Below are 449,679 nucleotides of genomic sequence, written 5' to 3'. Positions count from 1 at the left end.
GCGGCAGGATGCGGAATCCGGTCCAGTGCGGCGGGCGGGGAACGGCGCCCAGGCCGAACTTGGCGGCGAACTGGGCGACCCGCTTCTCCAACTCGAACCGGCCCTCCAGGGGGCGCGACTGCTGCGACGCCCAGGCGCCGATGCGGCTTTCCCGCGGACGGCTTTCGAAATAGGCGTCGGCTTCCACGTCGGACACCTGTTCCACCGCGCCCTCGACGCGGACTTGCCGCTTCAGAGTCTTCCAATGGAAGCACAGAGCGGCGTTGGCGTTGGCCAGAAGCTGCTCGCCCTTGCGGCTCTCGGTGTTGGTGTAGAAAACGAATCCGCGCGGATCGACGCCCTTCAGGAGCACCATGCGCACCGACGGCGCCCCCTGCGCATCCGCGGTGGCCAGCGCCATGGCGTTGGGATCGTTGATTTCGCTGCGGGTGGCCTCGGCCATCCAGTCCTGGAACAGGGCATACGGGTCCCGGTCGTTGGATTCGCTCATTGTCCCCTCGTCGCGCGGCCGTAGGCCCATGGTTTCAACGTTGGGTTTCGGCGCCGGTCGCGGCGTCTTCCCAGTTCACAAATATGCCCAATTCACAGACAGGACAGCCTCGCATATATGAGTGTCCACCGGTGCGCCAGAAGCAAGGCATGCCGGCTCCCAACCTTTCGAGGCAGCATCGATGTTCGTGAAGAAGCTCGTCCCGGCGGCGATGGCGATCGCCCTGCTTGCGGGTTGCGCCAGCACCTCCAAGGAAGCCACCAAGAACGCGGAGACCGTCGGCGGCCGGATCTCGTCGACCTATGGCAACGCGTCGGGCAAGGTCGCCTCTTCGGGCACCGGCCCGCTGCTCGGCGCCTTCATCGGCGGCGCCGCGATCGAGCCGTCGGACGCGGCCGCGGCCGAGACCGCGGCCAAGCGCGCCTACTCCGCCCCGGTCGGCGACAAGATCGGCTGGACCAACCCGGCGACGGGCCATTACGGCTCGCTGACCACGACGCGTGAGGGCTACAACAACGCCGGTCAGTATTGCCGTGAGTTCCACCAAACGGTAACCACAAAGAGCCAGACCGAATTGGCCTACGGAACCGCTTGCAAACAGGCCGACGGTACGTGGAAGATCGTCGCCAATTCGTAATGCCTTATCCCCGGGCTTCGGGGTGGAATAACTCTGTTCGTGGAAAGCATGCGTGACCCTTATCAAATCCTCGGCCTCCCCCGCTCCGCGAGCGCCGACGACATCAAGAAGGCGTACCGCAAGCTCGCCAAGGAGTTCCATCCCGACCTGAAGCCCGGCAACGCCGCGAACGAGGAGCGCTTCAAGGAAATCTCGGCGGCCTACACGCTGCTGTCCGATTCCGACAAGCGCGCCCGCTTCGACCGCGGCGAGATCGACCCCTCCGGCCAGGAGCGGCATCACGGCTTCGGCGGCCGCTCCCGCGCCAACGCCGGGCGCAGCCGCGCCTACAGCGGGGCCGGTGGTGGCGCCGGCGACGATTCCTTCTTCGGCGGCGAGGACTGGTTCTCCGACCTGTTCGGCGGCGGGCGCAGGCGCGGCGGGCCCGGTGGCGGCGCCGCGGGCGGGGGTGCCGGCGGCGGCTCGCGGTCGCGCGGCAGCGACATCAACTATTCGGTCTCCGTGCCCTTCATCGAAGCGGCGCAGGGCACCAAGCGGCGCATCAGCCTGTCCAACGGCAAGAGCATCGACGTCGCCGTTCCGCCAGGGACGGAGGATCAGGCAAAGCTGCGGCTGAAGGGCCAGGGACTTCCCGGCGCCGGCGGCTTCGGAGCGGGCGACGCCATTGTCGAGGTCCATGTCGAGGCCCACCCCTTCTTCACCCGCCAGGGCTCCGACATCCATGTCGAGGTGCCGATCACCCTGAACGAGGCGGTCCTCGGCGCCACCATCCGCGTGCCCACCGTCAGCGGTCCGGTCGCGCTGAAGATCCCGTCGGGAGCCAACACCGGCTCCACCCTGCGGCTGCGCGGCAAGGGCGTGATGAACCAGGCGACCAAGCAGGCCGGCGACCAGTATGTGAAGCTGAAGGTCGTCCTTCCCGACCCGCCCGACGCGGAACTGGTGAAGTTCATGGAGGAATGGTCGCGGACGCGCAGCTACGACGTGCGCAAGAAAGCCGGCCTGGAGTGACTCCGGGCCGTTAACCCTCTCCTTACTTTTGGGTCAAAGAAAAGTCCTGGACCGAATGCGGTTGATGCGGGGCGGTGGCGCCTTCATCAATGATGGTGATGTGCCGGAAACGGTTTTCACCGCCTTCGTAGGACGCCATGCCGCCGATCCCGAAAAAGTACCTGACCGCCGCCGCCGTTGTTGCTGCGCTTCTGCTTGGCTGGTTCGCCTTCGCGGCCTGGACCGACTACGCGCGTGACGGCGCCGAGGAGGTCGCGACCTACAGCGACTTGGTGGCGGCGGCCGAACGGGGGGACATCGTGTCGGTCACCTTCCGCGGCGACGGGGCGCACGCCGTCACGCCGGACGGCCAGCGGCTGCGCGCCGTCGTTCCGGTCACCGACGACCTGCTGAAGGAGCTGCGCGGGCGGAAGATCGCCATCGCCTTCGAGGCGGAGGCCGGCGGGCTGGTCTCCGGCACCGTTTCCGTTCTGGAGAAACTGGCCCCCTTCCTGGTGATCGGCCTGCTGGTCGGCGCGTTGCTGCTCAGCGGCGGGCAGTTCCTCGGCGGCAGCCGCGCCACCCGCGTCCGCCCGCGCGACACCGGCACCGTCTTCGCCGACGTCGCCGGGGTGGACGAAGCGAAGGATGAGCTTCGCGAGACCGTTGAGTTCCTGCGCGACCCGCACCGCTTCGCCATGGCCGGCGCCCGCGTGCCCAAGGGCATCCTGCTGGTCGGCCCGCCGGGCACCGGCAAGACGATGCTGGCGAAGGCCGCGGCCGGCGAGGCCGGGGTGCCCTTCTTCACCGTCTCCGGTTCCGACTTCGTGGAGATGTTCGTCGGGCTGGGCGCCGCACGGGTGCGCAGCGTCTTCAAGACGGCGCGTGCCGCCGCCCCCTGCCTGTTGTTCATCGACGAGGTCGACGCGCTGGCCGGCAAGCGCGGCGAATCCAACTCCCATTCGGAGCGGGAGCAGACCCTGAACCAGCTCCTGGTCGAGATGGACGGCATTGTCAACAGCGGCGAGGGCGGCGGCGAGGTGGTGGTGATCGCCGCGACCAACCGCGCGGAGATGCTGGACCCCGCCGTGACCCGGCCGGGCCGCTTCGACCGCCACATCCACGTCGCGCTGCCCGACGTGGCCGGGCGCGAGGCCATCCTGGGCGTCCACACCGGCCGGCTGCACCTCGCCCCCGACGTCTGCGTCCGCACGGTGGCGCGGGGCACCCCCGGCTTCTCCGGCGCGGAGCTGGCCAACCTGACCAACGAGGCCGCCCTGTCCGCCGCGCGCAACGGGCGCGTCATCGTCGGCATGGCCGATTTCGAGGCGGCGAAGGACCGCGTCCTGATGGGCAACGAGCGGCGCAGCCTCGCCCTCTCCAGCCACGAGCGGCACCTGACCGCCTATCACGAGGCCGGTCACGCGCTGGTCTCCATCCGCTGCCCGGAGGCCGACCCCATCCACAAGGCCACGATCATCCCGCGCGGCCGCGCCCTGGGCATGGTGGTGCGGTTGCCGGAGGGTGACCGCGTGTCGGTGTCGCGCGCCAAGCTGCAGGCCGACATCGCCGTCGCCATGGCCGGGCGGGCGGCGGAGGATCTGGTCTTCGGCCCGGACGCCGTCACCACCGGGGCGGAAGCCGATTTCCGCGCCGCCACCGACCTCGCCCGCCGCATGGTCACCGCCTGGGGCATGAGCGACGCCATCGGCTATGTCGCCCACGCCGGCAACGACCCCGCCGTCGTGCGCTCGGAACGCACCGCCTGGCGCATCGACGAGGAGGTGCGCCGCATCACCGACGAGGGGATGGAGCGCGCCCGGCGCATCCTGGCCGCCGACCGCGCCGCGCTGGAGCGGATCACCGCCGCCCTGCTGGAGCGCGAAACCCTGAGCGGCGAGGAGATCGGCGGGCTGGCCGAGGCAGAACGGGAAACGGCAGCGGCCTGACGGCGAAATTTCTCGTTCACATTCAACGACAAACATTGCTGCATACGCGCATACATTGGTAAAATGCCGTGGATTCTTCGCACGGCTGTGCGAACAGCATCGGGGCTGAAGATGGCAAAAGCGGTTGCCCGCCGGACGATACTGGCCTTGGCGCTCGCCGGATGGGCGGCGGGCGGCCTTCCGTCGTCCGGCCTTGCCGCGACCGCCGAGTCCGCACCCGCCGAGTCCGCAACCGCTCCGGTGACCGTCAAGGTCGGTGGCTACGAGTTCCCCCCCTACGTCACCGAGTCCGGCGGCGGCGTCACGCAGGCCCTGCTCGACCTGCTGAACGCGGAGCAGAGCGACTTCCGATTCGAATTGGTCCGCACCTCCCCCCAGCGGCGCTACGAGGACATGGAGCGGGGCCGCTTCGACATGATCGCCTTCGAAAGCCTCACCTGGGGCTGGAAGGGGCGCCCCGTGGAGGCCTCGCGGGTGTTCCTGCGCGACGCGGAGGTGTTCGTCGCCAAGGCCGGTCCCGGCATGGACCAGAGCTATTTCGACCGGCTCGACGACAAGACGATCCTCGGGCGGCTCGGCTATCATTACGCCTTCGCCGGCATGACCGCCGACCCGCAGATCCTGGAGAAGCGCTTCAACACCCGCCTGACCGTCACGCACGAAGGCAATGTGCGCAGCGTCGCCGCCGGGCGCGCCGCGCTGGCCATCGTCACCCGCTCCTTCCTGGCGCAATTCCTGAAAGCCAATCCCGACATGGCGCCCCTGCTCCTGGTGTCCGACCGCACCGATCAGATCTACGAGCACACCATCCTGGTCCGGCGCGACGGTCCCATCGGCGCATCCTGGGTCGACGCCACGCTCGACCGGCTGGAGCGCAGCGGCGCGCTTCCGGCGCTGTGGACGCGGCTGGGAATCGCCCCGTGACTGAGCTGCGCTCCCTCGCCGTTGGACGGCGCGACCGTTCGCTGCTGACCCGCATTGGCAGCGTCATCCTGGTCACCGCCGCCGCCGTTGGGATGGTCGCCGTGGCCGTGTCGGCCAACATCGTGGAACACCAGCAGGTCTCGGCTCTGACCAAGCGGGCGCAGCTGGTCGCCGCCATGCAGACCGACGCGCTGGCCAACCCGATCTGGGAGATCGACGACCGCGCCGTCCGCAACATCATCGATTCGCTGCGCGAGCGCGACCCGGCCATCCTCGCCGTCTCCGTCTTCGAGCCAGGGCGCAGCGAGCCGATGGCGGTGTCCGGCGACCCCAGGACCTCCGCCGACTCCACCACCGTCGAGAAGATCATCGATCTGCGAGGACGCGACGGGGTGACCCGGCAGGTGGGAACGCTGCGCCTGCTCTATTCGACGGAGGAGGTCCACCGCAACACACTGGAGGCGCTGCTGCCGGTGGTCGGGCTGCTTTTGCTGTCCCTGGTCACCGCCATCGCCATCATCAGCGTCATGCTGAACCGCGTCGTGCTCCGTCCGCTGCGGCGGCTGACCCAGGCGACCCAGGCGGTTTCCCGCGGCGACTACGGCGCCCGCCTCGCCACCGAGCGGGAGGACGAGATCGGCGTCCTGACCAAGACCTTCAACCGCATGGCCGAGACGGTCCAGGACTACACCCAGACGCTGGAGTTCCGTGTCCAGGAGCGGACGGAGGCGCTGGCCGACATCAACCGCCGCATCATGGACAGCATCAACTACGCCCAGTTGATCCAGTCCTCGATCCTGCCGAAGCCGGAGGTCCTGGAGGGCGGGCTGGCCCAGCATTTCGTCCTGTGGCGTCCACGCGACGTGGTCAGCGGCGATTTCTATTATTACCGCGAGGTCGAGGACGGCTTCCTGATCGGTGTGGCCGACTGCACGGGCCACGGGGTCCCCGGCGCCTTCATGACCATGACGGCCAGCGCCGTGCTGAACAATGTGGTGGACGGCATGGGCGCCGCCGACCCCGCCGCGCTGCTCGCCACGGTGGACGACAAGGTGCGGGCGGCCCTGCACCAGGACGGTGACGCGGCAAGCTGGGAAGGCGGATTCGACAACGGGCTGGATCTGGCGCTGTGCTACGTCCAACCGGCGCAGCGGCGGCTCGTCTATGCCGGCGCCCGCCTGCCCCTGGCCGTCGCCGGCCCGGACGGGTTGACCGAGATCCGCGCCGACCGCCGCAGCCTGGGATACCGCGCGTCCGGCCCCGCCCCGGCCTTCACGAACCACAGCCTGGAGCTGCAGCCGGACCAGACCTTCTACATCTGCACCGACGGGCTGACCGACCAATGCGGCGGAGAGCGGGGGCGGAGCTTCGGCAAGCGCCGCCTGCACGGTGTGGTCGAAGAGTGCAGCGCCCTGCCGCTCGACCGGCAGAAGGAGCGCATCGAAGCCAGCCTGTCCGGCTTCCAGGGCGACCGCCCGCAACGCGACGACATCACCATGATCGGCTTCCGGGTCCGGCTGGCCGGCGATCCCGCGGTCCCGGCGCGGAACACCCTGTGGGAAATCGCGTAACTACCCTTCGAAAGATTGCGTAATAGTGCGGCAGGGGGCCGTCGCGGGCCGAAGTCACTCGACCTACCATTCGACTTCATATAGTTTCCGCGCCGGCCCTATGAACAATAAGCACCGGTAACGGGGGAGCAGAGGGGATGGCGGCCGTTACGATCGTTGTCGTCGAGGACGAGGCGTCTCTGCGACGTGACATGATCGAGTACCTGCGCAGTTGCGGCTTCGACGCGATCGGAGCGAAGAATGGGCGCGAACTGGACGAGCAGATCGCGTCACGCCCGGTATCCTTGGTTGTTCTGGACGTTAACCTTCCGGGTGAGGACGGGTTCAAGATCGCCACACGGCTGCGCGAGAATCCCGCCATCGGAATCATCATGGTGACCGCCCGCGGCTCCACCGTGGACCGGGTGGTCGGGCTGGAATTGGGGGCCGACGCCTATCTTGTGAAGCCCGTCGAGATGCGCGAGTTGGAAGCCCAGGCAAAGGCCCTGCTCCGCCGTCTGGAGACGAGCAACGCCGGCGCCACCCCGCCGGCCTCGCAACCCTCCGGCCAGCCCGCGATGGACGAGGGCAGCTGGATTCTGGACGCCACGGCCTGGGCGCTGACCAGCCCGGCGGGCGTGCGCGTCAGCCTGACCAGCATGGAGATGAAGCTGGTCTCCCTGCTGGCCGGACAGGCCCGTCAGCCGGCGACCCGCGACCAGATCTCCGTCGCGCTCTACAACCGCCGCTGGAACCCTGACGACCGTTCCATCGACACGGTGGTCGGGCGCCTGCGCCACAAGGTGGAGAACGCGATCGGCGAAACCGCTCCGGTCAAGTCGGTCCACGGCGTGGGCTACGTGTTCTCCGCCCCGGTCCGTGTGATCTGAACGGCGGGGATTCCGACGCCGTTCAGGCGGATGCGTCGTCCGCAGGCGTGTCCTTCGGGAAGGTCAGGACGAAGCGTGTTCCCCGCCCCGGCGCGCTGTCCACGGAGATCGTCCCCTTCAGCGCCCCGACCGCCAAGTTGTGTACGATGTGCAGGCCAAGCCCGCTGCCCCCTTCGCCGCGCCGGGTGGTGAAGAACGGATCGAAGATCCGCGGCAGATGGTCCGGCGGAATGCCCCGGCCGTTGTCGGTGTAGACCAGCCGCACGGTGCCGGGCTCCGGCTCGTCCACGGTGATCGACAGGCCTCCGCCCTGCCCGTCCACGCCCTGCGCGTCGACGAAGGCATGGGTGACGGAGTTCATCACGAAATTGGTCAGGATCTGCGACAGGGCGCCCGGATAGGTGTCCACCACCAGCCCGTCGGGGCAGGACACGGCGATGGTGTGCTTGCCTTGACGGAGCTTCGGCTCCAGGCTGACCAGCGTTTCCTGGATGTAGCGGTTGAGATGCACGACGCGCCGTTCGGCGCTGGCACGGTCCACCGCCACCTGCTTGAAGCTGGCGATCAGCTTGGCCGCCCGCTCGCAATTGGTGAGGATCAGCGCCGTCGTGTCCGTGGCGGTGGCGACGTAGCGGGTAAAATCCGCCTTGCTCAGCTCGCCCGTCTGGGCACGCCCGCGCAACCGCGACGTAGCGTCGGACAGATGCGACGCGCAGGACACGGCGATGCCGACCGGTGTGTTGATCTCGTGGGCCACCCCGGCCACCAGGGCGCCAAGGGACGCCAGCTTCTCCGCGCGGACCATCGCCTCCTGCGCCTCGCGCAGGTCGGCCAGAGCGGTTTCCGCCTCCTGCCGGCGGCGCTCCAGCTCCTGGTTGGCGGAGCCGAGCTGCGCCTGCAGCCGGTCGCTGACCCGCACCAGCCGGCGCTGTTCGCGCGTGCTGCGCTGGAACGCCTCCACCAGCGCCTCGAAATCGGCGCGCAGTTCGGGCGCGGCCGCGCCCAGCCTCTCCCCCAGAAGGCGGGCCTGCTCGATGGCCTGCTCCTCGGCGGCGAAGAGGTTGAAGGTCATGACGCTTCGTCTGCGGGAATCTGTTTCAGAGTGAAGGCGACGTGATGCAGATCCTCGGAGAAATCCTCGCCCAACTCCTGCATGGAGTCGTCGTTCTCCTCGTAACACCAAGTGACGGAAATGCTGCGCCCTTCGCTGGCCGCCGTCTCCAGCATCTGAAAGATGTTCATCAGCGCCTTCGCGCTGGAGCTGTTAAAGTACAGCAACTCCATGTCGAACCGGATGGGATGGCCGCCCGCTTCGGCCAGGAAGGCGCGGAGCGCTGCGAAGATCGGCCCGAAGAAGGTCGCCACGTCGTCGGGATAGGACTCGCCGCTGAGGCGGAGCACGCCTTGGGCAAAGTCGAAATCGACCTCGGGCGTCCGGCCCGTCGCGGGTAATTTCAGGGATTCCATGGTCGTCCGGATGTCCACAAGCCGCTTTCAGATCCGAGCCTTGAGGCAGAAGAAGCTCTTGCCCTCGTCCATTTCAAGGAAGTCGTACTCGATGGGTTCGCTGGCGCGGCGCGCGATCTCGATCAGCCCGATGTTGGCGCCCCGCGCGCCCTCTTCCGGGGTTTCGCGCAGCTGCTCCCGGTAATAGGTCTTGATCGCGTCCTTGTCCAAGCCCTTGAGATACTCCAGCCGCTCGCGCAGGCGCGGCACGTCGGCGTTGTACACGGTGTTGCCGCAGACGATGAAGACCTTCCCGCCTTCCATGCCGATGGTGACCATGCCGGCGCTCAGCTCGACCGGCTTCTCGCGCGCGCCGGTCACCTTTTCGGCCGAGTAGCGGATGATGTTCTGCATCTGCTCGACGAAGACGGCGAAGACCCGGCGGACCGTCGGGCCGTCGGTGTCCTCCAACGTCATCTTTTCCCGCAACGCCTCTCCCAGGGAATAGAGTATCCCCTCGGACAGATAGCCACTGAACGAGAAGATGATGCCCTTCTCGTCAAGGTCCCGTTTGATCCCGGCATATTGCTGAGCGAGCATGGTGGAGTCCACGGTTCTTCCGTTGGAGTGCGACGAGGCCGCCTGTTGCGTCTGAACGTCCCGGACCGCATCCGGAGATCGCGTCGGCCTTGTTATGAACACGTTACATTTCCGCCCGCTGCGCTGGAAGGATTATCGCGGCGCGCATCGGCAGCCCGGCGTTGCGGATTCAGCCCTTCACGGGAAGGCGGACGCGGAAGACGCTGCCCTGCCCGACCGTGCTTTCCGCGGTGATCGATCCGCCGTGCAGCAGGATGATCTGCCGCACCGTGTGCAGACCGATTCCCGTTCCCGGCACCCCGGCGGAACCGGCCCCCCGGTAATGCCGCTCGAACAGCAGGGGCAGCTCGTTCTGTGGAATGCCGCGCCCCTGGTCGGCGACCTCCACCACCGCCACGCTTCCCTCGGCCCACCCGCTCGCCGTGACGCGGCAGTCGCCATCCGAATATTTGAAGGCGTTGTTCAGCAGGTTGTTGAAGAGCATTCCCAGCAGATGCCCATCGGCCATCACCATGGGCGGCAGACGGTCGAGATCGAGTCGGAAGTCGCACCCGGGATAGGCGGTGCGGAAGGGTTCGGTCACCGAACGCAGCAGTGCCGGCAGATCGACCTCCGCCCGCTGCACCTTCAGCGTCCCGGCCTGGAGCCGCTCGTCGGTCAGATGCGTGTCGATCAGTCCGGTCAGGCGCTGCACGCTGCTGCGGATGACGCGCAGCCGATCCAACGATTCCGGGGTTTCCCGCTCCGCCCGCAGGGTCAGCATCTGGGCCGCGCTGTCGATGATGGCCAGCGGGGTGCGGAATTCGTGGCTGACCATGGTAACGAACTGGCGCTGCTGCTCGCGGGCGACCAGTTCCGCCTCCAGCGCACGTTCCACCCGCTCCTTGGCGGCGACCAGTGCGGCCTGGTTGGCGGCCAGTTCGGCCGTCCGCTCACTGACGCGCCGCTCCAGCGACTGGTTCAGCGCGACCAGATCCTCATACAGGCACACATTGTCGAAGCCGATGATGACGCGGGCGCAGAACAGCTGCAGCAGCCGGTGGTCGTCCTCGCGATAGGGCTCGCTCCGCTCCAGGGCGAAGACCGTCGTCCCATGCTCCCGCGTGCGGAAGGCCAGGATGCAGCGGGCCGATCCGAAACTGCTCTGCTGCGTCTCGAAGGCGGCGACCACCTGGGCGGTCAGGTCGGGCTCCAGCGCGTCGGAGGCGGGCCGCCCGATAAACCGCGCGAAGCGGCTGGAGCCGGCGATCACGGTGGCCCGCGTCTTGCCGTCGCCGCGATCCACCATGCGGCAGGCCAGAACGGCGCCGCCGCTGTTGTCCACCACCTTGCTGAGCTGGTCCACCAGCTCCTCGACCAGCGTGCGCATGGACCGGGTTTCGAACAGCGGGGCCGAGGCCGCGAGGATGCGCTCCAGACCCTGGCGGTGCCGCTCGATGGTCACGATGTCGCGCCACGCCCGCAGCCCGCTGACCAGCGTGGTGAACAGGCGCTGGGCGGTGAGTTCGCTCTTGGCTTTGTAATCGTTGATGTCGTAGGCGACGACCACGTCCCGCTCCGGCGCCTGCCCCGGCTGGCCGGTGCGCAGGATGATGCGCATGCGGTGGTTGTTGAGATCCTCGCGGATGAAGCGGACTAGACGCAGGCCGGCGTCGTCGGTTTCCATCACCACGTCGAGAAGCGCCACCGGAATGTCCGGGCGCGTCAGAAGCAGCGACCGCGCGGCCGCGGCGGACAGGGCGCTGACCACCTCGAACGGACGGCCTTCGAATTCGAAGTCGCGCAGCAGAACCTCGGTCATGGTGTGGACCTGAGGATCGTCGTCGACCACCAGCACGGGCCAGGGGTCCGCCGGTCGGGCGTTGGCCGCGGAGTCGTCGGCGAACCCGTCGTCGGGGCCGAACAGCGGCTCGTCGTCCAGACCTTCGTCCATATCCTGGCCCATGGCCTCCTCCACGCACGACCTACCCGGATGGTTCCGCATCACCGACCGGAAAGGCACCAAAGCGGTACGAGACCTAAGCCCGCCCGTCCAGAGCCGTATCAAATTGTCACAAAACGTGATGTTTTAGAGCCGTCTAGCGCGAATTGGCGCCGATTCTGCCCTTTGATGAATACCCAAGTATTACCTTTATCTTTTATACTCTCCGAGAACGAGGGAGTTGGCCCACGTATGGACATGGAACTCAACCGCGATCTCAAGGGTGGCGATCTCAAGGGCGCCAGTGTCGAGGGCGACAACCTTGAAGGCGCCAGCCTCAAAGGCGGCGGCCTCGATGCTGGGAGTTTGTACGGCATGGACCTGAACGGTGCGAACCCGGACAGCGCATCCGCCGGCCGGTACGCGGCGTTCCGCCGGTTCCTGTCGCGCTTCGATCACCGAACCGGTTCGTTGCGGGCCGCGGAGCGGCCGGGCAGCCCGCCCATGCGCGCCATGCTGCTCAGCCTGCTGTCCAGCCGCCGCCGCGCCCACACGCGCCGCCTGTGGGCGCGTTGGCTGGAACCGGTGATGCTGCGCGATCCGCTCCTGCTCTGCATTCCGGATCCGTTGCCCGGCTGCATTCGCGTCATCGACACCGCCGGCTGGTGGCCCGCGCTGTCGCGGCGCATGGACGACCTGCCGGTCACCGTGCAGACCCGCCTGGAGAACCGGCTGGCCGATGGCGTCCTGGACCGCGTCCTCGCCTCGCCGGAGATGGTGGACTGGGCCGAAACCTTGCGTGACCGGTCGCTGACCGTCCTGGACGCGATCCGCACCAGCCCCGGGGCTCTCGCCCTGTTTCTGGAAGAGGCCAACACGCATCGCATGCGCGCCGCCAGTACCCTGGCGATTCCCGGTGGAGTCACCGCTCTGCGCCCCTTGGACGGCACGGATGTGGACACGCTGGCCTCCGCGCTGCGCCTGTCCGACGGATGGCGGACGCTGGGCGGGCGGGCACCGGACATGGAGATCGACGAGTTGCTGGCCTGCGTGCGCGGCGCGATGGCCGACGGCAGCGTCCCGCCGGAGGCGATGGCCTTCTTCGCGGTGGCCGGTCTTTACACGCGCCGCGATCCCCTGCTTGGCGCGGCGTTGCGCGCGCTGCTCCCGCTGCCGCTGGTCGATGCCGCCGCCGCCTGGCTGACGGCGCACACGGAGGAAACGGATGGCGGCGTCGCGGAGATGTCCCCGCTCGGCGGCGGTCCAGCGCGGGGGTTCGACCGCGGCTTGCGGGACCTGTTCGAGGCCGCGCGGCGGTCCGGGAATGCCCCGTCCGGGGTGATGGGCGCCGCCGGCGGATTGGGCGGACGCTGATGGTTCGGATGGTGGCGCGATGAACATGGACACCTTCGCCTTCGCCGTGCTGGTCCTGTGCGTCGGCGCCCTCGGCCTTTCCATCGTCTACGAGGCGTCCCGCCTGACCGCCACCAGCAGCCGCAAGGCCTTGACGCGGCGGAAGCTGGATGCTCTGGCCGCCGACCTCGCCACCCTCGGCCAGCAGATTGAGGATGCCCAGGCCGAAGGCGCCGCCCGGCAGGACGCCATCGACCGCCTGACCGCCGAACGCGGTCGCCTGGCCAGCCTGATCGCATCGGTCAAGGCGTCCAAGATCGCCCTGGTGCACGAGATCGGCGACGCGCAGAGCGGCGCCCAGCGCTATGAGAGCGAGTTGCGCACCGTTCCGGATTTCGCCCGCCTCGATCCCCGGCGCATGCTGTTCGCGCGGGTGATCTGGGAGCGCCGGAACATCGCCCGCGTCTGGGCCGACACCCCGGACGCCGCGGCCGCGATGCTTCAGCGCGCCTTCAGCACGCGCAACGGAGTCCTGTCCTCGCGGCCCGAGACGATCCCGTTGCTCCCGGTTGGAAACGGGGCCAACGACGGCACGCGGCCGGTTTCCCCATGACGGCGATCATCCTCTACGCCGCGTTGCTGCTCCTGGCGGCCAGCGTGCTGGTGAACCGGATGGGCGAACGCCGTGTCCGCGCGGCGCGCAGCGAACTCGTCACCGCCGACAAGGACATCCAGACCTTCGAGCAGCGCGTCCAGGAGGCTCGGAAGACGCTGGAAGCGACCCGCGCAAAATTGGGCGGCCTGGAGGAGGCGCTGACCGAGGCGAAGCGGCAGGCCGAACTGCTGGAACGGCAGCTCGACGCGGTGCAGCAGGCGCCGATGGAACTCTTCCACGTCTTCGACCGGCTGGAGGCCCGACCCGGAACCATCTGGGAAGTGGCGGTGCGCCGCGCCCCGGACGCGCTCTACACCAGCGGCGCCATGGCCGCCTCCTGGCGCGACGGACGGGCCTACCTGGTCGTCGCGGCCAACCAGAAGGAGGCGCTGGACCGCGTCTCCCAGCGCTTTCCGCGTGTGAACGGCTACGAGATCGGACCGGTCCTGACCTGCCGCCTGTTCCTGCCCAAGGACGCGACGGAGCGCAAGCGGGCCTGACACGCTCTGTGAGGCGCGCCACAGCGCAGGCGGAACATCACGGCTAGAGTGGAGCCAACACCCCCTCCACCCTGGTGACCGCCATGACCCGCCGCACCGCAACACACGCTCAGCCCCCCTCCCCGCCGCAGCCGGCCAACCGCGAGCGTCCCGCGTCCGGCTTCACGGTCCTGCCTCTCGACGACCGCTGCCCCCGCCGCGAGGTCGCCATGCTGTGCGAGACCGACAGCGGCCACCGCTGGGACGGGGCTTGACCGGGCCACCCGCATCCCTATATCCCGGTCGCCCTCCCGTGAGGACGACCTCACCACGGCACACCCAGTCCGGGCGTGGGGAGTTCGGCGGGGACGACCCTGCCTCCAATCCATCGGAGGTGTTCCATGTCCTGGGTCATCCTGTTCTTCGCCGGCCTCTTCGAAATCGGCTGGGCCGTCGGCCTGAAGCAGACGGAGGGCTTCACCCGCCCCATTCCCACCGCCCTGACCGTCGCCTCGATGGTCATCAGCCTCGCCCTGCTTGGGATGGCGCTGAAGTCGCTGCCGCTCGGCACCGCCTACGCCGTGTGGACCGGCATCGGAACGGTCGGCACCGTCATCCTGGGCATCCTGCTTTACGGGGAATCTGCCGACATCCTGCGGCTCGGCTGCATCGCGCTGATCGTGGCGGGCATCCTCGGGTTGAAGCTGATCACGCCCTGACCCACCGCCGCCATCAGGCGCGTTCCTTCCGCAGGGCCGCGCGCGCGGCGTAGCCGATTCCCCCGACCACCGCGAGGCCGGCGAGGACGGCGAAGCCGCGCGCCGCGGTTCCCGTGGTGCTCAGCGACAGGCGCTCCTCCCGCCCGGTGAAGCGCCCGTGCGTGCGGTGCAGGCCGGACACCGGCTCGAACAGGTTGTCGGGCCGGCCCGGCGCTTCCGTCTCCTCCGTCTCCTGCCCCTCGAAGGCGGTGAAGGCCACCCGGTAGTCGGCGTAGGCGGGCAGCGCCTGCGTCCCGAGGATCGCCTCGGCGGTGGTGAAGCCCAGCCAGTGCTCCCGCTTGGGGTCCGCCGCGGCCCGGACGATGGCGCGGCCGATGTCGTCCGGGTCGAAGATGGCGCCGACCGGCTTCGCCCGGCGCGGCATGTGGCTGCGCGCCCAGTCGAACTGCGGCGTGTTGACGGCGGGCAGATGGACCATGGTCACCCGCAGGCGGCTGCCGTCATGGATCAGTTCCGAACGCAGGCTGTCGATGAAGCCGCGGATGGCGCTCTTGGCCCCGCAATAGGCGGCCTGGAGCGGGATGGAGCGGTAGGCCAGCGCCGACCCGACCTGAAGGATGAGGCCGCGGTCGCGCGGCAGCATGCGGCGCAGCGCCGCCAGCGTGCCGTGGACGGAGCCGAGGTAGGTCACCTCGGTCACCCGCCGGACCTCCTCGGGCGTCAGGTCGCGGATGCGCCCGAACACCGTCACCATGGCGTTGTTGACCCAGACGTCGATGGGACCGAGCGTGCGCTCGGCCTCGTCGGCGGCGGCCTCCACCGCCTCGGCGTCGGCGACGTCGGCGGGCAGCACCAGCGCCGTGCCGCCAATTCGCCCGATCTCCGCCGCCACCTCCTCCAGCGCCTCGCGGGAGCGGGCGATCAGCCCGACCGCCGCACCCCATTCCCGAGCGAAGGCAAGCGCCGTCGCGCGCCCGACGCCGGCGGACGCTCCGGTGACGACAACGACGGGCCGGGTCCGACCGGCAATGGGGCTGGTGGGCATGGCGGCGGGGCTCCATGGGCTGGGACGAGCATCGACGCTGTCCAAACCCGCCTGGAGCCCGCCGGTTCCGCCACCACAGTTCCGCCGCCGTTGCGCTTACGGCGCCTCGACGATCTCGAAATCGTGGGTGATCGCGGCGGTGGCGCCCAGCATGATCGAAGCGGAGCAGTATTTCTCCGCCGACAGGGCGATGGCGCGCTCGACCTTCGCCGGGTCCAGGCCACGCCCGGTGACCACGAAATGGACGTGGATCTTTGTGAAGACCTTGGGGTCGGTCTCGGCGCGCTCAGCCTCGATCTCGGCCACGCAGTCGGTGATGGCTTGGCGGCCCTTCTCCAGGATCATCACCACGTCGAAGCCGGTGCAGCCGCCCATGCCGATCAGCAGCATCTCCATGGGACGGATGCCCAGGTTGCGCCCGCCCGCCTCCGGCGCGCCGTCCATGACCACGGCGTGGCCGCTGCCGGACTCGCCGACGAACATCCGCCCATCAACCCACTTCACCCGCGCCTTCATGGCGGTCTCCCGATTATTGTTCGTCTTCCAATGGATGGCAGGGCTTGCAGCCGGTCGGCCAGGGCTCGCCCAGATCCTCCACGAAGCAGGTCCAGGACGGGCTTTCCAGCCGGATGCAGGCGCCGCCGGCAAAATTCAGGACCAGGGCACCCTCCGCCGCCTCGACGGAGAGCAGTTCCAGGATCTGCGCGCGGTCCTTCACGTCGAGGCCGCGCAGCTTCACGGCCTTCACCCCTTCGATCCGCACGCCGCAATTGACGCGCTCGAAGGGGTTCAGGTGGTCGTCGTCGGCGGTGGGGCCGGGGCGGCGCTTGCCCGCCGTCTCCCACTTGAAGCGGTTGGCCACCAGCACGAAGCGCGCCTCTTCGGGCAGGAAGCACATGTCGCCGATCGGCAGGATGGCGTCCTGCAGACAGGCGGAGACGACTTTCAGATCCTCGGCATCCTGGGCGCGCAGGCGGATCGGCGTGGCGGTCATGAGCTTCCCTTCGCTGTGGACGGCTGAGCGGGCGGAGGACGCCGTCAGTCGTCCTCCGCCCGGATGCGTTCGATGTCCGCGCCGCAGGCCGCCAGCTTGTCCTCCAGCCGCTCGTAGCCGCGGTCGAGGTGATAGACGCGGTTGACCGTCGTCTCCCCTTCCGCCGCAAGACCGGCCAGGACCAGCGACACCGACGCGCGGAGATCCGTCGCCATAACGGGCGCGCCGGTCAAACGCTCCACACCCCGGACGAGGGCGGAGGAACCGTGCACCGTGATGCGGGCTCCCATGCGGGTCAGCTCGGGCGCGTGCATGAACCGATTCTCAAATATGGTCTCGGTGATCATGCCTGCACCCCTGGCCGTGCACATCAGGGCCATCATCTGGGCCTGAAGGTCGGTGGGGAAGCCGGGATAGGGTTCGGTCATCACGTCGACACCGACCAGCTCGCCGTTGGCGCGGGACACACGGATGCCCGTCTGGCCGTTGGTCTCGATCTCGGTGAACTCCACGCCCGCCGGGACCAGGGCGGTCACCGCCGCTTTGATCAGGTCCAGACGGGTGTTCAGGATGTCCAGCGTGCCGCCGGTCATCGCCGCCGCCATGGCGTAGGTGCCGGTTTCGATGCGGTCCGGCACCACCATGTGGCGGGCGCCGTTCAGCCGGTCCACGCCGACGATGGTCAGCCGGTCGGTGCCGATGCCGGTGATCTTGGCGCCCATCTTGACGAGGCAGTCGGCGAGGTCGCTGACCTCCGGCTCGCGGGCGGCGTTGACCAGCACGGTGGTGCCGCGGGCCAGCGTGGCGGCCATCAGCAGGTTCTCGGTGGCGCCCACCGACACCTTTGGGAACACATATTCGGCACCGCGCAGGCCGCCCGGCGGCGCCTTGGCGACGATGTAGCCGCCCTCGATGCGGATGTCCGCCCCCATGGCCTCCAGGCCCTTGATGTGCAGGTCGACCGGGCGCGCGCCGATGGCGCAGCCGCCGGGAAGCGACACCTTGGCCTCGCCGCAGCGGGCGAGCAGCGGGCCGAGCACCAGGACGCTCGCCCGCATCTTGCGGACGAGGTCGTAGGGGGCTGTGGTGTTGGTGATGTCGCGGGCGGTGAACTCCACCACGCGGCCGGCGCAATCCCCGCCCGCCCCGGCCATGTGGATCGCGACGCCGTGCTGGAGCAGCAGGTTGCACAGCGTGTTGATGTCCGCGAGGATCGGCAGGTTGGTGAGCGTCAGCGTCCCGTCGGTGAGGAGCGCCGCGGTCATCAGGGGCAGCGCCGCGTTCTTGGCGCCCCCAACCGTGATCGACCCGTGAAGGGGCTTGCCGCCGCAGATGCGGATCTTGTCCATGAAGCTGTCTTGTCCGGTCAGATGCTGTCGAAAAGGCCGAAGCCCGGCGGATTAGGCCATCTTGCGGGTCCGAGGGTCCACGACACGCCGATCGTCGGCGGACTTCTCGGGTCTTACGGGGATTGAATCTGTCAGGCGTTGTAGCGGAGCATGCGGGCGCGCTCAAGGGAAGGAATTGAGGCTTTTTCTCATGGAAGCCCTTCTCCCGCCGCAATTGAAAGGACGGACCGCGTGACACAGGACAGCGCCCGGGACAACACCCAGGACAGCATGATGGCCGGGCTGACCCTCTCCCTCTCCGGGCGGTTCGACCCGGACGAGGTGAAGCAGATCCACGGCGAACTGCGCGCCTTCAACGAGCGCTTCACCGCCCCCTACGACCTGCGCGAGATCATGATCACCGTCCGCGACGCGGACGGGGCGCTGATGGCCGGGTTGACCGGCTACACGAACTGGGAGTGGCTGTACGTGGACTATCTGTGGGTCCATGAGGGCCGGCGCGGCGGCGGGCTCGGCGCCCGGCTGCTCGCCGCCGCGGAGGCGGAGGCGGTGGAACGCGGCTGCCGCTGGTCGCGCCTCTACACTTACGATTTCCAGGCGCCGGGCTTCTACCGCCAGCAGGGCTACGAGGTCTGGGCGGAGTTGGAGGGCTACCCGCCGGGGCACACGCAGATCTGGCTCAGGAAGGCTCTGCGGCGGGACGGGGAATAGCCTGCACGGCGGATTCGTTGCGCTTCAGGAAGACGATCACCGCACAGACCACGGCCATCCCGGCCAGCTGGGGCGGCTCGAAGCTTTCCCCCAGCAGCAGGAAGGCCGTCACCCCGGCGAAGACGGGATCGAGCATGCCGATCACCGTCGCCGGGAACGGCTCGATGGTCTTCAGCCCTTCCAGGTAGAGCCAGTAGGGCGCCACCGTGCCGAACACGCCGATGAACAGGACGAAGCCCACCGCCTCCCAGGTCACTTCGACCGCCGCGTAATCAATAGCTGGCGTGGCGAGCAGCCAGAACAGCGCCGACAGGAAGAAGGGCCAGAAGGTCATCGACGAGCTGTCCAGCCCCCGCCGGTGGCCGTGGGCGCAGCGAACATTGTAGGCGGCGAAGCACACGGCACAGAGCATGCCGACCGCCGCCCCCAGCGCATTGCCCGACCACAGGGCCGGGTCGTAGGCGCCGACCAGCAGGAAGCAGCCAGCGGTGTTGCCCGCCAGGATCAGCGCCACCGCCCGGTTCATCCGGTGGGTGCCGAGCAGCAGCCCGGCGGCCACGATCAGCATGGGCGCGGTGTATTCCAGCATCAGCGCCAGCGCCACGTTGGTCAGGGCGATGGCGTAGAAGAAGGTCAGGTTGACCAGCGTCAGCCAGACCGCCAGCTCCCCCAGGAACGGCAGGTCCGCCCGCCGCACCCGGATCGGCCGGCCGAGCGCCAGCATGATCAGGACCAGCACGGCGGCGGACACCATGGCGCGCACCGCGATCATCACAAGCGGCGGCATGGAGGCGACGAACATCATCTTCGCCGCCGTCCCGGCCACGCCGAACAGCAGCGCCGAGGCGACGATGCACCCATAGCCCCACAGGCGCGCCCGCGCCGACTCAACCACCATGGCCCTGCCCCGCCCCGCCCCGTTCCGGCTCGGCGGCAACGATACCGTACGAGTGGAACCGGACCGATGCGGCAAATGCGTCATCGGATAATGACAGTCAGCCCGTCGGGCCGTCCTTCTCCCGCCCGCGCGCCTGCTCTTTGCGCTTGCGCAGGTTCTCCCGCAGGCGGGCGGCGAGCCGATCCTGCTTGTCGTCCTTTTTCGGCGGGGCGGCGGGTGTCTTGGTCGTCTCGTCGGTCGTCATGCGGCGCTCGCGGCAAGCGGGGCCGGGGCGGCGGCGCTGCCCCAGCGGCGGTTCCAGTCCTGGAACATCAGCACGTTCCAGAGCCGGTGCTGGTTGTTGCGGGTCCCGGCCAGATGCTCCGCCCAGCAGGCGCGGATCGGCGCGGGGTCGAAGAAGCCTTCCCGGCGCAGCCGCCCCTCGTCCAGCAGATCCTCCGCCCAGTCGCGCAGCGGGCCGCGCAGCCAGCCGTCCAGCGGAATGGCGAAGCCGGCCTTGGGCCGCTCCACAAGCGTCGGCGGGACATGGCGGTAGAGCACCTGGCGCAGCAGCCACTTGCCCTTGCCGTCGCGCAGCTTCTGCGATTGCGGCACGCGCCAGGCGAACTCCACCACCCGATGGTCGAGCAGCGGCACGCGCGCCTCCAGCGACACGCCCATGCTGGCGCGGTCCACCTTCGCCAGGATGTCATCCGGCAGATAGGTGACGCTGTCGAGATGCTGCATCCGCTCGACGAAATCGGGGATGCCCGCCACCAGCCCGTCGTCCCAGGCCGGGCCTTGCGGCTCCCGCCCGCCGCGGACCAACGCGTCGGGGTCCTGCCACTGGCTGATCAAACGGCGGTAGATCGCGTCCGGTCCGGCGACGTCCAGTACGCCGGCCAGCTTGTGCAGCTTGTCGCCGGTCTGGCGCGGGCGCCGCCCCTCGGGGATCAGCCCGGCCAGGGCGTCCCAACCCGCGGGCCGCACGGCGCGGATGAGCCCGGCGGCGCCCCGGCGCAGCCCAGAGGGCAGCGACGCCATGCGCCGCCACAAGGCGGGCGCCGTGAGATAACGATTGTAGCCGGCGAACAGCTCGTCCCCGCCATCGCCGGACAGCGCCACGGTGACGGAACGCCGGGTCATCTCCGACACCAGCAGCGTCGGGATCTGCGAGCTGTCGGCGAAGGGCTCGTCGTACCAGTCGGCCAGCTTGGGGATGACCTCCAGCGCGTGGCTGGCCTCCACCCGAAGCTCGGTGTGCTCGGTGCCGAGATGGGCGGCGACCGCGCGGGCGTGCACCGCCTCGTCGTAGCCGTCCTCGCCGAAACCGATGGTGAATGTGCGCACCGGCCGCGCGCTCTGCGCCTGCATCAGCGCGACGACGGTGGAGCTGTCGATCCCGCCGGACAGGAAGGCGCCCAGCGGCACATCGGCCATCATCTGCCGCCCGACAGCGTCCTTGAGCAGCGATTCCAGCGCGTCCGTCGCGTCATCGTCGGACAGCGACAGCCGGTCGGCGATGCCAGCCCGCGCCGCGTCGCCGGCGTCCCAATAGACGCTGCGCTCGGGTTCGCGCCCTGGACGGACGGTCAGGATGCTGCCCGGTTCCAGCTTGTGGACGCCCCGGTAGATGCTGTGCGGCGCCGGGACGTAACTGAAACGCAGATAGGCGGACAGCGCGTCGCGGTCGATCTCCGCCGCGAAGGCGGGATGGACGCGCAGCGCCTTGGGCTGGGAGCCGAACAGCAGCGCCCCGCCCATCCGCGCCCAATAGAGGGGCTTCACCCCCAGATGGTCGCGCACCAAAAAGAGCGTGCGCTCGCGGCGGTCCCACAGGGCGAAGGTGAAGATGCCGACCAGACGGCGCACAGTGCGCTCGACGCCCCAGGCGGCGCAGCCCTCCAGCAGGACTTCGGTGTCCGAATGGCCGCGGAACCGGTGGCCGGCAGCTTCGAGTTCCGCCCGAAGGTCCTGGAAATTGTAGATCTCGCCGTTGTAGGCGATGACCCAGCGCCCGTCCGCCGATTCCATTGGCTGGCGGCCCAGCGGCGACAGCTCCACGATGGCGAGCCGCCGGTGGCCGAGCGCGATCCCGGCCTCCCCATCGGCCCATACGCCGTCCCCGTCGGGGCCGCGGTGGGCGATGGTGTCGGCCATGCGCCGTGCTGTGGCCTCAAGCCCGGACTCGAGGGCCGGGCCGGCCAGGAAGCCGCAGATGCCGCACACGGCGCGCGCCCTCGCCCTTAGTGGTCGGACCGGTGCAGGATGCTGTCGCGCAGACCCGTCTCGTAGGCCATGCCCTCGGCGGTCACGACACCGTAACCGGGATCGCGGCGCAGCATGCCCTTGCGCTCGAGGATGGTCCAGACGGCCTCGTTGGTCAGGCCGGTGGCGTCGCGGGAGGCGACGACCGCGCTGCCCAGATGGAAGTGGTTGCCATGGGCGTGCGGCAGGTTGGTGACCTGGAAGGCCCCCTCCTCGCCCTCGACCGGCTTCTGCTCCAGACGGGCGAGTTCCTGAAGGAGGGTCAGCGTCTTGAGCTGCAGCGGGTTGAGGTTCGCGGGATTCTTTTTCGGCGGCATGGAGTCCGGCTCGGCAACGTGATTAAGGTTGCGGCAGTAGATCGGGTGCGCCCGGCGGCTGTCAAGCGGCTGAGGATTTTTGCGGACTGGCGTCCGGTCCCCGGGTCGGGCATAAGACGGGCTGTTGACGCGCGTTACCTTTGAGACAAGCGTTTGGCCGGCGCAGGCCCGTCAAGGATGGTGGATATGACGATCGTGGTCACCGGCGCGGCCGGCTTCATCGGCTCGCACGTCGCGGCGGCCCTGCTGGATCGCGGCGAGACGGTGTTGGGGATCGACAACCTCAACGACTACTACTCCGTGGCGCTGAAGGAAGCCAGGCTGGCCCGCCTCGCCGCCCGCCCCGGCTTCCGCTTCGTCAAGGCCGACGTGTCCGACCGCACCGCCATCGAGGCGCTGGACCCCGATTTCGCCGAGGCGACCGGCGTCGTGCATCTGGCCGCCCAGGCCGGCGTGCGCTATTCGCTGGAGAACCCCTACGCCTATGTGGACGCCAACGTCACCGGGCAGGTGGCGATGCTGGAAGCCGCCCGGCGCATGCCGAAGCTGAAGCATTTCGTCTACGCCTCCACCTCCTCCGTCTACGGCGCCAACAAGAAGATGCCTTTCTCGGTGGAGGACCGCGTCGACTCCCCGATGTCCATCTACGCCGCCACCAAGAAGGCGGCGGAGATGATGACCTACGCCTACTGCCACCTCTACAAGTTCCCGGCGACAGGCTTGCGCTTCTTCACCGTCTACGGCCCCTGGGGACGTCCGGACATGGCAGCCTACCTGTTCGCCGACGCGATCATGGCGGGCCGCCCGATCCGCGTCTTCAACGAGGGGCGGATGAAGCGCGACTTCACCTTTGTCGAGGACATCGCGGCCGGTGTCCTGGCTACGCTGGACCGTCCGGCCAAGCCCGACGCCAACGGCGCGCCGCACACCGTCTACAACCTCGGCAACAACCGCACCGAGGACCTGATGCGCTTCATCGGCATCATCGAGGAATCGCTGGGCCGCGAGGCGGTGAAGGTCATGGAGCCGTTGCAGATGGGCGACGTGCCGGAAACCACCGCCGACATCGAGGCGAGCCGCCGCGACCTGGGTTATGAGCCGAAGACGCCGATCGACGTCGGCCTGCCCCGCTTCATCGCTTGGTACAAGGACTATCACGGCATTGCCTGAGGCCCGTCCCGTGAGCACCCGATCCACAAACGCCGGCCGCAAGCTGATCTATCTGGTGACGGAGGACTGGTACTTCTGGTCCCACCGCCTGCCCATGGCCCGCGCCGCCCGCGAGGCCGGGTTCGAAGTCGCCGTCGCCACCCGCGTCGACAAGCACGGCCCCCGCATCGAGGCGGAGGGCTTCCGCGTGCTTCCCCTGTCCTGGCAGCGCCGCAGCATCAACCCGGCGGGCGCCCTGTCCGCTGTGGCGGAGATCGCCGCTCTGTACCGGCGGGAGGCACCGGATCTGGTCCACCACGTCGCCATGAAGCCGGTGCTGCTGGGCGGACTGGCCGCCGGACTGGCCGGGGTGCCGGCGGTGGTGAACGCGCTGACCGGGCTGGGCTCCGCCTTCCTCGGCACCGGCGGGCTGAAGTCCCGCCTCGCCGGGGCCGCTGCCCGCCCGCTGCTGCGCACCGTGCTGAAGCGCCCAAACAGCCTGACCATCCTGCAGAACGAGGACGACCGGCAGACGCTGGTGGCCGCCGGGTTGCTGCCCGACGAGCGCGCCTGGATCATCCGCGGCTCCGGCGTCGACACCGCCCATTATCAGGTGCTTCCCGAGCCGCCGGAGCCGCCGGTGACGGTGGGCTGCGTCGCCCGTCTGCTGGCCGACAAAGGGGTCGGTCCGCTGGTCGAGGCGCAGCAGAGGCTGCGGGCCAAGGGGCTGGACGTCCGGCTGCTGCTGCTGGCCGGCACGCCCGATCCGGAAAACCCGACCTCCGTGACGCAGGCCGAGTTGGACCGCTGGACAGCCCTGCCCGGCGTCGAACTGCCCGGCCACAGCGCCGACGTGCGGCAGGTCTGGGCGCGTTGCCACATCGCCGTGCTGGCCTCCCGCCGCGAGGGGCTGCCGAAGAGCCTGCTGGAGGCCGCAGCCTGCGGGCGGGCCATCGTCGCCACCGACGTGCCGGGCTGCCGCGAGGTGGCACACGCCGGCGAGAACGCCCTGCTCGTCCCACCCGACGACGCCGCGGCCCTGGCCGACGCGCTGGAGGTTCTGGTGCGCGACGCTTCTCTGCGCTGGCGCTTCGGCTCCGCCAGCCGGCGTCTGGTCGAATCCGACATGGCGTCCGACCGGGTGGGCGCGAAGACGGTCGAGCTATACCATCGGCTGCTGGCGTCCAACCAGCCCGGCACGGCCCCGGTCGCGGAGGCATCATGAGCGGCCCCCTGGCCCTATTTCTCGCCCTGGCCGGCAGCTTCGCGCTGTCCTGGCTGTTCACCGGGCGCGTGCTCGCCTACCTGCGGCGCAAGGCAATCCTCGACCACCCGAACGACCGCTCCAGCCATTCCATTCCGACGCCGCGCGGCGGCGGCTGGGGTGTCATGCTGACGCTGCTGCCCGTCTGGACGCTCATCGCGATGACGGCGGACCATCCGCTGCGGGCACTGCCCATCCTCGCCGGAACGGTGGCGCTGATGGCGGTGTCCTGGATGGACGACCGGCGCGGGCTGGGTCCGGCGCCGCGCTTCCTCGCCCAGATCGCCGCGGTGATCGCGGGGCTGACCGCGCTTCCCGGGGGGGCGCTTCCCGGCGGCCCTCTTCCCGGAGACGGGCTGGTTTTCCAAGGACTGCTGCCCTTCTGGGCGGACCGGCTGGTGGCCGCGGTCGGCTGGCTGTGGTTCGTAAACCTGTTCAACTTCATGGACGGCATCGACGGTCTGGCCGGCAGCGAGGCGGCGTCGATCGGCGCGGGGCTGGCGCTGGTCGCGGCGCTCGGCGCGCTCGACCCGGCGCTGGCCCTCTACGGGCTGGCCGCGGCGGGTGCGGCGCTGGGCTTCCTGGCGTGGAACTGGCACCCCGCCAAGCTCTTCATGGGCGATGTCGGCAGCGTGCCGCTGGGCTTCACGCTGGGCTGGCTGCTGCTCGTCCTGGCGGCGTCGGGGCTGTGGGTGGCGGCGCTGCTCATCCCCGCCTATTTCCTGGCCGACGCCACCATCACCCTGCTGCGTCGTCTGGCCGAGGGCAAAAAGGTCTGGCAGGCCCACCGCGAGCATTTCTATCAGAAGGCCACCCAGCGCGGGCGCAACCACGCCCAGGTGGTTCGGCTGGTCCTGGCGCTGAACGCCACGCTGCTTCTGCTGGCTGTGGCGTCGCTGGCGCTCGGCTGGACGGTGTTGCCGGCAGGGGCCGCGGCGGTCGTGCTGCTGCTGGCCCTGCTGGCGCGGCCCGTGCAGGCGGCGGCGTGATGCGCGTCCTGGTCACCGGGGCCACCGGTTTCGTCGCGCGGACGGTCATTCCCCTGCTGGTGGAGCGTGGGCACAGCGTGCGCGCCGTGGTGCGCCGCCCTGACGTCGCGGTTCCACAGGCAGCGGATACCGTCACCATTACCGATATCGGCCCCGCCACCGCCTGGGGCAACGCCCTTCAGGGCATGGACACGGTGGTTCATCTGGCCGCCCGCGTCCACGTCATGCGCGACCGAGAGTCCGATCCGCTGGCCGCCTTCCGCCGCGTCAACACCGCCGGCACCCGCGTGCTGGCCGAGGCCGCCGCCGCCGCAGGCGTCAAGCGGATGGTCTATCTCAGCAGCGTCAAGGCGCTGGCCGACGAGAGCCGCCCCGACGAGCTGAGCGAGGAGACGGAGCCCGATCCCCATTCCCCTTACGGCATCTCCAAGCTGGAGGCTGAACGGGCGCTGGCGGAGATCTCGGCCCGCACCGGGCTGGAGGCCGTGGTGATCCGTCCGCCGCTGGTCTACGGCCCCGGCGTGGGCGGCAACTTCCTGCGGCTGATGCAGGCGGTGGACCGCGGCATCCCCTTGCCACTGGGCGCCCTGGAAAACCGGCGCAGCCTGATCTTCGTGGGCAATCTCGCCGATGCCATCCAGGAGTGCCTGACCCACCCGCAGGCGGCGGGCGGGCGGTTTCTGGTCCATGACGGACGACCGATGTCCACGGCGGAACTGGTGCGAGCCATTGCCGAGGCGTTGGGCAAGCCCGCGCGCCTTCTGCCCGTGCCGCCGTCCCTGTTGGCGCTCGCCGCGCGGCTGGCCCGGCGGGAGGCCATGCTGGACCGCGTTGCCGGCTCGCTGGTGATCGACGACGGGGCCATCCGCCGCGCTCTGAACTGGCGCCCGCCCTGCTACCCCGCGTACGGCTTGCGCCTGACCGCCGAATGGTTCAAAGCTGTGCGCGGCTGAACGGCCAGGATGGGCCAGGGATTTCCCGAAAGGGAATGCCCCGGCGAAGCGATAGTCTAAGGTAAAGCGCATGCGTATCCCGTCTCCGCGGGCGTCCCTCGTCTACCTGCACGATCTGACGATGACGGCCGCCGCCCTGGTCGTGGCTTTGTATCTGCGCGTGGGCGAGCAAGCGTTCCAGGAATACAGTGACCCGCTGCTGACGGGACTGCCCATCCTGGTGCTGATCGCGGCGGTGGTGTTCCGCTTCTCGGGCCTGTACCGCGGCATCTGGCGCTACGCTTCCGTCCCCGATCTGGCGCAGCTCCTGCGTGCGGTCACGATGGTCGTGCTCTGCTTCCTGGCGGTCATGTTCCTGCTGACCCGGTTGGAGGCCCTGCCGCGCTCCCTGCCGGTGATCCTGTGGTTTGTGCAACTCGTCCTGCTGGGCGGGCCGCGCTTCGCCTACCGCCTTTTAAAAGACCGCCGTCTCGGCCTCCACGATCGGGAAGCGGGGGGTGTGCCGCGCATTCCGGTGCTCCTGCTGGGCGTAAGCGACGCGGCGGAACTGTTCATCCGCTCGCTGGATCAGAACGCCGGCGCCGCCTACCGCGTGGTCGGCCTGCTGGACGACAAGAACCGGCGCATCGGCCACGCCATCCGCGGCGTGCCCGTCCTGGGCGGCCCCGACGACCTGCCCCGTGTGGTCGAGGATCTGGCGCAGCGCGGCGACCGCCCACAGCGCCTGATCGTCGCCAAGGGTCAAGCCGACGTGCCCGGCACCGTCCTGCGCGACCTGCTGGAGCAGGCGGAGTCCCTCGGCCTGTCCATGGCCCGGCTGCCCAGCCTGACCGAGTTCAAATCGGCGCTGGGCGAAGGCAAGATCGAGGTGCGCCCGATCGCGCTGGAGGATCTTCTGGGCCGCCCCCAGGCGGTTCTCGACCGCGGCGCCATCGCCAGCCTCGTCACCGGACGGCGCGTCGTCGTCACCGGAGCGGGCGGCACCATCGGCAGCGAACTGGTCCGCCAGATCGCTGCCCTCCAGCCGGAGACGCTGACCCTCGTCGATGCTGGGGAGTTCAACCTCTACAGCATCGAGATGGAGGTACGGGAGCGCTTCCCCGCCTTGGCGCTCCAGGCGGTGATCGCCGACGTGCGCGACCGCGACCGCATTTTCCGCCTGTTCCAGACGCAGCGCCCGCACATGGTCTTCCACGCCGCAGCGCTGAAGCATGTGCCGCTGGTGGAGGCCAACCCGGCGGAAGGTGCCCTGACCAACGTCATCGGCACCCGCAACGTCGCCGATGCGGCGCGGGCGGGCGGCTGCCAGGCAATGGTCCTGGTGTCCACCGACAAGGCGATCCGCCCGACCAGCGTGATGGGCGCCACCAAGCGCTTCGCCGAGTGCTATTGCCAAGCGCTCGACATGCTGCCGCCGCGCGACGGCGGTGAGACGGCGACCCGTTACATGACGGTCCGCTTCGGCAACGTGCTGGGTTCCAGCGGGTCGGTGGTGCCGCTGTTCACCCGCCAGCTCGCCAAGGGCGGCCCTCTGACCGTCACCCACCCCGACATGCGCCGTTACTTCATGACGGTGCGGGAGGCGGTGGAACTGGTGCTCCAGGCCTCGGCCCACGGCGTGGCCCGCCTGGAGGAGCGCGGCAAGGTGCTGGTGCTCGACATGGGCGAACCGGTGAAGATCGTCGACCTCGCCCGGCAGATGATCCGGCTGGCCGGCTACCGGCCCGGCCACGACATCAAGATCGAGTTCACCGGCCTGCGCCCCGGCGAGAAGCTGTTCGAGGAGATCCTGACCTCGACCGAGGCGCCGACGCGCACGGAGGCCGACGGCGTGTTCCTCGCCTCCCCGCGGGTCATCGACTACGCGCTCATCAACCGCGCACTGGGTGAACTGGAAACGGCCGCGCGGGCCGGTGACGCCGCACGGGTGATGACGATCCTGTCGAACATCGTCCCCGACTTCCGCGCCGAGGCGGTCCTGCCGCCGCCCAGCGCCTTCGGCAACCCCGCGGCGGGCGGCGAGGCCGGGGCGCTGAACCAGGGCGGCTCCGACTGATCGACCGGGAAACGGACGTGACCATGGGCGGGGATTTCCCCGCCCATTTTTCTTTTCTGAAAAGGCACTTCATCGCTTGCATCGGCGCAAAGCCTATGGCATAACCCGCGCCACTTCGACGGTTGGCCGCAAGTTCTTCCCGGCCAGCAACACCGTCCCGGCGCTGCCGTAGCTCAGTGGTAGAGCACTCCCTTGGTAAGGGAGAGGTCGAGAGTTCAATCCTCTCTGGCAGCACCATCCTCCCCCTTCGTTGTTTCTTTGAGAATGCTGAAGCGCAGCCGTTGGCCGGCTTGCGTGGCTTTTTGCGTTCTGCGTTCGGGTTTTGCGTTCTGCGTTCGGGTGCGGATCGGGCTTGCCCCCACCCTAACCCTCCCCTACTTCGCAGGGGAGGGAACGGATGCCGCTTCACATAAGGCACCCTCCTCCGCCCAGCGGGGGAGGGCTGGGGTGGGGAAAAGCTCCCCAAAGGAGGCATCCCCTCCCCCACGCCCCAAAAGAAAAACGCCGCCCCGGATTGCTCCGGAGCGGCGTTTCCCTTGGAACCCGGACGGGCGCCGTCGTTAGTCGACGACGGTCACGCCACGGCGGTTCTGCGCCCAGGAGGCCTCGTTCGAGCCGAGGACCGCCGGCTTCTCCTTGCCGTAGGAGATGACCTTGACGCGCGAGGCGTTGATGCCGCCGGCGACGAGGTAGTTCTTCACCGAGTTGGCGCGACGCTCACCCAGGGCGAGGTTGTACTCGCGGGTGCCGCGCTCGTCAGCGTGGCCTTCGACGGTCACGGTGACGTTCGGGTACTGCTTCAGCCAGGAAGCCTGACGGTCCAGGGTGGCGCGAGCCTCCGGAGCCAGGTCGTAGCGGTCGAGACCGAAGAACACGCGGTCGCCGACGTTGACGACCAGGTCTTCCTGCGAGCCCGGGCGGATCTGGCTGGACGTGGCGGCGCCAGTGGCGTTGGCGTTGCCGGCATCCTTCGGAGCGGTTTCGCAAGCGGCAACCAGAGCGACGGCCGCGATCAGGCTCAGATACTTGATACGCATGTTAAATGACCCCCTAAGCGACACGAGATGTTTTGACCGGATTGTGGAGAAAGAACGCCGCCGACTTCCGCCAGACCCCGACGGAAGTACCGACTTCCGGCCTTCGTCTTGAGCGTCGTTCTTGCGCGCGCAAAATAGGGCTACTCCACTAGGGAATCAAGGGCGACCATGCGGGATCGGAGCCGTCGAGCGGAGTGATCACACGGCGTTCGTTTGCGCCCGTCACGTCGATGGTGTAGAGCTTCGCGCTTCGCCCGCGGCCGTCCCCGGCCGGAACGTCGCGGAAGAAGCTCAGCACGCGGCCGTTCGGCGCCCAGGTCGGGCCTTCCACGTGGAACGACTCGGTCAGGATGCGCTCGCCGGTGCCGTCCGGACGGATCACGCCCAGAGCGAAGTTGCTGCCGCGCTGGCGGGTGAAGGCGATCAGGTCGCCGCGCGGCGACCACACCGGCGTGCCGTAGCGGCCCTCGCCGAAGGTCAGGCGCTTCGGCCCAGAACCGTCCGCGTTCATGATGTAGAGCTGCTGGCTGCCGCCGCGGTCCGACTCGAACACGATGCGCTGGCCGTCCGGCGAGTAGCTGGGGCCGGTGTCGATGCCCGGCGAATCGGTGAGCTGGGTCTGGCGGCGGGTGCGCAGGTCCAGGGCGTAGATGTCGGTGTTGCCGTTCTGCGCCATGCTCATGATGACCTTGTTGCCGTCCGGCGAGAAGCGCGGGGCGAAGGTCATGCCGACGAAGTCGCCGAGGACTTCCTGGCGGCCGCTGTCGATGTTGAACAGGTACACGCGCGGCTTCTTGTTGAAGTACGACATGTACGTGATTTCCTGGGTCGCCGGCGAGAAGCGCGGCGTCAGGACGAGGTTCTTGCCGTCGGTCAGGAACTGATGGTTCTCACCGTCCTGGTCCATGATGGCGAGCTGCTTCTTGCGCGCGTTGGCCGGGCCGGATTCGGCCACATAGACGATGCGCGTGTCGAAATAGCCCTCTTCGCCGGTCAGCCGCTTGTAGATGGCGTCGGCGACGATGTGGGCGATGCGGCGCCAGCTATCGGCGGTCGCGGTGTAGCTCAGCCCCTGCATGTACTGGCCGGCGGCGACGTCCCACAGGCGGAAGTCGACCTTCATGCGGCCGTCACCCATGGCGGTGGTGTTGCCGGCGACCAGCGCCTGGGCGCCGACGGCGCGCCAGTCCTGATAGCGCGGCTCGCCGGAGCGGAGCTGGTCGGGGGTCTGCAGGAAGCCCTTGGGGTCGAGCGGACGGAACAGGCCCGACCGCTCCAGATCGGCGGCGACCACCTTGGAGATGTCCGAGCCGACCTGCGCCTCGCGCCCGCCGGCACCGGCGAAGCTGGTGATGGCGATCGGCAGCGGCTCGACCACGCCCTTGGTGATGTCGATTCGCACCTCGGCGCGGGCCGGGGCGGGCGCCGCGACGCCGAGGGCGAGCAGCAGGGCGCCGGCGCAACCGGCGGCCTTCAGCAGGAGCCTCGTCTTCTTCGTCATCGTCAGAACATGTCCCTCGGGTCGAAATTGAACACGAAGTAACGCCACTCTTCATACCGGGCGGGCGTGAAGTCGCCGGAAAACTCGCTGATGGGCAGGGGGCTGGCCCGCTTCACCGCGCGCAGCGCGGCGTCGGCCGATGCCCGGAAGGCCGCGTCCGACATGTAGCGGGAGCGGTACTTCTCATTGATCGTCGCGTTCAGCACCGAACCGTCGCGGCCCAGCTCAACGATGATCTCCACCTGCATGTTCCCGGCGTCCTTGCGGCCCGGGTCGAAGTTCCAGTTCTTGCTCACCGCGCCGCGGATGCCGTCGATGGCGCGCCCGGACGGCTTGAACGGCTTGTCCGGACCGTTCACCGCCTTCGCGGCCCCCGAGGGCGCCTGCGACGCGGCGGCCTGCTGGGTCGGCTTGGAGTCGGCCTTGCTCTCCGACGCCGCCGGCTTGGCCGGGGCGTTCTTCTGAACGTTCTTCAGAAGGTCGGCCAGCGCGTCGGTCTTCTCCGGCGGCTTCTCCGGCTTCTTGGGCTCGGCCTTCGGCGTCTCCGGCTTGGCCGGCTCGGGCTTCTTGGGCTCGGGCTTGGGCGGTTCCGGTTTGGCCGGTTCCGGCTTCGGGGGCTCGGGCTTGGGAGGCTCAGGCTTCGGCGGTTCCGGTTTGGGCGGCTCCGGCTTCGGAGGCTGCGGCTTCGGTTCCGGCTTGGGCTCGGGCGGCTTGACCACCGGCGCCGGCTCCGGATCGGGCGGCGGCGGGGGTGGCGCCGGCTTGGGCGGCGGCGGCGGTTCGCGCGCCGGGGGCGGCGTCACCTGGGCGACCTTGGGCGGCTCCGGAACCTTCGGCTCGGGCCGCGGCGGCGGCGGGGGGGGCGGCTCGCTGGCCGGTTCCGGCGGTGCGGGGGCCGGCGGGCTCGGCTTGGCCTCAGGGACCGGCGGCTTGGGGGCCGACGGCTTGGGCTCGCCCTTGTCGACGCGCGCGGCCTGGGTCACCTCGCCCATGTCCACGATCTCGATCGGGATGGACTCGGGGATGTCCAGCTTGCGATCGCTGGGCGGCATGCCGAGCACGAACAGCGCGACCAGCGCGACGTGCAGCGTTGCCGAGGCGATCAGGGGTTTGCGCATGGGTCAGCCTTCAACTCGCCGTGGCGTCTCAGCGCTGCGCCGAGCCGCCGACGCGCGGCCCGGTGGCACCCGGCCCGCTGGGCATCTCGGCGACCAGCCCGACCTTCTTGAAGCCGGCGGCGCTCATGGTGCCCATCACCTCCAGCATCTTGCCGTAGGCGATCTTCGCGTCGCCGCGCACCAGGATGCGGGCGTCTGGGTTGTTGTTGGTGACGGCGATCAGCAGCGGCACCATGTTGGCCGTCTCCACCGCCGTCTCCTGCACATAGACCCGGCCGTCGGACTGGACGGTCACGAACAGCGGGTCCTTCTGCGCCTCCAGCGGGGCGGCGTTGGTCTTCGGCAGATCCACCGGCACGCCGACGGTGAGCAGCGGTGCCGCGACCATGAAGACGATCAGCAGCACCAGCATGACGTCGATGAAGGGCGTCATGTTGATGTCGGCCATCGCGCGGTATCCGCGGCGGCGGCCCCGACCGTGGCCGCCCTTTCCTGCGAGCTGGGCTCCCATGTCAGGCGGCTCCCCGCTCCTCGAGGTGGCGCGACAGGATCGCCGAGAACTCGCCCGAGAAGGTCTCCAGCCGATCGGCGTAGCGGCCGAGGTCGGTGGTGAACTTGTTGTACGAGATCACGGCGGGAATGGCGGCCACGAGACCCAGCGCCGTGGCGAACAGCGCCTCGGCGATGCCGGGGGCGACGACGGCGAGGCTGGTGTTGCCCGACGCGGCGATGGAGGTGAAGGAGTTCATGATGCCCCACACCGTGCCGAACAGGCCGATGAAGGGCGCCGTCGAACCGACCGACGCCAGGAAGGTCATGTAGCGCTCGGCGCGCAGCATCTCGCGTCCGATGGTCACCGACATGACGCGCTCGACCCGCTGCTGAAGCGAGCCCTTCATGGAGCCGATGCCGCGGTCGGCGGCGTGGCGCCATTCGCGCATGCCGGCGGCGAAGGTCGCCGACATCGGATCGGTCGGGTTCTGGCCGATACGATCGTACAGTGCGTCCAGCGAACCGCCGGACCAGAAGCTTTCCTCGAAGGCGTCCGCCTGCGCGTTCAAGCGGCGGATGCGCATCAGCTTCTCGATGATGATGGCCCAGCACCACACCGAGGCAACCAGCAGCATCAGCATCACGACCTTGACGATCATGTCGGCCTGCCAGAACAGGCCCCACATCGTGATGTCGTGAGCCTTCGCCGCGGCCCCGACCACCTGGGCGGAATTCAGATCCATCGCAGTCAGTCTCGCTTCTGCCTTATGTACAAATCGAAGAGCGCCTCGCGGACCGGCGCCGGAAGGCGCGCGGGACGTCCGGCCCGGTTACCGGTCAAATTGATCATCGCCAGCTGAATCACCGCCCGCGCGAGGTCACGGCCGTCGCGACGGACAAGTTGTGCAACTGCGAAGGAGGCACCGCCGGTATCGGTGATTCGCGTCACCACTTCAAGCGTATCCTCGAGCTTTGCGGGAGCGACAAAATCGATCTCCGCCCGTCGTACCGCAAATGACACACCGTCGCTTTCGGCCAGCCCGGCGTTGGTGAATCCGGTCAGCCGCAGCATCTCGGTGCGCGCCCGCTCGAAGAAGCGCAGGTAGTTGGCGTGATAGACCAGCCCCCCGGCGTCCGTGTCCTCGTAGTAGACCCGCAAGCGCAGCCTGTGCTGCGCGTTCTCGTCAAACCAGCCCGAGAGATTTGGCTGCAGAGCCGGGGGCGTGTCAGGCATCGCCGTCCTCCGGGTCCGGGTTGGCCTCCGACAGCCGGTCCAGCAGGTCGAACTGGCGCGTCGGCGCCGAGGGCGGGTTGAGGCCCAGATAGCGGAAGCCTTGGTCGGTCAGCATGCGCCCGCGCGGGGTGCGCTGCAGGAAGCCCTGCTGGATCAGGTAGGGTTCCACCACCTCCTCCAGCACGTCACGCTGCTCGCCGAGCGCGGCGCCCAGCGTGTCCACGCCCACCGGACCGCCACCGTAATTGTTGGCGATGATGCCCAGGTAGCGGCGGTCCATGCTGTCGAGGCCGAGCCGGTCGACCTCCAGCCGGGTCAGAGCGGCGTCGGCGATGCGGGCGTCCACCTCCGGCACGCCGGCCACCGAGGCGAAGTCGCGCACCCGGCGCAGCAGCCGCCCCGACACGCGCGGCGTCCCGCGCGAGCGGTTGGCGATCTCCCGCGCCCCTTCCGGCGTGATGAGCATGTTGAACACGGCCGCGGCGCGGCGGACGATCAGCTCCAGCTCGTCCGGCTCGTAGAATTGCAGCCGCACGGGAATGCCGAACCGCTCGCGCAAGGGGCGCGTGATCAGGCCGGAACGCGTGGTGGCGCCGACCAGCGTGAAGGGCGGCAGGTCGATCCGGATGGACCGCGCCGACGGGCCTTCGCCGATGATGAGGTCGAGCTGGAAATCCTCCATGGCGGGATAGAGCACCTCTTCCACGGCGGGATTAAGGCGATGAATCTCGTCGATGAAGAGGACGTCGTGCGGCTGCAGGTTGGTCAGAAGCGCGGCGAGATCGCCCGCCCGCGCGATGACCGGGCCGGAGGTCGCGCGGAAGCCCACCCCCAGCTCGCGCGAGACGATCTGGGCAAGCGTCGTCTTGCCCAGGCCCGGCGGGCCGAACAACAGCACATGGTCCAACGCCTCGCCGCGGGAACGGGCGGCCTGGATGAAGATCGACAGGTTCTCGCGCGCCTGCCGCTGGCCGATGAACTCGGCGAGCGAGAGCGGGCGGATCGAGGCTTCGCCGGAGTCGCCGGCGCCCCGCCCCGGCTGCACCAGCCGGTCGGGATCGGAGCCGTTCTGGTCGGCGGTCATTGGCTGAGTTCCTTAAGGCCATGGCGGATCAGCTCCGACACGCCGGCCCCGTCGCCCAGCTTGCGCCCAGCGGCCACGACGGCACCGAACGCTTCCGACCGCCCGTAGCCGAGGTTGACGAGGGCCGAGACGGCGTCCGCCATGACCATGTTGTCGGGGCCGCCCGCCGCCGGCGCCGCCTTGCCGCCCGCCGCCGGAGCGGCGGAGGCCGAGGCGCCGAGGGTGAGGTTGCCCACCTTGTCCTTCAACTCGTTGACGATGCGCGCGGCGACCTTCGGCCCCACGCCGTCGGCGCGGGTGAGCGCCGTCTTGTCCTGCGCGGCGATGGCGCGGGTGAGCTGGTCGGGATCGAGCACGCCGAGGATCGACAGGGCGAGGCGCGAGCCGACGCCCTGGATGGTGGTCAACAGCCGGAACCAATCGCGCTCGCCGGCATCGGCAAAGCCGTAGAGGGTGATCCGGTCGTCGCGGATGAAGGTCTCGACGACCAGCGCCCGCCGCTCCCCCACCGCCATGCGCGACAGCGTGCGGTTGGAGCAGGCGACCTGGTAGCCGACCCCGTTGACGTCCACCACCACCCAGTCGGTCCCGACCGAATCCACGACACCGGTGAGCTTGGCGATCATGGGGAATTCTCCTTGTCCCTCAAACGCTGGAGGGGATCACGGCGCAACACGGTGGTCGCGGAAAGCGCCGTGCGGATTGTTTCGAGAACGCCTTCCAGATTGTCGTTCACGTCGTTGTTCCAGAAGCGCAGCACGCGGAAACCGGCCTGTTCCAGCATGCGCGTCCGGCGCTCGTCATACGGCGCCTGCTCGGCGTGCTGCCCACCATCCAGTTCGATCACCAACCGATGGTCGTGCGCGACGAAATCCACGACGAAGCCGACAATGGATTCCTGCCGTCGGAATTTGGCCCCCATCTGCGCGTTCCGCAAACGTTGCCATACGATCTTTTCCACTTCCGTGGAATCGCGCCGCATCTGAACGGCACGGTTGGTGTGCAAAGGCGCCGGCTTGTCTTTGGCAACCGGCAGCAATACCCCCTCTCCCCTCTGGGGAGAGGGTTGGGGTGAGGGGGTTGCGCGTGTGCCGGACGCACCGCCCCGCGTATCCCCCTCACCCGGCCCTGCGGGCCACCCTCTCCCCAGAGGGGAGAGGGACTGCACATCGCCCCGCCGCCACATCTGCCAGCTTGCGCGATGATGCGCGTGGCAGATCGCCACGGCCAGAGCGTCCGCGGCGTCCGGCGTGGTGATGGCGCAGCCGGGAAGCAGCAGACGCACCATGGCCTGCACCTGCGTCTTGTCGGCCCGGCCCTGCCCCACCACGGCCTTCTTCACCATGTTGTTGGCGTATTCCGCCACCGACAGACCCGCCAGCGCCGGGACCAGAAGGGCCACCGCCCGCGCCTGCCCCAGCTTCAACGTGGAGACCGCGTTGTTGTTGACGAAAGTCTCCTCGACCGCCGCCTCGTCGGGACGGTAGCGCTCCAGCACCCCGGTCAGCGCGTCGTGGATCTGGCACAGCCGTTCGGCCAGCGGACGGCCGTCGTCAGAATGGACGGCGCCGTCCGCCACATGGGTCAGCCGGTTGCCGGACACGTCGATGACACCCCAGCCGGTGTGGCGGAGGCCGGGGTCCAGCCCCAACAGGCGTACGGGCGGCTGTTGCGCCACCCCGCTCCTTCCGGCCTGCCCAAGCACCCCGGTTCCCCTCCGCTCAGCGACCTGAAATCAGGCCGTCAGCTTCTGCATCAGCTCGTCGGAGATGTCGAAGTTGCCTTCGACGGTCTGGACGTCGTCGTTGTCCTCCAGCACGTCCAGCAGCTTCAGCAGGCTGGCGGCGGCGTCCTCGGACGGGGCGACCGTGTTCAGCGGCTTCCAGGTCAGGCGCGCGCTCTCCGCACCGCCGAACTTGGCCTCCAGCGCGTCGCGCACGATCGCGAAATTCTCCACCGTGGTGGTGACTTCGTGACCGTTCTCGTCGGACGCCACGTCCTCGGCGCCAGCTTCCAGGGCCACCTCGAACACGGCGTCCGCGGCCGCGGCGGCGGCCGGGTAGTAGATCGCGCCGACGCGGCTGAACATGAAGCTGACCGAGTTCGTCTCGCCCAGCGAACCGCCGTACTTGGTGAAGGCGGAGCGCACTTCAGACGCGGTCCGGTTGCGGTTGTCGGTCAGCGCCTCGACGATCAGCGCGACGCCGCCGGGGCCGTAGCCCTCGTACCGCACTTCATCGTAGCTCGCGTCGTCGCCACCGCCGGGCGTACCCTGCTTGATCGCGCGGTCGATGCGGTCGCGCGGCATGTTCTGCACGCGGGCCGCGGTGATCGCGGCGCGCAGGCGCGGGTTGGCCGCCGGGTCCGGCAGGCCGCCCTTGGCCGCCACGGTGATCTCGCGGGCGAGCTTGTTGAAGATCTTCGACCGCTTGGCGTCCTGCGCGCCTTTGCGGTGCATGATGTTCTTGAATTGGCTATGACCGGCCATGCGTCGAACGAGCCCCAGATGGATTCAAAGATACAAGGTCTTGTGAAACAGCTTGGTAAGCGGTGGGACACATGTACCAGCCTTTGTGCGCCACCGCACGCCTTCGGCGCCGGAGACGACACCTACCCATATAGAAAGTCAATATGGCAGTATTGGGGCGCCCCTTTTGCGCCCTGCGGGGCCGGGGCCGGCGGCGGCGCTCAGCCCCGCACCGGCACGGACTGGCTCAGCCGGCCGCCTAGCCGCAGCGGCTGGATGCTGGTGGCGAGGCCGGTGCGGTCGTCCGTCTCGACGTAGCAGCCGCAGACGGTGCCCTCGCCTTCCGCCGGGCTCAGCCGCTCGGTGGGCAGCTTGCGGATCAGCTTGGCCATGGCGACCTCCTTCTTCATGCCGATGGCGCTGTCGTAGTCGCCGCACATGCCGGCGTCGGTCAGATAGGCGGTGCCGCCCTTCATCACCACATGGTCAGCGGTCGGGACGTGGCTGTGCGTGCCGACCACCAGCGAGGCGCGGCCGTCGCAGAAATGGCCCATGATCATCTTCTCGCTGGTCGCCTCGCCATGGACGTCGACCACGATGGCGTCGGCGCCGTTGGGGCCCAACCGGTGGGCGCGCAGCACCCGGTCCACCGCGGCGAAGGGATCGTCCATCGGGTCCATGAACAGGCGCAGCATCACGTTCATGACCAGCACCTTGCGCCCGCCCCGCGCCTGCAGCAGCACGAAGCCGCGCCCCGGCGTGCCTTCCGGGTAGTTCAGCGGGCGGATGATGCGCGGCTGCTGGTCGATCGCCGCGACCAGCTCCTTCTGGTCCCAGCTATGGTTGCCCAGCGTCACCACGTCCACACCGGCCGCGAAGAACTCCTCGGCGATCTTGATGGTGATGCCGAAGCCGCCGGCGGCGTTCTCGCCGTTGACCACGGTCAGGTCGGGGTCGAGCCGGTCGCGCAGCATCGGCATGTGCGCGATCACCGCGTCGCGTCCCGACCGCCCCACCACATCACCGAGAAACAAAAGCCGCATCGTCCCCAACCTTCACTGCGTAAAGCGGAGCGTCTCGCGCTCCGTCAGAATCCAATCGAGCCGCTCGTCGTGCGCCCCGCAGGGCACCGCGTCCATCTCTTGCGCGGCGAAGGCCATGCCGACCGCCAGGACGGGACGGATCGCGCGCAGGGCATCCAGCGTCCGGTCGTAGTAGCCGGCGCCGTAGCCCAGCCGGTGCCCGCTGCGGTCGAAGGCCAGCATCGGCACCAGAAGCACCGCCGGAACCACCTCGGGCCGGTCGGTGCCCGGTTCCTGGATGCCGTAGCGGCCGGCGGCCAGCGGCAGCACGGGATCCCAGTCGCGGAAGGTCAGCGCCTGCCCGCGCGGCCCGGACACCGGAAGCGCGATGGAGCGCCTGCCCGTCTTAAGTCCGCCCGTCTTAAGATGGAGCAGCAGAGGCCGCACGTCGAGTTCCGAACCGAGCGGCCAATAGCCGGCGACCGGTCCGTCTGGGATGAATCCCGGTCGCACCAGATCCTCCAGGAAGCGCTCGCGCAGAGCATCCGCGGCAAAAGCGCGCAGCTGGTCGTCGCTGAGGGAGTCGCGCCGGGCGCGGGCCTGGGCTCGGGCGGCGTCCTTGGCCGCGCGCGGGTCGCTCATCGTCGCCTGGAAAGGTCGGGAAAATTCAGGGGAGAGGCGGAAGGTGCCGCCTTGGCCGTTGGCATTGCTTATCCTCCATGACCTGCAGAGCAGGTGGGCGCCGTATAACCGGACCAGGGTCCGGACAGGGACAGCTCCCGAGAGTCTAAGATTATCGGCCCTGGGGATTATTGCGACCTGACGAACCAGGCAGCGACCTTCCGTTCACTAACTTAAGCGCGCTCGAGCCGCGCGGCAACCTCTTCAATGCGCAAAGCGACATTGTCTACGGCGGCGGCCACCTCGGCCTCGTTGACCGTGGACAGCGGGGCAAGGCCGCGACCGGCCATCACGTCCTGCATCTCGTCGGCCATGACGATGGCGGTGAGAACGAGCATCTGTGCCTCCGACCCGGATTTGCCGCCGCCGGTCACCTGCTTCAGCTTGGCGTCGACGAAGCCGGCCAGCTCACGCAGGCGGGCCTCCTGCCCGTCCTGGCAGAAGACGCGGTAGGCGCGTCCGTTCACCTCGAATTCCACCTGGGCCATGGCTCAATTCTCCAGAACCGCTTCGAGACGGCCGATGGCCGCCTCCAGACGCTTCGACACGGTTTCCGCGTTCTCCTGGGCCCGCGCCTGCTCGATGCGGGCCTCGCGCAGGGACTCGCTCAGCTCCTGCTCGCGCTTGGCCACCCGTTCCTCGCGGGCATACGCGGCATGCTCCAGACGATCCACGGCCTTGGAGAGGCGGTCGAGCGCGGCTTTCAGGGAATCCATGGGCGGGGAACCTTGACGGACGGATGGACGGCTGAGGGCTGCAGTTCACACATGCATAAAATGCCGAGCGCTACAGTTGGGCCCGCCACACCGCCCCGTCAACCGGAATTACGCCGCAGTTCACGGTGGAAATGGCGCCGTCACAATGCGCCGGAAGCCGGACCGCCATCCCCATTCCCGTGTTGACCTGCGCACACGGGTTCTGCATGGTGCGCGCGTCCTGCGGGAAGCCTTGTTTCCCGCCCAATCGGTGTTGCCCAATACCATTCGGCCCCACCGTTCGCTGCCCGCCTGCCCACGGGAACTTTCTTCAGGAACCCTGCCCGATGTCCGCTGCTTCCGCCGCCACCCCGCCCGCCCCCATCACCACCATGGCGAACGCCATCCGCGCGCTGTCCATGGACGCGGTGGAGGCCGCGAAGTCCGGCCACCCCGGCATGCCGATGGGCATGGCCGACGTGGCCACGGTGCTGTTCACGCGCTTCCTGAAGTTCAACCCGAAGCAGCCGGCCTGGGCCGACCGCGACCGCTTCATCCTGTCGGCCGGCCACGGCTCGATGCTGATCTACTCGCTGGGCTACCTGACCGGCTATGAGCGGATGACCATCGACGAGCTGAAGCGCTTCCGCCAGCTCGGCAGCCTGACGCCGGGCCATCCGGAGGTCGATCCGTCGCTCGGCATCGAGATGACCACCGGCCCGCTGGGCCAGGGCGTCTCCACCGCCGTCGGCTTCGCCCTGGCGGAGCGCATCACCAACGCCCGCTTCGGCGACGACCTGATCAACCACTACACCTACGTCATCGCCTCGGACGGCGACCTGATGGAGGGCGTCAGCCACGAAGCCTGCTCGCTGGCCGGCCATCTCGGGCTGAACCGCCTGATCGTGCTGTGGGACGACAACCACATCTCCATCGACGGTTCGACCGATCTCAGCTTCACCGACGACACGCCGGCCCGCTTCCGCTCCTACGGCTGGAACACGGCGACCGTCGACGGCCACGATCCGGAAGCCGTCGCCAAGGCCATCGAGGCCGCGCAGGACTCCGACAAGCCGACGCTGATCGCCTGCCGCACCATCATCGGCAAGGGCGCCCCGAACAAGGCCAACACCCACGGCTGCCACGGCTCGCCGCTGGGCGCCGACGAGGTGGCCGCCACCCGTGAGAATCTCGGCTGGCCGCACGAGGCCTTCGTCGTTCCGCAGGACGTGCTGGACGCCTGGCGCGCCGCCGGCACCCGCGCCGACGCCGCCTACGCCGACTGGGCGCAGCGCGTCGCGTCGATGGACCCCTCCGCCCGCAAGGCGTTCGAGGCGGCCATGGACCGCGGCGTTCCCGCCGGCCTGGACGAGCTGATCGCCGCCTTCAAGAAGAAGGTGTCGGAGGACAAGCCGAGCTGGGCGACCCGCGTCGCGTCGGGCAACGTGCTCGACATCCTGGTCCCGGCGGTGCCGGAAATGATCGGCGGCTCCGCCGACCTGACCCCGTCGAACAACACCAAGGCGAAGAACACCGCCGACATGAAGGGCCGCGGTGAATTCAACGGCCGCTACGTCCGCTACGGCGTGCGCGAACACGGCATGGCCACCGTCATGAACGGCATGGCGCTGCACGGCGGCGTCATTCCCTACGGCGGCACCTTCATGCAGTTCGCCGACTACTGCCGCCCGTCGATCCGTCTGGCCGCGCTGATGAAGCAGCGCTCGATCTTCGTGATGACCCACGACTCGATCGGCCTCGGCGAGGACGGCCCGACCCACCAGCCGGTGGAGCATCTGGCCGCTCTGCGCGCCATTCCGAACCTGCTGACCCTGCGCCCGGCCGACGCCGTCGAGACCGCGGAGTGCTGGCAGATCGCGCTGGAGCGGGTCAACGGCCCGTCCGTCCTTGCGCTGACCCGTCAGAACGTGCCGACCCTGCGCACCGAGCACGCGGCGGAGAACCGCTCCGCCCGCGGCGGCTACGTGATCCAGGAGGCCGAGGGCGAGCGCAAGGTGACGCTGCTCGCCACCGGCTCGGAAGTCTCGCTGGCCGCCGAGGCCCGCAAGGCGTTGCAGGCCGAGGGCATCGGCGCCGCCGTGGTGTCGATCCCGAGCTTCGAACTGTTCGAGGCGCAGGACGACGCCTACAAGGCCTCCGTGCTCGGAAGCGGCGTCCGCGTCGCGGTCGAGGCCGCCATCCGTCAGGGCTGGGACCGCTGGCTCGGCTATCCGGGCGCCACGGCCGTCGCCTTCGTCGGCATGAGCGGCTTCGGCGAGTCGGCCCCCTATCAGGAACTCTACAAGCACTTCGGCATCACCGCCGAGGCTGTTGTCGCCGCGGCGAAGGCGCGCTTGTAATCGAATTGCCGCCCCGGACTTCGGTCCGGGGCCGGGAGTGACCGCCCCAAGCCGTTCGGTTCGGGGTCGGGGAATGCCAGACTGGAGGAAAACAATGGCTGTTCGGGTAGCGATCAACGGTTTTGGCCGTATCGGCCGTCTGGTTCTGCGGGCCATCTACGAGAGCGGCCGCAACGACGTGGAGGTCGTGGCGATCAACGACCTGGCCGACCTCAAGGCCAACGCCCACCTGCTGAAGTACGACAGCGTCCACGGCCGTTTCCCCGGCACGATCGAGACCCGCGACGGCGAGCTGATCGTCAACGGCCACTCGATCAAGGTCGTGCAGGAGCGTGACCCGGCCAAGCTGCCGTGGAAGGATCTGGGCATCCAGATCGCCATGGAATGCTCGGGCATCTTCACCAAGCGCGCCGACGCCGCCAAGCATCTGGAAGCGGGTGCGGAGAAGGTGCTGATCTCCGCCCCGGCCACCGACGAGGACATCACGGTGGTCTACGGCGTCAACCACGACCAGCTCAAGGCCGATCACCGCATCGTCTCGAACGCGTCGTGCACGACGAACTGCCTGGCCCCGGTGGCCTTCGTGCTGAACAACCTGATCGGCATCGAGAAGGGCTTCATGACGACGATCCACTCCTACACGGGGGATCAGCGCATCGTCGACACCAACCACAAGGACCTGCACCGCGCCCGCGCCGCGGCGTTGAACATGATCCCGACCTCGACCGGGGCCGCCAAGGCGGTGGGCAAGGTGCTGCCCGAGTTGAAGGGCAAGCTGGACGGCACCGCCATGCGCGTGCCGACGCCCAACGTCTCGGTCGTCGACTTCAAGTTCACCGCCAAGCGCGCCACCTCGGTGGAGGAGATCACCAAGGCGATCGCCGAGGCCGCCAACGGCCCGCTCAAGGGCATCCTGGGCGCCTACACCGAGGATCTGGTCTCCACCGACTTCAACCACGACCCGCACAGCTCGATCTTCGCGCTGAACGAGACCAAGGTCATCGACGGCAACTTCGTCCGCATCATGACCTGGTACGACAACGAGTGGGGCTTCTCCAACCGCATGAGCGACACCGCCGTCGCCATGGCCAACGCCAAGTAAGCCACCCGCGGCTTGCGGCCAAAGAGAAAGGGCGCCCTGAACGGGGCGCCCTTTTTCATGTCCGTCATCCTGTTCGCCGGCGTGTTTCCCGCCGGAATTCGGTCACCCCGCCTTGACGGCATTGATGCCCGTGGCCTGCGCCAGTTGATCGGCGACCCAGGCTGCGACGCTCTTGCCTTCGCGTTCCGCACAGGTGGCGATGGCGCGGTGGAGCATCGGATTGACGCGGATGGCGAGCTTGCCCGAATAGGGCTGCTCGGTGTTGCCCGCCATGTCGCAAGCCATCGCCAGATAATCGTCCACAGCCTCGCGGAAGGCCCTGCGCAGCTCATCGACCGAGCGGCCGGTGAAGGTGATGCCGTCGCGCGTGTTGATGACGGCGCCGACGAAGATGCCGGCATCGTCGTCGAAATCGATCTGGGCCTTGTAGCCCTTATAGTCCATCATCGGCGGCGACCCCAGGGATGCGTGGGGTGGAAGGATAGCCTCGCCTCCGCCCCGGCGGTTTGACCTGCCTCAATTCCCGGCATAGGGATGGGGAAATGCCCACTCGGATTTTCCCGTCATGACCGCCATGCCCGCGCATAACCGCCCCATCCGCATCCACGGCCTGAACGACGCCGACGCCGCCTGCGCCGTTGCGACGGACCTCGGCGTTCCCCTTCTGCTGGTCAGCGCACCCGGTGCGGCGGCCTCCGCCGGGGCCGGCTGGTTTCGCGAGGTTGTCGCCCGCGCCACTGCCCGGCATCCATCGGTTGTGATGACCGCGGTGCTTGACTGCGCCGACCGGCCCGGCGATGCCCTGGGCGCGTTGTCCGCCGGGATCGGTGCGATCCTGTTCACCGGGCGGGTGGACGTCGCGGAGCGGCTGGGCGACATCGCCGCGCAGCGCGGCGCCCGCCTGCTGACGGCGCTTCCCATCGCCCTCGACCTACGCGGTGCCCGCGATCCCTGGCGCGCCTGCCGGAACTGGCTAAGCGGGCAAGACAATGGCCATGTCACGGAATAGTCTCAAGGCGATACCGCTTTTTCCCCAAATCCGCACGATCAAAAGTGGTGTATGGTGATTTCATCATCACGATGCGGTACCACCCCCATGACCACGACCACGCCTTTGCGGCCCCAGGCGGACGCCACACCGCTGAAGGGCGAGGACTCCGCCCCGCTCCATCCGGAGAGGCCGGACGGGCTTCCGCGCGGCGCGCGCTTTCCCGCGCCTCAGGTGGAGAAGATCCGCGGCGCCCGGCTCCTCGTCGTCTGGGCCGGCCTGGCCGCCGGGGCGTGGGCCGTGGCGGTGGGGGCGGGCTACGGCCTCTACATCATCGTCCAATTCGTGCTGTGACAACAAAAGGCTGTTGCGCGACGTTCGCCTCGCCTTTGGGAGAATTCCGGATCCGACCTCTCGGATAGGCCCTTTTGGCGCCGCGGGAGGCCGCGTTACACCCCTGCCGACGTTGCAAAGAGTCCCGCGCTGGGCTATGAGGGCCGCATTTCCGACAGAAACCCCAAGGGGAAGAGCCAGATGAAGCTCACTCGTCGTGTTAAGGAAATTCTTGCGAACTACGAAAGCGACACCCCGGGCGTCAAGGCCAACCTTGCGCGCATTCTTATGGAAGGCAAGTTGGGCGGCACCGGCAAGCTGGTGATCCTCCCCGTCGACCAGGGCTTCGAGCACGGCCCGGCGCGCAGCTTCGCGCCGAACGAGCCGGGCTACGACCCGCACTACCATTACCAGCTCGCCATCGACGCCGGCTGCAACGCCTATGCCGCGCCGCTGGGCTCGCTGGAGGCCGGCGCCTCGACCTTCGCCGGCTCGATCCCGCTGATCCTCAAGATGAACAGCGCCAACAGCCTGTCGCGCCAGAAGGAGGACGCCGATCAGGCGGTGACCGCCTCGGTGCAGGACGCGCTGCGCCTCGGCTGCTCGGCCATCGGCTTCACGATCTACCCCGGCTCGGACGCCATGTACGACCAGTACGAGGAGATCCGCGAGCTGTCGAAGGAGGCCAAGTCGGTCGGCCTGCCCACCGTCCTGTGGTCCTACCCGCGCGGCGGCACGATCTCCAAGGAGGGCGAGCTGGCCATCGACGTGATCGGCTACGCCGCCCACATGGCCGCGCTGCTCGGCGCCCACATCATCAAGGTGAAGCTGCCGTCGGCCCATCTGGAGCAGGCGGAGGCCAAGAAGGTCTACGAGTCCAAGAACATCCCGATCGCCACCCAGGCCGACCGCGTCCGCCACATCATGCAGTGCGCCTTCAACGGCCGCCGCATCGTGGTCTTCTCGGGCGGCGCCACCAAGGGCGAGGACGCGGTGTTCGAGGACGCCCGCGCGATCCGCGACGGCGGCGGCAACGGCTCGATCATCGGCCGCAACGCCTTCCAGCGCCCGCGCGAGGATGCTTTGAAGCTGCTCGACCGGATCATGAAGATCTACCAGGGCAAAGAGTAAGGATCGCCTCGGGTGACCGAAACCGCCTGCCGGCTCTACCTCGTGACGCCGCCGGCCGTGGAGCCGGCGGCGTTCGCGCCGAAACTGACCGAAGCGCTGGACGCGGGCGACGTCGCCTGCGTCCAGTTGCGTTTGAAGGATTGCTCCGATGACGCCGTGCGCCGGGCCTGCGACGCCCTGCGCCCGATCGCCCAGGACCGCGGGGTGGCCTTCATCCTGAACGACCACCCCGAACTGGCCCGCGAGACCGGCTGCGACGGCGTGCATGTCGGGCAGAAGGACACGCCCTACGCCCAGGCGCGGCGGATCGTCGGCAACGACGCCATCGTCGGGGTGACCTGCCACGACAGCCGCCATCTCGCCATGGAAGCGGGCGAGGCCGGGGCCGATTACGTCGCCTTCGGCGCCTTCTTCCCCACCACCACCAAGGACGCCGAATTCAAGGCGGAGCCGGAGCTGCTCCGGTGGTGGTCGGAGCTGATGGAGGTCCCCTGCGTCGCCATCGGCGGCATCACCCAGGAGAATTGCGGGCCGCTGGTGACCGCCGGGGCCGATTTCCTGGCCGTGGTCGGCGCCGTGTGGAACCATCCCGATGGGCCGGGCGCCGCCGTGAAGGCGTTCAACGCCGCCATCGCCGCGGCCGAAGGGTAACGAAGGCCGCCGCCGGATCATGGACCTTCTTTCCATCGAGACGCTGTCCGCGCTGTTCGCGGTCGGCCTTGTCGCGGGCTTCGTCGACGCCATCGCCGGGGGCGGCGGGCTTCTGACCCTCCCCGCCCTGCTCTGGGCCGGCCTGTCGCCCGCGCAGGCGCTGGCGACGAACAAGCTGCAATCCAGCTTCGGCTCGCTCTCCGCCGCGGTGAAGTTCACCTGCGGTGGCGAGGTCAAGCCGCGCGACATGGCGGTGATGATCGCCTGCACCTTCGCCGGCTCCGCGGCGGGCGCCATCATTGTCCAGATGATCGATCCGGGATTCCTGCGCAACGTCATCCCGGTGCTGCTGATCGGCATCGCCATCTGGCTGCTCGTCTCCCCGAAAGCCGGAGAGATCGACGCGCAGCAGCGCATCGGAGAGCGCGGCTTCGCCCTGCTCGCCGGGACGGGGATCGGCTTCTACGACGGCTTCTTCGGGCCGGGCACCGGTACCTTCTTCGCGATCGCCTTCGTCTCGCTGCTCGGCTTCAACCTGCGCAAGGCGACCGCCCATACGAAGGTGCTGAACTTCACCAGCAACATCGCCGCGTTGCTGTTCTTCCTGGCCGGCGGGCAGATCGCCTGGCTGGCCGGGCTGCTGATGGGGGTGGGCCAGATGATCGGCGCGCAGATCGGCGCGCACATGGTCATCCGCAACGGCGCGGCCATCGTGCGGCCCATGCTGGTCGTCGCCTCCATCGCCATCACGGCGAAGCTGATCTGGACGGACGCCCAGAGCGTGATCGGCGCGGGCATGGCCATGGTCGCCGGCTGGCTGGGCTGAGCACCTTCTGATTCCCACATTTCCAGCCCGCGGCGAATCGACCGTGGCGGGCATTTCCCTGTCCAAAGCGTATCTTCGGACGCATGGTTTGTTGGTCCAACATTTTTTCAGCAGGTCCACTTTACGTTAACGTCAATGTGTGTATCATTGCGTCAAATAACGAAATTGGGGAGAAACGCATGTCCAATTGGTCACTGAAGGGGAACCTGCTCGTCGCCGCCGCGGCCGTCGCCATTGCGGCCCCGCTGCCGGCCGGCGCAGCCGGTTATCTGCTGAAGGAACAGAGCGCCTCCGGTCAGGGCACCTCCTTCGCAGGCGCCACCGCCAACGGCATGGGCGACGCCACCGCGCTGTTCTTCAACCCGGCAGCGCTGGGCAGCATCGAGGGGAATCAGGCGGTCGGCGTGCTGAGCGGCGTGTTCCCGACCTCGAAGACCAGCAACGCCCGCGGCACCCGCGCCACGCGGCTGGGCGGCAGCACCATCCTGGGCACCTCCGACCCCGGCGACATCGGCATGGACGCGGTGATTCCGTCGGGCTATCTGGCCTACACGGTGTCGCCGGACGTGAAGCTGGGCCTCGCCATCACCGCGCCCTGGGGCCTGTCCACCGACTATCCGGAAAGCTGGACCGGCCGTTACCACGGCATCCATTCCAGCCTGCTGACGATCAACATCTCCCCGACCGTGTCCTACCGGCTGATGCCGGACCTGACCATCGCTGGCGGCCTGCAGCTCCAATACGCCAAGGCCCGGCTGAGCCAGGCGGTGGATTTCGGCTCCATCCTGGCGGCCACCGGCGTCCCCATCGCGCCCGGCTCGCGCGATGGCGTGGGCGAGGTCAAGGGCGACAGTTGGGGCTTCGGATTCACCGCCGGCATGCTGTACGAGCCGGTCAAGGGCACCCGCTTCGGCGTCTCCTACCGTTCCTCCGTCTTCCACGAACTGGACGGCGATTCGAAGTTCGAAGGCGTTCCCGCCGTCCCGGCGCTGCGCGCCAGCTTCGCCAATTCGCCGGTGCGGGCCAAGGTCGCCACGCCGGACATCATCTCCTTCGGCGCCTATCACGAGCTGACCAGTTCCTTCGCCGTGATGGCCGACGCGCAGTGGACCAACTGGTCGCGCTTCAAGGAGCTGCGCATCCGCTACCGCAACCCGCTGCGCACCGACACGGTGACCGACGAGAACTGGGACGACTCCTGGTTCTTCGCGCTGGGCGCCGCCTACAAGTGGAACGAAAAGCTGACCCTGCGCTTCGGCGTGGCCTATGACCAGACCCCGGTCACCGACCAGTACCGCACGCCGCGCATTCCGGACGAGGACCGTTACTGGGTGTCGATCGGCGCCGGCTACCAAGTCACCGACAACATCCGGACCGACATCGGCTACAGCCACATCTTCGCCAACAAGGCCAAGATCGACCTGCGCGACAACCTGACGGGCAGCGACGCCTTCCGCGGCAACCTGTCCGCCGACTACAAGGCCCATGTGGACGTGATCGCGCTCCAGACCAAGATCACCTTCTGATCCGCACCCCGGTGGAGCGCGCGGGCGCCGCCCGTTCGCTCCACCGTCCCCGCCTCTTGTCCATCGCGGCGTCCGTGCTAGGCTTTTCCCCAATCAAGAACCCGTCCCGGGAGAGGAATCCGCATGGCCGACACCTTCACCGCCTTCGTCATCGAGGACGCCGACGGCAAGCCCAAAGGGGGCTTCAAGCCGCTGAGCCTGACCGACCTGCCCGACCATGACGTGCTGGTCGAGGTCGCCTTCTCCACCCTGAACTACAAGGACGGCCTCGCCGTGTCCGGCAAAGGCCGGATCGCCCGCAAGCTGCCGATGGTCGCCGGCATCGACCTTGCCGGCACGGTCGTGGAATCGCGCTCCGCCGACTGGAAGGCCGGCGACAAGGTGATCGTCAACGGCTGGGGCCTGTCGGAAACCCAGTGGGGCGGCTACAGCCGGTTCCAGCGCGTGAAGCCGGAATGGCTGACCCGCCTGCCCGACGTCTTCTCGCCGGAAGAGGCGATGGGCATCGGCACCGCCGGCTACACCGCGGCGCTCTGCGTCGACGCGCTGGAGGATTGGGGCACGATCCAGCCCGGCGGCAAGGAGGTTCTGGTCACCGGAGCGGCCGGCGGCGTCGGTTCCGTCGCGGTCGCCCTGCTCGCCAAGGCCGGCTATCCGGTCACCGCTTCCACCGGACGGCCCGAAACCCACGAATATCTGTCCGGCCTGGGCGCCACCGGCTTCATCGACCGCGCCGCCCTTCAGGAGAAAGGTCCGCCGCTCCAGAAGGAACGCTGGGCCGGCGGCGTCGATTCGGTGGGCGGCATCACGCTGGTCAACGCCCTGTCGCAGACCGTCTGGGGCGGCGCCATCGCCGCCTGCGGGCTGGCGGGCAGCGCCGACCTGCCCGGAACGGTCCTGCCGCACATCCTGCGCAGCGTCACGCTGATCGGCGTCGATTCGGTCGCCGCCCCGGCGGCGCGGCGCGAACGCGCCTGGGCGCGGCTGGCCCGCGACCTCGACAAGGACCACCTGAAGGCGATGTACACGGTGGAGCCGATGTCGAAGCTGCCGGAACTGGCCGGCCGGATCCTCGCCGGTCAGGTGCGCGGCCGCGTGGTGATCGACGTCACCGCCTGATGACACCGGCGCCGGTGGCGGACGGGGTCAGCCCCCCGCCACCGGCAGCCACAGCACCTCGTCGATGCGCTCCGCCCCGCTGCACAGCATGACCAGCCGGTCGAAGCCCAGCGCGATGCCGCTGCACTCCGGCATGCCGTGCTCCAGCGCGGCGAGGAAATCCTCGTCCACCGGAAAGCGGTCGCCGTAAATCCGCTCCTTCAGGTCCATATCCGCCTCGAAGCGGGCGCGCTGGGCGCGGGCGTCGGTCAGTTCGCCGAAGGCGTTGGCGAGTTCCAGGCCGCAGGCGTACAGCTCGAACCGCTCGGCCAGCCGCGGGTCCTCCGGCTTGGGGCGCGACAGGGCGGCCATGCAGACGGGGTAATCGATCAGCACGCAGGGTACGCCCGCGCCGAGATGCGGCTCGATCCGGTCGAACATGATGCGGAAGACGATGTCCTCCCAGCGGTCGCCGTCGTGCGGATTGATGCCGATGCGCCGCGCCAGGGCGGCCAGCGGGGCCGGGTCGGGGTCGTGGCTGCCGTCGAAGGTCTCCAGCAGGTCGATCCCGGCATACTCCCGGAAGGCGTCCTGCACGGTCAGCACCCGCCACTCCTTGAAGGGATCGCAGGTCATGCCGCGGAAGTCGAATCGCGTCCGCCCGGCGGCGACGGCGGCCTCGCGCACCAGATCCTCGCAGTCGCGGATCAACGTCCGGTAGCCCTCCCCCGCCCGGTACCATTCGAGCATGGAGAATTCCGGCGCGTGGGTGGCTGACCGCTCGCCGTTCCGGAAGACGTGGGCGATCTGGTAGATGCGCGGCAGCCCGGCCACCAGCAGCTTCTTCATGGCGAATTCGGGGCTGGTGTGCAGGTGCAGCCGCAGCCGGTCGTCGGGGTGCGGCCCCACCAGTTCCGTCGCGAAGGCCTGGAGATGCGGCTCCATCCCTGGCGAAACCTGGAGCGCCGGGGTGTCCACCTCCAGGAAGGCGTTCTCCTCGAAGAAGCGGCGGACGGCGCCCAGCACGCGGCCGCGCACGGCCAGATGGGGGCGGCGGCGGGCGAAGCTCTCGGGGGCCCAGGACGGCGTGACGGGGGACATGATGGCCTTCACTGACGGGGTAATGGTGCTGCTTAGCAGAGTGGCAACGGCGGCGAAAACGGACAAAGAAGGCACGGAACGCCGATTGAGCCCCGCCCGGCGTTGCCACCGGCCCGGCAAGCTGCTAGGTTCCGCGCCGCCTGTCTCCTGGAAATCACGAGTATGTCATGAAGGTCAACGCCAACACGATGCGTCCCGGCCATGTGCTGGAGCATAACGGGAAGCTCTGGGTCATCACGAAGACCGCCATCGTCCAGCCCGGCAAGGGCGGCGCCTTCATCCAGCTTGAAATGAAGGATGTGCGCACCGGCAACAAGTCGATCGAGCGCTTCCGCACCCAGGAGACGGTCGAGCGCGCCCGCCTGGACGAGCACGAGATGACCTTCCTGTTCGCCGAAGGCGACAGCTACACCTTCATGGACAAGGAAAGCTACGAGCAGACCGCCATCCCCGGCGAGATCATCGGCGACCAGAAGGTGTTCCTGCAGGACGGCATGGAAGTCACCGTGCAGTCCTTCGAAGGCGCGCCGCTCGGCGTCGAGATCCCCGGCAAGGTCACCCTGCAGATCACCGAGGCCGACCCGGTGGTGAAGGGCCAGACGGCCTCCTCCTCCTACAAGCCGGCGAAGCTGGAGAACGGCGTGTCGATCCTGGTGCCGCCGCACATCGAGTCGGGCACCCGCGTCGTCGTCGACACCCAGACCGGCGAGTATGTCGAGCGCGCCAAGGACTGACCGTCCTGGCTGAATTTTCTGCGCACCGGCTCTCGCTTAAGGCGGGGGCCGGTGTATTCTTTTTCCGGTTCCGCACGAGATAAAGCACGCCCATGGCCACCCGCTCCGCCCTTATCAACGTGATGGTCCGCGCCGCCGAAAAGGCGGCCCGCGGCCTTGTCCGCGACTTCGGCGAGGTCGAGCACCTCCAGGTGTCGCGCAAGGGCCCGGCGGACTTCGTGTCCGCCGCCGACATGAAGGCGGAAAAGCTGCTGCGCGAAGAGCTGCAGAAGGCCCGCCCGGATTTCGGCTTCCTCATGGAGGAGACGGGCGCCAGCAAGGGCAGCGACCCGACCGCCCGCTGGATCGTCGATCCGCTGGACGGCACCACCAACTTCCTGCACGGCATCCCGCACTGGGCGATCTCCATCGCCGCGGAAAAGAACGGCGAGATCGTCGCCGGCGTCGTCTACGAGCCGGTGCACGACCAGATGTTCTGGGCCGAGAAGGGTCAGGGCGCCTTCCTGAACCACCAGCGCCTGCGCGTGTCGGAGCGCCGCAACCTCGCCGACGCGGTGATCGCCACCGGCATCCCCTTCAAGGGCCGCGGCGACCATGCCGGCTTCCTGGTGGAGGCCGAGGCCCTGATGAAGGAAGTGGCGGGTATCCGCCGCTTCGGCGCCGCCTCGCTCGACCTCGCCTACGTCGCGGCGGGCCGCTACGACGGCTACTGGGAGCGCGGTCTCGCCCCCTGGGACGCCGCGGCCGGCCAGCTTCTGGTGACCGAGGCCGGCGGCTTCGTCGGTGAGATCGGCGGCGGGCGCAACCCGGTGTTCGGCGGCACGATCCTGGCGGCCAACGCCCACTTCCACCTGCCGATCGCCAAGATCCTGCGCGGTGCGACGGAACGCAAGGTGCGCTCCGCTCCCGCCGGGGCGGCGGACGCCGGGCAGGGCTGACCTCCGGCCGAGCCATAAGCCCTTCATGACGTTGGGGTAGCAGGGGCCGCGCTTTGGTGGGGAAACACGCCGCGCGGCCCAAAGGGCGTTGTCCCTACGCCGATCGAAGGGCTATGGTACCAACGCTTTTCCGTGTCACTGGGAACAACGCGCTGGTCACCATGAGGATTGTCGGACGCATGAGCCGTTCTCCAAACGCCCCCGTCGGGCAGCGGGCTCCCTTGCGCGTCCTCTCCGCCGCCACGGCCGTGGCTCTGTCCCTGACCGTGACCGCCTGCTCCTCGCCGGGCACCGCGCCGCCCCCAACCAGCGCCGCCGCCCCAGCCCCGGCCAACGCCGCCAATGCAGGTGGCCTGACGCTGGAGAACGCGCAGCCGCTGCCGATCCCGCCGCGGCCCGATATCTTCCCGCCGCCGGCCCCGCCGGCCCCGCCGGTCTTCCGGGCTCCGACCCTGATGACGGCGCCGGATCTGCCGCAGATGTCGGTCGGCCCGACCCCGCCGCCGCCGGCCCTGCCGGAAGGCGCGCCGCCGGTCCCGGCCTCCAACCGGCCGGCGGCACCTCCGCCGCCCGACCGGACGCAGACCGCCGCCCTGCCGCCGCCGACTCCGAAAGCGCCCGCGGCGCCGGCCCTGCCCCGGATGGAGCCGTTGACGGTGCTGTTCGACGGCACCGCCACCGCTTTGCCCGAACCGGCCCAGACGCGTCTGGACACCATTGCGGAGCGCCTGAACGCCAATCCGCAGCTTCGCCTGCAAATCCGCTCCTACGCCAGCGGCACGCCGGAGACGGCGCGCGAGGCGCGGCAGCTGTCGCTGGCCCGCGCGCTGGCCGTGCGCGAACGGCTGGGGACCGCCGGCATCGCCAGCACGCGCGTGGACATCCGCGCGATGGGCATGGAGGCGGCCGGCGGCGCGCCGGACCGGCTGGACGTGGAGTTCCTGAACCAGTGAGCTGCTCTCTGTAACCCGTACAGCCTGCCCCTTCCCCTGGACGAGAGTGCCCATGGCCGCCATCGCCCCGTCGTCCCAGCCTCTTGAGGAGCCTTCCCCGATGACGCGCCCGGAGCGCTTCCTGACACGGATGATCCTCTTCCTGGTGGTCGTGGGAAGCGTGACGGCCTTGCTGTTCCCGGCCCTGCGCGCCGCCTTCATGAACAACCCGGCGCTGAACGGGCTGATCCTCGGCACGCTGCTCGCCGGTATCCTGTTCATCTTCCGCCAGGTGCTGATGCTGCGCCCCGAGGTGGCGTGGCTGGAGCATTTCCAGTCCGGAAACCCGGCCGTCGCCGCGCCGGAACCGGTGCTGCTCGCCCCGATGGCGCGCATGCTGCGGGAACGGCGCGGGCGGCTGACCCTGTCGGCGCTGTCGATGCGCTCGCTGCTCGACGGCATCGCCTCGCGGCTGGACGAGTCGCGGGAGCTGTCGCGCTACCTGATCGGTCTGCTGATCTTCCTCGGCCTGCTCGGCACCTTCTGGGGCCTGCTGCACACCGTGCAGTCGGTCGGCTCGGTCATCGGCGGCCTGTCGGTGCAGGGCGGCGATGTTGGGGCGATGTTCAGCAACCTCCAGCACGGGCTCGAAGCGCCGCTGACCGGCATGGGCACGGCCTTCAGCTCCTCGCTGTTCGGTCTGGCGGGGTCGCTGGTGCTGGGCTTCCTGGAGCTTCAGGCCAGCCAGGCGCACAACCGCTTCTTCCAGGACGTCGAGGACTGGCTTTCCGGCGCCACCCGCCTCTCCAGCGGGGCGGGCGGCAGCCTGGAGACCGGCGACCAGTCGATGCCGGCCTATCTGACGGCGCTTCTGGAGCAGACGGCGGAGAACCTCGATTCGCTCCAGCGCACCGTCGCCACCGCCGAGGAAGGCCGCCGCTCGGCCAACGCCAATCTGATGGCGCTGACCGAACGGCTGAGCACGCTGACCGACCAGATGCGCGCCGAACAGCAGCTTCTCCTGCGGCTGGGCGAGAGCCAGCTGGAGATGAAGGGACTGCTCGACCGGCTGTCCGACGCGGCCATCGGCGGCTTCGACGACGCCTCGCGCCAGCATCTGCGCAACATGGACATCTACCTCGCCCGCATGGTCGAGGAGTCGTCCACCGGCCGGGTCCAGGCGGTGCAGGAGATCCGCAGCGAGATCAAGCTGTTGGCCCGCACCATCGCCGCCCTGGCCGAAGAATCGGAACAGCGCTGATCGGAACAGCGCTGACGCCTACCCCCTGTCCGTCCGGAGGGACACCCCGCCATGCCCAGCATCAGCCGCCGCAACGGCCACCGCGAGGCCAGCGCATGGCCCGGATGGGTGGACGCGCTGTCGTCCCTCGTCATGGTGGTCATCTTCCTGCTGATGATCTTCGTCGTCGCCCAGTTCTACATGGCGACCGCCCTGACCGGGCGTGACGAGCAGCTCGGCAGCCTGAACCGCAAGGTGGCGGAGCTGAACGACCTGCTGGCTCTGGAGCGGGACGCCAACGCCGACCTCCGCATCAACGTCGCCCAGCTCTCGGCGGAGCTTCAAGGCTCCGTGGTGGCGAGGGACACCATGACCGGCCGCATCGCCATGCTCCAGGGCGACCTCGACCACGCCACCCGCGCGGCGGAGGAGTTGCAGCGCACGATCCGCGCCGACAAGGAAACCATCGAGCTGAAGCTGGCCGAAGCCGCCAGCCTCCAGGCCGATCTGAAGGCATTGCGCGAAGCCCGGACCAAGCTGGAGGGCGAGCTGGCCGCCGCCGCCGCGCAGCAACGCCTGTCCGAGGAGCAGCGCCTAGCCCTGCTGGCCGAGCTGGGCGGGGAGCGCGACCGTTCCAAGGCGCTGGAAACACGGCTCGCCAGCGCCGACGAGAAGACGATGCTCGCGCAGAAGGACATCGAGAAGCGCGATATCCGAATCACTGAGTTGATGGCTTCCCTGTCCGCCGAGCAGGGCGCGACTGGCAAGGCGAACGAGCAGGTCGACCTGCTGAACCGGCAGATGGCCGCCTTGCGCGAGCAACTCGCCCGCATCGGCGCCGTTCTGGAAATCTCGGAGAAGAAGGCGGAGGAGCAGCAGGTCCAGATCGCCGAACTCGGCTCGCGGCTGAACCAGGCGCTGGCCGCCAAGGTACAGGACCTCGCCCGCTACCGCTCCGAGTTCTTCGGGCGGGTGCGCGAGGCTCTGGGCAACCGGCAGGACGTTCGCATCGTCGGCGACCGCTTCGTCTTCCAGTCGGAGCTGCTGTTCCCCTCCGGCTCCGCGACTCTGGAGGAAGCCGGCAAGCAGCGGCTGGCGGAACTGGCGCGCACGCTGATCGAGATCGGCCGGACCATCCCACCGGACATCAACTGGGTGCTGCGCGTGGACGGCCACACCGACGCGCGCCCGGTGCGCATCCAGTTCGCCTCGAACTGGGAGCTGTCGGCGGCGCGCGCGATCTCGGTGGTGAAGTATCTGATCGACCAGGGAATTCCGGCGGACCGTCTGGCCGCCGCCGGCTTCGGCGAGTATCAGCCGCTCGACCCCGGCACCAGCGACGAGGCGCTGGCGCGGAATCGGCGGATCGAGGTGAAGCTGGACCAGCGGTGAGGGTCGCGTTGCCCCCACCCTAACCCTCCCCCGCTGCGCAGGGGAGGGAACTCCGCCGCCTCCGCAATCAATCCCTCCCCTGCGCAGCGGGGGAGGGAGGGACCCACGAAATGGGAGGGTGGGGGCAAGTGCGCCCTACTCCGCCGCGACCGTCTCCGGCTCCACCGCCGGGCTCCACCGCAGCACCGGCTTGCGGGCGGCGGCGGTCTCGTCCAGGCGGCGGCGCGGGGTCAGGCGCGGGGCGCCCTGGAAATAGGCCACGTCGCCGGACTTGGCCCGCTCCGCCAGCGCGCGCAGGGCGGTGACGAACTGGTCCAGGCTGGCCTTCGACTCGGTCTCGGTCGGCTCGATCAGCAGGGCGCCGTGCACGACCAGCGGGAAGTACATGGTCATGGGGTGGAAGCCCTCGTCGATCAGCGCCTTGGCGATGTCGAGCGTGGTCACCCCCGTGCCCTTCAGGAAGCGGTCGTCGAACAGGCATTCGTGCATGCACGGCCCGTCGAAGGAGGGCGTCATCACGTCCTGAAGACGGGCCAGCAGGTAGTTCGCGTTCAGCACCGCGTCGTTCGCCACCTGTCGCAGACCGTCGGCGCCGTGGCTCATCATGTAGGCGAGCGCGCGGACGAACATGCCCATCTGGCCGTGGAACGCCTTCATCCGCCCGAAGGCCGGACCGTCGCCGGCCTGCTCAACCAGACGGAAGGCACCGTCCTTGTCCTGCACCACGTAGGGCACCGGGACGAAGGGGGCCAGCGACTCCGCGAAGACCACCGGGCCGGAACCCGGACCGCCGCCGCCGTGCGGCGTGGAGAAGGTCTTGTGCAGGTTGATGTGCATCACGTCGATGCCGAGGTCCGCCGGGCGCACCCGCCCGACGATGGCGTTGAAGTTGGCGCCGTCGCAGTAGAAATAGGCGCCCGCCGCGTGGACCGCTTCGGCGATGGTGATGATGTCGCGCTCGAACAGCCCGCAGGTGTTCGGGTTGGTCAGCATCAGGCCGGCCACGTCGGGGCCGAGCTTGGCCTTCAGCGCCTCCAGATCGACGCGCCCGTCCTCGGTCGCCGGGATCGCCTCGACCGTGTAGCCGCAGGCGGCGGCGGTCGCCGGGTTGGTGCCGTGGGCGCTTTCCGGGACGAGGATCCTGGTGCGGCCCTTATCGCCCTTGGCGTCATGGGCGGAGCGGATCGCCATGATGCCGCACATCTCGCCGTGCGCGCCAGCGGCCGGGGCCAGCGTCACCGCCGCCATTCCGGTCAGCGTGGCGAGCCAGCGGCCCAGCTCCGCCATCAGCTCCAGCGCCCCCTGCACCGTGCTTTCGGGCTGGAGCGGGTGCACGTCGGCGAAGCCCGGCAGCCGAGCCATCTTCTCGTTGAGGCGCGGGTTGTGCTTCATCGTGCAGGAGCCCAGCGGGTACAGGCCGCTGTCGATGGCGTAGTTCTTCTGCGACAGGCGGGTGTAGTGGCGGACCACCTGCGGCTCGGCGAGGCCCGGCAGGCCGATCCGGCCGCGCGGCTTGACGGCACCCAGACGCGAGCCCACCGCCGGGACCTCCGGCAGGTCGACGCCGCAACGCCCGGCGCTGTCCTGTTCGAAGATCAACGGCTCTTCGATCTGGAGACCGCGGTTGCCGGTGACGGTCTGCGGAACGGCGCTGTCCGAATTCTGGATGCCCCCGGAGATATGAGTCGGGCGACCCTGGTTGTTCATGCTCATCACAGAACCTCGGCGAGGGCGGTGGCGAAGGCGTCCATGTCGGACTCGGTGTTGGTCTCGGTGGCGGCCACGATCAGCAGGTCGTCGAGCCCGCCGCCAAACAGGCGGGAGGCCGGAACGCCGCCCAGGATGCCGCGCCGCGCCAGAGCCTCCACAACCTCCGCCGCGGGCTTCGGCAGCTTCACGGTGAATTCGTTGAAGAAGCTGCCGTTGACGATTTCAACGCCCGTCACCGCGGCCAGCTTGTCGGCCAGTTGGACGGCCTTGGCGTGGTTGATCTCGGCGAGCCGGGTGAAGCCTTCCTCCCCCAGCAGGCTGAGGTGGATGGAGAAGGCCAGCGCGCACAGGCCGGAGTTTGTGCAGATGTTCGAGGTCGCCTTCTCACGGCGGATGTGCTGCTCGCGGGTGGAGAGCGTCAGCACGAAGCCGCGCCGCCCGTCGGCGTCCACCGTCTGGCCGCAGAGGCGGCCTGGCATCTGGCGGACCAGCTTCTCCTTCACCGCGAACAGACCGACATAGGGGCCGCCGAAGTTCAGTGCGTTGCCCAGAGACTGGCCTTCGGCCGCCACGATGTCGGCGCCCATCTCACCCGGCGGGGTCAGCAGGCCGAGCGACACGGCCTCCGTCACCACGACGATCAGCAGGGCGCCCTTGGCCTGGCAGGCCTTGCCCAGTTCCGTGTAATCGCGAACATGGCCGAAGACATCGGGGTTCTGCACGACGACGCAGGAGGTGTCGCCGTCGACCTCGGCCAGGAGATCCTCACCGCCGGCCGGGGCCGGCGGCATGACGACCGTCTCGAAGCCGATGAAGCGCGCGTCGGTCGTCGTGGTGTCGCGGTAATGCGGGTGCAGGCCGCCAGACAGCACGGCCTTCTTCCGCCGGGTGACGCGGTTGGCCATCATCACAGCTTCCGCGCAGGCGGTGGCGCCGTCGTACATGGATGCGTTGGCGACGTCCATGCCGGTCAGCAGAGAGACCTGGGTCTGGAACTCGAACAGGACCTGCAGCGTGCCCTGGCTCACCTCCGGCTGGTAAGGGGTGTAGGCGGTCAGGAACTCGCCGCGCTGCACCAGATGGTCCACCGTCGCCGGGATATGGTGGCGGTAGGCGCCGGCGCCGAGGAAGCTCGGCACGCTGCCGGCGGGCAGGTTCTTGCCCGCCATCGCCGACAGGGCGCGATCGACCTCAAGCTCGCCCATATGGTTGGACAGCCCCTTGATCGGGCCGGAGAGGCGGGCCGCCTCGGGCACGTCGCGGAACAGCTCGTCCACCGACGGCACGTCGATGGCCTCCAGCATGGAGCGCCGGTCGGCCTCGGTCAGGGGCAGGTAACGCATCTCAGGCTTGCCCTTCCACGAAGGCCTTGTAGGAGGCTTCGTCCATCAGCCCGTCCAGCTCCGACGGGTTGCTGAGGCGCAGCTTGAAGAACCAGCCGGTGGTCTCGGCCCCGGCGTTGACCAGCGACGGGTCGTTCTCCAGATCGGCGTTGGCTTCGATCACCTCGCCGGAGACCGGGGCGAACACGTCGCTGGCGGCCTTCACCGACTCCACGACGGCGGCTTCCTTGCCCTGGGTGAGCTGGCGGCCGACGTCCGGCAGCTCGACGAACACGACGTCGCCGAGCTGGTGCTGGGCGTGGTCGCTGACGCCGACGGTGCCGACGTCGCCCTCGACGCGGACCCACTCATGGTCCTTGGTGTACTTGATGGTCATGGTTGTCCCCTGTTCGCTCGGTGTTTGTTTGGTCAGCCGCGGTAGTAGCGCTGCGGCACGAAGGGCATGGCAGCGACCTTGGCGGCCAGCGGCTTGCCGCGGACCATGAGCTGGACCGGCGTGCCCACGGCGGCGTGCGCGCAGTCCACATAGCCCATGGCGACCGGGGCGGAGGCGGTGGGGCCGAAGCCGCCGCTGGTCACCTCGCCGATCTTGTGTCCGTCCGCGTCGCAGACGTCGGTGTGCTCGCGGGCCGGCTGGCGGCCTTCCGGCTGGAGGCCGACGCGGCGGCGCGGGGCGCCGTTGGCGAGCTGGTCCTTAATGATGGCGTAGCCGGGGAAGCCGCCCTCCTCCCGGCGGCGCTTGGACAGCGCCCATTCCAGGCCGGCTTCGACCGGAGTCGTCGTCTCGTCGATGTCGTGGCCGTAGAGGCAGAGCCCGGCCTCCAGGCGCAGCGAATCGCGGGCCCCCAGCCCGATGGCCTCGACCTCGTCCTCGGCCAGCAGGGCGCGGGCGATGGTCTCGGCGTCGGACTTGTCGCAGGAGATTTCGTAGCCGTCCTCGCCCGTGTAGCCGGAGCGGGTGATGATCACCGGGATGCCGTTGAAGGTGGCCGGCAGGTAGCTCATGAATTTCATGGTGGCCGCTTCGGGGATGAAGCGCCCGAGCACCGCCGCGGCCTCCGGCCCCTGCAGGGCCATCAAGGCGAGGTCGTCCAGCAGCTCCACCTCGGCCTTGCCCTTCAGACGCTCGCGCATGTGGGCGACGTCGTGGTCCTTGCGGGCGGCGTTGACGACCAGGAACAGGTGGTCGCCGGCGTTGGTGACCATCAGGTCGTCGAGGATGCCGCCCTGCTCGTTCAGGAACAGCGTGTAGCGCATGCGCCCGCGGGCCAGCCCCTTGATGTCGCCGGGAACCAGCGACTCCAGCGCGGCGGCCGGGTCCTCGCCGGTCAGGCGCACCTGCCCCATGTGCGACACGTCGAACAGCCCGGCCTTGGCGCGGGTGTGCTGGTGCTCCTTGAGGATGCCGAGCGGGTACTGCACCGGCATGTCGTAGCCGGCGAAGGGCACCATCTTGCCCTTCAGCTCCAGATGGAGGCTGTGCAGCGGCGTTTTCTTGGGGGACTCAGAAGCCTCGGTCACGCGGGTCCTCCGACATAGGGTCGCACAACCCGCGCCGGGATTGGCGCGAGTCCTGCCCCCTCTGTCCTGGACCTGAGAGATTCACCGGCGGGGTCCAACCCCCAACGACCGGTTTACTCCTTCGGTGAGCCGTCGCCCGCTGTGCGCGGACGGAGCTGCTTTCCAGAGTTGCCTTATCCCCCTTGCGGTCCTTTTGCCTGAGAGTTTCCGGGGCGGTTGCTCCTTCGGCGCCGCAGACCGGCATCCAGTGTCCTGGCCCCCGGCCCGCGATCTCTCCCGCGAGGGATCGTCGGCTTGTGCGATCTAACCTACCGAGACCTTTGGGAATGTCAATCAGCGCATGGATAAGCTTGGCCTCCGGCCTCAGGCTGACGACGGTGAGATGACCCCCATTTTCCGACCCCCCCCATATAGCGGGGATTAGGCGGTAAGGAGGACGCGGCGACGCAGTTTGAGCGTCCATACTGGCGCTTGATGAACTCCAGCTTGTTGATCGGATCTTCCGCCTGCCCACTGCTCCAGGCCATGGTAAGCGGCGTTTTGACTGGCGCGAGTCCTGCCCCACTCCGGTGGCGAAGGCCTTGACAGTTGGGAAGCCGCATCACTGCCCATCGCCGCGCGAAATGGGAGAACCGGGACTGGTCCGAGGCTGGCTTGTGGCGCCAAAGAAACCGGAGTTGCAAGGCCTGCGCGATTCTCGCTTGCGACTGCGGCCTCGCTTGGCTAACAAGCTCGCAATCTGCTATTCAATGGAGACAGTTCTTGGGAGACAGTTCTTGCATTTTTTATGAAAATGGCAGCGTAAACCGGTGCGAATAGCACCATGCAGTCAGTGGAGGATGCAAAGCATGATTCGAAAAATCAAAACAACAGTTAGACTCATTAGAAACTTGCAAAGACTCCCTGATATAGAGAACGATATTCAGAAGCTCAATACTGCCAATGGAGAAATAATAAATATTAATAATACATTATCAGAAAAATTGAGTATTTTAGACAATTCACTGGATCACAGGTTCAGAAAAGAAATTCTTAATGCCATTTCATCAAGACTCGATATAATTGAAAACCTTCAGCTTTCTCTCGCTAGAGATCTGCACGAATATACTCGCCCCTCAAGCATGCACAGAGAGAATATCAGAGCAGACTGGGAGGAATCTCCATACTACGATGATTGGGACAACGAGAAAGGCCTTACAGGATTCTGGGGGGAGGCCACCCCGTTTTTCCGACTATTTTCTGAGCTTGACTGCGACGTGGTCATGGACTTGGCGTGTGGACGCGGTCGTCATTCAGCTCAGATACTCCAATTGAGGTCGCCAACAGCGCTGTACTTAGTGGACATTAACAAAAGCAATATAGCCCATTGCCGCAAGCGCTTTGCTGGCGATGCAAGGGTTCATTGCTTCGTGAACGACGGGTGCAAGCTATCGCACATTGCCGACAATAGCCTGACAGCAATTATTTCGTACGACGCGATGGTCCACTTCGAATACGACGACGTCATTTCCTATATAAAGGAGTTCTCGCGCGTACTTTCCCCAGGAGGAAAAGCCCTCATCCACCACTCCAACAATGACAGGCAGCCTGGCAACACCTACCAAGAGAACCCTCACTGGCGCAACTTCATGTCCGCCCCACTTTTCAAACACGCGGCTATTCGCTCCGGTCTCAATGTAGTGGAGCAGGTTCTAATGGATTGGGGAGACTCTCCGATGGATAAGGATCTGGACTGCTTGTCACTCCTTGAAAAGCCGGCAGCATAACACGCTCTTAAAGTTCCCGGAAACGGCATACCAGCCGCTTCCGGGAATGATGCTTCCATCGACCTTTCTGGCCAGACGGCAGTGGTCCGAGTCGGTATGCCGCGACCGGTTGGGTGGGAACCAGCCCCCCAAGGGCGCCGTGGTCATCGTATCGTCCACCGCCAGCCAACTTCAGTCGATGCCGACCACAGCATCGATACCCCGGCATCAATTCACTCGCGAATACAGCGGAAGGCGAAGGCCTGCCACCGTTTGCCGGCCCGCAGGACTAAGCCCATGGCATCCATGGCCGCCCGTTCGGGAACTCGTGGATTGTGAAAGCCAAACAGGTGCGATGGGCACTTCGGCAGCAATGGCGTCATACGCTCCCAAATTTCGCCCGGCAACCGTCAGCCGCCGTCTGAAACCAATCTGCACATGAGAGCTTCCATACCGCAATGTGCAGAAAATCCAACAGCGCAGATCCAGAACGCTCCCACTGGAACAGGTCCTTTCCATCCACTTACTGCTTCATCTGCGCCCGGTTGAAAGCCAGCTGCTCCGGCGTCAGCTGAAAACCAAGGAAGATCTTCCAATCCTTGCCATTGGCATCCTTGGGGAGCGGAATCTTCGGCGCCAGTTCCTCGCGGCTGCCGGAGCGGAGCTTGCCGGACTCGAAGGTCACTGAGGTGTCAAATTCCGATTTGGTCGTCGGCGTCTCCTCGCCCGGCTTGGCGACGGCGACGAAATAGCGGTAATTCGCCGTGTTGTCCTGCATGGCCGGCCCGCGCTCCGCGATCAGGAAGACGTTCACGTTCACCGTGACGCCGTCGCTGGTGTAATCGCAGTTGCCGGAATAATCGGCCAGCGCTGCGCGGGAGGTCACGTCCGTCAGGTCGCGCCCGCCGCCGTTGCGGAACTGGGTGACCTCCGCCAGATCGCGAACGATGGACACCTTCGGACAGGCCAGGGCCGCGTCCGCCGCCGTGTTCGATCCGCCCCCGAGTCCGGAGCAGCCGGTGAGCGCCAGAAAACCCAGACTCGCGAATGCAAGCGCCCGCGGGCTTTTCCGGGCGGGGGTTCCTATATTACGGTCGCGGCGGCGGTCCATCGGTCTGACCTAACGGTTGGAAGGGTGTGTTCTGCCACGACTTTAGAGAAGCGGTGGGGCCGGCACAAGGCCACGCCGCCGCTGCGACGAACGAACCCTTACACCCCCTTTTTCGAGACACCGGAACGACGCGCATGACCCAGACGCCCCTGACCATCCTGCTCGCGGCCCCCCGTGGCTTCTGCGCCGGCGTGGACCGCGCGATCCAGATCGTGGAGGTGGCGCTGGAGCGGTTCGGCGCCCCCGTTTATGTCCGGCACGAGATCGTCCACAACCGATTCGTGGTGCAGAGCCTGGAGGCCAAGGGCGCCATCTTCGTGGACGAGCTGGATCAGGTGCCCGACGGCGTGCCCGTGGTCTTCTCAGCCCACGGCGTGCCGAAGTCGGTCCCGGCGGCGGCGGAGCAGCGCGGCCTGTTCTACCTCGACGCCACCTGCCCGCTGGTCAGCAAGGTGCACCGCGAGGCCGAGCGCCACTTCAACGAGGGGCGCCAGATCGTGCTGATCGGCCACGCCGGCCATCCGGAGGTGATCGGCACCATGGGCCAGCTGCCCGAAGGCGCCGTGGTGCTGGTGGAGACGGTGGAAGACGTGGCAACGGTCCAGGTGGACGATCCAGAGAACCTCGCCTACGCCACCCAGACCACCCTGTCGGTGGACGAGACGGCGAGCATCGTCGCCGCCCTCCAGGCCCGCTTCCCGTCGATCGGCGGGCCGAAGAAGGAGGACATCTGCTACGCCACCACCAACCGCCAGCAGGCGGTGAAGGCCATCGCGCCGAAGGTGGACGCCCTGCTGGTGCTGGGCGCGCCGAACTCCTCCAACTCCAAGCGGCTGGTCGAGGTGGCGAAGATCCACGGCTGCCAGCGCGCCCAACTCGTCCAACGCGCGGCGGACATCGACTGGTCGGCGCTGGACGGAGTCGCCACGCTGGGCATCACCGCCGGAGCGTCGGCCCCCGAAGTGCTGGTGGAGGAAGTCATGGAGGCCGCCCGCGCCCGCTACGCCGTGACCGTGGAGGAGTTGCGCACCGCCTTCGAGGACATCACCTTTAAGCTGCCGAAGCAGCTGCTGGACGGTGGCGCCCCTTCCCGTCCGGTCCCGGCGGACGCATAATCCGGGGACCGGCCTTCGCGAAGGAGACGTTCATGGGCGCCCCGGCCATCCAGAAGATGGACATCGACGAGTTCCTCGCCTGGGCCGACCGGCAGGAGCCGGACACGCGCTACGAGTTGGTCGGCGGGCAGCCGCGGGCGATGAACGCGTGCTCCCAGGCACACAGCCAGATCGCCGCGAACGTCGTTTACGAGGTTCGGCGGCGGTTGCGCCCGCCCTGCCGCGTTCTGTCGGAAGCCGCCATCGAACGCGAAGACTGCACCGACCGCTTCTATGAGGCCGATGTCGCCGTCACTTGCTCGCCCCACCAGCCCGGCCAGCGTTCGACCCCGAATCCGGTGCTGGTGGTCGAGATCCTGTCGGACAGCACGGCCAGCCACGACCGCGGCACCGAAGTGCCCGACTATATGCAGATCCCCTCGGTGCAGGAGGTGCTTCTGGTGGATAGCCGCGCCGTCCGGGCGCAGCTCTGGCGCCGCGACGGGCGGCGCTGGATCGTCGAGGATTTCACCGACGACGCCACGCTGCCGCTGGCCTCCATCGGGGCGGAGCTTCCGCTGGCGGCGCTTTACGACGGCATCGCCCTGTGAGCGGCCCAGGGGTGAGCGACCGCGGCAGCATTGACCGGCGCCCCGAATCCCGGTAAGGCGCTGGCATGGCCGTATACACCGAAGTCACCGACGACGAGCTCAACGCTTTCATCGCCCAGTACGATCTGGGCGCCGTTCTGTCCTGCAAGGGCATCGCGGAGGGGGTGGAGAATTCCAACTTCCTCCTGGTGACGGAGCGCGGCCCCTACATCCTGACGCTCTACGAGAAGCGCACCCGGCGGGAGGATCTGCCCTTCTTCCTGGGGCTGATGGAGCATCTCGCCGACAAGGGCATCGCCTGCCCGCTGCCGGTCCAGGGGACGGACGGGCAGGCCCTGCGCGAGCTTTCCGGGCGTCCGGCGGTGATCGTCACCTTCCTGGCCGGCATGTGGCCGCGCCGCATCACGCCGCACCACTGCGCGGAGCTGGGGACGGCGCTGGCCCGCCTGCATCTGGCCGTGGCCGACTTCCGGATGGAGCGCCCCAACGCCCTGTCGCTGGACGGCTGGAAGGATCTCGCTGGAAAATGCGCGCCGCGCGCCGACGAGGTGGCCCGCGACCTGCGCACGACGCTGGAGGCGGAGCTTGCGGCGCTGGAGGCCAACTGGCCCGTCGGCCTGCCGTCCGGGGTCATCCACGCCGACCTGTTCCCCGACAACGTGTTCTTCCGCGGCGATGGGCTGTCCGGCCTGATCGACTTCTACTTCGCCTGCAACGACTTCCTGGCCTACGACATCGCGATCTGCATGAACGCCTGGTGCTTCGAGGTTGACGGGTCGTTCAACGCCACCAAGGCGCGGATGCTGCTGACCAGCTATCAGAAGGTCCGCCCTCTGTCGCCGGCGGAGTTGGCCGCCCTGCCCTGGCTGTGCCGCGGCAGCGCCCTGCGCTTCCTGCTGACGCGCCTCTACGACTGGCTGAACCATCCGCCGGGGGCCTTCGTGCGCCCGAAGGACCCGCTGGAATATCTGCGCAAGCTGCGCTTCCACCAGACCGTCCGCGGGCTCGGCGACTACGCGCTCGACGACGGCGGCAGCTATCAGGTCTGATGACATGACGGACGCAGCGAACAACGGCGACGGCGCCCCGAAGATCGTCGACATCTTCACCGACGGTGCGTGCAGCGGCAACCCCGGCCCCGGCGGCTGGGGCGCCATCCTGCGCTACAACGGGGTGGAGAAGGAGCTGTACGGCGGCGAGGCGGCCACCACCAACAACCGCATGGAGCTGATGGCCGCCATCCAGGCGCTGGAAGCCCTGAAGCGGCCCATGGAGGTGCGGCTCTACACCGACAGCGAGTATGTGAAGAACGGCATCACCCAGTGGATTCACGGCTGGAAGGCCCGTGGCTGGAAGACCGCCGACAAGAAGCCGGTGAAGAACGAGGATCTGTGGCGGCGCCTCGACGAGGCGAAGCGGCAGCACCGGATCGAGTTCCACTGGGTCCGCGGCCACGCCGGCCATCCGGAGAACGAGCGGGCCGACGCGTTGGCCCGCCAGGGCGTCGCCGACGTCCGGCAGGCCGCGCGGGGCTGATCCCGCCCGGCGAACGGCGACCATCCTCAAGGGTTTGTGGACGGCGGACCCGCCGTCCCGCTAGGCTCCCTCCGATAACGAACGACAAAAGATCGTTGGGAGGAGACCGAGATGTATCCGCATTTGCGGAACGAAGCCCGCTGGGTGCTGCCCGAGGTGCTGGCCCATCAGGCCGCCGAACGCGGCGGCAAGACCTTCGTCACGATGATCGCCGGCAAAGAGAACAACGGAGACTCCATCACCTACGCCGAGGCGCAGGAGCAAGCGGGCCGTGTGGCCGGCTTCTTCGCCGGGCTCGGCGTGACGCCGGGCGACAAGGTGGCAGTGATGCTGCCGAACGGGCTGGACTTCGTGCGCGTGTGGCTGGGGCTGGGGCGGCTGGGCGCCGTCATGGTCGCGCTGAACACCGAGCTGAAGGGCGGCTTCCTGGAGCACCAGCTTGAGAACGCCGGGGCCGCCCTGGCGGTGGTCGACGCCGCTCTGGCGGACCGCATCACCGACATCGCACCCCGCCTGACCGCCCTGCGCGGGCTCGTGGTGCCCGGCGCCGCCCAAGGATCGCCGCACACCGCGCTGGAGGCCTGGCACGACGCCGCCCCCTACGACGGCCCCCTGCCCCGCGCCGGCGACGACGCCTGCATCATGTACACCTCGGGCACCACCGGCCTGTCGAAGGGCGTGCTGATGCCGCACGGCCATGGCTTCCTGTTCGGACTGGGCTCCATCGACAATTTCGCGCTGACCGACGAGGACTGTTTCTACATCTGCCTGCCGCTGTTCCACGCCAACGGCCTCTACATGCAGCTCTACGCCGCGATGATCTCCGGCGGGTCGGCGGTGCTGCGCGAGCGGTTCAGCGCCTCCTCCTGGCTGGACGACATCCGGCGCCACGGCTGCACGGTGACCAACTCGCTGGGCGCCGTCACCGCCTTCGTGGTGGCCCAGCCGCCGCGCCCCGACGACCGGAACCATCCCCTGCGCCTCGTGGGCGCCGCTCCCAACCCGGCGGACACCGAGCGGGTGCTGCGCGAGCGCTTCGGCGTCCGCGACGTCATCAGCCTCTACGGCATGACCGAGGTGAACATCCCGCTCTACGCCGAGATGGGAAAGCCGCGCCCTGGCACCTGCGGCAAGGTCTACGACCGCTATTTCGAGGTGGAGATCCGCGACCCGCAGACTGACATCCCGGTGCCGCGCGGTCAGGTCGGCGAGGTCATGGTGCGCCCGAAGGCCGCCTTCGGCTTCCTGTCCGGCTACCACCGGATGCCCGACAAGACGGTGGAGGCGTGGCGGAACCTGTGGTTCCACACCGGCGACGCCGCGGTGATGGACGCGGAGGGCTACGTCACCTTCGTGGACCGCATCAAGGACTGCATCCGCCGCCGCGGCGAGAACGTCTCGTCCTACGAGGTGGAGACGGTGCTGTCGCGGCTGGAGGGGGTGGCGGAGGTCGCCGCCTACGCCGTGCCGGCGGGCATTCCGGGGGCGGAGGACGAGATCATGGTCGCCCTGGTCGCCGCACCGGGCGCCGCCCTGACGCCGGAGGCCGTGGCTGCCTTCGCCGAGCGCGAACTGCCACGCTACGCCCAGCCCCGCTACATCGACATCGTGGACGCCTTCCCCAAGACGCCGACCGCCAAGGTGCAGAAGGCCAAGCTGCGCGAGCGCGGCGTGGCCGACACCACCTGGGACCGCACGAAGATGACTTGAACGACACCCTATGCACAATTCCCTCTCCCCTCTGGGGAGAGGGTCAGGGTGAGGGGGTTGCGCATTTGCCGGACGCACCGACACGCACATCCCCCTCACCGGCCCTGCGGGCCACCCTCTCCCCGCTTTCGGCGGACCGAAGGTCCGCCTGTCGCGTCAGCACAAACTTCGTTTGCGCGTGAGCGGAGGGGAGAGGGCTAAACCGCTCTACCTTACAGGGCGCCCAGCACCGCTTCGGCCGAGGACACCTCGAACTGGCCCGGCTTCTCCACGGCAAGGTGGGTGACCTTGCCGTCCTTGGCGACCAGGGCGAAGCGCTGGCCGCGCAGGCCGAGGCCGTAGCCCGTGCCGTCCATCGTCAGACCCAGCGCCTGGGTCAGAGCGGCGTTGCCGTCCGGCAGCATGGTGACCTTACCGCCGACTCCGTTCTTCTCACCCCAGGCGCGCATCACGAAGGGGTCGTTGACGGCCAAGCAGACGATGTCGTCCACGCCCTTGGCCTTCAGGTCATCGGCCTTCTGGACGAAGCCCGGCAGATGCTTGGCGGAGCAGGTCGGGGTGAAGGCGCCCGGCACGGAGAACAGCACCACCGTCTTGCCGTTGAACAGCGCGTCGGTGGTGATGTCCTGCATCCCGTTGTCGGTCAGATGCTTCAGCGTGACGGACGGGATGGCGTCGCCCACTTGAATGGTCATGTCTCCTGAACTCCCAATTTTTTGTGTTTCAGCTTTTGATCTTGCCGGACGCCCGGTCGAGCGCCTCCAGAACGGCGCCCTCGGTCAGCAGTTCCGGGAGCGCGATGCCCTCCGGAGCCCCCGGACCATAGACGATGTTGAAGGGAATACCATAGCGGCCGTGTCGGGCAAGGTAGCGGGCGATGGCCTCGTCCGGCCGGGTCCAGTCGGCGCGCATGGCGGTCAACGCCCCGTCATCCTCCAGCCGCTGCGCGACGGTGCCGCGGTTCAGCACCAGCTTCTTGTTCGCCTGGCAGGTGATGCACCAGTCGGCGGTGACGTCCACGAAGACGGTGCGCCCGGCGGCCACCTGCTCGCGGATCGCCGCCTCGTCGAAGACGGTCCAGCGCGCCGCCGTGCTTTCGGCCACCGGGGCCGCCCCGGCGGAGGGGCCGAAAACGGCGGGAACGGCGAAGGCCACCAAGGCCAGCAGCCCGGCCAGCGCCGCCCCGGCCCAGCGCGCCGTCTCCGCCAGCCGGCGGCCCAGCCACAGCGCGGCGACCAGCCCGCCCATCAGCACGGCGACGGCCAGCGCCGGCACCTCGCCCACCTGGACGACCAGCACCGACAGCAACCACAACGCGGTCAGGGCCAGCGCCCCGCCCAGCACCCGGCGCAGCGCCACCATCCAACGCCCCGGTCGCGGCAGCAGGCGCGCGGCGCGCGGAAAGGCGGCGATCAGCAGATAGGGCAGCGCCAGCCCAACGCCGAGAGCGGCGAAGATGGCGAACACCTCCAGCGCCCCTCGGGCCAGCGCGAAGCCCACCGCCGTCCCCAGGAAGGGCGCGGAGCAGGGCGTGGCGAGCAGCGTGGCGAAGGCGCCCGTGGCGAACTGTCCGCCCAGCCCCTGTCCTTCCGGCCCGCCCAGCCGGTCGGCGACGGCGCGCGGCAGCGGAAGCTCGAACAGGCCCCACAGGTTGGCGGCGAACAGCGTCACCAAAACGACCATGAAGACGAGGAACAGCGGCTGCTGGAACTGGATGCCCCAGCCCACAGCACCGCCCGCCGCCTTCACCGCGACCAGCGCCCCGGCGAGGATCAGGAAGGAGGTCAGGATGCCCGCCGCAGAGGCCAGGAAGCCGGCGCGCACCGCCGCGGGCGCCCGCCCGCCATGTTGGACGATGGACAGCAGTTTCAGCGACAGCACCGGCAGCACGCAGGGCATCAGGTTCAGGATCAACCCGCCCAGCAGGGCGACGCCCAGCATGGCCAGCAGCCCCGCCGGAGCCGCCCCGGCCGCGCCGCCGAGGCCGGAAACGGCGGTCGCCGGAGCCTCCACGGACCGGTTGCCGTCGACCACGGTCAGCGTCATCGCCCGTCCGGCGAGATTCAGGCCGGGCGTCGGGTCGGTCGCGTCCATCCGCAGGATCGCGCGCCGGTCGCCGTCGAGGAATTGGCTCTTGGGGGCGGCGAAGGTCACCGGCGGGTCGGTTTCCACGAACACGTCGGGGGCGACCATCGGCTCGCGGGCGGTGACCTCCACCTCCAGCACGGCGCCCTGGCCGCGCACCGCCGTGACGGTCAGGCCGGACGCCCGCCCGTCGCCGGGCACCAGGGACTGGGCGCGGGCGATGTCGTTGGCCGACGGCCCCGGCGTCGCCGGTCCCTCGGGGATGGATAGGGACAGCGCCACCATCTCCGGCACGCAGATGGTCGAGCAAACCAGCAGCTCCGCCTTCAGCACGAGGTCGAGCGGCTTGCCCGGCTCCGCCGGGGTGGCGGCGATGGGGAACAGCACCTCCGCGTCGTAGCCCGCCGTCTCGAAGCCCAGAACGGTGAAGCGGTGCGGCGCCGGGTAGATCAGCTCCGTCGCCGTAAGGTTCCGCGACTCTGACCAGTCCAGCCGCGGCGCGAAACCGGCGTCGCCGGGGGTGCGCCAATAGGTCTTCCAGCCGGGCTCCAGCCGGACTTCCAGCCCCAAAGGGATTTTGGCGAGGTCGCCCGCCCCCTGAACCGACGCGACGAGCCGGGCCTCCACCGGGCCGGACTTGACCCAGGAGCCGGTCTCCGCCCTCCCCATTCCGGGTGCGGCCAAGGCCAGGACGGCGAGCAGGAACGGAACAAACCTTTTCATCGCACCGACTGTTCTCATATCAAGACGCAGCGGGCCGCCCATCGGCCGCGGCTGTATATGGATGACAAAGCTTGGCCCGTGCTGTCACACTCGGGCGAAGACGGCTTCGGGTGGCCGCCCAGCGGTCCGCCCGTCCCCCGACACAAGGATAGCGCCCATGCCGCACCTGACCAAGTCCTCGGACTATCTGACCGGCCAGTTGCTGATCGCCATGCCGGGCATGACGGACCCGCGTTTTCAGCGGACCGTCATCTACATGTGCGCCCATAACGACGACGGCGCCATGGGCCTCGTCGTCAATCGCCTGTTCGGATCGGTCACCTTCGAGGATTTGCTGGAACAGCTCGAGATCGAAATCCAGGAGCCGATCGCCAACATGCCCGTCCATTATGGCGGCCCTGTGGAATCCGGGCGCGGGTTCGTCCTGCATTCGACCGACTATGTACGGGACGGCACGCTGGTGGTGGACGACGAGGTGGCGCTGACCGCGACCATCGACATCCTGCGTGCGATTTCCGAAGACCGCGGACCGCGCCGCAACCTCCTGCTCCTCGGCTACGCCGGCTGGGGGCCGGGGCAATTGGACGCGGAGATCCAGGCGAACGGCTGGCTGAACGTGCCCTGCGACGAGTCGCTCCTGTTCGATCCCGAACTGGACACCAAGTGGGAACGTTCCATCGCCAAGCTCGGCGTCAGCCTGTCCATGCTGTCGGCGGAGGCCGGGCACGCCTGACGGCGTCCGCTCCCGGTCACGCGCACCACCCGCCGCACCGCAAGCGGCGGGATCTCATGTCAGAACTTGTGATTCACGCACCCTTGCTGGCAATCGCCAGGGCGAGGCCGCGGGCCTGCATCAGCTCGCTGCACCGTTCGACCAGCTCGTCACCGGCGTAGACCGCCCAGCCGCTCTGGAAACCCGACGCCTCATAGCGCAGATCGACGCGGCGTCCGTCCAGTTCGACGGCGTAGGTCAGGGAATCTTCTTTCGTCCAAATGGCGTTCGGATAGGTTGGGTTCGACGACATATCCGCCTCATGCGATGCGAAGGACATGCCGTCAGCCTGCGCCCGCTCCCTTAACCGCGGGTTAAGCCGACCGGGACAAAGCCTTGGGAATTGGGGATGGAGCACCCCAACCGGACGGGCTAGCCCCGCCACTCCTCGCGCAGGATGGCGTAGAGGACATGGTCCCGCCACACCCCGTCGATGCGCAGGTAACCGCGCGCATAGCCTTCGTGGGTGAAGCCGACCTTTTCCAACAGGCCGCGGCTGGGCGCGTTGGTCGGCAGGCAGGCCGCTTCGACCCGGTGCAGCCCCAATTGCCCGAAGGCGAAATCCAGAACCAACCGGGTGGCACCGGACATGTAGCCGTTGCGCGCGTAGGGTTGCCCGACCCAGTAGCCGAGCGTCGCCATCTGGGCCACGCCGCGCCGCAGGTTGGTCAGCCCCAGCCCGCCGACCAGCCGGTCGGTCGCCCGGTCGTAGACGAGGAAGCTGTAGCCCTGGTCGTCGCGCCACTCCTGCGCCTGCCGCCGCAGCCGACGCCCGAAGGCGGCACGGGTCAGGGCGTCCGCCGGCCAGGTCGGCTCCCAGGGGGTCAGGAAGGCGCGGGAGTCCGCCCGCAGGTCGGCCCATTCCCGCCAATCCCGCGGCAGCGGCGGGCGAATGTAGCAGATCGGCCCGTCGAGGCGGACCGCCGGCGGGCTGATGAGTCCACTGCCGAGCAGGCGGATCATGCTGCCCCTCCCACCCTGGCGCGTCCCTTACCGGAACCGCGCGGCGATGCGGTCATACTCCTCCAGCCGTCCGATCGGGCCGAGCGCGGCGACGGTGGGGCGGCTCTCGCGCAGGCGCCGGGCGACGCGGACGATGGACTCGCGGTCGACCGCTCCGATCTTCTCGACGATCTCCTCCACCGGCACCGGACGCCCGTAGACCAGAAGCTGCTGGCCGAGCTGCTCGCAGCGCGACATGGAGCTTTCCAGCGCCATCAGCGTCCCGGCGCGGAGCTGGGCGGCGGCGCGGGCCACCTCCTCCTCGGTCACGTCCTCGGTCACCCGCATCAGCTCGTCGCAGACGACGGGCACCAGCTCCGCCACCTCGTCCTCGCCGGTGCCGGCGTAGACGCCGAACAGCCCGCCGTCGCGGTAGGCGCCGGAGAAGGTGTAGATGGAATAGACCAGCCCGCGCTTCTCCCGCACCTCCTGGAAGAGGCGGGAAGACATGCCGCCACCGAGCAGCGTGGACATCACCGAATGGGCATAATAGTCCGGGTCGTGCACCCCCACCCCGTCGAAGCCGAGGACGAGGTGCATCTGCTCCAGGTCCCGCGCCTCGCGGAAGTCGCCCCCGGCGTAGCGCGCGTCCTCGGACTCCGGCGCCGGGCGGGAGGACAGCCCGTCGAAGGCCGACAGGGCCATGTCGACGAGCCGGTCGTGCTCCAGCCGCCCGGCGGCGGCCAGGACGATGCCCGGCGCGCCGTAATGGCCGTCGATGTAGTCGACCAGCGCCGGCCGCGACAGGGCGCCGACGATCTCGGCCGACCCCAGCACCGGCCGGCCCAGCGCCTGCCCCGGATAGGCGGTGGACTGGAAATGGTCGAAGATGATGTCGTCGGGGGTGTCGACGGACTGGCCGATCTCCTGAAGCACCACCGTGCGCTCCCGCACCAGTTCCTCGCTGTCGAGAACGGAGTTCTGGAGCATGTCGGCGATGAGGTCGAGCGCCAGCGCCGTGTCCTCGTGCAGGACCTTGGCGTAATAGGCCGTCTGCTCGCGCGTCGTGTAGGCGTTGAGCTGGCCGCCGACATTCTCGATCTCCTCGGAGATGCGGAAGGCGGAGCGCCGCGCGGTGCCCTTGAACAGCATGTGCTCGACGAGATGCGCCACGCCGTTGACACCCGCGGACTCGTTGCGCGTGCCGACCCCGACCCAGCAGCCGAGCGAGACCGACTGCACGCCGGGCATCGTGTCGGTGGCGACGCGCAGCCCGTTCGGCAGCGTGGTCACGCGGATGCTCATGCGGCCTCCTTGGCGGCGCGGGCGCGGGCGACGACGAACTCCTGGACCGCCGCCACGTCGTTGGGCAGCTCGGACAGCCGCTCCTCCCGCTCGTAGAGGTCAGCGAGGCGCGGCGGCAGGACCGGGCGCCGGCCCGTCGCCGTCTCCACCGCGTCGGGAAACTTGGCGGGGTGGGCGGTTGCCATCACGACCACCGGCACCGACGGATCGACCGGGGCGGTCGCCGCGGAATGGATGCCGACGGCGGTGTGCGGATCGACCTGATAGCCGCCGGTCTTCTCCCAGACATCCTTGATGACGTCCATGGTCCGGGCATCGTCGGCGCGGCCAGCGGCGAAGATCGCGTGGGCCTCGGCCAACTGCGCGTCGGTGACGGCGAATTTGCCCTCCGCTCGGAAGCCGTCCATGGCGGCCTGCACGGCAGCGCCGTCGCGGCCCAGCAGGTCGAACAGCAGCCGCTCGAAGTTGGAGGAGATCTGGATGTCCATGCTGGGACTCAATGTGGGCACGACCGGAGCCGCCGACATGGTGCCGCTGGCAAAAAAGCGGGCCAGGATGTCGTTGGCGTTGGAACCCACGACCAGCCGCTCCACCGGCAGGCCCATCGCCCGCGCGCCGTAGGCGGCGTAGACGTTGCCGAAATTGCCGGTGGGAACGGTGAAGGCCACTTTGCGGTCAGGCGCGCCCAGCGCCACCGCGGCGGCGAAGTAATAGACGATCTGGGCCATGATGCGCGCCCAGTTGATCGAGTTCACCGCCGACAGGCCCATCTTGTCGCGGAAGGCCATGTCGTTGAACAGCGCCTTCACCAGATCCTGGCAGTCGTCGAAGGTGCCGTGCAGCGCGATGTTGTGCACGTTGTCCGACAGGACGCTGGTCATCTGGCGGCGCTGCACCTCGGACGTGCGGCCCTTCGGGTGCAGGATGAAGATGTCCACGTTCTGGCGGTCGCGGCAGGCCTCGATGGCGGCGGAACCGGTGTCGCCCGAGGTGGCGCCGACGATGGTCACCCGCTCGCCGCGCTTGGCCAGCACATGGTCGAACAGGCGGCCGAGCAGTTGCAGCGCCACGTCCTTGAAGGCCAGCGTCGGGCCGTGGAACAGCTCCATCACCCAGGTGCGCTGGTCGAGCTGCACCAGCGGCACAACCGCGGCGTGATCGAAGCTGGCGTAGGCGTCCTTCACGATGGCGCGGAAGTCGTCCTCGGCGATGGCGCCGCCCAGGAAGGGCAGCATGACGCGCACGGCGATCTCGCTGTAGGGAAGGCCGCGCATCGCGCGGATCTCGTCGGCCGAGAACTGCGGCCAGCTTTCCGGGACATAGAGGCCGCCGTCACGCGCGAGACCGGCCAGAAGGACTTCCTCGAAACCCAGGACTGGGGCCTGGCCCCGCGTGCTGACGTACTTCAACGCACACTCTCCGACGCCTGAAGGTGGCCGACGCTGTGGCGGGCCGGCGACTCTTGTGGAACGGGCATAGTTAGCGCCCTACCACACGCCGTGCAAGCGGCGGGTTCCGGATGCGTTGCAAACAAAACCCCTCTCCCGCGGTGGGAGAGGGGATTGTCAGGCTCCCGATCAGGCGCCGGTGTGGACGTCCAGCGGGTCGTGGTGCAGCGCCGAGGCATCGTGCGCGGCATCGACCGGCGGAAGCTCCACCGTCTGGGCGGCGAGCGCGGCGTCCACCGACGCGGCGGCGCTGTGGTCCGCCACCTGCGGCTGGGTCACCGTGTGGGACAGGACGTTGATGTCGCCCTCACCAAGCGCCTGCGCCTTCGCCGGTGCCCAGGCGGCCTTGGCCGGGCTGCCGCCGCCGTCGAACAGGCCTTCCTTGATGGCGTTGTACTTGGTCTGGTCGACCGTCTGCCAATCGTCCTTCAGGATGCCGCCGGTGTCGCCCGAGTTCGGGTTCCACGACCAGTAGGTCCAGCTCGCCCCTTCCTTGCCGGCGCCCAGGTCGTTGGTGCCGTTGCCGTCCAGGTCGCCGTTCATGTAGTCGATCAGCTTGGCCATGTAGGCCTTGTCCTGGTCGGTCTCCAGCTTGCCGCCGAACTCGCCGACCAGCACGGGCGCCTTGTCCTCCTTCAGCAGCCAGCCCCAGTTGTCGGTGTACTGGCCCGGCAGGTTGTTCGGGTAGTCGCTGGCCTTGAACCACTCCATCTCGTGGATGGAGGGGCCGTAGGAGTGGACCGAGTAGACCAGCTTGCCCGGATTGTCGAATTCGATCGGGCGGTCCTTGGCGCCGCGCAGGTTGCCGCCCCACCACTCCCACTGGTTCTCGTGGATCTCGACGCCCTCGACCAGAAGCAGCCAATCCTTGTTGACAGACTGGATCTCGTTGCCGATGCGCTCCGCGGCCCAGGCCCAGTCGGTGGCCTTGTCGCCGCCACCCCAGGTCGCCTGCCCGTGCGGCTCGTTGTGCAGGTCGGCACCGACCACCGTGTCGTTGCCCTTGTAGCGCTCGGCCAGCATCTTCCAGTTTTCGATCATCTTCGACTCCGGGTACTTGTCGTCGTACCACAGGCCGTTCTCGTTCGCCGACGCACCGTCGCTGGAGCGGTGGTGGTCCAGGATGACCTTCATGCCGATGCGCCCGGCGTAGTCGATCACCTTGTCCATGACCTCGAGCGGAGACTTGTTCGCGAGGTCGGGATTCTTGGAGGTGTCGATGCCCGTCGCCCGGTCGGCGTCCAGAGCCGCGTCGCTCCACGGCAGACGGATGGTGTTGAAGCCCATCTCCTTCATCTGCTCCATCATCCCCCAGTACCCGCGCATGTCCATGCCGTTGGGGTTGAAGACGAAGCCCTCGCCGCCGAACCAGTTAACGCCCGTCAGCTTGACGTTCTGACCCGACGAATCGACGATCTGGTTGCCGTCCGTGTGCAGGAAGCCCTTGGCGATGCCCATTGTTCTCAGCTCTCGTTGCCATTCGCGTTGGGCCGGAGGCTGGCGGTTTATGGTTAACGAAATATTGCCAGGAATGTCGCTTAATTCCGGCAATCCAAGGCATGTGTGACCATGTCCGGAAGAGCGGATTTAGACAACATTTGAGGCAATGAAGACGCGTCGAGTGCTTGCGCTGTCTTTAGGCTGTTTTTCCGATGGATCGCCCAATTGCCCGGAGCAGCGCGCCGGAACGAAGGAGGGTTACGGGCCAGCCTTTTGCGTTCGGTGGATTTTGCGGATTCTTTCGGCGTGGAGGCCACGCATTGGCGATGCTCTTGCCCCCACCCCGGCCCTCCCCCGCTGCGCAGGGGAGGGTTAAGGAGGGGCAAAGGCTCCGCTCAAGCGTCCAGATACCGGCTCTCCAGATGCCGCCGGAACACCGCCGCGTCGAGCGGGTGCCCGGTGGCCGCGGTCAGCAGATCGTCGCCGGACGCGTAGAGACAGCCCTTGCGGTGCACATTCGCTCCCAGCCACGCCACCAGCGGCCCGAGGTCGCCGCGCGCCAGCGCCGGGCGGATGTCCGGATCGGCCTTTGCCGCGGCCTCGAACAGCTGGGCGGCGGTCATAGCGCCCAGCGTGTAGCTGGGGAAGTAACCCCAGGCGCCGGACGGCCAGTGGATGTCCTGAAGGCAGCCCAGCCGATCGTTCGGCGGCGTCACCCCGACCAGTTCCCTCATGCCGTCGTTCCAGGCGCCCGGCAGGTCGGCCAGCGCCAGATCGCCGGCGATCAGCGCCTTCTCCAGCCGGTAGCGCAGGATGATGTGCGCCGGGTAGGTCACCTCGTCGGCGTCCACGCGGATGAAGCCGCGCTCCACCCGGCTGTAAAGGCGGCGCAGGTTGTCCGGCTCCCAGGCCGGGCCGGAGCCGCCGAACGCCTCCCGCGCGACCGGGGCCAGCCAGCACAGGAACTCCGGCGAGCGGCAGGCCTGCATCTCCACGATCAGCGACTGGCTCTCATGCACCGCCATGCCGCGGGCCAGCCCGACCGGCTGACGCAGCCAGTCGCGCGGGCGCCCCTGCTCGTAGAGCGCGTGCCCCGTCTCGTGCATCACTCCCATCAGGGCCTTGGTGAAGTCGTCCTCGTCGTAGCGGGTGGTGATGCGAACGTCGCCGGTGGCGCCGCCGCAGAAGGGGTGCAGCGACACGTCCAACCGACCACGGGTGAAGTCGAACCCGGCTGCCCGCATCAGCCGCTCGCCTAGCGCCTTTTGGTTGGCGACGGCGAACGGCCCCACGGGCCGCAGCGGCGCCGGCTCGGCGGCCTGACGGTCGAGGACGCGCCCGATCAGTTCCGGCAGGAAGCCGACCAAACCGGCGAACAGGGCATCGATCCGCTCCGACCGGGCGCCGGGATCGTGCTCGTCCAGCATGGCGTTGTAGGGCGACAGGCCCATCGCCGCCGCCTTCGCCTCGCCGCACTCCCGGACGCGGCGCAGCACCTCCGACAGGCTGGGCAGCAGCTTGGCGAAGTCGCTCTCCGCCCGCGCGGTGCGCCACGTCATCTCGCAGACCGAGATCGCCTTGCTGGTCGCCTCGATCAGGTCGCCGGGAACGGCCGTGGCGTGGCGGTGGGTGCGCCGCATCTCCCGCAGGTTGGCCGCCTGCCAATCGTCCAGCCTGTCCGTGCCCTCGGCCTCCGCCAGCCAGTCGGCCACGCGGGGGTCGGTTTGCAGCTCGTGGGCCAGCACGGTCAGGGTGGCGGTCTGCTCCGCCCGCCCGTCGCTGGAGCCGTCGGGCATCATCGTCTGGCTGTCCCAGCTCAGGATGCCCAGGGCGTCGCCGATGGCGGCGATGCGGGCGAAACGGCGTTCCAACTCCTGATAGGCGGCTGTCATGGGGCGCGACTCCTAGGATGCCGGAGCGGTCCTCCGGCGTTGGGACAGCACATAGACGACGACCAGCGTCGCGGCGAGGCTATACCAAGTGAACGCGTATTGCCTATGGTTGTTGGGCAGCTCGACCAGTGGCTGAATCCCGTTCAGCGGTGCGTTGCCGCGCGCCGGGTCAGGAGTGGCCTCCACCGCCAGTGGGGCGACGTTCCCCAGCCCGGCGGCGGCTGCCATGCCCGGCGGGTCCAGCCGCATCCAGGATTCCGCCCCCGGCCGGTTGCCCGGCTGGAGCCAGCCGGCGGGCTGCGGCAGGCGGACCAGACCGGTGACGGTCACCGGCCCCTCCACCCGGCTCTCCGGACGGCTGGCGGGGGTGCGCTTGTCCATGGGCAGGAAACCGCGGTTGACCAGCACCACGCCGCCGCCGTCCTCCGCCGGACGCTCCAGCGGGGTCAGCAGTTCGTAGCCAGCCTGCCCCTGCCGAGGCCGGGCGACCAGCAGCAGTTCCTTGTCGTTCAGGAAGCGCCCGGTGACGGTCACCGGGCGGAACTCCAGCGCCTCCGGATCGGCGATGGCGGAGGGCAGCGGGATCGGGGCCGTGTGCAACCGCTGCTCCACCCGGCGGACCAGATCCTCCTTCCATTCCAACCGCTGCATCTGCCACGTGCCCAGCCCCAGCATGACCAGAACGGCGGGCACGGTGATCAGCGTCGCCCACAGCGAGGGGCGGAAGCGGCGGGGTTCGGCGGCGGCGGTCATGGTCACTCGTCCGGGTCCTCCAGCTCGTTGCGGCGGTGGCGGTATTGCAGCGCCACCACATAGGCCTTGGCCGGGCGCAGCATGCCGAGCGCCAGCCCGAGCACGACGATGCTCCAGACGATGGCGTGCAGCCACAGCGGCCAGTCCACCGACATCGACACCCACAGCGCCACCGGCACGACCAGAAAGCCCAGGATGAAGATCAGGAACACCGCCGGCCCGTCGCCGCTGTCCTGCCGGGCGAGGTTCAGATTGCACACCGAACAGCGCTCGTTGACCGTCAGGTAGCCGTCGAACAGCTTGCCCCGTCCGCAGCGCGGGCAGGCACAGCGCAGGCCGGCGGTCAGCGGCGACGGGCTGGAGTAGTACGCACTCAAGTCATTCGCCTCCTTCCAGGAATGGGAAGCCCCTCTCCCCGGTGGAGGAGAAGGGCTTCGGCAAGGCGACAGGGGGGATCGGTCAGTGGCCGCTGGCGGCGCCCAGCGACCCCCACCAGTAGATCGACACGAATAGGAACAGCCAGACCACGTCCACGAAGTGCCAGTACCAGGCCGCCGCCTCGAAGCCGAAATGGCTCTGCGGGGTGAAGTGGCCCTTCATGGTGCGGAACCAGCAGACCGCCAGGAAAATGGTCCCGATGATGACGTGGAAGCCGTGGAAGCCGGTCGCCATGTAGAAGGTCGACGGGTAGATGCCCTGGGTGAAGCCGAAGGCGGCGTGGGCGTATTCCCAGCCCTGGAAGAAGGTGAACATCACCCCCAGCAGGACGGTCAGGCCCAGCGCGCGCGACGCCTCCTTGTTGCGGCCCTCGAGGATGGCGTGGTGCGCCCAGGTGACGGTGACGCCCGACAGCAGCAGGATCAGCGTCATCATCAGCGGCAGGTGGAAGGTCTCCAGCACCGTGATGTTCGGCGGCGGCCAGACGCCGTGCGGGTTCTCGGCGAACACCTTGGGGTAGAGCGCCGCGTCGTAGAAGGCCCAGAAGAAGGCGGCGAAGAACATCACCTCCGAGGCGATGAACAGCGCCATGCCGTAGCGCAGGCCGATCTTCACCACCGGGGTGTGCGCCTTCTCGCGCACCGCCTCCTTGATGACGTCGCGCCACCAGCCGAACATCACGCCCAGGATGGACACGAAGCCGAGGGCTGCCAGCAGCCAGCCGCCGCCGTGCATGTAAATGACCATGCCCGTCGCGAACAGCCCGGCCGCGAAGGCGCCAAGCAGGGGCCAGGGGCTCGGCTTCACCAGATGGTAAGGATGCGGGATGCCGGAGCCCTCGCCCGCGCCGTGCGCGGAGGCTGGGGGATGCGGCATGTGCGCGTGCGTGATGTCGGCCATCGTCTCTTTCCAACCCCGGTTTGTTTCGCCCGATTTCTTCGTTCAGCCCTAATTCTCTGTTCAGACTGTCTCTTTTTAAACTGCGTCCTCAGTTCGCCGCGGTCCCGGTGCCTTTCGCACCCGCGGCCTGCGTCGCGTGCTGCGCCAGCACCTGGGTCTCGTCCTTGGCGCGGAAGAAGGTGTAGGACAGCGTGATGGTGGTCACGTCCTCCATCGCCGGATCGTCGGCCAGCGCCGGATCGACGAAGAAGGCCACCGGCATGTCCACCGACTGACCGGGCTCCAGCACCTGCTCGGTGAAGCAGAAGCACTCGATCTTGTTGAAGTACTTGCCGGCCTTGTCCGGCGTGACGTTGTAGAGCGCGGTGCCCACGGTGGCCCGGTCGGTCCGGTTGGCGGCCTGATAGGCGGCCAACCCCATCTCGCCCAGCTTCACCGCCAGTTCCTTCTGCTCCGGCTTGAAGCGCCAGGGCAGCGACTGGTTCACGTCGGCGTTGAAGCGGACCTTGATGACGCGGTCGACCTGCCGCGCCGGTGCTGCGTCGGCCCGCTGGGTGGTGCCGCCGAAGCCGGTCACCTGACAGAACAGCGCGTAGAGCGGCACCGAGGCGTAGGCCAGCCCGACCATCCCGAAGACGAGGCCGAACAGCCCGGCCATGAACAGGCGGTTCTTCCGCCGGAGCCCCTTGTCGCTTTCAGGCCGGTCGCTCATGGCGCCGCTTCCTCCCTGCCGTTTGTCCGCTTGGCGTTCCGTGGTCAGTGACCGCCCATCCGCACCAGCGTGATGACGTAGAACATCACCACCAGCCCGATCAGCGCGGCCAGAACCGCGTAGTTGCGCCCGCGCAGACGCTTGCGGCGTTCCTCGTGGGATTCATCCATGATCGTCATGCCCCGCCTCCGGTCGTCAGGATTCCGGTCACCAGATGCTCGCCCATCAGCAGGGCGAACAGCAGGAACAGGTAGAGGATCGAGAAGCCGAACATCTGCTTGGCCGGCTTGTCGTCGGTGGCGCGCAGCACGCGGACCGCGCACAGCACGAAGAAGGCGCCCAGCAGGCTCGACCCGATCAGATAGGCAAGACCGCCAATGCCCAGGAAGTACGGCGCCACGGCGACCGGCAGCAGGACCAGCGTGTAGGCCAGCATCTGCCGCTTGGTGGCGTCGGGACCGGCGACCACCGGCATCATCGGCACCCCGGCGCGCGTGTAGTCGCCGTTGCGGAACAGCGCCAGCGCCCAGAAATGCGGCGGCGTCCACAGGAAGATCAGCAGGAACAGCAGGATCGAGGGCAACTCCACCCCGCCCGTCACCGCCGCCCAGCCGATCATCGGCGGAAAGGCGCCGGCCGCTCCGCCGATCACGATGTTCTGCGGAGTCCGCCGCTTCAGCCACATCGTGTAGACGAAGACGTAGAAGCCAATGGTCATCGCCAGCAGCGCCGATGCCGCCCAATTGACCGCCAACCCCATCACCACGACCGACGCCGCGGCCAGGATCACCCCGAAGGCCAGCGCGTTGTCCGGCTCCACCCGACCCGACGGGATCGGGCGGCGGACGGTGCGCGACATAACCGCGTCGATGTCGCGGTCGTACCACATGTTGATGGCGCCCGAGGCCCCGGCTCCGACCGCGATGCACAGCACCGCCACCGCCGCCAGCACGGGATGGATGTGGCCGGGCGCCAGCACGATGCCGGCCAGCCCGGTGAACACCACGAGCGACATCACCCGCGGCTTCAGCAACTCGATGTAGTCACCCGGCGTCGATCCGGAGACCGGACCTGTCGAGACCCGTTCAATGCTCAGGTCCGTCATACTTCACTATCCTCCGGCCGGAGAGAGCTTCCCGGCTCCCCCGGCGTCATGGCCACGACCGATGGGTCACGACCGATGGTCACTTCACCTGCGGCAGCGTTTCGAAGGCGTGGAACGGCGGGGGCGAACTCACGGTCCACTCCAGCGTGCCGGCCTGCGGTCCCCAATAGGCGGCCTCGACCTTTTCGCCGCTGCGCAGGGTCTTGTACGCGATCCACACGAAGAGAAGCGTGGACGCAAAGGAGAGATACGCCCCGAACGAGGAAACCATGTTCCAGCCGGCGTAGGCGTCTGGATAGTCCGGGATGCGGCGCGGCATGCCGGCCAGACCCAGGAAATGCTGCGGGAAGAAGACCAGGTTCACGCCGATGAAGGTCGTCCAGAAGTGAACCTTGCCCCAGAACTCCGGATACTGGCGCCCCGACATCTTGCCGATCCAGTAGTACCAGCCGGCAAAGATCGAGAAGACCGCGCCCAGCGACAGCACGTAGTGGAAGTGCGCGACGACGTAGTAGGTGTCGTGCAGCACGATGTCCATGCCGCCGTTGGCCAGCACCACGCCGGTTACGCCGCCGACGGTGAACAGGAAGATGAAGCCGAGCGCCCACAGCATCGGCACCTTGAACTCGATCGACCCGCCCCACATGGTGGCGATCCAGGAGAAGATCTTCACGCCCGTCGGCACCGCGATGATCATCGTGGCGGCGGTGAAGTAGGCCTTGGTGTCGACGTCCAGCCCCACCGTGTACATGTGGTGCGCCCACACCACGAAGCCGACCACGCCGATGGCGACCATCGCGTAGGCCATGCCCAGGTAGCCGAAGACCGGCTTGTGCGAGAAGGTCGAGACGATGTGGCTGATGATGCCGAAGGCCGGCAGGATCATGATGTAGACTTCGGGGTGGCCGAAGAACCAGAACAGGTGCTGGAACAGGATCGGGTCGCCGCCGCCCTCCGGGTTGAAGAAGCTGGTGCCGAAGTTGCGGTCGGTCAGCAGCATGGTGATGGCGCCGCCCAGCACCGGCACGGCCAGCAGCAGCAGGAAGGCCGTCACCAGCATCGCCCACACGAACAGCGGCATCTTGTGCAGCGTCATGCCCGGCGCGCGCATGTTGAAGATGGTGGTGATGAAGTTCACCGCACCCAGGATCGACGAGGCACCCGCGAGGTGAAGGGCGAAGATCGCCATGTCCACCGACGGCCCGCTGTGGCCCAGCGGCGAGGACAGCGGCGGATAGATCGTCCAGCCGGTGCCTGCACCCTGCCCCACGAAGGCGGAGCCCAGCAGCAGCAGGAAGGCCGGGACGATCAGCCAGAAGCTGATGTTGTTCAGCCGCGGGAAGGCCATGTCTGGCGCACCGATCATCAGCGGCACGAACCAATTTCCGAAGCCGCCGATCAGCGCCGGCATCACCACGAAGAACACCATGATCAGGCCGTGCGCGGTGATCAGCACGTTCCAGACCTGCCCGTCGCTGACGAACTGCAGGCCCGGCGACTGGAGTTCCAGCCGCATGATGACCGAGAACAACCCGCCGATCAGCCCGGCGATCACCGAGAAGATCAGGTAGAGCGTCCCGATGTCCTTGTGGTTCGTGGAGAAGAACCAACGCTCGACGAAGCCCGGCATGTGGTGGTCATGGTCATGCCCGTGGCCGTGTCCCTGCGCTTCCCCCGGATTGGCGTTTGCCATGTCTCTAAACCCTCGCGTCGGCGGAATGATTTTTCTTTGAGGTGCCGCTGCATCCAAAGCATGAGGCTTACTGGACGGCCCCGGCGGACGGTGCCTCGGCAACGTCGCGCTTGGTGTCGGGGGCGCCGTAAGCGGTCTTGGCCTTCTCGACCCACTGGTTGAAGGCCTCCTTCGAGACGGCCTCGACCGCGATCGGCATGAAGGCGTGGTTCACGCCGCAGATCTCGGAACACTGGCCGTAATAGACGCCTTCCTTCTCGATCCGCACCCACGTCTCGTTGGCGCGGCCCGGCACGGCGTCCTTCTTCACGCCGAAGCTCGGCACCGCCCAGGAATGGATGACGTCGCCCGCGGTGACCAGCACGCGCACGGTCGTGCCGACCGGCAGGATCACGCGGTTGTCGACCTCCAGCAGGCGCTTCTGGCCGGGCTTCAACTCCGAATCCTGGACCATGTAGCTGGAGAAGGCGATGTTGCCGTGGTCGGGATACTCATAGTCCCAGAACCACTGCCGTCCCGTGACCTTGATGGTCATCTCCGCCTCCGGCACCCGCTCGGCCTGATAGAGCAGCTTGAAGGACGGCACGGCGATGACGATCAGGATGATGACCGGAATGACCGTCCAAGCGATCTCCAGCACCGTGTGGTGCGAGGTGGTGGACGGCACGGCGTTCTTCTTGGCGTTGAAGCGCAGCGCCACCCAGGCCAGCAGCCCCGCCACGAAAATGACGATGGCGACGATGATCACCGTCAGCAGGTCGTGGAACGAGTCCATGGCGTGCTTGACCGGGGTGGCTGCCTCCTGAAGCCCCAATTGCCAGGGGTGGGGTTCGGCGGCGGAACCGGTCGCGGCAAATCCACACAAAGATGTCAGCGCCGCCAGAACGGCAGCGTTCAGGGTCTGCGTCTTCATCCCCACCCTCTTCGTTGTCCGCCGCCCGCGGTCGCGGACGGCGGTCGTCCCTTCCCGCCGGACCCGCCTTCGCCCCTGTTTCCCTGGTGCGTTCCACCCCTGTCGGGCGGTTGCGCGTCCGGGCGTTGCGACGGTGCCGGTCTATGCAGGGATCGTGCCGTTTGTGGGTGGCACGGTCCCCGCAGCGCGAGCTTAACCCTGCACTGCGCTTGGGTACAAGTCAGGCGTCCCTACACGAAGGACATAGGCGCAATGCCGGTTTCAAGCCCGCATCAGAACAGAAGTTGAGCTTCCGTATCGGCTTCGCACTGCGACAAGCTGTCGCAGTTTGATGGTACAGCGAATTGTCTCGGAAAATCAAGTTTTTAGGCTTGCACGTCCCTTGTGTGGGGCGCAAGCGACCTTGCGCGGACGGCGCCATCCGGTCGCCGTTTGCGCTGCGGTAACCCACCACCGTGTTGGGACGCAAAAGTTCCGCGGCCGTCAGTGCCCGCTGGTGATGACCTTGCGGATTCGGCGCACGCCGGACCAGACGAAGGCGATGACGATGGGAATCATCAGGCCAACGAGCAGGTCGGGATCGACTTTCATCCCGAGTCCCTTCACGCCCTTTGCGGCGTAGCCGACGATGCCGACGAGGTAGTAGCTGATCGCCACCACCGACAGCCCCTCCACCGTCTCCTGCAGGCGGAGCTGCAGCTGCGCCCGCTTGTCCATGGAGAGGAGAAGCTCAGCGTTCTGTCCCTCCACGGCGATCTCCACGCGGGTGCGCAGCAGGTCGCTGGCGCGGGCCACGCGCTGGGACAGCGCCTGCAGCCGCGATTCCACCGCCTCGCAGGTGCGGATCGCCGGGGCGAGGCGGCGGTCCATGAACTCGCCCACCGTGGGCAGCCCCTCGATGCGGATCTCGCGCAACTCGACGATGCGCTTTTCCACGAGGTTGTAGTAAGCCCGCGCCGCGCCGAAGCGGTAGGCGGTCTCCGCCGCGATCTGCTCGGTCTGGGCGGCCAGCAGGGTCAGCCGGTCGAGCAGTTCCCGCTCGTCGTCCAGGCCGCGCAGGGTGGCGATGCGGGTGGTCAGGTCGGCCAGATCGGCCTCGATCGGGCCGATGCGCGGCAGCACGCCGCGCGCCACCGGCAGCGCCAGCAGCGCCATCACCCGGTAGGTCTCGATCTCCAGCAGGCGCTGCACGACGCGGCCCGCCTGGTTGGAGGTCATCGCGTGGTCGGCGATCAGGATGCGCGAGAAGCCGTCGCCATGGATGCGGAAGTCGGTCCAGGCCGTCGCCGCCCGCCCGGAGATGCGCGTGCCGATGTAGCTCGGCGAGCCAAACATCGCCGTCAGCATGTTGGCCGAGGGCTCCGGCGATTCGGCATCGAGGACGGCGACATGGACGCCGACCATCAGCTCGCCCGGCAGCCCGGCCAGCCATTCCTTGGGCACCGCGTTCAGCGCCGGTTCCAGGAAGGGATCGACCAACACGTTCGCCGGGGACACGGCGTTGGGACGGAAGACGGTCCAGGTGGAAAATTCGGTGTGGCGCTCCCACTTCAGGCGGAAGCTGCCGAAGGAGCCGCTGTAATGGGTGGCCCCGGCGGGCGGGCGCGGCACGCCAGCCCAATCGCACAGCTTCTCCAGATGCAGCCGGTCGGCCTCCGACGCGCCCTCCCCCGACAGCATCGCCAGCATGGTGGCGCGGACCGGGGTGGACAGGACCTCCGGCGGGCGGGTGTGCACCTCGTTGGTCAGGGTCACGCGCAGGGCATGGTTCTTCAGGGGGTGGGCCAGGGAGCGCGCGTCTCCGTTGCCGGTGCGGCCCATCGCCAGCGCGTCGTCGGTCATCGCGGCCATTCCCCTTCCAAGCCCCTTCCGCCCATGGACGACGAGCCTTGCCGGATGAGCCGCCCGTCGCCACACTATAAGTCTGATCTTTAGACCACATCGCGCGTGCGGGTGCGAGAGCGCCGGTGCCGCATCGTTGCCCTACGATAGACCGATACCCCGGAGTCCCCATGAGCGCGCTTGCCGTCACCGACGATCTGTTCTTCAACCGCGCCGGCCTGGACCGTTCCCGTGTCGAGGGGGTGGTGGCCGACGCGCTGCGGGGGGCGGACGACGGCGAACTGTATCTGGAATATTCGCAGAGCGAATCGCTGGGTTGGGACGACGGCAAGCTGAAGGCGGCCAGCTTCGACACCACCCAGGGCTTCGGCCTGCGCGCCATCGCCGACGAGGCGACCGGCTTCGCCCACGCCTCCAGCCTGTCCGAGGACGCCATCCGGCGCGCCGCCGCGACGGTGCGCGCCGTCCAGGCCGGGCATGCCGGCACCTTCGCCGAGCCGCCCGCCGGCACCAACCGCGCGCTCTACATCCCGGACAACCCCCTGCCTCTGGTCCCCTTCGAAGCCAAGGTGAAGCTGCTGGCGGAGATCGACGCCTACGCCCGCGCCAAGGACCCGCGGGTGCGGCAGGTCTCGTGCTCGATCAGCGGCGAGTGGCAGGCGGTGCAGATCATCCGCGCCGATGGCGTGCGCGTCGCCGACCTGCGCCCGCTGGTCCGGCTGAACGTCTCCGTCGTGGTGGCCGAGGGCGACCGCATGGAGACGGGCGGCCACGGCGGCGGCGGGCGCGTCACTTACGAACACTACATGCAGCCGGAGACGTGGCGCGCCTTCGTGGACGAGGCGCTGCGCTCCGCGCTTGTCAACCTGTCCTCGGTTCCTGCCCCGGCGGGGGAGATGACCGTCGTTCTCGGCAACGGCTGGCCGGGCATCCTGCTGCACGAGGCCATCGGCCACGGGCTGGAGGGCGACTTCAACCGCAAGAAGACCTCGGCCTTCGCCGGGCTGATGGGCCAGCGCATCGCCGCGCCCGGCGTGACCATCGTGGACGACGGCACCATCGAGAACAGCCGCGGCTCGATCACCGTGGACGACGAGGGCACTCCCGGCCAGTGCACCACGCTGATCGAGGACGGCATCCTGGTCGGCTACATGCAGGACCGCATGAACGCCCGGCTGATGGGCATGCGCCCGACCGGCAACGGGCGGCGCCAGAGCTTCGCCTGCCACCCCATGCCGCGCATGACCAACACCGTGATGCGCCCCGGCGCCTATGAGCCGGAGGAGATCATCAAGTCGGTCAAGAAGGGCCTCTACGCCAAGAACTTCGGCGGCGGGCAGGTGGACATTACCAGCGGCAAGTTCGTCTTCTCCGCCAACGAGGCCTATCTGATCGAGGACGGCAAGCTCGGCCCGGCGGTGAAGGGCGCCACCCTGATCGGCAACGGTCCGGACAGCCTGACCCGCGTGTCGATGATCGGCAACGACACGAAGCTGGACCCCGGCGTCGGCACCTGCGGCAAGGACGGCCAGGGCGTTCCCGTGGGCGTCGGCCAGCCGACCCTGCGCCTGGACGGCCTGACCGTGGGCGGTACGGCGGCCTGATCGCCACCACCGCTTCCCTTTGCTGCATCGGAGGTTCCGCCCGTGTCGTCCCTCGCCCTGGTTTCGACCTTCTGCCCCGACCGTCGGTCTCGTCTCCGCGGTCACCGGCCATCTGTTCGGGCTGGGGGCCAACCTGCGCGACGCGACCTTCGCGGTGATGGGGTCCGGAGCGGAATTCTCGGCGGTCTGCGAATTGCCCGACGGCGTCCCCGTCGGGGAGGTTCAAGAGGGGCTGGCCAGCCTGCCCGAACTGGCCGGCGCGCAGATCAAGGTCACGCCCTTCGACTTCGATCCCAACCCCGGCCCGCTCGCCCGAATCACCCACCGCGTGGAGGTGTCGGGCGGCGACCAGCCCGGCCTGATCGCCCGTCTGTCGGAAATCTTCACGCAATTCGAGGCGAACATCGTCCGTCTGGACGCCCAGACCCTGCCGGAGCGGGAGGGAGGTCATTACACCATCCGCTTCGCCGTTTCGATCCCGCCGGAGCGCGCCGGCACCTGCCTGTCCGCCATTGCCAACACTGCGGAGACGATGGGCCTGACCTGCACTGCCGAACCGCTGTAACACTCCTCGTCCATCACCTCCAATTTTCCCTCTCCCCAAAGGGAAGAGGGATGAAGGTTGCATTCATACGCATGAAAATGCCATGGATCGGGAACTTTCCCCGACCATCTCCACCATGGCGTGAATCGCGTTCTCCTCGTCCTGGCGCTGTCCTTCGCCGCCCTGCCCGCTCGGGCGGAGGGGCTTGAGGCGACCCTGTCCGACTGGGGAGCCGTTGGGCTGCTTCAGACACCGAACGCGCGGGGCATGCCGGACGGCACCGTCACCGCGGGGGTGACCGCTCTCGGTGGCTTGCACCGGCATGTCTTCGCCGGGGCGCAGCTCCTTCCCGGCCTTGAGGTCACCCTCCGCGACAGCACCTACCCGAGCTGGCACGGCCTCAGCGAGCCGGGGGTGGACGCCAAGCTGCGCCTGCTGCGCGAGGGACCGTGGTGGCCGGCGCTGGCGGTCGGCGGGCGGGACGTCACCGGCAGCGGGCTGGACCTGCCCGGCAAGGGCCGCTTCGCGGGAGAGTATCTGGTCGCCTCGCGGCGCTGGTGGAACGTCGATCTCAGCCTGGGCATCGGCTGGGGTGGGCTCGGCGACTATGGGCATGCCCGCAACCCGCTGCGCTTCCTCGGCGGGCGCTTCAAGCGCGACCGCGACCCGGCGAAGGCGTCGTCCCGCGGGCCGGAAGCATGGTTCACCGGGGAACGCGCGGCCCTGTTCGGCGGCGTCGAGTGGCACACACCGTTGGACGGGCTCAGCGTCAAGTTGGAATACAGCGCCGACAGCTTCCGCGCTCAGCAGCAGGACGACCCGACCTTCAGGCCCGGCGTGCCGCTGAACGCCGGTCTTGCCTACCGTCCCTGGAACTGGCTGGAGCTGGGCGCGGGGGTCGAGCAGGGATCGCGCGCCATGCTGCGTCTCGCCGCGCGCTTCGACCCACGCGAGGAAGGAGGAACCACCGCACTCACGCCGCCGCCCGTGGTCGGCGCCCGCCCGGCCGCGCCGGGCGCCGCCCTGGCCGCCCCGGACATCGCTGCCTTGGCCCGGCTGCACCGGTTGCCCGCCCGCGCTGTGCTGATCGACGGCGACCAGGCGGCCCTGTGGCTCGACCCGGCGGGCGCCGGCACCGCTCCGCTGGCGCAGGAGGTGGGTCGCGCCGCCCGCCTACTGGCCGACGGCGCGCCATCGGAGGTCGAATGGCTGACCGTCGTCTCCGGCAACGCCGGGCTGGACGGCACCGCCGTCACCCTGTCTCGCCGCGCCGTGGAACAGGCAGCCAGCCACCGCGGCAGCTCCGAGGAAATCTGGCGGACGGCTCGCGTGGACCGCTCCGCCGGTCCTCCGGGGGACTGGGCGTCACGGTTGACCTTGACCGTCGTTCCGACCGTGGAGGCCAGCCTGTTCGAACAGAGCGCGCCGCTGGTGCAGCGGACCTACGGCGACACCGTGTTGACCGCAGAACCGCTGCGCGGACTGGTTCTCAGCGGCGGGCTGCGGGTGAACGTCAGCCACAACCTCCACCTCCTCGACACCAACGCCATCCCGGCGGCGGATCCGGTGCGCAGCGACCTGCCGCGCTACGCCGACCGCCTCGCCGCGGTCGAGCGGCTGTACGCGGCGTGGCTGGCCGCGCCCTCCGAGAGCTGGAGCACGCGCCTGTCCGTCGGCCATTTCGAGGAGATGTTCGGCGGTGTGGGAGGCGAGGCGCTGTACCGCCCCCTGACCGCGCGCTGGGCGCTCGGGCTCGACCTCAACCGCGTCTGGAAGCGTCCGCCCGACGACGTGCTGCGCCTTGGCCCGGAAAGCGGGCGGAACACCGGCCACGCCAGCCTCTATTGGGAAGCGCCGGGGGCTGCCACCACGGGTGTGCTGCGGCTGGGGCGCTATCTCGGCGGGGATTGGGGCGGCACGCTCGAACTGATGCGCGCCTTCGACGGCGGCATCCGCCTGTCCGCCCAGGTCACCTGGACCGAGGGGCCGGAGGGCGCGCAGAGCCGCTACGGCGGGCGGCTGGAACAGGGAATTGCGCTGACGGTACCTTTCAGCCCCGGCGGCTCCTGGCCGCCGGACGGGCGGCTGGCGACCGCGGTGCGCACCCTCGGACGCGACGCGGGGCAACGGCTGCGCCAGCCATTGCCCCTGTACGACGCGTTGGTCACGGCGGGTTACGGCCGCCTGACCGGATCATGGCCGCGGCTGATGGAGTGAGCCGCTGCGGACCGGGGATCAACGGATTTCGGAGATCGTCCCGGTCTTGGCGTCGAGCAGCACGGTGCTCCAGGTACCGTTGGCCGACTGGGCCTCCGCCACGTAGTTCTCACCCTGCTTGCGGAAGTCGCGGACCGAGGTGAAGCCGGCGGCGCTGAAGTAGTTCAGCAATGAGGTCTGCATCAGCTCCTTGCGGTTCTGGCCGCGCTCGGCGCGCTGGGTGGTGTTGGGATCGACGTTCATGATGACCTGCCGGTTGCCCTGCATGGTGTTGGGCAAGGTGCCGGTGGCCGACCCGGTGGTCCCCATGGCGCCGCTGTTCGGCATGCTGTTGTTCATGTTCCCGGTCGAACCATAGGTGCCGGGCGCCCCATAGGTGCCGGTGCTGCCGTAGGTGCCCGCGGCGCCGGACCCAACGGTGGATTCGGCGGTGCCGCTGGTCACACGGTCGGGCATGCGGCCGTCCGGCATCCGGTTCTGGGTCCGGTCGCTCCAAGGGTCGGCCCGCTCGCCGGGCAGGCTTTCCACCTGCGGGCTGGTGGTCGGCAGGCCCGACGGGCTGGAGCGCTCGTAGGGAACCTGCGGCGCGTTGTTCTGATAGGTCTGGGCCATCGCGGTGGGAGCGGCCGCCAGGGTCGCGGCGAGAACGGCGAGGGACAGTTTGGCGTTCATGGCATCCTCTTCTCTCGATACGGCGTCTCGCACCGCCGCAGCGGCGCTGCGCCTTTTAGCCCGCCCGGCCGGAACCGAGCAGGCTGGCGACCCCGACAACAGCGCTCGTCGGCCGTTGTTGCGGTCAAGCCAGCGTTATCGGGATGCCTCTCCCCCTTATGGGACCGCCCCTACCCAAAAAAAGCTCTTTACTGGAACGGGGTCCGGGAACCTTTCAGAGCGGAGGCGTGTTCTGCACAATACTGACACGCTCTTCACAGAGTAGGACGTTCAACAGACTGCGCGCCGGACGAGCCGTAATGCGCTTCGGACCGAGCGAGGGAGGTTAGGATGCTCTATTGGGCACTTGTTTTCTTCGTGATCGCGCTGATCGCCGGCGCACTCGGTTTCGGCGGAGTTGCGTCAGCCTCTTCAGGCATTGCGCAAATCCTGTTCTTCCTTTTCCTGATCCTGTTCGCGGCGAGTTTGATTCTGGGCCTGGTCAGGCGCCGCTAGACCCAGCACCCGCCCGGAACCGTCCGGGCGGGCGTTTCCCGCAGCGCGCCCGTGTCCGGCCTTTCACGTCTCGAAGGGCCGGGCTCGCGAGTACCCCGAAAGCCTCTCGATGTTAGCCTCGCACCTGACCGGCAACGCCCCACCCGGAGCGTTGCCGGTTTCTCTGTGCGCTCGGCACGAGCGGCTACGGACATGGGCGGCTATGAAATGACGACGAATCAATCGTCGTCGGTCGGGCTATGCCCTTCCATGAGCTGGCGCAGGGCACGACGGCCGCGCGACAGGCGCGACTTCACGGTGCCGATGGAGATACCGAGAATGTCCGCCGCCTCGCCGTAGGAGATGCCCTCCAGCCCGATCAACAGGACCACCTCCCGCTGTTCGGTCGGCAGCAGGCCGAGCGCGCGCTTCAGGTCGCGCAGCTCCAGCCGGACGAACTGACCGCCATGGGCGGCGCCGATCGCCGCCTGCCCTTCCCCGTCGATGTCCACGACCGCCTGCCGGCGACGGATGCCGTTGATGTGCAGGTTGCGCAGAATGGTGAAGAGCCAAGCACGCAGGTTGCTGCCGGGCCGCCAGAGATGCAGGCGCGACAAGGCGCGCTCCAGACATTCCTGCACGAGATCGTCAGCCAGCGTGGCGTCCCGCACCATGGCGCGGGCGAAACGGCGCAAACGCGGAATTTCCGCCTCGATCTGTGCGATGATCGCCGGATCGGGGGGCGCCAGCGGCGCCGAAGACGCTTCCGCCGTGTCTTCGACGGCCGGATCGTCGGCTTCGACGCCATCCTCGGCTTCGACCGCAACGTTCAACTCGTCCTCGTCCGCACGGCGGCTTCCCATCACCGGCTTGAGGGCGACGGGGTCAAGCGGCGCGGGGCTGCTTGCCGGACGGCGCAAGGAACTCGCGACGTGGTTCGCCATCGGTGGAACGCTGCCTCCTTGTGTACCGAAAGATGTCCCGATCATTCCGGGCGCGTCTGGAAACGCCCGAACCATCGCTCCGGCCCCCGCCTTGCGCCGAATGCGCGCGGGGCATAACCGGATTCTCCAACGACAATCGTCGGTCCATCAGTACGTAATGGCGCACCACAGAGGCTGCCAGTTGGGAAAAAGGCTAAGCCCCTTAACAATTTGGCGAGATTACCCCTAAATGCCATGAATCGTCCGATTGCTCCCGTAGCATTCGATCGGGGATGAGGTATCGTCTCCGGACATACGGGAGGCTTCATGACTTTGCTTAAAAGGAAAAGGCCGGCTGGCTTTCACCAACCGACCTCAAATCTCCTTTGCGGGATAGCCATGTCTATGGCCAACGATGAATTCGCTCATTCATCCATCCGCAGGTCCGCTGCCAGCGGTTCTTCTTCTCTGTGTAGGCGGCGTTTCCGTCCCTTAGCGGAAGTCTTATTTCATTGCGGTCCGCTTCCTCTGTTGGCCGGAACCATATCGCATTACGTCTTTCGTGGACAGCCGGACGTTGGCGCTAGCGCGCCGATCTTCCCGCATACGCCGAAAGACCGGCCGACTTCACCAGTCGGCAAAAGCTGCGTCAAGACGGTGAAAAACGCGGTGGCTCTGGCCGCCGGCGGGCTGATCGCGTCCTTCCTGACGGCGTTGCCGGCCACGGCCCAGGACGCATCGGTCCAGACGGCGGCGGCCCCACCTCCCGTCTTCCAGAGCACGGGTGAGCGCACGATCCGCGCGCTGGAGGCGCTCGCCGGCAAGGGCAGCGCCCGCGCCCAGTATGAGCTGGCCATGCGCTACGAGGTCGGCAAAGGCGTGAACCGGGACGAGCGGATGGCCCTCTCCCTCTATTGCCGGGCGGCCCGCCAGGACTACGCCGAAGCGGCCTACCGTGCCGGGCGCATGCACATGGCCGGGCGTGGTGCGGTGTCGAAGGACGAGGAGCTTGGCCGCTCCTGGCTGCGCCGCGCCGCCCAACTGGGCAACGAGGACGCGGCGCAGATGGTCAAGCCGGCCAGCACCTCCAACAGGAGCGCGGCGGGAAAGGCGCCCGACCGCTGCGAACCGCCGAGCGTGCGCTGGGGCGTGATCCGCATGCCGCCCAAGGAAATCCGCGCCATGGTCACCAAGATGGCCCCCAGCTACGGGCTCGACCCCGATCTGGTGCTGGCGGTGATCGCCGTGGAATCCGGCTACCGCGTGGATGTGGTGTCGGAAAAGAACGCCATGGGGCTGATGCAGTTGATCCCCGAGACGGCGGAGCGCTTCGGCGTGACCAAGCCCTTCGACCCCGAGCAGAACCTGCGCGGCGGCATGAAGTATCTGCGCTGGCTGCTGGCCTATTTCGACGGCAACGTGACGCTGGCTCTGGCCGGCTACAACGCGGGCGAAGGAGCGGTGCTCCAATACAAGGGTGTCCCGCCCTACCGCGAGACGCAGGATTATGTGGTCAAGGTCCACAGCGTTTACCCGCGCCGTGTCCATCCCCACGACCCCGGCGTGGTGCGCTCGGCCGGCCTGCCCGCCGCCAAGCAGGAGGAGGTCGCCGAATTGAGCGTCTCCCGTCCGGGCGTTTCCACGAAACGGTGAAGCGCTCCCGCCGGCTTTTCCCGTATCATGCGGAAAAAGCCGGCGATGGGGATTGCGGATGGGCAATGTGGACGGGACGGGTTCCGACAAGCATTACTGGCACCAGTACATCGACACCTACCGTCAGGCCTTCCAGACCCTGGGGCCGGTGCGGATCATCCTGGAATACGGGGTGTTCCGGGGCGATTCGATCCGTTGGCTGCGCTCCCAGTTTCCGGATGCCTTCATCATCGGCGCCGATATCCTGGAGCCGCAGCCGGAATGGCCGCAGGATGACCGCATCCAGTATGTGCGGTTCGACCAGAACGATCCCGAGCACATCGGGCGCAGCCTGCGGGCCAACGGCATCCTCTTCGACCTCATCATCGAGGACGGCAGCCACATCCCCCAGCATCAGGCGTGGTGCCTGACCCAGTCCCTGCCCCACCTGCGCAGCGGCGGCCTGTACATCCTGGAGGATGTCCACACCTCGCACCCGGACCACAGCCTCTACCGGGCCTATTGCGCCGATTACGCCCAGCCCCCGGCCACCAGCCTCCAGGTGCTCCTCGCCCTTCAGCACATCCGGACGACGGGGGTTCCCTTCACCGACACGCTGGCCGCGGGCTTGGCGTCCAAGGACTTCTTCACGGCGGAGGAGGTGAAGTCGCTGCACGCGGACATCGCCGGGATCGAGTTGTACCGACGCACCCGCCTGCCTCTGCACTGCCACAAATGCGGCGGCAATGATTACGACTACGCGGCGATGCGCTGCCGCTGCGGCGTTGCGCTCTACGAGACCGCGGACTCCATGTCCTTCCTGATCCGCAAGAGCTGAGGGGGACACGGCTGGATGGCGCCGGTGCATGGTGCGGAAACGACGACGGCCCGCCGAATGGCGGGCCGTGGATCGTTGATGCCGGAAAGGATGGCGTCCCCTAGGGGATTCGAACCCCTGTTACCGCCGTGAGAGGGCGGTGTCCTAGGCCTCTAGACGAAGGGGACCTTCATCGGGCGATGCTCGGTTGCCAGCCGAACGAAAGTGGCGTCCCCTAGGGGATTCGAACCCCTGTTACCGCCGTGAGAGGGCGGTGTCCTAGGCCTCTAGACGAAGGGGACAGTCTTTCGTCGTCTGACGACGTGGCGTCGTCGGCGTGGCGGGTTTTTAGCGAACCCACCCTGCCCGATCAAGCCTTTTCTGACAGATCTCTGGCGATTTTCAGAAAAGAGTTCACGACGGCCTGCGGCGTGTCGAAGGCGGTGACCAGACGCAGCAGATCACCCTCCCAGCGGTAGAAGCGGTAACCCGCCGCCTCCAGCCCATCGGCCACCGCAGCGGGCAGCCGCAAGAAGACCTCGTTGGCCTCCACCGGATGGGCCAGTTCCGCCCCCGGCAGAGCGGCAAGGCCCTGCGACAGCCGGTCGGCCATGGCGTTGGCGTGGCGGGCCAGCCGCAGCCACAGATCGTCGGCCAGCCAGGCGTCGAGCTGCGCCGACAGGAAGCGGCCCTTGGACACCAGATGCCCGGCCCGCTTGCGCAGGAAGCCGAAATCCTCGGCCAGCGCCGGGTTGAAGAACACCACGGCCTCGGCGGCGAGGCAGCCACCCTTGGTACCGCCCAGCGACAGAACGTCCACCCCGGCCTTCCAGGTCACCTCCGCCGGGGCGCAGCCCAGCCGGGCCACCGCGTTGGCGAAGCGGGCGCCGTCCATGTGCACCGCCATGCCGTGGGCGTGGGCGACGTCGGACAGGGCCGCCACCTCCTGCGGACGGTAGACCGTGCCGGCCTCCGTCGCCTGGGTCAGGCTGAGGGCGGCGGGCTGCACCCGATGCACCACGCCGATGCCTGCCCCGGCCAGCGCCGCGGTCAGGGCGGCAGTGGTCAGCTTCCCGCCCTCCCCGGACAGCGGCACCAGCTTAGCCCCGCCGGTGGCCATTTCCGGCGCGCCGCACTCGTCGACGTGGATGTGGCTTTCCTGGTGGCAGTAGACCGCGCCGTAGGGCGGCACCAGGGCCGACAGGGCCAGCGCGTTGGCCGCCGTCCCGGTGGCGACCGGAAACACCGTCACCTCAGCCTCGAAGAGGGCGCACAGGCGGCGGGTGACGCCGGCGGTCAGCGGATCCTGCCCATAGGGATCGGCGGACCCGACCGCGGCCGCGGCCAGGGCGTTGACCACCTCCGGCGCGGCGCCGGCCACATTGTCGCTGCGGAAGTCGTAGACGAGGGCGTTGGTCATGGCGTAGCGGCTCCGGCGGTGACGGTCACGGCGATGGCGCCGGTGCGCGGGTCCATCACATAGAGGCGGTCCGCGGCGTCCGGTATGGTGACGCGGAAGACGACGCGGTTGCCCACCGCCACCGGGTCGCCCAGGCGCGCGCCCGCCGGCAGGCCCAACGTGACCTCCTCCATCCGGCCCGCGGGGGCGGCGGCCCGCTCGGTGTCGGCGCCGGCCCGGCGCTCCGGATCACTGATGCGCTTGTAGAGTTCGACGCCGAGGAACGCGAAGCCGGCGATGATCATCACGCCCATGATGACGATGAGTGCCTTGAGGAACTGCACGGTTTGGGGTCCACTCTCGCGCGAATGTGAGGAGTTTTGCCGAACGATGCCCGAACGCACCGAAATCGACGACGATGAGGACGAATACACCGGAACGCAGGATGGCGAAACCGGCGAAGGCGCGCGGCAGCACTGGAGCGTTCCGGACGACGCCGGCGGCCAGCGGCTCGACAAGGCCCTGGCGACGGGGCTTCCCGGCCTGTCGCGGTCGCGCGTGCAGGCGTTGCTGGCGCAGGGCTGCGTGCAGGACGGCAATGGGCGGACGGTCACGGACCCTTCCGTGAAGGTGAAGCCCGGACAAACTTTCGACGTTTTCATCCCCGAAGCTGAACCTGCACAGCCCGAGGCCCAGGACATACCCCTGGACGTGGTCTATGAGGATGAGGACGTGTTGGTGATCGACAAGCCCGCCGGCATGGTGGTCCACCCCGCCGCCGGCAATCCGGACGGCACGCTGGTCAACGCCCTGCTCGCCCATTGCGGCGACAGCCTGTCGGGCATCGGCGGCGTGCGGCGTCCGGGGATCGTCCACCGGCTCGACAAGGACACCAGCGGCCTGATGGTCGTCGCCAAGAACGACCGCGCGCACCACGCGCTGACGGAGCAGTTCTCCGGCCGCACGCTCAGCCGCACCTACCAGGCGATCGTCTGGGGCGTCCCTTCCCCCCGCGAGGGGCGGATCGAGGGCAACATCGGGCGCAGCAGCAGCGACCGCAAGAAGATGACCGTGGTCACCGGCGGCGGCAAGCACGCGGCCACCCGCTACCGCGTCGTCCGCTCCTTCGGCACCGCGCTGGCGCTGGTCGAATGCACGCTGGAGACCGGGCGCACCCATCAGATCCGCGTGCACATGGCGCACATCGGCCATCCCATCGTGGGCGACCCGCTCTATGGCAAGGGACGTGCCGGACGCGCCGGCGGCAAGCACGCGTCAGCCCTGCCGGAACCCCATCGCGAGCGGTTTGTTGGCTTTCCACGGCAGGCGTTGCACGCCGTGGGGCTGACCTTCCGACACCCCGCAACGGGTGAGACGGTCCGCTTCCAGGCGCCGCTACCCACGGATATTAAAGATTTGTCAGATTTCTTAGAATCCCTGTAATCCACTATACCCGCGCGCAGAAGTCGGTTATTCTTCGCGTCAACAGCCACCAACGCTCACGCTTGCATCCGGGACCATCCCCGGCGGATCGAACGGGCAAGCGAACGGCGAGGCGGCGCAGAACAGTGAACGGCCGTGTGCCCGTCAGAAGGCACGAAAAACAGCCGTCGGAGAGGGTCCAACATGGCGACGATATCCAGCGTTCCGGTCATCAGTTCCGAAAGCAACCTCTCGCGCTATCTCCAGGAAATCCGCAAGTTCCCCATGCTCGCGGCGGAGGAGGAGTACATGCTGGCCAAGCGCTGGCAGGAGATCGAGGATTCGGACGCCGCGCACAAGCTGGTGACCAGCCATCTGCGGCTCGTGGCGAAGATCGCCATGGGCTACCGCGGCTACGGCCTGCCGCTGTCGGAGCTGATCTCCGAGGGCAATGTGGGCATGATGCAGGCGGTGAAGCGGTTCGACCCCGACCGCGGCTTCCGGCTGGCGACCTACGCCATGTGGTGGATCCGCGCCGCCATCCAGGAATACATCCTGCACAGCTGGTCGCTGGTGAAGATGGGCACCACGGCGGCCCAGAAGAAGCTGTTCTTCAACCTGCGCCGCCTGAAGGGCCAGATGCAGGCCATCGAGGAGGGCGACATGTCGCCCGAGCAGGTGCGCCACGTCGCCACGACCCTCGACGTGCCGGAGCAGGACGTCGTCAACATGAACCGCCGCCTCAGCGCGCCCGACCATTCGCTGAACGCGCCGCTGCGCGCCGACAGCGAGGGCGAGTGGCAGGACTGGCTGGTCGACGAGACGGCGAACCAGGAAATCTCGCTCGCCGAGAACGAGGAGCTGGGCAAGCGGCGCAAGCTGCTGACCGCCGCCATGGAGAACCTGAACGAGCGCGAGCGCGACATCCTGGAGGAGCGCCGCCTGCGCGACAATCCCACCACTCTGGAGGATCTGTCGCAGAAGTACGGCATCAGCCGCGAGCGCGTCCGCCAGATCGAGGTCCGCGCCTTCGAGAAGCTCCAGAAGGCTATCCGCAACGCCGCGGTGGAGCAGAAGCTGGCTGGGTAATCAACCCTCAACCCTCCGCTCACGCGCAAACTTCGTTTGCGTTGACGCGACAGGCGGACCTTTGGTCCGCCGAAAGCGGGGAGAGGCAACCGCTCTCACGCCCCCGCGGGCTCGGCCAGCTGGTCCTGCTCGTCCGGCGACAGGCCGCCGGCCTCGTCGAACAGGTCGCCGGCAACCTCCGGTCCCCATTCCTGGACCAGCCCGACCTTCACGTCCTTCAGCGCGCCGACCCGCTTTTCGGCGCGCATCACCTCGAAATTCGCCACCATCGGCGGAATGCTGAAATAGAGCGCCCAGCCGATCGCCGCCGACCCGTACATGATCAGCCAAGCCAGCGGGTCCATGAAGATCTTGCCGGCGGCGCCGATGGTGTGGTTGTGCTTCCACAGCTCGATGGCGTAGGGCATGCAGCCGCAGAAATTCAGCCCGCCGACGGTGATCGGCGCCGATTTCTCGGGGTCGCGGTCGGTGACGTAGGCGACGATGGTCGGGATCATGCCGATGCCGAACAGGATCGAGGTGGGCAGCACCACCAGACCCGCCGGGATGATCAGCAGGATCAGCGTCAGCATGCTGCCCTTGCGTTTCTTCTTCTTTCCGCCGCTCTTGCCGCCGCGCGCCATGGGTGCCACCCGATCCTTGGTTTGAAGGCCGCCGTCAGAAGGCGAAGAAGAGGATGATGCCGCCGACCAGAAGGGTCGACAGCAGGCTCGACACGATGGCGGCCACCTGCCGCCCGGACGATTCGATGATGCTGTTCCGGTCGCCGATGCTCTGCCGCAGCTTGTTGATCTCGGCGTCGGCCTCGCGGTAGGCGATCTGGGCGGCCTCGAACTCAAGCTTGTCGCGACGCAGCGCCTCCGGATCGTCGACGATCTTCAGCAGATCGCCGAGCCGCCCGTTGTGGGCCGCGGAGTCGGCCAGCTTGCGCACATTGTCCTGGTGCGGCCGGCTGTGGAAGCGGCGGAAGGCCGGGTCGAGCAGGGAAACCACCCAGGCGGCGAGGTGCGACAGACCGTCGGTGCCGGTGCGCGCCTGCACGTCGGCCAGGATGGTCAGCATGGCGATCACCCGGCGCATCGGCTCGATGCTGGAACCGAGCTGGGTGTAGAGCATCTCGTCGGTCCGCCTGTGCCGCACCGCCAGGAAGGCGGCGATGTGGCGGTCGATGGGGTCCTTGTGCCGCTCGCTGCCCGCCCCCGTCCAGTCGAGCGCCCGCAGCAGCTCGGCCGGGTTGGTCGGCATCTGCTTGGCGACCAGCGGGCTTATGCAGGGCATGGTGGGGTTCATCTCGTAGAGCACGCGCTCCACCCCCAGACCGTGGCCCGTGCGGTCCAGCAAACCGCGGACCTGATCGAAGTTCTGCACCATCGGCACGAACTCCGGCTTGAAGTCGCTCTGCACGCTCACCCAGAACATGGGAAGCTGGTTGGCCAGTACCTCGGCCGACGGCTGGGGCGACTCGCCGCGCAGGAAGGCTTCGGCCAGCATGGTGCCGATGCCGTCGGGCATCATCGCCTTGCCGCGGTAGCGGATGGGCGCTCCGGGATCCAGCGCCATGCAGACGCGGGCGACCAGCCGTTCGGCCATGCTGCCGCCCTTGCCGGTGGTCGAGGCGGTCTGCACCGCGTTCGCCACCGCCTCGGCGCGGGCGTCGTCGCCCATGGAGCGGCGCAGCCATTTGTCCAGCTCGCCGCCCTCGATGACCGTGGCGGCGGGCGCCACATGGCGGGCGAAGGCGCGGGCCAGCGTGCGGCAATGCCAGTAGTCCTGCCCCTGGAACTCCAGCGGACGGGCGGCGCGGCGCGGCACCTGCGGCTGCTTCGGGCTGAGGCGGCGCCCGGCGACCCACAGGTCGAGGTCCTGGAGCGTCCAGCGCTGTTTGGGATCGTCGACCAGCAGACCGCGGATCACCTCGCTGATGGCCAGCGGCAGGCGCATCTGGCCGACCAGCGCCGGGTAGGACCCGCGCTCGATCTTGGCCTGAAGAATCGCCTCGTCCTCCGCCGCCCCCACCGGGTTGCGCCCCAGCAGCAGGAGCAGCAGCGTCACGCCCAGCGAATAGAGGTCGTCGGCCATGGTGCCGGTGCCGCGCCCGGCCGGCGAGGCCATGCCGCGCTCCACCGTCTCCAGCAGGACCGTCTGGCCGTAGCCGGGCGGGGTGGACAGGCATTCGCCCAGCATCAGGCTGCTGGAGGCCAGATCGCGGTAATAGAGGTTGGTCGGGCGGATCGCGCCATGGACCACGCCGCGGCTCGACAGCTCCTTCAGCGCCGCGACCAGCGGATGGATGATCTGGCGGGTCAGATGGTCTTCAGGAATCGGGTCCGTGGTCTCGGTCAGGCTGTTCATCAGCCGCTTGCCCGCCGGACGCTCGAAGATCATGCAAAGGCGGCGCCCCTGGCTCGCCGGCCAGTCCACCATGCCCCAGTCGAGCAGGCGCATGTGGGCCTGGTTGTCGAGGCTGGCGACGGTGGCGGCGATGTCGGTGCGCGCCAGCGTGGCGCCGTGGCCGATGATGGCAAAGGCTTCGGAGCGCTTGTCACGCAGCGGCTTTGCCGTGTAGGCGTTGCCGCCGATTGTGTTGAGGGCGGCGAGCGGCGCGCTGGGGTGGATTTCGTACCGCTCGGCCAGCTTGACCGGCTCGGCGTTCGCCATCATCCGATCCGCGGCGGCTGCGGTCATGGCATCGGATGGCATGGCGTTCGAATCCCCGGAGCCTGCGAGCGTGTGCCAGCCTTAGTCGCTCGAAAAGGGCAAACAAATTGTTAACGCGGGGGTAAGTGGTCGCTCCGGCCCCCTCCCGACCTCCCCCCGCTGCGCAGGGGGAGGAGAAAAGCCCTCCCCTGCGAAGCGGGGGAGGGTTGGGTGGGGGCTCACCTCAACCACTCGCCAACCGCGTTTGCGGCTCAATCCTGGAACGGATCGTTCATCAGGATGGTGTCGTCGCGCTCCGGGCTGGTGGACAGCAGGGCCACCGGGGCCTGGATCAGCTCTTCCACATGACGGACGTACTTCACCGCCTGGGCCGGCAGCTCCGCCCAGGAGCGGGCGCCCTGGGTGCTGTCCTTCCAACCCTCGAAGGTCTCGTAGATCGGCTCGACGCGGGCCTGGGCGCCGGCGTTGGCCGGGAAGTAATCCAGCTCCTGCCCGTCCAGACGGTAGCCGACGCACACCTTGATCTCGTCGAAGCCGTCCAGCACGTCCAGCTTGGTCATGGCGATGCCGTCGATGCCGCCGGTCTTCACCGCCTGGCGCACCATCACGGCGTCGAACCAGCCGCAACGGCGCTTGCGGCCCGTCACCACGCCGAACTCCTTGCCGCGCTGGCCGATCAGCTCGCCGACGTCATCGAACAGCTCCGTCGGGAACGGGCCGGAACCGACACGCGTCGTGTAGGCCTTGCAGATGCCCAGCACATAGCCGACGGCGCGCGGGCCCATGCCGCTGCCGGCGGCGGCGTTGCCGGCCACCGTGTTGGAGGAGGTGACGTACGGATAGGTGCCGTGGTCGATGTCGAGCATCTGGCCCTGGGCGCCTTCGAACAGGATGCGCTTGCCGGCGCGGCGCAGCTCGTCCAGCGTCTTCCAGACGACCGAGGCGTAGGGCAGCACCTGCGGGGTGATCTCGCGCAGCGGGTCCAGGATGTCGGCCGGGGTCATCTCCGGCGCGCCCAGGCCGCGGAGCAGCAGGTTGTGGTGGGCCAGCAGGGCGTCCACCTTCTCCTTCAGCACCGCCTCGTCGCCGAGGTCGCACAGGCGGATGGCCCGGCGGGCCACCTTGTCCTCATAGGCCGGGCCGATGCCACGGCCGGTCGTGCCGATCTTGCCGGCGCCGCGAGCCTCCTCGCGCGCCTTGTCGAGCGCGCTGTGGACCGGAAGGATCAGCGGAACGTTCTCGGCGACCTGGAGCGTGGCGGGGGACACGTCCACGCCCTGGCTCTTGATCGCCGTCACTTCGCGGATGAAGGCCCAGGGGTCGAAGACGACGCCGTTGCCGATGATCGACAGCTTGTTGGAGCGAACCACGCCCGAAGGCAGCAGGCTCAGCTTGTACGTCACGCCGTTGATCACCAGCGTGTGGCCGGCGTTGTGACCGCCCTGGAAGCGCACCACCACGTCGGCCCGGCTGGACAGCCAGTCGACGATCTTGCCCTTGCCCTCGTCGCCCCACTGGGCGCCGACCACCGCCACGTTGGCCATGTGTGTCTCCGCAAAAAAAGAAGGCAGAAAGAAAACGTTGCCCATGCAGAGGCGTCCCCCGACCTTGCGGGGGAAACCTCATCTTGAAGTCTCAAGTCAGCGGCGTGACCGTGCCGCCGTCCAGACGGTGACCGCAGTCCAGCCGCCGGGCCTCCGCCGCCGCGTCCGCCACGGGGGCCAGCCCCGCCACGGTGACCCAGCCCTCGGCGCGCAGCTTGCCCGCCACGGCCCAGGAGGTGCCATGCGGCACATAAACGCGCTTGGCCGGCTCCGGCGCCGGAACGGCGCGCAGGAGCGTGTCCATGTAGAGGGTGAAGCCGGTCCCCGGCTCGCCCTCCTCCTCCACGCCCGGACGCACGCCGGCGCGGTAGCGGCCACCCGCCCCCAGCTCGCCGCGCACGTCGCGCGCGAACAGGGTGAAGCTGAGGCCGGTCTGGTATTCGAAACCGCGATGCTCGACCAGATCGACGGTGATCGTCAGATCGGGGCGCGCGGCGCGCAGCAGGCGCAGGGCGTCGGTCAGGCGGCGCCGGTCCTTCTCCGCCGTTTCCGGCAGCGGCAGCGCCGACAGCACCTCCATGGCGCGCTCCGCCGGGCCGGAGGCGGCCATCAGCGCGTGCAGCAGCGAGGCCGCCGGCCCGCCGACCGCGGTCACAGCCGCCGCGTCCTTCTTGTCCAGCGCCTCGCGCAGACGGGCGGTTTCCTCATCGCCGAGCCCCAGGCCACGGCAGACCCGCGCCACCATGGTTGGCACGCAGAGGTCCACCGACAGGTGCTTCACCCCCACCCCTTCCAGGGCGTGGGCGGCCAGCAGGATCACCTCGGCGTCCGCCTCGGCCTCCAGCGGGCCGATCAGCTCGACGCCGACCTGGGTGATCTGCCGCTCGGGACGCAGCTGCGACCCCTTCACGCGCAGCACCGGCCCGGCGTAGCACAGCCGCACCGGGCGGGCGCCGTTCTTCAGGCGGGTGGTGGCGATGCGCACGATCTGCGGGGTGATGTCGGCGCGCACGGCCATCATGCGCTGCGACAGCGGGTCCATCAGCCGGAAGGTCTGCTTCGCCATGGCGGCGCCAGAGCCGGACAGCAGATTGTCCTCGAACTCGACCAGCGGCGGCTCGACACGCTCATAGCCATGGGCCGTGAAGTCCGCCAGCAGGTGCGCCACCGCCACCGCTTCGTGCGCCGCTTCGGGCGGCAGCACGTCGTGGAGGCCGGCGGGCAACAGGGCGGAGCTCAGGGAATCAGCGGGCATGGCCTGCGTCGTCTCGTCGAATGGGTGGCAAACCGTCGGCATGGCGAGAGCCCGCAAGTCCGATGGGCATGCGGTGCTCGGGCATACGGAGCGGGTCAATACCCCACCCCGCCTTCCTCATGCAAACGGAAAAGCCCCGCGGCCCGTGCCCGTCTCCCCTGCGCCGACCACAGGCGCCCGTCTGGAGCAGTTCGAAACATGAATGCATTCCAGCCGAATCTTTATTGAGTTTGATGCGAAATCTCCGGCATCCTGTGTGCGAACCGTGCCAGCAGCAGCGGGGCAATGGCGCCATGGCACGCCCGTCCGCCAGCTACGAAGTCCAGATTTACAAGCAGGACCACTGGGTCCTCGAGGGCCGCTTCGACACCGAGGCGGAGGCGCTGGTCTTCGGTCGCAAGGCGCTGTCCGGCGGCAGGATCGAGGGCATGCGGGTGGTGCGCGACTGGCGGCGCCCGGACGGTCGTCATGTCGAGACGGAAGTCCATGTGGAGTTCCGTCAGGTCTCCCGCACGGTGGCCGCCTCCCCCATCGACGAGGCGCCGGCGCTCTGCCTCACGCTCGACCATTGCTACGGCGTGCAGAGCCGCATGGCGATGAACCGCGTGCTGCGCAATTACGTGGAGCGCGCGGTGGTCACCCCGACCGAGGTGCTGCACAATCACGCGGAGCTGGCCCGGCTTCTCAACACCGACAACCTCGTGCCCACCGCGGTCGGGCGGGTCGCCGCGCTCCAGGCGGAGAAGGCCGGGACGGACGGGCGTGGGCGGCGCGACGCGCTGAACCTGCTGATGCACGAACTGACCGACCGCGCGCGCGTCGCCGCCGCGCGCAAGGACCTGCCGGCCATCGCCGCCACCGGCTTCCGCCCCATGTTCGACCGGCTGGATTCGATCCTGCCGGCGGAGGAGCGCGATTTCCTCGCCCGCGTGGTGCTGTCGCGCGAGCTGGTGCAAATGCGCAATTGGCTGGCCAAGCTGGATTTCCTGGGTGAGCTGGCCCGGGAGGATGGGGCCGCGGCCGACCGGCCGCTGGGGCTGCTCGACGGGGTGATCGCCGACGTTCTGGGCGCCCCCTCCGTCGCGCAGGAACTGCTGGGCGCCCAGGGCAGTTTGGCGGAGGCGCTGTGCAACCTGATCGACCTGTCGCGGGGCCGTCTGTCTCCCGCCAAGCGGGCGGAGGACGATCGTGCCGTCCAGTTGAACGAGCTTCTCGCCTTCCACGACCTGGACCAGACGCGGCTGGTCATCCTGGATCTGGTGCGCCGGCAGTTGAAGGGCACGCAGCCGCTCTACCGCTCCGACCCGTCGCTGGAGATGGATGCCTTCCAGGAGATCCTGAAGCGCACGCTCGGCCCCGACGGACCGGCCGGGGGCGGCCCGATGGCCGAGGCGCTGGTCCTTCGCTACCTGCGCTTCCTGGAGGGCGGCGGGGCGCCGGGCCGCAAGCAGGCCATCACGGAGGTGGCCGGCCGCATTCCCGACGCGCGGGACCGGGTACGCTTCCTGCTGGCGCTGGCCGACTCCGACCTCGGGCATGGGCACGCCGGGGACATCGCCCGGCTGCTGCACGCGCTGACCGGCACCCCGGCGGGCTATGGCCGCTTCATCCACCCCCGCCTGCCGCCGCGCGACAATCTGGAAGCGCTGACCCTGCTCTATTGCCAAGCCGCCGACTCGGCGCTGCCGGAGGAGACGCGAACCCGCCTGACCGGCGACCTCGACGCGCTTCTGGTGGCCTACATCACCGAGGACCGGGTGGTGGAGCGGCTGGACGACCCCGGCGATGCGCTGCGGCTGCGCGCAAATCGTCTGCTGCAGGTCTGCGCGCCGGGCATCCTGCGCAGCCGGCGGGCGCTGGAGATGGTGCGGCGCCGCGTCGTCGAGCATCTCCGCCAGCCGCAGTTCGACCGGAAATACGTGGAGGACCTGCCCGACGCGGCGGCGCAGCAGCGCGCCCTGCGGGAGTTCTACCGCATGTTGGGAGAAGCCGGATTCGTCTGACCCGCGGACGGGACACAACCCGATGCGGATGGACAGCACCGGCCCCTTTGGATAATCAGCGCATCACATCGGGAAAGACGGGGCGCCGCCATCGGCCTCCGCGGCGACGAAGGGCACAGCCTTGGGCAATGGCGTCGGCAATGGAATTGCGCTGGGACCAGTCTTCCACATCATCGGCATTCTTCTGACCATCCTAGGGCTGGGCATGCTGCTGCCGGCGCTGGCCGACGCCGCCGTGGGCAACCGGGACTGGACAGCCTTCGTCGGTTCCAGCGCGGCGACGCTGGCGGTCAGCGGCGGCATGGTGCTGGCGACGTCGAGCAAGGAGCACGCGCGCTTCACCGTGAAGCAGCATTTCCTGCTGACCACGCTGTCCTGGTGCGTCCTGGCGACCTTCGGCGCCCTGCCCTTCATGATCTCCGCGGCGCGCCTGTCCTTCACCGACGCCTATTACGAGGCGATGTCGGGCCTCTCCACCACCGGCGGCACGGTCATCGTCGGGTTGGACGACGCCCCGCCGGGGGTTCTGCTGTGGCGGTCGCTGCTGAACTGGTTCGGCGGGGTCGGCATCATCGTCATGGCGATAGCGGTGCTGCCCATCCTGCGGGTCGGCGGCATGCAGTTGTTCCGCACCGAGTCCTCCGACAAGGGCGACAAGCCCTTCGCCACGGTGCAGGACACCGCGGGCGCCATCGCCATGATCTATCTGGCGCTGACCATCCTGTCGGCGGTGGCCTACCATCTGGCCGGCATGACGTGGTTCGACGCGATCAACCACGCCATGGCCTCCATCGCCACCGGCGGCTTCTCCACGAAGGACGCCTCGCTCGGCTGGTTCGATTCCCATGCGGTGCTGTGGGTGGCGACCTTTTCGATGATCTCCGGGGCCTTGCCCCTGACTTGGTACATCCGCCTGCTGCGCGGCCAGCGCAACGCGCCGGTCTTCGGCGACAGCCAGGTGAACGCGCTGCTGGCGATCCTTCTGGTGGCCGGCGTCGCCATGACCCTGTGGGCCTTCGCCGTGGTCGGCTTGCCCTTCCCGGACGCGCTCAGCCATTCGGCGGTGAACGTCACCTCGATCATCACCGGGACCGGCTTCGTCTCCACCGACTATTCGACCTGGGGCAGCTTCGCCGTAGTCGCCTTCTTCTTCTTCTACTTCATCGGCGGCTGCACCGGATCGACGTCGGGGTCGATCAAGATCTTCCGCTGGCAGGTGCTGGCCCTGTCGATGCTGAACCAGATGCAGCGGATGCTGAAGCCGAACCGCGTGCTCGTCCCGCTCTACCAGGGCAAGGTGCTGGACGAGGATGTCGTCGGCTCTGTCATCAACCTTGCCTTCGCCTTCATGGCGGCCTTCGGCATCCTGTCGCTTCTGGTCGCCGCGATGGGTGTGGACTACCTGAGCGCGGCCAGCGCCGTCGCCTCCGCGCTCGCCAACGCCGGACCGGGGCTGGGGCCGGTGGTCGGCCCGTCGGGCACCATGGCTCCCCTGCCGGACGCCGCGAAATGGGTGCTGAGCTTCGCCATGCTGCTCGGCCGGCTGGAAGTCTTCACGGTGCTGGTGCTGATCCTGCCGAGCTTCTGGCGGGATTGAGCGGGCCATGAAAAAGGCCGCGCCTCCGTGGCGCGGCCTTCCTTTTCGGCCCTGTACGACTCAGCGCCCGAAGGTCTCCGCCTTGACCGTGGCGAAGGCCCAGTCGAGCCAGGGCAGGACCGCCTCCATATCCTCGTTCTCCACCGTGGCGCCGCCCCACAGGCGCAGGCCGGGAGGGGCGTCGCGGTAGGAACCGGCGTCGAAGGCGGCCTCCTCCTTCTCCAGAAGCGCGGCGAGCTTCTTGGCAAACTCCTCCTGGGCCTCCGGCGTCAGGGCGGTCACCTCGGGGTCGGTGAAGCGCAGGCAGATCGACGTGCAGGAGCGCGTCGCCGGATCGTCCCCCAGGAAGCCGGCCCAGGTCGAGGCCGCAACCCACTCCGAGACGATGCGCAGGTTCTGCTCCGACCGGCGGATGAGCTGGGTCAGGCCGCCGACCGACAGCGACCAGCGCAGCCCGTCGATGGCGTCCTCCACGCAGAGCATGGACGGCGTGTTGATGGTGTCGCCGACGAAGATGCCTTCGATCAGCTTCCCGCCACTGGTCAGGCGGAAAATCTTCGGCAGCGGGCGGTCGGGCTGGAAGCTTTCCAGCCGCGCCACGGCGCGCGGGCTGAGCACCAGCATGCCGTGCGCGGCCTCGCCGCCCAGCACCTTCTGCCAGGACCAGGTGGCGACGTCGATCTTGCTCCAGGGAATGTCCATGGCGAAGGCGGCGGAGGTCGCGTCGCAGATCGACAGGCCCTCGCGGTCCGCCGGAATCCAGTCGCCGTCCGGCACCCGCACGCCCGATGTCGTGCCGTTCCAGGTGAACACCACGTCGCGGCTGAAATCGGCCTGCGACAGGTCCGGCAGTTCGCCGTAGGGGGCTTGGATGGTCCGCACGTCGGACAGGCGGAGCTGCTTGGTGACGTCGGTCACCCACTCCTTGCCGAAGCTCTCCCAGGCCATCATGTCGACGCCGCGTTCACCCAGCAGGTTCCACAGCGCCATCTCCACCGCCCCGGTGTCAGAGGCCGGAACGATGCCGATGCGGTAGTCGCCGGGGATCGCCAGGACGGCGCGGGTCAGGTCGATGACCTCCTTCAGCTTCGCCTTGCCCGGCTTCGAGCGATGGGAGCGGCCGAGCAGCGCGCCGTCCAGGGCGTCCAGCGACCAGCCGGGCCGCTTGGCGCAGGGGCCGGAGGAAAACAGCGGGTTCGACGGCCGGCGGGCGGGCTTCATGGACAGTCTACTCCCCAAAACTCGGGATTGCGGTATGGCCGGGGACGATAGGAGGTGCGCGGAGGCCCGTCAATCAGCCGCTCACGCGCAGCAGCGTCGCCTGGATGTGCCGCGTGCCCGCCGCGTCGCAGATGTAGTAGCAGACCGCCACCCGTCCGTCCGCCAGCACGGTCGCCCAGGGATAGCCGACGTCGGGCGACGGCGCGTCGTCGCGGATGACGATCTCCGGTGCGCTCTCCAGCGTCTCCCGCCGGCTGTCCCAGACCCGGGCGCGCACGCCGCAGGGCTGGTGGCGGTAGCCGTAGACGACGAGCAGCCGCCCGTCCGGCAGCGGGCAGGCGTCGTAGGGGTGCCCGATGACCGCGCTCTCGACCCAGGGCGCCCAGCTTTCCCCCAGATCGTGGGAGACCGAGGTAGCGAGGCGGTCGCCCAGCCCGGTGGTGCGGTGGAAGGCGACCAACTGCCCGTCCGCAGTCAGGTGCAGAGCGGTCTCGCAAAAGCCGGCCCGCCCCGCCGGGTCGCGCGCGATGGTGCTGCGCAGAGCCCAGCTTTCCCCGCGGTCACGGGAGGCGAACAGGTAGCTGGTGTAGGGGCCGCCGGTGTAGGTCGCCATCAGCAGCGTGCCGTCCGGCGCCTCCACCGCACGTCCGCGCACGGCACCGCCCAGCATCGGGCGCAGGCCGGGCAGGATCGGCCCCTGGTCCGGCAGTTCCGGCAGGTAGCGGTGGGCCGACCAGTGCCGCCCGCCGTCGTCGCTGACGCGGGTGCTGCCGCCCCAGAACAGGAAGAAGGTGCCCGACGTCCCGGCGTTGCCCAGCAGATGGACACCCTTCTCGCGCAACCGCAGGCCATGGCACGCCGACATCGGGTACCAGCCGAAGCTGCCCATGACGATCCGCCCCGAGCGCAGAACCAACAGGCTGGGGTCCTGGTCGCCCGCCTCCGGGTCGGTGGGCAGCGGCTGCGGCGCACCCTCCGGCTCGAAATCCGGGGTGAAGCGCTGGATCACGAGGTGGGAGCGCGAGTCCACATGATCGACGCTGGTGAAGTCGCCGCCGCCCTCCGCCGCCTCCCCATGAAGCCAGCGGTGATCGCGGGCACGCCGGAAGGCCACCAGCACCCGCCCGTCGGCCAGTGTCGCCGCCGAGGGGAAGGACGCGTAGAAGCGGCGGTCGCTGTAGACGATGCGATGGGAAAGACTGTCGAGCATGCCCCTGAAATCCACGTTGCGCCCGCGGCATTGGGGGCGCCCGGCCAATGTCCGGTTGCTGGAATGAAGGATTCCTTTACGGTGCGCGTGATCCCCTGATAGTCACGCTCCATTCCACGGCCCTTTCCGGCGAAGGTCATGACCGAAGCGACCACCACCGCGAATATCCCCTATGGCCGCCACCGCGACCGCAACGACCTGTCGCAGGTGCTGCCGCTGACCACCCCCTTCTCACTGCTGATCGACCCGTCGAACGGCTGCAATTTTCGCTGCGTCTTCTGCGCCACCGGCAACCCGGAGCTGCTGAAGGAGGTCGGTCGGCCGCGCGGGGCCATGAAGTTCGACCTGTTCCGCAAGATCGCCGACGACATCGCCGAATTCGACGCGCCGATCAAATCCGTCCACCTCTACAAGGACGGCGAGCCGCTGGTGAACACGCGGATCGAACACATGGTGCATCGTCTGAAGTCGCAGGGACTCGCCCGCCATGTCGAGATGACCAGCAATGGCTCCCTGCTGACGCCGGAGAGGGCGGACGCTCTGCTGGCCGCCGGGCTGGACGCCATGCGCGTCTCCGTCTACGGGGCCAGCGACGCCATGTACAAGCGCATCACCCGGCGCTTCGACCGTTTCCAGACCATCGTCGACAACGTGGCCTATCTCTACCGCCGCAAGACCGAGCTGGGCCGCGACTTCCACCTCCACTGCAAGATCATCAACGTGGAGCTGACGGAGGAGGAGCGGCAGAGCTTCATTGACACCTTCACGCCGATCGCCGACAGCCTGTTCGTCCACCCCCTGCACGGCGAGGAACTGGCCGAGGAGAGCGCCTTCGCCGCCGCCCCGGACACCGCCCGCAAGGTCTGCTCCGAGCCCTTCCTGAAGCTGGCCATCAACTTCAACGGCGAGGTGTCGGTCTGCTGCGCCGACTGGCGCATGGGGACCATCGTCGGCAACGTCGCCGAGGAGTCGCTGCGCGACATCTGGAACGGCGAGCGGCTGCGCGATTTCCGGCTGAAGCATCTGGAGGGCCGGCGCGACGAGATCGAGGCCTGCCGCGGCTGCTCCTACGTCCAGACCCTGCCCGCCGACAACAACCTGGACGGCTTCGCGGCGGACCTCATCGCCAAGTACCGGGCCTGAGCGTCCGCACAAGGCCCACCTTCAGGGCCAGCGCTTCGCGCGCAGCGGCACCGCGCCGGAGCCCTCCCCCGCCGCCGTTCCGGACTCCTGCGGGTCCGGCTCCCGCGGCTCCGATTCGAGCGGCTCCACCTCCAGCGGCCGGTCGGACAGCAGGTCCTTGATCGGCACGCCGAGGATCTCCTCCTGGTCCCGTTCCGCCTGCTCCAGCAGATGGGCCGTGCGGTCCTGCCAGGGCAGTTCCAGCCCGCCCAGCCCACGGACGGAGCCGCGCAGGCCAATGCCCAGCGCCTTCATCAGGTCGAACAGCGTGGCCTCGCTGAGGTCGCGGGTGACGACCCAGGCGTTGTGCGTGGTGTGGGCCACCCAGTGGGCATCGCGAAGCTGCTCCAGGATGCCGTCGATCAGCACCGTGCCGACCGGCACGCGCCCGACCAGCGTCCGCCGCCGCAAGCCCACGCCGAGCCGCGTGCCCTCCAGAAGCTCGTGCAGGACGGCCAAGGCCAGCCCCAGCCGCTGGGCCGGCAGCAGCCCCTCCGGCCCGCCGCGGGTAATCTTGCCGGCCCGCCATTCCGGCAGCGAGGCGGTGATGACCGCGCCGAACAGCACAGTCGACCAGGCGATGTACAGCCAGAACAGGAAGATCGGCACGGTCGCCAGCGCGCCGTAGATGGTCTGGTAGGCGGGAAACTCCTTCATGTACATGGCGAAGCCGGCCTTGGACGTCTCCAGCAGCAGCGAGGCCACCGCCCCGCCGCAGGCGGCGTCCATCCAGCCGACGTCCCGGTTCGGGATGATGACGTAGAGCAGCGTGCAGCCGACCAGCTGCAGCATGAAGGGCAGGATCGCCCCGATCCCCACCAGCGGGTCGGCGAAGCCCTCCAGATGGGCGAACTGGAGCACCGCCCACAGGGTGCTGGACAGCGACAGGCTGGCGCCGGCGAACAGCGGGCTCAGCGACACCACCGCCCAGAAGGACAGGATGCGGGTGACGTAGGAGCGCGGCTCGCGCACCCGCCAGACGGTGGCGAAGGAGCCCTCGATGGTCCAGATCAGCAGGACCGCGGACATCGCCAGCCCGACGATGCCGAACACCGGCATCTGCCCGGCGTTGGCCATAAAGGCCGCCAGATATTGCAGGATGGCGTCGCTGTTCTCCGGCACGAGGTTCTTGAACAGCAACGTCTGGATGCGCGATTGCAGCGCGTTGAAGGCTGGAAAAGCCGAAAAGATCGCGAAGCCGATGGTCATCAGCGGCACCAGCGCCAGCAGCGAGGTGTAGGTCAGCGAGGCCGCCGTCTGGAAACAGTTGTCGTTGTAGAAGCGCATGGAGGAATAGGCGATGAAGCCGCCGATCTCCCGAACGCGCACAAAGGGGTTCCACGCCCCTTTCGAAGTGCCTTCGGTTTCAGCCACAGGACGCCTCCCGCCTTGGTTTGACCGGGCCGGTCTTTCGTGTAGGATGCGGCCCACTTTTCAAAGCATACTCTGGATGCACGAGGTACGGATGTCCAACCCGAAGCCGCTCATGGACGGCAAGCGTGGCCTGATCATGGGCGTGGCGAACGATCGTTCGATCGCCTGGGGAATTGCCTCCACGCTGGCGCAGCACGGCGCCGAGCTGGCCTTCACCTACCAGGGCGACGCGCTGCTGAAGCGCGTGAAGCCGCTGGCCGATCAGGTCAAGGCCCCGCTGCTGCTGCCCTGCGACGTCACCGACGAGGCCAGCGTCGACGCGACCTTCGCCGCCATCGAAAAGGAATGGGGCAAGCTGGACTTCCTGGTTCATGCGATCGCTTTTTCCGACAAGAACGAACTCGACGGCCTCTATCTCGACACGACGCGGGCCAACTTCCTGCGCACCATGGACATCTCCTGCTATTCCTTCACCGCGGTGGCGCAGCGCGCCGTTCCGCTGATGAAGGAGGGCGGCAGCCTGCTCACCCTCTCCTACTACGGCGCTGAGCGCGTGATGCCCCATTACAACGTGATGGGCGTCGCCAAGGCCGCGCTGGAGGCCAGCGTGCGTTACCTGGCGGTCGATTTGGGCGGTCGGGACATCCGCGTCAATGCCATCTCCGCCGGCCCGATCAAGACGCTGGCCGCCAGCGGCATCGGCGACTTCCGCTACATTCTGAAGTGGAACGAGCTGAACGCCCCGCTGAAGCGCAACGTCACCATCGGCGAGGTCGGCGGCGCCGGCTTGTTCCTGCTGAGCGACCTCGGCACCGGCGTGACCGGCGAGGTGATGCACGTTGACTCCGGCTACCACACCGTCGGCATGGTCGCGGTGGACGCGGCGGCCGAGGTGTCGCAGCTCCTGGGATCGCTGGGCGGCGCGGCCAAGCCCGCCTGATCCCGAGCCTCTGGCGACGGCGGGCGCGTCCGGTTCGTTCCGGAACGCCCGCCGGAAACGCCCTTACCTGGTTTGAGGTATTTTTTACCGATCGTCGTATTACCTACTTTTGCGCACCGCAGCAGACCGCTATTCTTCACGCTTACGGAAGGTTGCGGAAGGTGACAGTCGGATGCGTGCACGGCGGCAATCGGATTCGGTGTCCCCGATTCTGGAGCAAATTCTCTACGGCGGCTCCAGCGTCTCGATGAACTTGATCACCATCACCCGCGAGATCCCCGAAGAAAACCGCCTGTTCCGTGCCCGTGGGTTGAACAAGGCCATTCTGTTCAAGTATCCGAATTTCGACGAAGACGCCGACGACTACGCCAACCCCATCGCTGACGAGGATGAGGATGGCGACGCCGCTTCGCGGCCGGTCGAGACCGGCATCTACATTCCGCACAGCGTCGAACACACCGAAGCGGGCGGCCTCGCCATCTATCTGCGCGCCCGCAACAGCAACCTCCTGCTGGCGGAACAGTTCGGTATCGGCGAGGCCAACAGCGAGGCCGCGGCCGCGGACCTGCGCACCCTTACCCTGATCGACAGCGTGCCCTCGCTGGACGCCTTCCTGCTGAAGGCGTGCTTCGAAGGCGAGAAGGTCCCGGTGGACAAGCGTCACTGGGCGATCAGCGACGCCGAAGACCAGCAACTCCGCCGCCTGATCCGGGCGCGCATCGAACCCATTGTGCGCAAGGCCATCGACGGCGGCGGCACCGGCGCCCAGAGCATCGAACGCTTCCTGGAGGCGATTTGGAATCCCGAGCTTGAGGAAGCCGGCCTGTTCGTCTCGGCCTTCGGCATCGACCGCAGCGAAGCGGACCAGATCTTCAGCGCCTGGAAGGGCACGACCTTCTACGAGTACCAGCTTCGCCGCATCGCGCCGCGGGCGCGGATCATCCTGAACTGGCTGAAGTCGCGGGAATGCATCCCGGTCGATATCCGCATGCACAAGCCCTATGAAACCCAGCTGCTGATGCACATCGAAAAGGTGGACAAGCTGCTGGAAACCACGCTGATGGACATCCGGCAGATCCTCGCCGACTACGAGGCGAGCTTCTCCGCCTTCATGGCCGGCCAGCCCGAGCCCTTCCGCGACTATCTGCGCAAGATCCGCTCCCATTACTGGCTGCTCGGCTACTGCGTCTCGGCGCTGACCAGCGTCGCCCATCTGGACGCCCGCTGCATGAAGAACAACCCGCAGCGCAAGCTCTACTTCGAAACCACGCACAAGCTGCTGCGCCAGTTCGAGGTCGCGCTCGACCGCCGGCGTGAGCAGAAGGGAGCGTTCTAAGTCCCCTCGCGCTTGACGCGCCGGCCGAAACGCCGCAAGAAACGCGCTCGACCGCAAAACTTGCGGTAACATCGTGTCGCATCGGGAGTCCTCGCCATGGCCGGCAACAGCTTCGGAACGCTTTTCCGCTTCACCACCTGGGGCGAGAGCCATGGGCCGGCGATCGGCGTGGTGGTGGACGGCTGCCCGTCGCTGCTCTCCCTGACGGAGGCGGACATCCAGCCCTGGCTCGACAAGCGCCGCCCCGGCCAGTCGCGCTACACCACTCAGCGCCAGGAGCCGGATCAGGTCAGGATCCTGTCCGGCGTGTTCGAAGGGCAGACCACCGGCACGCCGGTCTCGCTAATGATCGAGAACACCGACCAGCGGTCCAAGGACTACAGCGAGATCGCGTCCAAGTTCCGGCCCGGCCACGCCGACTACACCTACTGGAAGAAGTATGGCATCCGCGATTACCGCGGCGGTGGGCGCTCCTCGGCGCGTGAGACGGCCTGCCGCGTGGCGGCGGGTGCGGTGGCGCGCAAGGTGCTGGGCGACGGCGTGACCGTCCGCGGCGCGCTGGTGCAGATCGGCCCGCACAAGGTGGACCGCAGCCGCTGGAACTGGGCGGAGGTGGACAACAACCCCTTCTTCTGCCCCGACCCGCAGGCTGCCGCCGAATGGGCTGACTATCTCGACGGCATCCGCAAGAGCGGCTCGTCCATCGGCGCGGTGGTGGAGGTCGTGGCCTCCGGCCTGCCCGCCGGGCTCGGCGACCCGCTCTACGACAAGCTGGACGGCGACCTCGCCCGCGCCATGATGACGATCAACGCCGTCAAGGGCGTGGAGATCGGCAACGGCTTCGAGGCCGCCACCCTGACCGGCGAGCAGAACGCCGACGAGATGCGCGCCGGCCCCGACGGCGAGCCGGAGTTCCGGTCCAACCTCGCCGGCGGCATCCTGGGCGGCATTTCGACAGGGCAGGACGTCGTGGTGCGCTTCGCCGTGAAGCCGACCAGCTCCATCCTCACCCCGCGCCAGACGGTCGATCTGCAGGGCAAGGACACCGACATCCTGACCAAGGGCCGCCACGACCCCTGCGTCGGCATCCGCGCCGTCCCGGTCGGCGAGGCGATGATGGCCTGCGTGCTGGCCGACCATCTGCTGCGCCACCGCGCCTACGCGCGGGGCTAAGGCCATGCGGGGACCGGGACGCAGGACGGGTGCGTGGCGTGGTGCCGTGATCGCAGGGCTTCTGCTGGTCGCCGCCCCAACTCAGGCCCAATCCCAGGCCCCGGCCTACCGCGAGCATGCGGAGACCTTCAAGGACTGGCGCCTCTACTGCCAGGTCTGGAGCGAGCCGCGCCGCCTCGAATGCGAACTGCTCTCCCGCCCCGGCAGCGACCGGCGATCGCGCCTCGTCTGGCTGCGCTCCAGCGAGCGCTGGCTGGAAGGGCTGCGCTTCCGGCTGGACGAGCAGACGATGGACCTGTCGAAGATCGTCCGCGTCTGGGTGGACCGGGCGCTGTTCCGTCCCGAATACCCGTGCGAACACTTCGAATGGGAGACCAACACCTGCGCGGTGCTTGATCCGGAGACCAACGCCAAACTGGTGGAACGGCTGACTCCCGGCAAGGAGGTCTCCGCCGTCGGCTCCGCCCCGGCGGGCGGAAAGGCGGAGGTGCGCTTCTCCCTGACCGGCTTCAAGCCGGCGTTGGAGCGCATGGAGGAGATCCGCCGCGAGGCCGGCATCCGCTGGAAATAGCGGCGGCGCTCAGGCCGGGTCGCCCTCGCCGTCCGGCTTGGCGTACTTTTTCTTGGCGCGGTCCAACGAGGCGAGAAGCTGCTGGCCGATGGCCCCACCGTCGCCGCTGATCCGCCCGGCCATCACCGCCTTGATGGCGTCCACATGGGCCTTCAACAGCAGGCGTTCGTTGCCGGTGACGGCGGGAAAGCCGCCCTGCGTCGCCTCGTAGAGCGACTTGGCGATGCGGGTGATCAGCGGATAGCCGAAAATGCCACCCTGCCCGCGCATCTCGTGGGCGGAGCGGTTGATCTGCACCATCAGCGCCGGGACCGCGGCGGCGTCCGCGCCCAGCCGGTCGACACGGCGGGCTAGGTCGTCCACCTCTCCGGCGATCCAGGTGGCGTAATCGCCCGCCCGGTTCTGGATCTCCGCCTCCGCCGCCGCCAGCACCTCCTCGGGAAGCGTCGGCACGGGGTCCTTCGGCGCGATGCCCATCTTGGCGCCCAACCGGTTGGGCAGGTCGAAATGGACGACCGGAAAGCGGTCGATGCCCACCGCCTTGGAGGCGCTGTGCACCACCAGGATTTCCCTGGGGCCGGTCATCCGGCAATCCATCGCCACCGGCCGCTGCGTCCTCCGCCGGTCCGGTCCGAAATAGCCCTTGGCAAGCACGAAGCGCCGCGGCCGGGCGATGGCTGCCAGCAGGCGGCTGGCGATGATGGCCGCCGAAAAGGGTTTGGCGATGAAGTCGGTGGCGCCCAGGTCGCGCGCCTGCTCCACGTAATGGCGGTCGGCGGCGCCGGACAGCATCAGCACGGGCAGGAAGCGGTCCGGCGACTTCGGGCTGCAGCGCAGCCAGCGCAGCAGCATCAGCCCATCCACCTCCGGCATCACCAGATCGGTGATGATCACGTCCACCGGCGCCGTGCCGGGCGGCAGGGCGGCACGGCGCTCCTCCAGGAAGCGGATGGCTTCCGCGCCGCCGGCCTCAGCATGCACCGCGCCGACCCCGATGGTGCGCAGGGTCGCGGTCAGCACGTTGCGGATGAAGGCGCTGTCCTCGACCACCAGAACCGAGAGGAGGCCGAGCTTGGGCGCGCCCTTGCCGCCCGGTTCGTTCATCGGTCGAGCCACTGCGTTGCGACGGAGCGCAGTCTTCGCACGGACGGCGACGGTTTGGCGAGAGACAACGTACGAAAGGCAGGGTTGCAACCCCTGGTGAATGGGCCTGACCGGAGGTGGGGCTTTGCGAAGCGCCGCCGCCCGGCTACCCTGTCGGCCAAAACAGCGTACACCGCAACGAAACGAACACACACCGGAGGAGACCGCCGCGATGCCCCAGCCCGATCACGTCATGGCCCTACCCGTTCCCGAGACGCCCGACCTCGACCCGGACATGGCCGCGCTCTTTGCCAAGTGCGAGGAGAAGCTGGGCTTCGTTCCCAACGTGCTGCGCGCCTACAGCCTGCGCCCGAAGAAGCTGCGCACCTTCGCCCAGCTCTACAACGAGCTGATGGTCGGCGAGAGCGGCCTGTCCAAGCTGGAACGCGAGATGATCGCCGTGGTCGTGTCCTCGGCCAACCATTGCTACTACTGCCTCGTCGCCCATGGGCAGGCGGTGCGCAAACTGTCCGGCGATCCGGAGCTCGGCGAGATGCTCGCCTTCAACTACCGCGCCGCCAAGCTGGAGCCGCGCCAGCGCGCCATGCTCGATTTCGCATGGAAGCTGACCAAGGAGCCCTGGACCATGGGCGAGCCGGACCGGCAGGCGTTGCGCGACGCCGGCTTCGGCGAGGAGGAGATCTTCGACGTCGCCGACACCGCCGCCTTCTACAACATGTCGAACCGCGTCGCCTCGGCGGTGGACATGATGCCGAACCGCGACTACCACAAGCAGGACCGCTAAACGCCCGACCGCCAAACGCTGGGCCGCTGACGCCGCGCAACCACCGGAGCCCCCCGGATGCTGAGGTTCTTTGTCCGCCTGTTCGCCCTCATTGGTTTCCTCGTGGTGGCCGCCGTGGTCACCGGGGTCGTTCTGGCGGTCCGGCATGAGCCCTCCCTGCCCGACACCGTCGTGCTGGAACTGGACCTCCGCGACCCGCTGGCGGAGGGGAGCGTGGACCGGCTGGGCAGCTTCCTCGGCCATGAGACGACCTTCCAGGAGGTGCTCGACGCGCTGGAACGCGGGCGCACCGACCCGCGGGTGAAGGGCGTGCTCGCCCGCTTCGGTGGCGACGGCGCCAGCTTCGCCCAGGTGCAGGAACTGCGGGCGGCGGTGGAGCGGTTCCGCGCGTCGGGCCGCTTCGCCATCGCCTTCGCCGAATCCTACGGCGACACCGGGGCGGGCAACCGCTCCTACCTGCTGGCCAGCGCCTTCGACGAGGTGTGGATGCAACCGCTGGGGCTGCTCGGCCTGACCGGCCTGTCCGCCCAGATCCCCTTCGCCCGCGGCGCTCTGGACAAGCTGGACATCCAGCCGCAGGTGTTCCAGCGGGAGGAGTACAAGAGCCTCGCCGACAGCGTCATGCGGACGGACTTCACGCCCGCCCACCGCGAGATGATGGAGTCGCTGCTCGGCGACCTGACCAACCAGATCGTCGACGGGGTGGCGGTGAGCCGCCGCCTGCCCCCCGCCGCCGTGAAGGCGGCGATGGACCGCGCCCCCCTGATCGACCGTGAGGCGGTGGACGCCAAGCTGGTCGACCGTCTGGGCTACGCCGACGAGGCGCGGGAGGAGGCGTTGCGCCGCGCCGGGGCGGCGCCCGGTGCCGACACCATGGAAGCGGCGGACTATCTGGACATCGCCGGCCCGCCCAATCGCAACGGCCCGACCATCGCGCTGATCCACGCCACCGGCACCATCACCGGCGGCGACAGCGGCAAGCCCGGCCTGGGCGAGGTCACCGCCGGGTCGGAGACGATCGTGTCGGCCATCGAGGACGCGGTGGATGATCCAGACGTCAAGGCCATCCTGTTCCGCATCGACAGCGGCGGCGGCAGCGTGACCGCGTCCGAAACGATCCGCCGCGCGCTGGTCAAGGCCCGCCAGTCGGGCAAGCCGGTGATCGCCAGCATGGGCGGGACGGCGGCGTCCGGCGGATATTGGATCGCGCTGGCCGCCGACCGCATCGTCGCCTCCCCCGCCACCGTGACCGGCTCCATCGGCGTGGTCGCCGGCAAGATGTCGGTCGCCGGCCTGTCGGAACGGCTGGGCGTGCATTGGGGCGTTCTCGACACCGCGCCCAACGCCGGCCTGTGGTCGCCCTTCCGCCCCTTCGGCCCCACCGGGGAGGAGCGGCTGAACGCCATCATCGACAGCAGCTATTCCACCTTCCTGTCCCGCGTCGCGGAGGCCCGGCACCTCACCCCCGAACAGGCGCGGGACGCCGCCAAGGGCCGCGTGTGGACCGGCGCCCAGGCCAAGAACCTCGGGCTGATCGACGAGTTGGGCGGGGTCGCCACCGCGCTGACGCTCGCCAAGCAGGCGGCGAAACTGGCGCCGGACGATCCCGTCACCGTGACCGGCTATCCACGCCCGAAGCCGCTGATCCGGGAGATCCTCGACCTCGCCTCGGGCAAGGGCGATCTGGTGGAAGCCGTGGCGGTGCTGGCCGGATTGCGTCCGGCGCTGGCCGAACTGGCCCCGCTGGTGAACGCGGCGCGCAGCGGCGCAGTGGAGGCTCGCATGCCGCCGCTGGGGCTCGAACAGTAGAACTTTCGGACAAAATTCAGGCCGGCGGGACAACCGCCGGCCTGCAGAAGAGTGGCTGCGTCGCGTTGTGACGGCTGCGCCTCGTCAAAAGTGCGTCATCAATGGCGCGTCGCAAACCCCGCCGAACAGAGCATCATCAGCGAACCGGCGCTGGTTCGGTTCTCACTCTCCAAGTAACTCTGAAATCCTGGCGAGCAGACCAACCGCGCGATTTCGTCTTTGGAAAAGACAGGCAGGAAGGGATTGTTCGACAGCTCCTCGTAAGCAGCCCTGGCCACTACTCTCAGGTTAAGCGGAATCGCCGCGATATATCGGTCGAGAGCACATTCGTCCTCGCGCTCCATCTGGCGCACTCCTTTCCTACGTTTCTCATGATTAGTGGCTACGGATTAAAGATTGCGCAAAGCGCCAATCGCGTAAAGCGACATAAGCGAACGAGGCAACAGATCCTGCACAGTGTTGTGCCCGTATCACATCATACCTTCTGGGTAAGCTGTGCGCTGGTGGCAAATCCCATCGATTTTTATCTTTCAACCCCACCATGAAGCGCGGCGATGGGAAAAAGGAACGAGACGCCAGGACTCAATGAATTCACGCAATCGCTCTCAGGGCATTGAAAGAAAATGAATATGGAAAATCACTACAGATTCGAAAGTCTCGATTCAGCGATCCACCGAAGCTGAAATCGAAGATTATTAAACACATCGCCACAAATCCATTGGTCATATGCGTAACGTCAAGGACAGAACACACCCCGTCCCACGCCTGATCTTTTGAATGCCGGCGCGATGCAGCTCCCCAAGGGACAGATTGTCCGGATTGACTGGCATGGACGCTTCCTATATAGCCGCTGAACCCTTCGCCGTTTCAAAACCGCCGGTGCGCACGGAAAAGGAAAGGCACCGCGCGAGGGAGGGTTTGAATGTCACGGTCAGACGGCAAATAATTCAGTAGGCCGTCCTTTACTCCCGCAGACCCGAAGTGCTCCGTGGAACCAGAAGACAACGATCACACCATCACCGACGCCCCCACGCCATCCGATGAGGGCGAGGACACGGTCTCCGTCTATGGTCCCTACCCGGAAACCCGGGATCGGGTCTGCTGCATCGTCGGCATCGGTGCCTCCGCCGGCGGGTTGGAAGCGCTTCAGCGCTTCTTCGACAATGTGCCGGGGGAAAGCGACCTCGCCTATGTGGTGGTCCAGCATCTCTCGCCGGTCCACAAGAGCCTGATGGTTGATCTGCTGGCCAAGCACACCGCCATGTCGGTTGTGCAGGCCGCGGACGGCATGGCGGTCGAGCGCAACACCGTCTATCTGCTGCCCCCCGCCAAGCATCTGTCGATCGAGGATGGACGGCTGATCCTGACCGCCAAGGACACCACCGTTGGCATGAGCCTGCCCATCGACATCTTCTTCACCGCTCTTGCCAAGGACCAGGGGCCGCGGGCGCTGGGCGTGGTGCTGTCGGGCACCGGATCGGATGGCACGCGCGGCCTGCTGGCGATCAAGTCGGCGGGCGGCTTCGCCGCGGCGCAGGACCCCGGATCGGCCCAGTTCGACGGCATGCCGCGCAGCGCGATCGCAACCGGACAGGTGGATGCCGTGAAGACGGCGGACAAGCTGCCGGCCTGCCTGATCGAGCACGCCGGCCGGGTGCTGTCGCGCAACCTGCCCATCCCGGCCAAGCCGCAGGACCGTGACAACGACCCGTTGGCGCAGATCGTGGCGGCCATCCGCTCGGTCACCGGCGTGGATTTCTCGCACTACAAACTAGCGACCCTGCTGCGTCGGATCGAGCGGCGGATGCACACCGCCGGCCTCGACTCGATGAGCGATTACGCCGCCCTGCTCCGCCGCAACAGCGCCGAAACGGTCAGCCTCTACAAGGAGATGCTGATCGGCGTCACGCGCTTCTTCCGCGACGAGGGGGCCTTCGCCTCCCTGGCCGACAAGGTGATCCCGACCCTGCTGGCCAAGCGCAACCCCACCGACATGGTGCGCGTGTGGGTCTGCGGCTGCGCCACCGGCGAGGAGGCCTACTCCATCGCCATCCTCTTTGCCGAGGCGCAGGAACGGATGGGACGGTCCTTCGACGTCAAGATCTTCGCCACCGACATCGACCAGGACAGCATCGAGATCGCCAGCCTGGGCGAATACCCGCGCTCCATCGCGGAGGACGTGTCGCACGAACGGCTGACCCGCTACTTCATCGCCCGCGGCGACCATTATCTGGTGTCGCGCGACATCCGCCGCATGGTGGTGTTCGCCGCCCACAACATCATGCGCGATCCGCCCTTCACCAAAGTCGATCTGGTGAGCTGCCGGAATCTGCTGATCTACATGGACTCACCGCTTCAGCGGAAGGTGCTCAGCCTGTTCCAGTACGCGCTGCGGCAGAGCGGTTTCCTGTTCCTCGGCACCAGCGAGACGCTGGGCGACCTGTCGGCGGAGTTCCACGTCCTGGACAGCCGCAACAAGCTGTTCCAGAGCCTGCGCACCGGCACCCACCGGCTGTCGCGGCTGCTCGTCCCCACCGTCGCCGCACCGGTGCACCGCCACGGCGACGAGACCATGTCGCAGGCGCAGGAGGAAGGGGCCGCCATCGACGAGGCGATCTCAACCCTGATGCGGGCCTATGTGCCGCCCAGCCTGCTGGTCAACGAGCAGATGAACATCATGCATGTGTTCGGCGAGGCGTCGGCCATCCTGAAGGTGCCGCCGGGCGAAGCCACGCTGAACGCGCTGAAGCTGCTGCCCTCCTCGGTCTCCATGGTGGTGGGAACCGCGCTGACGCGGGCCTTCCGCTCCGGCGAGGAGTTCGCCCTGTCCAACATCCCGGTGAAGGACCGCGAAGGGCTGCCCGCCGTCAGCCTGCGCGTGAAGCCCTTCGTCGCCCGCAAGACCGGTCGGCGCTTCGCGCTGATCGTGCTCGACCCCAGCGCCCCGGCGCTGGCCCTGCCGGACAGCGACTTCGACTTCGACACCGACACCGCGGAGCGCATCCGCGGGCTGGAGCAGGAGCTGGTTTCCCGCGGCGAGAATCTCCAGGCCACCATCGAGGAACTGGAAACCGCCAACGAGGAACTCCAGGCGACCAACGAAGAGCTTCTTGCCTCCAATGAGGAGTTGCAAAGCACCAATGAAGAGCTGCAGTCCGTCAATGAAGAGTTGTACTCCGTCAACGCCGAGTATCAGGCGAAGGTGGAGGAACTGACGGAGGTCACCAACGACCTGGACAACCTGCTGCGCTCGACCGAGATCGGCACGGTCTTCCTGGACAGCGGCATGGTGATCCGGCGCTTCACCCCGGCGGCGGCGCGCTTCATCAACATCATTCCGCGCGACGTTGGGCGATCGATCTCGCACCTGTCCACCAACATCGACTATCCGGATTTCCTGAAGGACATCGAGCGGGTCTTCCACGACCACACGCCGGTGGAACGCCACGTCCCGGTGCGCGGCGACCGCTGGATCCAGACGCGCATCCTTCCCTACCTGACCGAGAAGAACCAGGTCGCCGGGGTGGTCGTCACCTTCGTGGACGTCACCGCCGCCAAGGCCGCGGAGCACCGGCTCCAGACGGTGCTGGACAGCCTGCCCGAGCATGTGGCGGTCATCGATTCCGATGGCGCCATCACCATGGTCAACCACGCCTGGCGCATGTTCGGCGAGAAGAACGGCGCCCCGGCGCTGGACCGTTGCGGGCCGGGAACCAATTATCTTGATGTGTGCAACGCCGGGGAAGGAACCGAAGGCGAAGACATCGCCCGTGCCGTGAACGACGGGCTGCGCCGGATCCTGTCCGGCGACATCGAGCAGTTCACCATCGAATACCCTTGTCATTCCGACAAGGAGGAGCGCTGGTTCATGATGCACGCCTGCCGTCTGGCCGGATTGTCAGGGGGAGCGGTGGTCAGCCACATCGACATCACCAACCGGAAGCGGATGGAACTGCGCGCGAGCGGGCGGCGGAACGGCCAGAAGAACTCCGGGCCATCCATTGCCAAGGACCCGGCGGCTGGGGGCGCGGCGTGAACGGATTCCGCAACGAACGGCTTCGCAAGCGCGCGGAACAGGCTCTCAACTCGGGCGGCTTCGAAGGGGCGGAGGTCTCGGCGACCACGCTCAAGGAAGTCCTGCACGAGCTGTACGTGCATCAGGCCGAGCTGGAGATCCAAAACGAGGAGTTGCGCACCGCCCAGCAGGCGCTGGAAGCCTCGCGCATCCAGTATCTCCAACTCTTCCAGTCGGTGCCGCTGGCCTGCTTCACCGTCAACGCCGCGGGCATCATCTGCGAAGCCAACGTCGCCGCGGAGCGGCAGTTCGGCCTGCCGCTGCGCCGGCTGAAGGGCCGCCCGCTGACGTTGATGGTGGAGTCGCTGGACCATGGGCGCCTGTTCACGGCGCTGGCCCGGCTGCGCGATTCCGGGCAATGGACGCGCCAGGAATACGCCTTCGTCGGCGCCCACAGCGCCATCGACGGGTTGACCGACGCCCGGATCGTCGAGATGGAGGCCGGGCCGGACGGTGTCGACAAGGGCGATGTGCTGCTGACAATCACCGACGTGACGGAGCGCAACGCCTGGGTCGGCGAGCTTCAGAACGCCCGCGACGAGGCGGAGCGCACCCGCGCCGCCTATCACCACATTCTGCAGGCGGTGGCCGACGGCATCTGCGGCCTGGACGCGCGCGGCGCCATCACCTTCGTGAACGCCGCGGCCCAGTCGATGACCGGCTTCGGCTCCAGCGAGCTGGTCGGCCGCTCCTTCACCGCGCTGATCGGCGGCGACGCGGAGGAGGAAAGCCGGCGCGCCCTGACGCTGTCGCTGGCCGACGGGTTGGTCCGGCAGGTGGCCGACGGGCGCCTCCGCCGCCAGGGCGCCGACGATTTCGTGGCGGAGCTGACCGTCTCCCCAATTCTTCAGAACGGGGCGATCACTGGGGCGGTGGTGGCCTTCCGCGACGTGACCGCCCGCCGCGCCGCGGAACAGGCTCTGGCCGAGAGCGAGCGACGTCACCGCACGCTGGTCCAGTCCCTGTCCGAAGGGCTGGTGATGCGCTCGGGCGACGGCACGGTGATGGTCGCCAACGCCATGGCGGAGCGGCTGATGGCCGGCCCAGCGGGCGTGCTGCTCGATCCCCTTGCCCGCCCCTTTGAAAGCCGCAAGCCGGGCGACCGGGCGGGCCGCGTGGCCCGACGGCGCTTCATCGGCGCTGACGGCGCCCGGTTGACCGGACTGCCGCCCGCCGCCAAGGCGGTGGACAGCGGGAAGCCGGTCATTGAACAGATCGTCGGCATCGCCGAGGGCGACGAGGCGGCGGCCCCCACCCGTTGGCTGCGCGTCTCCAGCCACCCCGTGCCGGGCGCGGACGGACAGCCCGAGGCGGTGGTGTCCAGCGTCACCGACATCTCGGCCATCAAGTCGATGGAGCGCGACTTGAACGTGGCGCTGGACGCCAAGGAACGCTTCATGGCCGCGGCCAGCCACGACCTGCGCCAGCCGGCCCAGGCCCTGACCCTGCTGTCCGGGCTTCTGCTGAAGGAGCCGATCCCCGAGGACGCGCGACGCATCGCCACCCAGCTCCGCGACACCGTGGCCTCGCTCGGCGGGCTGCTCGACTGCCTGCTCGACATCTCCAAACTGGAGGCCGGTCTCGTCACCCCCCACTCCGCGCCGGTGGAGGTGGGATCGATCATGGAGCGGCTGCACGGGGAGTTCCGGGCGGTCGCCTCCTCCTCCGGGCTGACGCTGCGCACCGTGCCGGTGCGGCTGAGCGCCTGCACCGACGGCGGCCTGCTGGAGCGCGTGCTGCGCAATCTGCTGACCAACGCCATCCGCTACACGCGGCAGGGCCGGGTGTTGTTCGGGGCGCGGCGGCGCAACGGAGCCCTGCGGTTCGAGGTGTGGGACACCGGCATCGGCATTCCGGAGAACCAGCTCGACCGCATCTTCCAGGACTTCTACCAAATCGGCAACGTCGCCCGCGACCGGCGGGAGGGGCTGGGCATGGGGCTCAGCATTGCGCGGCGCCTCGTCCATATGCTGGGCGGCACCATCGAGGTGACCTCGGCGCCGGGCAAGGGCTCCTGCTTCGCCATCACCCTTCCGTCGGGGGCCATTCTCGATCAGCGGCAGTGCGGCGAATCACCGGACGCCTCCTCCACGGGCAGTGGCGAGGCGGACGGCGACGCCTCCGTCCTGCTGGTCGAGGACGACGCAGTGATCCGCATGGCGCTGGCCCTGATGCTGGACGGCTGGGGCTACCGGGTGACCGAGGCCGGATCGGTGGCGGAAGCGTTGGAATTGGTGGACGGCACGCTGGCGCCCGACCTCGTGCTGACCGATTACCGCCTGCCGGACGGCGACACCGGTCTGATGCTGATGGACACGCTGCGCCGCCGCTTCGGACCCGACCTGCCGGGGGTGCTGCTGACCGGCGACACTTCCTCCGACCGGCTGCGCGAAGCCGCCGGCGCGCAATGCGCCCTGCTGCACAAGCCCATCCAGCCCGACGACCTGCGCCGCACCGTGCGCGCCAGCTTGGAACACCGCGACGTGGAGACGGAGGCGACCTAATAAGGGTAATCGTCTCCGCCTTGCCCCTCCCCGGCCCTCCCCCGCTTCGCAGGGGAGGGTGCCTTATGCGAAGTGGCACTGGTTCCCTCCCCTGCGTCTGCGGGGGAGGATTAGGGAGGGGGCAAGGCCGCTGCCTTTACGGACGCTCCAAATCCGCCTGGGTGGCGCGCTTCAGGTGGTTCAACCGCTCCTCGGCCTCGTTGCGGGCGTAGGGTCCCTCCACATCCATGCCGAAGCTCACATAGAATCCGTCGGCCTGGGCGATGTGGGTTCCGACAGGCAGATATTCGTCGGCGGGCTCGTCGTTGCCGATGATCGCGCCGTTCCGGATTTCCACGATGTGCGCCATGACCCGCTCCCCCACCGTCGTTGGTGAACACCAATCGGTGTTCAACGGCGGCGGTCCCGTCCGGGTTCCTTACGCTTGCTTCCGCCGCACCAGCCGGTCGAGCCGCAGCCGGTGCCGCCGGTCGCTGAGTCGCCGCACCGTCGCCAGCGACGCCGCCAGCACGCCCAGCCCGGTCGCGCCGGAGATCAGGAACATGATGAGAATCTGGTACTTCACCGCCTCCCCCGGGTCGACACCGGAGAGGATCTGGCCGGTCATCATGCCGGGCAGGGCCACCACCCCCATGGCCGCCATGCTGTTGATCGTCGGCATCAGCGCGGTGCGCAGCGCGTGGCGCAGGATGGGCCGCAGCGCCGTCCAGCGGGTATGGCCGAGCGCGAGCTGCGCCTCGATGGCCGACCGCTCCCGCGCCGCCGTCGCGGTCAGGGTGTGGAGGGCCAGCCCCACCCCGCTCATCGCGTTGCCCAGCACCATCCCCAGCATCGGAATGGCGTAGCGCGCGTCCCACCAGGGGTCGGGCCGCACCGCGGTGGACAGGCCGAGCAGCAGGACGATCCCCGCCGCCGTCCCCATCGCCCCGGTGCCGATGCCGTAGGACCACCAGCCGGCCAGCCGCCGCTCCTGCCGGGCCATCGTCTCCTGGCCGGCGAACAGCAGCATGACCAGCGCCGCCCCCAAGGTCAGCCAGGGTGACTCCAGGGCGAACAGCCGGGTCAGCACCAGCCCGACCAGGGACAGCTGGACCACCATCCGCAGCGCCGCCACCAGCAGCGGCCGCGCCAGCCCCAGATCCAGCGCCAAGGACAGGCCGCCGTTGACCAGCAGCAGCAGCGCCGCTGCGGCGAGGTCGGTGTAATGCAGGGTCACCAGCATCGCCCTACCCCTCCGCCACCACGCCGTCCGTGACGTGCAGATGCCGCCGGGCAAGGCGAACGGCCTGCTCCGGCGCATGGGTGACGATCAGCACACTGGCCCCACGAACCAACTCGGCGCGCAGCAAAGCCTCCACCCGCTCCGTCGCCTCGGCGTCCAGCGGGCTGGTCGGCTCGTCGAGCAGAAGCACCTCCGGCCCCTGGACCAGCGCGCGGACCAGCGCCAGCCGTTGCCGCTCCCCCGTGGACAGGCGGGCCACCGGCCAGTCCATCACCTCTCCCGGAAGGCCCAGCGCCCCGGCGAGCGCCGCGGCGCGGTCCGGCTGGGCGAAGTGGTCACCCACCCGATCCTCCCACCAGCCCGACTCGGCGGCGACGTAGGTTACCCGGCGGCGCCAGAGCGGAGCGGGCATGTCCTCCCGAAGATCGCCGTTCAGCCGCACCTCCCCGGTCGACGGGTCGAGATCGGCCAGGGCGCGCAACAGCATGGACTTCCCCGATCCGGATTTCCCCTGAACGGCAACGCACTCGCCGGCCCCCACCTGGAAACTGGCGGGCTTCAGCACGGTCGTGGACAGGTTGCGCACGGTCAGCATGCAGGGGTTACGGCGACTATTCCGGAAGGTGGAAGGGGAGATTAGCAGCCATTCATGGCGGAGTCCTTGCGCGGAACGTCTCGGGGGTTATGGTACGCCCCACCGCTCATTCCGGCCTGAACCGAGACCATGACCGACGCCTCCAACGACCACGCCGTCTTCACCCACCGCGAGATCATGCGGGTGTTCAGCGGGGTGGCGCTCGCCATGCTGATGGCGGCGATGGACCAGACCATCGTCGCGACGGCCCTGCCGACCATGGCCCACGACCTGGGAAGCCTGGAAAACCTCCCCTGGGTGGTCACCGCCTACCTGCTGGCCTCGACCTCGACCACGCCGATCTACGGCAAGCTGAGCGACCTCTACGGGCGCAAGCGGGTGCTCCAGGTGGCGATCTTTCTGTTCCTGATCGGGTCGGTGCTGTGCGCGCTGGCGCAGAGCATGGGGCAGCTCATCCTGTTCCGCGGCATCCAGGGGCTGGGCGGCGGCGGCCTGATGGCGCTGGCCTTCACCATCATCGGCGACGTGGTGGCCCCGCGGGAGCGCGGGCGCTACCAGGGCTACATCGGCGGCATCTTCGCCCTGTCCAGCGTGGCCGGGCCGCTGCTGGGCGGCGTCTTCACGGAACAGTTGAGCTGGCACTGGATCTTCCTCATCAACCTGCCGCTGGGGGCGGCGGCGCTGCTGATGACCAGCCGGGCGCTCGACCGCCTGCCGGCAGGGCGGGCGAAGCCGACCATCGACTATCTCGGGGCGGCGCTGCTGATGGGCACGGTGACCTCGCTGCTGTTCGTGGTGTCGCGCGCCGGGGTCGCCCTGCCCTGGACCTCCCCAACGATCCTCGGCCTGTGCGTCCTGGGCCTCATGATGCTCGGGGTCTTCCTATGGCACGAGCGGCGGGTGGAGGAGCCGATCCTGCCCCTCCACCTGTTCCGCGAGCCGGTGGTGGCCGTCGCCAACCCGGTGGTGGCGGTGTCGGCCATGGTGCTGTTCGCCGGCATCGTCTATCTGCCGCTGCGCTCACAGCTCGTCGCCGGGACCAGCGCCACCACGTCGGGCTTCCTGCTGCTGCCGATGGTGCTGGGCATGGTGCTGGGCGCCGGGGGCGGGGGGCGGCTGATCTCCAAGTCGGGTCGCTACAAGGTATTCCCGTTGGCCGGGCTGGCGCTGGCGGCGGTGATGTATCTGGCGCTCGGCCTGTCGCCGACCGTGTCGGAAAGCGGGCTGTGGTCCACGCTGATCCTGGTGCCGCTGGGCATCGGGCTGGGGCTGGTCATGCCGGTGATGACGGTCGCCGTGCAGAACGCGGTCGACCGGCGCGACCTGGGCGCGGCCACGGCCTCGGTCGGCTTCTTCCGCTCGCTCGGCGGGTCGGTCGGGGTGGCGGTGTTCGGCGCAGTCTTCGCCGCCGACGTCGAGGCCCGGCTGAACGCCGCCGGCCTGCCCGGCATCAGCGGGCGCGAGGTGATGGAGCGCGGCCCGTCCGCCCTGTCCAGCCTGCCCCCCGCCGCCCGCGACGCCGCCCAGTCGGTGTTCGAGCACGGCTTCTCGACGCTGTTCCTGCTGGCCGCCGGGCTGGCCGTGGTGTCCTTCGTGCTGACCCTGTTCCTGAAGGAGCTTCCCCTGCGCTCCGCCGCCGACGCCACCAAGGCCGGGGCGGAGGTTGCCTGAGGGCTGGGGTCAGGCGCCGCCCTACGCCTTGTCCTCGCTGGGAAAGTGCCGCCCCTCGCCCAGCTTGTCCTCGATGTAGAGCATGTTGACCAGCACCAGCATCACCACCGCGAAGGGCGTCGCCAGGAACATGCCCATCAGCCCGAACAGCACGCCCCCCGCCGCGATGGCCGCGATGGTGATGACGGGGGGCAGGTCCACCACCTTCTTCTGCATCAGCGGCATGACGACATTGCCCTCGACCTGTTGGATCGCCAGATAGAGCAGCGCCACCCACAGCGCCTCCTGGGGCGATTGGGCGAAGGCGATGAGGATCGCCGGGACCGCCGCCAGGAAGGGGCCGATCAGCGGAACGAATTCCAGGAGCGCCGCCAGCAGACCCAGCGCCGGAGCGCTCGGGATGCCCAGCAGAAGCAGGCCCGCGGTGGTTAGAACGCCGACGATGGCCATGGCCGAAAGCTGCCCGATCAGCCACTTCCACAGCGAGTCCCCCATCACGTCCATCACCTCCCGCGCCCGCTTGTGGCCGCGCGGCGGCACCAGCAGGATGACGCCGCGCCGGTAGACGCCGGGCGAGGCCGCGAGGTAGATGGCCGTGAACATCACCACCACCAGATCGCCCAGGAAGAACATCACGCTGGAGGCGACCGTCTGCAGCCGGTTCAGCCAGGAGGAGGCGTCCCGCCCCTGTTCCATGATCTGATCGCGCAGCGAACCGGGAAGCTGCTGCACGGCTCCGCTGATCTGCTGGGAGAACTGGTCGAACTGGCTCACCACCGACTGGCCCATCAGGACGCCGCCGCCGATCAGCACCACCGCCAGAAGCAGCAGAACGACACCAAGCGACCAGCCCTGCGGCAACCCGGTGTAGCGCCGCACCAACCCGGCAATGCGCTGGAACAGGATCGCCAGAAGCACGCCGGCGAAGACCAGCAGCAGCGCATCCGCCACCTGCCAAGCCAGGAACAGCGTCCCCACCACGCCGGCGGCGATCAGCATCTTCCAGGTGAAAAGCTTCAGCTCGGTCGCGGTGTTCCGCCCGGCGGTCGCCGGCTGCCCGGCCTGAAGAGGAACCTGTCTGGTCGCGTCCATCGTTTCTTCCCGCCGTGTTGCCACCGGCATGCCGGTCCGATGGACAAACGCCGCCCGCAGGAAACTGTTGCACCGCCAGCCCTCTAGCACCTTCGTGCTAATACGCTTATCCGAATGCGCGCGGACGGTTGGCGCCCCATATCATGTCTGACGCCAAGGAGTCATTCTCGCTGATGTCACCTCAAAAGCCCGCCGGAAACGGCGGGCTCTTTTCTTGTGGAGATTCTCAACCGGCGTCCGGCGGGAAGACGATGCCGACCTTCAGGCCCGGTTCGTTGTCCTCCAACCGCAGCGCCGCGTCGTGCAGCCGCGCCACCGCCTCCACGAGGCTGAGCCCCAGCCCGTTCCCCGGCGAGGCCCGCGCGGTATCGAGCCGGACGAAGCGCTCCAGCACCTTCTCCCGCATCTCCGGCGGAATGCCGGAGCCGTTGTCCGCCACGGTGATACGAGCGGCCTGCCCCGGCCCGGCGCCCTCCAGCAGCAGAGTGATGCGCCCGCCTTCCGGCGTGTATTTGATGGCGTTGTCCAGCAGGTTCGACACCGCCTGGGCCAACAGTTGCTCGTTCCCGCGCACGGTCGGCTCCGCCCGGATGTCGGTGACCAGGGTCAGGCCCTTCTCTTCCGCCACCGGCTCGTAGAGGTCTGCGGCCAGCCGGACCACGTCGGCCAGACGCACCGGTTCCAGCGCCTTGCGGTTGGCACCGGATTCGGCCTCGGCGATGGACAGCAGCGCGGTGAAGGTGGCGAGCAGCCGGTCGGCCTCCAGGATGGTGTCCTGCAGCACGCCGCGGTAGACCTCCGGGTCGTCGGTCTCGCGGATCAAGGCCAGCTCGACGCGGGAGCGCAGGCGCGACAGCGGCGTGCGCAGGTCGTGCGCCACGCTTTCGGTCACCTGCCGCATGCCGGTCATCAGCCGCTCGATCTGGTCCAGCATGGCGTTCAGGTTGCCGGCCAGCCGGTCGATCTCGTCGCCACCGCCGCCGCGCGGCACCCGGCCCGACAGGTCGCCGGCCATGATGCGGTGGGTGGTGCGGTTGATCGCCTCGATCCGGTGCATGGCGCCGCGCGCCAGCAGCAGGCCACCGCCGAGCCCCAGCACCACCGTCACCTAGAAAGACCCAGCGCAGCGACACGACCATACGCCCGCGGAGCTGGTCCAGCTCGCTCATGTCGCGGCCCACCAGCAGGCGGAACTGGCCGGGCAGGACAAAGCTGACCGCCATCGCGGTGGAGGGCCGGTTGTTCACCCCGCCATAGTCGGAAATCTTGAAATGGGTCCAGCCGCCCGGCTCCGGCGTCGCGTCGGGCCAGCCCGACAGGTTGCCGGCCAGGATGACGCCGCCCGGCGTGGTCAGCAGATAGATGGAATTGGTGTGCGAATAACCGCTGCGCTCGCGCACGGAGTCGACCAGCCCGCGCAGGCCGGCGCTGCGGTACTGGTCCTGAAGCCCGGCAACCTCCAGCGCGATGGTGGCGCCGATCTCCTCCTCCAGGAAGCCCGCGGTGGAGCGGTAGACGACGGCCAGGATCACCCCGACCGAAATGATGAACAGGCCCAGATACAGCAGGGCCAGCCGGAACGGCGTGGTGCGCAGAAGCCGCAGGGTGGGAATCGCCGCCTTCACGCTCCCCGGCCCGCCACCATCATTGCGGCGCTCGCAGGCTGTAGCCGGCGCCGCGCACCGTGTGGATCAGCGGCGTCGGGAAATCCTTGTCGATCTTCTGGCGCAGGCGGGCGATGTGCACGTCGATGACGTTGGTCTGCGGGTCGAAGTGATAGTCCCACACATTCTCCAGCATCATGGTGCGGGTCACCACGCTGCCGGCGTTGCGCATCAGATACTCCAGCAGAGCGAATTCCCGCGGCAGCAGGTCGATGGACTTGCCGGCCCGCCGGACGGTGCGCGACAGCAGGTCCAGTTCCAGATCGGCGACCGCCAGACGGGTCTGTGGCTGGGCGGCGCTGCGGCGGCGCACCAGCACCTCGATCCGGGCGAGCAACTCGGAGAAGGCGAAGGGCTTGGTCAGGTAATCGTCGCCGCCGGCCTTCAGCCCCTTCACCCGGTCATCGACACTGCCAAGCGCGGAGAGGAACAGCACTGGCGTGTCGTTGCCGGTGGCGCGCAGGATCTCGACCAGCGACAGCCCGTCGCGGCCCGGCAGCATGCGGTCCACGATCATGACGTCGTAATGCTCGGAGCCGGCCAGGAACAGCCCCTCCTTGCCGTTGTTGGCGGCGTCCACGACATGCCCGGCCTCTTTCAGCCCCTTGGCCAGGTAGGAGGCGGCTTGCTGGTCGTCTTCGATGACGAGGACTTTCATGAGCATGAGTCTACCGCATCCTTCCGCGAGTCCAAAGGTGAATGCCCTCGCCCCTCCGGGGAGGGGAAAGGGCCAAACGACACGAAGGGGGAGGATGTCCGCGCGGCGGGGGTTCGCACTGCGGACATCCTCCACCCCATCACACCGGCCCCCCATCGTTGGAGGGGATGAGGATCGCCGGTGTTTTCCGGCGTCACGCCTTGCCGAGCTTCAGCGGGACGAAACTCTCGTTGCCGCCGCGGTTGACCAGCAGCAGGACCGCCTTGCGGCCATCCTTCTCGGCCTCGTGCAGGCTCTTGGTCACCTCCGCGGGGGAGGTCACGCTGTGGTCGCCGACCTTGACGATCACGTCGCCCGGACGGACGGGCAGATCACCAGCCTGCGGCGACACCGAGGTGACGACCACACCCTTGACGCCCTCGCCCAAGCCGAGGCGGCTGCGTGCGGCGCCATCGAGCGGGGCCAGCTTCAGCCCCTTGACGGTTTCCACCGCGCTCTCGGCGGCGGGACCGGTCCCCTCGGCGGCGGCCATACGCTGTTCGGCGGGCAGCGGCGCGATGTGGGCGGTCAGGGTCGTTTCCTTGCCCTTGCGGACCACGGTCATGTCCACCGTGTCGCCGGCCTTGGTGTCGGCCACCCGGCGGGTCAGGTCGCGCAGCGTGTTCACCGGCTTGCCGCCATAGGCCAGGATCACGTCGCCCTGGCGCACGCCGGCCTTGGCGGCGGGGCTGTCCGGGGTCACCTCGGCGACCAGGGCGCCCTTGGACTGCGACAGGCCGACCGACTCGGCGATCTCCGGCGAGATCTCCTGGATCTTCACGCCCAGCCAGCCGCGCTCGACATGGCCGTTCTCCTTGAGCTGGGCGACGACCTGCTTTGCGATGTTGGACGGGATGGCGAAGCCGATGCCGACCGAGCCGCCGTTGGGCGAATAGATGGCGGTGTTGATGCCGATCACCCGCCCGTCCAGGGTGAAAGTCGGGCCCCCTGAGTTGCCGCGGTTGATGGCGGCGTCAAGCTGCAGATAGTCGTCGTAGGGGCCGCTGTGGATGTCGCGCCCGCGGGCCGAGATGATGCCCTTGGTGACCGTGCCGCCCAGCCCGAAGGGGTTGCCGACGGCCATCACCCAGTCGCCGACGCGGGCGGCGTCGCTGTCGCCCCAGTCCAGCGCGGGCAGCGCCTTGTCGGACTTCACCTTCAGCAGGGCGATGTCGGTCTTGGCGTCGCGCCCGACCAGAGTGGCGGGCAGCTCCGTCCCGTCCTGGAGCGTGACCTTGATCTCGTCGGCGCCGTCGATGACGTGGTTGTTGGTCACCACATAGCCGGCCGCGTCGATGATGAAGCCGGAGCCGAGCGAGCCGACCTTGCCGCGCGGCTGGCCCTCGGAAGGACCCTCGGACTGGTCGTCGCCGCCCGGACCGCCATTCTGGCCGAACTGGTCCTGGAACTGGCGGAAGAATTCCTCGAAGGGCGACCCCGGCGGGAAGCCGGGCATGCGCGGGGTGCCGCGCTCGGCCTTGGCCTGTTGGGTGGTGGAGACGTTCACCACGGCAGGCGACACCTTGGCCGCCAGATCGGCGAAGCTGCCCGGTGCGTTTTGGGACAGCATGTTCTGCGTTAGGGCGCTTTCGGCGGCCGCGGCGGTGGACTGGTTGGCGATCAGGAACGGACCGGTCAGCACCGTGGTGCCGAGGAGGACGGCGGCGATGGTACGCCGCACCCGGCTCGACCGCGGGGCGCGTCCGGCGTTGGCGGGGGTGGACATCGGTTGCTCTCCGTGACTGGCATGCGTTGTTCGTTGCCCTCAAAGTAGCGGGCGCCGAGTCACGGGGGGCTTGCAGGCGGATTAAAAGTTTTTCAGGGAGGGAATATTAAGTCACGTCACGATTACAGCGCCGATCTGGCGATGCGCAGGCGGATGTTGGCGGCCTGCTGGCGGACGCGGTCGAGGTGCGGATTGATGGCCAGCGCCGCGTCGAAGGCGCGCAACGCCCCCGCCGGCTGGTCAATGGCGAGGTAGACGAGGCCCAGCCCGGCCAGCGCCCCGAAGTGCCGCGGCTCCAGCGCCAGCACCCGGCGGATGTCGCGCACCGCGGCATCGTAATCGCCCAGCATGTATTCGGCGTTGGCCCGCTTGTTCCAACCCTCGGCGTAGGTCGGGTCGGCGGCGACCACCTGATCGAAGGCGGCCAGAGCGTCGCCGTAGCGGTCGGCGTTCAGGCTCTGCACGCCGTGGTGCATCAGCACGATGAGGTCATCGCTCGGATGCTCCAGCCAGACGTCCCAGATGCGGTCCTCGACCGCCTCCGCTGCGACCGCATCGCCAGCGGTCTGCAGATCCTGGAACAAGCCACCGAGTCGCGCATCCTCCTGCCCTGCCCAGGCCCGAGAACCGGGGCCGGTAGCGCCGAGAATCAGGAGGGCCAGGAAGGCCACGGGCAAGAAGATTCGCTGGGTCATTCCCAAAAACTGGGATGCGTCACTTACCAGCAACACTGATCTGAAAGTGGTATCGCCGCAAGAAGAATCCCTCATCCCGCCGGGGTGGTCCCGGCAAAGTTCCCGCCGGACAAAGAAAAAGGGCCGGCGAATCGCTTCGCCGGCCCCTTCTCCTGAAAGCAGCAGCCCGTTATCAGGCGGCCTTGTTGCTGCGGCCCGCCACGATCTCGTCAGTGACGTTGCGCGGCACCGGCTCGTAGTGGCTGAACTCCATCGAGTAGGACGCGCGGCCCGAGGTCATGCCGCGGAGCTGGCCGATGTAGCCGAACATCTCGTTCAGCGGCACGTGGGCCTCCACGGCGATGTTGGTGCCACGCTCGAGCTGGCCCAGCACCGTGCCACGGCGGCGGTTCACGTCGCCGATGACGTCGCCCAGGTAATCATCCGGGGTGACGACCTCGACCTTCATGACCGGCTCGAGCAGGATCGGGCCGGCCTGCTTGAGGGCTTCACGGAAGCAGGCCTTGGCGGCGATTTCGAACGTCAGGGCGTTCGAGTCGACGTCGTGGTACTTGCCGTCCACCAGGCGGGCGCGGAAGTCCACAGTCGGATAGGAGGCGAGCACGCCCTCTTCCTTCTGCATTTCCAGGCCCTTCGCGACCGACGGGACGTATTCGCGCGGCACCGTGCCACCGACCGTCTCGTCCTTGAACACGAAGCCCTCGCCACGCTCCAGCGGCTCGAAGACGATCTTGACTTCGGCGAACTGGCCCGAACCACCGGTCTGCTTCTTGTGGGTGTAGGTGTACTCGACCGGCTTGGTGATCGTCTCGCGGTAGGCGACCTGGGGCTTGCCCATGTTGCCTTCCACGCCGAACTCCGTGCGCAGACGGTCCAGCGTCACTTCCAGGTGCAGCTCGCCCATGCCGCGCAGGATGGTCTGGCCGGTTTCACGGTCGGTCTCCAGACGCAGCGACGGGTCCGCGCGGACCATCTTGCCGAGCGCGATGGAGAACTTCTCCTGCTCGCCCTTGGTCTTCGGCTCGACCGAGACGCTGATGACGGGGTCGGGGAAGCGCATGCGCTCCAGGATCACCGGGTGGGCGGCGTCGCAGAGCGTGTCACCGGTGTCCGTCTCCTGCAGGGAGACGAGCGCGATGATGTCGCCGGCGCGGGCTTCCTCGATCGGGTTGGCCTGAGCGGCGAACATCTCGACCATGCGGCCGATCTTCTCGCGCTTGCCGCGGGTGGTGTTCAGGACCGACATGCCCTTGGTCAGCACGCCCGAATAGACGCGCACGAAGGTCAGCGAGCCGTAGGTGTCGTTCAGCACCTTGAAGGCCAGCGCCGCGAAGGGCGCGTCGTCGGAGCTGAGACGCTCGCCGTTCGGGTTGCCGTCCTCGTCCACCGTCTTGATGGCCTCGACGTCGGTCGGGGCCGGCAGCAGGTCGACGACCGCGTCCAGAACCTGGCAGACGCCCTTGTTCTTGTAGGACGAGCCGCAGAGGACCGGGGTGAAGGTGCTGGTGATCGTACCCTTGCGCAGGCAGGCGCGCAGCACCTCGGCCGACGGCTCCTCACCCGACTCCAGGTAGGCTTCCATCGCCGCGTCGTCCATCTCGAGCGCGGTGTCGACCAGCTCGGCGCGCAGGGACGGGATGCTGGCGATGTTGTCCAGGTCTTCCTTGACGGTCAGGTTGAGCTTGCTGGCCAGATCGTCGGTGATCTCCCAGATTTCCCACTTGGCGTCCTTGTCGTCCGAGAACCAGACGTACGCCTTCATCTCGATCAGGTCGACCATGCCGCGGAAGTTGTCTTCCGAACCCAGCGGAACCTGGATGCAGACCGGGCGGGCGTTCAGGCGGCTCTTGATCATGCCGACGCAACGCTGGAAGTTCGCACCCGAACGATCCATCTTGTTGACGTAGCAGATGCGCGGAACGTTGTAGTTGTCCGCGAGGCGCCAGTTGGTCTCGGACTGCGGCTCAACGCCGGCCACGCCGTCGAACACGACGACCGCGCCGTCGAGCACGCGGAGCGAGCGGTTCACCTCGATGGTGAAGTCCACGTGGCCCGGGGTGTCGATGACGTTGATCTTCTTGTTGCGCCAGAAGGCCGAGACGGCAGCCGACTGAATCGTGATGCCGCGCTTCTGCTCCTGCTCCATGTAGTCGGTCGTCGTCGAGGACTTCAGGTCCTTCGTCTCGTGCACGTCGATGATCGTGTGCTTACGACCGGTGTAGTACAGGATGCGCTCGGTGGTCGTCGTCTTGCCGGCATCGACGTGGGCGATGATGCCGATGTTCCGGATGTCAGAAAGAGGCGTTTGGCGCGGCATGTTGCGAATCCATTACTGTAACGCAGCTATCGAAGCGCAACGACGGTCGTCCGCTCCGGCGGCAGAGGTTGGTCGGGGTTTTACGGATGATCTGTTAAGGCGTGATTAACGTTCTGTAAATCCGGAAGGTCAAGCCTTCCGGATTTTTTCGAAGCACGCGGCCCTCACAGTCTGGTGGGCCACGCCGGCAAACCCCAACCGAGGGAGCCGGGTCGCCCCGTCACGCAGCTTATTTGGCCGCCGTCACCTGAATTTCAACGAGATACTCCGGCGCGGCGAGCTTCGCTTCCACGGTGGCGCGGGCGGGCGGGTTGGCCGTATCGACCCAGGCTTCCCACGCCTTGTTCATCGCGCCGAAGGTGGACATGTCCGTCAGATAGATGGTGGCGGACAGCAGCTTGCTCTTGTCGGAGCCGCCCTCGGCCAGCAGGGCGTCGATCTGGCCCAGGATCTGGCGGGTCTGCGTCTCCACGTCCGGAGTCGGATCGTTGGCCACCTGGCCGGCCAGATAGACCGTGTCCTTGTGGATGACCATCTGGCTCATGCGCGGTCCGGAATGGAAGCGCTGGATCGACATCGGTACGGCTCCGGTTACGGGGTCTTGAACGCGCGTACGTCTATGCGATTCACGTCCAAGGGCCTAGCAAAAAATGAGGCGCCACCGCTCAAAGCTGCCCCGCGCCCGTGCATCACCGCAAAGAAGGCGTATTTCCCTCCACCGCGGCCACGAAAGCGGCGCTCGGCACGGCGATGTTGCGGGGATTGGGGCCGCTGACCGCGGCCACCGCGATGCCGGCGACCGCCCAGCCCTCCCCCGCCCCGTCCGCGCCGGGCGTGCGCACCAGCAGCGCCGCCCCGCTCACCCCGCGCGTCCCGTCGCAGTCGTGGACGAGCAGCGGCCCGCGGTCGGTGTCGTTGATGCCGCGCGCCGCGCAGCCGGTGTCGGCGGTGACGAGGTGCGCCCGGTCCTGGCTGTAGCCGCCCAGCATCAGCGGCGTGCCGGCGTCCGGCGGGACCCGGGCGAGCGGCAGCGGCGGCATCCCCTCCGGCGCGTCGCCGTCCAGCGTCAGCACCGCCCAGTCGCCGACCAGCCCGTCGAGCCGCCGCTCCTTGTCGTAGGGGCCGCCGGTTTCCAGCGCGGCGACGGCGCGGTGCTGCCGGTACTCCCCGCGCTCGTAGCCGAACAGGACGTGCAGGGAGGAAGCCGGGAGGAAGCGTTGCGCCCGGTTCAGCAGGCAATGGGCGGCGGTGACCACCCGGCGCGGTGCCACCAGCACACCGGTGCAGCGGGCGCCGAGATTGCTCTGCACCTTGACGAGGCTGTTCCACGGCGCGTGCGTGGCGTCCACCACCACCCGCCGGTCCTTCGCCCCAATCCCCGGCAGCAGAGGGTTCTGCGCCGTGGCAGGGAGTGCGGCTGCGAGGAGCGGCACCGCGACCAGGAAACCGCTCAGAATGGCTATCAAGTGTTCTTGATACGTTTTCATGTTCGTCTTACCATGGCGGCCATGGCCACGCTCATCATCACGGAAAAGTCCAGTCAGGCAAAGGACCTGCGCGCCGCGCTGGGGGATCGCTACGGGCGCATCCTGCCGGCCGAGGGGCATCTGCTGCGGCTGGCCGAGCCGGACGAGGTCAACCCCGACTGGAAGCGCTGGTCGCCCACCCTGCTGAAGCCGGACGGACTCTACCCGACGCGGCCCGACGGCGGCGGTAACAAAACGGCGAAGCTCGCGGCCATCAAGGCGGCGCTGAAGGGCTGCGACCAGGTCATCCTCGCCACCGACTGCGACCGCGAGGGGCAGTTGATCGGGCAGGAAATCCTGGAGCATCTGGGCTTCCGCGGGCGGGTGCAGCGCGCCCTGTTCACCGCCCAGGACCCCAAGACGATCCGCGACGCCTTCGCCAAGCTGAAGCCGAACAACGAGCTTCGCCCGCTCTACGAGGCGGCGGTGGCGCGCCAGCAGGCCGACCAGATCTTCAACCTGTCCCTGACCCGCACGGCGACCAAGACGCTGCTGGCGCCGGGGACGCGCGGGGTGATCGGCATCGGGCGGGTGAAGACGCCGACCCTGTCCATCGTCTGCCTGCGCGAGCTGGAGATCCGCAACTTCAAGCCCGAGGATTATTTCGAGGTCGTGGCAACGGCCACCGCCGCGGGCGGCTCCTTCCTGATGCGCCACGCTCCGCCGCCGAAGGACCGCATCAAGGACCGTGCCCGCGCCGAGGCCATCGCCCGCGCCGCGGACGGCCATGGCGGCCCCCTGTCGGTGACGGTGGAGGACCGGCGGCAGGCTCCGCCGAAGCTCTACGACCTGCCCGCACTGCAGAAGACCTGCGGCCAGCGCTGGGGCTGGACCGCCGATCGCACGCTGGAGGTCGCGCAGGAGCTTTACGACGGCGAGGGCAAGAAGCTCATCACCTACCCGCGCGCCGAGGCGCGCTACCTGTCGGAGAACCAGATCGCCGACGTCCCGGCGATCACCGGGGCGCTGACCCGGCTGCGCGGCTTCGCCCATCTCGACCTGTCCCGCCCGGTGATCCGCCGCGGCAAGTCCGGCCATTTCTGCGACAAGGCTCTGGAGGGCGTGTCGCACCACGCCATCGTGCCCAACGTCAACGTGCTGGACGATCTGGAAAGCCGGCTGAACCGCCTGACCGATGACGAGAAACGGCTCTACGCGCTGATCTGCCGCTCCTACCTCGCCGCCGTCATGCCCGACTACGAGTACCGGCAGACCACGGTCCTGATGAACGTGCCCGTCGACGGCAAGCCGGTGGTTTTCCGGGCGGTCGGGCGCATCCCCCTGAAGCTCGGCTGGAAGGCGGCTTTCGGCTCCGCCGAGACGGACGGCAAGCCCGACGAGAAGGAGGAGGAGCAGACCCTTCCCCCGCTGACCGACGGGGAGCCGGCCCGCCTGTCCGAGCCCAGGGTGGAGGCCAAGCGGACCCAGGCGCCGCCGCGCTACAACGAAGGCACGCTGGTCGACGCCATGCAGAACGCCTGGCGCTTCGTCGAGGATCCGGCGCTGCGCGACCGGCTGAAGGAAGCCAAGGGCATCGGCACCCCGGCCACCCGCGCCGAGATCATCAAGGGCCTGCGACGGCAGAACCTGCTGGGCGCCGACGGCAAGTGGCTGGTCCCCACCCCCGCCGGGTTGCAGCTGTTCGAGACCCTGCGCGGCGCCGCCCCCACCCTGGTCGATCCCGGCACCACCGCCCTGTGGGAAATGCGGCTGGACGAGGTGGTGGTCGGACGCGCTGATTTCCGCAGCGTCATCGACGGCATCGCCGACGAAGCCGGGCGGCTGATCGGCGTGCTGGTCGGCAACCATGGCCCCGCGGTGGATCTCGGCGTCCGTGGCGGCCCGATCCGTGCCGGACGGGGAGTCGGACGCCGTCGCTCCACGAGCCCGCGCCCCGCCGGTGCCACACCGCGCACGCGCAGCCGCAAGACGGCCGTCGCCGCGGCCGATATGGACGGCGAAGCGCCGAAGACGCCCCGGCGCAGCCGCAAGGCGAAGGCCGCGCCGGAGGTCCCCGACTCGATCGCTCCGGTCGCCGACGCCGCCCGGCCGCCGCCCGCCGCACCGTCGAGCGGCGCGCGGCGCAAGGCCCCGACCGACAAGATGGTCGCCTTCGCCCGCAGCCTCGCCGACCGCAAGGGCGTTGAGCTGTCGGACACAGTGCTCCAAGACTTCGATTCCTGCCGCCAGTTCTTGGACCAGCACGCGCGCTGAGCGTCGGCTTGCCCCCCGCCCCTCCCCCGCTATCGCAGGGGAGGGAGGGAGAACGGTCCCCTCCCCTGCGAAGCTCTCGCGCAAACCATAGGTTTGCGCTGACGCGGCAGGCGGACCTTCGGTCCGCCGAGAGTGGGGGAGGGTTAGGGAGGGGGCAATACTTCCCAAGCGTCTCCGAATCACCCTCCGACTGTGGCCCAGGCCACAGCGGCGGGGGCGGCATCCGCCTACCCTCTCCTCCACGGACATCGAGCCACACACGGCCCCACACCCCGGAGGAGACCCAGCCCATGCGCCGCCTGACCCTGATCGCCGCCGCTGCCGCCACGCTGCTCGCCGCCCCCCACGCCTTCGCCAACGACCTCAAGACCGGCGGCATGCCGGTCAACCCGATGATGATGCAGCCGGGCTTCGGCAGCCCCTTCGCCGCGGCGCCCTCCCTCTCCAGCACCAACGTCGGCGTCGCGACGAACCTCGCGGCGGGGATCGGCAACAAGGCCAAGCAGAACGTCTTCACCATGCAGCAGGGCACCGGCGGGTCGCTGGTGAACACCAACGTCGGCGTCGCCACCAACGTCGCCGCCGGCATCGGCAACAAGGCCAAGCAGAACGTCACCGGCGTCACCTTCGGCTTCGGCAAGGGCGGCCTGCTCGACACCAACGTCGGTGTGACGACCAACGTCGCCGCCGGCATCGGCAACGCCGCCGGGCAGAATCTGTTTGGTCTCAAGGCCCAGTGATCCACCCCATCCGGCGCCGCCGATCCGCAAGGCGGCGCCCCTTTCCGGATTCCTCACTGGAGGACTGCCGTCATGCTCCGCTTCGCCCTGCCGGTCTTCGGTGCGCTCGCCGCCATCCTGGCCCTGGCCGGAACCCCGCAGACCGCCGCCGCCGAAAACCTCGCCTGCCAGACGGTCAACGGGAAGACGGTGTGCAGCCGCGGCTCGGGCTCGCTGTCGTGCCAGACGGTCAACGACCGGACGACCTGCGTGACCGGGCCGGGCGCGCTGACCTGCGAAACCATCAATGGCCACACCGCCTGCCGGCGCGGCCCGTCGCAGCCCGACCTGAAGCCGATGCCCATGCCGCCGATGCCCCCGCAGGCCGCACCGATGCCGGACCATCCCTTCGGCAAAAACTTCCCTTTTGAGGAAGAGGCGTAAAGCCAAGCGGCATAAAACACGGCACCTGTGGCCCGCCTCACAGCGGCTCCCCGGTCGGCCGCCTTAGGATCAGCGCACACCGCCGAACAGAGGAGCCCCGCCATGATCCGCATCCGCCGCTTCGCGCCGCTGCTGTCCGGCATCGCCGCCCTGGCGCTGCTGGGCGGAACTGCTGCCGCCCAGGACGCCGGCGGCTTCTCCGTCAACCCGCAGCTGGGCGCGGCGGTCGGCATGTCGATGGGGATGGGCATGGGGATGCCGCCGCTGCTGCCGCGCCAGCCCGTCTTCGTCAACGCCACCCGGCGCGGCGCCCCTCCGGGGGCGACGGTGACCAACCCCAACGTCAGCCGTCAGGCCTCGCACCAGCAGGCCATCGCCAAGATCCGCGGCGACGCCGGCTTCCTGGGCGGCTTCAACAAGGGCCAAGCGCTGGCCGCCAGCCGCCAGCCGCCGCCGGAACCCATCGTGCCGAACTTCACCTTCATCGACGCGCCCTTCATCGTGAACAACTTCGACAGCTCGCTGGCCCTGTCCTTCGGCGACAGCAACGTGACGGAGCAGTTCATCATCCAGGGTGCGGACGGGTCCGCCGGCGGTGGCGGCGTCGCTGGTGGTGGTGTCGCGGAGCAAGCGGCCGCGCCGGCCCCCGTCGGTCAGGCGCCCGCACCGGCGCAGGCACCGCCCCCGGTGCAGGCGAAGGCTCCGACTCCGAAGCCCCAGCCGGGCGTGACCACGGGCAACGGCAATCCGCCGCCCGACGGCTTCTTCGATCCGGTGATGAGCAACTTCGGTCCGCTGCCGCATCTGCCCACGGCGCTGGCCAGCGGCGGCATCCAGTTCAACAACGTCGGCAGCGCCTTCAACGCCGCCATGGGCCAAGGCAACGTTGCCTCCCAGCAGATCACCAGCATCCAGGGCAAGAAAGGCAAGCGCTGACCCGTCCACAAAGAAAAGCCCCCTTGCCGGCGGCAAGGGGGCTTTCTCCGTTCAGGGCTGCAAGGTTACGCGGCGACCGGCTCGTTGGCGGCCTTGGCCGGAGCGGCGGTGGGCTGGACCACGCCCTGCGGGGCGGGCAGCGGCGCCGGGCGCGGGGTGCCGGCAGGCAGCATGTCGCCGATCGCGAGACCCACGGCCATCAGGTTGGGCACAGCCATCGCAGTCAGCAGGATCGCCCACAACTCCAGCGACAGGGTGCCCAGCGGGTTGGCGAACCAAGCGGTCACCGCGGAGACCAGCAGGGCACCCGACAGCCAGGCTTCCGGCTTGGCGCAGAAGGCCCCCTGGGTCCGCTTGCCGCCCTTGGCGGTGACGCGGAAGGCGTCGCGCTTGCGGACCACGCCGCGGAGCGCGGCCAGCGCCACCGTGGTGGACAGCGCCATGCCCACGGCGCAGGCCCCGAAGCTCTCCTTCCACGAGTTGCCGGAGGCGTAGCGCGAGGCCAGCAGGCTCGACCCGGCGCGCAGGACCAGGGCGCCCAGCACCGCGGCGGTGGCCTGGACCGGCGGCAGGTGCAGCGGCAGAACCAGCGAGGCGAAGGTCCAGGTGACCGCCGCACCGGCGGCGAGCACGCCCACCGCGTCCGACCACCAGCGCGCCCAGTTGGTCAGGTAGCCGATCTTCTGGCCGACCGTCAGCTCCGTGGCGCCGGGCAGGAACTTCCGCCAGTGGGCGCGCAGGATCTGGGTGGAGCCGAAGACCCAGCGGTCGCGCTGCTTGCGGAACTGCATGAAGTTGTCGGGGGCGAGGCCCTGACCCAGACGCTCGTCCGTGTAGGCGGCGCGGTAGCCGGCCGACAGGATGCGGATGCCCAGCTCGGTGTCCTCGCAGATGCCCTCTTCCGACCAGCCGCCGACCTGTTCCATGGCGGAGCGGCGCAGCATGATCATCGTGCCGTGGCAGACGAAGGCCTGGGAGGTCAGACCCTCCTGCATGCCGACGTCGAAGAAGGGGCGGTACTCGGCGGTCATGGCGGCCTTCAGCGGCGTCTCATGACCGTCGCGGTGCTCCTGCGGCGCCTGGACGATGCCGACGCGCGGGTCGGCGAAGGTCGGGGCCAGCTTGTTCAGCCAGTCCGGCTCCACCGTGTAGTCGGCGTCGAGCACGGCGACGATCTCGGCGCGCGGGTCGGTGTGGCGCAGCGCGGCGTTCAGGGCGCCGGCCTTGAAGCCGCTGATCGTCTTGTACCAGTGGAACTTGAACTTCGGACCCAGCTCGGCGCACAGCTCCTCGACCGGGCGGACCAGCGCCTCGTCCTCGGTGTTGTTGATGAGGACGACGACCTCATAGTCCGGGTAGTCGACGCGGGCCAGCGAGGTCAGCGTGGCGGCCAGCACGTCGGGCTGCTCGCGGCAGGCGGCGATGTGCACCGACACCATCGGCTTGTGCTCCGGTACCGCGGGAACCCGCGGCAGCAGCGCCGGGGCGCGGCCAGTGAACAGGCGACGGACCACCTCGGTCAGGTCGGCGAAGGCCACCGACATCATCAGCGCGCCCAGCAGGAAGGCGGAGCCCCAGGTGGTTGCAGCACCAAAGGTGAAATATTCGGCGTAGGCGCCGGCGACGGCCGAGCCGACGCCGAAGCCGACGATGTTGGCGCCCACCGACGCGGCCAGCGCGTAGGTCATGTTGGTGCGGCGGCGGAAGGCGGCGAAGGCCGACAGTGCGAGGCCGAGGGCCAGCGCCACGGCGGCACCCGCACGGTCGCCCCAGGGGGCCGGGACGTCGCCGGCCAGCGGCCATTTCGGCGCGCGGTCGGCGTCGAGCACGCCCCAGGTCGGGCCGGGCGAGCCTTCGATGCTGGACTTCCACACGCCGTCGAACGCCTCGACCACGTTGTAGTCGATGCCCAGCATCCCCGCCTCGGCGGCGAAGTTGCGGACGACGAAGGCCTGGGCCTGCGGCGTCGGGTAGGCGTCGTGGAAGTTCTCGCCGCCCGACGGCCAGCCCACCTCGCCCACGAACAGCGGCTTGCCCGGATGCGCCTTGCGCACGGTGTCCAGCCGGTCACGAATCCAGGTCAGCGCGTTCTCCACGGGTACGCCTTCCCAGTAGGGCAGGACGTGGACGCCCATGTAGTCGGACGCCGCGATGGTCTCCTTGGCCTTGACGATCTCCGACCACACGTCGGCGGTGCCGACCTTGATGTGCTTCGGCACGCCGGCGCGGACGCGGCGGATGTAGGAGGCCAGCTCCGTGTCGGTCAGCTCGGCGCGCAGCAGCGTCTCGTTGCCGACCACGACGCGCTCGATGCCGCGCACGGTGCGGGACAGCACGATGGCGCGGGCGACCTCGCGCTCGTTGCGGGCCTTGTCGTCGCTCAGCCAGACGCCCAGCGTAACGTCCAGGCCATGCTTGGCGGCGATGGCCGGTACGTCGCCCTGGGAGCCGAGCGTGGAATAGGTGCGCACACCGTCGGCGAAGCCGGCGATGGCGGTCATGTCCCGGTCCAGTTCCACCGCATCGACCACCGGCTGGTGGTTGGGGTCGTAGCTGCGGCCCGAGGGGGAGTAGGAGACGGATTCGATGCGACCCGGCACGGCGTCCACAGGAGTGGGCGCGTTGCGCCAGGACCAGAAGGACGCGTGGCCGGCAGTCACGGCGAGCATCGCCGCGGCCAAGGCCGCAGACCGGATCGAACGCTTCGGGTTGCTCATGTGGGGATTTCGCAAGCCTGGGTGAGATGGGTGGCGGGCGCCACCGGACACACTGACGAACGTGCGCTGCAAAAAACTATTCCCGCGCCCACGTCGAATTTTTTACGGGTGGCTGCCCGGATTACCAAATTGGGAACGGCCACCGTCCCGCTCCTGTTGGCATCACCAACCGCAACGACGGGAGACGACGAAATGACCGGCAAAAAGGTCGATGTGACCGCGCTGGAGGAAACTATGGACGAGGTGGTCGAAACCCTCGACCTCGCCGAGCAGGCCGCCGGCTATGTCCGGAAGGAGAGCAGCGACCCCATGGACCAAGCCCGCGCCGCCGCCGTGCAGAAGCAGGCCGAAGCCATGCTCGACGCCGCAGAGCAGGCCGCCTCCGGTGGCGAACGGCCACAGCGCAGCAACCCCTCCCCCCTGCCGGGCATGCGCCGCCCGCCGCTGGTGAATTGAACGTACTGGAAACTTTGCCCCCACCCTAACCCTCCCCCGCTGTCGCAGGGGAGGGAACTGACGCTGATTCGCAGAAGGCACCCTCCCCTGCGTGAGCGGGGGAGGGCCGGGGGTGGGGGCAAAAAGCGACTAAGCGCCCTCCGCCGACGCCCCGCCCACCATTCGCTTCTGACCCTCCGGACACAGCTCCAGGAGAACGCAGCGCTCGCAGGCCGGGTTGCGGTAGAAGCAGACCCGCTGCCCGTGCAGCATCATCACCTCGTGATGGTCGTAGATCTGCTGGGCCGTCCACTCCGGGGGAAGCCGCGCCTCCAGAATGGTGTGCGACGGGCCGACCGCCACGCTGGACGGGATCAGCCCGGTGCGCACGGCGACGCGGTGATGGTGGCTGTCCACCGGCAAGGCGGGGCGGCGCAGGCTGCTGAAGCTCATCACCGCGGCGCTGGTCTTCGGGCCGACGCCGGGAAGCGCCTGCAGCCATGCCCGCGCCTCCGGCACCGTCATCCCCGCCAGGAAATCCAGGGAAAGCTCGCCGCGCAGCTCGGTGATCCGTCGCAGGATCGCCTGAATGCGCGGCGCCTTCTGCTCCGGCCACGTCACCCCGGTGATGACCGTCTCGACCTCCGCCGGGTCGGCGTCGCGGACGGCCGCCCAATCCTCCCCCCAGCGCGCCCGCAAGGCACGGAAGGCGGCACCGGACGCCGCGTTGCGCGTGCGGTGCGACAGCAACGAGGACACCAGTTCGCTGAGCGGGTCGAGCGCACGGAAATAGGCGATCGGGCAGCCGAAGATCAGGCAGAGCCGGCGGTGGATCTCCAACAGCTTCTCATCCGGCAAAACCGAAGCCGGCAAAACCGAAGCCGGCAAAACCGAGGCCGGCAATGCCGTGGGCGACAGCGCGAAGGACGCTTGGTCGTCGTTGGCCTTGAGACGGCGCTTCACGGGGCCGTCACACCGCCGGACCGATCACCGTCCGGCAGCATCAGCCCCTCGTCCGCTGCCATGGCGCGGGCGCGCGAATCAGCCTGCACGGCGCGGGCGGTGCTGCGGGCACGGTCCTGGACCCGCCGGAAGGCCCGGATCAGGGCCTGAGCCTCCGCCCGCTCCTGCTCGTCGCGCCGCGATTCCGCGGCTTCCGACGCGGCGATCTTGCCGGCGGTGGACCGCTGCGTCTCGCTGTAGCCGAAGAGACCGGGCTCCCAGCGTTTCAGGTTGGCATAGGCCAGGGCACGAGCGGCGCCATCCAGCCCCTGCCCCTCCTCCCAGGCGGCGCGGGCGGCGTGCAGCTCGTCGGCCAGCACCCGCTGGGGCGGGCGCGGCGGCGGCGGCGGCGGTTGGTGCAGCCGGGTGCGCGCCGCCTTCAGGGCGGCCACGCGGTCCGGATCGTCACGCCAACGGCGGGCGTCCGCGGCGGCATCGCGCCACGCGCCGATGAGCCGTTCCGGATCGGGTGCGGTGTCCCGCTTCGTCGATGCCATGGCCCTCCCCGTTGCAAGGGAAACGAACGCAATGCTTTCGTCGTCAAGCATCTATGCCATGGTGCCGCAAAGGCCAGACCCGGAAGGGCGGTAATCCCGAGGGTGCGGTCAGTCCGTCGCCCTACCCAGCAGATAGTCGATGTCCCCGCCTTCAAGTGCACTGATGAGACCGGTGCCCTCGATGGTTGCGTCGGACAGGTTGCCTTTGCGCCGTTGCAAGTCGAGGATGCGCTCCTCCACCGTGTCGGCGGCGATCAGCTTGTAGACGAAGACCGGCTTGTCCTGCCCGATTCGGTAGGCGCGGTCGGTCGCCTGATCCTCCGCCGCCGGGTTCCACCAGGGATCGTAGTGGATCACCGTGTCCGCCGCCGTCAGGTTCAAGCCGCGCCCGCCCGCCTTCAGGCTGATGAGGAAGACCGGCACCTCGCGGTTCTGGAAGCGGTTGACCGGCTCCGCGCGGTCCAGCGTGCGCCCAGTCAGCTCGACATAGCCGATCTTCGCCTCCTCCAACCGCAGCTTGATAAGGTCGAGCATGGAGGTGAACTGCGAGAAGATCAGAATACGCCGGCCTTCCGGCACCATCTCCAGCACCATGTCGGTCAGGGCGTCGAGCTTCGCGGTCTCCTTCACCTTGCCGGCGGCGGGGATCTTGACCAGACGCGGGTCGCAGCAGACCTGCCGCAGCTTCAGGAGCGCGTCGATGATGGTGATGGCGTTGCGCGACACTCCGCTGACCGCCAGCGCCGCCCGCACCGTCTCGTTCACCGATAGGCGGATGGTCTCGTAGAGGTCGCGCTGCGCCGGCTCCAGGTCGATGCGCACCACCACCTCGGTCTTCGGCGGCAGCTCCTTGGCCACGGCCTCCTTGGTGCGGCGCAGCAGGAAGGGGCGGATGCGGCGCATCAGCTGTTTGGCGCGGGTGCCGTCGGCGCGCTTCTCGATAGGCGTGCGGTAGCGGCGCCCGAACTCCTTGCGGTCGCCGAGCAGGCCGGGCATCAGGAAGGCGAACTGGCTCCACAACTCGCCGAGATTGTTCTCCACCGGCGTGCCGGACAGGCAGAGTCGATTGCGGGCGTTCAGCGCGCAGACGGCACGGGTCGCCTTGCTGTCCGGGTTCTTGATGGCCTGCGCCTCGTCGAGGATCAGCAGATGCCAGTCCCGGCGCTTCAGCACCTCGACGTCGCGGCCGACCACGCCGTAAGTGGTCACCACGATGTGGGCGCGGTCGAGGTCGCCCAGCTTCTCGTGCCGGTCCAGACCGTGCAGCACGACCACCCGCAGGTGCGGCGTGAAGCGCTGCGCCTCGGCCACCCAGTTGGGGACGAGGCTGGTCGGAACGACGACGAGGCAGGGGTCGGTCAGCCGGCCCTCCTTCTCCTCCATGGCAATGTGGGCCAGCGTCTGGGCCGTCTTGCCCAGGCCCATGTCGTCGGCCAGGATGCCGGCCACCCGGTTGGCCCGCAACCCCTGCATCCAGGCGAGGCCGACGCGCTGGTAGTCGCGCAGCGTGCCCTGGAAGCCCGGCGGCGGGTCCATTTCCGCCGGCATCTCCTGCTCCTGGATGGTGCGCAGGTAGCGGTCGATCTGGCCGGTGTCCTCGGTGCGCCGGGCGATCAGGTCGTCGATGTCCAGAAGGCCGTCGGCCTCGGTCAGCGGCACCTTCAGCGTGTCGTCGAGCCGCCGCCCGCTGTCGAGCATCGATTCCAGGACGCTCATCAACCGCTCGACCCGCTCCGCCGGCAGGGCCAGAACGTTGCCGTCGTCCAGCACCAGATGGGCGCGCCCGTCGATGACGCGGGTCGCCTCCATGCCGCCGCGCTCGATCAGCGTCGCCAGGATGGGCAGCAGGGCGCGGCGCTCCCCGTCGATCTCCACGCCGACGTCAAGGTCGAACCAGCCGTCGCCGGAATCGCGCACGGCGACCGCGACATCCTCGTTCGCCTCGACGACGCGGGTGCCGAAGTCGGCGCCGATCTTGACGGTCCAGCCGTCCTTGCGCAGGGCCGGCACCTCAGTGGTGAGGAAGGCCGACCAGCGCTCATCGGCGTCCTTGCCGGTCAGCCAGTGCACGCGGGTGCCGCGGGCGTTCAATTGGCCCTTGGGCGGCTCGATGCGCGCCTGGGCGAAGCCGAAGGCGGCCAACCTTTCCAGCGCCCCCTGCTCCAACGCCTTGTCGCGGCGGACGAAGACCGCCCCGGCGGGCTCCTCGACGCGGGCGAACTGGCGTTGGTCGTCGGGCTCGATCTCCGACGGCGAATCATCCTCGCCATAGTCGAAGGCCAGCCGCAGCACGTCCACCAGACCGCCGTCCGGGGACACCACCCGGCCCAGCCGGGCGACGACGCGCGGATCGCGCTCGACGATGGTGGCGGCGGGGTCGGAGCCCATGCGCACGCCGCCGGGCATGCCCGCGGCGAAGGCGGAGGCCGCCGGGAAGTCCGGGCGCTCGGGCGCCGATCGCACCGGCGCGGGCCGAGCGGAGGCTTTTAGGGGCGCCGCCTTAAGGGGTGTTGCCTTCGAAGGAATCGTCTTCGCAGCGGGCGGAGGGACCGCAGTCTTGGGCTTCGGCACCTCGACGACCTGCAACTCGACGGGGCAGACGGTGCCGGCCTTCGGATCGACGCACCAGTAGCCCAGACCCTTGATCAACGCGGCGCCGGGCGGCAGGCCGGTGGGGCGCAGCTTGCGCGTCGCCGGATCGCGGAAGGCGCGGATGGTCATCCCCGCCCCCTCCGCCAGCACCGTGCCGCCGCGCCAGCGCAGCCGCCCGCAGCCGAGCAGGCGGCGCAGGATGCGGTCCACCACGTCGCCGCGGCTCTTGGCGACCGGCGTGCGCACCACCCCGCCTCCGCCGAGCATCCGGGCGATGGCACGGTCCACGTCGCCGTCCAGGCTGCGCGGCGCGCGGGCCAGAACGTCGCGCGGGCTGGCCGGTGTGGACACGTCGTCGCCCTCCCCCGCCCCCTCCACCGCAATGACGGCGGAGACGAACATGGCCGCGTCATCCTTGCCCGGCTCCAGAGTCCAGCGGACGCTGAGCACCGGATCGGGCGGCGGCGGCGGCGGCACCGGTTCCGGAAGCGGCGCCGGTGCAGGGGCCTGATCGGGAACCGCCTGGAGCGCCGGGGGCTCCGCCGCCGGGGGGGCGTCGAACAGGGACATCTGCCGCCCTTCCGGGCGGGCGTCCAGCGTCATCAGCGCCGCCGCGGCCATATGGGCGCAGGCGTTGCGCCCGCAGGTGCAGCTCTTGTCGAAGACCACCCGGCTGCGCCCGCGCACCGGAACGACGGTCACCGACAGCGTCCGGCCGAGGTCGGTGACCGTGGCGGCGATCCGCGCTTCCGCCTCCAGGAGCGTCACCGCCCCGGTCAGGATGAGCGTGCGCCCGCGCTGCAGCGTCTTCGCATCGAAGACGCGCGCCAGATCCTCCTGCGAAAAGGAGACCGTCGCGCTGGCGGTGACGGCGGCGCGAGGAAGGGAACCGAACAGCGACATGGGCCGGAAGGGATACCGAAAAGGCAGAACGGGTCAGGAACGGGGGCGTCGGTATAAGCCCACACCATGCCCCGTCGCAAGCCCGCTCTCAACCCTCAACCGATGCCGCAAGGCAAACATTCCGGTTGCCAAGTCCAGGGAAGACCAACCCTGGACGGTCGCTGTATCCGGCAAGGAAAACAGCCGCTACAGGCGTTCCAGGAAACTGTTCAGCGGCGGCATCGGGCCGCAAACCGGAGATTCCTCACGGAGCAGATAGGCGAAATGCTTCAGCATCGGCTCCGCGTTGGTGCGGTCGCCGAGCGCGTAGGTGGCGACGCCGAACAGAACGACCAGGGCGAGGACCAGCGGGCTGAGGTTCAGCCGCGACGGGGTCATCCGGTTGAAGCTCTGCGCGAAGGCCGCCACAGCCAGCCCGCCGAGGACGAGCCCGACCACCACCTCCGTCACCGAATGGTAGCGCAGCAGGATTCGCGACGCCGCGACGCCCCCCACCAGCCCGAGGGCGCCGAGGACCACCACGCCACGCCGCCAGCCGTCCAGCGAACGCGCCGCCATCACCCCGACCGCCCCATAGACGGCGGCGGCGAGGGCGGCGTGGCCGCTGGGGCTGGTCAGCCGGTCGTCGAACAGGCGGATGCCGCAGGCGTGCCCCAGGATCTTCAGAAGCGCCACCGAGCCCATCAGCATGGCCAGCACGGCCAGCCAGCGCGCCGCCGAGACCGCCGAATGGCGGCGCCACAGCATCACGATCAGGATGCCTGCCACCGGCAGCACGAAGGATGTGCTGCCGAGAAGCGAGATCGCCTTGTTGACGTGCCAGAGGTTCAGATGTCCCACGGTCCTCGCCGCTCCCTTTCCATTCAGCGCATGCGAACGAGCATCCCGTCCCGGTAGTTCCAGGCCGCCGTGCTCTTTCCGTCCGAAGCCGGCAGCGAAACGGTCAGCGTCCGATCCGCCTGCTCCACCTTCGGCGCGTCGCTGCAGGTCCCGAACGGCAGCGAGACGGAGGCCTTGGTCCCGCCGAGGTCGAGCACGCGGAAGCGCGCGGCGCATTTGCCGTCCACGCTTTCCTGAAGCAGCACCAGCCAGCGCCCTTCCATGTTGTAGGCGTTCACGAAGGACAGGGTGCGCCCCTCACGGTCCTCGTAGACGACGCGGTCGTTGACGGTCACCTGGATGACCTTCGGACCGAGTTCGACCATCTGGACGACCTCGTTGCCGATGGCCGCGGACACCAGCACCGCGGCGCCGGACCGGTCGTCCGCCGCCTGTGCCGTCGCGATTGCCGCCGCCCCGATCGTTGCCGTCACGGAAAGCGCCGTCAGCAACCCCACCGGCCCCATAACGGCGCGGCTCAGAAACGTCATGCCCATAGCTGTTCTCAAATGCCCTTCTGGCTGGTCGCTCTCCACGCCAAGGTAAGCCCAACCGCCGCCATTCTGTAGTCCGTCAAAGGGCTGACATCCGCTTGCCGGAAAAATTTCACGAGCCGGACGATTTTGGTTGCCTTCCGGTCACGGCCCGATTAAAAACCGCGCCACCGCAGACGACGGCCTCGCCGACGCCGCGGCAGAGAGAAGCGCCCGTAGCTCAGCTGGATAGAGCACCAGACTACGAATCTGGGGGTCAGGAGTTCGAATCTCTTCGGGCGCGCCACTCTCCTCTTCCCTTAATAACCTCAACGACACTTCGCTGAACGCGGTTGGATCAGGTGATTCGACGGCGTTATTGTCGTTTTTGGCAAGTGGCGCTGGGACAATGGTGACGCGATCTTGTACTGCCTGCAGCAGAAAGCGGCATCCTACCAACCAACGACGATGCTGCGGCGGGCGATAGGGAAATGAGCGGCCGATCGGCTGCTTTCCCATCAACGTGCTTTTCCCCTTACAGGGACAGCCAACCCCTTGAAAGATTGGTGGGCCCGGCCGGATTCGAACCGACGACAACACCGTTATGAGCGGCGCGTTCTAACCGCTGAACTACAGGCCCCCACCGAGGGATGCCGAATGTGCCCAGAACCGGGAGCTTATGCAACCCCGTTCGACAGAGGCCGCCACCAAAATGAAGACACCAAAAACGAAAACAGGGGACCCGAAGATCCCCCGCTTTCCATACGACCGCTATCCGTGCGGAGCTTGCGCTCCCGGAAACCTCAGGTGTCCAGGAAGCTGCGCAGCTTGCGCGACCGCGACGGGTGCTTCAGCTTGCGCAGGGCCTTCGCCTCGATCTGGCGAATGCGCTCGCGCGTCACGTTGAACTGCTGGCCGACCTCTTCCAGCGTGTGATCGGTGTTCATGCCGATGCCGAAGCGCATGCGCAGCACACGCTCCTCGCGCGGGGTCAGCGAGGCCAGGACGCGGGTCGTCGTCTCGCGCAGGTTCGCCTGGATGGCGGCGTCGAGCGGCAGGACCGCGTTCTTGTCCTCGATGAAGTCGCCGAGATGCGAATCCTCCTCGTCGCCGATCGGCGTTTCGAGGGAGATCGGCTCCTTGGCGATCTTCAGGACCTTGCGGACCTTCTCCAGCGGCATCATCAGACGCTCCGCCAGCTCCTCCGGGGTCGGCTCGCGGCCGATCTCGTGCAGCATCTGGCGGCTGGTGCGGACCAGCTTGTTGATCGTCTCGATCATATGGACCGGGATGCGGATAGTCCGCGCCTGGTCGGCGATCGAGCGGGTGATCGCCTGACGGATCCACCACGTCGCGTAGGTCGAGAACTTGTAGCCGCGCCGGTACTCGAACTTGTCCACCGCCTTCATCAGGCCGATGTTGCCCTCCTGGATCAGGTCCAGGAACTGCAGGCCGCGGTTCGTGTACTTCTTCGCGATGGAGATCACGAGGCGCAGGTTGGCCTCGACCATCTCCTTCTTCGCGCGGCTCGCTTCCTTCTCGCCCTTCTGGACGGTGGAAACGATGCGCCGGAACTCGCTGATCGGCAGCTTGGCCTCATCCGAGATGCTCGACACGCCGTCGCGCGTCTTGCGGATGTCGGCCTCGTACTTGTCGTAAAACTTGCCCCAGGTCTTGGGGTTCAGACCACGGATGCGCTCCAGCCAGTTCGGGTCGAGTTCGTGCCCGAAATAGTGGTTGAGGAAGTCCTCGCGCTTCACGCGGCAGTCGGTCGCCATGCGCAGCAGCTTGCCTTCGAAACCGGTCAGCTTACGGTTCAGGGCGTAGAGCTGCTCGACAAGCTGCTCGATGCGCTGGTTGTTCAGGCGCACCGTGTTCATCAGCTCGACCATCTCGGTCTTGAGCTTGTCGTACTTCTTGTCCGACTGCTTGGCCACGTCCTCGCCGCGCTGGATGGCCGCGATGCGGCCCTCGTGCAGCTTGTGCAGCTTGTCGTAGGTGGTCTTGATCTTCTCGAAGGTCTCGATGACCTGCGGCTTCAGCGCGGCTTCCATGGCCGACAGGGACAGGCTGTTGTCGCCGTCCTCGTCGCCTTCCTCCTCGCTTTCGCCCTCGGGGCGCGGCGGACGCTCCTCCTCGGTCTCCTGCGGGGCGGCTTCCACCGGCTCGGCCAGACCTTCGGGAATTTCCTCACCGTCCGGACCGCCGCCATAGGTGGCGTCCAGGTCGATGATGTCGCGCAGCAGCATCTTCCCTTCCATGAGGGCATCGTGCCACTCGAGGATGGCGCGGATGGTCAGCGGCGATTCGCAAATCGCCCCGATCATCATTTCGCGCCCGGCCTCGATGCGCTTGGCGATGGCGATTTCGCCCTCGCGGGACAGCAGTTCGACCGATCCCATCTCGCGCAGATACATGCGCACGGGGTCGTCGGTGCGGCCGATGTCGTCGTCGTCCAGATTGCCGGCGGACCGGCCTTCGCCCTCGCCGTCGGCGTTGGCGTTGCCTTCCGCGTCCTGCTCTTCCGATTCGACGATGTTGATGCCCATCTCGGAGAGCATGGCCATCGTGTCTTCGATCTGTTCGGAAGACGACGTATCCTGCGGCAGGGCAGCGTTCAGCTCGTCATAGGTGACGTAGCCACGCTCCTTGCCGCGGGCGATCATCTTCTTGACGGCAAGACCCATGCCGTCCATGAGCGGGCCGTCGCCGGCCTCGTCCCGGGCTTCGGAAACTTCAACGCTGTTCGCAGCTTTCGTGGCCATGCGATCGATGCCCCCGCATTACCCCATTATAAAAACCCATAGCACGCATCGCAGCGGCCCCCCGCTGTCGATCCGCACCTGCTTAAACCGGTTGTGAACCGTTCCGGACCTTGTCCGAACAGACCCCTCCGGGTCTCATTCCCTCCGGCCCTTCCCTTCCGCACCACGCCCGGCGGCGCCGGCCGCTAGGCATCGTCGAGATCCTCGTCATCCGTCATACCCATTCCGGACCTGATGACCTCCTGTTGAAGGGCCACGACCCGCGCGAAGTTCGCCTCGCTGTTGTCACGGGCCAAAGCCGCCTCCGCTTCTCTCAAATCGGCCATCACCTGCCTGTGATGCAGGTGATGCCATGTCGGCCACCACCCCCGTTTCGCGTCCAGGGAGGACGCGTCCGGGCGTGCAAAGCCGGCATGGACATAGGTCGACTCGCTGAGCAGAGAGCGGACAATGGTATCATAGCCGGCGGAAGACAAGTGGCGACAAAGCGATGCTGCGTCAAGTCCCGAGTCGTTTTCCCGCCGTTCGGCAAGCAATCCGATGACCGCTTGGCGCAATTCCTCCAGTTCCCGGTCGGGAAACGGCAGCATGCCCAGCGATTCGCCCAACTCATCAAACAACTCGGGATGATTGATGATCACGGCGAGCAGAACGCGCTCCCGCGCGGCGGCCAGATTGCCGGGGTTGCGACGGCGGTGGCCGGGCGGCGGTGCGGTGCGCAGACCCGGCAGGCCCGGCGTGTGCCGGCGCGTCTGCTGGCCGAAGCGTCCGCCCCCCTGCCCCCCGCCTTGCCAGGAGCCCCCCGGAACCCAGGGGCCGCGGTCGTTGCGCTGGCGCGGCGGCGGGGCGAAGGCTTCGTCGACGCGGCGGCGCATCTCCGTGCGGTAGAAGGACTGCACGTCGCGGTCGGCGATCTGCCCAACCCGCGAGTCCAGCGCCGCCTTCACAGCCGCCTTGGATTCCGGGGTGCCGGTGGGCTTGCCCTCGGTCTCCATGCGCCAGACGGCCTCGGACAGCGGGATGGCCTCGGCCAGCACCTCCTGCATGGCGCGGGGACCGTGCAGGCGGATCAGGCTGTCGGGGTCCTCCCCCTCCGGCAGGAAAGCGACGCGGGCGGAATGACCGGGGGCGAGGTGCGGCAGGATGCGTTCCACCGCCCGCCACGCCGCCCGGCGCCCGGCGTTGTCGCCGTCGAAGCAGAGGAAGGGGACCTTCTCCGCGTCGGGAATCAGCTTCCACAGCTCCTGGATCTGCGTCTCGGTCAGGGCGGTGCCGAGCGGCGCCACGGCGCCCTCGAAGCCGGCGCGGACCAGCGCGATGACGTCCATGTAGCCTTCGGCGACGATCACCGGCTTGCCGTCCGCCGCCGCCTGCCGCGCCCGCGACAGGCCGTACAACAGCGTACCCTTGTGGAACAGCGGCGTGTCGGCGGTGTTGACGTATTTCGGGCCGTCGCCCTCCAGGATGCGCCCGCCGAAGGCGACCACCCGGCTGCGCCGGTCGGTCACCGGGAAGATCACCCGGTTGCGGAAGAAGCTGTAGGGCGTGCGCCCGTCGTCCGGCCGCTTCAGCAGGCCGGCGGTCACCATGTCCTCTTCCGAGAAGCCCTGCTTCAGAAGCTGGCCGCGCAGCGCACCGGAATCGGCGGGGGCGAAGCCCAGGCGGAAACGCGCCATGCCGTCGGTGTCCAGCCCGCGGCGCTGGAAATACTCCAACCCGGCGCGGCCCGCGGGGGCGTAGAGCTGCTGCTCGAACCAGCGGGCGGCCTGCTCCACCAGATCGTGCAGCGTCTTGCGCCGCTCGTAGCGCTGCTTGTCCTCTTCCGTGGCGCGGGGAACCGGCATCCCCGCCTCGCCGGCCAGCGCCTCCACCGCCTCCGGAAAGGCGAGGTTGTCGTGGCGCATGACGAAGCCGATGATGTCACCGTGCGCCCCGCAGCCGAAGCAGTGGAAGAAGCCCTTCTGGTCGTTGACGTAGAAGGAGGGCGACTTCTCATTGTGGAAGGGGCACGGCGCCTTGTACTCGCGGCCGGCGCGGATCAGGCGCAGGCGCTTGCCCACCACGTCCGACAGGGCGAGACGGGTGCGAAGCTCTTCCAGGAATTGGGGCGGGAAGGCCATGGTCGGGCGGCACCCGTGCTAGATCGGCGACCGCACCGTCAGCAGGCCGAGAGCTGCTGCTTCACGGTGCCGCTGACCTTGGCGAAGTCCATCTGGCCGGCGTAGCGCGCCTTCAGCTCCGCCATCACCTTGCCCATGTCCTTAATGCAGGTGGCGCCGATCTCGTCCACCACCGTCTTCACGGCGACGGCCACCTCCTCCTCCGACATCTGCTTGGGCAGGAAGCCCTCGATGATGGTGATCTCCTCGCGCTCCTGCTCGGCCAACTCCAGGCGGCCACCCTGCTCGTACAGCTTGATCGACTCGCCGCGCTGCTTGATCATCGTCTGCAGCATGGAGAGGATCTCAGCCTCGTCGATGCCGTCGGTGACGCCGCGCGAACGCGCCGCGATGTCACGGTCCTTCAGCGCGGCCAGGATCAGGCGCACGGTCGAGACGGCGCGCTGGTTCTTGGCGAGCATCGCCTGCTTCAAAGCCTCGTTCAGGCGCGTGCGCAGCATTGCGTGTGTCCTTCGTGTTCGTCAGGTGTGTTCATCAGGTCGAAACGATAACGGCCGCTCGGCAGCATCCGCACCGTCCCCATCCGTGGGGTGGTGCGGGAGACGCGGCGCGAACCGGCAATATTCCTAAATTTGCGCCGGATTGCCACGTCAATTCCGAAGAACCGCTTCACGCCCCCAACCGCCCTTCCAACAGCCAAGCCCCACCGGTGAAGCACGGCGATTATGCAAACGCGCCGCTGGAAATCGGGGTACCAATCGTCATATACGGTTGACCGGCTCACCCGTCCCGACTAATCGATCCAGGCTCAGACACCCGACCGCAAGGAAACGGGATGGAGGGGCACGGACCGACGACGACGCGTGCGCCCAGCGGGGCGGGACGCGGCGCCGACGTTCCGCGAAGCAGGAATATGTGGCCCGCGGCGGCTCTTGATAAGGTCTGAAGGATGGCTCAATCGACTCTCCCGGCGGGCGATGCCGGCGCTTACACCGGTGTCCTGGTTCTGGCCGACGGCACCGTCTTCAAGGGCCGAGGCATCGGTGCGGTGGGGGATTCGGTGGGCGAGGTGTGCTTCAACACCTCGATGACCGGTTATCAGGAAATCCTGACCGACCCCAGCTACGCCGGGCAGATCATCACCTTCACCTTCCCCCACATCGGCAACACCGGCGCCAACCCGGAAGACATCGAGACGGTGACCCCCGCCGCGCGCGGCCTGATCCTGCGCGCCGACGTCACCGACCCTTCGAACTGGCGCGCCACGCGCCATCTCGACGACTGGCTGAAGAGCTACGGGCTGGTCGGTCTGGCCGGGGTGGACACCCGCCGCCTGACCCGCCGCATCCGTGACCTCGGCGCGCCGAACGGCGTCGTCGCCCACGCGCCGGACGGCAAATTCGACCTCGACGCTCTGGTCGCCAAGGCCAAGGGCTGGCCGGGGCTGGAGGGCATGGACCTCGCCAAGGACGTCTCGTGCCGCCAGACTTACGGCTGGGATGAGGGCGCCTGGACGCTCGGCGCCGGCTACGCCACGCAGGAGAGCCCGCGCTTCCACGTCGTGGCGATCGATTTCGGCGCCAAGCGCAACATCCTGCGCTGCCTCGCGGCTGCCGGCTGCAAGGTGACCGTGGTCCCGGGCACCGCCACCGTCGAGGATGTGATGCGCCACAAGCCGGACGGCGTCTTCCTGTCGAACGGCCCCGGCGACCCCGCGGCCACCGGCGAATACGCCGTGCCGACGATCAAGGGCCTGCTGGACACCGGCCTGCCGATGTTCGGCATCTGCCTGGGCCACCAGATGCTCTCGCTGGCGCTGGGCGCCAAGACGAAGAAGATGCCGCTGGGCCACCGCGGCGCCAACCATCCGGTGAAGGATCTGGCTTCCGGCCGAGTGGAGATCACCAGCCAGAACCACGGTTTCGTGGTGATGGAGGAGACCCTGCCCGCCGATGCCGAGGTGACCCACGTCAGCCTGTTCGACGGCACCAACGAGGGCATCCGGTTGAAGAACAAGCCGGTCTTCTCGGTGCAGTACCACCCGGAGGCCTCGCCCGGCCCGCAGGACAGCCACTATCTGTTCGACCGCTTCGTGGCGTTGATGGACGGCAAGCAGACGGTCTGACGCCCGGCGGACGCACCGGCCGATGATGGGAGAGGAGCCGCTTGCGGCTCCTTTTTCTTGTTCAGCCGTCCGGTCACGCGGAGCCGCCGCCCGTCTCCTTTTTTGCCCAACCGACACCCCCCTATCGGGCGGGTTGGCTGATTTTTCCACCCCCTTCGATAAAAACCCTGCTCCGTCAAAGGTGTGTCCTTTGCTGCCGGACTCTGCGATGGTTACGGGCGCGCCCCTCGCCTTGCATACCGGAGCATGACATTCCTTGCCTGTGCACGCTCAGGATGACAACGCACCCGCCATGAACGACGGCGGCCTGGGCGACGACCAGCCCCGGGCCGGCGGCCTGTCGCTCCGCACCGGGCTGGTGCTGCTGGTCATGGCGGCGCTGCTGCCGATGCTGGGATTCGCCGGCTGGACGGTCTTCCGCATGGCCGAGACGCAGAGCGCCGCAATCGAGCGATCCGGCCAGGATCTGGCCCGGACGCTGGCCGTCGCCATCGACCGCGAACTCATGGCGATGGAGACGGCGCTCCAGGTGCTCACCACCTCTCCCCACTTGGTGAAGGGCGATCTCGCGGCTTTCCACAGGCAGGCGACCGAGGTGCTTCAGCACAAGGGCTCCCGGCGCGAGGGCGTCCATATCGTGCTAAGCAACGCCCAAGGCCAGCAGCTGATCAACACGCGCCGCCCGTTCGGGGAGCCGCTTCCCCGCACCGCGGTTACGGGCCTCGTCCGGCGGACGGCGGACAGCGGTCAGACCCAGATTTCCGAGATCTTCACGGGCGTCGTCGCCCAACGCCCCCTGGTCGCCGTCGCGTTGCCGATCACGCGGAATGGACCCTCGGAGCATGTGCTGGCCATGAGCATCCCAACCGAGATGTTCATCGAGGTGCTGCGCCAGCAAAGCCTTCCGGAGGGATGGATCGCCGCCCTGTGGGACCGGCAAGGCGTCGTCATCACCCGGACCGCGGCCTCCGACACCTTCACCGGCACGCCGATTTCAGCGGAGGTGTTCCGCCGGACCGCCTCGGCGAGTTCCGGGACCTTCACCGCCGTGGCGCGGGACGGCACGCCGCTGTTCAACGCCTTCGCCCGGTCGGAGCTGTCGGGCTGGACCGTCGCCGTCGGCGTGCCGCAGAGGCTGATCGCCGAACCCATGCGCCGCTCGGTCACGCTGGTGTTGTGCGGCGGCGGAATCCTGCTGCTGGTCAGCTTGGCGATGGCTCTGGCGGTCGGGCGGCGCATCGCCGATCCGGTCGCGGCGTTGGCCGGTTCCGCCCTGGCGCTGGGGCGCGACGGCCCGCACGCATCGCCGGTGATGACCGCCCCCGCGCCGATCCGCGAGGTCAACGCGGTGGCCGGCGCGCTGAACCGGGCGGCCCGCCGCCTGCGCGACAGCGAGGCGCAGCAGCGGCTGGTCATGGAGGTCGTCGGGCTGGGCGTCTGGCGCTTCGACATGCGCAGCCGCCGCTTCCACGGCTCGGACCACACCGCCGCCCTCCTGGGCGTCCCGGTGCTCGACGGCGCCTCGGTCGAATCCTGGATTCGCAACGTCGCGGCGGACCACCGCAATGCCATCCGCGCCGCCCTTTTCCGCGACGCCCCGTCGAAGGGCGAGCTGGAAGCGGAATTCCCCGTCGGCTCGCCCGACGGGCAGGTGCGCTGGCTGGCCATGCGCGGGTCCTGCCTGACCGACCCGGACGGCACCACCCGCGCCGTCGGCATCCTGGAGGACGTGACGGAGCGGCGGCGCGCCCACGAGATGCAGTTGGGCGAACTGGTGGACCGCCACGCCTCCGACCGCCGCCTGTTCGCCGCGATCATCGAAAGCTCCACCGACCTGATCGTCGCGGTGGACCAGGAGCTTCGTTACATCCTGTTCAACGGCGCCTACCAACGGGAGGTCGAGGCGCTGTACGGCCACCGCCCGGCCATCGGTCAGCGCCTGCTGGAGATGATGGAGCATCTGCCCACCGCGCAGGTCACCACGGAATCCCTGTGGAGCCGCGCGCTGGGCGGAGAGCGCTTCACCATCGTGGAGGAGTTGGGCGACCCCACCCTGCAGCGCAAGCGCTACGAGCTGGCCTTCGGCACGATCCTGGACTCCAGCGGGCGGCGCATCGGCGCCTATCACGTCGCCCGCGACGTCGAGGAACGGGAGCGCACCGGCCAGGCCCTGCGCGAGATCGAGGAGACGCTGCACCAGGCCCGCAAGATGGAGGCCATCGGCCAGCTCACCGGCGGCATCGCCCACGACTTCAACAACCTGCTCCAGGCCATCGGCACCTCGCTCTACCTGCTGCGCGCCGCGGGGGAAAACGGTGGAGCCAGCCATCCCCAAGCCCTCGACATGGCGGAGAAGGCGGTGGAGCGCGGCGCCACCCTGACCCAGCATCTGCTGGCCTTCTCCCGCCGGCAGCGGCTGGAACCGAAGACGGTCGACGTCGGCGCCCTGGTCACCGGCATGGGCGGGCTGCTGGAGCGCACACTGGGCGGCACCACCCGCATCGTGACGGAGACCGAGCCCAGCCTGTGGCCGGCGCGGGTCGACCCGAACCAGCTCGAAATGGCCATCCTCAACCTCGCAATCAACGCGCGGGACGCTATGGCGGCGGGCGGCACCCTGACCATCCGCACCGGCAATTGCCCGGACGACATGGAGGGACGGCCGCTCGACCTCGCCGCCGGGGACTGCGTGTCCATCGCCGTCGCCGACACCGGCAGCGGGATGAGCGAGGAGACGGCGGCGCGCGCCTTCGAACCCTTCTTCACGACGAAGGGCGTCGGGCACGGCACCGGCCTGGGCCTGTCGATGGTGCACGGGCTGGCCGCGCAATCCGGCGGAACGGTGGTCCTGACGACCCGGCTGGGCGCCGGCACAACGGTGACGCTGTATCTGCCGCGGGCCGACGCCGAGGAGGATGCCACCCCGGACGCCGAGCTTCCCGCCGCCGTCCAATCCCCGCCCCGCCCCGCCACCATCCTGCTGGTGGAGGACGAGGCGCTGGTCCGCATGGCGACCGCGACGGTTCTGGAGCACGCCGGTTTCCGCATCATGGAGGCGTCGAGCGGCCCCGACGCGCTGGACGCCTTCGCCCGCGACCCGGAGGTGGACCTCGTGCTGACCGATTACGCGATGCCCGGCATGACGGGGTTGGAACTGGTGCGGGAGTTGCGCGCCCGGCGCCCCGGCCTGCCGGTCCTTATGGTCACCGGCTATGCGGAGATCCAGCGGGCTTCGGCGCTGGACGGGTTGCCCATCCTGCAGAAACCCTATCAGGCCGACGAGCTGGTCACACGCATCCGCGCCGCCCTGCCCGTGGCGCCATCAGCCTGACGGCCGCCGCCCGAACGGACGCCATGCCGCCGCCTGCCCCTTCGCATCCGCCCTCGTCCCAACCGCCTTGCCCACTCTGCGGCCGCCCGATGGTGCCCGGCCCCAGCCTGAACGAGCACCACCTGATCCCGCGCACCTACGGCGGGCGGGACACAGTGACCATGCACCGCATCTGCCACGCCAAGATCCACGCGGTGCTGAGCGAGGCGGAGCTGCGCGACCATTACAACACCATCGCCAGCCTGCGCGCCCACCCGGACATTGCCGCCTTCCTGCGCTGGGTGTCCCGCAAGCCGCCGGAATTTATCGACCGTCACGCCTCCGGGCGCGGGCGCCGTCGGTGACGCACCGCTCGATAGGTCACACGCGCCCGAGGTAACGGTTGATCTCGCCGTTGCAGGATTGGCTGATCCGCTCGTATTCGGCGGGGGTGTCGATGCGGGCCTGACGCGCGTTCCGCTCGCGCCCGAACTCCTCCATCAGCTGGCGCATCGCCGCCTTGATCGGCTGCTCGATCGCCGCCATGACCTGCCGCTCGGAGCGGCCCTGGGCCGGTCGGGCACGGCCGACCACATCCTCCAGCCGACGCTTCAGGACCGGCACATACTCGCGCAGAAGCTGCTCGTCCACCGTGACGTGGCGCATCTCGTGGGCCAGGACCTCGCCGTGGATGCAACTGCCCTGCGGCAGCTCGCGGGCGACATAGACGGTCCGCTCATCGTAGCCGAAGGTGACGGTCAAGGTCTGGGCCGCGCCGCAGTAGCGGCCCTGCCCCAGCGACGCCGTCATGACGCCGGCCTGCCATTGCTGATTGTACTGAATGGCCGCCAGCCCCAGCGTATGGGAATTGGCGGTCCGCCCCGCGACGGGCCGCCGCCCCGGCTTCTGGGCCAGCTGGCGGATCGACTGGCTGTAATCGGTGCGCAGCGGGGCGATCTGCAGATCAAGGACCACGCGGGCCGGCGCGAAGTCCGGACAGGCAGCGACCCCGCCCTGGGCAATCATGGTTTGGGCCGTCGCGGTTTGCGCGGCCGCGGGCTCGGAAAAGCCGAACCCTCCCCCACCCAGGCACAGGAGCGTCAGAAGGCCGGCGCGCAGACGCGGTCGAAACGGGCGGAGGTTCATTCCGCCTATGTCGGTGCGGCCCCCGCCGACGGCAAGGGCCGCGACGCCGGACCTCAGCGCTTGCCCGGGTAGAGGAAGCGGGCCTTCAGCGTGCCTTCGATGGCGCGCAGGTCGCTCGCCACCTCGTTCTCGTCCACGTCGCCGTCGACATCCACCACGACGTAGCCCAGCTCCGGGTCGGTCTGGAGATACTGCGCGGCGATGTTCAGGTTGCGGCCCGAGAAGACCTCGTTGATCTTGCGCAGCACGCCCGGACGGTTCTCGTGGACGTGCAGGAAGCGGGTGCAGCCGGCATGGACGACCGGCAGGCCGACCTGCGGGAAATTCACCGCCCCCATGGTCGAGCCGTTGTCCGAATACTCGATCAGCTTCTGCGACACCTCGGTGCCGATGTTGGCCTGCGCCTCCATCGTCGAGCCGCCGATGTGCGGGGTCAGGATGACGTTGTCGAGCCCGCGCAGCGCGCTCTCGAACACCTCCTTGTCGCCGCCCGGCTCCTTGGGGAAGACGTCGATGGCGGCGCCCAGCAGATGCTTGTCCTTCAGGGCGGCGGCCAGCGCCTCGATCACCACGACCTTGCCGCGGGCGGCGTTGATCAGGTGGGCGCCCTTCTTCATGGCGCGGATCTGCGCCTCGCCGATCATGTCGCGGGTCTGCGGCGTGTCGGGAACGTGCAGCGTCACCACGTCGGACACCGCCAGCAGTTCCTCCAGCGAGTGGCAGGGCTGCGCGTTGCCAAGGGCCAGCTTGTTCACGACGTCGTAGTAGCGGACCTTCATGCCCATCGACTCGGCCATGATCGACACCTGGGTGCCGATGTGGCCGTAGCCGACGATGCCCAGCGTCTTGCCGCGGATCTCGTAGCTGTCCTTGGCCGACTTCATCCAGCCGCCGCCATGCACGAGGTTCGACTTCGAGAAGATGCCGCGCATCAGCATGATGATCTCGCCGATCACCAGCTCCGCCACCGACCGGGTGTTCGAATAAGGCGCGTTGAAGACCGGGATGCCGAGTCGTCGCGCAGCCTTCAGATCGACCTGATTCGTGCCGATGCAGAAGCAGCCGACGCTGAACAGGCGGCTCGCGGCCTCCAGCACCTTGGCAGTCAGATGGGTGCGCGAGCGGATGCCCAGCATGTGGACGGACCCGATGCGCTCCAGCAGCTCCGATTCGTCCAGCGCATGCGGCAGACGCTCCACGGTGGCGTAGCCGCCATGCGCCAACTCGTTGATGGCGTTGTCGTGAACGCCTTCGAGCAGCAGGATGTTGATCTTGTCCTTGGAGAGCGAGAGCTTCGTCACGGCCGGAATCCGTCGAAATGAATGGCCCCGCACGCGGCGGGCCGCCAATAATGCGAGCGCGCAAGGTAATGCCAAGCGCCGGCCTTGTCACGCGAGGGATGTTGCGCTGCCGCCGCCATTCCGCATGGCGGGTTGGCGCCGCACGCGGAGCGGGTGTATTCGTGCCACCGACAAGGTCATGGCTGGGAAGAGCGAGGGAAACACCGGTATGAGCGACGTCACCATCTACCACAACCCGCGCTGCACCAAGTCGCGCCAGACGCTGGAGCTTCTGAGGTCCAGGGGCGTCGAGCCCACCGTCGTGGAGTATCTGAAGACCCCGCCCGGCCCGGCCGAGCTGAAGGCCATCTTGGCCAAGCTGGGCAAGGGTCCGCGCGACATCCTGCGCGCCAAAGAGGCGGCGGAGGCCGGGATCGCCAAGGATCTCGACGGCGACGCCCTGATCGCCGCATTGTCCGCCAACCCCGCCGCCATCGAGCGGCCCATCGTCGTCACGGGCGACAAGGCCCGCGTGGGCCGTCCGCCGGAAAGCGTTCTGGAGATCCTGTAAGTGACCAATCCCTCCCTGGACCTCACCCCCGCCGACGCGGCGACCGAGCTGCGCACCATCCGCGACCTGATCCGCTACGGCGTCAGCCGCTTCACCGAGGCCGATCTGGATTACGGCCACGGCACCACCAACGCCCATGACGAGGCGGTGTTCATGGTGCTGGAAGGGCTGAGCCTGCCCATCGACCAGCTCGACCCCTATGTGGACGCCCGGCTGACCCTGGCGGAGCGCCGCAAGGTGGCCGACCTGCTGCACGCCCGCGTGGAGACGCGCAAGCCGGCCTCCTACCTGCTGAACAAGGCCTACATCCAGGGCATCCCCTTCTATGTGGACGAGCGGGTGATCGTCCCGCGCTCCTACATCGGGGAGATCCTGTTCTCCGACCTGATCGGCGGCGACGACTTCACGCTGGTGGAGGACCCGACGGAGGTCGAGCGGGTGCTCGACCTCTGCACCGGCTCCGGCTGCCTCGCCATCCTGGCCGCGCAGATCTTCCCGGAGGCCCAGGTGGACGCGGTGGACCTGTCCGCCGACGCGCTGGAGGTGGCCAAGCGCAACGTCGCCGACAGCGGGTTCGAGGACCGCATCGCCCTGCACCACGGCGACCTGTTCGCACCGCTGAAGAACCGCAAGTACGACGTCATCATCACCAACCCGCCCTATGTGGACGCCGAGGCGATGGCCGCCCTGCCGCCGGAGTTCCGCCACGAGCCGGAAATGGCCCTGGCGTCGGGCGAGGACGGGCTGGACATCGTGCGCCGCATCCTGAAGGAGGCGCCCAAGCACCTGACGCCGGAAGGCGGCCTGCTCTGCGAGTTCGGCACGGGCCGCGAGATCCTGGAGGCCGAGTATCCGGACCTCGACTTCTTCTGGGTCGAGACCGCCAACAGCTTCGGCGAGGTCTTCTGGCTGACCCGCGACCAGCTGAAGGCGGGCAAGTAACTGGACCGCTGATCAGACCGTGCGCCGGAGCAGCACGCTTCCCCCCTGGTGCGGCAGCCGCTCGTGCCAGGGGATGTCGGCGCGGCCGATCTCGGCGAAGCCTTCCTTGGCATAGAGTTGGCGGGCGTCGGCGTTGTCGGCCCAGACATGCAGCGTCACCCGGTCGAACCGGCCGCGGCGCGCCCGCTCATAGACCCAGGCGAGAAGCTGGGAGGCGATGCCGCGGCGGCGCCACGCCGGATCGACAGCCAGCGCCGACAGGAAGTAGCTGCCCCAGTCGTGCACCCGGCTGAAATCCTCCATATGAGCCAGCCGGTCGACGGGCAGTCCGGTGTAGTCCTGGGTTTTGATCCAATCCACGGGATAGGCATGGGCGACCCCGACGATCCGCCCTGCCGCCTCCGCCACGCCCGAATGGCGGTGGGAGAAGGACCCCGACGTGCCCGCCAGCCCCGGCACCAGCATCTCCGCCGCCGTCTGGCCGGGCACCAGCCCGTCGAGCAGGAACTCGTAGATGCCGCCGCCGGCCATGTCGATGAGCCGCGCCAGCTCCGGCGCGTCGTCCGGTTCGGCCGGGCGGATGTGGATGCCGTTGTCGTTCATGGCTTCGCGTGTCCTGTCGGATAGAATTTATTGGTTGCCGCCGCCCACATCCCCTCTCCCCTCTGGGGAGAGGGCTAGGGTGAGGGGGTTGCGCGTGTCGTTACGTTCGGCACAAGCACATCCCCCTCACCGGCCCTGCGGGCCACCCTCTCCCCAGAGGGGAGAGGGTTAATGAGCTTCACTCCCCGACTCCATTGACCATGGCCGCCCGTCGCCCTATCCTGACGCCCATGATGGACCGTCACCTTACCCTGGGTCTGCGAATTAGCAGCCCGGTTCTCGTCTGAGAGCCGGGATCTTCGCACGTCTGCAGGTCTGACCCTGCACTCATCGACTCACGATCAGGTAAGAGCGACCCATGTCCACCGTCACGTTGTCCACCGTCACGCTGGCGGCGCCCGCCGCCGAATCCCGTCCGACCGATCCGAACCGCCTCGTCCGCTTCGCCGTGCAGGCCGATGCCGATCCCGGCACCCTGCCACGCGTGCTGGAGCTGTTCGCCAAGCGCGGCCTCGTCCCGCTGTCGCTGAACAGCCGCCTGCTGGGCGAGACGTTGACCGTGGAGGTCGAAATGACCGGCATGGTCGCCGCGGAGTCGAACCACGTCGGCAATTGCCTGCGCCAGATCCCGATGGTCCTGACGGTCGCCGTGACCGAACGGACCCTGCCGCTGGACCTGCCCGCCGCCGCCGAGTGACGGCGACGGCGGGCGTCCGGCGTCAGTCGGACGACGGCGTCCTGGTCTTTTCAGACAACATTTCAGGCGACGGGGGCGGGGCGTCCGAAGCGGGGACGACAGTCTCCTCCGTCGACGTCTCCTCTGTCTCCTTCATCAGCTGGGCGGCCTGCTGCAGCTTACGGAACTGCGCCACCGAGAAGGGCAGGCTCGCCAGATAGGCCAGCCCGAGGAACGCCAGCGTCCACCAGGGCTGGCTGACCAGCGAGGCGGCGAGCAGGCCGACACCGACCAGACCCGGCACCACATACTGGGTCGGCACCCGCATGCCCTTGAAGGAGAAGGTCGGCAGCGTGCTGACCATCAGCCCGCCCATCGCCAGCGTCCAGGGCACCACGACGGCCGGGTGGCCGGCGATGTCCGGCCCGGCCTCGAAGCCGATGACCATGGGAAGAACAGCCAGACCGGCGCCGGCCGGGGCGGGAACCCCGGTGAAGTAATTGAAGGCCCAGGGCGGCAGGTCGACGTCCAGGCGGGAGTTGAAGCGGGCCAGCCGCAGCGCCGCACAGACCGCGTAGGCCATGGCGGCGATCCAGCCCAGGCTGCCGGCGCCGTTCAGCGCCCACAGATACATCAGGAATGCGGGGGCCACGCCGAAGCTGATGACGTCGGACAGGCTGTCCAGTTCCGCGCCGAACTTGCTCTGCCCGTTCAGCAGGCGGGCGATCCGCCCGTCCAACGCGTCGAGGATCGCCGCGATGACGATGCAGACGACCGCCTGCTCCCACCGCTCGTGCATGGCGAAGCGGATGGCCGTCAGGCCGGAGCACAGCGCCAGCACCGTCAGCACGTTGGGCAGAAGATGGTTGATCGACAACCCCTTCAGCCGCGGATGCGGACGGCGCGCACGGCGCTTGCGGAACACTGCCGGCTTGAAGACCGGACGCTTCATCGGCGGACATCCCCCTGCCGTTGCGGTTCGGTGGCGGTCAGGTCGGCCAGCACAGTCTCGCCGCCGATCGCCGTCTGCCCGACGCAGACCAGCGGAACCACGCCGTCCGGCAGATAGACGTCGGTGCGGCTGCCGAATCGGATCAGGCCGAACCGCTCGCCCGCCTTGACCTCCTGGCCGGCCTTCACCCAGTAGAGGATGCGGCGGGCGACGAGGCCGGCGATCTGCACATAGGCAATCTCGCGCCCGTCGGGAAGACGGTGGCGGAAGGCGGCGCGCTCGTTCTCCTCGCTGGCCTTGTCCAGCGCGGCGTTCACGAAGGTGCCCTTGTGATACTCCGCCGCCACCACCGTGCCGTCCGCCGGCACGCGGTTGACGTGCACGTTGAAGACGTTGAGGAAGATGCTGACGCGGGTCAGCGGCTTGTCGCCCATGCCCAGCTCCGGCGGCGGAACCGCGGGAACGATCATGGTCACCCGCCCGTCGGCGGGGCTGACCAGCAGGCCGGGGCGCGTCGGCGTCACGCGATCGGGATCGCGGAAGAAATACACGCACCACAGGGTGAGCACGAGACCCAGCCAGCCCAGCGGCTTCGCCACGGCAAGCCCGAGAATCAGGGAGACCACGGCGAAGGCGGCAATGAAGGGCCAGCCGGCGCGGTGGATCGGAACGACTACGGTATTGAGGGCGGACATCGCCGGTTACTTCAGCCTCGGATCGTTGGAGCGGCGCATTCTAGACAGCATCCCCCGCCCTTTACAGAATTTTAGCAGGGAAGGTGGAGAGTGACGCCACCGACACCACAGGAATGAGCGAGCCCCCGTGTCCGTTCCCGCCGCCCGCCTTCAGGCCATGCCGTCGCTCGCGCAGGTCTCGCAGACCGCCCTGCCCTTCAGCCCCGACACCTTCGTGATGACTCCCGAAGGCGTGCTGGGCATCGCCCAGCCGCCGCGCCCGGCGCGGCTGCACTTCATGGCCGACGGGCTGCCCTTCAGCATCGCCGTCGGCTTCGACGGGGAAAAGTCGCGCTCGCAGGTGTGGGCGGAGATCGGCCACATCCCCTACACCGCCCAGTCGCCGGAGCGGCGGCGCCAGCTCCTGGCGATCCTGCGCGGCATCCAGGATCGGCGGGGAACGCGCTTCCTCGTCCAGGAAGGCCAGAAGATCCTGCTCTTCTCCGAAGCGGAATATGAGGGCCAGGCGACCCCGGAGGATCTGATCCACCAGACGGTGGTCGCGCTCCAGCAGGCGCGCCCCTTCCTGCGCCTGCTCGCCCCCTATCTGTAAGGCCCGGTTCGAAAAAGCTCAGTTCGAGACCGGCAGCGCAAAGATCTGGCCGGGATAGATCAGGTCCGGATCGCGGATCTGGCCGCGGTTGGCCTCGTAGATCAGCGTGTACTGCACGCCGTGCCCGTAGGTGGAGCGGGCGATCCGCCACAGGCTGTTGCCGGGCTGGACGACCATCGATCGGCCGTCCGGCAGGTTGGCCGGAACCTCCGACACCTGAACCGGCAGCTCGACGCGAGCGGTGACCTTGCCCGAGTCGGTGACCTGATCGGCGCGCAACGTGTAGACGCCCGGCGCCACGGCGCGCTCCGGGCGTAGCCGCCATTGACCGTTCGGGTCGGTGTGGGCGCTGCCGACCAGAAGATTGTCGAGATAGAGCTGCACGGCGCTTCCCGGCTGCGCCCGGCCGCCCATGGCGACCCGACCCGAGGCGTCGTAATCCATGCTTTCCAGCGACACTCCCCCCGGCGGCGGCGGGGCCGCCACGCCGCGGGTCGCCGGGGCGGCCGGCCCCTTCGGAGCCTGCAGAATCGTGCTGCCGCCCCGCCCGTCACCCAGCCCATCGCGCGGCATGGCGACGGCCAGCGGACCTGTCGGCGCTTCCGAAGACGCCCCACCAGTGGCGGGCGGCGGGTCGGGCACCACGACCACCACGACGCGCTCCGACGGGGTCGGCTCGGCGGCGGGAGTAGCCTTTTCCGACAGGCTCAGTTCGCGGGCGCCGGGGGCCAGGGGCTGATCGGGAAGAAGGACCCACTCACCGCGCGCGTCGGCGTTGACGGAACCGAGCGCGCGCTCCCCGTCATGGACGGTCACCGACGAGCCCGGCGTGGCGCGCCCGGCCATCACGGTGGCGCCGTCCGGGGCGACGCGCACGATGTCAAAGCGCGGACCGGCGGGCTCCTCCGCGGCCTTCGCCGGGGCGGGCGTGTTGGCCGGAGGCTTGGCCGGGGACACGCTGCCCAGCGCGACGGTTGTTCCGGAACCGGCCGTTCCGGCGCGGGAGACCGGCGCGGGCGCGGGATCGAAGGCCAGATACGCGACAACGGCGGCCGCGGCGACCGTCGCCGCACCGCCGAACAGGAGAGCTTGCTTCACCGGAGCACCGCCGCATCATTGCCGGCAGACACGCCGGCTTGCGGCAGGATAGCAGATTGCGGCGGTGGAACTGAACACCGCCGATGGAGCAGACGCATAGCCGCATCGGAACCCGCGCACCGCCTTCGCGCCGCCGGGTGGTGCTGCCCCATGCTCACGCCTCCCGGCTCACTTCTCCAGCTTGGCGACCGTCTCGGAATGGCGGCTGGAGGACAGGTCCGCTGAGGAAACGCTGGTTTCCGTGGCCTGAACCGTCGTGGCGCCGCCTGCATTCGCCTTGCCCCCGCCGGTCAGAAAGCCGATCCCGCCGCCGAAGCCGAGGAACAGGAACGTGGCCACCGAGATGGCGGCCAGGGCGTTGACGACGCGCGAATCCATAATGATTCCTCCCGATGGGCTGAAGTCCGATGTCCGGGTAGACGCCGCCCCGGCTTTGCTATTCCCTTGCTTTAGGTGACCCCGCCGGGCGCACCGGAACAGTCACCGGAACGTGTACCCAACCGGCGAGAAAGGGTGAGCGATGAGAGCCCCGAATTCCGTCTGCGTCTATTGCGGCTCATCCAGCCGCGTCGCCGCTGTCCACAAAGAGGCCGCCCATATGTTGGGCGACGGGCTCGCCCGGCGGGGCATCCAGCTCGTCTACGGCGGCGGGCGCGTCGGGCTGATGGGCATCGCCGCCGACGCCGCGCTCGCCGCCGGGGGGCAGGTCGTCGGCATCATCCCGGAACACATCCAGGCCGCCGAGATCGAGCACACCGGCCTGACCGAACTGCACGTCGTCGACAGCATGCACACCCGCAAACGCATGATGGTGGACCGGGCCGACGCCTTCGTGGTGCTGCCGGGCGGCCTCGGCACGCTGGACGAGGCGTTCGAGATCCTGACCTGGAAGCAGTTGGGCCTGCACGACAAGCCGGTGGTGATCGTGGATGTGGACGGCTATTGGCGCCCGCTGCTCGGCCTGATCGACCATACGGTGGCGCAGGGTTTCACCCAGCCGGCGCACCGCGCGCTGTACACCGTCGTCGATGACGTGGACGACGTGTTTGCCGCGCTGGCCTATGAACCGGAGCCCACGTTGAAGATTCCCACACAAAAGCTCTGAAAAGACCAAGTGGTAGGACCAGATTGCGCAAATCGCGCCGTTTTCAGCGCGATATCGTCTGTTTTGATGCCCCGCGGTCCTTTCTTTCGGCGGTGCCCCGGTGCTATATAACCGCCATCCGTTTCCGTCCGGGGAACCGGGGCCCGTCTTCGGATGGACGCCCCGGCCCGTGCCCTCGCACAGCGCGCCCGGCGTCCAAGCATAAGACAACCCCTACCCGTTCGGGGAGAACTCGCACCCATGACGAAGATCAAGGTAGCCAATCCGGTCGTCGAACTCGACGGCGACGAGATGACGCGCATCATCTGGCAGTTCATCAAGGACAAGCTGATCCTGCCGTATCTCGACATCGACCTGAAATACTACGATCTCAGCGTCGAGAACCGCGACAAGACGGATGACCGGGTGACGGTCGAGTCCGCCAACGCGATCAAGCAGTACGGCGTCGGCGTCAAGTGCGCGACCATCACCCCGGACGAGGCGCGGGTGACGGAGTTCAATCTCAAGAAGATGTGGAAGTCGCCGAACGGCACGATCCGCAACATCCTGGGCGGCACCGTTTTCCGCGAGCCGATCGTCTGCTCCAACGTTCCGCGCTACGTTCCGGGCTGGACCAAGCCGATCATCATTGGCCGCCATGCCTTCGGCGACCAGTACAAGGCCACCGACTTTGTCGTTCCAGGCAAGGGCAAGCTGACGATCAAGTGGGTGCCGGAAGGCGGCGGCGAGCCGATCGAGCACGAGGTGTACGACTTCCCCGCCTCCGGCGTCGCCATGGGCATGTACAACCTGGACGAGTCGATCGAGGGCTTCGCCCACTCCAGCTTCATGTACGGTCTGGAGCGCGGCTACCCGGTCTATCTGTCCACCAAGAACACGATCCTCAAGGCCTATGACGGGCGCTTCAAGGACATCTTCCAGAAGGTGTTCGACGAGCATTACGCCGCCCAGTTCAAGGCCAAGGGCCTCGTCTACGAGCACCGCCTGATCGACGACATGGTCGCCTCGGCCCTGAAGTGGGAAGGCGGCTTCGTGTGGGCCTGCAAGAACTACGACGGCGACGTGCAGTCGGACATCGTGGCGCAGGGCTTCGGCTCGCTGGGCCTGATGACCTCGGTGCTGATCACGCCGGACGGCAAGACCGTCGAGGCGGAGGCCGCCCACGGCACGGTGACCCGCCACTACCGCGAGCACCAGAAGGGCAAGGAGACCTCCACCAACCCGATCGCCTCGATCTACGCCTGGACGCAGGGCCTGGCCTACCGCGGCAAGTTCGACAACACGCCGGACGTCGTGAAGTTCGCCGAGACGCTGGAGCGCGTCTGCGTCGAGACCGTCGAGTCGGGCTTCATGACCAAGGATCTCGCGATCCTCATCGGTCCGGAGCAGCCCTGGCTGACCACCAAGCAGTTCCTCGACAAGCTGGACGAGAACCTGCAGAAGAAGATGGCCGCCTGGGCGTAACGCGCGTTCCGCGTCAGGTGCGACGACGCGTCCCGGTCAAACGGGACGCCCGGTCGATGTAAGGTTGCGGCGGGGAGTTTCGGCTCCCCGCTTTTTTCTTGCCCGCGCGGTGTGATGCCGGCGCGGACCTGACGAACCGGAATTCGAGACTTTTCCCATGGCCAAGGACATCTTCCGCATCGCCGTGATCGGCGCCGGCGAAACCGGAACGCCCCTGCTGACGCAGCTTCTGGACGCTCCCTTCGTCGAGATTCTCGGCGTCGCCGACCTGGACACCGAGGCGCCCGGCATGCGGCTCGCCCGCGAGCGCGGCGTCGTCACCACGACCGATTTCATGGACCTCGCACGGCTCGGCGAGGCGGTGGACGTGCTGATCGACGTGACCGGCGTGCCGAAGGTGCGCGAGGCGCTGCGCCAGCAGATGCAGGACAGCGGAAACCACCACACGCTGATCGTTCACGAGATGCTGGTGCAGCTCATGCTGTCGCTGCTGAGCGGCCGTCTGGTGCAGTTGAAGCACGAGGTCGAGGAGTACTGACCCCCGCCTTTGTCCAGCTCCCCCTTTCCTGCGAGCCGCCGCGCCACCACATCCACGCGGCGACGATGAAAGAGGGAGTTGGGACAGGTCATGGACACGAAGGACCCGGCACGGGCGTCCGCGCTGCTCAAAAAGCTGCACGGACGCATGACCGGCGACAAGCCGACGCTGGGGGAGGTCCTGGGCCATCTCGGCGACCGGGCGCCGGGTTTTCTGCTGCTGGCGCTGGCGATCCCGGCCGTGGTGCCGACGCCGGGGCTGCCGGCGGGCCTGATCTTCGGCACGGTGCTGGCGCTGGTGGCCATCCAGATGATCGTCGGCCGCGACCGGCTGGAGGTGCCGGGCTGGATCGGGCGCCGCCGTGTGGCGCGTACCACGCTTGAAAAGATCGTGGAGAAGGGAACACCGCTGGTCGAGCGGCTGGAGGCCCGGCTGCGCACGCGCTGGCCGTCGCTGACTCACCGGGGGGTGCTGCGGCCGCTGGGCCTCTTCGTGCTGGTGATGGGCGTTCTGATCGCCCTGCCCATCCCGTTCGGCAACACCCTGCCCGGTCTGGCGGTGCTGGTAATCGCGCTGGGGCTGATCGTGAAGGACGGTCTGGCGGTCGCCGCCGGTCTGGGTCTGGGCGTGGCGGCGGCGGGTGTCTCGGCGATGCTGATCGCCGGAAGCTGGTGGGCGATCACCGCGGCGCCCATCTGACCGGCGCTCCTCTTACGGCCGCCGATCCGGTCGCCGTGTCGGGCGGGCGCCCGCATGAAGAGCGCCCGAAATCCGGAAATCCAGCGGAGAAATCCGGCGGAGTCTAGGCGGCGCCGACGTTGCGCTCACCGGTGTTGCGGTCTTCGTCGCGCTTCTTGCCGGAGGACGCCGGCTGGTAAGCCACCGCCGCGTGCTCGGCGCAGTAAGGCAGACCGGGCAGCGAGGGCTTGCCGCAGAAATGGAAGTCCTGGTGCTTCGGATCGCCGACCGGCCATTTGCACATGCGCTCGGTCAAGGCGAGGATCGTCGCGCCGCGGGTCGGCTTCTTCTTGATCGGCGACGGGCGTCCCGACAAGCCGAGTCGGTGCGCCTTTCCGATCACCGCGTTGCGGGTGATGTCGCCCAGGATGTCCGCGATTTCACTCGCGCTCAGCCCCTGGGCCCAGAGGTCCTTAAGCTGCTGAACCCGTTCGTCCGTCCAACTCATCCCCTGTCTCCCGTGGTCCGGTAACCGGTGACTTGGTTAACCAATATACCTTCCGACCAGACGGCCGTTTTCCATAAGGCGCAATATTTTGTGCCCAACGACGGCCAACCTACCAGATGGCCGGATAGAGGGATAGGGGGCTTGCGCAACATTCCTGTGCATAAGTCTGTGGGTGTTATGAGTTCAACGCGCCGTACACCTCCTCGGCTATGGCCGAAAGGGTTACTCGATCGAGGTCACCCGTTACCGCCCACGCCAAACCGTTGTCCCGCCAGTAGAAAGCCTGAACGTTGCCGTCTTGGGCAAACCGGAAGGAGGTGTCGGGCGCATCCGAGGCCGGCCGGATGTAGAGGGTGATGCGGCGACCGGCCGCATCCTGGTACATGAGCTGGGCCGCCGGCCCCCGCGCGTCGGACAGCAGCCGACCACCCACCAGATCGTAACCCTTGTCGGCAAGCCGCGGCGCTTGCAGGGGCTTGCCCAGGCGCTTGGACAGCCAGCCCACCAGATGCGCCTCCTGGTCGGCCCCGACCTCCACGGGATGGCGGACCTCCACCGCGAAGACCCGGTGCGCCGCCACCGCGTCGGCGACGAAGGCCGCCCCGCCGCCGCCCGCCCCGCCCGACCAGCCGCGCAGCCACCAGCCCCCCGCCCCGCCGGCGACGAACACCAGCAGGACCGCCGCGGCGGCCAGCGCCGGAAGCCAGCGCCGCGGGCGCACCGCCGGCCGGCCGGCGCGGCCGTAGGGCGGCACCAGGGCCGCCGGCAACGGCCGGTCGATCAACGGGCCGAAGGTTCCCTGGAGCATCGCCCGCTGGGCGCGGTAGCGCTCAAAGCGGCGGGCCAGATCGGGGTTGCCCGCCAGATGGCGCTCGACCTCGCCGCGCCGCTCCTCCGGCAATTCGCCGTCCAGCCAAGCGTGCAGCTCGGCCTCGGTCACCGGGACGTCCGGTTCGGTGTCCATCACTTGATCCTCCTCACCGCCTGCTCCATCCCGCCGTCCAGCAGGACGCGCAGCCGTTCCCGGGCGCGGGCCAGCCGCGACATGACGGTTCCCACCGGAACCCCCAGCACCTCGGCCGCCTCGCGGTAGGACAGCCCTTCCAGCCCGGTCAGCAGCAGCACGGCCCGATGCTCCTCCGACAGCTGGTTGAAGGCGCGCACGAAATCCCGCACCTCCGCCCGGTCGGCGGGTGCGGCGCTGAGCGCCAGATCGTTGGCGAGATCCTCCACCGGCACCTCCGGCCCGCGGCGGCGGCGCCAGCGCAGACCGGAGACGTGCAGGTTGTGCAGGATCGACAGCAGCCAGCCGCCGAGCCGGGTGACGTCCCGCAGCGTGTGCCGGTTGGCCAGCGCCTTCTCGATGCAGTCCTGCACGAGGTCGTCGGCATCGGACAGGTTGCCGGCCAGAGCGGCGGCGTAGCGGCGCAGCCGCGGCACCTGCGCGGCAATGGCCCGCTCGTCCACTGCGCCGCTGGTTGGGGCGCCATTGGCTGGGGGGCCGTTCCCTGAAGGAAGGTCGGGGGGCGGCTTTGGCAGAGGCATGCGGCGGCGCTCCCCTTGGAAGGATGTCCTGCCCGTCTGGACGCCCGGCCGGGGACGATTATTCCCCCGCTTCGCGGCTTACGTTGCCGAGAAGCCGGACTTGCCGTCGAAGTTGCACAGGTTCTCGGTCTGGGTGAAATCCAGACCGGCGCGGGCAAGACCCGACAGAAGCTCGACGATGTCGGGGTGGCCGACCGCCACGCCCTCCGGCGCCAGGAAGCGGCAGCGCCAGTGGTCGGTGCAGAAGACGCCGATGTTGCTCTCCGGCCAGACCTTCTGCGAGCGGTTGGAGATGCTGGACAGCCGCAGCGCCGGTGTGCCCACCGGCAGCACCAGCCCGGCCAGCTCGTCCGGGTTGCCACCCGGCCAGTGCAGGAACACGTCCACCCCCACCAGCTCCTTCACCGCCTTGCGGCGGGGAGACAGGCGCACCCCGGACTCATAGGCGGGCCGCGCGGTGACGGCGTAGCCGACGGTGGGCAGAGTCACCGGCATCTGGCCCAGCCGCTCCACCACCGCGTCGGCGAAGGCGTGGGTGCCGACGCGCTGGCGGCTGACCCCGCGGTTGAAGATGTCCACGGTGTGGACGCCGTCCTCGATGGTCTTGAGCCAGGCGTTGTGGATCCGCGCCGCCACGTCGCCCTGCCCGATGTGGACCAGCATCATCACCGCGGCCATCAGCAGCCCCGACGGGTTGGCGATCCCCTGACCCGCGATCATCGGAGCCGAGCCGTGGATCGCCTCGAACATGGCGCAGGCGTCGCCGATGTTGGCGGAGCCGGCCAGCCCAACCGAGCCGGTGATCTGGGCGGCGATGTCGGACACGATGTCGCCGTACAGGTTCAGCGTCACGATTACGTCGAAGCGCTCCGGCTGGTCGGCCAGACGGGCAGCGCCGATGTCGACGATCAGGTGGTCGGCCTTGATCTCCGGAAATTCGGCGGCGATCTCGTTGAATATCTTCAGGAACAGGCCATCCGTCATTTTCATGACGTTGTCCTTGACGAAGGCCGTCACCTTGCGCCGTTGGTTGGCGCGGGCGTAGTCGAAGGCGTAGCGCACGATGCGCTCCGACCCCGGCCGGGAGATCAGCTTGACCGATTGGATCACCTCGTCGGTCTGGCGATGCTCGATCCCGGCGTAGAGGTCCTCCTCGTTCTCGCGGATGATGACCACGTCCATGCGCGGGTGCCGCGTGCGGACATAGGGATGGTGCGACACGCAGGGCCGCACGTTGGCGAACAGCCCCAGCGTGGTGCGCGCGGTGACGTTCAGCGACTTGTTGCCATAGCCCTGGGGCGTGGTGATCGGCCCCTTCAGGAAGACGCGGGTGCGGCGGATCGACCCCCAGCCGGCGGCGTCCAGCCCACCCAGATGGCCGCGGCGGTAGACCTGCTCGCCCGCCGGCACCTCCTCCACCTTCAGGCGGGCGCCGGCAGCCTCCATCACGTGAAGCACCGCGTCGGTGATCTCCGGACCGATGCCGTCGCCGCGGGCGACCGTGATGGGGGTGGTTTCGCGCATCCATTCACTCCTGGGGGAACCCTCGAAGGAACGAAGCCGGAGGGACCGCGGCGACCCTAGACGAAATCAGGCCCGGAGTTCAATGGCCGGTGCTTTTTTCCACCTGCAAAGCCGGGACCATTGATGCGGCGACTTGACGCTGATCTGCAATGCTTGCGTTTTCCCCATGGCGGCAATGGCAAAACGGTGGGGGCATCCGCCGGGTTGGGCTTCTATCTTCCCGCACCCTTCGACCTTGCGACAAGCCACGATGCTGCAATCGCTCCCCCGCACCTCCCCCAACTCGCTTCTCGAACAGGGCCTGATCCGCGCCCTGAAGTCCTTCAACGGGCTGCTGCACGTCGTCCTGGCGATCGCCCTGGTCGCGGCGAGCGCCATGGTGGTCTGGGAATTCTTCGTGGAGGCCTGGGCGGCCTTTCAGAAGGACCAGCTGGCGCTCGGCTTCCTGCACGCGCTCGGCGTGCTGTTCATCGTCTGGACGCTGTCCGCGCTGATCTCCGCGGAGGTTGACTATGTGCGTACCAACCGCTTCCACCTGCGGGTCTTCCTGGAGGTCGCGATGATCACGCTGCTGCGTCAACTGATCGTGCGCCCGGTTCAGGCGGTGGCGGGCGACGTGCAGACCGGCGACTGGTCCAGCCTGTGGCAGTACGGCCTTCTGCTCGCCGGCCTCATTACAGTCGCCATCGCCCACCGCCTGATCGGCGACGAGGACGCTTTGAAAGGCTGAGCGCATCCGGCGGCTCAGCCCTCGCGCCCCACGGTCTGGATAACCTCGAAGCCCTCGAACTGCGGCGGGCCGAGATACAGCGGCTTGCGGTCGCCCGCCCCGCGATGGGCGGCGCGGAACTCCTCCGAGCGGGTCCAGGCCTGGAAATGCGCCTCCGACTCCCAGACGGTGTGGGAGGAGTAGAGGCGGTGGTCCTCGTAGCGCGGGCCGCGCAGCATGTGGAACTCCACGAAGCCCGGGACCGTGTTCAGATGGACCTCGCGGTTCAGCCAGACCTCCTCGAAGTCCTGCTCCGAGTCCGGGCGCACGCGGAAACGGTTCATGGCGATGTACATGGCGGAGCCTCCCGATGCCGTCCCTAGAAAGCCGAGTCTTCACGCTGGACCTTCAAAGTGACGGCGGAGGCCCGCCCCGTCAACCGCTCCCGGCCGTCAGATCTCGCCCTTGGCCAGCGCGCTGTGCAGGCGTCCGATGGTGTCGGCCAGGTTGGCGCCCAGATCCTTTGCCACCTTGTCCCAAGGCATGGCAGTCCAAGCGCCCTGATCCGCGCACTTCTTGCAGGCGCTCCGGGTTCCCGACCCGATGTTCACTTCCTTGGGTGAGCGGACGGCCACGTATTCCTTGTATGCCTCTTCCGCAGGCTCCGCCTTCGACAGCTTGCCTTTCAGGATCTTGTCGTACAGCTCGACATTTTCGAGCGACATTTCCTGCTTGGCGATCTTGTTCAGAAGCTTGAACCAGTATGGTGACTTGAAGTAGCCGTCGATGGTCTTCGGCAGGCCGTCGAACCGCTCCAGATCCGTCACGACGCTGCCGGCGATCTTATTCAACGACGCCACCATGTCGGCGCAGGCCTCGGCGTAAACCGCGTCGCCGTCCTGCTTGGCCGCCTTGCCCGCCGCGTCGAGCGTGGGGATGTAGCTGCTTGCCGCGGATTGGAAGGCACGGGCGTGCTTTTGCGCATCCTGCACGGTCGTGGCGGCATCGTAGCTCTTCAGCGCACCTTCCAGGCCGGTCGAGCTGATCTTGCTGAACAGCTTGCCGAAACGGCTCTTGGGATCGGGCTTCTTCTTGCCCGTCGTCTTCTCGAAGCGGTCCTTCGCCTTCTTCCAGGACGCCAGATAGGATTTCGCCACGGTCAACCCTCCATTCGAACACGAATTGACTGTGACGATAAAAACGGGATTTCGGTCCGGCAAACGCCGTTCGGTCCGTTCAGGAGGTAATGGATTGGGGGCGTGCGCCATCGCACGCCCCTGCCCCGCCCCCTTACGCGGCGCGGATGCCGGCCAGGAAGCGCTCCACCTCCGTGCGTAGGCTCTCCGACTGGCGGGACAGCTCCCCGGCGGCGCCCAGAACCTGGGTGGCGGCGGAGCCGGTCTGGGTGGCGCCGTCGCTGACCTCGGTGATGTTGGTCGTCACCAGATGGGTGCCTTGCGCGGCCTGCTGCACGTTGCGGGCGATCTCGCCGGTCGCCGACCCCTGCTCCTCGACCGCCGAGGCGATGATCGTGGCGATCTCGCTGATGGTGCCGATGGTGTCGCCGATCCCGTTGATGGCCGCCGCCGCCCCGCCGGTGGCCTCCTGCATGGAGGCGATCTGGGAGGCGATCTCGTCGGTCGCCTTGGCGGTCTGGTTGGCGAGGTTCTTCACCTCCGACGCCACGACGGCGAAGCCCTTGCCGGCCTCGCCGGCCCGCGCCGCCTCGATCGTCGCGTTGAGGGCCAGCAAGTTGGTCTGGCTGGCGATGTCGGTGATCAGCTTCACCACGTCGCCGATCCGCTGCGCCTGCGCGACGAGGCCTTGGACGCGCTCGTTGGTCTGCTGCGCCTCGCCCACCGCGTGGCCGGCGATGCTGGTGGAGCGCGTCACCTGACCGCTGATCTCGTTGATCGACGCGCTCAGTTCGTTGGTCGCCGCGGCGACGGTCTGCACATTGACCGACGCCTGTTCGGCCGCCGCCGCCGTGCTGGCCGCCTGCCTCTTGGTCTGGTCAGCGGTCGTCAGCATGCTCTGCGCCGTGGCCTCCAGTTCGGTGGCGGCGGAGGCGACGGTGCGCAGGATGCCGGAGACGTTCCGGTCGAAGGACTGGACCAGCTCCTCGACGGCCTGGGTGCGCCGCTCCTTGGCCCGACGCTCCGCCTCCTCGGCGACCCGCATGCGCTCGCGGTCCACGGCGTTGTCCTTGAAGACCGCCACGGCCTTGGCCATGCCGCCGATCTCGTCGCCACGGCCGAGGCCCGGCACCGTCACCGACGTGTCGCCGGTCGCCAGACGGGCCATCACGTCGGTGATCCCGGCGATCGGGCGGGAGATGCCGACGCGCGCGACCAGGACGCTCAACGCCAGCGCGCCGACGCCGCCGCCGATGCCGACGACCAGCATCAGCGTCGTCATCAGGCTGTTCAGAGCGCTCAACTCTTCATTGGCTTTGTCAATGCCCTGCATGTTGCGTTCGGAGGCCTTCTCCATGAACTGGCCCAGCTTGCTGCGGATCGCGCGACCCTCGGTGGTATCGCCGTGTTCGCGCGCCTTATCCGGACTGGCCTCCATCCCAAGGCGGGCAACCTCGTTGCGGTGCAGGACGAACGCACGCGCCATCTGCTGGGCCTCACCGAACGCAGCCTTGCTTTGCTGCGGCAGCAGAGCCTCCAGCTTTCCCATGAGCTTTTCCAGCTCGCCGGTGGCGCCGATGATGTTCTTGGCGTAGGGCGTGGCGTCGGCCGTTCCATCCGCGGCGTAGATGCCGCGGCTGTCCATGACGACCTTGTAAATCAGGCTGTTGATCTGCTCGTTGATCAGCGCCCGCCGGGACCAGTTCTGAATCTGGTCGAACTTGTCGTCGTAGGTCTGCATTCCAATGGAGCCAACGCCACCGATGATTGCGGCAACAACTCCCAGAGTCGCGACAACACTGTAGATTTTGCCGCTGATGCTGATGCGCGCAAGAACCCCCTCCATTTCCCCTCACCCTCATCGACTGCATGCTGTGAACAAGAGCCCGCATGCTCCGTAATGCACTCGTATGCGTTCAAGGAAGAACGATTCTCAATAAATGTTTGACGATCAATGTTGCAGAGAAGCCGCAAAAATGACGATCAATGTTTAAAACAAACGAAAACCTGGCCAGAGTTTCATCGTATAGAGATACAGAGGCGAGGATTGTTCAGATGCTTAACTTTGCGACTCGCGCATTTTCCCTTTGAGAATGCTCAGAAATTCGATCAATTACTGAGACATCGCGACATGAATACGCGCATTGCGGAGTATTTTCTCAGCCACAGATTGAGATTCAGCCACGGACGGTCCGCTGCCACGCCTTTCGGCGTTCTACTCGACGCGGCCATCATAGGCGTGCCCCATCGCGCCAACTGACGCCACACCGCGCCATCCGTTTCCGTACGAACCAATCGACCGTCGAAGGCGGCAGCCGGACAGCGTCGTTACCGCACCAGTTCCCGCATCGCGGCGTCCAGTCCCTGCAAGGTCAGCGGGTACATGCGCCCGTTCAGCAGCCGCTGCAGCATGCGGGTGCTTTCCGTGTAGCCCCAGCGCGATTCCGGCGTGGGGTTGAGCCAGACGGCGCGGCTGTAGACCGACAGCATCCGTTGCAGCCAGACCTGCCCCGGCTCCTCGTTCCAATGCTCGACGCTGCCGCCGGCATAGGCGATCTCATAGGGGCTCATCGCCGCGTCGCCGACGAAGACCAGCTTGTAGTCGGCGGGATAGGTGTGCAGCACGTCCCAGGTCGGGGTGCGCTCGTCGTGGCGGCGCTTGTTGTCGCGCCACACGCTCTCATAGACGCAGTTGTGGAAGTAGAAGTGCTCCAGATGCTTGAACTCGCCCCGCGCAGCGGAGAACAGCTCCTCGACCAGCCGGATGTGGTCGTCCATCGAGCCGCCGATGTCGAGGAACAGCAGCACCTTCACCGTGTTGTGGCGCTCCGGCACCATCTTCAGGTCCAGCCAGCCGGCGTTGCTGGCGGTGGCGCGGATGGTGCCGGGCAGGTCGAGTTCGCTGGCCGCCCCGGTGCGGGCGAACTTGCGCAGGCGGCGCAACGCCACCTTGATGTTGCGGGTGCCGATCTCGACCTGATCGTCCAGATTCCGGAACTCCCGCTTGTCCCACACCTTCACGGCGCGGCGGTGGCGGGATTCGTGCTGGCCGATGCGCACGCCCTCCGGGTTGTAGCCGTAGGCGCCGAAGGGCGAGGTTCCGGCGGTTCCGATCCATTTGGAGCCACCCTGGTGCCGCCCCTTCTGTTCGGCCAGCCGCTCCGCCAGCGTCTCCATGAGTTTCTGCCAGCCGCCCAGCGCCTGGATCTGCGCCTTCTCCTCCTCGGTCAGGAAGCGTTCGGCCAGCTTGCGCAGCCATTCCTCCGGCAGGTCGACCACGGGGATCTCGTCGCCCTCGACGCCCTCCCTCCCCTCCAGCCCCTTGAAGACCTGTCCGAACACGCGGTCGAAGCGGTCGAGATTGCGCTCGTCCTTCACCAGACAGGCCCGGCTGAGGTAATAGAAGTCTTCGACGCGGAAGTCGGCGACGCCGCGCTTCATGGCCTCCATGAGCGTCAGGTACTCGTTCAGCGAGACCGGCACGCCCGCCTTGCGCAGTTCGAAGAAGAAACCCGTGAACATGCCGCCTCCCCCCGTGGGGTTTCGTCCCCATCCGCCCTCATCGTAGCGCCGACCCGCCAGGAACGCCATGACAGCCCTTCTCGACTTCGCCCGCGCGCTGGAGTTCGCCGCGCACAAGCACATCGACCAGCGCCGCAAGGGCGTGCGCGCCGAGCCCTACCTCAACCACCTGTCGGAGGTGGCGTTCCTCTGCGCCGAGGCGACGGCGGGCAACGACCCGGTGGTGATCATCGCCGCGCTGCTCCACGACACGCTGGAGGACACCGACGCCTCCTATGAGGAAATCGAGCAGCATTTCGGGGCGGAGGTCGCCGGGGTCGTCGCCGAGACCACCGACGACAAGCGGCTGCGCAAGGCGGAGCGCAAGCAGCGGCAGATCGACGCCGCCCCCACCGCCTCCTCCCGCGCCAAGCTGGTGAAGCTGGCCGACAAGGTGTCCAACCTGCGCTCGATGGCGCACAGCCCGCCCGCCGACTGGCCGCTGGAACGGAAGATCGAGTATTTCGAATGGGCGCACGCGGTCGTCGCCGGCCTGCGCGGCACCGACGCCCGGCTGGAATCCCTGTTCGACCGCGCCTATGAGGACGGGCTTGCCGAACTGCGCGGCGACACCGTCTGAGCCTTATCCGCCCGGTTGGTTGATCTGCCGCAGTGTGACTACATCACGGAAGCCTTATAAAAGAGGGACTAGGTTGACCGCCGCGTCAAAGCAAGGTCGCACACCATGTCCCTCCACTCTCATGCTCCCACCGCCCACGACGCCGACCAGCCGCGCGAGCGCTGGTTCGTGCATCGCCCCAAGGTCTACGCCGCCGATGTCCATGGCCGCTTCCGCCGCCTGAAATGGCTGGCGCTGGCGATGCTGCTCGGCGTCTATTACGTCACGCCCTGGCTGCGCTGGGAGCGCGGGCCGGGCATTCCCGATCAGGCGGTGCTGGTCGACATGGTGGGCCGGCGCGCCTACTTCTTCTGGATCGAGATCTGGCCGCAGGAGGTCTATTACCTGACCGGCCTTCTCATCATCGGCGCCTTCGGCATCTTCTTCGCCACCACCCTGCTCGGCCGCATCTGGTGCGGCTACGCCTGTCCGCAGACGGTCTGGACCGACCTGTTCATGTGGGTGGAGCGCAAGATGGAAGGGCCGCGCACCGAGCGCATCCGGCTGGACAAGGCGCCGCTGTCGGCGCGCAAGCTGGGGCTGAAGGCGTCGAAGCACGCCATCTGGCTGGCGATCTCCCTGGTCACCGGCGGCGCCTGGATCTTCTACTTCAACGACGCCCCGACCCTGCTGCGCGAGATCGTGACCGGCGAGGTGTCGTGGAAGGTCCTGGCCTTCGCCGGGCTGTTCGCCGGCACCACCTATTTCTTTGCCGGCTGGGCGCGCGAGCAGATCTGCATCTACGTCTGCCCGTGGCGCAGCTTCCAGGCGGCGATGGTGGACGAGGACACTTACGTCGTCACTTACCAGGACTGGCGCGGCGAAGGGCGCGCGCCGCTGCGCAAGTCGCAGAGCTGGGAGGAGCGGACGGCGGAGGGGCTGGGCGACTGCATCGATTGCAAGCTGTGCGTCCATGTCTGCCCGACCGGCACCGACATCCGCAAGGGCCAGCAGATCTCCTGCATCGGCTGCGGCCTGTGCGTGGACGCCTGCAACGACGTGATGGCCCAGGTCGGGCGCCCCCGCGACCTGATCCTGTTCGACACCCGCTCAAACCAGGTCGCCAAGGCCGACGGTCAGGCCGCCCCGGTGCGGCTGCTGCGCCCGCGCACGGTGATCTACGCCCTCATCATCCTGGTGGTGGCCGGCGCCATGGCGCTCTCCCTGGCAATGCGCCCGACGCTGGACGTCAGCGTGCTGCGCGACCGCGCTCCGCTCTACGTGCAGCAGTCAAACGGCGACGTGCAGAACGCCTACACCATCAAGATCCTGAACAAGACCCACGAGGCGCGGACCTACCGCCTGTCGGTGGAGGGTTTGGCGAACGCCGACCTGTCGGTCGCCAGCGTGGACGCCCAGTCGGGAAGTTCTCTGACCCTGACCGCGGAGGCGGATTCGGTGGCGACCTACCGCATCTTTGTCCGCGTGCCACGGGGCGCCGCAACGCCGGGGTCCACCGACGTGACGGTGGTGGCCCGCGACCTGACGAGCGGCGAGTTCGGCCGACACCGCAGCGTGTTCATGGCCCCGTAGACCGCCGAGCCTTCAGGCAGCCAGCGTCTGGACCCCGAGCGTTCGCATCAGCGTGCCGGGGTCCACGTTGCGACCGGACAGCACGGCGACGGTCCGCCCCTCCGCCGGCACCTTCCCGGCCAGCAGGGCCGCCACCGCGGCGGCACCGGCGCCTTCCGCCACCATGCCGAAGGAGCCATGCAGGGTTCGCATCGCCGCCGCGACCTCCACCTCCTCCACCTCGACCAGGGCGTCCACGAAGCCGGCCAGCAGCGCCTGCGGCAGCTTGCCCAGCGCGTCCACCGCGATCCCATCGGCCAAGGTCGGCCCCCGCCGCCGCGCCAGCCGCACCCCGACCACGGTGACCGACGGCTTGCGCGCCTTCACCCCCGCCGCCATTCCGGCCAGCAAACCGCCGCCGCCCACCGGCACCACCAGCCTGTCAAGGTCCGGGCGGTCAGCCAGCACCTCCAGCCCCACCGTGCCCTGCCCGGCGATCACGTCCGGGTCGTCGTAGGGATGCACGAAGGTCAGCCGCCGCTCCGCCGCCAGTTGCAGCGCGCGGGACTTCGCCTCCCCCACGGTGGACCCGGACAGCACGACCTCGGCGCCCAGCGCCTCCGTCCGTTCGACCTTGCAGCGCGGCGCGGTGACCGGCATGACGATGGTCGCCGCCACCCCGAGCCGCTGGGCGTGCAGCGCCAGACCGGCGGCGTGGTTGCCCGCCGACATGGCGACGACACCCGCCGCGCGCTCCAGCGCCGTCAGGCGCAGCAGGCGGTTCAGAGCGCCGCGCTCCTTGAAGGCGCCGGTCGCCTGGAAGGTCTCCGCCTTCAGCCAGACGTCACGCCCCAGCGTCGGAGCGTGCAGCAGCGGCGTGCGGACGATCCGCCCGCTCAAACGCTCGGCGGCGTCCTCGATGGCGGAGAGGGGGAGCCAGGACGGCAGACGGTCTTCGGTGTCGCGGCGAAAGGAAACGGAAGGCAGACGGGTGGCGTGCGCGGACGGCATCGCGGAAGTCCTCGGGCGGAGGGAACGAACGGGGGGCGGAAAAGGAAGGCGCGAAACCCGGCCCGCGTCAGCGGACCGGGACGATAATTCGCGCAGAGCCCCGCATTCGCTCCGCCAGAGGGCGCAACGCACGCGTGAAGCAACGGGTCAGGGGATCGTGATGAACCGGATTGCGGGTTCCGGAAGACCCAGGGCGCACGGACACGCCTCACTCCACACCAGATTGCGAAAACGAACGCTCGCGGTCCGGCGCCCTCTGTCAGAGCGCCGGGGCGGTAATTCGCATTCGGTTCAGGTGCGGGGTCGATTGCATGGGTCCAGGCTGCCCCAGAAGGACGGCCGCGGTCAAGCGCTTCCTAGCGCGCCTCCCGCTTGGCGAGAAAAGCCAGCCGTTCCAGCAGATGCACGTCCTGCTCGTTCTTCAAAAGCGCGCCGCACAGCGGTGGGATCAGGCTGCGGGCATCCTTGGCGCGCAGGGTCTCAGGGTCCACGTCCTCGACCATCAGCAGCTTGATCCAGTCGAGAAGCTCCGAGGTGGAGGGCTTCTTCTTCAGGCCCGGCACCTCGCGCAGGCTGTAGAACAGCGACATCGCCTCGCGCAGCAGGTCCTGCTTCAGACCGGGATAATGGACGTCCACGATCCGCTCCATGGTGTCGCGGTCGGGGAAGCGGATGTAGTGGAAGAAGCAGCGGCGCAGGAAGGCGTCCGGCAGTTCCTTCTCGTTGTTGGAGGTGATGATGACCAGGGGGCGCCGGGCCGCCTTGACGGTCTGCCGCGTCTCGTAGACGTGGAACTCCATGCGGTCGAGTTCGAGCAGCAGGTCGTTGGGAAACTCGATGTCAGCCTTGTCGATCTCGTCGATCAGCAGCACAGGGGGTTCCGGCGCCTCGAACGCCTCCCACAACTTGCCGCGCACGATGTAATTGCCGATGTCGTGCACCCGCTCCTCGCCGAGCTGGCTGTCGCGCAGGCGGCTGACCGCGTCGTACTCGTAAAGGCCCTGCTGCGCCTTGGTGGTGGACTTGATGTGCCAGGCGAGCAGCGGCTTGTTCAGGGCGCGGGCGACCTCCTGGGCCAGCACGGTCTTGCCGGTGCCGGGCTCCCCCTTCACCAGCAGCGGGCGCTCAAGCGTGATGGCCGCGTTGACGGCCACCATCAGGTCGTCGGTGGCGACGTAGGAGTCGGTGCCGGTAAAGCGCATGCCAGTCGGTTCCGCGGTATTGTTCGTTGACCCGCGCATCCTTCCAGCACGGCGGGCGTCATGCAAGACGGAACCGCCACGGGCCGCCCGGCGTTCCCCCGCGGAAGGAGTCCGTCATGGCGACCGATCCCAATTTCTGGCCCGATTATCTGGAACAGCACCGCGACCCGACGAACCGGGCGTTGCATGTCGCCGGCACACTGTCGGCGGCGGCCTTGCTGACGGTGGGACTGGCCCGCCGCGACTGGCGGGCGCTCGTGGCGGCACCGCTGGTCGGCTACGGCGCGGCGTGGCTGGGCCATTTCCTGGTGGAGCGCAACCGGCCCAGGACGCTGGACGCGCCGCTGGCCTCGCTGGCCGCGGACGTCCGCATGGCCGGGCTCGCCCTCACCGGCCAGTTGGCGCGGGAATACCGGCGCTACGGCATTCCCGACCGCCCTGGCCTCGTGATCCGCCAGCACCCGCCGAGCGCACCCGCTCCGGCTTTGGAGAGGGTAGCGCCGGACGGGACGCGCGGTAGTTAGGAGGCGGCCTTCGCCGCCACCGCCTTCTCGATGGCCTCGACGGCGGCGGGCGCCAGCGCGGCGTCCGGGCCGCCGGCCTGGGCCATGTCCGGACGGCCGCCGCCGCCCTTCCCGCCCAAAGCCTCCGCCCCGACGCGCACCAGATCGACGGCGCTGATCTTGGCCGTCAGGTCGTCGGTGACGCCGACGACGATGGACGCCTTGCCCTCGTTCGAGGCGATCAGAACGACGACGCCGGAACCGACCTGCTTCTTCAGCTCGTCGGCCATCGGCTTCAGGTCCTTGGCCGGCAGGCCCTCGACCACGCGGGCGGCGAACTTGACGCCCGCGATGTCCTTGGCCTCGTTGCCACCCTCGGCCTTGGCGCCACCGCCCATAGCGACCTGACGGCGGAGTTCGGCCAGCTCGCGCTCCATCTTCTTGCGCTCGTCGACCAGCGCGGCGAGGCGCGTCGGGACATCCTCCGGACGGACCTTCAGGACGGACGCCGCCTCGGTCAGCAGATGGTCGCGTTCCGACAGCCATGCCTTGGCGCCGGTGCCGGTCAGCGCCTCGATGCGGCGCACACCCGCGGCGACGGCGCCCTCGGCGACGATCGTGAACAGGCCGATGTCGCCGGTGCGGCGGACGTGCGTGCCGCCGCACAGCTCGATCGAGTAGTCGCGGTCCAGCTCGCCGTGCGGGCCGCCCATGGAGACGACGCGCACCTCGTCGCCGTACTTTTCGCCGAACAGGGCCATTGCGCCGGAAGCGCGGGCCTCGTCCGGGGACATCAGCCGGGTGACGACCTCGCTGTTGCCGAGGATGCGGCGGTTCACCTCATCCTCGACCGCGGCGATGTCCGCCGGGGTCAGGCCGGTCGGCTGGCTGATGTCGAAGCGCAGGCGCTCCTGGGCGACCAGCGAGCCCTTCTGGGTGACATGCTCGCCCAGGCGGCGGCGCAGCGCCTCATGCAGCAGGTGGGTGGCCGAGTGGTTGGCGCGGATGGCCGAGCGGCGTTCCGTGTCGACGCGCAGTTCCACCACGTCGCCGACCTTCAGCGTGCCCTTGGTGACCGTACCGACATGGGCCCAGACGGCGCCCAGCTTCTTCTGGGTGTCGGAGACGGCGACCTCGGTGCCCTCGGCGGAGAAGATCACGCCGGCATCGCCGACCTGACCGCCCGATTCACCGTAGAAGGGCGTCTGGTTCACGATAACCAGCACCTCGTCCCCGACGGCGGCCTGCTCGACGCGGGCGTCGCCCTTGACGATGGCGGTCACCTTGCCCTCGGCGACCTCGGTGTCGTAGCCGAAGAACTCCGTGGCGCCCAGTTCGTCCTTCAACTCGTACCACAGCTTCTCGGTCGTCGCCTCGCCCGAGCCGGCCCAGGACTCGCGGGCCTTGCGGCGCTGCTCGTCCATGGCGGCCTTGAAGCCGCTCTCGTCCACCGGGCGGCCCTGGGTGCGCAGCACGTCCTGGGTCAGGTCCAGCGGGAAGCCGTAGGTGTCGTACAGTTTGAAGGCGACGTCGCCGGGAAGCGGCTGGCCCTCGCCCAGACGACCGACCTCGTCCTCCAGCAGGCGCAGGCCGCGCTCCAGCGTCTGCTTGAAGCGGGTTTCCTCCAGCTTCAGCGTCTCGACGATCAGGGCGCGGGCGCGGTTCAGCTCCGGATAGGCGTCGCCCATCTGCTGGATCAGCGCCGGGACGAGACGGTGCATCAGCGGCTCACGCGCGCCGATCATGTGGGCGTGGCGCATGGCGCGGCGCATGATGCGGCGCAGCACATAGCCGCGCCCCTCGTTCGACGGCAGCACGCCGTCGGCGATCAGGAAGCAGCAGGAGCGCAGATGGTCGGCGATGACGCGGTGCGAGACGGCGTGCGCGCCGTCCGGCGCGGTCTTCGTCGCCTCGGCGGAGGCCACGATCAACGCCCGCATCAGGTCGATGTCGTAGTTGTCGTGCTTGCCCTGGAGCACGGCGGCCAGACGCTCCAGCCCCATGCCGGTGTCAATCGACGGCTTCGGCAGGGCGATCAGGTCGTCGGGACCGCGCTGCTCATACTGCATGAACACGAGGTTCCAGATCTCGATGAAGCGGTCGCCGTCCTGGTCGGGCGAGCCCGGAGGACCGCCGGCGATGTGCGGGCCGTGGTCGAAGAAGATCTCCGAGCAGGGGCCGCAGGGACCGGTGTCGCCCATGCGCCAGAAATTGTCGTCGGTCGGGATGCGGATGATGCGGTCGTCCGACAGGCCGGCGACCTTGCGCCAGATGCCCGCCGCGTCCTCGTCGGAGCTGTGGACGGTGACCAGCAGCTTGTCCGCCGGCAGCCCGAACTCCTTCGTCACGAGGTTCCAGGCGAAGGCGATCGCGTCGTCCTTGAAGTAGTCGCCGAACGAGAAGTTGCCCAGCATCTCGAAGAAGGTGTGGTGCCGCGCCGTGTAGCCGACATTGTCCAGGTCGTTGTGCTTGCCGCCCGCGCGCACGCATTTCTGCGAGGTGGTGGCGCGCGAATAGGGCCGCTGCTCCGCCCCAGTGAAGACGTTCTTGAACTGCACCATGCCGGCGTTCGTGAACATCAGCGTCGGGTCGTTGCGCGGAACCAGCGGCGACGACTCCACGATCTGGTGGCCGTTCTTCGCGAAAAAGTCCAGGAACGTGCGGCGGATGTCGTTGGCGGTCTTCATAAGCTGTCCAGGCTCCGGCTACGGTCGGCTACAGTCGGCGGCGCGGCCTTGTCGCGGCCGAACCGTGCTTTTAACGTGAGTTGGTGTGGCTGTCCACAGAGTGCCCGCCACTCCCCTGCGCGGCGACAGGCCGCGTGGACGGAGCGCCACACATTTGCATGATCGTCGGCGCGGACGGGCGGTGGAATCGGCCACGGCCCGTCCGCCAATAAGGAGGCTCGACGGATGAGAAAGATCCTCGAACTCCTGATCCTGCTGTTGCGGGCGCTCAAGCTGCTGCTTGAGATCCTGAACCGCTAGGACCGGGCCGGCGGACGGGTGCGGCAACACCCGTCCGCCCAGCCTGAATGTAAGGTCTTTCCAGCCGTCCGGCAAGACGGCGAAAGCCCCTCCCCGGCGGACCGGAGAGGGGCTTTCACACACGAAACCGGCTTGCCGCCCGGGATCACTCCGGCGTGGCGGCCTCGCCGTCGGCCTCCGGGGTACCCATCATGGCGTCGGCGACAAGGCCGGCGTTGCCGCGGATCTTCGCCTCGATGGCGTCGGCCGTGGCCGGGTTGTTGCGCAGGTAGTTCTTGGCGTTCTCGCGGCCCTGGCCGATCCGGGTGCCGTCGTAGCTGAACCACGCGCCCGACTTCTCCACCACGCCGGCCTGGATTCCGAGGTCGAGAAGCTCGCCGACCTTCGACACGCCCTCGCCGTACATGATGTCGAACTCGACCACTCGGAACGGCGGGGCCATCTTGTTCTTCACCACCTTCACGCGCGTCTGGTTGCCCACCACCGTCTCGCGGTCCTTGATCGCGCCGATGCGGCGGATGTCCAGACGGACGGAGGCGTAGAACTTCAGCGCGTTGCCGCCGGTCGTCGTCTCCGGGTTGCCGAACATCACGCCGATCTTCAGGCGGATCTGGTTGATGAAGATCACCAGGCAGTTCGACTTGGCGATGGAGCCGGTCAGCTTGCGCAGCGCCTGACTCATCAGGCGGGCGTGCAGGCCGACGTGGCTGTCGCCCATCTCACCTTCCAACTCGGCGCGCGGCACCAATGCTGCCACCGAGTCGACCACCAGCACGTCGACGGCGCCGGAGCGCACCAACGTGTCGGCGATCTCCAGAGCCTGCTCACCGGCGTCGGGCTGGGAGATCAGCAACTCGTCCACGTTCACGCCCAGCTTGCGGGCATAGGACGGGTCCAGGGCGTGCTCCGCGTCCACGAAGGCGCAGGTGCCGCCGCCCTTCTGGGCCTGGGCGATGGCGTGCAGCGCCAGCGTCGTCTTGCCCGAGCTTTCCGGCCCGTAAATCTCGATGATGCGGCCGCGCGGCAGGCCGCCGATGCCCAGCGCGATGTCGAGGCCGAGAGAGCCGGTGGAAACGACCTCCGTCTCGACCGTGTTCTCGCGGGCGCCGAGCTTCATGATCGAGCCCTTGCCAAAGGCGCGCTCGATCTGCGCCAGAGCGGCATCCAGGGCCTTCTGCTTATCCATGGAATCCTTCTCGACCAAACGAAGCTGTGCGGACGACATGCCCGTCTCCCCTTGTTAGATCACATCCGCGGCCCCAGGGCCAACGATCTCACCAACGGTCATTCGGTGAGAGGAAATGTACCAGCTTTGTTCCTCTGCGCAAAGCCCTAAGTTCCGCGAATGTTCTCATCGTAAGTTAGGAACGATTCGGCGCCGTGCAACGGAATTCCAACTGCGGCGTTCAAGAGGAGATGCTCCGCCAACGCCTCCCGAAGAGCTACGCATGACGACCGTCCACTCCACACTCGACCGCATGATCGACCGCCTCACCACCCAGCGCGTCGCCCTCGGCTGGGCCGCCGGCTGCGTTGCGGGAACCCCTGGTCTGGTGATGGAGATCGGCCTGGGCAAGGGCCGCACCTACGACCATCTGCGCAGCCTGTTCCCACCACGCGACATCCTGGTCTTCGACATGTGGGCGCGCGTTCCCGCCGCCCTGCGGCCGGACGAGGACCGGCTTTTCCTCGGCGATTTCCGGGACACGCTGCCCGCCGCGGCGGAGCGCTTCCGCGGTGCGGTTCGGCTGGCCCACGCCGACATCGGCAGCGCGCAGGAAGACGACGAGGACGGCATCCGCCAGTGGATCGGCAGGCTGGTCGAACCCTTCCTGGCGCCGGGCGCGCTCGTCCTGTCGGACCGCCCTATCGGCACCGGCCGTCACGGGTGGGAGGCTCTCGACGTTCCGGGAACGGAACGCTGGGCCTATCACGGCTGGCGCGTCGGATAGACGGCGCCGCGGCCTCCCAGGCCACCGCTATTTGCCGTCCCGGATGACCTCCTTCACCTTGGATGCCAACTGCTTCAGGGAGAAGGGCTTGGGCAGGAAGTGGGCGACCTCGACCCCGTCGATCTCGCCCAGCCGGTCCTCGGCGTAGCCGGAGATGAAGATCACCCGCATGTCGGGCCGCACCTGCCGGACATGGCGAGCCAGGGTCGGTCCGTCCATCTGCGGCATCACCACGTCGGTGATCAGCAGGTCGATGCGGTTGCCGTCCGTGCCGATCTGCTGCAGCGCGGCCTCGCCGTTCTTGGCCTCCAGGACCTGATAACCCTTGTTGCGCAACGCGCGGGCGGAGAAGACGCGCACGGCGTCCTCGTCCTCCACCAGCATGATCGTGCCGGAGCCGGTCAGGTCGCTGCCGCGCCGCTCGCGCGGCTCGCCCTGGTCGGGACGGGCCTCGCCCTTGTGGCGGGGCAGCAGGATGCTGAAGGTCGTCCCCTCCCCCTTCTCCGACTCGACCAGCACGAAGCCGCCGGTCTGGCGGACAATGCCGTAGACGGTGGACAGCCCCAGGCCGGTGCCGGACCCCACGCCCTTGGTGGTGAAGAAGGGCTCGAAGATGCGCTGGAGATTCTCCTTCGGGATGCCGCAGCCGGTGTCGATCACCTCGATGGACACGTAGTCGCCGGCCGGAATGGTCTCGTGCTCGCGGCGCTGCGCCTGTTCCACCACATGGTTGGAGGTGACGATGGTCAGCCGCCCGCCACCAGCCATGGCGTCGCGCGCGTTGACCACAAGGTTGATGATGACCTGCTCGAGCTGGTTCTGGTCCACCTTGACGTAGCCGATGTCGCGGCCGTGGAGCATCTTCAGCTCGATGTTCTCACCGATCAGCCGGCGCATCAGGTTGCCAAGCTCGGCCAGCACATCGGTCACGCTGAGGATGCGCGGCTGCAGCGTCTGCTGGCGCGAGAAGGCCAGGAGCTGCCGCACGAGGTTGGCCGCGCGGTTGGCGTTCTGCTTGATCTGCATGATGTCGCTGAAGGACTGGTCGCCCGGCTTGTGGCGCAGCAGCAGCAGATCGCAGAAGCCGATCATCGCGGTCAGCAGGTTGTTGAAGTCGTGGGCGACGCCGCCGGCCAGCTGGCCGACCGCCTGCATCTTCTGCGACTGGGCGAACTGGGCCTCCAGCCCCTTGCGCTCGGTCATGTCGATGAAATGCAGGATCAGCCCCGCCGCCCCTTCCGGCCCCACCCCTCCGAGCCGCCGCGCGTAGAGCTGGGCCACCAGCTCGCGCCCGCCGGTCAGCCTGACCTCCAGCGGGGCGGCGGGGTCGGAGCCGCCCTGCACGGCGGTCAGCCGCTCGGACACCATGGCGCGCTCCGCCGGGACGATCAGGTCGGCCATTGTCCGCCCGAGGACATTGCCGGCCTCGCTGCCGATCAGCGCCAGGAAGGCCTGGTTGCACTCGGCCAGCCGCCCGCCCTCGTCCACCAGGGCGATGCCGATCGGCGCGTCCTCGAAGAAGCGCTGGAAGCGCTGCTCGGACAGGCGCAGGGCCTCCTGCCACTCGCGTTCCGGCGTCAGGTCGCGCACGACGGAGCGGGTGTGCGAAATCCGCCCGTCCTCGCCCCTCACCACGCTCTGCGCGACATAGGCCTGGAAGCGGCGGCCCTGGAGCCCGTCCATGGCGATCTCGCCGCGCTGCTCCAGCCCGCCGCCCTCCAGGAAGTCGTAGGGAGCGGAAACGGCGGGCGGATGGGCCAGAACGTCGTGAAGGCGGCGCCCGCCCTCGACCAGATCCTCCGGCGCGCAGCCCAGCCACTTCGCCAGGGTCGCGTTGACGAACTGGAAGTGCCCGTCCTGGTCCACCGAGAAGAAGCCGATCGGCGCGTGGTCCATGAAATCGACGAGCTGGGTCTGCTCGCGCCGCGTCACCTGCTCCAGCTCCCGCCGCGCGGTGATGTCCTCGACGCGCCACATCACCGCCCCGGCGTGTCCATCGATGGGCTGCCCCTGGATGCGGCGCCACTCGGCAGCGCGCCCCTGCTGGCGGACCACCAGCTCAATGGAGCCGGAATAGCCGCCCTTCACCCGCTCGCAAAGGCGGCGGAAGGCGTCGGCGCTGTCCGCATCGTCGGCGAACTGGCGTTCGAGCGCACGCAGCGGCGGCTCGCCCTCGCTCCAGCCGGTCAGCGAGCGGAAGGTGCTGTTGACGAAGACCACATGCCCTGCGCCGTCGCAGACAAGCTGGCCGGAGGGAAGCCCCTCCAGCGCGCTGCCCAGCAGGGAACCGACGCGGGCCACCCGCCGCCGCGCGCGGACCATGCGGATCGCCAAAGCCAAGGCTCCCGCTCCCGCGGTGGTCAGGCCGGCCCAGGCCAGCGGGTCGCGGTCCAGAACCACCCCAGTCCCCGCGGCGACCAGCCCGGCCAGAAGAAGGACCGCCAGAACCGCGGTGGCGAAGCCGCCGCCGGGCCGTTCCCCCACCCCCGCGGCACCATCGGGGCGGTGGCCGGCGGGAGCGCTGTCGGCAAAGGAAGAGGTCGTGTCGTCCACCGGAACTCCAGGTCAGCCGTTCGCTGCAAGGAAAGGTCCGGGAACGGTCCTCAGTTCCGCACCGCGCGTCCTTTCAGCTTGAAGACATAGGTAATGACTTCCGCCACCGCGCGATAGTGCTCGGACGGAACCTCCTCGTCGATATCGCATGCGGCATAGAGCGCTCGGGCGAGGGGCGGATTCTCCATCACCGGCACGCCGTTCTCCTCGGCGATCTCGCGGATCTTGAAGGCGACGGCGTCGGCGCCCTTCGCCACCACCATCGGGGCACCCATGGTGGTGGAGTCGTATTTCAGCGCGACGGCGAAGTGGGTCGGGTTGGTCACCACCACGTCGGCACTGGGCACCGCCGCCATCATGCGCTTGCGCGCCCGCTCGAACCGCAACTGGCGGATGCGTCCCTTCACATGCGGGTCGCCTTCGGCCTGCTTGTGCTCGTCCTTCACCTCCTGCTTGGTCATGCGCATCTTCTTGTCGAAGCTGTGGCGCTGCCAGAACAGGTCTGCCCCGGCGATCAGGGTCAGGATGGCCAGCACGCCGGCCAGCAGTCGGAAGGTCAGTCCGTCCATCTCGCGGAGCAGCAGCAGCATGTCGATGCCGATGAAATGCTCGATGGTCAGCATCATCGGCTGAAGCGCGATGTAGGCGACGACGCCGACCACCGCGACCTTGGCCAAGCTCTTCAGCAGATCGACCCCTTTCTGGGCGCTGAACAGGTTGGCGATGCCGGAGATCGGATTCAGCTTGCTGAATTTCGGCGTGATCAGTTCCCAGGAAACGTTGAAGCCTTTCTGCCCGATGGTGCCGATCACCCCGGCGAACAGCAGGAACAGGATCGGCAGCCACAGCGCCCATAGGATGTCCTTCATCACCCGCATCAGCACCGCGCCGACTCCGCCCTGGTCCATGGGGATCTGGTCCAGGTTCTCGAAAAAGAAGTTCAGGCGGGGCACCATGCCCTTCAGCGTTCCAGGCAGAATCGTGATCAGGATCACCAGCGCAGCGGCAATCATCAGCCAATTGCCGATTTCCTGCGTCATCGCATACTGACCCTGCTTATGGGCCTCATCGAGCTTCTTTTGCGTAGGGTCTTCTGTTTTGGATGATTCATCCGCGTCTTCGGACACCGGATCTCTCCCCGCTCAGCCCGGTCTCAGGAAATCGACGAAGGCGGCCTCGAAATGGGTCAGCCAGAACATCATCATCGCGGCCAGCGTCAGGGCGAACATGAACAGCCCCAGCGCGACCTGCAGCGAGGTGAACAGGAAGAACACCTGAATCTGCGGCGCCAGCTTGTTCAGCAGACCCAGCGCCAGCGCGAACAGCATGCCCGAGATCAGGAACGGCGCCGACATCTGCACGCCGAGCACGAATGACTTGCCGACCAGTTGCCCGACCACGTTCGCCATGTCGTCGATGGGGATCGGAGCCCCCGGAGCGAAAGTGGAATAGCTGTCCACCACCGCCATAATGAGCAGATGATGAAGGTTGGTGATGAAGATCAGCAGCAGCCCGAGCCACCCCATCAGGGCGCCGGGCAGCGATCCCTGAGACGCCATGGCCGGGTTGAACATCTGGGCGTTCGACAGGCCGGACTGAAGCGCGATGATCGTCCCGGCCACCTCCAGCGCGCCCATCAGCAGGCGGGCGACGGTGCCCATGAAGATGCCGACGGTCACCTCCCCGGCGATCAGCACGAACAGGCGGAAGATGTTGTCGGGCATCGGCGGCATGCGGTCGCCCAGCACCGGCGCCACCAGAACGCTGACCGCGACGGAAAAGAGAAGGCGCGTGCGGGTGGAGACGAAGGCGTCGCCGATGGTCGGCATGATGCTGAAGGCCGTCCCGACGCGCGCGAAGACCAGCAAACAGAGGAAGATCTGATCGCCCAGAAACTGCTGAAGCAGGTTCATCCGCCGCCGCCGGGCAGATTTCCGGCGTTGGGGACGCTGTTGGCGCCGGTGCCGATGGCGACGATGCGGTCGGCGACCTCATGCTCGAAAAAGGACCGCAACTCGCCCAGCATGAAGGGCATCAGCAGGATCGACAGGCCGAAGACCAGAAGGACCTTCGGCACCATGGCCAGCGTCTGCTCGCTGATCTGGGTGACCGCCTGGAACACTGAAATCACCGTGCCGACCACCATCATGGCGACCAGCACCGGCGCCACCACGAACACCAGCGTGACGATGGAGGTGCGGCAGATCTCGATGACGTCGGTTTCGCTCATGATGCTTGGCTCGGGGCGCTTCTGCTCAGGGTCGGCAAGCCGCCGTCAGATCGGCATGCGCAGGATTTCCTGATAGGCCGACAGCACCTTGTCGCGCACGGCGGTGACGGTCTGCAGCGTCACCTCGGCGTTGGTGACGGCCTGGACGACGTCGGTCAGGTCGGCCTGCCCGACGGCGGCCCGGGCGGTCATCGTCTCGCCCTGCTTCAGGTCGCCGATGACCTCCTTGGCGGTCTGCTCCAGAACGTCGCCGAAGCTGACGCCGTTGCGCGGGGCCATGCCCGGCCCGGTCGTGGAGGCGGCCGTGTTCGCGTAGGCCGCGGCGGCGTTGATCGGGTTGACCATGGGACGTGCGTCCTTCCTTCAGAAAAAGCGTCGCGGCGTCAGGCGCGGAGAATGTCGATGGTGCGCGTCAGCATTTGGCGGGCGCTGTCCACCGCCGACAGGTTGGCCTCGTAGGAGCGCTGCGCCTCGCGCATGTCCATCGCCTCGACCACCGAATTGACGTTGGGCAGCAGCACGTAGCCGTCGGCATCCGCAGAGGGGTGCGAGGGGTCGTAGCGCCGCTCGAAGTCCTTCTTGTCGACGTCGATCTTGGCGACGCGGACCAGATCGACTCCCATCTGGCGGTCCAGGGCGTTCTGGAACATCACGACCTTGCGCCGGTAGGGCAGATCGCCCGGCGTTTCCGCCGTGGTGTTGGCGTTGGCCAGATTTTCCGCGATGGTCTTCAGGCGCGTGCCCTGCGCCTTCATGCCGGACGCGGACACCGCCATCGACGTGTAGAGATCCATGTTCCGCCTCCTTCTCCCTGAACCCCGCCGCTCCTTAACCGCCGCTGCGGATGGAGGACCGGATCAGGTTGACCTGCTTCTTGTAGAGGTTCGTGATCGTCTGAAAGTCCATGCCGGTCTGGCCCTGCTTCAGCATCTGCTCTTCCAGGACCACGTTGTTGCCGTCCGGCGCCGTCTCGTAGGGATTGCGCTGGCGCTGCTCCTGGTTCAGCCCGCCCGTGCCACGCGTCCCCTGGAGGTGCGAGGCGTTGGTCGCGTTGGGCTGGAGGCGGCGGCTGTCGGACAAGGCGTCGCGGAAGGTGAAGGGCTTCAGGTCGCGGCCCTTGTAATCCGGCGTGTCGGCGTTCGCAATGTTCTGCGCGATCACGTTCTGGCGTTCGGTCAGCCAGCCCATCTTGCGCGACATCAGCTTGAAGAGGCCGAGGTTTTCGAGATTCATCGCCGGGTTCCGGTCTGAGGGCCTGCCGCCCGGACGCGCGAAGGCGCGCACCAAGGCGGGCGGGATGCATCACAGCATTCCGATCTTCCGCCGTTTCAGTTAATCAAAGATGAATCCAGCCCACGGCATCGCTCCGTTCTTAACCCGTCGCGCTTGAGCTTCATGCTTCGTTAAGCATGTTCCGCCAGGATGCGCCCATCGACACAGGCCATCCGGCAGGAGCCCCTTGTCCGAGCCGACTCCCAACCACCGCCCCCTTCCCAACCGGCCCGTCGCGGTCGCGCTGAAGTATGAGCTGGGCGACCAGTCCCTGCCCCGCGTGGTCGCCACCGGCAAGGGCCATGTGGCCGAACAGATCCTGGAACTGGCCTTCGCCAACGGCGTGAAGGTGCGCGAGGACGCCGACCTCGTGCAGATCCTGTCGGCGGTGGACATCGACTCGGAAATCCCCATCGAGGCCATCGCCGCCGTGGCCGAGATCCTCGCCTACGTCTACCGCGCCAACGGCACGCTGCCGCCTCCTGCGGAACCGGCCACCGGAGAGGCTCCGTGACAGACACAGCGACACTCCGCCGGGACATCCAGGCTTTGGCCGCGGCGCTGGAGGAGACCCGCGACCAGATGGAGGCCGGACTGACGGCGGACCTCACCGGGCTCGACACCCGTGTCGCCACCCTGTGCGCCGAGGCGCGGTCCGCCGGCGGCGACACCGAGCTGGCCGCCGCCCTGGAAGGCCTTCTCCCGGCGCTCGACGCCGTCGCGGCGGCGCTGACCCGCCAAAGGGAAACGCTGGCCGCCGCCGCCGAAGGGCGTCACGATCCCCACTCGGCGCGCCAGCGTGCCAGCGCCGCCTATGGCCGCGGCACCTCCGCCGCGCCCGCCGACCTCCCGTCCGACCCGCCGGCCACGCCGTCCTGACAGAGCTGACCTGATCCATGGGCCTCGACCAGTACATCCAATTCGTTCTCGCCCTCGCCTTCGTCATCGCGCTGATCGTGCTGGTGGCCTGGGTGATGCGCCGCATCGGTTTCGGCGGCATGACCGCCACGTCGGGGCGCCAGCGTCGGCTGGGCGTCGTCGAGGTGCTGCCGCTCGACGGCAAGCGCCGTCTGGTGCTGGTCCGCCGCGACGACCGCGAGCATCTGCTGCTGCTGAGCGCCTTCGGCGACCAGGTGGTCGACCAGACGCCGCGCGGCGGTTTCCCGGGTGCGTTGGCCGAAGCCTCAGCTCCGACGTCCGCTGCTCCGCCGTCCACCGCTCCGTTGTCCACCGCCCTGCCGCGCGCCGGGGACCGGTCGTGAGGTCCGGCACGGGCATGGCGGGACGGCTGGTGTTCGCCGGCCTGCTGGCGCTGGCGCTCGGGGTGGCCGGGGCGCTGGCCGCCGGGCCGGCATTGGCGCAGAGCATGACCTTCGACCTGGGCGACGCCGGGGGATCGACCACCGGGCGCATCGTCCAGATGGTCGCGCTGATCACCGTGCTGTCGCTGGCGCCGTCGATCCTGATCATGATGACGGCCTTCACCCGCATCGTCATCGTCCTGTCCTTCCTGCGCTCGGCGCTGGGCATCCAGCAGGTGCCGCCGAACACGGTGCTGATGTCGCTGGCGGTCTTCCTGACCTTCTTCGTCATGGCCCCGGTGTTCGAGCGTTCCTACAACCAGGGCATCCAGCCCCTGATCAACCAGGACATCGACGAGACGGAGGCGTTCCGCCGCACGGTCGCCCCGTTGCGCGAGTTCATGCTGAAACACACCAGCGAGAAGGACCTGCGCCTGTTCATGGACATGGCGCGCATCGAGAACGTGGCGGACGCTGAGCAGACCCCGCTGCACGTGCTGGTTCCCGCCTTCATGATCTCGGAGATCAAGCGGGCCTTCGAGATCGGCTTCCTGCTGTTCCTGCCCTTCCTGATCATCGACATGGTGGTGTCGTCGATCCTGATGTCGATGGGCATGATGATGCTGCCGCCGACCATGGTGGCGATTCCGTTCAAGATCATCTTCTTCGTGCTGGTGGACGGCTGGTACCTGATCGCCGGATCGCTGGCGCGCAGCTTCGGCACGCTCTGAACAGGGTGGCCACGGCCTCCGGCACAGATCGTCGCAGGTGAAACCGCCTGCGGACGGGCGCATCGGCTTGCGCTAGTATTGGATCCGGGAAGAGCGTAAGAGGATCGGCCCGCGCGAGCGCACCGACCGCCGCCGTACCCGCAGCTTGTGGCTTCTTCGTCCCCCGCTCGGACTCCCAACGGACCCCCTCCACGTCCCACATGTCAGACACGACCCTGAAAGCCGCGGCACCCGACAAGGGCAGGCTGGCCGCGCTCACCCTCGGTGCGCTTGGCGTCGTTTACGGCGACATCGGCACCAGCCCGCTCTACACGCTGCGCGAATGCTTCTCGCCGGAGCATGGGCTCGCCCTGACGCCGCAGAACATCCTGGGCATCATGTCCATGGTCTTCTGGGCGCTGGTGCTCGTGGTCACGGTGAAATACGTGCTGTTCGTCATGCGCGCCGACAACAAGGGCGAGGGCGGCATCCTGGCCCTGCTGGCGCTGGCGACCAACAGCCGGCCGGATTCCACCGGGCGGCTGTCCGGCCTGATGGCGATGGGCCTGTTCGGCGCCGCCCTGTTCTACGGCGACGGCATGATCACCCCGGCCATCTCCGTCCTCTCCGCGGTGGAGGGGCTGGAGGTGGCGCAGCCGGCGCTGGAGCGGGTCGTGGTGCCGGTGACCGTGGGCATCCTGATCGCCCTGTTTGGAATCCAGAGCCGCGGCACCGAGAAGGTCGGCCGGCTGTTCGGCCCGATCATGGTCGCGTGGTTCGCCACGCTAGGCCTGCTCGGCCTGATCGAGCTGGTCAAGGAACCGCAGGTCCTGGCCGCGCTCGACCCGCGCCACGCCGTTCATTTCTTCGCCTCGAACGGCTGGATCGGCTTCCTGGTGCTGGGCGCCGTCGTTCTGGCCGTCACCGGGGGCGAGGCACTCTACGCCGACATGGGCCATTTCGGCCGCCGCCCCATCAAGGTGGCTTGGCTGGCCGTGGTGCTGCCCGCGCTGCTGCTGAACTATTTCGGCCAGTGCGCCCTGCTGCTGAGCGATCCCACGGCGGTGCGCAGCCCCTTCTACCTGCTGGTGCCGGAGTGGGGCCTCTATCCGATGATCCTGCTGTCGACCTGCGCGGCGGTGATCGCCAGCCAAGCGGTGATCTCCGGCGTCTTTTCACTGACCCGGCAGGCGGTGCAGCTCGGCCTGTGCCCACGGCTGGACATCCGCCATACCTCGCAGGAAGAAGGCGGACAGATCTACATCCCGCGGGCCAACTGGGGCCTGCTGTTCGCCGTCATCGGTCTGGTCGTCTGGTTCGAATCCTCCAGTCGGCTGGCGACCGCCTACGGCATCGCGGTGACCGGCGACATGGTCATCACCACCATCCTGGCGCTGGTCGTGGCGCATCGCCGCTGGAACTGGAGCCTGCCCGTCTGTCTGGCGCTGGGCGCGCTGTTCCTCAGCGTCGACTTGGCGCTGTTCCTCGCCAACGCCGTGAAGATCCCGCACGGCGGCTGGGTGCCGCTGGTCATCGCCGCGGTAACGCTGGGGCTGATGTCGACGTGGCGCCGCGGCCGCGCCGTCCTGAACCGCCGGCTGGCCGAGGATTCCCTGCCGCTGGATGGCTTCATCAAACGGCACGCCAAGTCCTCCGACATCCAGCGGGTGAAGGGCACGGCGATCTTCCTGACCTCCAGCGCCGACACGGTGCCCATCGCCCTGCTGCACAACCTGAAGCACAATCAGGTGATGCACGAGCGCATTGTCTTCCTGACCGTGATGGTCGAGGACGTGCCCCGCGTTCCCGCCAAGGAGCGCGTCGTGCTGGAGGGGCTCGCCGACGGCTTCTACCGCCTGACGGTGCGCTACGGTTTCTCGCAGGAGCCGAACATCCCCAAGGCGCTGCGGCTGTGCAAGGCGTTCGGGCTGGAGTTCGACGTGATGACGACCTCCTTCTTCCTCGGCCGCGAGACGCTGATCCCCCGCATCAACCCGCAGATGGCCCAGTGGCGGGAGAAGCTGTTCGTCGTGATGTCGCGCACCGCGGTCAGCGCCACCGACTTCTTCAAGATCCCGCCGAACCGCGTGGTCGAGCTGGGCACCCAGGTACAGCTCTGAGGGTTTGCCGCCGCGCCAATGAAAAAGCCCCTTTCCGATGGAAAGGGGCTTTTTCGTGGAAGAGCGGGGTCAGGCTGCAGGCTTGTGTGGTGGATTGACCGGTGCCATCAGCGCCGAAAAACGCTGATCCATGGATGGCAGCCACGTCAGCATGATGGACATCTGCCCCTTCAACTCGCGGAGGTCGCCCTCCATAGCGCGCTCACGCTCCCCGTCGATCCGTTGAGTAGCGATGATCTGGTCCAGCTTCGACAGGATTTCCGATTCGCGGTCCATCACCGAATCCCCTGGGACGCATGCATTCCGATGCAAAACCCTAACATGACTTCCCGTCCCGGTCGAATCGGGAGAAGGACCTAGTTGATCGCCGCGCTCTGCTTGCCGCGGTAGTTCTTCAGGAACTTCTGGAACACGTCCACCTCGGCGACGCGGGAACGCACGGTGTTGACGTCGATCAGGCCCAGCGCCTGCTCCGGCCGGGTCAGCACGCGGAAGGCGTCGACGTCGGGACCGTTGGTCATCGCCGAGCCGAACTCCTTGCGCAGCAGGTTCAGGTTCGTACCGTCCCCGGCCAAGGCCAGGGCCACCGCGCGGTTCAGGACGAGTTGCGAGGTCGCCGGGTTGATCGGCTGGGTCGGCGGCGGCGGCGGGCCGATCAGCTTGTTCAGGGCAAAGGCCGCGGCCTCCCACTTCTGGGCGCGCCACGCGATGTCCACCCGCAGCGAGTTGGCCGGCTTGCTGTCGTCCTCGGAGAGCAGCAGCAGCGCCTCGTCGCCGCGGCCCAGCTCGGCCAGCGCCTTGGCCTGCATCAGGCGGCGCTCGCCCACCAGATCCGTCGGCAGGTTCGGCACGTTGGACAGCTCCAGCGCGCGCAGGGCGTCCTCCGGCTTGTTGTCGAGCAGCCGGACGGAGGCGAGCCGGGTGCCGACGCGCGCCTTGTCCTCGCCGGACAGGCGGTATTCCACCTGATGCTGCAGCAGGTCGGCGGCGCGGTTCAGCAGGTCCACCGAGATCAGCCGCTCGGCGAGCTGCCGGATCACCTCGTCTCCCGCCTCGCCCACCGGGGTCAGCTCGCGGAACTGGTCGTAGAGCTGGAGCGCCTCGATGGTCGGCAGCTTCTGCGCCCCGTCCTTGTAGAGGTCGGCGAAGATGCGCGACATCTCGCGGGTGATCTCCTCCGCCCGCGGCGTGTCGGCGACCAGCGCGGCGGTCTCCTTCATGGCGTTGAAGCCATCGGCGTACTGGCCGGCAGCGATCAGCACCTCGCCCATGCGCTGGCGGATCTGCATCTCCAGCTCGTCGCCGCGCCATGTGAAGGTCAGTCCGGCCAGCCGCTCCGCCGCGGCGGGCGGCGACATGCGGCCTTCCGCCAGTTGCAGGTTCACCAGCGCCAGCCCGGCCTTGGCCCGGTAATAGCGGTCGAGGCTGTTGTAGGAGGCGGTCAGCTGCTCCAGCGCCCGCTCCGGCTCGTTGGTCTGGGCGTAGTAGAGGCCGCGGAGGTACTGGACATCGGGCCGCTCCTCGGCGTCCGTGCCCCCACGCTCGACGATGCGGTCGAGCAGCCGCTTGGCAAAGGGCGCGTCGCCGGTCTTCAGCGCGGCCTCGGCGGCGCGGGTCGCCAGCTTGGTCAGGATCGGGTCGGGGTAGGAATTCAGGATCGGCGCCGCCGCCTTGAAACCGGCCTGGGCCGCCGGCCAGTCGTTGCGGTCCGCCGCGATGGCGGCGCGCCACAGCGCGGCCTCGCCGTTGTTGGCGAGGTTCGGATGGGCGAAATCCTCCGCCGCGGCATCGGTGTTTCCCGCCAGGAAGCGCGCCGCCCCGCGCAGGGCGCGGAACTCCGGCCAGCCTTCCAGGTCGGGCTGGGCCTCCTGCAACACGTCCATCATGCCGATGGCCTCCTGCCCGAAGCCGTTCGCCAGATAGAAGCGGGCGAGGTCGAGCTGGGCGCGGGGCCGTTCGGAATCCGGCGCGTTGACGATGTTGAGCTGAAGGTTCTGCCGCGCCTCGGTGTAATGGTCGAGGTCGCCCTTCTTCCAGGCCGGCAGGTCGAACAGGCGGCGCCCGGAGGGCACCGGCTTCGGGTCTGTGGGCGGAGTCAGCGTGTTGGACGCGCCGCCGGGGGACGGCTTCGGCGGCAGCGAGGCCGTCTGCGCCGATGCCACCGGGCGGTTTCCGGCGTCGGCCATGGGCGACAGGTGAAGGCCCCCCGCCGCGGTCACCTCCACCCCTTCCTTCACCGGGCGCACGGTGATGGCGTCCGCGATGGGCCGGACGACGACGCCCTGGTAGCTGGGCAGCAGTTCCAGGTCGGCGTAGCGGTGCGATTCGGGGATGGCGTTGCCGGGAGCCGGCAGCGGAACGACCTGGAGGCGGTCGCCGACGTCGGGGTCGGACAGCGTCACCACGGTCGCCGCGTCCGCGGCGCGCACCAGCAGACGGGCGCCCAGCAGGAAATCCGGCTCCGGATCGATCTTCAGCTCGAAGGGCGGCGTGCCGGTCAGGCGGCTGGTCGGCGTGATCTTCCAGCTCGTCCCCTGCCGTTCGATCTTCGGCCAGACCAGCGCGCCGATCCTGGTGCGGAAGGCACTGCCGCCGGTGGCCGGCACCGGCTCGATCGCGCCGACCGTCCCGGCCCCGCCGATGGCCTTTCCGGCGCCGATGGGCAGGGGCTTGTCGAACACGATGTAAAGATGGCCGGCGCGCGGGTAGACGGCGATGGAGGCTGGGCCACCCGCGTCAAAGACCAGCGTCGGCCCCTGCGGCTCGGCTTTCGCCGGATCGGGTTTGGCCCCTTCGGGTTTGGTGGGCGCAGGAGCCGCCGCGACCTCCTTCGCCGGGGGAGGCGCCGCAGCCGGCCGTGCGGCGGCCGGGGGTGTCGCGGGTTGCGGGGCTGCGGCTGCGGCCGAGGGTGGACGCACCGTGGTCGTGGTGGCGCCGGGCGGCGGCGCACTCGCCGCGTCGCCCGTCGGCAGACCGGCGCGCGTGCCCGGATTCTGCACGTCGATCACCACGGACCGGCCGGACTTGCTGTCCTTGATCTCGGCGTCCTGCGGCACGGCGAAGGTCACCGCCAGCGCGCCGTTGGCCTGCAGGAACTGCTCCACGTTCTGGATGTTGCGCAGCGCCGTCCTCGCCACCGGCGCCAGATCGGCATTGCCGTTGCGATCGAACAGCAGCGTGGCCGATGCGCCGTCGCGACGCAGCGTGTAGTTGGCGCCCTCCGGCCAAGTGAAGGACAGGCGGCTCTGCTCCGGCGTGTCGGCCGCGCTGACCGTCACCCGCCCTGCGGAGCGCGCCGGAGCGGGTGCGGCCGGTGTCTCGGCCTTGGCCGCTGGAGCGGGGGGTTGGGCCGGCGTCTGGCTCTGGGCCGGCGCTTCCGCGGCGGGGGTCAGGTCGAGCGCCACGGCGTTGCCGTTGCGGAAGCTCTTCAGCGTCACCGGCCGCTTCAGGTCGAAGGTCACCGTCTTTCCGTCGCCGCCGATCCTCACACCGGACAGATAGCCGGGCAAGGCCGCAACGGTGCGGTCCAGCGCGGCGTTGATCGGCTCGTCGAAGCGGACGACCAGCGTGTTGCCCTCCACCGACGCGCTGTAGCCCGTCTGGCGCGGCCAGTCAAAGACCATGCGCCCGAAGGTCTTGTGGGTGGCGGCGCGCACCGGAACGTCAACGGCCCAGGCAGCCGGGGTGACGGCAATCTGGGCGGCAAGCAGGGCCGTGGCGGCCACGAAGCCGCTCAGCCAGCGCCGGTATGCCCTGCCCCGCCCCATCCGTTTCACTCCTCCGGCTCCGCATCGGTGGCCGCCCCGGACACGGGCGGGCCTGCCGTCTCCTCACGCACCACAACATCGACCCGCGCCCCGCCGGGCACCGGATCGATGCCGGGCGTTTCGCTCATCAGGCTGCGCGCCACGAGGTCGCGCTTGTAGCCCGTTTCGCGCAGCAGCGCCGCAACGGCAACCGCGCGCGTCAGGGCGCGTTCCCAGGCCAGCCCCGCGGACTGGTCCTCCCGCTCGGCGTGCCCGACCACCTCGATCCGGTTGCCGATCCGGCCCACCGCCGCACCCAGCAGATACAGCACGCGCCGCCCCTGGTCGGTGAAGCTGCCGCCGGTCGGGTCGAACATCACATGGGCCGGCAGGCCGATCACCACGCGGTCGTCCTCCCGCCGCACCTCCACCGCCGCCAGATCTTCGTTGGCCGCGGTCTGGGTACGAAGCAGGGCGCTGAGATAATCCAGATTGATCGCCGAATATGACTCCACCGTGGCGGCGTTGAAGGCGGCCTTCGGCTCGGGCGGCGTCGCCGAGGGCGTGACCGCGGTGGAGCGGGCCGACGATAGCGACTTGACCAGCCCGGTCCAGCGCTGGGCTTCCGGCTCGCTCATCGAATACATCAGCACGAAGAAGGCGAGCAGCAGCGACATCAGGTCGGTGAAGCTGATCAGCCAGATCGTCCGGTTGTGGCCGCCGCTCTTGTCCTCGGCCTTGGGCAGCTTGGGGAGGCGGATCATCGGCGCCCTCCCCCCGGCGCATCGTCCATGGCGCGCAGGCTGAACAGCAGGCGGACGGCGCCCGGCGCGCCGCGCTCGATGCCCACCGTCACCGCGTCCGCCGGCGCCCCGTCGGCGATCAGCAGCCGGGCCAGCGCGCCGGCCCGCACCACCGGGCCGGGCGGCTGGCTGGGGCCGCCCGCCGGGCCGATGGACAGCAGCGCGTCCAGCTCGATCCGCTCGCCGGGACGGTTCTGCAGCAGCGCGTCGGCCACCCGGTCGATCAGGCCGATGCGGTCCGGGCGCAGGTCGGCCGTGCCGGGAAGGAACAGCTCGTCGGCGGGCAGGCGCACCTCCAACAGGCGACCCGGCGTGACGCTGTCCACCTTCGCCACGGCGATGGCGGTGGCGAACAGATTGCCCAGACCGTCCAGCCGCTGCACGGCGAAGACGGTGCCGGCGCGCGAGGCCAACGGGTCCGCCGGTTCGCGCAGGCGGGGGTCGATGTAGAAGGCGGGGAAGCTGCGCTCCAGCGACACCAGCACCGTGCGCACCCGCTGGGCGGTCTGCACGGACTGGGCGTTCAGAACGATGAAGAAGACGAGCAGCAGCAGGAACAGCGACAGCAGAAGCACGATGCTTCCGTTGTTCGGGTTCGGCCGGCTGCCCGACAGGTCCGGCTTCTTGTGGCCGGGCGCAGCCATGGGATTAATCGAAGCTCGCCAGCAGGCGGTCGATCTCGTCCTGATCCATGGCGGCGCTGGTCATCTGCGGCCCGTGCAGCAGCCCGGCCTCCGGGTCGTCCGCCGGGCGGTCGGTGGCGAAGTTCGGGGCCGGGTCGGCGTGGGCCTCAGCCACGGCAACCGCGGCGGCGGGGCGGGTGTGGTTCTGCCGCACCTCGTCGCCAAAGGCCGCGACGATCATGTCCACCTTCGATTCGATGTGCTTGAGAGTGCGCACGACCTTGGAGATGCGCTGGCCAGTAATGTCCTGGAAGTTGCAGGCCTCGAAGATCTTGGTCACCTGCTCGGTCAGCTTCGCGGAATTCTCCGGGTCGATCTGGCCGGAGATGCCGGTGATGACGTCGCAGGCGTCGAAGATGGCGAAGGTGGCCTGTTCCGTGGCGCCGACGACGGCGTCCAGCTCATCGGTGGCGTTCGGGATGTGCTGGTCACGGATTTCGGCGGGTTGGAGCGCCGCCAGTTCCTGCTTGGCGCTCTCGATGAAGCGGGCGAGGTCGACCACCTCCTTGTAGAGGCGCAGGTCGGTGGCGGAGATGTCGCCGTCCATGCTGCCGAGGATGGAGCGGACGATGTCCGTCACCTCCTCGCGGCTCAGCGGCTGGGCCGCTTCGGCATGGGCGGCATCGAGCTGCTGGCGCAGGAGCTTCTGGTCGGCGAGCGAGGAGGAAACGGGCGGGGCCATGTGCGTTCCGATGTGAGCGTTCCGTGGTCTTGTCCGGCCTGCGTGCGATCGGGTGCGTCGGCCGGCCCGGACGCAGACGCCGGAAGCGGGTTCGACCCAACCTCGCGTCCTCGCACGGCCGCCGCCGACTCGGAGCCTCGTCAGCCTTTCCAACCCTAATTTCGCTCGGTTAACACGCCGTTAAGCGCCTGAAACGTCGCAACGCAAAGACGGCGTGGAATCGCCCTGCCGGAAAGAAAGCGGAAGCGTTGTTCTGCGCCCGCGCGCCTTCAACCAACGCTCGCCATTGTCGAACTTTAAAGAAAGCTGCGGCAATTTGTTTCAAGCGGAGTCCGCAAACGGACAAAGGGCCGCCTCGAGGGCGGCCCTTCTTCACCGTTGCACCGTGCGACTGTTCCGTCAGGCTGGTACGCCAATGAAACAGTCAGGGGTGAAATGTTCCGGTAAAACAGTACCAGCAGTCAGCTGCCGCTGCTCCGCCCGCCACCATGGCTGTGTTCGCCGCCCTTGCGGCCCGCTTCCGATGCGCGTTCCGGATCGTTCTTGAAGTTGCCGCCGGACGCCTGCCCACCCTTGTGGCCGGCTTCGGACGCACGTTCCGGGTCGTTCTTGAAGTTGCCGCCGGACGCCTGTCCACCCTTGTGGCCGGCTTCGGAGGCACGCTCCGGGTCGTTCTTGAAGTTGCCGCCGGAAACCTGACCGCCCTTGTGGCCGGCTTCCGCCGCGCGCTCCGGATCGTTCTTGAAGTTGCCGCCGGAGTGCTGACCGCCCGAGCTACGGCCCTGGTTCTGGTCGTTCATCTTGTCTCCTTCCTTCTTGTTGTTGGGCAAACTTGCGTTGCCCGAACACGCCGGAGCCAACATGAAACGAAGCCGACCGTTGCAGGCCCTCTACCATCCTGACAGTACGTGTACGTATATTCAGTAGATGCGTAGCGGGCGGTGGGTATGACCAACCGCACGGTCATACCCACCTTCCCGTCATCGCAATCAAAGGACGTATTCAGTTTTTCGGTGCCGTGGGCAGACCACGCCGTTCGATGAGGGCGGAGGTGAGTTCCTTGGCCTTCAGCGGGTCCATCGCGGCCAGGATCGGCGCCGTCTTGGTTTCCTTCATCTTCTCCACCACCCCCAGCAGGACGGGCATGTCCAGCTCCTCGAAGATGCGGGCGGCTTCCTTGGGCTTCATCGTCTCGTAGATCTTCACGAGGCTTTCGAGTTGCGCGGCCTGCTTCTCATCGCCCTGGCGCATCAGCTTCTGGATGTCGGAGCGGACCTTATCCATCTCCTGCACCTTCTGATCGATGCGCTTCTCGGCGGCGGTCAGCAGGGCTTCGCGCTGCTCCAGCTCCCTGGTGCGGCGCTCGATCTCGGCGCGGCGCTCGGCGAAATGCTGGAGAAGCTCCTCGTTCTTCACCGGGCCGAGGGCGGCGTTGTCCGGCGGCGTCGGGTTGGGCGGCGCGCCGTTGCTCGACCCACCCTGGGCCGGGGCCGGGGCCGGTTCGGGCGAGGGCTTGGCACCGTTGGCGGCGAGCTGCATCGGCGGCGCCGGAACGGCGCTCTGACCTTGGGCCAGGGTCGCCGGGAATTCGGGCAGGCGGGCGTCGCGCGTGGTGATCCGCCACAGATCGCCGACGCGCACCCCCAGCATCAGGACGGCGACGAAGATGGTCAGCGGCAGGATGCGGAACCGCCACGCCTTCATCTTCTCGCGCAACCGCTCCGATAGCGGGCGTCGCGGAACGGCGGGCTTGCGCTTCGCCTTGGCTTTCACCTTGGCCTTCTTCGCTTTGGCGGCTTGGGCCGCGGCCTGCGCGGTACCCTGGGCCGGCGGTTGGCCGGCAACGCTCGGGCTGGTGCGGACGCCGGTCGGGGTGGCCCCGGCCGGGCGGATCACAACCTTGGGCTCCTCGCCGCCGACGGCAGCGGACGCGCCTTTCGTGGTGGTGGCGTCGCTCATCCGACCCCCTTGCCGGCGTTCTCGATGGCTTGCAGAAGTTCACGTTCGGCGCGGGACAGGCTTTCGCCCTCACGCACGATGGGATCAGACGACGGCGCCGGGCGGCGCGACAATGGATCGGTCCGCAACGGATCGGCCCTCAGCGGATCAGCGCGCAGCGGTTCGTTCCGGAACGCAGCGGAACGCAGCGGCGGCAGATCGTCGTGATCGATGTGACCGTCGTCGTGGAGATCGTGGCCGTGGAGATCATGATCGTCGTGATCGTGATCGTCGTGACCGAGATCGTCCTCGACAATCGGGCGCGGGGCGACGGCCGGGCGCGACGCGACGGGCGGACGGGCGGACAGGCCGGGGCGCACCGCCGGACGCGCCGCGGGGCCCGGCTTCGGACGCTCACCGCCGACGTTGCCCAGCCGGTTCGCCATGGCGTCGGCGGCCTCGATCATGAATTCCAGCTCGTCGCGCAGGGTCTGCGCCTTGGCGACCGTGCGCTGCAAATCGTCGCCGGTCTCGTGGGCCGTCTTCTTCAGACCGCGCACGCCGGTTTCGGCGCGCGACATGGCCTCGTTCAGGCCGCGCACCAGCTCGGCCATCTCGCCGCGGCTCTCGCGCAGCTTGATGATCTGCCGGTTGAGGATGATCGCGTAGGCGATGGTCGCGGCGAGCAGCCCCACCATCACCAGATCGAGGACGAGCGTGAGGGTCGGGCTCATAGCCGCATGACCTCCTGCTTGGGCAGCTCCCGCTCGATCCGCACGGCGATGTGCCCGCCCTTCCGGCCCATGCGGCCTTGGAACATGGAAACGTCGCCGCAGCGCAGCTCGATGGTGCCGTCCGGCGTGGCGTTCAGAAGGATTCGCGTGCCGACGCGCCAGTTCAGCACGTCGTGGAGGGTCATCGTCACCTCGTCCAGCACCGCGGAGATGTCCACGTCGGTGACCAGCAGTTCCGAGGCGAGGTGGGTTTCCCAGATCGAGTCGCGGCCGAACTTCTCACCCATGAACATCTGGAGCAGAAGTTCGCGCACCGGCTCCAGCGTCGCATAGGGGATCATCAGCTCCAAGCGGCCGCCGCGATCCTCCATGTCGATGCGCAGCTTGACCAGCACCGCCGCGTTGGCCGGGCGCGCGATGGTCGCGAAGCGCGGGTTGGTCTCCAACCGGTCGAAGCGGAAGGTGACGGGCGACAGCGGGTCGAAGGCGGCGGACAGGTCGGACAGCACCACATGGACCATGCGCTCCACGAGGTTGCGCTCGATAGTCGTGTAGGGGCGTCCTTCGATGCGCATCGCCGCGGTGCCGCGCCGCCCGCCCAGCAGCACGTCCACGATGGAGTAGATCAACGCCGAGTCCACGACCATCAGGCCGTAGTTGTCCCACTCCTCCGCCTTGAAGACGGACAGCATCGCCGGCAGCGGGATGGAGTTGAGATAGTCGCCGAAGCGCACCGAGGAGATCTGGTCGAGGCTGACCTCGACGTTGTCGGAGGTGAAGTTGCGCAAGGACGTGGACATCATGCGGACGAGGCGGTCGAAGACCACCTCCAGCATGGGCAGGCGTTCGTAGTTGACCAGCGCCGAATTGACCAGCGCCATGATGCCGGAGTTGTCGCCGTCCCCGGCCCCGCCCTGGTCGAAGCCGAGCAGGCTGTCGATCTCGTCCTGGTTCAGGACGCGGGTCGAACCGCCGCCGCCCATGTCCGCCATGTCGCCCATATCGCCACCGTCTTCGGCGAGGGCGGCCCATTCGGCGGCAAGGCGTTCTTCTTCGCTCAGTTCCTCGGTGTTGCTCATGGCCCGTTTCCGCCGTCCCTACTGGACCAGCATTTCCTTGAACAGCACGTCCTTGACCTTCACCGGATGGGCGGACGCGGTGATCCGCATCAGCAGCTCCTGGCGAAGGCGGTACATGCCCGCCGACCCCTTCAGATCCTCCAGCCGCAATTCGCGCAGATAGACCTGGAAATTGTCGATGATGCGCGGCAGCACATGCTCGATCGCCGGTATGTCCTCGCCCTTGGCAAGCTGGATCGAGATCTTGATCTTCAGGAAGGCCGGACGCTTGCCGCTGCTGTTCAGGTTCACCAGCATGTCCGGCAGGTCGTAGAAGACCGGTGCCGCGTGGGGATCGGGCTGCGCCGGCTCCGCCGGCACCTCCGCGTGCTCCTCCTTCTTGCCGAGCAGCGAATCGAGCAGGCCGCTGAAGTAGACGCCCGCCCCGGCGCCGATCAGCAGCACCAGCGGCAGGATGACGAACAGGACCAGCTTCTTGCCGCTGAATTTCTTGCGCGGCAGGCCATCGGTCGGAACGTCGTCTTCAGCGTGCGCGGTCATGGAATCCTAAGCGCGAGCGGTGGCGGAGCGTGGCCTTACCAGCGCAGCAACCCTATCTTTCGGATAGTTAACAAAGCCTTTCGGGCACGGTCCGGGGCTGTGACAGAAGCGCAACCACAGACAGCGGCACGGTTCTTGATTGGGGCATCGCCGGAGATCCCTGTCAACCGAGGAGCGAACGCCCGAACCACGCCCGCAATCCCCGTCCGCCCCCCGCCCCGCCTGCCGCTGCCGATCCGACCGCTTCCGGCGGACGAGGCCTCCGTGAACCCGCGCGCCGTCCGCGCCGCGGCAACGGGACGCTTTTGCCCGGCGTCGAGCGGCAGCCCTTGCCATCCCACCGGCAGTTCTTGCCCGGCAGGCGCTTCCCAAACGGCGGAAACGCCGGTCATCGCCGTCTTTCCGGCTCTCTCCGGCGCTGGCACGCGCCGTGCATTGCCATTTGCGCCGGTCGGGACGATCCCCCGGCCCGAATGGAAAGAGGTCGCCGATGGAAAACCCGATCTACGTATCCCTGTCGCGCCAGATGACCCTGCGCCGCCAGTTGGACGTGATCTCGAACAACATCGCGAACATGAACACCACGGGCTTCAAGCAGCAGCGCATGCTGTTCACGGAGTTCCTGGAGCGTCCGGGCATGCACGAGCAGATCAGCTTCGTGCAGGACCGCGCCGTGGTGCGCGACCTCTCGGCCGGCGGGATGATGCAGACCGGCAATCCGCTGGATCTGGCGCTGACCGGCCACGGCTACTTCACGGTCGATACGGCGAGCGGCCCCCGCTACACCCGCGCCGGCAACTTCCGCCTGAACGACCAGCGCCAGATCGTCGACGGCGGCGGCCTGCCGGTCCTGGGCGACAACGGCCAGCCCCTGGCCATCCCGAACGGCACCAAGGACATCATGGTTTCCGGCGACGGCACCGTTGCCACCGAGCTGGGTCCAGTCGGCCGGCTGAACATCGTCACCTTCCGCAACGAGCAGCTGATGACCGAGGTCGGCGCCGGCCTGTACGTCAGCGACGAGGAGCCTCAGGCGGCCCCCGCCGACACGAAGGTGGCACAGGGAATGCTAGAGAATTCGAACGTGAAGCCGGTGGTCGAGATGACGGCGCTGATCGAGATCCAGCGCCAGTACCAGTCGAACCAGAAGCTGATCGAGAACGAGCACGAGCGCATCCGCAGCGCCATCCAGAAGCTGGGCCGCACGGCCTGATCGACCGCGTAAAGGAGCAAGAACCATGCGCAGCCTCGCCATCGGCGCCACCGGCATGATCGCCCAGCAGCTGAACGTCGAAACCATCTCGAACAACATCGCCAACGCGACGACGACCGGCTTCAAGAAGCAGCGGGCCGAGTTCCAGGACCTGCTGTACCAGAACTTCCGCCGCATCGGCTCCACCTCGTCGGACGCCGGCACCATCGTGCCGACCGGTGTGCAGGTGGGCGCCGGCGTGCGCGTCGCCGCGGTGGCCCGCGTGCTGGAGCAGGGCAACCTGACCGTCACCGACAACAAGCTGGACGTCGCCATCAACGGCTCCGGCTATTTCCAGGTGCAGCTCCCCAGCGGCGACACGGCCTACACCCGCGCCGGCAATTTCAAGCTGTCGCCGGAGGGCATCATCGTCACCGCCGACGGCTATCCGGTGCAGCCGGCCATCACCATCCCGGCGGAAGCGGTGGACGTCGCCATCAACGCCTCGGGCGAGGTGATGGTGAAGCTGGACGGCCAAGTCGCCCAGCAGAATGTCGGGCAGATCCAGCTCGCCACCTTCGCCAACGCGGCGGGTCTGGAAGCGGTCGGCGACAATCTGTTCCTGCAGACCGGCGCGTCGGGCGAGGCGGTCGGCGGCAACCCCGGCGCTCCCGGATTCGGCCGCGTGGTGCAGGGCGCCCTGGAGACCTCCAACGTCAACATCGTGCAGGAGATCACCACCCTGATCTCCGCCCAGCGCGCCTATGAGATGAACTCCAAGGTCATCAAGACCACCGACGAGATGATGCAGCAGGCTTCGCAGCTCCGCTGATCCCGGCACCGCCGTAAGGCTCGTCTTTGCAAGGAATCCCCGCCATGCCCCGCCCCGCTCTGCGCATCCTCGGCTCCGCCCTTCTCGCCGCCGCCCTCGCCGGCGGCCCGACGGTCTTTGCCCAGACGGCCCTCGCCCAGACGGCCCTCGCCCAGACGATGGACGGCGGCGCCTCGGCGGCAGCGGCGGCACAGGCGGTGGTCTACAGCCCGGCCCATGTCGAGGCGGTGCTGTCCGACGCACTGTCCCGCCAGATCACCACGGGTCGCCTGCAGATGGAGCTGGACAACCGGGTGGTCGAGCTGCGCGCCCCGGCGGGCGCCGGCAGCCTGACGGTGGAGAACCTCTACTACAACCCGGTGCAGGGCCGCTTCGCCGCGGAGATGATCGTGGCCGACACCCGCCCGGTCGTGCGCCTTCCGGTGTCGGGCCGCGCCTATGGCGTGGTCCAGGTGCCGGTGCTGTCGCGGCGCATCGCGCCCGGCGACGTGATCGGCCCCGGCGACGTGGATTGGCAGGATGTGCGCGTCGACCTCGCCGGCAGCGACATCGCCGCCACCGACGCCCAGCTCATCGGCCTGACGCCGCGCCGCGGCGTTCCCGTGAACCAGCCCGTGCGTCTGCGCGACCTGCAGTCGCCGCGGGTCGTGGACAAGGGCGCGCTGGTCACCATCACGCTGGCCACCGAGAACCTGACCCTGTCGGTCCAGGGCAAGGCCCTGCAGGACGGCGGCCGGGGCGACGTGATCCGCGTCGTCAACACCCAATCGAACCGCATCCTCGAAGCGACGGTCGCGGGCCCCAACATCGTCGCCGTGGCAAAGCCCGGCGTCATCGCGAAGTAAGGAGAAAGCTCCCATGCCCGCCCTCAAGACGACCGCTCCCAGGCACACGGTCCGCATGGCGTTCCGCTTCGCGCTGCTCGCCGCCGTCGCCGCCGGCCTGCCCGCCTGCAACGCCATGTCGCGCGTGGCGGACATCGGCTCCGCTCCGGAACTCACCAAGATCAAGGACCCGCAGGCCCAGCCCGGCTACCAGCCGGTCAGCCTGCCGATGCCCACCCCCCTGCCGACGGAGCGCAACCCGAACTCGCTGTGGCGGACCGGCGCCAAGGCCTTCTTCAAGGATCAGCGCGCCGCCAAGGTCGGCGACCTGCTGACCGTCGACATCCAGATCAACGACCAGGCCCAGCTCAACAACCAGACCACCCGCACCCGCGGCAACTCCGAGAAGGCCGGTATGCCGAGCTTCCTCGGCTTCGAGGGCAAGGCCCTGCAACGCGCGCTGCCCGACGGGGTGAGCGCCGACAGCTTGCTGGACCTTTCAAGCTCGACCTCCAACGACGGCAAGGGCGCCATCAACCGCAAGGAGCAGATCACCCTGAAGGTGGCCGCCCTGGTCACCCAGTCCCTGCCCAACGGCAACATGGTCATCCAGGGCCGGCAGGAGGTCCGGGTGAACTACGAAGTGCGCGACCTGATCATCACCGGCGTGATCCGGCCGGAGGACATCACCGCGCAGAACACCATCAGCTACGAGAAGGTCGCCGAGGCCCGCATCTCCTACGGTGGACGCGGACAGATCACCGATGTGCAGCAGCCGCGTTACGGCCAACAGCTCTTCGACATCATCATGCCCTTCTAAGGACGTTCCGGGGACCAAGACCGCAACGCGCCAGCGACCAGCACGGAAGGGGGGCAGCGCCCCTTCTGGCCGGCTGCGGGGAACCGCAGCCGGCTCGCACGCGCTTGGCCGGGAAGTTTCTGCCGCCCGGCTGGATCTGCCGCTCCCTTCTTGCCCCCGTTGGCGCCCCGTCACCCGTTCCGAGCCAGAAGAGCCTCGTAACGCCGGACGGTGTCCCGCATCTCCTCCAGGATTTGGCGCTGCTCCTCGTTCACCGCCCGTGTGCGCTCTGCGTCGGCACGCGCTTGCTCGGCATGAAGCCGGGCTTCCTCGGCGTAACGCCGGGTGGCCTCATGGAGCAGCCGCGTCTCTTCCCCGACACGCCGCGCGTCCTCCGCCGCAAGCCTGGCCATCTCGGCGGATCGGCGCGCTTCCTCATTCAGCGCTCGCGTTTCCTCGGCTTCCTGCCGCTGCGCCTCGCCGGTGATCCGACCCTCTTCCGCAATGAGTCGCGCACCCTCTGCCTCGACTTGACGCTGGAAGCTCGCGGCCCGTTCCTCTTCGGCCGCCTCGCGCGTGCGTTCCGCCCCGGCGCGGGCCTCTTCGGCCCTGCTGCGCCGAGCCTCGCTGCGGCAACGCCAATCCTCCGCATCAGCATTCTGCGCCTCAACGCGGTTCGCCTGATGGTGCGTCTGGGTCATGGGGCTTCCCTTTCAGCAGGCGGTGAGACCCTTCCAACGCCTTTCCGGCGGAGCGCAGGCGCTCATCGGATCGGTCCAGCAGACGCTTCCTTCGTGTCTGCGTCTCACGGACCAGGGCCTGCAATGTCTCGATCCGCTTCAGGATGTCCATTTCACCGTCAACAGGCCGCTCTGACAACCTGCACCATCGGGTTGTGGACGGTCGAACCGGGTTTGCGGCGAGACGTGCGGAAGCGCCACGCCGAAGGGCGAGTCGGCCACCGGACGACGTCCTTCGTTCGATAGGGGGAGCGACAGGGAGTGGCAGCCCGTTTCCCCGGCTGGCCGGAACCGGCCGGGGCCGGTAGGTTGACGGCTCCTTGCAGCGGGCTCGCGGCCGGCCCGAGCGAACCAAGCTCCGACAGAGGGGCAGGCCGCCCATTTCTCATTCCATGGCCGGAACGCGCCGACTCCGGGCTCCCCTCCGTCCCCGGCACTCTCCTGTTGACAAGGCCATGCGGTTGAAGACCACTGGCGTCATGGCAACCATTCAAGAAGCGCTGACCATCGCGCTCGACCACCATCAGGCTGGACGCCCGGCGGAGGCGGAGATTCTGTGCCGGCGCATCCTCGATGCCGACCCGGATCAGGCCACCGCCTGGCATCTGCTGGGCATCATTCACGCGCAGGCCGGGCTCTTCGCCGAAGCCGCAGCCCTGCTCGGCGAGGCGCTGGCCCGCGCGCCGGGAGCCGACCTGCTCCGGCACCGCGCCATGGCCCGTCAGGAAGCCGGCGACCTGGAGGGCGCGGTCGCCGACTACCGCGAGGCCGCGCGGCTGGCCCCCGCGCTGACCGACGCCGCGCTCAACGCCGGAATCCTGCTGGAACGGCTTGGACGCCACGCGGAGGCGCGGGAGGCCTACCGGACGGCCCTGATGTGGGACGGCACTTCCGACGGCGGCAACGCCCGCGCCGCCACCCATCTCGGCCGGTTGTTGCTGGCCGGCGGCGACGCGGCGGAAGCGGCGATCGTCCTGGAAGGCGCGGTCCGGGCCGACTCCACCGCACTGGAATCCTGGTACCATCTGGCCGATGCCCGTGCACGGTCGGGAGACGTCCGCGGGGCCGAAGCTGCGCGACGCCGCGCCCTGGCGCTGTCCCCAGCCTTCTTCGGAATCCTGGCCCGCGCGCCGGACAGCGGGGATGATCCGGACGAAGCCGCCCGGCGGCTGGGCTGGGCGCGGGCGCTCGAACCGCAGCGGCCCGAGCCGCTGTGCAATCTCGCCGCCACCCGCCTGCGCCAAGGGCGCCTTGCGGAAGCCGACGCGCTCTACACCGCCCATCTGGAGCGCGCTCCTGCCGATTCCGCGGGCTGGAGCGCGCGGGCGGTCTGCCGGATGGACGCCGGTGGCACGGAGTCGGCCGAAGCCGACGGCCGGCGTGCCCTCGCGCTCGACCCGGCGGCGGAGGGCGCCCTGGCCACCCTGTCGGTCCTGCGGAGCCGGCGGGGCGACCCGTTCGCCGCCGGCCTTCTGCACCGCCGGATGCGCCGCTTGGCGAACGGCTCCGCGCCGGCCGGCGACGACGATCTGGACGCGCTGATCCGGGCGACCGCCGCGGCCATGCCCTTCCTGGCCGAAGCCTCCCATCCCGAGCGCCGGAACGCCGCGGCACGGAGTTTCAATCCGCATCTGCGCATCCGCCACCACGACACCGAGACCCGTGACCGCATCACCACCTTCTGGTCGGGCGCGCCCCTGAACGCCGGGGCACGGCTGGCGCTGCGCTCCATGGTGGCGCAGGGGCATCCGGTGCATCTGTACAGCTATGGCGACCCCGCCCTGCTCGGCCGGGTGCCGGATGGCGTGCGGGTGGAGGACGCCGGAACGGTGGTGCCGCACCATGTCTACGACCTGTGCGTCCGCAGCGCCGAGATCCGCTATTTCAGCGACATCTTCCGCTACGCCGCCCTGCACGCCTTCGGCGGCTGGTGGCTGGACACCGACGTCGTCCTGCTGAAGCCGCTGAGCTTCGGCACCGGCCACCTGTTCTGCTCGCAATGGCACGGCCTGGACGCCGGCCACGCCCTGGTCGGCGACGCCATCCGCGCGCCGCGGGGCTCGGTCCACATGCGCCGGCTGTTCGAGGAGTCGATGCGCATCCTGATGAGCGGCAGCGACCGCCGCTTCGGCGCGGTCGGCCCGCTGCTGCTCAGCCGCTACGTGCTGACCGGGCCGGGCCGGGACCTGCTGGACCGCGTGCTGCCCCCGACAGTCTTCAACGCCGTCGACTGGACGGAGCATTCCTGGCTGGCCGAACCCGGCGGACGGGCGTTGGCCCTGCTGTCGGACGAGCGGGTTGCCGGCGTGCATTTGTGGAACGGCATGTGGGGTCCCGGCGGACCGCCGGCGGAGGACGCCGACGCGGAGTCTGTGCTGGGCCGACTGACCGCCCTGCACGACGCGGACGCCTCCCTGTCGGCCCTCGCCATGCGCTTTCATTCCGACAAGGGTCCCCGCCTGGGCAGCGAGCGGCTGGGGCATCACTACACACGGGTCTATGACGCGCTGTTCTCACCGCGGCGGTTCGAGGCTCTGCGCGTCCTGGAGATCGGCCTGTGCCGCGGCCGGGTCGAGGGCTGGAAGCAGGACGACGTGCCGAGCCTGCGCATGTGGGAGCGCTATTTCCCGAACGCCGTCCTCGTCGGCGCGGACATCGAAGACTTTTCGGCTTTCGACCGCGGGCGGGTGACGACCCGGCGCGTCGACCAGGGCGACGCCGCGGGCCTGCGGCGCTTGGCTGAGGAGGACGGTCCATTCGACATCGTCATCGATGACGGCTCGCACGCCTCGCGCCATCAGCAGATGACGCTGGCCGCCCTGTTCGGACGGCTGCGCCCCGGCGGGGTTTACGTCATCGAGGATCTGAACTGGCAGCCCCCCGACGTCGAGCGCCCCGAGGACCGTCTCACGCTCGATGTCCTGCGCGGATTCATGGAAAACGGCCGGATCGACAGCCCGCACATCGCGGCGGCGGAGTGCCGCGCCCTCGAATCGGCGATGGGCCGCGTGGAGCTGTACGACAGCCTCAGCGAACTGGTCGGGGCGGAGCGCATGGCCGGTCTGGCGGTGATCCACCGCCGCGACGGCAACTCCTGACGGACGAGAGCCCCCGCCGGGATCGGTGGGGGCTTGTCCGAGACAGCGAGGCACGAGACAGCGAGGATAGCCGCCGCGTCAGTCATCGCGCTGGGTGCGCTCCATGCGCTCGTGCCGCTCCTGGGCTTCCAGGCTCAGCGTTGCGATGGGGCGGGCGTCGAGGCGGCGGACGGAGATGGGCTCCCCCGTTTCCTCGCAGTAGCCGTAGGACCCATCCTGCAACCGCTCCAGCGCCGCGTCGATCTTGGAGATCAGCTTGCGCTCGCGGTCGCGGGTGCGAAGTTCCAGCGCCCGGTCGGTCTCGGCCGACGCGCGGTCGGCGATGTCCGGTTCCTGGATGCCGCCTTCCTGAAGGCTGCTCAGGGTCTCGCTGGATTCTGCCAGCAGCTCCGCGCGCCAGCGCAGCAGCTTCTGGCGGAAATATTCCCGCATCACGGGATTCATGAACTCCTCGTCTTCCGACGGGGTGTAGTTCTTAGGCAGAAGCGGAGACGACATCCGAGAGCATCCAACGCAAAAGGGTGATCCGGGCGGCGCGGAGTATAGGTAGGCGCATCGGCAACCGCAACCCTGCGCTTCGCCTATCGAAGCGCGAACAAGCCCTTGGAGAAGCAAAGTTTTGTGAAAGGTTCGGCGATGGCCGTACGGCCGATGCCGAAAAGCCGGTCCTATGGCCGGAAACCGCGCTCAGGGGGTGAGCTTCGCAAGCTCGACCTGGGCGCGCAGGTCGATCTGGTCAAGAATGTCGGCCAGCCGCGGATCGTCCACATGGACGCGGCGCGACTGCACCACCTTCACGAGGTCCATCAGCTTCTGCGCCGGAAGCGTGCCGGCCAGAAGCCCGTGCTGGATCTCCTCCAGCTTGTCGAGCATCTCCTCGGCGCGCATCTTGCCGCGCGACGCGCGGGCCGTGGCGTCGTCCACCTCCTGCAACGCCAGCACGCTGGCGATGCCGGCCAGCGGCGCCGCGGCGTGGACGCCCTGCGCGGTGTTGGTCTCGCCGACGAGCTGCTTGGAAAAGGACGCACCGGACGAGCCTTCGGCTTTCCCCGTGCGCCGGACCGAGCTGCTGCCGCGAAGTTTTCCGGGGCCTTCGACTTTCATGTTCCGTGCAACCGGTTTCGGAAAAGCGCGACACTCTAGATGGAAGCACCTTAACATCCGGTCAAGGTTTGCCGCAATCGGGCAAAAATTGCCCCGCTTCCGTGACATAAAGCGGTCGGACGCGGTGCCAATTTCCGGCCTTTTCATCCGGCGCCGCCGCTTCCCCTTGCCGATCCTGCGCTTTGCCTGCCATCCGCGGCTCTGGCACGCCGTTTGTATAGGAAGGGACAGCCGTTGAGGAGTGTCCCCGCCATGACCGCCACCGCCCTGCCCCGTGCCGCCCTGCGCCATGCGCCCCGCGCCGCCGTCCTGCTGCGCGCGGTCGCGATGCTGGCCGCGCTGGCCGCGGCGCTGCTCGCGCTGTCGGCGCCGGCCTCGGCCTCGTCGGCGCGGATCAAGGACGTGGTGGACGTCGAGGGCGTGCGCGACAACATGCTGATCGGCTACGGCCTGGTGGTCGGCCTGAACGGCACGGGCGACAGCCTCAACAACTCGCCCTTCACCGAGCAGAGCCTGGTCGGCATGCTGGAACGGATGGGCGTCAACACCCGCGGCACCAACCTGCGCACCAAGAACGTGGCGGCGGTGATGGTGACGGCGACCCTGCCGCCCTACTCAGCCCAGGGCACGCGCATCGACGCCACCGTGTCGGCGATGGGCGATTCGAAGAGCCTGCTCGGCGGCACTCTGCTGGTCACCCCGCTGCTGGGCGCCGACGGCGAGGTCTACGCGGTGGCCCAGGGGCCGATCGCGGTGTCGGGCTTCTCCGCCCAGGGCCAGGGGGCCAGCGTGACCCGCGGGGTCCCCACCTCCGGGCGCATCTCCTCGGGCGCCATCGTCGAGCGCGAAATCCAGTTCTCGCTGGCCGAGTTGCCGGTGCTGCGCCTGTCGCTGCGCAACCCGGACTTCACGACGGCCCAGCGCGTGGCCACCGCCATCAACATCCAGCTCCGCGGCAACCGCGCGCAGGCCACCGACCCCTCCTCGGTCCTGCTGAGCGTGCCCGAGGCCCGGCGCGGCGACATCGTCGGCCTGATCACCGAGATCGAGCAGCTCCGCGTCACCCCCGATCAGGTCGCCCGCGTGGTGGTGGACGAAAAGTCCGGCGTGATCGTGATGGGCGAGAACGTCCGCATCTCCACCGTCGCCATCGCCCAGGGCAACCTGACGATCCGTGTCACCGAGACGCCGCAGGTCAGCCAGCCCGGCCCCTTCAGCCAGGGCGAGACCGCCGTGGTGCCGCGCACCGACATCCAGGTGGACGACCAGTCCAACAACCGCCTCGCGGTGATGAATTCCGGGGTGACGCTCCAGGAGTTGGTACAATCCTTGAATGCGCTTGGCGTGGGCCCCCGGGACATGATCGCCATCCTTCAGTCGATCAAGGCCGCCGGAGCCCTGCAGGCGGAGATCGAGGTGATCTGATGGATACGACGCTTTCCCTTCCCGGCCTTCCGCCTCCGCGCCTGCCCGCGGCCGCCGAGCGCACCCAGAGCAACGCCCAGCCCGGTGCGCAGGCGAGCTTCCGGACGGCGGCGCGCACCGATCTGGTCGATCCCAAAAGCGCGGAAAGCAGGGTGGACCCGGCGACCCGCGCCAAGATCCGCCAGTCCGCCAACGAATTCGAGAGCGTCTTCGTCTCCCAGATGCTGGGCCACATGTTCGACGGGATCGAAGTGGACCAAAACTTCGGCGGCGGCCATGCCGAGGAGATGTTCCGCTCCATGCTGACCAACGAATACGGCAAGCAGGTGTCCCGCAGCGGCGGGTTCGGCATCGCCGATCAGGTTTACCGCGAGCTTCTGCGCGCACAGGAGGGCAACCATGGATAAGGTCGACGTCCGTTTCCCGCAGCCGTCCAAGGCTCCCGCCGCCAATCTGCCCAAGAACGCGGAGGAGCGCGCCGCCGCTCTGGTCGAGCTGATGAACCGGCTGAGCGTCCATCTGGCGCGCGAGACCGAAGCCGTGATGCGGCACTGCACCAGCGCCGAGCTGGCCCGGCTGGGACGCGAGAAGCAGCCGATGATGCTGGTCTATGAAGAGGTGTCGCGCCTGCTGCGCGTGGACCGCGAGGGCATGGCCGCCCTGCCCGACGAGGCCAAGGCCCAGCTGCGCGAGGCCACGCGCGGCCTGTACGAGGCGTCCGCCGCCAACGCCGACGCGCTTCGGCGGAACAGCGCGGCGCAGAAGATCCTCGTGGACACCGTGGTCGGCGCCATCAACCGCGCCCGGCAGACCACCACCCCCGCCTACGGCACCGCCCCGGTTCCGCCCCGCGCGACCTACGTCACGCCGAGTCACGGCCCGTCCACTTCCGCCACCCTCAACACCCGTCTCTGAGGCCTCCCCCGGCATCATCGCAACCCGCAGCAAGGGCCGTCCGACCGGGCGGCCCTTCGGCTTTTGCGGGTCCGGCAAGAAGCGCCGGCCACCCGGCGGAATTTGCCGCCCGGCGGACGGAACTGCCGGGCATGGAATGGCAATTGGACGCGCCGGCGCCGGCCTGAAACTGGCCCGTTAGTTGCTTCTGGATGGGGTGCACCTGTCCGCTTCGGGGAACCCGTTCCATGGCCATCCAAACGAACACCGCGCCCTCCGCGTTCGAAAGCTTGGTCAGGGGCCAGACCTCCTCCAGCCAGAACACGGCTCCGCGAAGCGACAAGTTCGCCTCGATGATGGACCGGCTGATCAGCGAGGCCGCCACCCGCAAGCGCGATCAGGTCCAGGCGGAGAGTGCGGCCCAGGATCGGCGCAACGCCGCGGCGAGTGCCGCCGATCAGGCCGCCGCCAACCGGGACGCGGAGCGCAAGGCCGCGGAGCGCAGCCCGCCGCCCCGCCCCGAACCCATCCGCGCGGAGCCGGCCAAGCCGCGCCAGTCCCCCGACGCCACCACCCAGGCCACAGCACAGCGCGCCGCCGAACGCGCCGCCGAACGCAAGGACGCCCGCGCGTCCGACGCGGCCAAGGCCGGCGATGACGCACACGCGGCGCGCACCGAACGGCGCGAGACCGCCGCCGCGAACCACGCCGCGGCGAAGGAGGCGACAAAGGATGCGAAGGCTGCCGGCGCCAAGACGGCGCGGGACGATACCGCCGCACAGCCGGCGCTCGCCGATGCCACCGTCCGGACCGACACGGCGGAGGAGGTTCCGCCGGACCAGACCGACGGCGCGATGAATGACGGCGCCACACAGGATGGTGCCGGCAACCAACCCGCGGAGGACGGGAACGGCGAGGCTGTGATCCTCGATCTGACCGTCACTGTGACCGAGACCACCGTGGAGCTGGTGACCGCCGACCAGTCCACCACCCTGACCGACATCGATGCCGCCCTGTCGCTGGCCGTCGCCCCGCTTGCCATCGGCACGCCGGATGACGAAGCGGCGAACACGACGACGGAAGACGGTGCGGTGGAGGCTACATCACCCGGCGCTCCGACTCCTGACGACGCGGATGCTCCTTCCGCCGCTCCGACCGCCGAGACCGCTGCCGATGCAGCCTTGGCCGCCGCCCTGGCAACCGCCGCCGCTCCTCATCAGGATGGCAAGGTCAAGGTCACCTCCGACGAATCCGTGAAGGCCGCCGCGGCGGCGAAGCCGGTCGCGGAAGCGCCCCTGACGATGGCGGACGCCGTGCCGGCGCCGGTCGTCCCGCATGGCGGTCCGCAGGACGACATTCCCGCACCCCACGCCGAGGCCAAGGACGCCGCCGCCAGGGACAAGCCGGCGGTGACCACCGACGCGCTGTCCACCGGCGCCCTCCCCGTTGCCGACTTGCCGAACGACGACAGCGCGCCGCTGCCGCAATCGCTGACCGAACTCGCCGCGGCCAAGGCAAAGAGCGCCACCCGGACCGGAGCGGACGGCGAGGCCGGGGCCAACGCCGGCAACCGCGGCAACCAGGACCCGAGCGGCAACGCCGCCCTGACGCAGCCGCCGGCGCCCCAGGCACCGGTTGCCGACCCGGCAAAGTCTGCCGGGCAAAGCGCGTTCCTGGCCGCCGCAGCGGCGGCCACGGACACCGCCCCGCCGGCCGACGGCGCGCCTCACCCCACCACCCCCACGCATCCGGTCTTCGCCGGGATCGAGGGCGTGCACACGGCGGGCGGCGTGGAGGCGGGGCTGACCACCGCCCAGCTTCGCCCGTCCCGCGGCTCCGCCGGCCTGCCGATGGGCGTGCAGGATCAGGTGGCGGTCCACATCAGCAAGAACGTGTCGGACGGCAACGAACAATTCACCATCAATCTGCGCCCCGCCGAGCTGGGCCGCATCGACATCAAGTTGGAAATCGGCCAGGACGGGCGGGTCACCGCGTCGGTCGCCGTGGAAAAGGCGCAGACCCTCGAACTGCTCCAGCGGGACAGCCGCAATCTGGAACGCGCCTTGCAAGACGCTGGACTGAAGGCGGACAGCAACAGCCTCAACTTCAGCCTGCGTGGCGAAGGCGGCCAATCGTTCCAGGACTCGGGACGGCAAGGCGGCTCGGGCCGGCGGGGCCGCGGCTTCGGCGGCGGCACGGGCGAGGTGGAAGATGCGCAGGCCGCCTACACCCTGACGCTGGCCCCGGGCCGCGTCGACATCCAAGCCTGATTCAGACCAGCTGCAGCCATTCCAGCGAAGGACGACGACCATGGCCACCACCAACACCGACTACGGCAGCAGCTGGAACACGAACCAGACCAAGACGAAGACCGACACCTCCACCAAGACCACCAAGACCGCCGACGAGCAGAAGCTCGACACCGCGGTGAAGGGGCTGGGCGACAATTTCGAGCATTTCCTGAAGCTGCTGACCACGCAGATGCAGAACCAGGACCCGCTGAAACCCATGGACACGAACGACATGACCAAGCAGCTGGTCGATTTCGCGAACGTGGAGCAGAACATCGGGACCAACAGCCGCCTGGACAAGCTGCTGAAGCTGCAGAACGCCTCGACCAACTCGACCAACCTCGCCTATCTGGGCCGCACCGTCACCTTCGAGGGCGACAGCTTCGACTACACCCAGGGCATGACGGCGGCCCCGCTGGCCTACGAGCTGGAGAAGTCCGCCAAATCGGTGCGCGTCGACATTCTGGACAGCAAGAACCGCATCGTCCGGTCGATGACCGGCGAGACTGCCGCCGGCACCAAGCATGTCGTGAACTGGGACTTCAAGGACGACGGCGGCAACGCCGTCCAGCCGGGCCAATACCGCCTGAACATCGCCCCGGTGTCCGAGAAGAAGGACGACATCATCAAGGCGACTCCCTTCACCTTCGGCACGGTCAGTGGCATCGGATCCAACAAGGACGGCGAAACGGTGATGTCCGTAGGCAGCATCGAGGTTCCGCTGTCCAAGCTTTCCAAGGTGTACTGAGGGTTTCGCCCTCACCCCCATAGGCGTCGTCCAAACGCATGGAAAAAGGCATGGGCATGGGTCCGGATGGGCCTATGCGCCATGCCTTTTATGCTTAAAACATTAACCCTATCGTTTAGGCTTTTGTTAAGCGGAGAAGGGGTAGGTTACCACCAAATCGTGGAATACACTGCTGATGGTGGAGCGTCCGCGCATGTCATCTCGCGAGCTTGAAATGAGCGACGATGGCTCCAGTGGAGCGTCGGTCATCGGTCCAGCAGGACGGCCGATGACAGAAAATGATCTTCCCCCTCCGGACACCAAGCGCTGGGTGATGCGGCGCAAGGCGGAGGTCGTAGCCGGCGTGCGTTCGGGGCTGATCAGCCTCGAGGAGGCGTGCCGCCGCTACACCCTGTCCGTGGAGGAATTCCTGTCCTGGCAACGGCTGATCGACAGCCACGGCATGCGGGGCCTGCGCGCCACGCGGCTGCAGGACTATCGTGGGAACCAGCCGCCGCCATCCGTGCGCAGCCGGATGGCCAGCACCGCCGCCGAATAAGCGCCCTCGCTCGCCGTCCGACCGGACCAGACCGCCGCAGGCCCGCCCTGCGGCGTCGTTGTTTTGTGTCCCGGCGCTTTCCCGGCAGGCATTTTCCAGATAGGCCTTTTCGGCCCTGACACTTTGCGTCCCGGCTGCTTTGCAATTTTTACGTGGCAGGTATCGCTTTCGTTCCCGCCCAGCAAAGATTAACGCAAAGCGGCGAGACAACCGGCCACGGGAGTTCACCGACCGATGCGCTATCTTGACGACCTGAACACCGGCGACCATTTCACCGGCGGCCCGGTGACCGTGACGGAGGAAGACATCGTCGCCTTCGCACGACAGTTCGACCCGCAGCCCTTCCACCTCGACCCCGATGCGGCGCGGGACAGCGTCTTCGGCGGGCTGGCGGCCAGCGGCTGGCACACCGCCGGGCTGACCATGCGGATGATCGTCACGGGAAACGGCGCGCTCGCCGGCGGCTTCGTCGGGATGGGAGTGGAGGACGTCCGCTGGCCCAAGCCCACCCGCCCCGGTGACGTGCTGCGCATCGAGAGCGAGATTCTGGAGGTCCGCGTGTCGGCCAAGCGCCCCGACCGCGGCATCGCCCGCGTGCGCACCACCACCCTCAACCAGGACGGCGAGATAGTTCAGCAGATGACCGCGAATCTGCTCGTCCCCCGCCGCCCCGGCACCGCTCCGGAGTGACGGCGCAAGCGGAGCCGCAAACGCACAAAAGGCCACCCGAGGGCAGCCGTTTTATGTGTGCGTCGCTGTCGTGCCGTTGTCTTGGGAATGGTGGGCGCACAAGGACTCGAACCTTGGACCCGCTGATTAAGAGTCAGCTGCTCTACCAACTGAGCTATGCGCCCATCACTTCTCGTTCACACCGGCACCGGAGCCTTTGTCTCTGCGTCAGGGGATGCCTGACCGTATCGACTAGGGTTCCTGTCCGGCCAAGCCGTCGTCCCGGCCGGTGTGGCGCGGTTTATAACGAAGGGTCTTGGGCTTGTCGATATCAAAATGGATAGGATCGCATTTTTTTGACAAGGCTCGTTCCGGCTCCGCACACACCCTTCCCGGCCGCCTTTTTGGCCGCCTTCTTTGACAGCCGGCCAAGCCCGGCGCTATCACCCTTCCCCAGCGGACGGAAGGAGTGGAGACGATGCAGGGCTGGACCGAGGGCTATGTGGGCGGGATCGGCTACATCCACGCCTTCTATCGGGAACTGTCGCCGGCGCTGCTGTCCTTCGCGCTGACCCTACGCGGCTGGCGACCCACGATGGACCTCGCGGGGTCCTTCGCCTGCGCGGAGATCGGCTGCGGCCACGGGGTGAGCAGCGCCGTTCTGGCGGGCTGCCATCCGGACGCCCGGTTCGAGGCGGTGGACTTCAACCCCGGCCACATCGCCGGCGCCCAGCGCCTCGCCGCCGAGGCCGGGCTGGGCAACGCCGCCTTCCGGGAGGAGAGCTTCGCCGAGTACGCCCAGGATGGGGTCAAGGACCTGGACATCGTGACGCTGCACGGCGTCTGGTCCTGGGTCAGCGCGGAGAACCGGGCGATCCTGGTGGAGTTGCTGAAGCGGCGGCTGAAGCCCGGCGGGCTGGTCTTCGTCAGCTACAACGCCCTGCCCGGCACGCTCGCCTACATGCCGCTGCGCCGCGTCCTGGTCGAGCATTGCGCCGACCGCACCGGCCCGCTGCCGGAGCGGATCGAGGAGGCCGTGGCTTTCGCCAGCCGCCTCACCGCCCTCAACGCCGGATGGTTCGCCCAGGCCGACGCGCTGCCGGCGCGGCTGGATTCGCTGAAGCGCAAGTCGCCCAACTACATCGCCCATGAATATCTGAACCGCGACTGGACGGCCTTCTACCACGCCGACGTGGCGCGGGAACTGGCTGCGGCCAAGCTGGACTTCGCCGGCCCCGCCGTCCCGATGGAGCAGATGGACGAGCTGTCCCTGCCGCCGGACGCCCTGTCTCTGCTGGCCGAGGCGCGCGACCCGGCCTACCGCGAGACCTTGCGCGACCTGCTGACCAACCGTGCTTTCCGCCGCGACCTGTTCGTGAAGGGTGCGGAGCGGCTCACCGTGGCGGAACGGCGGGACCGGCTGCGCGCGACCCGCTTCTCCCTTCTGGTGCCTGCCGACGATCTGCCGGAGGTGGTTCTGGCTCCGGTCGGGCGCGTGCCCCTGCCGCAGGACCTGCACGGTCCGCTGGCCGAGGCGCTGGCCGCCGGCACGCCCACGCTGGCGGAGTTGGCCGCCCTCCCCACCCTCGCCCGCCACGGCGAGGAGGCCGTGCTGCGCGCCCTGATGATCCTGACCAGCCTGGCGCTGGTGGCGCCCGCCCTGCCCGAGGCCGGTCAGGCGGCGCGCGCACTCCAGGCCGACCGCTTCAACGCCACCATACTGGAGCGCAGCCGCCGCGACGACACGCTGGGCACGCTGGCGTCCCCCGTTCTCGGCTCCGGGGTCGCGGTGTCGCGGCTGGAGGCGCTGTTCCTGCTGGCCCGGCGCAACAGCACCGACCCCGCGGCGACCGCTTGGGAAGCGCTGTCGGCGGATGGGCTCGCCCTGTCACGCGACGGCACCCGGCTCGACGGGGAGGAGGCGAATATGGGGGAACTGCGCGTCCGGTTCGACCGTTTCACCCGCCTGCGGCTGCCGACGCTGCGCCGCCTCAGCGTGGCGTGACGGACGAGCAGAACGTCAGGTCCGGAACCAGTCGAGGCAGCCGGTCGGCAGCAGCGTGTTGCTGACCAGCAGGGCGCCGTGCCGGTACAGCGCGGTCGGATTGCCCTCCTCACCCAGGTCAATGGCCCAGAGCTGGCCGGAAGGGTCCTGCCAGACCGGCCGCCCGTCCACCGCCGCCACGGCGGCGAACACGTCCGGCGCCGTCGTGCCGGGTTGGAACAGCACCATGACCGTCGTCACGCCCGGCGGCGGCAGGGCGGCGACCGGCCCGGCGATCAGAACCGCCAGCGTCAGGGCGACCGGTGCGGTGCGGCCACCGCTGCCTCCTCCCCCGTTGCGCCGCAATCGCCAGCCCGCCGCGGCGACGGCGACGCCGAAGACGACGAACCACAGCAGGTCCCAGAGAAGGGGATTCGCCGAGTCCATGCGGATGCGGTGGATGCCGAGGAGCCAATGGGAGAGAACACCGTCGAGGATGTGCCAGACGCCGAACCCGATCAGCGCGTTGGCGAACAGCAGGCGGTCCTCCCCCGGCTCGGCGAAGCGGCGCCGGCTCCGCCACAGCAGCCACAGGCCGCCCGCCGCGACGACGTACATCGCCGCGTGGAACAGACCGTCCGCCAGAATCTGCACGCGGATGTCCTGCACGGCGGAGGACTCGACCGCCGACAGCAGGTGATGCCATTGCAGCACCTGATGCAGCAGGATTCCGTCGAAGAAGCCGCCCAGCGCGAAACCCAGCAGATACCCCGCCCAGGGGAACCCCGCTGCCGCCCGTGCCGGTGAAGGAAGAGGAGTCGTGTCGGTGGACATGGCCCGACAACCGCCGCAAGCGCGTACGGGTTCCGCACCCGGCGCCCGAACGGCGGCGGGCTTCTCAGCTCCCGACCAGCCCGGCCTCGTCCGCCGCACGGTCGAACTGGAGCGCCGCGAGGCGGGCGTAGAGGCCACCCTCGCGGACCAGATCGGCATGGCGCCCGGTGGCGACGACGCGCCCCTGCTCCATCACCACGATCCGGTCGGCGTTCAGGACGGTCGCCAGCCGGTGAGCGATGATGATCGTTGTGCGCCGGGTCATCAGCTTGTCCAGCGCGTCCTGGACCATGCGCTCGCTCTCCGCGTCGAGCGCGCTGGTCGCCTCGTCGAGCAACAGCACCGGCGGGTCGCGCAGGATGGCCCGCGCGATGGACAGGCGCTGGCGCTGGCCGCCCGACAACCGCACGCCCTTCTCGCCCAGGAAAGTGTCCAGCCCCTCCGGCAACGCCTGCAGGAACTCCAGCGCGTGGGCCGCCTCGGCGGCAGCGAGCACCTCGGCGTCGCTGGCGTCCGGACGCCCGTAGCGGATGTTCTCCCAGGCGTTGGCGGAGAAGACCACCGGGTCCTGCGCCACGAGGCCGAGCCGCCGCCGCACCTCCACCGGGTCGGCATCGCGGACGTCCACCCCGTCCAGGGTGACCGCTCCGGCCTGCGGATCGTAGAAGCGCAGCAGAAGCTGGAACACCGTGGATTTGCCGGAGCCCGACGGGCCGACCAGGGCCACCGTCTCGCCCGGCTCGATCTCCAGGGAGAATTCCTTCAGCGCCGCCCAGTCCGGGCGCGACGGGTAATGGAAACGCACGTCGCGGAACGACAGCGCACCCTGCGTCGGTTCCGGCAGCGCGCGCGGGTTGACCGGAGCGCGGATCTCCGGCTCGGTGTCGAGCAGGTCGAACAGCCGCTCCGTGGCGCCGGCGGCGCGCTGAAGGTCGCCGGCCACCTCGCTGATCGCCCCCACCGAACCGGCGACGACCACAGAATAGATGACGAAGGCCGAAAGCTGCCCCACCGACAGCCGGCCGGCCAGCACGTCGTGCCCGCCGATCCACAGGATGAGGCCGACGGAGCCGAACACCAGCACGATGACGATCATCGTCATGATGGCCCGCACCGTCACCCGCCGCCGGGCGGTGGTGAAGGCGTCCTCCACCCGCGCCCCGAACAGGCTGCGGTCGATGGTCTCGTGCGTGTAGGCCTGCATCGTGCGGATGGCGCCCAGCGTCTCCTCGACGAAGGAGCCGAGGTCGGCGATCTTGTCCTGGCTGGCCCGCGACAGGGCGCGCACCCGCCGCCCCAAAATGATGATCGGCAGAATGACCACCGGCACGCCCAGGAACACCAGCCCGGCCAGCTTCGGCGAGGTCACCAGCAGCATCGCCGTGCCGCCCACGAACATCAGCGTGTTGCGCAGCGCAATCGAGACGGAGGAGCCGACCACGGTCTGAAGCACCTCGGTGTCGGTGGTCAGGCGCGTCAGGATCTCGCCGGTCTTGGTGGTCTCGAAGAAGCCGGGGGAGAGCTTCACCACATGGCTGTAGACGGCGCGGCGGATGTCGGCCACCACCCGCTCGCCGATCCAGCTCACCAGATAGAAGCGGCCGAAGGTCGAGGCGGCCATCAGCACAATGACCACCAGCAGAACCAGGAGCGCCCGGTCGAGCAGCGCCGAATCGCCCGCGACGAAGCCCTGGTCCACCAGGACGCGCATCCCCTGCCCCAGCCCCAGGACGGTCCCGGCGGCCACGGTCAGGGCCAGCATGGCACCCAGGATTTGCAGCCGGTATGGCCACAGGAAGGGAAACAGCCGGCGCAGCGGCGACAGGTTGCGGCGGCGCGCCGCGGAGGAAGGCGCCCCTTCGGACACCGGATCGGACTTCGAGGAATGACGGGACACCGGGGCTCCCCAGCGGCAGGACGGGCGCGGCAGGACGATGTGCAGGCGGTGCACGGGGGGCAAACCCGGCATATAGCAAGGGGTGGGCCTATGAACAAGGTATGGTGTGGCCACACGTTTGAACCATACAGTCACGAAGACGCGGAGATCCCGCCGCGGCCGACGCCTTCCGAAAGCGCTCGAATCCTCTGTGCCCCGGTGTCTCCACGGTGAAGGATGGGGGTTGCACAGCGAAGCGGCGGTGGTTCAGAACCACCCGCCTTTCCGGCGCAGGAACGCGGTTGCATCATGCCGCATGCTTTGCTATAGACCGCGCTCGCTTTGCAGGAACCCCGGCCATGAAGACTGATATCCATCCCGACTACCACGAGATCAACGTGGTGATGACCGACGGCAGCACGTTCAAGACCCGCTCCACGATGGGCAAGCCGGGCGATACGCTGCGCCTCGACATCGACCCGAAGTCGCACCCGGCTTGGACCGGCGTGCAGAAGCTGCTGGACACGGGCGGCCAGATCGCCAAGTTCAACAAGCGCTTCGCGAGCTTCGGCCTGAAGAAGTAATCTTCTTCGTCCGCAAAACGAAAAGGGGCGTCCGGTTCGCCGGGCGCCCTTTTCGCGTTTGCCGCTTTTGAGAAAGCTGGCCGTCAGCCGGCCAGAGCCACCGCGTCGCGGGCGCGTTCGTCCAGCCGGGCGACGCGCATGTAGAGCTGGTGGCTGCGCTCCAGAAGGCTGCGCAGGCCTTCCGGAAGCTGCTCGTTGTCGGGGCCGGAGGGATCGGTGCAGATGTCCCCTCCCGACAGAGCGAAATCGTCGCTCGCCGCCTGCTCGCGGGTCATTTCCCCGGCATGCACGGCCTTCTGCGCCAGCAGCCAAGCCATGACCTGGGTCAGACGGCTGGTCACCCGCATCGATTCGTACGAGATCTGAAGCCGGACATGGGGCGGCAGCGCCCGATGGCTGGCGGCATCATGATAGGCGATGTAATTGCGCGCCTCGATCAACAGCGCCATCGTCTCATCATAAGTTCCGTTGAAGAAGGTCGGTGTTTCCATCACGGCCGTACCCCTCCCGCGGCCGGATGGCCCGATTCCGAGCCTCGCCGCAACTGATTAACAATCGGTTTGTGGATGTGGACCCCCGCCTTCCGCCTTGTGGCCGGAGACGGCGCGGTCCGGTGATTTTCGAAAAGCGTCCTCTTGAACGGGCAAGTCGCTCGCTTATCTGTCGCGGTATCGGTGGACGCCCAGCTGGGGTTCGCCGGATCCGCAAGCCGAGGGACCGACGATGATCGTGGTCCCCGATCGCTGTATCGCTCTTTTGGAGGATATGTCATGCGCTCCTACGACCTTTCGCCCCTGTTCCGTTCGACCGTCGGGTTCGACCGCCTCTCGCGTCTCTTGGAGAACGCGATGACCGGCGACGAGGCCGCCGCGTCCTACCCGCCCTACAACATCGAGAAGACGGGCGACGATGCTTACCGGATCACCATGGCCGTCGCCGGCTTTGGCCCGGAGGATCTGGAGATCACCGCTCAGCAGAACTCTCTGGTGGTCACAGGGAAAGCTAAGAAGGAACAGGAGACCGGCCAATTCCTCTACCGGGGTATTGCCGGCCGCGCTTTCGAGCGCCGCTTTCAGCTTGCCGACTTCATCAAGGTGGGCAACGCCAATCTGCTGAACGGGCTGCTCCATATCGATCTGGTGCGCGAGGTGCCGGAAACGATGAAGCCACGGACCATCCAGATCGGCACCACCGGCACGGCGAAGCCCGCGCTGACCCAGCAGGCTGCGTAACCGCAAGGCATCACGCAGCAGCGCATCACGCGTCGACAAGGCGCCCCGGACCACCGGGGCGCCGTTTTTGCGTTAGCAGCGAACCGTCGCTGCTCCCGTCATGCGTCGGCCATTTTCCGGCTCGGCGGCAAGGCCACGGTCACCGTGGTCCCCTGCCCCGGCGCGCTGTCGATGCGCAGCGTGCCGCCATGCGCCTCGACCAGCCGTTTCGAGATGGACAGGCCAAGGCCCATTCCCTCGTAGCGCCGCGCCATCGACTGGTCGACCTGGGCGAAGGGAGTCATCGCCGTCGGCAGATCCTCCGCCGCGATGCCGATGCCGGTGTCCGTCACCGACAGCTCGACCCCGCCGTCGCCCCCGCGGCGCGCGCGGACGACGGCGGTTTCACCGGGATTGGAGAATTTCACGGCGTTCGACAGCAGGTTCACCAGCACCTGCCGCAGGCGAAGCGCGTCGCCGAACAGCATCGGCAGGCCATCCTCCAGGTCGATGCGGATCGGCACGCCCCGCTTGCCCGACTGGATGGCGACGAGGTTCAGCGCCTCCCCCACCAGGGCGGACGGTTCGACGGGAGTTTCGTTCAGCCGCAGCCCGCCGGCCTCGATGGTCGTGATGTCCAGGATGTCGTCGATGATCGCCAGCAGATGCTCGCCGGACTGGCGGATCGACCCGGCATAGTCGATGTAACGGTCGACCTCCCCCGTCCCGAGCAGCCGCATCTCGATCACCTGGGCGAAGCCGATGACCGCGTTCAGCGGGGTCCGCAGTTCGTGGCTCATAACCTGGAGGAAGGTCGATTTGGCGCGGTCCGCCGACTCGGCGGCTTCCTTTGCCGCGATCAGGTCGCTTTCGCTCCGCTTGCGCGCGGTGATGTCGCGGATGATGCCGGTGAAGACGCGGCGCCCGCCCGTCTCGACCGCGCTCACCGACACTTCGATGGGGAAGCGATCGCCGTCACCGCCCCGCACCGCCACGGCCTCCCGTACGGCTCCGGCGCCATGAGCTTCGCCGCCGGGCTGATAGACGGCCAGCCCGCCATCCTGAAGCAGACCAACCATGTCCGGGATCAGCCGGTCGATCCGGCTCCACAGCATGTCCGCCGCCGGGATGCCGAACATCGCCTCCGCCGCCGGGTTGAAGCTGTGGACGATGCCCTCCCCGTCCATGGTGACGATGGCATCGGCGGCGGCGTCCACGATGGCGTTGGTCCGGGCCTCCGCCATCAGCAGGGCATCGGCGGTCCGCACATATTCGGTCATGTCGGTCAGCGTGCCGACGCAGCCCTGCACCTGCCCGTCCGCATCGGTCAGCGGCGAGCCCTGACACAGGGCGAAGGTAACCGTGCCGTCGGTCGCGCAGAACCGCAGATTCAGCAAAACCGGCAGCCCCGCTGCCACGGCCTGGGCCCAATCCGCCTCCAACCGCTTGCGGTCGTCCGGATGCAGCGACGCACGCCAGGCATGGCCGGACAGGGCATCGGAAGACAACCCGGCAATGGCTGCAAAGCGCGGGTTGGCGAAGACAATGCCGCCGTCCCGATCCGTCTGGAAAATGCCGACCGGGGCGGAGCGGGCCAGCGTCTGGTAGAGCGCTTCGCTCGCCCGCAGCCGCTGTTCGGTCTCCACCCGGTCGGTCACGTCACGGGCGTGGATGACGATTTCCCGGACTTTGGGATCGTCCGGCCGGTTGAACGCCGTCGTCTCCATATGGCGCCACCCGCCCGCCGCGTGGCGCACCCGGCAGAGGAACGGACCGCCGTCCTCGACGGATGCCCCATGGCCGCAGCGGGCGAGACGCCGGACAGCCTCCTCCCGGTCGTCCGGATGCACGCGTTCCAGCACGGGTGTCCCCAGCAGCGCCTCCGGAGGGGTGCCAAGCACGCGAAGGCATGCGCCTCCCACATCGATGAACCGACCGTCCGACGACAGCACGGCGACGATGTCGCCGGCGTTGGCCATCAGGGCATGAACATACCGCTCAAGACTCCGCACAGAACACCATTCCGCATCGCCGCTCCAACGCAGAACAGTAAGACGACAATCCGTTAACGATTCATGACGTCCTTGTAATCAACGAAGAAACAACAGGCTTAGCGCGCGGAGAACTGCGCCGAAAAGGCATCTGTGGTTGCGTCCGGTGCTTCCGTCATAACCATATGGCCTATGCCGGACAGCTGAATGACTTCGGAATGCCTAACCTTAGCGGCGAGAGCCTTGCCGGATTTCGCCGGGGTCATACGGTCGACTCCACCCAGCAGGAACAGCGCCGGGCAGGACACCGCCGCCGCCGCGGCGCCGCCGCGGACATAGGCATTGCAGGCTCCCAGATCGACGCCCAGCACGCCGGGTCGCGCCCGCTGCATCAATCGCCGCCCACCGGGCACCAGCGACAGGCCCGGAGCCGCCGCGCCGCCAACATGCCCGCGCGGCCCATGCCCCCAGCCGATGACCAGCTCGATGGCGGACGGGTCGTTCAGCGCCGCGGCGGCCAGCAGGTCGGGATGGACCGGCATCGTCTCCGCCACGCCCAGCAGGGCCAGCGATTCGATGCGGTCGCCATGCCGCGCCGCGGTTTCCAGGGCCACCAGGGCACCCATGGAATGGCCGGCGAGCGCCGCCTTCGCCACGCCCGCCGCGTCCAGCAGAGCGGCGACCCAGTCCGCCAACTCCTCGATGGACGGCAGCGGCGCCCCGCCGGAGCGGCCGTGGCCCGGCAGGTCCACCGCCAGGACCGACCGCCCGTGATGGGCGAGGTAGCGGCTTTGCAGGCTCCACACCGTGTGGTCCATGCCGGCGCCGTGGATCAGCACCAGCGCCGGCCGGGCCGGGTCGAAAGGCCGCCCGCCGGTGTGGGCGTAGACGGTCTGGCCGTTGACGGTCAGTTCCATGGCAGCCTCCTCACGCCTTCGTCGCGGCGCGCAGCGCTTGGCGCAGATCGTCGATCAGGTCGTCGCAGTCCTCCAGCCCGATGGACAGTCGGATCATGTCCTCCCCCACCCCGGCGGCGGCGAGCGCTTCGGCGTCGAGCTGGGCGTGGGTGGTGCTGGCAGGATGGATAACCAGCGATTTGGCGTCGCCGACGTTGGCGAGGTGGGAGAACAGCGCCAGCTTCTCGATGAAGCGCCGCCCGGCCTCCCGCCCGCCCTTGATGCCGAAGGAGATGATGGAGCCGGCGCCGTGCGGCAGAAGCTGGGCGCGCAGCCGGTGGTCGGGATGATCGGGCAGTTCGGGATGGGTGACCCAGGCGACGCTGCCGTTCTCCGCGTAGGCCTCCGATTCGAGGAAGCCCAGCACCTTGCGGGTGTTGTGGATGTGGCCCTTCATGCGCAGCGGCAGGGTTTCCACGCCCTGGAGGATCTGGAAGGCGTTCATCGGGCTCATGCAGGCGCCGAAGTCGCGCAGCCCCTCGGCGCGGGCGCGCATGATGAAGGCCGCCGGCCCATACTCCTCCACGAAGTCGATGCCGTGATAGCCGGCGTAGGGCTCGGTCAGGGTCGGGAACTTGCCGGACGCCTCCCAGTCGAAGGCGCCACCGTCGATCACCACGCCGCCGATGGCGACACCGTGCCCGGCCAGCCACTTGGTGCAGGAATGCATGACCAGATCGGCGCCGACGCTCAGCGGCTTGCACAGATAGGGCGTGACGAAGGTCGCATCGACCATCAGCGGCAGACCGGCGTCATGGGCGATGGCCGACAGGCGGGGGATGTCGAGCACCTCCAGCCCCGGATTGCCCAGAACCTCGCCGAACAGCAGCCGCGTCTCCGGCCGGATGGCTGCACGGAAGCCGTCGAGGTCGCGCGGATTCACGAAGGTCGTGGTGATGCCGAATCGCGGCAACGTGTAGGCCAGCAGGTTGCGGCTGCCGCCGTAGATCGAGGAGGAGGCGACGATGTGCCCGCCGGCATCCATCAGCGTCATGATGGCGAGCGTCAGGGCCGCCTGGCCGCTGGCCGTGCAGACCGCGCCGACACCGCCGTCCAGAGCCGCCAGCCGCTCCTCCAGCACCGCCACCGTGGGGTTGGAGATGCGGGAATAGATGTGCCCCGGCCGTTCCAGGTTGAACAGCGAGGCCGCGTGGTCGGTGTCGTCGAAGACGTAGGACGTGGACTGATAGATCGGCACCGCCCGCGCCCCGGTGGCCGGGTCGGGCCGCTGGCCGGCGTGCAGGCTCAGCGTGTCGAACTTGAGGAACTTGGCGTCGGCCATTCCCTTCCCCCTGAAAAGGTAAGGGCCGCCCGTGATGCGAGCGGCCCTCTGCTGCTTCGTTATTTTTTGCCTGCCCTGCTCAACTCGGTGAGCTGATTTGCCGGGAGGGTATGGCTGGATGACGCAAAGGTCAAGTAGTGGCTTTCCGAAAGTTGCCACGGATTTCGAAGCAACTCTTCGGTGCAAATCACTCCACCCCGACCATGGTCTCCTCGGCCAGCCAATCGACCACTTGGGCCAGGGCCTCCCAGCCGGTGGCGCCCTGCTCCAGCGCCTCGCGGTAGATGGCCACCTGCCGGTGGGCGCTGGTGCCGCGGCGGATGATGTCGCGGGCGTTGGCAACCTCCGCCACGCAATCGAATCGCTCCGCGTCCTCGCGCGTCAGCTCGATCAGCTCCTCCATCAGGTCGGCGTAGGGAACGATGGTGCCGCGCCCGAAATCGACCAGCCCCTCGTCGAGGCCGTAGCGCTGGGCGCGCCAGCGGTTCTCGCCGATCAGCAGGTTCTTGTAGGGCCGCCACGTCACGTTCTTCAGCCGCAGCCGCCACAGCATGCGCAGGAGGCAGCGGAACAGAGCCGCCACCGTCACCGCGTCGTCCAGACGGGTGCAGACGTCGGTGATCCGCATCTCCAGCGTCGGGAAGCGCTGGGACGGGCGGATGTCCCACCACAGCTTGCTCGCGTCCTCGATGATGCCGGCGTTGACCAGGACGTTCACCTGCTGCTGATACTCGCCAAAGCTCTGGAAGCTGTCAGGCATGCCGGTGCGCGGCAGTTCGTTCCACACCGCCAGCCGGTAGGATTTCCGCTGCATGTCCTGCCCCCGCCAGAAGGGTGATGAGGTGGACAGCGCCAGCAGATGCGGCAGGAAATAGCGGACCTGATTCATCAGGTCGATGCGCAGGTCGTCGTCCTCGATCCCGACATGGACGTGCATGCCGCAGATCATCAGTCGCCGCGCCGGCGCGCCCAGGTCGCGGGCCAGCATGTTGTAGCGGTCGCGGTTGGTGTGCTTCTGCGGCTCCCACGCAGCGAAGGGATGGGTGGAAGCGGCGATGGGCGCCAGATTGTGGGCGCGCGCTACCCCGGACACTGTCGCGCGCAGCCGCGCCAGCTCCGCCCGCGCCTCCTTCAGGCTGGCGCAGACCGGCGTACCGACCTCGATCTGGCAGCGCAGGAATTCCGGATGGATCTGGCCCGGCGCCTGCTCCTGGCAGGCCTCCAGCATCTCGTCCGGCGGGTTGCGCGCGATGTCCCGCGAGCTGCGGTCCACCAGCAGATACTCTTCCTCAAGCCCCAGCGTGAAGGCCGGTTCCATGAACGCTCACTCCCGCGGGAACAGTTTGATTTGGTAGAGGCCGGGGTCGGCCAGGATCGGCTCCAGCGCGTCGCCCAGCACCGTTGCCCACAGCGCCGCCCCTTCCGGCGTGGCGATCAGGTCCTGGCGCACCTCGACCAGGACGTTGGGCAGCCCGGCGGGGGTCGCGTGGCTTTCCACCGTGCCGCCCAGGGTGGTCCGGCCCGAGTAGGGCTCGTTGTCGCCGACGCACCAGCGCCCGTCGGCGCGCAGCCGCGCGATCATTGGAATCGGAATGCGCGGGTCGTGGTCCCATAGGATGCCGACGTGCCAGGGCCGGGCGACGCCCCGCATGGCGGGTGTGAAGCTGTGGATGGATAGCAGCACCGGCACCTGCCCGCGCTCGCGCCGCCGGGCGACTTCGGCAGCCACGGCCTCGTGGTAGGGCCGGAAGATGGCGTCGATCCGGCGCTCTTCCTCGGCCCGGTCCAGAGCGCGGTTGCCGGGAATAACCACGTCGTCGCTGACCACCGGGATTGCCGTCGGATCATCCAGCGCACGGTTCGGGTCGATCACCAGCCGGGAATAGCCGGACAGCACCGCCGCCGCGCCGAACCGCTCCGACAGCCGCCGCGTCAGCTCCGCCGCGCCGATGTCGTAGGCGATGTGCCGGCACAGATTCGCCTCGTCCAGCCCCAGCGTCCCCAGTGCCTTCGGGATGGCGCGCGAAGCGTGGTCGCACAGCAGAAGGACCGGGCTGTCCGACTCCGGACGCAGCACGGTGACCGGCGGCGGGTCGTCGGGACCCAGCAACGGTGGGGCCGGCGCGGCGCGGGGCGGCGAGGGCAGGGTCACCGGTCGGGGGTGTTCGGCGGGCTTGCAGGGTGATCGCTGCGTCATGATGGCACAGTATTGCAGGGTCTCGGTCGCAGCGGAAGTTCCCGCCGGCTGGTCCCCAAGGCAACGGTCCGGCGGCGCGGATGATCCCGACGGAGCGGCAATGTCCCACAATCCGGGGCTTCCGCAGATGAGCCATGCGGCGGGCGCCCGTGGCGCCTAGGAGGTGCGTCCGTTATAACGGACGCCATGCCGGACGCCAGCACCCTCGCCCCCACCGCGCACGCCGACTCGGCGCAGCGGATCGCGCTGATCGCCCTTCTGACCGGGGCGCTGGGAATCGCCTTCGCCCCGATCTTCGTGCGCCTGTCCGAACTGGGGCCGAGCGCCACCGCCTTCTGGCGGCTCGCCTTCGCCATCCCGGCCCTGTGGGTCTGGATGGCGGTGGAACCGAAGGGAGGCGCGCGGTCGCGCAAGCCTTCGTCGCTGTCCGACCACGCCCGGCTGACCGCGGCGGGCCTGTTCTTCGCCGGGGATCTCGCCATCTGGCACTGGTCGATCCGCTACACCTCCGTCGCCAACTCCACGCTGCTCGCGAACTTCGCGCCGATCTTCGTGACGCTGGTGTCCTGGCTGGTGTTCAAGGAGCGGTTCAGCCGGACCTTTCTGATGGGGCTCGGTCTGGCGCTGTGCGGGGCCGTCGTTCTGATGGGACAGAGCCTGAAGCTGAGCCCGGACCATCTGTTCGGCGACGCCCTCGGGCTGCTGACCGCGGTTTTCTACGGCGGCTACATCCTGGCGGTGGGTCGGCTGCGGGCGGAGTTCTCCACGGCCACCATCATGACCTGGAGCGGAGTCGTCACCGGCCTCGCCCTGCTGCCCATCGCCCTGCTGTCTGGCGAGAGCCTGATCGCCGGATCGCTTGAGGGCTGGGCGGTGCTGCTGGGGCTCGCCCTGGTCAGCCATGCCGGCGGCCAGAGCCTGATCGCCTACGCGCTGGCCCATCTGCCCGCCGCCTTCTCCTCCGTCAGCCTGCTGCTCCAACCGGCGGCGGCGGCGGTGCTGGCTTGGGCGCTGCTCGCCGAGCCGCTTGGCGCTCTCCAGGCGGTGGGCGGTGCCGTGGTGTTGGCCGGCATCCTGATGGCCCGCCGCGGGAGCCGATGAAACGCCGCCGATGACGCGGACCATACGCCGCCGTCCGGATGCGAGTTGACGTGATTTGCCCGACTCGGGTACGACCTATGACCGATTGCTGATGAAAGGGCATGACACCGTGTCCGACACCGAAGAACCCCACCACGTACCGGCCTCCTCCCAGCGCATTTCCGAATGGGTGGCGGAGCGGATTCTCGAACGGATCGCCCGTGGCGAACTCGTTCCGGGAGAGCGCCTTCCCGGCGAGCGCCAGCTTGCGGAGCAGCTCCACGTCAGCCGGGTGTCGGTGCGCGCGGCCCTGCAGAAGCTGAAGACCCAGGGCTTCCTGACCGCGGTGCAGGGCGGCGGCACGCGCGTGGTGTCATCCGTGGGCGCCATGGACGGCGCACTGACCGAGATGGTCCGCGTGAAGCACGCCAACCTCTGCGACCTCGTGGAGATCCGGCAGGCCCTGGAAAGCTGGGCGGCCCGGCGCGCCACCGAACGCGCGACCCAGGAACAGATCGACCACATCGGACGAGTCCTCGCCGCGATGGGCGAGACGGGCCGCGACGGCAAGCAGGCCGCCGACGACATGGACTTCCACCTCGCCGTCGCCCAGGCGGCCGGGAGCCCGGTCTATCTGCATCTGCTGGCGACCATCCGCGACATCCTTGGCCAGATGATGGAGTACCATCACACCGAGCCCTTCGCACTGGGCCGAGAGGCGCTGATGATCGACCATCACCGCGCCATCTACGACGCCATCCGGCGCCGTGATGCCGATGCCGCCGCCGTTGCGGCCACCGACCACCTCGGCTGGGTGCTCGACCGCTACAACGATCTGAGCCGGAAGGCGGAAGATCTGTCCCGCCCCGACACCGACGCCGCTCCGTAAAGAGCGGCGGCACCTCCGGGGAGGACCGCCCTCCCCGCCTCATCGTCACGGCATAGAAAAAGCCGCGAGGGTCCGAAGATCCTCGCGGCTTTTTCTACGCAGTCGATCAGGACAATCCCGGTCAGGCGGCCAGGATGCCCTCGATCTGTTTCGTCACGTCGTCGATCTCGGCCATGCCGTCCACCGTCTTCAGAACGCCACGGCTCTGATAATACGGCAGGATCGGCGCGGTCTGCTCGTGATACTGGGCGAGGCGGGTCTTCACCGTGTCGGCGTTGTCGTCGGCCCGGCGCTTGAACTCCGTGCTGCCGCAGACATCGCAGACGCCCTCGATCTTCGGCTTCTCGAAGACGTCGTGATAGCCCTTGCCGCACTTGGCGCAGGTGTAACGACCGGTGATGCGCTCCACCAGGATGTCGTCCACGACCTTCATCTCGATCACATGATCGAGCTTCAGGCCCTTGTCCGACAGCATGGTGTCCAGCGCCTCGGCCTGAGCGACCGTGCGCGGGAAACCATCGAGGATGAAGCCGTTGGCCACATCCGGCTTGGAAATGCGCTCAGCGATGATTTTGACCATCAGCTCGTCCGGCATCAATTTGCCGGCGGACATGATGTCCTTCGCCTGCTGCCCAAGCGGACCACCCTCGGCGACCATCGCGCGGAGCATATCGCCCGTGGAAAGCTGGACGAGCCCGCGCGTGTCTTCGAGACGCCGCGCCTGGGTCCCCTTCCCGGCGCCCGGCGGTCCGAGCAGAATGAGATTCATTACTTTCTCCCCCGAAGCTTCGCTTTTTTAATCAGCCCCTCATACTGGTGGGCCAGCAGATGGGAATGAATCTGCGCAACCGTGTCCATCGTCACCGTGACCACGATCAGCAGGCTGGTGCCGCCAAAATAGAACGGAACCGAATGCTGGGAAATCAGGATTTCGGGGAGGAGACAAACCGCCACAAGGTAGGCCGAACCGATCACCGTCAACCGGGTCAGCACGTAGTCGATGTAGTCCGCGGTGTTCTTGCCCGGACGGATGCCGGGAATGAAGCCGCCATACTTACGCAGGTTCTCGGCCGTGTCCGCGGGGTTGAAGACGATGGCCGTATAGAAGAAGCAGAAGAAGATGATCAGCGCCGAATACAGGATCATGTAAAGCGGCGTGCCATGCGCCAGATAGCGCGTGACCGTCTGCAGCCACTCCGGACCCTCGCCGCCGGCGAAGCCGACCGCGGTCAGCGGCAGCAGCAGCAGCGAAGACGCGAAGATCGGCGGAATGACGCCCGAGGTGTTCAGCTTCAGCGGCAGGTGCGACGCTTCGCCGCCGAACACGCGGTTGCCCATCTGACGCTTCGGATACTGGATCAGCAGCCGGCGCTGCGCGCGCTCCATGAACACGATGAAGAACACGACGCCCACCGCCATCAGCAGCAGGAAGACGATGAACAGCGTGGACAGCGCGCCGGTGCGGCCTAGCTCCAGCGTGCTGACGAGAGCGCGCGGCAGCTCGGCGACGATGCCGGCGAAGATGATGAGGGAAATCCCGTTGCCGATGCCGCGGGCGGTGATCTGCTCGCCCAGCCACATCAGGAACATCGTGCCGCCGACCAGCGTGATGACCGTGGCGATCTTGAAGAACAGCCCCGGTTCCGGAACCGCGGCGCCGGATGCGCCGGTCATCGCCTCGAGCCCCACCGCCAAGCCCCAGGCCTGCACGGTCGCCAGAAGGACGGTGCCGTAGCGGGTGTACTGGTTCAGCTTCTTGCGGCCCGACTCGCCTTCCTTCTTCAGCGCTTCCATCTGCGGCGATACCGCGGTCAGAAGCTGCACGATGATGGAAGCCGAAATGTACGGCATGATGTTGAGCGCGAAGATCGTCATGCGGTGCAGCGCGCCGCCGGCCAGCATGTCGAACATGCCCAGGATGCCCCCGCCCTGCTGCCGGAAAATATCGGCGAGGATCTGCGGGTTGACGCCCGGAATCGGGATGTAGGTGCCCAGGCGGTAGATGATCAAGGCACCAAGGGTGAACCAGATCCGCTTCTTCAGCTCGGTCGCCTTGGAGAAGGCCCCGAAATTAATGTTCGCGGCAAGCTGCTCGGCCGCTGATGCCATGGGTCGTATCCCTGTCCCTAATGCACGAACGGGGCGGTCCTGCAGGATGCAGGCCGCCCCTCGCAACTTCGCTTCATTTAGTGCCGGAAGAGGCCCGCGCGCAAGCGCGGGCTTCCGATCACTCGGCGGCTTCGGCGGCGGACGCGGTCAGCGTGACGCTGCCACCCGCCTTCTCGACCGCTTCCACAGCCGACTTGGAGGCGCCGGCCACGGTGAAGCTGGCTTTCGTCGTCAGGGCGCCCTTGCCCAGAAGACGGACGCCGTCCTTCTTCACCTTGCCGGTGACCCCCGCCGCTTCCAGGGCCACCGCGTCGATGGTCTGGCTGGCGTCGAGCTTGCCGGCGTCGATGAACTTCTGGACCAGGCCCAGGTTCACGACCGAGTATTCCTTCGCGAAGATGTTGCGGAAACCGCGCTTCGGAAGGCGGCGGTGAAGGGGCATCTGGCCGCCTTCAAAGCCGTTGATGGCCACGCCGGTGCGCGAGGTCTGACCCTTGACGCCACGGCCGCCGGTCTTGCCCTTGCCCGAACCGATACCGCGGCCGACGCGCATGCGCTCCTTACGGGCACCGGGGTTGTCCCGGAGATCGTTCAGCTTCGTCATGGGTTCAGCCCTCGTTCTCGACGCGGACCAGGTGCGCGACCTTGGCGATCATGCCCCGCACGGCCGGAGTGTCCTCCAGTTCGCGGGTCCGGTGCAGCTTGTTGAGACCCAGACCGACCAGCGTTTCACGCTGGTCGTGCTTGCGGCCGATCGGGCTGCCGGTCTGGGTGACGATGACGGTCTTCTTCTCGGCCATGATCAAGCCTCCTGCGCACCGGCAGCGCCGGTTTCACGCTTGCCGAGGATGTCGCTCACGCGACGGCCGCGACGGGCGGCGACGCTGCGCGGGCTGGAAACCTGCGACAGGGCGTCGAAGGTCGCCTTGATCATGTTGTGCGGGTTCGAGGTGCCGATGGACTTCGTCACCACGTCCTGCACACCCAGCGCCTCGAAGATCGCGCGCATCGGACCGCCGGCGATGATGCCGGTACCGGCCGGGGCGGTGCGCAGCACGACCTTGCCGGCACCGAAGTGACCGTTGGAGTCATGGTGCAGCGTGCGGCCTTCGCGCAGCGGAACGCGGATCATACCGCGCTTCGCCTGGTCGGTGGCCTTGCGGATCGCCTCCGGCACCTCACGGGCCTTGCCCGATCCGACGCCGACGCGGCCCTTGCCGTCACCGACCACCACCAGGGCGGCGAAGCCGAAGCGACGGCCACCCTTCACAACCTTGGCGACGCGGTTGATCCCAACGAGCTTTTCGATCAGCTCGCTCTCTTCCCGGTCGCGATCGCGCGGCTGCCGATCACGGTCGCTCCGCTCGCCTCTTTCACGTGCCATTTCGGAGCCTCCTTAGAACGACAGCCCGCCCTCGCGGGCGGCGTCAGCCAGGGCCTTGACCCGGCCGTGGTAAATGTAGCCACCACGGTCGAACACGACCTCGGTGACGCCCGCCGCCTTGGCGCGCTCGGCGATGAGCGCACCGATCTTCTGGGCGGCTTCGACGTTCCCACCGTGCTTGAGCTGCTCGCGCAGCTCCTTTTCCACGGACGAGGCCGAGGCGACCGTGCGGCCGTTCTCGTCGTCGATGATCTGGGCGTAGATGTGCAGATTGGACCGGAAAACCGAGAGGCGAGCCCGCCCGCCGGCCTTCTTGGCAATCTGCGCGCGCACGCGCTGCTTGCGGCGCTCGTGGAGTTGCTTTGGCTTGAGCATGGCGGACCTTACTTCTTCTTGCCTTCCTTGCGGATCAGCGTCTCGGTCTCGTACTTGATGCCCTTGCCCTTATAGGGCTCCGGCTTCTTCCAACCGCGGATCTCCGCGGCGACTTGACCGACCTTCTGCTTGTCGAAGCCCGACACCGAGATCGCGGTGGGCTTGTCACACTTGATGGTGATGCCCTCCGGGATCGGGTACTTGACGTCGTGCGAGTAGCCGAGCTGCATGACCAGCTCCTTGCCCTGCACGGCGGCACGGTAACCGACACCGTTGATCTCGAGGTTGATGGTGAAGCCCTGGTTGACGCCCGTGACCATGTTGTTGATCAGGGTGCGCGAGGTTGCCCACATGACGCGGGCGCGCTTGCTGTCGTTCGCCGGGGCCACCACGACCTTGCCGTCTTCCAGCTTGGCCGTGATGTCGTCGATGAGGGTCAGGCTGAGCGAACCCAGCTTGCCCTTGGCCGACACCTGCTGGCCGTTGACGGAGACGTCAACACCAGCCGGAACCGGCACGGGATGCTTTCCAATGCGCGACATCGAAGGGTCCCCCTTAGAACACGCGGCAGAGGACTTCACCGCCGACGTTGGCGGCGCGGGCCTCATTGTCCGACATCACGCCGCGCGGCGTGGAGAGGATCGCGATGCCGAGGCCGTTGAAGACGCGGGGCAGATCGGTGATCTTCGAATAAACGCGGCGGCCGGGCTTCGACACGCGGGCGATCTGCTTAATCACAGGCTCGCCTTCGTGATACTTCAGCTCGATCTTCAGGTTCTTGATGCCGGGGCGCAGCTCCTCCTCGGAGTAGCCGCGGATGTAACCCTCGCGCTTGAGAACCTCAAGCACGTTGCTGCGCAGCTTCGACGCCGGGCTCTGCACAACAGACATACGGGCGTGCTGACCGTTGCGAATGCGGGTCAGCATATCGCCGAGCGGATCGCTCAAAGACATTCTCCGACCCTCCTTACCAGCTCGACTTCACCATCCCCGGGATCTGGCCAGTCGAGGCCAGTTCACGGAGGGTGACGCGGGACAGCTTAAACTTGCGATAGAACGCCCGCGGACGGCCGGTCATTTCGCAGCGGTTGCGGATGCGCACCTTCGACGAGTTGCGCGGCATTTCGGCCAGCTTGAGGCGGGCGGCGAACTGCTCTTCCGGCGGGAGGGAGCGATCGGAGGCGATGGCCTTCAGGCGGGCACGCTTGTTGGCGAACTGCTTCACCAGCTTGGTGCGACGCTTGTTCTTCTCGATGGCACTGGTCTTAGCCATGGGGTCGTGCTCCAGCCAATCAGGCCACAAACGGCATGTCGAAGGCCTTCAGGAGAGCCTTGGCTTCCTTGTCGGTCTTCGCCGAGGTGACGAAAATGATGTCCATGCCGCGGATCTGATCGATCTTGTCGTAGTCGATCTCCGGGAAAATGATCTGCTCCTTCACGCCCATGGCATAGTTGCCACGGCCGTCGAAGCTGTTGCCGGGGATGCCGCGGAAGTCGCGGACACGCGGCAACGCGATCGTGACCAGGCGATCCAGGAACTCGTACATCCGCTCACGACGGAGCGTGACCTTGCACCCGATCGCCATGCCCTCACGCAGCTTGAACTGCGCGATCGACTTGCGGGACTTCGTGACGATCGGCTTCTGGCCGCTGATCGCCGTCAGTTCGCTCACCGCATTCTGGATCTTCTTGGAGTCGCCGACAGCTTCGCCGACACCCATGTTGATGACGATCTTCTCGATCCGCGGAACTTCCATGTCGTTCGCGTAGCCGAACTCAGCCTTGAGCGCAGCGCGGATCTTGGAGTCGTACACTTCCTTCAAACGTGCAGCCATTGGTCCGGTCCTCACACGTCGATGACTTCGCCGGACCGCTTGGCGACACGCACCTTGCGGCCATCCTCAAGGACCTTGAAACCGACGCGGGTCGGCTTGCCGTCCTTGGGGTCGACATGAGCAACGTTCGAGACGTTGATGGGCGCCTCGAACTCAACGATGCCGCCCTGCGAGGTGGCGCTCGGACGCTGGTGCTTCTTCACCACGTTCACGCCCTGCACGACGACACGGTTTTCCGCCGGGATGACCTTGAGGACCTCACCGGTCTTCCCCTTGTCCTTACCGGCAAGGATGACGACCTTGTCCTTGGTCTTGATCTTCGCGGCCATCACAGCACCTCCGGCGCCAGCGAGATGATCTTCATGAACTTCTTGCCGCGAAGCTCACGAGTGACCGGCCCGAAGATACGCGTGCCGATCGGCTCGCCCTGCTTGTTGATCAGCACGGCGGCATTGCGGTCGAAACGGATCGCGGACCCGTCCTCCCGGCGCAGTTCCTTCGCGGTGCGGACGATGACGGCGCGATGCACGTCGCCCTTCTTGACGCGACCCTTCGGAATGGCTTCCTTGACCGAGACGACGATCACGTCGCCGACGGTGGCCACCTTCCGCTTGGACCCGCCAAGCACCTTGATGCACTGCACCCGGCGCGCCCCGCTATTGTCGGCGACTTCCAGGTTGGTTTGCATCTGGATCATGGTTTGTACCCTTCCGTTTACGCGGCGCCGCTAACGGCGGCGGACTCAAGCACGACCGTCCAGCGCTTGCGCTTGGAGATCGGGCGGCATTCGATGATCGAAACGGTATCGCCGACCTTGAACTGGTTGCCCTCGTCATGGGCGGCGTACTTCTTCGACTGACGAATGAACTTCTTGTACACGGGGTGCATGACGCGGCGCTCGACCAGGACGATAACCGTCTTGTCGCCCTTGTCGCTGACCACCGTGCCCTGCAGAACGCGGCGAGGCATAGGTAGCCCTCCTTACTTGCCGGCTTCGGCCGAGCGCGAACGCTCGCCGAGGATCGTCTTGATGCGCGCGATGTCGCGACGCACCACTCGCACCCGCGCGGTGTTCTCCAGCTGGCCGGAGGCCCGCTGGAAACGCAGGTTGAACTGTTCCTTTTTGAGCTGGAGGAGCTGATCGTTCAGCTCCTCGGTGCTCTTCGCACGCACGTCGACGGACTTCATGCCGCCACCTCCTCACCGCCGCCGAGGCGGGTCACCAGCTTGGTCTTGATCGGCAGCTTGGCGGCCGCCAGGGCGAACGCCTGCTTTGCCACATCCGCGGGCACGCCGTCCAGCTCAAACAGGATGCGGCCGGGATGAACGCGGGCCGCCCAGTATTCGGGCGTGCCCTTACCGGAACCCATGCGGACTTCGGCGGGCTTGGTGGAGACCGGCAGGTCCGGGAACACGCGGATCCACACGCGGCCCTGACGCTTCATGGCGCGGGTGATCGCGCGGCGGGCCGCCTCGATCTGGCGGGCCGTGATGCGCTCCGGCTCCAGGGCCTTGAGGCCGAAGGAGCCGAAGTTCAGCTGGGTGCCGCCCTTCGCGTTGCCGTGGATGCGGCCCTTGTGGGCCTTGCGGTACTTGGTACGCTTCGGAGAAAGCATCGCTCGTGCCCCTTACTAGCGGTCAGCCCGCTCGGAGCGGTCACGGTCGCCGCGACCACGGCCCCCACGCTCCTCACGGTCACCACGCTCGCGACGCTCGCGCCGCGGCTCGCCATCGGTCGACACCGGCTCGGTGCCCATGCGCTTGTCCTGCGCCATCGGGTCGTGCGCCATGATCTCGCCCTTGAAGACCCACACCTTGACACCGCAGGTGCCGTAGGTGGTCTTCGCGGTCGCGGTGCCGTAGTCGATGTCCGCACGCAGGGTGTGCAGCGGAACGCGGCCCTCGCGGTACCACTCCAGGCGGGCGATCTCGGCGCCGCCGAGACGGCCGGAGCAGTTGATCCGGATGCCCTGGGCGCCCAGACGCATGGCCGACTGGACCGCGCGCTTCATGGCGCGGCGGAAGGCGACACGGCGCTCGAGCTGGTTGGAGATGTTCTCGGCGATGAGCTTGGCATCGATCTCCGGCTTGCGGATCTCGATGATGTTCAGGCTCACCTCGCCGCCGGCCATCTTCGACAGCTCGGTGCGCAGCTTCTCGATGTCCGCGCCCTTCTTGCCGATCACCACGCCCGGACGGGCGGAGTGGATGGTGACGCGGGCCTTCTTGGCCGGACGCTCGATGATGACGCGCGAGCAGCCGGCCTGCTGCAGGCGACCCTGCAGATAGCCGCGCAGCTTCAGGTCCTGGTGCAGCAGGTTGGCGTAGTCGCGCTTGGCGAACCAACGGCTGTCCCAGGTCCGGTTGATGCCGAGGCGCAGCCCGATCGGATTGACTTTCTGACCCATCTTACTCGGCCCCTTCGGCAGCGGCGGCTTCGCGCTCACGCACGATGATCGTCAGGTTGGAGAACAGCTTCTCGACCCGCGCGCCGCGCCCACGGGCACGGGCGTGGAAGCGCTTCATCACCAGGGCGCGGCCGACCGTCGCCGAGGAGACGTACAGGCGGTCCACATCGAGCTGATGGTTGTTCTCGGCGTTGGCGATCGCGGCCTGGAGGACCTTCTTCACCTCGCCGGCGATGCGGCGCTTGGAGAAGGTCAGCTCGGCCACGGCGCTGCTGGCATCCTTGTTCCGGATGAGCTGGGCGACGAGGTTCAGCTTGCGCGGGCTGGTGCGGATCATCGGATTGGAGGCGATGGCCTCGTTCTCCGCGATACGGCTGGGGTTGGAGGGCTTGCCCATGGCTTACTTCCTCTTCGCCTTCTTGTCCGCCGCGTGCCCGTAGAAGGTGCGCGTCGGAGCGAACTCACCGAACTTGTGGCCGATCATGTTCTCGGTCACCAGAACCGGCAGGAACTTGTGGCCATTGTACACGCCGAACGTGAGACCCACGAACTGCGGCAGGATCGTCGAGCGACGCGACCAGATCTTGATGATCTCGTTGCGGCCCGAAGCCCGCGACTTGTCCGCCTTCTTGAGCAGGTAGCCGTCGACGAACGGGCCCTTCCAAACGGAGCGTGCCATCGTCCGCCCTCCTTACTTCGAATGACGGCGGCGCAGGATCAGGCCATCCGTCTTCTTGTTGTGACGAGTCTTCTTGCCCTTGGTCGGCTTGCCCCACGGCGTGACCGGATGACGGCCACCCGAGGTGCGGCCTTCACCACCACCGTGCGGGTGGTCGATCGGGTTCATGGCGACACCACGGACGGACGGACGGATGCCCAGCCAACGGCTGCGACCGGCCTTGCCCTTGTTGGTGTTCATGTTGTCCGGGTTCGACACGGCACCCAGGGTGGCCATGCAGTCGCCGCGGACCACGCGAAGCTCGCCCGAGGGCAGCTTCAGCTGGGCGTACCCGCCGTCGCGGCCGACCAGCTGCAGGTAGGTGCCGGCCGAACGGGCCAGCTGACCACCCTTGCCGGGCTTCAGCTCGACGTTGTGCAGCACCGAACCGACCGGGATGTTCTTCAGCGGCATGGCGTTGCCGGGCTTCACATCCACCTTCTCGCCGGCGATCACCGTGTCGCCCACCTTCAGGCGCTGCGGCGCCAGAATGTAGGACATGGTGCCGTCCTCATACTTGATGAGGGCGATGAAGGCCGTGCGGTTCGGATCGTACTCCAGGCGCTCGACGACCGCCGGGACGTTGAACTTGCGGCGCTTGAAGTCCACCAGACGGTAGACGCGCTTGTGACCGCCACCCATCCGGCGCGCGGTGATGCGGCCGGTGTTGTTGCGGCCGCCGGACTTGGTCAGGCCCTCGGTGAGGGTCTTGACCGGCTTGCCCTTCCACAGCTCCGAGCGGTCGACGATGACCAGCTGGCGGAGCGACGGCGTAATTGGGCGATATTGCTTCAGAGCCATCGGATCACACTCCCGCTCAGATGCCCGTGGTCACGTCGATCTTGTTCCCCTCGGCGAGGGTCACGACGGCCTTCTTGAAGTCCGAGCGACGGCCGATGGTCCCGCGGAAGCGCTTGGTCTTGCCCTTGGTAACCAGGGTGTTGACCGCCGTCACCTTCACGTTGAACAGCCCCTCGACAGCCGACTTGATCTCCGGCTTGGTCGCCGACAGCGGCACGCGGAACGTCACCTGATTGTGCTCCGACGCCATCGTCGACTTCTCGGTGATCACCGGAGCCAGGATGAGGTCGTACATCCGCTCCTGGCTCACCGCAGGTTTCGACTGCTTGCTCATTTCAGGCGAGCCTCCAGCTGCTCGACCGCGTTGCGGGTCAGGACCAGCGTATCGCGGCGAAGAATGTCGTAGACGTTGGCGCCCTGCTCCGGCAGCACGTCGATCAGCGGGATGTTGCGCGAGGCCCGAGCGAAGTTCTCGTTCAGGTTGGCGCCATCGATGATCAGGGCCGAGGTCAGGCCGAGCGAAGCGAGACGGACAGCCAGCTCCTTGGTCTTGTGGCTCTCGGCCGAAGCGGCGTCGAGGACCAGGAGCTTGCCTTCCGCGGCCTTGGTGGACAGCGCGGTCTTCAGGGCCAGCTTGCGGACCTTCTTGGTCAGGTCGTGCTCGTGCGAGCGGACGACCGGGCCGAAGATGGTCGCGCCGCCACGGAACTGGGCGGAGCGCATGGAGCCCTGACGGGCGCGGCCGGTGCCCTTCTGGCGGTACGGCTTCTTGCCGGTGCCGGAGATCTCGCTGACCGTCTTGGTCTTGTGCGTACCGGCGCGGCGCTTGGCCAGCTGCCAGTTGACCATACGGGCCAGGATGTCCGTGCGGGACGGAAGGCCGAAGATCTCGTCAGCCAGCTCGATCTCGCCGACGGTCTCGTTGTTCAGGTTCTTAATGGTCGCCTTCATGGCCATCACTCCTGCGGCTCGGCGGCGGCTTCAGCGGCCGGCGCAGCCTTGATCCCGGCGGGGAACGGCAGACCTTCCGGAGCCTTCTTCTTCACCGCGTCGCGGATGCGGAGCCAAGCCCCCTCGGCGCCGGGAACGGCACCCTTGAGGAAGATCAGACCGCGGTCCTCATCGACCGACACGACCTTCAGGTTCAGAACCGTGACCTTCTCGTCGCCGAGATGACCGGCCATCTTCTTGTTCTTGAAGACCTTGCCGGGGTCCTGGCGGTTACCCGTCGAACCGTGCGAGCGGTGCGACACCGACACGCCGTGCGTCGCGCGCAGACCACCGAAGTTCCAGCGCTTCATCGCACCGGCAAAGCCCTTGCCGATGGAAGTGCCGGTGACGTCGACGAACTGGCCCGGGAGGAAATGCGCAGCCGAGAGCTCGGCGCCGACCTCGATCAGCGCGTCGGCATCGACGCGGAACTCGACCAGCTTGCGCTTGGGCTCGACGCGCGCCTTGGCGAAATGCCCGCGCTGCGGCTTCGTGACGTTCTTCACCTTGATGGCGCCTGCGCCGAGCTGGACGGCGGTGTAGCCATCCTTGTCCTCGGTGCGGACGGCGACGACCTGGCAGCTGTCGACTTTCAGCACAGTCACCGGCACGTGCTGCCCGTCGTCCGTGAAGACGCGGGTCATGCCGACTTTCTGCGCGATCAAACCGGATCGCATTGTTCTTTATCTCCTGACCAGGGACATCCTCAGAGGGAGAGGTCCCTCAACAGCAACGAATTAGAGCTTGATCTCGACGTCCACACCGGCAGCGAGGTCGAGCTTCATCAGCGCGTCCACCGTCTGCGGCGTCGGATCGACGATGTCGAGCAGACGCTTGTGGGTGCGGATTTCGAACTGCTCGCGCGACTTCTTGTCGACGTGCGGCGAGCGGTTCACCGTAAACTTCTCGATCTGCGTCGGCAGCGGGATCGGGCCCCGCACCCGAGCACCGGTCCGCTTGGCGGTGTTGACGATCTCGCTGGTCGACTGGTCGAGCACGCGATGATCGAACGCCTTCAAGCGGATGCGGATGTTCTGGCTGTCCATGTCCAAACGTCCCTTGCACCTCGTTTCGATGACGCGACTGCGCCACCGGCACCCCAAAATCTGTCCCCCGGGGACCCGCGGCGGCAGGCGAACCTGCGCCGGCTCACCGAAGCGGTGGGCGGCGGTTCGTCTGTCCGATCTGACGGCCGATACGAAAAAGAACATCCCCCGCATCGCAATGCGGATGGATGTTCCTGGCAGCAACCGGTGCAAGTGGAGCTTGCGGTGCCGTTCGTGATCGGGCTGCGTCTAGGCCGGACGTGCCTACTACCAACCCAAATTCCAGAGGGCGTAACGTGTATGCCCTAGGGGCCTCGGTGTCAACCCACATTTTCCCTCTTGTGACAGGAGGGTGACGGGATCGGCCCGGTTCGGCGCGTCACGCCGCATTTTCGCGGATCGGCCATGCAAAAGGGGGCCGACCCGCAGGCCGGCCCCCCTTCACAAAACGCGATCTTACTTGATGATCGAGGCGACGACGCCGGCGCCGACCGTACGACCACCCTCGCGGATGGCGAAGCGCAAGCCCTCGTCCATGGCAATCGGAGCGATCAGCTCGACTTCCATGGAGATGTTGTCGCCCGGCATCACCATCTCGGTGCCTTCCGGCAGCTTCACCATGCCCGTCACGTCGGTCGTGCGGAAGTAGAACTGCGGACGGTAGTTGGTGAAGAACGGCGTGTGACGGCCACCCTCTTCCTTCGTCAGGATGTAGGCCTCGGCCTTGAAGGTGGTGTGCGGCGTGATGCTGCCCGGCTTGGCTAGAACCTGGCCGCGCTCGACGTCCTCACGCTTCGTGCCGCGCAGCAGCGCGCCGATGTTGTCGCCAGCCTCACCCGAGTCGAGCAGCTTGCGGAACATCTCCACGCCGGTCACCGTCGTCTTGACCGTGGTCTTCAGACCGACGATCTCGACTTCCTCGCCGACCTTGACGATGCCGCGCTCGACGCGGCCGGTCACCACCGTGCCGCGGCCCGAGATCGAGAACACGTCCTCGATCGGCATCAGGAACGGACGGTCCTTCGGACGCTCCGGCTGCGGGATGTACTGGTCGACCTCGGCCATCAGCTTGAGGATCGCGTCACGGCCGATCTCCGGCGAACGGTCCTCCAGCGCGCACAGCGCCGAGCCCTTGACGATCGGAATGTCGTCGCCCGGGAACTGGTAGGAGGACAGCAGCTCGCGCACCTCCATCTCGACCAGCTCGAGCAGCTCCGGATCGTCGACCATGTCGACCTTGTTCATGAACACCACCAGCGCCGGCACGCCGACCTGGCGCGCCAGCAGGATGTGCTCGCGGGTCTGCGGCATCGGGCCGTCGGCGGCCGACACGACCAGGATCGCGCCGTCCATCTGCGCGGCGCCCGTGATCATGTTCTTCACGTAGTCGGCGTGGCCCGGGCAATCGACGTGGGCGTAGTGGCGGTTGGTCGTCTCGTACTCGACGTGGGCGGTCGAGATCGTGATGCCACGGGCCTTCTCTTCCGGCGCCTTGTCGATCTGGTCGTAGGCGGTGAAGGTCGCGCCGCCGCTCTCGGCCAGCACCTTCGTGATCGCCGCCGTCAGCGACGTCTTGCCGTGGTCGACGTGGCCGATCGTGCCGATGTTGCAGTGCGGCTTGTTCCGCTCGAACTTTGCCTTCGCCATGGTGTGTGCTCTCCGTCTCTTTGTCGTTCCAGCGGTTTCAGGCCATCCTGGCGCGGATGGTCTCCGCAATGGTCTGCGGCACCGGCTCGTGGTGGTCGAACTGCATCGTGTACTGCGCGCGCCCCTGGCTCATCGAGCGCAGGGTGTTCACATAACCGAACATCGACGCCAGCGGAACCATCGCCAGGATCGAGCGGGCGTTGCCCCGCTGGTCCATGGCGGTGATCTGTCCACGGCGGCTGTTCAGGTCCCCGATGATGTCGCCCATGTAGTCTTCGGGCGTCACCACCTCAACTCTCATGATCGGCTCCAGAAGCATCGGGCCGGCCTTCTGCATGCCCTCGCGGAAGGCCGCGCGGGTCGCGATCTCGAAGGCGAGCACCGAGGAGTCGACATCGTGGAAGGCGCCGTCGACCAGCGCGACCTTGAGGTCTATCACCGGGAAGCCGGCCACCACCCCGGCATGCAGCGAGGCGTCCAGCCCCTTCTGCACGCCCGGAATGAACTCCTTGGGCACGGCGCCGCCGACGACCTTGTTCTGGAAGACGAAGCCGCTGCCGGCGGGCTGCGGCTCGAAGACCAGCTTGACGCGGGCGAACTGGCCGGTGCCCCCGGTCTGCTTCTTGTGGGTGTAATCGATCTCGGCGGTCTTGGTGATGGTCTCGCGGTACGCCACCTGCGGCGCGCCGACGTTCGCGTCCACCTTGAACTCGCGCTTCATGCGGTCGACGATGATTTCCAGATGCAGTTCGCCCATGCCCTTGATGATCGTCTGACCGCTCTCATGGTCGACGGCCACGCGGAAGGACGGATCCTCCTGGGCGAGGCGGGACAGCGCCATGCTCATCTTTTCCTGGTCGGCCTTGGACTTCGGCTCGACGGCCACCTCGATGACCGGTTCCGGAAACTCCATCCGTTCCAGGACGATGGGCTTGGCGGGATCGCACAGCGTGTCGCCGGTCGTCGTGCTCTTCAGCGCGGTGAAGGCGACGATGTCGCCGGCGTAGGCCTCGTCGATCTCCTCCCGGCTGTTGGCGTGCATCAGCAGCATGCGGCCGATGCGCTCCTTCTCGTCCTTGCCGGGGTTCAGCACGGCGGTGCCGGAGGCGACGGTGCCGGAATAGACGCGCACGAAGGTCAGTGATCCGACGAAGGGATCGTTCATGATCTTGAAGGCGAGCGCGGAGAAGGGAGCGGTGTCGTCCGGTGCGCGCTCGTCCGTCTCGGGGCTGCCGACACGGTGCCCTTTGACCGCCCCGACGTCCACGGGGGCCGGCAGATAGTCCACCACGGCGTCCAGCATCGGCTGGATGCCCTTGTTCTTGAAGGCCGAGCCGCAGAGGACCGGCACGAAGCGCAGGCCGATGGTGCCCTTGCGGATGCAGGCCTTGAGCGTGTCCGCGGAGGGTTCCTGCCCGGACTCGAGATAGGCCTCCATGGCCGCGTCGTCGAGTTCCAGGACGGCGTCGAGCAGCGCCTGGCGGTGGCGCGCTGCTTCGTCCCTCAGGGCGTCCGGAATGTCGGTGTAATAGAATTCGGCGCCCAGCGTCTCTTCTTTCCAGACGATGGCGCGCATGGCGACCAGATCGGCGACGCCGACAAAGCTGGCCTCGGACCCGATCGGAAGCTGGAGAACGAGCGGGAAAGCGCCCAGCCGTTCCTTCATCATGGCGACGCAGCGGAAGAAGTCCGCGCCGGTGCGATCCAGCTTGTTGACGAAACACATGCGGGGCACGCCGTACTTGTCGGCCTGCCGCCACACGGTCTCAGACTGAGGCTCCACCCCCGCAACGGAGTCGAACACCGCAACCGCACCGTCGAGCACGCGCAGGCTGCGTTCGACTTCAATGGTGAAGTCGACGTGCCCCGGCGTGTCGATGATGTTGATGCGGTGATCGCGCCAGAAGCAGGTCGTGGCCGCGGAGGTGATGGTGATGCCCCGTTCCTGTTCCTGCTCCATCCAATCCATCACCGCGGTGCCCTCGTGCACCTCACCGATTTTGTACGACTTTCCAGTGTAGTACAAAATGCGTTCGGTGGTCGTGGTCTTACCGGCATCGATGTGAGCCATGATGCCGATGTTGCGGTAACGGTTCAGGGGATGGGAACGGGGCATGACAAGCACCTGGGCCGGTGGGTGCCTTACCAGCGGTAGTGCGAGAAGGCCTTGTTGGCTTCCGCCATACGATGGGTGTCTTCGCGCTTCTTCACGGCAGTGCCACGCTGGTTGGCGGCATCCAGCAGCTCACCCGACAGACGCTCGGTCATGGTGTTTTCCGAGCGGGCGCGGGCGGCGCCGATGAGCCAGCGGATGGCCAGGGCCTGGGCGCGGTCCGTGCGGACCTCGACCGGAACCTGATAGGTGGCGCCACCGACGCGACGCGAGCGCACTTCGAGGTGCGGCTTCACGTTCAGCAGGGCGTCGTGGAAGACCTGAACCGGCTCGTTCTTGGTCTTGGCCTCGATGCGGCTGAGCGCGCCGTAGACGATGCGCTCGGCAGCGGACTTCTTGCCGTCCAGCATCAGGCAGTTCATGAACTTGGTCAGGACGCGGTCGCCATACTTGGCGTCCGGCAGGACCTCACGCTTCTCGGCGCGACGACGACGGGACATCGTGAATACTCCTTACTTCGGACGCTTCGCGCCGTACTTCGAACGACGCTGCTTACGGTCCTTCACGCCCTGGGTATCGAGCGTGCCGCGGATGATGTGGTAGCGAACGCCGGGAAGATCCTTCACACGGCCGCCGCGGATCATAACCACCGAGTGTTCCTGGAGGTTATGGCCTTCACCGGGGATGTAGGAGGTCACTTCGAAGCCGTTCGTCAGGCGAACGCGGGCGACCTTACGCAGAGCCGAGTTCGGCTTCTTCGGCGTGGTCGTGTAGACGCGGGTGCAGACGCCACGCTTCTGCGGGCACGCCTCCATCGCGGGAACCTTATTGCGCGCGGCCAAGGGCTCGCGCGGCTTACGGATCAACTGGTTGATCGTCGGCATATCTGCCCTTCATCCCTTCAGGTCGATCGGCCGGCGGAGCCGGACCGATTGGAAAAACGCCCAGCGTTAACCGGACGATACAAAAGCCCGCCTGCGAAGCCTGAGGGGCTTCGAGCGGGCCCAATGGTCGAACGCCGTCGGATCGGTCCGCAAGGACCCTGTCGTTCAGCTATGTCGCTTGGGTTCAGCCGGATGCCGGACGGAATGGACGAAAGACCTTCCCGAGGCTCCTTTTGAAGTTCGCGGACTATATGGGTCTGCCGGGAACCCGTCAAGCGCGCAGATGACCGTTCTTCGTGCGCTTCGACGACGTTTTTGCGTCAGCTGGCGCGAGCGGACCGGCGGCGTCGCAACGCGTCGGCACCTGCCGCCACCGCGGCGGCCCGCGCCTCAAGCATCGGGCGCATCCGCGTGAGGAGATCGGCCGTCACCACCTCCCCCGCCCCGTCCGGCACACCGGCGTTGAAGGGCGGCTGGGGGTCGTATTCGATGGAGAGCTGGACGAGTTTCGCGGCCTGCTCGCCGAACAGGTCGGCAACGATCCGCAGCGCCACGTCTATTCCAGCGGTCACGCCGCCGCCGGTGTATAGGGTGCCGTCCGCCACCACGCGCTCAGCGACCGGCGTGGCGCCGAAGGCAGCGAGGAAGTCACGGGAGGCCCAATGCGTGCCGGCCCGCTTCCCCTCCAGCAACCCGGCGGCGCCGAGAACCAGGGAGCCGGTGCAGATCCCGGAGATATACCGAGTGCTGGACCCCCGCTCCTCCAGGAAGCTCAAAACCTCCTCGTCGGTCAGCAGCGCGTTGATTCCGCTGCCGCCGGGCACGAGGAGGAGGTCGAGCGGCGGTGCCTCGGCGAGGGTGGTGGTGGGAAGGATTGTCAGGCCGGTGTCCGAGCGCACCGGATCGAGCGTCTTCCACAGCAGATGGACCTCGGCACTAGGCACACGGGCCAGCACCTCGTAGGGGCCGGTGAGATCGAGCTGCGTGACGTCGGGAAACAGCATGAGGCCGAAGCTGGGCGCTTTGTCGGTCATCACAGACGCTCCGATGCGTGAAGTGGACGATCCTAATCTCACCTGGACAAACGAGAAAGGGGCGCGTCCCCTGCGGAACGCGCCCCCTGCCCTACCCTATGCGCCGAAGCGTCAGGCCGCGGTGCTCTCGCCCGGATGCGGCAGGGCCGGAGCCTCGCCTTCGCCATCCTCGCCCAGCGCCAAGGCGCGATCCCGCTCGGCGGCGATCTGCTTCAGACGGTTGACGACGGAGCCCGTACCCGCCGGGATCAGGCGGCCGACGATGACGTTCTCCTTCAGGCCTTCCAGGTTGTCGGTCTTGCCCGACACCGCCGCCTCGGTGAGGACGCGGGTGGTTTCCTGGAACGACGCGGCGGAGATGAAGGACCGGGTCTGCAGCGACGCCTTGGTGATGCCCTGCAGAACCGGGTGGCCGGCGGCCGGCTTCAGCCCCTCGGCGACGGTCTTCTCGTTTTCCTCGTCGAACTCCTGACGGTCGACCTGCTCGCCCACCAGGAAGGTGGTCTCGCCGGCGTCGGTGATCTCGACCTTCTGCAGCATCTGGCGGACGATCACCTCGATGTGCTTGTCGTTGATCTTCACGCCCTGCAGTCGATAGACGTCCTGGATCTCGTTGATGAGGTAGTTGGCCAAAGCCTCCACGCCCATCACCGACAGGATGTCGTGCGGCACCGGGTTGCCGTCCATCAGCAGGTCGCCGCGCTGGACATAGTCACCCTCCTGCACGGAGATGTGCTTGCCCTTCGGGATCAGATATTCGCGCTCGTCCCCCGTCTCGTCGTTGCGGACGACGATGCGGCGCTTGGTCTTGTAGTCCTTGCCGAACTCCACGCGGCCGTCGAGGTCCGAGATGATCGCGAAGTCCTTCGGACGGCGCGCCTCGAACAGCTCGGCCACGCGCGGCAGACCGCCCGTGATGTCGCGGGTCTTGGACGACTCGCGCGGGATACGCGCCAGTACGTCGCCGGCCCGGACGTGGGCGCCGTTCTCGACCGAGAGGATGGCGTCCACCGACATGAAGTAGCGAGCCTCCAGACCGTTGGCGAGCGTGATGATCTCGCCCCGCTCGTCGCGCAACGTGATGCGCGGCTTCAGATCCGCACCGCGCGGCTGCTGACGCCAGTCCACCACGACCTTCGACGAGATGCCGGTCGCCTCGTCCATCACCTCGCGCATGGAGATGCCTTCCACGAGGTCGACGTAGTGGGCGGTACCCTCGCGCTCGGTGATGATCGGCAGGGTGTAGGGGTCCCACTCGGCCAGCTTCTGGCCGCGCTCGACCTTCACGCCCTCGTCGGCGAGCAGCTTCGCTCCGTACGGAACGCGGTGACGCGCCCGCTCGCGGCCCTGCTCGTCAAGCAGGATCACCTCGGTGCTGCGGCCCATGACCACCGGGATGTTGGAGGAGTTGATGACGACGTTGCGGTTGTGGATCCGCACCGTGGCATCGAACGCCGCCTCCACCTGGCTCTGCTCCGCGCCGCGCTGAGCCGCGCCACCGATGTGGAACGTGCGCATGGTGAGCTGCGTGCCCGGCTCGCCGATCGACTGGGCGGCGATGACGCCGACGGCCTCGCCGACGTTGACCAGCGTGCCGCGGGCCAGATCACGGCCGTAGCACTTGGCGCAGACGCCGTCCTTGGTCTCGCAGGTCAGGACCGAACGGATCATGACGCTGTCGATGCCCGAGCGCTCGATGCGGTCCACCGTGGGCTCGTCGATCAGGCCGGCGTTCGGCACGATCAGCTCGCCGTTCAGCGGGTCGATCAGGTCGCCCACCACCGTGCGGCCGAGGATGCGGTCGCCCAGCGGGGAGATGACCTCGCCGCCATCGATCACCGCCTTGACGGTGATGCCCTTGTCGGTGCCGCAATCCGTCTCGACGATGATGGCGTCCTGGGCCACATCGACGAGACGACGGGTCAGGTAACCGGAGTTCGCCGTCTTCAAGGCGGTGTCGGCCAGACCCTTGCGGGCGCCGTGGGTGGAGTTGAAGTACTCCAGCACGGTCAGGCCTTCCTTGAAGTTCGAGATGATCGGCGTCTCGATGATCTCGCCCGACGGCTTGGCCATCAGGCCGCGCATGCCCGCCAGCTGGCGGATCTGGGCGGCGGAGCCACGCGCACCGGAATGGGCCATCATGTAGACCGAGTTCACCGGCTTGCCCGGGGCGGTGTCGGAGATGACCTTCATCATCTCCGTCGCCACCTTCTCGGTGCACTCCGACCAGACGTCGACAACCTTGTTGTACTTCTCGCCCTGGGTGATCAGACCGTCGAGATACTGCTGCTCGAACTCCTTCACCCGCTCCTTGCTGTCGTTGACGAGCTTCTTCTTCGCCTCGGGGATGACCATGTCATCCTTGCCGAAGGAGATGCCGGCGCGGCAGGCGTGGCCGAAGCCGAGCTTCATCAGGCGGTCGGCGAAGATCACCGTCTCCTTCTGACCGCAATGGCGGTAGACGGCGTCGATGACGTTGCCGACGTCCTTCTTGGTCAGCAGGCGGTTGATCAGCGAGAAGGGCACCGCCGGGTTGCGCGGCAGGATCTCGGACAGCAGCATGCGGCCCGGAGTCGTCTCCACGATGGAGATCTTCTCGTCGCCGTTCTCGTCCACGCCCTTGTAGCGCGCCTTCACCTTGGCGTGCAGCGTCACGACCTTGGCGTCCAGCGCCTGCTCGATCTCGCCGACGTTGGCGAAGGTCATGCCCTCGCCCTTCTCGCCCGGCCGGTCCATCGTGATGTAGTAGAGACCCAGCACGATGTCCTGCGACGGCACGATGATCGGCTTGCCGTTCGCGGGCGACAGGATGTTGTTGGTCGACATCATCAGGACGCGCGCTTCCAGCTGGGCCTCGAGGCTCAGTGGAACGTGCACGGCCATCTGGTCGCCGTCGAAGTCGGCGTTGAAGGCGGTGCAGACCAGCGGGTGAAGCTGGATCGCCTTGCCTTCGATCAACGTCGGCTCGAAGGCCTGGATGCCCAGGCGGTGCAGCGTCGGGGCGCGGTTCAGCATCACCGGATGCTCGCGGATGACCTCCTCGAGGATGTCCCACACCTCGGGACGCTCCTTCTCCACCATCCGCTTGGCGGCCTTGATGGTCGAGGCGAGGCCGTACAGCTCAAGCTTCGCGTAGATGAAGGGCTTGAACAGCTCCAGCGCCATCTTCTTCGGCAGGCCGCACTGGTGCAGCTTCAGCTCCGGACCGACCACGATGACCGAACGGCCCGAGTAGTCGACGCGCTTGCCGAGGAGGTTCTGACGGAAGCGGCCCTGCTTGCCCTTCAGCATGTCGGACAGCGACTTCAGCGGACGCTTGTTGGCGCCGGTGATGACGCGCCCGCGGCGGCCGTTGTCGAACAGCGCGTCGACGGCCTCCTGCAGCATGCGCTTCTCGTTGCGGACGATGATGTCCGGCGCCTTCAGCTCGATCAGCCGCTTCAGGCGGTTGTTGCGGTTGATGACGCGGCGGTACAGGTCGTTCAGGTCGGACGTCGCGAAGCGGCCGCCGTCCAGCGGGACGAGCGGGCGCAGCTCCGGCGGGATCACCGGAATGACTTCCAGGATCATCCATTCCGGACGCGACTGCGACGACAGGAAAGCGTCGATCAGCTTCAGGCGCTTCACGAGCTTCTTGCGCTTGGCCTCGGACGAGGTGTCCCGCAGCTCCTCGCGGCAGGTCTTCTTCTCCTCCTCCATGTCGAGCGCCGACAGCATGATGCGCAGCGCTTCGGCACCGATGGAGGCGGTGAAGGCGTCCTCGCCGTACTCGTCCTGGGCGGAGACGAACTCCTCCTCGCTGAGAAGCTGGTGGAGCTTCAGCGGGGTCAGCCCCGGCTCGATGACGACGTAGTTCTCGAAGTAGAGGATGCGCTCCAGATCCTTCAGCGTCATGTCGAGCAGCAGACCGATGCGGCTCGGCAGGGACTTCAGGAACCAGATGTGGGCGACCGGAGAGGCCAGTTCGATGTGGCCCATGCGTTCGCGCCGGACCTTCGACAGCGTCACCTCGACGCCGCACTTCTCGCAGATGATGCCGCGGTACTTCATGCGCTTGTACTTGCCGCACAAGCACTCGTAGTCCTTGATCGGGCCGAAGATGCGGGCGCAGAACAGGCCGTCGCGCTCAGGCTTGAAAGTGCGATAGTTGATGGTTTCCGGCTTCTTGATCTCGCCGAACGACCAGGACCGGATGCGCTCGGGGCTCGCGATCTGAATGCGGATCTGATCGAAGCTCTGGGGACCCTGGACCTGGCCGAAAATGTTCATCAACTCGTTCATGACCGTCTCCCGCTGGCAGCGCCGCGTTGTCGGTTAAGGGCAGTTCCCGCCGGAAGGGGCCAACATGGCCCCTCCTCCGGCAGGTTCAAGTCTCTTGGGCTCAGTACGACCGCTGGTTCAGCTCGACGTTCAGGCCCAGGGAGCGCAGCTCCTTGACCAGAACGTTGAAGGACTCAGGGATGCCCGCCTCGAAGTTGTCGTCGCCGCGGACGATCGCCTCGTAGACCTTGGTACGGCCGGACACGTCGTCCGACTTGACCGTGAGCATTTCCTGCAGCGTGTAGGCGGCGCCGTAAGCTTCGAGCGCCCACACTTCCATTTCACCGAACCGCTGTCCGCCGAACTGGGCCTTACCGCCGAGCGGCTGCTGGGTGACCAGCGAGTAGGGACCGATCGAGCGCGCGTGGATCTTGTCGTCCACGAGGTGGTGCAGCTTCAGCATGTAGATGTAGCCGACGGTCACCTTGCGGTCGAAGGCCTCGCCGGTGCGCCCGTCGATCAGGGTGACCTGACCGGAGCGGTCCAGACCCGCCTTTTCCAGCTGCTGGCAGATGTCCTCCTCGCGCGCGCCGTCGAAGACCGGCGTGGCGAAGGGGACGCCCTTGCGCAGGTTGCCGCCCAGTTCCAGCAGCTCGCCTTCGGTCATGTCGGCGATCTGGTCGTCGTAGACCTTCTGGCCGTAGGCTTCCTTCAGCGTGATGCGCAGGCCGTCCATGGTCTGGGCGGCGTCGCCGCGGCCCTTCATGGCGAGGCGGTACTGGTCGATGGCGCGGCCGATCTGCTTGCCGAGGCCGGCCGACGCCCAGCCGAGGTGGGTCTCCAGGATCTGACCGATGTTCATGCGCGACGGCACGCCCAGCGGGTTCAGAACCAGATCGACCGGCTGGCCGTCTTCCAGATACGGCATGTCCTCCTGCGGCAGGATGCGGGAGACCACACCCTTGTTGCCGTGGCGGCCGGCCATCTTGTCGCCCGGCTGCAGCTTACGCTTCACCGCGACGAAGACCTTGACCATCTTCATCACGCCCGGCGGCAGCTCGTCGCCGCGCTGCAGCTTCTCGACCTTGTTCTCGAAGCGGTTCTGCAGCGCCTGGATCGAGTCGTCGAAGACCTTGCCCAGGCTCTCCACCGTCTCCATCACCTGCTCGTCGGCGATGGAGATCTGGCGCCACTGGCCCTTGGTCAGGTTCGCCAGCTCGGCGTCGGTCAGGACCGTGCCGGCGCGCATGCCCTTCGGACCGGACTGCGCGGTCTGGCCGAGGATGACCTCCTTCAGGCGGGTGTAGAAGCTGCGCTCCAGGATCGCGCGCTCGTCGTCGCGGTCCTTGGCCAGCTTCTCGATCTCGGCCCGCTCGATGGCCAGGGCGCGCTCGTCCTTGTCGACGCCGCGGCGGCTGAACACGCGGACCTCGACGATCGTTCCGGCCACGCCCGGCGGCAGGCGCAGCGAGGTGTCGCGGACGTCGGACGCCTTCTCGCCGAAGATGGCGCGCAGAAGCTTCTCTTCCGGGGTCATCGGGCTTTCGCCCTTCGGCGTCACCTTGCCGACCAGGATGTCGCCCGGACGAACCTCGGCGCCGATGTAGACGATGCCGGCCTCGTCGAGGTTCTTGAGGGCTTCCTCACCGACGTTCGGAATGTCGCGGGTGATTTCCTCCTGGCCCAGCTTGGTGTCGCGGGCCATGACCTCGAACTCCTCGATGTGGATCGAGGTGAAGACGTCGTCCTTGACGATGCGCTCGTTGATGAGGATCGAGTCCTCGAAGTTGTAGCCGTTCCACGGCATGAAGGCGACGAGCACGTTGCGGCCCAGCGCCAGCTCGCCCAGCTCCGTCGAGGGGCCGTCGGCGATGATGTCGCCGGCCGCCACGCGGTCGCCCACCTTCACCAGCGGACGCTGGGTGATGCAGGTGTTCTGGTTGGAACGCTGGAACTTCAGCAGGTTGTAGATGTCCACGCCCGGCGCCGTGGCGTCGGACGAGTCGGTCGCCCGGACCACGATGCGGGTCGCGTCGATCTGGTCGACGATGCCCTTGCGCTTGGCGACGATGGTCACGCCGCTGTCGCGGGCGACCGTGGCCTCCATGCCGGTGCCGACCAGCGGCGCGTCGGCCTTGACCAGCGGCACCGCCTGGCGCTGCATGTTCGAGCCCATCAGCGCGCGGTTCGCGTCGTCGTTCTCAAGGAACGGGATCAGCGCCGCGGCGACGGAGACGAGCTGCTTCGGCGACACGTCGATCAGGTCGATGGCCTCCGGGCGGAACATCAGGTACTCGCCGCCCTGCCGGCACGACACGAGGTCGGCGGCGAAGCGGTTGTCCGCATCGAGTTCGGCGTTCGCCTGGGCGACGACGTAGCGGCCCTCTTCCATGGCGGAGAGGTAGACCACCTCGTCGGTGACGATGCTGTCGCGCACCTTGCGGTACGGGCTTTCGATGAAGCCGTACTGGTTCACGCGGGCGTAGGTCGCCAGCGAGTTGATCAGACCGATGTTCGGGCCTTCGGGCGTCTCAATCGGGCAGATGCGGCCGTAATGCGTCGGGTGCACGTCGCGCACCTCGAAGCCGGCGCGCTCGCGGGTCAGACCGCCCGGGCCGAGGGCCGAAAGACGACGCTTGTGCGTGATCTCGGACAGCGGATTGGTCTGGTCCATGAACTGCGAGAGCTGCGACGAGCCGAAGAACTCGCGCACCGCCGCCGCCGCCGGCTTGGCGTTGATCAGGTCGTGCGGCATGACCGTGTCGATCTCGACCGAGCTCATGCGCTCGCGGATCGCGCGCTCCATGCGCAGCAGGCCGACGCGGTACTGGTTCTCCATCAGCTCGCCGACCGAGCGGACGCGGCGGTTGCCGAGATGGTCGATGTCGTCAATCTCGCCGCGGCCGTCCTTCAGGTTCACCAGGACCTTGAGGATCGACATGATGTCCTGCTTGCGCAGGACGCGGACGCTGTCCTCGGTCTGGAAGTTCAGGCGCGCGTTCATCTTGACGCGGCCCACCGCCGACAGGTCGTAGCGCTCGCTGTCGAAGAACAGGCCGGCGAACAGCGCCTCGGCCGACTCCAGGGTCGGCGGCTCGCCCGGACGCATGACGCGGTAGATGTCGATCAGCGCGTCCTCGCGGGACGCGTTGCGGTCGGCCGCCATCGTGTTGCGGATGTAGGCGCCGACGTTCAGGTGGTCGATCGCCAGCACCGGCAGCTCGTCGACGCCGGCCTTCTCCAGCTTGTCGAGGTCGCTCGCCGACAATTCGTCACCGGCTTCGAACAGGACTTCGCCGGTCCGCTCGTTGATGATGTCGACGGCGAGATAGCGGCCGGTCAGCTCCTCGGTGGAGACGAGCTGCTCGGCGAGGCCCCCCTCGACCAGCTTCTTGATCAGACGCGGCGTCATCTTGGTGCCGGCCTCGGCGACGACCTGGCCGGAGGCGGCGTCGACGAGGTCGGAAGCGACCTTCACGCCCTTCATGCGGTCGGCGTTGAAGGGGGTCTTCCAGCCGCCCGACGCGCGGGTGTAGGTGATGGTGTCGTAGAAGAAATTGAGGATTTCTTCCTTCGCCATGCCCTGCGCCTCGTAGGGCAGCAGGTCCTTCTTCTGAGCCTTCCGCTCGGCGCGCAGCGCCTCGGTCTCCGCGCCGTCCAGGGCGAACAGCAGCGTGGTGGCCGGCAGCTTGCGGCGGCGGTCGATGCGCACGTACACCAGATCCTTGGCGTCGAATTCGAAGTCCAGCCAGGAGCCACGGTACGGGATCACGCGGGCGGCGAAGAGATACTTGCCCGACGAGTGGGTCTTGCCCTTGTCATGGTCGAAGAAGACGCCCGGGCTGCGGTGCATCTGCGAGACGATGACGCGCTCGGTGCCGTTGATGATGAAGGTGCCGTTGGCCGTCATCAGGGGCATGTCGCCCATGTAGACGTCCTGCTCCTTGATGTCGCGGATCGAGCGCAGGCCCGTGTCCTCTTCCACGTCGAAGACGGAGAGGCGCAGGGTCACCTTCAGCGGGGCGGCGAAGGTCATGCCGCGCTGCTGGCACTCCTCGACGTCATACTTCGGCTGCTCAAGCTCGTACTTCACGAAGTCGAGGACGGCGCGGTCGGAGAAGTCCTTGATCGGGAACACCGACCGGAACACCTCCTGCAGACCCAGGTTGGCCCGCTTCTCCGGCGGGACGTCCATTTGCAGGAAGTGATCGTAGGAGCTGCGCTGCACCTCGATGAGGTTGGGCATCTGGGTGACTTCCGGGATGCGCCCGAAGCTCTTCCGAACACGCTTTCGACCCGTAAAGGATTTGGCCATGGATGTCCCCAAACGTCAGAATCGTGAGTACGCTCGACCAGAAGCACGCGAACCAGGGTGCTCGCCGCGACGCGGCGATGATCGCGCGGCCCGCCCCTTATGCAGGGACGGAAAGAGCCGGACCGAGAAACCCGGTCCGGTGGAAGGCAGAAAACGCCGTGCGGCGGCAGGCCCCCTCGGGGACCAGCCGCCGTCCGGCGTGGATATGTCTTATCCGTCGCAGCAAGACGGTCTTACTTAATATCGACCTTGGCGCCGGCCTCTTCAAGCTGCTTCTTGATCTTGGCGGCCTCGTCCTTCGACACGGCCTCCTTGACCGGCTTCGGGGCGCCTTCGACCAGGTCCTTGGCTTCCTTCAGGCCCAGGCCGGTGATGGCGCGGACTTCCTTGATCACGTTGATCTTCTTGTCGCCGGCGTCGGCGAGGATCACGTTGAACTCGGTCTGCTCTTCGACCGGGGCGGCGGCGGCGGCCGGACCGGCGGCGGCAACGGCCACCGGAGCGGCGGCGGAGACGCCCCACTTCTCTTCCAGCAGCTTCGACAGCTCGGCGGCCTCGATGACGGTCAGGGCCGAGAGATCGTCGACCAGCTTCTGCAGATCAGCCATTTTAATGCTCCAACAACTCGATGTTCTGGGATGGGTAGACAGCTAGACGGATGCGGCTCAGGCCGCCTCGTCCTTCTTCGCGTAGGCCGCCAGCACACGGGCGACCTGGCCGCCCGGAGCCTGGAGAACGCCGGCGATGCGAGTCGCCGGGGTCTGGATCATGCCCACGAGCTTGGCGCGCAGTTCGTCCAGCGACGGGAGCGTGGCGAGAGCCTTCACTCCCTCCGCGTCGAGGATCTGGTCGCCAAGAGCGGCACCGACGATCTTCAGCTTCTCGTTGGTCTTCGCGTAGTCGGCCACCACCTTGGCGGCCGCGACGGGATCCTTCGAGTAAGCGATCGCGGTCGGCCCTTTGAAGAGACCGTCCAGACCTTCGAACTGCGTGCCCTGAAGGGCGCGGCGGGCGAGCCGGTTCTTCGTCACCTTGAAGCTCGCGCCCGCGGCCCGAATCTTGCCACGCAGGTCGGTGACTTCCGCCACCGTCAGGCCCAGATGGTGGGTGACCACCACCAGGCCCGTGTCCTGGAGCTTCGACTGCAGGTCCGCGATCGCCGCTTCTTTTTGTGTACGATCCACGGATCGCCTCCTTGCACAGAGGTTTACGTGGGGCCCCTTCCCTTTCGGTGGGGAGCCCCGGCGAACCTGTCCCAGAAGTTCGAGCCGTTCCTGAACCGCGGGCAAGCCCGCGTGGTTAACGGTTCAACTCCTGTCTGCTCTGGCGGGTTTAAGCCCTTGCCTCCGGGGAGGCACAAGCACCAGCGGTCTTGGACAGGGTGGGCATCCCCGCAGGGACACCCGATCGCCGCCGGTTCCGGAAGGAGCCGGCGGCGAAACTCAGATCACTCAGGCCGTGGCGGCCAGAGTGGACAGATCGAGCTTGAGGCCCGGGCCCATCGTCGAGGACAGCGAGACCTTCAGCAGGTACTGGCCCTTGGCACCGGTCGGCTTGGCGCGGGTGATGGCATCCACGAAGGCGCGGATGTTCTGCACCAGAGCCTCTTCCGAGAAGCTGGCCTTGCCGACACCGGCGTGCACGATGCCGGTCTTCTCGGCACGGAACTCCACGGCGCCGGCCTTGGCGGCCTTGACGGCGCCGGCCACGTCGGGGGTCACGGTGCCCAGCTTCGGGTTCGGCATCAGGCCGCGCGGGCCGAGGACCTTACCGAGCTTGCCGACAACGCCCATCATGTCCGGGGACGCGATGCAGCGGTCGAAGTCGATGTTGCCGGCCAGGATCTTCTCGGCCAGATCGTCGGCACCGACGATGTCCGCGCCGGCGGCCAGGGCGTCGTCCGCCTTGGTGCCCTTGGCGAACACCGCGACGCGGACGGTCTTGCCGGTGCCGTTCGGCAGGTTCACCACGCCGCGGACCATCTGGTCGGCGTGACGCGGGTCGATGCCCAGGTTCATGGCGATTTCGATGGTCTCATCGAACTTCGCCTTGGGCAGGCCCTTGATCAGGGAGACGGCGCCTTCCAGCGAGTAGAGCGCCTCGCGGTCGACCTTCTTGTAGGAATCGGTCAGTCGCTTGCCGAGCTTCGCCATGGGATCAGCCCTCCACCACTTCGAGGCCCATCGAGCGGGCGGAACCAGCGATCATGCTCGCGGCCGCCTCGACGTCGTGGGCGTTCAGGTCCTTCATCTTCTTCTCGGCGATGTCACGAATCTGGGTCTTCGTGATCTTGCCGGCGAAAGCGCCCTTGCCGGTGGTCTGCGAGCCCTTGTCGATGCCAGCGGCCTTCTTGAGGAAGTAGCTGACCGGCGGGGTCTTCGTGACGAAGGTGAAGGTACGGTCGCCGTAGGCGGTGATGACCACCGGGATCGGCATACCGACTTCCAGGTCCTGCGTCTTGGCGTTGAACGCCTTGCAGAACTCCATGATGTTCAGGCCGCGCTGACCGAGCGCCGGGCCGATGGGCGGCGACGGATTCGCCTTGCCGGCCGGAACCTGCAGCTTGATGAAGCCGACGATTTTCTTTGCCATGTCACAACCTCCAGATACGACGCCTCGATACGCTGACGGGCGTCGCGGGGCTTTGCGGTGCGGCTATGGCGGGCCTTCCGCAGCAGAAAGGAGCACGTGACTTTTAATCACGCGCCCCGGGAAAACTGTTGGCCTCAGACCTTCTCGACCTGGGTGTATTCCAGCTCGACCGGCGTGGAGCGGCCGAAGATCGACACCGCCACCTTGAGGCGGGCCTTCTCCTCGTCGACTTCCTCGACGGTGCCGTTGAAGGAGGTGAAGGGGCCGTCGCTCACGCGAACCTGCTCGCCCACCTCGAAGGTGATCGAGGGCTTGGGGCGCTCAAAGCCTTCCTGCACCTGATGGATGATCCGCTCGGCTTCACGCTGGCTGATCGGCTGCGGCTTGCCGCCGCCGCCCAAAAAGCCGGTGACCTTCGGCGTGTTCTTCACGAGATGCCAGGACTCGTCCGTCAAATCCATCTTGATGAGGACGTAGCCAGGGAAGAACTTCCGCTCGGTGTTGATTTTGGAACCCCGGCGCACCTCGACCACTTCCTCGGTCGGCACCAGGATTTCTTCGAACTTGTCTTCCAGGCCCTTCTGAGCCGCCTTCTCGCGGATGGCCTGGGAAACCTTCTTCTCGAAGCCCGAATAGACGTGAACGACGTACCAGCGCGCGGCCATGGCGATCAGGCTCCCAGCCCAAGGATCATACGGACGGCGAAGGCCAGCACCTGATCCACGACGAGGAAGAACAGCGAAGCCAGCACCACCATGACGAACACCATGGCGGTCGTCACGCCGGTTTCCTTGCGGGTCGGCCAGGTGACCTTGGCCACCTCGCGGCGGACGTCGCGCGCGAATTCTGCGGGGTTCACTTTAGCCATCGTAGACCGTGCGGGCTCCGGTGCGACGTGTAGGGCGCGGTCAGCGACCCGTTCTTGTTCGGTACGGCGTGGCAGGAGTGGAGGGGCTCGAACCCCCAGCCCCCGGTTTTGGAGACCGGTGCTCTACCAATTGAGCTACACTCCTATCGCCGCAGGCTCTACCCCCGGCGGGGAGCGGAGCTTATAGCGCATAGCCGCGTGGCTTGCTAGCCTTTTTATCGGCTGGCACGCCGAAATCGACAGGGATCAATCCCGCCGCCGAGCCAAGGAGGAACGGCGGCGGGATCGACTCCTTCACCTTACTTGATGATCGAGGCGACGACGCCGGCGCCGACCGTACGACCACCCTCGCGGATGGCGAAGCGCAGGCCCTCGTCCATGGCGATCGGAGCGATCAGCTCGACTTCCATGGAGATGTTGTCGCCCGGCATCACCATCTCGGTGCCTTCCGGCAGCTTCACCATGCCCGTCACGTCGGTCGTGCGGAAGTAGAACTGCGGACGGTAGTTGGTGAAGAACGGCGTGTGACGGCCACCCTCTTCCTTCGTCAGGATGTAGGCCTCAGCCTTGAAGGTGGTGTGCGGCGTGATGCTGCCCGGCTTGGCCAGAACCTGGCCGCGCTCGACGTCCTCACGCTTCGTGCCGCGCAGCAGCGCGCCGATGTTGTCGCCAGCCTCACCCGAGTCGAGCAGCTTGCGGAACATCTCCACGCCGGTCACCGTCGTCTTGACCGTGGTCTTCAGACCGACGATCTCGACTTCCTCGCCGACCTTGACGATGCCGCGCTCGACGCGGCCGGTCACCACCGTGCCGCGGCCCGAGATCGAGAACACGTCCTCGATCGGCATCAGGAACGGACGGTCCTTCGGACGCTCCGGCTGCGGGATGTACTGGTCGACCTCGGCCATCAGCTTGAGGATCGCGTCACGGCCGATCTCCGGCGAACGGTCCTCCAGCGCGCACAGCGCCGAGCCCTTGACGATCGGAATGTCGTCGCCCGGGAACTGGTAGGAGGACAGCAGCTCGCGCACCTCCATCTCGACCAGCTCGAGCAGCTCCGGATCGTCGACCATGTCGACCTTGTTCATGAACACCACCAGCGCCGGCACGCCGACCTGGCGCGCCAGCAGGATGTGCTCGCGGGTCTGCGGCATCGGGCCGTCGGCGGCCGACACGACCAGGATCGCGCCGTCCATCTGCGCGGCGCCCGTGATCATGTTCTTCACGTAGTCGGCGTGGCCCGGGCAATCGACGTGGGCGTAGTGGCGGTTGGTCGTCTCGTACTCGACGTGGGCGGTCGAGATCGTGATGCCACGGGCCTTCTCTTCCGGCGCCTTGTCGATCTGGTCGTAGGCGGTGAAGGTCGCGCCGCCGCTCTCGGCCAGCACCTTCGTGATCGCCGCCGTCAGCGACGTCTTGCCGTGGTCGACGTGGCCGATCGTGCCAATGTTGCAGTGCGGCTTGTTCCGCTCAAACTTTGCCTTCGCCATCGCTTTGGTCTTTCGTTCCCGACGTTCCGGACGCACACAATGGCCCGGCCGAGACCGACATTTCCCTTAGCGCGGGGGGATTGGAGCGGGTGAGGGGAATCGAACCCCCGTCGTAAGCTTGGAAGGCTTCTGCTCTACCATTGAGCTACACCCGCCTGCCACGCCCCGCCCGGCGCTATCGACCGGGAACTGCGATCACGGACAAGCCGTGGAATGTAGTGGTGGAAGGGGCTGGATTCGAACCAGCGTACGCGTACGCGGGCAGATTTACAGTCTGCTGCCTTTAACCACTCGGCCACCCTTCCTCAGGCCCGCTGCGGGACATGCCCGCCGCGGAGTTCGGCACTATGAGAATTTTTCAGGCCTTGTCAACACGTCTGAAGCAGTCCAAACCAGAAAACTGTGAATAACCGCGGCGGGCTTAGCCCTGCCCCCTCCAGCCGGACACCATGACCCGTTCGAAGAAGCCATCCGCTCCCCACGGCCAGCCCCCTGCCCCGGCCAAGAACCACTCCCCATCCCACCGCGAGTCGCGCGGCGACCGCCCCTCTCCCGGGCGCGGCGCGCAGGGCGTCCTGCTCTACGGTCTGCATCCGGTGTCGGCGGCGTGGCTGAACCCGGAGCGGCGCATCCACCGCCTGATCGCGACGGAGGCGGGCCGCGCCGCGCTGGAGCCTGTGCTGGCCCAGGCCAAGGCCCGCGGGCTCCAGCGCCCCAGCCTGATGCCGGCCGACCGCAACGACCTGGACCGCATGCTGCCGCCGGGCGCCGTGCACCAGGGCGTGGCGGTGGACGTCGCCCCCCTGGACGAGATCGGAATCGAGGACCTCTGCGCGGAGGCCGATTCGGACCCGTCGGCGCTTGTCGTCGTCCTCGACCAAGTGACCGACCCGCACAATGTCGGCGCGATCCTGCGCTCCGCCTCGGCCTTTGGGGCCAAAGCGGTGGTGGTGACGGAGCGCAACGCGCCGGAGACCACCGGCGTGCTCGCCAAGAGCGCCTCGGGAGCGCTGGAGTCGGTGCCGCTGGTGCGCGTGACCAACCTCGCCCGCGCGCTCGCCGATCTCCAGCAGGCCGGCTTCTGGACCGTCGGCCTTGCCGAGTCGGGGAAGAGCACGCTCGCCCAGTGCAATCTGACGGGCCGCACCGCGCTGGTGCTGGGGGCAGAGGGCGCCGGACTGCGCCGCCTGACCATGGAGCGCTGCGACATCGTCGCCCGCCTGCCGACCCAGGGCCCCGTGGGCAGCCTGAACGTCTCCAACGCCGCCGCCGTCGCCCTCTACGAGGTCGCCCGGCTGCGCTGACGCGCCGCCGAACGCGCCGCACAGGTGAGGCTTGCTGCGGACCGCGGAGGACGCTAGTGTAAGCGCCCGCCGCGGTCTGGCCGGGCGGCACGCCGGTTTAGCTCAGTTGGTAGAGCAGCGGTTTTGTAAACCGAAGGTCGCGGGTTCGAGCCCTGCAACCGGCACCACCTTTTCCTCTCGCCAGACCGACGCCCGGCTCCGCCCCATGACGCCCGCCCCCGATGGCCGCTCCCTGATCCCGACCGGTTCCGGCGTCATCGACGCGGAGCACGGCGCCATTCTCGACCTCTTGTCGGTGATGACCGCGGGCGGTCCGGTCGGGCTGGCGGAGTTGACCGCGCTCCGGCACGAGGTGGCCGAACATTTCGCCACCGAAACGGCGGAGATGGCCGTCCTGACCGCGGACCGGCGGGAGCGGCACGAGCATGCCCACCGCAGCTACCTCGCCGGCATCGACGCTCTGCTGGACACCGCGGGGCGTGGCGATCCGGTGACCGTCGACGATGCGAATCGGCTGATGCTGTGGTTCATCGTCCATTCCAACACCGCCGACACGGAGTTGGTGGAGGCCGCCCGGCGGGCCGGCGACGAGCCGCCGATGATCTCCATGGACGACTGGCTCGACGGTCTGGACGAGGCCGACCGGGACGCCCTGCGCTCCTGAGACGGCCCTGCCGCCCCTGCGGGGGAACCGCGTCTCCGGGCTCCGGTTGGAGGAGGGACGATCCCTTCCCGCAACCGACCCAGGTTCCTTCATGGAAAAATCCGACACCCCCAACGCCGGGGCGCAGCGCCTGCGCGATGCCATCGACAAGGGCTTGACCGGCGACAAGATCCCCGCCGCTGACCCCGCAGCGGCCCCGCTGGGCACCGACGACGAGGCCGCGGGCACCCGTCCGCCTCCCGCCGCCAGCGATCACGATCCCGCCGCTCCCGAGGCCCGCGCGCCCTCAGGCCACTCCAAGGGCGCCGACGCCTTCCGCAAGGGCGATCTCCCCTTCGCTAAAGGCACCCGCGACGACGGGTGACGGCCCCGGTAAGAAAAGACTGCCGCGCAAAAAATGTCCCTCTTCCCGGCGGGAAGAGGGACATCGTCATGGCGTCGAATGGTGACGGGGCGCATACCCCAGTTTTCCGAAACAAATGGGCCGTCTGATGGACCGTCTGGCGGGTTTTCGGAACCGGTCGCCGATCAGAAGTAGCGCTCCGGCACGCGCAGCACGTCGTCGGGCATCACCGGCGTGGTGATCGGAGCCCGGCGCAGCTCCTTCTTGGGATCGGCCCCGCGGGTGATCAGGACATAGTCCTCCTTGGCGCGGTAGGTGTAGCCGCCGGCCATCGCCACCGCGGACAGGGCGGTCATGCCGTTGACATACTGGTACTGACCGGGGTTGCGAACCTCGCCCAGAATGAAGAAGGGCCGGTGGTTCAGCACCTCGACGCTGACCTTGGCGTCGCGGACGTAGCCCTGCGACAGGCGCTTGGAAATGTCCGACTCCAGCTCGCGCGGGGTGTGGCCGCGGGCTGTCACCTCGCCGATCAGCGGCATGGCGACCTTGCCCGAACCGTCGACGCGGAACTCGCCGGACAGCTGCTCCTCGCCAAAGACGATGACGCGAAGCGCGTCGCCGGCCCCCAGGCGGTAATCCGTCATCTGGGCGACGCCCGGCGGTTCGAGAGGGGCGTCCTGGCCACCGGCGCAGCCGACCATCGCGGCGGCGACCACGGTCATTCCGAGCGCGCGGAACACGTTACGTCGATTCATCCCATACCCTTCCATGGCTCGTGAGGACATCGGGCCCAGCCATCCGCGGTCGGAGCGGCCGAACCCTGAGCGGTCACGGAGGGAGACTAGCAACTCGCACGCGCTTGGGAAAAAGTGGAGAGGAAGTAACGCCAACGGAGGAAAAGGATTCGCGTCACCGTATAGGCGGAAATGCAAAAGGGGCGCCCATCGGCAGATGGACGCCCCTTCCGTATCCCTCGATACAATCTGATTACATCTGAGCGCCGACGCGCAGATAGACCAGATTGTCGGAGTAATCGAAGCCACTGAGGTTCGAGTTACGCTTTTCGTAAGTATAACCACCATTCACGAAGATATAGCGGCTGAGCTGATAGCTGGCGCCGGCCCCCAGCGTGTAGACGTCGTCGGTGCGGTCCACGCCGTTGAAGTCGTCCTGGCGCCACTGGACGCGGGCGTTCAGCAGCAGGGTGCGCAGAAGCTCGTGATCCACGCCGACAGCGGCGACGGTGCGGTTGTAGCTCGACGCGATCTGGCTGCCGCGGGCGTAGGTCGATTCGCGGACCTGACGGCTGAGCGAACCGGTGACCGAGGTGAGCTGGGTCACCGACCAGTTCAGGCGGCCGCCCACGGCCAGACCACCGAAATCCTTCAGCGTCGGATCGTCGTAGGTCCGGCTCAGATAGCCGGCATAGATCTCGCCGTTGATCAGGCCGGTCAGGTCGGTGGACAGGCCGCCGACAACCTCGTAGCCCTCCGAGTCGCGGTTGACGCCGCCGAAGTCCTGGCTCAGCCGGTAATTGGTCCAGTTGTAGGAGCCCTGGACGAAGGCCTCGTAGCCCTGGATGAACTCGTAGCCGACGCGGGCGGTGCCGGTGTAGCTCCAGCGGTCGCGGTCCTCCTGCGACTCCGTCTGCCCGTTGCTCAGCTCGGCGTCCTGGTAGGAGGTGTACTGGGCGCCGCCGGTCAGGCGGACGCGGACGCGGTTGAAGCGCTGGTTGAACGACGCCTCGCCGCCGTGGGTGAAGTAGTTCACCGGCTCCGCGAAGCGCGGCACCACGGTGCCGGTGGCCAGCGACACGTCGAAGTTCGGGTCGGACCGCCCCTCATGGTCGCGGCGGCTGAACAGCAGGCCGCTGACCGACGAGTCGCGGGTGATGTCGTAGCGGCCGTCCACCTGCGCCCGGTAATCGGCGTAGTTCTCCGACGAATAGTCGAAGAAGCGCCCGATGTTGCCGGAGGCCGAGAAGTTCAGGGCGTGGTTGTTGAAATCCGAACGCACGTCGACGCGCGGCTGGGTGACCCAGATGAAGTCGTCGCGGGTGTCGTTCTCGGTCGCGAAGACGTTGCTTTCATAGGTCAGGCCGGTCTCGATGCGCGGCAGGATAAGGAACGATCCGGCGCGGATGCCGAGCTGTTCGACCTCCGGACGGCGGCGCTCCAGCACGGATTCACCGGGCTGCAGTTCCTGGGCGCTCACCGGCGTGGCCGCGGGCAGCGCCGTCAGCACGGTGGACGCGAGCGCGAGGGCGAGGAAGGACAGGGAGCTGGGCTTCATGGGTCACCGCGCAAGGCTGAAATCAGTGGCTCGTATCGGGCGGCCGAATGGCCTCGGAATGTGCAATCGCCGCTCCGGCAGAAGCGGACAGTCGCTGCAAAGACAACTCATGGCGTGATGTCCGTGCAACAGTGAAGCCATTCAGGCGTGGTTTTTGCCCGCGCCTGTGTTGTTGGCGCAACAAGACTTGCGTCAGACGGGCGCACTATTGCCATACGCCCGCGCCATTAGAGCTAAGGTCATAGGACCAAGAGACCTCACAGACTGGCGTCCTTGGGAACCAGCGTCGGCGGCATCCGTTCACCCAAGGCGGACCAGAGCCTCCAACCGGAACCATGAGGAAACACCAAGCATGACCAGACCGCTGACCACTCCCCCGCCGCCCAAGTCGCCCCGCCACCCTGGCGACGATGTCGTAATGCCGCCCTACACACCCGGGAGTGTCCCGCCGCCGGACGGCGACCTTCCGAAGTCCGACCGCGAAAGGACTCCGCCGCCGAACACCTATCCACCGAAACAAAACCCATAATCGAAATATGGGCTGCCGTCTGGTATGACCAAAACACACCCGCATATGCAGATTGCATCCCAGTCCCCCAGGAAAGATTCTTGAAAGGTCCGGCTCATCTTCGTTCGCGAGTGCTTTGCATTGTAAATAGTAAGCGGTCTTAGACTGTGGCCCTATGCCGCAGCAGCGAGCGTTGCCTATCGCGACTTCCATCCCTAGGCTTCAATGCGAAGCCTGCTGCATTTGGCGCACGCCCTGGAGCATTCCCCGGGACCGGCGCCGAACCTGTCGCACGGTGTTTCGCCGACACCCGCCGCAACCGGAAACGGTCCGGCTCCGCAACGCTCGTGTGCGCCCATGGATCACATCGCCCATCCTCCGACCGACGATTACCTGTTGACCGGGCAGGTGCACTATCGCCTTCGCCGGGCTCATCAGCGCGCGTCCTCCATCTTCATGGACATGATCGGCGACTCCCAGCTCACCCCCACCCAATGGGGCGCCCTGGTCACCCTGCGGACCGAGGGGTCGCTGTCGCAGAACCAACTCGGCCGGCTGACCTTCATGGACCCGGCGACCACCCAGGGCGTGATTCTGCGCCTCGTGGAGCGCAAGCTGGTGGAACGCCAGCCGGACCCGCAGGACCGGCGGCGCACCAGCGTCAGCCTGACCCGAACCGGCCAATCGCTGGTCAACGCCCTGCTTGGAAACGCCACCCAGGCGCATCACCGCACGCTGGACCCGCTGACCCCGGAGGAGCAGGCGACTTTCCTCATGCTCCTCTCCCGCCTGATGTGAGCCCGGCGGTTCCGGCACCGGCCCGCGGAAAACAGGCTTGGTGCGGCGCAACGGAACGGTGACTTTTGCCGTGGGTTTGCTATGAACGCAGACATTGCGTTCAGGCTGCCGCTCCATGCGTTCACGCAGCCGTCCACCGCGCCGGGATACCGCCGACCATGAACCGCCGCCATCTCCTGCTTGCGCCGGGCGCTGCCGCCCTCGCCGCCGCCTTCTGGATCGCCGCGCCGATGCCCGCCGCCCAGGCGCAATCCGCCCCGGCCCAATCAGGCGGCCAGCCGATTCGCGTCGGCGAGATCAACAGCTACACTGGCCTTCCGGCCTTCACGATCCCCTACCGCCAGGGCTGGCAGCTCGCGGTGGAGGAGGTGAACGCGGCGGGCGGCCTGCTCGGCGGGCGCAAGCTGGAGGTCGTCTCCCGCGACGACGCCGGCAAGCCGGACGACGCCGTGCGCGTCGCGCAGGAACTGCTGTCGAACGAGAAGGTCGAACTGCTGGCCGGCACCTACTTCTCCCACGTCGGGCTGGCCGTGGCGGACTTCGCCGCGCGCAACAAGATGCCCTTCGTCGCGGCGGAGCCGCTGACCGACGCCATCACCTGGACCAAGGGCAACCGCTACACCTTCCGCCTGCGTCCCAGCACCTACATGCAGGCGGCCATGCTGGTGGAGGAGGCGGCGAAGCTGCCGGCCAAGCGCTGGGCCACCGTCGCCCCCAACTACGAGTACGGCCAGTCGGCGGTGCAGTGGTTCCGCCAGCTCCTGTCGGAGAAGCGGCCGGACGTCGAGTTCGTCGCCGAGCAGTGGCCGGCCCAGGGCAAGCTGGAAGCCGGACCGACCGTGCAGGCGCTGGCCGCGGCGAAGCCCGACGCCATCTTCAACGTCACCTTCGGCGCCGATCTCGCCAAGTTCGTGCGCGAGGGCGAGGGTCGCGGCCTGTTCCGCAACCGCACCGTCGTCAGCCTGCTGACCGGCGAGCCGGAATATCTCGACCCGATGAAGGACGAGGCGCCGGAGGGCTGGATCGTCACCGGCTATCCGCAGGAACAGATCGACACGCCCGGGCACAAGGCCTTCCGCGAGGCCTATGTGAAGCGCTTCAACGAGCCGCCGCGCCAGGGCTCGGTTGTCGGCTACGCCACCTTCAAGGCCATCGCCGCCGCCGTGGAGAAGGCCGGCTCCACCGATCCGGAGAAGCTCGTGGACGCGCTGTCCGGCCTGGCCCTGTCCAGCCCCTTCGGCCCGATCACCTTCCGCGCGCTCGACCATCAGGCGACGATGGGCGCCTATGTCGGCAAGACCACGGTGAAGGGCGGCCAGGGCGTGATGACCGGCTGGCGCTACGCCGACGGCGCGGACTATCTGCCGTCCGACGAGGCCGTCCGCAAGATGCGTCCGGAGTAAGGGGCGGAGGGGCCGCGCTTGCCCCCACCCTTCCCACGGCTGCGCCGCGGGCCCCTTTCCCTCCCCCGCTCCGCAGGAGAGGGAAATTTAGTCCCCTCCCCTGCGAAGCTCTCGCGCAAACAAAGTTTGCGCTGACGCGACAGGCGGACCTTTGGTCCGCCAAGAGCGAGTGAGGGCTAGGGAGGGGGCAAGCCCTTGCTCCCGCCGAACCTGCCGAAAGAGCCGATGTCCTTCTACCTCGTGCAATTCCTCAGCGGCCTCGCCACGGCAGCGACGCTGTTCCTGGTGTCGTCCGGGCTGACCATCGTGTTCGGCGTGACGCGGATCGTGAATTTCGCGCACGGCTCCTTCTACATGCTGGGCGCCTATCTCGGCTGGACGCTGGTGGAGCGTTGGGGGACCACGCCGCTGGGCTTCTGGGGCGCCGTGGCTGCGGCCTCGCTGGCGGTCGGCTTGCTCGGCGCGCTGATGGAGGTCGGGCTGCTGCGCCGCCTCTACCGCTCGCCGGAGCTGTTCCAGCTTCTCGCCACCTTCGGCGTGGTGCTGGTGGTGCAGGACGCCGCCTCCTGGATCTGGGGGTCGGAGGATCTGCTCGGCCGGCGGGCGCCGGGGCTGCGGGGCTCCGTGGACATCCTGGACCAGCCCTTCCCGCTCTACGACCTCGTGCTGATCGGGCTGGGGCCGCTGGTGCTGGGTCTGCTCTGGCTGCTGTTCAACCGCACGCGCTGGGGCACGCTGGTTCGCGCGGCGACTCAGGACCGCGACATGGCCTCGGCGCTCGGCGTCGATCCGGCGCGGCTGTTCACCGGGGTGCTGTTCCTGGGGTCGGCGCTGGCCGGGCTCGGCGGCGCCCTTCAGGTCCCGCGCGAGGCGGTGAACCTGCACATGGACATGGCCATCGTGGTCGAGGCCTTCGTCGTCGTCGTGGTCGGCGGCATGGGCAGCCTGCCTGGGGCCTTCGTCGCCTCGCTGCTGATCGGGCAGTTGCAGGCCTTCGGCATCCTGGTCTTTCCGCAGATCACGCTGGTCCTGGTCTTCCTGTTCATGGCGGTGGTGCTGGTCATCCGCCCCTATGGCCTGCTCGGCCGGGCGGAGGACGCGCCGCCGACCGCCGCCAGCCCCGGCCCGCCGCTGATCGCCGCGGCCGACGCGGCGCGCTGGGCGCCCGCCCTGCTGCTCGCCCTGCTGGCCGCGGTGCCGCTGGTCGCCGGCGACTACGCGCTGATCGTGCTGACCGAGGTGGTGATCCTGGCGCTGCTGGCGGCCAGCCTGCATCTGCTGATCGGGCTGGGCGGCCTCGTCTCCTTCGGGCACGCCGCCTATTTCGGGCTTGGAGCGTACGGCGCTGCCCTGCTGGTCAAGCATCTGGCCGCCCCCATGCCGCTGGCGCTGGCCGCCGCTCCTCTGGTCGCCGGGCTGGGAGCGCTGGCCGCGGGATGGTTCTGCGTGCGGCGGTCGGGCCTCTACTTCGCCATGCTCACGCTGGCCTTCGCCCAGATCGTCTGGTCGGTGACCTTCCAGTGGTACGGCGTCACCGGGGGCGACAACGGCATCCTCGGCGTCTGGCCGCCGGACTGGGCGGCTAGCAAGGCGGCCTATTACTGGCTGACGCTGGCACTGGCCGGCGGCGCGCTGCTGCTGCTGCGCCGCGCCGCTTTCGCGCCCTTCGGCTACACGCTGCGCGCCGGGCGCGACTCCGCGCTGCGCGCCGAATCGGTGGGAATCGACGTTCGGCGGCACCAGTGGCTGAGCTTCGCCCTGGCCGGCTCCGCCGCCGGGCTGGCCGGCGGGCTCTACGCCTTCGCCAAGGGCAGCGTCTTTCCCACCCTGATGGCCGTTCCGGTGTCTGTGGACGCGCTGGTCATGGTGCTGATGGGCGGCATTCAGACGCTGAGCGGCCCGGTGGTGGGCGCCGCCCTGTTCCACCTGCTGGAGACCGAGGCGATGAGCCGGACCGACTGGTGGCGGCTGGTCCTGGGCGCCGTCATCCTGGTGCTGGTGCTCGCCTTCCCCAAGGGCGTCGCCGGCTTCGTCCGCGACCTGTGGATCCGCGGGAGGGACTCATGAGCCGCCGCCTCTCTGTAGAAAATCTCCAACGGGCCTTCGGCGGCGTGCAGGCCGTGCGCGGCGTGTCCTTCGCGCTGGACGCCGGGGAGGTTCTGGCGCTGATCGGGCCGAACGGCGCCGGCAAGACGACCTGCTTCAACCTGCTGAACGGCCAGCTGCGGCCCGACGCGGGCACGGTGCGGCTGGACGGGGTGGACATCGTCGGTCTGCCGCCGCGCCGCATCTGGCGGATGGGCGTCGGCCGCACCTTCCAGATCACCGCCACCTTCGCCTCGATGACGGTGCGCGAGAACGTGCAGATGGTCCTCCTCTCCGTCCACAGGCGCCTGTTCGGGCTGTGGGTCCCAGCGGCCTCCGGGTTCCGCGACGAGGCGATGGCCCTGCTGGAGCGCGTCGGCATGGGCGCCCAGGCGGAGCGGCCCTGCGGCGTGCTGGCCTATGGCGACCTGAAGCGCGTCGAACTCGCCATGGCGCTGGCCGGCGCCCCGAAGGTCCTGCTGATGGACGAACCCACCGCCGGCATGGCCCCCGGCGAGCGGCAGGAGCTGATGGCGCTGACCTCCTCCCTCGTCCGCGAGCGCGGGCTCGCCGTTCTGTTCACGGAGCATGACATGGACGTCGTGTTCGGCCACGCCACCCGCATCATCGTGCTCGACCGCGGCCAGCTGATCGCCGAGGGCACGCCCGACGCCGTGCGCGCCGACCCGCGGGTGCAGGCCGTCTATCTGGGAGGTGCGGCATGACCGGCCAGCCCCTTCTGAGCGTTCGTGGGCTCCAGGCCTGGTACGGGCGCGCCCACATCCTGACCGGAGTCGATCTGGCGGTGGGCCGGGGCGAGGTGGTCGCCCTGATGGGCCGCAACGGCGCAGGCAAGACCACGACCATGAAGGCGATCATGGGCCTGCTCGACCGGCGTTCCGGCACGGTGGCCTTCGATGGACGCGACGTCTCCGTCCTGCCGCCGCACCGCATCGCGCGGCTCGGCCTCGGCTACGTGCCGGAGGACCGCCGCGTCTTCACCGACCTGACGGTGGAGGAGAACCTGGAGGTCGGCCGCCAGCCGCCCCGCGACGGAGCGCCCCACTGGACGCCGGAGCGGCTCTACGCCCTCTTCCCCAACCTTGCCGAGATGCGGGGCCGCCGCGGCGGGCGGATGAGCGGCGGCGAGCAGCAGATGCTGACGCTCGCCCGCACCCTGATGGGCAACCCGTCGCTCCTGCTGCTCGACGAACCGTCGGAGGGGCTGGCCCCGCGCATCGTGCAGCAGATGGCCCACGCCCTGCGCGCCCTGAAGGCCGAGGGGCTGTCGATTCTGGTGTCGGAGCAGAATCTCGCTTTTGCCGCCGCGGTCGCCGACCGGGCGAGCGTCATCGAGAAGGGGCAGATCCGTTTCGAAGGCCCGATGCGAACGCTGCTGGAGGATGAAACGGTGCGCCGGGCCTATCTGGCGGTCTGAAGACTCACACCAGCATGTCGAGGACGCGCTTGGTGTTCTCCTGCGCGGCCTGCATGACTTTGACGTTGGCGGCGAAGTCGGTCTGGGCCGAGGAGAGGCTGACCACCACCGCCGGGTCGAGGTTGCCGGCGGCGAGCTGCGCGCCCGCCTCGTCGGCGCGGGACTGGGCGCCCTGAAGCCCCGCCAGGGCCGAGGCCTGGGCGTCTTGCAGGGACGGCATCCGCGGTGCGCCGAGCGCGCCGATGTCCATGGTGGAACCCCTCGATTGATCGGCGACCATCCTACCCCTTTTTCGGCGGAAAAGCGATGGGGACCCGACTGTGGGGACCGGCGGGCTGGTTCAGCCCTCCGCCAGCCAGACGGCCAGACGGTCGAGAAAGGCGCCGGCTTCCGCGGGGTCCTTCAGGCTCCATCCGGCGGCGCTGGGGGCTGGCGGGTCCATGACGCGAATGCCGACGCCCCGTCCTTCTCCACGGGCCGCCAGGGCGCGGAAGGCGTCCTCGTCCGTCTCGTCGTCGCCGAGGTAGAGCGGCAGCGTCTCCGGTCCCGCCAGACCCAGGGTGTCGAGCAGCGACAGGACCGCCTTGCCCTTGTCCCAGGGGACGTTGGGCCGCAACTCGTGGATCTCCTTGCCGCCGGTGACGCGCAGGTCCGTAAAGGCGGCAGCAACGTCCCGCACCGCGTCGCCGACCGACGCCTTGCGGTCCGGGACCACCCGCCGGGTGTGGATGGCAATGGCGAAGCGCTTGCGCTCGACCAGCGCGCCCTCGACGCCGTGCAGGCGCCGCAGCAGGTCTGCTTCGGCCACGTCGAGGTCGCCCAGATACTCCTCGCCGATCTGGGTGCGCAGGCCGGGGCCGCGGATGTCGAAGCCGTGGCTGCCGGCGTAGATCAGATCGTCGATCCCGACATGGCGGGCCACATCCTCCAGATCACGCCCGCTGACCACCGCCACCGGGCACAGCCCGGCCAGCCGCCGGATCACCGCGCGCACGGACTCGTCGAGGATCGCCAGTTCGGGCCGCTCCACGATGGGCGTCAGGGTGCCGTCATAGTCGAGGAAGACGGCGGGCCGCCGGTCGCCCAGCATCGCCGCGAAGGCGTCGAACCGGACGAGCGCCGACGGCTTGCCTTCGGTGGAAGCAGGGGGGTGCTGGTCGGTCACGGGCGGCTCTCCTTCGTGTCCGGGGCATCGTCGGTGGGCGCTGTCGCGCCGGCGCATGATCGGAACAACGGGCAAGCGCGCCATCAGGTCCGGATGCGTTAACCAACGACGTTATCGCACCCGATACGATTGTGACTCTTCGGTCACAGCGACCCCGGAAAAAGCAACGGCCCCGCAAGGGGCCATTGCTTCGGGGTTTTCACCCGCCTGAGATCTTTGTTAATTTTGCAGCGCAGCAAGAGATTGCTGCTTCGCCCTTCTTGGGCGTTTCCTCCCTAAACTCAGGCCGCTGTTCGTCAGCGGCCTTTTTTCTGCCAGAAACCTGTCCCTTCTGGCAATCCCTAACAAACACCATACCCCAACAAATCCAGCGGCATAATCCGCACAGATGAAAGGGTTTTGCTCCCACGACGCGCTCTTGCACCGTCGGCCCCGCCGGGTTTTCCTGTCGGCCCACCGCCGATCCCCGCCGCAACCACCGGGTGCCGACTTGAATCACGCACACAGCCCCGCCGACGACCGGCCGTTCAAGGCGCTGGTCAACGCCACGCTCCATACCGGCGACTCGGTGCTGGCGGGCGCCGCCCTGCTGATTGACGGCCCGGCCATCGCCGCCATCGTCGCGCCCGAGGCGATTCCGCCGGAGGCCGAGGTGATCGATCTGGGCGGCGGCATCCTCGCCCCCGGATTCATCGACCTCCAGGTGAACGGCGGTGGCGGCGCGCTGTTCAACGACACGCCCGACCTGCCGACGCTGCGCCGCATCGCCAAGGCGCACCGCCGGTTCGGCACCACCGGCCTGCTGCCCACCCTCATCACCGACTCGACCGAGACGCGCGCCGCCGCGGTGGCCGCGGTGCGCGCCGCTCTGGCGGAGGGGATGCCCGGCGTGCTCGGCATCCATCTGGAAGGCCCGCACATCGCGCCGGAACGCCGCGGCGTCCACGACGCGCGCTTCATCGCGCCCCCCGACGCGGACGACCTCGCCCTGCTCGGCGGCCTCTCCGGCCTGCCAGCCCTGGTCACGCTGGCGCCGGAGGCGGTTCCGCCAGAGCCGATCCGCCGGCTCGCCGCCGCCGGCCTGCGCATCGCCGCCGGCCACAGCACCGCCACCTGGGCTCAGGCCAAGGCCGGCTTCGCCGCGGGCATCACCGGGGTGACCCACCTGTTCAACGCCATGAGCCCGCTCGGCTCCCGCGAGCCCGGCATGGTCGGGGCCGCGCTGGAGGACGATGCGGTCTGGTGCGGGATCATCGTCGATGGACACCATGTCCATGACGCCTCCGTCCGTCTGGCCTGGAAGGCGAAGGCCCCCGGCCGGCTGTTCCTGGTAACCGACGCGATGCCACCGGTCGGCGCTCCCGAAGATCAACCGGCCGGCAATTTCCAGCTCTACGGCGAGGACATCCGGGTGGAGGACGGGCGTTGCGTCACCGCCGACGGCACGCTGGCCGGTTCCGCCCTGGACATGGCGACGGCGGTGCGCAACGCCGTGGAACGAATCGGCATCCCGCTGGACGAGGCGCTGCGCATGGCCTCCGCCTACCCGGCCGATTTCATGGGGATGGCGGGACGGCGCGGCCGCATCCGGCCCGGCTTGGTCGCCGACCTCGTGCATCTCGACGAGCGGCTGCGGGTGCGGGCGACCTGGATCAGCGGCAAAATGGCCGTTCCGTGAAACACCCCCTGCACGCACGCGCAAATCTGTCGTATAGAGGCCGCAGAATTTTGACCCTCATACGCAGCATCGAGGAGATTTACCCATGGACATCGCCCTGATGGTTCTGGCCGTCGTGTTCTTCTTCTGGCAGACCGTTTCCGAGTGATCGGGGTCCGGGCATCCGGACAAGCGAAAGGGCGGCTCCCCGGTGGAGCCGCCCTTTCGCGTTTCCGACCCATCAATTCGGCCACAGAACGGAGCCGTCAGTCGGCCAGCGCGCCGCCTTGGATCTGCGGGTGTTCCAGCCGCGCATGGGCGGAGGCGACCAGCCTCAACGTCTCCATGATCGTTCCGATCGCCTCGTTCAGGTCGGCCCGGCCGGCGGGCATCGGCATTCCCGACAGGACCGACTCCAGGTCGTCAGCGGCGTCCTGAAGAAGGACGCAGGCCTCCTCCAACTGACGTTTGGCCATTACGCCGTTTGCAGGATGCGACGGCGCCGCCTTCTGCATATTGCGATAGGCATTTTGATTTGCAGTTTGCAGCGAAGACCCGCGCCGCCCCTTCTGAAATCCCGTGATGAAGCCGAACATGGGCCCTCTCCCTTCCGTGTCGGAGGGTATAGAGCAAAAGCCGCGCCAATTTCGAAACATCGGCCGAAGGGATCACTCCTTGGGCCAAAGCCACGCCGCGCCGCGCATACCGCTTTCGGCGCCATGGCGCGCCCGGAGGAAGCGGGTGCGGGGGGCCGGGCTCAGCGCCCAGCGTCCCCACCGGGCCGGCACGGCCTCGAACAGCCCCGGCAGCTCCGACAGGCCGCCGCCGACCGTCACCACGTCGGGGTCCAGCAGATTGATGACGGCGGCCAGCGCGCGGGCCAGCGCGTCGGCATGGCGGTCCAGCGTCGCCCGCGCCGGCGCGTCGCCGGCCGCGGCGCGGGCGGCGACCTCCGGCGGAGTCAGCGTCTCCCCAGTCCGCCAGAGATGCAGGCGCGCCAGACCGGCGCCGCACAGCAGCGTCTCGATGCAGCCCTCCCGCCCGCAGCCACAGGGCACGGGCGGACCGTCCTCCGCCACCCGCCAGGGCAGCGGGTTGTGCCCCCACTCACCGGCGAGCGCGTTGGCACCGGGCAGGATGCGCCGGTCCGCAACGATCCCGCCGCCGACCCCGGTGCCCAGGATGATCCCGAAGACCAGCGGCGCCCCGGCGGCGGCCCCATCCACCGCCTCCGACAGGACGAAGGCGTTGGCGTCGTTGGCGATCCGCACCGGACGGCCCAGCGTTCGCGACAGGTCCGCGGCGAAGGGCCGCCCGTCCAGCCAGGGCAGGTTGACCGCGTGAACGGTGCCCGCGGCGGCGTCGACGATGCCGGGCAGGCACAGGCCGACCGTGGCGTCCCGGCAGCCCGCCCGCTCCTCCAGCGCCACCACGGTGCCGGCCAGCGCCTGCAGCGTCTCCGCATAGCCGCGCGGCGTGTCGGCGCGGTGCCGCGCCCGCTCCGTCCCGTCGGGTGCCAGGAGGGTGGCGGCGATCTTAGTGCCGCCCAGATCGACGCCGATTCGCATCGGACCCATGCCCATGACGGACTCCCAGCGCGGGTGGACAGTGAAGGGGGTGGAAAAGCAGCCCTCCCTATAGCGCAGCCCTCCGCCCGAATCAGCCATCCCAACGCGCGCCTCCTCCATAAGAGGTGGCGGTCCCGTCCCTTTGCACCGTCGCAGGACGACGGCGGACCACTAGAGTCAGGAGTGTCACGTCCCATCAATTGGATTGCGCGCGCCCCCATGGACCGTTCCGCTCCGAAAGCCACGCCATCCTCGAATCGCTCTGCGGCGAAGGCGAAGCCCCAACCCCAGGCCGCCGGCCTGCGCCCCGACCAGACGGAGGTCTTTGACGGCCTTCTCCTGGCCCTGCTGGCGCGCAAGCGGCTGTTGGTGCTGGTCGGCGAGGCCGGGTCCGGACGGGCCGCGGTCTTCCACCAACTCGTCGAGCAGGTCGGCTCCGACGGGGCGCTGGTTCTTCCGGTCGCCGCCAGCGCCGGGGCGCAGGTGGAGGATCTGGTGTCCGCCGCCGGCGACGCCGCCTTGCCCTCCGACAGCGACGACCGCGATTTCGACACGCTGATCGAGGAACTGGAGGAGCGGCTCGACCTCGCCGGCACCGGCCTGCTGGCGGTGGAGAACGCGGGCGTCCTGGCCGCCCCGACGCTGGCCGACCTGATCGACCTCACCCGCTCCGAGACGCCGAGCGGGCGTTTCCTCCAGGTTCTTCTCTGCGGCACGCCGGAGATGGAACGGACCCTGGCCCGCCCCGGACTGGCCGAGGCGGTGCGCGAACTCGGCGTGATCTACCGCATGACGCCCGGCGCCGGCCCGTCCGTCGCCCCCACCGCCGCCATCCCCTCCGCCGACCCTTCCGTCGCCCCTGCCTCCAGGCCGGTGGCTGCGCCGCCGCGCGCCGCTCCGCCGCCGCCCCGCCGCGCCGCGGAGCGCGACGCCAACGACTGGCCGGCCAACGATTGGGACGCGCCGGACGGCTGGACGATCCCGGAAACCGGTGCCCCGGTCGCCGATCTGCCCGCCAAGCGCCCGCGCCGCCGTGCCGCGCTGGCCGGAGCAGCGATCACCACGCTGATCCTGCTGGGTGCCGCTGGAGCCGGCGTCGCCCTGACCTTTCCCGGGGCGACGCCCGAACGGGCGCTCGATTACGCCCGGCAGGGCTGGCAGGACCTCCGCGGCTTCGTGACGGAGCGGGTGCACAACCCGTTCGCCGACGAGCCCAGCCTGGGCAGCCGCGGCCCCGACACGCTGGCGATTGCCCGGCCGCAAAACCCCTACCTCGCCTCCCTCCCTGCCGAGGCGGGTGTGCCGGTAGCAGGTCCGGCGCCGACCAGGGCCGACGCTCCGCCGCCCGCCGCGCGCACCATGAACGCCACGCCGGCCCCGAACGCCACGCCGGCCCCGAACCCGACGCCGACCCAAGCGCTGACCCCGGCCCAGGCCCCGACCCCGACCATCGCGGCGAAGCCGGAGCAGCCGGCCGTCGCACCGGCGGCCCAGGCGCCGAAGCCGCCGGTGCCGGTGGCCGATCCACTGGCCGCGGAGCACGCCCAACCGCCCAAGCCGCGGGCGACGGAATACCGCACGGAGCAGAGCGAAGGCCCGACCGGTTCCGCCACCCTGCCGCCGCTGGTCGATGAGCCGGCGCCCCAGATGGCCGCCCCGGCGATGCCCCAGCCCGCGCCCCCCACGGCGTCCACGCCCTTCTCGGCCAGCGACAATGGCCTGAACCCACGCGTCCGCACCCTGGTCGATCAGGCCCGCCGGCAGATCGCCGCCAAGCTCCTGACCACCCCGCCGAACAACAACGCCTACGAGACGGTGTCGCGCCTGCGTGAGATCGCTCCGGCGACGCCGGAGATCCAGGAGCTTCTGACGACCATGGAGGAGACCTACCGCCGCTGGGCCTCGCTGGCGGAGCGCGACGGCAATTGGGACGAGGCGCGGCGCTTCTACGAGCGCGCCCTGATCGTCGCCCCAAACACCGGCGACCTGCGCGACCGCATCAAGGCGGCCGGTGAAGGGCGCGTGCTTCCCGCCACCACCGCCTCCGTAGGAGCCGCCGCCGCGTCCGGCACCCCGTCGGCGCCCCCGGCCAACGCGGAGGTCCGGCCCGGACTGGACAGCCGTGACGGCGCCATCGCCCTGATGCACCGCACCGACGAGCTGAAACGCGCGCTGGACGGCGGCGCCGATCCGAACAAGCGGGTGGACAACGGCAAGACCTTGCTGATGCTGGCCTCCGAGCAGGGGCTGACCGACGCGGTGCGGCTGCTGATCGACCGCCGGGCCAAGACGGAGCTGCGCACCGCCGACGGCGCCACCGCGGTGATGTACGCCGCCTGGGGCGGGCACGAGGCGGTGATCCACGCGCTGGCCGCCGCCGGCGCCGAACTCGACGCCACCAACGATGACGGCAAGACCGCCCTGATGGCCGCCGCGGCCCGCGGCCATGACGGAGTCGTAAAGATCCTGGTCGACCGCGGCGTGTCGGTGGACCGGGTGGCCAGCCACGGCTGGTCGGCCCTGATGTACGCCGCCAACAACGGCCACGACCGGGTGGCCCGGATGCTGGTGGAGCATGGCGCCAACCCGTTCCGCATGGACACCGCCGGCAACTCCGCCCTCACCCTCGGCGCGCTGCAGGGCCACATGCAGGTGGTCGAGGCGCTGAAGCCGCACTGACCGGTAAGCCAAGCACGAAAACGGCGGGCGCCCCTGGGGTCGCCCGCCGTTTTCGCATGTCGATCCTGCCGAACCGCCAACCCGAGCCGCGGCCGCTCAGGCGGCCTTGATCTCCGCCAGGAAGCTCTCGATCTCCTTGCGCAGCGTTTCCGACTGGCGGGCCAGTTCGCCCGACGCGCTCATCACCTGACCGGCGGCGGCACCGGTCTCGCCCGCGGCCATCGTGACCTCTGTGATGCTGCCGGAAACCTGATGGGTGCCCGCTGCGGCCTCCTGGACGTTGCGGGAGATCTCGTTGGTCGCGGCGCCCTGCTCCTCGATGGCCGCGGCGATGGCCGTGGAGATCTCGTTGATCTGGCCGATGATGCCGCCGATGGCCGAGATGTCGCGCACCGCCCCGTCGGTCGCGCCCTGGATGGCAGCGATCTGGGCGGCGATCTCGTCGGTCGCCTTGGCGGTCTGGGAGGCGAGATGCTTCACCTCGCCGGCGACGACGGCGAAGCCCTTGCCGGCCTCGCCCGCGCGGGCCGCCTCGATGGTGGCGTTGAGCGCCAGCAGGTTGGTCTGGCTGGCGATGTTGGTGATGAGACTGACCACCTCGCCGATCTTCTGCGCGGCCTCGACCAGACCGCGCACCGTCTCGTTGGTGCGGGTCGCCTGCTCCACCGCCTGTCCGGCGATCTGCGAGGAGCGCGACACCTGCGTCGCGATCTCGCGGATGGAGCTGGCCATCTCCTCGGTGGCCGAGGCGACGGTCTGGACGTTGGCGCTGGTCTGCTCCGCCGCCGCCTGGACGGTGGTCGCCTGGATGTTTGTCCGCTCGGCCATGGAGGTCATGCTGTGGGCGGTGGCGTCCAGCTCCGAGGCTGCGGCGGCCACCGTGCGCAGGGAGGCCGCGGAGGAGTCCCCGAAGCGGTTCACCAGCCGCTCCACGGCTTCCGACCGGCGCTGCTTGGTCGCCTGTTCCGCCGCCTGGGCGGCGGCCAGCCGGTCCGCCTCGATCAGCCCGTCCTTGAAGACCTGGACGGCGCGGGCCATGGCACCCAACTCGTCCTTGCGCTGCGCACCGTCCACGGCGACCGTCAGCTCGCGCCCCGCCAAGCGGTTCATCACCCCGGTGAGCTGTTGGATCGGCTTTGAGACGCCGGCGATGATCAGCAGCCCCATCACGGCGCCGAGGAGTGTCACGACGGAGATCGCGGCGATGAGCAGGGTCTTGCTCGACCCGTAGGTCGCCTCGCCCTGATCGGCGGCGATGCGGCCGTTGCGGATGTTGAATTGGATGAGGTCGCGCATGACCCCCTGGGCCTTGCGGAACTCGACGCGCGATTCGCCTTTGTAGAGTGCGGCCGCCTCGTCGTTGCGATCGTCCCGGGACAACGGAAGCAATTTTCGCTGGCTCAGTTCCTGGTAACGCTCCCAATGGTCCATGAGCTTCTGGAACGTTTCGGTCTCGTAGCCGGGGGTCAGCATGGATTCATATTTGCGAACCGCGTCCTGGAAGTTCTCCAGGGTCGCCGCCATGGTTTTCTCCTCCTCGGCCTGCTGGGCAGGCTCGGTGGATAGAATGTGCGCGGACTCCAGAATCCGGTAGAACTCGAAATAATCGGTCATCCGGGCAATCTCGCCGACGCTCGGCAGCCAGTTGTCGCGGATGTCCTTCCCCGCGTCATTCACCGTCGAAATGCGGTCTATGCTGAAAAGACCCAATGCGATGATGAACATGACGAGTATGGAAAACGAAGACACGATCTTCGCTTTTATCGTGATGTTCGATAGAACGGACATGCGACATTCCCTCCAAGAATTCCCGAGCAAAGCAGCGCGCCACCTTGTGCATAACTTAGTTTTTTATTGTCTGCAACGCGTTTTTTAAGGGAGTTTCCGACCACGACACGCGCGATACCGACAGGGCTGCAGATTACGCAAGAGCTTCCCCAAAGCAGGAGCGCAAATCTCACACGCTTTACGTCGACAGCGGGCTCATGATTCCTTTTAATCTAGGCCATAAGGCTTTTTGACACTCTTCTCCGCGCGCCGATACCAACCGGTACTGCACTCGCCTCACTGTTTATCTCACATCATAAGTAAACTAACTATTAAAGTATTATAAAAGCTTAAAACTTTTTTTTCTTCATTTATTACATTGGTGGTTTTGTAAAGTTTCTCACTTGAGAAACGTTTGTTTCGCCGGAGGCATCACGGATCGCCAGTGGATGCCAAAGGCGCAAAAAAGCCCGCGGGCGCGTGATGCGCAGCCGCGGGCTGAACCACAAATAATTGCGGACCGGGACGGATCAGAGAGCGGCGAAGCGCGCCAGCATGGCCGCGTGCGAGCGGATGCCATTGTGCAGGCACTTCACCTCGAACTTCTCGTTGGGCGAATGGATGCGGTCATCCTCAAGCCCGAAGCCGACGAAGATCGAATCGAAGCCCAGCGCCTGCCGGATGTAGCCGCCGACCGGGATCGAGCCGCCGCTGCCGACCAGTGCCGGCTTGTTGGCGAAGACGTCGCCCAGCCCCGCCATGGCGGCGCGCAGATAGGGGCTGTCGGTCGGTACCTGGACACCCGGCGAGCGACCGAACACCTTGATCTCCCACCGCCCGTTGGCTGGTGTGCGCTCCTCCAGGAAGCTGCGGATGCCGGCCAGGATCTTCTCCGGGTCCTGGGCCGGCACGAGGCGGCAGGACAGCTTGGCCGACGCCTTGGACGCGATGACCGTCTTGGAGCCTTCGCCCGTGTAGCCGCCCCAGATGCCGTTGATGTCGCAGGTCGGGCGCGACCACAGCCGCTCCAGCGCGCTGCGCCCGGCCTCCCCCGCCGGGGTCTTCAGCCCGACGCCGGCCAGGAAGGCGCTCTCGTCGAAGCCGAGGCCGCGCCACATCGCCTTTTCCTCGTCCGTGGGCTCGGCCACGTCGTCGTAGAAGCCGGGGAAGCGGACGCGGCCGTCCTCGTCGTGGATCTGGCCGAGGATGCGGGTCAGCGCGTTGATCGGGTTCAGCACCGCGCCGCCGAACATGCCGGAATGCAGGTCGTGGCTCGGCCCATGCAGCGTCGCCTCGACGTAGAGCAGGCCGCGCAGCCGCGTGGTGATCGCCGGCGTATCGATGTTCCAGGCGTTGGTGTCGGTGATGACGCAGACGTCGGCCTTCAGCTCCTCCGCATTGGCCTTCAGGAAGGGGAGCAAGTTCGGGCTGCCGGTCTCCTCCTCGCCCTCCAGCAGGACGGTCACGCGGATCGGCAGGGTGCCGTGCACGGCGTGCCAGGCGCGAAACGCCTCGATGAAGGTCATCACCTGACCCTTGTCGTCCACGGCGCCGCGGGCGACGATGCGGCGGCCATGCTCGGCCTCGACGATGGCCGGCTCGAAAGGCGGGCTGTTCCACAGCTCCAGCGGCTCCGCCGGCTGCACGTCGTAATGGCCGTAATAGAGGATGTGCGGCACATCGGAGCCGCCCGGCCCCGGATGGTGGGCGACGACCGCGGGATGGCCGGCCGTCTCGCGCACGGAGCCGTCGAAGCCCAGCCCGCTCAGTTCGCGCACCAGCCAGTCCGCGGCGCGGCGCACGTCGCCCTTGTAGGCCGGATCGGTGCTGACGCTGGGGATGCGCAGCAGGTCGCAGAGGCGGCCCAGGGAGTCTTCGAAACCGCGGTCAACCTGCTGGAGAACGGGGTCGGCTGACAGGACGCTCGACATTCGGAACTGCCTTCGGTGTGAATGACTGGCACCGATGGTAGCGCATCGCGGTTCCGCGCCAAGCTCCACAAAGCGCAGGGGTGCCATCCTCGCGAAGGCGGCGTTCCCGGTTCCCGCCACGGGAAGCACAGGATGGCGAAACCGCGGCTCCGCCTTCGCGAGGATCCCTCCGGACGGCGGCGCGTCAGACGGTGAGATACCGCCGGACCTCGCTCTCCTCCAGCCCGTCGCGGCTGCCCGCCAGCATGACCTCGCCGCGTTCCATCACCGCCCAGTCGTCGGCCAGATCGCGGGCGAACTCGAAATACTGCTCGACCAGCAGGATCGCCATGGTGCCCTTGTCGCGCAGGTAGGAGATGGCCCGCCCGATGTCCTTAATGATGCTGGGCTGGATGCCCTCGGTCGGCTCGTCCAGCACCAGAAGCCGGGGCCGCGTCACCAACGCCCGCCCGATGGCGAGCTGCTGCTGCTGCCCGCCCGACAGGTCGCCGCCGCGGCGGTCCAGCATGGACTTCAGCACCGGAAACAGCTCGAACACCTCGTCAGGGATCGAGCGGTCGGCGCGCTTCAGCGGCGCGTAGCCGGTCAGCAGGTTCTCCCGCACCGTCAGCAACGGGAAGATCTCGCGCCCCTGCGGCACATAGGCGATGCCGCGCCGCGCCCGTTCCGACGGGGCGAGCCTGGTGATGTCGCCGCCGTCCCAGGCGATGGTGCCGCCGGTTACCGGCTTCAGCCCGACGATGGCGCGCAGCAGCGAGGACTTGCCGACGCCGTTGCGCCCCAGCAGGCAGGTGACCTTTCCCACCTCCGCCGTCAGCGACACGCCGCGCAGCGCCTGCGCCGCGCCGTAATGGAGATCGACAGACCGTACGTCGAGCATGCTTTTTTTTCTCCTGAATCCCTTCTCCCCTCCGGGGAGAAGGTTAGGATGAGGGGGCGGCCGCAGGCCGGAAAGGCTCTGCAATGAGGCTGCGTTTCCGCCCTTCGGGCGCCCCCTCACCCCGACCCTCTCCCCAGAGGGGAGAGGGGAATGTGGTTCGGTCACCGACCCAGATAGACGTCGATGACCTGCTTGTTGGCGCTCACCGTGTCGAGCGAGCCTTCGGCCAGCACCGAGCCCTCGTGCAGCACCGTGACCTTCACACCCAGTTCGCGGACGAAGACCATGTCGTGCTCCACGACGATCACCGAATGCTTGCCGGCGATGTCCTTCAGCAGATGGGCGGTCTGTTCCGTCTCCGCGTCGGTCATGCCGGCCACCGGCTCGTCGACCAGCAGCAGTTTCGGGTCCTGGGCCAGCAGCATGCCGATCTCCAGCCACTGCTTCTCGCCGTGCGACAGGCTGCCCGCCGGGCGGTTGCGCCGCGGCGACAGGCGGGTGATGTCGAGGATCTCCTCGATCCGCGCCCGGTCCTCCTTCGTGGCCGAGTAGGTCAGCGTCTTCAGCGGACGGCGCGGCGCCTTCAGCGACAGTTCCAGATTGTCCCAGACCGTGTGCATCTCGAACACGGTGGGGCGCTGGAACTTGCGGCCGATCCCCAGGTTGGCGATGGCCGGCTCGCGCAGGCTGGTCAGGTCGGTGCGGCCCTCGAACAGGATGGTGCCGGTATCGGGCCGGGTCTTGCCGGTGATGACGTCCATCATGGTCGTCTTGCCGGCGCCGTTCGGCCCGATGATCGCCCGCATCTCGCCCGGCTCGATGACCAGCGACAGGCTGTTCAGCGCGCGGAACCCGTCGAAGCTGACCGACACGCCGTCCAGATACAGCAGGGTGTCTTCGGTGCTCATGTCTCTCAGACCCCCTTCTGGTCCGCCGGCTTGGCGGTGACCGTGGCGCGCCCCGGCAGCCGGTCGCGGAGCTGCGCCGCCAGACCCAGAATGCCCTTGGGCAGGAACAGCGTGACCAGGACGAACAGGCCGCCCAGCGCGAACAGCCACAGCTCCGGCAGCGCCGCCGTGAAGTAGCTCTTGCCGAAATTCACCAGCACCGCGCCCAGCACCGGCCCGGCCAGCGTGCCGCGCCCGCCGACGGCGACCCAGATCACCGCCTCGATGCTGCTGGCGGGGGAGAATTCCGACGGGTTGATGATGCCGACCTGCGGCACGTAGAGCGCCCCCGCCACGCCGGCCATGCAGGCCGACAGCGTCCAGGCGAACAGCTTGTAGCGGTCGGTCTCGTAGCCCAGGAAGCGCACCCGGCTCTCCGCGTCGCGCACGGCGATCAGCACCTTGCCCAGCTTGGACGCCACCACGGCCGACGCCAGGATGTAGCCGGCCGCCAGCGCCACCACCGTCGCCACGAACAGCCCGACGCGGGTCGAGGCGGCCTGGATGTCGAAACCCAGGATCTCCTTGAAGTCGGTCAGGCCGTTGTTGCCGCCGAGCCCCATGTCGTTGCGGAAGAAGGCCAGCATCAGCGCGAAGGTCATCGCCTGCGTGATGATCGACAGATAGACGCCGGTTACGCGCGAGCGGAAGGCGAACCAGCCGAAGGCGAAGGCCAGCAGGCCCGGCACCAGCATCACCATGATCGCGGCGAACCAGAACTGGTCGAAGCCGTGCCAGTACCAGGGCAGCTCCGTCCAGTTCAGGAAGACCATGAAGTCCGGCAGGTCGGCGTTGCCGTAGACGCCGCGCGAGCCGATCTGCCGCATCAGATACATGCCCATGGCGTAGCCGCCGAGCGTGAAGAAGGCGGCGTGGCCCAGCGACAGGATGCCGACGAAGCCCCAGACGAGATCGAGCGACAGCGCCAGCAGGGCGAAGCACAGGTATTTGCCGAGCAGCGCCACCGTGTGGGTGGACAGGTGCCAGGGCGAATCCGGGGCGGTGCCCAGCGCCATGAACGGCACCGCCACGGCCAGCACCGCCAGGACGGTCAGCAGCACGCCGGCCTTCTTGTCGAGGCCCATCAGGAAGAAACGGGTCAGCATCGGATCAGGCCTCCACCGCCCGGCCCTTCAGCGCGAACAGGCCGCGCGGACGCCGTTGGATGAACAGGATGATGAAGATCAGCACCAGGATCTTGCCCAGCACCGCGCCCGCGTAGGGCTCCAGGAACTTGTTGACGCCGCCGAGCGCCAGCGCGCCGACCAGCGTGCCCCACAGGTTGCCCACCCCGCCGAACACCACGACCATGAAGCTGTCAATGATGTAGCCCTGGCCCAGGTTGGGGCTGACGTTGTCGATCTGGCTCAGCGCCACGCCGGCCAGCCCGGCGATGCCGGAGCCGAGCCCGAAGGTCAGCGCGTCCACCCGCGCGGTGCGGATACCCATGGCGTTGGCCATGCTGCGGTTCTGGGTGACGGCGCGGATGCTCAGCCCGAACCACGTCTTGCGCAGCGCCACCAGCAGCGCGCCGAAGACGAGGAAGGCGAAGACGACGATCCACAGCCGCCCGTAGGTGATGGTCAACCCGCCCAGCTCGAAGGCGCCGGACATCCAGGAGGGGGCGCCGACCTCGCGGTTCGTCGGCCCGAAGATGGAGCGCACCGCCTGCTGGAGCGCCAGCGACAGGCCCCAGGTCGCCAGCAGCGTCTCCAGCGGACGCCCGTAGAGCCAGCGGATCACGCTGCGCTCGATGGCGACGCCGACCGCGCCGGAAACCAGGAAGGCGACGGGCAGAGCCACCAGGATGGAGAAATCGAACAGGCCCGGCGCCCACTGGCGGAAGGCCTCCTGCACCAGGAAGGTGGCGTAGGCGCCGATCATCACCATCTCGCCATGCGCCATGTTGATGACGCCCATGACGCCGAAGGTGACGGCCAGCCCGATCGCCGCCAGCAGCAGCACCGAGCCGAGCGACAGGCCGTACCACAGGTTCTGCGCGGCACCCCACAGGGCGAGCCGCTGCTCGACGGACGCGATGGCCTTCGTCGCCGCGTCCTTCACCGCGTCGCTTCCAGTGTTGGCAGCGCCGTTCAGCAGGGCCCGCGCGTCCTGGTCGCCGCGCTCCTGAAGCACCGCGATGGCGGCGATCTTGTCGGCGTCGGGCGCGTCCCCGGCCAGCAGGACGGAGGCCCGCGCCTGGGTCATCGCGCGACGGACACGCTCGTCGGTTTCCTTGGCCAGAGCCGTGTTCAGCGCGTCCAGCGCGTTGGCGTCGCGGCTCTTGAACACCGCCTCGGCGGCCTGCCGGCGCGTGTTGGCGTCGGGGCTCATCAAGGTGAGCGCGCCGAGCGTCGCGCTGATCGTGCGGCGCAGAGCGTTGTTGATGCGGATCTTCTCGACCGCGTTGCGGTCCGCCTCGCCCAGCGCGGCGCCGGTCAGCGGGTCGGTCAGGGCGTAGCCGCTGCCGGCGCGCTTGGCGACGACCACGGCGCCGTCCGCCTTGCGGACGTGCAGGTCGCCGGCCTGTAGGGCCTCGATCACCGGCACGACGGCGGGATCGCCGGTTTCGGCCAGCCCGGCGAGGGCCTTTTCGGTCTCGGCGTAGTTGCCGGCGCCCAGGCCACGGACCAGCGGGGCCAGATCGGCGGCAAAAGCGGCGGGTGCGGCCAGCGCCAGAAACGCGGCCAGCAGCCAGCAGAATGCGCGGTGCATCGCGGTTCCTGTGATGTGTCGGAAGTCGTTGGGGGCGTTTTGAGTGGGAAGGGGTTGCCCCCACCCTTCCCGCTTCGCGGGCCCCTTCCCTCCCCCGCTTCGCAGGAGAGGGAACCATAGTCCCCTCCCCCGCCCAGCGGGGGAGGGTTAGGGTGGGGGCATCACGCAGACAGTTACCGAAAGGCGTTCAGGCAGTCCTCACGACCCCTTGCCGCCGCACTTGCCGGTCTTCACGTTGAAGTTGCCGCAGGACATCGGGGCGCGCCAATCGGAGATCAGGTCCTTGCTGTCCGGCAGGAAGTCCGACCACTCGTCGCCAACCACAAGGCCCGGCGTCTTGGAGACGGTCTCGAACTGGCCGTTCTCCTGCACCTCGCCGATCAGCACCGGCTTGGTGATGTGGTGGTTCGGCAGCATGGCCGAGTAGCCGCCAGTCAGGTTCGGGACGGACACGCCGACGAGGCTGTCGATCACCGCGTTGCTGTCGGTGGTGCCGGCCTTCTCGACCGCCTTCACCCACATGTTAAAGCCGATGTAGTGGGCTTCCATCGGGTCGTTGGTGACGCGCTTGTCGTTCTTGGTGAAGGCCTGCCACTTCTTGATGAAGTCGCTGTTCTCCGGCGTGTCCACCGACATGAAGTAGTTCCAGGCGGCGAGATGGCCGACCAGCGGCTTCGTGTCGATGCCGGCCAGTTCCTCTTCACCCACGGAGAAGGCGACGACTGGAATGTCCTGCGCCTTGACGCCCTGGTTGCCCAGCTCCTTGTAGAAGGGGACGTTGGCGTCGCCATTGATGGTCGAGACAACCGCGGTCTTCTTGCCGGCGGAGCCGAACTTCTTGATGTCGGCGACGATGTTCTGCCAGTCGGAATGGCCGAATGGGGTGTAGTTGATCATGATGTCCTCGGACTTCACGCCCTTGGACTTCAGGTAGGTTTCCAGGATCTTGTTGGTCGTGCGCGGGTAGACGTAGTCGGTGCCGGCCAGCACCCAGCGCTGCACGCCTTCGGTCGCCGCCAGATAGTCGACGGCGGGGATCGCCTGCTGGTTCGGGGCGGCGCCGGTGTAGAAGACGTTGCGCGAGGACTCCTCGCCTTCATACTGCACCGGGTAGAACAGGATGCTGTTCAGCTCCTCGAACACCGGCAGGACGGACTTGCGGCTGACCGAGGTCCAGCAGCCGAACACCGCGGCCACCTTGTCCTTGCTGACCAGCTCGCGGGCCTTTTCGGCGAACAGGGGCCAGTTGGAGGCGGGATCGACGACGACCGGCTCCAGCTTCTTGCCGAGAACGCCGCCCTTCTTGTTCTGCTCTTCGATGAGCATCAGCATGACGTCCTTCAGCGTGGTCTCGCTGATCGCCATGGTGCCCGACAGGGAATGGAGGATGCCGACCTTGATGGTGTCCTGGGCCGACGCCGGGGCGGCGAAGCCCGCGGCGAACGTGACGGCAAGACCGGCGGCCGCCGCAAGGGTGCGACCGGTCTTGAAGCCCGACTGGAACCCCGTCTTGAACATTGTGAATACCCCCCGTTCTTTGGTCTGGCGCCCGCCTCAGGCGCCCCGGGGTGTCCTTCGCAAATGTGATGCCACAACGGGTTTTCAGGAAGACGGGTCAGGGAATCCGCAGCGATTTACAGCCCAGCATTCGCTTACGAATTATGCATGTCACTCTTTTATGATTAAATTTTACTCATTTCTGCCAGAATGACTGCTTTTTAGGCGCCGCTTCACACCGAAGACCGATGCCGTTCGACACAGACCGACAGCACCTCATCCAAAGGTCGTGCCCACCACCGGCGCGAGAATATTTCGACCTCGGAATAGCCTTGGAATCCAACGGCTTCCACCCAGCCACGGATCATTGGGATGTCGATCATTCCATCGCCCATCATGCCGCGATCCTCCAGCAGGTCGGCGGTCGGCACCAGCCAATCGCACACATGGAAGGCACACAGGCGATCCCGGCCCGCCCGGCGGATCTGCGCCTCCAGCTCCGGGTCCCACCAGACGTGGTAGACGTCCAACGCCACTCCCAGCGCTCCGGTTCCCTGTGGGTCCAGCCGGTCGCAGAGGTCGAGCGCGTGGCGCATCGTGTTCACGCAGGCGCGGTCGGCGGCGTACATCGGATGCAGCGGCTCGATGGCGAGCGGCATCCCGGCGCCGCGGGCGTGCTCCAGCAACTCGGCGATGCCGTCCTCCACCTGGGCGCGGGCCAGCGCGATGTCCTTGGACGGCGGGGAGCCGGGGCGGGAGAATTGCGGCAGCCCGCCGACCACCAGCACAAGGCAGGGGGCGCCCAGCGCCACCGCCTCGTCCACCGCGCGGCGGTTGTCGTCGCGCACCTCGGCCCGGCGGTCGGGGTCGGCGGGGAACATGCCGCCGCGGCAATAGCCGGATAGTTCCAGCCCCAGCTCCTTCACGGCCCGGACAGCGCGGTCCGGCCCCACCGCGGCCACCTGATCCCGCCAGGGGGAGACGGCGCGGATGCCCTGGCGGGCGCAGGCGTCGAAGATCTGCAGCAGGTCGCCCTGCTTGCGCACCGTGGCCGTGTTGATGGACAGCCAGCGATGATCGCCGGAGAAGTCGCGCATGATTTGGAGTCCCTTATCAATCTCATCCCTCTCCCCTCTGGGGAGAGGGTCAGGGTGAGGGGGGTGCGCTTGTGCCGAACCTGCCGCCACGCGCATCCCCCTCACCCGGCGCCTTTGGCGCCACCCTCTCCCCAGAGGGGAGAAGGGCTTATCCCCTCACACCGCCTCGATGCCGCGGACGGCCAGGACGTCGGCCATGCGCCACACCGCTTCCTCCGGGTCGCGCAGCAGCCCGGCCTTGTCGGCCAGCCGGAAAATCTCGGCCAGATGCAAGGTGGAGCGCGTGCCCTCCTGCCCGCCGATCATCGTGAAATGGTCCTGGTGGCCGTTCAGGTAGGCCATGAAGACCACCCCGGTCTTGTAGAAGCGGGTCGGCGCCTTGAAGATGTGGCGGGACAGCGGGACGGTCGGCTCCAGAATCTCGTGGAAGCGCCCCTCCTCGCCCGCCGCCAGTTCGGCGAGCGCCGCCGCCGCCGCCGGGGCGATGGCGTCGAAGATGCCCAGCAGCGCGTCGGAATGGCCCTCCGCGTCGCCGGCGATCAGCTCCGCGTAGTTGAAGTCGTCGCCGGTGTACATGCGCACGCCGGGGGCCAGACGGCGGCGCATGACGATCTCCTTATCCTTGTCGAGCAGGGAGACCTTCACCCCGTCGACCTTGGCCGCGAAGTCGTTGATGATGCCGACCGCCGTGTCGAGCGCCACCGGGAAATCGTCCGTCCCCCAATAGCCGGCCAGCGCCGGGTCGAACATGTCGCCCAGCCAGTGAAGGATCACCGGGCTGCGCACCTGGGAGAGGATGCGGCTGTAGACGCGGACGTAATCCTCCGGCCCCTTGGCCACGCGGGCGAGCGCCCGCGACGCCATCAGGATCACCCGCCCGCCGAGATCCTCGACCGCGGCGACCTGAGTCTCATAGGCGCGGATCACGTCGTCGAGCGAGCGGGCGTCCTCCGGCGCCAGATGGTCGGTGCCGGCCCCGCAGGCGATCAGCGCGTTGCCGCGCGTCTTCGCCGCGGTCAGGGAGCGCCGGATCAGCTCCAGCGAGGCGTTCCAGTCCAGCCCCATGCCGCGCTGCGCGGTGTCCATCGCCTCGGCGACGCCGAAGCCCAGGTCCCACAAATGCTCGCGGAAGGCGATGGTCCGGTCCCAGTCGATGGCCGGGGTCAGCCAGGGATCGTTGTCGGCCAGCGGGTCGGCCACCATGTGCGCGGCGGCATAGGCCACGCGGTTCAAGGGCCGGTCGGTGCGGGCGGGGAAGCCCCGCGCCGGGGCGACCTCGTAGCTTTCCAGCGAGCGGTCGGCGCGCGGCAGCTTTATGGTCAGTGCCATGGACGGAGTCTCCGGTCAGGCGGTCAGCGAGGGAACGTCGACCCAGCGGCGCTCCTTCCAGCTCTTCAGCGCGGCCTCGACGAGTTGCACGCCCTTGGCGCCCTCGATCAGGCCGTGGTCGAAGGGGGCGTCCTCGACGACGTGGCGGATGAAGGATTCCCACTGCGTCTTGAAGCCGTTGTCGGTCGGCTGGTTGTCGGGCACCGGCTGCCACGTCGCGTAGAAGTCCATGGTCTGCTTCTGGTCCGGGTTCCACACCGGGCGCGGCGTGCCCTGGCGCGGCTGGATCACGCAGTCGCTCAGGCCCGCGACGGCCGAGCCATGGGTGCCGTCCACCTGGAAGGTCACCAGATCGTCGCGGTACACCCGCGTCGCCCAGGAGGAGTTGATGTGGGCGATGACGCCGCCCTCCAGCTCGAAGGTGGCGTAGGCCGCGTCGTCGGCGGTGGCCTGATAGCGCTTGCCCTGCTCGTCCCAGCGTTCCGGGATGTGGATGGCGCCCAGGCAGGACACGCTCTTGACCTGCCCGAACAGGTTGTCGAGCACGTAGCGCCAGTGGCAGACCATGTCGAGGATGATGCCGCCGCCGTCCTCCTCCCGGTAGTTCCAGGAGGGGCGCTGCGCCGGCTGCCAGTCGCCCTCGAACACCCAATAACCGAACTCGCCGCGCACCGAGAGGATCTTTCCGAAGAAGCCGCTGTCGCGCAGCATCTTCAGCTTCTGCAGGCCGGGCAGGAACAGCTTGTCCTGCACGGTGCCGTTCTTCACCCCGGCCTCCTCGGCCAGCCGGACGACGCGTAGCGCCTCCTCCAGGTTGGTGGCGATGGGCTTCTCGCAATAGACGTGCTTGCCGGCGCGGATCGCCGCCTCCAGCAGCGTCGGGCGCATCTGGGTGGTGCCGGCGTCGAAGAAGATCGTGTCGTCGGGGTTGGCCAGGGCCGCGTCCAGATTGTCGGTCCAGCGTTCCACACCATGGCGCTGGGCCAGCTCGCGGATCTTCTCGGCGTTGCGCCCGACCAGGATGGGGTCCGGCATGACGCGGGACCCGTCGGACAGCGTGACGCCGCCTTGCGCCCGGATGGCGAGGATCGACCGGATCAGGTGCTGGTTCATGCCCATGCGGCCGGTCACGCCATGCATGATGATCCCAAGGCGCTTCGTGCTCATGTCAGGGGACTCCCTAGGGGATTATTCGTTCTGCAGAGGGGACAGGCGGTCCCACCGGGGCTGCGCCGCACTGGCGAAGCCGGGGACGGCCAGGGTTTCGGTCGGCAGGCTGCCGCCCGCCGTGGCGAGGCGGACGATGCCGTCCCGCCGGGTGTAGAAGCCGGGATGCGCGTCGAGGAAGGCGTCGGCCTCCGGCGCTCCGTCGAAGCCGTTTCCGTACTGGTGCCCGTTGCGCTCCGCGTCGGCGATGCCGAGCAGCGCGACCAGCGCCGTGTCCTGCTGCACCGCCAGTCCGGCCTGACAGGTCAGGTCCTCCGCGGCGACGAAGTGCGGCGCGCCCCAGGCCTCGCAGCGCGCCCGGTTCAGGACGGCCTTGTAGAGGCCCTTGCAGGACTTGGACGACACACCGCGGTAGCCGGCGGCGCGGGCACGCGGGAAGGCGTTGTAGCCGTCGTCGGACTCGTCGATGATGAAGGGGATGCGCCCGGCCACCGCGCCCAACGGCGCCTCCAGCGCACGCTCCCGCGCCACCGGCTGCTCGATGTAGAGCAGGCGCCCGCGGAAGCCCGTCAGCGCCGGATCGCGTTCCAGCCCGTCCACGAAGGCGGCGAGGGCCGCAGCGTCCGCATATTGTTCGTTGCCGTCCAGCGTGGCGCGGTAGTCGCCCGCCGCCGCGTCCAGCACGCCGGCGATCGCCGCCAAGCGCGTGAGGTCGGCGGACGGATCGCCGCCCAGCTTGATCTTGAAGCGGCCCAGCCGCTCCCGCGCCAGCAGGTCGCGCAGGGCCTCCGGCTCGTCGAGCAGCCCGACCGTGTGGCGGAGCGCCACGGGGGACCGTGGCTCCAGCCCGGCGAGGAAACCGTCCAGGTCGAACCCCGCCAGATCGGGCGTCAGCCGCGCGTCGATCCCGGCGCGGTTGTCCCGCATGCCGGAGAAGAAATCGGTATCCAGAACCCGCAGCAGCCCGTCCAGCACCGCCTTGTCGATCAGCGCCGGCCCGTAGGCGGCGGTCAGGTCGGGCAGCCCGGCGGCGCGGCAGGCCGCCCGCTGGCTCTCATAAGCCGCCGCGTGATGGCCGAAGGCGGTGTCCGCCCGGTCCGTCGCGTAGGCGTCACGGGCCAAGCGCAGGGAGCGGCGAAGGCCGTCCACCGTCTCGTCCGGGCTGCGGTCCGGGCGTTTGTCGAACCACTTCGGCATCATCATCTCGGCGGTGCTGCCCCACGCCTCGCCGACGCCGTCCACATGGACCAGGGCGCGGACGAAGGCCTGCGGTGCCGCCTCCACCGTCACGCTGCCGAAGCGGAAGGGCTTCACGAAGCGGACGGGGCGTTCATAAAGCTCGATGGCGCGGATGGTGAGGAGGGGGGCGGGGGCGGTGCCCCCACCCTTCCCGCTTCGCGGGTCCCTTCCCTCCCCCGCTGGGCGGGAGAGGGACAATTCCCCTCCCCTGCGTAGCGGGGGAGGGTCAGGGAGGGGGCAATCCTTCGCCATCACCGCCCCCTCAGTCCAGATGCCCTTGGGCGTTGAAATGCGCCCGGATGCGCTGGGTCAACTCGATGAAGACCGGGTGCCCCATGACATCCAGCGAGCGCGGGCGGGGCAGCGGCACCTCATAGGTCGCGGCGATGGCGCCGGGACGCTCCGACATCACCATCACCCGGTCGGCCAGGAACACCGCCTCGGGGATCGAGTGGGTGATCAGCAGCACCGTCTTGCCCGTCTCGTGCTGGATGCGCTGCAGCTCGACGTTCATCTTCTCCCGCGTCATGGCGTCGAGCGCGCCGAACGGCTCGTCCATCAGCAGGATCTTCGGGTCGTGGACCAGCGCCCGGCACAGCGAGGCGCGCTGCTGCATGCCGCCGGAGAGCTGCCAGGGGTACTTGTTCTCGAAGCCCTCCAGCCCGGTCATGCGGATCAGCGCGCGGGCACGCTCCAGGTACTTGTCGCGCGGCAGGCCGCGGACCTCCACCGGCATCATGATGTTGCGCAGCACCGTCCGCCAGGCGAGCAGCACCGGGCTCTGGAACACGATGCCCACGTCGTCGTGCGGCTCGGTCACCGTGGTGCCTTCGATGGTGATGGCGCCCTCGCTGACCGGCAGCAGGCCGGCGACCAGCTTCAGCAGCGTGGACTTGCCGCAGCCGGACGGGCCGACCACCACCAGGAACTCGCCGTCCCGCACGTCGAAGGTGATCGGGCGCAGGGACGGCACCTCCCCGTCGCGGGTGCGGTAGGTCTTGGTCACGCCGTCGATCTGGATCAGGGTCTTTTGCGACAGGCGGGCCGTTTCGGCCGATCCGACGACTTTCAACTGGGGCTGAGCCATGTCCCTGCTCTCCTGTCCGTCCGGCCTCACTGGCCCGCCGCGGCGGGATCGGGGAGGAAGTCGCGGGTGTAGAAGGCCTTCGGGTTCTTCTTCGCCGCGGCATCCAGACCGCCGTACTCGACCAGCAGGTCCACGGTCTCGGCCATGTTGGCATCGGTGACGCGGAAGGGCCGCTGCCCCTTGGTCTCCGCCGTGCGGTAGAGCGGCGTGGTCAGCTCGAAGCCCTCCAGCAGGGTGGCTTCCTGGCCGCCCTTGGGGTTGGCCTTGAGGATGGCGGCCACGGCCTCCTTGGGGTTCTTCTCCGCCCCTTCGACCGCCTTGGTCGTCGCGGCCATGAAGCGCTTCACGAGGTCGGGCTTGTCCTTCAGCGTCTCGGTGTGGGCGATGATGCCGGAGGAGACCATGTTGACGCCGTAGTCGGCGAAGCGGATCGGCGTCACCGACTTGCCGGTGGCGTCCTTGATCTTCATGCTCTGGTCCATGACGTAGCCCAGCAGCAGGTCCGCCTGCCCGTTGATGACGGCGTTCAGCTTGGTCTGGGCGTCGCCGGACACGACGCGGAAGTCGCCGTCCTTCAGGCCGGTCTTCTTCAGGAACAGCGGCCAGATCTGGGACATGCTGTCGCCCGGCGTCATGGCGACGGTCTTGCCCTTGATGTCCTCGGGCTTGCGGATGTTCTTGTCGGTGAAGCCCATGGCCGACATCGGGCTGGTCTGCAGCAGCACGCCCGGCGAGGTGACCGGGGCGCCTTTCACCGCCGCCTTCATCATGGTCGGCACATCGACGTAGCCGAAATCGACGGTCTTCGCGGCCACTGCCTGGGTCGTCACCGCCGACCCGCGGCCCTCCTGGATCTCCAGGTCGATGCCCTCGGCCTCGTACAGGCCCTTGTCCTTGCCGTAGTAGAAGGGCGCGTGCTCGCCATACACGTACCAGTTCAGCATCAGCACGACCTTGTCCGCGGCCTGGGCCGGAAGCGTCGTGGCGGTGAGGGCGCAGAGCGCCGCGAAGAGCGTCCGTTTCATCTCGTCTCCTCCCGAAAGGTGTCCGGCGTCGCTGTTGGTTTTGTTGTCGGCGTTACGACGTCGGGATGTAGTTGTGGCGTTGGCTCGCGTGCCAGGGGATGGCGAGCCGCTCGATCACGTCGATCACCCAGAAAAGCACCACCCCGATCAGCGCCAGCACCACCAGGGCCGCGAACATCAGGGGAAGTTCGAAATTGCCGATGGACCGTTGCAGGACGAAGCCGATGCCGGAATTCGCCCCGACGAACTCGCCCACCACGGCGCCCACCACGGCCAGCGTGATCGACACCTTCAGGCCGGCGAAGATGGCCGGCATGGCGTGCGGCAGGCTGACCATGCGGAAGGTCTGAAGGCGCGTGGCCTTCATGGACTTGGCGAGGTCCATCATGTCGCCGTCCACCGACTTGAAGCCCTGCACCGCCGACACGACGATGGGGAAGAAAGCCAGCAGGAAGGCGGAGATCACCTTGGGCAGGAGCCCGAAGCCGAACCACACCACGAACAGCGGCGCGATGGCGACCTTCGGGATCGACTGCGAGAAGACCAGCAGCGGGTAGACGTAGGATTCCACCGTCTTCGACCCGGCGATCAGCATGGCGATGGGAATGCCGAACAGCACCGACAGGGCGAAGCCGCCCAAGGTCGCCAGCGTGGTCGGCACCGACGCCGCCAGGAGCTGGTCCCAGTCCGCGGCGAGGGCCAAGGCCACGTCGCCGGGTTTCGGTATCAGATAGGGCGGGATCGCGAAGATCCGCACCGACAGGTCCCACAGGACGGTCAGGACCACCAGGAACAGCACCGGCCGGAACCAGCCGGAATTGAGCAAACGCAGCAGCGTGGCACCCGCCCCGCCCCGTCGCGCCGCCGTTCCCGAAGCGGGACCGCCACGGGACGCAGTCCCGTGAGCCGCCGCATCGACAGCCATCGCTCCTCCTCCCCGGTCGTTGCGGCGCCGACGTGAGGCGCTCTTTTAACCGGCTGGTTAAAAGTAAGCCCGGCGCGGCAAAGCGGTCAACCCTGCCAAAGAGGTAGGACAGATGGTCAGGTATGCGGATTATTCATGATGAAACCACCGGCATGAAACCACCGGCGGCTCAGGCCCGCAACGACGACAGGATCAGCTCCACCATATGGTCCAGCCGCTCCGCCTTGGCCTCCTCGGCGAGCAGGTCGCGGCCGAAGATGACCGACAGGGTGTGGACGTTGGACAGGTAGAAGTAGGACTGTCCGGCGATGGAGATGTAGAGCTGCACCGGGTCCACCCCAGCCCGGAAGATCCCGGTGGCGACGCCCCGTTCCAGAACGTCAGCGATCATCTGCACGAAGGGCGAATGCATGGCGTGCACCTTGTCGGAGGTCTTCAGCAGCTCCGCCCGGTGCAGGTTCTCGATGTTCAGCAGCGCCATGAACTCGGGATGGTCGAGGAAATACTGCCAGGTGAAGTGGATCAGCCGGGCGATGGCGGCGGGCGGGTCCAGCGTCTCCAGGCTCAGCGTGCGTTCGGTGGCGCGGATGTGCTCGTAAGCGCCCTCCAGCACGGTCAGGTACAGGCTCTCCTTGTTGCCGACATGGTAGTAGAGCATGCGCTTGTTGGTGCCGGCGACCTCGGCGATCCGCTCCACGCGGGCGCCGCCCAGCCCATAGCGTGCGAACTCCTCCGTCGCGGCGGCGAGGATGCGCGCGCGGGTGCCCTCCGGGTCGCGGGTGACCTTCGCGGGTTTGGCCGGCTTGGCTGCGGAAAGGCTCTTCTTCGGGTCTGTCAGCGTGTCCATCCAGGCCGGTCCTCGCATGGCGCGGCCGGAGGGCGAGCCGCAATGCGTTCCAATGTGGGGCATATCAGCCGAAACGGAAAGACGAAGCGGCGTTACCGGCTCAACAGCGTCGCGCCGCGCCAGATGCCGGGCTGCATCGCGCCGGCGGAGTCGATGGCCGCGCCCGGACCGTCCTGGATGCCGCCGCGGAACTGACCGACATGACGGGTGCCGCCACGCATCGACAGTTCGCCCGGCCCCGCCGGAAGCCGGTCCACCACCACGCCGTTGAACCGCTCTCCGTTGGTGAAGGCCAACTCGCCGTGACCGTCGACGCGGCCCTGGCGCACCTCGCCCGCGTAGGAATCGCCGTTGGCGAAGCGGTAGACGCCCGGCCCGTTCGGCACGGCGTTCACGAAAGTCCCCTCGAAGCGGTCGCCGGATGGGAAGCCCAGGACGCCGTAGCCGGACATCTGGTCGTTCTTCCACTCCCCCTCATAGACCTGACCGTTGGCGAAGCGGTAGACGCCGACGCCGTTCCGGCTGATCGTCCCCTGGAGGGAGAAGTTGCCCAGCCCGCGGTTCCACGCCCCTTCGTAGACATCGCCGTTGGGGAAGCGGTGCACCCCGAAGCCCGACTCCCCGCCGCGGGCCTGACCGGCGGCGCGGCGGGCGGCGGCCTGGGCCTCGCGCGCCTTCGCCTCCGCCCCGCGCCCGGCGGTGGCCGAACGGGCGGCACGGGCGGCAGCGTTGCGGCCCGCCTGCACGGCGTCACGGTAGGGTTCGGCCAGCCCGGCTAGGACCGGGTCCGTGCCGGTGGCGGTGCGCCCCGCGGCGCTCTCCCCACCTCCCTCGGGAAGGGCCGCCAGCCTTGTCGGACCGGTCGTGCCGGACAGCGCGCCGGCCACCGGATCGACGTCGTTGCGGACCACCGTGGGCGGCGGGTAGGCGCTGGGCGCCGCACCGCCCGCCGCACCGCCCATGGACACCGCCTCACCCGGCCGGCCCGCCAGAGTCCCGGTGGTGACATAGCCCTCCTGCCCAGACGAATCGCGTACCAGCACCCAGCCGGAGTCGGGGGCGGCCTGGAGCAGCGTCACCCGCTGCCCCTGCTCCAGATCGCGCAGGCTGCGCGCGCCGAGCACCGGGCGGGCGAACAGGTTGGCGTCGCGCGCCACCGTATAGACGCCGGGCGTCAGCGCAGACGACTGGGACTGCTGCGGGGGCTGCGTCGGCGGCTGGGCGGAGGCCACCGGCACCTCCTCCGGCTTGGCGAGGTTGCTGGCGAAGGCGAAGCCGGTCTTCCCGTCCTGCTCGACGCGCAGCCAGCCGCCGTTGCGGCGGGTCCGCCCGGTGACCGTGACCTCGCTGTCGTGACGCAGCGTGCCGACGACCGCCGCCTTGGTGTCGGGACCGGCGCGCAGGTTGGTGTCGCGCGTCACCACCCGCTTCTCGTTCAGCGGGTCCACCTCCACCTCCGCGACCGCCGGGGCGGCGGGCTTTTCCTCCGCCTTCTGTGGCAGCGGCTTGGGTTCGATTGGCTTGGGTTCGATTGGCTTGGGTTCGATTGGCTTGGATTCGGCCGGCTTCGCTTCGGGAGCCGTCGCCACCACGGCGGGCGGCGCCTCCTCCGTTCGGGCGACGACGGGGGCGGACGGCGCGCGTGGGCCGGGCACCAGCACGAGATCCGTGCCCAGCCGGTCCTGCAGCCAGGGGTGCTGCGTTCCGCGGGTGCGTCCGACGACGGTGCGGGCGACTTCTGCCAGCGCGTCGCGCAGCGGCACGCCCGGCTTGACCATCTCCTGCGCCAGGGCGGTCGAGAAGGCGTCGGCCCCCTTGCCGGACGGCGTGGCGGGCGGCGTGCCGGGCCGGTGCGAATAGACGACGAACAGGTTGTCGAGCGCCGCCGGGGCTGCCAGCGCCGGTTTCACGGAGCGCCCCTCCTCGCCCATCGCCGACGCCAGCTTGTCGGCCAGCGGGTGGGCGGGCACCGGGTCGAACACGGCGACGGCCTTGCGCCCGCTGCGCTGGATCTCCTTCAGCGCATAGTCCAACTCGATGGTGTCGAAGATCACGTCGTATTCCGAACCGGGCTTGGCGTCCACCGGCACCAGGAAGCCCTTGGCCGACAGGCTCAGCGCCACGCCGGAGTAATAGAGGAAGCCGAGGTCGGCCTGCCCCAGCGCGTCCTGGAACCGGCTCAGCGCCGCGACCATGCCGCGATGGTCGAGGTTCTCGGCGGCGGTGACGGTGAAGCCGGCGCGGCGCAACGCGTCGGCGACGACCGCTGTGTTGGCGCCCACCCCGGCGGCCGGGCCGCCCTCCTGGTACTGCGCGTTGCCGATCACCAGCGCGACGCGCTTGTCGTCGGCGAACGCCAGGGGGGCAAAGGCAACGTTCGCCGTCACCAGAACCAGCGCAACAGTCCAAACGGCGCTCCGGGGCCAGCGCAACACGTCGATACCCTCCACCTGATTATCTCTTTGACCACCCCTTTAGGGAGTCTTAGGCAGCGGCGGCTGTAATGATTTTGGTCGAAGCCGCCGCCAGCCTCTCGTTATCGGGCCGTCTGGATCACGGATCGCCAAGCCTTGAACAGCCAAGTCTAGCGCATTGGCCCAACACCAATTTCTGCAATTTCGGGGGCGCCGCGGTCCCTTCCGCAGACGGTGCGTCCCACCAACGAACGCGGGCGGAGTCAGTTCAGATCGCGGGCGACCCGCAGCCCGTCGGCGAAATAGCGCACGTCGGCGTCATAGCCGATGCGGGCGGTGACGGCGATGGCGTCCTGCCCGTCCCGCCAGGAACCGCCGCGCAGCACCCGCTTGCGGCAATCGCCCTCCGTCCAGGCGCTGCCGTCCGTCGGGGCGCCCTTGTAGCCGGGGTTCCAGCAGTCGGCGACCCACTCCGCCACGCCGCCGCTGGTGTCGTAGAGGCCGAAGGCGTTGGGCTGGAAGCTGCCGACCGGCGCCGGCAGGGAGCGGTCGGCACCTCCGCCGCAGTCGCGGCAGTTGGCCAGCCGCGCCCCCGGCGTCAGACTATCGCCCCAGGCGAAGCGCGCCGCACTGCCGCCGCGCGCCGCGTATTCCCATTCGGCCTCGCTCGGCAGGCGGTAGCGCTGTCCGGTCTTACGGCTGAGCCACTCGGTGTAGGCCAGCGCGTCCTCCACATGGATGTTGTGGACCGGCGTGTCGTCGGAGGGGTTGCGCATCCGCGGCATGGCGGCGCAACCGCCGCCCTCCACGCAGGCCCGCCAGTTGGCGACCGTGACTTCGTAGACCCCGATGGCGAAGGGCCGGGCGAAGGTGACGCGGCGGGGCGGGCGCTGGCTGGCGTCGCCGCGCTCGCTGCCCATGACGAAGCTGCCGACGGGAATGCGCATCATCGGCGGGCAGGCCGGGCAATCCTGGAAGCTGCTGCCGTTGCCCTGCGCCCGCCCCTGCGAGCCCCCTGGCTGGACCGGTGCGGCAAGCGCCAGCCGCTGGCGGTCCTCCGGCCCGGCGGGCCGCAGCGCGGGGCCGCGGACGAAGCCCTGCACGCCGCCCTGGGTGCCGTCATCCAGGGCGACCCGGTACCAGTCGGCGTCGGCCACCCGGCCCAGCACCCGAACCGCACCCTCCTTGGCGAGGGTGCCGACCCGCTCCGACCGCGCGTCCGGCCCGGCGCGCAACTCCGCGTCGGCGACGGCCACGTACATCCCCTCCCCGGCGGTGTCGAGCTGAAGCTCCGGCGGCGGAGACGCCTTGCCGCTGGATGCTCCATTGCCCGAACCATTGCCAGACGGCCCGCTGCTCCCCGCCCCACCCGCCGAGGAGAGCGCCGCGACCTTGGCCGATTCGGCGCGCAACCGGTTCAGCCGGTCCCGCGCCGGGGCGGCGAAGGGGCCGGTGCCGAACAGCCGCAGGAAGGCGTCCAGCGCATCGGCGTCGCGGCTGTCGCGCACGCGGCGCCACAGCGACTCCTCCAGATCGGCCTGAGGCGGCGCGGCACCGGCCTCCTCGACCTCCAGCAGCGCGCTCATCGTCGTGCGACCGCCGCGCCCGTCCTCGACCAGCACGCTGAACACCCCAGCGCGTCCCGCGGTGGCGCGTTCCGGGTCGAAGGTCAGCGCGGTCAGCCGCTCCGGCGCCAGCTTGTCGCCGGGCTTCAGCGGGGTGGTGCCGTCGCGGACCTTGCCACGCTCCGGCACGGCGCTGACGGTGAAGGTCAGCGGGTCGCCGTCGGGGTCGGTTGGCACCTCCAGCCGCAGGCTGTTGACCACGGCGCGCACGCTGCGCTCGGCGACGGCGACCGGCGGGCGGTTGCTCGGCTTGATGAGGATCGGCACGCCGCCCCGCGCCACCCCGCCGCGCCCGTCCATCACCGCGAACTCGAAGCTGCCGGCGTCGCCCAGATGGGTGGCGTCGGCCCGGAAGGTCGCGGCGGTGAGCTGGTCGAGCGTCAGATAGTCGCCGATCAGCACCACCCGGTCGCCGATGCGCACCCCGCCGCCGCGCGGCAGGCCGGTCACCTGGGCGAAGAGCTGGTCGTTGTCGGGATCGCTGGGCCGCGCGATGCCCAGCCCTTCCGTTCCGCCGCGGTCGAACACCTCCAGCGTCTTGAAGGCGGCGAGCTGCGGCGGCCGGTTCTCCGGCAACGGGTTGAAGTAGAAGGGGGCGGCCCCCAGCGAACCGTAGAGGAAGGGTTCCTGCCGCCCCTGGGTGACCTGCATGACGTCGTCGCGCACGCGGCGGAAGAACAGGCTCAGCTCCAGCCCCGGCACGTCGAAGTTCTTCAGGAGCGACGCGGTGTAGGGGCTGTGGTCGCCCTGCCCGTCCTCGGCCACCGCGTCGGCGCGGGTGGCCATGGCGACCAGCGTGTCGGTCGGCGTGTCGTCGACGCGGGCGAAGCCGGAATGAACCTCCGTCCGCTTGGTGCCGGACCGCACCAGCCGGTCGGCGAAGGGGTTGTTGCGGCAGGCGTCCAGGATCAGGATGCCCAGCTTGCGCGCCTGGGCCAGCTCGCCCATTGGCAGGTTCAGCGGCAGCGCCTCGTAGACCAGATCGCGCTCGCGCTCCAGCCGGGCGTCGGCGGGGATCAGGAAGTTGGTGCCGCCGACCTGCATGCCGTGCCCGGCGAAGTAGAGCAGCGCCACGTCGGCCTGCGCCGCCTGGATGCCGAAGCCGCGCAACGCCTCGGCCATGCCGCGGTTGTCGAGGTCGTAGCGCTCCTCCACCGCAAAGCCAAGCTTGCGCAGGGCCGCCGACATGGCGCGGGCGTCGTTGCGCGGGTTGGGCAGTTCGGTGGCGTGACGGTAGGCGCCGACGCCGATGACCAGGGCGATGCGCTGCTCTGGCACGGTGGCCGCCAGACCGGGCGCCACCCATGCCGCCACGGCCAGCAGAAGGCCGGCGGTCAGCGCCAGGAGAATGCGGCACGAGACGAAACGGCGAAGGCGTGCAGCCATGGTCACCCCATGCCATGGTCATCGGACGGCGGGGCGCGGACGCCCCCACATTCCAATCCGTCCAGTATTTGGCCGCGCAACCCGGAACAAGAGGACAAATCCGGCTAAGGGCTTCCCACAGGCGGGGGCATGGTCCCCCGCAAGAAAGACGGGCCCTGCGGCGGGCGGCGCGGCGAATGCGCGATCCAGGGCGATCCAGGGCGATGTTGTGCTTTCCCTTTGCCCGAAAGGTTTCTATATGACCCCTTCGACAACACAGGGATCATGCCATGCCGCCCGCCAAGCCGACGGTCGCCAAGATGACCGAAACCGAAATCGCCCGTGTGCAGAGCTATCTGCGCAAGACGCTCGGCAACGACAAGATCATCATCCAGCCGCCCGAGAAGGCCGGCCAGTCCGCAGAAGTCATGCTGGGCGACGAATTCGTCGGCACCCTGCACCGCGACGTGGACGAGGGTGAGGTCTCCTACGCCCTGCACGTCGTCATCCTGGAAGAAGACCTGCCGGCAGCCCCGACGGCCCGTCGCTGAGTCACGCCTTTCCAGCGCGGTCCTCTCCCGCCCCCGCGGCGGGAGGGGCGCTTGCCCGCGCACCACTGCGCGCCGAATAAAAAGCCGGATGAGTGTCAGCCCGGCCGGCTGTGGCGGCGCAGTTCCGCGGCCAGCCCGGCCATCAGCGTCTCGCCGCCCGACAGGGTGAGGCCGCGCACCAGGACCAGCGCCGGCAGATGGTTCCGGCGCAGCAGAAGCAGCCGGTAGCCGGCGCGCCGCCGACGCCCCTTCCCCGGTTTCCCGTCCTCCTCCGCATCCACGTCCCCGCCGGCCAGCGCCAGTTCCTTTTGGTGCTGCTGCAAGGTCATCGTCTGGATGCGCGCCACGAACAGCGGGCGTTTGCCCTGCGGCGGGTAGAGCGCCACCCCGCGGATCGTATCGTGGGGGACAAGTTGTCCGTGGGCGGTCAACCCTTCCGGCGCCACGACCAGCCGCACGGCGCTGCGCCGGGCCGCCCGCAGCAGCGTGATCATCCACATCAGCAGAAGCGGCACCGCGCACAGGACACCCAGCCAGCGCAGCATCGAGGCCGTCGGCTCCAGCGTCAGTTCGGCCACGACGACGAAACCGGCCAGCAGCAGGGCGGCGTAGAGCAGGTGGGCGTAACGCTGGGGCGGCACACTGGACGGCGACGCCTCGAACACCGTCGCCTGCCCCTTGTCCTCGCGGGAGATCTCGACCTCGGGCATCCCGTCCGCATCCTCATCACGCCGCCACACACCGCCCTAATACCCTCGACGCGCCCAACATGCCAGAACAGCGGCGCCCACCCGCCTGTCCAGCGATCCGGTCACCTGTCCACTCTTCCAGACAGGTTCGCTCCGGAGGCCCTTCCCGAAAGCACGGGAAACCGGCTCCGGGAGCCCGCTCAAGCGCTGGCATGGGCATTGCTTTCCTTTGCAACGAAGCGTCCCGTGGCCGCGTCGTTCCCTGTGGCCATGGCGGCGATTCCTCCAAAGCATCTGGCCGGCCGCACCGTCGTTTCCACGACGGATGCGACCGGCACTTTTTTTGGCCGGCACTTTTTTTGGCGGGTGCGGCATCAGTTCCCGGTGGGCGGCTCGGCCCCTTCGGTCGGGAAGTCGGCGGGAAGCGTGATCTCCAGCATCTCCAGATCGTCGGAGTGCGCGATCTCGACATGGCGGATGCCCGGTGGCTGGTGCACGCAGGAGCCGGCCTGCAACAGCACCTCCCCCACGCCTTCATAGGCGAATTTCACCCAGCCCTTCAGCACGTAGACCATCTGGAAATCCAGCGCGTGCCGGTGCCAGCCGCCGTGCGACGGCTCGCCGGGGCGGGCGCGGATGACGTGGGCGTTCGCCTTGCCCGCCGTGGCGGCACGGATGCCCAGGTCGCGGTATTCGAAGAAGGGTCGCAGCCCGTCGCGCTTGAAGTCCGCCGGATCGGGGTGGCTGACCGCGAAGGTCACCGAATCATTCGCAGGCGCGCCGTTGTCGGACATGCCGTTTCCTCCCATTGCTATTGATTGCACCAAGTATGACCGAAAGCCGCGTATACGGCATACCCCCGCCGCGCACGGCGCCATTGCAGCCCATGCAGGGCGCCGCGCTATAGTGATGCCCGCCGCGCAAAAGACGTGGCCGCCAAAGAAGAAATGCCCGATCGGGAGGAAAGCATGGACCACGCCGTCGCGGAGTCCACCGGACAGCCGCCGCTGCCGCAGGACGTCGCCGTCAACCCCATCCGCTCCGCCGCGGACTGGCAGAGCCAGCGCGCCGCCTGCGAGGGTGACCCCGGCGCCTTCCACGGCGCCATCGCCGCGGAGACGATCCACTGGTTCGACGGCGCGCACTGGCTGATGCGCGATGCCGACGGCGTCTGGCGAGGCTGGAACGCCACGACGGGCGAGGCAGCGGAGCGGGCAGACTGGACGCCCTGGACCCAGGCGTTCGACGGGTCCGAAGCGCCCTTCTACCGCTGGTTCGCGGGCGGGCTGACCAACGCCGCCTTCAACGAGGTGGACCGCCACGTCCTGTCCGGCCATGGGGCGGAGACCGCCTACTGGTACGAGGGCGATCGTTGGGACGCCGCCGCCAACGGCGGGCGCGGCGGCCCGGTCCATCACGTCACGCTGACCCGGCGCGAGCTGCTGATCCGCTCCGCGCTTGCCGCCTTGGCTCTGCAAGGGCTCGGCCTCCGCCAGGGCGACCGGATCGCGCTGAACATGCCCAACATCCTCGACCAGATCGTCTGGACCGAGGGGGCGAAGCGCCTCGGCGTCATCTACACCGCCGTCTTCGGCGGCTTCTCCGACAAGACGCTGTCCGACCGCATCGAGAACGCCGGCGCCCGCGTCGTCATCACCGCCGACGGCGCCAGCCGCAACGCCGAGATGGCCCCCTTCAAGGAAGCCTACAGCGACCCGGCGCTCGACCGCTTCGTCGCCCTGCCCGTAGCACTCAGAATCACCGAGGAGGTCCTGCGCGCCAAGCTGGGCGACACGGCCCTGATGGAACCGGTGCGCCGCGGGCTGGAGGGCGAGATCACCGTTGCCCCCGCCGACGTGATGCGCGAGCTGGGCCGGGCACTGGACCGCGCCGGGACACTCGACGCCGCCACCGTGGCTGACCTGCGCGCCAGCGTCGCCGAGGCGCTGACCGCCGCCCCGCCGCGGGTCGAGGCGGTGATCGTCGTCCGCCATGCCGGCCTGCCCGACATCCCCTGGACCGAAGGACGCGACGTCTGGGCGCACGACCTGCTGGCGAAGGCCGAGGCGGAGCTGTGCGCCGCCGCCGGCCTGCCCGGCATGGAGGCGCTGCGCGCGCTGGACGACCGGGCGCTCTACGCCGCCGTGGCGAAGGCCGTGCCCTGCCTGCCGGTGGACGCCGAGTATCCGCTGTTCATCATCTACACCTCCGGCTCCACCGGAAAGCCGAAGGGCGTGGTGCATGTCCATGGCGGCTACGTCGCCGGCCTCGCCCACACCATGAAGGTCAGCTTCGACGCCCTGCCGGGCCGCGATGCGATCTACGTCATCGCCGATCCGGGCTGGATCACCGGCCAGAGCTACCTGATCACCGCCAGCCTCGCCGCCCGCATCCCCGGCATCGTGACGGAGGGGGCGCCGGTCTTCCCCAACGCCGGGCGCTTCGCCTCGATCATCGAGCGGCACAAGGTCACCATCTTCAAGGCGGGCGTGACCTTCCTGAAGACGGTCATGACCCACCCGGAGAACCGCGCCGACGTCGAGCGCTACGACCGCTCCAGCTTGCGGGTCGCCACCTTCTGCGCGGAGCCGACCAGCCCCGCCGTCCAGGCCTTCGGCATGGCGGTGATGACGCCGCAATACATCAACAGCTATTGGGCGACGGAGCATGGCGGCATCGTCTGGACCCACCCCTACGGCAACCCCGACCAGCCGTTGCGCGCCGACGCCCACACCTACCCGCTGCCCTGGGTGCTGGGCGACGTCTGGGTGACCGAGAGCGAGCCGGACGCCGCCGGACGCGTCGCCTTCCGCCCCGCCGAGGTGGAGGAGAAGGGCGAGATCGTCGTCACCGCCCCTTACCCCTACCTGACCCGGACCATCTGGGGCGACGCGGAGAACGTCGGCAAGCCGGGCTGGAAGGGTGACTTCGACCGTTTCGTGACGACCTATTTCGGGCGCTTCCGCGATGCGGACGGCAAGCCGGTCTGGGCCTACCTGCAAGGCGACTTCGCGCGCAAGTACGAGGACGGCAGCTTCAGCCTGCACGGGCGGTCCGACGACGTGATCAACGTGTCCGGCCACCGCATGGGGACGGAGGAAATCGAGGGCGCGATCCTGCGCGACAAGCAGATCAACCCCGACAGCCCGGTCGGCAACGTCATCGTGGTCGGCGCCCCCCACCGCGAGAAGGGCCTGACCCCCGTCGCCTTCGTCCTGCCCGCCAAGGGCCGCGACATCACCGCCGACGACGAGCGCCGGCTGAAGGATCTGGTGCGGCAGGAGAAGGGCGCCGTCGCCGTCCCCTCCGACATCCTGGCCGTCCCGGCCTTTCCCGAGACGCGCTCCGGCAAATACATGCGCCGCTTCCTGACGGCGATGATGAACGGGGAGCCGCTGGGCGACACCTCCACCCTGCGCAACCCGGAATGCCTGACCGACCTGGAAGCGCGCATCGCCGCCTGGACGCGTGGCCAACAGCGGGCGGAGGAACAGACCCTCATCGAGCGGCAGCGCTTCCTGTCCATCCAGTACGACCGGCTGGCCGACGACGTGCGGATGGCGACGGTGACCATCGACAACCCGCCGGTCAACGCGCTCTCCGACCGGCTGCTGGACGAGTTGGACACGCTGGTTTCCCATCTCGCCCGGCGGGCGGACGTGCGCGCCGTGGTGATCACCGGCACGGGCCGCAACTTCGTGGCCGGCGCCGATATCCGCCAGCTCCTCGACGAGGTGCGGGACGAGAGCGAGGCCCGCGCTCTGCCCGCCAAGGCCCACGCCGTCTTCCGCGCCATCGCGGCGCTGGACAAGCCGGTGTTCGCGGCGATCCGCGGCGTGGCGCTCGGCGGCGGCTGCGAGCTGGCGATGGCCTGCCATGTCCGGGTGGCCGACCCGCGCGCCCGGCTGGGCCAGCCGGAGATCAACCTGTTCCTGCCGCCGGGCTATGGCGGCACGCAGCGCTTGCCGCGCCTGCTCCTGCGCAAGGACCCGGAGCGGGGGTATGAACGCGCGCTGGAGGTCCTGCTGTCCGGGCGCCAGATCGACGCCGGGACAGCGCTGGGGTATGGGCTGGTCGATGTGGTGGCGCGCGGGGCGGACGACGCGCTGACGCTGGCGAAGGCGATGGCAAGGGAAGCGGCGCTGCGCTCCAATACCCTCTCCCCCCTGGGGAGAGGGGAGGGTGAGGGGGTTGCGCATGTGCCGAACGTGCCGCCAAGCGCAACCCCCTCACCCCAGCCCTCTCCCCAGGGGGGAGAGGGGGTAAAGCGCCTCCTCCGCCAAGCCCACGGCGTCGGCCGCGGCCCGGTCGCCGACACCATCGTCCAGCTCGTCGACACCGGCCTGCGCGACGGCTTCGACGTCGGCACCGAGGCCGAGATCAACGCCTTCGCCCGCTTCCTCCTCGACCCGGCCAACGGCGCCAAAAAGGGCATCGCCCTGTTCCTGGAGAAGAAGTCTCCGCCCCTCCCCGCCCGCCCGCAGCGCGACAGCCGCGACGGCGTGCTGCCCATCGGCAGCCCCTTCGTCCCCGGCGCCACACCGCTGCCCCGCTGGCAGCTCGCCCAGGCCGTCGTCCGCGATTTGGAGACGGGAGCCGCCGCCCATGGCGACCCGGCACAGGCCGAAACCGAGGTGGTCATCCCCGTCCCCGAGCCCGGTCCCAACCAGGCGCTCGTCTACGTCCTCGCCTCCGAGGTCAACTACAACGACGTCTGGGCGCTGACCGGCATCCCCATCTCGCTGTTCGACGAGCATGACGAGGACGTGCACGTCACCGGTTCCGGCGGCGTCGGCATGGTCGTGCGCATGGGAGAGGCGTTGCAGGCCCAGGGGCGGCTGGCGGTCGGCGATCTGGTCGCCGTCTATTCCGGCGTCTCGGACCTGCTGGACCCGGAGGCCGGGGCCGACCCCATGTTCACCGACTTCCACATCCAGGGCTACCAGTCGCCGGACGGCAGCCACCAGCAGTTCATGCTGGCCGACGGGCCTCAACTCTTCCCCCTGCCGCCCGGCCTCGCGCTGGAGGAGGCGGGAAGCTACATGCTCGCCGCCGGCACCGGCTACCGCGCGCTGTTCACCGCCCTCGACGTGCAGCCCGGCAAGCGCCTGCTGGTCGAGGGGGCGGCGGGCGGCACCGGCGCCTGGACGGTGGAACTGGCGCTGGCCCGGCGCATGAAGGTAACCGGCATGGTGTCGTCGGAACGCCGGGCGGCCGCGATCCGCGCCCGCGGGGCCGAGGCAGTGGACCGTTCCGTCGCCGAGGCCGCCTTCACCCGCATCCCCGCCGACCCGGCGCACTGGGCGGCGTGGGAGGAAGCCGGGTGCCCCTACATCGACGCGCTGCGCGCCGCCAACGGCGGCCACCTCGTCGACTACGCGGTCAGCCACGCCGGCGAGACGACCTTCCCGCGCACCTTCCAGTCGTTGGCGGACGGCGGCGCGCTGACCTTCTTCGGCGCCTCCAGCGGCTACCACATGACCTTCCTCGGCAAGCCCGGTTCCGCCGAGCCCGCGGAGATGCTGCGCCGCGCCCGCCTGCGCCCCGGCGAGGCCGTGCTGGTCTTCTACGGCGCCGGGGCGGTGGGCCTGCGCGACGACATGGCGCTCTCGGCCATCGAGGCGGCCCGCGAGTCCGGCGCCCGCGTCTGCGTCGTCACCGACCGGGATTCCGAACGCGACTTCGTGCTGTCGCTGGGCTACGGCGAGGCGCTGGCCGGCGCCGTGTCGCTGGCCGAGATCACGCGCCGCGTCCCGCATTTCGACTGGCCCGACACCATGCCGGACCTGCCCGACCCGCAGCGCGAGACCGCCGCCTTCAAGGAGGCCGTGCGGCTGTTCACCGAAGACACCTTCAAGCCGCTGGGCCAGGCGGTGGGCCGCATCCTGCGCGCCGCCGACAACCCGCGCGGCATGCCCGACGTGGTGGTGGAGCGGGCACGGCGCGACACGCTGGCCGTCTCGACCATGCTCGTAAAGCCGCACACGGGCCGCGTCGTCTATTGCGGCGATATGAGTGGTCGTCGCTACAGCTTCTACGCGCCTCAGGTGTGGATGCGCCAGCGCCGCATCCTGATGCCATCCGCGTCCATTGTCGGCACGCATCTTTCGAACGCTGCGGAAATCGCAGGGCTGAACCGCGTCATTGCGTCGGGGGCGGTCCGTGTGCCAACGACATACCTCGGGAACTGGGACGAGTTGCCCACGCTCCATCAGGCCATGTGGGAGAACCGCCTGCCGGAAGCGACCGGCGGCGCCGCCAAGGCCGTCGTGAACCACGCGCTGCCGGAAGCGGGCCTGACCTCGCGGGACGAACTGCTGATCTCCTGGGCGGGGTCGGCAACAGGAAAGGGACAATGAGGCTTATCATCAAGGACCTGTGCCACCGCTACGACGACCTCGTCGTGCTGGACGGCATCGACCTGACGGTGCAGGAGGGGGAGGTTCTGGCCGTCATCGGCCCGTCGGGCTGCGGCAAGTCCACCCTGCTCGGCATCGCCGGCGGCATCGTGGCACCCACCTCCGGCACCATCGCGGTGGCGGGCGAGGTGCCGGACGGCTGCCTGAACCCGATCACCTTCATCTTCCAAGACTTCGCCCTGCTGCCCTGGCGCAGCGTCGAGGACAACCTGTCGCTCGTCCTCGAACACCACCCGCTGTCGGCGGCGGAGCGGGCGGAGCGCATTGAATCCGGCCTGCGCCGCATGGGGCTGTGGGACTTCCGCAAGGCGCTGCCAAAGCAGTTGTCGGGCGGCATGCGCCAGCGCGTCGGCATCGCCCGCGCGCTGGCCGTGCGCCCGGCCATGCTGCTGCTGGACGAGCCGCTGTCGGCGCTCGACGCCCAGACGCGCGAGCTGCTGATGGAGGATTTCCTGTCGCTCTGGCAGCGCGAGCGGACGACCGCCCTCTACGTCACCCACAATCTGGACGAGGCGCTGCGGCTGGCCGACCGGGTCGTCGTGCTCAGCCGCCGTCCCGGCCGCCTGCGCGAGATCGTGACCATCGAGGAGCCGCGCGACCAGCGGCTGGAGCCCTCCGCCCAGGCCCATCTGGCGGAGGTGCGCGACCGGCTGTGGCACCTGATCCGGGCCGAGGCCCAACTGGCCGACCGGGAGATCGCCGATGCCTGATACCCCTTTGACCAGCACCACTCTTCCGCTTCAGGACCGCTCCCCCTCCCAGCCCGTCCGCTTCCGCGGCGGCGGCTTCACGGTCAAGGGGCACCGCTGGGCGGCCCTGCTCGCCTTCGTGGTCCTGATCGCGGTGTGGGAGTCCACCAACCGCTTCGGCCTCGTCAGCGAACTGTTCCTGCCGCCGCCGAGCGCGGTCGCCTCGGCGCTCGCCGCCATGGCGCAGGACGGGTCGCTGTGGCAGCACCTGAAGGCGTCGCTGATGCGAATCGGCGTCGGCTGGGTCATGGGCACGGTGGCCGGAATGGCCGTGGGCTTCGCCATGGGCATCGGGTCAGTGGCGCGGGCGGTCGGTGTGCCCCTCGTCTCGGCCTTCTTCCCGATCCCCAAGATCGCGCTGCTGCCGCTGTTCATCCTGTGGTTCGGCATCGGCGAGCCGTCGAAGTTCGCCACCATCGGCTTCGGCGTCTTCTTCCCGACCGTAATCGCGACCTACAGCGCCATCGATTCGGTGCCGCGCAACCTGATCCGCATGGCGCAAAGCTTCGGCCTGCCCTGGGCGTCGATCCTGCGCAAGATCGTGCTTCCCGGCGCCCTGCCCGGCATCCTCGCCGGCTTCCGCATCACCGCCTCCATCGCGCTGATCCTGGTGGTCGCGGCGGAGATGATCGGCGCGGAATACGGCATCGGCGCCTTCGTCCTGACCGCCGGCAACCTGATGCTGACCGACCAGCTCCTGGCCGGCGTGCTGGTTCTCTCGCTGCTCGGTCTGAGCATCGGGACCGTGCTATCCATCCTGGAACGCCGCCTGCTGAAATGGCGGTGAGAAAAATGATGATTGAGAATGGGAGATTGAGAATGACCGTCGTGCGTTGGAGCCGCCGTTTGGTTCTGGGTGCAATGGGTGCCGCGGCCCTGGCGCTGGCCGGGACGCCCGCCGCCGAGGCGCAGGGGCTGGAGAAGACCTCCATCGGCGTGCTGGCGCTGGCCTCCTCCGGCCCGATCTTCATCGCCAAGTCCAAGGGCTATTTCGAGAAGGAAGGTCTGGACGTCGATCTGAAGATGTTCACCTCGGCCCAGCAGGTGCCGGTGGCGGTGGCCTCGGGCGACGTCGATTTCGGCGTCACCGGCCTGACGGCGGGCTTCTACAACCTCGCTGCCAAGGGTGCGGTCACCATGATCGCGGCGCAGAGCCGCGACGAGCCGGGCTTCCAGCTCAGCGCCTATGTGGCGACCAAGGCGGCGCACGACGCCGGGCTGACCAAGCCGGCCGACCTCAAGGGCAAGCGCATCGCCATCACCACGGTGGGCTCGACCTTCCATTACATGGTCGGCCTGCTCGGCCAGAAGCACGGCTTCACGGTCAAGGACGTGACCATGGTGGCGATGCAGGACGTGCCGAAGATGGTCGCTGCCTTCAAGGGCGGTCAAGTGGACGCGGTGATCGCCCCGGTGACTGTGGCCCGCCAGCTCGCCGCCGAAGGCTCCGGCACCATCCTGGGCTGGGTCGGCGACGAGACGCCGTGGCAGCTCGGCGCCCTCTTCACCAGCCCGAAGACCGTCGCCCAGCGCCGCCCGCTGGCCGAGAAGTTCGTCGGCGCCTATCTGACCGCGCTGGCCGAGTATCATGCCGCCTTCAACGCCAAGGACGCTTCGGGCGCCGTGGTGAAGGGACCCGGCTATGACGAGCTGCTGGCGATCATCGCGGAGGCGACCAAGCAGAAGCCCGAGGTCGTCGCCGCCGGCCTGCCCTATGTCGAGCCGAAGGGCAAGCTGCTGGTCGACGACATCGTCAATCAGGTGAAGTTCTGGCAGTCCGAAGGCCAGGTGGACAAGGCGCTGGACGCCAAGTCCGTGATGGACCTGACCTTCGTGAAGTGAGTTTGGCGTGAAGTGAGCTTAGGTTTTACCGCTTGCCCGGCCCGTAGACCTTCGGCTGGGAGAAGTTGATGTGGTCGAGAAGCTCCTGCGTCGGACAGCCGTCCACCGGGAGCTTCGCGGCCTTCTGGTAGGCGCGGATGGCGGAGCGGGTGTTGGGACCGATCTTCCCGTCGATCACGCCGGGACGGAAGCCCTGCTCGGTCAGGGTCTTCTGGATGCCCTCGACATAGGCGAAATACATGTCCGGCGTCATGCTGTCGGTCGGACAGGCGGCGTAAGCCGGGGTTGCGAAGGCCGTGGCGGCCAGGAAAGCGGCGAACAGGCTGCGGTTCATGGTCTCTCTCCGTTTCTTGTTGCGGAGATCAACAACGCAGAGGCCGCGTTTCTTCCCAAGGGATAAAAATAGGAGGGTGGTTTGCCCCCACCCTAACCCTCCCCCGCTATCGCAGGGGAGGGGATTTAACTCCCTCCCCCGCCCAGCGGGGGAGGGCCGGGGTGGGGGCAAGGACTCAGCCCCCACCCGCACTTACGCAGCCGCGTCGTCGCTCTGCCCCTTCAGGCGCGCGGCCAGCGCGGCTTCCAGGAACATGTCCAGGTCGCCGTCCAGCACCGCCTGGCTCTGCGAGGTCTCCACCTCGGTCCGCAGATCCTTCACCATCTGATAGGGGTGCAGGACGTAGGAGCGGATCTGGTGCCCCCAGCCGATGTCGCTCTTGGTCGCCTCGAGCGCGGCGGCGGCGTCCTCGCGGATCTTCAGCTCCCGCTCGTACATGCGGGCACGCAGCATGTCCCACGCCTTGGCGCGGTTCTTGTGCTGCGAGCGCTCCTGCTGGCAGGCCACCACGATGCCGGTTGGCAGGTGGGTGATGCGGATCGCCGAGTCCGTCTTGTTGACGTGCTGGCCACCGGCGCCCGACGCCCGGAAGGTGTCGATGCGGCAGTCCTTCTCGTTGATCTCGATGTTGATCTTGTCGTCGATCACCGGAGACACCGAGACGGCGGCGAAGCTGGTCTGGCGGCGGGCCTGGCTGTCGAACGGGCTGATGCGCACCAGACGGTGCACACCGGCCTCGGTCTTCAGCCAGCCATAGGCGTTGTGGCCGCTGATCTGCGCGGTGGCGGACTTGATGCCGGCCTCTTCGCCGGGGCTTTCCTCCAGCCACTGCGTCTTGTAGCCGTGCTGTTCCGCCCAGCGGAGATACATGCGCATCAGCATCAGCGCCCAATCCTGGGCCTCCGTGCCGCCGGCGCCGGCGTTCACCTCGATGAAGCAGTCGTTGGCGTCCGCCTCGCCCGAGAGCAGGCTCTCGATCTGGAGCTTCGCGGCGCGGTCGCGCAGCGCGTAGAGCTGGGCCTCGGCATCGGCGACCACGGTCGCGTCCCCCTCGGCCTCGCCCATCTCGATCAACTCCAGGCTGTCCGACAGGTCGCGCTCAAGCGCGCGGTAGCCGTTCACCGAGGTTTCGAGTTGGGTGCGCTCGCGCATGATGGTCTGCGCGCGGGACGGGTCGTCCCACAGCTTGGGGTCTTCGGCGTGGGCGTTCAGTTCGTCGAGACGACGCAGCGCGTTATCCCAGTCAAAGATGCCTCCTCAGCAGCGCCAGCGATTCTCTAATCTCGCCGGCGGCCGCTTCGATCTCGGCCCGCATCGCAGTGCCTCCTCGTCAGCCAGAGTTGAACCAGTGTCTTGGCCCTTATGTAGCGGGTTGGGAGCGACGTTGCACCCTCTTATTCCACAGCCTCCCCGGCTTCCGCGACGCTGGACCAGACCGGAACGGTAACCCGCCGGAGCGCCGCCCCGTCCCTGGGGCATCCCACCAACCCACTCGGATGAAACCGTTTTTGCGCCGCAAAACCACTTTCGCGGCGCGAATAAGTGGCAGCCCCCCGTGATAGCGTCACCAACGTTCGTGCCCGTCATTCGATGGGCGCGGGCTGTCGGCGCCCCCGTTTCCCCAACAACAAGAGCGTGGCCCCCCGATGAACTTCACCAGCCTGGGGTTCCTGCTGTTCATCACGGCCTTCACGGCGGGCTTCATGATGCTCGCCAGGACGCGGCTGTTCACGCCGCTGCTGCTGGTGTCCAGCTACATCTTCTACGGCTTCTGGGATTACCGCTTCTGCCTGCTGCTCGCCGGCACGACGCTGCTCGACTTCTATTGCGGCCTGCGCATCGCCGACGCGCCGAACCGGGCCACCGCGCGCATCTTCATGCAGATCAGCGTGGCGACCAATCTGGCGATCCTGTTCTTTTTCAAATACTTCAACTTCTTCATCGACAGCGCGCAGGTGGCGCTGGCCTCGCTCGGCCTCGACGTCGGGCACCGCACGCTGTCCATCATCCTGCCCGTCGGCATTTCCTTCTACACCTTCCAGAATCTCAGCTACACGCTGGACCTCTATCTCGGCCATCTGGAGAAGCCGGAGCGGTCGCTGCTGCGCTACGCGACCTTCGTCGCCTTCTTCCCGCAGCTCGTCGCCGGGCCGATCGTCCGGGCGCGCGACCTGCTGCCCCAGATCCAGAACGGCCCCCGCCACGACGTCAGCTTCGCCTTCCGCTTCGCCGGGCTTGAGAAGATCATCTGGGGCTATTTCCTCAAGCTGGGGCTGGCCGACAACGCCGCCGCCGTGGTCGACGCGCGCTTCGCCCAGCCGGAATTCTTCAACGCGCTGAACCACGTCATCGGGCTGATCTGCTTCTCGCTCCAGATCTACGGCGACTTCGCCGGCTACTCGCTGATCGCCATCGGTCTGGCGCAGATCTTCGGCTACACGCTCTGCCAGAACTTCGCCCGCCCCTACTTCGCCATGGGCATGAAGGACTTCTGGCGGCGCTGGCACATCTCGCTGTCCACATGGTTCCGCGACTACGTCTACATCCCGATGGGCGGCGGGCGCACCCACTGGCTGCGCATCCGCAACCTGACCATTGTGATGCTGGTGTCCGGCCTGTGGCACGGCGCCGCCTGGACCTTCGTCCTGTGGGGCGCCATGCACGCCACCCTGATGGCGGCGGAGGACGGCGTGCGCTGGCTGGCCAAGCGCAGCCCGCTGCGGCTGAGCGGCGCGCCGCTGATGGCGGGCAAGCTGCTGACGGTCGGGCTGGTCTTCCTTCTCATCACGCTGACCTGGCTGCCCTTCCGCGCCGACGACATGCACACCGTGCGGACCATCCTGGGCATCATCGCCGAAGGCGATTTCAGCCTGCCGCGCGGCATGCAGCAGATGAGCTATCTGGTCCGCGTCGCCCTGTTCGGCCTCGTCGTGCTGATGATCGACGCGATGATCGAGTTCGGGGCCGGGCGCCGCTACGCCGGGGTGAACGTCGTGGTCCGCTCCGCCGGCTGCGCCACGCTGATCCTGATGCTCCTGCTCTTCGGCAATTTCGCCAACCGATCCTTCATCTATTTCCAGTTCTGAGGGAGCCCGAACCATGATCCGCCTTTTGGCCGTTGTCGGACTGATCCTGGGCATGGTGGTCGCCATGGACCGCGCGGTGGCGTCCTGGATGGGCGACACGCTCCTCCAATCGTCGGACCGCTTCATGACCGTCTACCGCAACGGGCCGCCCGCCGACGTGGTGATCCTGGGCAACTCCCGCGCCGACAACCACTTCCCGGTGGAGGAGGTGCAGGCGCTGACCTGCGGCCGGGTGCTGAATCTGGGCATGGGCGGCGCCCCCACCACGGTCGGCGACCTGCTGTGGGAGGATTACCTGGACCGGCACGGCGCCCCCCGCCTGCTGCTGGTCGAGCCGACGAGCGTTGTCGACGATCCCAAGGCGCTCGCCGACCTGCCGCTGCTGGCCTACTACTCGGAGCGGGTGGACGGCTTCATCCGGCAGGTCGACGCCACCATGTGGGCCTCCAACAAGCTGTTCAACACGCTGATCTTCAACAACAACCAGACGATCCGGCTGGCCTTCGACGGGCTGCACCCGACCGGCGACCGGACGCTAAGCGGCACCATGTCGCCCTTCCTCAAGGCCCAGCTCGCAAAGGCGCCGACGGAGCGGATGGAGGGCTTCCAGCCGAACTGGGACGCGCTGGACCGCATCATCGGCACAGCGCGGGAGAAGGGCACGCGGGTCGCCGTGGTCATCACGCCCTTCTTTCCCGGCTACATCGAGAAGGTGACCAACTTCGACGCCTTCTTCGAGGATCTGAAAACCCGCCTGCCGCCCGACGTGCCGGTCATCGACACCCGCCGCGAGGTCGAGGACGAGGCCCATTTCGTGGATGCCCTGCACATCAACCAGGAGGGGGTCCGCGTGATGCTGGCGCGGATGGAGGACCGGTTGCGCCCGCTGGCCGACTGCCCTACCGACACGGCCCCGGCCGACGCCATCGCCCAGCTCCGCCCGGACACCCACACCGCCGCGAGGCCTTGAATCTCCGCACAAAAGAAAAGCCCCGCCTCCCGAACCGGGAAGCGGGGCTTTTTTCTTGTCGAACCCGTCCGGTCGAACCGGTCCGGTCAGTAGAGACCGCCAGTCCCCACCGTCGCCGCCGATGGCGGAGCCGCCGGAGCGCCCCAGCCACCCGGCTGCTGGGCCGCCGGATCGCCGCCAGGCACCCCGCCGGTCCAGCCGCCGTCCGCGGCGTGGGCCGAGCCGTCCAGCACCATCTGCGGCTGGTCGGGGTTCGGCTCGGTGCCGGGGATGAAGGCTTCCCAGATCGCCTTGCGCTCGCCGGGCTGGGCAAGGCGCCCGTTCTCCGGGTTGACGCGGACGAGGCGCAGGCCGCGCGGCACGCGGAACGGCGTAGCCGGCTGGTCCTTCAGCGCCACCTCCATCACGTCCTTGAACACCGGAACCGCCGCCGAGCCGCCGGTTTCGCGGGCGCCCAGCGAGCGCGGCTGGTCGAAGCCGATGTAGGTGCCGACGACGAGGTCGGGCGAGAAGCCCATGAACCACGCGTCATGGCTGTCGTTGGTCGTGCCGGTCTTGCCGGCCAACGGCTTGCCCAGCGACAGCAGCTTCGTCGCCGTGCCACGCTGGACGACGCCCTCCAGCATGGAGACCATCTGGTAGACGGTGCGCGGGTCGTTCACCTGCTCCCGCGTGTCGGCGACGGCGGGAACGGTCAGCCCATCGCTCCAGGCCACCTGATTGCAGGAGGCGCAGGGGCGCGTGTCGTGGCGGAAGACGGTCTTGCCGTTGCGGTCCTGCACCCGGTCGATGAAGGTCGGGCTGACCCGCTTGCCGCCGTTGGCCAGCATGGCGTAGGCGGTGGCAAGGCGCAGCACCGTCGTCTCGCCCGCGCCGAGCGACATCGGCAGGTAGGGCTGGAGGTTGTCGGTGATGCCGAAATTCTCAGCCAGCGCCTTCACCTTGTCCATGCCGACGGCCTGGGCCAGACGGACGGTCATGACGTTCCGCGACTTCTCGATGCCGGCGCGCAGCGGCGTCGGGCCGTAGAACTCGTGGCTGTAGTTCTCCGGCCGCCAGATCGGCTGGCCATGACCCGGGTCGTATTCGAACGGGGCGTCCATCACCAGCGAGGACGGGGTGAAGCCCTGGTTCAGCGCCGTCAGATAGACGAAGGGCTTGAAGGAGGAGCCCGGCTGGCGCATCGCCTGGGTGGCGCGGTTGAAGGAACTCATGTGCGGGGAGAAGCCGCCGACCATGGCGAGCACGCGGCCGGTGTGCGGGTCGAGCGCGACCAGACCGCCCTGCACCGCCGGGACCTGCCGCAGCGCGTAGGTGCCCGCCGGCGGCTCCTTGCCCTTCTCGTCCTTGCCGGCGGCCTCGACCAGGATCAGGTCGCCCAGCTTGGCGACGTCGGAGGGGCGGCGGATCTCCGGGCCGAGCCGGTTGTCGTCGCGTTGCGCCCGCGCCCAGCGCAGCTCGGCCAGCGGCACCCGGCCACGCGAGCCGTCCGGCAGACCGATGTCGAGCGCCGCCGCCTCGTCGTCCTTCAGCACCACCGCCAGATGCCAGCCCTCGGAGCCGGCGGGCGGCGCCATGGAGGCGAGCTTCTTCGCCCAGTTGTCGAAATTCTCCATCTTGCCGACCGGCCCGCGGTAGCCGTGGCGGCGGTCGTACTGCACCAGCCCGGTGCGTAGCGCCTTGGTCGCCGCCTGCTGGAGCACCGGGTCCATGGAGGCGCGGACCGACAGGCCGCCCTCGTAGAGCGCCTGCTCGCCATAGAGCTTCACCAGCTCGCGCCGGACCTCCTCGGCGAAATACTCCGACGTCACATACTCCTGCTCGTCGCGCTTACGCACGACCAAGGGCTTGGACTGGGCGATCCTGGCCTCTTCCGGGGTGATGTGCCCGTCCTCGGCCATGCGCCCGATCACCCAGTTGCGCCGCGCGATGGCGGCGTCGCGCTGGCGTTCCGGGTGGTAGTTGCTGGGCGCCTTGGGCAGGGCCGCCAGATAGGCCGCCTCCTCGATGTCCAGCTCGTCCAGCGCCTTGTTGAAGTAGTTCAGCGCCGCCGCCGCCACGCCGTAGGAGCGGTATCCCAGGAATATCTCGTTCAGGTACAGCTCGAGGATGCGGTCCTTGCTGAAGGCCCGCTCGATGCGGACCGCCAGGATCGCCTCCTTGATCTTGCGCGAGAAGGACACCTCGTTGGTCAGCAGCATGTTCTTGGCGACCTGCTGCGTGATCGTCGAGGCGCCCATCGGCCGGCGGTCGCGGCCGAGATTCTCCACGTTGGTCAGGATGGCGCGGGCAATGCCGACGGGGTCGATGCCCTTGTGGTCGTAGAAGTTCTTGTCCTCGGCGGACAGGAAGGCGTTGGTCACGCGCTTCGGCATGGCGTCGATGGGGACGAACACGCGCTTTTCCGACGCGAACTCCGCCAGCAGGCGTCCGTCGCCCGCATGGACGCGGGTGGTCACCGGCGGTTCGTAGTTGGCGAGCTTGGTGTAGTCCGGCAGTTCGTGATCGTAATGGTCCAGCATGTAGACCAGCCCCCCCGCCCCGGCCAGGGCGAGGATCACGACGGCCATCAGGGCGGACAGAATAAAGCGCATGACGGTTCCCAGACAGGCATGGCGGCGGCCCCGCCGCCTTCGTCCGGGACAGAGACCGGGAAGACGCGGAACCGTCCGATGGGCGGCATCCTACACCGCGAGGGGCGGCAGTCCGACTCCCTCGCAGCCATGTCAGGAAAATGTGACGGCCACAAGGCGCATGCAAGAAAGTGGTGACCGGAGAGAGCGTATGTCCGACCGCCTTTGCCCGCATGGCTGTGGCCGGGCAGCGGTGCCCGGCGGAGCGGTTCTCAGCTCTTCTGCGCCCCGGTCAGCCACTTGAAATAGGCGTCGATGGTGCGGACCATGCCGCGGCCCAGCTTCTCGCGGTGGGCCGACTTGCTCAGCAGGCTCACGTCCTGGGGGCTCGACAGATAACCCATCTCGACCAGGGCGGACGGCATGTCCGGCGCGGTCAGCACGGCGAAGCCGGCCTGACGGTGCGGCTTGCTGGGGATCAGCTTGACCTCGCGGCCGAGATGCTCCAGCGCCATGTTGGCAAAGCGCTTGGAGTGGTTCATCGTGTCGCGCTGGGCGAGGTCGATGAGGATCGAGGCCACAAGATCGTTCTCGGAGGACAGGTCCATGCCGGCCAGCGCGTCGGCCCGGTTCTCCTTGGCGGCCAGCATCTCCGCCTCGCGGTCGGACGCCCGGTCGGACAGGGTGTAGATGGACAGGCCGCGCATGTTGGCGGAGCCGATGCTGTCGGCGTGCAGCGACAGGAACAGGTCGGCGTTGGCCTCCCGCGCGATGGCGACGCGGTCGCGCAGGCGGATGAACACGTCCTTGTCGCGGGTCAGCCGCACCCGGTAGCGGCCCGAACCTTCCAACTGGCGCTTCAACTCCCGCGCCATCGCCAGCGTGATGTCCTTCTCATAGACCCCGCCGACGCCGACCGCGCCGGGATCGACGCCGCCATGGCCGGGATCGACCACGACCATCGGCTTTTCCGGGACCGGCGCCGCCCGCGGCGGGACCGGCGGCGGCAGGGCCGCGGCGACCGGCACGATGGGGTCCTTGCGCGCCGGCGGGCGGGCCGCCTCGCGGCTCACCGACGCCGTGGCCGTGGTGGCTGCGACCGGGGCGGAGGCGGCGAACTGCGCCGGGGTGGTGCGGGCGATGTCGAGGACGAAGCGCGGCTTGAAGCCGTCGCGCGGCGGGATGAGGTAGGACTCGACCACCCGTGCCGGGCCATCGGTTTCCACCACGAGGCGGGAAGCGCCGCCGTCGCGCCCTTCGAAGCGGTAGCGGGCGACCACGCCCTTGCCCGCCATCACCGTGTTGCCGCCCGGCCAGCTTACGTCCGGCAAATCGACCACGACGCGGTAGGGGGAGCCGTGCACCGACACGGTGAAGGGAACCGAGTCGGTGAGTTCCAGAACCAGCCGCGTCTTGTCGGGATGCAGACCGAGACGCGCGTTCAGGACGGACACCCGCTCCTGGACCGGCGGCGGAAAGGGCAGGGCCGCGGTGGTCTGGGCCTGCGCCGGGGCGCACGGCAAGGCGACCGCCCCCAGAAGGGCGCCCAGCGCAGCGACAATCGCGAGCAATCGGGGCATCCGTTCCACCAGAAACCGCAAACCGGCAAAGCCAGCGGTCAGCTATAGCGCAGCGAAATCAAGGCGCTCAACGGTGGCGTCCGGAGGCGTGGCGGAATTGTCGGCGAGGGTGCCGTTCGTGCAACAGTGCCCTGCTTCGCCCTCATCCCGGTGGAATGCCGCCGAACCGGATGCGGCGGACCGCAACTTTCGCCGAATTCCACGTTGTGCATGGTTTCGTGCTTGTCTATGGTAGCTCTGCGACATACCGCGACCCACCAGCCCACTCTTCCGAGAGGTTTCTCTCCGGGGTGACTGTGGGCGTCGCCCGCGGACCCCCACGGCCGAAATTTACATCATCGGGCGCGGTCCGGGGCGTGACGCTTCTGGGTTGCCGGTGGATTGGGACGAAACCTCGAAGCTGGTGCCGGCCGCAAGGCCGTAACCCGGAGGCCGAAGCCCGACCCGTCCTGGCTGCTTCGTCAGCGCCGTTCGACGGGTTAGGGGCCGGTTCCGCAGGCTTCGCTCACAACGATGACGCGCCCCGGCGGCTTGACCGTCGCGCGGGCGGCCTGGGGCGTCATGGGGATCTTGTATGGCCAAGCGCATGCTGGTGGACGCCACGCACCCGGAGGAAACCCGGGTTGCCGTGGTCAATGGGAACAGACTCGAAGATCTCGACTTCGAAATCGCCACCCGGAAGCAACTCAAGGGCAACATCTATCTTGCCAAGGTGACCCGGGTCGAGCCGTCGCTCCAGGCAGCCTTCGTGGAATATGGCGGGAACCGGCACGGCTTCCTGGCCTTCTCGGAAATCCATCCCGACTACTACCGCATCCCGATCGCCGACCGTGAGGCCCTGCTGGCCGAAGAGCGCCGGCTGGAGGAGCAGGCCGAGGCCCGCGCCGAGGCCGCCGCCGACGGCGCCGTGATGGCCGAGCCGATCCGTCCGGAGCAGGTGGAGGAGGAAGTCTCCCCGATGCCGGGCTCCTACGCGGAGGCCGAGGGCGACGGTTTCGAGGGCGACGTCCCGGCCTTCGCCACGGATGGCGGCTCGGATGAGGCCGCTGAGTCGGACGAGGCTCCGGAAGGCGCCGCTCCGGCCGAAAGCCCGGACGTCATCGGCGGGGACGAGGTCGAGGAGGCCCACCGCCGCCGCGCCCGACCGCTGCGCAGCTACAAGATCCAGGAAGTCATCAAGCGCCGGCAGGTCATGCTGGTCCAGGTGACCAAGGAGGAGCGCGGCAACAAGGGCGCGGCGCTGACCACCTACTTGTCGCTGCCGGGCCGCTACTGCGTGCTGATGCCCAACACGGGCCGCGGCGGCGGGATCTCCCGCAAGATCACCAACCCCGCCGACCGCAAGCGCCTGAAGGATATCCTGTCCGACCTGGACGTTCCGGAGGGCATGGCGGTCATCCTGCGCACCGCCGGTCTGGAGCGCTCCAAGCCGGAGATCAAGCGCGATCTCGAATATCTGCTGCGCCTGTGGGACGACATCCGCGTCCAGACGCTGAAGTCCTCCGCGCCCTGCCTCATCTATGAGGAGGCGAACCTCATCAAGCGCTCGATCCGCGATCTCTACACCGACGACATCGACGAGATCTGGGTTGAGGGCAGCGCCGGTTTCAATACCGCGCGCGACTTCATGCGCATGATGATGCCGAGCCACACCAAGCGCGTCATGCAGTACCAGGACGACACGATCCCGCTGTTCCACCGCTATCAGGTGGAAACGCAGATCGACGCGATCCACAGCCCGGTGGTGCAGCTCCGCTCCGGCGGCTACATCGTCATCAACCCGACGGAAGCGCTGGTTTCCATCGACGTCAACTCGGGCCGGTCCACGCGCGAGCGCAACATCGAGGAGACGGCCTACAAGACCAACCTCGAAGCCGCCGACGAGGTGGCGCGCCAGCTTCGCCTGCGCGACCTCGCGGGCCTCATCGTGATCGATTTCATCGACATGGAGGAGCCCCGCAACAACGCCGCGGTGGAGCGCCGCCTGAAGGAGGCGATGAAGAACGACCGGGCGCGCATCCAGCTCGGCCGCATCTCCGCCTTCGGCCTGCTGGAACTGTCGCGCCAGCGCCTGCGCCCGTCGCTGCTGGAAACCAACTTCGAGCGCTGCCCGCACTGCTCCGGCACCGGCGTCATCCGCTCGGTGGAGTCCGCCTCTCTGCACGTGCTGCGCGCCATCGAGGAGGAGGGCATCCGCAAGCGGTCGTCGGAGATCACCGTCTTCGTGCCGTCCCGCATCGCGCTCTACATCCTCAACCAGAAGCGCGGCGAGCTGACCAAGATCGAGGACCGCTACCGGTTCCGCGTCATGGTCCAGGCCGACGACACGCTGATCGCGCCGGACCTGCGGCTTGAGCGCGTGAAGGCCCGCACGCCGGAGGACGACGTGCCGCTGGTCAGCGCTGAGCGCGTGCTGGCCGAGACCGACCGCATCCTGGCCGCCGAGGCCGAGGAGGCCGAGGAAGAGGCGCCCGTCGTCGAGGCCGTCGAGGCCGAGGTCACCGAACGCGCCGACGCCGTCGGGGAGAGCGAGGGCGACCGCCGCCGCCGCCGCCGCCGCCGCCGTGGCCGCGGGCGTGACCGCGAGGATGGCCGCGCGCCGTTCGGCGAGTCCGCCGAAGCGTCCGACGAGGCGACCGAGGGCGACGAGATCGAAGCGGAGACCGCCGACGCCGACGAGACGGCGGTCGACGAGGAAGCGATCGAGCGCGCCCAGATCGAGGCTCCGGAGTTCGTCATCAACGATGTCGATGTCGGCCCTGCCCACATCGAGGACGACGAGGACGAGGAGGCCGACCTGGCCGCGTCCGACGCGGACGACGGCGCCGACGCGTTCGAGCCGAACGGCGATGGCGAGGGCAACGGAGAGCGCAAGAAGCGCCGCCGCGGCAAGCGCGGTGGCCGCCGGCGGTCCCGCCAGCGCGAGGGCCTGGAGGCCGGCGAGGGCATGCCCTCCGACGGCACCGAGGGCGAGGCGGAAGCCGAGTCCTTCCCGACCGCTGTCGAGGCCGGCCGCGCCGTCAACCCGCCGGAACTGCCGGCGGACATGGAGCCGGTCGAGTTCGACTGGGTCCTGACCAGTGCGGTGGCCGCCGAGGCTGCTCCGGAAACTGCGGCGGACACCGCTGCGGAGGGTCCGGCCGCCGAGGAGGCCGCCCCGGTGGCCGAGGAAGCTCCGGCCCGCAAGCCGCGCCGTGGCCGTGCCAAGGCGACCGCCGCCGAGGCCGCCGAAGCGGTGACGGCGGAGCCGGAAGCCGCCCCAGCCAAGCCGAAGCGCGCCGCGAAGGGCGCCGCCAAGGGTGGCAAGGCCGCCGCGAAGGCCGCCGCTCCGGAGGAAACCGCTCCGCCGCCGGCCAAGCCGTCGCGCAGCCGCAAGGCGAAGACCGTGGCCGCCGAGGCCGCGCCTGCCCCGGCGCCGATTGCGGCCCCGGTCGCCGAGGAGCCGAAGAAGCGCCCGGCGCGCAAGCGCAAGACCGCGGCGGACGCTCCCGCCGAGGCGGCGCCCGCTCCGGCCCCGGTTGCGGCTCCGGTCGCCGAGGAGCCGAAGAAGCGCCCGGCGCGCAAGCGCAAGACCGCGGCGGACGCTCCCGTCGAGGCGGCGCCCGCTCCGGCGGTCAGCGAGGCGCCGGCGGCCCCGGCCCCGACCCCGGCTAATGAGCCGGCCAGCGCAAACCCCGCTCCGGAGGCCAAGCCGCGCCGGGGCTGGTGGAACCGCTAAGCGCGTTTCATCGCCGTAAAGACTGGAAAAGGCGCCTCGCGGCGCCTTTTCCTTTTCCAGAAACCGCGAAGGGTCCCGACCATGAGCAAGGCCTTCACCCGGGAGAACGACTCCGCCGGCGACGACGACGAGGCCGACGATCCCAAACCCTTGCCCAAGGGCGTGAAAAACTACATGACGCCCGAAGGCTTCCAGCGCATGCAGGAGGAGTTGCGCTCGCTGCTGCGCGTCGAACGTCCGAAGGTGGTCGAGGTGGTCTCCTGGGCCGCCGGCAACGGTGACCGCTCGGAGAACGGCGACTACATCTACGGCAAGAAGCGCCTGCGTGAGATCGACCGGCGCATCCGCTTCCTGACCAAGCGGCTGGAATCGGCGGAGGTGGTCGATCCCACCCTCCAGAAGAACCGTGACCGCGTGTTCTTCGGCGCCACCGTCACCTACGCGCGGGAGGACGGGACGGAGAACACCATCACCATCGTCGGCGCCGACGAGGTGGACATGGACCGCGCCCATGTGAGCTGGATATCGCCCATCGCCCGTGCCCTGCTGAAGGCGCAGGAGGGCGACGTGGTGGACCTGCGCACCCCCGCCGGGCTGGAGCAGATCGAGGTCGTCGCCATCCGCTATCCGGGCGACGCGGCGTAAGAAGGCTGGGGCTACAGAAGCCCCAGTTCCTCCAGTTCGGCGCGCAGGCTGGCGGCCCCGGAGAAACGATGCGCCGTCATGCCGAGGACGCGGGCGGCCTCGACGTTGGCCGGGCTGTCGTCGATAAAGTAGCAGTCCGCCGCCTGCAGGCCATAACGGTCCAGCAGAAGCTGGAAGATTGCCGGGTCCGGCTTCACCAACCTCTCGTCACCCGACACGATGATCCCGTCGAAGACGTTCAGGAAATCGAAGCGCCTGCGGGTCAGCGCCAGCTTCTCCGACGAGAAGTTGGTGATGGAGTAAAGCGGCGTTCCGCGCTGCCTCAACTCCATCAGGATCTCCGGGGTCCCGGCCATGGGGCCGGGCACCATCTCCTCCCACCGCTCGTGATAGGCGCGGATCAACTCGCGGCAGTCGGGAAACTCGGCGGTCAGTACGGCGACCGCCTCGTACCACGGGCGACCGCGGTCCTGCTCCAGGTTCCAGGCGGGGGTGCAGACGTTGTCGAGGAAGTCCTCCATCAGGTCCTCGTACCCGTCGAACAGTTCGCGGTAGAGATGCCGCGGGTCCCATTCGATGAGCACTTGGCCGATGTCGAAGACGACGGTGGTCGGCTTGGTCATCGTCAATTCCCGCCCCGGCCTCAACCCTTGCGGGCCGCGGCGACGAGGTCCTTCATCTGGTCCAGCTTGATGGCGCCGGGGACCAGCTCGTCGCCGATGACGAAGGCCGGGGTGCCGCGGATGCCCAGCTCCTCGGCCAGCGCCTGATTGGCGGCGATGACCTTCAACACCTCGGGGCTGTTCATGTCCTTCTTCAGCTTGTCGGTGTCCAACCCGACCGACTTGGCCAGCCGCTGGATCACGTCGTCGTCGAGCTGGCCGCGGTGGGCCATCAGGGCGTTGTGGAATTCCAGATACTTGCCCTGGCTGCGCGACGCCAGCGCCGCCTTGGCCGCGGTCATCGAGGCCGGGCTGAGGATCGGGAACTCCTTGAAGACGAAGCGCAGCTTGCCGTCGTCCTTGATCAGGCGCTCGGTGTCGGCTTGCACGGCCTTGCAGTAACCGCACTGGTAGTCGAAGAACTCGACCACCGTCACGTCGCCCTTGGGGTTGCCGGCCACCGGATCGGCGGGGTTCTGGAACAGCGCGGCCTTATTGTCGGCCAGCGCCGCCTTGGCCTTCTGCTCCTCGGCCATCTTCTGGCGCTTCTGGAGCGAGTCCACGGCCTCCAGGATGATCTCGGGGTTCTTCAGGATGTAGTCGCGCACGACCTCTTCGACGGCCTTGCGCTGCGCGTCGTCCATCGGGCTCTGCGCCTGGAGGGCGGGGGCCAGCAGCCCCGTCGGAAGGGCCAGCGCGGCGGCGAGCGCCAAGGCGGCGGGGCGGAAGCGGGTCATGGCGAACTCTCTCGTGTGGAGCCTGGAGGGCGCGATTCGGGGCGATACTGTGGACTGGGACGGCAGGGTCAGGCAAGACGGCTGTGCGCCGCGCGAACGGGGGAGACTCACTTGCCGCCCGCCTGCCCGCGGATGTCCTGGGCGCGCAGCCAGCCGGGGGAGCCGGCGGGCAGCAGCTTCTCTGCCCGTTCCGCCTGGAAGCGGGCCATCGGCTTGTCGCCGCGGGCGAAAGCCTCCTCCGCGGTGGCGTAGGCGACCATGCCGGCGTTGCCCTTCATGCTCCAGGCCTGGGCCATCAGCCGCCACAGGAAGGCCGACTGCGCCTGCGTCTTGGACGCCACCTGAAGGTTGCGCAGCGCCTCGTCGGCCAGCCGGCCGTCGTTCTGCTCCATCAGCGAATGGGCCAGCGAGACGCGGATGCTCCCGGCGTCCGGCTCCAGCTCGATCGCCTTGCGGTAGGGCGCGGCGGCGTCCACCGCCCGCCCGTTCTGCAGCATCAGGTCGCCCTTCATCTCATAGAGGAAGGCGTTCTTCGGCTCCTGGGCGATCAGCCCGTCGACCAGCGGCAGGGCCTGCCGGACCTCGCCGCGGCGGAAATAGGCGTAGGCCCGGCCGTAGCGCGCCACGAAGGACGGGTCGTCCGCCTTGTAGCGGCGCAGCGCCCCATTGGGGTCGAGATAGGCGTAGAGCTTGGCCTGGATGCGGCGGAACTCCTCGTTCCACTGGGCGGGAACCGGCTTCCTGCCGGCGCGCGACCGCTCCACGAAGTTGCGCACCGTCTCGATGCGCTCGCGGGTCAGCGGGTGGGTGCGGCGGTAGCCGGCGTCGCGGTCCACCAGCAGCGGGTCGTCGGCGGCACCCAGCTTCTCCAGGAAGGCGACCAGCCCCTCCGCCGAGATGCCGGACTGCTCCATGTAGGACAGGCCCGCTTGGTCGGCCGAGGATTCCTGGCTGCGCGAGAAGGACAGAAAGTTGCGCTCCGCCAGATGCTGGCCCAGCATGACGCCCGCCGCGCCGGCCCCGGCGTTGCCCGCGGCGATGCCACCGACGATGCCGATGCCCATGCCGATCAGCGAGGACAGGAAGGCGTTCTCCATCGCCTCCGACCCGCGGACCAGATGGCCGCCGGCGATGTGGCCGGTTTCGTGGGCGATCACGCCGATGAGCTGCCCGGCGTCCTCCAGCCCCAGCAGCAGGCCGGTGTGCAGGAAGATGTTCTGCCCGCCAGCGACGAAGGCGTTCATCGTGTTGTCGTTGACCAGCACGATGTTCACCGCGTCCGGATCGATGCCGGCGGCCTGGAAGATTGGCCGCGCCATGTCGCGGATGATATGTTCCGTCTCGGCGTCGCTCAGGAACTGCATTTCCTGGCGCCGCTGCGCGCCCGCGGGCGGCGACCACGACAGAACCATCACGGCAACCATGGCGATGACCGAAACCAGCCTGCTGGGCTTGCGCACCGTTACTTCCTCCGCACACCGGGGCACCGGGCAGCCGGTCAAGATGCCGGTCCGGGCGCCCCATTCCACCCGCCGAATCTGGCAAGGGTTGGGCGCGATTGCCATAGCCGCATCACTGGTCGGCGGATGCGTCAACACGAAATACCGCACGGGCGCCCCGGCCCAGAGCTTCGTCGCGGCCGACGAGCCGCGCGCGGCGGAGATCGGGCGCGACGTCATCGCCCAGGGCGGCAAGGCCGGCGACGCCGCCACCGCGATGGCGATGGCGATGGCCGTCACCTTGCCGTCGCGCGTCGGGATGACCGGCGGCGGCGTCTGCGTGGTGTTTGACGCCGCCAAGAAGGAAACCCGCACGCTCGACTTCCTGCCCCGTCCCACCGGTACCGGTGGCGCCCCCCTGCCCGGCTTCCTGCGCGGCGTCTACGCGCTCCAGGCCTCCACCGGGGCGATGCGCTGGGAGCAGACGGTGGTCCCGGCCGAGCAGCTCGCCCGCTCCACCCCGGTCAGCCGGGCGCTGGCCCGCGACCTCGCCGACTCCGCCACCCGCCTGTCCGCCGACCCGGAGGCCCGCCGCGTCTTCCTGCCGGCCGGTGCGCCGCTGGCCGAAGGCGCGCCGCTGAGCCAGCCGGAGCTGGCCGCCAGCCTGTCGCAGGTGCGGCGCAGCGGCATCGCCGCCATGTACGGCGGGCCGCTGGGTGGTGCCGTGGCGCAGGCCGCCACCATCGATCCCGCGGCGGTCCGCGGCTTCCAGCCGCGCTGGACCGGCACAGCGGCGATCCCGCTGGGCATCGTCTCGATGCATTTCGCCCAGCTTCCCGAGACCAACAACGGCGCCGCCCTGGCCGCCGCCTGGAACGCCGCTGCCGACCTGCCGCCCGACCAGCGCGCCGCCCGCGTGGCCCAGACGCTGGGCGCCACCGGCAACGGCGCGTCCGCGCCCGGCGCCGGCCTCGTCGTGATCGACCATGAGGAGAACGGGGTCGCCTGCTCCTTCACCATGGGGGCGCCCTTCGGCAGCGGCCGCATGGTGCCGGGCACCGGCCTGCTGGCCGCCCGCGGGGTGGATGGCGCCGGTTTCGGGGCACCCGCCCTGCTGACCAACGCCATCGTCGGTCGCACCCAGTTCGCCGGGGCGGCCAGCGCCGCCGGCAACGACGGCCCCGCCGCCGCTCCCGCCGCCCTGCTGACCGCCGCCCTGCCCGCCGCGCTGGACAAGGAGCCGGGCGCCGCCATTCGGGTCAGCCGCGCCGCGAACGGGCCGGGACGGGCCACCTTCGTCACCTGCCAGACCTCGATGGAGAGCGGCTGGAAGGAATGCCAGGTCGCCGCCGACCCGCGCGCCCACGCCCTGGGCATACTGGTCGAAACCGAGCGTTGATGTTCAGAAGTCTGGAATCATGAGCAAAGCACCCAAAGTCTCCAAACGGGGCGCCATCCCGCCCTTCTTCGTCATGGAAGTGATGCGCGCCGCCGCCGAGCGCGAAGCCGCCGGCCTGGAGGTCCTGCACATGGAGGTTGGGCAGCCCTCGACCGGCGCGCCGAAGGGCGTGCTGGAGGCCGCCCACCGCATGCTCGACGCCGACGTGCTGGGCTACACCGGGGCGCTGGGTATCCCGGCGCTGCGGGCGGCCATCGCCGGCTGGTACCGCGACCGTTACGGGATCGACGTGCCGGAGCGGCGCGTGGTGGTCACCACCGGCTCGTCCGGGGCCTTCCAGCTCGGTTTCCTGGCGGCCTTCGATCCGGGTGACCGGGTGGCCATGGCCTCGCCCAGCTACCCGGCCTACCGCCACACGCTGACCGCCATCGGGGTCGAGCCGGTGGAACTGCCGACCGGTCCGGAGCACCGCTTCCAGCCGACCATCGAACTGCTGGAGCGGCTCGATCCGCCCATCCAGGGCCTGATCGTCGCCAGCCCGGCCAACCCGACCGGCACGATGCTGAGCCGGGATGAGCTGACCGCGCTCGCGAACTGGTGCGACGCCAAGGGCGTGCGCCTCGTCTCCGACGAGATCTACCACGGCCTGACCTATGGACCGGAGGCCGTGACCGCCGCCGAGGTCAGCGAAAGCGCGCTGGTGGTGAACAGCTTCTCCAAATACTTCTCGATGACCGGCTGGCGGCTTGGCTGGATGATCGTTCCGGACGACCTGATCCGCTCGGTCGAATGCCTCGCCCAGAACCTGTTCATCTCCGCCCCCAGCCTGTCGCAGGCCGCTGCGGTCGCCGCCTTCGCCTGCACCGAGGAGCTGGATGGCCACGTCGCCCGCTACGCCCGCAACCGCGAGCTTCTGCTGAGGGAACTGCCGAAGGCCGGCTTCGACAAGCTGGCTCCGGCCGACGGCGCCTTCTACATCTACGCCGACGTGACGGAGATGACCGACGACAGCGAGGCCTTCTGCAAGCGCATCCTGGCGGAGACGGGCATCGCCTGCACCCCCGGCGTCGACTTCGACCCGGCCCGCGGCCTCCGCTTCGTGCGCTTCAGCTTCGCCGGCTCGGAGGAGACCATCGCCGAGGCGGCCCGGCGGCTGATCGCCTGGAAGAGGTAGGATAGCCCTTCGGTCCTCTCGCACTGAGCCCCCACCCTAACCCTCCCCCGCTATCGCAGGGGAGGGGACGGACGCCACTTCGCAGAAGACACCCTCCCCTGCGCAGCGGGGGAGGGCCGGGGTGGGGGCCCAACGCGACCACTTTGCCAAGCAGCCGCCAGGGCGGAACTCAGTACGCGTATTCCTTGAACACCGGATCGACGCTGCCGCCCCAGGGGCCGTTGAACTTCTCCAGAAGCTCGTCGGCGGGGGTCTGGCCAGACTCGGCGATGTCGAGCAGCGTGTTCAGGAAATGCGCTTCGTCGTCGCCCCAGTTGTCGTTGCGGGCGCGGCGGGCCAGACCGCCGCGGGCGATCTCCAGCACCTCAAGCGCGACCTCCCGCACCGTACGGCCGCGGAAGGGGGTGCGCAACGCGTGGCGCGGCACCTCGGCGCGCAGGTGGGCGCGCTCCTCCGTCGTCCAGCCCTTCACGAGGTCCCAGGCGGCGTCGAGCGCCTGGCTGTCGTAGAGCAGCCCGACCCACAGGGCCGGCAGGGCGCACAGGCGGCGCCAGGGGCCGCCGTCGGCGCCACGCATCTCCAGATACTTCTTCAGACGCACCTCGGGGAAGGAGGTGGTCATGTGGTCGGCCCAGTCTGTGATCAGCGGGATCTCGCCCGGCAACGCCGGCAGGCGGCCCTGCATGAAGTCGCGGAAGGACTGGCCGGAGGCGTCGATGTACGTGCCGTCGCGGTAGACGAAGTACATCGGCACGTCGAGCAGGTAGTCCACGTACCGTTCGAACCCGAAGCCGTCCTCGAACACGAAGGGCAGGTCGCCGGTGCGGTCGGGGTCGGTGTCCGTCCAGATGTGGCTGCGGAAGCTCTGGAAGCCGTTCGGCTTGCCCTCGGTGAAGGGCGAGTTGGCGAACAGCGCCGTGGCGATGGGCTGAAGCGCCAAGCTGACCCGGAACTTCTTCACCATGTCGGCTTCCGACGCGAAGTCCAGGTTCACCTGCACGGTGCAGGTGCGCATCATCATGTCCAGGCCGAGATTGCCGCGCTTGGGCATGTAGTCGCCCATGATCTTGTAGCGGCCCTTGGGCATCCAGGGGATCTCGTCGCGCCGCCATTTCGGCTGGAAGCCGAGGCCCATCATGGCGATGCCCAGCTCGCCCCCGATCTCCTTCACCTGATCGAGGTGGCGGTGCACCTCGGCGCAGGTCTGGTGCAGGGTCTCCAGCGGGGCGCCGGACAGTTCCACCTGCCCGCCCGGCTCCAGCGTGATGTTCGCCATGCCCTGGGTCAGGGCGATGAGGTTGCCCTTCTCCTCCACCGGCTCCCAGCCAAAGCGCTGCAGGCGGGTCAGCAGTTCGCCGATCCCGTCCGGCCCCTCGTAGGGCAGCGGCCGGTGGTCGGAGACGCGGTAGGCGAATTTCTCGTGTTCAGTCCCGATGCGCCACTGGTCGGCCGGCTTGTTGCCGGATTCCAGATAGGCCGCCAGTTGGCGGCGGTCGGTGATCGGTTCACCACGCGTCTGCGGAGGTGCGGACATGGAAGCTCCCGCTTTCAAAAAGTCTAAACTGGCCAACGAGTCAAACGGCCCGCCTCGAAACAGCGGCGCGTCGAGCGGCCCTTACTCCCCGACGGTGGGGTCAGCCGGCGCGCGGAAGGGCGGTCGGGTATCGCCCCCGTCCGCCGTCCAGTCCCCCGCAAGGGCCTGCCAGCAGGCGAGCGCCGCGACCACCGCTGTGTCGGCCCGAAGAATGCGGGGCCCCAGACCGACGGGAACAACAAAGGGTAGTTTGCAAATTTCGTCAAGTTCGGTCTGCGCAAAGCCGCCCTCCGGCCCGATCAGGAAGGCGGCGGGGCCGTGCGGACGGCCGCGGACGGCCTCTGCAATGGGGCGTACGTTCCCGGCCTCGGCGCACAGGTACAGCGTACGTTCGGCCGGCCAACCGGCCAGCGCCTTGTCCAGCGGCAGCGGGTCGGCTATCTCCGGCACGGTCAGCCGCTCCGACTGCTCGGCGGCCTCGATGGCGTTGGCACGCAGGCGGTCGGTGTTGACGCGGTTGGGGTCGGTGCGGCGGGTGAAGACCGGCCACAGCCGCGACACGCCCAGCTCGCTGGCCTTCTCCGCGACGAAATCGATGCGCCCGCGCTTGATCGGGGCGAACAGCAGCCAAAGGTCGGGCCCGGCCGCCTGAGGACGCCGCTGCACCGTCACGGTGAGCGAGCACCAGCCCTTGCCGAAGCCGTCGATGGCGGCCAGCCATTCGCCGTCCTGCCCGTTGAAGACGGCCACGACATCGCCCTTGTCGAGCCGCAGGACGTGGCGCAGGAAATGCGCCCGCTCGTGGTCGAGCCCCACCGCCTGCCCCTCGCCGAGGGGGCTGTCCACATAGAGGCGGGTCTTCGGTTGGTCTGACATGGCGCAAAGGTCTCCGGTGTGCGGCGCCGACTATAGCGATAACGCTTCGGGGCGGAAACGGCCCAGCCTTGCGGGGACCCACCCCCGCCGCTACCTTGCCCCCGGCTTCCTCCACTTCCTTCCCGAGTCCGCCATGACCAGCCCCGCCTCCCCCGCTCCCGGCGAATTCACCGACATCCGGCGCGGCGACTGGATCGACCGCTTCGCCCCGGCGGCGGTCCGTCCCTATCTGCGGCTGGCGCGGCTGGACCGGCCCATCGGCACGTGGCTGCTGCTGTTTCCCGGCTGGTGGAGCATCGCGCTGGCCGGCGCCGGACCGCTGCCCGACCTCTGGCTGATGGCTCTGTTCGCGGTCGGCGCCGTGGTGATGCGCGGGGCCGGATGCACGGTGAACGACATTCTCGACCGCGACTTCGACGCCATGGTGGAGCGCACGCGCACACGGCCGATACCCTCCGGGCAGGTGTCGGTGAAACAGGCGCTGGCCTTCCTCGCCGTCCAACTCCTGATCGGGCTGGCGGTGCTGGTGCAGTTCAATCTGCTCACCATCGGGCTGGGCGTGCTGTCGCTGGTGCTGGTCTTCACCTACCCGCTGATGAAGCGCATCACCTGGTGGCCGCAGGCCTTCCTGGGGCTGACCTTCAACTGGGGCGCCCTGATGGGCTGGACCGCGGTTCGCGGCGAGTTGGAATGGCCGGCGCTGACGCTGTACGCCGCGGGGATCGTCTGGACGCTGGGCTACGACACCATCTACGCCCACCAGGACAAGGAGGACGACGCACGAATCGGCGTGAAGTCCACCGCCCTGCGGCTGGGCGACCAGAGCAAGATCTGGATCTACGGCTTCTACACGCTGACTTTCGTCGGGATCGGCATCGCCGGGCGTCTGGCCGGGCTGGGCGGGCTGTTCCTGCCGCTGCTCTCGCTGGCCGCGCTGCAGCTGTCCTGGCAGGTGGCGACCTGGAACCCCGACGATCAGACGGATTGCCTGAAGAAGTTCAAGTCGAACCGCTGGTTCGGATGGCTGGTGCTGGTGGCCTTCCTGGCCGGAAAGGTCTGAAGCGGCCGGGGACTTGGAGGGAAGGATTTGGAGAGGGGTTAGCGCGTCAGCTCCGCGACGGTGCTGTCGCCGGAGCCCGGCTTGCGCGGCGGCAGGACCGCGCGGATGCCCTCGGTGGAGGCCACCATCTCGACGCCCTTCTGCGCGGCCGGCTGGGTCGGCTTGCGGGCCGGCAACACGGCAGTCACCACAGCGGCGGTCTGAAGCGGCGGCACCATCTTCACGGCGGTGCCCTTGCCGGAGAGGGTGAGGGATGCGGTCAGCACCTGCGGCTTGCGGCCCGGAACGGCGACGGCGTGGCCCTTCAGGGAGGCTTCCATCAGGCGCGGTCCGGCGGCGGGCTTGGGCGTGGAGCGGCCCTGCGGAGCCACGGCGAAGGTGCTGCCGATGCCGGCACCCCGGGAATCGGCCTGGCGGATATTCGCCTCCTCGCCCTCCGGCAGGATGAAGCCGTAGGTGGTGTAGACGCGCAGGCCGAGCTGGTCCGACGGCTCATGCCAGACGCGGACGGCCGACCAGTCGTTGCGCGGCGACACGTCGACCACGCGCATGTTGCGGCGCAGACCGCGGCCATCGAGCCAGGAGTGATCGACCTCGATGGTGCGGCGGTCGACGATGTGGCTGACCAGGGAAACGTGGCCGCGGCCCAGCCGCTGCGACCGCTTGAAGACGAGGACGGAGCCCAGGGTCGGACGCTGGTCGCGCTCATATTGTTGATTGGCGGCGGTGTTCCACCACGTCCAGGCATCGCCCCGGATGTCGAAATCCGATATGGAGCGCACCGTGCGGACGCAATCCCCGTCCTGGGCCTGGGCTTGGGATATGGTGAACGGGCTGAGAGCGATGAACGCCGCGAACGATGCGCAGAGTGCAATCCCTTTCGACCGCATATCGACCCCATGACCTTTGTTTTTCTCCTTTCGAACGGGTAACACGGGACAGCAGGTGTGTCTACTCCGTTTGAATTATGTAACCAAAACCGGTTGTGGATAGATCATCCATCCCCGCGCAGCTCCGGTGAGAGTCCAGTTATGAACAACTTTTCTCAAATCGACTTCATCCGCTCCAACACGGTCGTAACGCGGACTCCTTTGCTGCCCGAAATCGCGCTGCATCTGGCGACGGAAATCACGCCGTTGTGGGAAGCTACGGAGGATTCTTTGAAAGAGTCCAATGTACCGCCGCCCTATTGGGCCTTTGCTTGGCCGGGCGGCCAGGCGGTGGCGCGGCTCGTGCTCGACCGGCCAGAGCTGGTGGCGGGCAAGTCGGTGCTGGATTTCGCCGCCGGCACCGGGCTGGTCGGCATCGCCGCGATGATGGCCGGCGCGGCGCGCGTGCAGTCCTGCGACATCGACCGCTTCGCCCTGGCCGCCATCGCCCTGAACGCCGAATCCAACGGAGTCGATGTGAAGGCGGTCAGCGCCGATCTGGTGGACCGCCCCCTGCCCGGCATCGACGTCGTTCTGGCGGGCGACGTCTGCTACGAGAAGCCGATGGCCGACCGGGTGACCGCCTGGCTGCGCGCAATCGCCGCAACCGGCACGCTGGTCCTGCTGGGCGATCCGGGCCGCGCCTATGTCCCAACCAGCGGGATCGAGCGGGTCGGTCAATACAGCGTCCCGACCTCCCTGGAATTGGAAGACCGCGAGATGCGCGAAACGGTGATCTGGCGCCTGCTGCCGGAGGCCTAAGACATGACGATGACGACCAGCGCGCCGCGCAAGGGCGCCACCCGGATGGCCGACATCCCGCCGGAGGTGCTCGCCGACCTGAACGCGGGCCGGCGCGAGACCGCCACGCTGGCCGAATCGCTCGCCATCGATTTCACCGCCCTGCTCGCCGCCGCCGTTCCGGAAGCCGCGGGTGCTGTTTCCTTCGACCCGAAGGAGGGCGTGACCCGGCGCATGGCCGTGGCGGGAAGCGCGGCCGTCGAGCACCTGGACCTGGGAGGCGTGGAGCGGCTGGCTGCCCACCCATCCGACACGGTGCGCGGCTGGGCCTGCTACGCGCTGGCCGCTGCCCCCGGCCTGACTCTGGCGGAGCGGCTGGATCGCGTCCGCCCGCTCGCCGACGACCCGCATTTCGGCGTGCGCGAATGGGCGTGGCTGGCGCTGCGCCCGCACATCGCCGCCGCCATCGACGAGGCGCTGGCCCTCCTCACGCAGTGGACCGCCGAGCCGTCGGAGCGGCTGCGCCGCTTCGCCAGCGAGGCCACCCGGCCCCGCGGCGTCTGGTGCGGCCACATCGGCGCGCTGAAGACCGACCCGGCGCGCGGCTTGCCGGTGCTCGACCCGCTGCGGGCGGACGGCGCGCGCTACGTCCAGGATTCGGTCGCCAACTGGCTGAACGACGCGGCGAAGAGCCAGCCCGGCTGGGTGCAGGCCCTCTGCGCCCGCTGGGAAACGGACAGTCCCGCCCCGGACGCCACCCGCCGCATCGTCCGCCGCGCCTTGCGCAGCGTGAAGGAACCCGCGTGAGGCGGCACCTCACCCCTTGACGCGGCGCCCTCCAGGCCGATGCTAAGCGCCCCTACCCCTTGATCCGCCCCCATCGCATCCGAACGGACCCTCGACCATGCCCTACACCTCGTTGCGCGACTTCATCGACCGGCTGGAGAAGGCCGGGCGGCTGGTGGTGGTCCGGGAGCCGGTGTCCACGGCGCTGGAGATGACCGAGATCCAGACCCGCCTGCTCGCCGAAGGCGGCCCGGCGGTGCTGTTCGAGAACGTCATCAAGGCCGACGGCACCCGCTCGGAGATGCCGGTGCTGGTCAACCTGTTCGGCACGGTGGAGCGCGTCGCCTGGGGCATGGACCGCGAGCCGCACGAGCTGCGCGGCGTCGGCGAGACGCTGGCCTTCCTCAAGCAGCCGGAGCCGCCGGGCGGCTTCCGCGAGGCGATGGAGCTGATCCCGCTCGCCAAGACCGTGCTGTCGATGAAGCCGAAGACCGTCGGCTCCGCCCCCTGCCAGGAGGTGGTGCTGACCGGCGACCAGATCGATCTCGGTCGCCTGCCGGTGCAGAGCTGCTGGCCGGGCGAGCCGGCGCCGCTGATCACCTGGCCTCTGGTCGTCACCAAGGGGCCCACGGCCAAGCGCGAGGACGACTTCAACCTCGGCATCTACCGGATGCAGGTGCTGGGGAAGAACAAGACGATCATGCGCTGGCTGAAGCACCGCGGCGGCGCGCAGCACCATCACCGCTGGGCCGCCAGCGGCAAGCGCGAGCCGCTGCCCTGCGCGGTGGTCCTCGGCGCCGATCCCGGCACCATCCTGGCCGCGGTCACGCCGGTGCCGGACACGCTGTCGGAATACCAGTTCGCCGGCCTGCTGCGCGGCAAGAAGGTCGAGCTGGTGGATTGCAAGACCGTGCCGTTGAAGGTGCCCGCCCAGGCCGAGATCATCCTGGAAGGCCATGTCAGCCTGGACGAATACGCCGACGAGGGGCCCTACGGCGACCACACCGGCTATTACAACTCGGTCGAGCCCTTCCCGGTCTTCACCGTCACGGCGATGACCATGCGGCGCAACCCGATCTACCTGTCCACCTTCACCGGCCGCCCACCCGACGAGCCGTCGGTGCTGGGGGAGGCGCTGAACGAGGTCTTCATCCCCCTGCTGACCCAGCAATTCCCGGAGATCGTGGATTTTTGGCTGCCGCCGGAGGGCTGCTCCTACCGGATCGCCGTGGTCAGCATGAAGAAGGCCTATCCCGGCCACGCCAAGCGGGTGATGATGGGCGTCTGGTCCTTCCTGCGCCAGTTCATGTACACGAAATGGGTGATCGTCGTGGACGACGACATCGACGCGCGGAACTGGAAGGACGTGATGTGGGCCATGAGCACCCGCATGGACCCGGCCCGCGACATCACCGTGATCGAGGGCACCCCCATCGACTATCTGGACTTCGCCAGCCCCGAGTCGGGCCTGGGCGGCAAGGTCGGGCTGGACGCCACCAACAAGTGGCCGCCGGAGACCAAGCGCGAGTGGGGCCAGAAGATCCGCATGGACCAGGGCGTGGTCGAAGAGGTGTCGCGCAAATGGGCGTCCTACGGTCTTCCGGGCAGCGGGACCCCGATCTGGAAGTGAGGCGTTAAGGGAGGTCCCGCCTTTTCCAAGGAGTCCCGCCATGCCCAGCGACGCCGCCCATCCCATCGCCAGTCCCATCGCCACCATCCGTTTGGTCTTCCGCGACGGTGGCGAGACCGCCGGGGACCTGTCGGTGGCCGAGCGGGCGGGAAGCAACCTGTTCGTGGCGTCGGACGAGGGCGCTCAGGTCGTCCATTTGGCGGCCGAGGAAGGCGGCACCGTCTACCGACAGGACGCCGTCTTTTTCTTGGCGGACTTCCTTGCCCTGCCGGAGACCGAACCGGGCAAGGACGAGGCGGACATCGAGGGCATGGCCATCGCCGACGGCTGGCTGTGGGTCACCGGCTCCCACGCGCTGGCCCGCAAGAAGCCGGAGCGCGAGGAGAACAGCGCCGAGACGGCGCTGGAGCGGCTGACCGAGGTGCGTTGCGACCCCAACCGCTTCCTGCTCGGCCGCATCCCGCTGGTCACCGAGGCGGACGGGCGCCTCACCCCGGTCCGCCGCGACGGGAAGCGGACGGCCGGTTGCCTGAAGTTCCGCAAGGGCGGCAACGCGCTGACGAAGGCGCTGGCGGAGGACGAGCATCTGGCCCGCTTCGTCGCCGTGCCCGCCAAGGAGAACGGCTTCGACGTGGAGGGGCTGGCCGCCCATGGCGACCGGGTCTGGCTGGGGCTGCGCGGTCCGGTGCTGCGCGGCTGGGCCTGCATCCTGGAACTGGCGGTGGAGGACCATCCGGACGTCGAGGAACGCCTGCGGCTGCGCCCACTCGGGCCGAACGGCGAGAAGTACCGCAAGCATTTCGTCGATCTGGACGGGCTGGGCATCCGCGAACTGACCTTCGACGGTGAGGATCTGGTGATCCTGGCCGGGCCGACCATGGACCTCGACGGTCCCGTCGCCGTCTGGCGCTGGACCGACGCCCTGTCGGTCACCCACGAGACCGTCATCCCGCGCGACCGGCTGGTTCCTCTGCTGAACCTGCCCTACGGCAAAGGCGACGACCACGCGGAGGGCATCGCCTGCGTCCGCCGCGACGGCGCCCCGCCCGCCCTTCTGGTGGTCTATGACAGCCCGTCCAAGGCCCGCCTTCACGACGCCGGGACCACCGCCGACCTGTTCGCCCTGCCTTCCCGCTACGATCCGGCCAACGCCTTCCGGGCGTGAGGGTTTGTTCTTAAAAAAGCAACAATCATTGCATGATTATGCGGATTATCCCAATCGCAGACATCGCTATTCTTGGCCTCAGACGACAACGGCCCCGGCGCGGGGCACCACGCTGAGACAAGGAAACCAAGCCATGAACGCCGCCATCGACAACCGCACCGCCCCCTACGCCGCCTTCCTGCTGCGCGTCAGCCTGGGCCTTCTGTTCATCGCCCATGGCCTGATCCTGAAGGTCTTCACCTTCGGCATCGCCGGCACGGTCGGTTACTTCGAGAGCCTCGGCTATCCCGGCCTCTTCGCCTATCTGGTGATCCTCGGCGAGATCGGCGGCGGCCTGCTGCTGGTGGCCGGTGTCTTCACCCGCTGGATTTCGCTGGCCCTGCTGCCGATCATGATCGGCGCGACGCTCCAGCACACCGGCAACGGCTGGGTCTTCTCGGCCCAGGGCGGCGGCTGGGAGTTCCCGGTGTTCTGGACGGTGCTGCTCGGCGTGCAGGCCCTGCTGGGCGACGGCGCCTTCGCCCTGAAGCTGCCGACTGCCGGCCGCAGCGCCCTTGAGAGCCGGCTGGCCTGACCCTGAAGCGAGCATGACGAGCGGCGCGCGGGCGGGCACCAGCCCCCCGCGCGCCGCCGCATTTGTGCGGCGGGCGTACCGGACCTGAGGCGATATGCCCCTTCCTCTTCTTCTCCGGGCTCCCATTTGCTAGACAAGCCGGAGACCTAGCGGAGACCGTAATGCCCGTTTCGACCACCTCGCAACCTGACGTGCTGACCCTGCTGGACGATCTGATCCGCAAGGCGAAGGGCGCCGGGGCCGACTCCGCCGACGCCGTGCTGTTTGACAGCGCCTCCTTGTCGCTGAGCCAGCGTTTCGGCAAGACGGAGAAGCTGGAGCGGTCCGAGTCGGGCGATCTGGGACTGCGCGTCTTCATCGGCAAGCGGCAGGCCATCGTCTCCTCCAGCGACCGCAGCGCCAAGGCGCTGGACGAGCTGGTGGAACGCGCCGTCGCCATGGCCCGCGTGGTGCCGGAGGACCCCTTCTGCGGCCTCGCCGACCCGGAGCAGATCTACACCACCCTCCCCGACCTCGACGTGTGCGACCCGTCGGAGCCCTCGGCGGAGCTTCTGATCGAACGCGCCCGCATCGCCGAGGAGGCCGCGCTGGCGATCGAGGGCGTCACCAACTCCGAAGGCGCCGATGCGGGGTGGAGCCGCTCCACCATCGCCATCGCCGCGTCCAACGGCTTCACCGGCAGTTACGGGGTGTCGCGGCAGTCGCTCTCCGCCTCGGTGCTCGCCGGGACGGGCACGGGGATGGAGCGCGACTACGATTATGACAGCAAGGTCTACGGTTCCGACCTGCGCGACCCGGCGTCGATCGGGCGCGAGGCCGGCGAACGCGCCATCCGCCGGCTGAACCCGCGCCGGGTCAAGAGCTGCAAGGTGCCGGTGGTGTTCGACCCGCGCGTTTCCCGCGGACTGCTTGGCCACCTGACCGGCTCGATCAGCGGGCCGAGCATCGCGCGGGGCACCAGCTTCCTCAAGGACAAGATGGGACAGCGGATCTTCGCCGCCGGCATCACCATCGTCGACGACCCGCATGTGAAGCGCGGCCTGCGCTCCCGCCCCTTCGACGCGGAGGGCATCGCCACCACCCGCCGCAACCTGATCGAGGACGGACACCTGACCACGTGGCTGCTCGACCTGCGCTCGGCCCGCCAGCTCGGCCTATCGACCACCGGCCACGCGGCGCGCGGCACCTCCGGCCCGCCGGGTCCGGCCCCGGCCAACGTCTACATGGCCCCTGGAACCAAGAGCCGCGACGAACTGCTGGCCGAGATCCCCAACGGCTTCTACGTAACGGAGCTGATGGGCACCGGCGTCAACGGGGTGACCGGCGACTACAGCCGGGGTGCGGCCGGCTATTGGATCGAGAACGGCCAGATCGCCTATCCGGTCACCGAACTGACCATCGCCGGCAATCTGAAGGAGATGTTCCTGAACCTGGAGCCCGCCAGCGACCTGGAACTGCGCTTCGGCATGGACGCCCCGACCATCCGCATCGACGGGCTGACCATCGCCGGCCTGTGATCGTAACGGGAGGCGCCGCAAGGCGCCTCCTCTTCGTGTCAGCGGACCACGCCGCGGACGATGTCGGCGATGGTGCCGTGGACCGCATCCAGGATCAGCATGTCCGCGCCGGCCAGGATGCACTCCCAGCCGTTCATGCACACCGGCACCCGCTGGCGCAGCTCGACGGGCGCCACTTTTTTGGCGATGCCCGGCGGCAGCGGCTGGCCGCGCGCCAGCTTCTTCGCGATCCCCGGCGGCAGGGCCGTCACCCCGACCGGATGGGCGACGAAATAGTCCCGGATGATCGTCACCTCGCCGCGGGACACCGACCCTCCTGAGGCGCGCCCTTTGGAGTCGTGCCCCCGGGTTTCGTAAGACGGCCCACCCTGGGGCTTGCCATGCCCTCCGCCGGGACCACCGGCCCAGTCGGGCTTGTCCGCCAGCGCCGGGCCGGTGGCCGGACTGGTCATGGACAGCACCGCCAGAAGCGCCAGCGCGGCACGCCCACTCCGGCGCCGCATCCGATCCTTACTCATGATCCGCATTCCCCTGCCTGCCGAAGGTAAGCCGCCAGCGCACCTCGCGGCCCTACCCCCATCGGATTAGCCTCAAGCTCCGCCGCTGGCCTGTGGCAAGGGCAGGATATCAGACCGTCACGCTCATCGGTCCGCCGGCGCCGCGAACCGACAGGTTGGGCAGGAAATCCCGGAACAGCGACAGGCTCTTCAGGTCGGACACGTATCCCGTGCCCTCCCCTCCCATCATCTTTCCACCGATGCTCTTCATCACGTCGGCGGTCTGCGCGTCCTGGGCCTCCAGCGCGTCCTTCAGCACCGAGGCGAGCGCACTGCCGTTGCCCAGCCGCTCCATCGGCGCACCGGTTTCCTTCGTCGTTTTCTCGTAGCTGTACTGGAGTGCCGCCCGCTGCACCGACCAGTTGACCGACTCCTTTTCCTCCTGACTGGCCTCGTCAAGGAACTTCACCCCGGCGCGGTAGGCGGCGGCCTTGTCGGTGCCGAGGGGGTCGGCGGCGTCCATCGCCTGCTTCTGCTGGCGGGCCATGACGGATTGTGCCGCCTGCTGCTCGTTCGTGGAGAAGGTTCCGTCCTTGTTGCTGGCAATGGCGTGGAGGCTGCGCCGGTCGAAGCCGCCGAACAGCCGCTCCACGTCCTTTCCGGTCGGGTCGGAGTAGTTCACCCCCTTGCCTTCCTTCGCCATGACCGTGTAGGTGGCGTCCAGCGAGTCACCGGCGTCCTGCACGACCTTCGCAAAGCCCTGGAGCCCCGGGGTCTGGTTGGTGGTCAGCACCGTGGGCGGCGGCGGCGGCAGCCCGGCGGCCTCGGCCTCCTCCTTGGCGGAGGGCTCGAAGCCTTTGCCCCCTGGGAAGCTCTTGTCGACCTCACCACGCCCGATGCCGGGAATGTTCACGTCCGCGGCGTACTGCGCGAGACCATTCGCCCAGAGCTTCCCCTCGAATCCCAGGTCATACATAAGCTTGGCGGCGGCCTTTCCCTTCTCATTGTCCGGCGATAGCAGCCCACCCTCGCCGCCCTCCGCTTCCGCACCGAAATCCAATTTTTCGAACGCCTCCTCTCCCTTCTGCAGGGAATACGCGAAGGCCTTTCCCTTGATCTTGTTCGGGTCGCCGCCGACGGTCTCCATCATCTCGCGGTCGATGTCCGCCGACTCCGCGCGGAAGAGGGCATTGGCCGGAGCCATCGCCGCTTGGAACGCCTCGGTGTCCTCGTCCTTCCCGAAGGCGTCGTAAGCGGCGGTCCGCGCCTCGTTCAGGGCCGACATGGCCTTGCCCATGCGTTCCGTCTTGGTCTTGAAGGCCTTTTCAGCCGCCCCGAGCTTCTCCGCCCATTCCTTGTCCTCCTCATCCTCGGGCCGCTCCTTGATGAAGCGGTCCTTCACGGCGTTGGTCGCCATTTGGCGCAGTCCCAACGCCACGTCCTTCTCGGTCATCTTGCCGGACTTGACGAAGTCTTCCAGCATCGCGCGGCCCTTGGAGCCGATGGAGGCGAAGACCTTCCCCGCCACGCCGGTCAGCGACTTGGCCAAGCCGCTGAGTTCCACGCTGTCCTCGCCTTTCAAGGCGGCCAGGGCCGAGGCGCCCGCGGAGGACGCGGCGTCGGAGGCCGCCTTCCAGGTCCCCTCCGCCTCGGCGGCACCCCCGGCGGGCTTCCATTTGGTGGCGGTCGCGGTGGTGCTGGCCGTGGTGGCCGAAAACAGGGCGTTGATCGACGTGGACATGGCTTCCCCCTTGCGGTCCCGCCTGGGCCGCGGGGCCTGAATCCTTAGAGACCAAAGTAATTATCGAATGTCCCCAAGTAATTTTCCCAAGAGATCCCTTAACGGACTCTTAAAAAGCTGTTCAGCGCGCCAGCACCGGCAGGACCCACGGGGCCAGCGCGATCTCCACCGGTAGACGGGCGATCACGTCGCCGTCGCCCTGCACGGGCTCCCCCGCCGGCCCGTCGATGACCACCCGGCGGGCGGGCAGGATGCGGTAGTCGGGGAAGCGCGGCAGACGACCGGCGGTGACGCCCCACAGGTAGCGCAGGGCGTTCCCCCGCCCCGCCCGCGGGAACAGGCAGACGTGCAGCCGCGGGTCGGTCAGCCGGGCGTCGGGCGCACAAACGAAGCGCCCTCCGTAGAAATGCCCCTTGGCGACGATGACGGAGGCGACCTCCACCGGCTCCGCATCGTCCACCGCCACGCGGTAGGGGCCGCCGCCGCCCGCGGCGATCCGGGCCAGCGTTTCCACCGCGTAGGCACCCTTGCCGATCAGCCGCTTCAGCCGCATGTCCACCCGCTCGACCACGTGGGCATCCAGGCCGGCGCCGGCCATCATGGCGAAGGCGCGTCCATTCGCCACACCCAGATGCACGGGCAGCGTGCGCCCTTCCGCCAGCACCCGCGCCACGCCCTCCGCATCCAGGGGCTGGTCCAGTTCATGGGCAAGCACGTTGGCGGTGCCCAGCGGCACGATGCCCAAGGGTATTGTCGTTTCCCCGCGTCCGCGCGCGCCCAGCCCGTTGACCACCTCGTTGATGGTGCCGTCGCCACCCGCGGCGACCACCGCGTCGAAGGCGCCGGGGGCTACCGCGCGGGCCATCGCCTCCGCGTCGCCGCGCCCGCCGGTGGCCCGAAGCGTCACCGGGGCCCCGTAGCGCTGCTCCAGCAGTTCCAGTACCGCACCCAGACGGCGCGCCCGGCGGGCGCCGGCCACCGGGTTGTGGATGACCAGAAGACGACGCCGGGTCGCCGCGGCCAGCCCGGATGCCTCAGGCACCGATTCGCCCCCGTCAGCCACAGCAGCCCCCAATATGACCATCCCGTTTCAGTTTTGATAAAGTCATTTGTCGCCTTTGTTGCACTGAAAAGAAGTCTTCTCGAAATCGTTGGCTCCAACAAATGCGAACGCTTGAAAACATTGTCAAGATAATGACTCGCGGATATAGGGAAAGCGTTTCAACGAATCCTTGCCGGAACGGCGATGGAGCGGGGCATGAGCGCATCACGCGACGTCAAGCGATACCGCAGCATCTGGATCTCCGACGTCCATCTGGGCACGCGGGGATGCAAGGCGGAGTATCTTCTCGATTTCCTGAAGCACAACGAGTCCGACCACCTCTATCTCGTCGGCGACATCGTGGACGGCTGGCGGCTGCGCAAGACATGGTACTGGCCGCAGGCGCACAACGACGTGGTGCAGAAGATCCTGCGCCGGGCGCGCAAGGGCGTGCAGGTCTACTACATTCCCGGCAACCACGACGAGGCCGCCCGCGATTATGTCGGCCTGCAGTTCGGCGGCGTCCAGGTGGTCGAGGAGATGATCCACGTCACCGCCGACGGGAGGCAGCTTCTGGTCACCCATGGCGACCGCTTCGACGTGGTGGTGAAGTACGCCCGCTGGCTGGCCTTCATCGGCGACAACGCCTACGTGGTGCTGCTCCAGGTCAACACGCTGTTCAACTGGGTCCGCCGCAAGCTGGGCTTCCCCTACTGGTCCCTGTCGGCCTTCCTGAAGCACAAGACGAAGACGGCGGTCGAGTTCATCGGCAACTACGAGACCGCCCTCGGCGACGAGGCCCGGCGCCGCAAGGTGGACGGGGTCGTCTGCGGCCACATCCACACCGCGGAAATCCGCGACATGGAAGGAATCCTCTATTGCAACGACGGCGACTGGGTCGAGTCCTGCACCGCCTTGGTCGAGCATCCCTGCGGCCGGCTGGAGATCATCGATTGGGCGGCGGACATCCGCCGGCGCGCCGCAACGACGCTGCCCGCCCGCATCCCGGCCAAGGAGAAGCCGGAGAATGTGAAGGAGAAGGCGGCCAAGGAGTCGGTTGCGGCGTGAACATCCTGATCGTCTCCGACGCCTGGCTCCCCCAGGTCAACGGCGTGGTGCGCACCATCGGCACCGTCCGCTCGGAGTTGGAGGCCATGGGCCACCGGGTCGAGGTGATCGGACCCGACCGCTTCCCCACCGTGCCCATGCCCACCTACCCGGAAATCCGGCTGGCGCTGGGCGCGGGGCGGCGGCTGAACGCAATGATCGAAGCGTTGCGCCCCGACTGCATCCACATCGCCACCGAAGGGCCGCTGGGCTTCGCCGCCCGGCGCTACTGCCTGCACCGCGGCCGGCCCTTCACCACCGCCTACCACACCCGCTTTCCCGAGTATGTGCGCGACCGGGCGCCGGTGCCGCTGGCGCTCAGCTACGCGGTGGTGCGCCGCTTCCACAGGCCATCCTCGGCGGTGATGGTGGCGACGCCATCCATCGAGAGCGACCTCGCCGCCCGCGGCTTCACCAACATCCGGCGCTGGACGCGCGGCGTGGACACCGACCTGTTCCGCCCCCGCGCCAAGGAGTTCCTGGCGCTGCCCCGTCCTATCGCCCTCTATGTCGGGCGCGTGGCGGTGGAGAAGAACCTGGAGGAGTTCCTGAAGCTCGACCTGCCGGGCAGCAAGCTGGTGGTCGGCGACGGCCCGGCCCGCGCGGAGCTTCAGCAGAAATACCCGGACGTCCATTGGGCCGGCGCCCGCCATGGCGAGGAATTGGCCCAGCATTACGCCGCGGCGGACGTCTTCGTCTTCCCGTCGCGCACCGACACCTTCGGTCTGGTGCTGCTGGAGGCGCTGGCCTCGGGCGTGCCGGTGGCCGCCTACCCGGTGCCCGGCCCGCTGGACGTGGTTGACGGTTCCGCTGTCGGCTGCCTAGACGAGGATCTCAAGGGGGCGATCGAGCGCGCCCTGACCATCCAGCCGGAAGTGTGCCGGAACTATGCCCTGAACTTCTCCTGGCGCCGCTCCGCCGAACAGTTCCTGGCGAACCTGCGCCCATTCACCTGAGGACGACATGGGGCGGGGCCGGCACGCGGCCGGTCCCCGCCCGTTCCGATCACGCGGCGCGGATGCGCTGCATGAACAGGTCCACGCTCTCGCGCAGGCGGTCGGATTCGCGGTGCAGGTTGCCGGCGGACCCCAGCACCTCCTCGGCCAGGCTGCCGGTCTCCGACGCGCCGCTGGTCACCGCCCCGATGGTGTCGGTCACGCTGCGGGTTCCGCGTGCGGCCTCCTGCACGTTGCGGACGATCTCCTGGGTGGCGGCGGTCTGCTGCTCCACCGCGGCGGAGACGGTGATGACGATGTCGTTGATGCTGCCGATGGTGGCGCCGATCCCGCTCAGCGCCTCGGCGGAGCCGCGCGCGACCTCCTGGATGCTGGCGATCTGGATGGAGATGTCCTCGGTCGCCTTGGCCGTCTGGTTGGCGAGGTTCTTGACCTCCTGCGCGACCACCGCGAAGCCTTTGCCGGCCTCCCCGGCGCGGGCGGCCTCGATGGTCGCGTTCAGCGCCAGCAGATTGGTCTGCCCGGCGATGCTGTTGATGAGCTGAAGCACCGCGCCGATCCTCTGCGCGGCGTCGACCAGCCCGTTCACCGTGGCGTTGGTCCGCTCCGCCTCGGCCACCGCGCCGCGGGCAACCTGCGACGACTGGGCGACCTGCCGGCTGATCTCGGCGATGGAGCTGGTGAGCTGTTCGGACGCGGCGGCGACCGTCTGCACGTTGGCCGACGCCTGCTCGGCGGCGGCGGCGACAGCGAGCGACTGGCGGTTGGTGGCGGCGGCGATCTGCGCCATGCGCTGGGCATTGCCCTTCATCTCGTCCGACGCGGCCACCGTGTTGTCGGCGATGCCGCGGACGCTGCCTTCCATGCTGTCGGCGAGCTGGTTCAGGATGGCGCGCTTGCTCTCCTGCTCGGCCGCCGCGTAGGTCTCCAGAAGCACCTCGAGGTCGAGCCAGGCGACGCGGCCCAGCGTGTCGCGCAGGGCTGCCCGCTCCGCCGCCTTTCTCGATCCGAACAGCAATCCGCGCCCTTCCGCCGCGTCGAGACCCAGGTCGCGGATGATGCCGCTGGACACGGTGTGATGGCAGATGGCGACCGCATAGCCCGGCACGCCGTGGTCGTAGAAGGCCTTGGCCAGACGATGGGCGGATTCCAGGAAGCCCGGCCCGAGATCGCCCGAGACCACGCGGCTCCAATGGGCGACACGCGCGGCGTGGACGTCGGGCAGGGTCAGGGCGTCGCGGATTTCCGGCCAAGCCGCGAAGGCGCTGTGCCACTGCTCCAGCAGCGCAGGCAGACGGTGCTGCGCGAAATCCCGGTTGGCGCGCAGACGCGCAATGTCCGCTTCGGTGATGCTGAAGGCCCGGAGCCGGTTTTCCTGGCCGTCACGTTCCTGTACGCCCGCCATGATATTATCATCCCGAAATGTTGGAGGCTGGCGCATTGCCCGCCTTCCTTGAAGTTGCCAACGTTTCTACGCCGTCAGGATAGCATCGGATTGCTTCAAAATTATCATAATGGGTCGCAAAATCGTCATACCCTGGTATGCAGACAACCCCCATCCGGCCATCGGCCTTCCGGTGGGCGCCAGCGCAAAGCCTTACCTCTGCCACAGCCCCCCGTGCTAAAGTGGTGGGGACCGTGGCCGGGAAATCTGGCCGCGCTGGTTTTGTCGGATGGCGTTTCGACCCGCATGCTTCAGTCACTCTACCGCGGCCTGACGACCCTCGCCGGGCCGGCGGTTCGTCTGTATCTCGACCGACGTCTGGCCGCCGGCAAGGAGGACTCCGCCCGCCGGGGGGAGCGGTTCGGCACGGCCGCGCGTCCACGCCCTCCTGGGCGGCTCGCCTGGATTCACGCGGCCAGCGTGGGCGAAGCCAACTCGGTCCTTGTCCTCATCGACCGCCTGCTCGACGAAACGCCGGACCTGACGGTCCTGATGACCACCGGCACGGTCACCTCGGCGGAGCTGATGGCCCGCCGCCTGCCGGAGCGCGCCTTTCACCAGTATGTGCCGGTGGACCTGCCGACGGCGGTGGACCGCTTCCTCGACCATTGGCGCCCCGATCTGGTGCTGTGGACGGAATCGGAAATCTGGCCCAACCTGCTCGGCGCCGTTCGGGCGCGCGGCATTCCGGCGGCGCTGGTCAACGCGCGCATGTCGGAGCGCTCCTTCAACCGCTGGCGCTGCGCGTCGGGCCTGATCACGCCGTTGCTTTCGACCTTCCAGATCACGCTGGCCCAGTCGGAGGGGGACGCCGACCGCCTGCGCCGGCTGGGCGCGCGGGGCGTCGTCAGCGTCGGCAACCTGAAATTCTCCGCCGAGCCGCCCCCCGCCGATCCCGCGGCTCTGGCGGCGTTGCGCGCGGCCTGCGCCGGGCGCCCCGTCTGGCTGCTCGCCAGCACCCACCCCGGCGAGGACGAGTTGGCCGCCGCGGTGCATGAGGCGCTGGCCCCGCGCCTGCCCGGCCTGCTGACCCTTGTGATTCCGCGCCACGCCCACCGCGGCGCCGACATCGCGGCTCTGCTGCGCGGGCGCGGCCTGACCGTCTCGCGCCGCGGCGAAGGCGCCCTGCCCGCCGCCGCGGACGCCGTGCACATCGCCGACACGATGGGGGAGATGGGGCTGTTCTACCGGCTGGCCCCGGTGGTCTGCATGGGCGGTTCCTTCGTGCCCCACGGCGGCCAGAACCCGGTGGAACCCGCCCTGCTCGGCAGCGCCGTCCTCTACGGCCCGCACATGTGGAACTTCACGGAGATCACCCGCCAGCTCGAAGCCGCCGGCGGCGCCCTGCCGGTGCCGGGGACGGAGGCGCTGCCCGACGCGGTCGGGCGCCTGCTGAGCGACGAGGCCGCCCGCGACCGCGTCGTCGCCGGCGCGACCGCGGTGACCGAGGGCAACCGGCGGATCGTCGACCGCGCGCTCGCGGCGCTCGCTCCCGTCCTCGGCGCCGGACGCGTCCGGCCCGCGGCATGAGGACTCCCGGCTTCTGGTACGGGTCCGGCGGAGCCGCCGGGGCGGCTCTCGGCTGGGCGCTCGCCCCGCTGGGCGCGCTCTACGGGCTGGCCGGACGGCTGCGCATGGCGGCGGGTCAGCCGGAGCGGGCCGCAGCCCCGGTCCTCTGCGTCGGCAATCTGGTGGCGGGCGGCGCCGGCAAGACGCCGGCCTGCATCGCCGTGGCCGAGGCCCTGCGCGCCCGCGGCATCGCCCCTGTCTTCCTCACCCGCGGTCATGGCGGGCGCGAGCGTGGCCCGCTGGCCGTCGATCTCGGCATCCACGATTCGGCCGCGGTGGGCGACGAGGCGCTGCTGCTGGCCGCCCATGGCCCCTGCTGGGTGGCGCGGGACCGCGCCGCCGGGGCACGGGCGGCCATCGCCGCGGGCGCCTCCGTCCTGGTGATGGACGACGGTTTCCAGAATCCCGGCCTCGCCAAGGATTTGTCGCTGATCGTGGTGGACGGGGCGGTGGGTTTCGGCAACGGGCATCTCATCCCCGCCGGCCCCCTGCGCGAGCCGGTGGCCCGCGGGCTGGCCCGCGCCGGGGCCGTCGTGGTGCTGGGCGACGACCGCGCCGGGGTGGAGCGCCGGGTGGCCGGCGCCCTGCCGGTCCTGCACGCCCGGCTGGAGCCGGTCGAGGAGGCCCGTGCCCTGGCCGGACGGACGGTCCTGGCCTTCGCCGGCATCGGGCGTCCGGCAAAGTTCTTCGCGACGCTGGAAGCTCTGGGCGCCCACGTGGTGGAGCGCGTCGCCTTCGCCGACCACCATCCCTACCGCCCCGAGGAGGTGATGGCCCTGATCGACCGCGCCAACGCGCTGGGTGCCCTGCCGGTCACCACCGTGAAGGACGCCGTCCGCCTGCCGGAGTCCCTGCGCGCCCTGGTCCGGGCGGTGCCGGTGCGCGCCGTCTGGCAGGACCCCACCGCCCTCGACCGCTTGCTCGCCCCTCTTCTGACCGGGCTTCCGACTGGAGTTCCCAATGGCTAAGCCGCGCGGCCCCCTGGTGTCCTGGCTGACCCGCCGTGTCGGCTACCCGCTGGAGGCCGTTCTCGTCCATGGCTTCTGCGGCCTGTTCCGCGCCCTTCCGCTCGACCGCGCCTCGGCGCTCGGCGGCTGGATCGGACGGACCGTCGGCCCGCGCCTTCGCGGCACCCGCACCGCCCGCCGCAACCTGGAGCGCGCCTTCCCCGAGAAATCCCCCGCGGAGATCGACACGATCATCCTCGGCATGTGGGACAATCTGGGCCGCGTCATCGCAGAGTACCCGCATCTGGACGCCATCGGCGCCTATGGCCCCAGCGGCCGGACCGAGGTGATCGGGGCCGAACACATCGACGCCCTGCGCGAGGACGGCAGGGCCGGCATCCTCGTCTCGGGCCATTTCGCCAACTGGGAGGTGAAGCCCGTCTGCTCCCGCAAGATGGGATTGGAACTGGCCGTGGTCTACCGCGCGCCCAACAACCCCTATGTCGACCGGCTGCTGACCGAACTGCGGGGTGCCGCCGGCGGCACGCACATTCCCAAGGGGCCTGAGGGCGCGCGCGCGCTGATCCGGGTCCTGACCAAGGGCGGGCATGTCGGCATGTTGATCGACCAGAAGATGAACGACGGCATGCCCGTCCCCTTCTTCGGGCGCGACGCCATGACCGCCCCGGCAGCAGCACAGCTCGCCCTGCGGCTTGGCATCCCGCTGGTCCCGGCGCGCACTGAGCGTCTGGAAGGCGCGCGCTTCCGCATCACCGTCCTGCCGCCGGTGGAGCCGCCGAACAGCGGCGACCGCAACGCTGATGTGCGGATTTTGATGGAGCGCCTGAACGCCCTGTTGGAGCAATGGATTCGCGAGCGCCCCGCCGAATGGCTCTGGCTGCACCGGCGCTGGCCCGACTGACGGAGACTTCCATGGCCCTGCCGCTCGACCCGCATCTGCTTCAACTCTACCTCGTCGCGGCACTGGTCCTGACGCTGGCGCCGGGACCGGACTCCCTGCTCGTCCTGTCGCGCAGCGTGATGGAAGGGCGCAACGCCGGTGTGGTCGCCACCGCCGGCATTACGCTGGGCAACCTGATCCACGCGCTGCTCGCCGCCGCCGGCATCTCGGCGCTGGTCGCCGCCTCGCCAGCCCTGTTCGACGTGCTGCGCTACGCCGGCGGTGCCTATCTGGGCTGGATCGGCGGGCGGGCGCTGTGGAGCGCCCTGCGGACCGGCTTCGGCCGCCGCGGCGGCGAAGAGGCGATCACCGCCAAGCCCGAGTCGGCCCCGGCGCACCGCGTCTTCCTCCAGGCGCTGCTGACCAACCTGCTGAATCCGAAGGTCATCCTGTTCTATCTCGCCTTCGTGCCGCAATTCGTCGCACCGGCGCTCGGCCACGTCGCGCTGCAGATCTTCCTGCTCGGCGCGATCCTCGGCGTCATCGGCGGCCTCTACCTGCTGGGGGTCGCGGCGCTCAGTGCCGGTGCCGCGCGCCGCGCACTGTCGAGCGCGCGGGTGCGGGCGGTTCTGGACGGCGTCGCGGGGGTGCTGTTCCTGGGTTTCGCGCTGCGCCTGCTGCTGACCGACCGGCGCATTGCCTGACGGCAAATCCGTCAGGTGGGAAAAGACGTTGCAGAGTCTGTGGACGAGCGTGGCCGGGGGTGTCATAGTGCCGCCCGCGTTTAACCGGCCAGCCCGTCCGGCCGAATGGCTTACCGACCGCGAGCGACGATGAGCGAGAAGATCTCCCTGATCACCTGGATGGCGAACATCCACATCCGGTTTGTCACCTGGCGCCGGGGCAACAAGGTCGGCACCGACCGCTTCGGCAACACCTATTACCGTTGCCCCAGCGCCATCGCCGGCGTGAAGGAACGCCGCTGGGTGATCTATGCCGGCGAGCCGGATGCCTCCAAGGTGCCGCCGGAATGGCATTCCTGGCTGCACCACACCACCAAGGAGCCACTGCCGGAAGGCAACAGCGCCTTCCACAAGCCGTGGCAGAAGGAACATCTCCCGAACCTGTCCGGCTCGCTCCAGGCCTACCGGCCGCCCGGGCACCAGTATGCGGGCGGGCAGCGCGTGCGCGCCACCGGCGATTACGAACCCTGGACTCCGGGCTGAGACGCCCGCGCGGTCCCTTAGGAATCCCTCATGCGCCGCAATGTGATTGAAACCGTGCTCGGCGGGGTCGTCCTCGCCGTGGCCGGCTTTTTTCTGGCTTTCGCCTACACCAGCGCCGATTTGCGCAAGGTGAACGGCTATGCCCTCACCGCCAATTTCACCAGCATCTCCGGCCTGCAGAGCGGTGCGGACGTGCGGATCAGCGGCGTGAAGGTTGGGTCGGTCACCGAACTGACGCTCGACCCGAAGAGCTATCAGGCGGTCGTGCACATGTCGATCCACCCGGACATCAAGCTGCCCAAGGACACCGCGGCGGTCATCGCCTCGGAGAGCCTGCTGGGCGGCAAGTTCCTGTCGCTGGAGCCGGGTGGCGAAGAGGACATGCTCAAGCCGGAGGGCCGCGTCGAGTACACGCAGAGCACCCCCGGCATCGAGCAGCTCCTGGGCCAGGTCATCTTCTCGCTGCAGAACATGAGCAAGCCCGGCCAGGAGGGCGGCGAGCCGCCCAAGCTGTAAACGCCGCGCAATGACACGACGAACGAAGGGGCCTCGCGGCCCCTTTTTTCGTTTGGCGCATCCACTTTTTCCCAACCCCTTCGGAACAGCCGCGGCCACGCTGCCGTTTCCTTGCCCAGACCCAACACGGCACACTCATCAAAGGAGATCAGCGATGAAAGCCCGTTTTCTGGTTCTCGGCCTCGCCCTGCTCGCCGCCGCCTGCGGCGTGAACACCGAGGAGAAGGCCGCCAGCGGCGCTCTGGGCGGGGCTGCGGCGGGTGCCGTGATCGGCGGGCCGGTCGGCGCGGTGGTCGGTGGCGCCGCGGGCGCCGCGGGCGGCACCGCCACCCAGAAGGTCGAGGAAAAGGAGGGCACCGCCGGTCCGTCCACCACCAACGCCCCCTATGGCGGCACCCGTCCCAGCGGCAGCATCACCCAGTAAAGCTGGCCCAACAAAGCTGGCACGGAGTAGACGGGGAGACGCTTCCGGGCTAGAAGGCTGTCGGGTTTCGGCCCACGCCGTTCGACATCACGGAAGCGATCCCCAGTGACGACGATCCCAGTGACGACGACTCCGAGAAGCCTCACCGGCCCGATCGGTGGCAAACGCGTTCGCGGCGCGGCCCTGGCGGCCGCGCTGCTCTGCCTTCCGGTCCTGGGCCTGACCGGCCCGGCCAGCGCCGCTCCGGTGCCGGAAGAGATGGTCAGCCGCCCCGCCGCCAAGCTGCAGGGGCTCGACAAGATCACCGCCCGCACCTCCACCTTCACCATCTCGGTCGGCGAGACCAAGGCGCTCGGCAGCCTGCGCATCACCCTGCGCGCGTGCAAGGAGAACCCGCCGATCGAGCCGCCGGAGACTGCGGCCTTCCTCGAAGTGATCGAAAACAAGCCCGGCGAGCAGGCGGAGCCGGTGTTCAGCGGCTGGATGTTCGCCTCCAGCCCCGCCCTGTCGGCGATGGAGCACCCGATCTACGACGTCTGGGTCCTGTCCTGCGAGGGCGACTGAGTCCGGCCCAGCGCCCCGCCCTCAGCCCTCCGGGCCGAACAACGCCGTAATGGCCGCCTCCTGGTCGACGCCACCGAAGTCCGTCGGCACCGCCAGGGCGGCCGCCAGCCGGCGGCGGTACTCGGCGCGCGGGATCTCCATGGCGCCGAACTGGCTCAGATGCTCGGTCACGAATTGCGCGTCCAGCAGCGTGTAACCCGCCGCCCGCAGCCGGGCGACCAGATGCACCAACGCCACCTTGCTGGCGTCGGTGACGCGGCTGAACATGCTTTCTCCGAAGAAGGCGCCGCCCAAAGCGACGCCGTAGAGACCGCCGACGAGTTGGCCGCCGCTCCAGCATTCCACGCTGTGGGCGCAGCCGCGCTCGTGCAGTTCGGTGTAGAGCCGCAGGATGTCGCCGTTGATCCAGGTCTTCGGACGGTCCGGCGTCGGCTCCGCGCAGGCTTCGATCACCGCGCGGAAGGCCGTGTCGAAGCGCAGCACGAACGGGCCGCGCCGCACGGTCTTGCGCAGCTTGCGCGGGACGTGGAAGCCCTCCAGCGGCAGGACGCCCCGCCGCTCCGGATCGAACCAGTACAGCTCCTCGGAGTCGGCGTTCTCCGCCATCGGGAAAATGCCGGCGGCGTAGGCGCGCAGAAGCAGCGATGCGGACAGTTCGATCATCGCGGACACTATAGCCGTTTGCCCCCTCGCCCCCGCAACGTTATCTCAGCGCACCACTTCCGCGCGACAGGTGGCTCCCACCATGGTATGCAACGGAAAGAGGTGTTCATCGCAGGAGTTCCAACATGAAGACGGTTTTGTCAGCCATCACCGTATCGATGGTTGCGTTTCTCTCGATGACCGGCGCGTCATGGGCGCAGCGCAAGGCGGAGCCCGGCACCTTCGATTACTATGTGCTCAGCCTGTCCTGGTCGCCCACCCACTGCGCCAAGAATCAGGGTGACGCCGATCCCGACCAGTGCGGGGTGGAGCGCAAATTCGGCTTCATCGTCCACGGCCTGTGGCCGCAATACAGCAACGGCGGCTACCCGGCCACCTGCACCCGCGATCGCACGGTTCCCCGCACCGTGGTTGACGCCACCATGCCGGTGATGCCCAGCGTCGGGCTGATCGTGCACCAATGGACGAAGCACGGCACCTGCAGCGGCCTGCCCGTCACCGACTATTTCGCGCAGGTCCGCAAGGCCTTCGCCAAGGTGAAGATCCCCGAGGCGCTTCAGGCCCCGAAGTTCGACCTGTCGATCCCGGCGACCCAGGTGGAGCGCCTGTTCGTTCAGGCCAACCCGGGGCTGGAGCCGGAGTCGGTGGCGCTGATCTGCTCCAAGCGCGATGTGGCCGAGGTGCGGCTGTGCCTGAACAAGGACCTGTCCTTCATGCCCTGCAGCGCCAAGGTGGTTGACCGCTGCCGCCGCGACGCCCTGCTGACCGCGACGCCGTGACGGCGTGTCGGATTCTCGCGGGCAACAGGGTCTTCACGGATTGCGCGGATTTAGGCACGGATTCCACGGATTTCTTTGGGCTTGCTCAGCGCACGCTGATCGAACAGGCCCGCACGGGGCACGAATATAAAAATCTGTGAAATCCGTGCCAACGTCCGTGAAATTCGTGAAGACCCTGTTGTCATCCGAGAACCCCGCACCCGCAAGAATGAAAAGAGCCCTTCCTCCCCATCGGGAAGAAGGGCTCTTTTCATTGAACCGTTTGGCGAACCGCCCGGCGAACCTTACTTCTTCATGCCCATCAGCTGTTCGAGCCAGTGGATGTCGTAGTTGCCGTCGATGAAGGCCTGCTGCGCGATGATGCGCTGGTGCAGGGGCAGCGTGGTGTCGACACCGCCGATCACATACTCCTCGATCGTCCGGCGCAGCCGCATCAGGCACTCGTTGCGGGTGGTGCCGTGGACGACCAGCTTGGCGATCAGGCTGTCGTAGTGCGGCGGGATGCGGTAGCCGTCGTAGAGCGCCGAGTCGACGCGCACGCCCAGGCCGCCCGGCGCGTGGTAGCCGTCGATCTTCCCCGGCGACGGGATGAAGGTCTCCGGATGCTCCGCGTTCACGCGGCACTCGATCGAATGGCCCTGGAACCGGATGTCCGCCTGGCCGTAGCCGAGCGGGGCGCCGGTCGCCACGCGGATCTGCTCGCGCACCAGATCGATGCCGGTGATCATCTCGGTGATCGTGTGCTCGACCTGCAGGCGGGTGTTCATCTCGATGAAGTAGAACTGCCCGTCCTCGAACAGGAACTCCATCGTGCCGACGCCGCGGTAGCCGATGGCCGCCGCCGTCCTGGCCGCCAGATCGCCGATGAAGGCGCGCTGCTCGGCGTTCAGGGCCGGCGACGGGGCCTCCTCGATGACCTTCTGGTGGCGGCGCTGCACGGAGCAGTCGCGCTCGCCGAAATGCACGCAGTTGCCGTGCTCGTCGCCGAGAAGCTGGATCTCGATGTGCCGGGGCCGGCCGAGATACTTCTCGATGTAGACTTCGTCGTTGCCGAAGGCGGCGCGCGCCTCGCCACGGGCGAGCTGGTAGGCTTCCTTGAGCTGGTCGGGGTTGCGGGCGACCTTCATGCCCTTGCCGCCGCCGCCCGCCGCCGCTTTGATGAGGATCGGATAGCCGGTCTCGCGGCCGATCTTCTCCGCCTCCTCCAGCGTCGGCACCGGGCCGTCGGAGCCGGGGACCACGGGCAGCCCCTGCTCCATGACCGTCTTCTTCGCGGTGACCTTGTCGCCCATGATGCGGATGTGCTCCGCGGTCGGGCCGATGAAGGTGAAGCCGTGCTCCTCCACCATCTCCGCGAACTGGGCGTTCTCCGACAGGAAGCCGATGCCGGGATGGATCGCGTCCGCCCCGGTGATCGACGCCGCCGACAGGATCGCCGGAATGTTCAGGTAGCTTTCACGGGCCGACGCGGGGCCGATGCACACGCTCTCGTCCGCGAGGCGGACGTGCATGGCGTCGGCGTCGGCGGTGGAATGCACCGCCACGGTCTGGATTCCCATCTCACGGCAGGCGCGGTGGATGCGCAGAGCAATCTCACCGCGGTTCGCGATCAGGACCTTCTCGAACATCGCCAAGGGATGATCCCCGCTCACTCGATGATCATAAGGACTTCGCCGAACTCCACCGGCTGGCTGTCGGAGACCAGGACCTCGACAACCGTGCCGCCCCGCGGGGCCTTGATGGGGTTCATGACCTTCATCGCCTCGATGATGAGGACGGTCTGGCCGGCCTTCACCGTGTCGCCGACGCGAACGAAGGGCGTGCCGCCCGGCTCGGCCGCGGCGTAGGCCGTGCCGACCATCGGCGAGGTGACGGCGCCGGGATGGCTGGCGGGCTTGCCCGCCGGGGCGGCGGCCGCAGCCGCAACGGGGGTAGGAGCGGCGACCGGAGCGTGCACGGCCACCGCATGGGCGGCCGTCGGGCGGGTGACGCGGATCCGCTTCTCGCCCTCGGCAAACTCGATCTCGCTCAAGCCCGTCTCACGCAGGAGATCCGCGAGCTTGCGGACCAGATCGCCGTCGATGTCGAAGCTTGCCATGGTGTTCGTTTTTCCCGTGTTCCTTAGTCGCGCTCGAGGATATTCGCCATGGCGTCCAGCGCCAGCAGATACCCGTGAGGGCCGAAGCCGCAGATCATCCCCTTGGCCACCGCGGAAATGTGCGAGTGGTGGCGGATGGCCTCACGCTTGTAGATGTTGGAGAGATGCACCTCGACGATCGGCAGCTCGGACAGGATCAGCGCGTCCATGATGGCGACGGAGGTGTGGCTGTAGGCGCCGGCGTTGATGACGATGCCGTCATGCTCCGTCCGCGCCTGCTGAATCCAGGAAACGAGTTCGCCCTCGTGGTTCGACTGCCGGAAGTCGATGGCCAGCCCGAGCTGTTCGGCGCGTTCCTGGCACGCGCCTTCCAGATCGTCGAGCGTCATGGAGCCATAAATGTGCGGTTCGCGCACGCCCAGCATATTCAGGTTCGGTCCGTTCAGGACCAGAACGGAAGCGTCGATGGCCACGGGCCACGCCCCTTTTCCAAGATCGAGTCCGCGCGTTTATAGCACTTTGCGTCGCGCTGGCAATGCCGCATGGCGCAATCGTTACGCCCATTCGGCGTGTTCTGCCCCCTTCGGCGCCAAACGCCTCACGGCGCGGCGGACAGATGGCGGCGCAACATCTCCTCGAAGGCTCCACCGTCCTTCAGTTTCTTCAATCCGGCGTTGAAGGCGGCCAGGATCGCCGCCGCCTCCGGCAGCGAGCGGGAGAGAAACAGGTGCTGCCCGGCACGGGCGTAGGGCAAGGGGGCGACGCGGATCTCGTCCCCCGCCATCGCCTTCGCCACCGCGCTCCGCCCCTGTGAACTCGTCGACGACGAAGGCGTCCACCCGGCCCGAGGCGACCATCCGCACGCAGGTCGGCAGATCCGCCGGGCCCTCCCGCGTGAGCGCGCCCGCCGCGGCCAGCTCCGCCAGTTCCGCCGGCAAGGCATAGCCGACCGGAGCGCAGACCGCCCGTCCCCGGAAATCCTCCGGCGTCCGGAACTCCATGCCGCTGGGGCGGACAGGTAGACGAGTTGCTGCACCTCCAGAAGCGGGTCGGAGAACAGCATCTCCATCTCCCGGTCCGGCGTGCGGACGTAGGGAAAGGTGCCCAGGAACTTGCCCGCCAGCACGCCGTCGTAGCCGCGGCGCCAGGGCATGAAGCGCACGCCATAACGCAACCCGACCTCGTCGAAGGCGCGGCGCACGATGTCGGTCAGCAGGCCGCCCTCCGGAAGATCTTCTCCGGTGAAGGGGGCGAAGTCGTTGCCGGTGACCAGGTCCAGGGCCGAGTCGAGCGGGGCCGCCCGGACGGGACCGATGGCCGCCAGCAGCAGGAGCATGGCCAGAAGACACCGCCGCCCCGCCATCGCCTATCCTCTACCCCCTCTCCTACAGACGTCCGCTCATTCCGCCGGGGCGCGGTTGCGCCGCCCGGCGGGGTCGGTGAACAGGTCGTTGATGCGCTGGACATGCTCCGCCACCGCCTCGCGGATGGAGAAGATGCGCTTCTCGGCGCCGCCGCTCCAGCCCACCGGCTTCTTGCGGAAGATCGAGCGGAAGAAGCGGGTGTTGCGCAGGAAGCCCTGCTGCAGGTTGAGGTCCACGTCGCCGTAGCGCTCCGGCAGGCTGCGGGCGACCCGGCGGCCCATGAAGGAGCGCAGCCAGAAATGGCCGGCGCCGAACAGACCGGCCAGGACCACCAGCGCCACCAGCACCCCGATCGGCAGGCCGCCGGTCCAGGCCGGCTGCGACTGGGTCAGCCAAGTGAGGAAGGCCGACACCGTGTCGCCGCCGGCGAGGCTGGCGATCCCGCCGAACAGCAGGGCGAGCAGGGCCAGCCACACCGCGTCGCCGATCAGCACCAGCTTGCGCCAGCGCTTCATCGCCGCGGTGAGCTGCGGGACGATCTCGCCCTTCAGCTCCTTCACGAGGCTGTCGATCATACCGACGATGCGGTAGGCGCGGGCGACTTCCACCTCGTTGATGCGCACCTGGAGTTCGGCGAGGTCGGAGTCGCGCCGCGCCTCGTAGCGGGCGCGCACCGCGTCGTCGGCGATGGCGACCGCCGACTTGCTGTCGTAGAGCGCGTAGAAGCGGCCCGAGACCAGACCGGCCTGGGCGATGGCGCGCTGCCACGCGCCGAACACCGCCTCCAGATTGTCTTCCTTCGCCGTGGTGTCGATCTGGTTCAGGATGTAGCAGACCTTGCGCGCGTCGGCGCGGTCCACCGTCTTCGCCACCAGATGCTTCAGCGTGTCCTGCATCGCCCCCGGCTCCGGGTGGCGCCCGTCGAAGAAGACCAGCACGAGGTCGGACAGCTCGACGATGTGGTCGACCAGCCGCAGGACCGAGCGGCGCTGGTCGTCGGCGTCGAAGCCCGGCGAGTCGATGAAGATCTTGCCGCGCGCCCGATCGCCGGACAGCGTCTTGAGCTGCAGGTAGTTGTCGATGCGCTTGCCCTCGCCCGCCGCGACCTTCTCGATCTCGTCGGCGATCCGGTAGAAGGGGAAGCGCGGGTCGGCGTTCAGCGCGGTGCCCGGCAGGGCCTCCCGCCGGGTTTCCGGCCCGTGGCAGATCACCGTGAACTTGTCGTCCACCGCCTGGTTGCCGGTGTTCTGCAGCGGCGCGCCGAGATAGCCATTGAGGAAGGTGGACTTGCCCGCCGAGAAGGTGCCCAGCACCGCGATCATCGGCCACCAGGGAATGCGCGTGGTCAGCGACTCGTGCGGCCCCAGCAGGCCCAGCCGGACCAGGACCCGGTCGAAATTGCGGAAGGTCGGGATGACCGGGAGGAGGTTCGGGTTTTCCGCGCGGAGATGCGCGTCCAGGGCGGCGAGGCGCTGCTGGAGGGCTTGCCTGGGGGTCATGGCCGGCCGGGTCCCGTCTGCTGTGAAATGGGTGACGTGTCGTGTCGGGGGCATTCTCTAGCACGAGGCGCCGTTGCGATGGACAGCGAAATCGCCGTGACCGGACACGCCGTGACGGCGCCGGCGCCTGTGACCTTCTTTGGTTGCATGGATCGGAAAGGGGGCCTGGAACGTTGCTTTCGGCATGACTGCCGAAAACGACCCCAGCACCGATTCCCTGCGCCTGACCGCGGAGGAACTCGCCTTCCTTCTCAGCGATCCGCAGAGCCGCGCGGACCGGGAGGAACGCAACGCCCGCGCCAACCGGAACCGCACCGAACGGCGGCGCAGCGATCCCGCCTATGCGGAGCGGCTGCGCAACGAGGACCGCTTGCGCCAGCGGCGGCACCGCGCCAAGGCGGCCATCGGCCGGCCCGAGCGTGAAGCGGAGCCGCCCGTCGCCCTGCCCGCCCTGTCGGCGACGGACGCCCTGCGCCGCCTGGAAGCCCATCTGGAGGAGGCCGCCACTGCGCAGGCGGCCCAGCTGCGCCGCCGTCCGGAAGCCTTGCGGCGCTATGCCGCGGCGTTCGAACTGTACCGCGCCCTGTCGGACCGCGGGGAGCGCCCGACGCGCGGCGCTCTCGCCGCCGCCTTCGCCACGAGGCTTGGCCTCACCCTCACCCCATCGCAGATCCAGAAGCTGCGCGATCAGGTGGAAGGGTTTGCCCGTCCGGGCGGCCCCTGGCACGCCGGCTGACCAGCGGGGCGGAAAGGCCGATACAGCGCGTCACGCAGACGGGTCGATGCGGCCTCTGTTCGGCTCGCAAACGGTCGTTAACTCGTTATTAACTATGAATTAAGGGGCCGTTAAGCCTTTCCGAGGGCTCCGCCGGGCATCGGAAACCACATCGCCGCGCTGCGTGACAGACTGTATCGGGCTTTGCCGCCGCCCTACAGGTCGGTCGGCGCGTTCGGCACCGGGGGTTCGGGCTTCGGCGGCGCTGGCTCGCCCGGTGCCGGATTGAGTGGTGACGGACGGGAGCGGTCGAGCCGTCGGATGACGATGTCGCCTTCCGGCGTGACTTCGGGGGGAGCGAACATCGGCACCTGCCGCACCCACCCCTCCAGCGCCTTCATCAGCAGTTCCACCCCTTGGCGGGCCTGTTCGCCCGGCGTGGAGGGCGCGCCGGGTGGGGGCGGCGTGTCGGCGGCCCCCACCGGCCCCGCCCACAGGGCGCCGGCAAGGACCAGGGGCACCATGATTTTCACGGAGTTGAGGCGGCGCGCGGTCATGGGTTCGTCACTCCCGGTTGGTGTGATGGCCTTCCCTGACAAACGTCCGCGCCGCCTTTTCCATCGCACGCTTTTTTCAGCGCGACCTGGTCAGAACTCCTTCCAATCGTCCTCGTCGGCGGAGGCGCGCTGCAGGGTCGCCGCGGCCGCCTTGCCCGCCGTCGCCGAACGGGCCGTAGCCGCCGCCTTGCGAGCCACCGGCTTGGCGGGGGCCGGCTTGGTCGGGGCGATGCTGCGCCGCAGAGCCGGAGCCCCGCCGCCTTGATGACCGGCGGGAGCCGCCATGAAGGCCGCGGCGTCCAGCTTGAAGAAGCTGACCAGCGACCGCAGGTCCGTTGCCTGGTTGGCGAGCGACTGTGCGGCGGCAGTGGTTTCCTCGACGAGGGCTGCGTTCTTCTGGGTCATCTCGTCCATCTGCGAGACGGTGGCGTTGATCTCGTCGAGCGCCGCCGCCTGTTCCGAAGACGCCGAGGCCATCTCGGCGATCAGCCCGGCGACCTGCTGGACGCCCGACACGATGCCCTCCAGCGCGTCACCGGCCTTCTTGACCAGCTCCACCCCGTCCTTCACCTGGCTGTCGCTGTCGAGGATCAGCCCCTTGATCTCCTTGGACGCCTGGGCGGAGCGCTGGGCGAGGTTGCGCACCTCCTGGGCCACCACGGCGAAGCCACGGCCCGCGTCGCCGGCCCGCGCCGCCTCCACCGCCGCGTTCAGCGCCAGCAGGTTGGTCTGGAAGGCGATCTCGTCGATCACCCCGATGATGTCGGTGATCTTGCGGCTCGACGCCTCGATGCGCTTCATCGCGTCGATGGCCGAGTCCGCCACCGTGCCACCCGACTCCGCGGCGGTGCGGGCGTCGGCGGCCATGCCGTTGGCGCGCTGGGCGTTGTCGGCGTTGGAGCGCACTGTGGCGCCCAGCTCCTCCATGCTCGCCGCCGTCTCCTCCAGCGAGGAGGCCTGCTGCTCCGTCCGCTCCGCGAGGTCGCTCGACCCCAGCGAGACCTCGGACGCGGCGCCGGAGATCGCGTCGGTGGCGCGCAGGATCTGGCCGACGATCTCCGACAGCTTGGCGGAGGTGGTGTTGACGTCGGTCTTCAGCGTCTGGAAGGCGCCCTGGTAATCGCGCTCCACCCGCTTGTTGAGGTCGCCCTGGGCAAGCGCGCTGAGCACCGCGCCGAGGTCGGCGATGACCGCCTCCACCGTGTCGGTCAGGCGGTTGATGCCCTCCGACATCGTCCGATAGAAGCCGTCCTTGCCGGTCAGATCGAGTCGGCGCGACAGGTCGCCCTTCGACACGCCGTCGATCAGCGCGGCGATCTCCTCGCCGATCGCCGTCTCGCGGGCGCGCTGCGCCTCGTCGGCGCGGCGCTCGGCCTCCAGACGCTCGCGCTCGGCCTCGTCCATCGCCTTCTTCTGGATGGCGTTGTCCTTGAACACCTGCACCGCCTGGGCCATCCGCCCGATCTCGTCGCGGTTGGCCAGCGCCGGGATGGTCACCGTCAGGTCGCCGTCGGCGAGGTTGGTCATCGTCTCGGTCATCGACACGACCGGCTTCACGATGGACCGCGCCACCGCCCAGGCCAGCAGCAGGCCGAACAGGAAGGCGCCGGCCGCGATCGTCATGTTGGCCGACAGGGTGCGGTCCATGCTGCCGGTGGTTTCGGCCAGCACAGCGTCGCGGTCCTTGCCTTCGATCGCGACGGTGCGGTCGGACAGTTCGGCGAACTCGACGCCGCGCGCGCCCATCACGTCGACCAGCCGGGTGTTTTCCAGCATGACGGCGGCGGTTTCGCGGAACAGCGAGACATAGCGGTCGGCCAGCTGGTCGGCGGCCAGCGCCGCGGCCCGGCGCGCCGGGTTGTTCAGCCGCTCCGTCGCCCGGCGGATGGCCTCGCCGAAGGCGTCGTCGCGGGCCGACACCTCGGTGATGATCGACTCGTTCGGGCTGGTGAAGAAGCGCGACGCGGCCAGCCGCGCCATCAGCAGCTGCTCCTGCGCGAGGGCGGCGTTGGCCGCCGCCTCGTGCTCGCCGTCGGCGATCAGGGTGGAGACGAGCTGCGACACGGTCTCGCGCGCCTTCTCCCCCGCCGGGACGAGCTGCTCGGCGTAAAGGCGGTCGCGGCGCAGGCGAAGCTCCGCCAGCGTGTTGAAGTCGGTCACGTAGTTGGCGAAGACCTGGTTCATCCGCTCCAGCAGGGCGCGGCGCTCACCGGTCGTTCCATCCAGTGCACCCCGCAGGTCCTTCACGAGGGTCGCCTGGACGGCACGCACCTGGTCCGCCACCTTCGGGTCGCCGAACGTGTTGAAGGTCAAGGCGAGGCGGCGCATCTGGGCGACCTGCGCGTCGATGGAGCTGACCTGGATCGAGTGGTTGCTCACCGCCGCATAGGACTCGAAGCCGTCCCGCGCCACCCCGAGGCCTCTCACGCCGATCGCGACGACCACCGCCAGCAGCAGCAGAACCACGAGGAAACCGAAGTAAATGCGGGTTCCAACCTTGAAGCGCCCCGCCAGACTGCTTGTCTGCATCGACCTGATCCTTTGATTGCGATCCGGCGGCGCAGGGGAGCGTCGCCGCCAACCATCGCCGCCCACCGGCACCCCCGCCCCGATGCTGCCGGACCGGCGCTGCCTGTGGCGCGAACTCTATCCCATGCGACCTATCCGAATTTGATTATCAAAGTGTTTCCACACCAAGCCGCGGGCTCAGAATCACCACAATTCGACATGTTCAGCACGCACACCGCGCCGTTTCTCTTCGTTTGTTTCCCAATCCTCACGCCGGACCGGCACCGCAACCGGCACGCGCGATGCTGGCATACCCCCGCAATCAGTGTTTTCAGCATCCCGCCGCAACAAGGGCTCCAGAGAGTCCATATGCCATAATGCCTGTCCAAGTCATGGCATCGGCGCAGTAATCTCGGAGATTCCGCTTGCCTGCTGGAAAGTTCTGTGCAAACAATCCAAGCGACATTCTCAAATCCTACATATTTATTCGCAAGCATTGGAGTTCCGGGTCCATGAGCGAACTTGCGGCACGCAAAAGAGGGCGACGCGGGTCGCCCGAATCCTGGTCGGTCGACGCTCATGTCGGGCAGCGCGTGCGCATGCGCCGCACCTTGCTGGGTATGAGTCAGGAGAAGCTGGGCGAAGCCATCGGCCTGACGTTTCAGCAGGTCCAGAAATATGAGCGGGGCTCCAACCGCATTTCCGCCGGAACGCTTTATCGCCTGGGACAGGTACTCGACGTTCCCGTCAGTTTTTTCTTCGATTGTTACGACGACCCGCAGGTCCCGGTCGGAAAAACGCCCGCAGCGGACAACGCCCGGATCAGCGACAGTTCGATCAGTCGCCGCGAGGCGCGCATGCTTCGCTTGTGGCGGGCGGCACCGGAGGGCGTGGGCGACGAGCTTCTCTCGCTGCTAAGTTCCCTGTCCCCCCATCTGCATGACGCACGCGAGGACGAGCATGACGGGCCACCCGAAGCCGCGTCCTCGGCCGCCATACCGGCAAAGGCTTTCCCGCGCGAGGCGATCATGCTGACGGCTCCGGCGGCGGCGAAGGCGGTGCCGGCGGTGCCGGCGGTGCCGGCGGTGCCGGCGGTGCCAGCCGGCAAGATGGTCCTGAAGGCCACCGTCAAGCCCCGCGCCAAGGCCGAGACGACGACCGGTGGCAAGCGGCGCCGTCACGGCGCCGTCTGGGACCCGGCGGACATCTACCGCGCTGGAAAGGCGCCCACCGGCAAACCCAGCAAGGCGTCCACCTGACGGCGGAACGACAACGGGGCGGCGCCATCGGACACCACCCCGCTGCCGGAAAACTCCAGGACGTCAGAATCAGAAACGCAGGATCGCCGCGGTCGAGGCACCGGACGGCAGTTCCGCCTTGGTCACCACATGCACCTCTCCGCCGCGCAGCAGCGTTTCCGTGGCGGCCTCCTCGACGAGGTCGATAGCGCCATCCGTCTCGTGATGCAACGGGAAGGCCCGGTGATAGTCCTCCCGGAAATGGCCCCAGACCTTGTCGTTCTCAGCCACCAGAAGGACCCCGACCCGCCCTTCGCGCGCCGCCACCATCACGTCCTCGGCCCGCGTCGTCGTACGCTCCGCCGTGTTGCGGTCGCCGTAGAGGGCGTTGAACCGTTCCACCGCCGTCCGCCGCGTCGATTCGAACATTGGCCGGACCACCGCATAGGCGCGTCGATGCAGGTCGTCGATCTCCAGGGCATCGGGGTTCGTCACGACCCCCTCTTCCAGCATCCCCTGAAGATGCGCATCCCTGCGCAGATGCCCCTGGATTTCCTCGTCGGCCACCAGCACCAGCGGACCACGGAACGGTTTCAGGTGATCGCGCGCGCGGCCGGCCACCCGCCCGAGATACTCGATGAGATGGGCCTTGCGCAGTTCCTCGGGGTCTTCGCCGAAGTTGTGCGTCTTGACCATCGACACGCCGCCGCGGTCCGTGCGGTCGGCATGGCGGGCCGGCGGGGCCGAATGCAGGTTGTTCTCGTAATTGGTTTCGGCATGGATTTCCGCGACGCCCTGCGGCAGATCGGCATCCTCCTCCGCGATGCCGTGGCGCGTGGCGCAGAACAGGCGGGCCCGCCCAGCGGTGACGGCCAGGATCATGAAGGCCCCGTCGTCCGCCAGCAGCGGCAGCAGGGGCCGCAGCGTGAAGCGGGAGTTGACGACCACCTCCTCCGGCAGTTCAACGGGCACGCGGTGGATGGCCGACACGCCCTTGGCCAGGAAGATGGCCAGGCCACGGTCCATGTGGCGCCAGAACTCGTTCTGCTCCAGCAGGTCGGACGCCGGTTTCAGGAAGGCTTCGGCGTCGGGCCGGCGCAGGCCGTGCTTTTCGCACAGCTGGTCCTGGGCCTTGGCAAGCAGGTTGCGCAGCCGGATCACGTCTTGGCGGATGTCGCGCCCGGCGATGTGGGTGGGCAGGAAGATGGACACCGCCGGGGCGGCATCGACGGTCAGGAGTCGTTCCAGGTCGTGTTTGCAGAACATCGCCTTCGTCGCCCTCCGTGTTGCTCGTTCGGGGAATTCCGATTGGAGCAACCGGCGCGTCGGGCCATGGTTCCGGGGTGCCTACCGACTGGGCAGGCGCCCGGAACAGGGCGTACGGCAACTCAGCCTATGACGCCCGCGGCGATGCGTCATCCACATGGGCCTGCAGGTCACCAGGTGCGGACCGGCCCGGTGTCGATGTGCACGAAGCCGTTGCGCGGGTAGTAGCCGACGCCGCCGGCCTCCATGCCGCGGGCCGCGGTGGCGATGGCCTTCAACTCGACATCCGGCAGCATCACGTCGATGGCCATGCCGCGGGTGTGGTAGCTTTCCTTCGCCACCCCGCGCGAGCGGCGGCGGGCCATGGCGTTGGTGCGGCGCGACCGGTAGCCGCAGATGACCCGGAAGGGCTCGTCGCTGTCCAGCGTGTGGTGCAGGCGGGCCAGGACGTCGAACAGGCGCGGATCGTATCGACCGACCTGCTTGGCCCGATGATCGCGCAGCAACACGTCCAGCTTCTTCAGCGCGTCCGGTCGATAGGCGCCGTCGGCCCAATAGACTCCGCTGAACTGCTCGTTGGTGTTGATGTTGTGCAGGGCCAGTCGGCGGACGCCGCCGGCCAGGGGTGCCGCAAGGGCCGGCCCGGCGGGCACCAGGACCGGAACGGCCAAGGCGGTCAGGGTCGCGGCGGCGAAGGTCAGAAACCCACGGCGGCCAGTCTCGCGCCCATTCATCGGCGCGGCACGGTCGTCACTCCCCAAAAGCATCACTCCCTATGCATTTTGGTGATCGGGCCGCACCGTTCCAGCGCCGGACGGCCCCCTAGGGATTGTTCGAATAGGACCAAAATATTGTGGTCATAGCGAACGACTATTCCCTATAGGCTAGGGCTTGACCGGGATCAACCCGAAAATGGCCCGAATCGGTCACAAATCGGCCTCCGGCGCCCCCACGCGCAATGGTTGCCCCCTGGCCGGAGGCCGTACGCCGATTTCCCGACCCCTGGAACGCGCGTCCCCGCCTCGCCGGACGGGGCTTCACGTACTACATTCGATAGAAAGGACGGGGGATCGGACCACCTGTCAGCCGAGGACGGATCATGCACACATCCCAGACGCCTACCGACCAACGACGCCGCCCGGCGCCGGTCCTGGCCGCGCTGACGCTGGCGCTGTCCGTGATCGCTGGCACGGCCGCCACGCCGACCACCGCCGAGGCGGCCCCCTACCGCGACACGCTGACCGGCTGGGCCGACCGGCTGGACGCCGCCGCCATGGTGCTGGAGGCGGAGCCGGAGCGTCCCATCACCCGAATCGGGTCCGGACCGCTTCTCAAGAGGGGCAGCAGCGGCGAGCGCGTGGAGCGGCTGACGCAGCGTTTGGCCGAACTGGGTTTCCTCGACCGGCTGCGCCAGGGCGATCTGTACGACGAGGATGTGGACACCGCGGTGCGCGCCTTCCAGTTCAGCCAGCGCATGAAGGTCGACGGGCTGGTCGGCGGCGGCACGCGGGTGGCGCTGGATCGCAGCCCGCAGGAGGCCGCCGCCCAGATGCGGCGCAGCGCCCTGTCCATGCGCGCCTTCCGCGACACCGCGCCGGAGACCGTGATCCTGGTGAACCTGCCCAGCCAGACCACCACGCTGGTCCGTGACGGGGAGGAGGCGCTGACCATGCGCTCGATCGTCGGACGCCCGTCGCGCGAGACGCCGCTGCTCCAGGACCAGATCACCCACGTCATCGTCAACCCGACCTGGACCGTGCCGCCGACCGTCCTGAAGGAGGACAAGCTGCCCCTGCTGCGGGCCAAGGGCACGCCGGGCATCGCCAACGCGGTGGTCTATCTGGACGGCGCCCCGGTCGAGCCGGGCGTCGTGGACTGGCGCAACGTCTCGCCGCGCCGCGTGCGGATCGTCCAGCAGCCGGGCGATCACAACGCGCTGGGCCGGTACCGGTTCAACATGACCAATCCCTACAACATCTATCTGCACGGCACCAACGAGCCGCGGCTGTTCGACCGCGAGATCCGCACCGTCAGCTCCGGTTGCGTCCGCCTGGAGGACGCGCGCGGCATGGCCGAGGCGCTTCTGGCGACCGAGCATGTCTCGACCGCGCGGCTCGACCGCATGCTGGACCGGCAGGAGCCGCAGTGGATCAAGCTTACCCAGCCGGTGCCGGTGCGCTTCGTCTACTGGACCGCGACGGTGGACGACCGCGATGCCGTCCGCCTGCACCCGGACATCTACGACCTGAACGAGGATCCCGTCCCTACGGCCGCGCCGGACCCGACCGGTCCGACCTCGGCCGATCCGATGCCCCCGGCCCAGAGAGCCTGAATTCAAGGAAGTCCGTTCCAAGAGTTCCAAGAAAAACCATTCCAAGAAAAAAACCCCCGCCGATTGGCGGGGGCTTTCTCGTCAGGTGGCCCGCAATTCGGTGTCGGACCCGGACGCCCGCCAGACCTTGGAGGCGGTCGGGCCGGTGTCGCCCGCGGTTTCCACATACTTCACCGGGTCGCCGGTCTTGAGCTGGTCCATGTCGACGTTCAGGCAGCTGTTCCGGTGGAAATAGAGCTGCGTCCCGGTGTTGGTCGTGATGAAGCCGTGATCCTCGGTCGGGTTGAGCTGCGAGACCCGGCCCGGCTGTTCCGGATCATGGACCTTCACGTCGCGGCGCATCTTGTCCTTGTATTCCTTCAACTGCCGCTCCGCGGCTTCGAAGGCGTCGCGGATCGAGGTGCGGGCGTCGGGGTTGGCGTAGCGCTCCTTCGCCTTGTTCGGCTTGCGGCTGACCACGATGTCCTGGCCCGGCACCATCAGCTCGATGTGGACGTCGAAGACGTTGCCGGTCTTGTGCTGGCGATGCTGGGCTTCCACGGCGACCCGCATGCCGACCAGCCGGTCGAACAGCTTTTCCGTCTTCTCCGCCCGTTCGCGGATGTAGGCCTCCAACTCCGGCTGGGAGTCCATATTGTGGAAGGCGATTTCCAGGTTCGTGTCCATGGGGGTCCTCTCTAAGCACGACGTGAGGAAAGCGGTGGGAGCCGCCGTCAGGAGTCGCGGGCCTGGCCGGGAATGCGGAATTCCTCGCCCTGGTCGGCGATGCCGGGCATCTCACCCTGGCTTTCCATGCTCAGCACGGGTTCGACCGGCTCGATCCGCTCCGCGGTGTCGTCGGGACCGCGCGCCGGATTCGGGCGCAGGGTGTCCCGGTAATTGTCCTCGATGGCGATTTCCTCGCTCGCCAGTTTCCAATGGTCTTCGGCGCGATCCTCCGGACGGCCTTCACGCTCCCAGATCTGGTGAGCGCGCGCTCTGATCCGGCTTTCCAAATCATCCGCCATCCGGGCTGCCTCCTTTCCGTTCTTGTTCCGCGCCGCCCGCACCCTGCTGCGGGATAGGGCTTTGGGCCGGGCGCGCTCCCCGTCAACCGCGCCGGAACACCGAAGGTTCCTCCCGAAGGGATGATCGGAGCGGGCGAACCAATGGAGGCCGCGCCGTTTGAATTAATCCCGAAGGGGTGGTATTCGACGACGGCGATGATCCGGAGGAGAAACGTGTGAATCGGCCTGAACACGGACGCTCCCTCACGTCCTCCCTCCTCACGGGCATGCGCCGTTTCCGCTCCTCCCTGTTCGCGTTGCCGCTGGCCGCGGGAGTGCTGATGGCGCTCCCGGCTGGCGCCGCCCGCGCCGCCGATGGACCATCGCTGCTGCAACTCGGTCTCTTCCAAAGGGAAGGGGATGCTTGGTGGGCGTGGGACAGCCTGCGCCGCCGCTCGCCCGATCTGGCGGACGGCCTCAGCCCGGCGGTCGTTTCGCTCGACGCGCGGCGCCAGGGCGAGGGCGTCGCCCTGCGGGCCACCGCCCCGGTGGGGCTGGACGTGACGGCGCTGTGCCGCCGCATGCTCGGCGCCGGGTTCGGCTGCCTCGTCCTTGACGCACCCCCGTCCGCGCCTCCCCCCGCGCCTCCCCTGCCCGCGCCGCCTCAGGCATCGCCCCAAGCACCGGAGACCAGACCGCCCACCGACAGCGCGCAACTCCCCCCGCCCCGCCCCGGCGGGGACGGCAAGGCCGACGGCGCGATCACCTACCCCCCGGAAGCCGCCCGGACCATGGCCGCCATCGAGAAGTCGGTGCGCCGCAAGGGCCGGCTGGGCGCGGTGATTCCCGACACGGCGCTCGACGTCATGCCGGCGACGCTGAAGGAGGAGGGCTGGAACCTGTGCGCCCTCACCTTCGACGACGGGCCGCACCGGGTGGTCACCCGCCAGATCCTGGACGTGCTGAACCGCGAAAAGATCCCCGCGACCTATTTTCCGGTCGCCAGCGTCGCCGAGAACCAGGGCGAGGTGATCCGCGACTTCATCGCCGCCGGGCACGAGATCGGCAACCACAGCCTGACGCACGCCGACCTGCGCGCCATGGACCCCGAGGCGCAGCGCCACGAGATCGCCGAGGCCAACCGCATCCTGCGCGGATTCGGCGCCAACCCGGTGCTGTTCCGGCCGCCCTATGGGCGCTACACGCCGGACCTTCTGGCCATCGCCCGCGAGGAAAGCATGAGCCCGGTCCTGTGGACGGTGGACACCCGTGACTGGCAGGTCCGCGACCCCGATCGCATCGTGCAGCATGTGAAGACCGAGGCGGGAACCGGCAGCGTGCTGCTGCTGCACTCCACCTACCCGTCCACCCTCAACGCCCTGCCCCGCGTGATCGCCGCGATGCGCGCGAAGGGCTGCGAGTTCGTCACCCTGTCGGAATGGATCGAGCGGATGCACCAGATCGCCACGCCGGCCACGGCCATGGCCCCGACCCTGGTGAACGGCGGGGCGAACACCGCTGTCAAGGCCGTAGGGAAAGCCGGCGACGCGACGCTCCGCACCGCCAACTGAACGGCGGTCGCCCGGTCGAGACCGTGCCCCTTACTTTCCGGTCTTCTGCTTGCGGATCTGCAGGTACTTGCGGATGGTCGCCTCAACCTCCGGCGGCAGCATGTTCCAGGCACCGGACACCGATCCGCCCTTGACCTCCTCGATGGTCACGGTGGCGGCGAAGCTGAATTTGCCATAGGTGTCGTCGACCCGCAGCGTGATGCGCGCGGTCTGGCTGGGGATCAGGGACCCGTCGAAGCCGGTCGCCACGAAGCCTTTGTGGCTGACCCCGGCCAAGGGAAAGCTCTTGCCGTCGAACTCGATCACGTTCGACGGGCTCGCGGACGCGTTGGGGCGGCGCGGCGCCGCCTTCTTCTCGTCCTTGACGGTCACCTTCAGAAAATCGAACAACCCCATGCACAGGCCCCCGCCGAACAGCGCCGTTCATCGCCACGGCGTCATCACTTTATGCGCGGACTTACAAAAGGGGGCAACCGTGATTTCCCCGACTAATGGCGTTTCAACCTTGCGGCGAAGCCGTCCTCCCACGGCGATCCGATCCGGCCGCCAGCGCTTCCTGAGCCCGCCGGACACACAGCAGGGCAAAGGGAAGCAAGACCACCAGCACCGCCGCCATGCCCACCGCCACCGCCAGCACCCCGGCCATGTCGGCCCCGCCCAAATGAGCGGCAAGCGTCAGCAGGAGATGGAGGATCAACGCGGACAGCATCACCGCCGTCAAGGCCGGACCGGCAAATCCTTGCACGCGTCGGCACCGTGGCTCACCGGTCGCCGCGCGCCACGACCATCGCGGACGCGCCGCCGGGCAAGACGTCCCATAGACATCCAGCATGGGCACCCCTCCCGTCATCACTCATCCATAGCCGGTTGATTTGGAGCAATACGGCAGGATGAGGCGCGACCACTATAGCGGCAAAAACGCGCGAAGCCTAAAATCTGAAGTACTTATTCTGATTGGACGGGCCTCACGCCAAAGGTTATGGGCCGGGGGCTGGCGTCCTCACCTCCCGCTTAGGCTCTCCACAGAGTCTGTGGATAACTGTGTTGACAAGGGCCGGCTTTTCCCGATTCGAGTCAAGCGCGACAAGGCCATAGCGCGAATTGCCCAAATTTTGGGCATGTCACACAAACCATTGAAATGCATTGCCTTTCCAGAATTGAGGGGGTGTTGCAGCGCTCACGCCTGTCAATCGGATTCTGATGCCGGACTCCCGGCGCGGCGATTTCGCGCGGGTCTGTGCCCTGTTGACAACTGAATGTCCGAATCCCCCGCATGGGGCACCCCGATCCCACCACCCCTCCTCCGGCCGATGGCGTTGGTTTGCCCAGCCATCCGTTCGCTGGTGTTACAATCCGGCGTTTCCTCCCGGAGTCAGGGTCACCGTGACCGCGGTTCCGCCGCCCGGCTTGCTGAAAACACGGATGCCGCCGCCCATGCGCTCGATCAGAGCCTTGCAGATCAGCAGGCCGAGGCCGCTCCCCACCTCCCCGTCGGCACCGGGCGCGGTGTGGTGCGGATCGATGCGGAACAGATGGGGCTGAAGTTCCTCCGGAATGCCCAGCCCGTTGTCCTGGACCCGCACGGTCACCCGTCCGTCCGCCAGGGTGGACGACAGCATGACCATGCTTCCCGAGGGCGAGAAGCGCACCGCGTTCTCGATCAGATGCTTCAGCACCGTGTTCAGCGCGGACAGGTCGCCCAGCACCGGGGTGGCGACGATGCGGTTGACGATCAGGATGTCGCGCGCGCGCGCGCGCGGCTCCAGATCCTCCAGCACGTCCTGGAGCAGGCCGCCCAGCTCATAGACGCGCAGTTCGAGCGGCACCTGATTCAGCTGCAGGCGGGACCACAGCGACAGGTTCTCGATGGTCCGCATCATCTGCCGCCCGGCGTCGCTGCACAGCGCCGCGTAAGCCCCCAGATGCGCGGTCCCCGGGGTGGGGCTGCCGCCCGCCGGATCGGGCAACGCCACGTCGGAGGAGATCATCTGGGTGGCGCCGAGGATGGCGCTCAGCGGGTCCTTCAGCTCCTGGCAGATCTGCCCCAGAAAGCGGTTCATGCGCGCGACCGCGTCCGCCAATTGATCCACCCGCAGGGCGCGCTGCGCCTCCTCTTCGAAACGGCGGGTGATGTCGGTCACGAAGATGCAGAAGCCCGGCGCCGTCCCACCATCTTCGCCGTCCAGCCGCGAGTCGTTGAAGATCACGCGGAGCGGCGTCCCATCGGAGCGTGTCAGGGTGACGTCGTAGCTGCGGTGCGGGGTCAGGTCACGGATGGCCGCCTGCCGCTCCAGAACGCCTCGGCTTTCCTCGGCCACATAGGCCAGCAGGTGGGTCCCGACCAGTTCCCCGGCCCGATAGCCAAGCAACGCACACAGCGCCGGGTTGACTGCGACAGTGATCAACTCGCCATCCAACACCCAGCAGCCCTGCGCGCTCTGATCCAGAATTCGCCGGCTCAAGGCGTCCCAATCGACCACCGGGTGCTTTGCCTTCGACAGCAGTGCCAGCATGCCCCCTCCCGTCATCATCCTACGCGGGTGGTCACACGGCTGTGTGGGTTCGTGAATTTTCTTTCCATCCCGCCACGAATGATAAGCACGGGCGGCAGAAACCTTCAACAGAATGTGGGTTTCACCGATGTTATGGCGCCGTCATCGATTCACAATTTTCCGGAGTTGCAGTTTTCTTTTCAGTAACCGGGCAGGTTTTCAAACATCTCGCCTCAATTTCTTATGACGCTTTTCATAGGCGGTATGACGATCGCATCAGGATCATCGATCTTCCGCCGTTGCCGCCCAGCAGCGTAGAACCTCCGCCACGCTCCAGGCCTGCGAGATGCAGCCGCGCGGGCTGAAGGGCGGCTCGGCGTCGAAGATCTCCGAGATGGTGCCGATCCCCGCCTGATCGAGATGTGGCAGGAAGCCCTGGAGCAGCTCCCGCGCTCCCGCCTTGTCCTCCGGATGCAGCTTCAGCCACGCATCGACATAGGGACCGATCAGCCATCCCCAGACCGTGCCCTGGTGATAGGCGGCGTCGCGGGCGCGCAGATCGCCGAAGTATTTCGGCTTGTAGTCGCGCTGCCCCGGCGCCAGCGAGCGCAGCCCGACCGGGGTCAGCAGCCGCTGCCGCACCGTCTCCACCACAGGCTCCCAGCGGGCGCGGTCGAGCACCGGGTTGTCGAGCGAGACGGCGAAGATCTGGTTGGGCCGGCAGGCGTCGTCGTCCCCCCGCTCCCCGTCCACCACGTCGTAGAGGTGCCCGGCGTGGGCGCACCAGAAGCGCGTGTTGAAGGAAACGCGGGCCTGCTCCGCCAGCGCCTCCAGCGGGCGGGCGGCCTGGGCGTCCCCTTCCTCGGTCAGCCAGCCGGCGGTCAGGCACAGCGCGTTGTACCAGAGCGCGTTGATCTCCACCGCCTTGCCCCGGCGCGGCGTGACCACCCAGTCCTCGACCTTCGCGTCCATCCAGGTGAGCTGGTAGCCCTCCCGCCCCTGGCGCAGCAGCCCGTCGCCGGGGTCCACGGCGATGCCGAAGCGGGTGCCGCGCCGATGATGGTCGATCACCTCGACGAGCCGGGGCAGCAGCAATTGCAGCGTGTGCCGGTCCCCGGTCGCCTGGACGTAGCGGTTCAGCGCGTGGAAGAACCACAGGGTGGCGTCGGCGGTGTGGTACAGCCCCTCGTCCTTGCCGTCGGGGAACATGTTGGGAATCAGCCCGTCGCGGATGTAGTGCGCGAAGGTGCGCAGGATCCAGCCGGCCTCCATGTGGCGCCCGGTGGTCAGGGTCAGCCCCTCCAGGCTGATCATGGTGTCGCGGCCCCAGTCGGTGAACCAGTGGTAGCCGGCGATCACGGTGCGCACCTCGTCGCCCTCGGCGCGGGCGCGCATCTGGTCGGCGACGCGGCCCGCCGGCACGAACAGGAAGCTGTCCGCCGACAGCACAAGCTCCGCCATCGATCCTTCGCGCAGCGACGGATGGCCCGTCCCGACGATGCGCCGCCGCCGCTCCTTCTCGAAGCGCAGGACGTCGGCGGGCGGCAACGCCCACAGCCGCTGCCACGGCTCGGTCGCCGCGACGAAGCTCAGCGTCTGGCCCTGGCTGAGGGGACCGCTGAAATAGCCCGGCGTCCACAGCGAGCCGCGCGATTCATAGCCGCGCTCCGCCTCCACCGGATAGACAATGTCGCGCCGCGCCCCGCCGTCCAGGGTCAGGGGAAGCTCCGCCCCCTCGATGGTCATGCGCAGCACCGGCAGTTCCGGCCCGGCCCATATCTCGTACTCGTGGCCGCGGGCGGTGACGCGGTAGTCGCGGGCCAACGGCTCGTCCACCGCGGATTCCAGTTTGCGGAAGGCCATCACCGGGCGAAGCCGCAGGAAGATCGGCTGCGGCGCCTTGACCACCCGGTAGGTGACGTGGACGATGTTCTGCAGGTGCGGCAGCACGATCTGCTTCTCGATCACCACATCGCCGAATTCGTAGCGCCAGACCGGCAGCCCGGATTCCATGCGGAACTCGGCGAGGCCGGAGGGCGCGGCATCGGACGGATAGTTCGGATCGGGCCACTGGTCCGCCTGCGGGTTGTGGCCGGTCAGCCGCCGCTCGGTCCCGTCGCGCTCGATCAGCACGTCGTTGAGCTGGCTCAGCATCACCACCCGGCCCAGCGGCGCCGGCAAGGCCGCCACCAGCAGCCCGTGATAGCGCCGCGTCACCGCCCCCGACAGGGAGGAGGAGGCGTAGCCGCCCAGCCCGTTGGCGACCAGCCATTCGCGGGACAGCGCGGCGTCCGGCGTGGATCGCAGGGCGTCGCGGGTGATCTTGCGGATGAAATCAGCCATGGGTCTCCTGAGCGCTCGTGCCGTTGCCTTCGCCCCGTTCCTCGTCCGGAACAACGTCCGTGGCGGCTAGGACGACCGCCGCGTGGCCGGGAAGCCGCCAGCCACCGCCCGAGGCTTCCAGCGGGGCGATGCCGCAGCCGCCGTAGCGGGGGTCCTCGCTGGACCACAGGGGCGTCCAGTCCCTGCCAACCGGCGGCGCCAGCAGCGGTTCCGGCAGGATGTCCAGCCGCAGGTCGCGGCCCAGATTGACCAGCAGCAGCCGGTCGTCCCCCGCCCCGCCCTTCTTCGCGCCGAAGAAGCGCAGGACGAACGCCTCCTCCCCCAGCACGGCACCGTCCAGCCCGCCGTCGCCCTGGGCGCGGAACACCGGGTCCTCGCGGCGCAGACGCAGAAGGTCGCGGTGCAGCGCCCAGACCTCGGCGTGGGCCTCCCGTTCCGCGTGGTCGAGCTTGCAGCGCCGGAAGGTCTCCTCGTCCTGTGGGCGCGTCAGATGGGCGCGCATGGCGGGGGTGGCGAGGCTGGGAAACTGGGACAGGAACTCCGCCCGTCCCGTCTCCACCTTGGCGGCCAGATCGGGCTCGTGGTCGGCGAAGTAGTAGAAGGGGGCGCTGGCCGCGAACTCCTGCCCCTGGAACAGCATCGGCGTGCCGGGACCCAGCAGCGTCAGCGCGGTCAGCGCCCGGAAGCGCCCCGGCGTGGTCAGGGCGTGGATCCGCTGGCCGCGGCCCGAATTGGCGATCTGGTCGTGGTTCTGCAGGAAGGTGACGAAGGCCGGGCGCGGCAGCCCATGGGTGGGCGTCCCCCGCCGCTTGCCCTGCCAGCGGTACCATTGCCCCTGGTAGAGGAAGCCGTGCTTGACGGCCGACAGCAGTTCCTGCGGCGTGCCGCGGTAGTCGGTGTAGTAGGCCTCGTTCCTCCCGATCAGCGCGACCCGGGCCGTATGGTGGAAATCGTCGTTCCACAGGGCGTCCAGCCCGCAGCCGCCCCGCTCCACCGGTGTGGCCATGGCGGCCTGCTGGGATTCGTTCTCCCCGATCAGCAGAGTGCCGCGCCCGCGCGCCGCTTGGCGGACGGCCTGCCCGATCTCCTGGATGATGTGTGGGGTGGAGCGGTCGAAGATTTGCTGGGTGGCGTCCAGCCGCAGCCCGTCCAGATGATACTCGTCGATCCAGAAGGCGGCGTTCGCCCGGAAGAACTCCCGCACCGGGCCGCAGTTCGGGCCGTCGAAGTTGAGCGCGTCCCCCCACTCGTTCTTGTAGCGGGTGGTGAAGTAGTCCGGGGCGAAGCTGGACAGGAAATTCCCGCTGGGGCCGAGGTGGTTGTAGACCACGTCGAGGATCACAGCGAGGCCCAGCGCGTGGGCGCGGTCCACGAAGCGCCGCATGTCGTCCGGCCCGCCGTAGAGCCGGGTCGGGGCGAACAGGTCCACCCCGTCGTAGCCCCAGCCGAAGCGCCCCGGAAACTCGGCCACCGGCATCAGTTCGAGGACGGTCACCCCCAGTTCCGCCAGACTTGGCAGTTCGCGCGCCGCCGCCGCCCAGGTTCCCTCCGGCGTGAAGGTGCCGATGTGCATCTCATAAACCACCTGCCCGCGCAGGCCGCATCCCGCCCAGCCGGCGTCGGTCCAGGAGAAGGCGGAGGGGTCCACCACCTGCGAAGGCCCCTCCGGTCCGTCGGGCTGGAAGCGGGACGCCGGGTCGGGGAAGGCCGGGCCGTCGTCGAGCTGGAACCGGTAGAGGCTGCCCACCGGCACCTCTTCGACCATCGCGGAGAAATAGCCATCGCCCTCCGCGTCCAGCGCCACCGCGCGCTCCTCCGGCCCGACCAGCAGCCGGACGTTGCGGCAGGCGGGTGCCCAGACCCGCGCCAGCGCGCGATCGCCGGGCGCGGGTTCGACGCCTATGGGACACCGGCGGACGGCGAAGGCCGAACCGCCGGCGTGCGCTGCATCGGGAGGACTCGACACGGGACGTTCCACCGCACTGTTTCGACCACCGCCCCCAACAGGCGCCGACCGGCTTCGTCCCATGGGTGACGGGGTTGATGACGAACATCTGCGGTATCATCGAAGGGAGCGCCACGAGATGTTGTGCGCGTTCTTCGTCACCCGCCCGTTGGGCGACTCCGCGGGAGCCGAGCCCGCTGTCGTTGCATGAGTCCTACACCCGCTCCCCGAAACTCTCCGCCGCGGCGTCGATCACCGCGGGGTGGGCACGCAGCCGGTTGAGAGCGGTGTCCCGCTGAGCATCGTCCAGTTCCAGCGTGACGATGACATCGACGGCGCCGCCGCGCTCCGCGTCGCGCTCCTCGCGTCCGGTCTGGACGACGTGGCCGCAGCGGTCGCGCAAGTCCCCGACGATCTCGGCCTCGACGCCGCGCCCCTTCTCCGCCGGATAGGCATAGACGATCTTCATGGCCTTCCACCCTTCATTCCGGCCCGCCGTCACGGCGCGAAGACGACCCGCATGCAGTCGTCGGCCTTCTCCTTGAACATGCGGTAGCCCTGGGGGGCGTCGTCCAACGCCCATTTGTGGGTCAACAGGTAGGATGGGTCGAGGTCGTCCTTCTCGATGTGCTCGAACAGGCGTTTGACGTAGCGCTGGCCGTGCTGCTGTCCCATGCGGAAGGTCAGCGCCTTGTTCATCGCCGCCCCCATGGGGAACTTGTCAATGAGGCCGCCGTAGACCCCAACGATGGACAGGGTGCCGCCCTTGCGGCAGCACTGGATCATCTGGCGCAGGACGGCGGGCCGGTCGTTCTCCAGCCGCAAGGCCTGCTTGCCGCGATCATAAAGGTCTTCGATGGCCGAGGCGCCGCTGTCCGCTTCCATGCCCACCGCGTCGATGCAAACGTCCGGGCCACGCCCCCCAGTCATCGCCAGCAAGGCGTCGTAGATATCGACGCGGCTGTAATCCAGCGTCTCCGCCCCCGCCTTCATCTGGGCGGCGCGCAACCGGTCGGGGAAACGGTCAATGCCGATCACCCGCTCCGCCCCCATCAGGAAGGCGCTCTTCATCGCCATCTGGCCGACGCCGCCGCAGCCCCAGACGGCCACCACGTCGCCCGGCTTGATGTTGCCCATGTCGGCGGCCATGTAGCCGGTCGGCACGGCGTCGGAGACGAAGACCGCCTGCTCGTCCGTCACCCCCTCCGGCACGCGGAAGCAATTGGTGTCGGCGAAGGGGACGCGGATGTATTCGGCGTGGCTGCCGGCGTAGCCGCCGAAGGCGTGGCTGTAGCCGAAGATGCCGGCGGTGCAGTGCCCGTAGGCCGCCTCCTCGAAGGCCGGTTGCGGGTTGGAGTTGTCGCAGAGCGAGAACTCCTCGTGCTGGCAGTGCCAGCATTTGCCGCAGCCGATGATCGACACGGTGATCACCCGGTCGCCGCGGTTCAGCCGCGTCACCTCCGGCCCCTTCTCGACCACCTCGCCCAGGAATTCATGGCCGATGATGTCGCCGGCCCGCATGGTGGGGACGTAGCCGCCGATCAGATGCAGGTCCGACCCGCAGACCGAGGACAGGCTGACCTTGATGATCGCGTCCTGCGGGCCGAGGATCGTGGGGTCCGGCACCCGCTCCACCCGCAGGTCGTTCACGCCGTTCCAGCAGAGCGCCCTCATCCCGTCACCTCCTGCATTCGCGACCGCGACCCGCCCCGCTCGGCCCGCCCGCTCGGCTGGCCGTCGATGGTGGGAAGCTCGCCGACCTCCATGATCCGCTTCAGGCGGCGCAGCGCCTCGCGCGCCTGCTGCTCCGGCGCGGTGCCGAACAGGCGGGACACCGCGTTGCCGCCGACACCGCCCGGCGGGTGGTAGGCCAGCGTCAGGCTCACCTCCGTCCCGCGCCCGCCCGGCGCCGGACGGAACAGGACGGTGCCGCGATGCGGCAGGTCGGCCCCCTCCAGCGTGTGCCAAGTGATGAGTTCGTTCTCCCGGACCTTGTCGAGCCGGCTGTTCCAGACCACCGGAACGCCGCCGGGGCCATGGGCCTTCCAGCGGCTTTCCGTGTCGGACAGGATCTCCACGGCGTCGAGGTGGGGGAACAGCGCCGCCAGATGGCGGACGTTGCGCCAGTGGCGGAACAGCTTCTCGGCCGGGACCGCGATGGTGACGTTCGCCTGGGTGGTCGTCGGCTCCCGGCGCATCGCCGGCAGCGCGGCCTGCCGCAGCGGACTGGACAGCGGAACCCCCGCCGCCCCGGCGAGGAACAGCCCGCCACCGAGCGCGGCCAGCGCCCAGCTTCCCCGCCGCGCCCCGGCGAAACCCAGCGCCGTGCCGCCGAGGATGGCGGCCCAACGTTCGAGCGTCCCGGCGGAGCCCTCCAGGCGCCGCCCGCCGTCCCGGCCCCTGGTCATTGCCCGTCCTTCTTCTTCAGCAGGTCCAGCTCGTACAGCCCCTTCATCAGGTCGCGGTGCAGGTCGATGCGCTCCGCGATGTCGGTGTAGTGGGTGGCGTCCGGGGCCCGCCCGGCCTCGTCCAGCGCGCGGTCCCACTGGTTTCCGGCGAAATCGCCGCGCCCGACGAACATGACGGCGCGCAGTTCCATCCGCTGTTCGGGGGTCAGGTCCTCCAGCATCCGGTTCAACTGGCTCAACGCTCCGCTGGCGTCGGAAGACAGGATGCTGAGGGCGTCGAGATCGGTCGGGTTCCGCGAACCGCGTTCGCTGGTCTGCTCCCCGAGGTCGATGTTGCGCATTCCCGCAAGGAAACGCTGGCGGTCGGCCACGGCTTCGTACGCGAGGTCGGCGGCCTGCTTCACGGTATCGACCGAAATCTGTTTGAGCATGTGTCGCACTTCTTTTCAGTTGCACGGCTTTGCCCGACGCCAACAGCCGGGCCGGGGGTTCGTCGCGGAAGCGGTGGCGGTCAGCCGTCCCGCTTGCGCTGATCGTCGGAAGCGCCGCGGGACCCGCCGGAGCCCGAGCCGCGCTCGCGCCCCTGCCCGCTGGACTGGTTCTGGCCGGGCTTGTTGCCGGCGGCCTTGTCCGGGTCCTCATGGCCGGACTTGGCGGCCTTTCCGGCGCCGCCGGACTGGTGCTTTTCCTGCTCGGTGTCGCGGTTGCTGCGGGACATGGGGTTTCTCCCGGTTTGGTTTGTCGGATTGGCGGCGCCCGGCGCTGCAGGGCGTTGCGCGTGGCCCTGATCGCGGGGTCCGTGTCGCGGACCGCCTCCCGGCACAACCGGAGACGGTGCGGCGAGGTTCCGAAGCAACACGCCGGAGCAACAGAGATGCCCCGTGGCTTGTTAACCCCCGCAAGACCTTGGCAAGCCGGAGAACACCCATGCCGCTCCTGTCGGCGCAGATCGGCGAAACCGTGGATGAGGCGTTCGCCCCCGTGCGCCTGGACACCGACCGCGGTGCCGTGGACGCCCGCCTCTACGCCGCCCCCGATGGGCATAAGGCGGCGGGAACGCTGGGCGTCATCTGGCTGGGCGGCGTCGGCGGCGGCTTCGACTCGCCGGCCCACGGGCTTTATCCGCGGCTGGCGGAGGATCTCACGCCGGACGGCATCGCCTCGCTGCGCGTCCGCTACCGCAATCCGCGCGCGCTGAACGAGGCGGTCTACGACGCGCTGTGCGGACTGACCTTCCTCGGCCGGATGGGCATCCACCATGTCGCCCTGGTCGGCCATTCCTTCGGCGGGGCGGTGGCGATCCAGGCCGCGGCGTCCAACCGCGGCGCGGTCTGCACGGTGGTGACGCTGGCAACCCAGGGGCTGGGCACCGACGCGGTGGCGGACCTCAGCTGCCCGGTGCTGCTGGTCCATGGCGAGGCCGACGAGGTGCTGACGCCGATGTGCTCCATCCATGTCCACCGCATGGCGCGCGAGCCGAAGAAGCTGGTCCTGATGCCCGGCGCCGGCCATTGCCTGGACGAGACCGCCGAGGCCGTCTGCCGCGAGGTGCGCGACTGGCTCAAGGCTCAACTGCTGGCGCGGTAGGGCATATCCTCTCCCCCCACGGCAGGCTCCGGGATTAGGCTGCGGCCACCTCCCCGAAAAGCCCGGAGCCTGCCGATGCTCGGCACCCTGACCCTTCTTCTCTCCTGCCAGCTGGCGGGGGAACTGACCGCCCGCCTGCTGCATCTGCCCGTGCCAGGGCCGGTGCTCGGCATGGTCCTGCTGTTCGCCGGCCTGCTGGTCCGCGGCGGCGTGCCGGAGCCGCTGCAGGAGACGGCGGGCGGCATCCTGCGCCACCTGTCGCTTCTCTTCGTTCCGGCGGGCGTCGGGGTGATGGCGCACCTGAACCGGCTGGAGGCGGAGGCCCTGCCCATCGCCGCCGCCCTGCTGGGCAGCACGCTGATCGGCGTCGCGCTGACCGCCTGGGTGATGAGCGTGCTGAGCCGCCGCGGCCCCGACGCCGAGACCGAAGCCGAAGGCGCGGAGGACGCGCCATGAGCCCCGATTTCCACGAGATCTGGGTCTATCTGTCGGCCAGCCCGCTCGCCGGCCTGACCTTGACGCTGGCCGCCTATCAGGCGGGAATGTGGGTGTTCGAGCGGTTCGGGCGGCGGCCCGCCCTGAACCCGGTGATGATCGCAGTGCTGCTGATCGCCGCGACGCTGATGGTGGCGGGGATCGACTACCGCACCTATTTCGACGGCGCCCAGTTCGTGCATTTCCTGCTCGGCCCCGCCACGGTGGCTCTGGCGGTCCCGCTCTACCGCCAGTTCCAGCAGGTCCGCCGCTCCGCCCTGGCTCTGCTGGTCGCCCTGCTGACCGGGTCCGCCGCGTCGGCGCTGAGCGCCGTCGCCATCGCCTGGGCGCTGGGCGCGTCGGAGCGCACCATGCTGTCGCTGGCGCCGAAGTCGGTGACCTCCCCCATCGCCATGGGCGTGTCGGAGCAGATCGGCGGCCTGCCCTCCCTCACCGCGGTCTTCGTGATCCTGACCGGGATCATCGCCGCGTCCTTCGGCACCTGGGTGCTGAACCTCGTCCGGGTGAAGGACTGGCGGGCGCGCGGCTTCGGCCTGGGGGTGGCCGCCCACGGCATCGGCACCGCCCGCGCGCTCCAGGTCAACGAGGTGGCTGGGGCCTTCGCCGGGTTGGGAATGGGGCTGAACGGGCTGGTGACGGCGATCCTTCTGCCGGTCCTCTACCGCCTGTTCTTCATGTGAAGCCCCGTTCCGCGACGGAAGATTTCATGGAATCGTGGCTTGACAGAGCAAGCCTGCCTGCGCAGAGTGTGCCCCATGACCCGCATCGACCACACGAACGCCCTTCTGCGACTTATCACCCCGGCGCTTTGAGCGTCCGGGTCGTCTGCGTTCGTCTACCCTGTTCCCTGGTCGAAGTGTCTGTTTTCCCATGAGCACCTATTGCACGCGTCCTTTCGGCACGCGCCCTTGCGGGGTGAAGCGTGTCTCCCGGCTGGGGCCGGGGCTGCGACTTAGGAACGGTCGCTGAGCCGCCCGGCAGCTCGGCGACCGTAGTCCCGCCGGTCCCCACACCACACGAGACAATGCCCCGCAGCAATAAAACCGGGGCTCCCAAGGGATCACGAAGCGTCATGAACCACATCGCTACCCCCGCCGCCACTTCTGCCGCCAAGCACGAGAAGTACGTCCCCTTCGCCCCGGTGAAGCTGACCGACCGCCAGTGGCCGAACCGGACCATCGAGAAGGCGCCGGTCTGGTGCTCGGTGGACCTGCGCGACGGCAACCAGGCGCTGATCGAGCCGATGGGTCCGGACCGCAAGCGCGCGATGTTCGACGCGCTGCTGAAGATGGGCTTCAAGGAGATCGAGATCGGCTTCCCCGCCGCCTCGCAGACCGATTTCGACTTCTGCCGCGAGATCATCGAGGGCGGCAAGATCCCCGACGGCGTGACCATCCAGGTCCTGACCCAGGCCCGTGAGGAACTGATCCGCCGCACCTTCGAGGGCATCAAGGGCGCCAAGCGCGCCATCGTCCACCTGTACAACTCGACCTCGGAGTTGCAGCGCCGCGTCGTCTTCGGGCTGGACCGCCAGGGCATCGTCGACATCGCCGTCGCCGGCACCAAGCTGATCAAGCAGCTGGCCGCCGAGCATCCGGAGACCGAGATCGTCCTGCAATATTCGCCGGAGAGCTTCACCGGGACCGAGCTGGAGTTCGCCCTGGAGATCTGCGAGGCGGTGATGGAGACCTGGGGCGCCGACGCCGCCAACAAGGTCATCCTGAACCTGCCGGCGACGGTGGAGATGTCCACCCCGAACATCCACGCCGACCAGATCGAGTGGTTCTGCCGTAACATGAAGAACCGCGACGCGGCGATCATCTCCCTGCACCCGCACAACGACCGCGGCACCGGTGTCGCGGCGGCGGAGCTGGGCATGCTGGCCGGCGCCGACCGGGTGGAAGGCACCCTGTTCGGCAACGGCGAGCGCACCGGCAACGTGGACGTCATCACGCTGGCGCTGAACCTGCTGACCCAGGGCGTCGATCCGGAGCTGCGCATCGACGACATCAACGAGATCGTCCGCGTCGCCGAATACTGCACGCAGTTGCCCGTCCATCCGCGCCACCCCTACGCCGGCGAGCTGGTCTTCACGGCATTCTCCGGCTCGCACCAGGACGCCATCAACAAGGGCCTGAAGGCGCTGGCCAAGTCCAATCACGGCACCTGGGAGGTTCCGTACCTGCCCATCGACCCGCAGGATCTGGGCCGCAGCTACGAGGCGGTGATCCGCATCAACAGCCAGTCGGGTAAGGGCGGCATCGCCTATGTGCTGGAGAAGGATTACGGCATCCAGATCCCGCGCCGCCTGCAGATCGAGTTCTCCAAGACGGTGCAGCGCATCGCCGACGAGACCGGCAAGGAGCTGGCCCCCACCGACATCCACAACGCCTTCAAGGCGGAGTATCTGGACATCGACGCCCCGCTGGCCCTGATCGAGCATTCGACCGAGCCGCGCGGCCCGAACTCCGGCGCCCGCGTGCTGAACGTGGTGGTGTCGCGCGACGGCGTGGTCAGCACGCTGAAGGGCTCGGGCAAGGGTCCGATCGACGCCTTCCTGGACGCGCTGCGCCAGGGGGCCGGCATCGACCTGCATGTGGTGGACTACCGCGAGCACGCCGTCGGCGAGGGCGAGGACGCCCAGGCCTGCGCCTATGTCGAGGTGAAGACCAACGACGAGCGCACGCTGTTCGGCGTCGGCATGGACGCGGACATCGTGACCGCCTCGCTGCGCGCCTTGGTCAGCGCCGCGAACCGCGCCGCGCGGTAAGGGGAGCTTGGGAAATGAGAAGGGGCGCCCGGCTGGGGCGCCCCTTTTTTGTTGGGATGGTGGAGAGTGGCCGAGACGGGCCCCCACCCTGACCCTCCCCCGCTGCGCAGGGGAGGGAAACTTGGCCCTCTCCCGCCCAGCGGGGGAGGGAGGGACCCACGCGCAAGCGTGGGAGGGTGGGGGCACCGCAACGGCACCCCCTCCCCATCACCCCTCGATGCGCGAGAAGTCCGCGACCGCGTTCAGCGTCGCCCGAATCTGGCTGAGCAGCCGCAGGCGGTTGGCGCGCAGGTCGGCCTGCTCGGCGTTCACCGTCACCTTGTCGAAGAAGGCGTCCACCGGGCCGCGCAGGCGGGCCAGCGCCGCCATGGTGCCGGTGAAGTCCTCCTTCGCCAGCAGCGGCCGGGCCGTCTCGCCGGCAGCGGACAGGGCGCCGTAGAGGTCCTTTTCCTCGGCGAGCGTCAGCAGGGCCGGATCGACCGGCTGGTCGTAGGCCTTGCCGTCCTTCTTCTCCTCGATGCGGACGATGTTGCTGGCGCGCTTGTAGGCGGCGAGCAGGTTCGCCCCCTCTTCCGACCCGACGAAGGTCTGGAGCGCCTTCACGCGGGCTAGCAGACGGACAAGGTCGTCCTCGCCGCCGAGCGCGAACACCGCGTCCACCAGATCGTGCCGCACGCCCTGGTCGCGCAGCGTGACCTTCAGGCGGTCGGCGAAGAAGGCCATCAAGTCGGTGGCGACGCCGTCGGCAGCGGCGAAACCGCCGACCGTGTAAGCGCTGTGCGCGGCCTTGAACAGCTGCGTCAGGTTCAGCCGCAGCCCGTTCTCCAGGATCAGCCGGATGATGCCCAGCGCCGCGCGGCGCAGCGCGTAGGGGTCCTTCGAGCCCGTGGGCTTCTCGTCGATGGCGAAGAAGCCGACCAGCGTGTCCAGCTTGTCGGCCAGCGCCACGGCGACCGACACCGGCGCCGTCGGGCAGGAATCCGACGGCCCAAGCGGCTTGTAATGCTCAGCGATGGCCTCGGCGACCGCCGGGTTCTCGCCCTCGCCCAGCGCGTAGTAACGGCCCATGATGCCCTGGACCTCGGGGAACTCGCCGACCACCTCGGTCACGAGGTCCGCCTTGGACAGCAGAGCGGCGCGGGTCGCGGCGTCAACGTCCGCGCCGATGGCGCGGGCGATCTCGGCGGCCAGGACCTGGACGCGCGTGACCTTCTCCGCCACCGTGCCGAGCTTGGCGTGGAAGGTGATGGCGCCCAGCTTGGACACGCGGTCTTCCAGCTTCGTCTTGCGGTCCTGGTCCCAGAAGAACTTGGCGTCGGACAGGCGGGCGCGCAGCACGCGCTCGTTGCCGGCGACGATGGCCTTGCCGCCGTCCGCCGTCACCGTGTTGGCGACCACGACGAAGCGCGGCGCCATCTTGCCGGCCTTGTCGAGCAGGGCGAAATACTTCTGGTGCGTGCGCATGGAGGTGATGAGGACCTCCGACGGCACGTCCATGAACTTTTCATCGATGGTGCCGACCAGCGCGACCGGCCATTCGACGAGGCCGGCGACCTCCTCCAGCAGCCCGTCGTCGGGGGAGAGGGTCAGCCCCTCCGTCGCAGCCAGCGCCTCGGCGTCGGCCTTGATCTTGGCCTTGCGCTCGGCGCGGTCGAGCACGACGTGGGCATCGCGCAGCTTGGCCTTGTAGTCGGCGAAGTCGGTGACCGTGAAGGCGTCCGGCGACAGGAAGCGGTGGCCGCGGGTGCTGTTGCCGAACACCAGCTTGCCCTGCGCGCCGCCCAGGTCGAACGAGCCCTCCAGCACCGCGCCGCCGAACAGCGCGATGATCGAGTGCAGCGGGCGCACCCAGCGCACCGTGCCGGTCCCCCAGCGCATCGACTTCGGCCAGGGGAAATCGCCCATGACCGCCGGGATGATCTCGGCCAGCACCTCCGCGGTGGCGCGCCCCTTCTTCTCCGCCACGGCGAAGTAGAAGACGCCCTTGCCGGTGTCGCGCTGCTCGCACTGGTCCAGGCTGGTCAGGCCGGCGGACTTCAGGAAGCCGGCGACCGCCTGCTCGGGCGAGCCGACGCGCGGCCCCTTCTTCTCCTCGCGGATGTCGGCGGTGCGCTCGGGCAGGCCGTCGATCACCAGCGCGAGGCGGCGGGGGGTGGAATGGGCCTCGGCCGACGCGAAGGACAGGCCGTTGGCTGCCAGCTTCTCGGTGACGAGGCGCTTGAGGTCGTCCGCCGCGCGCGCCTGCATGCGGGCCGGAATTTCCTCGGAGAAGAACTCGATCAGAAGTTCGGGCATGTTGACCGACATGTTACTTGGCCCCCCCGGCGGTCCACGCCTCGCAGCAGGCTTTCGCCAGCGCGCGCACGCGGCCGATGTAGGCGGCGCGCTCCACGACGCTGATGACGCCGCGCGCGTCCAGCAGGTTGAAGAGGTGCGACGCCTTGATGCACTGGTCGTAGGCCGGCAGCGCGACGCCCTTGGCAATCAGCGACTGGCACTCCGCCTCGGCGTCCTTGAAATGCTGGAGCAGCATGTCGGTGTTGGCGTGCTCGAAGTTGTGGGCCGAATATTCGACCTCGGCGCGCTTGAACACGTCGCCGTACTTCACGCCCTGCCCGTTGAAGTCCAGGTCGTAGACGTTCTCCACGCCCTGCACATACATGGCCAGACGCTCCAGCCCGTAGGTCAGCTCGACTGCGACCGGGTCGCACTCGATGCCGCCGACCTGCTGGAAGTAGGTGTACTGGGTGACCTCCATGCCGTCGCACCAGACCTCCCAGCCGAGGCCCCAGGCGCCCAGCGTCGGGCTTTCCCAGTCGTCCTCGACGAATCGGATGTCGTGCAGCGACGGATCGATGCCCAGCACCTTCAGGCTTTCCAGATACAGCTCCTGCGGGTTGGCCGGCGAGGGCTTCAGGATCACCTGATACTGGTAATAGTGCTGGAGCCGGTTCGGGTTCTCGCCATAGCGGCCATCCTTCGGGCGGCGCGAGGGCTGCACATAGGCCGCCTTCCACGGCTGCGGGCCAAGCGCGCGCAGCGTCGTCGCCGGGTGGAAGGTGCCCGCACCCACCTCCATGTCGTAGGGCTGGAGGATCACGCAGCCCTGCTCCGACCAGAACTGGTGGAGCTTGAGGATCAGGGCCTGAAAGGACAGGCCGCGGCTGTCTTGGGAAGACCCGCTCGGGGAGGCCATCGGCGGTCACTTATGATTGGTGTGGAAAAACGCGCCGCACGATACGCGGCGGAATCCCCGGAATCAAGCGCCCGCCTGGGTTTAAGGTTCAACGACCGTAGGGACAGACCGGCCGGCCGCAGGCCACGGCGGAGCGCGGGGCGACGTAGGCGCCGCATTCCGGGCATTTCTCCATGTCCTCCGCGGCCACTTGGGGCGAGCCGCCGCTGCTGGTGGAGGTGGGCTTTCCGGAGCCGCGACGCTCCCGCTCGCGCAGGCGGTCCCGACCGACCGCGCCGACGCGGTTGTACCAGCGCCAGCCGAACCACACGGCGCCGATCACCAGGATCAGGAACAGGATCTTGGACAGACTGAACATGGGAGGAGGATTAGGGGGTGCGGGGCCGCCCGGTCAAGAGCGGCCTTCACCCCAAACGCACCTCGAACGGCTGGCCCACCGAAAATGGATCGAACTTCGAAAGAAGCGCCCGTCCAGCGCAAAGAGTCCTTGTCGTCCGCAGCGGAAGCGGCACCTAATGGGTGAAAACCGCGCGCAGAGGAGACGCAACGTCATGAACGCCAGCGCCTATCCGGTCATCGTCCGCCCCCTGCCCCCGGAACAGGGTGTCGGCTATGTGGCCGAGGTGCCCGACCTGCCGGGCTGCACCGCGGGCGGCGCCACCCCCGCCGACGCCAGCACGGCGGCGCTCGACGCCATCGCCGCCTGGATCGAGAACGCCCGCCGCACCGGCGAACCGGTCCCGCCGCCGTCCGAACGCCTGCGCGAAGTCACCCAGTGAGAGTCCGGGATATTTTCAACGGGGCATAAGCCCTCGCATTTGGCCCCCACCCTAGCCCTCCCCCGCTATCGCAGGGGAGGGAACTCCGCCGCACGACCCTCAATCCCCTCCCCTGCGCAGCTCTCGCGCAAACCAAAGGTTTGCGCTGACGCGGCAGGCGGACCCTTGGTCCGCCGAGAGCGGGGGAGGGCCAGGGTGGGGGCTCATGGCGACCACAAGCGGAAAAATCAGAGGCCGTAGCGCGACCAGAGCGCGCGTTCCTCGACAGCGGACAGAGCCGCCGCCGGAAGGTCGGCCGCGAGACGGTCCAGCGAAGCCATGCCCACCGGCGCATCCACGCGGAAACCCATGCGGCGGAACCAGCGCCGGTCCTCCTGCACCACGCGCAGCCGGACCTTCTCGCCGAAGCGGCCGCGCAGCACGTTGCGCAGGTCGCCGATGCCGTCGATCAGCCCCAGCTCCAGCGCGCGCCGACCCGCCCAGAAGGCGCCGGAGAACAGCTCCTCCTCCGGCCCGGACAGGCGGGCGCCGCGGCGGTCGCGCACCATCGCCTTGAAGGCGTCGTGGATCTCCGCCTGGATCGCCTTCAGATGGGCCACCCCGTCCTCCCGCTCCGGCGAGAAGGGGTCGAGAATCACCTTCTTGTCGCCCGCGGTGTAGAGCCGCCGCTCGATGCCGTAACGCTCGATGAAGTCGTGCGCGCCGAAGCCGGCGGAGACCACACCGATGGAGCCCAGGATGCTGCTCTCGTCCGCCCAGATCTCGTCCGCCGCGCAGGCCAGCCAGTAGCCGCCGGAGGCCGCCGCGTCCTCGCAGAAGGCGAAGACCGGCACCTTCTTCTCGGTGGCGAGGTCGCGGATGCGCTTGGCGATCAGCGCCGACTGCACCGGCGACCCGCCCGGCGAGTTGACGACCAGCGCCACCGCCGCCTGACCCTTCGGCGCGAAGGCGCGTTCGATCAGCCCGGCCATGTTGGCCATGGTGAGACCCTGGCGGAAGGCTCCGGCCTGACCGATGACACCGGACAGACGGAGGACGGACACGATCGGCCCGGCGTCGCGCCAGGGGCCGAACGGGAGTTTGGCGAGCAGCTTCGTCATGTTCATCGCCGGTTGAAATGGTGGCGCTGACGCCGGATTGAAAGCGTTGGCTTAAGCGATCAACGGTTCCATGTCGCGCAGAATCCGCTGCGCCTGCCCGCCATAGGCGCCATCGGAGCCGTGCAGCACCAGTCCGGCGGTGAATCGCGCGGGCGAGCGCCCCCCCTTCTGCGCCGCCAGCAGGATGCGCCGCGCCTCCTCCCCCGCCTTCGGCCAGAGCGGGACGAGCGTCAGGGAGCCGAATCGGGCGCCGTGCAGGGCGGCCAGGATCTCGTCCACCCGGTCGGCGCGGTGGATCATGGTCAGCGTGCCGCGCGGCTTCAGCATGGCGGCGGCGAAGCGCACCCAGTCGGCCAAGCCCGCCTCTCCCTCCACGTTGGCGGCGGCCTTCCAGGGGTCGGGCGGCACGCTGGCCGCCCCGGCGCGCAGATAGGGCGGATTCATCATCACCCGGTCGATGGTTCCGGGAACCAGCTCCGGCGGCGGGGCCAGCAGGTCGCCCTCAAGGACGCCCACTCGGCTTTCCAGCCCGTTGAGGGCGGCGTTGCGCCGGGCGAAGTCCGCCGCCTCCGCCCGCTTCTCCAGCCCGACGACCACGACACCCGGCACACGGGCGGCGAGGCACAGCGCCGCCGCCCCGGTGCCGGTGCCGACGTCCAACACCCGCTCCCCCGCCCCGGCGGCGGTGAAGGCGGCGAGCAGAACGGGGTCGATGGCGGCGCGGTAGCCGGCCTGCGGCTGGTGCAGGCGGACGCGCCCGTCGAGAAGCGTGTCGAACGCTGCGTCGCTTTCCATCGTCACGCCCCCAGCTCCTCCCCGGCGTCGCGCAGCAGGCGACATGCGGCCGCATGATCCTCCTCGGCCACCATCAGGCGGCGGGGGATGGCGCCGATGGAGCCCTCCAGGATGCTGGTGTGGGTGTCCAGCACGATCCCCTCGATTCCCGCGTCGGCCAGCAGGGCGAGAAGCCAGCTCAGACGGACCGGATCGGTGGTGCGCAGAAGTTCCTTCATGAAATCCCGGCTGTTCTGTGCCCTTATTCGCCTTGCGGACTTGACCGAAGAGGCTATGCCGTTATGCTCCCTGCCGGAATTCGTCACGTCAATCATCATTGGAGTCGACCTTGGCGGTCGTGACCAACCTCGAGCCGAAACGGCGGAAGTCCACCCCGCTCGACGATCTGACCGCCCTGGTGGCCGATGACCTGAGCGCGGTGAACGAGATCATCGTCCAGCGGATGCATTCGTCCGTCGATATGATCCCGCAGCTTGCCGGCTATCTCATCGCCGCCGGCGGCAAGCGCCTGCGCCCCGTCCTCACCCTCGCCGCCGCCGAGCTGTGCGGCTACAAGGGCGAGGATCATAAGATGCTGGCCGCGGTGGTGGAGTTCATCCACACCGCCACCCTGCTGCACGACGACGTCGTGGACGAGAGCGACCTGCGCCGCGGGCTCGCCTCGGCCAACGCGGTGTTCGGCAACAAGGCCAGCGTGCTGGTCGGCGACTTCCTGTTCTCCCGCAGCTTCGAGCTGATGGTGGAGGTTGGGTCGCTCGACGTGCTGCGCATCCTGTCCAAGGCGTCCGCGGTGATCGCCGAGGGCGAGGTGCTGCAGCTGCGCACCACCAACGACACCGAGACCAGCGAGCAGGCCTATCTGGAGGTCATCAAGGCCAAGACGGCGGAGCTGTTCGCCGCCGCCTGCCGCGTCGGCGCCGTGGTGGCCGCCCGCCCGCAGGCGGAGGAGCTGGCGCTCTACGATTACGGTATGAACCTGGGCATCGCCTTCCAGCTCGTCGACGACGTGCTGGACTATTCGGCCTTCCAGGCGAAGCTGGGCAAGACGGTCGGCGACGACTTCCGCGAGGGCAAGATCACCCTGCCGGTCGTGCTGGCCTTCCGCCGCGGCAACGACGAGGAGCGGGCCTTCTGGCGCCGCACCATGGAGGAGCTGGACCAGCAGGAGGGCGACCTGGAACGCGCCCAGGAGCTGATGGCCAAGCACAACGCGCTGAAGGACACCGTGGAGCGCGCGCGCCACTACGGCTCCATCGCGCGCGACGCGCTGGGCCTGTTCCCGGACACGCCGGTGAAGGCCGCCCTGCTGGAGGTGCTGGACTTCGTGATCGAGCGCGATTTCTAAGCTCTGGGAACTTTTTCGCCGCCGGGGGTGATTTTCACGTTGCAGCCCCCGGATCGAGCGGCTATATACGCGGCCCACGGTGACGCCGGCCACGGCGCTACCGACGGACCGGAGAGTAGCTCAGCCTGGTAGAGCACTGCTTTCGGGAGGCAGGGGCCGGAGGTTCGAATCCTCTCTCTCCGACCAGCACGAAAAGGGCCGATGCGGCAACGCATCGGCCCTTTCGCTTTTTGCCCTTTCGCTTTTCCGGCCCGGCCAACCAGCCGTTGCGGCGGCCTCCGCACCGGCTTTCGCGACCCGGCAAAAAAACATTCCGCAAATGCCGCTTATTCCCATTGCAGCCCGCGGGCAATGGGTCTATACACCCGCTCCACGGCGACGCTGGCAACGGCGGCACCGACTGGACCGGAGAGTAGCTCAGCCTGGTAGAGCACTGCTTTCGGGAGGCAGGGGCCGGAGGTTCGAATCCTCTCTCTCCGACCAACACGAAAAGGGCCGATGCGGCAACGCATCGGCCCTTTCGCGTTTCCGCTCCGCCGCCGCGGCACAGGCCGCGCTCCCGCCTGTTGTCCCTGGTAAGCGACACAAGACGGGGAGCGGACCCATGGAACAGGCGATCGGACAGGAACCTCAGGCGGCGGGCGGCCCGGTGGGGACGGAGATCGACCCCAAGGCCGTGGTGGTGTCCCGCGCGGTGCGCGACCTGCTCCAGCCCCACGGCTTCCGTCCCCGCGACATCGGCAGCGGCGTGGGCGGCGGCATGGCCTGGAACCGGCGCGGCGGCGATGACACCCACGAGATGATCACCTGCAACGGGCGGTTGTCCGGCGACCCCGACCGGGCGGAATGGACCGCCGGGCGCTACGGCAACCGCGGCGGCTTCGTGGAGGTCACCGGCCTGACGCTGCGCGGCGCGCTGGACGCCGTGGCGGTCCTGCCCCGGCCGGTGCGGGTGGACGGCTCGCTGGCCGAGGGCATCTACCCGTCGCTGGAGGACGCCCTCGACGACATCGCGTGACGGGCTACTTCAGCGCCTCGTCGATCTCCACCTGATAGCCCTTGGCGAGGCGGTTGGTCTCGTTGGCCATGCCGACGACGGCCATCAGCTCGCCGAACTGGGCGTCGGTCATGCCGGCGCGGCGCGCCGCCGCCTCGTGCGAGCGAATGCAATAGTCGCAGCCGTTGGTCACGCTGACCGCGACGAAGATCATCTCCTTGACCAGCGGGTCCAGCGCGCCGGGGGCCATCACCTCCCTCAGGCTCTCCCAGGTGCGCTTCAACGTGGGCGGGTGATGGGCGGCCATCTTCCAGAAATTGTTGACGTCCGGCACGTTGCGGGCCGCCTTGATGTCGTCGTAGACGGCGCGCACCTCGGGTGCGGCGTCGGCGTGCTCGATGGGCTTCAGGGGCATGATGGTGCTCTCCGCGGCAAGTTGAACGGTCATGAGGACGTCCGGTGCTGCGGCATTGTCTCCGGTTCCGCCCTGCGGAGCCATGGGGAGGGCCATATCCCCATGGCGTCCTCCGCTGAAAGTCATAGGGCCGCCGGAAAGTTCAGGTTGCCCCGGCTGGCACGGACCGGCATAGCTTCTGGGCCACGGTGGCCCTCGCATGGCACCCCGCACCATCGCCACCCGTGATCGCGTTCCCCGCCTCCAACACCGCAGCCCATGCCTCTTCGTTACCTCTCCGCCCTGGCGACCGAATCAGCGAGAATGGTGCGCCTTCTGCGCATCCTGTTGGTGGCCTCCGTCCTGGTCCCCGCCCTGCTGTTCACCGCCATCGCCTGGCGCGACTTTCAAGAGGAGGAAGCGCAGGCGGAGCGCAACATCCGCAAGACCGTGCTGATTCTGCACGAGCACATGCAGAAGGTCTTCGATACGGTCGAGCAGGTCCTGGACCGGCTGGACGAGCGGACCACCGGCATGAGTTGGGACGAAATCGGCCGGTCCGACGACCTGCACGGCTATCTGAGGACGCTGGTCGAGGAACTTCCACAGATCGGCGTCGTCGGGCTGGTCGATCCCAACGGCACGCTGCGCAACGACAACCGCCTGTTCCCCGCCCCGTTGATCAACGTCGGCGACCGGGAGTATTTCCGCACCCAGGCGGCCGGCGACGCCGGCATCCTCGTCAGCGAGGCGATCACCGGGCGCGGGTCGGGCAAGCGGCAGTTCAACGTCACGCGCCGCCGCGCCGCCGCGGGCGGCCCGGAAGGGCCGTTCAACGGCGTGCTGCTGACCGCGGTGCTGACCGATTATCTGGCCGATTTCTATCAACTCGTCGTCGCCGGTCCGAAGGAGTCGATTTCCCTCGTCCGCGGCGACGGCTCGGTTCTGGTCCGCTTCCCCTCGATGGGCGACCGGCAGGCCCGTCATGCCTCGGACAGCTTCCTGCTCGGCGCCATGGCGGCCGGGAAGACCGAAGGCGTGTTCCGCACGCGGGGCCGCATGGACGGCATGCCGAGGCTCAACGGCTTCATGCAGGTCGCGCCCTACCCGATCTACGTGACCTATGGCATCCCGATCGCCGATATCCGGGCCGGATGGGCGCACAACGTCCTGACATACGCCGCCTTCACCGTGCCGGCGATGCTGGCTCTGGTCGGCATCACCCTGTTGGCGCTGCGCCGCGCGCGGAGCGAGATGCGGGCCGTCCGCCGCTGGACCGATGAGGCCCGCGCCCGCGAGTCCCTGGAGAACGCGCTGCGCCAGTCGCAGAAGCTGGAGGCGTTGGGCCAGTTGACCGGGGGTGTTGCCCACGACTTCAACAACCTGCTGACCGCCGCCCTGGCCAATCTGCATCTGATGGAACGGCATCTGCCGGCGGAGGGGGCGCGCTATCTGGACGGCACCCGCACCGCGCTGGAGCGCGCCCGGACGCTGACCGGGCAGTTGCTGGCCTTCTCGCGCCAGGAGGCGGTGGACCCCAAGGTGGTCGATCTGGGGGATGCCCTCCGCGCCATGGCCGATCTTCTGGAACGCTCCATCCGCGCCGACATCGCGCTGGACTGGGCGCTTCCCAGCGCCTCGCTGCGGGTGGAGGTGGACCCGGTCCAACTGGAGCTGGCGGTGCTGAACCTCGTGGTGAACGCCCGCGACGCGATGCCGGAGGGCGGGCGCATCCGCATCGCCGTCCGGCAGGAGGAAACGCCCGACGGCCCGCTGGCCGTTCTGGAGATCACCGACACCGGCGGCGGCATGCCCCCGGAGGTCGCCGCCCGCGCCTTCGAGCCCTTCTTCACCACCAAGCCGCACGGCAAGGGGACGGGTCTGGGCCTGTCGATGGTCTACGGCTTCGCCCGCCAGTCGGGCGGCAACGCGACCATTTCCAGCGCGCCGCGCCGCGGCACGGTCGTCCGCGTGACCCTGCCGGTGTCCGGCGGGGCGCCGGAGCCGGAAGCGGTGCCGGACGCGGCGGAGGCGGCGCCAAACGGCCCGGTCCGCCTGCTGGTGGTCGAGGACAACGCGCTGGTCCTGATGGCCACCGTGGAGGGGTTGACCCGGGAGGGCTTCGAGGTGGAGACCGCCGACCACGGCGCCGCCGCGCTGGAGATCCTGGAGCGGGACACGGCCTTCGACGTGATCGTGACCGACGTGGTGATGCCCTACGGCGTGTCGGGAATCGATCTGGCGCGGCGGGTCCAGGAGCGCTGGCCCGGCATCCGGGTCCTGCTGATTTCCGGCTACAGCCCGGAATCGCTGACCGGCCTGAAGGCCGACGCCTCCGTCCTGCCCAAGCCCTTCACCCCGGACCAGCTCGCCGCCCGTGTCCGCGCCCTTCTGCGCACCGCGAAGACCGCCTGACCGGGGCCGTGCGACCGGAAGGACGGGTCAGAGCAGGACGCTGATGAACATCGGCGCCCACAGCACCGCCGACCAGATCAGCCCCAGGAAGATGCCGTGGGTGAGGTCGGTGAAGGTCGGTTCCGACAGGCAGTGCATGCGCCAGAACGCTTCGCGGTCGTTCATGCCCTGACGCTGCCCCTGACGCTGCGGGGTGTGGTTCTGAGCGTCCTTCATGACCGTTTCCTTGCTGGGGCCAAATGGAAGGAACCAGCGAAGGGCGCCGCGGTTCCGCACCGCGACGGGAACAATGGTGGGACAGGATGGGGCATGCCGAAAAGGGAAAGGCCTCCCTGTCCTTTCGGACGGGAGGCCTTCCGGTCGGATGGGATGAGCCGCTTACTTGGTGCGGATCATCGGGGTGAGCTGGTCGCCCCAGTTGCCCGTCGCGTTGTGATAGCGGGCCGTGCGCATCAGCTCGACCGTCACGCCGGCTTCCACGGCCTTGACGACGGCGTCGTTCAGGCGGTGCAGGCTGTTGGCGAGGACGCGGATGGCGCTTTCCTGCTCGTCCGTGAGGTTCGAACGCTCGTCCGGCGGCGCATCCTGGAAACCCGACTGATTCGTCATGCGGCTATCCTTCCCTTGTTCTCCGGCCCGGGTCTTGCGGCCCCGGCTCTGCCCTGGTTCACCGGCGCCGTTGCGCCGGCATGGCCGGGTGCTGCGCTGCAAACCCGGCATTTACGTCTTAACACATCACGCGCCGGTAGCAAGGGCGCGGCAAGACAACCTCGTTCGAAAGAGTCATGCCTCCCGCGGCAGAGTGCCGCTGCCCAGGGATGCCGGACGGGGGAACGACCCCGCGGCACTGCAATCGCGCTGCGTTCGACGGACGGCATTTGATCGGGGCGCGCTCCCGGCCTAGCTTTGCCGTCCAAGGGCAGACGCCGACAAAAACGATCCGCAGCCGATACAACGAAGAAAGACAGGACCATGGCCGACACCGCGACCGATTCCCGCTCCGTCGCCTTTCTGGGGCTTGGCACGATGGGCTTTCCCATGGCCGGCCATCTGGCCGTCCGGGGCGGCCACCGGGTGACCGTCTTCAACCGCACCGCCGCCAAGGCCGACGCCTGGACCGCCCGCTTCGGCGGCGCTAGCACCGCCACCCCGGCCGAGGCCGCCCGCGACGCCGAGGTGGTCTTCCTCTGCGTCGGCGGTGACGACGACGTGCGGGCGGTGGCCGGCGAGGCGATGGGCGCCATGAAGCCCGGCACCATCGTCGCCGACCATTCCACCGTCTCCGCCACCGTCGCGCGCGAGATGGCCGAACTGGCCCGCGCGCGCGGCCTGTTCTTCCTCGACGCGCCGGTGTCCGGCGGGCAGGCCGGAGCGGAGAACGGGGTGCTGACGGTGATGGTGGGCGGCGACGGCGACGCTTTCACCCGTGCCCAGCCGCTGATGGCCTGCTACGGCCGCTCCGTCACCCACATGGGGCCGGCGGGCGCCGGTCAGCTGACCAAGATGGTCAACCAGATCTGCATCGCCGGCCTGCTCCAGGGGCTGGCCGAGGGCATGGCCTTCGCGCAGAAGGCCGGGCTGGACGGCCACAAGGTCGTGGACGTGATCGGAAAGGGGGCGGCCCAGTCCTGGCAGATGGACAACCGCGCCAAGACGATGCTGGACGGCAAATTCGACTTCGGTTTCGCCGTGGACTGGATGCGCAAGGATCTGGGCATCGTGCTGGGCGAGGCCCGCAACAACGGCGCCAGCCTGCCCGTCACCGCCCTGGTCGACCAGTTCTACGCCGAGGTTCAGGCGATGGGCGGCAACCGGCTGGACACCTCCAGCCTGATGACGCGCATGACGCGCTGACCGGAGAGGGGATGGGGAGCGCCGCGGCGCTCCCCTTTTGCCTCAGATGCGGACGACCTTGCCGGGGTTCATCCGGTTCTCCGGATCGAAGGCACGCTTCAGCTCGCCCATCACGGCAAAGGCGTCGCCGGCCTCCTTCTCCAGGAACTCCATCTTGCCGTAGCCGATGCCGTGCTCGCCCGTGCAGGTGCCGCCCATGGCCAGCGCCCGGTCCACCATCCGGTCGTTCAGGCGCTTGGCCTCGGCCAGTTCCTCCGGCTTGTCGGGGTCGATGACGTAGACGAGGTGGAAGTTGCCGTCGCCGACATGGCCGACCAGCGGGGCCAGCATCGAGGATTCGGCGATGTCCTTCTTCGTCTCCAGGATGCAGTCGGCCAGCCGCGAGATCGGCACGCAGACGTCGGTCGGCCAGCCCTTGGAGCCGGGGCGCAGCGCCAGCGCCGCATAATAGCCGTCGTGGCGGGCCTGCCAGAGCTTGGAGCGGTCCTCCGGACGGGTCGCCCAGGTGAATTCGCTGCCGCCATACTCCGCGGCGATGGCCGAGACCATCTCCGCCTGCTCCTTCACCCCGGCGGCGGTGCCGTGGAACTCGAAGAACAGGGTCGGTGCGACCTTGTAGTCCAGCTTGGAATACTTGTTCACCGCGTCCATCTGGACCTCGTCCAACAGCTCGATGCGGGCGACGGGGATGCCGGACTGGATGGTCTGGATCACCGTGTCCACGGCGCCGCGGATGTCGTTGAACGGGCACACCGCCGACGAGATCGCCTCCGGGATGCCGTAGAGGCGCAGCGTCACCTCGGTGATGATGCCGAGCGTGCCTTCCGCCCCGACGAACAGGCGGGTCAGGTCATAGCCGGCGGCTGACTTGCGGGCCCGCCCGCCGGTCTTGATGATCCGGCCGTCGGCCAGCACCACGGTCAGCCCCAGCACATTCTCGCGCATGGTGCCGTAGCGCACGGCGTTGGTGCCGCTGGCGCGGGTGGAGGCCATGCCGCCCAGCGAGGCGTCGGCGCCGGGGTCGATGGGGAAGAACAGGCCGGTGTCGCGCAGATGCTCGTTGAGCTGCTTGCGGGTCACGCCGGCCTGGACGGTGACGTCGAGGTCCTCCGGGCTGACGCGCAGGACCTCCTTCATGTTCGACACGTCGATGCAGATGCCGCCGGCCAGCGCGGCAACGCCGCCCTCCAGCGAGGTGCCGGTGCCGAAGGGAATGATCGGGAGATCATGCTTCGCGCAGAGTTTGACGATGGCGCTGACCTCCTCGGTGGAGGTGGCGAAGGCGACGCCGTCGGGCGGGAAGTTGGGGTGGTAGGACTCGTCCTTGCCGTGATGCTCGCGCACCGCCGCGGCGGTGGTGAAGCGGTCCCCAAGCAGGGCCTTGAACTCGGCCTTCATCTCGTCGGTGAAGGCGACGCGAGGCTGGGCGGCAGGTACGGCGGTCATGGACGAATCTCCCCGGGGGTCCTTTTGGCACGAAGCCGTGCGGTGGTAGGACCGGAGAAGCTAAGCCCCGCCGCCCGCGCAGACAAGCGACTCGCGCGCATGGGTGGGGGGCTTGCCTTGTATCGCCCTCGCCCCTCTGGGGAGAGGGAGGGGACCCGCGCCGCAGGCGTGGGGGAGGATGAGGGGGTTGAGCTTTTGCCGGATGTCCGACACGCGCACCCCCCTCACCCTAACCCTCTCCCCGGAGGGGAGAGGGGAGAGGGGATTGCTCCTCACGCCTCCTCGTAGCCGCCACCGCCCGGGGTCTCGACGACCAGCACGTCGCCCTCCCCCATGGCGGTCTTGTCCTGGGGGCCAAGTTCCTCCACCGAGCCGTCGGTGCGCTGGACCCAGGTGCGCCCGATCTGGCCGGGGGCGCCGCCCTTCAGGCCGAAGGGCGGAACCCGGCGGTGGTTGGACAGGATGGCGGCGGTCATCGGCTCCAGGAACTTCAGGCGCCGCACCACCCCGTCGCCGCCGCGCCAGCGCCCCGCCCCGCCCGATTCGCGGCGGATGCGGAAGCTGTCCAGCAGCACGGGGAAGCGCCACTCCAGCACCTCCGGGTCGGTCAGGCGCGAGTTGGTCATGTGGGTGTGCACCGCGTCCGTCCCGTCGAATCCGGGGCCGGCGCCGGAGCCGCCGCAGACCGTCTCGTAATACTGGTAGCGCTCGTTGCCGAAGGTCGTGTTGTTCATCGTCCCCTGGGCCGACGCCATCACGCCGAGCGCGCCATACAGCGCGTCGGTGACGCACTGGCTGGTCTCCACATTGCCGGCCACCACCGCGGCGGGGTAGCTGGGGGACAGCATGGTGCCCGGCGGGATGACGATCTCGATCGGCTTCAGGCAGCCCTCGTTCATCGGGATCTCGTCGTCCACCAGCGTGCGGAAGACGTAGAGCACCGCCGCCCGGCACACCGCCGTCGGGGCGTTGAAGTTGCTGGTGAGCTGCGGGCTGGTGCCGGTGAAGTCCACCCGCGCCGACCGCTCGTCCTTGTCGATGGTGATGCGGACTTTGATGACCGCGCCGTTGTCCAGCTCCTGCACAAACTCGCCGTCGGTCAGGACGTCGATGACGCGGCGGACCTGCTCCTCGGCGTTGTCCTGGACCAGCTTCATGTAGGCGTTGACCGTCTCCAGCCCGAACTGGGCGACGATGCGGCGCAGCTCCCGCGCGCCCTGCTCGTTGGCGGCGATCTGGGCCTTCAGGTCGCCCAGGTTCTGCGCCACGTTGCGCGCCGGCTGCGGTCCGGCGGTGAAGAGGGCGACGACCTCCTCCTCCATGAAACGGCCGCGCTCGACCAGTTGGATGTTGTCGAGAAGGACGCCCTCCTGGTCGATGGTCGTGCTGTCCGGCGGCATCGAGCCGGGGGTGATCCCGCCGACATCGGCGTGGTGCCCGCGCGAGGCGACGTAGAACAGAACGCGCTCGCCAGCCTCGTCGAAGACCGGGGTGATGACGGTGATGTCGGGCAGATGCGTGCCCCCGTGATAGGGGTCGTTCAGCATGTAGACGTCGCCGGGATTCATCGCCCCGTGGCGCCGCTCGACGATGGCGCGCACGCTCTCGCCCATCGAGCCGAGATGCACCGGCATGTGCGGGGCGTTGGCGATCAGGCCGCCGTCCGCATCGAACAGGGCGCAGGAGAAGTCCAGACGCTCCTTGATGTTCACGGAATAGGCGGTCTTCTCCAGCGTGAAGCCCATCTGCTCGGCGATGGACATGAACAGGTTGTTGAAGACCTCCAGCATCACCGGGTCGGCCTTGGTGCCGATGGCGAGGCGCTGCGGCAACTCCTCGAAGCGGGTCAGCACGAGGTGGTTCTTGCGCGTCACCTCGGCGATCCAGCCGGGCTCGACCACCGTGGTGGCGATCTTCTCCTTGATGACGGCCGGACCGGTCACACGGTTGCCGGGCTGGAGCTGGTCGCGGTCGTAGACCGGCGCCTCGCGGTCGGCGCCGCCGGTGTGCAGGGTGACGGTGGCGAGGCGGCGCGGCAGGGCGCCGGTGACGCTCGGCAGATCCTCGTCGTCGGCGCTCTCGGTGCGGCCCACCGCCTCCACCGACACGGCCTCGACCACCAGGGCCTTGCCCTCCATCATGAAGCCATAGCGCTGGCGGTGCGCCGCCTCGAAGGCAGCGGCCATGGCGTCGAGCGGCCCGAAATCGACGACCAGCGGGCTGTCGGAGCCCTCCACCTTGATGTGCGCCTTGCGCAGGACGGCCAGCCGGTCCTCCGGCACGCCCTGGCGGGCCAGCTCCATCCGCCCCTCAGCCTCCAGCGCGGCGAGCGTGGCGGTCAGCTCGTCCACCAGGGCATCGTCGAGGCGGGCCTCCACCGCGCGCTCGCGGATCGCCACCGTGTCGGCGAGGCCGATGCCGTAGGCGGACAACACGCCGGCGTGCGGGTGCAGGAAGACCTTGCGCATGCCCAGCGCGTCGGCGACCAGACAGACATGCTGCCCCGCCGCCCCGCCGAAGCCGTTCAGCGTGTATTGGGTGACGTCGTAGCCGCGCTGGACCGAGATCTTCTTGATGGCGTTCGCCATGTTGTCCACGGCGATCTTCAGGAAGCCCTCGGCCACCTGATGCGGGGTCATCTCGGTGCCCAGCGCCTCATTCACCTCCTCGGCCAGATCGGCGAACTTCTCGCGCACGATGGCGGCGTCGAGCGGCTGATCGGCGTCCGGCCCGAAGACGTGGGGGAAGAAGTCGGGATGCAGCTTGCCGACCATCACGTTGCAGTCGGTCACGGTCAGCGGCCCGCCGCGGCGGTAGCAGGCCGGGCCGGGGTTGGCCCCGGCGCTCTCCGGCCCGACGCGGAAGCGCGCCCCGTCGAAGAAGCAGACCGAGCCGCCGCCCGCCGCCACGGTGTGGATGTGCATCATCGGGGCGCGCATCCGCACCCCGGCCACCACCGTGTCGAAGGCGCGCTCATACTCCCCGGCGTAGTGCGACACGTCGGTGGAGGTGCCGCCCATGTCGAAGCCGATGACCCGGTCGAAGCCGGCCATGCGCGCGGTGCGCACCGCCCCGACGATGCCGCCCGCCGGGCCGGAGAGGATGGCGTCCTTGCCCTGGAACCAGCGCGCGTCGGTGAGCCCGCCGTTCGACTGCATGAACATCAGCCGCACGCCGGAGAGGTCCCCGGCCACCTGCTCGACATAGCGGCGCAGGATCGGCGACAGATAGGCGTCGACCACCGTGGTGTCGCCGCGCCCGACGATTTTCATCAACGGGCTGACCTGATGGCTGACCGACACCTGGGTGAAGCCGATGGAGCGGGCCAGCGCCGCCACCTGCTTCTCATGGTCAGGGAAGCGGTAACCGTGCATCAGCACCACCGCGGCGGCGCGGAAGCCGTCCTGGTAGGCCTGCTCCAGCTGGACCCGCACGGCACGCAGGTCCACGGCCTTCAGCACCGTGCCGTCGGCCTTGATCCGCTCCGGCACCTCGGCCACCCGCTCGTAGAGCAGTTCGGGCAGGACGATGTGGCGGGCGAAGATCTTCGGGCGGGCCTGATAGCCGATGCGGAGCTGGTCGCCCAGCCCCTCGGTGATGAGCAGCAGCGTACGCTCGCCTTTGCGCTCCAGAAGCGCGTTGGTGGCGACGGTGGTGCCCATCTTCACCGCCTCGACCGCCTCCGCCGGGATCGGCTGGCCGGAGGCGAGGCCCAGCAGGTCGCGGATGCCCTGGATGGCGGCGTCGCGGTAGCGTTCCGGATTCTCCGACAGCAGCTTGTGCGTGACCACCGACCCGTCCGGGCGTTTGGCCACGATGTCGGTGAAGGTGCCGCCGCGGTCGATCCAGAACTGCCACCGGCCCTGCGCTTGGGACGCCATACCCAACTCCCTGATGTCTTGTCTCGACGCCTGATGTCTCGACGGGGGAGTGTGACGATACGCCGCCGCGGGTCAAGACGGGGTGCACGAAAGGGTGGGATGCGCGCCTCTTCCCCGCCCGTCCGGTCAGGCCGCCTTGAGCAACGCGGGCAACCCGTCCAGCACGGCGTTCACGGCCCCCGCCCCGTCCTCGAACGCCTCCAGCACCAGCGAGACCTGGGAGGGCCGCGGCAGGTCGAAGGTGATGGCGAACTCCCCGCCGTCGCGCTCCATCGTTCCGCCGAAGCGGCGCGACAGGGCGCGCATGCGGGTGTTGTCGGACAGGCACATCAGGTGGACCTGCCTGATGCCCCGGTTGGCGGCGATGGACAGCGAGCGGCGAACCAGGGTGGAGCCGGCACCCCGCCCCTGGAACCCCTTCTCGACGCTGATCGCCAGCTCCGCAGCACCCGGCCACAACAGCCGGTCGAAGCACAGCTCCACCGCGCCGCGCAGCTCGCCGCGGTCGAACAGGCCGAGCAGCGTGGTCCGCGTCCAGTCGAGCGACTCGCAATGTTTGACGATGACCTCGTCGGAAACGGTGCCGGTGAAGCGGGCGTAGCGGTCCGCCTTGTCCAGCCGCAGCAGATGCGCGCGGTACTTACCGCGCTCGGTGGGGAGAAGCTTGCGGATGGCGGACATGGGAGGGCTCGTGGCGCTGGTGATTTGGGACATCGCACCGCTTCGCGTCGTCCGCTTCCCCATCGGCGGCCTGGACCGGCCGCCCTCCTTTGTTGCGGCGCAACATGGAGAAGACGGGAACCAAGGGCAAGGCCCCTGGCGACGACGGCACGACTCTGTTGCAGTGCAGCAACACCCCGCCTCGCCGGAAAATCCCATACCTCCAACGGATGAAAAGGGCGCGGCGCACGAAGATTTTGGGAAACAACGAAAAAGTATGGGCCGGTTGGCGCGGTGCCGGACTGCCGGTATGCTGCTCCAGCGGTCGAAAGGCGGATAAAAATGAGCATCTGGGGCAGCGTCCTGGGCGGGGCGGCCGGTTTCACCATCGGCGGGCCGATCGGGGGCCTGATCGGTCTGGCCGCCGGCTACGCGGTGGGGCGCGGCATCCGCGGCCTGTGCGGCCCGGCGGATGGGACCAAGTCCATCGCCTTCACCATCGGTGTGATCGCCCTGTCGGCGAAGATGGCCCGCGCCGACGGCGTGGTGAAGCGGGTTGAGGTGGATACCTTCAAGCGCCTGTTCCGCGTCCCGCCGGAGGAGCTGGACACGGTGGGCCACGTCTTCGACCTGGCCCGCAAGGACACCCACGGCTTCGAGGAATACGCCCAGCAGATCGCCGGCCTGTTCGAGGACCGCCGCGCCGTGCTGGAGGAGCTGCTCGACAGCCTGCTGGCCATCGCCGAGGCCGACGATGAACTGCACGAGACGGAAGTCGAGTATCTGCGCACCGTCGCCCACATCTTCGGCTTCACCGACGAGGAATTCGAGCGCATCGTCGCCGGCCACCACATCGCCGGCACGCCGAACGAGACCGACCCCTACGGCGTGCTCGGCGTCTCCCGCCGGGCCAGCGACGAGGCGATCAAGGCCGCCCACCGGCGCCTGGTGCGCGAGCATCACCCGGACGTGCTGATCGCCCAGGGCATGCCGCAGGAGTTCGTGGATCTGGCGACGCAGAAGGTCGCCGCCATCAACGCCGCCTTCGACCGGATCGAGAAGGAGCGCGCGCGCGGCTAGAGCCAGGCGTCGCGCCTTCCTTCCCGGCCGACGCATCCCCGCCCCGGCGCAATCGGGTGTCGCGAGCCTGCGGACCGCACGCTATATAAGCACACCTCCGCACACCGTATCGTTGGGTCATGGCTCCTCCCGCTCCGATCACCGCGCTCCAGGGCGTGTCCGTCACCTTTGGTGGCCGTCCGCTGTTCGAAACCATCGACCTGTCCATCGGGCGGGGCGACAAGGCCTGTCTGGTCGGGCGGAACGGGTCCGGCAAATCGACGCTGATGAAGGTGCTGGCCGGCATGATCCAGCCGGACGGCGGCACCGTCTTCACCCAGCCCGGCGCCCGCATCGCCTATCTGCCGCAGGAGCCCGACTTCACCGGCTGCGCCACCGTCCACGACTACGTCGCCGCCGGCCTGCCCGCCGACGAGCGGGACGAGGCGCACCGGGTGGACGCCGTGCTGGACCGGCTCCAGGTGCCCGGCCATCTCGACCCCAACACGCTGTCGGGCGGCGAGGCGCGGCGCACGGCGCTGGCCCGCACGCTGGTCGGCGCCCCCGACGTGATGCTGCTCGACGAACCGACCAACCACCTCGACCTCCCCACGATCGAGTGGCTGGAGGAGGAGCTGCTGGCCTACCGCGGCGGGCTGCTGCTGATCTCGCACGACCGCAGCTTCCTGAACCGGCTGGCCAAGCGCACGCTGTGGCTGGACCGCGGCACGGTGCGCGCCACCGACCGCGGCTTCGCCGAGTTCGAGACCTGGCAGGCCGAGGTCTTCGAATCGGAGGAGATCGCCGCCCAGAAGCTCGACCGCAAGATCGAAGGCGAGATGAAGTGGCTGCGCGAGGGCATCTCGGCCCGGCGCACCCGCAACATGGGCCGCGTGCGCGCCCTGCTCCAGCTCCGCACCGACCGCGCCGAGCGCATCAAGGGCGGCCAGCAGGCCAAGCTCGCCGTCGCCGAGGCCGATCGCGGCGGCCGGCTGGTCATCGAGGCCGAGCACATCTCGAAGGGCTTCGACACGGCGGACGGCCGCAAGACCATCGTCAACGATTTCTCCACCCGCATCCTGCGGGGCGACCGGGTGGGGCTGATCGGACCGAACGGTGCCGGCAAGACCACGCTGCTGAAGATGCTGACCGGCCAGATGGAGCCCGACAGCGGGACAATCCGGCTGGGCACAAACATGGAAACCGCCTATTTCGACCAGCGGCGCGACGGGCTGGACCCCGAGGACACCATCCGCAAGGTGCTGTGCCCCTTCGGCGGCGACAGCGTGATGGTCAACGGCCAGCCGCGCCACGTCGCCGGCTACATGCGCGACTTCCTGTTCGACACGCGCCAGCTCGACAGCCCGGTCAAGGCGCTGTCCGGCGGCGAGCGCAACCGGCTGCTGCTCGCCCGCCTGTTCGCGCGGCCCAGCAACATGATGATCCTCGACGAGCCGACCAACGACCTCGACATGGACACGCTGGACCTGCTGGAGGACGTGCTCGGCGACTATCAGGGCACGCTGCTGCTGGTCAGCCACGACCGCGACTTCCTCGACCGGCTGGTCACCAGCACCATCGCGGTGGAGGGGGACGGCGTGATCGCCGAATATCCCGGCGGCTACTCCGACTATCTGGTGCAGCGCCCGCCGCCCAAGGAGAAGGCCGCCGCCCCGACCAAGGCGAAGCCCGCCGCCGCCCCGGCGGCGGCCAAGCCGAAGGGCAAGCTCAGCTACAAGGACCAGCGGGAGCTGGACGACCTGCCCGCCCGCATGGACAAGCTGACCGCCGAGGTGGCGAAGCTCGAATCGGCGCTGGCCGACCCCGACCTGTTCGCCCGCGACGCCGCCAAGTTCCAGAAGACGTCCGATCAGTTGCAGGCGAAACAAAACGAGCTGGCCGCCGCCGAGGAGCGCTGGCTGGAGCTGGAGGCCCTGCGCGAGGAGCTGGAAGGCGGCCGCGGATGAGTCTGCGCGACTCGCTGCTGGCGCTCCTGGTCATGGCGACCTGGGGCCTGAACTTCGTCGTCGCCAAATGGGGTCTGGCAGAATTCCCGCCGCTGTTCATCATGGCGCTGCGCTTCATCGCGGTGGCGGCGCTGATCCTGCCCTTCAAGCGGATTCCCTGGAGCGCGATGCGGCCCATCGCGATCCTGTCGGTGACGCTGGGGACCGTGCATTTCCCGCTGATGTTCACCGGGCTGAACGGCATCGATGCGGCCACCGCCTCGCTGGCCGCGCAGGCGCAGGTGCCCTTCTCCTCCCTGCTGGCCGCGCTGGTCTTCAAGGACAAGCTGGGCTGGCGCCGCGCCGCCGGGATGGCCGCCGCCTTCGCCGGCGTCATGGTCATCGCGGGCGAGCCGCGACTGTCCGGATCGTTGCTGTCGCTGTTCATGATCCTCGGCGCCAGCTTCGCCTTCGCCGTCGCAAGCATCCAGATGAAGCTGATCGTCGGGGTGGACGGCTTCGCGCTGAACGGCTGGATGGCGCTGTTCGCGGCCCCGCAGTTGCTTTTGCTCTCCCTCCTGTTCGAGGAAGGACAGATGGCCGCGCTCACCGACGCCACCCTGTGGGGCTGGGGCGCCATCGCCTACATGGCGGTGGGCGTGACCATCGGGGCCTATGGGATGTGGTACCCGCTGCTGCGCAAATACTCGGTCAACCAGACCATGCCCTTCCTGCTGACCGTGCCGGTCTTCGGCGTTCTGGCGGGCGTTCTGCTGATGGACGATCCCTTCACGCTCCGTCTGGTCCTGGGCGGGCTGTTGACCGTGGGCGGCATGGCCGTCATCGTGAAGCGGCGCCCCACGGCGCTGGCGGAGAAGGTGACGAATCCGACCTGAGGACACCATGACGCTTACGGGCCTCGGATGCATCGACCGCCCCTCCCCCAACCACGGGCCGCGGCCCGAGGGGGTGGGGGTGGAGTTGCTGATTCTCCATTACACGGGGATGCCCACCGCCGAGTCGGCGCTGAGCCGGCTGTGCGATCCCGCCGCCCAGGTCAGCGCCCACTACACGGTGGAAGAGGACGGCACCGTTTACGCCCATGTGCCGGAGGACCGGCGCGCCTGGCACGCCGGCCTGTCCTCCTGGCGGGGGCGGGCCGACGTCAACAGCCGATCCATCGGAATCGAGATCGTCAATCCGGGGCACGAGTTCGGCTACCGCCCCTTCCCCGCCGTCCAGATGGCCGCGGTGGCCGATCTCTGCCTGGACATCATGGGCCGTCATGGAATCGCGCCCGCCGATGTGCTCGGCCACAGCGACATCGCCCCGGCCCGCAAGGAGGACCCCGGCGAGTTGTTCGACTGGCCGGGGCTGGCGGCGCGCGGAATCGGGCTGTGGCCCCAGCCCACCGCGGCGGACGACTCGCCGATCAACTTGGCGGATTCCGCGGAGGATGTGGCGGCGCTTCTGGGACGCTATGGGTACGACACCGCCGAATCGCGGGTCCTGATGTCCTTCCAGCGCCATTTCCACCCCGAACGCCTGACCGGGGAGCCCGACCCGGAGACGCTGCGCCGCCTGCGCGCGCTGCTGCGGATGACCGGGCGCTGAGAATCCGAATCGCCCCCGAACACCGTTGCGAATCGAAGTTGCGAATCGAACGCCGACCCTATACACAGTGCCGCGCCAGATGGCCGGATGGCCGCCTTCGACCTTTTGGATCGGGGGAGGAAAGTCCGGGCTCCACGGAAACACGGTGCCGGCTAACGGCCGGCGGGGGCGACCCTAGGGAAAGTGCCACAGAGAGCAAACCGCCACCGGCCTCGTGCCGGCGGTAAGGGTGAAAGGGTGCGGTAAGAGCGCACCGCGCGCCTGGCAACAGGGGCGGCACGGTAAACCCCACCGGGAGCAAGACCGAATAGGGGCGGCACGGCCCGCCATCTCCCCTGATCCTTGATCGGTTGGGATGGTCTGGGGCCAAGCGCGTTTCCGCGCCGCCGCCCGGGTTGGTTGCGTGAGGCGCCGGGCAACCGGCGTCCCAGATGAATGGCCATCCATCAGGGTAACCTGAGGACAAAACCCGGCTTACAGGCCATCTGGCGTTTATCCCCACCACCTCCGGAACACCGGACCACCCCTTTTCCGCAGCGCGGGACTGGGATGGCGCCCCCTTGTCCACAGATGTCCCCAGCTTCATCCACAGGCGGTGGATAACTGTGGGGCAAATTCCCATGCCGTCCCATGCCACGCCTCGGTAGGTTACCCCAGCAGGCTATACCATTCGTAGGGTGCGATTCGCCTTTATGGAAAGCCACATGATGGGAACCATTCGCGGGACTCACGGAACATCCTGCGAACTCTGTGAGGCAATGCCGCGTAATCGCTCATTAGCGCGCTGATACGTTGCCGATTCTCGCCGATTCGGCTCACCTATTTGCACGCTGGCAACACATCGGCCCAAAAGTCTTGACAGCACCATATGAATACTGGAGGGGGCGTTGACGCCCAAACTGTCCCATGCTATCCCATGAAAGCCCAGTTCGGAGGGGGAACTACCCAACCAAGGTAGCCAAACCGGGCGCGTTCAGCGGCAAGAGCGGATAGGGCTTCGCGGCGGCGAGGACCGGCAACGGGATAAGGGGGGCGTTCGTCAGGCCGATGGCCATTTTCCTGTCCACATACGTCAACAAAGTTGACAGGAAAGGCCGCTGCTCCATCCCGGCGCAGTTCCGGCAGTCGCTTGCCAAGACGTCGGCTCCCGGCACTGTCTATCTCTGGCCTTCGCTGAATCATCAGGCGCTGGAAGGCGCCGATCAGGATTATCTCGACGTGCTCTCCGAAAGCCTGGAATCCCCCGATCTGGATTCGGACGAGCGCGACATGATCGAGACCTTCATCTTCGGCAAGCTGATCCCCGTCTCGCTGGACACCGAAGGCCGAATCGTCCTGCCCAAGGAACTCGCCGAATTCGCTGGAATCGACGAGGAAGCCGCCTTCATCGGCCGCCGCAAGACCTTCCAGATCTGGGAGCCCGGCGCCCTGAAGGCCCATGAACAGACGCTGCGCGACCAGGTCGTGCGCAAGGACATTTCGCTGAGCCAGATCGTCGCCAAGGCGTCCCGCGCCGCCGCCGGCCGGGGAGGGGAGGGCGCATGATCGTGAAGCCCCCCGGCCCCGCTCCCACCTCCGCCGCCGTCCCGGCCTCTCCCCACATCTCCGTCCTGCTGAACGAGGTCGTGGACGCGCTCTCCCCGCGCGACGGCGGCGTCTATGTGGACGGCACCTTCGGCGCTGGCGGCTATGCCCGCGCGATTCTCGACCGCGCCGACTGCCGCGTCTGGGGAATCGACCGCGATCCCGAAGCCATCGAACGCGGCCGTAAGCTCGCCCTCGCCTATCCGGGCCGGCTGGCGATCGTCGAAGGCCGATTCGGCGACATGGACCGGCTGCTCGCCGAGCACGGCGTCGAAGCGGTGGACGGCGTGGCGCTGGACATCGGCGTCTCCTCGCCGCAGATCGACGAGCCGGAGCGCGGCTTCTCCTTCCGATTCGACGGCCCGCTCGACATGCGGATGGGACGCGATGGGCCGACCGCCGCCGATGTGGTGAATACCGCCACCGAAGCCGAGCTGGCCGACATCGTCTTCCATTACGGCGAGGAGCGCATGGCCCGCCGCGTGGCCCGCGCCATCGTCGCCGCGCGTCTGGACACCCCGTTCGCGCGCACCAAGCAGCTGGCCGACGTGGTACGGTCGGTGGTGCCGAAGGGGAAGGGCGACGCCATCGATCCGGCGACCCGCACCTTCCAGGCGCTGCGCATCCATGTGAACGACGAGTTGGGCGAGCTGCGCCGCGGCCTCGCCGCAGCCGAATCGCTGCTGAAGCCCGGCGGCCGTCTCGCTGTCGTCTCCTTCCATTCGCTGGAGGACCGGGAAGTGAAGACGTTCCTGAAGGAACGCTCCTCGCCCCCGCCCTCCCCCTCCCGACACGCGCCGAGCCTTGCGGCGGACGCGCGTTCCCCATCCTTCCGGCTCCTGTCGCGCAAGCCCATCGTGCCGACGGACCAGGAAGCCCACAGCAACCCACGCGCGCGCTCTGCCCGGCTGCGCGCGGCTGAACGCACGGCGGCGCCGGCCTATCCGGCGCCCGGCAAGGAGGCGGCATGAAATACAAATCCGCACTTTTCTGGGGTGGCCTGATCGCCGCCGCCGGCTTCGTCCTGTTCGAGACCAGCTACGAGGTTCAGGAGCTGGAGGAAAAGCTGGGCTCGCTCAACCGCAAGATCATGGTGGAGCAGGAGGCCATTCAGGTCCTGAAGGCCGAATGGAGTTTCCTCAACGACCCGACCCGTCTCGAGACCCTGTCGCGCGAGCATCTGGCGCTGCAGCCGACCGAGGCGCGCCAGTTCGTGGCGATGAACATCGTCCCGATGCGCCCCTCCCCCACCGTCGCGCCGGAAGAGGCTCCGCTGCCGCCGATGGTCCGCAACCAGACGCCGGGCAAGGCGCCGAACGTGGCAACGGCCTCCACCGGGGACAGCGTCGTGGGCGGCGGCGCCATCGTTCAGGGCGGCATTCAGGGCGGCGTGATCATTCCGGCCTCGGCCTCGCCGATCAAGCCGGCCCCGATCAAGCCCTCGGCCATCGTGCCCGCCTCGGCCAAAGTGCCGCCCCTGCCCTCCGCCGCCAAATCGGCCCCGGCGCCCGTGGTGACGACCAAGCCGACGGAGGTCGCCACCAAGCCGCCGGTCACCTCCCGGACGCTGGCGCCGCCGCCCGTGGCCCGTCCGCAGCCGCAGCAGGCCGGCTTCCAGGCCGCCCCGCCGCCGGCCGCGCCGGCCCAGCATGACAGCATCGGTCTTCTCGTCGCCCGTCTCGGAGCCAACCGATGAACGTTCCGCCGCCCGGCGTCGATCCCGCGCACGGCGCCTACAGCGTTCCGCCCCCGGCCTCCAAGCCGCGGACGTCGCTGTCGGTCGCGCTGGAGCAGAGCCGGAACCGGTTGATGGTGACCGCGGCCATGGTCGCCGTGGTCTTCTCCGCCATCGGCGTGAAGCTGGTGGACGCGACCCTGTTCAACCACGCGGCGGAACCGCGCCCGCGCATGGCCGCGGAGGTCGACGCCCCGCCGGTCAACCGCGCCGACATCGTGGACCGCAACGGCAACCTGCTGGCGACTTCGCTCGCCACGCAGTCGCTCTACGCCGACCCGAAGCTGGTGAGCCGCCCGGACGAAGTGGCGCGCAAGTTGACCACCGCCCTGCCGGAGCTGGACTACAAGGATCTGCTGACCAAGCTCAGCGGCGACAAGCGGTTCGTCTGGATCAAGCGCAACCTGACGCCCAAGCAGCAGGCGGCGGTGTTCCGGCTCGGCCTGCCCGGCGTCTATTTCGAACGGGAGGAGCGCCGCTTCTACCCGGCCTCCAACCTGACCTCGCATCTGGTCGGCTTCACCGGCGTGGACAACAACGGCCTCGCCGGGCTGGAGCAGCAGTTCAACAAGCGGCTGACCACCGACCCGAAGCCGCTGCAACTATCGATCGATCTGCGCCTTCAGCACATTATGAAGAAGGAATTGCAGACAACGATTGAAGAATTCAGCGCCATCGGCGCCGCCGGCATTATTTACGATGTCCGCAACGGCGAAGTCATGTCGATGGTTTCGCTACCCGACTTCGACCCGCACAACCCGACGGGACTTGACCCGGACACGCTGTTCAACCGCGCGACGCTCGGCGTGTACGAAATGGGCTCCACCTTCAAGATCTTCAACACGGCGATGTCTCTGGATTCGGGCAAGATCCGCGTGTCCGACACCTTCGACACCATCAACAACATCAAGGTCGGCCGCTTCACGATCCGCGAATTCCACGCGTTCAAACACAACCTGACCGTGGCGGAGGTATTCCAGGAATCGTCGAACCTCGGATCGGTGCGCATGGCGCTGACGCTCGGCGTGCAACACCAGAAGTCCTTCATGACCAAGCTGGGCATGACCCGCCCGACCTCGTTGGAACTGCCGGAGAACGGCTGGCCGCTGGTGCCGAATCCCTGGCGGGAGGTCAACACCATGACCATCTCCTTCGGCCACGGCATGTCGGTCAGCCCGATGCACACGGTCAACGCCGCGGCCTCGATCATCAACGGCGGCGTGCTGCACCCGCCGACCCTGCTGAAGCGCGACCCTGAGGTCGAGGTGCCGGGCGAGCAGGTCATCAGCCCGAAGACCTCGGCGATGATGCGTCGCCTCTTCCGCTTCGTGGTCACCGACGGCACGGCGAAGTCGGCCAACGCCAAGGGTTACGTCGTTGGCGGCAAGACCGGCACGGCGGACAAGCAGAAGGGCCGGAGCTATGCCCGGAACTCCCGCATGTCGTCGTTCCTCGGCGCCTTCCCGATGCACGACCCCCGCTACATCGTCTATGTCCTGATCGACGAGCCAAAGGGCACCAAGAAGACCTACGGCTTCGCCACCGGCGGCTGGGTCGCCGCTCCCGCGGTCGGCCGGATCGTGAAGCAGATCGGCCCGCTGCTGGGCGTCCAGCCGGTGGACGAGGCTTCCCCAGAGGTCATCAACGCCACCTACATCAACACCGCCGGTCAGACGACCCCTCCCGCACCGCCGCCTCCGCCCGCGCAACCGAAAGGCAGCACCGTTGCTTCTGTCCCACCTGCTGGCAACAAGCCGCGCTGACGCGACGTCCTCCTCCGTCGAGGGGTCCGCCGTCGAAGTGCCAGCCGTCGATGTGACCGGGTTGACCGCGGACAGCCGCGCGGTCAGGCCCGGTTTCGTCTTTGCGGCCCTGCCGGGCGCGAAGGCGGACGGGCGCGCCTTCATCGCCGATGCGCTCGCCAAGGGCGCCGTCGCGGTGGTGGCGCCCATCGGGACCGCCCTGCCCGCCGGCAGCACCGTGACGCTGGTCGCGGACGAGCAGCCGCGCCGCCTCTTCGCGCGCCTCGCCGCCGCCTTCCACGGGCGCCAGCCGGACACCGTGGTCGCCGTGACGGGGACCAACGGCAAGACCTCCACCGTCCAGTTCGCCCGCCAGATGTGGGACCTGATGGGCCTGAAGGCGGCCAGCCTGGGCACGCTGGGGCTGATCGGGCCGGGGCTGGACGATTACGGCGGGATGACCACGCCGGACCCGGTGTCGCTCCACCGCGACCTCGCCGCCGTCAAGGACAAGGGGATCGAACATCTGGCGATGGAGGCGTCCAGCCACGGGCTGGAGCAGTTCCGTCTCGACGGTGTGATCCTCAAGGCCGCGGGCTTCACCAACCTGACCCGCGACCATCTGGACTACCACGGCACAATGGAGGCCTACCTCCAGGCCAAGGCAATGCTGTTCGGACGGGTGTTGCCCGATGGGGGAACCGCCGTCCTGAACGCCGACAGCGGCACCTTCGCCGAACTTGCCGGGATTTGTTCACAGCGCGGTCACCGCGTCTTCGGATACGGTCTGGCCGGTCGCGAGATCCGGGTGAACGGGGTCGAGCCGCTGGCCCACGGCCAGCGCCTGGACCTGACGGTCCTGGGCCGCGACATCACCGTGGACCTGCCGCTGGCGGGCCGCTTCCAGGCGTGGAACGTGCTGTGCGCGCTCGGCCTAGTGATCGGCTCCGGCGCGGACCGTGACGAGGCTATGGCCACCCTGCCCCGCCTGGAAGGCGTGCCGGGGCGTCTGCAGCACGTCGCCACCCACCCCTGCGGGGCGGCGGTCTATGTCGATTTCGCCCACACGCCCGACGCGCTGGAAACGGTGCTGCTGGCGCTGAAGCAGCACGCCCGGAACCGCCTGATCGCGGTGTTCGGGTGCGGCGGCGACCGCGACCGCGGGAAGCGGCCGGTGATGGGGGAGCTGGCCGGCCGTCTGGCCGACCGCGCCATCGTCACCGACGACAACCCGCGCACCGAGGTGCCGGCGGCCATCCGCAAGGAGGTCCTGGCGGGCCACCCGGCCCTGGAGGAGATCGGCGACCGGCGCGAGGCCATCCGCGCCGCCGTCCGCAGCCTTCGGCCCGGTGACGTCCTGGTCATCGCCGGCAAGGGACATGAGCATGGTCAGATCGTCGGGACGGAGCTCCTTCCTTTCGACGACGCGACCGAGGCACGAGCCGCCGTGGCGGAGGTTGGAGCAGCATGAGCGAGGCCAAGACCGTCCTGTGGACCGCCGAGGACGCCGCCGCCGCCACCAGCGGTCAGGCGACGCGCTCCTGGGCGGCGACCGGGGTGAGCATCGACAGCCGCAAGGTGGCGCCGGGCGACCTGTTCGTCGCCATCAAGGGGCCGAACTTCGACGGGCACGACTTCGTGGCGAAGGCGCTGGAGGCCGGCGCCGCCGCGGCGCTGGTCAGCACCGTGCCACCCGGCGTGCCCGGCGACGCCTCCCTTCTGGCGGTGGAGCAGGACACGCTGGCGGCGCTGGGCGATCTCGGCCACGTCGCGCGGCTGCGCACCCAGGCCAAGGTGGTGGGCGTCACCGGCTCGGTCGGCAAGACCAGCACCAAGGAGGCGTTGCGCCATGTCCTGTCGGCGCAGGGCCGCACCTTCGCCACCGAAGGCAGTCTGAACAACCATTGGGGCGTGCCCCTGTCGCTGGCCCGCATGCCGGAGGACAGCGAGTTCGGTGTGTTCGAGCTGGGCATGAACCACGCCGGGGAGCTTGGCCCCCTGTCGCGGCAGGTGATGCCCGACGTCGCGGTCATCACCACGGTCGAGGCCGCGCATCTGGAGTTCTTCGACTCCGTCGAGGCGATCGCCGACGCCAAAGCCGAGATCTTCGAGGGCATGAACCCCAACGGGGTCGCCGTCCTCAACCGCGACAACCCGCATTTCGCGCGGCTGCTCGCCGCCGCGCGCACCCAGGGGCTGAGCCGCATCTGGAGCTTCGGCTCCCACGCCGACGCCGACGCGCGTCTGGTGGAGTGCTCGCTGCACGCCACCTGCAGCGCCGTGACCGCGGTCGTCCGGGGCGAGCGCATCCAGTACAGCCTGGCGCTGCCCGGCCGGCATTGGGTGATGAACAGCCTCGCCGTGCTGCTGGCGGTGAAGGCGCTGGGCGCCGACGTCGCCGCCGCGGGGCGCGCGCTGTCCACCATCGCGCCGGTGAAGGGCCGCGGCACGCGCAAGCGCGTCCAGGCCGCCCGGGGCGCCTTCACCCTGATCGACGAAAGCTACAACGCCAGCCCCGCCGCCATGGCCGCGACCTTCGCGGTGCTCGGCAAGACCGACCCCGGGGCCGGCGGCCGGCGCCTCGCCGTGCTGGGCGACATGCGTGAACTGGGCGACCGCGCCGACGCCCTGCACGCCGCGCTGGCCGAACCGCTGCGCACCGCGCATGTGGACGCGGTCTACGCCTGCGGCCCGCACATGCGCGCCCTGTTCGACCGCCTGCCCGCCGCCATGCGCGGCGCCTGGACGGAGTCCAGCGCCGAGCTGGCCCCCATCCTGGCCGGTGCGGTGCGCGGCGGCGATGTGGTGCTGATCAAGGGTTCGCTGGGCAGCCGCATGGCGACGGTGGTGGACGCCCTGTCCGCCCTGGACACCAAAGACAGCAAACAAACCGAAAAGAACAACAACGGCTCCTTGCCCGCGGCTGACACGGATCAGACCGCGGCGCACGGGCACAAAGGCTGACCGCTTCACGATGCTCTACAACCTGCTCTTTCCCCTGGCGGACGTCTTCACGCCGTTCAACCTGTTCCGGTATCTGACCTTCCGGACGGGAGGCGCGGTGCTGACGGCGCTCGTCATCAGCTTCGTGTTCTTTCCGCGCCTGATCGCGTGGCTGAAACGCAAGCAGGGCGAGGGCCAGCCGATCCGCTCCGACGGGCCGGAAAGCCATATGAAGAAGAAGGGCACGCCCACCATGGGCGGCCTGATGATCCTGATCGCCGTGTCGATCAGCACGCTGCTGTGGGTCGATCTGACCAACGCCTACACCTGGATCGTGCTGCTGGTGACGATCGGCTACGGGCTGATCGGCTTCGGCGACGACTATCTGAAGCTGACCAAGCGCAACACCAAGGGCCTGTCGGGCCGCTTCCGCCTGACCTGGGAGATCATCATCGGTGTCTCCGCCGCCGCCGCCATCATGTATGTGTCGGCGCCGCCCCTGTCCGGTGGTCTGGCCGTGCCCTTCGTCAAGGATTTCCTGATCCAGCTCTCCTGGTTCTTCATCCCCGTCGGCGCCTTCGTCATGGTCGGCGCGTCGAACGCGGTGAACCTGACCGACGGGCTGGACGGGCTGGCCATCGTGCCGACGATGATCGCGGCGGGCTGCTTCGGCCTGATCGCCTACCTGACCGGCAACGCGATCTTCGCCAACTACCTTCAGATCCACCATGTGCCCGGTGCTGGTGAGCTTGCCGTTTTCTGCGGGGCTCTGGTCGGTGCGGGGATCGGTTTCCTCTGGTACAACGCGCCCCCCGCCATGGTCTTCATGGGCGACACCGGCTCGCTGGCCCTCGGCGGCGCGCTGGGAGCCGTCAGCGTGGTCACCAAGCACGAGATCGTGCTGGCGATCATCGGCGGCCTGTTCGTGCTGGAGACCGTATCGGTGATCGTCCAGGTCGCCTCGTTCAAGCTGACCGGAAAGCGCGTGTTCCGCATGGCGCCCCTGCACCATCACTTCGAGAAGAAGGGATGGGCGGAGTCCACCGTGGTCATCCGCTTCTGGATCATCGCCTCCATCCTGGCCCTCGTCGGCCTGTCCACGCTGAAGCTCCGCTGAGGGTCGCCGCCCGATGATCAACCTGTTCTACATGGAAGGACTGCCGGTGGCGGTCATGGGGCTGGGCAAGTCGGGCCTCGCCACGGCGGAGGCGCTGACCCAAAGCGGCGCCGACGTGTGGGTGTGGGACGACAACGAGTCCAGCCGCGCCGCCGCGCTGAGCAAGGGCTACAAGGTCGTCGACCTGACCACGGCGGACCTGACCGAGCTGACCACCATCGTCTGGTCGCCGGGCATCCCGCACACCCACCCGAAGCCCCATCCAGTGGCCCTGCGCGCCCGCGCCGCGAACATCGAGCTGGTCTGCGACATCGAGCTGCTGGCCCGGTCGGAGCGTGATTCGGCCTACATCGGCATCACCGGCACCAACGGCAAGTCCACCACCACCACCCTGATCGGCCATGTGATGGAAGCCGCCGGGCGGCGCATCGCGGTCGGCGGCAACCTGGGCACCCCGGCGCTGACCTTCCCCTCCGTGGGGGCCGGCGGCAGCTACGTGCTGGAGATGTCGAGCTACCAGCTTGAGCTGACCTACTCGATCACCTTCGACGTGGCGGTGCTGCTCAACATCACCCCGGACCATCTGGCCCGCCATGGCGGCATGGACGGCTACGTCGCCGCCAAGAAACTGATCTTCCACCGCCAGACCAAGCCGCGCACCGCGGTGATCGGCGTGGACGACCCGACCTGTCGGGCGATCTGGGAGGAGCTGAAGGCCAAGGGCGACCAGGTGATCTGGCCGGTCTCCGCCCTGGGTCCGGTGCCCGGCGGCGTCTACGCCGAGAACGGCTGGCTGGTCGACGACACCTTCGGCACCGCGGAGCGCGTGGCCGAGTTGGCCGCCTTCCCGGCGCTGCTCGGAACGCACAACTGGCAGAACGCCGCCGCGGCCTATGCCGCCTGCAAAGCGGCGGGCGTGCCGACCCCGGCCATTGTCGCCGCCATGACCACCTTCCCCGGCCTCGCCCACCGCCAGCAGCTGGTGCGGACCATCGACGGCGTGCGCTTCGTCAACGACAGCAAGGCGACCAACGCCGACGCGACGGAGAAGGCGCTGGCGACCTTCGACCCGATCTACTGGATTCTCGGCGGACAGGCGAAGGAGACCGGGCTGGACGGGCTGGAGGCCTACGCGCCGCGCGTCCGCCACGCCTTCCTGATCGGCGAGGCGTCGGACCGCTTCGCGGTGTGGCTGGAGGCCAACAAGGTTCCGCACACCCGCTGCGGCACGCTGGACGTGGCGGTCAACGCCGCGGCAGAGCTGGCGCTGGCCGAGGCGCTGCCCGGCGCCTGCGTGCTGCTGTCGCCGGCCTGCGCCTCCTGGGACCAGTTCGCGAATTTCGAGAAACGCGGCGAGGCCTTCGCCGAAGCCGTGAATCGTCTCGAAGGCAACGCCGTTCCGGGGGACCGCGCCTGATGATGACCTTCGACCGCACCGACCAATCCATCTTCGGCCGCTGGTGGTGGACGGTGGACCGCTGGCAGCTCGCCGCACTGGCAGTGCTGATGGCGCTCGGCACGGTCCTGATCACCGCGGCCAGCCCGCCGGTGGCGGAGCGCATCGGCATCCAGGACACCTTCTACTTCGTCGAACGCCACCTGATGATGCTGATCCCCAGCGTCGCCATCATGTGCGGCGTCTCGCTGCTCAGCCCGCGCGGCGTACGGCGGGCGGCGCTGGTGGTCTTCCTGATCGCGGTGGCGATGGTCTACGCGACGCTGGTCGTCGGCGTGGAGATCAAGGGCGCGCGGCGCTGGATCCATATCCCCGGCCTGTCGATCCAGCCATCGGAGTTCGTGAAGCCGGCCTTCGCGGTGGTCGGGGCGTGGCTGTTCTCGCTGTCGCGCACCAACCCCGGCTTCCCCGGCACGATCCTGTCGATCCTGCTCTACGGCCTGACCGTCGGCGGCCTGCTGCTCCAGCCCGACCTGGGCATGACGGTGGTGGTGTCGGCGGTGTGGTTCTCGCAGTTCTTCCTGGCAGGTCTGAACATCATGCTGGTCGGCGGGCTCGGCGTGCTGGGCGTCGCCGGCCTCGTCGGCGCCTACTTCACGCTGCCGCACGTCCACAGCCGCATCAACCGCTTCCTCGACCCGTCGAGCGGCGACACCTATCAGGTCAGCCGCTCGCTGGAGGCCTTCGCCAACGGCGGGCTGATGGGCACCGGCCCCGGCCAGGGAACGGTGAAATACTCGCTGCCGGACAGCCACGCCGACTTCATCTTCGCCGTCGCCGGCGAGGAGATGGGGCTGATCTTCTGCCTGATCATCATCATCCTGTTCGCCTTCATCGTGCTGCGCGGCTTCGCGCGGGTGTTCAACGACACCAACTACTTCGTGCTGCTGGCGGCGAGCGGCCTGCTGATCCAGTTCGGCCTGCAGGCGGCGATCAACATGGGCTCCGCCCTGCATCTGATGCCGACCAAGGGCATGACGCTGCCCTTCATCTCCTACGGCGGCTCCTCGCTGCTGGCGCTGGGCTTCGGCATGGGGATGGTGCTGGCGCTGACCCGCAAGCGCTTCGGCCCGGCGGAGTGACGACGATGGCCGACACCACGCAACGTCCCATCATCCTCGCCGCCGGCGGCACCGGCGGACACTTCTTCCCGGCGGAGGCGCTGGCGCGCGAGCTGCTGGCCCGCGGCGAGGCGGTGGCGCTGGTCACCGACAAGCGCGGCCAGGCCTTCGGCGACAGCCTGCCGGAGGTGACGGTCCACCGCATCCGCTCCGCCGCCCCCGGCGGCAACCTGCTGGCCAAGATGAACGCGGCGTGGCAGATGGGCCTCGGCCTGCTCGGCGCCAACGCGCTGATGCGCCACCTGAAGCCGGCGGCCGTCGTCGGCTTCGGCGGCTACCCCTCCGTTCCCACGGTCTACGCTGCCGCGCAGGGCCGCGTGCCGGTGATGCTGCACGAGCAGAACGCCGTGCTCGGCCGTGCCAACCGGATGCTCGCCGCCGCGGCGCGGCGCATCGCCGTCGCCTTCCCCGAGGTCACCTCGGTGAAGGAGGAGCACCGTCCGCGCCTCGTCTGCACCGGCAACCCGGTCCGCCCCGCCATCGCCGCCCAGCGCGACGCCGCCTACGCCGTTCCCGCCCCCGGCGGCCTCGTCCGCATCCTGGTGATGGGTGGCAGCCAGGGCGCCCGCGTCTTCTCCGAAGTCATCCCCGAGGCGCTGGGCCGGTTGCCCACCGACCTGCGCGCCCGCATCCATCTGGCGCAGCAGTGCCGGCCCGAGGATCTGGAGGCCGCGCGCGCCGCCTACTCCAACATGGGCCTCGGCGGGCTGGAGCTGGAGAGCTTCTTCCGCGACGTGCCGGACCGGCTGGCCGCCTGCCACCTCGCCATCACGCGGGCCGGCGCCTCGACCATCGCCGAACTGACCTGCATCGGGCGCCCGGCCATTCTTGTGCCATATCCCCATGCCATGGACGACCACCAGACGGCCAACGCGCGGCAGCTCGCCGCCGCCGGGGCCGCCTGGTTGATGGCGCAGCCGGACTTCACCGCCGACACGCTCGCCGCCCGCCTGACGGCGCTGCTGGAGTCGCCCGACGCGCTGACCACCGCGGCGCAGGCCGCCCACGGCTGGGGCATGGCCGACGCCGCGCGCCGGCTGGCCGACGCCGTGCTCGACATGATCGCCAACCCGAACCACGCCCGAACCAAGGAAGCCGCGGAATGAACAAGGCAACGCGCAGCACCATCGCACGCCCCCGCTCCTGCCGGCCCCTGGGCGATTGGCCGGCGGACATGACGCGGACCGAAGGTGCCTGGAGCAACCGGCCCGAATGCCCGCTGCTGCCGCGCGCCGGCGCCGGCTTCCTGCGCGACCGGCTGCACGTCACGATCGGTTCCCAGCCCCTTCCCTACGGCCTGTCCGACATGGCCGTGGACGCCACCCTCAGCCTGATGCTCCGCCGCGGAAAGTAATCCAGACATGCGCGCCCTCCCCCTCTCGATCGGCACCATCCATTTCGTCGGCATCGGCGGCATCGGCATGAGCGGCATCGCCGAAGTGCTGCGCAACCTCGGCTACACCGTCCAGGGCTCCGACTTGGCGGAGAGCGCCAACGTCAAGCGCCTGCGCGGACTGGGCATCCAGATCAGCATCGGCCACCGCGCGGAGAACATCGCCGGGGCCGCGGTCGTCGTCGTCTCCTCCGCCGTCAAGCGCGACAACCCGGAGGTCGTCGCCGCCCGCGCCGCCCTGGTCCCGGTCGTCCGCCGCGCCGAGATGCTGGGCGAGCTGATGCGCCTCAAATGGGCCATCGCCATCGGCGGCACCCACGGCAAGACCACGACCACCTCGATGGTCGGCAACATGCTGGAACACGCCAACCTCGACCCCACGGTGATCAACGGCGGCATCATCAACGCCTACGGCACCAACACGCGGCTCGGCTCCGGCGACTGGATGGTCGTCGAGGCGGACGAGAGCGACGGCACCTTCATCAAGCTGCCGGCCTGCATCGCCGTGGTCACCAACATGGACCCGGAGCATCTGGACTATTACGGCACCTTCGACAACATGCGGGCCGCCTTCGACAGCTTCGTCCAGAACATCCCCTTCTACGGCTTCGCCGCGCTCTGCATCGACCATCCGGAGGTGCAGGCGATGATCCCGCGCGTGTCGGACCGCCGCATCATCACCTACGGCTTCAGCCCGCAGGCCGACGTGCGCGCTGTGAACATGCGGCTGGGCACCGAGGGCGCCGAGTACGACGTGGTGATCGACGACCGCCACACCGGGGAGAGCCGGACCATCATCGGCGTGCGCCTGCCGATGTACGGGCCGCACAACGTCCAGAACTCGCTGGCCTGCTTCGCCGTGGGCAACGAGATGGGCCTGCCCGACGTGGTGATGCGCGACAGCATGGCGAAGTTCCAGGGCGTCAAGCGCCGCTTCACCAAGACCGGCGAGTCGAACGGCATCACCGTCATCGACGATTACGGCCACCACCCGGTGGAGATCGCCGCCGTCCTGAAGGCCGCGCGCACCGCCGGCACCGGCCGCACCATTGCCGTCGTCCAGCCGCACCGCTATTCGCGCCTCGCCAACCTGTTCGAGGAGTTCTGCACCTGCTTCAACGACGCCGACGCGGTGATCGTGGCCGACGTCTACGCCGCCGGGGAGCAGCCGATCGAGAACGTCAACCGCGACAGCCTCGTCGAGGGCCTGCGCATGCACGGCCACCGTCAGGTGCTCGCCCTGCACGGCCCGGACGAGCTGCCGCAGCTGGTCCGCGAGATCGCGCGGTCCGGCGACCTCGTGGTCTGCCTGGGCGCCGGCAACATCACCCAGTGGGCCAACGCCCTGCCGGGCGAGCTGGACAAGCTGTCGGGCAAGGCGTGACGGGTTTTCTCCGATGACAGCCACAACCGCCTCCCTCATCGACCGGATGCCCGCCTGCCGCGGACGGCTGACCGCCGCGGCACCGCTGGCCAACGTGACGTGGTTCCGCGTCGGCGGTCCGGCGGAGGTCATGTTCCGGCCGGAGGACGCCGACGATCTGGCGGGCTTCCTGGCCGGACTACCGGACGACGTGCCGGTGACGGTGCTGGGTGTCGCCTCCAACCTGCTGATCCGCGACGGCGGCATCCCCGGCGTGGTGATCCGGCTGGGCCGCGGCTTCGCCGGTATCGCGGCGGACGGGCTGACTCTGGAGGCCGGGGCCGCGGCGCTCGACCTGAACGTCGCCGCGGTGGCGCGCGACACCGGCGTCGCCGGGCTGGAGTTCCTGTCCGGCATTCCCGGCACCATCGGCGGCGCGCTGCGCATGAACGGCGGCGCCTACGGCCACGAGATCAAGGACGTGCTGGTCTCCGCCCAGGGCGTGACCCGCCGGGGCGAGCGCGTGTCCTACGACAACGCCGGCATGGGCTTCACCTACCGCCACGCCGGGGTGCCGGAGGACGTCATCTTCACCGGCGCCACCCTGCGCGGCACGGTCGGCGACCCGGCGGAGATCACGCGGCGCATGGCGGAGATTTCCGGCAAGCGCGCCGACACCCAGCCGGTCCGCTCGCGCACCGGCGGCTCGACCTTCAAGAACCCGCCCGGCCACAAGGCGTGGGAGTTGATCGACAAGGCCGGCTGCCGCGGGCTGACCATCGGCGGCGCGCAGGTGTCGGAGAAGCACTGCAACTTCCTCATCAACCAGGGCACCGCCACCGCGGCGGAGCTGGAGGCGCTGGGCGAAGAGGTCCGGCGCCGCGTGTTCGAGACCTCCGGCGTCACGCTGGAGTGGGAAATCAAGCGGGTCGGCGTGGCCCGCGAAGGAGCGTCCGCATGACCACCCCCCACAAGAAGCATGTCGCCGTCCTGATGGGCGGCTGGTCGGCGGAGCGCGAGGTGTCGCTGGTCAGCGGCGCCGGCGTCGCCAAGGCGCTGGAGGAGGAAGGCTACCGCGTCACCGCGGTGGACGTGCAGCGCGACCTGGAGGGGCTGCTGCGCGCGCTGACCGACCCGCGCCCCGACGCGGTCTTCAACGCCCTGCACGGGCGCGGTGGCGAGGACGGGACGATCCAGGGCGTCCTGGAATTCCTCGGCATCCCCTACACCCATTCCGGCGTGCGCGCCGCCGCGGTCGCCATGGACAAGGCGATGACCAAGGCGCTGCTCGCCCCGGTCGGCGTGCGCTCGCCCAAGGGCCTCGTCCTCACCAAGGGCGAGCTGACCGGCGGCGCCCACCCGATGCCCGCCCCCTACATCGTCAAGCCGGTGGACGAAGGCTCGACCGTCGGGGTCACGCTGGTGCGCGAGGGGCAGAACAGCCCGGTCGGCGACGCCTGGACCTTCGGCGAGCGCGCCCTGGTCGAGGAGTTCATCCCGGGCCGCGAGCTGACCGTGGGCGTCATGGGCGGGCTGGACGGCGAGTGCCGCCCCCTGACCGTGACGGAGATCCGCTTCGAAGCACAGGTGTATGACTACACGGCTAAATACAGCGCCGGTCATGCCGTTCATACTGTGCCCGCGCAGATTCCCGAGCACGTCGCGGAAGAAGCCAAGAGGTTGGCGGTCCTGGCCCACCGAACCCTGGGGTGCCGCGGCGTTTCGCGCAGCGACTTCCGCTGGGACGATCGTAAAAGTGGAACCGACGGACTCTTTTTCCTGGAAATCAACAACCAGCCGGGCATGACGCCGCTGTCGCTGGTTCCCGAACAGGCCGCTGCCGTGGGGCTCACCTACGGGGCTCTCGTCGCTTGGATGGTGGAGAACGCCGCATGTCAACTCGACTGAGCATCGATCCGCAGTTCCGCGCCGGTTTCGGGGGTTCTGCGAACCGGGCCCGCGACGACAGGCCCGTGCCGCCGCGCGCCATGGCGAAGTCGGCCCAGAAAGGCAACCGCCGCCGCGCCTGGCCGCGCTGGACCCGTCCCGCGGTCAAGGCGGCTATCCTGCTGACGCCGGTCCTGATCGTCGCCGGCATGGCCGTGTCGGCGTGGCAGCGCGGCACCTTCGCCGAGACCACCGCGGCGTTGCAGGAAAGCCTGATCCAGACCAGCGCGTCCGCCGGCTTCGCCATCGCCGACGTTCTGGTCGAGGGCCGGACCGAGACCGACCCGGCGTCCATCCTGCGCGTGCTGGGCGTGCAGCGCGGCGACCCGATCCTCGCCGTCACGCTGTCCGACGCCAAGGAGAAGCTGGAAAGCCTGCCCTGGGTCGCCTCGGCCTCCATCGAGCGCCACCTGCCCGGCATCCTGTTCGTCCGCCTGACGGAACGGGAGCCGATGGCGATCTGGCAGCACGACCGCAAGTTCACCGTCATCGACCGCGAAGGCCGCCCGCTGGCCGACGCGACCGAGCTGGCGCGGCGCGGCAACCGCCGGATCGAGACGCTGCCGCAGGTCGTCGGCGCCAACGCGCCGATGCAGGTGCCGAAGCTGCTCGCGGCCCTCGACAACGTGCCGGCTCTGCGCGACAAGGTGAGCGCCGCCTCCTGGGTCGGCGACCGCCGCTGGGACCTCAAGCTGAAGAACGGTGTCGTGGTGAAACTGCCGGAAGCCCGCATGCCGTCCGCGCTGCGCCAGTTGGCGGAGATGGACGCGACGGGTCAGGTCCTGGACCGCGACATCGTGGCCATCGACCTGCGCCAGAACGACCGCGCCGTGCTGCAGACCTCCGCCACCGCCGTCCTGCCCTGGACGGAGGAGGAGAACAAGAAGAAGCCGGGCAAGAAGACGTGATCCTCCGCCACTTCTCTTTTTGAACCCCTCTTTCTGAAACGCGAACGACCGGACGCATCGAGGCCATAGGGTTGTGCTGAACATGGGCTTCAACGGGGCGAAAAAGCCAAAACGAGCCACCCGCGGCGGGATCATCGCCGCGCTGGACGTCGGCTCGACCAAGGTGTGCTGCCTCATCGCCCGCGTCGAGGATGCGGGGGCCGTGCGCATCGTCGGCATCGGCCACCAGATCGCCACGGGCGTGCGAGCCGGCGCGATCATCGACATGGAGGCGGCGGAGACCTCCATCGGCGCCGCCGTCCACGCGGCCGAGCAGATGGCCAACGAGACGATCCGCGACGTGATCGTCAACGTGTCCTCCCCGATCTCCCACGGCTTCAACGCCGAGGTCCCCGTTTCCGGCCAGGAGGTGACGGAGAGCGACGTCCGCCGCGCGCTGGCCCACGCCCGCAGCCTGCAGGTCGGCCCGGACCAGGCGCTGGTCCACGCGATCCCCGTGGGCTTCGCGCTCGACGGCAGCCGCGGCATCCGCGACCCCAAGGGCATGTACGGCGAGCGGCTGGGCGTCCAGGCCCACGTCATCACCTCGCCCGCCGGGGCGGTGCGCAACCTGCAGACCTGCGTGGCCCGCTGCCATCTCGACATCGAGGGTCTGGTCGCCAGCCCCTACGCGTCCGGCCTCGCCTGTCTGGTCGACGACGAGATGGAGATGGGCTCCGCCTGCATCGACATGGGCGGCGGCACCACGACGATCTCCGTCTTCTCCGAAGGCACGCTGGTCTGGTCGGACTGCATCCGGCTGGGCGGCAACCACGTCACCAACGACATCGCGCGCGGGCTGACCACGCCGGTCGTCCATGCGGAGCGCATGAAGACGCTGCACGGCAGCGCCATCACCAGCCCCGCCGACGAGCGCGAGATGATCGACGTCCCCCAGGTCGGCGAGGAGGAGCGCCTCGGCGCCAACAACCTGCCGAAATCCTATCTGGTGCGCATCATCCAGCCGCGGCTGGAGGAAATCTTCGAGCATGTCCGCTCGCGGCTGGAGCATTCCGGCTACGCGAAGCTGGTCGGCCGGCGCGTCGTCCTGACGGGCGGCGCCAGCCAACTTCCGGGTATGCGCGAGCTGGCGCAGCTGATCCTGGACAAACAGGTCCGCATCGGGCGACCGACGCGGATCACCGGTCTGAACGAGGCGCAAGGCGGTCCGTCCTATTCGACCGCCGCGGGCCTCCTTCTCCACGCCGTGCGCAATCCGACGGAGCTTCCCGTGGCGGGCCATGAGGCTGGCGCCGGCACGGGATTCTTCGGGCGCGTCGGCCTGTGGCTGCGGGAGAACCTATGATCCTACCGACATTGGTTTTCGGCCCAAAAAGGCTCCCGCCGCACCACGGCATTCCTGCCTAAAAACACCACCCGGACCCAACCGGGCAAAGACCCGCGACGCAAAGCATCGAACCAATCAAAAGGTTGTGGAGGCCATAACATGATCAACGTGACCATCCCCAGCATCGAACCCGAGCTGAAGCCCCGGATCACCGTCTTCGGTGTCGGCGGCGCCGGCGGCAACGCCGTGAACAACATGATCAAGTCCAACCTGGAAGGTGTGGACTTCGTCGTGGGCAACACCGACGCGCAGGCCCTGAAGGGCTCGCTCTGCGAGAAGCGCGTCCAGCTCGGCACCACCATGACCCGCGGCCTGGGCGCCGGCTCCAAGCCGGATGTCGGCCGCGCCTCCGCCGAGGAGCAGCTCGAGGAGATCATCGGTCACCTCGAAGGCGCCAACATGGTGTTCATCACCGCCGGCATGGGCGGCGGCACCGGCACGGGCGCTGCCCCGGTCATCGCCCGCGCGGCCCGCGAGCGCGGCCTGCTGACCGTCGGCGTGGTGACCAAGCCCTTCCATTTCGAGGGCGCGCACCGCATGCGGCTGGCCGAATCGGGCATCGCCGAGCTGCAGCAGTATGTCGACACGCTGATCATCATCCCGAACCAGAACCTGTTCCGCATCGCCAACGAGAAGACGACCTTCGCGGACGCCTTCAAGATGGCCGACGACGTTCTGCATTCCGGCGTGCGCGGCGTGACCGACCTGATGGTGATGCCCGGCCTCATCAACCTGGACTTCGCCGACATCCGCTCGGTCATGACCGAGATGGGCAAGGCGATGATGGGCACCGGCGAGGCCGGCGGCGAGCGCCGCGCCATCGAGGCCGCCGAGGCAGCCATCTCCAACCCGCTGCTCGACGACGTGTCGATGAAGGGTGCCCGCGGCGTCCTCATCAACATCACCGGCGGCTACGACATGACCCTGTTCGAGGTCGACGAGGCGGCGAACCGCGTCCGCGACGAGGTCGATCCGGACGCCAACATCATCTTCGGCTCGACCTTCGACAGCTCGCTGGACGGCGTGATGCGCGTGTCGGTGGTCGCCACCGGCATCGACGCCGCGGCCATGTCCAACCCGCGCACCCTGCACCCGGTCAACCTGTCGCTGGTCTCCGACCGCAACGGCGGCAATGGCGGCGCCAAGAAGCCCGCCGGCGCGGCCGGCCTGACCCAGGCCGCCCCGGCGCCGCTCGCCTCCCCCGGTCAGGTCGCCCCGGCGATCCCCGGCGCCGGTCTGGCCCCGCGCCCGATGGGCGGGGTCGCGCAGCCCCAGGTCCAGCAGCCGCACCCGTCGGAGTTCCAGCAGCACGTTCCGGCCCAGCAGCCGGCGCCGCAGCCGGTCCAGCAGCCCATGGACCCGATGGTTCAGCACGCCCCGCAGCATGCGCCCCACCCGCACATGCCGATGGGCCATGACGGCATGCAGCCGGTGGAAACCGCCCCGGCCCGCAACGTCGCCACCGGTCCGCTGCACAGCGAGCGCCGCGACGGCCACTTCATCGCCCCGAAGGCCGCCGATCCCGGCCCGCGCCAGTCCTCGGTCCCGATGTCGAGCCAGCTTGCCGCCGCCGCCCACGCGGAGCCGCCGGCCCGCAAGCCGAACTTCCTGTTCGGTCTGGTCACCGGTCTGGCCGGCCGCAAGGCCGAACCGGCTCCCCAGCCGGCCCCGCAGCATCAGCCGCAGCAGCACCATCAGCCCCAGCATCACCAGCCGCAACACCAGCAGCCGATGATGCCGCAGCCGCCGATGGCCGCCCCGCAGCAGCCGATGGCCCAGCCCCCGCGCCCGCAGGCGATGGGCGACGGCACCACCCAGAAGATCGACGAGGAAGCGCTGGACATCCCCGCCTTCCTGCGCCGTCAGGCCAACTGACGCGTCACCGAGGCTGGCCCAATTGATCTGAGGGCAACAGCAACCCGCCGGTCGCCGCCGCCTCTTTCGAAGCGGCATCGGCGGGCATCCACAACCTGTTTGACTTCAACCGCCTCCAGAGCTTCGCAAGAGCGCTCCGGGGGCGGTCTTTTCGTGTCCGGGGAACGCCCGTTTCGCGTCCGACGACGGTGCTCTACCGCCCTGCAACAAACGGTAACAAAGAGTGATTTGTCCTCCATAGGGGCCAATGATACCTAGCATATGCGGTCATAAGCGCTGACCCGCCCCGCCCTCGGCGGAGACCGGCGGCAAATCGCAGACCGACCGCACAAGACCAAGATTGAAACGGGACAGACACCGTGGCTCAGAATCGCATCAAGACCGAAGGCATGCTGCAGCGTACCCTGGCGAAGCCGGTGCGTTGCTCGGGCGTCGGGCTGCATACGGGCGCGACGGTCACCCTGACGATTTCCCCGGCCGAGCCGAACAGCGGCATCGTCTTCCGGCGCACCGATCTCAGCGGCCCCGCCGCGGTGATCCCGGCGCGCTGGGACCATGTGGTCGACACCAAGCTGTGCACGGTCATCGGCAACGCCCACGGCACCACCATCGGCACCATTGAGCACCTGATGTCGGCGCTGGCTGGCTGTGGCGTGGACAACGCCGTGGTCGCGCTGGACAACATCGAGGTGCCAATCATGGACGGCAGCGCCGCCCCCTTCGTGGAGGCCATCGAGCGCGTCGGCACCGTGTCGCAGAACGCGCCCCGCCGGGCCATCCGCATCCTGAAGCCGGTCACCGTGACCGAGGGCAACAAGAGCGCCACCTTCACGCCGGACCACACGACGGGCTTCAGCTTCGAGATCGACTTCGCCAGCAAGGCGATCGCCCAGCAGAGCCACGAGATGGAGCTGGACGCCGAGACCTTCCGTGACGAGATCAGCGCTGCCCGCACCTTCGGCTTCCTGCACGAGGTCGAGGGGCTGCGCAAGATGGGCCTCGCCCGCGGCGGTTCGCTGGACAACGCGGTGGTCATCTCCGGTGACGAGGTGATGAACGAGGGCGGCCTGCGCTTCGACGACGAGTTCGTGCGCCACAAGATCCTGGACGCGGTCGGCGACCTCTATCTGGCCGGCGCGATGTTCGTCGGTCATTTCCATGGTGTCCGGTCCGGCCACGCCCTGAACAACCAGCTGCTGCGCGCTCTGTTCGCCGACGCCAGCGCCTGGTGCTACGAGACCCCGCCGAGCACGGCTCTGCCGGGCGCCGTCTGGCACGCGACCGAGCGGCTGGCCGTCGCCTAAGACGCACCTCACAGCATCGCGTTGCCCCTGCCCTCCCCTTCCGGGGAGGGCATTTTCGTTTTGCGCCCCCCTCCCCTCTCGGATTCGCGCGAGGCGAGGCGCACGCACACTCCCCTCCCCTTCCGGGAGTGGAAGGATATGATTTCTGCGCC

At 68.4% G+C, this 449,679-nt stretch carries 416 protein-coding genes, 12 tRNA genes, 2 other RNA genes, 3 pseudogenes and 1 riboswitch (1 of these 434 only partly in view); of the genes and pseudogenes, 181 read left to right on the top strand and 252 right to left on the bottom strand.

Translation table 11 applies throughout. The features are described 5' to 3' along the window. On the bottom strand, positions 1-490 hold the 5' portion of the coding sequence (gene pdxH / locus H1Q64_RS09880; protein ID WP_237903348.1) for a pyridoxamine 5'-phosphate oxidase. 122 nt of this gene lie to the left of the window's left edge; the window shows 490 of its 612 coding nt (coding positions 1-490); it begins with the start codon at positions 488-490; the stop codon falls past the left edge of the window. A gap of 181 nt (positions 491-671) precedes the next feature. On the opposite strand from pdxH, the gene H1Q64_RS09875 reads away from it, so the two are divergent. The 6 genes from H1Q64_RS09875 to H1Q64_RS09850 all read left to right on the top strand — a co-directional run bounded on the left by H1Q64_RS09875 (position 672) and on the right by H1Q64_RS09850 (position 7,430). Next, entirely contained in the window at positions 672-1,127 is a 456-nt protein-coding gene (locus tag H1Q64_RS09875; protein ID WP_237903347.1) for an RT0821/Lpp0805 family surface protein, read from the top strand. Positions 1,128-1,175: 48 nt separating this feature from the next. Then, complete coding sequence (locus tag H1Q64_RS09870) at positions 1,176-2,138, top strand: DnaJ C-terminal domain-containing protein (RefSeq protein ID WP_237903346.1); 963 nt, start codon at positions 1,176-1,178, stop codon at positions 2,136-2,138. A 137-nt stretch (positions 2,139-2,275) separates the two neighbouring features. Continuing rightward, positions 2,276-4,066 (top strand): ATP-dependent zinc metalloprotease FtsH, encoded by a 1,791-nt coding sequence (gene ftsH, locus H1Q64_RS09865; protein ID WP_237903345.1) that lies wholly within the window; start codon positions 2,276-2,278, stop codon positions 4,064-4,066. Positions 4,067-4,177: 111 nt separating this feature from the next. Continuing rightward, entirely contained in the window at positions 4,178-4,990 is an 813-nt protein-coding gene (locus H1Q64_RS09860; RefSeq protein ID WP_237903344.1) for a substrate-binding periplasmic protein, read from the top strand. Beyond that, positions 4,987-6,561, top strand: coding sequence for a SpoIIE family protein phosphatase (locus H1Q64_RS09855; RefSeq protein WP_237903343.1), 1,575 nt, complete (start codon positions 4,987-4,989; stop codon positions 6,559-6,561). The genes H1Q64_RS09860 and H1Q64_RS09855 overlap by 4 nt, the downstream gene beginning before the upstream one ends. Positions 6,562-6,698: 137 nt before the next feature. Continuing rightward, the gene (locus tag H1Q64_RS09850; protein ID WP_237903342.1) at positions 6,699-7,430 is read left to right on the top strand and encodes a response regulator transcription factor; all 732 of its coding nucleotides are present in this window, start codon (positions 6,699-6,701) and stop codon (positions 7,428-7,430) included. Between the two features lie 22 nt (positions 7,431-7,452). Here H1Q64_RS09850 and H1Q64_RS09845 read toward each other — a convergent pair whose 3' ends face one another. From H1Q64_RS09845 to H1Q64_RS09830, 4 genes are all read right to left on the bottom strand, one after another. Continuing rightward, positions 7,453-8,502, bottom strand: a complete 1,050-nt coding sequence (locus H1Q64_RS09845; protein ID WP_237903341.1) for a sensor histidine kinase — start codon at positions 8,500-8,502, stop codon at positions 7,453-7,455. Then, the gene (locus H1Q64_RS09840; RefSeq protein WP_237903340.1) at positions 8,499-8,897 is read right to left on the bottom strand and encodes a DUF1987 domain-containing protein; all 399 of its coding nucleotides are present in this window, start codon (positions 8,895-8,897) and stop codon (positions 8,499-8,501) included. The genes H1Q64_RS09845 and H1Q64_RS09840 overlap by 4 nt, the downstream gene beginning before the upstream one ends. 27 nt (positions 8,898-8,924) lie before the next feature. Then, positions 8,925-9,476, bottom strand: a complete 552-nt coding sequence (locus H1Q64_RS09835) for a SiaB family protein kinase (protein WP_014240539.1) — start codon at positions 9,474-9,476, stop codon at positions 8,925-8,927. A gap of 169 nt (positions 9,477-9,645) precedes the next feature. Continuing rightward, entirely contained in the window at positions 9,646-11,421 is a 1,776-nt protein-coding gene (locus H1Q64_RS09830; RefSeq protein ID WP_237903339.1) for a DUF3369 domain-containing protein, read from the bottom strand. 228 nt (positions 11,422-11,649) lie between these two features. Between H1Q64_RS09830 and H1Q64_RS09825 the strand changes: the two genes are divergently transcribed. From H1Q64_RS09825 to sugE, 5 genes are all read left to right on the top strand, one after another. Next, positions 11,650-12,771 carry a hypothetical protein gene (locus H1Q64_RS09825; protein WP_237903338.1) on the top strand — a complete coding sequence of 374 codons (1,122 nt, stop codon included), beginning with the start codon at positions 11,650-11,652 and terminating at the stop codon, positions 12,769-12,771. Between the two features lie 19 nt (positions 12,772-12,790). Continuing rightward, positions 12,791-13,363, top strand: coding sequence for a hypothetical protein (locus H1Q64_RS09820; RefSeq protein WP_237903337.1), 573 nt, complete (start codon positions 12,791-12,793; stop codon positions 13,361-13,363). Next, positions 13,360-13,905 carry a hypothetical protein gene (locus H1Q64_RS09815; RefSeq protein WP_237903336.1) on the top strand — a complete coding sequence of 182 codons (546 nt, stop codon included), beginning with the start codon at positions 13,360-13,362 and terminating at the stop codon, positions 13,903-13,905. The genes H1Q64_RS09820 and H1Q64_RS09815 overlap by 4 nt, the downstream gene beginning before the upstream one ends. 83 nt (positions 13,906-13,988) lie before the next feature. Further along, positions 13,989-14,159, top strand: a complete 171-nt coding sequence (locus tag H1Q64_RS09810; protein ID WP_237903335.1) for a hypothetical protein — start codon at positions 13,989-13,991, stop codon at positions 14,157-14,159. 126 nt (positions 14,160-14,285) lie between these two features. Further along, positions 14,286-14,603, top strand: coding sequence for a quaternary ammonium compound efflux SMR transporter SugE (sugE, locus tag H1Q64_RS09805; protein ID WP_014240532.1), 318 nt, complete (start codon positions 14,286-14,288; stop codon positions 14,601-14,603). Between the two features lie 13 nt (positions 14,604-14,616). On the opposite strand, the gene H1Q64_RS09800 is transcribed toward sugE, so the two are convergent. The 4 genes from H1Q64_RS09800 to murA all read right to left on the bottom strand — a co-directional run bounded on the left by H1Q64_RS09800 (position 14,617) and on the right by murA (position 17,991). Continuing rightward, positions 14,617-15,648 carry an SDR family oxidoreductase gene (locus tag H1Q64_RS09800; RefSeq protein ID WP_237903334.1) on the bottom strand — a complete coding sequence of 344 codons (1,032 nt, stop codon included), beginning with the start codon at positions 15,646-15,648 and terminating at the stop codon, positions 14,617-14,619. 96 nt (positions 15,649-15,744) lie between these two features. Next, the gene (locus H1Q64_RS09795; protein ID WP_035674032.1) at positions 15,745-16,164 is read right to left on the bottom strand and encodes an OsmC family protein; all 420 of its coding nucleotides are present in this window, start codon (positions 16,162-16,164) and stop codon (positions 15,745-15,747) included. Between the two features lie 13 nt (positions 16,165-16,177). Next, positions 16,178-16,642: a DUF2948 family protein gene (locus H1Q64_RS09790; RefSeq protein WP_237903333.1), complete on the bottom strand. Its 465-nt coding sequence runs from the start codon at positions 16,640-16,642 to the stop codon at positions 16,178-16,180. A gap of 44 nt (positions 16,643-16,686) precedes the next feature. Next, complete coding sequence (gene murA, locus H1Q64_RS09785; RefSeq protein ID WP_237903332.1) at positions 16,687-17,991, bottom strand: UDP-N-acetylglucosamine 1-carboxyvinyltransferase; 1,305 nt, start codon at positions 17,989-17,991, stop codon at positions 16,687-16,689. A 231-nt stretch (positions 17,992-18,222) separates the two neighbouring features. On the opposite strand from murA, the gene H1Q64_RS09780 reads away from it, so the two are divergent. Beyond that, entirely contained in the window at positions 18,223-18,702 is a 480-nt protein-coding gene (locus tag H1Q64_RS09780; protein WP_237903331.1) for a GNAT family N-acetyltransferase, read from the top strand. Here the strand turns inward: H1Q64_RS09780 and H1Q64_RS09775 are convergent. The 4 genes from H1Q64_RS09775 to H1Q64_RS09760 all read right to left on the bottom strand — a co-directional run bounded on the left by H1Q64_RS09775 (position 18,671) and on the right by H1Q64_RS09760 (position 22,164). Beyond that, the gene (locus H1Q64_RS09775; RefSeq protein WP_237903330.1) at positions 18,671-19,600 is read right to left on the bottom strand and encodes an EamA family transporter; all 930 of its coding nucleotides are present in this window, start codon (positions 19,598-19,600) and stop codon (positions 18,671-18,673) included. The two genes, H1Q64_RS09780 and H1Q64_RS09775, sit on opposite strands and share 32 nt — an antisense overlap. 97 nt (positions 19,601-19,697) lie before the next feature. Beyond that, the gene (locus H1Q64_RS09770) at positions 19,698-19,844 is read right to left on the bottom strand and encodes a hypothetical protein (RefSeq protein ID WP_237903329.1); all 147 of its coding nucleotides are present in this window, start codon (positions 19,842-19,844) and stop codon (positions 19,698-19,700) included. Next, entirely contained in the window at positions 19,841-21,808 is a 1,968-nt protein-coding gene (asnB, locus tag H1Q64_RS09765; RefSeq protein ID WP_237903328.1) for an asparagine synthase (glutamine-hydrolyzing), read from the bottom strand. Before asnB ends, H1Q64_RS09770 begins: the two co-directional genes overlap by 4 nt. Positions 21,809-21,825: 17 nt before the next feature. Next, positions 21,826-22,164 (bottom strand): hypothetical protein, encoded by a 339-nt coding sequence (locus H1Q64_RS09760; RefSeq protein ID WP_149163371.1) that lies wholly within the window; start codon positions 22,162-22,164, stop codon positions 21,826-21,828. A 186-nt stretch (positions 22,165-22,350) separates the two neighbouring features. Here H1Q64_RS09760 and H1Q64_RS09755 point away from each other — a divergent pair, with 186 nt between their 5' ends. From H1Q64_RS09755 to H1Q64_RS09730, 6 genes are all read left to right on the top strand, one after another. Then, a complete protein-coding gene (locus tag H1Q64_RS09755) occupies positions 22,351-23,334 on the top strand; it encodes an SDR family NAD(P)-dependent oxidoreductase (RefSeq protein ID WP_237903327.1) in 984 nt (327 codons plus the stop codon). A 10-nt stretch (positions 23,335-23,344) separates the two neighbouring features. Next, the gene (locus H1Q64_RS09750; protein WP_237903326.1) at positions 23,345-24,538 is read left to right on the top strand and encodes a glycosyltransferase family 4 protein; all 1,194 of its coding nucleotides are present in this window, start codon (positions 23,345-23,347) and stop codon (positions 24,536-24,538) included. Further along, positions 24,535-25,566 carry an MraY family glycosyltransferase gene (locus H1Q64_RS09745; protein WP_237903325.1) on the top strand — a complete coding sequence of 344 codons (1,032 nt, stop codon included), beginning with the start codon at positions 24,535-24,537 and terminating at the stop codon, positions 25,564-25,566. Before H1Q64_RS09750 ends, H1Q64_RS09745 begins: the two co-directional genes overlap by 4 nt. Next, positions 25,566-26,519 (top strand): NAD-dependent epimerase/dehydratase family protein, encoded by a 954-nt coding sequence (locus H1Q64_RS09740; protein ID WP_237903324.1) that lies wholly within the window; start codon positions 25,566-25,568, stop codon positions 26,517-26,519. Before H1Q64_RS09745 ends, H1Q64_RS09740 begins: the two co-directional genes overlap by 1 nt. A gap of 70 nt (positions 26,520-26,589) precedes the next feature. Continuing rightward, positions 26,590-28,575 (top strand): polysaccharide biosynthesis protein, encoded by a 1,986-nt coding sequence (locus H1Q64_RS09735; protein ID WP_237903323.1) that lies wholly within the window; start codon positions 26,590-26,592, stop codon positions 28,573-28,575. 162 nt (positions 28,576-28,737) lie between these two features. Then, positions 28,738-28,812: transfer RNA gene (locus H1Q64_RS09730), tRNA-Thr, on the top strand. A gap of 323 nt (positions 28,813-29,135) precedes the next feature. Here H1Q64_RS09730 and pal read toward each other — a convergent pair. From pal to H1Q64_RS09650, 16 genes and pseudogenes are all read right to left on the bottom strand, one after another. Continuing rightward, on the bottom strand, positions 29,136-29,612 hold the full coding sequence (gene pal, locus H1Q64_RS09725; protein WP_149163366.1) for a peptidoglycan-associated lipoprotein Pal: 477 nt from the start codon (positions 29,610-29,612) through the stop codon (positions 29,136-29,138). 148 nt (positions 29,613-29,760) lie between these two features. After that, positions 29,761-31,113 carry a Tol-Pal system beta propeller repeat protein TolB gene (tolB, locus tag H1Q64_RS09720; protein ID WP_094307343.1) on the bottom strand — a complete coding sequence of 451 codons (1,353 nt, stop codon included), beginning with the start codon at positions 31,111-31,113 and terminating at the stop codon, positions 29,761-29,763. A 2-nt stretch (positions 31,114-31,115) separates the two neighbouring features. Next, positions 31,116-32,231, bottom strand: a complete 1,116-nt coding sequence (locus tag H1Q64_RS09715) for a TonB C-terminal domain-containing protein (RefSeq protein WP_237903322.1) — start codon at positions 32,229-32,231, stop codon at positions 31,116-31,118. 28 nt (positions 32,232-32,259) lie between these two features. Further along, entirely contained in the window at positions 32,260-32,742 is a 483-nt protein-coding gene (gene tolR / locus H1Q64_RS09710; RefSeq protein ID WP_014240514.1) for a protein TolR, read from the bottom strand. Between the two features lies 1 nt (position 32,743). After that, the gene (gene tolQ, locus H1Q64_RS09705; RefSeq protein WP_094307519.1) at positions 32,744-33,466 is read right to left on the bottom strand and encodes a protein TolQ; all 723 of its coding nucleotides are present in this window, start codon (positions 33,464-33,466) and stop codon (positions 32,744-32,746) included. A 5-nt stretch (positions 33,467-33,471) separates the two neighbouring features. Then, positions 33,472-33,957, bottom strand: a complete 486-nt coding sequence (ybgC, locus tag H1Q64_RS09700) for a tol-pal system-associated acyl-CoA thioesterase (RefSeq protein WP_237903321.1) — start codon at positions 33,955-33,957, stop codon at positions 33,472-33,474. Further along, the gene (ruvB, locus tag H1Q64_RS09695) at positions 33,950-35,041 is read right to left on the bottom strand and encodes a Holliday junction branch migration DNA helicase RuvB (protein WP_237903320.1); all 1,092 of its coding nucleotides are present in this window, start codon (positions 35,039-35,041) and stop codon (positions 33,950-33,952) included. Before ruvB ends, ybgC begins: the two co-directional genes overlap by 8 nt. After that, complete coding sequence (gene ruvA, locus H1Q64_RS09690; RefSeq protein ID WP_137138859.1) at positions 35,038-35,667, bottom strand: Holliday junction branch migration protein RuvA; 630 nt, start codon at positions 35,665-35,667, stop codon at positions 35,038-35,040. Before ruvA ends, ruvB begins: the two co-directional genes overlap by 4 nt. After that, on the bottom strand, positions 35,664-36,227 hold the full coding sequence (locus H1Q64_RS33815) for an endonuclease domain-containing protein (protein WP_269145368.1): 564 nt from the start codon (positions 36,225-36,227) through the stop codon (positions 35,664-35,666). The genes ruvA and H1Q64_RS33815 overlap by 4 nt, the downstream gene beginning before the upstream one ends. 9 nt (positions 36,228-36,236) lie before the next feature. Further along, positions 36,237-36,719, bottom strand: a pseudogene (gene ruvC / locus H1Q64_RS09680) (crossover junction endodeoxyribonuclease RuvC); the annotation flags it as partial. Positions 36,720-36,776: 57 nt separating this feature from the next. After that, complete coding sequence (locus H1Q64_RS09675) at positions 36,777-37,529, bottom strand: YebC/PmpR family DNA-binding transcriptional regulator (protein ID WP_237903319.1); 753 nt, start codon at positions 37,527-37,529, stop codon at positions 36,777-36,779. A gap of 200 nt (positions 37,530-37,729) precedes the next feature. Then, positions 37,730-38,551 carry a TIGR00282 family metallophosphoesterase gene (locus tag H1Q64_RS09670; RefSeq protein ID WP_237903318.1) on the bottom strand — a complete coding sequence of 274 codons (822 nt, stop codon included), beginning with the start codon at positions 38,549-38,551 and terminating at the stop codon, positions 37,730-37,732. Between the two features lie 12 nt (positions 38,552-38,563). Further along, positions 38,564-39,172 carry a 5-formyltetrahydrofolate cyclo-ligase gene (locus tag H1Q64_RS09665; RefSeq protein WP_237903317.1) on the bottom strand — a complete coding sequence of 203 codons (609 nt, stop codon included), beginning with the start codon at positions 39,170-39,172 and terminating at the stop codon, positions 38,564-38,566. Between the two features lie 39 nt (positions 39,173-39,211). Further along, positions 39,212-39,371, bottom strand: a non-coding RNA gene (ssrS, locus tag H1Q64_RS09660) — 6S RNA. 13 nt (positions 39,372-39,384) lie between these two features. After that, positions 39,385-39,699, bottom strand: coding sequence for a cell division protein ZapA (locus H1Q64_RS09655; protein ID WP_237903316.1), 315 nt, complete (start codon positions 39,697-39,699; stop codon positions 39,385-39,387). Positions 39,700-39,702: 3 nt separating this feature from the next. After that, complete coding sequence (locus H1Q64_RS09650; protein ID WP_237903315.1) at positions 39,703-39,927, bottom strand: hypothetical protein; 225 nt, start codon at positions 39,925-39,927, stop codon at positions 39,703-39,705. 326 nt (positions 39,928-40,253) lie between these two features. On the opposite strand from H1Q64_RS09650, the gene tkt reads away from it, so the two are divergent. Both tkt and gap read left to right on the top strand, forming a co-directional pair. After that, positions 40,254-42,266, top strand: coding sequence for a transketolase (gene tkt / locus H1Q64_RS09645; protein WP_237903314.1), 2,013 nt, complete (start codon positions 40,254-40,256; stop codon positions 42,264-42,266). A gap of 94 nt (positions 42,267-42,360) precedes the next feature. Continuing rightward, positions 42,361-43,368, top strand: a complete 1,008-nt coding sequence (gap, locus tag H1Q64_RS09640) for a type I glyceraldehyde-3-phosphate dehydrogenase (protein ID WP_109469277.1) — start codon at positions 42,361-42,363, stop codon at positions 43,366-43,368. 102 nt (positions 43,369-43,470) lie between these two features. Here the strand turns inward: gap and H1Q64_RS09635 are convergent, their stop codons facing one another. Beyond that, positions 43,471-43,815 carry a type II toxin-antitoxin system HicB family antitoxin gene (locus H1Q64_RS09635; protein WP_149163355.1) on the bottom strand — a complete coding sequence of 115 codons (345 nt, stop codon included), beginning with the start codon at positions 43,813-43,815 and terminating at the stop codon, positions 43,471-43,473. A 118-nt stretch (positions 43,816-43,933) separates the two neighbouring features. Between H1Q64_RS09635 and H1Q64_RS09630 the strand changes: the two genes are divergently transcribed. The 7 genes from H1Q64_RS09630 to H1Q64_RS09600 all read left to right on the top strand — a co-directional run bounded on the left by H1Q64_RS09630 (position 43,934) and on the right by H1Q64_RS09600 (position 49,942). Further along, positions 43,934-44,377 (top strand): hypothetical protein, encoded by a 444-nt coding sequence (locus H1Q64_RS09630; protein ID WP_237903313.1) that lies wholly within the window; start codon positions 43,934-43,936, stop codon positions 44,375-44,377. Between the two features lie 87 nt (positions 44,378-44,464). Next, entirely contained in the window at positions 44,465-44,710 is a 246-nt protein-coding gene (locus tag H1Q64_RS09625; RefSeq protein WP_237903312.1) for a hypothetical protein, read from the top strand. Between the two features lie 180 nt (positions 44,711-44,890). Further along, positions 44,891-45,820 carry a class I fructose-bisphosphate aldolase gene (locus tag H1Q64_RS09620; protein WP_014240815.1) on the top strand — a complete coding sequence of 310 codons (930 nt, stop codon included), beginning with the start codon at positions 44,891-44,893 and terminating at the stop codon, positions 45,818-45,820. Between the two features lie 12 nt (positions 45,821-45,832). Further along, the gene (gene thiE, locus H1Q64_RS09615; RefSeq protein ID WP_237903311.1) at positions 45,833-46,471 is read left to right on the top strand and encodes a thiamine phosphate synthase; all 639 of its coding nucleotides are present in this window, start codon (positions 45,833-45,835) and stop codon (positions 46,469-46,471) included. Positions 46,472-46,490: 19 nt separating this feature from the next. Continuing rightward, positions 46,491-47,297 carry a TSUP family transporter gene (locus H1Q64_RS09610; protein WP_237903310.1) on the top strand — a complete coding sequence of 269 codons (807 nt, stop codon included), beginning with the start codon at positions 46,491-46,493 and terminating at the stop codon, positions 47,295-47,297. A gap of 179 nt (positions 47,298-47,476) precedes the next feature. After that, positions 47,477-48,823, top strand: coding sequence for an OmpP1/FadL family transporter (locus H1Q64_RS09605; RefSeq protein ID WP_237903309.1), 1,347 nt, complete (start codon positions 47,477-47,479; stop codon positions 48,821-48,823). A 123-nt stretch (positions 48,824-48,946) separates the two neighbouring features. Beyond that, a complete protein-coding gene (locus H1Q64_RS09600; protein WP_237903308.1) occupies positions 48,947-49,942 on the top strand; it encodes an MDR family oxidoreductase in 996 nt (331 codons plus the stop codon). 27 nt (positions 49,943-49,969) lie between these two features. On the opposite strand, the gene epmA is transcribed toward H1Q64_RS09600, so the two are convergent. Then, positions 49,970-51,022, bottom strand: a complete 1,053-nt coding sequence (epmA, locus tag H1Q64_RS09595; protein ID WP_237903307.1) for an EF-P lysine aminoacylase EpmA — start codon at positions 51,020-51,022, stop codon at positions 49,970-49,972. A gap of 167 nt (positions 51,023-51,189) precedes the next feature. On the opposite strand from epmA, the gene efp reads away from it, so the two are divergent. The 5 genes from efp to H1Q64_RS09570 all read left to right on the top strand — a co-directional run bounded on the left by efp (position 51,190) and on the right by H1Q64_RS09570 (position 56,258). Continuing rightward, a complete protein-coding gene (gene efp, locus H1Q64_RS09590) occupies positions 51,190-51,756 on the top strand; it encodes an elongation factor P (RefSeq protein WP_014240821.1) in 567 nt (188 codons plus the stop codon). A gap of 92 nt (positions 51,757-51,848) precedes the next feature. Then, positions 51,849-52,694 carry an inositol monophosphatase family protein gene (locus tag H1Q64_RS09585; protein WP_109071271.1) on the top strand — a complete coding sequence of 282 codons (846 nt, stop codon included), beginning with the start codon at positions 51,849-51,851 and terminating at the stop codon, positions 52,692-52,694. Between the two features lie 179 nt (positions 52,695-52,873). After that, a complete protein-coding gene (locus H1Q64_RS09580; RefSeq protein ID WP_237903306.1) occupies positions 52,874-53,647 on the top strand; it encodes an OmpA family protein in 774 nt (257 codons plus the stop codon). Positions 53,648-53,699: 52 nt separating this feature from the next. Then, positions 53,700-54,887, top strand: coding sequence for a flagellar motor protein MotA (locus H1Q64_RS09575; RefSeq protein WP_119510309.1), 1,188 nt, complete (start codon positions 53,700-53,702; stop codon positions 54,885-54,887). 51 nt (positions 54,888-54,938) lie between these two features. After that, entirely contained in the window at positions 54,939-56,258 is a 1,320-nt protein-coding gene (locus H1Q64_RS09570; protein WP_237903305.1) for a peptidoglycan -binding protein, read from the top strand. A gap of 135 nt (positions 56,259-56,393) precedes the next feature. Here H1Q64_RS09570 and gcvPB read toward each other — a convergent pair whose 3' ends face one another. Genes gcvPB through gcvT form a run of 4 tightly spaced genes read right to left on the bottom strand, consistent with a single transcriptional unit; the run spans position 56,394 to position 60,832 of the window. Next, on the bottom strand, positions 56,394-57,971 hold the full coding sequence (gcvPB, locus tag H1Q64_RS09565; RefSeq protein ID WP_237903304.1) for an aminomethyl-transferring glycine dehydrogenase subunit GcvPB: 1,578 nt from the start codon (positions 57,969-57,971) through the stop codon (positions 56,394-56,396). After that, on the bottom strand, positions 57,971-59,311 hold the full coding sequence (gene gcvPA, locus H1Q64_RS09560; RefSeq protein ID WP_237903303.1) for an aminomethyl-transferring glycine dehydrogenase subunit GcvPA: 1,341 nt from the start codon (positions 59,309-59,311) through the stop codon (positions 57,971-57,973). Before gcvPA ends, gcvPB begins: the two co-directional genes overlap by 1 nt. 1 nt (position 59,312) lies before the next feature. Next, complete coding sequence (gcvH, locus tag H1Q64_RS09555; protein ID WP_237903302.1) at positions 59,313-59,687, bottom strand: glycine cleavage system protein GcvH; 375 nt, start codon at positions 59,685-59,687, stop codon at positions 59,313-59,315. A gap of 32 nt (positions 59,688-59,719) precedes the next feature. Further along, positions 59,720-60,832 carry a glycine cleavage system aminomethyltransferase GcvT gene (gene gcvT, locus H1Q64_RS09550; RefSeq protein ID WP_237903301.1) on the bottom strand — a complete coding sequence of 371 codons (1,113 nt, stop codon included), beginning with the start codon at positions 60,830-60,832 and terminating at the stop codon, positions 59,720-59,722. A gap of 175 nt (positions 60,833-61,007) precedes the next feature. After that, positions 61,008-61,121: riboswitch (glycine riboswitch) on the bottom strand. Positions 61,122-61,680: 559 nt separating this feature from the next. On the opposite strand from gcvT, the gene H1Q64_RS09545 reads away from it, so the two are divergent. Beyond that, on the top strand, positions 61,681-62,598 hold the full coding sequence (locus H1Q64_RS09545) for a class I SAM-dependent methyltransferase (RefSeq protein WP_237903300.1): 918 nt from the start codon (positions 61,681-61,683) through the stop codon (positions 62,596-62,598). Positions 62,599-63,100: 502 nt separating this feature from the next. Here H1Q64_RS09545 and H1Q64_RS09540 read toward each other — a convergent pair. Then, positions 63,101-63,688 (bottom strand): hypothetical protein, encoded by a 588-nt coding sequence (locus H1Q64_RS09540; RefSeq protein WP_237903299.1) that lies wholly within the window; start codon positions 63,686-63,688, stop codon positions 63,101-63,103. A gap of 134 nt (positions 63,689-63,822) precedes the next feature. Here H1Q64_RS09540 and ispH point away from each other — a divergent pair, with 134 nt between their 5' ends. The 5 genes from ispH (at position 63,823) to H1Q64_RS09515 (ending at position 68,639) form a co-directional block, all read left to right on the top strand. Next, complete coding sequence (gene ispH / locus H1Q64_RS09535) at positions 63,823-64,803, top strand: 4-hydroxy-3-methylbut-2-enyl diphosphate reductase (protein WP_237903298.1); 981 nt, start codon at positions 63,823-63,825, stop codon at positions 64,801-64,803. Positions 64,804-64,835: 32 nt separating this feature from the next. Continuing rightward, positions 64,836-65,393 carry a Uma2 family endonuclease gene (locus H1Q64_RS09530; protein ID WP_237903297.1) on the top strand — a complete coding sequence of 186 codons (558 nt, stop codon included), beginning with the start codon at positions 64,836-64,838 and terminating at the stop codon, positions 65,391-65,393. A 65-nt stretch (positions 65,394-65,458) separates the two neighbouring features. After that, positions 65,459-66,442 (top strand): homoserine kinase, encoded by a 984-nt coding sequence (locus H1Q64_RS09525; RefSeq protein WP_237903296.1) that lies wholly within the window; start codon positions 65,459-65,461, stop codon positions 66,440-66,442. Positions 66,443-66,446: 4 nt separating this feature from the next. Continuing rightward, complete coding sequence (rnhA, locus tag H1Q64_RS09520; RefSeq protein ID WP_237903295.1) at positions 66,447-66,929, top strand: ribonuclease HI; 483 nt, start codon at positions 66,447-66,449, stop codon at positions 66,927-66,929. 111 nt (positions 66,930-67,040) lie between these two features. Beyond that, the gene (locus H1Q64_RS09515) at positions 67,041-68,639 is read left to right on the top strand and encodes an AMP-binding protein (RefSeq protein ID WP_237903294.1); all 1,599 of its coding nucleotides are present in this window, start codon (positions 67,041-67,043) and stop codon (positions 68,637-68,639) included. Between the two features lie 212 nt (positions 68,640-68,851). Here H1Q64_RS09515 and H1Q64_RS09510 read toward each other — a convergent pair whose 3' ends face one another. Together H1Q64_RS09510 and H1Q64_RS09505 are read right to left on the bottom strand one after the other, a co-directional pair. Further along, entirely contained in the window at positions 68,852-69,334 is a 483-nt protein-coding gene (locus tag H1Q64_RS09510) for a peroxiredoxin (RefSeq protein ID WP_237903293.1), read from the bottom strand. A 28-nt stretch (positions 69,335-69,362) separates the two neighbouring features. After that, on the bottom strand, positions 69,363-71,447 hold the full coding sequence (locus H1Q64_RS09505) for a protein-disulfide reductase DsbD family protein (RefSeq protein WP_237903292.1): 2,085 nt from the start codon (positions 71,445-71,447) through the stop codon (positions 69,363-69,365). Between the two features lie 157 nt (positions 71,448-71,604). On the opposite strand from H1Q64_RS09505, the gene H1Q64_RS09500 reads away from it, so the two are divergent. After that, on the top strand, positions 71,605-72,180 hold the full coding sequence (locus tag H1Q64_RS09500) for a YqgE/AlgH family protein (protein ID WP_237903291.1): 576 nt from the start codon (positions 71,605-71,607) through the stop codon (positions 72,178-72,180). A gap of 73 nt (positions 72,181-72,253) precedes the next feature. Here H1Q64_RS09500 and H1Q64_RS09495 read toward each other — a convergent pair whose 3' ends face one another. From H1Q64_RS09495 to H1Q64_RS09430, 15 genes are all read right to left on the bottom strand, one after another. Continuing rightward, a complete protein-coding gene (locus H1Q64_RS09495) occupies positions 72,254-72,472 on the bottom strand; it encodes a hypothetical protein (protein WP_237903290.1) in 219 nt (72 codons plus the stop codon). A gap of 119 nt (positions 72,473-72,591) precedes the next feature. Next, positions 72,592-73,182 carry a GNAT family N-acetyltransferase gene (locus H1Q64_RS09490; protein WP_014240843.1) on the bottom strand — a complete coding sequence of 197 codons (591 nt, stop codon included), beginning with the start codon at positions 73,180-73,182 and terminating at the stop codon, positions 72,592-72,594. A 27-nt stretch (positions 73,183-73,209) separates the two neighbouring features. Continuing rightward, positions 73,210-74,466, bottom strand: coding sequence for a M16 family metallopeptidase (locus H1Q64_RS09485; protein WP_237903289.1), 1,257 nt, complete (start codon positions 74,464-74,466; stop codon positions 73,210-73,212). Continuing rightward, complete coding sequence (gene thrC, locus H1Q64_RS09480; protein ID WP_237903288.1) at positions 74,463-75,875, bottom strand: threonine synthase; 1,413 nt, start codon at positions 75,873-75,875, stop codon at positions 74,463-74,465. The genes H1Q64_RS09485 and thrC overlap by 4 nt, the downstream gene beginning before the upstream one ends. A gap of 168 nt (positions 75,876-76,043) precedes the next feature. Beyond that, the gene (locus tag H1Q64_RS09475) at positions 76,044-77,372 is read right to left on the bottom strand and encodes a glycoside hydrolase family 5 protein (RefSeq protein WP_174438487.1); all 1,329 of its coding nucleotides are present in this window, start codon (positions 77,370-77,372) and stop codon (positions 76,044-76,046) included. A 377-nt stretch (positions 77,373-77,749) separates the two neighbouring features. Further along, positions 77,750-79,246 (bottom strand): carboxypeptidase M32, encoded by a 1,497-nt coding sequence (locus H1Q64_RS09470; protein ID WP_237903287.1) that lies wholly within the window; start codon positions 79,244-79,246, stop codon positions 77,750-77,752. Between the two features lie 12 nt (positions 79,247-79,258). Continuing rightward, positions 79,259-79,999, bottom strand: coding sequence for an SURF1 family protein (locus tag H1Q64_RS09465; RefSeq protein ID WP_237904931.1), 741 nt, complete (start codon positions 79,997-79,999; stop codon positions 79,259-79,261). A gap of 2 nt (positions 80,000-80,001) precedes the next feature. Beyond that, entirely contained in the window at positions 80,002-80,376 is a 375-nt protein-coding gene (locus H1Q64_RS09460; protein ID WP_237903286.1) for a DUF983 domain-containing protein, read from the bottom strand. An 82-nt stretch (positions 80,377-80,458) separates the two neighbouring features. Beyond that, positions 80,459-81,337 (bottom strand): cytochrome c oxidase subunit 3, encoded by an 879-nt coding sequence (locus tag H1Q64_RS09455; protein WP_237903285.1) that lies wholly within the window; start codon positions 81,335-81,337, stop codon positions 80,459-80,461. Between the two features lie 88 nt (positions 81,338-81,425). Beyond that, entirely contained in the window at positions 81,426-82,049 is a 624-nt protein-coding gene (locus H1Q64_RS09450; RefSeq protein WP_237903284.1) for a cytochrome c oxidase assembly protein, read from the bottom strand. 44 nt (positions 82,050-82,093) lie between these two features. Next, complete coding sequence (locus H1Q64_RS33810) at positions 82,094-82,228, bottom strand: hypothetical protein (RefSeq protein ID WP_256380051.1); 135 nt, start codon at positions 82,226-82,228, stop codon at positions 82,094-82,096. Next, the gene (gene cyoE / locus H1Q64_RS09445) at positions 82,225-83,154 is read right to left on the bottom strand and encodes a heme o synthase (RefSeq protein ID WP_237903283.1); all 930 of its coding nucleotides are present in this window, start codon (positions 83,152-83,154) and stop codon (positions 82,225-82,227) included. The genes H1Q64_RS33810 and cyoE overlap by 4 nt, the downstream gene beginning before the upstream one ends. Positions 83,155-83,233: 79 nt before the next feature. Further along, positions 83,234-84,847: a cytochrome c oxidase subunit I gene (ctaD, locus tag H1Q64_RS09440; RefSeq protein WP_035674796.1), complete on the bottom strand. Its 1,614-nt coding sequence runs from the start codon at positions 84,845-84,847 to the stop codon at positions 83,234-83,236. Between the two features lie 67 nt (positions 84,848-84,914). Then, the gene (gene coxB, locus H1Q64_RS09435; protein ID WP_237903282.1) at positions 84,915-85,760 is read right to left on the bottom strand and encodes a cytochrome c oxidase subunit II; all 846 of its coding nucleotides are present in this window, start codon (positions 85,758-85,760) and stop codon (positions 84,915-84,917) included. Positions 85,761-86,243: 483 nt separating this feature from the next. Beyond that, positions 86,244-87,602 (bottom strand): DUF3422 family protein, encoded by a 1,359-nt coding sequence (locus H1Q64_RS09430; RefSeq protein ID WP_237903281.1) that lies wholly within the window; start codon positions 87,600-87,602, stop codon positions 86,244-86,246. A gap of 170 nt (positions 87,603-87,772) precedes the next feature. Here H1Q64_RS09430 and tldD point away from each other — a divergent pair, with 170 nt between their 5' ends. The 3 genes from tldD to H1Q64_RS09415 all read left to right on the top strand — a co-directional run bounded on the left by tldD (position 87,773) and on the right by H1Q64_RS09415 (position 91,967). After that, positions 87,773-89,206 carry a metalloprotease TldD gene (gene tldD / locus H1Q64_RS09425; RefSeq protein WP_014240857.1) on the top strand — a complete coding sequence of 478 codons (1,434 nt, stop codon included), beginning with the start codon at positions 87,773-87,775 and terminating at the stop codon, positions 89,204-89,206. Between the two features lie 19 nt (positions 89,207-89,225). Then, on the top strand, positions 89,226-89,771 hold the full coding sequence (locus H1Q64_RS09420) for a glycine cleavage system protein R (protein ID WP_237903280.1): 546 nt from the start codon (positions 89,226-89,228) through the stop codon (positions 89,769-89,771). Between the two features lie 120 nt (positions 89,772-89,891). Then, entirely contained in the window at positions 89,892-91,967 is a 2,076-nt protein-coding gene (locus H1Q64_RS09415; RefSeq protein ID WP_237903279.1) for a YjbH domain-containing protein, read from the top strand. Between the two features lie 18 nt (positions 91,968-91,985). On the opposite strand, the gene H1Q64_RS09410 is transcribed toward H1Q64_RS09415, so the two are convergent. Next, positions 91,986-92,639: a hypothetical protein gene (locus H1Q64_RS09410; protein ID WP_237903278.1), complete on the bottom strand. Its 654-nt coding sequence runs from the start codon at positions 92,637-92,639 to the stop codon at positions 91,986-91,988. 330 nt (positions 92,640-92,969) lie between these two features. Here H1Q64_RS09410 and H1Q64_RS09405 point away from each other — a divergent pair, with 330 nt between their 5' ends. Further along, entirely contained in the window at positions 92,970-93,134 is a 165-nt protein-coding gene (locus H1Q64_RS09405; RefSeq protein ID WP_188260038.1) for a DUF1328 domain-containing protein, read from the top strand. Between the two features lie 218 nt (positions 93,135-93,352). Here the strand turns inward: H1Q64_RS09405 and H1Q64_RS09400 are convergent, their stop codons facing one another. Then, the gene (locus H1Q64_RS09400) at positions 93,353-94,057 is read right to left on the bottom strand and encodes a sigma-70 family RNA polymerase sigma factor (RefSeq protein ID WP_237903277.1); all 705 of its coding nucleotides are present in this window, start codon (positions 94,055-94,057) and stop codon (positions 93,353-93,355) included. Positions 94,058-94,705: 648 nt separating this feature from the next. On the opposite strand from H1Q64_RS09400, the gene H1Q64_RS09395 reads away from it, so the two are divergent. Beyond that, the gene (locus H1Q64_RS09395) at positions 94,706-95,689 is read left to right on the top strand and encodes a transglycosylase SLT domain-containing protein (RefSeq protein WP_237903276.1); all 984 of its coding nucleotides are present in this window, start codon (positions 94,706-94,708) and stop codon (positions 95,687-95,689) included. Positions 95,690-95,747: 58 nt separating this feature from the next. Then, complete coding sequence (locus H1Q64_RS09390; RefSeq protein WP_237903275.1) at positions 95,748-96,506, top strand: class I SAM-dependent methyltransferase; 759 nt, start codon at positions 95,748-95,750, stop codon at positions 96,504-96,506. Between the two features lie 91 nt (positions 96,507-96,597). On the opposite strand, the gene H1Q64_RS09385 is transcribed toward H1Q64_RS09390, so the two are convergent. The 4 genes from H1Q64_RS09385 to H1Q64_RS09370 form a co-directional block, all read right to left on the bottom strand. Then, positions 96,598-96,673, bottom strand: a tRNA-Glu gene (locus H1Q64_RS09385). A gap of 38 nt (positions 96,674-96,711) precedes the next feature. Then, positions 96,712-96,787, bottom strand: a tRNA-Glu gene (locus tag H1Q64_RS09380). A 68-nt stretch (positions 96,788-96,855) separates the two neighbouring features. Next, the gene (locus H1Q64_RS09375) at positions 96,856-97,905 is read right to left on the bottom strand and encodes a threonine aldolase family protein (RefSeq protein WP_237903274.1); all 1,050 of its coding nucleotides are present in this window, start codon (positions 97,903-97,905) and stop codon (positions 96,856-96,858) included. Continuing rightward, positions 97,902-98,228 carry a hypothetical protein gene (locus H1Q64_RS09370; RefSeq protein ID WP_237903273.1) on the bottom strand — a complete coding sequence of 109 codons (327 nt, stop codon included), beginning with the start codon at positions 98,226-98,228 and terminating at the stop codon, positions 97,902-97,904. The genes H1Q64_RS09375 and H1Q64_RS09370 overlap by 4 nt, the downstream gene beginning before the upstream one ends. 46 nt (positions 98,229-98,274) lie before the next feature. On the opposite strand from H1Q64_RS09370, the gene H1Q64_RS09365 reads away from it, so the two are divergent. Beyond that, positions 98,275-99,327, top strand: coding sequence for an RluA family pseudouridine synthase (locus H1Q64_RS09365; RefSeq protein WP_237903272.1), 1,053 nt, complete (start codon positions 98,275-98,277; stop codon positions 99,325-99,327). 183 nt (positions 99,328-99,510) lie between these two features. Continuing rightward, complete coding sequence (gene rpoH, locus H1Q64_RS09360) at positions 99,511-100,395, top strand: RNA polymerase sigma factor RpoH (RefSeq protein WP_237903271.1); 885 nt, start codon at positions 99,511-99,513, stop codon at positions 100,393-100,395. A gap of 95 nt (positions 100,396-100,490) precedes the next feature. Here rpoH and H1Q64_RS09355 read toward each other — a convergent pair whose 3' ends face one another. The 4 genes from H1Q64_RS09355 to H1Q64_RS09340 form a co-directional block, all read right to left on the bottom strand. After that, positions 100,491-101,018, bottom strand: coding sequence for a hypothetical protein (locus H1Q64_RS09355; protein WP_237903270.1), 528 nt, complete (start codon positions 101,016-101,018; stop codon positions 100,491-100,493). A gap of 34 nt (positions 101,019-101,052) precedes the next feature. Beyond that, positions 101,053-103,095, bottom strand: a complete 2,043-nt coding sequence (locus H1Q64_RS09350; RefSeq protein ID WP_237903269.1) for a serine/threonine protein kinase — start codon at positions 103,093-103,095, stop codon at positions 101,053-101,055. Between the two features lie 209 nt (positions 103,096-103,304). Next, the gene (locus tag H1Q64_RS09345; RefSeq protein WP_014240872.1) at positions 103,305-104,597 is read right to left on the bottom strand and encodes an adenylosuccinate synthase; all 1,293 of its coding nucleotides are present in this window, start codon (positions 104,595-104,597) and stop codon (positions 103,305-103,307) included. Positions 104,598-104,688: 91 nt separating this feature from the next. Next, positions 104,689-105,852: an ATP phosphoribosyltransferase regulatory subunit gene (locus H1Q64_RS09340; protein ID WP_237903268.1), complete on the bottom strand. Its 1,164-nt coding sequence runs from the start codon at positions 105,850-105,852 to the stop codon at positions 104,689-104,691. 293 nt (positions 105,853-106,145) lie between these two features. Between H1Q64_RS09340 and H1Q64_RS09335 the strand changes: the two genes are divergently transcribed. After that, on the top strand, positions 106,146-107,855 hold the full coding sequence (locus tag H1Q64_RS09335; protein ID WP_237903267.1) for a hypothetical protein: 1,710 nt from the start codon (positions 106,146-106,148) through the stop codon (positions 107,853-107,855). Between the two features lie 121 nt (positions 107,856-107,976). Further along, on the top strand, positions 107,977-109,452 hold the full coding sequence (locus H1Q64_RS09330) for a TrkH family potassium uptake protein (RefSeq protein ID WP_237903266.1): 1,476 nt from the start codon (positions 107,977-107,979) through the stop codon (positions 109,450-109,452). A 60-nt stretch (positions 109,453-109,512) separates the two neighbouring features. On the opposite strand, the gene H1Q64_RS09325 is transcribed toward H1Q64_RS09330, so the two are convergent. Both H1Q64_RS09325 and H1Q64_RS09320 read right to left on the bottom strand, forming a co-directional pair. Beyond that, positions 109,513-110,673: a phosphoserine transaminase gene (locus H1Q64_RS09325; RefSeq protein WP_237903265.1), complete on the bottom strand. Its 1,161-nt coding sequence runs from the start codon at positions 110,671-110,673 to the stop codon at positions 109,513-109,515. A gap of 73 nt (positions 110,674-110,746) precedes the next feature. Then, positions 110,747-111,883 carry a sialidase family protein gene (locus H1Q64_RS09320; RefSeq protein WP_237903264.1) on the bottom strand — a complete coding sequence of 379 codons (1,137 nt, stop codon included), beginning with the start codon at positions 111,881-111,883 and terminating at the stop codon, positions 110,747-110,749. Between the two features lie 138 nt (positions 111,884-112,021). Between H1Q64_RS09320 and H1Q64_RS09315 the strand changes: the two genes are divergently transcribed. Beyond that, positions 112,022-113,026, top strand: coding sequence for a radical SAM/SPASM domain-containing protein (locus H1Q64_RS09315; protein WP_237903263.1), 1,005 nt, complete (start codon positions 112,022-112,024; stop codon positions 113,024-113,026). A gap of 21 nt (positions 113,027-113,047) precedes the next feature. On the opposite strand, the gene H1Q64_RS09310 is transcribed toward H1Q64_RS09315, so the two are convergent. Beyond that, positions 113,048-114,439 carry a YihY family inner membrane protein gene (locus H1Q64_RS09310; protein ID WP_237903262.1) on the bottom strand — a complete coding sequence of 464 codons (1,392 nt, stop codon included), beginning with the start codon at positions 114,437-114,439 and terminating at the stop codon, positions 113,048-113,050. A gap of 91 nt (positions 114,440-114,530) precedes the next feature. On the opposite strand from H1Q64_RS09310, the gene fabI reads away from it, so the two are divergent. From fabI to H1Q64_RS09290, 4 genes are all read left to right on the top strand, one after another. After that, entirely contained in the window at positions 114,531-115,379 is an 849-nt protein-coding gene (gene fabI, locus H1Q64_RS09305; RefSeq protein WP_237903261.1) for an enoyl-ACP reductase FabI, read from the top strand. A 199-nt stretch (positions 115,380-115,578) separates the two neighbouring features. After that, positions 115,579-116,715, top strand: coding sequence for a hypothetical protein (locus H1Q64_RS09300; protein WP_237903260.1), 1,137 nt, complete (start codon positions 115,579-115,581; stop codon positions 116,713-116,715). Between the two features lie 96 nt (positions 116,716-116,811). Further along, positions 116,812-117,888 (top strand): chorismate synthase, encoded by a 1,077-nt coding sequence (gene aroC, locus H1Q64_RS09295; RefSeq protein ID WP_237903259.1) that lies wholly within the window; start codon positions 116,812-116,814, stop codon positions 117,886-117,888. Between the two features lie 46 nt (positions 117,889-117,934). Continuing rightward, positions 117,935-118,459: a hypothetical protein gene (locus tag H1Q64_RS09290; protein WP_237903258.1), complete on the top strand. Its 525-nt coding sequence runs from the start codon at positions 117,935-117,937 to the stop codon at positions 118,457-118,459. 9 nt (positions 118,460-118,468) lie between these two features. Here H1Q64_RS09290 and H1Q64_RS09285 read toward each other — a convergent pair whose 3' ends face one another. Further along, positions 118,469-119,563 carry a response regulator gene (locus H1Q64_RS09285; RefSeq protein WP_237903257.1) on the bottom strand — a complete coding sequence of 365 codons (1,095 nt, stop codon included), beginning with the start codon at positions 119,561-119,563 and terminating at the stop codon, positions 118,469-118,471. 211 nt (positions 119,564-119,774) lie between these two features. Between H1Q64_RS09285 and H1Q64_RS09280 the strand changes: the two genes are divergently transcribed. Together H1Q64_RS09280 and sppA are read left to right on the top strand one after the other, a co-directional pair. Continuing rightward, on the top strand, positions 119,775-120,347 hold the full coding sequence (locus H1Q64_RS09280; protein ID WP_174451472.1) for a peroxidase-related enzyme: 573 nt from the start codon (positions 119,775-119,777) through the stop codon (positions 120,345-120,347). 57 nt (positions 120,348-120,404) lie between these two features. Continuing rightward, a complete protein-coding gene (gene sppA / locus H1Q64_RS09275) occupies positions 120,405-122,156 on the top strand; it encodes a signal peptide peptidase SppA (RefSeq protein WP_237903256.1) in 1,752 nt (583 codons plus the stop codon). Positions 122,157-122,254: 98 nt separating this feature from the next. Here sppA and H1Q64_RS09270 read toward each other — a convergent pair whose 3' ends face one another. Next, the gene (locus tag H1Q64_RS09270) at positions 122,255-122,500 is read right to left on the bottom strand and encodes a hypothetical protein (protein ID WP_041811141.1); all 246 of its coding nucleotides are present in this window, start codon (positions 122,498-122,500) and stop codon (positions 122,255-122,257) included. A gap of 644 nt (positions 122,501-123,144) precedes the next feature. Between H1Q64_RS09270 and H1Q64_RS09265 the strand changes: the two genes are divergently transcribed. Together H1Q64_RS09265 and H1Q64_RS09260 are read left to right on the top strand one after the other, a co-directional pair. Continuing rightward, complete coding sequence (locus tag H1Q64_RS09265; RefSeq protein ID WP_237903255.1) at positions 123,145-126,192, top strand: chemotaxis protein CheB; 3,048 nt, start codon at positions 123,145-123,147, stop codon at positions 126,190-126,192. After that, complete coding sequence (locus tag H1Q64_RS09260; protein WP_237903254.1) at positions 126,189-128,735, top strand: PAS domain S-box protein; 2,547 nt, start codon at positions 126,189-126,191, stop codon at positions 128,733-128,735. Before H1Q64_RS09265 ends, H1Q64_RS09260 begins: the two co-directional genes overlap by 4 nt. 136 nt (positions 128,736-128,871) lie before the next feature. Here H1Q64_RS09260 and H1Q64_RS09255 read toward each other — a convergent pair whose 3' ends face one another. From H1Q64_RS09255 to H1Q64_RS09245, 3 genes are all read right to left on the bottom strand, one after another. Then, positions 128,872-129,084, bottom strand: a complete 213-nt coding sequence (locus tag H1Q64_RS09255) for a hypothetical protein (protein ID WP_103039994.1) — start codon at positions 129,082-129,084, stop codon at positions 128,872-128,874. A 69-nt stretch (positions 129,085-129,153) separates the two neighbouring features. Continuing rightward, on the bottom strand, positions 129,154-129,957 hold the full coding sequence (locus tag H1Q64_RS09250) for an ABC transporter permease (RefSeq protein ID WP_237903253.1): 804 nt from the start codon (positions 129,955-129,957) through the stop codon (positions 129,154-129,156). Positions 129,958-129,961: 4 nt separating this feature from the next. Beyond that, on the bottom strand, positions 129,962-130,552 hold the full coding sequence (locus tag H1Q64_RS09245; protein WP_237903252.1) for an ABC transporter ATP-binding protein: 591 nt from the start codon (positions 130,550-130,552) through the stop codon (positions 129,962-129,964). A 129-nt stretch (positions 130,553-130,681) separates the two neighbouring features. Between H1Q64_RS09245 and H1Q64_RS09240 the strand changes: the two genes are divergently transcribed. Continuing rightward, positions 130,682-132,223: an MDR family MFS transporter gene (locus tag H1Q64_RS09240; protein ID WP_237903251.1), complete on the top strand. Its 1,542-nt coding sequence runs from the start codon at positions 130,682-130,684 to the stop codon at positions 132,221-132,223. Positions 132,224-132,244: 21 nt separating this feature from the next. On the opposite strand, the gene H1Q64_RS09235 is transcribed toward H1Q64_RS09240, so the two are convergent. The 8 genes from H1Q64_RS09235 to H1Q64_RS09200 all read right to left on the bottom strand — a co-directional run bounded on the left by H1Q64_RS09235 (position 132,245) and on the right by H1Q64_RS09200 (position 141,880). Then, entirely contained in the window at positions 132,245-133,315 is a 1,071-nt protein-coding gene (locus H1Q64_RS09235; RefSeq protein ID WP_237903250.1) for an AI-2E family transporter, read from the bottom strand. 226 nt (positions 133,316-133,541) lie between these two features. After that, positions 133,542-134,423, bottom strand: a complete 882-nt coding sequence (locus H1Q64_RS09230) for a HAMP domain-containing sensor histidine kinase (RefSeq protein ID WP_237903249.1) — start codon at positions 134,421-134,423, stop codon at positions 133,542-133,544. A gap of 536 nt (positions 134,424-134,959) precedes the next feature. Further along, positions 134,960-135,637 carry a winged helix-turn-helix domain-containing protein gene (locus tag H1Q64_RS09225; protein ID WP_237904930.1) on the bottom strand — a complete coding sequence of 226 codons (678 nt, stop codon included), beginning with the start codon at positions 135,635-135,637 and terminating at the stop codon, positions 134,960-134,962. A gap of 193 nt (positions 135,638-135,830) precedes the next feature. Next, on the bottom strand, positions 135,831-137,402 hold the full coding sequence (locus H1Q64_RS09220; protein ID WP_237903248.1) for a DegQ family serine endoprotease: 1,572 nt from the start codon (positions 137,400-137,402) through the stop codon (positions 135,831-135,833). A gap of 122 nt (positions 137,403-137,524) precedes the next feature. Next, positions 137,525-137,986, bottom strand: a complete 462-nt coding sequence (locus H1Q64_RS09215) for a tetratricopeptide repeat protein (RefSeq protein ID WP_237903247.1) — start codon at positions 137,984-137,986, stop codon at positions 137,525-137,527. A 283-nt stretch (positions 137,987-138,269) separates the two neighbouring features. After that, positions 138,270-140,414 (bottom strand): elongation factor G, encoded by a 2,145-nt coding sequence (gene fusA / locus H1Q64_RS09210; RefSeq protein WP_237903246.1) that lies wholly within the window; start codon positions 140,412-140,414, stop codon positions 138,270-138,272. 229 nt (positions 140,415-140,643) lie between these two features. Beyond that, positions 140,644-140,991 carry a RidA family protein gene (locus tag H1Q64_RS09205; protein WP_014240903.1) on the bottom strand — a complete coding sequence of 116 codons (348 nt, stop codon included), beginning with the start codon at positions 140,989-140,991 and terminating at the stop codon, positions 140,644-140,646. A gap of 112 nt (positions 140,992-141,103) precedes the next feature. Next, positions 141,104-141,880, bottom strand: coding sequence for a trypsin-like serine peptidase (locus H1Q64_RS09200; RefSeq protein ID WP_237903245.1), 777 nt, complete (start codon positions 141,878-141,880; stop codon positions 141,104-141,106). A gap of 42 nt (positions 141,881-141,922) precedes the next feature. Between H1Q64_RS09200 and H1Q64_RS09195 the strand changes: the two genes are divergently transcribed. From H1Q64_RS09195 to H1Q64_RS09180, 4 genes are all read left to right on the top strand, one after another. Then, positions 141,923-144,154: a DNA topoisomerase gene (locus H1Q64_RS09195; protein WP_237903244.1), complete on the top strand. Its 2,232-nt coding sequence runs from the start codon at positions 141,923-141,925 to the stop codon at positions 144,152-144,154. 290 nt (positions 144,155-144,444) lie between these two features. Next, on the top strand, positions 144,445-144,894 hold the full coding sequence (locus H1Q64_RS09190; protein WP_038526988.1) for a hypothetical protein: 450 nt from the start codon (positions 144,445-144,447) through the stop codon (positions 144,892-144,894). 72 nt (positions 144,895-144,966) lie between these two features. After that, positions 144,967-145,317: a hypothetical protein gene (locus H1Q64_RS09185; RefSeq protein ID WP_237903243.1), complete on the top strand. Its 351-nt coding sequence runs from the start codon at positions 144,967-144,969 to the stop codon at positions 145,315-145,317. Positions 145,318-145,419: 102 nt separating this feature from the next. Continuing rightward, positions 145,420-146,253 carry a hypothetical protein gene (locus H1Q64_RS09180; RefSeq protein ID WP_237903242.1) on the top strand — a complete coding sequence of 278 codons (834 nt, stop codon included), beginning with the start codon at positions 145,420-145,422 and terminating at the stop codon, positions 146,251-146,253. A 65-nt stretch (positions 146,254-146,318) separates the two neighbouring features. Here H1Q64_RS09180 and H1Q64_RS09175 read toward each other — a convergent pair whose 3' ends face one another. Further along, a complete protein-coding gene (locus H1Q64_RS09175) occupies positions 146,319-148,970 on the bottom strand; it encodes a glycosyltransferase (RefSeq protein WP_237903241.1) in 2,652 nt (883 codons plus the stop codon). 192 nt (positions 148,971-149,162) lie between these two features. Here H1Q64_RS09175 and H1Q64_RS09170 point away from each other — a divergent pair, with 192 nt between their 5' ends. Then, positions 149,163-149,426, top strand: a complete 264-nt coding sequence (locus H1Q64_RS09170) for a hypothetical protein (RefSeq protein WP_038526977.1) — start codon at positions 149,163-149,165, stop codon at positions 149,424-149,426. 129 nt (positions 149,427-149,555) lie between these two features. Here H1Q64_RS09170 and H1Q64_RS09165 read toward each other — a convergent pair whose 3' ends face one another. The 5 genes from H1Q64_RS09165 to H1Q64_RS09145 form a co-directional block, all read right to left on the bottom strand. Then, positions 149,556-150,368 (bottom strand): endonuclease III domain-containing protein, encoded by an 813-nt coding sequence (locus H1Q64_RS09165; protein WP_237903240.1) that lies wholly within the window; start codon positions 150,366-150,368, stop codon positions 149,556-149,558. After that, a complete protein-coding gene (locus tag H1Q64_RS09160) occupies positions 150,365-150,904 on the bottom strand; it encodes a hypothetical protein (RefSeq protein WP_237903239.1) in 540 nt (179 codons plus the stop codon). Before H1Q64_RS09160 ends, H1Q64_RS09165 begins: the two co-directional genes overlap by 4 nt. A gap of 108 nt (positions 150,905-151,012) precedes the next feature. Next, positions 151,013-154,399 carry a DEAD/DEAH box helicase gene (locus H1Q64_RS09155; RefSeq protein ID WP_237903238.1) on the bottom strand — a complete coding sequence of 1,129 codons (3,387 nt, stop codon included), beginning with the start codon at positions 154,397-154,399 and terminating at the stop codon, positions 151,013-151,015. A gap of 186 nt (positions 154,400-154,585) precedes the next feature. After that, entirely contained in the window at positions 154,586-155,239 is a 654-nt protein-coding gene (locus H1Q64_RS09150) for a phosphatase PAP2 family protein (protein WP_237903237.1), read from the bottom strand. Between the two features lie 23 nt (positions 155,240-155,262). Beyond that, complete coding sequence (locus tag H1Q64_RS09145) at positions 155,263-155,769, bottom strand: hypothetical protein (protein WP_201044682.1); 507 nt, start codon at positions 155,767-155,769, stop codon at positions 155,263-155,265. A gap of 212 nt (positions 155,770-155,981) precedes the next feature. Between H1Q64_RS09145 and H1Q64_RS09140 the strand changes: the two genes are divergently transcribed. Then, positions 155,982-156,058: transfer RNA gene (locus H1Q64_RS09140), tRNA-Arg, on the top strand. A gap of 257 nt (positions 156,059-156,315) precedes the next feature. Here the strand turns inward: H1Q64_RS09140 and H1Q64_RS09135 are convergent. The 5 genes from H1Q64_RS09135 to H1Q64_RS09115 form a co-directional block, all read right to left on the bottom strand. After that, positions 156,316-156,391, bottom strand: a tRNA-Ile gene (locus H1Q64_RS09135). Positions 156,392-156,554: 163 nt separating this feature from the next. Then, positions 156,555-158,516: an RNA polymerase sigma factor RpoD gene (gene rpoD, locus H1Q64_RS09130; protein ID WP_237903236.1), complete on the bottom strand. Its 1,962-nt coding sequence runs from the start codon at positions 158,514-158,516 to the stop codon at positions 156,555-156,557. A gap of 185 nt (positions 158,517-158,701) precedes the next feature. Beyond that, positions 158,702-160,636, bottom strand: coding sequence for a DNA primase (gene dnaG, locus H1Q64_RS09125; RefSeq protein WP_237903235.1), 1,935 nt, complete (start codon positions 160,634-160,636; stop codon positions 158,702-158,704). 38 nt (positions 160,637-160,674) lie between these two features. Continuing rightward, the gene (locus H1Q64_RS09120) at positions 160,675-161,136 is read right to left on the bottom strand and encodes a GatB/YqeY domain-containing protein (protein WP_237903234.1); all 462 of its coding nucleotides are present in this window, start codon (positions 161,134-161,136) and stop codon (positions 160,675-160,677) included. Then, positions 161,118-161,309 carry a hypothetical protein gene (locus tag H1Q64_RS09115; RefSeq protein ID WP_237903233.1) on the bottom strand — a complete coding sequence of 64 codons (192 nt, stop codon included), beginning with the start codon at positions 161,307-161,309 and terminating at the stop codon, positions 161,118-161,120. The genes H1Q64_RS09120 and H1Q64_RS09115 overlap by 19 nt, the downstream gene beginning before the upstream one ends. A gap of 276 nt (positions 161,310-161,585) precedes the next feature. Between H1Q64_RS09115 and carA the strand changes: the two genes are divergently transcribed. The 3 genes from carA to H1Q64_RS09100 all read left to right on the top strand — a co-directional run bounded on the left by carA (position 161,586) and on the right by H1Q64_RS09100 (position 166,436). Continuing rightward, positions 161,586-162,761 carry a glutamine-hydrolyzing carbamoyl-phosphate synthase small subunit gene (gene carA, locus H1Q64_RS09110; protein WP_237903232.1) on the top strand — a complete coding sequence of 392 codons (1,176 nt, stop codon included), beginning with the start codon at positions 161,586-161,588 and terminating at the stop codon, positions 162,759-162,761. A gap of 292 nt (positions 162,762-163,053) precedes the next feature. Continuing rightward, positions 163,054-166,092: a response regulator gene (locus H1Q64_RS09105; RefSeq protein WP_237903231.1), complete on the top strand. Its 3,039-nt coding sequence runs from the start codon at positions 163,054-163,056 to the stop codon at positions 166,090-166,092. Between the two features lie 89 nt (positions 166,093-166,181). Beyond that, complete coding sequence (locus H1Q64_RS09100; protein ID WP_035674916.1) at positions 166,182-166,436, top strand: restriction endonuclease; 255 nt, start codon at positions 166,182-166,184, stop codon at positions 166,434-166,436. A 16-nt stretch (positions 166,437-166,452) separates the two neighbouring features. Here H1Q64_RS09100 and H1Q64_RS09095 read toward each other — a convergent pair whose 3' ends face one another. Then, the gene (locus tag H1Q64_RS09095; RefSeq protein WP_052584279.1) at positions 166,453-167,097 is read right to left on the bottom strand and encodes a hypothetical protein; all 645 of its coding nucleotides are present in this window, start codon (positions 167,095-167,097) and stop codon (positions 166,453-166,455) included. Between the two features lie 173 nt (positions 167,098-167,270). Continuing rightward, positions 167,271-168,518: a phosphoglycerate dehydrogenase gene (gene serA / locus H1Q64_RS09090; protein ID WP_237903230.1), complete on the bottom strand. Its 1,248-nt coding sequence runs from the start codon at positions 168,516-168,518 to the stop codon at positions 167,271-167,273. A gap of 208 nt (positions 168,519-168,726) precedes the next feature. Here serA and arsC point away from each other — a divergent pair, with 208 nt between their 5' ends. Together arsC and prmB are read left to right on the top strand one after the other, a co-directional pair. Further along, positions 168,727-169,068, top strand: a complete 342-nt coding sequence (arsC, locus tag H1Q64_RS09085) for an arsenate reductase (glutaredoxin) (RefSeq protein ID WP_237903229.1) — start codon at positions 168,727-168,729, stop codon at positions 169,066-169,068. Then, positions 169,069-170,010, top strand: a complete 942-nt coding sequence (gene prmB / locus H1Q64_RS09080; RefSeq protein WP_237903228.1) for a 50S ribosomal protein L3 N(5)-glutamine methyltransferase — start codon at positions 169,069-169,071, stop codon at positions 170,008-170,010. It begins immediately after the preceding gene. 12 nt (positions 170,011-170,022) lie between these two features. On the opposite strand, the gene H1Q64_RS09075 is transcribed toward prmB, so the two are convergent. Continuing rightward, entirely contained in the window at positions 170,023-170,613 is a 591-nt protein-coding gene (locus tag H1Q64_RS09075; protein ID WP_237903227.1) for a GNAT family N-acetyltransferase, read from the bottom strand. Between the two features lie 358 nt (positions 170,614-170,971). Here H1Q64_RS09075 and H1Q64_RS09070 point away from each other — a divergent pair, with 358 nt between their 5' ends. Continuing rightward, positions 170,972-171,310, top strand: a complete 339-nt coding sequence (locus tag H1Q64_RS09070) for a hypothetical protein (RefSeq protein WP_237903226.1) — start codon at positions 170,972-170,974, stop codon at positions 171,308-171,310. A 22-nt stretch (positions 171,311-171,332) separates the two neighbouring features. Here the strand turns inward: H1Q64_RS09070 and pssA are convergent, their stop codons facing one another. Together pssA and H1Q64_RS09060 are read right to left on the bottom strand one after the other, a co-directional pair. Next, positions 171,333-172,241, bottom strand: coding sequence for a CDP-diacylglycerol--serine O-phosphatidyltransferase (pssA, locus tag H1Q64_RS09065; RefSeq protein ID WP_237903225.1), 909 nt, complete (start codon positions 172,239-172,241; stop codon positions 171,333-171,335). Then, a complete protein-coding gene (locus H1Q64_RS09060; protein WP_014240934.1) occupies positions 172,238-172,936 on the bottom strand; it encodes a phosphatidylserine decarboxylase in 699 nt (232 codons plus the stop codon). The genes pssA and H1Q64_RS09060 overlap by 4 nt, the downstream gene beginning before the upstream one ends. 127 nt (positions 172,937-173,063) lie before the next feature. Between H1Q64_RS09060 and H1Q64_RS09055 the strand changes: the two genes are divergently transcribed. Further along, on the top strand, positions 173,064-173,528 hold the full coding sequence (locus tag H1Q64_RS09055; protein ID WP_149163256.1) for a hypothetical protein: 465 nt from the start codon (positions 173,064-173,066) through the stop codon (positions 173,526-173,528). 18 nt (positions 173,529-173,546) lie between these two features. On the opposite strand, the gene H1Q64_RS09050 is transcribed toward H1Q64_RS09055, so the two are convergent. Further along, positions 173,547-174,626 carry a LysM peptidoglycan-binding domain-containing protein gene (locus H1Q64_RS09050; RefSeq protein WP_237903224.1) on the bottom strand — a complete coding sequence of 360 codons (1,080 nt, stop codon included), beginning with the start codon at positions 174,624-174,626 and terminating at the stop codon, positions 173,547-173,549. 168 nt (positions 174,627-174,794) lie between these two features. After that, positions 174,795-175,004 carry a hypothetical protein gene (locus H1Q64_RS09045; RefSeq protein WP_237903223.1) on the bottom strand — a complete coding sequence of 70 codons (210 nt, stop codon included), beginning with the start codon at positions 175,002-175,004 and terminating at the stop codon, positions 174,795-174,797. Positions 175,005-175,146: 142 nt separating this feature from the next. Here H1Q64_RS09045 and H1Q64_RS09040 point away from each other — a divergent pair, with 142 nt between their 5' ends. From H1Q64_RS09040 to H1Q64_RS09025, 4 genes are all read left to right on the top strand, one after another. Continuing rightward, the gene (locus H1Q64_RS09040) at positions 175,147-175,731 is read left to right on the top strand and encodes a TIGR00730 family Rossman fold protein (protein ID WP_237903222.1); all 585 of its coding nucleotides are present in this window, start codon (positions 175,147-175,149) and stop codon (positions 175,729-175,731) included. A gap of 240 nt (positions 175,732-175,971) precedes the next feature. Continuing rightward, positions 175,972-177,195 carry an NADP-dependent isocitrate dehydrogenase gene (locus tag H1Q64_RS09035; RefSeq protein ID WP_237903221.1) on the top strand — a complete coding sequence of 408 codons (1,224 nt, stop codon included), beginning with the start codon at positions 175,972-175,974 and terminating at the stop codon, positions 177,193-177,195. A 157-nt stretch (positions 177,196-177,352) separates the two neighbouring features. Further along, a complete protein-coding gene (locus H1Q64_RS09030; RefSeq protein ID WP_237903220.1) occupies positions 177,353-177,733 on the top strand; it encodes an oxidoreductase in 381 nt (126 codons plus the stop codon). A 90-nt stretch (positions 177,734-177,823) separates the two neighbouring features. Beyond that, complete coding sequence (locus tag H1Q64_RS09025) at positions 177,824-178,432, top strand: exopolysaccharide biosynthesis protein (protein ID WP_237903219.1); 609 nt, start codon at positions 177,824-177,826, stop codon at positions 178,430-178,432. A 103-nt stretch (positions 178,433-178,535) separates the two neighbouring features. On the opposite strand, the gene H1Q64_RS09020 is transcribed toward H1Q64_RS09025, so the two are convergent. From H1Q64_RS09020 to H1Q64_RS09005, 4 genes are all read right to left on the bottom strand, one after another. Then, the gene (locus H1Q64_RS09020; protein ID WP_014240942.1) at positions 178,536-178,919 is read right to left on the bottom strand and encodes a GcrA family cell cycle regulator; all 384 of its coding nucleotides are present in this window, start codon (positions 178,917-178,919) and stop codon (positions 178,536-178,538) included. Between the two features lie 175 nt (positions 178,920-179,094). Then, positions 179,095-179,883, bottom strand: a complete 789-nt coding sequence (locus H1Q64_RS09015; RefSeq protein WP_237903218.1) for an anti-sigma factor family protein — start codon at positions 179,881-179,883, stop codon at positions 179,095-179,097. After that, positions 179,883-180,464 (bottom strand): RNA polymerase sigma factor, encoded by a 582-nt coding sequence (locus tag H1Q64_RS09010; protein WP_237903217.1) that lies wholly within the window; start codon positions 180,462-180,464, stop codon positions 179,883-179,885. The genes H1Q64_RS09015 and H1Q64_RS09010 overlap by 1 nt, the downstream gene beginning before the upstream one ends. 78 nt (positions 180,465-180,542) lie before the next feature. Beyond that, positions 180,543-181,988 (bottom strand): NADP-dependent isocitrate dehydrogenase, encoded by a 1,446-nt coding sequence (locus H1Q64_RS09005; RefSeq protein ID WP_237903216.1) that lies wholly within the window; start codon positions 181,986-181,988, stop codon positions 180,543-180,545. A 250-nt stretch (positions 181,989-182,238) separates the two neighbouring features. On the opposite strand from H1Q64_RS09005, the gene H1Q64_RS09000 reads away from it, so the two are divergent. Further along, the gene (locus tag H1Q64_RS09000; RefSeq protein WP_237903215.1) at positions 182,239-182,718 is read left to right on the top strand and encodes a phosphate-starvation-inducible PsiE family protein; all 480 of its coding nucleotides are present in this window, start codon (positions 182,239-182,241) and stop codon (positions 182,716-182,718) included. 14 nt (positions 182,719-182,732) lie between these two features. Here H1Q64_RS09000 and H1Q64_RS08995 read toward each other — a convergent pair whose 3' ends face one another. The 4 genes from H1Q64_RS08995 to H1Q64_RS08980 form a co-directional block, all read right to left on the bottom strand. Continuing rightward, positions 182,733-183,053 (bottom strand): antibiotic biosynthesis monooxygenase family protein, encoded by a 321-nt coding sequence (locus tag H1Q64_RS08995; RefSeq protein ID WP_014240947.1) that lies wholly within the window; start codon positions 183,051-183,053, stop codon positions 182,733-182,735. Positions 183,054-183,149: 96 nt separating this feature from the next. Then, a complete protein-coding gene (locus H1Q64_RS08990) occupies positions 183,150-183,854 on the bottom strand; it encodes a hypothetical protein (protein WP_237903214.1) in 705 nt (234 codons plus the stop codon). A 133-nt stretch (positions 183,855-183,987) separates the two neighbouring features. Further along, positions 183,988-185,679 carry a methyl-accepting chemotaxis protein gene (locus H1Q64_RS08985; RefSeq protein WP_237903213.1) on the bottom strand — a complete coding sequence of 564 codons (1,692 nt, stop codon included), beginning with the start codon at positions 185,677-185,679 and terminating at the stop codon, positions 183,988-183,990. A gap of 482 nt (positions 185,680-186,161) precedes the next feature. Continuing rightward, entirely contained in the window at positions 186,162-187,355 is a 1,194-nt protein-coding gene (locus tag H1Q64_RS08980) for a vWA domain-containing protein (protein ID WP_237903212.1), read from the bottom strand. 67 nt (positions 187,356-187,422) lie between these two features. Between H1Q64_RS08980 and H1Q64_RS08975 the strand changes: the two genes are divergently transcribed. Beyond that, positions 187,423-187,974: an HD domain-containing protein gene (locus H1Q64_RS08975; RefSeq protein ID WP_237903211.1), complete on the top strand. Its 552-nt coding sequence runs from the start codon at positions 187,423-187,425 to the stop codon at positions 187,972-187,974. Positions 187,975-188,079: 105 nt separating this feature from the next. Then, complete coding sequence (ccoG, locus tag H1Q64_RS08970) at positions 188,080-189,546, top strand: cytochrome c oxidase accessory protein CcoG (RefSeq protein WP_237903210.1); 1,467 nt, start codon at positions 188,080-188,082, stop codon at positions 189,544-189,546. A 12-nt stretch (positions 189,547-189,558) separates the two neighbouring features. Here ccoG and H1Q64_RS08965 read toward each other — a convergent pair whose 3' ends face one another. Together H1Q64_RS08965 and H1Q64_RS08960 are read right to left on the bottom strand one after the other, a co-directional pair. Further along, complete coding sequence (locus tag H1Q64_RS08965; RefSeq protein WP_237903209.1) at positions 189,559-190,536, bottom strand: pyridoxal-phosphate dependent enzyme; 978 nt, start codon at positions 190,534-190,536, stop codon at positions 189,559-189,561. A gap of 356 nt (positions 190,537-190,892) precedes the next feature. Further along, positions 190,893-191,738, bottom strand: a complete 846-nt coding sequence (locus H1Q64_RS08960; RefSeq protein WP_237903208.1) for an AAA family ATPase — start codon at positions 191,736-191,738, stop codon at positions 190,893-190,895. Positions 191,739-191,854: 116 nt separating this feature from the next. On the opposite strand from H1Q64_RS08960, the gene H1Q64_RS08955 reads away from it, so the two are divergent. Continuing rightward, complete coding sequence (locus H1Q64_RS08955; protein ID WP_237903207.1) at positions 191,855-192,262, top strand: DUF962 domain-containing protein; 408 nt, start codon at positions 191,855-191,857, stop codon at positions 192,260-192,262. On the opposite strand, the gene alaS is transcribed toward H1Q64_RS08955, so the two are convergent. Both alaS and recA read right to left on the bottom strand, forming a co-directional pair. Continuing rightward, entirely contained in the window at positions 192,259-194,928 is a 2,670-nt protein-coding gene (alaS, locus tag H1Q64_RS08950) for an alanine--tRNA ligase (RefSeq protein ID WP_237903206.1), read from the bottom strand. The two genes, H1Q64_RS08955 and alaS, sit on opposite strands and share 4 nt — an antisense overlap. A 445-nt stretch (positions 194,929-195,373) precedes the next feature. Next, positions 195,374-196,453, bottom strand: coding sequence for a recombinase RecA (gene recA / locus H1Q64_RS08945; RefSeq protein WP_014240962.1), 1,080 nt, complete (start codon positions 196,451-196,453; stop codon positions 195,374-195,376). A 223-nt stretch (positions 196,454-196,676) separates the two neighbouring features. Here recA and H1Q64_RS08940 point away from each other — a divergent pair, with 223 nt between their 5' ends. Next, the gene (locus H1Q64_RS08940; RefSeq protein WP_237903205.1) at positions 196,677-197,180 is read left to right on the top strand and encodes a class I SAM-dependent methyltransferase; all 504 of its coding nucleotides are present in this window, start codon (positions 196,677-196,679) and stop codon (positions 197,178-197,180) included. A gap of 27 nt (positions 197,181-197,207) precedes the next feature. Here H1Q64_RS08940 and H1Q64_RS08935 read toward each other — a convergent pair whose 3' ends face one another. The 7 genes from H1Q64_RS08935 to flgB are packed head-to-tail and all read right to left on the bottom strand — an operon-like array spanning position 197,208 to position 203,196. Next, the gene (locus H1Q64_RS08935) at positions 197,208-199,733 is read right to left on the bottom strand and encodes a hybrid sensor histidine kinase/response regulator (RefSeq protein ID WP_237903204.1); all 2,526 of its coding nucleotides are present in this window, start codon (positions 199,731-199,733) and stop codon (positions 197,208-197,210) included. Between the two features lie 50 nt (positions 199,734-199,783). Next, complete coding sequence (gene flhB / locus H1Q64_RS08930; protein ID WP_237903203.1) at positions 199,784-200,860, bottom strand: flagellar biosynthesis protein FlhB; 1,077 nt, start codon at positions 200,858-200,860, stop codon at positions 199,784-199,786. Between the two features lie 15 nt (positions 200,861-200,875). After that, on the bottom strand, positions 200,876-201,646 hold the full coding sequence (gene fliR, locus H1Q64_RS08925) for a flagellar biosynthetic protein FliR (RefSeq protein WP_237903202.1): 771 nt from the start codon (positions 201,644-201,646) through the stop codon (positions 200,876-200,878). Continuing rightward, complete coding sequence (locus H1Q64_RS08920) at positions 201,643-201,963, bottom strand: flagellar biosynthetic protein FliQ (protein WP_109070594.1); 321 nt, start codon at positions 201,961-201,963, stop codon at positions 201,643-201,645. The genes fliR and H1Q64_RS08920 overlap by 4 nt, the downstream gene beginning before the upstream one ends. A gap of 45 nt (positions 201,964-202,008) precedes the next feature. After that, a complete protein-coding gene (gene fliE / locus H1Q64_RS08915; RefSeq protein ID WP_237903201.1) occupies positions 202,009-202,308 on the bottom strand; it encodes a flagellar hook-basal body complex protein FliE in 300 nt (99 codons plus the stop codon). A gap of 38 nt (positions 202,309-202,346) precedes the next feature. Continuing rightward, positions 202,347-202,757: a flagellar basal body rod protein FlgC gene (gene flgC, locus H1Q64_RS08910; RefSeq protein WP_094302992.1), complete on the bottom strand. Its 411-nt coding sequence runs from the start codon at positions 202,755-202,757 to the stop codon at positions 202,347-202,349. A 34-nt stretch (positions 202,758-202,791) separates the two neighbouring features. Continuing rightward, positions 202,792-203,196: a flagellar basal body rod protein FlgB gene (gene flgB, locus H1Q64_RS08905; RefSeq protein ID WP_014240970.1), complete on the bottom strand. Its 405-nt coding sequence runs from the start codon at positions 203,194-203,196 to the stop codon at positions 202,792-202,794. A gap of 226 nt (positions 203,197-203,422) precedes the next feature. Here flgB and H1Q64_RS08900 point away from each other — a divergent pair, with 226 nt between their 5' ends. The 5 genes from H1Q64_RS08900 to H1Q64_RS08880 all read left to right on the top strand — a co-directional run bounded on the left by H1Q64_RS08900 (position 203,423) and on the right by H1Q64_RS08880 (position 207,366). After that, on the top strand, positions 203,423-203,749 hold the full coding sequence (locus tag H1Q64_RS08900) for an EscU/YscU/HrcU family type III secretion system export apparatus switch protein (protein ID WP_237903200.1): 327 nt from the start codon (positions 203,423-203,425) through the stop codon (positions 203,747-203,749). Further along, entirely contained in the window at positions 203,746-204,114 is a 369-nt protein-coding gene (locus tag H1Q64_RS08895) for a hypothetical protein (protein WP_237903199.1), read from the top strand. Before H1Q64_RS08900 ends, H1Q64_RS08895 begins: the two co-directional genes overlap by 4 nt. A gap of 17 nt (positions 204,115-204,131) precedes the next feature. Next, complete coding sequence (locus tag H1Q64_RS08890) at positions 204,132-204,497, top strand: FliO/MopB family protein (protein WP_237903198.1); 366 nt, start codon at positions 204,132-204,134, stop codon at positions 204,495-204,497. A gap of 14 nt (positions 204,498-204,511) precedes the next feature. Continuing rightward, positions 204,512-205,267 carry a flagellar type III secretion system pore protein FliP gene (gene fliP, locus H1Q64_RS08885; RefSeq protein ID WP_237904929.1) on the top strand — a complete coding sequence of 252 codons (756 nt, stop codon included), beginning with the start codon at positions 204,512-204,514 and terminating at the stop codon, positions 205,265-205,267. 200 nt (positions 205,268-205,467) lie between these two features. Next, positions 205,468-207,366 carry a potassium transporter Kup gene (locus H1Q64_RS08880; protein WP_237903197.1) on the top strand — a complete coding sequence of 633 codons (1,899 nt, stop codon included), beginning with the start codon at positions 205,468-205,470 and terminating at the stop codon, positions 207,364-207,366. A gap of 69 nt (positions 207,367-207,435) precedes the next feature. Here H1Q64_RS08880 and H1Q64_RS08875 read toward each other — a convergent pair whose 3' ends face one another. From H1Q64_RS08875 to H1Q64_RS08820, 11 genes and pseudogenes are all read right to left on the bottom strand, one after another. Further along, positions 207,436-207,642 (bottom strand): hypothetical protein, encoded by a 207-nt coding sequence (locus H1Q64_RS08875; protein WP_237903196.1) that lies wholly within the window; start codon positions 207,640-207,642, stop codon positions 207,436-207,438. A gap of 80 nt (positions 207,643-207,722) precedes the next feature. Beyond that, positions 207,723-211,133 carry a tetratricopeptide repeat protein gene (locus H1Q64_RS08870; RefSeq protein WP_237903195.1) on the bottom strand — a complete coding sequence of 1,137 codons (3,411 nt, stop codon included), beginning with the start codon at positions 211,131-211,133 and terminating at the stop codon, positions 207,723-207,725. Between the two features lie 5 nt (positions 211,134-211,138). Then, complete coding sequence (locus H1Q64_RS08865; RefSeq protein WP_237903194.1) at positions 211,139-211,876, bottom strand: flagellar motor protein MotB; 738 nt, start codon at positions 211,874-211,876, stop codon at positions 211,139-211,141. Beyond that, positions 211,873-212,559 carry a hypothetical protein gene (locus H1Q64_RS08860; RefSeq protein WP_237903193.1) on the bottom strand — a complete coding sequence of 229 codons (687 nt, stop codon included), beginning with the start codon at positions 212,557-212,559 and terminating at the stop codon, positions 211,873-211,875. The genes H1Q64_RS08865 and H1Q64_RS08860 overlap by 4 nt, the downstream gene beginning before the upstream one ends. Before the next feature lie 4 nt (positions 212,560-212,563). Further along, positions 212,564-213,280 carry a protein phosphatase CheZ gene (locus H1Q64_RS08855; RefSeq protein WP_237903192.1) on the bottom strand — a complete coding sequence of 239 codons (717 nt, stop codon included), beginning with the start codon at positions 213,278-213,280 and terminating at the stop codon, positions 212,564-212,566. A 461-nt stretch (positions 213,281-213,741) separates the two neighbouring features. Next, a pseudogene (locus tag H1Q64_RS08850) lies at positions 213,742-213,960 on the bottom strand (general stress protein); the annotation flags it as partial. Positions 213,961-213,972: 12 nt separating this feature from the next. Then, a pseudogene (locus tag H1Q64_RS08840) lies at positions 213,973-214,080 on the bottom strand (general stress protein); the annotation flags it as partial. A 202-nt stretch (positions 214,081-214,282) separates the two neighbouring features. Beyond that, complete coding sequence (locus tag H1Q64_RS08835) at positions 214,283-215,239, bottom strand: MotE family protein (RefSeq protein WP_237903191.1); 957 nt, start codon at positions 215,237-215,239, stop codon at positions 214,283-214,285. Then, on the bottom strand, positions 215,236-215,952 hold the full coding sequence (locus H1Q64_RS08830) for a DUF6468 domain-containing protein (RefSeq protein WP_237903190.1): 717 nt from the start codon (positions 215,950-215,952) through the stop codon (positions 215,236-215,238). The genes H1Q64_RS08835 and H1Q64_RS08830 overlap by 4 nt, the downstream gene beginning before the upstream one ends. Then, on the bottom strand, positions 215,949-217,031 hold the full coding sequence (fliM, locus tag H1Q64_RS08825; RefSeq protein ID WP_035674995.1) for a flagellar motor switch protein FliM: 1,083 nt from the start codon (positions 217,029-217,031) through the stop codon (positions 215,949-215,951). The genes H1Q64_RS08830 and fliM overlap by 4 nt, the downstream gene beginning before the upstream one ends. Positions 217,032-217,049: 18 nt before the next feature. Next, entirely contained in the window at positions 217,050-217,571 is a 522-nt protein-coding gene (locus H1Q64_RS08820; protein ID WP_035674997.1) for a flagellar basal body-associated FliL family protein, read from the bottom strand. 490 nt (positions 217,572-218,061) lie between these two features. Here H1Q64_RS08820 and flgF point away from each other — a divergent pair, with 490 nt between their 5' ends. From flgF to flgH, 4 genes are read left to right on the top strand one after another with little or no spacing between them, the layout of a single operon-like run. Next, positions 218,062-218,784 carry a flagellar basal-body rod protein FlgF gene (gene flgF, locus H1Q64_RS08815; RefSeq protein WP_237903189.1) on the top strand — a complete coding sequence of 241 codons (723 nt, stop codon included), beginning with the start codon at positions 218,062-218,064 and terminating at the stop codon, positions 218,782-218,784. Between the two features lie 25 nt (positions 218,785-218,809). After that, positions 218,810-219,595 (top strand): flagellar basal-body rod protein FlgG, encoded by a 786-nt coding sequence (gene flgG / locus H1Q64_RS08810; RefSeq protein ID WP_145626373.1) that lies wholly within the window; start codon positions 218,810-218,812, stop codon positions 219,593-219,595. 44 nt (positions 219,596-219,639) lie between these two features. After that, entirely contained in the window at positions 219,640-220,440 is an 801-nt protein-coding gene (gene flgA / locus H1Q64_RS08805) for a flagellar basal body P-ring formation chaperone FlgA (RefSeq protein ID WP_237903188.1), read from the top strand. A 13-nt stretch (positions 220,441-220,453) separates the two neighbouring features. Beyond that, positions 220,454-221,239 carry a flagellar basal body L-ring protein FlgH gene (gene flgH / locus H1Q64_RS08800; RefSeq protein WP_237903187.1) on the top strand — a complete coding sequence of 262 codons (786 nt, stop codon included), beginning with the start codon at positions 220,454-220,456 and terminating at the stop codon, positions 221,237-221,239. Positions 221,240-221,409: 170 nt separating this feature from the next. Here the strand turns inward: flgH and H1Q64_RS08795 are convergent, their stop codons facing one another. Beyond that, complete coding sequence (locus tag H1Q64_RS08795) at positions 221,410-221,919, bottom strand: hypothetical protein (RefSeq protein ID WP_237903186.1); 510 nt, start codon at positions 221,917-221,919, stop codon at positions 221,410-221,412. Between the two features lie 518 nt (positions 221,920-222,437). Between H1Q64_RS08795 and H1Q64_RS08790 the strand changes: the two genes are divergently transcribed. After that, positions 222,438-225,056 (top strand): tetratricopeptide repeat protein, encoded by a 2,619-nt coding sequence (locus H1Q64_RS08790; protein ID WP_237903185.1) that lies wholly within the window; start codon positions 222,438-222,440, stop codon positions 225,054-225,056. A 78-nt stretch (positions 225,057-225,134) separates the two neighbouring features. Here H1Q64_RS08790 and dksA read toward each other — a convergent pair whose 3' ends face one another. Then, positions 225,135-225,554, bottom strand: coding sequence for an RNA polymerase-binding protein DksA (dksA, locus tag H1Q64_RS08785; protein ID WP_035675009.1), 420 nt, complete (start codon positions 225,552-225,554; stop codon positions 225,135-225,137). Between the two features lie 189 nt (positions 225,555-225,743). Next, on the bottom strand, positions 225,744-226,160 hold the full coding sequence (locus H1Q64_RS08780) for a flagellar assembly protein FliX (protein WP_014240995.1): 417 nt from the start codon (positions 226,158-226,160) through the stop codon (positions 225,744-225,746). Positions 226,161-226,412: 252 nt separating this feature from the next. Here H1Q64_RS08780 and H1Q64_RS08775 point away from each other — a divergent pair, with 252 nt between their 5' ends. From H1Q64_RS08775 to H1Q64_RS08745, 7 genes are all read left to right on the top strand, one after another. Then, positions 226,413-227,585: a flagellar basal body P-ring protein FlgI gene (locus tag H1Q64_RS08775; protein ID WP_237903184.1), complete on the top strand. Its 1,173-nt coding sequence runs from the start codon at positions 226,413-226,415 to the stop codon at positions 227,583-227,585. Beyond that, positions 227,585-227,992 carry a rod-binding protein gene (locus H1Q64_RS08770; protein ID WP_237903183.1) on the top strand — a complete coding sequence of 136 codons (408 nt, stop codon included), beginning with the start codon at positions 227,585-227,587 and terminating at the stop codon, positions 227,990-227,992. The genes H1Q64_RS08775 and H1Q64_RS08770 overlap by 1 nt, the downstream gene beginning before the upstream one ends. Continuing rightward, complete coding sequence (locus H1Q64_RS08765; protein ID WP_237903182.1) at positions 227,985-228,500, top strand: flagellar basal-body protein; 516 nt, start codon at positions 227,985-227,987, stop codon at positions 228,498-228,500. Before H1Q64_RS08770 ends, H1Q64_RS08765 begins: the two co-directional genes overlap by 8 nt. A gap of 227 nt (positions 228,501-228,727) precedes the next feature. Next, the gene (locus tag H1Q64_RS08760; RefSeq protein ID WP_237903181.1) at positions 228,728-230,749 is read left to right on the top strand and encodes a flagellar hook-length control protein FliK; all 2,022 of its coding nucleotides are present in this window, start codon (positions 228,728-228,730) and stop codon (positions 230,747-230,749) included. A 40-nt stretch (positions 230,750-230,789) separates the two neighbouring features. After that, positions 230,790-231,518 carry a flagellar hook assembly protein FlgD gene (locus H1Q64_RS08755; RefSeq protein ID WP_237903180.1) on the top strand — a complete coding sequence of 243 codons (729 nt, stop codon included), beginning with the start codon at positions 230,790-230,792 and terminating at the stop codon, positions 231,516-231,518. Positions 231,519-231,732: 214 nt separating this feature from the next. Then, on the top strand, positions 231,733-232,056 hold the full coding sequence (locus H1Q64_RS08750; RefSeq protein ID WP_051657784.1) for a DUF1153 domain-containing protein: 324 nt from the start codon (positions 231,733-231,735) through the stop codon (positions 232,054-232,056). Between the two features lie 234 nt (positions 232,057-232,290). Beyond that, positions 232,291-232,746, top strand: a complete 456-nt coding sequence (locus H1Q64_RS08745; RefSeq protein ID WP_237903179.1) for a MaoC family dehydratase — start codon at positions 232,291-232,293, stop codon at positions 232,744-232,746. A gap of 88 nt (positions 232,747-232,834) precedes the next feature. Here the strand turns inward: H1Q64_RS08745 and H1Q64_RS08740 are convergent. Next, positions 232,835-232,910 (bottom strand) — tRNA-Lys (locus H1Q64_RS08740). A gap of 293 nt (positions 232,911-233,203) precedes the next feature. Between H1Q64_RS08740 and H1Q64_RS08735 the strand changes: the two genes are divergently transcribed. Further along, positions 233,204-234,730, top strand: coding sequence for a class I SAM-dependent methyltransferase (locus tag H1Q64_RS08735; protein WP_237903178.1), 1,527 nt, complete (start codon positions 233,204-233,206; stop codon positions 234,728-234,730). A gap of 15 nt (positions 234,731-234,745) precedes the next feature. On the opposite strand, the gene H1Q64_RS08730 is transcribed toward H1Q64_RS08735, so the two are convergent. After that, the gene (locus H1Q64_RS08730) at positions 234,746-235,543 is read right to left on the bottom strand and encodes a DUF2243 domain-containing protein (protein WP_237903177.1); all 798 of its coding nucleotides are present in this window, start codon (positions 235,541-235,543) and stop codon (positions 234,746-234,748) included. Positions 235,544-235,607: 64 nt separating this feature from the next. Then, positions 235,608-237,410, bottom strand: a complete 1,803-nt coding sequence (locus H1Q64_RS08725) for an ABC transporter transmembrane domain-containing protein (protein WP_237904928.1) — start codon at positions 237,408-237,410, stop codon at positions 235,608-235,610. 368 nt (positions 237,411-237,778) lie between these two features. On the opposite strand from H1Q64_RS08725, the gene rpmE reads away from it, so the two are divergent. Continuing rightward, positions 237,779-238,003, top strand: coding sequence for a 50S ribosomal protein L31 (rpmE, locus tag H1Q64_RS08720; protein ID WP_014241009.1), 225 nt, complete (start codon positions 237,779-237,781; stop codon positions 238,001-238,003). An 83-nt stretch (positions 238,004-238,086) separates the two neighbouring features. Here rpmE and H1Q64_RS08715 read toward each other — a convergent pair whose 3' ends face one another. Beyond that, positions 238,087-238,494, bottom strand: a complete 408-nt coding sequence (locus H1Q64_RS08715; RefSeq protein WP_237903176.1) for a DUF1465 family protein — start codon at positions 238,492-238,494, stop codon at positions 238,087-238,089. A 279-nt stretch (positions 238,495-238,773) separates the two neighbouring features. Here H1Q64_RS08715 and H1Q64_RS08710 point away from each other — a divergent pair, with 279 nt between their 5' ends. Then, a complete protein-coding gene (locus H1Q64_RS08710; protein ID WP_014241011.1) occupies positions 238,774-239,235 on the top strand; it encodes an Hsp20 family protein in 462 nt (153 codons plus the stop codon). 98 nt (positions 239,236-239,333) lie between these two features. Here the strand turns inward: H1Q64_RS08710 and H1Q64_RS08705 are convergent, their stop codons facing one another. From H1Q64_RS08705 to H1Q64_RS08685, 5 genes are all read right to left on the bottom strand, one after another. After that, positions 239,334-241,226 carry a PAS domain-containing hybrid sensor histidine kinase/response regulator gene (locus H1Q64_RS08705; RefSeq protein WP_269145332.1) on the bottom strand — a complete coding sequence of 631 codons (1,893 nt, stop codon included), beginning with the start codon at positions 241,224-241,226 and terminating at the stop codon, positions 239,334-239,336. A 98-nt stretch (positions 241,227-241,324) separates the two neighbouring features. Continuing rightward, positions 241,325-242,122 carry an alpha/beta fold hydrolase gene (locus H1Q64_RS08700; protein ID WP_237903174.1) on the bottom strand — a complete coding sequence of 266 codons (798 nt, stop codon included), beginning with the start codon at positions 242,120-242,122 and terminating at the stop codon, positions 241,325-241,327. A 10-nt stretch (positions 242,123-242,132) separates the two neighbouring features. Next, the gene (locus H1Q64_RS08695; RefSeq protein ID WP_237903173.1) at positions 242,133-243,443 is read right to left on the bottom strand and encodes an O-acetylhomoserine aminocarboxypropyltransferase; all 1,311 of its coding nucleotides are present in this window, start codon (positions 243,441-243,443) and stop codon (positions 242,133-242,135) included. Between the two features lie 187 nt (positions 243,444-243,630). Then, positions 243,631-244,761, bottom strand: a complete 1,131-nt coding sequence (locus tag H1Q64_RS08690) for a carboxylate-amine ligase (protein ID WP_237903172.1) — start codon at positions 244,759-244,761, stop codon at positions 243,631-243,633. 6 nt (positions 244,762-244,767) lie between these two features. Then, positions 244,768-245,640: an N-formylglutamate amidohydrolase gene (locus H1Q64_RS08685; RefSeq protein WP_237903171.1), complete on the bottom strand. Its 873-nt coding sequence runs from the start codon at positions 245,638-245,640 to the stop codon at positions 244,768-244,770. Between the two features lie 186 nt (positions 245,641-245,826). Between H1Q64_RS08685 and H1Q64_RS08680 the strand changes: the two genes are divergently transcribed. Together H1Q64_RS08680 and H1Q64_RS08675 are read left to right on the top strand one after the other, a co-directional pair. Then, positions 245,827-246,741: a DMT family transporter gene (locus H1Q64_RS08680; RefSeq protein WP_237903170.1), complete on the top strand. Its 915-nt coding sequence runs from the start codon at positions 245,827-245,829 to the stop codon at positions 246,739-246,741. Positions 246,742-246,850: 109 nt separating this feature from the next. Next, positions 246,851-247,609 (top strand): FadR/GntR family transcriptional regulator, encoded by a 759-nt coding sequence (locus tag H1Q64_RS08675; RefSeq protein ID WP_237903169.1) that lies wholly within the window; start codon positions 246,851-246,853, stop codon positions 247,607-247,609. A 121-nt stretch (positions 247,610-247,730) separates the two neighbouring features. On the opposite strand, the gene H1Q64_RS08670 is transcribed toward H1Q64_RS08675, so the two are convergent. The 40 genes from H1Q64_RS08670 to H1Q64_RS08475 form a co-directional block, all read right to left on the bottom strand. Continuing rightward, positions 247,731-248,378: an adenylate kinase gene (locus H1Q64_RS08670; protein WP_237903168.1), complete on the bottom strand. Its 648-nt coding sequence runs from the start codon at positions 248,376-248,378 to the stop codon at positions 247,731-247,733. Beyond that, entirely contained in the window at positions 248,378-249,718 is a 1,341-nt protein-coding gene (gene secY / locus H1Q64_RS08665; protein ID WP_014241020.1) for a preprotein translocase subunit SecY, read from the bottom strand. The genes H1Q64_RS08670 and secY overlap by 1 nt, the downstream gene beginning before the upstream one ends. Positions 249,719-249,836: 118 nt before the next feature. Further along, on the bottom strand, positions 249,837-250,322 hold the full coding sequence (rplO, locus tag H1Q64_RS08660; protein ID WP_149467682.1) for a 50S ribosomal protein L15: 486 nt from the start codon (positions 250,320-250,322) through the stop codon (positions 249,837-249,839). A gap of 4 nt (positions 250,323-250,326) precedes the next feature. Continuing rightward, complete coding sequence (gene rpmD / locus H1Q64_RS08655; protein ID WP_014241022.1) at positions 250,327-250,518, bottom strand: 50S ribosomal protein L30; 192 nt, start codon at positions 250,516-250,518, stop codon at positions 250,327-250,329. Between the two features lie 2 nt (positions 250,519-250,520). Continuing rightward, positions 250,521-251,102 carry a 30S ribosomal protein S5 gene (gene rpsE, locus H1Q64_RS08650; RefSeq protein ID WP_035675037.1) on the bottom strand — a complete coding sequence of 194 codons (582 nt, stop codon included), beginning with the start codon at positions 251,100-251,102 and terminating at the stop codon, positions 250,521-250,523. A gap of 12 nt (positions 251,103-251,114) precedes the next feature. Beyond that, the gene (gene rplR / locus H1Q64_RS08645; RefSeq protein ID WP_014241024.1) at positions 251,115-251,477 is read right to left on the bottom strand and encodes a 50S ribosomal protein L18; all 363 of its coding nucleotides are present in this window, start codon (positions 251,475-251,477) and stop codon (positions 251,115-251,117) included. Positions 251,478-251,485: 8 nt separating this feature from the next. Continuing rightward, positions 251,486-252,019: a 50S ribosomal protein L6 gene (gene rplF, locus H1Q64_RS08640; protein WP_014241025.1), complete on the bottom strand. Its 534-nt coding sequence runs from the start codon at positions 252,017-252,019 to the stop codon at positions 251,486-251,488. A gap of 13 nt (positions 252,020-252,032) precedes the next feature. Continuing rightward, on the bottom strand, positions 252,033-252,431 hold the full coding sequence (gene rpsH, locus H1Q64_RS08635) for a 30S ribosomal protein S8 (RefSeq protein ID WP_035675041.1): 399 nt from the start codon (positions 252,429-252,431) through the stop codon (positions 252,033-252,035). Between the two features lie 13 nt (positions 252,432-252,444). Further along, the gene (gene rpsN / locus H1Q64_RS08630; RefSeq protein ID WP_014241026.1) at positions 252,445-252,750 is read right to left on the bottom strand and encodes a 30S ribosomal protein S14; all 306 of its coding nucleotides are present in this window, start codon (positions 252,748-252,750) and stop codon (positions 252,445-252,447) included. Between the two features lie 19 nt (positions 252,751-252,769). Continuing rightward, positions 252,770-253,312 carry a 50S ribosomal protein L5 gene (rplE, locus tag H1Q64_RS08625; protein ID WP_035675042.1) on the bottom strand — a complete coding sequence of 181 codons (543 nt, stop codon included), beginning with the start codon at positions 253,310-253,312 and terminating at the stop codon, positions 252,770-252,772. A gap of 11 nt (positions 253,313-253,323) precedes the next feature. Then, positions 253,324-253,644: a 50S ribosomal protein L24 gene (rplX, locus tag H1Q64_RS08620; protein ID WP_088123921.1), complete on the bottom strand. Its 321-nt coding sequence runs from the start codon at positions 253,642-253,644 to the stop codon at positions 253,324-253,326. Beyond that, positions 253,641-254,009 (bottom strand): 50S ribosomal protein L14, encoded by a 369-nt coding sequence (gene rplN / locus H1Q64_RS08615; protein ID WP_012973215.1) that lies wholly within the window; start codon positions 254,007-254,009, stop codon positions 253,641-253,643. The genes rplX and rplN overlap by 4 nt, the downstream gene beginning before the upstream one ends. 17 nt (positions 254,010-254,026) lie before the next feature. Next, positions 254,027-254,281, bottom strand: a complete 255-nt coding sequence (rpsQ, locus tag H1Q64_RS08610; protein ID WP_014241029.1) for a 30S ribosomal protein S17 — start codon at positions 254,279-254,281, stop codon at positions 254,027-254,029. A gap of 12 nt (positions 254,282-254,293) precedes the next feature. Continuing rightward, the gene (gene rpmC, locus H1Q64_RS08605) at positions 254,294-254,500 is read right to left on the bottom strand and encodes a 50S ribosomal protein L29 (protein WP_014241030.1); all 207 of its coding nucleotides are present in this window, start codon (positions 254,498-254,500) and stop codon (positions 254,294-254,296) included. Beyond that, positions 254,497-254,928, bottom strand: coding sequence for a 50S ribosomal protein L16 (gene rplP, locus H1Q64_RS08600; RefSeq protein ID WP_014241031.1), 432 nt, complete (start codon positions 254,926-254,928; stop codon positions 254,497-254,499). The genes rpmC and rplP overlap by 4 nt, the downstream gene beginning before the upstream one ends. Before the next feature lie 15 nt (positions 254,929-254,943). After that, complete coding sequence (gene rpsC, locus H1Q64_RS08595) at positions 254,944-255,720, bottom strand: 30S ribosomal protein S3 (RefSeq protein ID WP_014241032.1); 777 nt, start codon at positions 255,718-255,720, stop codon at positions 254,944-254,946. Between the two features lies 1 nt (position 255,721). Beyond that, on the bottom strand, positions 255,722-256,117 hold the full coding sequence (rplV, locus tag H1Q64_RS08590) for a 50S ribosomal protein L22 (RefSeq protein ID WP_035675046.1): 396 nt from the start codon (positions 256,115-256,117) through the stop codon (positions 255,722-255,724). A gap of 3 nt (positions 256,118-256,120) precedes the next feature. Then, a complete protein-coding gene (rpsS, locus tag H1Q64_RS08585; RefSeq protein ID WP_014241034.1) occupies positions 256,121-256,399 on the bottom strand; it encodes a 30S ribosomal protein S19 in 279 nt (92 codons plus the stop codon). A gap of 12 nt (positions 256,400-256,411) precedes the next feature. Continuing rightward, positions 256,412-257,239 (bottom strand): 50S ribosomal protein L2, encoded by an 828-nt coding sequence (gene rplB, locus H1Q64_RS08580; protein WP_237903167.1) that lies wholly within the window; start codon positions 257,237-257,239, stop codon positions 256,412-256,414. A gap of 16 nt (positions 257,240-257,255) precedes the next feature. Further along, positions 257,256-257,573 (bottom strand): 50S ribosomal protein L23, encoded by a 318-nt coding sequence (locus tag H1Q64_RS08575; RefSeq protein WP_035675048.1) that lies wholly within the window; start codon positions 257,571-257,573, stop codon positions 257,256-257,258. Next, entirely contained in the window at positions 257,570-258,190 is a 621-nt protein-coding gene (gene rplD / locus H1Q64_RS08570; protein WP_200476048.1) for a 50S ribosomal protein L4, read from the bottom strand. Before rplD ends, H1Q64_RS08575 begins: the two co-directional genes overlap by 4 nt. 5 nt (positions 258,191-258,195) lie before the next feature. Further along, on the bottom strand, positions 258,196-258,906 hold the full coding sequence (gene rplC, locus H1Q64_RS08565; RefSeq protein WP_145626347.1) for a 50S ribosomal protein L3: 711 nt from the start codon (positions 258,904-258,906) through the stop codon (positions 258,196-258,198). Between the two features lie 60 nt (positions 258,907-258,966). After that, positions 258,967-259,275 (bottom strand): 30S ribosomal protein S10, encoded by a 309-nt coding sequence (gene rpsJ / locus H1Q64_RS08560; RefSeq protein ID WP_014241039.1) that lies wholly within the window; start codon positions 259,273-259,275, stop codon positions 258,967-258,969. A gap of 456 nt (positions 259,276-259,731) precedes the next feature. Continuing rightward, complete coding sequence (tuf, locus tag H1Q64_RS08555; RefSeq protein WP_014241041.1) at positions 259,732-260,922, bottom strand: elongation factor Tu; 1,191 nt, start codon at positions 260,920-260,922, stop codon at positions 259,732-259,734. A 37-nt stretch (positions 260,923-260,959) separates the two neighbouring features. After that, positions 260,960-263,038 carry an elongation factor G gene (gene fusA / locus H1Q64_RS08550; protein WP_237903166.1) on the bottom strand — a complete coding sequence of 693 codons (2,079 nt, stop codon included), beginning with the start codon at positions 263,036-263,038 and terminating at the stop codon, positions 260,960-260,962. 26 nt (positions 263,039-263,064) lie between these two features. Next, positions 263,065-263,535 carry a 30S ribosomal protein S7 gene (gene rpsG / locus H1Q64_RS08545; RefSeq protein ID WP_014241043.1) on the bottom strand — a complete coding sequence of 157 codons (471 nt, stop codon included), beginning with the start codon at positions 263,533-263,535 and terminating at the stop codon, positions 263,065-263,067. A gap of 12 nt (positions 263,536-263,547) precedes the next feature. Next, a complete protein-coding gene (gene rpsL, locus H1Q64_RS08540) occupies positions 263,548-263,919 on the bottom strand; it encodes a 30S ribosomal protein S12 (protein WP_012973201.1) in 372 nt (123 codons plus the stop codon). A 320-nt stretch (positions 263,920-264,239) separates the two neighbouring features. After that, positions 264,240-264,953, bottom strand: a complete 714-nt coding sequence (locus tag H1Q64_RS08535; protein WP_237903165.1) for a DJ-1/PfpI family protein — start codon at positions 264,951-264,953, stop codon at positions 264,240-264,242. A 111-nt stretch (positions 264,954-265,064) separates the two neighbouring features. Then, the gene (gene rpoC, locus H1Q64_RS08530; RefSeq protein WP_237903164.1) at positions 265,065-269,234 is read right to left on the bottom strand and encodes a DNA-directed RNA polymerase subunit beta'; all 4,170 of its coding nucleotides are present in this window, start codon (positions 269,232-269,234) and stop codon (positions 265,065-265,067) included. Positions 269,235-269,334: 100 nt separating this feature from the next. Beyond that, positions 269,335-273,528, bottom strand: a complete 4,194-nt coding sequence (gene rpoB, locus H1Q64_RS08525; protein ID WP_145629662.1) for a DNA-directed RNA polymerase subunit beta — start codon at positions 273,526-273,528, stop codon at positions 269,335-269,337. 233 nt (positions 273,529-273,761) lie between these two features. Next, positions 273,762-274,136 (bottom strand): 50S ribosomal protein L7/L12, encoded by a 375-nt coding sequence (gene rplL, locus H1Q64_RS08520; RefSeq protein ID WP_035675064.1) that lies wholly within the window; start codon positions 274,134-274,136, stop codon positions 273,762-273,764. 57 nt (positions 274,137-274,193) lie between these two features. Further along, positions 274,194-274,712 carry a 50S ribosomal protein L10 gene (gene rplJ, locus H1Q64_RS08515; protein ID WP_237903163.1) on the bottom strand — a complete coding sequence of 173 codons (519 nt, stop codon included), beginning with the start codon at positions 274,710-274,712 and terminating at the stop codon, positions 274,194-274,196. Positions 274,713-274,979: 267 nt separating this feature from the next. After that, entirely contained in the window at positions 274,980-275,681 is a 702-nt protein-coding gene (gene rplA, locus H1Q64_RS08510; RefSeq protein ID WP_035675066.1) for a 50S ribosomal protein L1, read from the bottom strand. A gap of 4 nt (positions 275,682-275,685) precedes the next feature. Further along, on the bottom strand, positions 275,686-276,120 hold the full coding sequence (rplK, locus tag H1Q64_RS08505) for a 50S ribosomal protein L11 (RefSeq protein WP_014241051.1): 435 nt from the start codon (positions 276,118-276,120) through the stop codon (positions 275,686-275,688). A 134-nt stretch (positions 276,121-276,254) separates the two neighbouring features. Further along, positions 276,255-276,785, bottom strand: a complete 531-nt coding sequence (gene nusG / locus H1Q64_RS08500; protein WP_014241052.1) for a transcription termination/antitermination protein NusG — start codon at positions 276,783-276,785, stop codon at positions 276,255-276,257. A 5-nt stretch (positions 276,786-276,790) separates the two neighbouring features. Next, entirely contained in the window at positions 276,791-276,988 is a 198-nt protein-coding gene (gene secE / locus H1Q64_RS08495; protein ID WP_035675069.1) for a preprotein translocase subunit SecE, read from the bottom strand. 69 nt (positions 276,989-277,057) lie between these two features. Beyond that, positions 277,058-277,133, bottom strand: a tRNA-Trp gene (locus H1Q64_RS08490). 154 nt (positions 277,134-277,287) lie between these two features. Continuing rightward, positions 277,288-278,478: an elongation factor Tu gene (gene tuf / locus H1Q64_RS08485; protein ID WP_014241041.1), complete on the bottom strand. Its 1,191-nt coding sequence runs from the start codon at positions 278,476-278,478 to the stop codon at positions 277,288-277,290. Positions 278,479-278,559: 81 nt separating this feature from the next. Then, positions 278,560-278,633, bottom strand: a tRNA-Gly gene (locus H1Q64_RS08480). Positions 278,634-278,697: 64 nt separating this feature from the next. Then, a tRNA-Tyr gene (locus H1Q64_RS08475) sits at positions 278,698-278,783 on the bottom strand. Between the two features lie 144 nt (positions 278,784-278,927). Here H1Q64_RS08475 and rlmB point away from each other — a divergent pair. The 4 genes from rlmB to H1Q64_RS08455 all read left to right on the top strand — a co-directional run bounded on the left by rlmB (position 278,928) and on the right by H1Q64_RS08455 (position 280,810). Then, positions 278,928-279,782: a 23S rRNA (guanosine(2251)-2'-O)-methyltransferase RlmB gene (gene rlmB / locus H1Q64_RS08470; RefSeq protein ID WP_237903162.1), complete on the top strand. Its 855-nt coding sequence runs from the start codon at positions 278,928-278,930 to the stop codon at positions 279,780-279,782. 91 nt (positions 279,783-279,873) lie between these two features. Further along, positions 279,874-279,949, top strand: a tRNA-Thr gene (locus H1Q64_RS08465). Positions 279,950-279,987: 38 nt separating this feature from the next. Then, complete coding sequence (locus H1Q64_RS08460; protein ID WP_237903161.1) at positions 279,988-280,446, top strand: hypothetical protein; 459 nt, start codon at positions 279,988-279,990, stop codon at positions 280,444-280,446. 91 nt (positions 280,447-280,537) lie between these two features. Continuing rightward, a complete protein-coding gene (locus H1Q64_RS08455) occupies positions 280,538-280,810 on the top strand; it encodes a hypothetical protein (RefSeq protein ID WP_237903160.1) in 273 nt (90 codons plus the stop codon). Positions 280,811-280,974: 164 nt separating this feature from the next. Here the strand turns inward: H1Q64_RS08455 and H1Q64_RS08450 are convergent, their stop codons facing one another. Then, on the bottom strand, positions 280,975-281,547 hold the full coding sequence (locus H1Q64_RS08450) for a polysaccharide biosynthesis/export family protein (protein WP_237903159.1): 573 nt from the start codon (positions 281,545-281,547) through the stop codon (positions 280,975-280,977). A gap of 232 nt (positions 281,548-281,779) precedes the next feature. Beyond that, complete coding sequence (locus H1Q64_RS08445) at positions 281,780-283,084, bottom strand: outer membrane beta-barrel protein (RefSeq protein WP_145626917.1); 1,305 nt, start codon at positions 283,082-283,084, stop codon at positions 281,780-281,782. 865 nt (positions 283,085-283,949) lie between these two features. On the opposite strand from H1Q64_RS08445, the gene H1Q64_RS08440 reads away from it, so the two are divergent. From H1Q64_RS08440 to H1Q64_RS08420, 5 genes are all read left to right on the top strand, one after another. After that, a complete protein-coding gene (locus H1Q64_RS08440) occupies positions 283,950-284,390 on the top strand; it encodes a MarR family winged helix-turn-helix transcriptional regulator (protein ID WP_149163166.1) in 441 nt (146 codons plus the stop codon). Between the two features lie 158 nt (positions 284,391-284,548). Next, on the top strand, positions 284,549-285,793 hold the full coding sequence (locus H1Q64_RS08435; RefSeq protein ID WP_237903158.1) for an ABC transporter substrate-binding protein: 1,245 nt from the start codon (positions 284,549-284,551) through the stop codon (positions 285,791-285,793). Positions 285,794-286,018: 225 nt separating this feature from the next. Continuing rightward, positions 286,019-287,860, top strand: coding sequence for an ABC transporter permease (locus tag H1Q64_RS08430; RefSeq protein ID WP_237904927.1), 1,842 nt, complete (start codon positions 286,019-286,021; stop codon positions 287,858-287,860). Continuing rightward, entirely contained in the window at positions 287,857-288,603 is a 747-nt protein-coding gene (locus H1Q64_RS08425) for an ABC transporter ATP-binding protein (RefSeq protein ID WP_237903157.1), read from the top strand. Before H1Q64_RS08430 ends, H1Q64_RS08425 begins: the two co-directional genes overlap by 4 nt. After that, a complete protein-coding gene (locus H1Q64_RS08420) occupies positions 288,600-289,316 on the top strand; it encodes an ABC transporter ATP-binding protein (protein WP_237903156.1) in 717 nt (238 codons plus the stop codon). The genes H1Q64_RS08425 and H1Q64_RS08420 overlap by 4 nt, the downstream gene beginning before the upstream one ends. Before the next feature lie 4 nt (positions 289,317-289,320). Here H1Q64_RS08420 and H1Q64_RS08415 read toward each other — a convergent pair whose 3' ends face one another. Together H1Q64_RS08415 and otsB are read right to left on the bottom strand one after the other, a co-directional pair. Then, positions 289,321-289,566, bottom strand: a complete 246-nt coding sequence (locus tag H1Q64_RS08415; RefSeq protein ID WP_137104227.1) for a hypothetical protein — start codon at positions 289,564-289,566, stop codon at positions 289,321-289,323. Positions 289,567-289,656: 90 nt separating this feature from the next. Then, positions 289,657-290,481: a trehalose-phosphatase gene (gene otsB, locus H1Q64_RS08410; RefSeq protein ID WP_237903155.1), complete on the bottom strand. Its 825-nt coding sequence runs from the start codon at positions 290,479-290,481 to the stop codon at positions 289,657-289,659. Between the two features lie 490 nt (positions 290,482-290,971). Here otsB and nagA point away from each other — a divergent pair, with 490 nt between their 5' ends. Next, positions 290,972-292,159 carry an N-acetylglucosamine-6-phosphate deacetylase gene (gene nagA, locus H1Q64_RS08405; protein WP_237903154.1) on the top strand — a complete coding sequence of 396 codons (1,188 nt, stop codon included), beginning with the start codon at positions 290,972-290,974 and terminating at the stop codon, positions 292,157-292,159. Positions 292,160-292,404: 245 nt separating this feature from the next. Here nagA and H1Q64_RS08400 read toward each other — a convergent pair whose 3' ends face one another. After that, a complete protein-coding gene (locus tag H1Q64_RS08400; RefSeq protein WP_237903153.1) occupies positions 292,405-292,734 on the bottom strand; it encodes a hypothetical protein in 330 nt (109 codons plus the stop codon). A 72-nt stretch (positions 292,735-292,806) separates the two neighbouring features. Further along, positions 292,807-293,706: an ROK family protein gene (locus tag H1Q64_RS08395; RefSeq protein WP_237904926.1), complete on the bottom strand. Its 900-nt coding sequence runs from the start codon at positions 293,704-293,706 to the stop codon at positions 292,807-292,809. Between the two features lie 219 nt (positions 293,707-293,925). Here H1Q64_RS08395 and H1Q64_RS33805 point away from each other — a divergent pair, with 219 nt between their 5' ends. Beyond that, entirely contained in the window at positions 293,926-296,385 is a 2,460-nt protein-coding gene (locus H1Q64_RS33805) for an ankyrin repeat domain-containing protein (RefSeq protein WP_269145331.1), read from the top strand. 96 nt (positions 296,386-296,481) lie between these two features. On the opposite strand, the gene H1Q64_RS08385 is transcribed toward H1Q64_RS33805, so the two are convergent. The 17 genes from H1Q64_RS08385 to H1Q64_RS08305 form a co-directional block, all read right to left on the bottom strand. Further along, positions 296,482-298,173: a methyl-accepting chemotaxis protein gene (locus H1Q64_RS08385; protein ID WP_237903152.1), complete on the bottom strand. Its 1,692-nt coding sequence runs from the start codon at positions 298,171-298,173 to the stop codon at positions 296,482-296,484. Between the two features lie 509 nt (positions 298,174-298,682). Next, complete coding sequence (locus H1Q64_RS08380; RefSeq protein ID WP_237903151.1) at positions 298,683-300,083, bottom strand: M20/M25/M40 family metallo-hydrolase; 1,401 nt, start codon at positions 300,081-300,083, stop codon at positions 298,683-298,685. 184 nt (positions 300,084-300,267) lie between these two features. Next, entirely contained in the window at positions 300,268-300,963 is a 696-nt protein-coding gene (gene urtE / locus H1Q64_RS08375; protein WP_035675129.1) for an urea ABC transporter ATP-binding subunit UrtE, read from the bottom strand. A 161-nt stretch (positions 300,964-301,124) separates the two neighbouring features. Beyond that, entirely contained in the window at positions 301,125-301,871 is a 747-nt protein-coding gene (gene urtD, locus H1Q64_RS08370; protein WP_237903150.1) for an urea ABC transporter ATP-binding protein UrtD, read from the bottom strand. A gap of 5 nt (positions 301,872-301,876) precedes the next feature. After that, positions 301,877-303,016 (bottom strand): urea ABC transporter permease subunit UrtC, encoded by a 1,140-nt coding sequence (urtC, locus tag H1Q64_RS08365; RefSeq protein WP_237903149.1) that lies wholly within the window; start codon positions 303,014-303,016, stop codon positions 301,877-301,879. 4 nt (positions 303,017-303,020) lie between these two features. Then, positions 303,021-304,625, bottom strand: coding sequence for an urea ABC transporter permease subunit UrtB (gene urtB / locus H1Q64_RS08360; RefSeq protein WP_237903148.1), 1,605 nt, complete (start codon positions 304,623-304,625; stop codon positions 303,021-303,023). Between the two features lie 198 nt (positions 304,626-304,823). Then, positions 304,824-306,143, bottom strand: a complete 1,320-nt coding sequence (urtA, locus tag H1Q64_RS08355; RefSeq protein ID WP_237903147.1) for an urea ABC transporter substrate-binding protein — start codon at positions 306,141-306,143, stop codon at positions 304,824-304,826. A 212-nt stretch (positions 306,144-306,355) separates the two neighbouring features. After that, positions 306,356-307,219 carry a sugar phosphate isomerase/epimerase family protein gene (locus H1Q64_RS08350; RefSeq protein WP_237903146.1) on the bottom strand — a complete coding sequence of 288 codons (864 nt, stop codon included), beginning with the start codon at positions 307,217-307,219 and terminating at the stop codon, positions 306,356-306,358. Positions 307,220-307,375: 156 nt separating this feature from the next. Continuing rightward, complete coding sequence (locus H1Q64_RS08345) at positions 307,376-308,548, bottom strand: dihydrodipicolinate synthase family protein (protein WP_237903145.1); 1,173 nt, start codon at positions 308,546-308,548, stop codon at positions 307,376-307,378. Between the two features lie 15 nt (positions 308,549-308,563). Beyond that, complete coding sequence (locus H1Q64_RS08340) at positions 308,564-309,715, bottom strand: Gfo/Idh/MocA family protein (protein WP_038526728.1); 1,152 nt, start codon at positions 309,713-309,715, stop codon at positions 308,564-308,566. A 21-nt stretch (positions 309,716-309,736) separates the two neighbouring features. After that, a complete protein-coding gene (locus H1Q64_RS08335) occupies positions 309,737-311,152 on the bottom strand; it encodes a hypothetical protein (protein WP_237903144.1) in 1,416 nt (471 codons plus the stop codon). Positions 311,153-311,216: 64 nt separating this feature from the next. Further along, positions 311,217-312,041 (bottom strand): ABC transporter ATP-binding protein, encoded by an 825-nt coding sequence (locus H1Q64_RS08330; RefSeq protein WP_014241100.1) that lies wholly within the window; start codon positions 312,039-312,041, stop codon positions 311,217-311,219. A 26-nt stretch (positions 312,042-312,067) separates the two neighbouring features. Beyond that, positions 312,068-313,066, bottom strand: a complete 999-nt coding sequence (locus H1Q64_RS08325; RefSeq protein ID WP_137103315.1) for an ABC transporter substrate-binding protein — start codon at positions 313,064-313,066, stop codon at positions 312,068-312,070. A 52-nt stretch (positions 313,067-313,118) separates the two neighbouring features. Next, the gene (locus H1Q64_RS08320) at positions 313,119-313,991 is read right to left on the bottom strand and encodes an ABC transporter permease (RefSeq protein ID WP_211114953.1); all 873 of its coding nucleotides are present in this window, start codon (positions 313,989-313,991) and stop codon (positions 313,119-313,121) included. Between the two features lie 169 nt (positions 313,992-314,160). Further along, complete coding sequence (locus H1Q64_RS08315) at positions 314,161-314,838, bottom strand: TetR/AcrR family transcriptional regulator (RefSeq protein ID WP_237903143.1); 678 nt, start codon at positions 314,836-314,838, stop codon at positions 314,161-314,163. Positions 314,839-314,930: 92 nt separating this feature from the next. Then, positions 314,931-317,225: an SH3 domain-containing protein gene (locus H1Q64_RS08310; RefSeq protein WP_237903142.1), complete on the bottom strand. Its 2,295-nt coding sequence runs from the start codon at positions 317,223-317,225 to the stop codon at positions 314,931-314,933. A 290-nt stretch (positions 317,226-317,515) separates the two neighbouring features. Beyond that, positions 317,516-320,263 (bottom strand): SUMF1/EgtB/PvdO family nonheme iron enzyme, encoded by a 2,748-nt coding sequence (locus H1Q64_RS08305; RefSeq protein ID WP_237903141.1) that lies wholly within the window; start codon positions 320,261-320,263, stop codon positions 317,516-317,518. A 269-nt stretch (positions 320,264-320,532) separates the two neighbouring features. On the opposite strand from H1Q64_RS08305, the gene H1Q64_RS08300 reads away from it, so the two are divergent. Continuing rightward, positions 320,533-320,793, top strand: a complete 261-nt coding sequence (locus tag H1Q64_RS08300) for a DUF3126 family protein (RefSeq protein ID WP_014241108.1) — start codon at positions 320,533-320,535, stop codon at positions 320,791-320,793. 95 nt (positions 320,794-320,888) lie between these two features. Here the strand turns inward: H1Q64_RS08300 and H1Q64_RS08295 are convergent, their stop codons facing one another. Both H1Q64_RS08295 and H1Q64_RS08290 read right to left on the bottom strand, forming a co-directional pair. Continuing rightward, the gene (locus tag H1Q64_RS08295) at positions 320,889-321,503 is read right to left on the bottom strand and encodes a hypothetical protein (protein WP_014241109.1); all 615 of its coding nucleotides are present in this window, start codon (positions 321,501-321,503) and stop codon (positions 320,889-320,891) included. Positions 321,504-321,856: 353 nt separating this feature from the next. Then, a complete protein-coding gene (locus tag H1Q64_RS08290) occupies positions 321,857-322,276 on the bottom strand; it encodes a cupin domain-containing protein (protein ID WP_237903140.1) in 420 nt (139 codons plus the stop codon). Between the two features lie 174 nt (positions 322,277-322,450). Between H1Q64_RS08290 and H1Q64_RS08285 the strand changes: the two genes are divergently transcribed. From H1Q64_RS08285 to H1Q64_RS08270, 4 genes are read left to right on the top strand one after another with little or no spacing between them, the layout of a single operon-like run. Beyond that, positions 322,451-327,841 (top strand): AMP-binding protein, encoded by a 5,391-nt coding sequence (locus H1Q64_RS08285; protein ID WP_237903139.1) that lies wholly within the window; start codon positions 322,451-322,453, stop codon positions 327,839-327,841. Beyond that, positions 327,838-328,611: an ABC transporter ATP-binding protein gene (locus H1Q64_RS08280; protein ID WP_237903138.1), complete on the top strand. Its 774-nt coding sequence runs from the start codon at positions 327,838-327,840 to the stop codon at positions 328,609-328,611. Before H1Q64_RS08285 ends, H1Q64_RS08280 begins: the two co-directional genes overlap by 4 nt. Then, complete coding sequence (locus H1Q64_RS08275) at positions 328,604-329,437, top strand: ABC transporter permease (RefSeq protein WP_237903137.1); 834 nt, start codon at positions 328,604-328,606, stop codon at positions 329,435-329,437. The genes H1Q64_RS08280 and H1Q64_RS08275 overlap by 8 nt, the downstream gene beginning before the upstream one ends. 32 nt (positions 329,438-329,469) lie before the next feature. After that, on the top strand, positions 329,470-330,492 hold the full coding sequence (locus H1Q64_RS08270) for an ABC transporter substrate-binding protein (RefSeq protein ID WP_237903136.1): 1,023 nt from the start codon (positions 329,470-329,472) through the stop codon (positions 330,490-330,492). Positions 330,493-330,517: 25 nt separating this feature from the next. Here H1Q64_RS08270 and H1Q64_RS08265 read toward each other — a convergent pair whose 3' ends face one another. Then, positions 330,518-330,826, bottom strand: coding sequence for a peptidoglycan-binding domain-containing protein (locus H1Q64_RS08265; protein ID WP_114861539.1), 309 nt, complete (start codon positions 330,824-330,826; stop codon positions 330,518-330,520). 192 nt (positions 330,827-331,018) lie between these two features. Beyond that, a protein-coding gene (prfB, locus tag H1Q64_RS08260) for a peptide chain release factor 2 (protein ID WP_145674376.1) occupies positions 331,019-332,141 on the bottom strand; the annotation gives its coding sequence in 2 pieces (ribosomal slippage) (positions 331,019-332,071 and positions 332,073-332,141; 1,122 coding nt in all). A 331-nt stretch (positions 332,142-332,472) separates the two neighbouring features. Here prfB and H1Q64_RS08255 point away from each other — a divergent pair. Both H1Q64_RS08255 and H1Q64_RS08250 read left to right on the top strand, forming a co-directional pair. Next, positions 332,473-333,912 (top strand): MBOAT family O-acyltransferase, encoded by a 1,440-nt coding sequence (locus H1Q64_RS08255; RefSeq protein ID WP_183178028.1) that lies wholly within the window; start codon positions 332,473-332,475, stop codon positions 333,910-333,912. A gap of 13 nt (positions 333,913-333,925) precedes the next feature. Further along, a complete protein-coding gene (locus H1Q64_RS08250) occupies positions 333,926-334,882 on the top strand; it encodes a hypothetical protein (RefSeq protein WP_237903135.1) in 957 nt (318 codons plus the stop codon). Positions 334,883-334,968: 86 nt separating this feature from the next. Here the strand turns inward: H1Q64_RS08250 and H1Q64_RS08245 are convergent, their stop codons facing one another. Both H1Q64_RS08245 and H1Q64_RS08240 read right to left on the bottom strand, forming a co-directional pair. After that, a complete protein-coding gene (locus H1Q64_RS08245) occupies positions 334,969-337,476 on the bottom strand; it encodes a penicillin-binding protein 1A (protein WP_237903134.1) in 2,508 nt (835 codons plus the stop codon). A 251-nt stretch (positions 337,477-337,727) separates the two neighbouring features. After that, positions 337,728-339,035 carry an N-acetylmuramoyl-L-alanine amidase gene (locus H1Q64_RS08240; protein WP_237903133.1) on the bottom strand — a complete coding sequence of 436 codons (1,308 nt, stop codon included), beginning with the start codon at positions 339,033-339,035 and terminating at the stop codon, positions 337,728-337,730. Positions 339,036-339,609: 574 nt separating this feature from the next. Here H1Q64_RS08240 and H1Q64_RS08235 point away from each other — a divergent pair. Together H1Q64_RS08235 and greB are read left to right on the top strand one after the other, a co-directional pair. Continuing rightward, on the top strand, positions 339,610-342,753 hold the full coding sequence (locus tag H1Q64_RS08235) for an Rne/Rng family ribonuclease (RefSeq protein ID WP_237903132.1): 3,144 nt from the start codon (positions 339,610-339,612) through the stop codon (positions 342,751-342,753). Between the two features lie 81 nt (positions 342,754-342,834). Next, positions 342,835-343,398 carry a transcription elongation factor GreB gene (gene greB, locus H1Q64_RS08230; protein ID WP_188262610.1) on the top strand — a complete coding sequence of 188 codons (564 nt, stop codon included), beginning with the start codon at positions 342,835-342,837 and terminating at the stop codon, positions 343,396-343,398. Positions 343,399-343,409: 11 nt separating this feature from the next. On the opposite strand, the gene H1Q64_RS08225 is transcribed toward greB, so the two are convergent. From H1Q64_RS08225 to H1Q64_RS08215, 3 genes are all read right to left on the bottom strand, one after another. Further along, a complete protein-coding gene (locus H1Q64_RS08225; RefSeq protein ID WP_237903131.1) occupies positions 343,410-344,021 on the bottom strand; it encodes an HAD family hydrolase in 612 nt (203 codons plus the stop codon). A 20-nt stretch (positions 344,022-344,041) separates the two neighbouring features. After that, a complete protein-coding gene (locus tag H1Q64_RS08220; RefSeq protein WP_237903130.1) occupies positions 344,042-344,797 on the bottom strand; it encodes a DsbA family protein in 756 nt (251 codons plus the stop codon). Between the two features lie 107 nt (positions 344,798-344,904). Beyond that, positions 344,905-346,257, bottom strand: a complete 1,353-nt coding sequence (locus H1Q64_RS08215; protein WP_237903129.1) for a M48 family metalloprotease — start codon at positions 346,255-346,257, stop codon at positions 344,905-344,907. Between H1Q64_RS08215 and H1Q64_RS33800 the strand changes: the two genes are divergently transcribed. Together H1Q64_RS33800 and H1Q64_RS08205 are read left to right on the top strand one after the other, a co-directional pair. After that, positions 346,226-347,635 carry a gamma-glutamyltransferase gene (locus H1Q64_RS33800; RefSeq protein ID WP_269145330.1) on the top strand — a complete coding sequence of 470 codons (1,410 nt, stop codon included), beginning with the start codon at positions 346,226-346,228 and terminating at the stop codon, positions 347,633-347,635. The genes H1Q64_RS08215 and H1Q64_RS33800 overlap by 32 nt on opposite strands. Positions 347,636-347,654: 19 nt before the next feature. Beyond that, on the top strand, positions 347,655-348,809 hold the full coding sequence (locus H1Q64_RS08205) for a pyridoxal phosphate-dependent aminotransferase (protein ID WP_237903128.1): 1,155 nt from the start codon (positions 347,655-347,657) through the stop codon (positions 348,807-348,809). Positions 348,810-348,978: 169 nt separating this feature from the next. Here H1Q64_RS08205 and H1Q64_RS08200 read toward each other — a convergent pair whose 3' ends face one another. Both H1Q64_RS08200 and H1Q64_RS08195 read right to left on the bottom strand, forming a co-directional pair. Beyond that, positions 348,979-350,343, bottom strand: a complete 1,365-nt coding sequence (locus H1Q64_RS08200) for a glutamate--cysteine ligase (protein ID WP_237903127.1) — start codon at positions 350,341-350,343, stop codon at positions 348,979-348,981. Positions 350,344-350,424: 81 nt separating this feature from the next. Continuing rightward, positions 350,425-351,219, bottom strand: a complete 795-nt coding sequence (locus H1Q64_RS08195) for a 16S rRNA (uracil(1498)-N(3))-methyltransferase (protein ID WP_237903126.1) — start codon at positions 351,217-351,219, stop codon at positions 350,425-350,427. Positions 351,220-351,352: 133 nt separating this feature from the next. Between H1Q64_RS08195 and ubiA the strand changes: the two genes are divergently transcribed. Then, entirely contained in the window at positions 351,353-352,279 is a 927-nt protein-coding gene (gene ubiA / locus H1Q64_RS08190) for a 4-hydroxybenzoate octaprenyltransferase (RefSeq protein ID WP_237903125.1), read from the top strand. Positions 352,280-352,317: 38 nt separating this feature from the next. On the opposite strand, the gene H1Q64_RS08185 is transcribed toward ubiA, so the two are convergent. After that, a complete protein-coding gene (locus tag H1Q64_RS08185) occupies positions 352,318-353,061 on the bottom strand; it encodes a CHAP domain-containing protein (RefSeq protein WP_330874483.1) in 744 nt (247 codons plus the stop codon). A 249-nt stretch (positions 353,062-353,310) separates the two neighbouring features. Between H1Q64_RS08185 and H1Q64_RS08180 the strand changes: the two genes are divergently transcribed. From H1Q64_RS08180 to H1Q64_RS08155, 6 genes are all read left to right on the top strand, one after another. Next, positions 353,311-353,970, top strand: coding sequence for a class I SAM-dependent methyltransferase (locus H1Q64_RS08180; protein WP_237903123.1), 660 nt, complete (start codon positions 353,311-353,313; stop codon positions 353,968-353,970). 3 nt (positions 353,971-353,973) lie between these two features. Further along, the gene (locus H1Q64_RS08175) at positions 353,974-354,756 is read left to right on the top strand and encodes a HEAT repeat domain-containing protein (protein ID WP_237903122.1); all 783 of its coding nucleotides are present in this window, start codon (positions 353,974-353,976) and stop codon (positions 354,754-354,756) included. A 97-nt stretch (positions 354,757-354,853) separates the two neighbouring features. After that, a complete protein-coding gene (locus H1Q64_RS08170) occupies positions 354,854-356,365 on the top strand; it encodes a UbiD family decarboxylase (protein ID WP_237903121.1) in 1,512 nt (503 codons plus the stop codon). Between the two features lie 40 nt (positions 356,366-356,405). Beyond that, positions 356,406-357,530: a DUF3616 domain-containing protein gene (locus H1Q64_RS08165; RefSeq protein WP_237903120.1), complete on the top strand. Its 1,125-nt coding sequence runs from the start codon at positions 356,406-356,408 to the stop codon at positions 357,528-357,530. A gap of 133 nt (positions 357,531-357,663) precedes the next feature. Then, positions 357,664-358,104 carry a DoxX family protein gene (locus tag H1Q64_RS08160; RefSeq protein ID WP_237903119.1) on the top strand — a complete coding sequence of 147 codons (441 nt, stop codon included), beginning with the start codon at positions 357,664-357,666 and terminating at the stop codon, positions 358,102-358,104. 161 nt (positions 358,105-358,265) lie between these two features. Further along, a complete protein-coding gene (locus H1Q64_RS08155) occupies positions 358,266-359,621 on the top strand; it encodes a TldD/PmbA family protein (RefSeq protein ID WP_237903118.1) in 1,356 nt (451 codons plus the stop codon). A gap of 38 nt (positions 359,622-359,659) precedes the next feature. Here the strand turns inward: H1Q64_RS08155 and H1Q64_RS08150 are convergent, their stop codons facing one another. The 3 genes from H1Q64_RS08150 to H1Q64_RS08140 all read right to left on the bottom strand — a co-directional run bounded on the left by H1Q64_RS08150 (position 359,660) and on the right by H1Q64_RS08140 (position 362,901). Further along, complete coding sequence (locus tag H1Q64_RS08150) at positions 359,660-360,139, bottom strand: hypothetical protein (protein ID WP_237903117.1); 480 nt, start codon at positions 360,137-360,139, stop codon at positions 359,660-359,662. A gap of 109 nt (positions 360,140-360,248) precedes the next feature. Then, the gene (locus H1Q64_RS08145; RefSeq protein ID WP_237903116.1) at positions 360,249-361,859 is read right to left on the bottom strand and encodes a hypothetical protein; all 1,611 of its coding nucleotides are present in this window, start codon (positions 361,857-361,859) and stop codon (positions 360,249-360,251) included. A gap of 121 nt (positions 361,860-361,980) precedes the next feature. After that, positions 361,981-362,901, bottom strand: a complete 921-nt coding sequence (locus H1Q64_RS08140; protein WP_237903115.1) for a diacylglycerol/lipid kinase family protein — start codon at positions 362,899-362,901, stop codon at positions 361,981-361,983. Positions 362,902-363,117: 216 nt separating this feature from the next. Between H1Q64_RS08140 and H1Q64_RS08135 the strand changes: the two genes are divergently transcribed. Both H1Q64_RS08135 and H1Q64_RS08130 read left to right on the top strand, forming a co-directional pair. Further along, positions 363,118-363,969, top strand: a complete 852-nt coding sequence (locus H1Q64_RS08135) for a UDP-2,3-diacylglucosamine diphosphatase (RefSeq protein ID WP_237903114.1) — start codon at positions 363,118-363,120, stop codon at positions 363,967-363,969. Further along, positions 363,966-364,964, top strand: a complete 999-nt coding sequence (locus tag H1Q64_RS08130) for a glycosyltransferase family 4 protein (RefSeq protein WP_237903113.1) — start codon at positions 363,966-363,968, stop codon at positions 364,962-364,964. The genes H1Q64_RS08135 and H1Q64_RS08130 overlap by 4 nt, the downstream gene beginning before the upstream one ends. 49 nt (positions 364,965-365,013) lie before the next feature. Here the strand turns inward: H1Q64_RS08130 and H1Q64_RS08125 are convergent, their stop codons facing one another. Then, the gene (locus H1Q64_RS08125) at positions 365,014-366,369 is read right to left on the bottom strand and encodes a globin-coupled sensor protein (RefSeq protein WP_237903112.1); all 1,356 of its coding nucleotides are present in this window, start codon (positions 366,367-366,369) and stop codon (positions 365,014-365,016) included. Positions 366,370-366,654: 285 nt separating this feature from the next. On the opposite strand from H1Q64_RS08125, the gene H1Q64_RS08120 reads away from it, so the two are divergent. From H1Q64_RS08120 to H1Q64_RS08085, 8 genes are all read left to right on the top strand, one after another. After that, positions 366,655-367,938 (top strand): 3-deoxy-D-manno-octulosonic acid transferase, encoded by a 1,284-nt coding sequence (locus H1Q64_RS08120; RefSeq protein WP_237903111.1) that lies wholly within the window; start codon positions 366,655-366,657, stop codon positions 367,936-367,938. Continuing rightward, complete coding sequence (gene lpxK / locus H1Q64_RS08115; RefSeq protein ID WP_237903110.1) at positions 367,935-368,945, top strand: tetraacyldisaccharide 4'-kinase; 1,011 nt, start codon at positions 367,935-367,937, stop codon at positions 368,943-368,945. The genes H1Q64_RS08120 and lpxK overlap by 4 nt, the downstream gene beginning before the upstream one ends. Then, on the top strand, positions 368,938-369,846 hold the full coding sequence (locus H1Q64_RS08110; RefSeq protein WP_237903109.1) for a lipid A biosynthesis lauroyl acyltransferase: 909 nt from the start codon (positions 368,938-368,940) through the stop codon (positions 369,844-369,846). Before lpxK ends, H1Q64_RS08110 begins: the two co-directional genes overlap by 8 nt. A gap of 11 nt (positions 369,847-369,857) precedes the next feature. Then, positions 369,858-370,529, top strand: coding sequence for a LysE family translocator (locus H1Q64_RS08105; protein ID WP_237903108.1), 672 nt, complete (start codon positions 369,858-369,860; stop codon positions 370,527-370,529). Positions 370,530-370,658: 129 nt separating this feature from the next. Next, positions 370,659-371,051: an NADH:ubiquinone oxidoreductase subunit NDUFA12 gene (locus H1Q64_RS08100; protein ID WP_145674412.1), complete on the top strand. Its 393-nt coding sequence runs from the start codon at positions 370,659-370,661 to the stop codon at positions 371,049-371,051. Positions 371,052-371,081: 30 nt separating this feature from the next. After that, on the top strand, positions 371,082-371,567 hold the full coding sequence (gene mlaD, locus H1Q64_RS08095; RefSeq protein WP_109067801.1) for an outer membrane lipid asymmetry maintenance protein MlaD: 486 nt from the start codon (positions 371,082-371,084) through the stop codon (positions 371,565-371,567). A 154-nt stretch (positions 371,568-371,721) separates the two neighbouring features. Then, positions 371,722-371,991 carry a hypothetical protein gene (locus tag H1Q64_RS08090; RefSeq protein WP_014241152.1) on the top strand — a complete coding sequence of 90 codons (270 nt, stop codon included), beginning with the start codon at positions 371,722-371,724 and terminating at the stop codon, positions 371,989-371,991. A 105-nt stretch (positions 371,992-372,096) separates the two neighbouring features. Continuing rightward, positions 372,097-372,555 carry a DUF2155 domain-containing protein gene (locus H1Q64_RS08085; RefSeq protein ID WP_237903107.1) on the top strand — a complete coding sequence of 153 codons (459 nt, stop codon included), beginning with the start codon at positions 372,097-372,099 and terminating at the stop codon, positions 372,553-372,555. 21 nt (positions 372,556-372,576) lie between these two features. Here H1Q64_RS08085 and aat read toward each other — a convergent pair whose 3' ends face one another. Further along, complete coding sequence (gene aat / locus H1Q64_RS08080; protein WP_237903106.1) at positions 372,577-373,218, bottom strand: leucyl/phenylalanyl-tRNA--protein transferase; 642 nt, start codon at positions 373,216-373,218, stop codon at positions 372,577-372,579. Positions 373,219-373,343: 125 nt separating this feature from the next. Here aat and H1Q64_RS08075 point away from each other — a divergent pair, with 125 nt between their 5' ends. Further along, positions 373,344-373,997, top strand: a complete 654-nt coding sequence (locus tag H1Q64_RS08075; protein ID WP_237903105.1) for a ribonuclease T2 — start codon at positions 373,344-373,346, stop codon at positions 373,995-373,997. Between the two features lie 284 nt (positions 373,998-374,281). Here the strand turns inward: H1Q64_RS08075 and accC are convergent, their stop codons facing one another. The 5 genes from accC to H1Q64_RS08050 form a co-directional block, all read right to left on the bottom strand. Next, positions 374,282-375,625: an acetyl-CoA carboxylase biotin carboxylase subunit gene (gene accC / locus H1Q64_RS08070; protein ID WP_237903104.1), complete on the bottom strand. Its 1,344-nt coding sequence runs from the start codon at positions 375,623-375,625 to the stop codon at positions 374,282-374,284. Between the two features lie 20 nt (positions 375,626-375,645). Further along, the gene (gene accB, locus H1Q64_RS08065; RefSeq protein WP_237903103.1) at positions 375,646-376,095 is read right to left on the bottom strand and encodes an acetyl-CoA carboxylase biotin carboxyl carrier protein; all 450 of its coding nucleotides are present in this window, start codon (positions 376,093-376,095) and stop codon (positions 375,646-375,648) included. A gap of 23 nt (positions 376,096-376,118) precedes the next feature. Continuing rightward, complete coding sequence (aroQ, locus tag H1Q64_RS08060) at positions 376,119-376,568, bottom strand: type II 3-dehydroquinate dehydratase (protein WP_014241158.1); 450 nt, start codon at positions 376,566-376,568, stop codon at positions 376,119-376,121. Positions 376,569-376,693: 125 nt separating this feature from the next. Next, entirely contained in the window at positions 376,694-377,431 is a 738-nt protein-coding gene (locus H1Q64_RS08055) for a transporter substrate-binding domain-containing protein (RefSeq protein ID WP_237903102.1), read from the bottom strand. A gap of 63 nt (positions 377,432-377,494) precedes the next feature. Then, positions 377,495-378,958: a dynamin family protein gene (locus H1Q64_RS08050; protein ID WP_237903101.1), complete on the bottom strand. Its 1,464-nt coding sequence runs from the start codon at positions 378,956-378,958 to the stop codon at positions 377,495-377,497. A gap of 184 nt (positions 378,959-379,142) precedes the next feature. On the opposite strand from H1Q64_RS08050, the gene H1Q64_RS08045 reads away from it, so the two are divergent. Beyond that, positions 379,143-379,694: a hypothetical protein gene (locus H1Q64_RS08045; RefSeq protein ID WP_237903100.1), complete on the top strand. Its 552-nt coding sequence runs from the start codon at positions 379,143-379,145 to the stop codon at positions 379,692-379,694. A 194-nt stretch (positions 379,695-379,888) separates the two neighbouring features. Here H1Q64_RS08045 and H1Q64_RS08040 read toward each other — a convergent pair whose 3' ends face one another. After that, entirely contained in the window at positions 379,889-380,230 is a 342-nt protein-coding gene (locus tag H1Q64_RS08040) for a hypothetical protein (protein WP_237903099.1), read from the bottom strand. Positions 380,231-380,320: 90 nt separating this feature from the next. Then, positions 380,321-382,759, bottom strand: a complete 2,439-nt coding sequence (locus H1Q64_RS08035; RefSeq protein ID WP_237903098.1) for a methyl-accepting chemotaxis protein — start codon at positions 382,757-382,759, stop codon at positions 380,321-380,323. A 491-nt stretch (positions 382,760-383,250) separates the two neighbouring features. On the opposite strand from H1Q64_RS08035, the gene H1Q64_RS34100 reads away from it, so the two are divergent. Then, a complete protein-coding gene (locus H1Q64_RS34100) occupies positions 383,251-383,997 on the top strand; it encodes a helix-turn-helix domain-containing protein (protein ID WP_419468803.1) in 747 nt (248 codons plus the stop codon). 69 nt (positions 383,998-384,066) lie between these two features. On the opposite strand, the gene H1Q64_RS08025 is transcribed toward H1Q64_RS34100, so the two are convergent. Beyond that, entirely contained in the window at positions 384,067-385,242 is a 1,176-nt protein-coding gene (locus tag H1Q64_RS08025) for a hypothetical protein (protein ID WP_237903097.1), read from the bottom strand. 170 nt (positions 385,243-385,412) lie between these two features. After that, on the bottom strand, positions 385,413-386,009 hold the full coding sequence (locus H1Q64_RS08020; RefSeq protein WP_237903096.1) for a DUF882 domain-containing protein: 597 nt from the start codon (positions 386,007-386,009) through the stop codon (positions 385,413-385,415). 332 nt (positions 386,010-386,341) lie between these two features. On the opposite strand from H1Q64_RS08020, the gene H1Q64_RS08015 reads away from it, so the two are divergent. Continuing rightward, positions 386,342-387,574 (top strand): L,D-transpeptidase family protein, encoded by a 1,233-nt coding sequence (locus H1Q64_RS08015; protein ID WP_237903095.1) that lies wholly within the window; start codon positions 386,342-386,344, stop codon positions 387,572-387,574. Between the two features lie 81 nt (positions 387,575-387,655). On the opposite strand, the gene H1Q64_RS08010 is transcribed toward H1Q64_RS08015, so the two are convergent. Together H1Q64_RS08010 and H1Q64_RS08005 are read right to left on the bottom strand one after the other, a co-directional pair. Beyond that, complete coding sequence (locus H1Q64_RS08010) at positions 387,656-388,240, bottom strand: HPF/RaiA family ribosome-associated protein (RefSeq protein WP_237903094.1); 585 nt, start codon at positions 388,238-388,240, stop codon at positions 387,656-387,658. A 47-nt stretch (positions 388,241-388,287) separates the two neighbouring features. Further along, entirely contained in the window at positions 388,288-388,581 is a 294-nt protein-coding gene (locus H1Q64_RS08005) for a DUF2934 domain-containing protein (protein ID WP_237903093.1), read from the bottom strand. Positions 388,582-388,901: 320 nt separating this feature from the next. Here H1Q64_RS08005 and H1Q64_RS08000 point away from each other — a divergent pair, with 320 nt between their 5' ends. Next, positions 388,902-390,131, top strand: a complete 1,230-nt coding sequence (locus H1Q64_RS08000) for a polysaccharide deacetylase family protein (RefSeq protein ID WP_237903092.1) — start codon at positions 388,902-388,904, stop codon at positions 390,129-390,131. A 30-nt stretch (positions 390,132-390,161) separates the two neighbouring features. Here H1Q64_RS08000 and H1Q64_RS07995 read toward each other — a convergent pair whose 3' ends face one another. From H1Q64_RS07995 to H1Q64_RS07950, 10 genes are all read right to left on the bottom strand, one after another. After that, complete coding sequence (locus tag H1Q64_RS07995) at positions 390,162-390,527, bottom strand: hypothetical protein (protein ID WP_237903091.1); 366 nt, start codon at positions 390,525-390,527, stop codon at positions 390,162-390,164. A 103-nt stretch (positions 390,528-390,630) separates the two neighbouring features. Next, a complete protein-coding gene (locus H1Q64_RS07990; RefSeq protein ID WP_237903090.1) occupies positions 390,631-390,852 on the bottom strand; it encodes a hypothetical protein in 222 nt (73 codons plus the stop codon). Positions 390,853-391,477: 625 nt separating this feature from the next. Continuing rightward, complete coding sequence (locus H1Q64_RS07985) at positions 391,478-392,644, bottom strand: PAS domain-containing sensor histidine kinase (protein WP_237903089.1); 1,167 nt, start codon at positions 392,642-392,644, stop codon at positions 391,478-391,480. A 261-nt stretch (positions 392,645-392,905) separates the two neighbouring features. After that, complete coding sequence (locus H1Q64_RS07980; protein ID WP_237903088.1) at positions 392,906-394,966, bottom strand: amylo-alpha-1,6-glucosidase; 2,061 nt, start codon at positions 394,964-394,966, stop codon at positions 392,906-392,908. Then, positions 394,959-396,932 carry a malto-oligosyltrehalose trehalohydrolase gene (gene treZ / locus H1Q64_RS07975; protein WP_237903087.1) on the bottom strand — a complete coding sequence of 658 codons (1,974 nt, stop codon included), beginning with the start codon at positions 396,930-396,932 and terminating at the stop codon, positions 394,959-394,961. The genes H1Q64_RS07980 and treZ overlap by 8 nt, the downstream gene beginning before the upstream one ends. A gap of 193 nt (positions 396,933-397,125) precedes the next feature. Then, positions 397,126-397,380: a hypothetical protein gene (locus H1Q64_RS07970; protein WP_237903086.1), complete on the bottom strand. Its 255-nt coding sequence runs from the start codon at positions 397,378-397,380 to the stop codon at positions 397,126-397,128. A gap of 29 nt (positions 397,381-397,409) precedes the next feature. Continuing rightward, a complete protein-coding gene (locus tag H1Q64_RS07965) occupies positions 397,410-398,585 on the bottom strand; it encodes a zinc-dependent alcohol dehydrogenase (RefSeq protein ID WP_237903085.1) in 1,176 nt (391 codons plus the stop codon). Beyond that, positions 398,582-399,319, bottom strand: a complete 738-nt coding sequence (locus H1Q64_RS07960) for an SRPBCC family protein (protein WP_237903084.1) — start codon at positions 399,317-399,319, stop codon at positions 398,582-398,584. The genes H1Q64_RS07965 and H1Q64_RS07960 overlap by 4 nt, the downstream gene beginning before the upstream one ends. After that, the gene (locus H1Q64_RS07955; RefSeq protein ID WP_038526583.1) at positions 399,316-399,750 is read right to left on the bottom strand and encodes a DUF3775 domain-containing protein; all 435 of its coding nucleotides are present in this window, start codon (positions 399,748-399,750) and stop codon (positions 399,316-399,318) included. The genes H1Q64_RS07960 and H1Q64_RS07955 overlap by 4 nt, the downstream gene beginning before the upstream one ends. An 80-nt stretch (positions 399,751-399,830) precedes the next feature. Then, entirely contained in the window at positions 399,831-400,037 is a 207-nt protein-coding gene (locus H1Q64_RS07950; RefSeq protein ID WP_237903083.1) for a hypothetical protein, read from the bottom strand. Positions 400,038-400,246: 209 nt separating this feature from the next. On the opposite strand from H1Q64_RS07950, the gene H1Q64_RS07945 reads away from it, so the two are divergent. The 4 genes from H1Q64_RS07945 (at position 400,247) to leuA (ending at position 404,171) form a co-directional block, all read left to right on the top strand. Next, positions 400,247-400,906 (top strand): alpha/beta hydrolase, encoded by a 660-nt coding sequence (locus H1Q64_RS07945; protein ID WP_237903082.1) that lies wholly within the window; start codon positions 400,247-400,249, stop codon positions 400,904-400,906. Between the two features lie 75 nt (positions 400,907-400,981). Continuing rightward, positions 400,982-401,362: a CidA/LrgA family protein gene (locus H1Q64_RS07940; protein WP_237903081.1), complete on the top strand. Its 381-nt coding sequence runs from the start codon at positions 400,982-400,984 to the stop codon at positions 401,360-401,362. Continuing rightward, complete coding sequence (locus H1Q64_RS07935) at positions 401,359-402,081, top strand: LrgB family protein (RefSeq protein WP_237903080.1); 723 nt, start codon at positions 401,359-401,361, stop codon at positions 402,079-402,081. Before H1Q64_RS07940 ends, H1Q64_RS07935 begins: the two co-directional genes overlap by 4 nt. Before the next feature lie 392 nt (positions 402,082-402,473). Beyond that, positions 402,474-404,171, top strand: a complete 1,698-nt coding sequence (gene leuA, locus H1Q64_RS07930) for a 2-isopropylmalate synthase (RefSeq protein ID WP_237903079.1) — start codon at positions 402,474-402,476, stop codon at positions 404,169-404,171. 207 nt (positions 404,172-404,378) lie between these two features. Here leuA and glyS read toward each other — a convergent pair whose 3' ends face one another. The 3 genes from glyS to H1Q64_RS07915 all read right to left on the bottom strand — a co-directional run bounded on the left by glyS (position 404,379) and on the right by H1Q64_RS07915 (position 407,725). Beyond that, the gene (gene glyS, locus H1Q64_RS07925; RefSeq protein ID WP_237904924.1) at positions 404,379-406,466 is read right to left on the bottom strand and encodes a glycine--tRNA ligase subunit beta; all 2,088 of its coding nucleotides are present in this window, start codon (positions 406,464-406,466) and stop codon (positions 404,379-404,381) included. A 13-nt stretch (positions 406,467-406,479) separates the two neighbouring features. Continuing rightward, positions 406,480-407,367, bottom strand: coding sequence for a glycine--tRNA ligase subunit alpha (locus H1Q64_RS07920; RefSeq protein WP_035675330.1), 888 nt, complete (start codon positions 407,365-407,367; stop codon positions 406,480-406,482). Between the two features lie 88 nt (positions 407,368-407,455). Continuing rightward, positions 407,456-407,725, bottom strand: coding sequence for a hypothetical protein (locus H1Q64_RS07915; protein ID WP_237903078.1), 270 nt, complete (start codon positions 407,723-407,725; stop codon positions 407,456-407,458). Positions 407,726-407,918: 193 nt separating this feature from the next. Between H1Q64_RS07915 and H1Q64_RS07910 the strand changes: the two genes are divergently transcribed. Next, a complete protein-coding gene (locus tag H1Q64_RS07910) occupies positions 407,919-408,146 on the top strand; it encodes a type II toxin-antitoxin system HicB family antitoxin (protein ID WP_014241191.1) in 228 nt (75 codons plus the stop codon). A 227-nt stretch (positions 408,147-408,373) separates the two neighbouring features. On the opposite strand, the gene H1Q64_RS07905 is transcribed toward H1Q64_RS07910, so the two are convergent. From H1Q64_RS07905 to H1Q64_RS07895, 3 genes are read right to left on the bottom strand one after another with little or no spacing between them, the layout of a single operon-like run. Continuing rightward, positions 408,374-409,252: a S49 family peptidase gene (locus tag H1Q64_RS07905; protein WP_237903077.1), complete on the bottom strand. Its 879-nt coding sequence runs from the start codon at positions 409,250-409,252 to the stop codon at positions 408,374-408,376. Positions 409,253-409,297: 45 nt separating this feature from the next. Continuing rightward, the gene (locus tag H1Q64_RS07900; RefSeq protein WP_237904923.1) at positions 409,298-410,041 is read right to left on the bottom strand and encodes a tRNA1(Val) (adenine(37)-N6)-methyltransferase; all 744 of its coding nucleotides are present in this window, start codon (positions 410,039-410,041) and stop codon (positions 409,298-409,300) included. A 2-nt stretch (positions 410,042-410,043) separates the two neighbouring features. Then, the gene (locus tag H1Q64_RS07895; protein WP_094301984.1) at positions 410,044-410,259 is read right to left on the bottom strand and encodes a DUF2007 domain-containing protein; all 216 of its coding nucleotides are present in this window, start codon (positions 410,257-410,259) and stop codon (positions 410,044-410,046) included. Between the two features lie 110 nt (positions 410,260-410,369). Between H1Q64_RS07895 and H1Q64_RS07890 the strand changes: the two genes are divergently transcribed. From H1Q64_RS07890 to H1Q64_RS07875, 4 genes are all read left to right on the top strand, one after another. Continuing rightward, positions 410,370-411,386, top strand: a complete 1,017-nt coding sequence (locus H1Q64_RS07890; protein ID WP_094301983.1) for a polyprenyl synthetase family protein — start codon at positions 410,370-410,372, stop codon at positions 411,384-411,386. A gap of 109 nt (positions 411,387-411,495) precedes the next feature. Beyond that, positions 411,496-411,572: transfer RNA gene (locus H1Q64_RS07885), tRNA-Pro, on the top strand. Between the two features lie 220 nt (positions 411,573-411,792). After that, a tRNA-Pro gene (locus tag H1Q64_RS07880) sits at positions 411,793-411,869 on the top strand. Positions 411,870-411,990: 121 nt separating this feature from the next. After that, positions 411,991-412,404, top strand: a complete 414-nt coding sequence (locus tag H1Q64_RS07875) for a hypothetical protein (RefSeq protein ID WP_014241197.1) — start codon at positions 411,991-411,993, stop codon at positions 412,402-412,404. Positions 412,405-412,408: 4 nt separating this feature from the next. On the opposite strand, the gene H1Q64_RS07870 is transcribed toward H1Q64_RS07875, so the two are convergent. Continuing rightward, positions 412,409-412,831: a carboxymuconolactone decarboxylase family protein gene (locus H1Q64_RS07870; protein WP_237903076.1), complete on the bottom strand. Its 423-nt coding sequence runs from the start codon at positions 412,829-412,831 to the stop codon at positions 412,409-412,411. Between the two features lie 270 nt (positions 412,832-413,101). Between H1Q64_RS07870 and H1Q64_RS07865 the strand changes: the two genes are divergently transcribed. After that, complete coding sequence (locus tag H1Q64_RS07865; protein ID WP_237903075.1) at positions 413,102-415,192, top strand: hybrid sensor histidine kinase/response regulator; 2,091 nt, start codon at positions 413,102-413,104, stop codon at positions 415,190-415,192. 27 nt (positions 415,193-415,219) lie between these two features. Here H1Q64_RS07865 and H1Q64_RS07860 read toward each other — a convergent pair whose 3' ends face one another. Beyond that, positions 415,220-415,408 (bottom strand): hypothetical protein, encoded by a 189-nt coding sequence (locus H1Q64_RS07860; RefSeq protein ID WP_014241200.1) that lies wholly within the window; start codon positions 415,406-415,408, stop codon positions 415,220-415,222. A gap of 162 nt (positions 415,409-415,570) precedes the next feature. Then, the gene (locus tag H1Q64_RS07855; RefSeq protein WP_014241201.1) at positions 415,571-415,801 is read right to left on the bottom strand and encodes a hypothetical protein; all 231 of its coding nucleotides are present in this window, start codon (positions 415,799-415,801) and stop codon (positions 415,571-415,573) included. Between the two features lie 363 nt (positions 415,802-416,164). Between H1Q64_RS07855 and H1Q64_RS07850 the strand changes: the two genes are divergently transcribed. Further along, a complete protein-coding gene (locus H1Q64_RS07850) occupies positions 416,165-417,046 on the top strand; it encodes an NAD(P)-dependent oxidoreductase (RefSeq protein WP_237903074.1) in 882 nt (293 codons plus the stop codon). 42 nt (positions 417,047-417,088) lie between these two features. Here the strand turns inward: H1Q64_RS07850 and H1Q64_RS07845 are convergent, their stop codons facing one another. The 3 genes from H1Q64_RS07845 to H1Q64_RS07835 all read right to left on the bottom strand — a co-directional run bounded on the left by H1Q64_RS07845 (position 417,089) and on the right by H1Q64_RS07835 (position 423,054). After that, positions 417,089-418,492 carry an FAD-binding oxidoreductase gene (locus tag H1Q64_RS07845; protein WP_237903073.1) on the bottom strand — a complete coding sequence of 468 codons (1,404 nt, stop codon included), beginning with the start codon at positions 418,490-418,492 and terminating at the stop codon, positions 417,089-417,091. 272 nt (positions 418,493-418,764) lie between these two features. Beyond that, positions 418,765-422,373 carry a hydantoinase B/oxoprolinase family protein gene (locus H1Q64_RS07840; RefSeq protein ID WP_237903072.1) on the bottom strand — a complete coding sequence of 1,203 codons (3,609 nt, stop codon included), beginning with the start codon at positions 422,371-422,373 and terminating at the stop codon, positions 418,765-418,767. A gap of 126 nt (positions 422,374-422,499) precedes the next feature. Next, the gene (locus H1Q64_RS07835; protein WP_237903071.1) at positions 422,500-423,054 is read right to left on the bottom strand and encodes a GNAT family N-acetyltransferase; all 555 of its coding nucleotides are present in this window, start codon (positions 423,052-423,054) and stop codon (positions 422,500-422,502) included. Between the two features lie 321 nt (positions 423,055-423,375). Here H1Q64_RS07835 and H1Q64_RS07830 point away from each other — a divergent pair, with 321 nt between their 5' ends. The 23 genes from H1Q64_RS07830 to lpxC all read left to right on the top strand — a co-directional run bounded on the left by H1Q64_RS07830 (position 423,376) and on the right by lpxC (position 449,527). Then, the gene (locus H1Q64_RS07830; RefSeq protein ID WP_237903070.1) at positions 423,376-424,113 is read left to right on the top strand and encodes a TerB family tellurite resistance protein; all 738 of its coding nucleotides are present in this window, start codon (positions 423,376-423,378) and stop codon (positions 424,111-424,113) included. Positions 424,114-424,232: 119 nt separating this feature from the next. Continuing rightward, positions 424,233-426,059 carry an ATP-binding cassette domain-containing protein gene (locus H1Q64_RS07825; protein WP_237903069.1) on the top strand — a complete coding sequence of 609 codons (1,827 nt, stop codon included), beginning with the start codon at positions 424,233-424,235 and terminating at the stop codon, positions 426,057-426,059. Continuing rightward, positions 426,056-426,934, top strand: a complete 879-nt coding sequence (locus tag H1Q64_RS07820; RefSeq protein WP_237903068.1) for a DMT family transporter — start codon at positions 426,056-426,058, stop codon at positions 426,932-426,934. Before H1Q64_RS07825 ends, H1Q64_RS07820 begins: the two co-directional genes overlap by 4 nt. A 7-nt stretch (positions 426,935-426,941) precedes the next feature. After that, positions 426,942-427,652 (top strand): N-acetylmuramoyl-L-alanine amidase, encoded by a 711-nt coding sequence (locus tag H1Q64_RS07815; RefSeq protein ID WP_237903067.1) that lies wholly within the window; start codon positions 426,942-426,944, stop codon positions 427,650-427,652. 75 nt (positions 427,653-427,727) lie between these two features. Continuing rightward, an RNA gene (gene rnpB / locus H1Q64_RS07810) (RNase P RNA component class A) lies at positions 427,728-428,145 on the top strand. Between the two features lie 554 nt (positions 428,146-428,699). Beyond that, a complete protein-coding gene (locus H1Q64_RS07805) occupies positions 428,700-429,197 on the top strand; it encodes a division/cell wall cluster transcriptional repressor MraZ (RefSeq protein ID WP_038526524.1) in 498 nt (165 codons plus the stop codon). Continuing rightward, entirely contained in the window at positions 429,194-430,207 is a 1,014-nt protein-coding gene (rsmH, locus tag H1Q64_RS07800; RefSeq protein ID WP_237903066.1) for a 16S rRNA (cytosine(1402)-N(4))-methyltransferase RsmH, read from the top strand. The genes H1Q64_RS07805 and rsmH overlap by 4 nt, the downstream gene beginning before the upstream one ends. Continuing rightward, the gene (gene ftsL / locus H1Q64_RS07795) at positions 430,204-430,932 is read left to right on the top strand and encodes a cell division protein FtsL (protein ID WP_237903065.1); all 729 of its coding nucleotides are present in this window, start codon (positions 430,204-430,206) and stop codon (positions 430,930-430,932) included. Before rsmH ends, ftsL begins: the two co-directional genes overlap by 4 nt. Beyond that, positions 430,929-432,734, top strand: a complete 1,806-nt coding sequence (locus tag H1Q64_RS07790; RefSeq protein ID WP_237903064.1) for a peptidoglycan D,D-transpeptidase FtsI family protein — start codon at positions 430,929-430,931, stop codon at positions 432,732-432,734. The genes ftsL and H1Q64_RS07790 overlap by 4 nt, the downstream gene beginning before the upstream one ends. Before the next feature lie 37 nt (positions 432,735-432,771). Continuing rightward, positions 432,772-434,184, top strand: coding sequence for a UDP-N-acetylmuramoyl-L-alanyl-D-glutamate--2,6-diaminopimelate ligase (locus tag H1Q64_RS07785; RefSeq protein WP_237903063.1), 1,413 nt, complete (start codon positions 432,772-432,774; stop codon positions 434,182-434,184). Next, entirely contained in the window at positions 434,181-435,677 is a 1,497-nt protein-coding gene (locus H1Q64_RS07780) for a UDP-N-acetylmuramoylalanyl-D-glutamyl-2,6-diaminopimelate--D-alanyl-D-alanine ligase (RefSeq protein WP_237903062.1), read from the top strand. The genes H1Q64_RS07785 and H1Q64_RS07780 overlap by 4 nt, the downstream gene beginning before the upstream one ends. A gap of 10 nt (positions 435,678-435,687) precedes the next feature. Then, entirely contained in the window at positions 435,688-436,773 is a 1,086-nt protein-coding gene (gene mraY, locus H1Q64_RS07775) for a phospho-N-acetylmuramoyl-pentapeptide-transferase (RefSeq protein WP_014241218.1), read from the top strand. A gap of 13 nt (positions 436,774-436,786) precedes the next feature. Then, positions 436,787-438,190 carry a UDP-N-acetylmuramoyl-L-alanine--D-glutamate ligase gene (gene murD / locus H1Q64_RS07770; RefSeq protein ID WP_237903061.1) on the top strand — a complete coding sequence of 468 codons (1,404 nt, stop codon included), beginning with the start codon at positions 436,787-436,789 and terminating at the stop codon, positions 438,188-438,190. Further along, positions 438,190-439,311, top strand: a complete 1,122-nt coding sequence (ftsW, locus tag H1Q64_RS07765; protein ID WP_186464788.1) for a putative lipid II flippase FtsW — start codon at positions 438,190-438,192, stop codon at positions 439,309-439,311. Before murD ends, ftsW begins: the two co-directional genes overlap by 1 nt. 5 nt (positions 439,312-439,316) lie before the next feature. Then, a complete protein-coding gene (murG, locus tag H1Q64_RS07760) occupies positions 439,317-440,456 on the top strand; it encodes an undecaprenyldiphospho-muramoylpentapeptide beta-N-acetylglucosaminyltransferase (RefSeq protein WP_237903060.1) in 1,140 nt (379 codons plus the stop codon). Further along, a complete protein-coding gene (locus tag H1Q64_RS07755) occupies positions 440,453-440,704 on the top strand; it encodes a hypothetical protein (protein WP_237903059.1) in 252 nt (83 codons plus the stop codon). The genes murG and H1Q64_RS07755 overlap by 4 nt, the downstream gene beginning before the upstream one ends. A gap of 7 nt (positions 440,705-440,711) precedes the next feature. Further along, on the top strand, positions 440,712-442,127 hold the full coding sequence (gene murC, locus H1Q64_RS07750) for a UDP-N-acetylmuramate--L-alanine ligase (RefSeq protein ID WP_014241223.1): 1,416 nt from the start codon (positions 440,712-440,714) through the stop codon (positions 442,125-442,127). Positions 442,128-442,140: 13 nt separating this feature from the next. Then, positions 442,141-443,067 (top strand): UDP-N-acetylmuramate dehydrogenase, encoded by a 927-nt coding sequence (gene murB / locus H1Q64_RS07745; RefSeq protein WP_237903058.1) that lies wholly within the window; start codon positions 442,141-442,143, stop codon positions 443,065-443,067. Beyond that, positions 443,064-444,014 (top strand): D-alanine--D-alanine ligase, encoded by a 951-nt coding sequence (locus tag H1Q64_RS07740; RefSeq protein WP_237903057.1) that lies wholly within the window; start codon positions 443,064-443,066, stop codon positions 444,012-444,014. Before murB ends, H1Q64_RS07740 begins: the two co-directional genes overlap by 4 nt. Beyond that, the gene (locus H1Q64_RS07735) at positions 443,999-444,961 is read left to right on the top strand and encodes a cell division protein FtsQ/DivIB (protein ID WP_237903056.1); all 963 of its coding nucleotides are present in this window, start codon (positions 443,999-444,001) and stop codon (positions 444,959-444,961) included. The genes H1Q64_RS07740 and H1Q64_RS07735 overlap by 16 nt, the downstream gene beginning before the upstream one ends. Positions 444,962-445,043: 82 nt before the next feature. Continuing rightward, complete coding sequence (gene ftsA, locus H1Q64_RS07730; protein ID WP_237903055.1) at positions 445,044-446,306, top strand: cell division protein FtsA; 1,263 nt, start codon at positions 445,044-445,046, stop codon at positions 446,304-446,306. 141 nt (positions 446,307-446,447) lie between these two features. Then, the gene (gene ftsZ, locus H1Q64_RS07725) at positions 446,448-448,223 is read left to right on the top strand and encodes a cell division protein FtsZ (protein WP_237903054.1); all 1,776 of its coding nucleotides are present in this window, start codon (positions 446,448-446,450) and stop codon (positions 448,221-448,223) included. Between the two features lie 359 nt (positions 448,224-448,582). Further along, positions 448,583-449,527 (top strand): UDP-3-O-acyl-N-acetylglucosamine deacetylase, encoded by a 945-nt coding sequence (lpxC, locus tag H1Q64_RS07720; RefSeq protein ID WP_174451036.1) that lies wholly within the window; start codon positions 448,583-448,585, stop codon positions 449,525-449,527. Positions 449,528-449,679 lie beyond the last annotated feature (152 nt).

It is taken from the genome of Azospirillum brasilense (assembly GCF_022023855.1).
Lineage (GTDB): Bacteria > Pseudomonadota > Alphaproteobacteria > Azospirillales > Azospirillaceae > Azospirillum > Azospirillum brasilense_F.
The sequence above is the reverse complement of the archived record's forward strand: the minus strand, read 5'-3'. Positions and strand labels throughout refer to the sequence as shown.

What these genes read in the sequence shown, in the direction of transcription:
- H1Q64_RS09175 (WP_237903241.1), bottom strand. Translation starts at nt 148,970, where the DNA reads ATGAGCAACCCGAAGCGTTCGATCCGGTCTGCGGCCTTGGCCGCGGCG.
- H1Q64_RS09315 (WP_237903263.1), top strand. Translation starts at nt 112,022, where the DNA reads ATGACCGAAGCGACCACCACCGCGAATATCCCCTATGGCCGCCACCGC.
- rplD (WP_200476048.1), bottom strand. Translation starts at nt 258,190, where the DNA reads ATGAAGGCGACCATTAAGAACCTGAACAACGAGACCGTCGGCGAGATC.
- H1Q64_RS08865 (WP_237903194.1), bottom strand. Translation starts at nt 211,876, where the DNA reads ATGATCCGCCTCCCCAAGCTGCCCAAGGCCGAGGACAAGAGCGGCGGC.
- H1Q64_RS09145 (WP_201044682.1), bottom strand. Translation starts at nt 155,769, where the DNA reads ATGACGTTTCTGAGCCGCGCCGTTATGGGGCCGGTGGGGTTGCTGACG.
- H1Q64_RS09795 (WP_035674032.1), bottom strand. Translation starts at nt 16,164, where the DNA reads ATGAAGGCGCGGGTGAAGTGGGTTGATGGGCGGATGTTCGTCGGCGAG.
- gcvH (WP_237903302.1), bottom strand. Translation starts at nt 59,687, where the DNA reads ATGACCATCAAGTACACCAAGGACCATGAGTGGGTCCGCGTCGAGGGC.
- H1Q64_RS09530 (WP_237903297.1), top strand. Translation starts at nt 64,836, where the DNA reads ATGGGCGCCCCGGCCATCCAGAAGATGGACATCGACGAGTTCCTCGCC.
- rlmB (WP_237903162.1), top strand. Translation starts at nt 278,928, where the DNA reads ATGACCCGTTCGAAGAAGCCATCCGCTCCCCACGGCCAGCCCCCTGCC.
- tuf (WP_014241041.1), bottom strand. Translation starts at nt 260,922, where the DNA reads ATGGCGAAGGCAAAGTTCGAGCGGAACAAGCCGCACTGCAACATCGGC.
- H1Q64_RS07755 (WP_237903059.1), top strand. Translation starts at nt 440,453, where the DNA reads ATGAACAAGGCAACGCGCAGCACCATCGCACGCCCCCGCTCCTGCCGG.
- H1Q64_RS09095 (WP_052584279.1), bottom strand. Translation starts at nt 167,097, where the DNA reads ATGATTGCCCAGGGCGGGGTCGCTGCCTGTCCGGACTTCGCGCCGGCC.
- H1Q64_RS08715 (WP_237903176.1), bottom strand. Translation starts at nt 238,494, where the DNA reads ATGGAAACACCGACCTTCTTCAACGGAACTTATGATGAGACGATGGCG.
- ruvB (WP_237903320.1), bottom strand. Translation starts at nt 35,041, where the DNA reads ATGACCGCCGACCAGAACGGCTCCGATCCCGACCGGCTGGTGCAGCCG.
- H1Q64_RS08820 (WP_035674997.1), bottom strand. Translation starts at nt 217,571, where the DNA reads ATGACCGCGCACGCTGAAGACGACGTTCCGACCGATGGCCTGCCGCGC.
- H1Q64_RS09030 (WP_237903220.1), top strand. Translation starts at nt 177,353, where the DNA reads ATGGCCAAGGACATCTTCCGCATCGCCGTGATCGGCGCCGGCGAAACC.
- H1Q64_RS08110 (WP_237903109.1), top strand. Translation starts at nt 368,938, where the DNA reads ATGGCTAAGCCGCGCGGCCCCCTGGTGTCCTGGCTGACCCGCCGTGTC.
- H1Q64_RS09195 (WP_237903244.1), top strand. Translation starts at nt 141,923, where the DNA reads ATGGCCACGCTCATCATCACGGAAAAGTCCAGTCAGGCAAAGGACCTG.
- H1Q64_RS08035 (WP_237903098.1), bottom strand. Translation starts at nt 382,759, where the DNA reads ATGCAGACAAGCAGTCTGGCGGGGCGCTTCAAGGTTGGAACCCGCATT.
- H1Q64_RS08770 (WP_237903183.1), top strand. Translation starts at nt 227,585, where the DNA reads ATGGATACGACGCTTTCCCTTCCCGGCCTTCCGCCTCCGCGCCTGCCC.
- rpoC (WP_237903164.1), bottom strand. Translation starts at nt 269,234, where the DNA reads ATGAACGAGTTGATGAACATTTTCGGCCAGGTCCAGGGTCCCCAGAGC.
- H1Q64_RS08205 (WP_237903128.1), top strand. Translation starts at nt 347,655, where the DNA reads ATGAGCAAAGCACCCAAAGTCTCCAAACGGGGCGCCATCCCGCCCTTC.
- H1Q64_RS09325 (WP_237903265.1), bottom strand. Translation starts at nt 110,673, where the DNA reads ATGAAGCCCGCCCGCCGGCCGTCGAACCCGCTGTTTTCCTCCGGCCCC.
- H1Q64_RS08170 (WP_237903121.1), top strand. Translation starts at nt 354,854, where the DNA reads ATGCCCTACACCTCGTTGCGCGACTTCATCGACCGGCTGGAGAAGGCC.
- ccoG (WP_237903210.1), top strand. Translation starts at nt 188,080, where the DNA reads ATGTCCCTCCACTCTCATGCTCCCACCGCCCACGACGCCGACCAGCCG.
- H1Q64_RS08075 (WP_237903105.1), top strand. Translation starts at nt 373,344, where the DNA reads ATGAAGACGGTTTTGTCAGCCATCACCGTATCGATGGTTGCGTTTCTC.
- H1Q64_RS09485 (WP_237903289.1), bottom strand. Translation starts at nt 74,466, where the DNA reads ATGAGCATCCGCGTGACCACGCTGCCGAACGGGCTGCGCGTCGCCACC.
- H1Q64_RS08695 (WP_237903173.1), bottom strand. Translation starts at nt 243,443, where the DNA reads ATGGCCGACGCCAAGTTCCTCAAGTTCGACACGCTGAGCCTGCACGCC.
- murA (WP_237903332.1), bottom strand. Translation starts at nt 17,991, where the DNA reads ATGGACAAGATCCGCATCTGCGGCGGCAAGCCCCTTCACGGGTCGATC.
- H1Q64_RS08055 (WP_237903102.1), bottom strand. Translation starts at nt 377,431, where the DNA reads ATGCTCCTGCTGCTGGCGGCCATCGGTCCCGTCCGGGCGGCCCCGCTC.
- gcvPA (WP_237903303.1), bottom strand. Translation starts at nt 59,311, where the DNA reads ATGCGTTACCTGCCCCTGACCGAGGCCGACCGGCGCTCCATGCTGGAG.
- H1Q64_RS08285 (WP_237903139.1), top strand. Translation starts at nt 322,451, where the DNA reads ATGGACCACGCCGTCGCGGAGTCCACCGGACAGCCGCCGCTGCCGCAG.
- H1Q64_RS09600 (WP_237903308.1), top strand. Translation starts at nt 48,947, where the DNA reads ATGGCCGACACCTTCACCGCCTTCGTCATCGAGGACGCCGACGGCAAG.
- H1Q64_RS08955 (WP_237903207.1), top strand. Translation starts at nt 191,855, where the DNA reads ATGGCGACCGATCCCAATTTCTGGCCCGATTATCTGGAACAGCACCGC.
- rplA (WP_035675066.1), bottom strand. Translation starts at nt 275,681, where the DNA reads ATGGCGAAGCTCGGCAAGCGACTGACCGATTCCTACAAGAAGGTCGAC.
- H1Q64_RS08320 (WP_211114953.1), bottom strand. Translation starts at nt 313,991, where the DNA reads ATGGCTGTCGATGCGGCGGCTCACGGGACTGCGTCCCGTGGCGGTCCC.
- H1Q64_RS09045 (WP_237903223.1), bottom strand. Translation starts at nt 175,004, where the DNA reads ATGGATTCGCGCGTCGTCAACGCCCTGGCCGCCATCTCGGTGGCCACG.
- H1Q64_RS08385 (WP_237903152.1), bottom strand. Translation starts at nt 298,173, where the DNA reads ATGTCCGTTCTATCGAACATCACGATAAAAGCGAAGATCGTGTCTTCG.
- ruvA (WP_137138859.1), bottom strand. Translation starts at nt 35,667, where the DNA reads ATGATCGCCAAGCTCACCGGTGTCGTGGATTCGGTCGGGACCGACTGG.
- H1Q64_RS07735 (WP_237903056.1), top strand. Translation starts at nt 443,999, where the DNA reads ATGTCAACTCGACTGAGCATCGATCCGCAGTTCCGCGCCGGTTTCGGG.
- H1Q64_RS08425 (WP_237903157.1), top strand. Translation starts at nt 287,857, where the DNA reads ATGAGCCGCCGCCTCTCTGTAGAAAATCTCCAACGGGCCTTCGGCGGC.
- rplC (WP_145626347.1), bottom strand. Translation starts at nt 258,906, where the DNA reads ATGCGATCCGGTTTGATCGCGCAGAAAGTCGGCATGACCCGCGTCTTC.
- H1Q64_RS09190 (WP_038526988.1), top strand. Translation starts at nt 144,445, where the DNA reads ATGCGCCGCCTGACCCTGATCGCCGCCGCTGCCGCCACGCTGCTCGCC.
- H1Q64_RS08280 (WP_237903138.1), top strand. Translation starts at nt 327,838, where the DNA reads ATGAGGCTTATCATCAAGGACCTGTGCCACCGCTACGACGACCTCGTC.
- H1Q64_RS09610 (WP_237903310.1), top strand. Translation starts at nt 46,491, where the DNA reads ATGGACCTTCTTTCCATCGAGACGCTGTCCGCGCTGTTCGCGGTCGGC.
- H1Q64_RS07920 (WP_035675330.1), bottom strand. Translation starts at nt 407,367, where the DNA reads ATGGCCTCCCCGAGCGGGTCTTCCCAAGACAGCCGCGGCCTGTCCTTT.
- epmA (WP_237903307.1), bottom strand. Translation starts at nt 51,022, where the DNA reads ATGTCCCCCGTCACGCCGTCCTGGGCCCCCGAGAGCTTCGCCCGCCGC.
- H1Q64_RS07780 (WP_237903062.1), top strand. Translation starts at nt 434,181, where the DNA reads ATGAGCGAGGCCAAGACCGTCCTGTGGACCGCCGAGGACGCCGCCGCC.
- H1Q64_RS09400 (WP_237903277.1), bottom strand. Translation starts at nt 94,057, where the DNA reads ATGGCGAACCACGTCGCGAGTTCCTTGCGCCGTCCGGCAAGCAGCCCC.
- ftsL (WP_237903065.1), top strand. Translation starts at nt 430,204, where the DNA reads ATGAAATACAAATCCGCACTTTTCTGGGGTGGCCTGATCGCCGCCGCC.
- H1Q64_RS08265 (WP_114861539.1), bottom strand. Translation starts at nt 330,826, where the DNA reads ATGAACCGCAGCCTGTTCGCCGCTTTCCTGGCCGCCACGGCCTTCGCA.
- H1Q64_RS09235 (WP_237903250.1), bottom strand. Translation starts at nt 133,315, where the DNA reads ATGGACGCGACCAGACAGGTTCCTCTTCAGGCCGGGCAGCCGGCGACC.
- alaS (WP_237903206.1), bottom strand. Translation starts at nt 194,928, where the DNA reads ATGAAGACCGCCAACGACATCCGCCGCACGTTCCTGGACTTTTTCGCG.
- H1Q64_RS08415 (WP_137104227.1), bottom strand. Translation starts at nt 289,566, where the DNA reads ATGGACATCGGCGCGCTCGGCGCACCGCGGATGCCGTCCCTGCAAGAC.
- secY (WP_014241020.1), bottom strand. Translation starts at nt 249,718, where the DNA reads ATGGCATCAGCGGCCGAGCAGCTTGCCGCGAACATTAATTTCGGGGCC.
- H1Q64_RS08430 (WP_237904927.1), top strand. Translation starts at nt 286,019, where the DNA reads ATGTCCTTCTACCTCGTGCAATTCCTCAGCGGCCTCGCCACGGCAGCG.
- H1Q64_RS09655 (WP_237903316.1), bottom strand. Translation starts at nt 39,699, where the DNA reads ATGGCCCAGGTGGAATTCGAGGTGAACGGACGCGCCTACCGCGTCTTC.
- H1Q64_RS08250 (WP_237903135.1), top strand. Translation starts at nt 333,926, where the DNA reads ATGATCCGCCTTTTGGCCGTTGTCGGACTGATCCTGGGCATGGTGGTC.
- H1Q64_RS08700 (WP_237903174.1), bottom strand. Translation starts at nt 242,122, where the DNA reads ATGGAACTGACCGTCAACGGCCAGACCGTCTACGCCCACACCGGCGGG.
- flgG (WP_145626373.1), top strand. Translation starts at nt 218,810, where the DNA reads ATGCGCAGCCTCGCCATCGGCGCCACCGGCATGATCGCCCAGCAGCTG.
- H1Q64_RS09605 (WP_237903309.1), top strand. Translation starts at nt 47,477, where the DNA reads ATGTCCAATTGGTCACTGAAGGGGAACCTGCTCGTCGCCGCCGCGGCC.
- H1Q64_RS08165 (WP_237903120.1), top strand. Translation starts at nt 356,406, where the DNA reads ATGCCCAGCGACGCCGCCCATCCCATCGCCAGTCCCATCGCCACCATC.
- H1Q64_RS09775 (WP_237903330.1), bottom strand. Translation starts at nt 19,600, where the DNA reads ATGGTGGTTGAGTCGGCGCGGGCGCGCCTGTGGGGCTATGGGTGCATC.
- gcvPB (WP_237903304.1), bottom strand. Translation starts at nt 57,971, where the DNA reads ATGAGCATGAACAACCAGGGTCGCCCGACTCATATCTCCGGGGGCATC.
- H1Q64_RS09860 (WP_237903344.1), top strand. Translation starts at nt 4,178, where the DNA reads ATGGCAAAAGCGGTTGCCCGCCGGACGATACTGGCCTTGGCGCTCGCC.
- leuA (WP_237903079.1), top strand. Translation starts at nt 402,474, where the DNA reads ATGAACCACATCGCTACCCCCGCCGCCACTTCTGCCGCCAAGCACGAG.
- H1Q64_RS09525 (WP_237903296.1), top strand. Translation starts at nt 65,459, where the DNA reads ATGGCCGTATACACCGAAGTCACCGACGACGAGCTCAACGCTTTCATC.
- H1Q64_RS09180 (WP_237903242.1), top strand. Translation starts at nt 145,420, where the DNA reads ATGATCCGCATCCGCCGCTTCGCGCCGCTGCTGTCCGGCATCGCCGCC.
- rpsC (WP_014241032.1), bottom strand. Translation starts at nt 255,720, where the DNA reads ATGGGTCAGAAAGTCAATCCGATCGGGCTGCGCCTCGGCATCAACCGG.
- H1Q64_RS09430 (WP_237903281.1), bottom strand. Translation starts at nt 87,602, where the DNA reads ATGACCGACGACGCGCTGGCGATGGGCCGCACCGGCAACGGAGACGCG.
- fusA (WP_237903166.1), bottom strand. Translation starts at nt 263,038, where the DNA reads ATGCCCCGTTCCCATCCCCTGAACCGTTACCGCAACATCGGCATCATG.
- H1Q64_RS08535 (WP_237903165.1), bottom strand. Translation starts at nt 264,953, where the DNA reads ATGACCGACAAAGCGCCCAGCTTCGGCCTCATGCTGTTTCCCGACGTC.
- cyoE (WP_237903283.1), bottom strand. Translation starts at nt 83,154, where the DNA reads ATGACGGACCTGAGCATTGAACGGGTCTCGACAGGTCCGGTCTCCGGA.
- rplP (WP_014241031.1), bottom strand. Translation starts at nt 254,928, where the DNA reads ATGCTTTCTCCGAAGCGTACCAAGTACCGCAAGGCCCACAAGGGCCGC.
- H1Q64_RS08710 (WP_014241011.1), top strand. Translation starts at nt 238,774, where the DNA reads ATGCGCTCCTACGACCTTTCGCCCCTGTTCCGTTCGACCGTCGGGTTC.
- H1Q64_RS08455 (WP_237903160.1), top strand. Translation starts at nt 280,538, where the DNA reads ATGGAAAAATCCGACACCCCCAACGCCGGGGCGCAGCGCCTGCGCGAT.
- H1Q64_RS09100 (WP_035674916.1), top strand. Translation starts at nt 166,182, where the DNA reads ATGGTGCCCGGCCCCAGCCTGAACGAGCACCACCTGATCCCGCGCACC.
- H1Q64_RS07965 (WP_237903085.1), bottom strand. Translation starts at nt 398,585, where the DNA reads ATGAGGGCGCTCTGCTGGAACGGCGTGAACGACCTGCGGGTGGAGCGG.
- tkt (WP_237903314.1), top strand. Translation starts at nt 40,254, where the DNA reads ATGTCCGCTGCTTCCGCCGCCACCCCGCCCGCCCCCATCACCACCATG.
- rpsE (WP_035675037.1), bottom strand. Translation starts at nt 251,102, where the DNA reads ATGGCACGTGAAAGAGGCGAGCGGAGCGACCGTGATCGGCAGCCGCGC.
- aat (WP_237903106.1), bottom strand. Translation starts at nt 373,218, where the DNA reads ATGATCGAACTGTCCGCATCGCTGCTTCTGCGCGCCTACGCCGCCGGC.
- carA (WP_237903232.1), top strand. Translation starts at nt 161,586, where the DNA reads ATGGCTCAATCGACTCTCCCGGCGGGCGATGCCGGCGCTTACACCGGT.
- murD (WP_237903061.1), top strand. Translation starts at nt 436,787, where the DNA reads ATGATCAACCTGTTCTACATGGAAGGACTGCCGGTGGCGGTCATGGGG.
- H1Q64_RS07865 (WP_237903075.1), top strand. Translation starts at nt 413,102, where the DNA reads ATGGTGCGCCTTCTGCGCATCCTGTTGGTGGCCTCCGTCCTGGTCCCC.
- H1Q64_RS09850 (WP_237903342.1), top strand. Translation starts at nt 6,699, where the DNA reads ATGGCGGCCGTTACGATCGTTGTCGTCGAGGACGAGGCGTCTCTGCGA.
- H1Q64_RS08220 (WP_237903130.1), bottom strand. Translation starts at nt 344,797, where the DNA reads ATGACCCGCTTCCGCCCCGCCGCCTTGGCGCTCGCCGCCGCGCTGGCC.
- H1Q64_RS09870 (WP_237903346.1), top strand. Translation starts at nt 1,176, where the DNA reads ATGCGTGACCCTTATCAAATCCTCGGCCTCCCCCGCTCCGCGAGCGCC.
- H1Q64_RS09410 (WP_237903278.1), bottom strand. Translation starts at nt 92,639, where the DNA reads ATGAACGCCAAACTGTCCCTCGCCGTTCTCGCCGCGACCCTGGCGGCC.
- H1Q64_RS08765 (WP_237903182.1), top strand. Translation starts at nt 227,985, where the DNA reads ATGGATAAGGTCGACGTCCGTTTCCCGCAGCCGTCCAAGGCTCCCGCC.
- H1Q64_RS08940 (WP_237903205.1), top strand. Translation starts at nt 196,677, where the DNA reads ATGACGACCGTCCACTCCACACTCGACCGCATGATCGACCGCCTCACC.
- fabI (WP_237903261.1), top strand. Translation starts at nt 114,531, where the DNA reads ATGTCCAACCCGAAGCCGCTCATGGACGGCAAGCGTGGCCTGATCATG.
- H1Q64_RS08680 (WP_237903170.1), top strand. Translation starts at nt 245,827, where the DNA reads ATGCCGGACGCCAGCACCCTCGCCCCCACCGCGCACGCCGACTCGGCG.
- H1Q64_RS08735 (WP_237903178.1), top strand. Translation starts at nt 233,204, where the DNA reads ATGCAGGGCTGGACCGAGGGCTATGTGGGCGGGATCGGCTACATCCAC.
- murB (WP_237903058.1), top strand. Translation starts at nt 442,141, where the DNA reads ATGACAGCCACAACCGCCTCCCTCATCGACCGGATGCCCGCCTGCCGC.
- H1Q64_RS07940 (WP_237903081.1), top strand. Translation starts at nt 400,982, where the DNA reads ATGCTCGGCACCCTGACCCTTCTTCTCTCCTGCCAGCTGGCGGGGGAA.
- H1Q64_RS09675 (WP_237903319.1), bottom strand. Translation starts at nt 37,529, where the DNA reads ATGGCCGGTCATAGCCAATTCAAGAACATCATGCACCGCAAAGGCGCG.
- H1Q64_RS08435 (WP_237903158.1), top strand. Translation starts at nt 284,549, where the DNA reads ATGAACCGCCGCCATCTCCTGCTTGCGCCGGGCGCTGCCGCCCTCGCC.
- H1Q64_RS09405 (WP_188260038.1), top strand. Translation starts at nt 92,970, where the DNA reads ATGCTCTATTGGGCACTTGTTTTCTTCGTGATCGCGCTGATCGCCGGC.
- rpmD (WP_014241022.1), bottom strand. Translation starts at nt 250,518, where the DNA reads ATGGCCGAGAAGAAGACCGTCATCGTCACCCAGACCGGCAGCCCGATC.
- H1Q64_RS08420 (WP_237903156.1), top strand. Translation starts at nt 288,600, where the DNA reads ATGACCGGCCAGCCCCTTCTGAGCGTTCGTGGGCTCCAGGCCTGGTAC.
- H1Q64_RS08685 (WP_237903171.1), bottom strand. Translation starts at nt 245,640, where the DNA reads ATGACGCAGCGATCACCCTGCAAGCCCGCCGAACACCCCCGACCGGTG.
- fusA (WP_237903246.1), bottom strand. Translation starts at nt 140,414, where the DNA reads ATGCCGCGCCAAACGCCTCTTTCTGACATCCGGAACATCGGCATCATC.
- H1Q64_RS07895 (WP_094301984.1), bottom strand. Translation starts at nt 410,259, where the DNA reads ATGAAGGAACTTCTGCGCACCACCGATCCGGTCCGTCTGAGCTGGCTT.
- H1Q64_RS09715 (WP_237903322.1), bottom strand. Translation starts at nt 32,231, where the DNA reads ATGCGCAAACCCCTGATCGCCTCGGCAACGCTGCACGTCGCGCTGGTC.
- H1Q64_RS07830 (WP_237903070.1), top strand. Translation starts at nt 423,376, where the DNA reads ATGAGCATCTGGGGCAGCGTCCTGGGCGGGGCGGCCGGTTTCACCATC.
- greB (WP_188262610.1), top strand. Translation starts at nt 342,835, where the DNA reads ATGAGCAAGGCCTTCACCCGGGAGAACGACTCCGCCGGCGACGACGAC.
- nusG (WP_014241052.1), bottom strand. Translation starts at nt 276,785, where the DNA reads ATGGCCGCGCGCTGGTACGTCGTTCACGTCTATTCGGGCTTCGAGAAG.
- H1Q64_RS08325 (WP_137103315.1), bottom strand. Translation starts at nt 313,066, where the DNA reads ATGAAACGGACGCTCTTCGCGGCGCTCTGCGCCCTCACCGCCACGACG.
- H1Q64_RS07820 (WP_237903068.1), top strand. Translation starts at nt 426,056, where the DNA reads ATGAGTCTGCGCGACTCGCTGCTGGCGCTCCTGGTCATGGCGACCTGG.
- H1Q64_RS08880 (WP_237903197.1), top strand. Translation starts at nt 205,468, where the DNA reads ATGTCAGACACGACCCTGAAAGCCGCGGCACCCGACAAGGGCAGGCTG.
- H1Q64_RS09840 (WP_237903340.1), bottom strand. Translation starts at nt 8,897, where the DNA reads ATGGAATCCCTGAAATTACCCGCGACGGGCCGGACGCCCGAGGTCGAT.
- H1Q64_RS09075 (WP_237903227.1), bottom strand. Translation starts at nt 170,613, where the DNA reads ATGAACGACAACGGCATCCACATCCGCCCGGCCGAACCGGACGACGCG.
- fliP (WP_237904929.1), top strand. Translation starts at nt 204,512, where the DNA reads ATGGCGGGACGGCTGGTGTTCGCCGGCCTGCTGGCGCTGGCGCTCGGG.
- H1Q64_RS09285 (WP_237903257.1), bottom strand. Translation starts at nt 119,563, where the DNA reads ATGAACGAACCGGGCGGCAAGGGCGCGCCCAAGCTCGGCCTCCTCTCG.
- ftsZ (WP_237903054.1), top strand. Translation starts at nt 446,448, where the DNA reads ATGATCAACGTGACCATCCCCAGCATCGAACCCGAGCTGAAGCCCCGG.
- H1Q64_RS09220 (WP_237903248.1), bottom strand. Translation starts at nt 137,402, where the DNA reads ATGTCCACCCCCGCCAACGCCGGACGCGCCCCGCGGTCGAGCCGGGTG.
- H1Q64_RS09340 (WP_237903268.1), bottom strand. Translation starts at nt 105,852, where the DNA reads ATGCCCGCTGATTCCCTGAGCTCCGCCCTGTTGCCCGCCGGCCTCCAC.
- H1Q64_RS08875 (WP_237903196.1), bottom strand. Translation starts at nt 207,642, where the DNA reads ATGGACCGCGAATCGGAAATCCTGTCGAAGCTGGACCAGATCATCGCT.
- flgH (WP_237903187.1), top strand. Translation starts at nt 220,454, where the DNA reads ATGCCCGCCCTCAAGACGACCGCTCCCAGGCACACGGTCCGCATGGCG.
- H1Q64_RS09365 (WP_237903272.1), top strand. Translation starts at nt 98,275, where the DNA reads ATGCCCGAACGCACCGAAATCGACGACGATGAGGACGAATACACCGGA.
- H1Q64_RS09810 (WP_237903335.1), top strand. Translation starts at nt 13,989, where the DNA reads ATGACCCGCCGCACCGCAACACACGCTCAGCCCCCCTCCCCGCCGCAG.
- H1Q64_RS08855 (WP_237903192.1), bottom strand. Translation starts at nt 213,280, where the DNA reads ATGGCCCCGCCCGTTTCCTCCTCGCTCGCCGACCAGAAGCTCCTGCGC.
- ispH (WP_237903298.1), top strand. Translation starts at nt 63,823, where the DNA reads ATGACCCAGACGCCCCTGACCATCCTGCTCGCGGCCCCCCGTGGCTTC.
- H1Q64_RS08020 (WP_237903096.1), bottom strand. Translation starts at nt 386,009, where the DNA reads ATGCTTTTGGGGAGTGACGACCGTGCCGCGCCGATGAATGGGCGCGAG.
- H1Q64_RS08255 (WP_183178028.1), top strand. Translation starts at nt 332,473, where the DNA reads ATGAACTTCACCAGCCTGGGGTTCCTGCTGTTCATCACGGCCTTCACG.
- H1Q64_RS08300 (WP_014241108.1), top strand. Translation starts at nt 320,533, where the DNA reads ATGCCGCCCGCCAAGCCGACGGTCGCCAAGATGACCGAAACCGAAATC.
- H1Q64_RS07860 (WP_014241200.1), bottom strand. Translation starts at nt 415,408, where the DNA reads ATGAAGGACGCTCAGAACCACACCCCGCAGCGTCAGGGGCAGCGTCAG.
- H1Q64_RS08000 (WP_237903092.1), top strand. Translation starts at nt 388,902, where the DNA reads ATGGCGCTCCCGGCTGGCGCCGCCCGCGCCGCCGATGGACCATCGCTG.
- H1Q64_RS33805 (WP_269145331.1), top strand. Translation starts at nt 293,926, where the DNA reads ATGGACCGTTCCGCTCCGAAAGCCACGCCATCCTCGAATCGCTCTGCG.
- H1Q64_RS34100 (WP_419468803.1), top strand. Translation starts at nt 383,251, where the DNA reads ATGAGCGAACTTGCGGCACGCAAAAGAGGGCGACGCGGGTCGCCCGAA.
- H1Q64_RS08120 (WP_237903111.1), top strand. Translation starts at nt 366,655, where the DNA reads ATGCTTCAGTCACTCTACCGCGGCCTGACGACCCTCGCCGGGCCGGCG.
- urtC (WP_237903149.1), bottom strand. Translation starts at nt 303,016, where the DNA reads ATGCTGACCCGTTTCTTCCTGATGGGCCTCGACAAGAAGGCCGGCGTG.
- H1Q64_RS08010 (WP_237903094.1), bottom strand. Translation starts at nt 388,240, where the DNA reads ATGGACACGAACCTGGAAATCGCCTTCCACAATATGGACTCCCAGCCG.
- rpsJ (WP_014241039.1), bottom strand. Translation starts at nt 259,275, where the DNA reads ATGGACAGCCAGAACATCCGCATCCGCTTGAAGGCGTTCGATCATCGC.
- H1Q64_RS08235 (WP_237903132.1), top strand. Translation starts at nt 339,610, where the DNA reads ATGGCCAAGCGCATGCTGGTGGACGCCACGCACCCGGAGGAAACCCGG.
- dnaG (WP_237903235.1), bottom strand. Translation starts at nt 160,636, where the DNA reads ATGGCCTTCCCGCCCCAATTCCTGGAAGAGCTTCGCACCCGTCTCGCC.
- H1Q64_RS07935 (WP_237903080.1), top strand. Translation starts at nt 401,359, where the DNA reads ATGAGCCCCGATTTCCACGAGATCTGGGTCTATCTGTCGGCCAGCCCG.
- H1Q64_RS08760 (WP_237903181.1), top strand. Translation starts at nt 228,728, where the DNA reads ATGGCCATCCAAACGAACACCGCGCCCTCCGCGTTCGAAAGCTTGGTC.
- H1Q64_RS07915 (WP_237903078.1), bottom strand. Translation starts at nt 407,725, where the DNA reads ATGTTCAGTCTGTCCAAGATCCTGTTCCTGATCCTGGTGATCGGCGCC.
- H1Q64_RS07985 (WP_237903089.1), bottom strand. Translation starts at nt 392,644, where the DNA reads ATGCTGGCACTGCTGTCGAAGGCAAAGCACCCGGTGGTCGATTGGGAC.
- H1Q64_RS08975 (WP_237903211.1), top strand. Translation starts at nt 187,423, where the DNA reads ATGACAGCCCTTCTCGACTTCGCCCGCGCGCTGGAGTTCGCCGCGCAC.
- H1Q64_RS08155 (WP_237903118.1), top strand. Translation starts at nt 358,266, where the DNA reads ATGCCCGTTTCGACCACCTCGCAACCTGACGTGCTGACCCTGCTGGAC.
- ftsA (WP_237903055.1), top strand. Translation starts at nt 445,044, where the DNA reads ATGGGCTTCAACGGGGCGAAAAAGCCAAAACGAGCCACCCGCGGCGGG.
- H1Q64_RS09035 (WP_237903221.1), top strand. Translation starts at nt 175,972, where the DNA reads ATGACGAAGATCAAGGTAGCCAATCCGGTCGTCGAACTCGACGGCGAC.
- H1Q64_RS08135 (WP_237903114.1), top strand. Translation starts at nt 363,118, where the DNA reads ATGAGCGCATCACGCGACGTCAAGCGATACCGCAGCATCTGGATCTCC.
- H1Q64_RS09245 (WP_237903252.1), bottom strand. Translation starts at nt 130,552, where the DNA reads ATGCTGACCGTGCGCAACCTGTCCACGACCGTGCTGAAGCCCGCCAGT.
- H1Q64_RS09670 (WP_237903318.1), bottom strand. Translation starts at nt 38,551, where the DNA reads ATGCGGCTTTTGTTTCTCGGTGATGTGGTGGGGCGGTCGGGACGCGAC.
- urtD (WP_237903150.1), bottom strand. Translation starts at nt 301,871, where the DNA reads ATGAGCACCGAAGACACCCTGCTGTATCTGGACGGCGTGTCGGTCAGC.
- murC (WP_014241223.1), top strand. Translation starts at nt 440,712, where the DNA reads ATGCGCGCCCTCCCCCTCTCGATCGGCACCATCCATTTCGTCGGCATC.
- H1Q64_RS07815 (WP_237903067.1), top strand. Translation starts at nt 426,942, where the DNA reads ATGACGCTTACGGGCCTCGGATGCATCGACCGCCCCTCCCCCAACCAC.
- fliM (WP_035674995.1), bottom strand. Translation starts at nt 217,031, where the DNA reads ATGAGCAACACCGAGGAACTGAGCGAAGAAGAACGCCTTGCCGCCGAA.
- H1Q64_RS07960 (WP_237903084.1), bottom strand. Translation starts at nt 399,319, where the DNA reads ATGACCAGGGGCCGGGACGGCGGGCGGCGCCTGGAGGGCTCCGCCGGG.
- H1Q64_RS09000 (WP_237903215.1), top strand. Translation starts at nt 182,239, where the DNA reads ATGCTGCAATCGCTCCCCCGCACCTCCCCCAACTCGCTTCTCGAACAG.
- mraY (WP_014241218.1), top strand. Translation starts at nt 435,688, where the DNA reads ATGCTCTACAACCTGCTCTTTCCCCTGGCGGACGTCTTCACGCCGTTC.
- H1Q64_RS07980 (WP_237903088.1), bottom strand. Translation starts at nt 394,966, where the DNA reads ATGGCTGATTTCATCCGCAAGATCACCCGCGACGCCCTGCGATCCACG.
- rplR (WP_014241024.1), bottom strand. Translation starts at nt 251,477, where the DNA reads ATGCTCAAGCCAAAGCAACTCCACGAGCGCCGCAAGCAGCGCGTGCGC.
- tolR (WP_014240514.1), bottom strand. Translation starts at nt 32,742, where the DNA reads ATGGGAGCCCAGCTCGCAGGAAAGGGCGGCCACGGTCGGGGCCGCCGC.
- H1Q64_RS09450 (WP_237903284.1), bottom strand. Translation starts at nt 82,049, where the DNA reads ATGAGCGACCGGCCTGAAAGCGACAAGGGGCTCCGGCGGAAGAACCGC.
- H1Q64_RS08015 (WP_237903095.1), top strand. Translation starts at nt 386,342, where the DNA reads ATGCACACATCCCAGACGCCTACCGACCAACGACGCCGCCCGGCGCCG.
- H1Q64_RS08090 (WP_014241152.1), top strand. Translation starts at nt 371,722, where the DNA reads ATGAAAGCCCGTTTTCTGGTTCTCGGCCTCGCCCTGCTCGCCGCCGCC.
- H1Q64_RS08775 (WP_237903184.1), top strand. Translation starts at nt 226,413, where the DNA reads ATGACCGCCACCGCCCTGCCCCGTGCCGCCCTGCGCCATGCGCCCCGC.
- H1Q64_RS09630 (WP_237903313.1), top strand. Translation starts at nt 43,934, where the DNA reads ATGACCGCCATGCCCGCGCATAACCGCCCCATCCGCATCCACGGCCTG.
- H1Q64_RS08145 (WP_237903116.1), bottom strand. Translation starts at nt 361,859, where the DNA reads ATGTCCACGTCGATCAACGCCCTGTTTTCGGCCACCACGGCCAGCACC.
- rplN (WP_012973215.1), bottom strand. Translation starts at nt 254,009, where the DNA reads ATGATCCAGATGCAAACCAACCTGGAAGTCGCCGACAATAGCGGGGCG.
- rpsG (WP_014241043.1), bottom strand. Translation starts at nt 263,535, where the DNA reads ATGTCCCGTCGTCGTCGCGCCGAGAAGCGTGAGGTCCTGCCGGACGCC.
- mlaD (WP_109067801.1), top strand. Translation starts at nt 371,082, where the DNA reads ATGCGCCGCAATGTGATTGAAACCGTGCTCGGCGGGGTCGTCCTCGCC.
- H1Q64_RS08005 (WP_237903093.1), bottom strand. Translation starts at nt 388,581, where the DNA reads ATGGCGGATGATTTGGAAAGCCGGATCAGAGCGCGCGCTCACCAGATC.
- secE (WP_035675069.1), bottom strand. Translation starts at nt 276,988, where the DNA reads ATGGCTAAAGTGAACCCCGCAGAATTCGCGCGCGACGTCCGCCGCGAG.
- urtB (WP_237903148.1), bottom strand. Translation starts at nt 304,625, where the DNA reads ATGCACCGCGCATTCTGCTGGCTGCTGGCCGCGTTTCTGGCGCTGGCC.
- H1Q64_RS33800 (WP_269145330.1), top strand. Translation starts at nt 346,226, where the DNA reads ATGACCGAAACCAGCCTGCTGGGCTTGCGCACCGTTACTTCCTCCGCA.
- H1Q64_RS08275 (WP_237903137.1), top strand. Translation starts at nt 328,604, where the DNA reads ATGCCTGATACCCCTTTGACCAGCACCACTCTTCCGCTTCAGGACCGC.
- sppA (WP_237903256.1), top strand. Translation starts at nt 120,405, where the DNA reads ATGCTGAGGTTCTTTGTCCGCCTGTTCGCCCTCATTGGTTTCCTCGTG.
- H1Q64_RS08795 (WP_237903186.1), bottom strand. Translation starts at nt 221,919, where the DNA reads ATGACCCAGACGCACCATCAGGCGAACCGCGTTGAGGCGCAGAATGCT.
- H1Q64_RS33815 (WP_269145368.1), bottom strand. Translation starts at nt 36,227, where the DNA reads ATGTGGCGGCGGGGCGATGTGCAGTCCCTCTCCCCTCTGGGGAGAGGG.
- ctaD (WP_035674796.1), bottom strand. Translation starts at nt 84,847, where the DNA reads ATGGCAAACGCCAATCCGGGGGAAGCGCAGGGACACGGCCACGGGCAT.
- H1Q64_RS07995 (WP_237903091.1), bottom strand. Translation starts at nt 390,527, where the DNA reads ATGGGGTTGTTCGATTTTCTGAAGGTGACCGTCAAGGACGAGAAGAAG.
- H1Q64_RS08690 (WP_237903172.1), bottom strand. Translation starts at nt 244,761, where the DNA reads ATGGAACCGGCCTTCACGCTGGGGCTTGAGGAAGAGTATCTGCTGGTG.
- rpsS (WP_014241034.1), bottom strand. Translation starts at nt 256,399, where the DNA reads ATGGCACGCTCCGTTTGGAAGGGCCCGTTCGTCGACGGCTACCTGCTC.
- H1Q64_RS08450 (WP_237903159.1), bottom strand. Translation starts at nt 281,547, where the DNA reads ATGAATCGACGTAACGTGTTCCGCGCGCTCGGAATGACCGTGGTCGCC.
- H1Q64_RS08835 (WP_237903191.1), bottom strand. Translation starts at nt 215,239, where the DNA reads ATGAGCGACGCCACCACCACGAAAGGCGCGTCCGCTGCCGTCGGCGGC.
- rpoB (WP_145629662.1), bottom strand. Translation starts at nt 273,528, where the DNA reads ATGGCCAAATCCTTTACGGGTCGAAAGCGTGTTCGGAAGAGCTTCGGG.
- H1Q64_RS09575 (WP_119510309.1), top strand. Translation starts at nt 53,700, where the DNA reads ATGGCCGCCATCGCCCCGTCGTCCCAGCCTCTTGAGGAGCCTTCCCCG.
- rplF (WP_014241025.1), bottom strand. Translation starts at nt 252,019, where the DNA reads ATGTCGCGCATTGGAAAGCATCCCGTGCCGGTTCCGGCTGGTGTTGAC.
- rnhA (WP_237903295.1), top strand. Translation starts at nt 66,447, where the DNA reads ATGACGGACGCAGCGAACAACGGCGACGGCGCCCCGAAGATCGTCGAC.
- H1Q64_RS09620 (WP_014240815.1), top strand. Translation starts at nt 44,891, where the DNA reads ATGAAGCTCACTCGTCGTGTTAAGGAAATTCTTGCGAACTACGAAAGC.
- H1Q64_RS09475 (WP_174438487.1), bottom strand. Translation starts at nt 77,372, where the DNA reads ATGGGCATCGCCAAGGGCTTCCTGCACACGGACGGCAACCAGATCGTC.
- gap (WP_109469277.1), top strand. Translation starts at nt 42,361, where the DNA reads ATGGCTGTTCGGGTAGCGATCAACGGTTTTGGCCGTATCGGCCGTCTG.
- H1Q64_RS08345 (WP_237903145.1), bottom strand. Translation starts at nt 308,548, where the DNA reads ATGGCACTGACCATAAAGCTGCCGCGCGCCGACCGCTCGCTGGAAAGC.
- tuf (WP_014241041.1), bottom strand. Translation starts at nt 278,478, where the DNA reads ATGGCGAAGGCAAAGTTTGAGCGGAACAAGCCGCACTGCAACATTGGC.
- flgC (WP_094302992.1), bottom strand. Translation starts at nt 202,757, where the DNA reads ATGGATCTCTACACGTCGATGGCGGTGTCCGCGTCCGGCATGAAGGCG.
- H1Q64_RS08225 (WP_237903131.1), bottom strand. Translation starts at nt 344,021, where the DNA reads ATGACCAAGCCGACCACCGTCGTCTTCGACATCGGCCAAGTGCTCATC.
- flgF (WP_237903189.1), top strand. Translation starts at nt 218,062, where the DNA reads ATGGAAAACCCGATCTACGTATCCCTGTCGCGCCAGATGACCCTGCGC.
- H1Q64_RS08575 (WP_035675048.1), bottom strand. Translation starts at nt 257,573, where the DNA reads ATGAGCAAGCAGTCGAAACCTGCGGTGAGCCAGGAGCGGATGTACGAC.
- H1Q64_RS09580 (WP_237903306.1), top strand. Translation starts at nt 52,874, where the DNA reads ATGAGCCGTTCTCCAAACGCCCCCGTCGGGCAGCGGGCTCCCTTGCGC.
- rpoH (WP_237903271.1), top strand. Translation starts at nt 99,511, where the DNA reads ATGGCGACGATATCCAGCGTTCCGGTCATCAGTTCCGAAAGCAACCTC.
- H1Q64_RS09815 (WP_237903336.1), top strand. Translation starts at nt 13,360, where the DNA reads ATGACGGCGATCATCCTCTACGCCGCGTTGCTGCTCCTGGCGGCCAGC.
- H1Q64_RS09060 (WP_014240934.1), bottom strand. Translation starts at nt 172,936, where the DNA reads ATGTCCGCCCTCAATACCGTAGTCGTTCCGATCCACCGCGCCGGCTGG.
- H1Q64_RS07805 (WP_038526524.1), top strand. Translation starts at nt 428,700, where the DNA reads ATGGCCATTTTCCTGTCCACATACGTCAACAAAGTTGACAGGAAAGGC.
- H1Q64_RS09495 (WP_237903290.1), bottom strand. Translation starts at nt 72,472, where the DNA reads ATGTCGTCGAACCCAACCTATCCGAACGCCATTTGGACGAAAGAAGAT.
- H1Q64_RS09455 (WP_237903285.1), bottom strand. Translation starts at nt 81,337, where the DNA reads ATGGCCGACATCACGCACGCGCACATGCCGCATCCCCCAGCCTCCGCG.
- H1Q64_RS09635 (WP_149163355.1), bottom strand. Translation starts at nt 43,815, where the DNA reads ATGATGGACTATAAGGGCTACAAGGCCCAGATCGATTTCGACGACGAT.
- H1Q64_RS09825 (WP_237903338.1), top strand. Translation starts at nt 11,650, where the DNA reads ATGGACATGGAACTCAACCGCGATCTCAAGGGTGGCGATCTCAAGGGC.
- H1Q64_RS08440 (WP_149163166.1), top strand. Translation starts at nt 283,950, where the DNA reads ATGGATCACATCGCCCATCCTCCGACCGACGATTACCTGTTGACCGGG.
- H1Q64_RS09185 (WP_237903243.1), top strand. Translation starts at nt 144,967, where the DNA reads ATGCTCCGCTTCGCCCTGCCGGTCTTCGGTGCGCTCGCCGCCATCCTG.
- urtA (WP_237903147.1), bottom strand. Translation starts at nt 306,143, where the DNA reads ATGTTCAAGACGGGGTTCCAGTCGGGCTTCAAGACCGGTCGCACCCTT.
- H1Q64_RS09160 (WP_237903239.1), bottom strand. Translation starts at nt 150,904, where the DNA reads ATGGCATCGACGAAGCGGGACACCGCACCCGATCCGGAACGGCTCATC.
- pssA (WP_237903225.1), bottom strand. Translation starts at nt 172,241, where the DNA reads ATGAAGCGTCCGGTCTTCAAGCCGGCAGTGTTCCGCAAGCGCCGTGCG.
- H1Q64_RS09740 (WP_237903324.1), top strand. Translation starts at nt 25,566, where the DNA reads ATGCGCGTCCTGGTCACCGGGGCCACCGGTTTCGTCGCGCGGACGGTC.
- aroC (WP_237903259.1), top strand. Translation starts at nt 116,812, where the DNA reads ATGGCCGGCAACAGCTTCGGAACGCTTTTCCGCTTCACCACCTGGGGC.
- H1Q64_RS09225 (WP_237904930.1), bottom strand. Translation starts at nt 135,637, where the DNA reads ATGAAAGTCCTCGTCATCGAAGACGACCAGCAAGCCGCCTCCTACCTG.
- ybgC (WP_237903321.1), bottom strand. Translation starts at nt 33,957, where the DNA reads ATGCCTGACACGCCCCCGGCTCTGCAGCCAAATCTCTCGGGCTGGTTT.
- H1Q64_RS09345 (WP_014240872.1), bottom strand. Translation starts at nt 104,597, where the DNA reads ATGGCCAACGTGGCGGTGGTCGGCGCCCAGTGGGGCGACGAGGGCAAG.
- fliR (WP_237903202.1), bottom strand. Translation starts at nt 201,646, where the DNA reads ATGAACCTGCTTCAGCAGTTTCTGGGCGATCAGATCTTCCTCTGTTTG.
- H1Q64_RS08750 (WP_051657784.1), top strand. Translation starts at nt 231,733, where the DNA reads ATGAGCGACGATGGCTCCAGTGGAGCGTCGGTCATCGGTCCAGCAGGA.
- H1Q64_RS09830 (WP_237903339.1), bottom strand. Translation starts at nt 11,421, where the DNA reads ATGGGCCAGGATATGGACGAAGGTCTGGACGACGAGCCGCTGTTCGGC.
- H1Q64_RS09790 (WP_237903333.1), bottom strand. Translation starts at nt 16,642, where the DNA reads ATGACCGCCACGCCGATCCGCCTGCGCGCCCAGGATGCCGAGGATCTG.
- efp (WP_014240821.1), top strand. Translation starts at nt 51,190, where the DNA reads ATGAAGGTCAACGCCAACACGATGCGTCCCGGCCATGTGCTGGAGCAT.
- H1Q64_RS09585 (WP_109071271.1), top strand. Translation starts at nt 51,849, where the DNA reads ATGGCCACCCGCTCCGCCCTTATCAACGTGATGGTCCGCGCCGCCGAA.
- H1Q64_RS08305 (WP_237903141.1), bottom strand. Translation starts at nt 320,263, where the DNA reads ATGGCTGCACGCCTTCGCCGTTTCGTCTCGTGCCGCATTCTCCTGGCG.
- H1Q64_RS09745 (WP_237903325.1), top strand. Translation starts at nt 24,535, where the DNA reads ATGAGCGGCCCCCTGGCCCTATTTCTCGCCCTGGCCGGCAGCTTCGCG.
- tolB (WP_094307343.1), bottom strand. Translation starts at nt 31,113, where the DNA reads ATGACGAAGAAGACGAGGCTCCTGCTGAAGGCCGCCGGTTGCGCCGGC.
- H1Q64_RS08460 (WP_237903161.1), top strand. Translation starts at nt 279,988, where the DNA reads ATGACGCCCGCCCCCGATGGCCGCTCCCTGATCCCGACCGGTTCCGGC.
- rpsQ (WP_014241029.1), bottom strand. Translation starts at nt 254,281, where the DNA reads ATGCCTCGCCGCGTTCTGCAGGGCACGGTGGTCAGCGACAAGGGCGAC.
- H1Q64_RS07790 (WP_237903064.1), top strand. Translation starts at nt 430,929, where the DNA reads ATGAACGTTCCGCCGCCCGGCGTCGATCCCGCGCACGGCGCCTACAGC.
- H1Q64_RS08395 (WP_237904926.1), bottom strand. Translation starts at nt 293,706, where the DNA reads ATGCGAATCGGCGTCGATCTGGGCGGCACTAAGATCGCCGCCACCCTC.
- H1Q64_RS09760 (WP_149163371.1), bottom strand. Translation starts at nt 22,164, where the DNA reads ATGCCGCCGAAAAAGAATCCCGCGAACCTCAACCCGCTGCAGCTCAAG.
- H1Q64_RS09155 (WP_237903238.1), bottom strand. Translation starts at nt 154,399, where the DNA reads ATGTCGCTGTTCGGTTCCCTTCCTCGCGCCGCCGTCACCGCCAGCGCG.
- H1Q64_RS08160 (WP_237903119.1), top strand. Translation starts at nt 357,664, where the DNA reads ATGAACGCCGCCATCGACAACCGCACCGCCCCCTACGCCGCCTTCCTG.
- H1Q64_RS09355 (WP_237903270.1), bottom strand. Translation starts at nt 101,018, where the DNA reads ATGGCGCGCGGCGGCAAGAGCGGCGGAAAGAAGAAGAAACGCAAGGGC.
- rpsL (WP_012973201.1), bottom strand. Translation starts at nt 263,919, where the DNA reads ATGCCGACGATCAACCAGTTGATCCGTAAGCCGCGCGAGCCCTTGGCC.
- rplE (WP_035675042.1), bottom strand. Translation starts at nt 253,312, where the DNA reads ATGGCTGCACGTTTGAAGGAAGTGTACGACTCCAAGATCCGCGCTGCG.
- H1Q64_RS09650 (WP_237903315.1), bottom strand. Translation starts at nt 39,927, where the DNA reads ATGGATTCCCTGAAAGCCGCGCTCGACCGCCTCTCCAAGGCCGTGGAT.
- H1Q64_RS09170 (WP_038526977.1), top strand. Translation starts at nt 149,163, where the DNA reads ATGACCGGCAAAAAGGTCGATGTGACCGCGCTGGAGGAAACTATGGAC.
- H1Q64_RS08125 (WP_237903112.1), bottom strand. Translation starts at nt 366,369, where the DNA reads ATGGCGGGCGTACAGGAACGTGACGGCCAGGAAAACCGGCTCCGGGCC.
- H1Q64_RS09375 (WP_237903274.1), bottom strand. Translation starts at nt 97,905, where the DNA reads ATGACCAACGCCCTCGTCTACGACTTCCGCAGCGACAATGTGGCCGGC.
- H1Q64_RS07910 (WP_014241191.1), top strand. Translation starts at nt 407,919, where the DNA reads ATGAACGCCAGCGCCTATCCGGTCATCGTCCGCCCCCTGCCCCCGGAA.
- flgA (WP_237903188.1), top strand. Translation starts at nt 219,640, where the DNA reads ATGCCCCGCCCCGCTCTGCGCATCCTCGGCTCCGCCCTTCTCGCCGCC.
- rsmH (WP_237903066.1), top strand. Translation starts at nt 429,194, where the DNA reads ATGATCGTGAAGCCCCCCGGCCCCGCTCCCACCTCCGCCGCCGTCCCG.
- H1Q64_RS09820 (WP_237903337.1), top strand. Translation starts at nt 12,791, where the DNA reads ATGAACATGGACACCTTCGCCTTCGCCGTGCTGGTCCTGTGCGTCGGC.
- flgB (WP_014240970.1), bottom strand. Translation starts at nt 203,196, where the DNA reads ATGAATCTCGAAAACCTCGGCCTCTTCAAGCTGATGTCGCGCAAGATG.
- H1Q64_RS08330 (WP_014241100.1), bottom strand. Translation starts at nt 312,041, where the DNA reads ATGGCTCAGCCCCAGTTGAAAGTCGTCGGATCGGCCGAAACGGCCCGC.
- H1Q64_RS09025 (WP_237903219.1), top strand. Translation starts at nt 177,824, where the DNA reads ATGGACACGAAGGACCCGGCACGGGCGTCCGCGCTGCTCAAAAAGCTG.
- H1Q64_RS09010 (WP_237903217.1), bottom strand. Translation starts at nt 180,464, where the DNA reads ATGCCTCTGCCAAAGCCGCCCCCCGACCTTCCTTCAGGGAACGGCCCC.
- H1Q64_RS09835 (WP_014240539.1), bottom strand. Translation starts at nt 9,476, where the DNA reads ATGCTCGCTCAGCAATATGCCGGGATCAAACGGGACCTTGACGAGAAG.
- H1Q64_RS08050 (WP_237903101.1), bottom strand. Translation starts at nt 378,958, where the DNA reads ATGACCCCCAGGCAAGCCCTCCAGCAGCGCCTCGCCGCCCTGGACGCG.
- H1Q64_RS09280 (WP_174451472.1), top strand. Translation starts at nt 119,775, where the DNA reads ATGCCCCAGCCCGATCACGTCATGGCCCTACCCGTTCCCGAGACGCCC.
- H1Q64_RS09020 (WP_014240942.1), bottom strand. Translation starts at nt 178,919, where the DNA reads ATGAGTTGGACGGACGAACGGGTTCAGCAGCTTAAGGACCTCTGGGCC.
- H1Q64_RS07950 (WP_237903083.1), bottom strand. Translation starts at nt 400,037, where the DNA reads ATGTCCCGCAGCAACCGCGACACCGAGCAGGAAAAGCACCAGTCCGGC.
- H1Q64_RS09335 (WP_237903267.1), top strand. Translation starts at nt 106,146, where the DNA reads ATGGCACGCCCGTCCGCCAGCTACGAAGTCCAGATTTACAAGCAGGAC.
- H1Q64_RS08755 (WP_237903180.1), top strand. Translation starts at nt 230,790, where the DNA reads ATGGCCACCACCAACACCGACTACGGCAGCAGCTGGAACACGAACCAG.
- H1Q64_RS09625 (WP_237903312.1), top strand. Translation starts at nt 44,465, where the DNA reads ATGACCACGACCACGCCTTTGCGGCCCCAGGCGGACGCCACACCGCTG.
- H1Q64_RS09350 (WP_237903269.1), bottom strand. Translation starts at nt 103,095, where the DNA reads ATGCCATCCGATGCCATGACCGCAGCCGCCGCGGATCGGATGATGGCG.
- arsC (WP_237903229.1), top strand. Translation starts at nt 168,727, where the DNA reads ATGAGCGACGTCACCATCTACCACAACCCGCGCTGCACCAAGTCGCGC.
- recA (WP_014240962.1), bottom strand. Translation starts at nt 196,453, where the DNA reads ATGTCGTCCGCACAGCTTCGTTTGGTCGAGAAGGATTCCATGGATAAG.
- H1Q64_RS08180 (WP_237903123.1), top strand. Translation starts at nt 353,311, where the DNA reads ATGAACAACTTTTCTCAAATCGACTTCATCCGCTCCAACACGGTCGTA.
- H1Q64_RS33810 (WP_256380051.1), bottom strand. Translation starts at nt 82,228, where the DNA reads ATGACGATCATGGATGAATCCCACGAGGAACGCCGCAAGCGTCTGCGC.
- H1Q64_RS08040 (WP_237903099.1), bottom strand. Translation starts at nt 380,230, where the DNA reads ATGACCGCGCGCCGCCTCAACTCCGTGAAAATCATGGTGCCCCTGGTC.
- H1Q64_RS08870 (WP_237903195.1), bottom strand. Translation starts at nt 211,133, where the DNA reads ATGGGGCGGGGCAGGGCATACCGGCGCTGGCTGAGCGGCTTCGTGGCC.
- H1Q64_RS08150 (WP_237903117.1), bottom strand. Translation starts at nt 360,139, where the DNA reads ATGAGTAAGGATCGGATGCGGCGCCGGAGTGGGCGTGCCGCGCTGGCG.
- H1Q64_RS08340 (WP_038526728.1), bottom strand. Translation starts at nt 309,715, where the DNA reads ATGAGCACGAAGCGCCTTGGGATCATCATGCATGGCGTGACCGGCCGC.
- H1Q64_RS09255 (WP_103039994.1), bottom strand. Translation starts at nt 129,084, where the DNA reads ATGGCGCACATCGTGGAAATCCGGAACGGCGCGATCATCGGCAACGAC.
- pal (WP_149163366.1), bottom strand. Translation starts at nt 29,612, where the DNA reads ATGCGTATCAAGTATCTGAGCCTGATCGCGGCCGTCGCTCTGGTTGCC.
- tolQ (WP_094307519.1), bottom strand. Translation starts at nt 33,466, where the DNA reads ATGGATCTGAATTCCGCCCAGGTGGTCGGGGCCGCGGCGAAGGCTCAC.
- H1Q64_RS09250 (WP_237903253.1), bottom strand. Translation starts at nt 129,957, where the DNA reads ATGCTGGTGACCCTGCATTACACCGACCTCGCCGCAGCGGCGCTGCTG.
- H1Q64_RS07970 (WP_237903086.1), bottom strand. Translation starts at nt 397,380, where the DNA reads ATGAAGATCGTCTATGCCTATCCGGCGGAGAAGGGGCGCGGCGTCGAG.
- H1Q64_RS09015 (WP_237903218.1), bottom strand. Translation starts at nt 179,883, where the DNA reads ATGGACACCGAACCGGACGTCCCGGTGACCGAGGCCGAGCTGCACGCT.
- rpmC (WP_014241030.1), bottom strand. Translation starts at nt 254,500, where the DNA reads ATGAAGTCCGTCGACGTGCGTGCGAAGAGCACCGAGGAGCTGAACGAT.
- H1Q64_RS09510 (WP_237903293.1), bottom strand. Translation starts at nt 69,334, where the DNA reads ATGACCATTCAAGTGGGCGACGCCATCCCGTCCGTCACGCTGAAGCAT.
- H1Q64_RS07840 (WP_237903072.1), bottom strand. Translation starts at nt 422,373, where the DNA reads ATGGCGTCCCAAGCGCAGGGCCGGTGGCAGTTCTGGATCGACCGCGGC.
- H1Q64_RS09540 (WP_237903299.1), bottom strand. Translation starts at nt 63,688, where the DNA reads ATGGACCGCCGCCGCGACCGTAATATAGGAACCCCCGCCCGGAAAAGC.
- H1Q64_RS08730 (WP_237903177.1), bottom strand. Translation starts at nt 235,543, where the DNA reads ATGTCCACCGACACGACTCCTCTTCCTTCACCGGCACGGGCGGCAGCG.
- H1Q64_RS09470 (WP_237903287.1), bottom strand. Translation starts at nt 79,246, where the DNA reads ATGACAGCCGCCTATCAGGAGTTGGAACGCCGTTTCGCCCGCATCGCC.
- rplV (WP_035675046.1), bottom strand. Translation starts at nt 256,117, where the DNA reads ATGGGCAAGCCCTCCAACCCCAGCCGTATCGCGGAGAACGAGGCCATC.
- H1Q64_RS09490 (WP_014240843.1), bottom strand. Translation starts at nt 73,182, where the DNA reads ATGATCCGCCTGCTCGGCAGTGGACTCATCAGCCCGCCGGCGGTCCGC.
- H1Q64_RS08100 (WP_145674412.1), top strand. Translation starts at nt 370,659, where the DNA reads ATGAGCGAGAAGATCTCCCTGATCACCTGGATGGCGAACATCCACATC.
- H1Q64_RS07850 (WP_237903074.1), top strand. Translation starts at nt 416,165, where the DNA reads ATGGCCGACACCGCGACCGATTCCCGCTCCGTCGCCTTTCTGGGGCTT.
- H1Q64_RS09465 (WP_237904931.1), bottom strand. Translation starts at nt 79,999, where the DNA reads ATGACCGCCGCCGCCGAACCCCGCCGCTTCCGCCCCTCGCTGTGGGCG.
- H1Q64_RS07955 (WP_038526583.1), bottom strand. Translation starts at nt 399,750, where the DNA reads ATGCTCAAACAGATTTCGGTCGATACCGTGAAGCAGGCCGCCGACCTC.
- H1Q64_RS09390 (WP_237903275.1), top strand. Translation starts at nt 95,748, where the DNA reads ATGGGCAATGTGGACGGGACGGGTTCCGACAAGCATTACTGGCACCAG.
- H1Q64_RS08380 (WP_237903151.1), bottom strand. Translation starts at nt 300,083, where the DNA reads ATGTCGAGCGTCCTGTCAGCCGACCCCGTTCTCCAGCAGGTTGACCGC.
- H1Q64_RS08995 (WP_014240947.1), bottom strand. Translation starts at nt 183,053, where the DNA reads ATGTACATCGCCATGAACCGTTTCCGCGTGCGCCCGGACTCGGAGCAG.
- H1Q64_RS08890 (WP_237903198.1), top strand. Translation starts at nt 204,132, where the DNA reads ATGGGCCTCGACCAGTACATCCAATTCGTTCTCGCCCTCGCCTTCGTC.
- H1Q64_RS09515 (WP_237903294.1), top strand. Translation starts at nt 67,041, where the DNA reads ATGTATCCGCATTTGCGGAACGAAGCCCGCTGGGTGCTGCCCGAGGTG.
- rpsH (WP_035675041.1), bottom strand. Translation starts at nt 252,431, where the DNA reads ATGTCTTTGAGCGATCCGCTCGGCGATATGCTGACCCGCATTCGCAAC.
- H1Q64_RS08240 (WP_237903133.1), bottom strand. Translation starts at nt 339,035, where the DNA reads ATGCCCCGATTGCTCGCGATTGTCGCTGCGCTGGGCGCCCTTCTGGGG.
- H1Q64_RS08025 (WP_237903097.1), bottom strand. Translation starts at nt 385,242, where the DNA reads ATGTTCTGCAAACACGACCTGGAACGACTCCTGACCGTCGATGCCGCC.
- H1Q64_RS09665 (WP_237903317.1), bottom strand. Translation starts at nt 39,172, where the DNA reads ATGAGCGACCCGCGCGCGGCCAAGGACGCCGCCCGAGCCCAGGCCCGC.
- H1Q64_RS08295 (WP_014241109.1), bottom strand. Translation starts at nt 321,503, where the DNA reads ATGCCCGAGGTCGAGATCTCCCGCGAGGACAAGGGGCAGGCGACGGTG.
- fliE (WP_237903201.1), bottom strand. Translation starts at nt 202,308, where the DNA reads ATGGTCAACCCGATCAACGCCGCCGCGGCCTACGCGAACACGGCCGCC.
- H1Q64_RS09770 (WP_237903329.1), bottom strand. Translation starts at nt 19,844, where the DNA reads ATGACGACCGACGAGACGACCAAGACACCCGCCGCCCCGCCGAAAAAG.
- H1Q64_RS09875 (WP_237903347.1), top strand. Translation starts at nt 672, where the DNA reads ATGTTCGTGAAGAAGCTCGTCCCGGCGGCGATGGCGATCGCCCTGCTT.
- H1Q64_RS07870 (WP_237903076.1), bottom strand. Translation starts at nt 412,831, where the DNA reads ATGACCGTTCAACTTGCCGCGGAGAGCACCATCATGCCCCTGAAGCCC.
- H1Q64_RS07845 (WP_237903073.1), bottom strand. Translation starts at nt 418,492, where the DNA reads ATGACCGCCGTACCTGCCGCCCAGCCTCGCGTCGCCTTCACCGACGAG.
- H1Q64_RS08350 (WP_237903146.1), bottom strand. Translation starts at nt 307,219, where the DNA reads ATGCGCGACTTCTCCGGCGATCATCGCTGGCTGTCCATCAACACGGCC.
- H1Q64_RS08445 (WP_145626917.1), bottom strand. Translation starts at nt 283,084, where the DNA reads ATGAAGCCCAGCTCCCTGTCCTTCCTCGCCCTCGCGCTCGCGTCCACC.
- H1Q64_RS09735 (WP_237903323.1), top strand. Translation starts at nt 26,590, where the DNA reads ATGCGTATCCCGTCTCCGCGGGCGTCCCTCGTCTACCTGCACGATCTG.
- H1Q64_RS08670 (WP_237903168.1), bottom strand. Translation starts at nt 248,378, where the DNA reads ATGAATCTCATTCTGCTCGGACCGCCGGGCGCCGGGAAGGGGACCCAG.
- ftsW (WP_186464788.1), top strand. Translation starts at nt 438,190, where the DNA reads ATGATGACCTTCGACCGCACCGACCAATCCATCTTCGGCCGCTGGTGG.
- H1Q64_RS09505 (WP_237903292.1), bottom strand. Translation starts at nt 71,447, where the DNA reads ATGAAAAGGTTTGTTCCGTTCCTGCTCGCCGTCCTGGCCTTGGCCGCA.
- tldD (WP_014240857.1), top strand. Translation starts at nt 87,773, where the DNA reads ATGAGCGCGCTTGCCGTCACCGACGATCTGTTCTTCAACCGCGCCGGC.
- H1Q64_RS08400 (WP_237903153.1), bottom strand. Translation starts at nt 292,734, where the DNA reads ATGTTCGGCTTCATCACGGGATTTCAGAAGGGGCGGCGCGGGTCTTCG.
- lpxK (WP_237903110.1), top strand. Translation starts at nt 367,935, where the DNA reads ATGAGGACTCCCGGCTTCTGGTACGGGTCCGGCGGAGCCGCCGGGGCG.
- rpmE (WP_014241009.1), top strand. Translation starts at nt 237,779, where the DNA reads ATGAAGACTGATATCCATCCCGACTACCACGAGATCAACGTGGTGATG.
- H1Q64_RS08200 (WP_237903127.1), bottom strand. Translation starts at nt 350,343, where the DNA reads ATGTCCGCACCTCCGCAGACGCGTGGTGAACCGATCACCGACCGCCGC.
- H1Q64_RS09240 (WP_237903251.1), top strand. Translation starts at nt 130,682, where the DNA reads ATGACCGACGCCTCCAACGACCACGCCGTCTTCACCCACCGCGAGATC.
- H1Q64_RS09070 (WP_237903226.1), top strand. Translation starts at nt 170,972, where the DNA reads ATGTCCACCGTCACGTTGTCCACCGTCACGCTGGCGGCGCCCGCCGCC.
- H1Q64_RS08290 (WP_237903140.1), bottom strand. Translation starts at nt 322,276, where the DNA reads ATGTCCGACAACGGCGCGCCTGCGAATGATTCGGTGACCTTCGCGGTC.
- rplK (WP_014241051.1), bottom strand. Translation starts at nt 276,120, where the DNA reads ATGGCAAAGAAAATCGTCGGCTTCATCAAGCTGCAGGTTCCGGCCGGC.
- H1Q64_RS08960 (WP_237903208.1), bottom strand. Translation starts at nt 191,738, where the DNA reads ATGCGCTTTACCGGCACCGACTCCTACGTCGCCACCGACGACCTGATG.
- H1Q64_RS09205 (WP_014240903.1), bottom strand. Translation starts at nt 140,991, where the DNA reads ATGTCGATCCAGCGCTTCCATTCCGGACCGCGCATGAGCCAGATGGTC.
- coxB (WP_237903282.1), bottom strand. Translation starts at nt 85,760, where the DNA reads ATGAAGACGCAGACCCTGAACGCTGCCGTTCTGGCGGCGCTGACATCT.
- H1Q64_RS07825 (WP_237903069.1), top strand. Translation starts at nt 424,233, where the DNA reads ATGGCTCCTCCCGCTCCGATCACCGCGCTCCAGGGCGTGTCCGTCACC.
- H1Q64_RS08980 (WP_237903212.1), bottom strand. Translation starts at nt 187,355, where the DNA reads ATGTTCACGGGTTTCTTCTTCGAACTGCGCAAGGCGGGCGTGCCGGTC.
- H1Q64_RS09105 (WP_237903231.1), top strand. Translation starts at nt 163,054, where the DNA reads ATGAACGACGGCGGCCTGGGCGACGACCAGCCCCGGGCCGGCGGCCTG.
- H1Q64_RS09040 (WP_237903222.1), top strand. Translation starts at nt 175,147, where the DNA reads ATGAGAGCCCCGAATTCCGTCTGCGTCTATTGCGGCTCATCCAGCCGC.
- H1Q64_RS07945 (WP_237903082.1), top strand. Translation starts at nt 400,247, where the DNA reads ATGCCGCTCCTGTCGGCGCAGATCGGCGAAACCGTGGATGAGGCGTTC.
- H1Q64_RS09270 (WP_041811141.1), bottom strand. Translation starts at nt 122,500, where the DNA reads ATGGAGCGCGAGGACGAATGTGCTCTCGACCGATATATCGCGGCGATT.
- H1Q64_RS09755 (WP_237903327.1), top strand. Translation starts at nt 22,351, where the DNA reads ATGACGATCGTGGTCACCGGCGCGGCCGGCTTCATCGGCTCGCACGTC.
- rpsN (WP_014241026.1), bottom strand. Translation starts at nt 252,750, where the DNA reads ATGGCTAAGACCAGTGCCATCGAGAAGAACAAGCGTCGCACCAAGCTG.
- H1Q64_RS08790 (WP_237903185.1), top strand. Translation starts at nt 222,438, where the DNA reads ATGGCAACCATTCAAGAAGCGCTGACCATCGCGCTCGACCACCATCAG.
- H1Q64_RS08315 (WP_237903143.1), bottom strand. Translation starts at nt 314,838, where the DNA reads ATGGACACGCTGACAGACCCGAAGAAGAGCCTTTCCGCAGCCAAGCCG.
- ubiA (WP_237903125.1), top strand. Translation starts at nt 351,353, where the DNA reads ATGACCAGCCCCGCCTCCCCCGCTCCCGGCGAATTCACCGACATCCGG.
- H1Q64_RS07875 (WP_014241197.1), top strand. Translation starts at nt 411,991, where the DNA reads ATGGAACAGGCGATCGGACAGGAACCTCAGGCGGCGGGCGGCCCGGTG.
- H1Q64_RS09005 (WP_237903216.1), bottom strand. Translation starts at nt 181,988, where the DNA reads ATGCGCGAAACCACCCCCATCACGGTCGCCCGCGGCGACGGCATCGGT.
- ftsH (WP_237903345.1), top strand. Translation starts at nt 2,276, where the DNA reads ATGCCGCCGATCCCGAAAAAGTACCTGACCGCCGCCGCCGTTGTTGCT.
- H1Q64_RS07900 (WP_237904923.1), bottom strand. Translation starts at nt 410,041, where the DNA reads ATGGAAAGCGACGCAGCGTTCGACACGCTTCTCGACGGGCGCGTCCGC.
- H1Q64_RS08920 (WP_109070594.1), bottom strand. Translation starts at nt 201,963, where the DNA reads ATGAGCGAAACCGACGTCATCGAGATCTGCCGCACCTCCATCGTCACG.
- H1Q64_RS08245 (WP_237903134.1), bottom strand. Translation starts at nt 337,476, where the DNA reads ATGCGCTTTATTCTGTCCGCCCTGATGGCCGTCGTGATCCTCGCCCTG.
- H1Q64_RS07835 (WP_237903071.1), bottom strand. Translation starts at nt 423,054, where the DNA reads ATGTCCGCCATCCGCAAGCTTCTCCCCACCGAGCGCGGTAAGTACCGC.
- H1Q64_RS08965 (WP_237903209.1), bottom strand. Translation starts at nt 190,536, where the DNA reads ATGCCGTCCGCGCACGCCACCCGTCTGCCTTCCGTTTCCTTTCGCCGC.
- H1Q64_RS09545 (WP_237903300.1), top strand. Translation starts at nt 61,681, where the DNA reads ATGATTCGAAAAATCAAAACAACAGTTAGACTCATTAGAAACTTGCAA.
- H1Q64_RS08860 (WP_237903193.1), bottom strand. Translation starts at nt 212,559, where the DNA reads ATGGCTGCGCCCGGCCACAAGAAGCCGGACCTGTCGGGCAGCCGGCCG.
- H1Q64_RS07855 (WP_014241201.1), bottom strand. Translation starts at nt 415,801, where the DNA reads ATGACGAATCAGTCGGGTTTCCAGGATGCGCCGCCGGACGAGCGTTCG.
- H1Q64_RS08195 (WP_237903126.1), bottom strand. Translation starts at nt 351,219, where the DNA reads ATGTCAGACCAACCGAAGACCCGCCTCTATGTGGACAGCCCCCTCGGC.
- H1Q64_RS09800 (WP_237903334.1), bottom strand. Translation starts at nt 15,648, where the DNA reads ATGCCCACCAGCCCCATTGCCGGTCGGACCCGGCCCGTCGTTGTCGTC.
- accB (WP_237903103.1), bottom strand. Translation starts at nt 376,095, where the DNA reads ATGGCAAGCTTCGACATCGACGGCGATCTGGTCCGCAAGCTCGCGGAT.
- H1Q64_RS09845 (WP_237903341.1), bottom strand. Translation starts at nt 8,502, where the DNA reads ATGACCTTCAACCTCTTCGCCGCCGAGGAGCAGGCCATCGAGCAGGCC.
- H1Q64_RS08745 (WP_237903179.1), top strand. Translation starts at nt 232,291, where the DNA reads ATGCGCTATCTTGACGACCTGAACACCGGCGACCATTTCACCGGCGGC.
- H1Q64_RS08985 (WP_237903213.1), bottom strand. Translation starts at nt 185,679, where the DNA reads ATGGAGGGGGTTCTTGCGCGCATCAGCATCAGCGGCAAAATCTACAGT.
- H1Q64_RS08105 (WP_237903108.1), top strand. Translation starts at nt 369,858, where the DNA reads ATGGCCCTGCCGCTCGACCCGCATCTGCTTCAACTCTACCTCGTCGCG.
- rplL (WP_035675064.1), bottom strand. Translation starts at nt 274,136, where the DNA reads ATGGCTGATCTGCAGAAGCTGGTCGACGATCTCTCGGCCCTGACCGTC.
- rpoD (WP_237903236.1), bottom strand. Translation starts at nt 158,516, where the DNA reads ATGGCCACGAAAGCTGCGAACAGCGTTGAAGTTTCCGAAGCCCGGGAC.
- H1Q64_RS09320 (WP_237903264.1), bottom strand. Translation starts at nt 111,883, where the DNA reads ATGCTCGACAGTCTTTCCCATCGCATCGTCTACAGCGACCGCCGCTTC.
- murG (WP_237903060.1), top strand. Translation starts at nt 439,317, where the DNA reads ATGGCCGACACCACGCAACGTCCCATCATCCTCGCCGCCGGCGGCACC.
- H1Q64_RS08830 (WP_237903190.1), bottom strand. Translation starts at nt 215,952, where the DNA reads ATGAGCCCGACCCTCACGCTCGTCCTCGATCTGGTGATGGTGGGGCTG.
- H1Q64_RS08780 (WP_014240995.1), bottom strand. Translation starts at nt 226,160, where the DNA reads ATGAAAGTCGAAGGCCCCGGAAAACTTCGCGGCAGCAGCTCGGTCCGG.
- H1Q64_RS08175 (WP_237903122.1), top strand. Translation starts at nt 353,974, where the DNA reads ATGACGATGACGACCAGCGCGCCGCGCAAGGGCGCCACCCGGATGGCC.
- accC (WP_237903104.1), bottom strand. Translation starts at nt 375,625, where the DNA reads ATGTTCGAGAAGGTCCTGATCGCGAACCGCGGTGAGATTGCTCTGCGC.
- H1Q64_RS07905 (WP_237903077.1), bottom strand. Translation starts at nt 409,252, where the DNA reads ATGAACATGACGAAGCTGCTCGCCAAACTCCCGTTCGGCCCCTGGCGC.
- H1Q64_RS09120 (WP_237903234.1), bottom strand. Translation starts at nt 161,136, where the DNA reads ATGCTGCGCACGCGCCTGAACGAGGCTTTGAAGCAGGCGATGCTCGCC.
- rplB (WP_237903167.1), bottom strand. Translation starts at nt 257,239, where the DNA reads ATGGCTCTGAAGCAATATCGCCCAATTACGCCGTCGCTCCGCCAGCTG.
- H1Q64_RS08270 (WP_237903136.1), top strand. Translation starts at nt 329,470, where the DNA reads ATGACCGTCGTGCGTTGGAGCCGCCGTTTGGTTCTGGGTGCAATGGGT.
- H1Q64_RS07740 (WP_237903057.1), top strand. Translation starts at nt 443,064, where the DNA reads ATGACCACCCCCCACAAGAAGCATGTCGCCGTCCTGATGGGCGGCTGG.
- sugE (WP_014240532.1), top strand. Translation starts at nt 14,286, where the DNA reads ATGTCCTGGGTCATCCTGTTCTTCGCCGGCCTCTTCGAAATCGGCTGG.
- H1Q64_RS09570 (WP_237903305.1), top strand. Translation starts at nt 54,939, where the DNA reads ATGCCCAGCATCAGCCGCCGCAACGGCCACCGCGAGGCCAGCGCATGG.
- urtE (WP_035675129.1), bottom strand. Translation starts at nt 300,963, where the DNA reads ATGCTCGACGTACGGTCTGTCGATCTCCATTACGGCGCGGCGCAGGCG.
- rplO (WP_149467682.1), bottom strand. Translation starts at nt 250,322, where the DNA reads ATGACGAAGCTGAACGATCTCCGGGACAACCCCGGTGCCCGTAAGGAG.
- glyS (WP_237904924.1), bottom strand. Translation starts at nt 406,466, where the DNA reads ATGCCCGAACTTCTGATCGAGTTCTTCTCCGAGGAAATTCCGGCCCGC.
- H1Q64_RS08045 (WP_237903100.1), top strand. Translation starts at nt 379,143, where the DNA reads ATGACTGCCGAAAACGACCCCAGCACCGATTCCCTGCGCCTGACCGCG.
- H1Q64_RS09500 (WP_237903291.1), top strand. Translation starts at nt 71,605, where the DNA reads ATGCCGCACCTGACCAAGTCCTCGGACTATCTGACCGGCCAGTTGCTG.
- dksA (WP_035675009.1), bottom strand. Translation starts at nt 225,554, where the DNA reads ATGTCGTCTCCGCTTCTGCCTAAGAACTACACCCCGTCGGAAGACGAG.